Origin of the sequence: Pasteurella sp. XG20 (assembly GCF_018968665.1) — a bacterium.
Taxonomy (GTDB): domain Bacteria; phylum Pseudomonadota; class Gammaproteobacteria; order Enterobacterales; family Pasteurellaceae; genus Pasteurella; species Pasteurella multocida.
The window spans coordinates 576714-1038086 of sequence record NZ_CP076656.1; the positions used below are offsets into that span (position 1 = coordinate 576714).

Sequence of the window (461373 nt, forward strand, 5' to 3'; positions counted from 1 at the left end):
TAGCTGCGGTGAATCGTTTAGATCTCAGTGCGAGTGCAGACGAAGATGTGTTGGCACAATTGGCAAAAACATATACTGATTATTTACTTGCTTGTAAACAAGAAGGGCTCCATTTTATTCAACCGGGTCGTTTTGTATTGCCTGGTGAATTAGAGGGGGCTCCGGCATTACAGTTTTTTCCATTATTGCATCTCTCAGCCGCAGATTGGCAGAAATTAATGCAAGAGAAAAAACAAGGTAGCTATTTTGCCGTGTTGACACAACGTTATGAGTACTATCGCCAGCATATTGTGAAAGCCTTTTATCGTGATTATTTTTCGACTTTTGACCGGCAAGTTATCTTAGCGGATTGTTTGACGCCGTTAAATCATAGTCAGCAAGCCTTTTTAGATATGCAAGAGGCATTACAGCAGTTATTTAAAAATTTTCATTATGGTCAGCGGACGTTATTAAATCGTTTATTTTCTCCTCGTATTGATAAACTCATGTTTATTGCTACTAAAGCAGATCACATTACAAGCGATCAGTTGCCCAACTTGGTGAGCTTGATGCGTCAACTTGTCCAAGAAGGAGGGCGTTATGTGGAATATGAAGGTATTACCACTGATTACACCGCCATTGCAGCGATTCGAGCCACAGAACAAGTGACCGTAAATCAACATGGGCAAAGTTTTAAAGCATTACGTGGCGTGCGTTCAAGAGATAGGCAGCGTGTGACTTTATATCCGGGAACTGTGCCGAGTAAGTTACCGCAAGCCAGTTTTTGGCAACATCAGCCATTTGAATTTGATCAATTTGAGCCGCAGTTATTAGCCTCGGGCGAAAACATACCGCATTTACGTATGGATTCGGTATTACAGTTTCTGTTAGGTGATAAGTTTTAGTGAGGTAGAGTATACATATGAATGAAAAACGTCTTTTTACTGAAGCACAGACGGAAAATGAGGCTGTGGATTTTACCCCTAAACGCGAATTTCATGGTGAGATGCATATTGAAAAAGACGAGCCTGTGATAGAGGATAGGTTTGTTGAACAGACTTTTGAGCACATTGTGCAACCGCGATCTCGCTGGTGGAAAACAGGTTTGGCACTGACCGCACTTTTATTTTGTTTTGCAGTGATTGCTCAATCAATTCAATGGTTAGTGGACACTTGGCAGCAAAACCAATGGATTTACTTTGTGTTTTCATTAGTGACATGCTTGGTGCTGCTATTAGGGGTCTCATCACTGGGTAAAGAGTGGCTACGCCTCGTCAAGTTGAAAAAAAGACTTTCATTACAGCAAAAAAGCCAACAAATATTGCGAGAAAGTGCGGTCAATTTAGGGCAAGATTTTTGTGCTGAAAAACATCAGCAGATTAAAGCATTGTGTACAGAGATGGCGCAGATGCTTAAGCTCTCTTCAGAAGATCCAGGTTTAATACAATGGCAAAACCAATTGCATGACGCATATTCAGCGCAAGAAGTGGCGCATTTATTTAGTCAGACCGTGCTACATCCCTTTGATGTACAAATTAAAAAATTGATCAGCAAAAGTGCGCTAGAGGCGGCAGTGATCGTCGCAGTCAGCCCATTAGCGGTGATCGATATGTTTTTTCTGTCTTGGCGTAATATTCGTTTGGTCAATCAAATTGCCCAAATTTATGGGATTGAGCTAGGTTATTGGAGCCGCTTACGTTTATTAAAAATGGTACTCCTTAATCTTGCTTTTGCAGGTGCGACAGAAGTTGTGCAAGATATTGGTTTAGACTGGTTGTCACAGGATTTGACCGCAAAACTGTCGGCGCGTGCAGCCCAAGGCATCGGTGTTGGCTTATTAACAGCACGTTTAGGGATTAAAGCTATGGAATTTTGCCGCCCTTTAGCTTTTCAAGCTGGTGAGAAACCGCGTTTAAATCATATACAACAGGAACTCTTGGGCCAATTAAGAAGTACGTTTTTTCGTTCCAATAAAACGAAAGTCAAACAGCAAGTTTAAAATGTAAATTTATCTTTCCAGTGTTTCTTTAATCTTTACAGTTTTAGTGCTATCATAGAGCCATTTTTTACGAGTGAGGAAATGTTATGTCCTTGAATGAAAGTGTGGAGGCGCCTTTTGCTGGGCTTGTTGCACGGAGTGCTAAAATGCAGAATCTTGTTGCTCAAGCAATGAAATTTGCGATGAGTGACGCACCCTTATTAATTCAAGGTGAAACGGGGACAGGCAAAGATCTGATTGCTAAACTATGCCATCTTGCGAGCCCTCGTCATCATAAGAAATTTATTGCGGTCAATTGTGCAGGTTTACCTGCGCAAGATGCGGAAAGTGAAATGTTTGGTCACCGTGAGCAAGACAAAGAATATGTAGGCTTTTTTGAGTACGCAGAGGGGGGAACCGTATTATTAGATAGTGTGGCTGAATTGTCCCTCGAGTTACAAGCCAAATTATTGCGTTTTTTAAACGACGGTACCTTCCGCCGCGTTGGTGAAGAAAAAGAACATTACGCCAATGTTCGGGTGATCTGTACTTCTCAAGTTCCTTTACAATATTATGTGGATAAAGGAAAAATGCGAAGTGACTTATTTCACCGTTTAAATGTACTCACGCTTAATGTGCCACCACTACGTGAGCGTCAAGAAGATTTACCGGATTTAGTGCAACTGTTTGTACAACAAATTAGTCAAGAATTAGCCATGCCAGTACCGCACTTTGATGCACATTTTGTTCAATATTTACAAGATTATCCGTGGGCAGGTAATGTGCGTGAATTATATAATGCATTATATCGTGCCTGTTCGTTGGTGGAGGATGGGCAATTAAGTATCGCGGGACTCAACTTAATTGAGCAGGACGTGATGCCAGTAACGTTAGAGCAGTTTAGTCACCAAACTTTAGAAGAAATTATGAGTAAATTTGAGGCAACCGTCTTGCGAAAATTTTATGAGCAATATCCCAGTACACGGAAATTAGCGGCGCGTTTGGGTGTTTCTCATACCGCAATCGCGAATAAGTTGCGGCAATACGGTATTAATAAGTAAACAAAAAAGGACAAAAGTGAATTTGTCCTTTTTTGTTTTTAGCCACTTTTAACATATAAAAGTCTCGAGTTCTGGAAATTGTTTCAATAATTTTAGCCATGCGACTTTATCAATACGAATCGCTAATAAGAATTCACCTTGTTCGTTAATCTGTTCATGCTGAATACAGTCCTGTTGGTATAAGGCATGGCGTATTTTACCCGTATGTACTGGCAAAGTAAGCGCTAAATCCAAAATTTCATTTTTTAAACATAGACTGATGGCATCCAATAATAAAGGCAGTCCGATGCCTGTTTGTGCGGACATGTAAACTGCGATAGGGCGCTGTTCTTGATCATATTCAATATGTGGTTCGATATGAGCTACTTGATCGATCTTGTTATATACCAATAAGGTTGGAATATCACCTGCATTAATTTCTTTTAACACAGTTTCAACTGCGTGAATATTCTCTAATTTACGCGGATCTGCACAATCAATAACATGTAATAAAAGGGCAGCTTCCGTAGTTTCTTGTAATGTTGATTTGAAAGCAGAAACTAAATCATGAGGTAAATGGCGAATAAAGCCTACTGTATCCGCTAAAATCGTGGTCCCGACATCTTGAATTTGCAGACGGCGTAGGGTGGGGTCGAGTGTCGCAAACAGCTGATCGGCTGCGTACACATTGGCTTGGGTGATTAAATTAAACAAGGTGGATTTTCCCGCATTAGTATAACCAACTAAGGAAATCGTCGGGATATCTGCTTTTTGTCTTGTTTGGCGATTCTGATGGCGTTGCTTTTCCACTTTTGCCAAACGGCTTTGAAGCTGAGAAATGCGCACTTTAATTAAACGACGATCAGTTTCTAACTGTGTTTCACCCGGTCCACGTAGTCCTACCGCTCCTTTTTGTTGATCAAGCCCTGTTTTTCGGCGAACAAGACGAGTTGATAAGTGTTTTAGTTGCGCCAATTCAACTTGTAATTTACCTTCATGTGAACGTGCTCTTTGGGCAAAAATATCGAGAATCACTCCAGTGCGATCTACAACGCGACATTGACAAAGGCTTTCTAAATTACGTGTTTGTGCAGGGGTGAGTGCATGGTTGACTAAGACGACATCGGCTTGCGTATTTTGCACCGCTTCTGCGATTTCTTCCGCTTTGCCTTGCCCAACGAAATATTTAGCTTGGGGTGTATGACGAGTACTGGTGATAACAGAGAGAATGTCAACGTTGGCGGACTTGGCTAATAATTTGAATTCTAACAAGTCATCGTCATTGCGATCTTGCGTTAAGAAACAATGAACAATGATCGCACGATCAAAAAGGGATTCAGAATGTGGTGAAGGTAATGAAGAAAGTGCGGTCGATTCATTCTGAAGATCTACCGCACTTGCAATAAATGTGTTCAACTTGAAACTATTCTGCTTTTTCTACGTTGCTGTCAGTTTGTTGCTCTTGTTGATAATTCTGTTGATTGGAATTATTGCTATTATTGTGATGAGACACTGAGCGCGCAGGAACAACAGTTGAAATTGCGTGTTTGTACACCATTTGATTAACCGTATTTTTTAATAAAATAACAAATTGATCAAATGATTCAATCTGACCTTGTAGTTTAATCCCATTTACGAGGTAAATGGAAACAGGGATACGTTCACGACGTAATGCGTTTAAATAAGGATCTTGTAAAGATTGTCCTTTTGCCATTTTTTCTTTCCTTCTTTTAAATCTAAATAAAATGATACAACTAGCTAAACACAGAGAGTTCTGTATTTCCTCCAAATCTCAATATAACAATAAATTAATTTATTGTCATCACTGAACCGTAATTATTTTTTAACTGTTTGAATGACTTATCTTCGTTACCGCATGAATAATCGTTTGTTTAGCACTTTCGATTGCTAAACTATCAAGCCATTCAATTGGATATTTCCAACCTCGTAACCAAGTAATTTGACGTTTTGCCAACTGGCGCGTGGCACAAATACCACGGAAAATCATCTCGTCGTGATCGTAATCACCACGCAAATATTCCCACATTTGTCGATAGCCTACACAGCGCATAGAAGGAAGATCCAAATGTAAATCCTCACGTTGATAGAGCTTTTCAACTTCTTGTTGGAAACCCTGTTCGATCATTTTTTGGAAACGTAGCGCAATGCGATCATGTAAGATACTGCGATCTTTTGGTGCAATAGCAAATTGCAGGATTTGGTAGGGGAGGCTGTCCCCTTTTTGCTGGCTCAGTTCGCTCAGGGATTTCCCTGTTAAATAGAAAACCTCTAACGCACGATTAATACGCTGCGAATCATTTGGATTAATGCGTTGTGCCGCGAGAGGATCGATCTTAGCCAGTTCTTGGTGGAGGGCTGCCCAGCCTTGCAGCTGCGCTTTTTCTTCAATTTCTGACCGCACTTTTTCATCTGCTGAAGGCAACGGAGAAAGCCCTTCTAACAAGGCTTTGTAATACAACATCGTTCCGCCGACTAAAAGCGGAATTTTGCCAGCTGCAATGATATCGGCCATTTCCCGTAGCGCATCTTGTCGAAAATTAGCCGCAGAGTAACTTTCAGCAGGATCACAAATATCAATTAAACGATGAGGCGCTAAAGCGAGTTCTTCTGCGCTCGGTTTGGCAGTTCCAATATCCATACCACGATAGATTAAAGCGGAATCGACACTGATAACTTCAACGGGTAGCGTCTGACGCAACTGAATTGCTAAGTCTGTTTTGCCAGAGGCAGTGGGACCCATTAAGAAAATGGCAGTAGGTGTTGTTAAAGGCATGTGATTACATTTTTTCCAAGTAAGCTTGCCAATTAAGCTCGATGAATAATTCGGATAATCGGATAGCTTGTTTCTGATTAAGCAATTGCTCTGTTTCAGTGAGTAAGGTAACGGCATCGGCATAGACCGTTATTTGTTCCAATTCGATCACGTCACAAAGCGTTGTTAAGAAATGAGAAAAGGTATCAAGAGATTGTGAGAGTAACACGATGATACATTTCTGTAAGTTTTGTTGACGCAAACAGCTTGGCACACGGTTTAGCGTAATACGTTGCTGTCCGAGGTTTTCATGAAATTCAAACCCAATTTGAGTAAAGAAAGCTTTTTGTTGTTGCCAGTAAGTCAGCTGTTGTGGATTTAATCGAAATACAATCGGAATGAGTAACGGCTGTTGCAATACGGGGGCACGTTGTAAACTCAGTTCGATTTTTAAGCGCTGTAATTGCTGTAAAGATAATAAATAAAATTGTTGTTGCTGTTGTAGCAACAAGGCTTTGTTTTCAACTAAGGCGAGAGCTTTTAGAATAGAGGGGGTTTTTCTCTCGAGTAACGCGCCATCCTCTTGAGGTAAGACTGTCGCTATTTCACTGTTGGATAATAGGGCGCTGTAAGCTGCCTGTTCTGTTTTACTTATCCGCGTAGCAGGGATATTAGTCGAAAAGTGCGGTCTATTTTGCGTATTTTTTTTATTCGTTTGAAATAAAGCGGTTGATGGCGTAGTGGTGGAGGAGTCAAAGATATTTTGTCCCGCCGCTGCACGATTCGGCTTGCTATAACTTGGGCGATATTCATGCTGCGCGCTTTCCTCTACCTGATAGTTTGCGGAGACACATGCCTCGTTCGTTTGATATAAGCTCGCTTGTTCAGAATGAAGGGCGTTACTGATTCCTTGACAAATAAAATCATGCACTAAACGTTGCTGGTGGAAACGCACTTCATGTTTGGTTGGATGGACATTCACATCCACATCGTTAGGATTTAAATCAATAAACAAGACAAAAGCAGGATATTGTTCTGGGCTTAAAAAATCTGCATAGGCTTGGCGAATCGCATGGGTAATGATCTTATCTCGTACCATTCTGCCATTAATATAGTAATAACTTAGATCATTTTGTGTACGTGAAAAAGTTGGCTGAGCAACCCAACCAGATAAATGTAGATCATCGTGTTTCCAATCAATTTCGAGCGCATTCTGGACAAATTCATCCCCACAAATTGCCGCGACCCGTTTTAACTTTTGCGTGCGATCATGAGCACTGCGATACTGGCGTACGATTTTTCCATTATGAGTTAGGGTAAACGAAATTGCCATTTTAGCCAAGGCGATACGACGAATCACTTCATCAATATGGGCGAATTCCGTTTTATCTGTGCGCAGAAATTTACGGCGTGCTGGCGTGTTAAAAAATAAATTTGCTACTTCAACTGTCGTACCAACGGGATGAGAAGCCGGTTGTAAAGTCGTTTCCATCTCTCGCCCCTGAGCATAAACTTGCCATGCTTCATTTTGTGTTGCTGGACGTGAGGTGAGTGTTAAACGTGAAACAGAGCTGATACTGGCGAGTGCTTCACCACGAAAGCCAAGGCTTAAAATATTATCAAGGTCATCTAGACTGGCAATTTTGCTTGTAGCATGACGTGCTAGTGCCAGACTTAGCTCGTCTTTTGCAATACCAATACCATTATCACGGATCCGGATTAAAGTACTGCCCCCGTTTTCAATATCGATTTGAATACGTGTTGCGCCCGCATCTAAACTATTTTCGACCAACTCTTTCACCACAGAAGCTGGGCGTTCAACGACTTCGCCCGCGGCGATCTGGTTAGCAAGCTGAGGAGAAAGAACTTTAATTGCCATACTGATCAATCTCTCAATTTAATTTTTTGTCCTGTTAACACTTTGCCATCTTTTAAATGGGGATTTAATTTTAATAGCTGATTTGGTGGAATATGGTACTCTCTGGCAATCGCGTAGAGTGTTTGCCCTTTTTTCACGGTATGGTATTTCGGCAGTTTCTCTTTTGATTCCGATGTTGTGTTGCTTACGACTTTCGTTTTTGTTTCTGCCACTTTACTGGTTGTAGCTGGTGTGGTTTTTTCACTGGCTTTTCCGCTAGCAGGAATTTTTAAGGTTTCACCAATCCATAATTCGCGTCGTTTTAATTTATTGAGTGCTAAGATATCATTCACTTTCACCCCATATTTGCGTGCAACGCCGGTAAGATTTTCCCCTGCTTTGACTTTATGACGTAGTCCACTGTCTGTGAGCGTCGTCTGTGTTGCACTGCTTTCGACTGTTGTTGGGGATTTGGTTTTTGGCTCATTCGCAACTGATTTTTTACGGTATTCCACTAGGCTTTCGTAAATCATATAAGCCACTTTTTTACGATAAGCCAAAGTGCTGAGTTTTTTCTCTTCATCGACGTTCGAGAGAAAGCCTGTTTCAACTAAGATAGAAGGAATATCCGGCGAGCGTAACACGCCAAGGCTGGCATGCTGTGGCGTACTTCGATTTAAGGTCGTAATTTTGGCAAAGCGTTTTAAGACGATAGAACCGAGTTCATAACCAACACGTTGACTGTGACCAAATTGGAGATCTAAGACGGTTTGATCTAAATACTTTTCATTGTGGGAGGCCAAAACCGTGCCGGCGCCGCCGAGCAGTTCGGAACGTTTTTCGTGATCCTCTAACCATTGTCCCATTTCACTGTTTGCGCGACGATTCGAAAGTACCCAAACGGATGCGCCACGTAATAAAGGCGATAAATTTGAGTCAGCATGGATCGAGATCAAAAGGTTGGCTTTATGTTTACGGGCAATTTCAGAACGTTTCGGGACCGAAATAAAATAATCACCAGTACGTGTGAGTACCCCTTTGAAATGTGGATCTTTATCAAGGAGCATCTTGAGCTCTCTCGCAATAGAGAGTGTCACATTTTTTTCATACATTTTTAATTGACGACTAATCGCACCCGGATCGGTGCCACCATGTCCAGGGTCAATAGCAATGGTCCACACATTATTTGCGAATAATGGTGTTGAAATAAAAAGTATTGTTGCAAAGAAAAGTGAAATAAAACGATATTTTTTCATTGTGCTATGTGATTTCGATTTTTCTAAGTTGTGCAATAATTTGTTCACCTTGTGGAGAATTCGCGATTAATTCAAGATTTCTCGCATGATCAACATATTGGATATTGATAAGTAAATCCGCTTCCGACAGTATGCCTTGTCCTTTTTCAGCCCACTCAATTAAGCATAGACAGTTTGCATTGAAATAGTCTCGAATACCCATAAACTCAAGTTCCTCGGGATCACTTAGACGGTATAAGTCGAAATGATAGACAGTTTTTGTGGGTAAATGGTATTCCTCAACTAATGTATAAGTTGGACTTTTTACATTCCCTCGATGACCTAGTGCCTGAATGATACCACGACTTAAAGTGGTTTTCCCTGCGCCTAAATCGCCGTTTAGATAGACAGTAATCGCGTTGTTGGTATAAATATTGTTTATTGCTTCAACAATATGGCGACCAAATTGGCACATTGCTGTTTCATTTGGGATGAATTGAGAATAGCGGGAAACGTCAGTCATGAATGTCTTTTATCACTAAGTTGGCGGTTAAAACGAACCAAAATTGTACCTTACTTTTCATCGATTACATAGTCTAAAAGCAAATTTTGTAGGTGAAAAAGCGCGTTAAGAAAAACAGATTATTTTGGGTTTGATAAGAAAATTTGGAGCGGGAAACGAGGCTCGAACTCGCGACCCCAACCTTGGCAAGGTTGTGCTCTACCAACTGAGCTATTCCCGCGTAGAATATGGTATTGATTTGTTGAAATATTGGAGCGGGAAACGAGGCTCGAACTCGCGACCCCAACCTTGGCAAGGTTGTGCTCTACCAACTGAGCTATTCCCGCATAATATTTTTCACTGTTTAACAGCGACAGGCGGACATTATACGAAAAAAATGCTAGGGTGCAAGTGTAAAATGTGAAAAAAAATTGAGATTGCTTGGATAATCGACAGTTCGCTGTATTATTCGGTCGTTTTGGTATTCTTTGGCTAATGAAACAGTGCATCAGTTAGGCTTTTTATGTTGCTCTTAAAAAGAAAAGTGACTTTTCGTTTGATTGAAAGTCACTTTTTCAGATTATTCATTTTTCAAATTAATAAAATGTTCGCGGTAGTAAGCCAGTTCAGCGATAGATTCACGTATGTCATCTAACGCAAGGTGAGTGTTTTTCTTAGTAAAGCCTTTTAACACATCAGGTTTCCAACGACTCGCTAATTCTTTTAACGTACTGACATCTAGGTGACGATAGTGAAAATAATCGGCTAACTCAGGCATGTATTTGAATAAAAAGCGTTTATCTTGCGAAACACTATTCCCACAAATGGGGGAAACACCTTTAGGTACCCATTTTTTTAGAAAATCTAGCGTTTGTAATTCTGCCGCTCGTTCAGTTAAACGACTGTTTTTTACACGTTCAACTAAGCCGTTCTCTGTATGGGTTTTCATACACCAGTCGTTCATTTTCGCTAAACATTCATCTGATTGATGAATCGCAAGTACAGGTCCTTCTGCCAAAATATTGAGATGTTTATCGGTCACAATAGTTGCAATCTCAATAATACGTTCACTTTCAGGGTCTAAGCCGGTCATTTCTAAATCAATCCAAATCAGATTTTGTTTATCCAACTGCATGGTGCTATCCTATGTAAATTGTTTTGTCGCTATTCTAGCGGAAAATCTGATAAAAAACGACCGCACTTTTAAGGATAAGTCATTGAGTAAACGTAAATTAACGCAAAATCAAAAACGTCGCATTCAATCTAATAACGAAAAAACTTTACATCGCCATCAACGTCGTGAAAAAAAAGAGATTGATTGGCAAGATGACATGTTAGGGGAGTCACAAGATGGCATTGTTGTGACGCGTTATTCTGTTCATGCAGATGTTGAAGACGCCGCAGGCGAGATTTTTCGTTGCAATTTGCGTCGTACGTTATCCAGTTTAGTAGTAGGGGATCGTGTGATTTGGCGTAAAGGCAATGCACAGTTACAAGGTGTAAGTGGCGTCATTGAAGCGATTAAACCTCGGCAAAATGAAATTGCCCGTCCCGATTATTATGATGGTTTAAAAGTGATCGCGGCTAATATTGATCGCATTATTATTGTTTCCTCCGTGTTGCCGACCCTCTCTTTAAATATTATCGATCGCTACTTAGTCATTTGTGAAAATGCACAAATCCCCGCTGTGATTGTGGTCAATAAAGTGGATTTATTGAGCGATCAGGAAAGGGCTGAAGTGGAAGCGCAGTTACGTATTTACCAGCAAATAGGTTACCAAACGTTGATGATTTCTGCGCTGAGTGGGGAAAATATGGAAAAACTGACCGCACTTTTTGATGAAGGAACTTCCATCTTTGTCGGGCAATCGGGAGTGGGTAAGTCAAGTTTGATCAATCATATTTTGCCTGAAGTCAATGCACAAGTTGGCGATATTAGCGAAAATTCAGGCTTGGGTCAGCATACCACAACCTCTTCACGTTTATATCATTTACGTCAAGGGGGACAGTTAATTGATTCGCCGGGGATTCGTGAGTTTGGTTTATGGCATTTAGAGCAGGAACAAATTACGCGTGGCTACCGAGAATTCCAGTATTTTTTAGGCACCTGTAAATTCCGCGATTGTAAGCATTTGAATGATCCGGGCTGTGCATTACGTGAAGCGATGGAGCAAGGTAAAATTCATTCGGTGCGTTTTGCCAATTATCATCGCTTAATTGCTAGCCTTGAAGAAACAAAATCACAACGGCACTTCTCAAGTGAAAACTAGTCGTTAATTGAATGTTAACAAGGGATTAAAAAACACTCTTTTTGAGTGTTTTTTTGTGATCTATCTCAAGTTTTTATTGGATCCATCTTGATTATTTAACAGCAAGGATTGATACTACCGCTCGATTTATTTTTTATCCAAAAATAAATGGAATGTACTCAATATAAGCTAGAAAGTCATAACCTCGCTTATTCTCACGTTAATTATTCTTTGTTTAGAAGGAAAAAAAACATGTACTCAAAAGACGTTGAAATTATTGCACCAAATGGATTACATACTCGTCCTGCGGCACAATTTGTGAAAGAAGCGAAAGCCTTTGCCTCTGATATTACCGTTACTTCTGCGGGAAAAAGCGCGAGTGCGAAAAGTCTGTTTAAATTACAAACACTTGCACTCAGTCAAGGTACGGTCATTACGATTTCGGCAGAGGGCGAAGATGAGCAAAAAGCCGTTGAACACTTAGTCGCACTTATTCCAACCTTAGAATAATTGATTGTTAGCCATAATGTGAGTCCACATTATGGCGTTTATTTTTTTCCATCATCACATTTTAGTAAAGTTCAGAAGGTTACATATGATTTCAGGAATTCCAGCTTCACCAGGTATCGTTTTTGGTAAAGCCTTAGTGCTTAAAGAAGAAAAAATTGTACTGGATATGCAAAAAATCAGTGAATCTCAGATTGATTCGGAAATTGCACGTTTTTATCAAGGACGAAATGCGGCAGTAGAACAGCTTAGTGCCATTCGCGATCGGGCGGCGAAGACCTTAGGTGAAGAAAAAGCAGCAATTTTTGAAGGTCATTTGATGATCTTGGAAGATGAGGAGTTGGAAGAAGAAATTATCGATTATTTGCGTACAAATAAAGTGAATGCGGGTGTAGCTGCAAGTAAAATTATTGATCAGCAAGTCACGATGTTATCTGAAATTGATGATGAATATTTAAGAGAACGTGCCGGCGATATTCGAGATATTGGTAATCGTTTAATTAAAAATATTTTAGGCATGCATATTGTTGATTTAGGTGATATCAACGAAGAAGCGATTTTGGTGGCTTATGATTTAACGCCCTCTGAGACAGCACAGCTTAATTTAGACAAAGTCTTAGGTTTTATTACCGACATCGGTGGACGTACTTCACACACATCCATTATGGCTCGTTCTTTAGAGCTACCGGCGATTGTTGGAACAAATCATGTCACTTCACAAGTGAATACTGGCGATTACCTGATTTTAGATGCGGTGAATAACGTCGTTTACGTTAATCCATCACAAGATGAAATAACGCGCTTAAAAGGCTTACAACAAAAACTCTTAGAAGAAAAAGCAGAATTAGCCAAATTAAAAGATTTACCCGCGTTAACCTTAGATGGTCATCGTGTCGACGTGGTTGCCAATATTGGTACGATTCGTGATGTAGATGGGGCAGATCGTAATGGGGCAGAAGGCGTAGGCTTGTATCGAACCGAATTCTTATTTATGGATCGTGAGCAATTACCGACTGAAGAAGAACAATTTGTTGCTTACAAAGATGTTGTTGAAGCGATGAATGGTCGCCTCGTGATTTTACGTACCATGGATATTGGTGGTGATAAAGAGCTTCCTTATTTAAATTTACCAAAAGAAATGAACCCCTTCTTAGGGTGGCGTGCAATTCGTATCGCATTAGACCGTCGTGAAATTTTACATGCACAATTGAGAGCCGTGTTACGCGCATCTGCTTTTGGTAAGTTAGCGGTTATGTTCCCAATGATTATTTCGGTGGAAGAGATTCGCGAATTGAAGTCAGTCATTGAAACCTTGAAACAAGAATTACGTAATGAAGGAAAGGCATTTGATGAAAGTATTCAAATCGGTGTCATGGTAGAAACACCGTCAGCAGCCGTGAATGCCAAATTCTTAGCCAAAGAAGTGGATTTCTTTAGTATTGGAACAAACGATTTAACACAATACACATTAGCAGTTGACCGTGGTAATGAATTAATTTCTCACTTGTATAATCCAATGTCACCTTCTGTCTTAAGTTTAATTAAACAGGTGATTGATGCTTCGCATGCAGAAGGAAAATGGACTGGCATGTGTGGTGAGCTTGCGGGTGATGAAAAAGCCGCGGTATTACTTTTAGGTATGGGCTTGGATGAATTTAGTATGAGTGCTATCTCTGTACCACGTATTAAGAAGTTGATCCGTAATGTGAATTATGAAGATACAAAAGCCTTAGCAATGAAGGCATTACAGCAACCAACAGCCGTAGAAATTGAACAATTAGTTGAAGATTTTTTAGCTGAAAAAGCATTAAATTAGATACAAGCTGAAAATTTTACGTTAAAATATGACCACATTTACTTAGTAGGAGACTAAAATGGGTTTATTTGACAAATTATTTGGTTCAAAAGACAAAAAAGCTGTTGAAGTGGAAATTTTTGCTCCGCTTTCTGGTGAAATTGTGAATATTGAAGATGTACCAGATGTTGTTTTTTCTGAGAAAATCGTAGGGGATGGGATTGCGATTCGTCCTACTGGCAATAAAATGGTCGCCCCTGTTGATGGCGTAATTGGCAAAATTTTTGAAACTAACCATGCGTTTTCAATGGAATCCAAAGACGGAGTAGAGTTATTTGTCCACTTTGGTATTGATACTGTTGAGCTAAAAGGTGAAGGATTTAAACGTATTGCACAAGAAGGTCAGGCGGTGAAACGCGGTGAAACTGTTATTGAATTTGATTTAGCCCCTCTTGAAGCAAAAGCAAAATCTGTTCTAACTCCGGTGGTGATTTCTAATATGGATGAAATCAGTCATATTGATAAGAAAGCTGGTGAAGTTGTTGCGGGTGAGTCTGTTGTCCTCGTATTGAAAAAATAATTATTGTCTATTTTGTAAGAAAGTCTGCCTTTATTTGTTAAGGTGGACTTTTTTATTTGTCTCATTATTTCTTGTGATTTAATCAATACCGTCATTATGCTAAAAGTCTAAACCTGACAGTTCATGTTTAAAAAATGAGAGTGAGATCATAAATTGTACTTCTTAAAGTAGTCATCTTGAATGTAACAAGGTAAATTATGCCGGTATTCTGTTTTAACTATTTTTGTATCATGGTTTATGATGCGATGTAATGACAGATATCCACATGTGTTTTTCAAGTCATGAGGAAGATAGAGGATAACTGCTTTGTTTTACGAAGCGCATGGTGAGTAATTTTGATGCAGGTCTGTGTTGTATGTTAGTCGCTATCTTTAATCTGATTAGCGGCTATAATAGTCGTGTGAATTCAGCGCATTGACGGAAAATATTCATGATAAAAGAGCGACTATCTGATACGTCTCTATCTGTATATGAAAGTGCTATCAATGTCTCATTTTTTGTCTTTTGCGAGAGAAATAACTATCTTTCTCTAAAAAAATCTAATAATATTTACAAAATTTGTTAAAAATTTGTGAAGCAATTTTCTTTTAATTGAATTTTGTGTAAATTATATTCAATTTTACATATTTCGTGATTAATTCATTGTTTAATCTTAACTTAAGATTAAGCTTACTTTTAACTTAACAAATAAGGAAAAGACTATGTCAGATATGTTAAAGAATGACGTAGATCCAGTCGAAACTAATGATTGGTTGTTAGCTATTGATGCGGTCATTCGCGAAGAAGGTGTTGAACGCGCACAATATATTATTGAGCAATTAATGCAACACGCTCGAGCCAACAATGTTTCTTTACCAACAGGTATCACCACTGACTACATCAATACCATTCCAGCTTCAGAAGAACCAAACTATCCAGGCAATTTAGACTTAGAAAGACGTATCCGCGGTGCAATTCGTTGGAATGCGATTATGATGGTATTGCGTGCTTCGAAAAAAGATTTGGAATTAGGTGGGCATATGTCTTCTTTCCAATCTTCTGCAACTATTTATGAAGTCTGTTTTAACCACTTCTTTAAAGCGCGTTCCGCGAAAAATGGTGGTGACTTAGTTTTCTTCCAAGGTCATATCTCACCAGGCATTTATGCCCGTGCATTCTTAGAAGGTCGTTTAACTGAAGAACAAATGGATAACTTCCGTCAAGAAGTTCACGGTAAAGGGCTTTCTTCCTATCCGCATCCGAAATTAATGCCTGAATTCTGGCAATTCCCAACCGTATCAATGGGTCTAGGACCATTGAATGCGATCTATCAAGCGCGTTTCTTAAAATACTTACACAACCGTGGCTTAAAAGATACTGCTGATCAAACCGTTTATGCCTTCTTAGGTGATGGTGAAATGGATGAAGTGGAATCGCGTGGTGCGATTTCTGTGGCAGCGCGTGAGAAGTTAGACAACCTTGTGTTTGTGATTAACTGTAACTTACAACGTTTAGACGGTCCAGTAACAGGTAACGGTAAAATCATCCAAGAATTAGAAGGTTTATTCAACGGCGCAGGCTGGGAAGTGATTAAAGTGATTTGGGGCCGTCGTTGGGATCGTTTATTACAACGTGATACCTCAGGTAAATTATTACAATTAATGATGGAAGTGGTTGATGGTGACTATCAAACCATGAAAGCAAAAGATGGTGCTTACGTTCGTAAACACTTCTTTGGTCGTTATCCAGAAACAGAAGCCTTAGTGGCTGAAATGACAGATGATGAAATCTGGGCATTAAATCGTGGTGGTCACGATCCATTAAAAATATTCGCTGCCTTCAATAAAGCAAAACAAGTGAAAGGGAAACCTGTTGTTTTACTTGTGAAAACCATTAAAGGTTATGGTATGGGTGAAGCTGCTGAAGGGAAAAACATTGCTCACCAAGTGAAGAAAATGGATATGTCAGGCGTGAAACACGTTCGTGATCGCTTTAACATTGATATTGCTGATGCGGATATTGAAAATTTACCATACATTAAATTTGCAGAAGGTTCTGAGGAGTACAAGTACCTTCACGAACGTCGTCAAGCGTTACAAGGTTATTTGCCAACCCGTTTACCACGTTTCACGGAACAATTAGAGGTGCCGGAATTAGAGGAGTTTGCACAATTATTTGAAGCTCAAGCCCGTCCAATTTCAACAACGATGGCATTTGTACGTTCACTAAACGTATTATTGAAAAACAAATCTGTGGGTAAACGTATCGTGCCAATTCTGGCAGACGAAGCACGTACATTTGGTATGGAAGGCTTATTCCGTCAAATCGGTATTTACAACCCGTATGGTCAAAACTATACCCCGCAAGATCGCGAGCAAGTATCTTACTACCGTGAAGCCATTGATGGTCAAGTGTTACAAGAAGGGATCAATGAGCAAGGTGCAACCGCCTCTTGGTTAGCTGCGGCTACTTCTTACTCAACAAATGATTTCCCAATGATTCCATTCTATGTGTACTACTCCATGTTTGGTTTCCAACGTATTGGCGACTTAATGTGGGCCGCGGGTGACCAACAAGCACGTGGTTTCATGATTGGTGGGACATCTGGTCGTACAACATTAAACGGCGAAGGTTTACAACATGAAGATGGTCACAGCCATATTCAATCATTAACTATCCCTAACTGTATCTCTTATGACCCAGCATTTGCTTTTGAGGTTGCGGTTATCATGCAAGACGGCGTACGTCGTATGTATGGACCAGAACAAGAGAACATTTACTACTATATCACCACATTGAACGAAACTTATGACCAACCGGCTATGCCAAAAGGTGCGGAAGAAGGTATCCGTAAAGGTATCTATAAGTTTGAAACCGTAACCGGTCAAGGTAAAGGTAAAGTTCAGTTATTAGGTTCTGGTGCAATCTTACGTCATATTCGCGAAGCAGCACAGTTGTTAGCTAATGACTTTGGTGTCACTTCAGATGTGTATAGTGTACCGTCATTCACAGAAGTAGCACGTGAAGGTGCTGATGCAGATCGTTGGAACTTATTACATCCAGAAGCTAAAGCACGTGTACCTTACATTGCACAAGTAATGAATGATGCGCCTGCTGTTGCTGCAACAGACTACATGAAATTATTTGCAGAACAAGTTCGTGCTTATGTGCCAGCAGCAAGCTATCGTGTATTAGGTACAGATGGTTTTGGTCGTTCAGATAGCCGTGAAAACCTACGTGAGCACTTTGAAGTGGATGCTCGTTATGTGGCAATCGCAGCATTATCTGAATTGGCGAAACAAGGTACTATCGATAAGAAAGTGGTTGCAGACGCTATTCAAAAATACGGTATTGATGCAGATAAAGTGAACCCACTTTACGCCTAAGTAAATAGGATTAACATTCCAGCTCCCTGATATCAGGGAGCATGTTATGGAATGATTGGAGGATAAAAAAACATGTCAAAACAAATTCAAGTACCAGATATTGGTGGTGATGAAGTGACTGTGACAGAAGTCATGGTAAAAGCGGGTGATACGGTTGCAGTTGATCAAAGCGTAATCAATGTAGAAGGTGATAAAGCCTCAATGGAAGTCCCTTCACCAGAAGCGGGTGTGATCAAAGAAGTGTTAGTGAAAGTGGGTGACAAAGTGTCAACGGGTTCACCGATGTTTGTGTTAGAAACGGGTGATGCAAAACCTGCTGAAACGCCAAAAGCTGAAACAGCACCAGTATCTGCGCCAGCGCCAGCAGCAAGCGCAGTGGTTGAAGTACATGTCCCCGATATTGGTGGTGATGAAGTTAACGTGACAGAAATTATGGTCAAAGTGGGTGATAAAGTTGAGGTTGAGCAATCGATCATCAATGTAGAAGGTGATAAAGCCTCAATGGAAGTCCCAGCCCCAATCGCAGGTGTTGTTAAAGAAATTCTAATCAATGTTGGTGACAAAGTATCAACAGGATCATTGATTATGAAATTTGAAACGGGTGATGCGCCAGCAGTAGCGACACCAGCACAAGCGCCAACAGCTGCGCCATCAGCACCTGCACAAAGTGCGGTAAAAGATGTGAACGTGCCAGATATTGGTGGTGACGAAGTCAACGTGACGGAAATCATGGTGAACGTGGGTGACACGATCACAGAAGAACAATCATTAATTACTGTTGAAGGTGATAAAGCCTCAATGGAAGTGCCTGCGCCATTTGCCGGTGTGGTAAAAGAAATTTTAGTGAAATCTGGCGACAAAGTCTCTACGGGTTCATTAATTATGCGCTTTGAAGTAGCGGGAGCCGCACCTTCAGCAGCACCAGCACAACCTGCACCTGCTGCACAAGCGGCAGCACCACAAGCAGCAACGCCAGCACCTGTTGCAAGCGCGCCAGCGGGTGATGCAGAAGTAACAGGTAGTTCTGTATTTGCTTATGCCACACCGGTTGTACGTCGTTTAGCACGTGAATTTGGTGTGAACCTCGATAAAGTGAAAGGTACTGGTCGTAAAGGTCGTATCTTAAAAGAAGACGTTCAAGCATATGTGAAAGCAGCAATCAAAGCGGTTGAATCAGGTTCTGTATCTGCAGCGCCAGCGGGCAGCGGTGTAGCAAATGGTGCAGGCTTAGGCTTATTGCCATGGCCGAAAGTGGATTTCAGCAAGTTTGGTGAAGTGGAAGAAGTAGAACTCACCCGTATTAACAAAATTTCGGGTGCAAACTTACACCGTAACTGGGTGATGATCCCGCATGTTACACATTTCGATCGTGCAGATATCACCGAATTAGAAGCGTTCCGTAAAGAACAAAATGTGTTAGCGGAAAAACAAAAATGGGGTGTGAAAATCACGCCAGTTGTCTTCATTATGAAAGCGGCTGCCAAAGCATTAGAAGCGTATCCACGTTTCAATAGCTCAATTTCTGAAGATGGCCAACGTTTAACCTTGAAAAAATATGTCAATATTGGTGTGGCAGTGGATACACCAAACGGCTTAGTCGTGCCTGTCTTTAAAGATGTCAACAAAAAAGGCATTATCGAACTTTCTCGTGAATTAATGGAAGTGTCGAAAAAAGCACGTGACGGCAAATTAACTGCTTCGGATATGCAAGGGGGTTGTTTCACGATTTCAAGCTTAGGGGGCTTAGGTACGACACACTTTGCGCCAATCGTGAATGCGCCAGAAGTCGCAATTCTAGGTGTGTCTAAATCAGAAATGGCGCCAGTTTGGAACGGTAAAGAATTTACGCCACGCTTAATGTTACCATTATCATTGTCTTTCGACCACCGTGTGATCGATGGTGCGGATGGCGCACGTTTCATTAGCTATATCAATGGCGTGTTATCTGATCTTCGTCGTTTAGTTATGTAATCGCACTGTCCGTTCGGTAAATTGCCGAGCGGACATCATTAATCAACCCAAATGTGGTGTGAAAGTGCGGTCTAAAATCGCCTATCTTTTGATAAAATACATCGCATTCTTTAACGAGGTTAAAATGAATAAAGAAATTAAAACTCAGGTTGTGGTATTAGGTGCGGGTCCTGCGGGCTATTCCGCCGCATTCCGTTGTGCAGATTTAGGTTTAGAAACCGTGATTGTTGAACGTTATGCTACGTTAGGTGGCGTATGTTTAAACGTGGGTTGTATCCCGTCAAAAGCCTTATTACACGTGGCGAAAGTGATTGAAGAAGCCAAAGCGCTTGCAGAGCATGGTATCGTGTTCGGTGAGCCAAGCACAGATGTAAACAAAATCCGTGGTTGGAAAGAAAAAGTCATTAACCAGTTAACGGGTGGTTTAGCGGGTATGGCTAAACAACGTAAAGTGCAAGTAGTGAACGGCTATGGTAAATTCTCTGGTCCAAATACGATTATTGTTGCGGGCGAAGAAGGGGAAACGACGATCAAGTTTGATCATGCGATTATTGCGGCAGGATCGCGTCCAATTCAATTACCATTTATTCCACATGAAGATCCACGTATTTGGGATTCCACAGATGCACTTAAATTAAAAGAAGTGCCAGAGAATTTACTTATCATGGGTGGTGGTATTATCGGTCTAGAAATGGGAACGGTTTACCATGCATTAGGCTCAAAAATTGATGTAGTCGAAATGTTTGACCAAGTGATCCCGGCTGCGGATAAAGACATGGTTCAAATCTACACCAAACGCGTCGCGAAGAAATTCAATTTATTATTAGAAACGAAAGTGACTGCGGTTGAAGCAAAAGAAGATGGTATTTATGTTTCAATGGAAGGTAAAGCTTCTGAAACCCGTCGTTATGATGCTGTATTAGTGGCGATTGGTCGTGTACCAAATGGTAAATTGATTGATGCTGGTGTTGCGGGTGTTGAAGTAGATGATCGTGGTTTCATTCGTACCGACAAACAAATGCGTACCAATGTGCCTCACATTTTCGCCATTGGTGATATCGTGGGTCAACCAATGTTAGCACACAAAGGTGTTCATGAAGGTCACGTGGCAGCAGAAGTGATTGCAGGCATGAAACATTACTTCGATCCAAAAGTGATTCCATCTATTGCGTATACGGAACCTGAAGTGGCTTGGGTGGGTAAAACTGAGAAAGAATGTAAAGCGGAAGGTATCGCTTATGAAGTAGCGAAATTCCCTTGGGCTGCCTCAGGTCGTGCGATTGCATCTGACTGTGCAGATGGAATGACAAAATTGATCTTTGATAAAAATACACATCGTGTTATCGGTGGCGCAATCGTCGGGACGAATGGTGGTGAATTGTTAGGTGAAATCGGTCTTGCTATCGAAATGGGTTGTGATGCGGAAGATTTAGCCTTAACGATCCATGCTCACCCAACATTACACGAGTCTGTTGGTCTTGCAGCAGAAGTATTTGAAGGGTCAATTACTGACTTACCAAATCCAAAAGCGAAGAAAAAATAATACGTTTTTGTTGAAACTGATAAGTAACAAAAGTTTTTAAACGAAATAGCTGTGCGGTTAAACTTTTAAAAGTTTAACCGCACTTTTTTATTTATGAGACGTTATGCTTATGCCGCAAATGCCATATTGCGTTTTGGTTTAATTTGATGAATAGTATTGGTGACAGTGCCAACAATTGGTAAACTCTGCCAGTGATTGGTTTTAATGTTGCTCTGAGTCGAATCTAAGGCAAAGAAAACGTATTCATTATTTTGCTGAAGCATAAATTCATAAATATGGAATTGCCCATTGATATCAAGAACAATCAGATCGCCCACAGATAAGCTTTCGTTTTTTTCTACTACTAGCATGTCATCAACTTCAATTCCCCAAGCAAGCATATTCGGATTGGTTACACGAATAAAGCAGGTTTGTTGTGGGCGTTTAACACAGTAAAGATTGAGATCCAGCTTTTTACTGAAATTTAAGTGAGATTGTTGGATGTCCTCGTAAAGTGGCATAGGACGGTAAGATAATAAATAATCATGTTGAGCCACAGTGTTGTTTATGCTATTCATCTTATCCCTCTTTATTTTAACTGGTTATTTATACAGGTAAAATATACTGTTGTTATATACAGCTTGTCAAGAGGGGATCTCATGGTTAGTGAAAAAAAATTAGACTCTTTCTGTTTGTAAAGTGATCGATTTGTTTTGTGCAATCGATTGCTTTTGATTGATTTTTATTCAGATAAAGCTGGGGTAAATAAGATATTTTCTAATAATATGGCGATTATTTTTAATGAATGTTTGTCAATATACTGGAAATATAAAAAATGATATTTTCTTTAATGAAAAAGTAAGCTATCTTTAGCACCGTTAGGGGGATCAAACATTTGGTCTAAATTTTTTACAATAAGTGCATTCGCACAAGATTACGTGATTTAATTATGAATACATCTCGTTTATTTAGTTTGTTTTTCCAAGGTAATTTGGTGAAACGTATTTTTATTGGTCTTATCTTAGGTTTGCTTGTTGCGCTCGTTACGCCGACATTACAAAACGTGCTTGGTTTTAATTTAGCGGAAAAAGTTGGGGTATTAGGCACCATTTTTGTTCGCTCATTACGTGCGGTTGCACCGATTTTAATTTTTGTCCTTGTCATGGCGGCAATTGCAAATAAAAAAATTGGTGCGAAAAGCAATATGAAATCCATTATTGTATTGTATCTTTTGGGGACATTTTTAGCCGCACTTTCAGCTGTTATTGCGGGCTTCTTATTCCCAAGTGAAGTGGCATTAGCCACAAAAGAAGATATGACGTCTGCACCACAAGGTGTTGGTCAGGTACTATTAACTTTAGTCTTCAATGTGGTTGATAATCCATTAAATGCGCTCTTTAAAGCGAATTTCGTTGGCGTGCTCGCTTGGTCAATTGGTTTGGGATTAGCCCTACGTCATGCATCAGAAAGTACAAAAACGATGGTGTCAGATCTAGCAGAAGCTGTATCGAAAATTGTGTATGTGATTATTGCCTTTGCCCCAATCGGTGTGTTCGGTTTAGTCAGTGAAACCTTGGCAGATAAAGGATTAGTGGCGCTCGGTGGTTATATTCATTTATTAGCCGTATTAGTTGGTACGATGTTATTTGTTGCTTTTGTAGTGAACCCAATTTTGGTTTACTGGAAAATTCGCCGTAATCCTTATCCATTAGTGTGGACCTGCGTACGTGAAAGTGGTTTAACGGCATTTTTCACTCGTAGCTCAGCAGCTAACATTCCAGTTAACATCAATCTTGCTAAACGCTTGAATTTAGATGAAGAAACCTATTCGGTTTCCATTCCATTAGGCGCGACTATTAATATGGCAGGTGCTGCGATTACTGTAACGATTCTTACGTTAGCCGCGGTACATACTTTAGATATTCAGATTTCTTTCTTTAGTGCCTTGTTATTGAGTGTCGTTGCCAGTATTTGTGCTTGCGGTGCCTCTGGTGTTGCGGGGGGATCTTTATTATTGATTCCGTTAGCTTGTAGCTTATTTGGGGTTTCTGATGATGTCGCTGCACAAATGATCGGGGTGGGGTTCATTATCGGTATTTTACAAGACTCTACTGAAACTGCATTAAACTCTTCAACGGATGTGCTATTTACTGCAGCAGCCTGTATTGCAGAAGAAAATAAACAAGTTTAACGAACGGTTATTTAGTGAATAGAAAGCGGATATTTATCCGCTTTTTTTATCGGAGGATGGATGTGTAGTTTACAGCTTAAAGAAGCAAAATTTAAATTACATCAACATCAATATTTGTATATTCCTCAATTTTGTTTATCCGCGGGGCAATTTTGGGCTGTCGTGGGGAGTAATGGTAGTGGAAAAACTGCTTTTGCGCTTGCATTGCAGCAGCAATTAGCACTAGAGCATGGCGAATATTGCCATTCATTCCGGCAGGTAGCATTATTGTCCTTTGAAAAACAACAACATATTATTGAAGCCACTTTTAAGGATCGCAATCATGATGGAATAAGCCCCGATGATTTTGGTAAAAGTGCACGAGAAACCATATTAAATGGCACTTCAGCGACAGCGGCTTGTGAGAAATATGCGGAAATCTTGCAGATTACGTCTTTATTAGATCGCCCTTTTATTCACCTGTCTACAGGGGAAAGCCGTAAAGTCTTGTTATGCCAAGCGTTAGTGAGTCAACCTGATCTCTTGATCTTAGATGAACCCTTTGAAGGATTAGACCAGCAGTCAGTGCAAGACTGGCGGCATTTATTGGAGAGATTAAAAGAGAAAATGACATTAATGCTGATCATCAATCGTTTCTCTGATATTCCGACACAGGCGACTCATATTGCGATTTTGGATAATCGAGAGTTAGTTTTGCAAGGCGAACGCCAATACATTGAGCAGCAAAGTTTATTTCAACAGTTGTGTTATGCCGAAAATGCGCGGAATGAACCTTTGCCGACACCTTTTGGTACGCCAATACATTTGCCGACAGAGATCAATCCTTTTGAGTTAAAAAACGTCAATATTCAATATGGTGATAAAAAGATTCTCAGTGCATTAACTTGGACAGTTGAACCAAAACAACATTGGTGGATTAAAGGACCAAATGGTGCAGGAAAATCGACGCTATTGTCTGTGCTGACGGGTGATCATCCGCAATCTTATGCGAATCATGTAGTATTATTTGGTCAACAACGTGGTAGCGGTGAAACCATTTGGGATATTAAACAAAAAATAGGCTATGTGAGTAGTCAGTTGCATATGGATTACCGAGTGAATTGTAGCGCATTAGATGTTATTCTCTCGGGCTTTTTTGATAGTATTGGCGTGTATCAACAGGTATCAGAGACACTGCGTTTGAAGGCTATGCAATGGTTGACACGTTTACATCTTGCAACACTGGCGAAAGTCCCGTTTCGTTCCTTGTCTTGGGGACAACAACGACTTTTGTTGATAGCTAGAGCCATGGTGAAACATCCACCAATATTGATTTTAGATGAACCTTTTCAGGGATTGGATGGGGTGAATCGTAAGCTGGTAAAACAGTTTATTGAACAACTGGTAGTAAACAGCCAAACCCAGCTGATATTTGTTTCCCATCAAGATCAAGACGCGCCAAATTGCATGACGCATCGTTTTGAATTTATAGCAGATAATAATCAATATTCTTATATACAAAGTACGCTCTAATTTGTTAGACTTTTTGTGATATTGACTTACTAAGGAGAACAGCAATGGACTTTATTAATGGTTTACCAATCGCGACGATTTTCTTTATTGTATTGGTAATTTTTGTTTTGTATTCCACTTTAAAAACCGTTCCACAGGGTTATCACTGGACGATTGAACGTTTTGGTCGCTACACTCGTACATTGACACCGGGTTTGAATTTTGTGGTGCCTTTTATTGACCGTGTTGGTCGCCGTATCAATATGATGGAACAAGTGCTGGATATTCCTTCTCAAGAAGTCATTTCGAAAGATAACGCGAATGTGTCGATTGATGCTGTTTGTTTTGTGCAAGTGATTGATGCACGTAACGCGGCTTATGAAGTGAATCATTTAGAACAAGCGATTATTAATTTAACCATGACCAATATTCGTACTGTGTTAGGGTCAATGGAGTTAGATGAAATGTTATCACAACGTGATTCCATTAATAGCCGCTTGTTATCCATTGTTGATGAAGCCACTAATCCTTGGGGTATTAAAGTGACCCGTATTGAAATTCGTGATGTGCGTCCACCACAAGAATTGATCGCGGCGATGAACGCACAAATGAAAGCAGAACGTAACAAACGTGCGGATATTTTGGAAGCAGAAGGGGTACGTCAAGCGGAAATTTTACGTGCTGAAGGGGATAAACAAGCTCGTATCTTAAAAGCAGAAGGGGAACGTCAAGAAGCCTTCTTACAAGCTGAAGCTCGTGAACGTGCTGCTGAAGCAGAAGCCCGTGCGACACAAATGGTTTCTGAAGCGATTGCGAGTGGGGACACGAAAGCAATTAACTACTTTATTGCACAAAAATATACTGAAGCTTTAAAAGAAATTGGTGGCTCAGAGAACAGTAAAGTGGTGTTAATGCCACTCGAAGCGGGCAATTTAATCGGGTCTATTGCGGGTGTAGCTGAGTTATTAAAAGGCGATAAAAAAGCTTAATCACTGTCGGTGAGGTAAATATGGAATGGTTTTCCACTTGGAGCCTTTGGCATTGGCTTATTTTAGGTTTTGTTTTATTAATTGCTGAATTAGTGATCCCAGGGGTGTTTTTACTTTGGTGGGGATTAGCCGCCATTGTGATTGCTGGTGTGATGGCACTGATACCAAGCTTATCGTTAACCGTTTTAGCTATTAGCTATGCGATTTTAGCGATTATTTTGAGTGTGTCATGGTGGAAATATCAGCATGGTCAAGACAAAAGTGATCAGTTACATTCGTCATTAAATCAACGTGATCACGCGATGCTAGGCACAAGAGGTACTGTGCAAGAAATCGCGGCTAATGGCATTGGACGTGGGCATTTTGGCGATACGACGTGGCGCATTCAAGGCACGGATTTACAGGTCGGTGATTTAGTTGAAGTGCACCAAGTGGATGGTATTACGTTAAAAGTGAAAAAAGTGAATTAAAGATTATGCATCATCTGATTATTTTTGCCCATCCAAATAGCCAAACGAGTTTTAATCGGGCGATTTTGGAAGCTACTTTGCAGGCTAGCCAACAGTTGGACGTGCACACCGTGGTACGAGATTTGTACACGCTCAATTTCAATCCCATTTTATCTTGGGAGGAAATGCAAGCGGTTTACCAAGAGATCATTCCTGCTGAAGTCAAGTTTGAGCATCAACTCATTGAACAAGCGAATTTAATCACCTTGGTTTATCCATTATGGTGGATGGGCTTTCCTGCGATCCTGAAAGGGTATTTGGATCGTGTATTAAGCTATGGTTTTGCTTATAAAACTGAAAATGAACAATCTGTAGGCTTATTAGGTGGTAAAAAAATGCAACACTTTATCACGATTGGCAATAACGTAGAGATTTATCAAAATATGGGGTTTGCCCAATCGCTGAAAGATTGTTTAGTGGACGGATTATTCAATTATTGTGGCATCACTGATATTCAGCATGAGCTGTTTGGTGATATTCATTTGATTGATGATCACGCGCGTCACGCTATGTTGCAAAGGGTCAGTGAGAAAACGCAAGAAAATTTAACCGCACTTTTAGAGAGAAAGCATGACAACTGAAAACCAACTTAACGCTTTTTCTATGCTAAGTCGCTTGTTTGGCAATTTGTTTTATCGTGCACCAAATGAGCCGATTTTAGCTAATGTGTTTGCCTGGTTACAGCAGCAAGGACTTAGCGAAATCTGGGCACTTGAACTGGACAATCAAAGCCAACAAGCGATTAATAGTGTGCAAATGCCGTTAGATTTAAACGCATTAAGTAAAGAATATGACAAGTTATTTATGGGAGACACGCCACAAGTTAGTACTAGAATCAGCGATTATGCGGTTTCCGTTGAAGAATTTGTAAACTTTAGACAACAACGTGGTATGCCAGCGCTAGAAAGTGCGGATCATTTTGCATTACTTTTACTAACTGCCTCTTGGATTGAAGATAACCTTGATTCTGTGGCGGCACAACATCAGCTGTTTGAGCAATTCTTATTGCCTTGTGCCAGCCAGTTTCTTACTCAAGTGGAAAGTAAGGCAAGCTTGCCTTTTTATCGTGCCTTAGCACTTCTGTCGAAAGAGATGTTGGCAGCGATGGCGGACGAATTAGAAGAAGCAAGCGAGCAAGCCGTATAAGCATTTTCTTGTCATGCTAAAAAAGCAGCGTTACAACGCTGCTTTTAATTTTTGTCCAAAACTCACCGCACTTTTTGTCGCATAAGAACGATGGGGTCTTATTCCTCATCATATAAACTTGGCTGATTTTCATCAGGTCGTGTTTTAAAACGGCGGTGTAGCCACATATATTGTTCCACTCCTTTCATAATTTCCGTTTCTACTACTTGGTTCATGCGCGTGGCAATACGAGTTTCATCTGTAATATCGGAAAAATCCACTGGGGGGGAGATTTTGACGGTATAACCGGACCCATCGCTATTGCGTAATGGGGCAAAAGGGATCACCTTACTTGTTGGTGAGGATTTTAATAAATAATAGCTCCCCGTTGTAGTCGCTGCATCAGGGACAGCAAAAAAGGGCACAAAGACCGCATTTTTACGTCCATAATCATGATCAGGCGCATACCAAATAATTTCACCTTGGCGTAACGCACGAATCATGCCACGTAAATCTTTACGATCGAGCAGATCTTTATTAGAACGTAAGCGACCTTGCACTTGTAACCAGTCCATTAAAGGATTGTCATTCGGGCGGTAAACCCCTATGCCCGGTTGATGCAAGCCAACAATACGGGCGCCCAATTCTAAGGTTAGGAAATGTACCCCAACAAGAATCACACCATCTTGTTTATATTCTTTTAAGTATTCAAGTCCTTCGATTTTTGACCATTTTTTTATTCTTGCATCAGACCAAAACCAAGCCATACCCGTTTCAATAATCGCCATGCCGGTGGCTTTTAAATTCGCATGTAATAAGGTTTCAATTTGATCCGTAGAATAGTGGGGAAAACAAAGCTGTAAATTGCGACGTGCAATGTTGGCGCGACGTTGACCTACTGTTGATTTTGCGAGTAACCAGCCTAGTCCGTTCCCGAGTTTGTGTAAAATCGGGTAGGGTAAACATACGATCAGACGCCATAAGGCGACGCCTAACCAAAATCCCCAGTGTTTTGGTTTTAGAAATCTTTTTTGAAATGTTGGGAGTTTATCGTTCGCCATAAAATTGCTTGAGTATCTTCAGTAATAAATTGAGAATGAGAAAACATAACTCAACTTGTAATCATATTACGAATTATCGCATAAATAGGGCGTGAATATTACTAGTTATGTAATAATTAAGAAAGTCATGTAATAAAAAGTCGTGCAATTTATTGGATTTTAAGGGGAAATTGGTGCTTTCCTGTGCTAAAATTAAGTAATTTTTTATTAAGAGAGAACGAAAATGTTTCAATATTCCGCAGAATTTAAACAAGCAAAAGTGTTGGTATTGGGCGATGTAATGCTTGATCGTTATTGGTTTGGGGCGACAAATCGCATTTCACCAGAAGCACCAGTTCCTGTGGTACGTGTACAAGATAACGAAGAACGTGCAGGTGGGGCAGCCAACGTTGCGATGAATATCGCTGCGTTAAATGTGCCAGTAAAATTATTGGGCTTAACGGGACGAGATGAAACCGGTCTTGCCTTAGAAAGTTTATTAGCCAAAAGCCGTATTGAATGTGATTTTGTACAATTACATACTCATCCTACCATTACAAAATTACGTATTTTGTCCCGCCATCAACAATTATTACGCTTAGATTTTGAAGAAGACTTCCAAAATGTGACGAGCGATGCGTTATTGCAAAAATTAGACAGTGCATTACAAAATTATGGCGCATTAGTGTTATCTGATTATGGTAAAGGCACCTTAAATCAAGTGCAAAAAATGATTCAACTTGCACGCCAAGCCAATATCCCTGTGTTAATTGATCCGAAAGGAACCGATTTTGAACGTTATCGTGGTGCAACCTTATTAACACCGAATATGTCTGAATTTGAAGCGGTGGTTGGGAAGTGTGATTCTGAAGACGAGATTATCGAAAAAGGGTTGAAATTAATTGAGCAGATCGACCTGAGTGCGCTTTTAGTGACACGTTCTGAAAAAGGCATGACGTTGTTGCGTCCAAATCAACCGGCATTTCATTTAGCCACCGAAGCGAAAGAAGTATTTGATGTGACCGGGGCGGGAGATACGGTGATTAGTGTGTTAGCAACAGGCTTAGCGGATGGTCGTTCGTTTGAAGAAGCCTGCTATTTAGCCAATGTCGCAGCAGGGATTGTCGTGGGTAAATTAGGGACCTCAACCGTTTCTACGGTGGAATTAGAAAATGCAATTCACGGTCGTTCTAATACCGGATTTGGTATTATGAGCGAAGCCGAACTGAAACGCGTAGTGGCGCAAGCGAAGGCGCGTGGTGAGAAAATTGTGATGACTAATGGCTGTTTTGACATTCTTCACCCGGGACATGTGTCTTACCTCGAAAACGCACGTAAATTGGGCGATCGCTTAATTGTCGCGGTGAACAGCGATGACTCAGTCAAACGCCTAAAAGGTGAAACCCGCCCAATTAATGACCTTCAATCTCGTATGGCAGTATTGGCAGGCTTATCTTCAGTCGATTGGTTAGTGGCGTTCCATGAAGACACTCCACAACGTTTAATTGCTGAAGTATTACCCGATTTATTGGTGAAAGGTGGTGATTACAAACCAGAAGACATCGCCGGTAGCCAAGAAGTTTGGGCGAGTGGTGGTGATGTAAAAGTATTAAACTTTGAAAATGGTTGTTCAACCAGTAATGTGATCAGTAAGATTCAGCAGTTAAAAGATTAAGATTGAATTTGATTTCATCATCATACCTATTTGGGGAAAGGGCAAACAGTTATGTTTGCCTTTTTTATGAGATTAAAACGGGGTCGTGTTATCAATTATGATGGGAAAAGAGCTTTTTTTCAGGCTAAACAATATCGGGTTTTGCCCGATCAGCGAGTTAGTTTTTCTTTGCTTGTGTAAAGGAAAAAGTAGGCAAAAGAAAGCACTCCGTAATTTTTTTCCTTCACTTGCTGCTAACGTTTGGCACCCGTTTTCCAAACTCGCTTAGCAAGCCATGCTCAAACAAGGAAAGTGTGGTTTAAACGTGAACGCAACCGCTACAGCGAAAAATAAGGGAAAGGGGGAAAGTCACTTTTGGGGGAAGAAATTTTTTTTAAATACACCGCCCTTTTTAATCTCAGCCACACTTTTACTCTAGCTGATGTAACAATTTTTCAATCTGTTTTAGCCCATTTAGCCTTGTGCTGCTTAACCGTTGTGCAATGCCCAATTCAGTGAAATAGGCAGTTAAATCAAACTGCTTGAGTTGTTCGACTGTTTTGCCCTGAATTTCTTGCAGTAAAATCCACAATAACCCATTAATAATACGGGCTTCGCTGTAAGCTTGAAAATCAAAAGTGCGGTCATTTTTTCCAGTAATTTTAAACCAGACTTTCGCCTCACAACCTGAAATCGGTTGCATCTCGGCGAGTTGTTGTTCTGTGGGGAATGGTAGCTGTTTGCCGGCTTGGATAATCAGGCGGTAACGTTCTTCCCAGCTTTTGGCGTTAAGGAGTTGTTCTTTCATCATTTAATCTAATAAGGCTAAAGCGTTGTCAAGGGCAGAGAAAAACGCATCAACATCCGCTTGTTGGTTATAAGGTGCAAAGGAAAGCCGCAAGGTGCTGTGCTGTCCTAAGCGCGCTAAATAAGGTTGGGCGCAGTGTTCACCTGCGCGTAAGGCTATATTTTGTTCAGCGAGCAATGTGGCGATGTCAGAGGTGGCTATACCGTTAAACACAAAACAAACGATGCTGCTCGGTTGCGGTGATAAAAATAACTGGCAGTGTGGGTAATTTTTTAATCGCATTTTACATTGCTCTGCCAAAGCAATGGCATATTGCTCGGCAGCAGTTAAGTCCCACTGGCTTAACCATTCTAAGACAGCATTAAAACCAATCACACCTGCAATATTTGGCGTGCCAGCCTCAAGGCGATAAGGTAGTTCGGCAAAACGGATGTGTTGTGCAGATACTCGTTCTACCATTTTCCCACCGTACAACAGGGGCTGAAGTTGTTCAAGGGCATGACGTTTCCCACTTAACACACCAAGTCCATTCGGACCATAGAGTTTATGCGCTGAGAAGGCAATAAAATCCGCATCTAACCTTTGTAAGTCGATAGGTAAATGGCTAATCGCTTGTGCCGCGTCGACGAGTACCAACGCATGACTGTGTTGTCGAATCAGTTTAATTAAATTGGCGACAGGTTGCTCCGTTCCAGTTACATTAGAAACCATATTCAATGCAACCAATACAGTATTTGTATTAAGTACAGCAATAAGATCCTGTTCTTCAATCAACCATTGCTCATTAATCGGTAAAATATGCAAGGTTGCGCCATATTGACGCGCGATTTCAGACCAAGTAACAAAATTAGCATGATGGTCCGCTTCGCTAATGATAATTTCAGCTTTAGGATGCAGTTGATGAGATAACCCTCTTGCAACGCAATTGATAGCATGCGTTGTCCCCGATGTCCAAATAATCGTTTCTTCAGATTTTGCACCAATGAAGTTTTTCACATTTTCTCTTGCTTGTTCAAAAAGTGCGGTCTGTTTTTCATCATATTGACTACGATGTACGGATCCAGCAGATTGATAAAAGGCAATCGTCGCATCAGTCAGCACTTGTGGCTTTAATGCCGTGGCAGCACTGTCTAAATAGACAACCGCATCTGCTTGTTGGAGGTAAGGAAAATGTTGTTTAAATACACTTGGATTAAATGCCATCTTATTTTCTCTTTTGTCTGCGCCATTGCTCAGGAGGGATTGGGTGAGTGTCTTGCCATAATCCAAGACGGGCTTTCATGGCGGCTTGTTGCGCGCGCAAATACATTGGATCGTGATTATAACGCGGATATGCCCAAGCCATACCAGATTTCACCATTTCGATATTCATATTTTTGTGCTGTGCATTATAAACAACAGCTAAAGTGCGTTGGTAGTGGTCTTTACCTAAAATGCGGAGTTGTACCGGCTTTTTATAGACTAATTTCGCGAGAAATTGTTTTGATTTCGTACCGAAAGGTTGGTTTTTTTCTGGCGCATCAATTTCAGCTAAGCGAACACGAAGCGATTTCTTGTTTTGTAATAGACAAGTTAACGTGTCGCCATCGGTAATACCAATCACCTGACAAGGTATCGAACGACTGGCTTGACTGCAGTGTGTAAAACATAGACAACACAGGGTGATAAGCGCTAATTTTTTATACATATTATGAAAAATCCTTATAAAACGCACATATTCTACCTAAAAACTAACAAAAGAAACAAAATGGGAGTAAAATATTCCCTCATTTTTATTAAGACAATGTGTTTTATTGTCAACAACGATGGAGTAAAAATGACTCGGAAAATAGTTGATTTAGCTCGTTCATGCGGGATTTTGTATTTGATGTTATTCATCGGTGAGTGGATTGCACATCATCTTAATATTGGTATTCCTGCCAGTATTTGGGGATTGTTACTGTTATTTTTGGGGTTAACGTTTAGGATAATTAAGTTAGATTGGGTGTTATGTTCAGCCAGTTTATTAATTCGTTATATGGCACTATTATTCGTGCCAGTGAGTGTTGGGGTGATAAAATATGCGGATGTGTTATTTAGCCAAATGAACGTCTTGTTATTACCTAATATTGTAAGCACTTTCTTAACATTGATTGTTGTCGGTTTACTTTCAGATTATTTATTTTCCTTAAGCTCTTTTTCTCATTTACGTAAAAAAGTCGCCAGAAAACAAGCGGAGAAAGCATGATGAATTGGAGTCTGTATGGTTATTCTTTTTTAACGTTGCTTGCCTTCGCGGTGGCGGTGAAAATCAGCCGACATTGGAAATCGATTTTATTCAATTCCTTTGTTTTAACTGTGACCTTGCTCGTGGTCATCTTGTTAACCATTGACATTTCTTATGATGATTATTTACAAGGCAATGCGCCCTTAAATAATTTATTAGGTATCAGTATTGTCGCGCTTGCAGTACCATTGTATGAACAGTTGCATCAAATTAGTCGTTATTGGAAAAATATTTTATTGATAACGTGCTTGGCTTCATTGCTTTCTATGCTTTCAGGCGCTGGTTTAGCCTTATACTTAGGCGCCACACCAGAAATGGTTGCCACAGTATTGCCGAAATCGGTCACGACGCCTATTGCGATGGCGGTGTCTCAAGGATTGGGTGGCATACCCTCGATTGCTGCGGTGGGGGTTGTGATAGCGGGATTACAAGGGTCTGTACTAGGTTTGCTTACGTTAAAAAAATTAAAAGTCAAACATGCGGAGGCGCGAGGATTAGCCATTGGTGCCATTTCCCATGCCTTAGGTACAGTCACTTGCATGGAAAGCGATCAAAAAGCTGGCAGTTATAGTTCCATTGCCCTCGTATTATGTGGCATTATGACGTCTATTCTTGCACCGATCACCTTTAAAATCCTTTATTTCTTTATGGCATAGTATGAATAATCAAGTTGATCCAATTTGGCAATCACGCTTTATTGCTGATAAACCGCGTGAAAAAGATCATCGCCCACCTTTCCGTCGAGATCGAGGGCGTATTTTACATTCCGCCGCATTTCGTTGTTTGCAGGCAAAAACACAAATTCATGCGGTTGGTGAGAATGATTTTTATCGCACACGTCTGACACATTCCTTAGAAGTAGCACAAATCGGTAGCAGTTTGGTTGCACAAATGCGTTTTAGTGAGGCATTTACTGCCTTAGCGCAGCAAATGCAACAAGATAAAACAGAGTTACAAAAAACGTTGAAAGGCTTGTTGCCGAGTAATGATCTGATTGAAAGTTTATGTTTTGCTCATGATATCGGTCATCCTCCTTTTGGTCATGGTGGCGAAGTCGCACTGAATTACATGATGCGAGAGCATGGTGGATTTGAAGGTAACGCACAAACATTTCGCTTACTCACCAAATTAGAACCTTATACACCAAATGCAGGGATGAATTTAACTCGCCGTACCCTTTTGGGTATTGTGAAATACCCAACGATTTTAGATATTTCTTCGGCACAATATGCCGAACTCGCTCCAGAACCAAATGTCGATTCGCGTTATGTCAAGATGAATGGGTGGCAACCAGGAAAAGGACTCTTTCGTGATGATTTGCCGATGTTTGAGTGGCTACTGGAACCGCTGTCAGTAAAAGATCGTGATTTATTTGGGCAATTTAAACAAGTGCGGTCAGATCCTAGCCAAATTTTAAAAACCAAATTCAAGTCGTTAGATTGTAGCCTCATGGAATTAGCTGATGACATTGCTTATGGGGTGCATGATTTAGAAGACGCGATTGTGGTGGGGATGGTGAATTTACACCAATGGCAAAGTGCGCTCACCGCCTTGAAACATTGTCCGTCTGAATGGATTCAAAAACATATTGATGCTATCACGGAAAAGCTTTTTTCGGATCAGCATTATTTACGTAAAAACGCCATTGGTGCGCTCGTCAATTATTTTATCACGAGCGTACGTTGGACATTAACGGACGATTTTAATGAACCATTATTACGCTATAATGCGCAGTTACCAGCAGAAGTGGAAGCGGTATTGCAGATTTTTAAAGCATTTGTACGTGAGCATGTGATCTTAAATGTTGATACACAACGGATTGAATACAAAGGACAACGTATCTTAACGGAAATGTTCCAAATTTTTGAATCTGATCCAGAACGTTTACTACCACGTAATACCGCCAAGCGTTGGCAACAGGCAAGCAAAGAAGGCAAAAAACGGGTTATCTGTGATTACATGGCGGGTATGTCTGATGCCTATGCCTTGCGAGTTTATCAACAGTTATAGGATTACTCTCTGATGTTGGTCAACGGGGCAGTCTAGATAATGTGGATAATGTGTTTATCCCTGTTGTGAAAACAGCATTTGTATTTTTATAAAAAGTATTTTAACAAAGAGGCATTATGGCACTCATTTCTCTCACCAATGGATATCTTTCCTTTAGTGATCATCCTTTATTAGATCATACCGACTTGCATATTGAAGCCGGTGAGCGGGTTTGTTTAGTTGGACGTAATGGCGCAGGTAAATCTACGCTAATGAAAATCTTGGCGGGTGATGTCATCATGGATGACGGGCGTTTACAGTTTGAAAAAGAGATTGTCGTGTCCCGTTTAGAGCAGGATCCACCGCGTCATGCGAGTGGCAATGTGTTTGATTATGTCGCCGAAGGCATTGAACATTTAGCCGATTTATTAAAAGATTACCATCGCATTTCTTTGTTATTGGAACAGGACTGCAGTGATGTGGTCTTAAATCAATTGGCACAAGTGCAAGCGAAGTTAGATCATGCAGACGCTTGGCGTTTTGAAAGTAAAATTAAAGACGTGTTGGCCACATTATCTTTACATCCGGATACCTTGTTATCTGAATTATCGGGTGGTTGGTTACGTAAAGCCGCATTAGCCCGTGCGCTTGTTTGTGATCCTGAGGTGTTGTTATTAGATGAACCGACCAACCATTTAGATGTGGATGCGATTGAATGGTTAGAAAACTTTTTACTTGGTTTTTCGGGGAGCATTATTTTTATTTCTCATGACCGCGCTTTTATTCGTAAAATGGCGACCCGTATTGTGGATTTAGACCGTGGCAAATTAGTGTCTTATCCGGGGGATTATGATTTATACCTCAGTACAAAAGAAGAAAATCTCCGCGTAGAGGCCCTACAAAATGAGTTATTTGATAAAAAATTGGCTCAAGAAGAAGTTTGGATTCGACAGGGGATTAAAGCACGTAGAACGCGTAATGAGGGACGAGTTCGCGCCTTAAAAGCTTTGCGTGAAGAACGTCGTCAACGTCGTGAAGTACTTGGTACGGCAAAACTCCAACTCGATAATTCTAGTCGTTCAGGCAAAATGGTGTTTGAGATGGACAATGTGACTTATCAAGTGACAGGCAAAACCTTATTAAAAGATTTCAGTACCACCATTTTACGAGGTGATAAAATTGCCTTAGTGGGACCGAATGGTTGTGGTAAGACGACATTTATTAAATTGTTACTTGGTGAAATTCAACCAACTTCAGGTACTGTACGTTGTGGGACCAAATTGGATATTGCTTATTTTGATCAATATCGTGCCGAACTCGATCCAGAAAAAACGGTGATGGATAATGTGGCTGACGGTAAACAAGATATTGAAGTGAATGGCATTAAACGTCATGTCTTAGGTTATTTACAAGATTTTCTCTTTCCTCCGAAGCGGGCGATGACACCTGTGAAAGCGTTATCAGGTGGAGAGCGGAACCGTTTATTGTTAGCAAAATTATTACTCAAACCTAACAACTTATTGATTTTGGATGAACCGACCAATGATCTTGATGTTGAAACGCTGGAACTATTAGAAGAAATTCTAACAGACTATCAGGGGACGCTATTAATCGTGAGTCACGATCGCCAATTTATTGATAATACCGCTACGGAATGTTTCATTTTTGAAGGTGAAGGGATTGTGAATGAATATGTCGGTGGATTCCATGAAGCGAAACAGCAACAAGCTAACTATTTTGCGCATAAAGCAGAACAAGCCGTGTTGAAACAGAAAAAGCCTGCCAGTTTAGAAAGTGCGGTCGATATCACGAAAAATTCTGTTTCCAACAAATCTCAAACCAAAGCAATAAAACTGACTTATAAAGAACAACGCGAGTTAGAACAATTACCTCAACGTTTGGAAACGTTAGAAGCGGAAATCAATTCCTTACAAGCTGAAATTGCGGGTAGTGAATTTTTTCAGCAATCGCATGAATACACCTCTGCAAAATTGCAAGCATTGGCCGAAGCCGAGCAAGCGTTAGAAGAAGCGTTTATGCGTTGGGAAACCTTAGAGGAAAAACAAAATTTAAGTAAATCAGGCTAATTGATGTCGTAGGATTTGACGCTATTTACAAAAGAGAAAAGGGCGAAAAATTATTATTTTTCGCCCTTGTTTTCACGTAAATATGTTACTTGACTTGTTGTTTGATTGCATCCGCTACTAGCTCAGCTTCAGGTCCAAGAATCACTTGTAAACCATTGTCACCTAATTTGACATTACCTTTTGAGCCTAGTGCTTTTAATTGCTCTTCATTCACTTTGCTACGATCAACTAGTGTTAAACGTAAGCGAGTAATACAAGCATCGATAGCTTGGAAGTTGTCTTTACCACCCAATGCAACGATGAAGTTAGCCGCACGTTCTTCACGAGAGGCGTCTTTTTTCACATTGATTTCCACTTCCTCTTCTTCACGGCCTGGTGTTTTTAAATTGAACGCTTTGATTGCAGCACGGAAGATGACATAGTAAATCACACCGAATACAAGACCTTGTACGAGTAACATGTACCAATCTTTAGCCAGTGGGTTTTGTGAAGAAAGTACCATATCAACGAAACCTGCACTGAAACCAAAACCTGCCATCCATTGCATTGAGGCTGCAATAAAGACAGAAAGACCAGTTAATAAAGCGTGAATGACGTATAAGACTGGCGCCACAAACATGAACGCAAATTCTAATGGCTCTGTTACCCCTGTGAAGAATGAAGCTAATGATGCGGCAATCATTAATGAGGCAACTTGTGCTTTTTTACCAGGTTTTGCACTATGATAGATTGCTAATGCGGCGGCAGGTAAACCGAACATCATAACAGGGAAGAAACCGGCTTGATACATTCCTGTTACACCAAGAACGGCAGTACCATTTGCAAGAGATTGTGCACCACCTAAGAAATTAGGAATATCGTTGATACCCGCCACATTGAACCAGAACACTGAGTTTAAAGCGTGGTGTAAGCCGACTGGAATTAAGAGACGGTTTAAGAAACCATAGATACCCGCCCCAGTTGCGCCAATATCCGTGATCGATTTACCAAAACCAACTAAACCATTAAAAATGACTGGCCATAAGTACATGAGGATGAAAGACACAACGATCATCACGACAGAGGTCACGATAGGCACTAAACGTTTGCCACTGAAGAAGGCTAACGCTGGTGGTAATTCAACTTGATGGAAGCGGTTATATAATTCAGCAGAAATAACCCCAACTAAAATCCCAATAAATTGGTTGTTAATTTTGCCAAATGCGGCAGGGACTTGATCGGCAGCAATGCCTTGTAATTGTGCAACAGCACCTGGAGAAAGCAAGGTGGTGACAACTAAAAAGCCCACTAAGCCCGACAGTGCGGCTGAACCATGTTTATCTTTAGACATACCAAATGCTACACCAACGGCGAACAGAATTGCCATGTTGTCAATAATGGCGGCACCAGACTTGATCAAGAAGGCAGCAAGCTGGCTTTCTCCACCCCAACCATTCGGGTCAATCCAGTAACCAATACCCATTAAGATAGCAGCAGCAGGTAGTGCAGCAACTGGCACCATTAATGCTTGCCCAATTCTTTGTAAGTAACTTAGAATGCTCATAGGAACTCCTTTTTATATTTTTCTCTCGATTTTGTTGAGAAAAAAGTAAACGTTTTCTCAAGCGTCTCTAACTATATGCTGATAATTTTCTATTGCAAATTAAAACTGTTGTTTTTGTGATTCTCATCACTAAATATCCCACGGGGATGAATTTTTATTGGCTATTTAAAATCACTTATTTTATAATGCAAAAAAATCAAAACTCCATATTGAAAAAAAAATTGATGGCAATATTTCAAAATGGTGTTGGCGATAGGGGAATCCTTGATTTCACAGTAATTTTACATACAAAAAGAGGTAACACATTATGCGTTTAATTCCATTACACAATGTTGATCAAGTCGCAAAATGGTCTGCACGTTATATTGTTGATCGTATTAATCAATTTCAACCAACAGAAGCGCGCCCATTCGTATTAGGTTTGCCTACGGGTGGTACTCCGCTGAAAACCTATGAAGCGCTTATTGAGCTGTATAAAGCGGGCGAGGTGAGCTTTAAACATGTTGTGACCTTCAATATGGATGAGTATGTTGGTTTACCAAAAGAACATCCTGAAAGCTACCATTCTTTCATGTATAAAAACTTTTTTGATCATGTTGATATTCAAGAGAAAAATATCAATATCTTAAATGGTAATACCGAAGATCATGATGCCGAATGTCAGCGTTATGAAGAGAAAATCAAGTCTTATGGCAAAATTCATTTATTTATGGGCGGTGTTGGTGTAGATGGCCATATTGCTTTTAATGAACCGGCTTCATCCCTTTCCTCACGTACGCGTATAAAAACGCTTACAGAAGATACGCTAATTGCCAACTCACGTTTCTTTGATAACGATGTTAATAAAGTGCCTAAATATGCACTCACCATTGGTGTGGGGACGTTACTTGATGCAGAAGAAGTGATGATTCTAGTCACAGGTTATAATAAAGCTCAAGCTTTACAAGCCGCTGTAGAAGGTAGCATCAATCATTTATGGACCGTCACCGCATTACAAATGCATCGCCGAGCGATTATTGTGTGTGATGAACCTGCGACGCAAGAGCTTAAAGTGAAAACAGTTAAATATTTTACTGAATTAGAAGCCTCTGCTATTCGTAGCGTGAAATAAAAGGAGATAAGCATGTACGCGTTTGTTAATGCCGTAATTTACACTGCAAAAGACGTACTTTATGGTAAAGCGCTTGTTGTCGATGGCGATAAAATTAGTGCAATTCTACCCGTAGAAGACGTGCCAGAAAATCTTCAGAAAATTGATTTACAAGGGAATAATTTAACCGCAGGTTTTATTGATCTTCAATTAAATGGCTGTGGTGGCGTGATGTTTAATGAAGATATTAGCGTGAAGACGTTAGAGATCATGCAAGAAACTAATTTGAAATCCGGCACGACAAGTTATTTACCAACCTTTATTACGTCACCTGATGAAGGAATGAAAGACGCAGTGAAGGTGATGCGTGAGTATTTAACTCAGTATAAAAATCAAGCATTAGGTTTACACTTTGAAGGACCTTATTTGAGTGTTGAGAAAAAAGGGGTACATCGAGAAGAATATATTCGTGCGATAAGCCCAGAAATGAAAACATTCTTGTGTGATAATGCAGATGTGATTACTAAAATTACGTTGGCAGCCGAAAATCCAACGGCACAGTATATTCCAGACTTTGTTGAAAAAGGGATTATCGTCTCGCTTGGACACTCGAATGCGACTTATGATGTCGCACAACAGGCTATTGAGAAAGGGGCGAGTTTTGCAACCCATTTACATAATGCAATGTCACCAATCAGCTCTGGACGAGCGATGGGAGTAGTGGGCGCCGTATTAGATTCTGATATCTATACAGGTATTATTGTGGATGGTTTACACGTTGATTATGGCAATATACGACTCGACAAGAAAGTAAAAGGCGACAAATTGTGTATTGTGACAGATGCAACTGCTGCAGCCGGTGCAGACATTGACTCCTTTGTTTTCGTCGGTAAAACAGTCTATGTGCGTGATGGTAAATGCTATGATAGCAATGGTACATTAGGTGGCGCTGCAATCACGATGATTGAGTCAGTGAAAAATGCGGTACAGGAAGTTGGCATTCCATTGGATGAGACATTACGTATGTGTAATTACTATCCTGCTAAAGCAATTGGTGTGGATCATAAACTTGGCTCAATTGAAGTGGGTAAAATCGCGAATTTAACAGCATTCACAAATGATTTTAACGTGTTGGGTACAGCCGTGAATGGTGAATGGAAAGCGAAGTAACACTTTCTCATTTTATTAAAAATAGCGTGTTAAATTAACACGCTATTTTTTTATCGCTAAATCAAAACCACGTCGGATAAAAGTGGTTTTGTATTACATTGCTTTGATGTGCTTTTTAGAGAACAACCGTCTTATTTTTGTAAACAAAAATACGATCGTGCAAAGCCAGATCTAATGCACGGCTTAATACTGTTTTTTCAACATCTCGTCCTGCACGCATCATAGCTTCTGCATTATAAGTGTGATCCACGTTGATCACATTTTGCATAATAATAGGACCTTGATCTAATTCGTTATTAATAAAGTGTGCAGTTGCGCCAATAATTTTGACACCACGTTCATAAGCTTGGTGATAAGGTTTTGCACCAATAAATGCAGGTAAAAAAGAATGATGAATATTGATCACTCGATTTGGATATTTTTCAACAAACTGAGGGTTGAGTACCCGCATGTATTTTGCTAACACAATATAATCTGGTGTATATTCATCGATTTTATCTGCAAGTAACTTATCATGTTCTACTCGTGTGAGATCATGATGGCTAATGTAGTGGAATGGGATGTCAAAGCGTTCTACTAATGTTCTTAACGTATCATGATTACCAATCACCGCAGCGATTTCTACGTCTAAACCACCATAGTAATTTTTCATTAAAATATCGCCAAGGCAATGCGCTTCTTTGGTGACTAAAATGACAATGCGTTTTCTTTTCGCACTAATTAAGCGACAATTTGTTCCCTCTGGAAGACTAAATTTTAAGTCAGCTAATAAGGTATCTTCATTAAAAATGCCCTGTAGTTCAGTGCGCATAAAGAAATGCTTTGTGTCAAAATCCACAAATTCATTGTTATGAATGATATTGAGCTGATGTTTGTAACAAATGTTGGTAATTTTTGCGATTAAACCTTTATCATCTGGGCAATCGGTTAATAATATTTTATTTTCAATCATAAGTGTGTTGTTTTAGTCGAAAAAATAAAAAAGAAAACCCATCAAGAAATGGGCTTTACGACAAAGTAAAATAAATTAAATTTCGAATGAACTCAGGGATTTACCCGCATCCAAGGCTTTTTGAATGACTTTTGGTGTTCTACCTTGACCAGTCCAAGTTCTTTCTTCACCATTTTCATCGATATATTTGTATTTTGCTGGGCGAGGTTCTCTCTTTTTACGTTGAGATTGAGATTCTTGGCCTAACAAAATTGCTAATTCCTGGGCTGTAATTCCTTCTTGGATTAATGATTCTTTCAACTTCGCAATTCTTGCCTGACGTTCTGCTATTTCACGTTCTGCTTTGGCTTCAGCTTCACGTTTTTCTTCAACGACGAGAGAGAACTTTTCTAAAGCAATTTCAAGTTGTTCTAATGAGGTTTCACGAGCCAGCACACGTAAACTTCGAACATTGGTTAACATCTTTAATAAATCACTCATACTTGTTCCTCTATATAATGTCACACAGGGATTACATAAAATATAATTAAACATAATCAAACGTAAGTAATGATATAGTAAATATTATTATTGGTAAATGCTATTTTTGTAGAATACTTCAAAGTTTATATTTTTTTAGTTATGGAATTGTAAATTAAGTTAAAAATATTCCCTTCTCTCTATTGGCAAGGATCACTTTTTATTGTAGTCTTGTTGCCATCCTACTTGTGTAGAGGAGCGATCACTATAAGTATTTTTTCTGAGTGGATAACGAAGAGGAAAAAGGAAAGGAGTGACCGCCGAAATCAATTGAAAGTCATTTTGATTGGTTGGTGGCGTATTCGAAAGGAACGTCATTGTCATAGTCTTTTTTAAACTATGGAGCGCTACTGGTTGGGTCAGGTCTTAATTAATTTTTGCCTACCTTTTTAGATCATTTCTATATTCTTACTCAGTGGTTATTCCTTCATTATAAGGTAAAAAACTTATGGAACTTATTGATTATTCGACGTCTATTTGGTCTGTCGTACCCCCTATTTTAGCATTATTATTAGCCATTGGGACACGCCGTGTTATTTTATCATTGAGTGTTGGTATTATTGTAGGTGCTTTAATGCTTGCAGATTTTAATATTTCGCATACGCTAATGTATCTCAAAAATAATATTATTTCATTGGCATACAGTGATAACGCACTTAATTCAAATAACATTAATATTGTGTTATTTCTCTTCTTGTTAGGTATTTTAACCGCACTTCTTACTGTCTCTGGTAGTAATCGAGCCTTTGCAGAATGGGCACAAAAACGAATTAAAGATAGAAAAGGGGCTAAATTATTAGCCGCATCGCTCGTGTTTGTGACTTTCATTGACGATTATTTTCATAGCTTAGCGGTGGGAGCGATTGCCAGCCCAGTTACAGATAAATTTAAAGTTTCACGCCCAAAACTTGCCTATATTCTTGATTCAACCGCTGCGCCAATGTGTGTGTTGATGCCTGTATCAAGTTGGGGCGCCTATATTATTACACTTATTGCAGGACTTCTTGCGACTTATTCGATCACCGAGTATTCCCCTATCGGTGCATTTATGACAATGAGTGCAATGAACTTTTATGCTATTTTTTCTATTTTAATGGTGTTCTTTGTATCTTATTATTCGTTTGATATTGGTTCAATGGCGCGTCACGAAAGAATGGCCCTAGCGCGTGTAACAGAAGAAGAAAAACTGGAAAGTAGTAATAAAGGGCATGTTCTCTATTTAATTTTACCGATTACTGTCCTGATTTTAGCAACCGTTGGTATGATGATGTACACGGGCTATGAAGCATTAGCGGCGGATGGAAAACCTTTTGATGTGTTAGGCGCGTTTGAGAATACTACAGTAGGGATTTCATTGGTTGTGGGGGGATTAAGTGCGGTCTTGATTTCGACACTATGCATTCTTATTGATCGTCAAGTGAGTTTGGCGGAATACGGTAAATCCTGGATTTTAGGCGTGAAGTCAATGCTCGGTGCGGTATTGATTTTATTGTTTGCTTGGACCATTAATACCATCGTTGGAGATGTCAAAACAGGGATTTATTTATCTTCATTAGTATCGGATAGTTTACCGATTGCTTTGTTGCCTGCGTTATTATTTATTTTAACTGGAATCATGGCATTCTCGACAGGAACAAGCTGGGGAACTTTTGGGATTATGTTACCGATCGCGGCAGCGATTGCAGCGAATACTGCACCAGAATTGATGTTACCTTGTTTATCCGCAGTCATGGCTGGTGCAGTTTGTGGTGATCATTGCTCACCAATTTCGGATACCACGATTTTATCTTCTACCGGGGCAAAATGTAATCATATCGACCATGTAACAACACAGTTACCTTATGCGATGTTAATTGCGACGGCGTCTATTGCAGGCTATTTAGTACTAGGGTTCAGCCAGTCAGGCATACTGGGTTTTGTGACAACGGGTGTGGTTTTATCGGTACTTGTTTTTATATTTAGAAAAAAATAAATTGTGAGATAGTTCACAAATAAAATAAAAAATTTTTATTTTAGGTTATTTTATAAAATGCGGCGTAATGCCGCTTTTTTTATGATTTAAAGAATATATTTTTTATATTATTCTGATTTTTTGTTTGTTTTTGGTTTTATATTTTGGGTTATGTTCTTTTATTGTGCATTCTGCCAATAAAAATAGATAGACAATAAAGGCGGTTTCCAGTAAAAATGAGAACGTGTTAATGCATGACATTATAACAACATCAATTAAAGCAATAAGCACGTAAAGTGTAAGACATTTAGAGGTGAAAATGAAAAAGTTATCTGGCGCAGAAATGGTTGTGCAGTCTTTGCGAGATGAAGGCGTTGAGTTTTTATTTGGTTATCCTGGCGGATCGGTTTTAGATATTTATGATGCGATTCATACCTTGGGGGGCATTGAACATATTCTTGTTCGACATGAACAAGCCGCGGTGCACATGGCAGATGGTTATGCCAGAGCAACCGGTAAAGTGGGTTGTGTTCTTGTGACATCCGGACCCGGTGCAACTAATACCATCACTGGTATTGCAACAGCGTATATGGATTCCGTGCCTTTGATTATTTTATCTGGACAGGTGATGTCAGGATTAATTGGCAGTGATGCTTTCCAAGAATGCGATATGGTGGGTATCTCTCGTCCAGTCGTCAAACACAGTTTTTTAGTGAAATCTGCGGCTGAAATTCCTGAAACCATTAAAAAAGCTTTTTATATTGCGTCAACAGGCAGACCGGGACCTGTGGTGATCGATTTGCCAAAGGATGTGGTTAATCCTGCACATAAATTTACTTATCATTATCCAGAAAAAGTTGAATTACGTTCTTATAATCCAACAATACAAGGGCATAAAGGGCAAATTAAAAAAGCATTAAAAGCCTTATTAGTCGCGAAAAAGCCGGTGTTATTTGTTGGTGGTGGTGTCATCACTGCGAATTGTAGCGACAAATTAACGCAATTTGCACAAACCTTAAATTTGCCGGTCACTTCCTCCTTAATGGGATTAGGTGCCTATCCAAGCTCAGATAAGCAATTCTTAGGGATGTTAGGCATGCATGGTACTTACGAAGCGAATAATGCAATGCATCATAGTGATCTCATTCTTGGTATTGGTGTGCGTTTTGATGATAGAACGACTAATAACTTGGCAAAATATTGTCCACATGCAAAAGTGATTCATATTGATATTGATCCAACGTCTATTTCTAAAAATGTGTTGGCATCTATTCCGATTGTAGGTAGTGCAGAAAAAGTCATTAATGAATTTTTAGCCTTATTAGAGGATGACAATTTATTAAAATCGCAAACTGCCTTGGATGAATGGTGGCAGCAAATTGATGAATGGAAAGCAGTAAAATGTCTCTCTTTTACACGAGATGATTCCGTCATTAAACCACAGCAAGTGATGGAAGTGGTTTATCGATTAACACAAGGTGAGGCTTATGTCGCCTCAGATGTTGGACAACATCAAATGTTTGCGGCATTACATTATCCGTTTAACCAACCTCGGCGTTGGATTAACTCTGGTGGCTTAGGGACCATGGGCTTTGGACTACCAGCCGCACTTGGGGTAAAGCTCGCTTATCCTGACTCAACAGTGGTGTGTGTGACGGGAGATGGCAGTATTCAAATGAATATTCAAGAGCTTTCTACTGCACAGCAATATGATATTCCAATTGTGATTATCAGTTTGAATAACCGCTTTTTAGGCATGGTGAAACAGTGGCAAGATCTGATTTATTCTGGACGCCATTCACAGTCTTATATGAATTCTTTACCTGATTTTGTGAAGCTTGCTGAGGCTTATGGACATGTGGGGATCCAAATTAATACGCCAGATGAATTAGAGGAAAAACTTACTCAAGCATTTTCGATGAAAGATAAATTAGTATTTGTCGATATTAATGTTGATGCGACGGAACATGTTTATCCGATGCAAGTACGTGGTGGTGCAATGAATGAAATGATTTTAACGAAACCGGAGAAGGCGAATGCGTAGAATTTTATCAGTATTATTAGAAAATGAATCGGGAGCATTATCTCGTGTGGTAGGCTTATTTTCACAACGTGCATTCAATATAGAAAGCTTAACTGTTGCCCCCACTGATGATCCTACATTATCTCGTATGACAATCGAAGCCTATGGAGATGAGCAAGTACTCGAACAAATCGAGAAGCAGCTACATAAATTAGTTGATATTTTTAAAGTGATCAGTTTAAGCGACTGTGACCATGTTGAGCGTGAAGTCTTACTGATTAAAGTGAGAGCGCAAGGCGCATCACGTGATGAACTAAAACGTTTAACAGATATTTACCGAGGTCAGATTGTGGATGTGACAACGAAATCCTATACCATTCAGTTGACGGGGACGAAAGATAAACTAGATGCGTTTATTTCAGCAGTGAAAGAGGAAACGACGATCATTGAGATTGTACGTTCTGGTCTAATCAGTTTATCTCGTGGAGAAAAAAATTGTTTATAAGCGCTTAACTCATTGAATAAACTCAGTTTAAAAGTGCGGTTAGATTTTTTTAAAATTTAACCGCACTTTTTTATGGGTAACTCCTTTTCATTAACGTATTAGTATTTTTTGATATTATAAATATGAGATGTTAAAATAATCATTACATTTATTTACAAATATTTATTTATTTTTAATAAATATTTACAATAAAGAGATAATCATCATCGTCACCACCTCAATAGTTTTATACATTTTAAGGGGGAAATGTGAAATTAAAGTTAGTTGAGCTCGCAAAACTTGCAGGAGTATCACGTACAACCGCCAGTTATGTGGTTAATGGGAAGGCGAAGGCATATCGCGTTAGTGATAAAACCATTGAAAAAGTCGAAAAACTGATTAAACAATATGATTTCAAGCCTAATGCGATGGCAGCTGGGCTACGAGCGGGGAAAAGTCGCACTATTGGTTTAATTGTCCCTGATTTTGAAAACGCGAGTTTTGCCAGAATTGCAACACATCTAGAAGCTGGATTTCGCCAGAAAGGTTATCAATTAGTCATCGCTTGTTCTAATGATAACCCAGAAACAGAAATGCAATGTGCTAAGCATCTTATCCAACGTCAAATTGACGCCCTGATTGTATCCACGACATTACCTGCCGATACTGATTTTTATCAACGCCATGCCAATATTCCGATTATTTGCTTCGATCGCTATCTTGATCTCAATAAGATACGTGTTTTGACGGACGATGAAGGCGACTCATATCGATTAGCAACACATTTAGGGAGACATTGTGAGGGAAAGCGGATGCTTTTTTTAGGCGCGCTACCTAAGCTAGGGCTCAGTCGAAAACGAGAACTTGGTTTTCGTCAAGCGCTCTCTGATAAGGCGAATCAAGTGGATTATCTTTATGCCTCACAGTTTCATAAATTAGCAAGTGCAAAGGCGTTTCATCATTGGTTAGAGAAACATGAGATGCCAGAAGCTATTTTTGCCACATCATTAACATTGTTACATGGTGTTTTTCAGATTTTGATTAAACGTTATCATCGTATTCCACGTTCGCTTATCATTGCAACTTTTGGTCATCACGATATGTTAGATCTGTTGGAAAATAAAGTGATTTGTTGTGTACAAAATCACGAAAAAATTGCACAGACCTTACTGCATCTTGTATTAAGTCGAATGAAATCAAAGAACGTTAAAGTGTCTGATGAAGTAATTATTCGAGAAATTATCGAATCACGCATTTAATGTGATGGTACGTCTTCAAGTTCTACGATAGGGACCGTTGTCGGTGGTGGCAACGGTTCTGGCTCACCTAAAAAATAGGGTTCCTTTTCCATTAAAATATCGAGTATCACTAAAATACGCGCAAAGAACTCTCTAAATCGTACAAAATAATGTCCTTGTGGATAGTCAGCGGCAAAACAAATAGCATCAATATTGTGATATTTAGCAATGAACAATGCACGTTCACAGTGGAATTTTTGCGTGATAATGGTGAATGAATGTGCTTTGAAAACTTGTTGTGCACGGATCACGGAATCCAAGGTACGAAAACCTGCAAAATCCATATACATAAATTCAGCAGCGATGCCCATTTTTCGTAAGTCTTTGAACATATTACGCGGTTCATTATATTGATTCGTACGGTTATCACCACTCAGTAAAAGATAATCGATCTTACGTGCGGAAAAAACCTCGTGTGCTGCTAAAAGGCGATTGTGATAAAACAGATTGAGTGTATTTTTCTCAAAATATTTAGATGTCCCTAATACTACACCGTAAGGACGATAAGGCAGTTTATTGATGTCTGTATAGATATTTTTCCGAACATAAAAGCCAATGGCTTGATCAATAAGGACTAATAGCACAATAAAAGATGACAAGGCAACCAATATATAACGTATCGCGCGTTTATAATATTGGGAAGTTAAAAAAGTCAAAATAGATGTCATTTTCAAACTATCATCACGATTCGGAAACTGATGTTCACCATAATGAAAAAAGAGTTGAAGTGCAAGCTGAATTTTAGTAGATTTGTACGTAAAGATGTTTAGACGTCTATAAATCCAATAAAAGTAAAGTGAACATAACAACAAGAATAAGCAGGCGGTAGCATGGCTGTACAGAAAGTGAAATTGTTTACGGAAGCTCCTTTTACCTTAAGTTTAGGCGGGACGCTCCAAGATATTGAGATCGCATATCAAACTTATGGTGAGTTGAATAAAGAGAAAACGAATGCGATTCTTATTTGTCACGCCTTAACGGGGGATGCAGAGCCTTATTTTGCTGATCATTCACAGCGTGGTTGGTGGCAGACATTTATGGGCGAGGGGCTTGCTTTGGACACGTCTCAATATTTCTTTATTTGTTCTAATGTGCTGGGAGGATGTAAAGGTACAACGGGTCCTTCCTCTATTAATCCGAAAACGAATAAACCTTACGGCAGTCAATTCCCGAACATTATTGTGCAAGACATTGTTGCGCTACAAAGGGCGTTATTGACATATCTCAATATTCCTCGTTTACATGCGGTGATTGGGGGATCTTTTGGCGGTATGCAAGCCACACAATGGGCAATTGATTATCCAGATGATGTGAGTAATGTCATTAATTTATGTTCTTCTCTACTATTTGGTGCAGAAGCAATTGGTTTTAACCATGTGATGCGACAAGCCGTGATTAATGATCCCAATTTTAATGGCGGAGATTACTATGATAGTCAACCTCCGGAAAAAGGGTTAGCGATTGCGCGTATGTTGGGAATGTTGACTTACCGAACCGATTTACAATTGACCAAAGCTTTTGGGCGTGTCACAAAAGCAGAAACGGAATTTTGGGGCGATTACTTTCAGGTAGAATCCTATTTAAGTTATCAAGGAAAAAAATTTTTAGCGCGCTTTGATGCCAATAGCTATCTTCATTTACTCAGAGCGTTAGATTTATATGATCCAGGCTTTCAATATGAGAGCTTGTCCGCGGCATTAGCCAGAATCAAAGCTCGTTACACGTTAGTAGCTGTCGAAAATGATCAATTATTTAAGTTGACGGAGCTACAAAAGAGTAAAAAGCTCCTTGAGGAAAGTGGCGTCGATTTAGTTTATTATCAATTTTCTTCCGATTATGGGCATGATACGTTTTTAGTTGATTATGCTTTTTTTGAGAAGAAAATTCGATTAGCTCTTGCTAATCAAGACTAGACGCTGTACGTATTTTCTGCATTTGGTGATCTTCGAATTTTTTCATTAATTCCAGCAGAGATTGTCCACTCGGTAAACATAAATCAGGGGCAATTTCGAACAGGGGGACGATCACAAATTCACGATTGGTCATATCGTAATGGGGAAGGGTCAAGCGTTCAGTCTGACATACGACATGATCGTAAAGCAAAATATCTAGATCTAAAGTGCGTTCACCCCAACGGCGAAGGCGCACTCTACCTTGTGTATTTTCAATCTGCTGTAAATGATCAAGGAGCGTTAAGGGCGGTAGCGTAGTTCGTAAATGCGCTACCGCATTTACGTAATCTGGCTGATCTTGTGGACCAAGTGGCTTACTTTGGTAAAAAGAACTGACATGGATTAGCTGAGTTGTAGGTAAGTTAGCTAATGCTGCCAGAGCCGCCTCTAACTGCGCAATTGGTGTTTGTAAATTGCTTCCTAATGCAATATAGACAGACTTCATATTAAGTTACCCTATGAGGACGAGATCGCTTTAGGTTTACGACGCTTTCTCGCACGATAATATTTTTTCTTCGGCTTAGGGTGTAAACGTTGTTGCTCTTTGACCAAGTGATCACGTTGTTCTGAATTACTAAATTGATATTCATGCCACCAGGTTGCGAGCTCAATGGTTTCTCCACCTTCAACCTCTGAGCGCATCGCTAATAGATCAAACGCCGCACGGAACTTAGGGTGTTCCATCGTACGAATAGGTTGCTGTCCTGAACGTTTGAGTAATTGCAATTGCAAAAACCAGATATCTCGGATCACAGCGGTGTGACGACGAGGCGCGGCAAGGGCGGCACAGAACAAATCTAAGATTTCAGAGCTAGCCAAGGCATAAGCATCATGATTATTTAATCCACCTTCATTTTTCAGCATCTCCACTTTTTCACGTAATGGATACCAGAAGAAAGCAGCAAATAAGAATGCAGGATTGATGCGTAATTTGTCAGCTACACGTTCATCTGTGGAAGTCAGTGCTTTGAGAATCATCCGTTCTGCAAGACTGTCACCTTTCTCAGTGAAATAAGGCATCAGTGAAGGGAAGAGTTGCTCAAATAGTCCATATTGACGTAACAGTTTATAGGTTTTTACGCCGTACCCAGCTTGGAGTAATTTTAAACATTCATCAAATAGCCTTGCTGGTGGAATATTTTTAAGTAACGGCGCTAGCTCACGAATTGGCTGTTCGCTTGGTTTTTCAAGGAACATATCCAATTTTGCCATAAAACGCACTGAGCGTAACATCCGCACAGGATCTTCTTGATAACGTTTTACAGGATCGCCAATTAAGCGTAATTTGCCCGCTTTGAGATCCTCAATACCATGAAAATAATCACGCAGGGTATTATCTTGTGGGTTATAGTACAGTGCATTAACGGTAAAATCGCGGCGTTCCGCATCTTGTTCTAATGTGCCATACACATTATCCCGTAACAGCATGCCTTCTTTGCTTTGTTTAGCGAGGCTTTCATGATTATTTTCATTATGACTTGCACGAAAGGTCGCAACTTCGATGACATCTCGACCAAACATGATATGTGCCAATCGGAAACGACGACCGACTAAACGACATTGACGTTGAAAGATCGTTTGAATTTGTTCTGGTAATGCATTCGTTGCCACATCGAAATCTTTTGGGTGTTTCCCAAGCAATAAATCTCTTAAACAGCCACCGACAATATAGGCTTCAAAACCATGGCGATGCAGTTTTTCCACAATCCCTAAGGCATTGCGATTAATCATGCGGGGAGTAATACCGTACTGCGATGCTTTAAAAATCGATTTATTGTAATGGTGCGAAAGTTTGGCTTGTTTGCTATTTGACACATTCCGAATCTCGCGTGTGGTTATGGGCTCAGAATGCGCGTTTTTGGATAATAACGGGGTAGAATCTGTTTTTTCTCTTTCGACTAAATAGGCTTTTGTTTTTTTATTAAACAGATTTTTGATGTATTTTAAAATAGTAGACCTCATCAAGTGTGTTTAGCATATTCGTAAAAAAGTGCGGTGAAACAAACCGCACTTTCGAAATGTTTTAATGATAATAACGGGGAAAATAGGTTAGCCAACCATTTGTTTTTCACGAATTTCGGCAAGTGTTTTACAATCAATACAAAGATCAGCAGTTGGGCGTGCTTCTAAGCGACGAATACCAATTTCAATCCCACACGAATCACAGTAACCAAAATCACCGGTTTCTAATTTTTTCAATGTGTTCTCAATTTTTTTGAGCAGTTTACGCTCACGATCACGTGTACGCAACTCTAAACTAAACTCTTCTTCTTGTGTTGCACGATCCGCTGGGTCTGGGAAATTAGACGCTTCATCTTGCATATGGGCAACGGTACGGGTTGCTTCCTCTACAATTTGGTCACGCCATGCTTGTAAGATTTTTTTGAAATGAAGCAGTTGCGCTTCATTCATGTATTCTTCGCCTACCTTTTCTTTATACGGTTCAACACCAGCTAAGGCTAATATACTTAAAGAGGATTTAGACATTGGGTTTCTCCTAATTAGAAATTCATCCATTGTATCAATGGTTGAAATTACATATTCATACGCATTGGCGTTGATTTAGTTAAGTTTAAAATGACCTATTCAGGTATCTAGTATTTTAAAAAGCGTTATAAATAGCAGAACTTAACTCAATTATCAAATGAATTTACCTGATATTACAATTTTTCTTGAAATAAATCTGATTTTTGAGATCTAGATTACAAAATGAGAGTCAAAATTTACTCGCTTTCCACCTTGTAGATAATGATTTCGTTTTTTCACAAACCAGCGTGGAAGGTATGAAAAACGCTCTTTTGTCAATGTCTGTCGTGACCGTATTCAGCGCATGTTCGTTACTTTGGCTACCTGAACATTTCTTGCTACATTGGTACATGACATTGTTAGTCTTCGCATTATTGCTAGTCAGCATAATCATTTGTGTTCTTTGTGGCAAAAATCACTGGATTTCGCCTCTGATCTTTGTAATGAGTTCAGTAGGCATTTTAGGCTATATTCACGATCAAGCTCGTCAGACATTATTGCAAGCGGACTTGGTTGCTCAACTGCCTCGAAAGATAGAGACAGAATTTAAAATCATTGAAGTATTACAACAAAAAAATTATCAAACTTTTGTGGTTTCAGCACAATTATCTCCACAACAAGCAAAACAAAAAATGATTCTTCAATGGCACGCGCAAGAAAAAGCACAGATAGGGGAGATTTGGAAAGGAGAGCTACGGCTCAGACCGATTTCATCAAGGCTCAATATGGGCGGTTTTGATAAACAGCAATGGTATTTCGCCAAAGGCATTACCGCTTATGCAACGGTAAAAAGTGCGGTCAAAATAAGTGAACAGTTATCTTGGCGAGAAAAATGGTTGCGAGAGGGAGTGAAACAGACCATGCAGCTGGAATATCAAGGACTGTTACTTGCGCTGGCTTTTGGTGAACGGGCATGGTTACCCACAGACATTTGGCAAACTTATCAAAAAACCAGTACAGCACATGTGATTGCGATATCGGGTTTACATATTGGGCTTGCGATGGGAATAGGTTATTTCTTTATTCGTTTAATTCAGTTCCTATTGCCATTAAAGTGGGTGACACCGACCTTGCCAATCATTGTTGGGCTTCTTTTTGCATGGTTTTATGCTGAGTTGGCGGGCTTTAGTATTCCAACATCACGCGCGTTTTTTGCTTTAACTGTCGTGTCGTGGGTAAAACTTTGGCGGCGTTCTTATTCTGTTTGGCAATTTTTTTTATTAGTTGTTGCTTTGTTATTGCTAGGTGAACCATGTATGATTTTATCGAGCAGTTTCTGGCTGTCGGTTGGTGCTGTGAGTGTATTAATGCTTTGGTATCAAATTTTTCCGCTGTCTTTATTACATTGGCGAGGAAAAAAGATCACAGAGAGTCCTTGGCGCAACTGTCGTTGGTTCTTTAGTCTTCTTCATTTACAACTTGGCTTATTGTGGCTTTTTACTCCCGTTCAATTATTGCTTTTTCAGGGAATAGCTTTAACGAGCTTTATGGCGAATGTGCTTGTGGTGCCTATTTATAGTGTGATTTTAATACCATTGATTTTATTGGCGGTGATCACTCAAGGGGCATTTTCCTCTTGGTCTATTGCAAATACTGTTGCGAAATACGTCACGATGCTTTTAACTCCATTACAATCTCATTGGGTTGTATTCTCACAGCAGGAAATACTCTGCCTGATCGCGATCTTAGCTTTAACTTTTATTATATTGATTTGGTATCTCTATGATTTAAAAAAAGAATCACTGAAGTGCTACGCTAAAGTACCACGTTTTTTTCATCTTAATCAAATGCGGCTGTTAAATCCGTCTTTAAAATGGAAAACTTATTTACTCGCTGTTGTCATCAGTCTTTACTGTTTCTTACAGATACTTTATAAGGAGATATCTCAACCGCTTTGGCGTTTAGATACGCTCGATGTTGGACAAGGGTTAGCTAACTTGATTGTCGTGAATGGGAAAGGGGTTTTGTATGATACGGGGGCGTCTTGGGCGGGAGGAAGTATGGCGGAACTGGAAATTATACCCTATTTACAAAGAGAGGGGATTGAGTTAGAACAGGTGATTTTAAGCCATGATGATAATGATCATGTTGGGGGCGCGGAAACAATTCTAAAACATTACCCTCAAGCGAAGCTGATGACGGCATCTGCTCAAAATTACGGAAAAACTGACCGCACTTTTTGTGAAGCCGGTAAAACCTGGACTTGGCAACACTTAACATTCAAGGCCCTTTCACCGACTAAAATAGTGAAGCGAGCGAAAAATACGGACTCTTGTGTGTTACTGATCTCAGATGGTTCTCATCATCTCCTCTTAACTGGTGATGCAGATATTGCTGCGGAAAAGCAGTTTGTGAATCAGTTAAGTCAACTTGATGTGTTACAAGTTGGACATCATGGCAGTAAAACGTCAACAGGGTATGAACTTCTTTATCAAACACGACCAAAAATCGCACTGACTTCAAGTGGTCGTTGGAATCCATGGCAATTTCCACATGTTCAGGTTGTACAACGACTTAAACGTTATCAAACGGCTGTATATAACACTGGTGAGTTAGGACAAATTAGCTTACTTTTTCATGCTAAACACATCGAGATTCAAACCGCAAGAACGGATTTTTCGCCTTGGTATCGTAGATTAATTGGCTTGTAAACAAAATAAAGGTACAATGTCGCCCAATTTAATTTGAAAGCGAAAAAAATTTATGCAAGATAAAGATCTTTCAACAGTACAGACATTTAAACGGTTATGGCCAATTATTAGCCCTTTTAAACTTGGATTAGTAGTATCGGGTATTGCTTTAGTGATTAATGCATTAGCCGATGCAGGATTAATTTCTTTATTAAAACCTCTTTTAGATGAAGGCTTTGGCAAGGCAGATGTTTCTTTTTTACGTACAATGTCATACGTTGTGGTCCTTGTTATCTTCCTGCGTGGTATCAGTAATTTTATTTCATCTTATTGCTTATCTTGGGTTTCCGGTAAAGTGGTGATGATTATGCGTCGTCGCATTTTTAAACACCTGATGTTTATGCCCGTACCTTTTTTTGATCAAAACTCCAGTGGACGACTGTTGTCTCGCATCACTTATGATTCTGAGTTAGTGGCGAATTCCTCTTCGGGGGCGTTAATTACAATTGTCAGAGAAGGTGCCTATATTATTTCTTTGTTAGCAGTGATGCTTTATACCAGTTGGCAGTTATCTATTGTTCTGTTTTTAATTGGTCCGATTATTGCTGTACTAATTCGTTTTGTTTCAAAGCGTTTTCGAGAATTAAGTAAAAATATGCAAAACTCAATGGGAGAATTGACCTCTACCGCAGAACAAATGTTAAAAGGACATAAAGTAGTACTCTCTTTTGGTGGACAAATAGTGGAAGAAGAGCGTTTCAACCATGTCAGTAACGATATGCGTCGGAAAGGAATGAAAATGGCGGTTGCAGATGCGATTTCCAATCCGGTTGTGCAAATTATTGCTTCTTTTGCCTTGGCTGCTGTGTTGTATTTAGCGACAGTCCCAACCATTATGGATCAAAATCTAACAGCGGGTTCCTTTACTGTCGTCTTTTCATCGATGCTAGCGATGATGAGACCGCTAAAATCCTTGACGAACGTGAATGCACAGTTTCAAAAAGGGATGGCTGCTTGTCAAACCTTGTTTGCGTTATTAGATTTAGAAACGGAGAAAGATCTAGGAACACATAAAGGGGAAAATGTTCAAGGCTATTTGAGCTTTAAAAATGTTACTTTTACTTACCAAAGTCGAGATGAGCCAGCATTACGTAATTTATCTTTTGATGTTGAAAAAGGAAAAACCGTAGCACTTGTTGGGCGTTCTGGTTCTGGTAAGTCAACGATCGCGAATTTGGTGACGCGTTTTTACGATGTTGATCAAGGTGAAATTACGTTAGATGGCATTAATATTCAAGATTATCGTTTATCCAGTTTACGTAAGAACTGTGCGGTTGTTTCACAACAAGTTCATTTATTTAATGACACCATTGCAAATAACATCGCCTATGCGGCAAAAGACAAATATAGCCGTGAGGAAATTATTAAAGCCGCAAAAGATGCCTATGCCATGGAGTTTATTGAAAAGCTTGAACATGGCTTAGATACGGTAATCGGAGAGAATGGGGTGAATTTATCTGGAGGTCAACGTCAGCGTTTGGCGATTGCTCGCGCATTATTGCGAAATTCCCCAGTGTTAATTTTAGATGAGGCAACTTCTGCATTGGATACAGAATCTGAACGCTCAATTCAATTAGCATTGGAGAAATTACAGAAAGAACGTACCGTCATTGTGATTGCACATCGCTTATCTACGATTGAAAATGCTGATGAAATTTTGGTAATTGAGCATGGTGAAATTAAAGAACGTGGTTCACATAGCGAACTGCTTGCATTAAATGGTGCATACAAACAGTTACATCATATTCAAGTTAATCATTAATTTTTTTTAACTATCACAGAAAGGGGTATCTATGCAATTTTGGTATTCACGCACGTGGATCACTTGGTTGATGCTGCCACTTTCTTTTTTATTTTGGCTCATCAGCACCTGCCGCCAGTTCCTCTTTAGAAAAGGGATATTCGCCTCTTATCGCGCGCCTGTGCCCGTGATTGTCGTAGGAAATCTTTCTGTGGGGGGAAACGGTAAAACCCCTGTCGTTATTTGGCTGGTCAAACAGTTACAACAAAAAGGTCTCAAGGTTGGTGTGATTTCTCGTGGCTACGGAAGCCAATCATCTGTGTATCCCTTACTTGTGACGCCAGACACGGATCCCATTCAGGGGGGCGATGAACCAGTCCTTATTGCAAAACGTACACAAGTCCCTGTTTGTATTTCTGCTAATCGTCAACATGCCATTGAATTGTTATTACAGCATCAACCTGATTGTGATTTGATCATCAGTGATGATGGATTACAGCATTATAGATTACAACGTGATTTTGAAATTGTGGTGCTCGATGTACAACGTGGATTCGGTAATGGCTTTTTACTACCTGCTGGACCATTACGTGAGTTACCAAGCCGTTTAAATACAGTAGATCTGATTATTTGTCATGGCCAGGCGAGCAAGTATAGTGATGTAGAAATGACACTTGTACCTCATCATGCCATTAATCTTGTGACAGGTGAATCACGCTTATTGAGTGATTTCCATCGTGTTTCTGCTATTGCGGGTATTGGGCATCCACAACGTTTTTTCTCGATGTTAGAAAACTTATCAATGCAATTAATTCAAACCAAAGCGTTTCAAGATCATCAAACGTTTGAGGCAGCACAATTTGTCGATTTTGATCAAACTCAGCCTTTGTTAATGACGGAAAAAGATGCGGTCAAATGTCTGTCTTTTGCGCAAAAGAATTGGTGGTATGTCCCCGTAGAGGCAGAGATTAAAGGTGAAAAAGTGCGGTCATTTTTGGCAAAATTTGATGAAATTCGCAAAACAGTATGAAGTGAGGAAACATGGATTCAACATTATTAGAGATTGTCGCTTGTCCTATTTGTCATGGGCGTTTAGCGCTTGATCAAACCAGCCAGAAATTAGTCTGTCATTTTGATAAAGTTGCTTATGACATCAATCAAGGTATCCCGGTATTGTTAGCGGAACAAGCCATGCCTTTATCCGCAAGACAAGAGGAGCCGTAATATGACAAATTTTACGGTCATTATCCCTGCACGTTATGCGTCAACACGTTTACCTGGGAAACCTTTAGCGGAGATTGCGGGAAAACCGATGATTGCACATGTCTTTGAAAAGGCGATGCAGTCAGGTGCAAAACGCGTCATTGTCGCGACAGATCATGAACAAGTTGCGACAGTTGCACGAGGATTTGGCGCAGAAGTTTGCATGACATCTGAAGCACATCAGTCAGGAACTGAGCGATTAGCTGAAGTGGTTGAGAAGTTAGGCATTGCGGAAGATGAAATCATTGTCAATATTCAGGGAGACGAACCCTTGATCCCACCGGCAATTGTACGTCAAGTTGCTGAGAATTTAGCAAAATACCAAGTAAAAATGGCAAGTTTGGCAGTCAACATAACGGATCCAGAAGAATTGTTCAATCCTAATGCGGTCAAAGTATTGACCGATCATGCCGGCTATGTGTTGTATTTTTCCCGTGCACCGATTCCATGGCATCGTGATCAATTTGCCTCTTTACCAAAAGAAAAAAGCACAAGAGGACAATTGGTCTTGTCCGATCACTATTTACGTCATATAGGTATTTATGCCTATCGTGCAGATTTTATTAAACAGTATATTCAATGGCAACCGAGTGTATTAGAGCAGATTGAAAGCTTAGAGCAATTACGAGTGTTATGGTATGGTGAAAAAATCCATGTAGAATTAGCGCGAGAAGTGCCGCCGGTTGGCGTGGATACCGCTGAAGATTTAGAAAAAGTGCGGTCAATTTTAGAAAAATAAAGGGCAGGCGTTTAGCGACGCCTGATGCTGTTTATGTTTGATGCCAAATCCTTTTTAGCCAATGTTTCCCACGATGCGGGTGTTTATCGTATGTATGACGAGAAAGACACCGTCATTTATGTGGGAAAAGCGAAGGATCTGAAAAAGCGCCTCTCAAGTTATTTTCGCACTCATCTTAGCAGTAAAAAAACAGAGGCGCTGGTTAGTGCGATTGCACGAATTGACACCACGATTACATCGTCGGAAACAGAGGCCTTATTGCTTGAGCATAACTACATTAAGACCTATCAGCCGCGTTATAATGTTTTATTACGCGATGATAAATCCTATCCCTATATTTTATTAACCGCAGAGCGCCATCCTCGTATTAGTGCATATCGAGGAAGTAAAAAAATTAAAGGCGAATATTTTGGACCTTATCCGCATGCTAGTGCGGTCAGAGAAACCCTTTCTTTACTGCAAAAACTCTTCCCAATCCGCCAGTGTGAAAATGCCGTTTATAACAACCGTTCTCGCCCTTGTTTACAATATCAGATTGGACGATGTGCAGCCCCTTGTGTTGCAGGTTATGTGACGGATGAGGCTTATTTACAACAAGTTGAGTTAGCTCGTCTTTTTTTACAAGGCAAAGACCAGCAAGTGCTTGAACATTTGATACATAAAATGGAACAAGCCAGCCAAGCACTGGATTTTGAAGAGGCGGCTCGCATTCGTGATCAAATTCAAGCTGTCCGTGCCGTCATGGAAAAACAATTTGTGTCCACTGAACGTCTGGATGATATGGATATTCTCTCGATTGCTTACCAATTAGGTATTGCTTGTGTTCAGGTCTTGTTTATCCGACAAGGTAAAATGTTAGGGAATCGGAGCTATTTCCCTAAAGTACCGGCAAATACAACGTTGTCTGAGTTAACGGCAACCTTTGTGGGGCAATTTTATTTACAGGCACACCAAGGACGCAGTATTCCACACCGTATTATTGTTGATCATAAGTTATCGGAAAAGACTGAGTTAGAAGAATTACTGACTCAGCAAGCGGGGCGAAAAGTTCATATTCAAGACAATACAAAAGGTGAGAAGAGTAAATACTTGCAACTAGCCAAAATGAATGCTCAATCAGCATTAGTCACTCAGCTTAAACAAAGTACGTTACTCAAAGAACGCTATCAAGCGCTGCAAGCCATTTTACAGTTAGGTGAAATTCGACGTATGGAATGTTTTGATATTAGTCATACAATGGGTGAACAAACCATTGCATCTTGTGTGGTTTTTAATCAAGATGGACCATTAAAGTCGGACTATCGTCGATTTAATATTACCGGAATTACCGCTGGGGATGATTATGCAGCCATGGAGCAAGCCTTGCTAAAACGTTATGATAAGCCACTTGAGCAAGAAAAAATCCCAGACGTGATTTTTATTGATGGTGGTAAGGGACAACTTAATCGCGCGTTACAGACGTTTGCTAAGCTAAACGTGAAATGGGATAAAAATCAACCGCACTTAATTGGTGTGGCGAAAGGCATTGATCGGAAAGCAGGGTTAGAAACCTTAATTCTAAGCAAACAGGGAAAAATACTTCATTTACCTTCTGATCATTTAGCCTTACATCTGATTCAACATATTCGTGATGAAAGCCATCAGCATGCGATTAGTGGACATCGTAAAAAACGCCAACAAGCCTTTTTACAGAGTGGCTTAGAATCGGTAGAAGGTGTTGGTGCAAAACGCCGTCAAACATTGTTGAAATATTTAGGTGGGATGCAAGGGGTCAAAAAGGCTACGCTAGATGAAATCGCCTCTGTTCCAGGCATTTCTAAAGCCCTTGCCGAACGAATTTATGATGCTTTGCGAGATTAATACATGAATCTTCTTAGGATATGAAAATTCCATTTTCAAATAAAACAGATATGTTTTAGAATAATTAGACTATAAAAACGGACCTGACTCTTTCTATGAAACCAAATATTCCTATATTCCTTACGCTTTTCCGTGTCATTTTAATTCCTTTTTTTGTCATTGCATTTTATTTGCCTTTCTCGTGGTCGCCTTTTTTAACCGTATTGATTTTTTTTATTGCTGGCGTCACAGATTGGTTTGATGGTTATCTTGCACGAAAATGGAAACAAACGACACGTTTTGGCGCATTTTTAGATCCTGTTGCGGATAAAGTGATGGTAACAGTCGCCCTCGCTTTGGTTGTTGAATATCACCATTCTTTTTGGATTACTTTGCCAGCAGTGATCATGATTTCTAGAGAAATCATCATTTCCGCATTAAGAGAATGGATGGCTGAAATTGGCGACAGGAATAAAGTGGCGGTATCTTGGCTCGGAAAAGTGAAAACCACAGCACAAATGTTAGCGTTAGGTGGATTGTTGTGGCGCTATAATGTGGTGATGGAAATTGCTGCGATTGTTTTACTGTACGTTGCGGCGATTTTAACCGTTTGGTCGATGTTACAATATTTAAAAGCGGCTAAAGGCAGCTTACTTTCGGATATTACACTTTAAATACGTTTAAAGGCACTTTCTCCAGTGCCTTTTCTTTTGCCTCTATTTTAGGTTGGAGAATAAGCGTTTTTTTATATTGTGATTTGTTTTTAAGCGATTAAATTATTCTTTTACATTTTTTATTTGACTCATTCAGAGAAATAAGTAAAATGCACATCATTGTTTGAGAACACAGTTTCTTATGCAACGCGGGAATAGCTCAGTTGGTAGAGCACAACCTTGCCAAGGTTGGGGTCGCGAGTTCGAGCCTCGTTTCCCGCTCCAATATCTCATATTGCATTAGTGATAATGCCCGAGTGGTGAAATCGGTAGACACAAGGGATTTAAAATCCCTCGCTTTTCGAAGCGTGCCAGTTCAAGTCTGGCCTCGGGCACCATTAAAATAGCAATAAGATCTACAATCCAGTCGCTTAACGCGGCTTTTTTTGTATCTAAGACTTCCTACTTTTGTTTTCCTCATTTCCTTATTAGTAATAACATTCTCTTTTTTTAAGATTGCTTTTTATCTGTTTGACCATTCTGGCTTATTTGCGAATGATTTTTATTTGTTTAATATTTAAACATTACGGCTTATGTTATTTATTTTATAAAATATATTAAACATATTATATTAAAAAAATGTTATGTAAGTTTTTTTATTTTGTGAATATAAAAGAGAAAATGTATAGTACAGAAATAAATCAACTTACCCTAATAAGATTTTATGACTTTACTGATAAATGAAGTAGAGAGATAAACGTAAACATGTATACTTTATTTCAATTTATCTTTCTGTCTCACTCCTTTTGAATGGTGTTGTTATGGGGCGTTCTTATCACATGGGGTAGTGATTTCTCCTTAGCTGACACAATCAGAAGGCTGGTATGATTGTTGGATACTTAGGATCCGATAGCACAAAAGATACTGAATAATGAGGATTGTAATAGCTGTTGCCCATTACGTGTCTAAATAACATTTAAGATACGTTTGTAAGATAAGTGAGTTAATTATTTGGAGCATACTTTATTAAAAGCTGATCTACTCTAATAACAATAAAATGTGATATTATTTAATCAACGTAGATTCATTTGAAAGAGCAGCGACAGATGTAAAAGTGTTATAGAAACGTATTATTTTATTTGCTAACTCATCGGACCAGTTGTTTTTGTATATTTTTTCATTTCAGTTCGGCAAAAAATATGATTAAAATTCCCTCAGATTATTTGGTGATTAAAAATGTTTTCTTATGCAATTATCACTAGATAACAGTCACATCTCTGATGAGAATATCATTATTTTTTTAATTAAAAATTAGGAGCATAAAAATGTTTAGTAAATTAACAACTCAAGCTTATATCGCTGTAACTGAATCGATTCGTAACTTTAAGAAAGACGAGCGTGGTGTAACTGCAATCGAATACGGTTTAATCGCTGTGGCAGTCGCTGTCGTGATTACTTATGCATTCTATGGTCAGGGTAGTTTAGTAACAGCACTTAAAGCTAAATTTGAGGCTTTAATTAATGCTGTGACTGGTACCACTTATTAATCGTTGATATTAGTTGTATTGTAATAGCTGACTTACTTACTGTGTCATTATGGAGTGAGTTGGCTATTTATTCAAAACGGTTACTAAGTATGATTTATTTTTTCAAATTTTTTAAATCTCAAAAAGGAATCACATCGATTGAATATGGGCTAATAGTTACTGTGATTGCCGTTTTTATTGTGTCAATGCTGTATAATGACAATGGGCTTGTTTTAGCTATCCAAGCGAAATTTGACTTGTTAAAATCTACAGTAGTGAATGCACTGAAATAAGTGACTATTTTTAGGTTTGGATGCCGTGAGTGATATTATTATCTTTTCTCTTCATTGTATAACATTGATATTATTAATAATTCTTTCTTGGACGGATATACGGTCAAGAATTATTAGTAATAAAATTGTGTTTTTGTTACTTTTAGTCATTGTGCCACTGGCATGGATTCAATATAAACAGATTTTTTTTCTGCCTGCATTATTAACATTAGTTATTGGTTTTTTGTTATTTACCTTTGGGGTTATGGGGGCCGGCGATATCAAGCTGATGTCGGTGTTAATGTTAACTATACCTCATTCTCAAATAATATACTTTTTTCTTTTTACAGCATTTTCGGGTTTATTTTTAATTATCATTGGATTTCTTTTTTTTAGACATTCCATTAGGCAACATGGTTTACCCTATGGTGTCGCAATTAGTTGTGGTTTTTTGACCAATTTATTCTTATTTAGCTAAATTATTTACAAGATAAACTATATAAAAATTTAAGGGGCTATAATGAATTATAGAATGCTATTTATCATTTCTCTTCTTACGCTGGTTGTTGGTGTCGGGGGGATCTTATTTATGCCAACTGGGGATAGCTCAAGTGTTGGGGAAGGTGGTGTTGCCTTATCTGAGACTGAAAAAAAACCAGAAAAATTAATTACTCTTGCTGAGCTGAAGCGAGATATCAAAGCTGGTAGCTTATTACAAGTTGAAGATTATTCTTTAACTGAAATTAAAGTGACGGAAGATAATCCACTTATAAATAATGATTTAACCGATGTGTTAGCACTTTCCAAATTCAAAACACTTCAAGGTCATTTAGTTGCCGAAAATTTGAAGTCAGGTTCTTTACTTTCTCCTTCCACTGTTATTTCACCTAATGATGCTAGGTTTTTGTTGTCAAGTTTAGACACGAAGCAAGAAATTGCCTTTAGAATCTATCTAAAACCAACAGAACGTTATATTTTGGATACTTTACGCAGTGGTGATTATGTGTCGGTATATAATCAAAAAATTGCCTATCGAGCAAGAGAAGAAAGTATTGATAAAAATAGCTTAATAAAAATCATTAATAAGCTTTTAGTATTGCAAGTCAATGTGTTTCAGGTACTAGATGAAAATAATGATTCTGTAAAAAAACAAGATGAATTAGCAGGTGAATATATTGGCTATATCAGTCTTAAGGTCAATGCAAATCAAGCTAAAATGTTTTATGAACTTGAGAAAGACTCTAAATTAATTGTATTGCCTTCTGTTGATGAGGTGGAAAGTTCAAATAACCGTGGTGTGTTTATTAGAAAATTAAGAGGTAACAAATCATGAATAATAAATGTATAACAAAAAAATGGCTTTCTGTGTTATTAATTGGAAGCGGATTGATTTGGTCATCTTTAGTGTATTCTAAAACGTTTAATTTAGAGCAAGGTGGAACAAAACTTGTTCGTACTGACGAGAAAATTGATACTATTTTTGTCTCTTCGCCTTCTGTAGCCGATTATGAAATCTTAGATGATAATAGTTTTATTATTTATGCCAAAGAAGAAGGAAGAGCAGAAGTTACAGCATTCGGTCAAGATGGTAAACCGTTGACAACGGATTTTATCAATGTGAATCCACTAATTAGTAATATCAACGATATATCTGATACGAATCGTCAAATTAAAGCACGCTTTCCTAATTCAAACCTCTCAGTTAAGAAAGTCGGGAAGGCATATGTGATAGAAGGGAAAGCACGTACGCTAGAGGAAAGTGAAGAAGCGCATCGTATTGTAGGTGAAGCGTTAGGAAATGGTAAAAAAGTCACAGAAACAATGTTTAATCGTTCTGAAGGTGCAAAGGAATATATTCCGTTTTTGGATAAATATCAATTTGATGGTGTGATTAATAATGCAAATGTAGCAGATACAACACAAATTAATGTGAAACTCTCTGTTGTCGAAGTTAATAAGAAACTCACTGAAGCTTTAGGTATTAACTGGGGAAGAGTGGTTGGTGTCCATAGTGGACCGTTACTTGGTGGAAGTGTCTCTTTAAGCGGTGGTTTCGGTGGAAGCAGTGGTTCAACGCTTAATATAAATGCAACCGGTGTTTCAGCTTTTATTAATGCTTTAAATAATCAGGATAATGGCAAAATTTTGGCTGAACCAAGTATTTCTCTCTTATCAGGAGAAACAGCAGATATTTTGGTTGGGGGAGAATTACCTTTTGCTCAAAAAGATAAAGAGGGTAGTGCAACAATCATTTATAAAGAATTTGGAGTCAAGTTGATTGTGGGGGCAAAGGTACAAAAAAATAAACGTATTCGCTTAGCACTAGATCAAAGTGTAAGTACGATTGCAGGAAGCTATGCTTATGATAATGTAGGTACTGTGCCTTATTTCAATACACGTCGTGCGAAATCTATTTTTGAAGTTGCAGATGGGGAAAGTTTTATTATTGGAGGACTATTTAGTTCTCAGGATGCGGAAGGAATAAATAAAGTACCACTGCTAGGCGATATCCCAATATTAGGCTCATTTTTCCGTAATGCAAGAACAGATCGAGAAGATAAAGAACTCGTGATTGTTGCAACAGTAAATGTAGTGAAACCAGTACATGAAAGTGATATTGTGTATCCTACCTTTGAACAAACAGGGACTATGGAGCGCTTTTTTAATCTGACACCAATTAAAAATGTGTATCATAAAACATTAAGCACTAATTTCTTAAGAAATGGAGGGTTCATCCAATGAGAAAGTTAGTCACTAGTATTGTCTTTGTTACGTTGATGTATTCTGCACAAGGTGTAGCATTTTCTAAAAATGAATTAGTAACTAACACTAACGTAGCACAGCCGGTGCAATTAGATGGATTTAGTCGTACACAGTTAGTGAATCGTTATGTGGTGTCGGAATATTCCGATGTAGTTTACCATAATGTGCTTTATTCAGTGCTCAGAGATGTGGGCAGTGATAGGAATAAGCGTGTTCATATTATTTGGTCGAATAAAGAATCAGAAAAAAAAGCCACAGGTATGCGTAAATTTTTGATAAACAAAGGCGTTGAAGCCGCATCGATTAAACTTGTGCGTAGCGAATATAAAAAAGCGCTTTATCCGCTTTATGTTGAAGTATCAAGAATTGGCACAAAGCGTGCTAACTGTCGAATTGATACAGCTGAAGATATGATGAGTTGGGATGGGCTCAACCCTTGTGCAACGAAAAGTAATCAGCGCATTCAATTAAAATATTAATAAGAAGGTTCGCTTTATGTTATTACTTGATAAGGAAAATATTACAGTAGACAGTGCTAGAAAGATTATTGTCGTTTCTAGCCGAGGGCATATTCAAAATGATATTGCACAAATATTAAGGACGCGAGGATTAGAAAATCTAGAAATTGTTGATGCCGATTTCTTTTTGTCTTCAGATTTAGCATTTTTAGCAGAGGAAACATTAGGTGTTATTGTCGATATAGGACATGAAACGGATATCAAAATTATCGCGGAAAATATTTATAGCATTGTTCCTCAAAGTGTGTGGTGTTGTGTTATTGGTGAAAGCGATTCTATTTCTTTAGCTCAAAAATTATTAGAAGAGGGAGTGCTTTATTTTCACTCAGATACACAATTGAGCCAAATGGCTGAAAAAATTGTATCTGGTGTGAATATTCCTTTAGTTCGTCATACAGTGAGAATTTCTGTACTAAGTTGTAAAGGTGGTTCTGGTGCAAGCTTAATTAGTTCTCATTTAGCTAATGAAATCGTCACAAATAAGAAAGTACCGGTGTTGTTAGCACAAGGCCCTAATGGTTCTCAAGATTTGGATCTTGCCTTTGATAAAAAATTGCAAGGCGATATCGTTGAGTATTCTAACAATCTAGATTTATTTAATGGTATTCCTTCTCGTTTGTCTGTTTCGACGACGGATAAATATAATTTTATTATTTATGATCAGCCAATTTTTAATGTCGTTAAAGACGATTTTGTTAAATTTTTAGAATATAGCAACAGTTTTGTCTTAGTTGTCGAACGGAGTATTGTTGCATTACGTGTAGCCAAACAATTTTTAGATGAATGTGAAAGAATGAGAAGTACCACTGGTAAACCAATTCGTACTTTTATATGTATATCTGATTCTAGATTAGAAACGTCTAAATTAATGGCGATTAGTGATATCGAAACATTATTAAAATGTCAGGTTGACGTTGTCATTCCGTTTTTGAAAAAAACGGACGCTAAAACCGTTTTAGATATTGATTTAGGTCGTGTAGGTAAAAAAGAAATTAATACACTCATGATGAAAGTCGTTGGTGCTGTATCCCGTCATAAGCAAAAGAAAGAGAGACAAAGTTTATTCTCATCGTTAAGAAAAGCGATAATGGGTAATTAATTGAAGAAGAACATCTAATATGTTAACCAAAGAACAGCAAGTTTTTTTTAGAAATGAATTGTTAAGTAATCTTGATATTGAAAAGATTGATGAGATTCAAAGTGAACGCGATAAGCTTGTAGACGAGTTGGTGCAAGTCGTTTATAAAGTTGCTGGTAAAGGAAATATCTATATTACATCAGCGGATGCATTGTTTATGGCAGAATGCATAGCTGATGAAATAGATGGATATGGTCCAATTAGAGAATTGATGGAAGACGAGACGGTCAATGATATTCTAGTGAATGGTCCTGATGATGTTTGGGTTGAGCGAGCAGGTATTCTAGAAAAGACTGATAAAAGATTCATTAGTAATGAGCAACTAACAGATATTGCTAAAAGATTAGTGGCAAGAGTGGGGAGACGCATTGATGATGGGAGTCCATTAGTCGATTCACGCTTACCTGATGGAAGCCGTCTGAATGTTGTGATAGCCCCAATTGCATTAGATGGAACCTCAATATCTATTCGTAAATTTAGTAAATCTAAGAAATCATTACAAGAATTAGTCAATTTTGGTTCTATGACGCGTGAAATGGCGAATTTTTTGATTATCGCGGCACGTTCTCGCGTGAATATCATTGTTTCTGGTGGTACAGGTTCAGGGAAAACTACATTATTAAATGCGTTATCAAATTATATTTCTCCGCAAGAACGAGTTATTACGTTAGAAGATACTGCAGAACTAAGATTAGAACAACCTCATGTAGTGCGTTTAGAAACACGTCTAGCGGGGGTCGAGCGTACAGGCGAAATTACGATGCAAGATCTTGTGATTAATGCCTTACGTATGCGTCCTGAGCGTATTATTGTGGGGGAATGTCGTGGTGGAGAAGCGTTCCAGATGTTGCAGGCGATGAATACGGGACACGATGGTTCAATGTCTACACTGCATGCGAATAGTCCTCGTGATGCGACCGCACGTTTGGAAAGTATGGTCATGATGTCTAATGCGTCTTTACCACTTGAAGCAATTCGCCGTAATATTGCTTCTGCAGTAAATATTATTGTGCAAGCTTCGCGTTTGAATGACGGTTCACGGAAAATCATGAATATTACGGAATTGATGGGAATGGAAAATGGGCAAATTGTTATGCAAGATATTTTTTCCTATCAACCAAGTAAATATCGTGATGAAAATGGAAAGATTACGGGTGAATTTATTTCTCATGGTTTATTAACTCGTTCTGTTGTATATCAAAATGCACAGGTCTTCAATTTAAGTGCAGAATTACAAAGTATTTTTGAAGGTGGGTAAATGACTTTAATGTATTATTTTATTCTCGCTTTTGGTGTTATTTTGTTTTTATATACAGCTCAAGGGTGGAGAAAAACAAGAAGAAAGATTCATCCACATGATGTTTCTCTTGATAAAACCAAAAACAGTATTGCGGAAATAAAGAAAAAAATTCAATTATGGCAATATTATTTTGTTGGTGGTGATAGAAAAAAATTAGCAAGAAATATTTTTATTAGCAGTGCTATCTTTTTGATTCTATTTTTTATTAATGTGGCGTATGTTCGTCTAGAAAGATGGCTATTTGTGCTTATTTTTGTTTGCTTGTTTATTATTTTAGTTTGGAAGTTAGGGCAATACCGTAATCAGAAAATGTTTAATGCAATGTTTCCTGAAGTTATTCAAATTATGAATGCGGCAGCAACAGGCGGTGCGGGTTTATTACAATCTTTAGAACGTTGTGGCAAAGATTTAACGGGACAATTAGGCGAAGAATTTAAAGCTATACATAAACGTTTGGCGCTGGGAGAAGACCCAATGTCAGTATTTGAAGATAGTTATAGCAGATATCCTTATAAAGAATTTTACTTTTTTATTACCATAATTAGAACGAATCTTTCTAAAGGTGGACAGATTAGAGAAGTGATTACGCGCTTAGGGAGAGTTATTGCAGACAGTAAAAAAATGGAGCAAAAGAAAAAAGCAATGACATCTGAAGCAAGAATGTCTGCTTTTATTGTGGCAAGTTTTCCAATTGCTTTTTTTCTCTTTATGCAATTTGCTATGCCTGAGAACTTTGACTTTTTACTTAATGATCCTAGTGGTCGGTATGTATTGTATTATGTGTTTGGCAGTGAAGCCTTTGGTATGTTGATTATTTGGTGGCTAATGAGGAAATCAACATGACAATGAAGATTATTTTGTTTTATTTTCTCTTGATTATTTTTGGGATTGCAGTTTTGCTGATTGCGTTATCCCATAAGAAAAAATTAGAAAGAAGTAGGGAAATTTTGGCGGGAGAGCGGCCAAAAGAAAAAGGGGAAGAAAATGTTGACAAGAATAAAACGAAACAGCAAATAGAATTAGAATTACTACTTATTAACAATAATCCTTTTTTAAAGATTCTAGCTGTTTTAGATAAAAATATACGTGTGAAGCTTTTGGTCACATTATTATTATCAGGCCTATATTATTTATATGCAGTAAAAAACGATTCAAATTTTGTCATAGGTTTATCTATTATTTTAGTTTTTATTATTGTCATTCCAGGGATTTTGACAAATGCTATTTTGAAAGCTAAGGTGAAAAAAATCATGGTAGATTTACCAGGTTTTATTGACTTAGTTGCAGTAAATGTTCAAACAGGGATTAGTATTGATGCGGCTTTAAAACAAGTGGCAATCGATTTTAAGAAACTTAATCCAGATCTTACTTATGTGATGTTAAGGATTATTAGAAAATCTGAACTTACGGGATTATCACAAGCGTTACAAGATCTTTCGATCTCATTGCCAACAACAGAAATAAGAATGTTTTGTACTGTTTTACAACAGAGTTTAAATTTTGGTTCTTCAATTTATTCTCACTTAATTCAGTTGTCTGCAGATATCAGGGAGATACAATTATTAATCATTGAGGAAAAGTTAGGTACATTATCAGCTAAAATGAGTATCCCATTGATTTTGTTTATTATGTTCCCAATAATCATTTTAATTCTAGCACCAGGTATAATGAGGGTATTTCCAAATGTTTTTTAAATTTACCAAGAAAATCGTTTTTGTTAGTTTAGCTTTATCTGTCGTTGGTTGTTCTACCCATTCTCAGCAAGGCATGACACAGAAAAGTATGTCATCTGAAACAATAACGGCGAAAGAGACTTTATATGAAAGTACGCAAAATTATTCGGCTCTCATTTCACTGTATCGCGATGTGTTGAAAGCCAAAGAAGATCCTTCAATACGCTATAAATTAGCGAAGACATACTATCAGCGAGGTGACAGCAAATCTTCTTTACTTTATTTAACGCCATTACTGAATGATAATACGAAGCTTGCTACACAAGCGAAAATATTACAGATAAAAAATCTAATTCAATTAAATAATTTCCAAGAAGCAATTTCTGTCGCAAATGAACTCTTATTAAAATCACCTAATGAAGGAGAAGTATATAATTTAAGAGGTATCGCTTATGCGCAAAATGGGAATTTGGTGAATGCCCGAAATGATATCAATAAAGCAAGAGAGTTCTTTATTAATGATAATGTTGCTATTAATAATTTAGCCATGCTAAATATTATTAATGGTGATTTTAATAATGCTGTTTCTTTACTGTTGCCACAATATTTAAATGGCGTTAAGAATTCTCGATTGATTCATAATCTTGTTTTTGCTTTAGTTAAAAATGGTGATCTTGATTATGCAAAAGATATCATTGTTAAAGAGCGTTTAAATACTTCACCAGATGATTTAATTAATGCATTGAAAAAAACTACACATGTATCAAAAGGTGTAACTCGGTAACACTAAGGATTTGATATGAAAAAGTTTCTATCAAATATAAAAGGAACCTCGTCAATTGAATTTGCTTTGACGATAGCGTTCTATTTATTTGTTGTGATGTTTATTTTTGAATTTTGTCGATTAGCGGTTGCGACAGCTTATTGGGATTTAGCTATAACAGAAAGTGTCAGAATTGCGAAGAATGAACAAGCAATTTCTGGAAATTATGAAGAAGCATTTAGGAAAGCTCTTACGAAGCAAAAAAAATTCCATGATGAATCGACAATTGGATATTTGGCGTTGTTAGAAGATAATAAATTTGATGTAAAAGTCCAATATGTGGATTGTGATAAAGAAACGGAATGTATTAAAAATCTTCTGCTTAATAAATTTCGCCAACCACAAAAAAATCATAAAGGGGAGTTAATCTCTCCTACGGGGAGTCGCGCGACTTTAGCACAATATTCTTTAACTTATAAATATAAGTTTATGGTGCCGTTAGTATTTATTCCTGAGTCTTGGTCTCAAGTAGTACTGAACCGTGAATTTGTTGTTGTACAGGAATTTGAGCGTTCTCAATTTATGTTAGGAGCAAAACCAAGTTCTCTTGGGACGAATCCATAGAAAATTTACTCATTATTTCGAGCTATATATGAAAGAGTCAGGTTTAGTTAAATTCAAGCATTTTTGGAAAAATAAAAAGGGCGCAGTGACGATAGAGTTCCTTTTTATGTCAATGTTTCTGATTGTGCTATTTGCATTTCTCTTCGATTTAGTAATGTTACGTTCTACATTAGGCAAGTTAGATAATGCCTCTTATACATTAGTTAGTATTCTCCGTGAACGTACACAGTTGTACGATAGAGTTGCACAAATTAATATTGATGATCATAAGCAATTTGAAAAGCTTGCTAAGAAACTGATTTATGGTGATCAGAATAGTAATAAAAGGATCGATGTTGTTTTAGAATATTGGGCACAAGACGGTTCTGGACGGAGGATTCCAAATATCATTGGCGATTGTAAGCCTTATAAAAGGCTTTCTGATTTATCCTATTTATCTCCTCGCTCAGAACTCAATAATGAAAGAAAAATACCCCTTTATCAAATTACTCTTTGTGTTGAAACTCAGGGCTTGTTTGAAACAATATTACTGGATAAGTCTGAGCGTTCAACGGGGCTGATTAGATCATCGTCAATGTCAGTATCACGATAAATTATCGTTAGGGAACTTTATGAAAAAACTTTATTTAATTCGTTCTTGCTATGATTCGGTCAGAAAATTTTATGAGAATGAGCTAGGTGTTTATACAGTAATGACTGCATTACTGGCATTCCCATTATTAGTTTTGATTGGATTTACGGTTGATGGAACTGGGGTTGTGCTTGATAAAGCACGTTTAGCTCAAGGAATGGATCAAGCTGCCTTAGCGTTGGTCGCTGAAAATAATGGCTACCGAGAAAATAAAAAACATGGTGATGTTAATCGACAAGTAGTATCGCCTCAAGACAAAGCAAAATTTGGTGGTAATGAATTTATGGCAAAACAAGAAAAGCGTAATCAAGAGCTTATTCAAGGTATTGCCAAACTCTATTTACGTTCAGAAAATGCGAATGCTTCGTCCGATGCACCAATTACTATTGACAAGCCTTTTCATTATTCATGTGAGGAGTTAGATTTACCTACAGCTAATGAATATGCACGTCGTAAACCCATTGTTTGTGAAGTGCAAGGTGGCGTCAATCGTAAATTTTGGCTTCCTGTCAGTGAATCGTTGGTTAGTGAAGATAAACTGAAAAAAAATCGAATTAGAATGGAGTCTGAGACAAGTTATGCGATTAAAGAAAAAGGCATCGTGATTCCTGTGGAGCTAATGCTTGTTTCGGATTATTCTGGTTCGATGAATAGTCATTTACAGGATAAAAACGGCAGGTCTCTAGGAAAAGCTAAAATTACTATTCTAAGAGAAGTGGTTAGTGAAATTTCGAAAATTTTATTGCCAGAGGATGTTAGTGAAGGTGTGAGCCCTTTCAACCGTATTGGATTTACGACTTTTTCTGGCGGTGTTAGACAACGGGATGTCACTGAAGGCTGTGTGCTTCCATATGAAGGAAAAATATCACAAACTTCTCGAAAATTAACTATTCGTTATTGGATTACGGGTAATAATACACCTTGGAAATTTAATGCTGGGAGATGGGAGAGAAGTACAGTGTCTTTCCAGGAGCATTATAAAGGCTATTATGACAAATTCCATTCTTCAACTTGTAGAGGCTCAGGGAGCTCTAGAACTTGTCAAATTGATGCAAATCCTAAGAAAATTATGGATTATGCACTAAAAATTAATGACTGGACGACAATTAGAGAATTATTTAATACTTATATAGATGTAAGTGGGACGATTGACCAAATTTCCCAGTTTGATGGTTCAAACAGACGTTATGATATGGTGTTTACTGATGAAGAACGGTGTCTTGGCGGAAATATTGGTAGAAGAACAACTCGAGCTTGGTTTGATCAAAAAAATAAAGATATTACAAGAGAGTTGAATATTGTTCGTCCTTCTGGTTGGACTTCTGCATCTTCGGGGCTTCTTGTTGGAGCTAATATCATGATGGACGAGAATAAGAATCCTGATGCGCAACCTTCGAAACTCGGGACAAATATTCAACGTGTTATCTTAGTATTATCTGATGGTGAAGATAACTGGCCAACTTATAGTACATTAACGACTCTTTTAAACAATGGTATGTGTGACAAAATTCGAGAACAATTGGGCAAGTTACAAGATCCAAATTTACGAGAGTTACCAGGAAGAATTGCGTTTGTTGCGTTTGGCTATAGTCCACCAGCAAACCAAGTTGCCGCTTGGAAAAAATGTGTAGGTGATCAATATTATACGGCTTATTCGAAAGAAGAGTTGTTAGATAGTTTCAAACAAATTATTGGATTTGAAGAAGAGGTGGGGCGTTCTTCATCTCATAAACCGAAATTTTAAGATTGTCCAAGGATAACGCTAAAAAATCTCTTAGCACAGGCTAAGAGATTTTTTTATGTGTTTTTCAAATTTTATCTACTGGTGATTTTAATTCATTACATAACATAACTTTTTCGTGAATAATACAGAATAGACAACAATATGAATTAAAACGCTCAAGGCATAGGCTTAGTCGAACAAACTAAGCCATTTTGCGCTATTGATTGAGATATAGATGTTATTTCAAATAAGCAATAACCATGGTACTGAGAAAGAAGATGAGTGCCGTAATAAAGTAGAAGCGATTTTTCTTTTGGCTGAAAGGTGATGTTAACCTTTTTCGGCTAAAGAAAATGGTTGCAGCAGCAATATAAAGGGGGATAAAGAGCATTTTGTAAATGAACCATGTTGTTACATTTTGCTGAAAAAGAAGAAATAGCCCAATTCCCGAACAGAACAACAGCGTATCAGTTAAGTGCGGTAAGATTTTTAATACTTTTCTGTCTCGCCAATTTTTGCCTGTTAATTGCATCATGCCACGGATAATAAATAGACTGAGGCTGAGAAAGGCACAAGCAATGTGTAGATAAATAAGATAATATGCCATCGATTTTTTTCCCTAAGATAAAGAAAGCAGTAGCGAGGCTACTGCTTTAAATAATATTGTATTTAGTGAATGAATTTAACTTTCTGCGCTTTCGTCCGCCCTTTCGCTCACATCACTCTCAATGTCTTCTTCATCGACATCACAAACGCGTTGTAACCCAACCAGTGTTTCATTTTCACTTGTTCGGATGAGACGTACTCCTTGTGTATTTCGACCGATAATATTGATTTCATTTACGCGAGTGCGTACTAGTGTACCGGCATCAGTAATGAGCATAATTTGATCGCTTTCCTCAACTTGTGTTGCTGCAACGACTTTGCCGTTACGCTCACTCACTTTAATCGAGATCACGCCTTTGGTGTTACGTGATTTAGTTGGGTATTCCGCTAATTCAGTACGTTTACCATAACCGTTTTGTGTGGCGGTTAAAATGGCGCCTTCATTTTTTGGAATAACAAGTGACACGACTTTATCAATATTGAGATCCAAAGCATCATTAGTATTCTCATCAGAGATCTCTTCCATATCGACCGCACTTTCATCATCCGACAAATCATTCGTTAACGCCAGTTTAATACCGCGTACACCTGTTGCTGCACGCCCCATGGCACGCACAGCATTTTCACTAAAGCGAACTACACGCCCTTGTGCGGAGAAGAGCATGATTTCATTTTGACCATCGGTGATATCCACACCGATGAGTTCGTCTTCATCACGCAAGTTGAGTGCAATAATGCCTGTTGAACGAGGACGACTGAATTCAGTTAAGGCAATCTTTTTCACGATACCGCCGGCAGTTGCCATCACGACAAATTTATCTTTTTCATAAGCAGTGACAGGTAGAATCGCGGTAATACGTTCATTTTCATCTAATGGAAGAATATTGACGATTGGTCTACCACGTGCACCACGGCTAGCTTGTGGGAGTTGATACACTTTTAACCAATATAAGCGTCCACGACTCGAGAAACAGAGAATGGTGTCATGGGTGTTTGCCACTAAAAGACGCTCAATGAAATCTTCTTCTTTGGTTTTGGCTGCGGATTTCCCTTTACCACCACGACGTTGTGCTTCGTAGTCAGTAAGGGGTTGATATTTGACGTAACCTTCATGTGAAAGGGTAACCACCACATCTTCTTGGGCAATGAGGTCTTCAAGATTGATATCAGCAGAGCTCGCGGTAATTTCTGTACGACGTGGATCATTAAACTGTTCGCGAATTTGTTCTAATTCTTCACGAATCACTTCCATTAAGCGCTCAGGGCTACGTAAGATATGTAATAATTCGCCGATCACATCGAGGAGTTTTTTGTACTCATCAAGAATTTCATCATGACCTAAGTTAGTCAGTTTTTGTAAACGTAAATCTAAAATCGCTTGTGCTTGAACTTCGGTCAGATAATACATGCCATCACGAATACCGTATTGTTCTTCTAGATCTTCAGGACGTGCCGCATCAACCCCTGTGGCAGCAAGCATTTGTGATACATGACCAAGCTCCCATGCTTGCGCTAATAATGCACGTTTGGCACTTTCAGGATTTGGCGCATTGCGGATTAATTCAATAATCGGATCTACATTGGCAAGAGCAATGGCTAAGCCTTCTAAAATATGGGCACGCTCACGTGCTTTGCGCAATTCATAAACGGTACGGCGTGTGACTACTTCACGACGGTGTAACACGAAAGCTTCAATTAATTGTTTTAAATTGAGCAGTTTGGGTTGACCTTTATCGAGAGCAACGATGTTAATGCCAAAAGTGACTTGCAATTGGGTCAAGGCATACAAGTTGTTGAGAACCACTTCGCCCACGGCATCACGTTTGATTTTAATTTCAATACGCATCCCGTCTTTGTCAGATAAATCCGTGATTGCGCTAATGCCTTCGACTTTTTTCTCTTTTACGAGATCAGCAATTTTTTCGATTAATTTGGCTTTGTTGACTTGATAAGGAATTTCATGCACCACAATGGTTTCACCGCCTTTTTCATCGGTTTCCACTTCAGCTTTGGCACGTACATAAATTTTACCACGTCCTGTTTTATAGGCTTCTTCAATCCCTTTGCGACCATTGATTAATGCGGCGGTTGGGAAGTCTGGACCTGGAATATAAGTCATTAACTCATCAATGCTGATCTCGTTGTTTTCGATATACGCTAAGCAACCGTCTAACACTTCGCCTAAGTTATGAGGGGGAATATTAGTTGCCATACCGACTGCAATACCGGAAGAACCGTTGACTAAAAGCGCAGGGACTTTAGTTGGGAGGACTTCAGGAATTTGTTCAGAGCCATCGTAGTTAGGCACAAAATTGACAGTTTCTTTATCGAGATCCGCTAATAATTCATGGGCGATTTTAGTCATGCGGGCTTCAGTATAACGCATTGCCGCGGCAGCATCGCCATCAATTGAACCGAAGTTACCTTGCCCATCTACTAACATATAACGTAATGAAAACGGCTGAGCCATGCGCACGAGTGTGTCATAGACCGCGCTATCACCATGAGGGTGATACTTACCGATTACATCCCCTACGATACGAGCGGATTTACGATAAGGTTTGTTATAGGCATTCCCGCCTTCGTGCATCGCAAATAATACGCGGCGATGGACGGGTTTCAAACCATCGCGTACATCGGGTAATGCACGCCCTACGATGACGGACATGGCATAATCGAGATATGAGGATTTCAGCTCTTCTTCAATACTGATTGGGCTAATATCTTGATGCATAGTATCTTGGACTAAATCGGTCATTGAAAACTTCCTAATCATTGAGTTTGATTAATCAAAAAATTGACGGAATTATAGCATAAAATCTAGTGTTCCCCTAATTTTATAGTGAAATTTTGCCTGATTTGGGGAATAATAACGTATTGTTTCTATTCAAAATCATAAGAAGAAATTTCATGCAAAATATTGATCAACAAGAACTTGATAAGTTTGAGAAAATGGCAAAAAGCTGGTGGGATCCGCAAGGGGATTTCAAACCGATCCATCAACTTAATCCGTTACGTTTAAGCTATATTGCACAGCAAGCCAACGGGCTAACGAGGAAAAAAGTGCTGGATGTGGGCTGTGGCGGTGGCATTTTGTCAGAAAGCATGGCAAAGCAAGGCGCAATTATGACGGGGATTGATATGTCTTCTGCCCCATTACAAGTGGCAAGAAAACATGCTTTAGAAAGCGGGCTACACATTGATTATCAACAAATTACGATTGAGGAATTTTTGCAAAATCAGACCGCACTTTTTGCTGAAAGAGGGGAGGACGAAAAGTTTGATGTGATTACTTGCATGGAAATGCTTGAGCATGTGCCTGACCCGAGTTCGATTATTGCCTGTTGTAAGCAATTATTAAAACCAAACGGGGTGATTTTTTTCTCCACCATTAATCGAACCCTTAAAGCCTGGGCATTGGTGATTATTGGTGCGGAATATGTGTTGAAAATGTTGCCGAAAGGGACGCACGATTACGACAAATTTATTAAGCCAGCGGAATTACTTCATTGGTGTGATGAAGCTCAATTAACCTGTTTAGATATGGTAGGCTATCATTATAATCCATTGACGGGTAAATTCTGGCTCAATAAAGATGTCAGCGCAAATTATATGGCGAGTTTTCGGATTCAGTCTTAAGGTGTTTTCTTGCATTATCTCAGACCCGATTCGTCACTCAAAAAGCGAAGTATTACAAAATACTTCGCTTTTTGCTTAGTATCTATCTGTAGGCTAACTTTCTGCGTGTGTTAATCTCAAAAAAGTATCAAAAAATGTAGGAAACGTTTTTGCGGTACAGCTCGGGTCTAAAATCGTGACCGACGTTTGGGACAATGCGATTAAAGCAAAGCACATCGCCATGCGGTGATCATTGTATGTTTCAATTTCAGCATGTTGAAATTGCGCCAGATTCAATGGCTGGATACGAATAAAATCTTCGCCTTCTTCCACTTCCGCCCCCACCTTACGCAGTTCGGTCGCCATCGCGGTCAAGCGATCAGTTTCTTTTACGCGCCAGTTATAAATATTACGAATGACCGTTTCACCTTCTGCAAAAAGTGCAGTGGTGGCAATGGTCATTGCTGCATCGGGAATATGGTTCATATCCATATCGATGCCTTTGAGGTTGCCTTTTTCCACTTGAATAAAATCGTCGCCCCAAGTGATATGCGCCCCCATTTTTTCTAGCACATCCGCAAACAGACGATCCCCTTGAATGCTATTTTTACCGATGCCTGTGACTTTTACTTTTCCCTTGATTGCTGCCGCGGCGAGAAAATAAGAAGCAGAAGAGGCATCGCCTTCTACTAGAAACCTGTGTGGTGATTGGTATTGCTGATGACCTTTCACCAAAAAGCGTTGATAGGCTTGGTTTTCAACCTCAACGCCAAAGGTTTGCATCATCTTAAGGGTTATATCAATGTAAGGTTTGGAAACCAGCTCACCGATGATTTCAATTTCCGTATCCGCCTCTGCCATCGGGGCTGCCATTAAAAGTGCGGTCAAAAATTGAGAAGAAACTGACCCATCAATTTGTACTCGTCCGCCTTTGAGTCCGGTATTTCGAATGGCGATAGGTGGGTAACCTTCTTGTTCTAAATACTGAATTTCTGCGCCAGCTTGACATAATGCATCAACTAAATGTTGTATTGGGCGTTCTTTCATACGAGGTTCACCAGTCAAGACTATTTCATTTTTGCCTTTCTTGTTCGGTGTCGATAAACAAAGCGCGGCAGTCAAGGGACGCATCGCAGTCCCTGCATTGCCCAAAAATAAAGCTAAGCCACTTTGCCATTCAAAAGCACGTCCTAAGCCTTCAATTTCACAGACGGATTTGTCTTCTGACAGTTGATAAGTCACGCCAAGTTCTTTTAACGCATTTAACATATGGCGCACATCATCACTATCTAACAGATTGGTTAATGTTGTTTTTCCTTTAGCTAATGCGGAAAGTAAGAGTGCGCGATTGGATAAGCTTTTAGAGCCTGGTAAACGCACCTCGCCTTCAATATAGCTGATGGGATTGAGAGTAATAGCGGTCGCATCTTTTATCACGATTTATATTTCCTATACACTGGATAAGTTTGGCTTAAAGCCCTAATACTTCGCTTAATGCGAGTAAGAAACGTTGGTTTTCTTCTGGTAAACCGATGCTAATCCGTAAATGATTTGGTAGGCCATAACCTGCAATTGGACGCACAATCACGCCTTTTTGTAATAATGCCTGATAAATTGGTAAGGCTGGTTGATTGACATCTAACATGACAAAATTGCCTTTTGAAGGAATATAGTTCAAACCTTTGGCTGTAAAGAAGTCTTCTAATAACTTCAACCCTTGTCGGTTGTTTTCGGCCACTTTCTCAATAAATGCATCATCATTCAGCACCGCGGTAGCAGCGGCTAATGCCAGACTATTACAGTTAAACGGTTGGCGAACGCGATTAAAGAGGTCAGCAATCTCGGCAGAAGAAACCGCGTAACCAATGCGCAAACCCGCTAAACCATAGGCTTTAGAAAGGGTACGACAAATCACAAGATTAGGGTGTTTTTTGAGTAACGTAAAGGAATCTACTCGTTCTTCCGGCAAGGTAAATTCAGTATAAGCCTCATCTAATACCACGATGACATGCGCGGGCACTTGATTTAAAAATTGGGAAATTTCACCCGCACTTAAAAAAGTGCCTGTCGGATTATTGGGGTTCGCGAGATAAATTAATTTGGTTTTATCACTTATTGCCTGTAAAAAACCGTCTAAATCAGCCCCATAGTTTTTCGCTGGGATTTCCACTTTTTTGGCATTGATAGCTTGTGTAACAAGGGGATACACAATAAAGGCATATTGTGAAAAGAGAATTTCATCTTGTTCGTTAGCAAAGGTATGCGCGACTAACTCTAATAAATCATTTGAACCATTGCCTAAGGTAATTTGTTCAGGAGATAAGCCAAATTTTTTTGCGACCGTTTGTTTAAAGTAAAAGCCATTACTGTCAGGGTAGCGCGTCAGATTATTCAATTCCGCTAAAATCGCCTGTTTAGCACTGTCAGGCAGACCAAATGGATTTTCATTGGATGCTAACTTAATGATATTGGTAATTCCTAGCTCTCGTTCTAACTCTTCAATTGGTTTTCCAGCTTGATAAGGGTGAAGCTGTTTCACCCCTTCGTTAACGATGTTGATGTATTGCATAGTGTTCCTTTATTATTTTTATATTTACTGTGTTGTAAAATTTGGCGAAAACAAACCGCACTTTTAACGGTTTTCAGCTTCAAATTGTTTCATGAAGGCAATTAAAGCTTGCACTCCTTCCATCGGCATTGCGTTATAGATTGACGCGCGCATGCCACCTAACACTTTATGTCCTTTTAAGGCATGCAATCCCGCAGCCGTTGCTTCAGCAACAAATTTTGCATTCAGTTCATCATTATCGGTAGTAAAGGTCACATTCATGCGTGAGCGGTTTACTTTGGCAACTGGATTACGGTAAAACGGTGTACTCTCTAAATAGTCGTAAAGCAGTTGTGCTTTTGCCTGATTCCGTTTTTCGATTTCCTCGATCCCGCCAAGGGATAAAAGATGCTTGAAGACTAAAGCACATAAATACCAAGCAAAGGTGGGTGGCGTATTAATCATTGAGTCAGCTTTACTTTGTATTTCGTAATTCCAAATTGTTGGTGTAGTTTGGCGTGCATGACCAATTAAATCTTCGCGTACAATGACTAGAGTAATTCCTGCTGGACCAAGATTTTTCTGTGCGCCCGCATAAATTAAGCCGAATTGGCTGATATCAATTTTGCGTGAGAGAATATTGGAAGACATATCTGCCACTAAGACCGCGTTCCCCACTTTTGGCAGATCAAAAATTTCTACGCCACTGATCGTTTCATTTGGGCAGTAGTGAACATAATCATATTGGTCGGCAATATGACTAAAATCTAACTGACCGATCTTGAGTTCGTTGCCTTCTTCCAGAATATTGACTTCATCAATGTCACCAAATAAGCGCGCTTCTTTGGCAGCGGTGGCAGACCAATGCCCACTGGTCAAATATAAGGCTTTGCCTTTTTCTTTTAATAAATTCATTGGAATCGCAGCAAATTGCCCGCGAGCACCACCTTGTAAGAAAAGGATGCGGTAATTGTCTGGGATCTGATAAAGCTGGCGTAAATCTAACTCAGATTGGCTTGCTAATGCCATAAATAATTTACCACGATGGCTGACTTCCATGACAGAAGTCTGTTGTTCTTGCCAGTTTAAAAGCTCCGCTTGTGCTTGCGCTAAGACTGCTTCAGGCATCATGGCAGGGCCGGCGCTAAAATTAAAAACCTTTGACATAGTCACTTCCTTTTTTTACTCAAAATAATTGACTAGTTTTATCACCTCAACCCATTCTAGGCAATGGGGGAAGGCTGAAATAAGCGGATTTTTTTGTTTAATTTTTTAAAAAGTTCACGAACGCTTTGACGGGGAGGTGAAAAATAGCTAAATTAAGTACGGTTTATTTTTTATTTATTTTAAGAGAGTCGTATGATGGAAAATGTCAATAAACAGTCATTTCAAGAAGTATTAGAGTATGTGCGTATGTATCGTTTAAAAAACAAACTCGCGCGCGATCGCGAAGATAATAACCGTAAAATTCGTGATAATCAGAAACGTGTATTACTACTAGATAACTTAAATCAATATATTCGTGATGACATGTCGATTCAGGATGTGCGTACGATTATTGAAAGTATGCGTGAAGATTATGAAAAACGCGTAGATGATTACATGATCAGAAATGCGGAGATTTCGCAACAGCGTAGAGAAATTCGCGAAAAGATGAAAGAACAAAAACAAGCGCACGAAGTCTTGTTGAAGAAAGAATGATCAAAAGCGGTTCAAGTCAAATTGAACCGCGCTTTTTTTGTATGATTAATCCAATTGTTTACCTTTTAATTCTGGAATCAAGAAGATTGTCGCAATCATATCGATAATGTAAATACTGGCTAAGAAAGCGATTGCCAATTGGAAAGAGTAAGTTGAAACTAATGCGCCGACCACAATTGGTCCAAATCCTCCAACAGCACGTCCTAAGTTAAATAATACATTTTGTGCTGTGGCACGAGCCTGTGTTGGGTATGCCTCTGACATCAATGCACCATAGCCCCCCATCATCCCGTTGACGAACATCCCTAAAACCGCCCCAGCAAACAACATATAGGTTGGATCTGACATTTGAGAGTAGGTAAAAATACTGATCACCGCACCGAATTGGAAGAGTAAGAAACTTGGTTTACGCCCAATGCGGTCAGCAAGTTGACCGAATAACCAAATACCAAACATCATCCCGCAAATGGTGACAGCGGTCCAGACACCTGATTTGGTCAAGCTAAATCCCAGTTGTTTTGATAAGAAATTAGGCATCCAAATCATGATCCCGTAATAACCGAAGTTTTGTACTGAGGTTAATACCACGATTCCGGCACTAATTTTTGCTGTCGCTTTATCTTTAATCAGTAAGCGGAAAGGCTCTAAACGAGAAGTTTTCTGACGCTCAAGTGCGGTCTGTTTTTTGACAAAAATTTCTGGTTCATGCAATTTGGCACGTAAATACCATGCGACAAATGCAGGGAAAATGCCCACCAAGAACATGCCGCGCCAGCCAATGTGCGGTAATAATAATGGTGTGAGAAGTGCGGCACCCAGTACACCCACTTGCCAACCTAGGGCAACATAAGAAGAGGCTTTAGCACGATGACGTGCCGGCCAGGCTTCGGCGGCTAATGCCATACCGATACCAAATTCGCCACCAAGACCGATGCCAGCAATAGTACGGTAAATCAAGAGATCCCAGTAACCTTGTGCAAAAGCACACAGTCCGGTAAAGACAGCGAATAGCACAATTGTCCACGTTAAAACACGTACACGACCGTATTTATCACTGAGTGCGCCAAAAATAATGCCACCGGCGACAGCGCCAATCAGTGTCCAAGTGACAAGTGAGCCCGATTGGGCGGGGGTTAAGGCGAGATCGGCAGAAATCGCCGATAACATAAAACCTAAGATAAGAAGATCGAAACCATCCATTGCATAGCCGACAGCAGATCCTAATAAAGCTTTCCAGCCGTCTTTATTGACATTATCATTCATTTTTTGATCCTTTTGCTACTCTCTGGTAGCCCATTAAAGTTGGAGGAGGGGTTTCTCAGAATGAGAAATTGTCGCGTAGTTTACGGATTTTTGACGGCTTTGCAAGAATAAACCGAATGAAAATATTATATTATTTTTCTTAAATGATTATGTTATTGAAATGTTAAAAATTTTGAATAATTTTTTAAATCAGCAAATGAAGTACTTTTAACTTCGCTGAGAATGGTGTAATACGCCATAAAATTGGTCAAAAATGTGACATGTACAACATTTTTAACGTAACTATACCATTAAATTGTGATCTAAATCACATCGTTATTTCATCCTTTACTCTATAATTCGCGCTCAGATAACTCTATTTGATTTTTAATTTTTATAAGGAGTCAAACAATGACAATTGCTATTATGATAGCGACTCATGGGGTAGCAGCAGAGCAATTGCTGAAAACCACGGAAATGTTGATTGGTGAGCAAGACAATGTTGCCACTATCGATTTTGTTCCGGGAGAAAATGCTGAAACTATCATGACCAAATACCAAGAAAAACTATCAACCACTTTATCCCATTGTGATGAGGTGTTGTTTTTAGTGGATACTTGGGGTGGCAGTCCATTTAATGCGGCAAATCGCGTTGCTGATGGCAAGCCAAATATGGACATCGTGACTGGGGTAAATGTCCCGATGTTAGTGGAAACCTTTATGGCACGTGATGATGGACCAACATTACCTGAACTGGTAGCGATTGCGCTTGAAACGGGTCGCACCGGTGTGCGTGCATTACGCTATGAGGAAGAGGAAGTCGCAACACCAGTCCAAAATGTGGAAGAAAAACCCGTTGAACCGACAGTTGTTACCGCAAATGGTGTTGGGCATTTAGAAATTGGTTTGGCACGTATTGATGACCGTTTAATTCATGGTCAAGTCGCAACCCGTTGGACGAAAGAAAGTAAAGTGAGCCGTATTGTTGTGGTCAATGATGATGTGGCGAAGGACAGCGTACGTTCAACCATGTTGAAAAGTGTTGCACCGCCGGGCGTAACTGCACATGTCGTGGATGTAGAAAAAATGATCCGTGTATATAACAACCCAGAATATGCGGGCGAGCGTATGATGTTATTGTTTACTAATCCGACCGATGTTGTCCGTTTAATGGAAGCAGGTGTGGCGTTTAAATCAATTAATGTTGGTGGTATGGCGTATAAAGATGGCAAAAAAATGATCACCAGTGCGGTTGCTGTCGATGATAAAGATATTGAGGCATTTAAGAAACTGGATGCACAAAACATTGAGCTTGATGTGCGTAAAGTCTCAAATGATAGCCGTCAGTATATGATGGATTTATTAAAGAAAAATAATCTCATCTAATGATATTAAGAAAAGGAAATTAGAATGGAAATTTCAACTTTACAAATTGTACTTGTCTTTCTCGTTGCTTGTGTATCAGGAATGGGATCGATTTTGGATGAATGGCAAACACACCGTCCGTTGATTGCTTGTACGTTAATTGGTCTTGTCTTAGGTGACATTAAGACGGGTATCATTGTTGGTGGTACGCTTGAATTGTTAGCCTTAGGCTGGATGAATATCGGAGCAGCATTAGCGCCAGATGCGGCGTTGGCTTCTGTTGTATCGACTATTCTGGTTATTGTCGGTGGTCAAGATATTTCAACTGGTATTGCGATTGCGATTCCATTGGCGGCAGCCGGTCAAGTCTTAACTTATGTTGTCCGTGCGATTACGGTTGGTTTCCAACATGCAGCGGATAATGTTGTTGAGAGCGGTGATCTGAATAAATTAGATTGGATTCACCGTTCCGCTTTGTTATTACAAGCTATGCGTATTGCAATCCCTGCATTAATTGTTGCCATGACGGCGGGAACAGATACGGTTCAAACTATGTTAAGTGCGATTCCTGATGTGGTGACGACCGGGCTTAAAATAGCGGGTGGATTCATTGCTGTCGTGGGTTACGCAATGGTGATCAATATGATGCGTGCAGGGCATTTAATGCCATTCTTCTATGCAGGTTTTGTGATTGCTGCCTTTACGGAATTTAACTTAGTGGCATTAGGGGTATTAGGCGCGATCATGGCGGTGCTTTATATTCAGCTTCACCCGAAATACAACCAAAGTAAGCAAGTGGTACAAGTGGTGAGCAATGGTAACAATGATCTTGATAACAGATTAGATTAATAGGAATTACAACAATGACAACTGAAATGAAAAAAGTAACGCAAAGCGATTTAAATGCAGTAGTACGTCGTTCTAATCTTTTCCAAGGGTCTTGGAACTTTGAGCGGATGCAAGCGCTTGGATTTGCCTATTCGATGGTACCGGTTATCAAACGTTTATACCCTGATCCAAACTCACAAGAACGTAAAGATGCCATCAAACGCCATTTAGAATTCTTCAATACACAACCGTTTGTGGCTGCGCCAGTATTAGGCGTCACCATTGCAATGGAAGAAGAACGTGCAAATGGTAAAGAAATTGACGATGCGGCAATCAACGGGATTAAAGTCGGTTTAATGGGACCGTTAGCTGGTGTGGGTGATCCGATTTATTGGGGAACCGCGCGTCCAGTATTCGCGGCATTAGGTGCCGGATTAGCGATTAACGGTAATATCTTAGGTCCAATTTTGTTCTTTGTATTGTTTAATCTTGTGCGTTTAGCTACCCGTTATTTTGGCGTGACCTATGGTTATAAAAAAGGTCTCGATGTAGTCGGTGATATGAGCGGTGGCTTACTGCAAAAACTAACTGAAGGCGCGTCAATTCTTGGTTTATTTATCATGGGAGCTCTTGTTCAGAAATGGACCAGTATCAATGTTCCTTTTGTTGTTGCCAATATTCAAATGCAAGATGGCAGCACCAAAGTGGAAACGATTCAAACCATTTTAGATAGCTTAATGCCGGGCTTATTACCATTATTGTTGACCTTTGCTTGTATGTGGTTATTACGTAACCGGGTCAATGCCTTGTGGATTATTATTGGTTTCTTTGCCATCGGTATTTTTGGTGCATGGACTGGCATTTTAGCTTAGTCTTTATAGTCGATTAATTTTTAAGCCCTATATTGAAAATATAGGGCTTTTTTTATTTATTGAATACATTATTTTTATATAAATAATTTATATTTTAATTATTCTTGATATTTCTGAATGTTATTTAATGAATGTGTGCTAGCAACAAGAAGTTTAATCTACTTTAGTGGATTAAATTGACATATAGGTTTGAGAGGGTGAGAATTGAACGTGATATAAAGTAACTGATTTTATTATAAAAATTATCCTGCTTTATACATAACCTAAGTTTTAAGAGGATCAACATTAATGAAAAAAACAATCATCGCACTAGCAACAATAGTCGTATTTGCTACTTCAGCACATGCCAGCATTATTTATCATAACGATGGCACGACTGTCGAGCTTGGGGGATCTGTTCGAGTATTACTCGCTAAAGAAAAAAATAAAAGGGTGGATTTAAAAAATGATGATTCTCGTTTAGACATGAAAGTGACTCATCAATTAGGGAGTGGTTTAAGTGCAGTAAGTGGTTTAGAAATCCGATTTGATAGTGAAGATAATGTATTTTCCTCAGGCAAATTTGGTAATCCGACCACTAATAAGTTATTCGCGGGTTTAGCTTATGAAGGGATAGGTACTTTAACTTTGGGTAAACAAGCTACCAATGGGGATGATGTCCAGCTTAATGATAATGCTTATGCTTGGGGTGCTGACAATAATTTATTAATTTCTGCTGAGAAATCTATTAAATTCCGTTCAGTAGAATGGCACGGTTTTAGTTTAGGTTTGGATTATGTATTTGGTAATGCGAACAAAAAAACTTCAGTTAAAGATAATCCGCTAGGTAATTATGAAGATAAATATGCTTATCAAACGTCGTTATTCTATCGCCGTGCGTTAGCGCAGGATTTAATGCTAAATTTAGCAGCAGGTTATGGCGTGAATAAATATGATTATGAGAGTACGCGAACTGCATATACTAATATTACTTGGAGAACGGCTGCACAAGTTGTGTATGGTTCTATGAGTTTTGGCGCGGAATATGGTAAAATGATCAGTAAAGAACATGATACAAAAGAAAAAACGATACAGACTTTATTAGTATCCGCTTCTTATCAAGTGACTGAACCGTCCAAAGTGTATATTCAGTGGAACAATGTAAAAGTCAAAAACCATCTAGCATTTGGTACTGAAGTTGACTACCTAGTGGTGCATAATTGGAAAAAAAGCGTAGATACGTTGATTGTGGGTGCAGATTATAAATTGCATAAGAATGTATTAGCTTACGTTGAATATGCGTATGAGAAAGCGAAAGCCACCTCTGATATTTATGATTATCAAGTTAATCCAACTGTAAAAGTATTCAGTACAAACCATCAGGTAAAAAATAATAAATTAGGGGTAGGGTTACGCGTATTTTTCTAGTTTTCTATTGGGAAAGTGACGTATAAAAAGATAGACATCATGTCTATCTTTTTTAGCAAATTTATTGATACTTCCGTGCGGGCTTTAACGACTTTCGTGTTGGTTTAGACATTTTCTTTTAATCTCTAATCCGATAAGGAAATAAAAAAGGCTGAATGCGTTCATCTCTTTTTTGTAAAATAAAGCTAAGTAAGTTATTTGTGAGTAATATAATTGATGATAATAAACGTCTTACTGTGTTTGGGTATTTTCTGCTTTTTACTTTATGCTTTTTACGATCAGTTTTTCATGGACTGTTGGAAAGGAAAAACCTTACTTAAGGTACATCTGAAAAAGCAGGGACAAAAGGATGCGTTAATTTTTAGTCTATTAATAGGCATTATCATTTACCAAACCTATACCAATCTTTCGTCGGCCACTCTGTACCTATTAACTGCTTTAATTTTACTGAGTGTGTATGCGGCGTTTATTCGCGCCCCCATGTTACTTTTAAAAGAGAAAGGGTTTTTCTTCGGTAATATTTATTTTCAATATGCTGATATTCATCAGGTGAATTTGGCAGAGAATAATATTCTTGTGATTGACATGAAAAATGGGAAACGTTTGTTAGTGCATTTGTTGACAGATCAAGATCGTGAACAGGTTATTCAATTTTTTGGTGGTTATAAATAACAGGGGAATATATGGGAATTTATCAATTAACAGGTCGTTTACAGCATTACGTTTGGGGCGGGAAAGACTATTTACCTGCCTTACTTGGGATGAAAAAAGAAACAGAACAGTATTATGCAGAGTGGTGGTTAGGTGCCCATGTGTCAGCACCGTCCATGCTTGATGTTGAGGGCAAAGAAACGTCGTTAGCTACATTTTTAGCTCAAAAACCAACCGCACTTGGCGACAAGAGCCTGTCCCAGTTTGGTTCAGAATTGCCTTATTTATTAAAGATTTTAGATGTGGCAAAACCCTTGTCTATTCAATTACATCCGACAAAAAAACAGGCAGAGATTGGATTTGCGCAAGAGAATGCGCAAGGCATTGCCTTAACAAGTCCTATTCGTACTTATAAAGACAATAATCACAAGCCAGAAATGATGATTGCATTATCCGATTTTTGGTTATTACATGGGTTTAAAACGAAACAGGCTATGCTTGCAACCTTAAATGCACGTCCTTCTTTACAAGGACTGGCAACAAAGCTTGTACAACAAGATATGCATGCTTTTTATGCTGACATTATGCAAGCAGATCAAGAACAGTTATCTCAATGGTTATTGCCGATTATAGAAGAAAATAAAGCGAAATATGCCGCGAATCAACTTGAGCTGAGCAATCCAGATTATTGGGTTCTTTATACGATGGAGGCGATGGCGATTGCACCGTCAAAATTGGATGCAGGTCTTGTTTGCTTTTATTTATTTAATATTGTGCACTTACGCGAAGGCGAGGGCATTTTCCAAGATGCGGGTATTCCTCATGCGTATTTACGTGGACAAAATATTGAATTAATGGCGTGTTCAGATAATGTGATTCGCGGTGGGTTAACCCCAAAACATGTGGATATTCAAGCCTTGCTAGCGATTATTGATAGTCGTGAAGTGGTACCTGAGATTATTCCAGTGGCACCAGCACAACAGGCTTATTTTACTTACCATACTCCTGCTAAAGATTTTGCGCTTACTCGATTTAACTATTGTCAAGGACAAACACAGTCTTGCCAGGCGCAAAGTGCACAAATTTTGTTAGTGATGAAAGGAAAGCTTACTCTTTCTCAAGGCACGCAGGTACTTGAATTAAAACAGGGTGAATCAGCTTTTATTGAAAGTGGAACTGGCTATCAAATCACAGGTTTGGAAGAGGGCTACTGTGTCATTTCTGCACTACCTTAAGTAAAAAAGCGAAAAGAGAAAAAGGCTAACGTAGTTAGCCTTTTTTATTTTGTAGCGCTTGAATTAAGATTTTGGAACGACGTTGATAATTATAATGTTGACGTTTTTTGTCTGGTAAATCTGCGATCTCTGCGAGTTGAAAACCTCTTTCTTGGAACCAATGTACTGTACGCGTTGTGAGAACAAACAGTTTTTCAATTCCCAGTTGTTTAGCCCGTTTTTGGATAGCTTCTAATAAAATATCGCCACGCGAAGAATTACGGTAATCTGGGTGAACTGCCACACAAGCCATTTCTGCCATTTTCTCATCGGCATAGCAATTTAAGGCAGCACAAGCAATAATCACACCATCGCGATCGATAATCGTATATTGGCTAATTTCCATTTCTAATTGTTCGCGCGAGCGTTTGACTAAAATTCCTTGCTGTTCAAGTGGACGAATCAATTCGAGTAACGCGGGAATATCACTGACCGTCGCTAAGCGAATGGTTTCGGAATGTTCCATGGATAGCTGAGTACCAACCCCGTCACGCGTAAATAATTCCTGCAACAGTGAGCCATCTTCTTCATAACTGATCAAATGTGAACGCTTTATGCCAAATCGGCAAGCCTCAATAGCTGCTTGTAAAAAGCGAGCTTGAGAGCTGTGATATTGGTTTTGTTGTATCAGTTTAGCTAAGTAAAGCTCGGCATCTTGCGGCAACAGATCACTGATTGTTTGGTTGTTTTCATCTAAGATGCCTTGTGTTGCGGAAAAGCCTATCAATTTTTCAGCTTTTAACTTAATGGCAAGCTGTGAAGCAATTTCTTCGAAAGGCAAATTAAAGCTTTCTCCAGTAACAGAAGGTGCAATTGGTCCAATTAAGACAATCGCATCACGATCTAATTGTTGCTGGATACTTTCTGTATTAATACGGCGAATTTTGCCACTTAATTGATAATCGATGCCGTCATCTACGCCAATAGGTTGTGCTAATACGAAGTTACCGCTGACCACATCAATTAAAGGAGAATGAGGGAGACGTAGTGATAAGCGTGAAGCAATATCGTAATTGAGCTTACCCACAGCTTGTTTCACCAGTTCTAAACTGGTTAAGTCAGTAATACGAATATTTTTATGATAGACCGATTCAATCTGATGTTGCTGTAACAGCTCATTGATTTGATAACGTGCACCAAACACTAAAACTAACTTAATGCCTAAACTATGTAGCAGGCTGATATCATTGATAATATTAACAAAATTTGGACAAGCAATAGTGTCCCCATCAAGCATAATGACAAAAGTTTTGCCTCTATGCATATTGACATAAGGGGTTGATTGTCTAAACCAATGAACTAATTCTGTACTGCGCATCGGTAACTCCTTTAATACTTATTCATTTTTACTGAATTTATATTCATTTATTATCTTATGCAAGCAGAATTTTGGTGCAATAAAAAATGCGATGAGGTGTTCATCGCATTTTTGGCGTTGCATTACGCAACAATATTGAATTGTGCCTTCATTAAGGCTTCAAAATCTGTACAGCCACCAATCGGTTTTTCATCAATAAAAATTTGTGGTACGGTTTCAACGGGTTTCCCAACTGATTTGGATAAATCCGCTTTAGAAATGCCTTCTGCCACGATATCGACATAGCGATAATCGAAATCTGGTAAGCTTTGTTTTAATTTGTCGGCTAAGTTTTTAGCACGTACACAATACGGGCAACCTGCGCGCCCAAAGATGACGACGAACATACATATTTCCTTGTTTGAATGAAAAAAATGATCTGATAGCGATCAAAACGGAACACATTTTACCTCATACAAAGAAAAAGAATAAAGTATTTTTCAGCCTGACTTCGCTTAGTGTAATATAATCACTTATTATCTGTTTTTGTTTCCTCGTGAATAGTTATGAAATTATTAATGTTATGTCGTGAGCCACGATTATATAGCTGTCAACGTTTAAAAGAAGCAGCCGAAAATAGTGGACACCAAATGGATATTCTTGATCCCAATCGTTGCTTGTTGAAACTTTCTGAAAATTCACCGCACTTTGAGCTTATCTATCAAGCTACAATGGAGCACGAGCCTAGCCGCTTGTTAAATTACGATGCTGTTATTCCGCGTTTTGGTTCTCAAAGCACCAAAATGGGCTGTGCAGTTTTACGCCATTTTGAAGCACAAAATGTCCCTTGTTTGAATTCTGCCACGGCATTTTTACAGGCTCGCGATAAATGGCAAAGCTTACAAATGTTGATGGCACAAGGCATCGCGATACCTCATTCGCTGTTAGCCGGACCCGAATTTCAGGCACCGAGTACTATGCAATATGTGCAATCGCCGACTATTTTAAAAACATTGTCTGGGGCGCAAGGTATTGGTGTGATTTTGGCTGAGAAGAGGCAAAGTGCGGTCAGTATTTTAGAAACATTAAAGCAGGCAGACGTGTCAGTGCTTGCACAAGAATTCATTGAAGAAGCGAATGGGGCAGATCTACGTTGTTTTGTGATTGGTGAGCGAGTTGTCGCCAGTATGCAACGGATAAGTCAGAATGGCGAATTTCGCGCCAATTTTCATCGTGGTGGTTTGGCGGAAAAAGTGAGTTTATCTGAAGCGGAAAAAACGATGGCGGTCAAGGCAACAAAAGCCTTAGGATTAGATGTCGCGGGAGTGGATCTCATTCGTGCTAAACGGGGGACGTTAGTCCTTGAAGTAAATGCCAGTCCGGGTTTAGAGATGATTGAAAAAACCAGCGGTATTGATATTGCATTGCAAATGATCGTACACCTTGAGAAAAAATATCAGGCGTTGCAAAATGTCACAAAGACAATCGTTTAAATTGAGGAGTCATAAATGATTATTTATTTACATGGGTTTGATTCAAGTAGCCCAGGCAATCATGAAAAAGTGATGCAACTGAAATTTATTGATGAGGATGTCCGTTTTGTTAATTACAGTACGTTGCATCCACGTCATGACATGCAATTTCTTTTGAACGAAGTACATAAATTGGTTTCGGAAAGTAAGGATCCAGCGCCTTTAATTTGTGGTGTGGGACTAGGTGGCTATTGGTCTGAACGGATTGGTTTCTTGTGTGGTATCAAACAGGCAATTTTTAATCCGAATCTTTTCCCTTATGAAAATATGACAGGGAAAATTGATCGCCCTGAAGAATATAAAGATATTGAAACAAAATGTGTAGAAAATTTCCGAGAAAAAAATAAGGGGAAATGCTTAGTTTTTCTTTCTAAAGAAGATGGGATACTCGATTCTCAACGGAGTGCTGCGCTCTTGTCGCCATTTTATGAGATAGTTTGGGATGATGTTGAAACCCATAAATTCAAAAAAATTTCCCACCATTTACAACGTATTAAAGCCTTTAAACAAAGTTAAAAGAAAAAAGACGACAGAAAATGTCGTCTTTTGCGTTTATGACACCTCATTTTCCCGATTATCTAATGGGTAATTGGGGGGCAATTCTGGATTTGTTGAATCTTCCGTCAAAGGCGCGATTTTCGGCGTAGTATTTTGGAATTTCTCTTCTTTTTCTGGTTTTTCATCACCTAATAATTTAGGTTGTAATTTGGGAAAATTCGTATTAGGCGAGAGCCAGATGCTAATTAATGCTTGTGTAAAAGTGGCATCAAACTCTTGATCTAAAATCGTATCATTTAATACAAAGTAGCCTCGTTCTTCGAGCGCAATATAATTCAGTACATCATTCGGTGAAATATCTGGGAAAAGCGCTTTTAAGGCGTTGAGATAATGTTTAGTATCAATCTCTTTCAGTTTCAGATTTTCAATTTCTTTAATTAAGCTGATGGCAAAATTTTTACCTTCAATAGGCTTAGCATAAGTAAAAGTCAGCATTAAAGGGCGAATATTTTCTTCATACTTCCCTGTTTCAGTATAAAGACTGATTGTATAAACATGGAAAGGTCCCCAGTTATAATCTGCTTTACCGACGTTTAACCATTGGGCAGAAAGTGTGCTAGAAAATAAACAGAATAGTGAAAATAGAAATGTGTTAATTTTCATCATAAACCTATTACAAAAAGTTGATGGTGCTGATTATAACAAAACAAAGAAAAAAAAGGCGAACTTTACGTTCGCCTTGCTGTGTTTTACTTAAATTACTTTAAGCTACCAACCATATCTTCTGGACGTACCCATTCATCAAATTGTTCAGCTGTAACTAAGCCTAAGTTGATTGCTTCTTCTTTTAATGTTGTCCCATTTTTGTGTGCGGTTTTCGCGATTTTCGCCGCATTTTCGTAACCGATATGTGTATTTAAGGCGGTCACTAACATTAATGAATCATCAAGTTGTTTTTTGATGCGAGGGAAGTTTGGTTCAATACCGACTGCACAATGTTCATCGAAGGACACACAAGCATCCGCCAATAATTGAGCAGATTGTAAGAAGTTAGCCGCCATCACTGGTTTAAATACGTTCAATTGGAAATGACCTTGTGTACCTGCAAAGGAAATGGTGGTGTCATTACCGAGTACTTGCGCGCATACCATCGTCATGGCTTCACATTGGGTTGGGTTAACTTTACCTGGCATGATAGAAGAGCCCGGCTCATTTTCAGGAATTAAAATTTCACCAATACCAGAACGTGGTCCAGAGGCTAATAAACGGATATCATTTGCGATTTTGTATAAGGATACTGCTAATTGTTTTAATGCGCCGTGCGTTTCCACAACGGCATCATGGGTGGCTAACGCTTCAAATTTATTTTCAGCGGTGATAAATGGCAAGCCTGTAAATTTTGCAATGTAGTCTGCCACTTTCACATCATAACCTTTCGGTGTATTTAAACCTGTACCCACTGCAGTACCGCCTAGCGCTAATTGTGCTAAATGTGGCAGCGTGTTTTTCAATGCGCGTAAGCCAAAATCTAATTGGGCAGCATAAGCAGAGAATTCTTGGCCTAAGGTTAATGGTGTCGCATCCATTAAGTGAGTACGCCCAATTTTCACCACATCTTTAAAGGCGTCTGCTTTTTGCGCTAAGGTTTTTTGTAAACGTTCTACACAAGGAATAGTGACTTCAACGACTTTTTTATACGCCGCGATGTGCATTGCTGTTGGGTAAGTATCGTTTGAAGATTGAGATTTGTTCACATCATCATTTGGATGGATAATGGATTTTTCACCTAATTTACCACCATTTAAAACATGGGCACGGTTTGAAATGACTTCGTTAAGGTTCATATTGGATTGTGTACCGGAACCGGTTTGCCAAATGACGAGAGGAAATTGATCATCTAATTTATTAGCGAGGATCTCATCACAAGCCTGTGCAATTAAATCCCGTTTTTCCACTGGTAATACACCTAAATCATGGTTAGCATAAGCGGCTGCTTTTTTTAAATAACCAAAGGCTTCAATAATCTCTTTTGGCATAGAGGCTTCAGGTCCAATTTTGAAATTATTGCGTGAGCGTTCAGTCTGCGCTGCCCAATATTTATCGGCAGGAACTTGTACTTCACCCATAGTGTCTTTTTCGATACGAAATGTCATAGTGTTACCTCTTTGTTTAAATATGAAGAAAATGAATGGGAAGATTCTAACACTTGCGGGTTAGATGTGGAATCAATCCCAAGAGGCAAAACTGAGTTTTGTGATTTAGATCATAAAGTGCGGTCTATTTTCTGACGTGTAATCTGAAACACAAAAGAAAATCCTAAATCTGCGAATTAGTATTTTATCTTCTGTGACTTTTTCGATAAAATCATCAAGTTATACCTTTGACTCAGGAGCTAAGTGATCGATGTCTAAACACGCGCAATTTTATTTGTTAAGCGAGCAAGCACAAATGGAAAAAATGGCTTGTGATTTTGCCGCATCCGCGTGGCGTCTTGGTAAGCGCGTGTTAATTGCTTGCGAAACTGAACAACAAGCGTTGGATATTGATGAAGCCTTATGGGCAAGAGAGGCAGATGAGTTTGTGCCGCATAATTTATCAGGTGAAGTGACGACGTATGCTACACCGATTGAGGTGAGCTGGAAAGGTAAGCGTAATGCGCAACGCCGAGATCTCTTGATTAATTTACAGGCAGAGGTACCAGATTATGTCAGCAGTTTTACACAGGTGATTGATTTTGTGCCAGTGGAAGAGCATTTAAAAGTGCTAGCCAGAGAGCGTTATAAACAATTACGACAACTTGGCTGGCAATTATCAACAGAGCAAATCAAGTAAGGGGAGATGATGAAATTAGCTGAAGCCCTCATGCAACGTGCAGATGCCCAACGCCGTTTGGCGCAACTGAATCAGCGTTTACAGCAAAATGCAAAATATCAAGAAGGCGAAAAGCCAGCAGAGCATCCCGCGGATTTATTGCTTGAATATCAACGCGTGGCGGATCAATTAGAGAAATTAGTGGTAGAGATTAATCAAGCCAATCATCAAATTTGCTTAGCCAATGGCATGAACATGGTTGAAGCGTTGGCGAAGCGTGATCGTTTAAAAGAGGAACATGCTACTTTAATGAAATTGGCGGATGCTGCGTTACCGGAGCAAGATCGTTATAGTCGTAGTGAAATTAAAATGCTTTCTGCGCTAGATATTAAAGCGATTCATCAACAAGCAGATCAAGTCGCCAAAGCGCATCGTGAGCTTGATGTGTTTATTCAACAAGCAAATTGGCAATACGATTTGTAGAAAGTGCGGTCAATTTTTAGGTATTTTTAGTCAGAGGCGAACACAAAAACACACTTATGGGAACGAAGAGCCGTTCATTTTTCTGAACAACTTCTGCTCCGTACAAGTGAAATCGTACAAAAACAGTGTACTGTAACAACCCCGTGTTGATCTGAGTAAAAATGGGTGGGATAGGGGATTTAATCTGATGAATAAAAGAGGACATGATTATGAGTAAAATTACATTAGCAGGCACAGAAATTGAAGTTTCAGGTGTATTTCCACAAGTTGGCGATGTAGTTACAGATTTCACTACGGTGAGTACAAAATTAGAAGATACGACTTTAGCCAATTTCGCGGGTAAGCGTAAAATTTTAAATATTTTCCCAAGTATTGATACGGGGATTTGTGCGACATCTGTACGCAAATTCAATGAACAAGCAGCAAAATTAGCGAATACCGCAGTATTATGTCTTTCAGCGGATTTACCTTTTGCACAAGCACGTTTCTGTGGCGCAGAAGGTCTAGAAAATGTCTTCACGGTATCCACTTTCCGCAATAAAGATGTCCACAAACAATTAGGTGTGGATATTGTTGAAGGTCCATTAGCTGGTTTAACCGCCCGTGCAGTGATCGTATTAGATGAAAATAACCGTGTATTACACAGTGAGCTCGTGCCAGAAATCAAACAAGAACCAAATTACGACGCAGCCTTAGCGGTGCTTTAATTTTATTTTTCCTTGTGAAATCAAAGGATAAATCAAAGCGACATTGATTGTCGCTTTTGATGTTTTGCGTAATCCTCTGACACCATTTAGTAATTTTAATTTAATATATTATTTTGCTGGGCATGGGATATGTGTTGGCGTTTATTATGTGTTACTGAAAAAACAGCCGCAATATTAGGTAGTTTACGGCAATTTCATCTCAAGATTGCAACAGATATTGTTTTTGATGAGAGTCAACAAAATCTGATTTGTTATGACATCAGCAATGGGATGTGCGCTTGTGGCATAATTCAAAATACAGATCATGTAGAAGCCGATCAAAATTTGCTCGCACAAACTATTAAAAAATGGCGTCGTAAAGGATTAAGTGAACCTGCTATTCAACGTCGTTTGCATGATAAAGAAAAGCAGCTAGCACACAAAAGATCACAACAGGTGGAGGATTACGCAGGGATTTTGGATAAATGGCTAAAAGAACGTACCTCGCCAGTTTATTTATTGTGGTATTGGCAGGATAAAAATCAGCAAAGCATTCGATTTACTGTGCCGAACCGGATTATTCGAGAAACACACCAGATCCCTGAAAACACTTGGGTAAGATATCACGTCGATGAGATAAAAAAGAACATCGTTGAAGAGAATAAATAAGTATTAAGGCATTGTATGCCAAGCGATTCAATAAAATTGAGAGATAAAGAGAAAAAACAATGACACAAAATTTCGAAATGGCAGATCGTTTTACGCCATCTGCAGTGGAACAAGCTCTATATAAACACTGGGAAGAGAGCGGTTATTTTAAACCGTCAGAAGATACTTCAAAACCAAGTTATTCGATTGCCATTCCTCCGCCGAACGTCACGGGGAGCTTGCACATGGGACACGCTTTCCAACAAACCTTGATGGATATTTTAATCCGTTTCAATCGTATGGAAGGGCACAACACTTTATGGCAAACAGGTACTGACCACGCGGGGATTGCGACCCAAATGGTGGTGGAGCGTAAAATCGCGGCAGAAGAAGGCAAAACTCGCCATGATTACGGGCGTGAAGCCTTCATTGATAAAATTTGGGATTGGAAAGCCTATTCAGGTGGCACAATTAGCCAACAAATGCGCCGTTTAGGTAATTCAATCGACTGGGATCGAGAGCGTTTCACCATGGATGAGGGCTTGTCTGATGCGGTAAAAGAAGTGTTTGTGCGTTTATACGAAGAAGGTTTGATCTATCGCGGTAAACGTTTGGTGAACTGGGATCCAAAATTACACACCGCGATTTCTGATCTCGAAGTAGAAAATAAAGAAAGCAAAGGCTCACTTTGGCATTTCCGTTATCCATTAGCCAATGGGGCGAAAACGGCTGACGGGAAGGATTATTTAGTCGTAGCAACTACCCGTCCAGAAACCATGTTAGGTGATACAGCGGTGGCGGTGCACCCTGAAGATGAACGCTATCAATCGCTTATCGGCAAAACGGTTGTTTTACCTTTAGCCAATCGTGAAATTCCAATTATTGCTGATGATTATGTTGATCGTGAATTTGGTACAGGCGTGGTAAAAATTACCCCAGCACATGATTTCAACGACTACGAAGTAGGTAAACGTCACCAATTACCAATGGTGAACGTGATGACCTTGAATGCGGATATTCGTGCCGAAGCGGAAATCATTGGGTCAGACGGCAAAATTCTTGAAAATTACACCGCACTTATTCCAACCAAATATCAAGGGATGGAGCGTTTTGCCGCACGTAAACAAATCGTGGCGGATTTTGAGGAATTGGGTTTACTAGACGAAATTAAACCGCACGATTTGAAAGTGCCTTACGGCGATCGTGGTGGCGTGCCAATTGAGCCAATGCTCACTGACCAATGGTATGTGAGCGTGAAACCGCTTGCCGAAGTGGCAGTGAAAGCGGTGGAAGACGGTGAAATCCAATTTGTACCAAAACAATATGAAAATCTGTATTTCTCTTGGATGCGTGATATTCAAGACTGGTGTATTTCTCGCCAACTTTGGTGGGGACACCGTATCCCAGCATGGTATGACGAGCAGGGTAATGTGTATGTGGCACGAGATGAAGCTGAAGTGCGAGCAAAACACAACTTGCCTGCGGATTTGCCATTAAAACAAGATGAAGATGTGTTAGATACGTGGTTCTCGTCTGGTTTATGGACGTTCTCTACCCTCGGTTGGCCAAAACAAACCCCTGATCTGAAAATGTTCCACTCAACAGACGTGCTTATCACAGGGTTTGATATCATTTTCTTCTGGGTAGCACGTATGATCATGTTCACCATGCATTTTGTGAAAGATGAAAACGGCAAACCACAAGTACCATTCAAAACTGTGTATGTGACGGGCTTGATTCGTGATGAGCAAGGACAAAAAATGTCCAAATCAAAAGGTAACGTCATTGATCCATTAGATATGATTGACGGTATTGATTTGGAAAGCTTGCTAGAAAAACGCACTGGCAACATGATGCAGCCGCAATTGGCAGAAAAAATTGCCAAAGCAACTATCAAAGCCTTCCCAGAAGGTATCGCGGAACACGGTACAGACGCCTTGCGTTTCACTTTGACGGCGTTAGCGACAAACGGGCGTGACATTAACTGGGACATGAAACGTTTAGAAGGCTATCGCAATTTCTGTAACAAATTATGGAATGCAAGCCGTTTTGTGTTAACTAATGACAAATTGGATCTCAGCGAAGGCAGCGTGGAATATTCTGTAGCAGATCGTTGGATTCAGTCCGAATTTAATCGTACGGTAGAAGCCTTCCGCAATGCCTTAGTACAGTTCCGTTTTGATTTATGTGCAACCGCCTTGTATGAGTTCACCTGGAACCAATTCTGTGACTGGTATTTGGAATTGACGAAACCTGTTTTGGCTAACGGTAGCGTGGCGCAAAAACGTGGGGCGAGCCAAACCTTGATCAACGTGCTAGAAAAATTATTGCGTTTAACACACCCAGTGATGCCATTTATCACGGAAGAAATTTGGCATAAAGTGAAAGCGTTTGCGGGAGTAAGTGGCGATACCATTATGCTCCAAGCTTTCCCGCAATTTGAGCAAAGTGCCTTGGATTATCAAGCCGAAGCGGAAATCAACTGGATGAAAGAGGTGATTGTTGCGGTGCGTAATATCCGCGCAGAAAGCAATATTCCACCAAGTAAAGGCTTAGATTTATTATTGCGTAATCTGTCAGAAGCGGATCAAAACGCACTGGAAAACAACCGCACTTTAATCCAAGCGATGGCAAAATTAGATGCTATCCGTGTGCTTGAGGCTGGGGAAGATGCCCCACTTTCAGTGGCAAAATTGGTGAACAATGCAGAATTACTTGTACCAATGGCAGGCTTTATCAATAAAGAGGCAGAACTTGCGCGGTTGAATAAAGAGATTGAAAAATACCAAGGCGAAATCCAACGTATTGAAAACAAACTCGCAAACGAGGCTTTCGTGGCGAAAGCCCCACCGGCAGTGATTGAAAAAGAACGTGCCAAAATGGCGGAATACGCAGAAGGGTTAAATAAACTCAGACAGCAGTATTTGGCGATTGAGGCGTTGTAGCGTTAATCATAAATAAGGGCAAATTTATTTGCCCTTTATTTTGCTCCTTAGCGAGTACTCATGAAATGGCCATAAAAAATGCGATGAACATGACATTCATCGCATTTTTTGTTAAGGATTGGATTATGCGTTACAACTTTCGCAAGCAGCAGTAAACATCCAAATTAATTTTTCTTGTTCTTTGATGTAGTCGCTCATTTGTGAAGCAGTACCTTCGTCGTCTGCATCGCCTGCAAGCGATAAAATTTCACGTTGTTGTTTTAATAACACTTTGAAACCTTCTAAAGTGCCTTTTAAGCATTCTTTTGCGGTGCTCACACCAATATCTTCTTTGATTGTTGAAACGCTGAGGTATTGGCTGTATGCGTTATTTGGCGTGTGACCTAAGGTTAAAATACGTTCTGCGATTTCATCAACTTTCACCACTAAATCGTCATAAATTTCTTCAAATTTTGCGTGTAATTCAAAGAAATTGACCCCTTTAATATTCCAGTGATAGCCGCGTACGTTAGTATAAAATACTTGATAGTTTGCGAGTAAGTTATTAAGTTCTTTTGCCAGTTTTTCTGATGAAGCTGCACATAAACCGATTGCTGTTGCCATCGTTATTCCTCCAATAGTTAGTTATTTTAGGTAATCTCAGATGTCATTCAAATAAAACTTATGAATGGCGTGTATGGGTATATCATACGCTTAATCAGCAAAGAAAGGAAATTGTTCGTGATAATAAATTTGATAGGTAATATAAATGAATACCTGATTTTTGAAAGGTTATTATGTGCAAAAAGTGCGGTCTCAACATTCGACCGCACTTTTATTTATTAATGTTCTCTGGTTTTAAAGAATTTGACGTCAGGATAACGTTCTTGTGCCAGATTTAAGTTCACCATGGTTGGCGCAATATAAGTCAGATTATCGCCACCATCTAACGCTAGGTTTTGCTCATTTTTACGCTTAAATTCGTCGAATTTCTTCGCATCGCTACATTCAACCCAGCGTGCCGTCGCCACGTTGATGTTTTCATAAATCGCTTCGACGTTATATTCTGATTTTAAACGTGAAACCACCACATCAAACTGAAGTACACCCACCGCACCTACGATGAGATCGTTATTCATGAGAGGTCGGAAAACTTGCACCGCACCTTCTTCTGAAAGTTGCACTAAGCCTTTTAATAATTGTTTTTGTTTGAGTGGATCTTTTAAACGAATGCGACGGAACAATTCAGGTGCAAAGTTTGGAATCCCAGTGAATTTTAATTCTTCGCCTTGCGTGAAGGTATCACCAATTTGGATCGTACCGTGATTGTGTAAACCGATAATATCGCCCGCATAAGCCTCTTCAGCATGAGAACGATCGCCCGCCATAAAAGTTAAGGCATCGGAAATTACCACATCTTTCCCTAGTCTTACATGGCGTAGTTTCATGCCTTTTTCATATTTGCCAGATACAACGCGCATAAATGCCACACGATCACGGTGTTTCGGGTCCATATTGGCTTGGATTTTAAACACGAAACCGGTGAGTTTTTGTTCGCTACTTGCTACTGCACGGCTATCTGCTTGACGTGATTGTGGCGCGGGCGCCCATTGGGTTAAGCCATCTAAGAAATGATCCACACCAAAGTTACCTAATGCTGTTCCAAAGAAAACAGGGGTTAATTCACCTTGTAAAAATGCGTCTAAATCGAATTCGTTAGATGCGCCTTGTACAAGTTCTAATTCATCACGTAACTGTTGAGCTAAATCATCACCAACAGCAGCATCAAGTTCTGGGTTATCTAACCCTTTAATCACACGTTTTTCTTGGATCGTATGTCCTTGACCCGTTTGGTATAAATAGGTTTCGTCTTTATATAAGTGGTAAACCCCTTTGAATAATTTGCCACACCCAATTGGCCAGGTGATCGGTGCACAGTGGATATTTAATACGTTTTCTACTTCATCTAACAATTCCATTGGATCACGAATATCACGGTCCAATTTGTTCATAAAAGTCAAAATAGGGGTATCACGCAAGCGAGTAACTTCCATTAATTTAATCGTGCGTTCTTCCACCCCTTTGGCACTGTCGATCACCATTAAACAGCTATCAACAGCGGTTAACGTGCGGTAGGTATCTTCTGAGAAGTCTTCGTGTCCCGGAGTATCCAGAAGATTCACGAGACAATCGTTATAAGGGAATTGCATTACTGATGTTGTAATCGAAATACCCCGTTGTTTTTCCATTTCCATCCAGTCGGATTTGGCATGAGTACTAGACCCTTTTCCTTTCACCGATCCCGCGGTTTGAATCGCTTGTCCGTACAGTAAGACTTTTTCAGTGATGGTAGTTTTACCCGCATCGGGGTGAGAAATAATCGCAAAGGTGCGACGTTTGTTTACTTGTTGTGGATAACTCATTTTAAGTATTATTTATACGATTAATGTTGAAAGTTTATTATTTTCGCATAAAATGTAACGATATACCACTCATCTAAAAACATTTAGAAATGCGCATAGGAGCTATCATGATGAAATTGGATTTCATCTTCTCAAGGATAAGCAAAGAAGAATATTTTTTGTTTTGCTTACTTGGAGTGTATGTTTTTGTTTCTCACTTTATTTTATGTCTTTCCTTAACTTTCTTAAGTCTGCTCGGAAGTTTTATTTTTTGGATTTTTATATATCACTTATCATTAAGATTATTTATATTATTGTTTTGTTTTTATACATTACTTGTCGGGATGATGATTCCCTTATACTTATATAAAGGGATTAACTTAAGTATTATTGCTTCGATTTTTGAAAGTAATTTAAGTGAAAGTATAGAGTATATTTCTACGCTTTCTTATTATCAATTTATCTCTATATTTGTTTATTTTTATTTTGGTTTTTTTATTTTATATAGATTGGTTTTATATAGTAAATTAGGAAATAAGAATAAAGAATTTAAAAATATTTTACTATTGTTGTTATTTTTATTATTAGTTACTTTTTATAAACCAGTGAAGGAATATGTAAAAGGGAGTGGTTTCTCTGTCTTAAATATTAGAGTTTACCCTATACAACTTGTTAGCAATATATATTATCTTACATTTTCTTATTTTAATCAGAAAGAAATGTTAGAGTATGGTATAAATATTGAGCCGGATTGGAAAATCCAATCTGTTAATTCAAAATATGATAATTATGTTTTAGTTATTGGAGAGAGTATGAGGGCTGACTATATGTCATTATACGGATATCCTATTGAAACAACGCCATTTTTGAAAAGAACAAGAGGGATTGTTTTTACTAATTATATTTCTTCAGCACCTAATACTCAACCATCTTTACTTCATTCATTTTATGATAAGAATAATTATGAAATTAAACCAAATAATAATATTATTAATTTAGCTAATAGTGCAGGATTTGATACATATTGGATATCTAATCAAGGAGTATTAGGTAATCATGATACTGTTGCATCTAGAATAGGTTTCCTTGCAAAACATCATATATTTACTAAAAAAGGGGGATATGATGACTCTGAAACTCGAGATCTTAAGTTATTAGAATATTTTGATGAATATCTATTAGAAATAGACAATAGTAAAAAAATTTATTTGTTTTTCATTTAATGGGATCTCATCCTAGTTTTTGTATGCGTTTGGACTCTTTACCTGAGATATACTTCATTAACCAAGATATGACATGTTATTTAGAAACATTTAAGCAAACAGATTTATTCCTTGAGAGATTAATTGCTAGATTAGAAAAATTAGGAAGCTATTCGGTTATTTATTTTTCAGATCACGGGCTACAGCATTATAATACAAGGAAAGATAAATTATCTCTTCATGTAGGCAATGAGTATCAAGAAAGTTTTTCAGTTCCTTTAGTTAAAATATCAAGTGATGATTTGAAACAAATTAAGATAGATGCTAGAAGAAGTGGTATGTTTTTTCTTAATGCTTTCTCGGAATGGTTAGGAATTGATGAGGAGTCCTTAAAATTACCTTATCTTTTCTTTTCCAATGATGTAGATAAAAAACCAACTATAGTTTTTGATTGGGAAAACTATATTATTTTTGATTCTTTACCAAAAGACTCGGCTAAAAAATGACATAGTCAACAAAAAATGCAAACGTTTGCTTATCTTTCTACATAAAGTGCGGTACAATATGAACCGATTTTTATAATACAAAATATAAAGGTGCAAACAGATGACACAGCTTAGTCTTAAAAAAATCTACTCAGGTAAAGTGCGTGATCTTTATGAAATTGATGATAAACGTATGCTCATGGTGGCGACTGATCGTTTATCAGCCTTTGATGTGATTTTGGACGATCCGATTCCTCGTAAAGGGGAAATTTTGACGCAAATTTCGAATTTTTGGTTTAATAAACTCGCCCATATTATGCCGAATCATTTTACTGGTGACACCGTGTATGATGTGTTACCAAAAGAAGAGGCGGATAAGGTAAAAGATCGGGCTGTTGTCTGCAAACGTTTGACCCCAATTAAAATTGAATCTATTGTACGCGGTTATTTAACTGGTAGTGGTTTAAAAGATTATCAAAAAACAGGCACAATTTGTGGTTTAGTATTACCAGAAGGGCTAGTCGAAGCAAGCAAATTACCAGAACCTATTTTTACGCCTTCCAGTAAAGCTGAGGTCGGCGATCATGATGTGAATATTAGTTATGCCGAATGTGAGCAATTAATTGGTGCAGAACTAGCAGCACAAGTGAAAGAAAAAGCGATCGCGCTTTATCAAGCCGCTGCAGAATATGCACTAAGCAAGGGCATTATTATTTGTGATACGAAATTTGAGTTTGGTTTAGATGAAAATGGTACACTCACTTTAATGGATGAAGTGTTGACACCAGATTCAAGCCGTTTTTGGTCTGTTGAGACGTATCGAGAAGGCATTAATCCACCGTCGTTTGATAAACAATTTATTCGTGATTGGTTAGAAACGAGCGGTTGGAATAAACAACCTCCCGCACCGAAAGTGCCTGCGGAGGTGATTGAAAAAACCGTTAATAAATACCAAGAGGCTTTGGATTTATTAACAAAATAAAGTGAAAATGGGCTTTCTTCCCTTGGCGGGGAGAAAGCTTTTTTTCAACAGCAACATTCATGAGGAGAATTATGAAATCGGTTTCAATTGTGGGATTAGGTTGGCTTGGCTTACCTTTAGCTCGTCATTTGAAAAATTTAGGTTGGGAAGTCAAAGGCAGTAAACGCACGCACGAAGGGGCGGAGCAAATGCGCTTGGTTCGTTTGGAAGCATACCCTTTAGAGCTTACCCCTGAAATTAATGCCGATCCTGATGATTTAACGTTGTTGTTGTCAGTGGATTCATTGGTAATCAACATTCCACCAAGCCAATATTTTTTCGATCCGCAACATTATGTACAAGGCATTCAACACTTAGTCAACGAAGCGTTGCTACATGGTGTGAGTCATCTCATTTTTATTAGTTCCACTTCTGTCTTTCCAGAACATTCTGGGTACTTCGACGAATCTTGCTCACCTCAGCCTCAATCTGAAATAGCAAAAGCCTTAGTGGAAGTCGAGGAGTGGCTGTTCCAATTGAAAAATATTGATTGCGATATTATTCGTTTTGGTGGTTTGATTGGTGATGATCGTCATCCCGTTTATTCATTGGCAGGTAAAGACGTCAAAGCTGGTAATTCACCAGTGAATTTAGTGCATTTTGATGATTGTGCTAGAGCAATTCAATTATTACTTGAAACGCCTAGCCATCAGCGCTTATATCATGTAGTAGCACCGAAACATCCAACTAAAGCAGAATATTATTCTGCGATGGCGGAAAAACTCGGTGTAGCCACACCGCACTTCATTTGTTCGGAACAAGATCCTGTCAGAATTATTGTGTCTGATAAGATTTGTCAGGAGATTGATTTTGTTTACCAATATCCCGATCCTTATTTGATGTTACCAAATGAGGAAAAGAGCGGTGGACTTTCCGATGGGTTTTTGAAATAATAAAGTGATTATTTAATCACTTTTTTTGCGTAATTATTTTAAATAAAGGTCAAGTATGTCAAACACAATTTTACAGCAGCTTCCAAAAGGTCAAAAAGTCGGTATCGCGTTTTCAGGTGGTTTAGATACCAGTGCAGCATTGTTATGGATGCGTCAAAAAGGGGCTGTTCCTTATGCCTATACCGCGAACTTAGGTCAACCAGATGAAGAGGATTACAATGCAATTCCGCGTAAGGCGATGGAATATGGCGCGGAAAATGCCCGCTTAATTGATTGCCGTGCACAGCTTGCTCACGAAGGGATTGCGGCTATTCAAAGCGGTGCCTTCCATATTTCAACAGGTGGCGTAACGTATTTTAATACTACCCCATTGGGTCGTGCAGTAACGGGAACGATGTTAGTGTCGGCGATGCGTGAAGATGATGTGAATATCTGGGGTGATGGCAGTACCTTCAAAGGTAATGATATTGAGCGTTTCTATCGTTATGGTTTATTAACTAATCCCAATCTTAAAATTTATAAGCCATGGTTAGATAATCAATTTATCGAAGAATTAGGCGGTCGTCATGAAATGTCAGAGTTCTTGATTGCGAATGGCTTTGAATACAAAATGTCAGTGGAAAAAGCCTATTCAACAGATTCAAATATGCTAGGTGCCACCCATGAAGCCAAAGATCTTGAATTTTTAAATACGGGTATTCGTATTGTAAAACCGATTATGGGTGTGGCATTCTGGCGTGATGATGTTGAAGTGAAAGCTGAAGAAGTCACTGTGCGCTTTGAAGAGGGGATTCCTGTGGCGTTAAATGGTAAAACATTCAGCGATCATGTTGAATTATTCCTCGAAGCAAACCGTATTGGTGGGCGCCATGGTTTAGGTATGTCAGACCAAATTGAAAATCGAATTATTGAAGCCAAATCGCGTGGTATTTATGAGGCACCAGGGATGGCGTTGTTACATATTGCCTATGAGCGCTTAGTGAGTGGTATCCATAATGAAGATACGATTGAACAATACCGTATTAACGGCTTACGTTTAGGTCGTTTACTCTATCAAGGTCGTTGGTTTGATCCACAAGCCTTAATGTTACGTGAAACGGCACAACGCTGGGTTGCGCGTGCGATTACCGGTGAGGTGACTTTCGAATTACGCCGTGGTAATGATTATTCCATTTTGAATACGGAATCACCAAATTTAACTTATATGCCAGAGCGTTTAAGTATGGAAAAAGTGGAAAATGCGCCATTTGATCCTGTTGATCGTATTGGTCAATTAACGATGCGTAACTTAGATATCGTAGATACGCGGGATAAGTTAGGTATTTACACGCAAACAGGCTTACTTAGTATTTCAAAAGATTCTTTCTTGCCACAACTAAATAAGAAAGGTTAATGCTTTTTTGTGCTGAGAAAGTTTTAAAAAATAGACCGCACTTTGCCTAATTGGCGCTGAAAAGTGCGGTATTTTTTTACAGACTTTCTGAACTACCTTTTTTATTTTTCTACAGCACAAAATATAGACATCTTATTTTTCATTGGTTATAATTCGCGCTTTTTTCGGACTGATGATTTAAGAGGTAAATGATGACAAATATTATCAAAGTCGGTGTGATTGTTGCGTTTCTTGCTGCATTAGTGGTGTTTGATCGTTCAGAACAGAAAGCCGCACTGCATACAGAAGCAACAGTAAGTGCACAAGTCAAGCATGCCTAATTACTAGGCTGGAAAGAAAAGGGGCGGGTTATCCGCCTCTATGCGTTAAATTCCCAACTAACATATCAAAAGGAGTTAATCCTTGCTCCTTCATGCTTCCTGTTTTCCCTTCTCCACGACGACCTGAAATAACGGCATAAAAAATAGCTATTTCATTGTTATATTTAGGCTTTCTAGTTAGATGATGTGATGATTTTTTCTTTGTTAAGAATTGTTCTTGTTTTTATTTACCCTATATTAAGACGCACCAAAATAGCAAGTTTGTCCACCGCTTTCAAGATGATGAAAAAAATTTTTTTATTTTTGAGATCGCGTTCAAAAAATGAACAATTTTATATTGAGAAAAGTGTAAATAATAATTTACAATCCATTTGAAGAAGTAAGGGTTGTTAGTGGTAAAAGTTGTTTAATAACAAGATCTTAGTTTTCTTTTCGGTAAATGTTATTAATATTATTGATGATCATTTTAGGAGAAAGATTATGAGAAACTATCCTGCAGAACCTTATAAAGTCAAAGCTGTTGAACCGATTGCAATGACGACTCGTGAGCAACGTGAAGCCTACATGAAAAAAGCAGGCTACAATACGTTTTTACTCAATTCAGAAGAAGTGTATATTGATTTATTAACCGATAGTGGTACCTCGGCCATGAGTGATAAGCAATGGGCGGGTCTTATGATCGGTGATGAAGCTTATGCAGGTAGCCGTAACTTCATGCATTTACAAGACGTAGTCAGAGAATATTATGGTTTCAAATATGTCGTACCAACTCACCAAGGTCGTGGTGCAGAAAACTTACTTTCAACCATTATGATCAAACCGGGCGATTATGTACCGGGTAATATGTATTTTACTACAACACGCGCGCACCAAGAGCGTAATGGGGCGACTTTCGTTGATATTATTATTGATGAAGCTCATGATTCACAAATTGATTTACCTTTCAAAGGCAATGTCGATGTGAAGAAATTACAAAAACTGATTGATGAAGTGGGTGCGGATAAAATTCCTTACATCTGTTTAGCGGTTACCGTAAACTTAGCGGGTGGACAACCTGTGAGTATGGCAAACATGCGTGAAGTAAAAGCATTATGTAGCAAACATGATATTAAAGTGATGTTTGATGCCACACGTTGTGTAGAAAATGCGTACTTCATTAAAGAGCGTGAAGCAGAGTATAAAGATGCAACCATCAAAGATATTCTAAAAGAAATGATGAGTTATGCAGATGGTTGTACCATGAGTGGTAAAAAAGACTGTCTTGTGAATATTGGTGGTTTCTTATGTATTAATGATGATGATCTTTATCAACAAGCTTGTGAACTCGTAGTGCTCTTTGAAGGGATGCCATCTTATGGTGGACTAGCTGGTCGTGATATGGAAGCAATGGCAATCGGTATTACGGAATCTGTCGATTTCCACTATATCCAGCACCGTGTTGCACAATGTTACTACCTCGCGGATAAATTAGAAGCGGCGGGTGTGCCGATTGTGAAACCAGTGGGTGGTCATGCAGTATTCTTAGATGCGAAGAAATTCCTTCCACATATTCCACAAGAACAATTCCCAGCACAGATGCTTGCTGCGCAAATTTATATTGAGGGAGGCGTACGCTCAATGGAACGTGGTATTGTATCGGCGGGTCGTGATAAGAAAACCGGTGCAAACCATACGCCTAAATTAGAATTAGTGCGTTTAACTATCCCACGTCGTGTTTATACTTATGCGCATTTAGATCATGTTGCTGACACCATTATTAAACTCTTTAAACACAGAGATGACATTAAAGGTCTTGATATGGTGTATGAGCCTAAATTATTACGTTTCTTTACGGCGCGTTTTGAACCGAAAGCGTAATTTCTCATTAGGGCATTGCTGAAAAGCAATGTCCTACTTATTCAATATGTCTGCTGTTTTCATTATTATGGGATAGACAAAAAGGAGATATATTATGAATAAAACATTGGGAAGTACTTTGCTTGTTTCAGGTACCATGATCGGCGCAGGGATGTTAGCGATGCCCTTAACGTCTGCGGGAATTGGTTTCACCTTTACCGTAGTTCTGTTACTTGTCCTTTGGTTCTTATTGACATACAGTGCATTGTTATTTGTTGAAGCGTATCAAACCGTAGAAAGTGATGCGGGGATTGGTTCTCTGAGTGCGGTCTATTTTGGTGGTTTTGGTCGATTTATTTCTACAGCAGCATTATTGATCTTTTTATATGCCTTGTTAGCCGCGTATGTGACGGGCGGTGGTGGTTTATTGTCTTCTATTCTACCAACGATTCAATCAGCCGAAACAACCTCTCACATTTCTATTGTCATTTTCACGACAGTTTTTGGTGCTTTCATTATCATTGGTACGCAAACAGTTGATGGACTAAATCGTCTTTTATTTTTTACCATGTTAGTTGCATTGGGTGCTGTATTATTTTTGTTAGTGCCTGAAGTAAAAATGGATAATTTAATGGCGATGCCAATTGATAAAGCCCTGCTGATTTCTGCCAGTCCGGTCTTTTTTACTTCCTTTGGTTTTCATGGCTCAATACCTAGCTTGAATAAATACCTGGGTGGGAATATTAAGGCATTACGTATTTCGATTTTAGTCGGTTCATTCATTACACTGTGTGGCTATATTTTATGGCAATTTGGTACGCATGGGGTGTTAACACAATCTGTTTTCTTACAGATTTTACAAGATGAACCTACTTTGAATGGGCTAGTAGCCGCTACCAAACAAGTGACGGGAAGCAGTGTCATTTCTGGTGCTGTGAAATTATTCTCGGCTTTGGCTTTAATTACTTCCTTCTTAGGGGTTGCTTTAGGGCTTTTTGAGTGTATTGAAGACTTGTTAAGCCGCGTCTTTAAATTTAAAGCAGGTCGTATTACACTTGGGCTACTGACTTTTATTCCACCATTATTATTTGCATTATTTTATCCAAAAGGGTTTATTCTAGCCTTAGGGTATGCAGGACAAATGTTTGCTTTTTATGCGGTAGTATTACCTGCAGCATTAGTGTGGAAAGTGAGAAAATTGCATCCAAATCTCCCTTATCGTGTATCGGGTGGTTCAGCATTACTGGTCATTTCGGCGGTATTAGGTGTGATCATTACCTCGATCCCATTTGCGATTAAAGCAGGCTATTTACCTGCCGTCGTGGGATAAGTGAGTTTATTATGCTGAAAACAGTGAGAATAGTCTCACTGTTTTCTTTTCAAATGGGGAATATGACCTTATTTATTGAAAGGATAAGGGCTTTTTGTTAAGATCGCCCGCCATAAATTCATCTCACGTAGCGATATTGTTATGCAACCTGCTTTTTCTTTTCCCAACTTTAGTCAAATGTACCCTCATGAAAAACGTAAATTAAAGCGTTTTAGAGAATATTTACGTTATCAATATGCGTATCGACTTTATCATAAACAATGTGGGCAGTTTGATCAGTTTTTAAATCAACATCCCCTTTGGATACCGCTATTTCAACAGCATCCTTATCGTGTCAATGGTTTACTATCAACCTATTGTAATCGCCGCTGGGGAGGCTCACAGCGACTTCAGGCGATCACAACAAATTTAATGGTTGCGACAGCGAAATTCGGTGTTGAACGTTGTCAGCATTTATTGGCGAAAAGCACGCTTACACTCGCTACGCTCACTGATTCACTCAGCTTAAATTTGAATATTAATACGATTGATCCCTTTGAAGGCTTTTTCTCTTTAAATATCCAAAATACAGAAACAAAGCAAAGTGTCTATGATGCCTCGTTTACGTTTTTGTCAGAGAAGCAGCTATTAATCGCTTCTATTCAGGGACCAAAAGGGGAATATGCTCAAGAGATTGTGCGTGTAGTAACCAAGCAACTACACGGTGTTCGCCCAATGTTTATGCTTGTGAATGGATTTCGTTTTCTTGCTCAACAACTCGATTGTCAATTACTAGGGATTCCGCATCGTCAGCAAGCGAAATACCGTTGGAATGATTCGGAGCGGTTATTATTTAATTACGATGAGTTTTGGCAAGAAAATGATGCGGTAAAACAAGGTGAATATTGGTGTCTTCCTGCTGATGTTGAACGAAAACCGCTAGAAGACATTCAAAGTAAAAAACGTTCTATGTATCGAAAACGTTATGAGATGTTTGATAACGCGTTGGAACAAATCACAACACAGCTTTCATAGCCGATACTAAAAATAAAACCCCAAAAGTGCGGTGCATTTTTGGGGATTTTTTATGAGAAGAACAACGTCTTACTGACCTAACGTTGCCACCATCACTGCTTTAATTGTATGCATACGGTTTTCTGCTTCATCAAACACGATGGAGGCATCTGATTCAAATACCTCATCGGTGACTTCAAGACCGTTCATACCATATTTTTGCGCCATTTCTTTACCGACCGTTGTATTTTCATCGTGGAAAGCAGGCAAACAGTGCATGAATTTCACTTTCGGATTGCCTGTTTTTTCAAGTAACGCCTTGTTGACTTGGTATGGTTTCATTAAGTTAATGCGCTGTTCCCAGGCTTCTTCAGGCTCGCCCATGGAGACCCAAATATCGGTGTAAAGGAAATCAACACCTTTCACCCCTTCCTCTACGTTTTCTGTACAGGTAATTTTTGCGCCAGTTTTCTTCGCCATTTCTGCGACTTCATCAAGCAGTTTTTGTTCTGGCCAATAGGCTTTAGGCGCGACTAAACGGAGATCCATGCCCATTAATGCCGCACCTTCAACAAAAGAATTTCCCATGTTATTTCTGGCATCACCCAAATAGGCCATTTTCATTTGATCAAGACGTTTGCCTTCACCGTGTTCTAACATTGTCAGAAAATCAGCAAGAATTTGTGTTGGATGAAAATCATCAGTTAACCCATTCCAAACAGGAACGCCTGAGTACTGTGCGAGAATCTCGACTAATTCCTGTCCATAACCACGATATTGAATTCCGTCATACATACGGCCTAAAACTCGAGCCGTGTCTTTCATTGATTCTTTATGACCAATTTGTGAACCACTTGGACCGATATAAGTGACATTTGCCCCTTGATCATACGCCGCCACTTCAAATGAACAGCGCGTGCGTGTTGACGTTTTCTCAAAAATTAAGGCAATATTTTTCCCTTTCAAACGAGGTTGTTCTGTTCCGGTATATTTTGCTTTTTTTAAGTTGGCAGAGAGGTCGAGTAGGAATTGAATTTCGGTTGGCGTGAAATCCATTAAACGCAAGAAATGACGATGACGTAAATTGAGTGGCATATATTCTCCTCATTTGAATTGATAATTTATAGTAGGATTTTGAGCAAACGTTTACGCGATCGAAAATTATACCTTAATTATATTAAAAGGCTAGGAGAAATTGCTTTGATAGATTGAATTGCTATAAAAAAGTGCGATTTAAGAAATAAATCGCACTTTGAGAGAATGGCTTATCTGCGGAACTAGACTTTGGCTTTCATATCAAATTTATCTGACACAAAACCATATAGTGTCCAACCAATAAAGGTGGCAATTGAACCATATAACATCGGTTCTTGTCCTGCCGCATAGAGTGCATAAATACTGTACACGGAGCCAATAAAGGCGACAAATGTCGTGATTTTTGCTTTCTGTGCCGGGACTTTTTCCACTTTTTGTAACACCATTAATGCGGCCATCGAAAGAATATAAGGGATAACGTTCGTGACGACGGCAAGATCCACTAATACATTAAATTGTTTGTTTAAGGATGGACTGATCGTCATTAAGGATAACAAGCTTTGAATCACTGTAATTGTCACCATGCCGATGATTGGTGCATCTTTGCTTGTTACTTTCTTGAAAAAGGCAGGGAAATAGCCTTCTTCAGCAGAGCTTCTGAAGACTTGAGCAATGGTGAACTGCCAGCCGAGGAGTGAACCAAAGCAAGAGAGTACCATCAAGCCCATCACAATTTTACCCGTTGTTTCATTAAACATATGAGCAAAAGCTAATCCGAAAGGTGCGGTTGAATTAGCCAAATCCATATTCGGTACAATACCGGCAATCACATTGGTTGACACGATATAGATCGCGGCTGCGCCTAAGGTGCCGCCAAGTACCGCAATGGGTACGTTACGTTCTGGATTTTCGACCACATCGGTATTTGCACAGGCAGATTCTAAGCCAAGGAATGCCCATAATGTCATGGAAATAGACACCCCAATTGCTTCAAACGTCGGCACATGATGTGGGTTCCAAGCATTGATATACATGTCGGCATCAAACCATTTCCAGCCAATAATACATAAACCAACCACCGGAATAATGACACCCCAAATGGTAAATGAACTAATATTACCTGTAATACGTGCTCCCCCAAAGTTAAGGGACGTCGCGAGCCATAAAGTGATAATTGTCCAGCCAGCGATCGCAACAGGGGAGAGGCTTACCTCAAGTAATTCGGAACCATAACCTACTGCGGAAATCGCAATGGCTGTGTTAGCAATGACCAATGAAACACCATAAGTATAGTTCGCCATGAAATTCCCTGCTTTACCGAAAGCATATTCGGCATAGCCACCCATACCACCGGATTTTTTGCTAAACATACCACATTGTGCGAAGGCATAAGCCAGTGCAGTAGAACCAACGGCAGTTACTAACCACGATAAGATTGAAATGGTACCAATTTCTGCCAATTTTGTGGGTAACATAATGATGCCTGAGCCCATCATGTTAACCATAGTAAGAATAGTGAGTTGAACAACACCAATTTTATTATTTCTTGCACTCATAATTGTATCCTCATAAAAGTACAGTACATGCATACTGTACTTTTTTAGTTAATGATTTAGTTTTCAGTTAATACGTAGCCATAAGCACGAATACGTCCATCTGCATCTTGTTGTAGATATACCCCTTGAATTTCTGGTGCGAAACCTGGTAATAAATTGATGCCTTCTTCGAGTGCTAAGAAATATTCCTGTGCAGTCTGACTCCATTTTTCACCCGGTACGACACAAAGCACACCCGGTGGATAAGGAAGTGCTCCTTCTGCCGCAATGCGATTAACGATTTCGGTTAGTGGAACCAGTTCTACACGATTACGAACAAATTCAAGATTAGCTTGATGTGGATTCATCACATATTCAGGCAAGGTTGCTTTTCTGAATAAGTTGCGTTGTAAAGTTTTCACGTTACGGCTGACATACAAATCATGCATTTCTTGGCAAAGACGACGGATGGTATAACCTTCATAGCGTTTTTCATTGTTGTGATAAACACTTGGTAAGACTTCTTTTAACAAGGAATCTTTTTTGATGTGTTGTTCAAATGCCGCAATTTGTGCAACCAAACTTTGCATTTTGGTGAGGGTTTCTGCTGGCGTTAATAAGAAGAGAATTGAGTTTAAGTCACATTTTTCCGGAATAATGCCGTTTTCACGTAAATAATTAGCAAGAATCGTAGCAGGGACACCGAAGTCTTCGTATTCACCTGTTTCAATATCAATACCCGGCGTCGTTAGCATGAATTTACATGGATCAACAAAATATTGGTTATCTACATAGCCTTCAAATTGATGCCATTTATCATCAGCATGGAATTTGAAGAATGTTAAATCATTTGCCATTTCTTCTGTATCGTAGTCTTGCCATTTTTTGCCATTGACATAAGGCGGAATAAACGGTTTGATCAGATCACAACTATTCAGCACCATTTTACGTGCTTCTATCCCGATTTTGACACAGTCATGCCATAAACGAATACCCGCAGGGGTACCTTGAATTTTTGCATTGACATCAAGTGTGGCAAAAAGAGGGTAGAATGGGCTGGTGGAGGCGTGTAACATGAATGCATTATTAAAGCGTTTATGATTACAGTAGCGCTGTTGACCTTTAATGTGCTTGTCTTTTTTGTGAATTTGTGAGGCTTGTGAGAAGCCGGCTTGTTGTTTGTGTACTGATTGTGTCACGATGATGCCGGGATCATTTTCATTTAATTCAAGCAAGAGCGGTGAGCAATCTTTCATCATTGGAATGAATTGTTCATAACCTACCCACGCAGAATCAAACAAGATGTAGTCACATAAATGACCAATTTTATCTACGACTTGGCGCGCATTATAGATGGTTCCGTCATAAGTACCGAGCTGAATAACGGCTAAACGGAAAGGACGTGCTTGTGTTAATTTTTCAGGCGCAACATCTTTAATTAAAGATTTCAAATAATCTTCATCAAAACAATGGCTATCGATCCCGCCGATAAAACCAAATGGATTACGCGCAGTTTCCAAATAAACAGGGGTAGCGCCAGCTTGAATTAATGCACCATGATGGATAGATTTGTGATTGTTACGATCAAAGAGCACAAGATCACCCGGTGTGAGTAACGCATTGGTGACGACTTTATTTGCAGAAGATGTCCCATTTAAGACGAAGTAGGTTTTATCAGCATTAAAGACTTGAGCAGCGTGTTTTTGAGCATCACAAGCGGCTCCTTCATGGATTAGCAAATCGCCTAATTTTACATCGGCATTACAGATATCTGAGCGGAAAATATTTTCACCGTAGAAATCATAGAGATAACGTCCTGCAGGATGTTTACGGAAATATTGTCCACCTTGGTGTCCCGGACAATCAAAAGCAGAATTCCCCATTTCCACATATTCACTTAGCATTTTAAAGAAAGGTGGGAGGATTTTTTCTTCGTAAAACCGCGCCGCAGTTTCAATTTGGCGACTGTATAGGTTGATGTCGTAGTTGTTGAGATCTTGAACGTGATAGACTTTGTCAAAGAATTGAGGATCTAAAAATTGACCTTCAATGACAGCAACAAAGACCGGAATATTAAATTCAGTTGCTTGTATACTATCAATATAATCTTCAATATCTTCAGAACTCAGGATAATTGCACCAATGTCGGTGAAATCTGTTTCTTGAACAGAAACGAGTTCTCTATTTGTATGAAAATAAGGTCGAATTAATGGGCTATATGCAATTTTTAAATTTAGCATAGATGACTCCTTGTTTATTTAAGTAATAAAATTCCCTCCGCTATTATTAAATGGCGGATCAGGATTTTAATTAATATGTTGATTAATTCAGTTCTTATTATTTATATTTAGATAATAAGAGTTGGACTAAAAAATATATTAATTATTTTTTAATGATAATGTGTGATTTTAAATACAACAGAAAAGCATAAGAAAATAATAATAAATTCTTAAACGCCAAGTTATATTTAAAAAATAGCAACTCGCCTGTACGAAAGGGTGCAGGATAGTTCTAGATGCTACACTCAGCGAGCGTAATGAGATGAGGATATTTGGGAATTGAAGATTGAATAAGAAAAACAAGAGCGATACGAAGGCATCATAATATGTCTTGTTCTACGAATATGTGCCATAATGGAACGTCCTTTATCAGGATGATATTCTTTGTAGTAGTCGTGTATTAACATAAAACTCTCCAAGTGTATTATTTATTTAACATTAGATTGCCTTACTTTCATTTAGTCATTAGTCTCGCTAATTTCCCTTATCTTTTCAAGATAAATTTTTTTATTTGTGATATCCATCACATTTTTTGTTTATAATTTAACCATATTTTAAATTTATTAACATTTTATTAATTTTATTTTTAATTAAATATATTTAATTAAAAATTTTGTTATACAAGAAAATAAGTCAGGATGATCTTAACATAAATAAACATATTAAAATAGCGTTTAAATATTATTAAGGCTGCAAGATGGCTTGAAAACGTGCATTTGGCTGAAATATTTTTCTTGCGAGATTATCTATGTATTTTTTTTGTCCAATGTCTTCGAGTCTTTGATACAGATAAATTTCATCTGGACTTTGAGTATGCCAAAAGCTTTGTTCAATTAGCATGGCAATAGACACTAATGAATCAAATTGGAATTTGATTTGTGTTTGTTTCTCACTTCGTTTCTTTTCTAATAAGCTGGCGGAAACGCCTTTTTGCATGATTTCATCTAAAATATGGTACGTTTGTGCGGTCAGTTCTGCCACGCGATCAGGGGCGCAACTGAATTCAATTTTCCCCTCTAGGCGCGCATGTGATTTTTCTTGATTAAACCAACTATTCACAGCATAGATACCTGATGATTGTTCTCGCAGTGTTAAGCGAAGCACTTCTTGCAGTACATCTGCTAAGAGATCTAACTGATATTGTAGTTCAGGTATCCATTGATTCGGTGTACTGAAATAAATCTCGACATCAGCACGTGGTTCATCTAAGCCATGCATGACAAAATGGTTGGCGGGTGTGATAGGCGAACTATCGTAATAATGACGAGGTGAGTGTTTGACCTCTACTGAGGCTAAATACGTTTGTGCCAGCTTTTCTGCCTCTTGTTGAGGGAGATCTCCAATAAGAAAATATGTGAAATCCGTTTTATCTAACATCACCGAGTCATAGAATTGGGTGAGTTCCTGACGAGAAAACGATAAGGCTTCCTTTTTATTTTGGCTATACACTGTGGCCATGTTGGGATAACGTAAGCGTGATAATTTTTGCATAAATTCCGTTTCTTTATCTATTTGACGGAAATAATCTTGAGTTTCTTTTTGGTAACGTTCAAAAACAGGCTCGCTAATTGCTGTTCCTTGTAATTTCAAGCGAAATAATTTGAGTAAATCAGCTATTTGTTCGGGTTTTCCTACTGCGGTAAAACCTTGTTTATAGTCATCAACTACAGTCGCCAATGCGATAGGATGCTGGCGAAATAAATCATTGATCTCCGACAAGCTTAATGGACCAATACCAGAATCATCAGTTAATGTCACCGCACTTTTAAAGCGATGGTAATCACTAGGCGCTACAGAACGTAATCCTCCCGCTGTAACAGCTTTAAAATACACTTGATTGGGTGTTTTATCGCTATAATGGTAAATCAATTTGCTTCCATTGCTTAATTGATATTCCGTAATATCGCCTTTTTTCCAATGTTTGCTTTGTTTGATTTGCCCTTTAGGGAAGGACAATGCAGGCATTTTCCCAGCTGTTCTAGGTGTATGCCAAGTATGTTGCGCAGTATGCTGTGTTTCTTGCCACAGCTGTGCCACCTTATTTACCGTTAACGTCAATGGTGTCGCGGGATAAGGTTGAGTAACTAACAGGAGTTTGGCTTGAATAGCAATGAGGTGTTGAAATGCCTGATTCAGTTCTTCTAAACGGATTTCTTGCAAAAAGCGTTGATTGAGTCGATATCGATCTTGTTGACTTATCACGACTTGCTGATTTGCCGCAGAAATAACGAGATCATCTGCGATTTTTAAACTCCCAGCTTTGAGACTGCGTTGTTTTTCATTTAATTGGACTAACCGCGCTTTTTCTTGTTGAAATTCTTGCGCAGAAAAGCCGTGTTGCTGAATTTCTGCGATAAATTGGAATAAGGATTGCGTGGCTTTTTGGTAGTCAGTATCAAAAAGCTGTAGCAGGAAAATATTTTGTAGCGTTTCTTTTCCTAAATGAGTGCGGTAAAAATTTGCTGATTCAACTTTTTGCTGTTTGACTTGTTCCCAATCTTGTAAACGTAAATTTATCAGACGAATCAGGATTTGTTGAATCAAATCTTGTTTATATGCAGCGAGGGTATTTTGCTCTGTAAATTTTTCAAAAAAGCTTAATTCAAGTGTGGGAATATAGGTGCCTTTTTCAGAAATACCTGCAACGCGCCATTGGTTAACGAATGGAATAGAAAAATCAATTGGTGGTAAGGGGGAAGTTGAGTGTGAGTTTATACTCCCTATCTGCGCTTTTAACTGAGAGGTGACTTGTTGAGCATCAATATCACCCACAATGATCACCGCCATATTATCAGGTCGGTACCATTTGTGATAAAAATCAGCCACACGCTGTCTTGAAATCGTGCGAATAATATTCATATCGCCAATCGGATCGCGTACGGCATAGCGTGACCCCGCCATTTCTACCGCACTTTTTTTGTCACCTAAACGTAACATTGGGCTTAAACGTCGTCGCCATTCTTCCTGTACAATACCACGTTCATTATCTAAGTCTTTTTCCAGAATCGTTAAGTGGTGCATCCACTCATTTAACACCTCAAAAGCTAAAGTCAGGCTTTGAGGATCATTTTTGTCTAAATTAAGGGTATAAACCGTATTTTCAAAATCGGTAAATGCATTAATGTCCCGTGCAAATTTCATTCCTAATTTTTCAAGTGCATTAATGATTTGATTTTCAGGGAATCGATGAGAGCCATTAAATGCCATGTGTTCGACTAAATGCGCCACCCCTTTTTGATCCTCATCTTCGTGCAGTGATCCGGCATTCACAACTAAACGAATATAGACACGATGCGCCGGCTCAGGATTTCGTACGACATAATAAGTTAACCCATTCGCTAATTTACCATGTTGAATAGCTGGATCAAACGGGAGTGATGCCTGAGGAGAGGAAGACATACTTTGGCAAGCAATCAATGTGCAAATGATAAGGAAAAGTGCGGTCAATTTTTTCATTATTTTTAATCTCATCTGTGTATAAATAAACGCGACGCGTTATGTGAATAACACGTCGTGTTTTTTGACAGGCGTGGAGAAGTTAGAATTCGTAACCAACTTCAAGCCAGAACTCACGACCGGGGGTGTAGATACTATATTCAGATGTACTTGAAATTGAAACGGATCGAATTTTTCGTGTTTGATTTAAGACATTAAGAATATCGGCTTGAACATAGATATTATGTTTCCCTGCAAATTTAGGTTGCCAGCGAACACTAGAGTCCCATTGCGTATGAGTACCATAGTCGAACGTACGGAAACGAGGAATATCATCAGGAAGCGTTATATCAAGTTCATCATAGCCTTTAATTGGGGCCTTAATATATACTTTATTTGACCATGTTAAATCCCAACTAGGCATTGCTATATCAAGACCTAAACGAGCGATCCAGTCTTCAGTATTTGAATTTACTTTTTGTTGCATTGTTTTGCGATCCATTAAGCGCCCATCTAAATAGACAGGATCATTTGGATTCAGAGAATTTGCTAAATCAGCTCTTTTAGTTTTTAACCAGTCAAAGCCTAGCGAAGCGTTCCAATAGGTTTGACCTAGCTGCCAAGGTTCAATATTGTTAATTTGAATGGTGTGAATATCCACACTATAATTATTTGCGTTACTATAATACTTCGCATATTCAGGACGACCGTTCTTATTGATTTGTTTACGTTTTAAGATGATGCGATTTTTATTTTCACGGTGGATATAGCCTAATTTAAATAATAAGTTACGATATTCTTGTTCAAAGTTTAGGCTTAATTCATCTGCATAAGGCGTTTTTAATCGACCGGATAATTGGAAATCTCGAATATTAGCCGTATCTCGATTAATTTTTAAAATTTCATTAGTCAACTTAATTGAAGCAAAGGAACGCCCATAGTAGCGATTTAAACCTAAGCTTATACGTGTATCCTCTAATGGCTTAAATCTTGCAACAAAACGAGGAGCCACATTATTATTTTTTAAATAATCATCACGTTCAAATCGAACACCTGGGCGTAATTCAAGTTTTTTCCAGCTAATTAAATCTTCGATATATAAAACAATATTTTGGTAGCGAGTTTTAGCACTTCCTTTATAAGTAATAGAAAAATCAGATTTTGGATTATCAAGATTTGGATACCAAGTGATATTTGAATTACCTAATTCAGCTTGACCTATTCTAGAATATACATTTTCAGGGCGAGAGAATTTATATCGTGTAAATTGATAAATTCCACCTAATGAAATAGAGTGCGTGAATGAGCCTAAATCAAATGGTTCCAAAGCATATTCTGTCGAATAATGGAGGTTGTGTTGTGTTAGTTGACTGTCGCCATAACCACCTTTTTCATAATCATATAACACATCGTAGTTATCATCCATCACACTTACTGTATCCACATAATTAGAACTAGAATGGCGTTTATCTTTAAAACGATCATAGGCTAAAGTATTTGTCCAAACACCAGATTTGAGACTTCGAATCCAAGCTAATGTTGCACCAAATGCTTGATGATAATCAGAGACGTTACTATTCACATTTGTTTGAGAGTATTTTTTTTCGTGATAATTCGAATAACGAGTGCTCAGTTCTAAACGATTATCATCATTAATCGTCCAGTTAAAATTTAAAAGAGCATTATCAGAAGATCGAGTGTGTGCTTGTTGGTGTAATTGTGCTTCTGTAGAGAAACCAATGAGACGATATTGATCAATACGTGAGGTGCGACGACTTAATCCAAACACAAATCCTAAGTTATCAGTGAGTCCTTTTTCAGTAACAAGACTAAAGTTATGTTTTGCATATTTAGGTTGTAAATCAGTTGAACCATCTAATCCCGGTCGAACTTTATTTAAAACTTTTTTTGAGTCACCATTTTCTACGAATTTTCCCCATGAGGAATTAGTTGTGCGGTATTTTAATTTAATGCCATTTTTACCACTGTATTGTTTTGTCTTTGCAATGACAGCGCCACCTGTAAATCCACCAAGGCTAGCAGAAACATTGCTGTCTTGTACTTCGATTTTGGATAACATATCTGCATCAAAGAAATAAGCTTGTGTATGTGAAATACCGGGTAAAGTTTGTATTGCTCCATCAAATAATTCACTTTCAATAGTTAAATCATTATTGACATTAACGTTATCAACAAAGTAAGCCGTCTGATTAGTATCTGCACCATTAATTGAAATGTTTTCGGGTTTAATTTCACCTCGTTGCAATCCATTTTGATCGCTATTCTCATAACGCACATGCGGATTTGAACGTAAATAGTCAGTAATATTACCATTTGTGACAGGGCTTTTTTTCATGTCATCTTGAGTGACACTCTGTGTTGAACTCATTGATTTATTTTGATCCGCATACACGACAATTTCCGTCAGAAAGTGATTTTTATCGGCGTTCGTATCGGTTTTTGCGGAAAGCGAGAAGGCGGTAGAACAACAGAGGAGTGCAAGTGTCGTCTTTTTGAGTGGATTTTTTGCGGATTCCATGTCAATTTTCTCCATTAAATTTAATAATGATAACTATTATTAATTCTATTTATAAAATAAACAGGTTGCAAGAGAAAAGAGTGATTAAAAATGTGACAAAGTCCACAAAATGAGGGGGGAATAAAAGGCGAGGGAGAATAAAAAGTGTGCTATGTTTGATAACATCATGAAAAGAATTTCTGCCTATTTTATTGATTATGATATCCTTTAGCGATTGATTAAGTGATGGAAGAGAAGATGAAAAATGTCAAATAAAATTGTGATTACGGTGGATGGACCAAGCGGTGCTGGCAAAGGAACACTCTGTTATGCGCTCGCTGAAAAATTAGGTTTTACTTTATTAGATAGTGGGGCTATTTATCGTGTCACTGCGCTTGCTGCATTAAAAAGTGCGGTCGAATTAGACGATGAAATAGCCTTAGCGGCGCTTGCAAGCGCACTAGATGTGCAATTTTTACCCGCAGATGGTGAGGTGAAAATTCTCTTAAACGGTGAAAATGTCAGTGGTCAGATCAGAACGCAAGAAGTGGCGGAGGCTGCATCAAAAGTGGCGGTTTTTCCCGAAGTAAGAAAAGCGCTTTTGCAGCGTCAACAAGATTTTTCAACGGAAAATGGCTTGATTGCGGATGGACGTGATATGGGAACGGTGGTTTTCCCCAACGCACAAGTAAAACTCTTTTTAGACGCAAGTGCGGAAGAAAGAGCAAAAAGACGCTATAAACAGTTGCAAAATAAAGGGATTAGTGGTAACTTTGACCAGATTTTAGCCGAGATAAAAGCGCGTGATTTTCGCGATAGAAATCGAGCTGTTGCGCCACTTAAACCTGCTGAAGATGCTTTAATATTAGACAGTACGTCATTAAGTATTGAAGAGGTCATTGCACAGGCGTTAAGTTATATTCAGCAACACCTTGATATTAAGGCTTAAATCATCTTAACCGTTTATTCAAGGATGGAATAAACATTTGTTCTCAGCCCCACATTCAATGGATTTTGAAGTGGACGTTATTAAATTTAAAATTGAAGATTAATTATGACTGAATCTTTTGCTCAACTATTTGAAGAATCATTAAAAGAACTTGAAACCCGTCAAGGTTCTATCGTTAGCGGTACTGTTGTTGCTATTCAAAAAGGCTTTGTGCTTGTTGACGCTGGTTTAAAATCTGAATCAGCAATCCCTGTTGAAGAATTCTTAAACGCACAAGGTGAATTAGACGTTCAAGTTGGTGATGTTGTTAATGTTGCGTTAGACGCTGTGGAAGATGGTTTTGGTGAAACAAAACTTTCTCGTGAAAAAGCAGTACGTCACGAATCTTGGATTGAATTAGAAAAAGCATACGAAGAACAGGCAACTGTTATCGGTTTAATCAACGGTAAAGTGAAAGGTGGTTTCACAGTTGAGTTAAACGGTGTTCGTGCATTCTTACCAGGTTCATTAGTTGATACTCGCCCAGTTCGCGAAACTTTACACTTAGAAGGTAAAGAATTAGAGTTCAAAGTAATCAAACTTGATCAAAAACGTAACAACGTAGTTGTTTCTCGTCGTGCTGTTATCGAATCAGAAAATAGCCAAGAACGTGAACAAATTCTTGAAAACTTACAAGAAGGCTCTGAAGTTAAAGGTATCGTTAAGAACTTAACTGACTACGGTGCATTCGTTGATTTAGGTGGTGTTGACGGTTTACTACACATCACGGATATGGCATGGAAACGTGTTAAACACCCAAGCGAAATCGTGAATGTTGGCGATGAAATTACTGTTAAAGTATTGAAATTCGACAAAGATCGTACTCGTGTATCTTTAGGCTTAAAACAATTAGGTCAAGATCCTTGGGTTGCTATCGCAGAAAATCACCCAGTAAACAGCAAATTAAGCGGTAAAGTGACTAACTTAACTGATTATGGTTGTTTCGTTGAAATTTTAGATGGCGTTGAAGGTTTAGTTCACGTTTCTGAAATGGATTGGACAAACAAAAACATCCACCCTTCTAAAGTGGTTAGCTTAGGTGATGTTGTTGAAGTGATGGTATTAGAAATCGATGAAGAACGTCGTCGTATTTCTTTAGGTTTAAAACAATGCAAACCGAACCCATGGTTACAATTCGCTGAAACACACAACAAAGGCGACAAAGTTGAAGGTAAAATTAAGTCAATCACTGACTTTGGTATCTTCATCGGTCTTGATGGCGGTATCGACGGTTTAGTTCACTTATCTGACATTTCTTGGAATGTGTCTGGTGAAGAAGCAGTTCGTCAATACAAAAAAGGTGACGAAGTTGCTGCAGTCGTGTTACAAGTTGATGCAGTGAAAGAGCGCATCTCTTTAGGTATTAAACAACTTGAAGAAGATCCATTCAATAATTTCGTTGCAGTTAACAAAAAAGGTGCAGTATTAAGCGCTAAAGTTGTTGAAGCGGATGCGAAAGGTGCAAAAGTTGAATTAGATGGCGGTGTTGAAGGTTATATCCGTGCAGCGGATTTAACAAACGAAGTGAACGCTGGTGATGTTGTTGAAGCAAAATACACAGGCGTTGATCGTAAAGCACGTATCGTTCACTTATCTGTACGCGCGAAAGACCAAGCAGAAGAAGCGGCTGCAGTTGCAAATGTGAATAACAAACAAGAAGATGTTGCTATTCCAAACGCAATGGCAGAAGCATTCAAAGCAGCTAAAGGCGAATAATTAACTTCCCCTTATCGCATAGAGCTAACATGTGAGAACATGTTAGCTCACTATCAAGTTAGGAGAAAATTATGACTAAATCAGAGCTTATTGAGCGTTTAGTCCAAAAATGTCATGCAGTTGCGGCAAAAGATGTTGAAAATGCAGTAAAAGAGATTTTGGATCAAATGTCATTCGCATTAGAAAGTGGTAAGCGTATTGAAGTAAGAGGATTTGGTAGTTTCTCATTGCATTATCGCCAACCTCGTTTAGGACGTAATCCTAAAACAGGTGAACAAGTGAAATTAGACGCAAAATCTGTCCCGCACTTTAAAGCAGGCAAAGAGCTGAGAGAGCGTGTTGATATTTACGCATAATTTCAACTAACTTTATATAACGACACGTTTAAGTGTCGTTTTTTGTATTTATTTTTGGCATAATGGAACATATTTTTTTGTTAAGGAGTGAGTAGATGATCAAATATATTTTAGGTTTAGTACTGGTACTCGCCATAGTCTTAGTGGCGATCACGATTGGTGCGAATAATGATCAGATAATCAGCTTTAATTATATGGTTGCACAAAGCGAATTTCGTCTCTCGACTTTAGTGGCGATTTTATTCGGTTTAGGTTTGATTTTAGGTTGGTTAATTAGCGCTATCTTTTATATCAAATTAAAGCTGAAAAACATGTCCTTAACACGTCAGCTTAAACGCCAAACGTTACAAATTAATGAATTAACAACGACTCGAGATAAGGTCGCTAAATAATGCTCGAGTTACTCTTCCTGCTTTTACCTATTGCTGCAGCTTATGGTTGGTATATGGGGCACCGTAGTGCGAAAAAAGATCAGGAAGACATGACAAACAAACTCTCCCGTGATTATGTCACTGGCGTGAATTTCCTTTTATCAAATCAACCAGAAAAAGCAGTTGATTTGTTTCTCGATATTCTGCAAAAGCAAGAAACAGAAAATGAAATCGATAGCACTTCACAGTTTGAAGCTGAACTGACACTAGGCAATCTTTATCGCTCTCGAGGTGAAGTTGATCGCGCTTTACGTATTCATCAAGCGTTAGATCGTAGCCCTGATTATACCTTTGAACAAAAACTGCTGGCTAAGCAACAATTAGCAAAAGATTTCATGGCAGTAGGATTTTATGACCGTGCTGAAATGCTTTATATTTTGTTAGTTGATGAGCCAGAGTTTGCTGAAAATGCATTACAACAACTGGCAGTGTTGTATCAAAAAACGAAAGAATGGGAAAAAGCGATTAATGTTGCAGAAAAATTAGCGAAAATTTCACCACAAGAAAATAATATTGAGCTTGCACAATATTACTGTGAATTGGCTCAAAGTTTATCGTTAGAAGAGAAGACACAACAAGAGCGTCAGAAAGGATTATTAGTGTCAGCATTAAAAGTGGCACCAAATTGTGTGAGAGCCTCAATTTTACTTGGTCAACTTTTAATCCAAGAAAAACGTTACCAGCAGGCTGTAATGACGTTAGAGAATGTCCTTGAACAAAACGCTGATTATGTGGGAGAAGTCTTAGATTTACTGAAAGCCTGTTATCACAAGCTCAACCAATTAGAGAGCTTTGAATTATTTTTGATTAAAGCCAGCCGTGTCACCAAAAATAGTGCCGTAGAATTAGCACTTTCTGATTTAATTGAAGAAATCGACGGTAAAACAGCCGCACAAGCGAAGTTGTATCAGCAATTAAACCAACATCCGACAACCTTTTTATTTCACCGCTTTATTCAATATCAAATTAATGATGCTGAAGAAGGGAGAGGAAAAGAAAGTCTTGTGTTGTTGCATAAAATGGTGGGGGAACGCATTAAGCAGAATTTTGACTACCGTTGCACAAATTGTGGTTATCAAACACACAAACTAACCTGGTGTTGTCCATCTTGCCGACATTGGGAAACAATCAAACCGATAGAAGATTAAGCAAACATAATTAATTGAACACAGAGAGGGAAAATTATGACGAGTAAAATCATTGTTGCACTAGATTATGAAAAAGAAGAAGAAGCATTGCGTTTAGTTGATCAAATTGATCCGAGCTTATGTCGTTTGAAAGTTGGTAAAGAAATGTTTACTACATTAGGGACGAAATTTGTCAAAGCATTACATGATCGCAACTTTGATGTGTTTTTAGATTTAAAATTTCATGATATTCCAAATACTGTAGCAAGAGCGGTCCGTTCCGCGGCAGATTTGGGGGTGTGGATGGTCGATTTACATGCCAGCGGTGGTTTGCGTATGATGGAGGAGGCAAAGAAAATTCTTGAACCTTATGGTAAAGATGCGCCTCTTTTAATTAGTGTGACGGTATTAACCAGTATGGAAGATCTAGATTTATTGCAAATTGGCATTAATGCTTCTCCGATGGAACAAGTAATCCGTTTAGCCAATCTAACACAGCGTGCCGGATTAGATGGCGTGGTTTGTTCTCCGCAAGAAGTGGAAATTTTACGCGCTAACTGTGGTAAAGATTTTAAACTGATTACGCCGGGAATTCGCCCAATCGGCAGTGATTTTGGTGATCAGCGTCGCGTAATGACACCAGCGGGGGCAATTCAAGCAGGTTCTGACTATTTAGTAATTGGTCGTCCAATTACACAAGCAGATAACCCAGCAGAAGTGCTCAAATCAATCAATACTTCTTTACCCGTGAATAGATAACAATGACAGATACATTAGTCTATTCGACAGAAACCGGTCGAATTAAAACAGAAAAAACTCAACCAACACGTCCTAAAGGTGATGGGATTGTGCGTATCCAGCGTCAGGTGAGTGGTCGTAAAGGGAATGGTGTTTGTGTCATTACTGGTTTGGATTTATCCGATGATGAATTGAAAAAACTCGCGACTGAACTGAAAAAACGTTGTGGTTGTGGGGGGGCAGTAAAAGATGGCACGATTGAAATTCAAGGTGAAAAACGCGATCTTTTAAAAGATTTACTAGAACAGAAAGGCTATCGTGTTAAATTAGCCGGTGGTTAATGACCTTTTCATGTCTCACAGAAGATCAATGTATTGTTATGCGTTGATCTTTTTTATTTTGCCAATATCACATTGATATAGATGAAAAAGGATTAGCAAGAGGCTAATCCTTTTAGAAATACTTAACTGAAAAAATTACAGTTGATCAGCATGCTGTTTTAAGTATTTTGCCACACCTTCAGGGCTACCAGTCATGCCTTCTTTTCCTTTTTCCCATTGTGCAGGGCAGACATCACCATGTTCTTCATGGAACTGTAGCGCATCAACCATACGTAACATTTCATCAATATTACGACCTAATGGTAAATCATTCACAACTTGGTGACGTACTACGCCATCTTTATCAATTAAGAAAGAGGCACGTAACGCCACGCCAGCTTCTGGATGTTCAATACCAAAGGCTTGTGCGATTTCATGTTTGATATCGGCAACTAAAGCATATTTCACTTCACCGATACCGCCATTTTCGACTGGGGTTTTACGCCAAGCGTTGTGGCTGAATTCTGAGTCAATGGAAATACCCACTACTTCAACACCACGTTTTTGGAACTCTTCATAGCGATGATCAAACGCGATAAGTTCAGATGGGCATACGAAAGTAAAGTCGAGTGGATAGAAGAAAACAACAGCCGCTTTACCTGCGATATGTTGTTTAAAATTGAAATTATCAACGATTTCACCATTACCTAAAACGGCAGCCGCTGTAAAATCAGGGGCTTGACGAGTTACTAATACCATAGTATTAATCTCCTGTTAAAAATTAAACGAAAAATTTTGCTTTGCGAGAATAAGCAAAATTGTCTTTCTATTCTAAAGAATGTTGAGGCATTTTGACAGGAGTTTTTGCCTATCTCCTTATTTATTTTTAACTTTTTATTAACTTATCTTTATTTCTTACTTCAGATCAAGGATGCAACACAATGCCAGAAAAACAAACATTATCAACACAATTTGTTCATACAGGACGTAGAAAACCCTTTTTACAGGGGGGCGTGAATCCCGTGATTCAACGCGCTTCATCATTGGTTTTTGACAGTTTAGCCCATAAAAAACAAGCGACCATTGGGTGTGCACAGGGAGAATTATTTTACGGGCGTCGAGGAACTTTAACCCATTTTGCCTTGCAAGAAGCGATGGCGGAATTAGAAGGCGGAGAAGGTTGTTATTTGTATCCTTGTGGTGCCGCAGCGGTCACACAAAGTATTTTATCTTTTGTCCAAAGCGGTGATCATATTTTAATGACGGGTGCGGCTTATGAGCCGACGCAAGAGTTTTGTAATTGTGTTTTGAAGAAAATGCAAATAGACACGACTTATTACGATCCCATGATAGGTGAAGGCATTGCTGAGCTTGTACAAGAAAATACCAAAGTACTTTTTTTGGAGGCACCAAGTTCACTGACGATGGAGGTTTCAGATATACCGGCAATTGTTAAAGCCGCACGTCGAGTTAATCCTGATATCGTGATCATGATCGATAATACATGGTCAGCGGGTGTGTTCTTTAAGGCACTTGAACAAGGTATTGATATCTCGATTCAAGCTGGAACCAAATATTTAGTGGGACATTCCGATGTGATGATTGGTACTGCGGTAGCGAATAAACGTTGTTGGGCACAATTACGAGAGCATTCTTATTTAATGGGACAAATGGTAGATGCGGAAAGTGCTTATATGACCGCGCGAGGTATTCGAACACTGGGGATTCGCTTGAAACAACATGAAGAAAATGCGTTGAAGGTGGCACACTGGTTAGCGGCACAACCTGAAGTAAAAGCCGTTTATCATCCCGCATTAGAAAGCTGTCCCGGACATCAATTTTTTAAGCGCGATTTTACTGGAGCAACAGGCTTGTTCTCATTTGAGTTGAATCAAAGACTAGACCCACAACAATTAGCGAAGTTTATGGATCATTTTACGTTATTTAGCATGGCATATTCTTGGGGAGGATTTGAATCGTTGATTTTACATTATCAACCGGAAGAGATCATGGCGATGCGTCCGAATATCACACGTCAGCTGAACGGGACATTGATTCGTGTTCATATTGGCTTAGAAGATCCGGATGACTTAATCGCTGATCTAGAAGCCGGGTTTGCGCGCTTAAACGCGATGTGAGTGCACTGTGTGCCAGTAGAAAAATGAAAAAAACAGACCGCACTTGATAGCATAGGCGAGAAAGTGCGGTCTTTTTGTTTTATAAGTTGAATTTATTTTCTCAAAAATAAAGAAGTGATTTCTGGAAAAATGAGTAACAAAATTAAAACTAGGACCTGTAATGTAATAAAGGGCCATACAGATTTAAATATATCAGTTAATTCTATTCCATCTGGAGCAACACTTTTTAAATAGAAAGCTGCTGGTCCAAAAGGTGGGCTGAGGAAGGATACTTGCATATTTACACAGAATAGTACACCAAACCAAATTGGATCAAATCCCAAGGAGGTAATAATAGGCACAAAAATTGGCATTGTTAACATGGCAACACCAATCCAATCTAAGAACATACCAAGTATTAATAAAATAACCATCATAATAATGATAGTATAAATTGGAGAGGCATCTAAGCTAGCGAATAAGTTAGCTATAAATCGGTCCCCACCCATTAGATTATAAATACCTATAATCATTGTTGCGCCAATGCCGACCCAGATTATCATACCAACAGTATTGATTGTATGTTTTAGTGATTCTTGTACTATTTTGAAATTTAATTCTTTTCGATAGAATGCTGCTAATATTACCCCAACTACACCAACACAGGCAGATTCAGTGATTGATGCTATCCCGCCATAAATACTTCCTAAAATCCATGTGGCGATAGCTACTGGAATTGCAATATCATGAATAATTTTTTTAATATCTTCTTTCGTTAATGTATGATTTTCTGAGCTAGGCATTGCAGGGCCATAGCTAGGTTTGAAGTAGCAAAGTACTAGAATATATAAAATATAGAATGTAGAAAGTAGTAAGGAGGCTGGAATTGCTGCAAGAAATAGTTCTCCAATAGAAACATTTGCGGTCATTCCGTAAATAATCAACACGATACTTGGAGGAACCATTGTACCCAATGCTCCTCCTGCTACAACAGTTCCTATAGCTAAGTTTTTATTATAGCCTAAGCGTAACATTTGTGGTAATGCCAACATGCCTAATAAAACAGTTTCTCCACCGATAATACCTGACATCGTAGCAAGTAGAACTGCAACAAACATCGATTGAATTGCAATTCCACCTCGTAATCGACCGCCAATGACTCGCATTGCGTTGTAGAGATCTCTAGCAATTCCAGTCTTATCAAGTAATGTTGCCATAAGAACAAACATAGGCACAGCTACAAAAGTGTAAGATGATGTGAAATCAGTGACACGTGAAGCTATCATTTGCATTATTGCGGTAGTATCAAACCAAAGATATGAAATAACTAAAGCGATTAACCCAGTGAGAAAACCTAATGGCATTCCAATAAATAAAAGGGAAATCATCATTAAAAAGATAATAAGAGTTCCAATACCTATCCCAAATGCGCTTATCATGATAATTCCTCCTGATATTTTGTATAGATGTGACGGAATATATGTAGTACTGAAAGAACAACAATGATGAGGCATGAAATAAAGAAGAAACTTTTTTCAATTGCTGGAAATGGCATGTCTAATACACTTCCAGAAGTTTGCATTTTGAATTTTCCTGATGGAGTAAATAATGCTTCTCTAGCTGATAAGTATGCTCCGTAACTAAGCAAAATAAAGAAGATAAAAATAAGTATTTCAACTAAGAGTTCTAGTAACCATTTGATCTTATTAGGTAATTTTTGTCTAATAAATGTCATGGCAATATGTTTATTACTGGCGTAACAAGCTACTCCACCATAAAGTAATGATAGGCTTATTAAAAATGTTGTTACTTCATGAACCCAAAGTGTTGGGCTAGAGAATAAATACCGAGCAACAACCTCGTAAAAACCAATGATAACAACTAATAGAAAAATATAAGAAACGTAATAACCTACTTTAATGAATATTTGATCTAGCTTATTACAGAGCCATAATAAATATTTAGAAATAAGCATGTTTTACTCCTTAATGGATAAGACGATATCGTCTTATCCATCTTGACGATTATTGCAGCATTCCTTGAGATTCTAGGAATTTCATTAATACTTGATAATACTGATTACCTATTTCAGATTGTTGAGCTATCTCTTGCCAAATTTCTTTAGCGATAGAACGAACTTTTGTAATTTCTTGTTGATTCCAAGAAACTGGTTGTACTCCTTTCTCAATTGCTTCTTTATATGCTAGTTTATCTTCATAATGAGCACGAGTCAGAGTATCGAGAGCCATCCCTTTAAAGTAAGCAATTAAGAATGCTTGATCCGATGGAGTTAAGCTACTCCAAGTTTTATGATTCATAATCATATGAACGGCTGGTGAAGAATGAATTCCCGGATAGATTGGATATTTTGCAATATCATGGACTCCTTGTGCTTGATTATTTGCAAACGTTGAGAAATCGGCAGCATCAATAATACCTTTTTCTAAACTAGTGTAGATTTCTGAACCAGGAAGACCAACAGGAGCGGCTCCTAATCTTGCAAACAATTTTTGGATAGGACCAGAGGGAGCCCGAATTTTTATACCTTTAAAATCTTCAGTATTAGCTATTTTTACTTTCGATGGTAATGATTCTGCTCCCGTAACTGATACACCAATGAGTTTGGCACCATATTGTTGGAAAATATTATCAACAACTTCAAAACCACCTCCATTATAGTAAAAATTTAAAATATCTTCGTCATGGTTCCAAGCAGAAATAGTATCACCAATTAATCCGAATCCAGGGTCAGTGCCTGCATACATTGCCGCTGTTGCAACCGCTCCATCAATAATTTTATTTCGAACACCAGAAAGCATGTCACTAGATTTTAAGACTGAGTCGAGAGGTAATAACTCTATACTTATTCTCCCATTGGAAGCTTTTTCAATATTGTCAGTCCATTCTTTTTGGATTTCATAAACTTTTTCTCCTGCAAAATTCGAACTTTCAAATTTCAAATTAATTTCTGCAGCTGAAACTGAAAGTGACATGAAGCTTGCTAGGGATATTAATAGTAATGATTTTCTAATATTCATACATAACTCCTTAGTAGTTAACTATACAGAGACTAACATTCCGCCATCAACAAAGAGAAGATGACCGTTTATAAAATCAGAAGCTTTTGAAGATAAAAAAATGGCTGAACCAATTAATTCGCTAGGCTCTCCCCAACGATTAGCTGGCGTTCGTTGACATAACCATTCAGTAAATTGTGTATTTTCTACTAATGCTTTAGTCATTTCAGTTTTGAAATAACCTGGAGCAATTCCATTAACTTGGATGTTATAGCGAGCTAGTTCAACGCAAGCCCCTCTTGTTAACATTTTTACTGCTCCCTTTGATGCCGCATAAGGTGTTATTGTGTCTCTTCCTAATTCACTTTGCATTGAACAAATATTAATGATTTTTCCTGTTCGACGTTTAACCATATGTTTACCAACTTCTTGAATCATCAAAAAAACAGCTTTTTGATTGATGTTGATAACATCATCCCAATCTTTTTCAGGGAAATCTAAAATAGGATACCGGCGTTGTATTCCAGCATTATTAATTAAAATATCAATTGGACCGATTTCTTCTTCAATGAAGGATATGTTTTTTTCAATCTCACTTTTTTTTGTCACATCAAAAGGTACAGAATAAGCCGTGAATCCTTTGTTACGTAATTTTTCTACTGCAGAGAGTGTTTTTTCTGATGTGATATCATTTACAATAATTTCTGCACCATATTCAGCTAAACCATTAGCAAGCAAAAAACCAATTCCTTGTGCAGCCCCTGTAATCAGTGCTCGTTTGCCGTGTAAGTCAAATAAATTGTTTTGCATAATTATTCCTCAAAATTAAGTTGAACTTTAATTGCTACATTTTTATCACTTGCTATTTGTAGAGCTTTTTCTGCTTCTTGGTATGGGAACTCATGAGATAATAATGGTAGAGGATCAATCAATCCAAGTTCTAACCAACGCACAGCAATATTGAATTCTTCAGTAAAACGAAACGCACCTTTATAAGTAATTTCTTTAGCTAAAAATTTAGTTAAAGGTATTGAAACATTATTTTTTGACATGCCTATTTGAATAATGGTGCCTGTTGCTTTTGTAGCATCAATGGCAAAATTGATTGCTTCATTAGATCCAGATGCCTCGAATGTAACATCAAAGTAGCCTTTATTTTGAAAATAGTGCGTATTGTCTTCTAATGGCTTGATAGTCGAAGTTGCTCCCATTTTTACTGCACTTTGTCTACAGGACTCTTGTATATCAGATGCGATGATTTCAACAGCACCTGCCTGTTTACAAGCCGCAACGACTAATGACCCAATAGGTCCAGCTCCTGTAATGAGAACTTTTTTTCCGATGAGAGAACCTGCCTGATTGATTGCATGGATTGCTACTGCAAGTGGTTCTGCAAAAACCATGACTTTAGAAGATATTTGAGGGTCATAAGGAATAACTTGATCATCTCTAACAACAATATATTTAGCAAAACCTCCGTCTACATGTGGAGTGAGCATTGCACTACCGAAAAAACGCATGTTTAAACATTGATTTGATTTACCTTCAAGGCAATATTTACATTGTAAACATGGTTTACTTGGATTTAATGCAACCGCTTGCTTTTCTTTGTCTAAATAACCTACTACTTCATGACCTAAAATCATAGGGTGTTTTAAACTGAAGTTTCCAATTCCACCTTCTTGATAGTAATGGATATCTGAGCCACAAATACCACCACGTGTTATCTTAACAAGCTTTTCATTAGCTGATATTTGATCTAGTTCTGTCGTTGTTATCTGTATTTGATGTGCACCCGAGACTTTGATACAAGGTACTTTTGAATGTTTCATCATATTTCTCCCACTATTGCAACCGCTTGCATAAATGTAATATCCTAAGATCTAAGTTTCAATTAGATTTTATTTAGAATGTGATCTATTTCAAAAAATGAGTTATTTCAGATAGAATATTGCCTCTTACCTAATATTTTTTTATTTATTCATATGACAAAACGAACCACAATCGATGATATTGCTAAGGCATTAGGAGTTAATAAATCTACAGTATCACGTGCGATAAATAACCCTTCTTTAGTTTCAAATGAGATGAGAGAAAAAATACAAAAAATGTGTGAACGGATGAACTATATTCCTAATAATATTGCTAAGTCTTTAGCTTCGTCATCCACAAATTCTATAGTGTTATTGATACCTTCGTTTAGTAATGACGTATTTAATGAAGTGATTGAAGGGGTAAAGAGAGTATGTGATCAATGGAATTATAATTTATTGATTAGTGACTTTTCATATACTCCTCTAGAAGAACAAAGGATTATTGAGAAATACCTGCAACAAAATGTGGATGGATTCATTTTAACAGAGACATTCCATACTCAAAAAACAATGGATTTATTGAAAATATCAAATATTCCAACAGTTGAAATTATGCATATTGATTCTTCACCTAATTTTCTTGCTAACATCGGTATCGATCAATATGCGGCAGCACGATATTTAATTAAGTTTTTAGTTGAAGAGAAAAAACGTAAGAATATTGCATTGTGTTCTTCTTGGTTAGATAGTCGTGCATGTTTAAGAAAGACAGCATGGGAAGATGTATTAACTGAGTGTCAGTTATCTACAGAACGTTATTTTAGGATACAAGGAAAAACGTCTTTTGCTAGTGGTGCTGAATCTGTTCTTGAAATTTTATATCAATGGCCAGATACAGATGCGATTTTTTTCATTAATGATGATGTAGCTGCTGGGGCAATTATGGAATGTAATCGTAGAGGAATAAAAGTTGGTAAAGAACTTGATATTGTTGGTTTTAATGATTTGGACTTTGCCAAAGTAATAAATCCAAGCTTAACGACAATTTTTACCCCACGTTTTGATATGGGGAAATTAGGCGCTGAAATATTAATTCAATTCTTAGCAGGTAAAAAGCCACAACAGAATATTATAGAGCTACCTTTTAAATTCATGAGAAGACAAAGTGCATAGATAAGATATTGTCTCTTTGACCCGTAAATATCAGTTTTGCTAAGGAGTTGAATAATGGAAAAAAAATTAGGAAAAGGATTCATTTTGATGGGTGTTTCCAGTACAGGAAAAACCTCGGTTGGCACAGTTGTCGCACAACGCTTAGGGATTAAACTCATTGACGGTGATGATCTTCATCCACGAGCTAATATCATTAAGATGGGGCAAGGGATACCATTAAACGATGAAGATAGAGCCCCTTGGTTAGAACGTATTCGTGATGCGGCATTTAGTTTAGAGCAGAAAAGTGAAGTTGGGATTATTATCTGTTCAGCGTTAAAAAAACAATATCGTGATTTGATTCGTGATGGCAATGATGTGAAGTTTATTTTTTTACATGGTCCTTTTGAATTAGTGTTAGAACGAATGAAGCAACGTAAAGGGCATTACATGAAACCAGAAATGCTAAAAAGCCAATTTGACACATTGGAAATTCCCCAAGCAGATGAGCCAGACGTCATTCATATCAGTATTGATGGGACGTTTGAACAAATAGTTGAACGTTGTGTTAAAGCAGTGATTCCTTTAATTCAAAAGTTATGAATATATGAAAAATGAGATTGTTTTTTCATCTTTTAGTTAATTAGTATTCTAACAATACAAGCAGTTATTGCAATATCTTGCAAAGTAGGACGTTTACGCTTGATCATGTTTTCTCAATGTCTTTTTTCTTTAACTGACGTATAATCAAACTAGATTATTGGTTAGGAGATCTGAAAATGCAAGCCAAAATTGAGCAAAATCTTACCGCACTTGAGCAGGAAATGAATGACACAATTGCTAGCACAGTGCGTTTAACCCAATACAGTCATGGCGCAGGATGCGGCTGTAAAATTTCGCCGAAAGTCCTCGAAAAGATTTTACACTCTGACATGGAAAAATGGGTAGATCCGCATCTTTTGGTGGGTAATGAAACTAAAGACGATGCTGCGGTTTATGAGATTGGTAATGGGATTGGTATCATTAGTACCACGGATTTTTTTATGCCTATTGTCGATGACCCATTTGATTTTGGACGTATTGCCGCAACAAATGCGATCAGTGATATTTTTGCAATGGGAGGGAAACCGATAATGGCGATTGCAATTTTAGGTTTCCCTATTAAATTATTGCCTCCTGAAGTGGCACAACGTATTGTTGACGGGGGGCGTTTTGCTTGTCGTCAGGCAGGGATTACGCTAGCAGGTGGACACTCGATTGATGCGCCAGAGCCGATTTTTGGTTTAGCTGTGACGGGGATAATTAACACAGATAAAGTAAAGAAAAATGCATCAGCGACGGCAGGTTGTAAATTGTTTTTAACAAAACCGTTAGGAATCGGTGTATTAACCACAGCGGAAAAAAAAGGCAAATTGAAAGCAGAACATCAAGGGTTAGCAACGGAAGTGATGTGTCAAATGAATACTATTGGTGCAAAATTTGCTGAGATAGCAGGCATTAGCGCCATGACAGATGTGACGGGATTTGGTTTATTAGGGCATTTAAGTGAGCTTTGTGAAGGCTCTGGAGTACGTGCCGAAGTGTATTTTGATAAGATAAAAACACTCGATGGTGTACAACGTTATATTGAAAAAGGCTGTATTCCGGGCGGTACTGAACGTAATTTTGAAAGTTACGGACACAAAATTGGAGCAATGAGCGATTTACAAAAAGCCATTTTATGTGATCCTCAAACATCGGGTGGGTTATTGATCGCAGTGGACGCAGACAGTGAACAACAAGTGTTGGAAATCGCTGCGGATGACGGCATTGAATTATTTGAAGTGGGGCGATTATTTGCCAAAGAACATGACAACCCAATTTTAATCACGGTGCTTTAAACTGACTATGAAAGTGAAAATCCCAAGTGAAAGACTTGGGATTTTTTTGTTATTTACTTGTTTGATTGAGTTTATTCAGAATCAAATTCGCCATCATTTGAATGTGTTCTGGGCATGCATTGAGCGCAGGAATGTAACGATATGAGATTCCACCATTAGCAAGGAAGATCTCTTTATTTTCTTCCTCAATTTCCTCTAGTGTTTCCAAACAATCTGCTGCAAAGCCAGGACAGATAACCGCCATTTTCTGAATATTCTGGCTCGGTGCTTGGGCTAGGAATTGGTCTGTATAAGGTTGTAACCATTCTTCTTTACCAAAGCGAGATTGAAAGGAAAGCCCCCATTGATTCTCAGTGAGTCCTAAACGGTCAATGACAGCCAACACGGTTTGTTTACAATGCTCGCGGTAATAATCCCCCATATTTTCATAACGCACAGGAATGCCATGGAAAGAGAATAACAAAAACTCATCCGGCTGGAAGTGCTCCTGAATCGTAGTAACTAAAGCTGCAATATAGTCCTCATTAGTATGATAAGAATGAATAAAATCAAAGGGTAAGACACCACGTTGTGTTTTTAGCACTTGAGCAAAGGCATCAAAGACCGCGCCTGTGGTTGAGCTACTATATTGTGGATAGAGTGGAAACACGATGAGGTTATCCACCTGCTGTGTGGATAAGCGTTGCATTGCTGATTTTATGGAGGGTTCTCCGTAAGTCATCGCGACTTCAACGACAATATTTTTTTCTTGTTGTTTAAAATAGGTTTGTAAAGCGTGTTGTTGTTCTCGGGTAATGGTTAAAAGCGGAGAACCTTGCTCAGTCCAAATTGAAGCGTAATTTTTGGCGACACGTTTAGCGCGTAACGGCAAAATAATCCCTTTTAATAAAGGAAACCATTTATAACGCGGTAAATCGACGACACGAGGATCAGTTAAAAATTGCCATAAATAACGAGAGATAGCCTTTGGTGTAGGGCTTTCTGGTGTACCTAAATTCACCAATAAAACCCCAGTTTTTGCTTTATTCATGATTCCCCACTGAAAGCGTTAAACGAGAAAGACAACAAAGTTGATCTTGCTGATCTTTGATTTCAATTTGCCAAACCTGTGTTCGTGTGCCTAAATGAATAGGTGTCGCTCTGGCTGTCACGATCCCTTGTTTGACTGGACGTAAGTGATTGGCATTGATTTCTAAGCCCAATACAAACTGGTTTTCAGTTATACAACAAAAACCCGCCATTGATCCAATTGTTTCTGCCAATGCAACTGAAAGGCCACCATGCAAAAATCCCATGGGTTGAATGGTACGTTGATCCACTGGCATAGTGGCTTCCAACCAGTTTTCCCCTTGAGCACTAAACTGAATGGCAAGGTGCGAAATAGCGGTGTTTTGGCTAAGCAAGTTCATTTGCTCAAGCGAATATTTTTTTTTCCAAATCATCTTATTTTAATAAACTGAGTAAGGCTTGTACGGGATGTTGAGGTTGCCATTTTTCTAAGCGCTTCACTTGACTACGGCAAGAATAACCCGTTGCTAAACAAAAGTGCGGATCTTTTCCGGCTAATTTTTTTGCCCATGATAAAGCATAAATATCTTTTGACATGGCTAAGTGTGCTGTTTCATGCCCAAAGGTCCCCGCCATACCGCAGCAACCGACATTTTCAATTTTCAATTCTTGTCCAAATAAGGCAAACAGTTGTTGCCACCCTTTGCCACTGTTGGGCAATGCGGTGGACTCGGTACAATGCGAAAATAAATACCATTGTTGCGTTGGATAAGTGCGGTCGGTTTTGGCAAAATTTTGAATCAGCGTTTGTAATTGTGTTTGCTGGCTTGTCAGCCACTCTTGTGACGTTAGGACTTCAAAGTCACCTCGCGCCTGACCTAAGATCTCTTTATATTCATCGCGATAAGTCAATACAATAGCAGGGTCAACTCCAACCATTGGTATCCCTAATTTCGCTAAACGTGATAAAACGTCCGCTTGATTTTGGGCGGTTTTCGCAAATCGGTTCAAGAAGCCTTTGACGTGTAACGCTTTACCGTTAGGTTTAAATGGCAACAGCACAGGTTTATAAGTCAGTTTCTGGAGTAGTGCAACAAAATCAGCGACAACCTTAGCGTCATAATAAGACGTAAAAGGGTCTTGCACAATCAGTACGGTACGCTGTTTTTCTTGTTCAGATAAGCGTTCTAATTGTTCCAGACTGTAAGCTTGGTAATCAATTTCGATTAATTGTTGTGCCAGTGACGGTTCTGAAAGTGTGGGTAAATCTACAATCCCTAAGACTTTCTCTGCTGCTATTTGAGCAAATTTAGAGGTCGTGAAGAAATTAAAAAATGCGGGTTTTTTTGCCATTAGCGGTGCCATATATTCGACATTGGCGATAACGTGATCTTTGGCAGAACGTAAATAACGACCATAGTAAAAATGGAAAAATTTAGCACGGAAATTCGGTACATCAATTTTAATTGGACATTGACTTGCACAGGCTTTACAGGCTAAGCAGGTATCCATTGCGGCTTTGACTTCATGGGAAAAATCATATTCACCACGCCATTTTTGCACAGTATTGCGTATTTTGGCGACAAAGTCGGTCATCTTGACATCGTGGTGGCGGAAGTTTAATTGCTCTGGCGTCACATTTTCATTCGCCAGTAAACGGAGCCATTCACGGATCATGCTGGCACGCCCTTTCGGTGAAAAGAGGCGATTTTTACTGATCTTCATCGATGGACACATTGCACTATGGACATCAAAGTTAAAGCATAACCCATTACCATTACAGTTCATCGCGCCATTAAATGTTTCACGCATTTGAATGGGGATTTGTCGATCATGATCAGCACGCATTGGTGAAAGAATAGAGTAGAGTTCTGCGTTGCTGTTTAAAGGTGTGCAGATTTTACCCGGATTTAAGCGGTTATCTGGGTCAAATAAAAACTTAATATAGCGCAATTCTTGCCATAACTCAGGAGTGAAAAAGGTTTCGCCATACTGTGAACGCATACCTTTACCGTGTTCCCCCCAAATTAAACCACCATATTTATGGGTCAGAGCGACCACTTGGTCAGAAATTTCTTTAAACAGTTTTACTTGCGCTTTATCACATAAATTTAAGGCAGGACGAACATGTAACACACCGGCGTCCACATGACCAAACATTCCGTAATCTAATTTGTGGGCATCCAATAGGGCACGAAATTCTGCAATATAGTCCGCCAGATGCTCAGGTGGCACACAGCTGTCTTCCACAAAAGGAATCGGCTTTGCCATCCCTTTCGCGTTGCCTAATAATCCCACAGCTTTTTTGCGCATCGCATAAATGCGTTCAATCGACGCTAAATCTGAGCAGACTTGATAGCCGATAATCGCATCTTGCTGATGAGTGATTTTTTTATCGAGTTCCGCACAAAGTGCCTGCACTTGTCGATGAATTTGCCCTTTATCGTTGCTAGCGTATTCCACGATATTGAGCCCTAGAATCGGGTTTTCTTCTTGTTCAGTCAACAATTCGCTGACGGAATGCCAAATAATATCCTGCTTAGCCAAGTTTAAGACTTTTGAATCAACGGTTTCCACTGAAAGTGCATTCGCTTTTACCATAAAAGGGGCATTGCGTAATGCCGCATCAAAGGAACTGTATTTCACATTAATTAAAGTACGATATTGTGGAATCGGTGTCAGATCGAGTGTTGCTTCACAAATAAAAGCCAAAGAGCCTTCTGAACCGGTTAAAATTCGAGTTAAGTTGAATTCACTTTCGTCATGATTAAAGACGTTTTTCAGATCATAGCCAGTAATAAAACGGTTTAATTGAGGCAAATCATGCAGGATTTGTGCTCGTTTTTGCTGGCAACGTTGGAAAATTTCTTGGTGTAAATATTGATGACTTTTGGACAGATGAGATTGAACCAAATTGTCAGCAAATTCTTCTGTTTTGAGCGCACCGGTTTCTAAAATCTCGCCATTCATTAACACCGCACGTAATCCCAAAACGTGATCAGAGGTTTTACCGTATTGTAAGGAGCCTTGTCCTGAAGCATCGGTATTGATCATACCGCCTAAGGTAGCACGGTTACTGGTAGAAAGTTCTGGCGAGAAGAATAAACCATAAGGTTTTAAAAATTGATTAAGTTGATCCTTGACCACACCCGCTTGTACTTTTACCCAACGTTGTTCTACATTCAGTTCTAAAATCGCTGTCATATGGCGAGAGAGATCAACAATAATATTATTGTTTAAGGATTGTCCGTTAGTACCAGTTCCACCACCACGAGGAGTAAACGTCAAGCTTTTATAGGCATGTTGTTGAGCTAGCTTGGTTAATCTGACCACATCTGCGATACTTTTAGGAAATAAAATTGCTTGTGGCAGTTGCTGATAAACACTGTTATCAGTGGCTAAACTTAAACGTTCCGCATAATGTGTGGAAATATCCCCTTCAAAGTGTTGTGCTTGTAAATCATTTAAATAAGCAGAAACAAGTGGTGTAAGCTGTGGGATATTTGTCAAACGAGGTAGCATATTAATCACTCTGTTAATTCAAAATAAAAGTTAATATTCGATTAATTGTTATAAGGGGGTCATTAGGTATATATCGTGTTCAGAGTTTAACATAGAGTCGTAGAATTTAGATGGAAATTTTTCACGAAAAAGGGGCTTTTGAGGTGGGAGAAAATCAGGTAAGCGTATAAAAAATAATATCGTTTGATTGTTTTTTGAACTATTTGCCTCTTTTTTGATTAAACTTTATACAGTGTTACTAAAAACAGTTTGACCTGACAATATTAAGGTAGGATAATATAGGTACTTTTGAATATTCCTTTAGCTTAAGTATTTAATTAAAGGAAAGAATTTGTCAAAAGCAATTAGGGCAAATTCCCCCATATCGATGTAAGGAATTAGACTGAGTAGATTAAAAAGAGTTCACTTTTAAGTCGAAAAAGTTTAAGATGAAAATGAACACAAATTGTTGTGTTCCAAGTTTTAATTAAAATTGCTTTAGCTAAAACTTGGTTTTAATTTTAAAGATGACTAAATTAAGAGGATCATCCAAATGAAAAAAACTGCAATCGCATTGACTATCGCTGCACTAGCCGCAGCTTCAGTTGCACAAGCTGCACCACAACCTAACACATTCTATGTAGGTGCTAAAGCAGGTTGGGCATCTTTCCACGATGGTTTAAATCAAGCTAAATATCTTGAAGCTGCTGACGCTACATTTGGCTTTAAACGTAATAGTGTTACTTATGGTGTGTTTGGTGGTTATCAAATCACTGATAATTTCGCAGTAGAGTTAGGCTATGATGATTTTGGTCGTGCTAAGTTACGTATAGCTGAAACAGATCAAAAAGCAAGAGATGTAGCAAAACATACTAACCACGGTGCACATTTAAGCTTAAAAGCAAGCTACCCTGTACTTGATGGTTTAGACGTTTATGCGCGTGTTGGTGCTGCATTAATTCGCTCAGATTACAAAGTGTATGATCATTCTGACCCTGCAAAATTACCACAGTTGAAGAGAACTCATAGCACGCAAGTATCTCCAGTATTTGCAGGTGGTTTAGAATATGCGTTTATGCCTGAGTTAGCTTTACGTGTTGAATATCAATGGGTAAATAATGTTGGTAAATTGAAAGATGTTGATGGCAATCGCGTAGATTACAGACCAGACATCGGTTCTGTAACAGCTGGTTTATCTTACCGTTTCGGTCAATCTGTTTATGTGCCAGAAGTTGTGAGCAAAACATTCACATTAAACTCTGATGTTACATTCGGTTTCGATAAAGCTGACTTAAAACCAGCTGCACAAAACGTGTTAGATGGTATCTACGGTGAAATCGCCCAGTTAAAATCTGCCTCTGTTGCAGTTGCTGGTTACACAGACCGTTTAGGTTCTGATGCATACAACTTAAAATTATCACAACGTCGTGCTGACACTGTGGCTAACTACTTAGTAGCGAAAGGTGTTGCACAAAACGCTATCAGCGCAACAGGTCACGGTGAAGCGAACCCTGTAACTGGTAACAAATGTGATTCAGTTAAAGGTCGTAAAGCTCTTATCGCATGTTTAGCTGACGATCGTCGCGTTGAAATCGCTGTTAAAGGTAACAAATAATTAATTTGTTAAACTTATAGCAAGAATATAAAAAGACCTAAACCTATGTTTAGGTCTTTTGTTTTATAAATTGATATTTTATTTGAGGAACAGAAAATGAAAAAGTGGATTGTTCTCATCATCGTGGCTATTGTAACGGGCTTTACGTTAATGGGGAGTTACAATGGTTTAGTCAAAGCAGAGGAAGAAATCGAATCAGTTTGGGCTAATGTCGAATCATCTTATCAACGTCGAGCGGATCTAATCCCTAATTTAGTCAATACGGTGAAAGGTCAGGCTGATTTTGAAAAAAATACTTTAACGCAAGTGATAGAAGCGCGAGCCAAAGCGACACAAACGAAAATTGACCCGGCGAATCTTTCCGAAGAACAACTTGCGAAATTCCAACAAAATCAAAATGAAGTGAGTTCAGCGCTATCACGTTTATTAGTGACAGTTGAGCAATATCCAACGCTAAAAGCCAATGAAGGTTTTATGAATTTACAAGCGCAATTAGAAGGGACAGAAAACCGTATCAATGTTGCACGTAATAAGTTTAACGAAGCAGCACGCGTGTATAATCAAAAAGTACGCCAATTCCCAACTAAATTAGTTGCAATATTATTTGGCTTCAAGGAAAAACCGTATTTTAAATCAGCTGAAGGTGCTGAAACTGCGCCTGTTGTCAATTTTAATTAATTTATTTCTACGAAAGAAGACAAAACATGCCGTTATTTTCAAAGATTCCTATTGATAAACAACAAGTTGAAAAAGCAATTTTTCAACTTGAAAAGCAAACTTCGGCTGAATTAAGGGTATATGTAGAACGTAAAATACCTCGTAAGGCACAAGTGAACACGGGGTTTGAACGAGCATTACAGATTTTTGATGAGCTCGGCATGCAAGCAACAGAAGCCCATAATGGCGTGTTAATTTACGTGGCTTTTCGCGCGCATCAGTGTGCGATTATTGGTGATCAAGGGATTCATCAATACGTTGGTGATGCATTTTGGCAACAACAATGTGATTTGATGATAAGCCATTTCCGCCAAAATGCGTATACGCAAGGAATTATTGTCGCCATTGACAATATCACTAAAGAATTAGCAAACTATTTTCCTATTCAACCAGATGATAAAAATGAACTGGATAATGAGGTAATTATCAATGGGTAAATGGCTAAAAAGTGCGGTGTTTTTTGTCACAATTTTGTGTGCTATGCCGGTATTTTCAGCACACTTTCCACCCGTACCAAATCCATTTCAATATGTGAATGATTATACCCATACATTATCAGACAATGATAAGGCGGTATTGGAGCGTAAACTGCGTCATTATGGGCAAGAAACCAGTTCACAGATTGCAGTGGTGATCATTCCTTCTACACAAGAGTATGATATTTCACAATATGCGTTTGAATTAGGGGATAAGTGGGGTATTGGACGTAAGCAATTAGATAATGGCGTATTAATGCTCGTAGCTAAGCAAGACCGCAAACTGTTTATTGCCGTAGGACAAGGTCTGGAGGGGGTATTACCCGATGCTTTCTTATCCCAATTAATTCGCAACCAAATTACACCGCACTTTAAAGAAGAACAATACGCGATGGGAATTCATCAAGGATTAGATTATCTCATTGCCGCAAGTAAAGGGGAGTTTGATGCGAGTCAAGTAGTGGAAGAAACATGGGAAGAGTATATTCCTTTCTTGATGATTGCTATTTTTGTCGCGTTTATCTTGTTCAATGAATTCTTACCCGGTGATTATGTGAGTCCAAGTCGTCATCAGTCGACATCACGTACATCTTCTTTACCACGTTACCGACGCCGCTCGGGTGGTAACGGTGGTTTTGGTGGCTTTGGTGGCGGTGGATCTGGTGGAGGATTCGGCGGAGGAAGTTTTGGCGGTGGCGGTGCCGGTGGAAGTTGGTGAGTAGTTGATTATTTTAGTCGGGTTATTGGTTGCGCTTTTTCTGTATGCTACAATAACACCGTTTCATTACTTTTGAGGAAAATTATGGAAACCTTAGATAAAATCAAAAAACAAATCAGTGAAAACCCTATTCTTATTTACATGAAAGGCTCACCAAAATTCCCATCATGCGGTTTCTCTGCACGTGCCGTAGAAGCCCTTATGCATTGCAAAGTGCCTTTTGGTTATGTGGATATCTTACAACATCCAGATATTCGTGCTGAGTTACCAGCTTATGCAAATTGGCCAACTTTCCCACAATTATGGGTTGATGGAGAATTAGTCGGTGGTTGTGACATTATTTTAGAAATGTTCCAACAAGGTGAGTTACAAACGCTATTAGCTGATGTTGCAGCAAAATATCCTCAGGAATAAACATCAAAAACCCGCGATAAGCGGGTTTTTGTTATTTGGTTTGTAATGCATTATTATGAAATTGATATGCAATATCAATGGAATTGAAATGATGCATAATGCCATTATGGAGAACCATCGCATTATCACAATATTCTCGAATTGCATTCGGGCTATGAGAAACTAAGATCAATGAACGATCTTTTCTTTTCTCAAATAACTCATATTTACACTTATCAGCAAAGCGTGCATCACCAACTGCAATAATTTCATCAATCAGATAACAATCAAATTCGATAGAAAGTGATAAAGCGAAAGCTAAGCGAGCTTTCATCCCTGATGAATAGGTCCGTACGGGCTCATATAAGTATTTACCTAGCTCAGAGAACTCTTCAGTAAAACGCTTTACATAATCGATATCTGCATTATAGATCCTCGCAATAAAACGTAAATTATCCATACCCGTTAAGCTACCTTGGAATGCACCACTGAAGCCTAATGGCCAAGATATGCTCATTTTACGTGTAATTTTTCCTGATGTAGGTGGTTCCACACCACTGAGTAAACGGATAAGGGTTGATTTCCCTGCCCCATTTTTTCCGAGGATACCGACTTTTTGCCCTTTTCTAAGTGAGAAACTCACATCGTCTAATACGGTATGCCACCCCGTACGATTAAGGTATTTTTTACAGACGTTTTCTACATAAATCATCGAGGCTCTATCCCTTTACTGAAGTGTGCAACCATTAATAACCCAATTAGTAGAAAAATTAAGTCACATAAAATGAGGAAATAAGGATTTTCTAGTGTAATAACAGAATCACCAAAGTACCCGTGTCTGAACATTTCTGAACCATGAATCATTGGCATCCAGAGTAAATATTCTCTCGCTTGTGGGGGGAGATTGTAAACAAAAAAGAAGGTGCCAGATAATGGCATCATCGCAAAGCTTAGTATTCCCCACAATTTACCGAATACTTCAATATGATGCGATATAGAACAAATAATAAAGCCAAATCCGATTGCAAATATCGCCATCAAAAACCATGCAAGTAGCATATAGAAAATATCCTGTGGCATAGGTATCCAATCCAGTGCAATACAAAAACTCATTAAAACGACTTGAGCAATGGTTGCACCGGATATTTCCAAGATCATCCTAGCAATTAACGTGTCAAGCACTCTGACATTACGATGATAGAGTAGGGTACTATTGGCAGAAACCGCACCAATCGCCCTATTTGATGCATTGCGCCACATCATCATCAACGGGTAGCCTGTGATCATGAATGCCATGATATTCAGGTTAGAAAATTGATCTGCGCGGAAGGTACTCCACAAGATCACAATTAGCCCTGTCATTAAGAGCGGTTCAACAAATAGCCATAAAAAACCGAGGTTCTTTCTGCCATAGCGTGTGATGATCTCTCGCATTAGGAGAGCGCCAATCACTCTATTTTGAATGATAAAAGCGTGTTTTAGTGTAGTTTGGTCATCGTATAACATTAATTTTTATGCTCTCGAATGCTAGCTAATAAGAGAAGAGTAATGCCATATAAAATTAAAGAAATAAATAACGTAGCAAGAATATTGTATAAACGGTAAGGTTCTAAGGCCAAATCGGGTTCATTAGGATAACTAATGATTTCTAAATACAATTGTTGGCGATCTGCCTCTGATCTGGCATTCTGTAATGACGTTATTGCAGTACCTAGCTGCTGCTGAGCGAGCGTATTATTCAGTACTAAACGTTGATATTCTGCAGTTTGTGTCACAATTGAATTTCCTCCACCTAACACTTGCTGTACTTGTTGTTGCATTTCTTTACGAATACTATTTGCTCGCGCAAGTAATGTTTGCACTTGAGGGTTATTTGGTGAAATAGAACGTACTTGGTCTAATTGTGTTTGAATCGTAATGAGCTCATTTTGCAATGTCGAAATTAAAGACAATTGCACTTCTGATTGAGACTGTAAATCGAATACCCCATTTTTAATACGGTATTCACTTAATGCAGAAGAAGTTTCTGTCACTTTTTTTTCTGCTTCACTGACTGCAAGTTCAGCAAACATAACCGTATCTTTTCGCGCACGCTCATTGAGGCGATTGATAAGATATTCACCTTGTTTTAACAATTCTTGGTTAATTTGTTGTGCTTCTTTCGGATCGAATGCTCGGATATTGAGCGTAGCAATGCCTGATACTGAATCAAAATTAACAGAAAGCTTTTTACTAAAGTATTGATAAAACGCTTCTTGTTCCGAGAAAATGTTTAGAGGATTAAAGCGGCTAAATAAATCACCTTTATCCTCATAAAACTGGCGGATAGGGATACTTTTTTCTAATAATTCTAGCGTAGAACGTGAACGCATGAATTCTTGTACAGTATAAGTATCATCTTGTGCGCGAGCAAAGCCAGAGCTTTGTAAGAGGGCTCCGACACTACTTAATGCGGCTTGATTTTTTGGCGTGCGCACAACAAAGCTCGATTGAGAAATATAAATATCAGAGGCCCATAAACTAAAATAAAAGAGTGAGCAACATGTTGGAAGTATTACCATGTATTTAAAGAGTGTACTTATTTTTCGAAATTTTCGGGACCATTTTTTAAATTGATTTTTTTGCATTTTTGTTTCGATCATTCTCTATCCTTATAAATTTTTAATTACATTAATATTATGAAGTGTACCCGTAACAGGAGAGGTGATAGAAAACACTAATTTTAAGAATTTTTGGAATTCTGCCATTGGTGCATTTGATACATAAACTAAATCTTTATCTTGAATAGGGAAACGTTGTAACCAAAACAACGCGTTTGGATTAAGTAGATTGATACTATAAACTGTTGGAATCTCCATGTCGTTATCATAGCCACGAGCTTTCCATTTAGTTTGTTCTGCGAGAGATAATTTATTAAATGGAATATAACGGAAGACAAAAACCCCTTTAGGATCAGCACGGTTATCTAATAGCCCACCCATTTCTCCGATGCCTTCTGCGAGTGTTAAGCCATTTGCAGAGAATTTCACCTGTTTATTCGTCCCGAGTGCACCTAATCCTGTGAAACTAAGAGGTTTATTCAGTAATGTAACGACATCATTTGAACGTAGCAGAATGTTTTCTTCAGGATGAGTGGCTAATTTTTCTAAGGAAAGCATTTTTACTTCTTTACCACGTGTAAGCTGAACGGAAATATCTTGTAGATTTTCTGTGGCACCGCCCACTGCGGCAATAGCATCAAGTACACGTTCCCCTTGTGATGTTAATGGCATTCTAACACTATTGCCTTGGCGGAGAATGGTGACATTTTTTGAGTTATTTTTATTTAAACGAACAATCACCTGAGGTTTATTTGCTAAGGAGGATAAAGCATGAGCAATATCTCTTTGAATTTGCTCTGGTGTTTTGCCTTTTACTAAGATAGGGCCTAAAAATGGGATTGTGATTTTTCCATTGCGTGCAACAATTTGTTCGGGTAATGTCGTGAGATTTGCACCGCCACTACCAGTTTGTGACAGAACACTGCCGAATAAAATAGCGGGTGCGGCTTCCCAAATCAACACATCTAATGTATCGCCAACATTAATGATATCTGCATAGTTGCTATTTTGCTGTTTGAATTGAGTAAAGGATTGCGATTGCTTTTGTTTAAACAAAGTGTGTGCTACTTTATCATTCATTTCAATCACATCAACACTTGGCAAGCTCTCATTTTGTGGTTTTTTTAACCCAATAATATGATTTTGAGAGGGTCCCGAAGTTGGCATGCTATGACAGCCAGCGAGGATGAGCGTTGTGATAAAAGAAATAGATAATGTTTTTATTGGTTTCATAATAATCTCTCTTAAGATTTAATTAATGATTGCATAAGAAATAACATCCATGATCGGATGTTGGTCATATTGAAAAAATTCTCGTTTAGGAGAGGAAGATAAAAGAGGGGCGTGTCCTCGCTGTAATTGTGAAATATGCCAGATATTCCATGCTTTCCAATATGCTTCACGAGGTAGGGAGACGCCATTGACATAGCCAGTACTTTGAGCTGTCATTAATGAATTTTCTCGATGTGCACCGAATGTCAAAGGTTTATTCACGGTGTAATAGCCTTTGTGTCCAAAAATTAATTTTAAGCGTGCATTAAATTCGCTATCTGCACCGATTCTTACCCAATCCCATAATGCAGTTTTTTCACACACTTCTTTTTTACGGAATAATGCGGAAGAAGGGTTTAAACGCATTAATGGATAAATAGTACGGGCATAAGGATTCCCTATTGGATCGAGCCTTACCCACTTAGAAAAAGTTACAATTAACTCTTTATGTTGTAATAAAGGAGCCACCTGAAGTGCCAATTTTTGTGGGTGTGCCCAATCATCGGAATCTTGACAAGTGATGAATTCGCCAGAGGCGTATTTAAGCCCAATATTTTTTGCGACATAAGTCCCGACATTTTCTTTTAAGCTAATGATTTTGATATTTTTATATTGCTTAGTATAAGCCTGGAGAATACTCATCGTATTATCTTGGCTATGATCATCAATAACGATAATTTCAATATTTGGATAGCTTTGATTGAACAATGAATTTAATGTGTTTTTTATACTTTTTTGACTGTTAAATGTCGTCACTAATATGGTAATTAAGGGGGCATTTAAGTAGGTGTTTGTGTCATTAACTATCGAATGACTGACTATATTATTAGTATTAGGTGGATCTTCTGTCTTTATCGTAGTTATTTCTCCAAGTTTATAAAAGTAAAGAAATTGATTAATGTTCTCTAATTTCTTGCTGTTTTCTTTTTCGACAAAATTCTGTAACAAACAGTAATGAGGTGTATTCTTTAACACACATGACGGCAACTTATTGAGTTCTTCTTTTAAACGAACAAAGTCTTTTAAATTCGCTAGTAATGAGAGATATAGCGCACGATAACGATATGTCTGTGGACATAATGTTGTTGCAATTTGGGGTGAATAAGCAAGTAATTGAGAAAGGATTAACTGCTTATTTTTGCTAAAATCAGTGCAAGTGATCAAACGACGTACCATTTCATCGTTATCATGATCGTGTCCACGAGCAATTAATCCTAACTGGAAAAAAACAGAGTGGCTCCATTTAGGATCAATCAGAAAGAGATCATAGAGTTTGAGTTGACAAATAACATAAGCCTGCTGGTTGATAGAAAGCTGGTTTATGTATTTAGCATAAAGTAAGGCATATTCTTTTTTGTGTAATAAAGATTGAATATGCACATACTTTTTTATGATTTTAAACAGGTTAAGCATCACCGCCAAAAATATCTCTTGTATAGATTTTATGGGAACATTGATTTAAATCGGGCTCAGAACGATTAGCGAGAATGACATCAGAGCGATTAATAAATTCAGAGAGTTGATTAATAACGGGGTAGTCCTCAAATGCCTGTTGATTTAAGGTTGGCTCATAAATCACAATCTCAACACCGTTTTCTTTGAGATGCGGCATAATATCGAGAATAGCAGAAGCTCTGAAGTTATCAGAACCTGACTTCATGATTAAACGATAAATACCAACAGTTTTAGGTTTCTTATTTAATACATCATGAGTAATGAAACGTTTTCTGGTTTCATTAGATTTGACAATGGCTTCAATGAGATTTTGAGGTACGTCAGCATAGTTAGCCAGTAACTGTTTAGTGTCTTTGGGTAAACAATAACCGCCATAGCCGAAACTTGGGTTATTGTAGTGTGTACCAATGCGAGGATCAGTAGAAATACCATTGATAATGTCTTTTGTATTTAAATGGTGAAGACTCGCATAAGTATCTAATTCATTAAAAAAGGCAACTCGCATTGCGAGATACGTATTTGCAAATAATTTAACAGCTTCGGCCTCAGTATTGTGTGTAAATAAAACAGTTACATCTTTTTTTCTGGCACACTGTGTTAACATATCGGCAAATACTTTTGCTTGATAAGAAGTACTGCCAACAATAATTCTGCTTGGATACAAATTATCGTAAAGGGCTTTTCCCTCTCTTAGAAATTCAGGTGAAAAGATAAGATTTGGGGTATTAAATTTCTCACGCATTTTTTCGGTAAAACCAACGGGAATCGTTGATTTTATAATAATCGTTGCTTGTGGATTGATTGAAAGGGTTTGTTCAATGACAGCTTCAACAGTGGATGTATTAAAATAACCTGTTTCGGTATTATAGTCTGTTGGCGTTGCGATGATGACAAAGTCTGCGTTTTTTAATGCCACTTCTTTATCTGTTGTTGCCATCATTGTCAGTGATTTATTTTGTAAGAAATCTTCGATTTCTTTATCTGTGATGGGCGATTTTTTATTATTAATTAAATCAACTTTATTTTGATCAATATCTAATAAGATCACATTGTGGTGTTGAGCTAATAATACTGCATTGGATAAACCAACATAGCCAGCCCCAGCAATTGTAATTTTCTTCATTTTTTATCCTTTATTTAAACTGCAAATATTATAGGATTTTATTTTTAATAAAATGCAAGTGTTTTATAGAGTTATACTATTAATAATGAACTTGTTAACAGGTATATTTTCTCCTCTTTTTGCACTTTCAATTTGTTCATTTGTCCATTGTAATTTTCGTTCCCAAGGCATATAAGTCAGGGTCGATGTTTTATTAAATACATGGCCGGTTTTCTTTTCTAAGATTAAAAGTGCAAATTGGAACCAAATATCCTCAGTGTTATATTCTGGCACACTATCAATTGACTGGCAGGATGTGATGACTTCTTTAATAATCGTCAGAAGCTCATGCGCTAGCGCATACGTCATAAACATACCTTGTGATGCCCCTTTCACATTCATACTTTTTAAGTCATTGTCATTAAAATAAGTTTTAATGAGCTTTTTAAATGGTGGATGCGCATTGATTTTCTCGATCCAATCATGTGTTAATGCTGAGAAATTCATGCCGACATCATATTTTTTCATATAAGCATAGCTGTCATTTTTAACGAATAGGCTGTCATGATTATCAAAAATGATGTATTCACAATTTAGATTTAACTGACTTAATTTATTAATATTACTTAAATGCGCCTCAGTTTTTATTAATCTATTACTCGTGTAATATGAGATATCATTATTTAGTAAAATATTCACTTGATGTTTATGATAGAAGGCTAGTATTTCTTTTTTGATATCTGGTGTAAGATGATTCTTATCAACATGTAGAACAATAACGAATATATTTTTATTATATTCAATAATATTGTTTAGTTTTTTCACTAAGCCGTTTAATGTATTGGGATAAAAAATACTGACTGCGATTTTGGCATCTTTATTCTGGATGATTTTAATATCTTTTAAGATATCAATCTCTTCTTGATATTCAGCGGTTTTATTGAAAATATACTTTCTACTTTCATCTAAATCATCAAATTCGTCATAATTATAATAAGTTATGCCTTGTCTATTTAATGACTGATTGACTACAACAAAATGGTTTTTCTTTTGAATGCCAAGTTTCTTAATTGATGTGTTATCACCATGTAATACGCGGTTATAGCAGATTTTATTAAGATGTTTAAATTTTCCAACTTCACTGAGTTTGAGGAACATGTCATAGTCTACGGCATTTTCAATTTTTTCATTGAATCCATCCGTTAAATGCCAAGCTCTAATCGTGAACATTCTAAAGTGGTGAGCAATCATAGCCGTTGTGAGTTTTTCTCGTGAAAATTCTGGCCAATTGTAACCATTAGCGATTAAGCTACCATCCGGATTGACGTTTCTATTAGTGGTATAAACACAAGCTAGCGTTTTATCTTTTAAAAATTCTTTTAAGCACAGTTCAACTGCATCAGGCTCAAGATAATCATCTGAATCTAACTGCCCAATGTAATAACCTTTAGCAAAAGAAACGGCTGCATTTGATGCTGAGGCTATTCCGCCATTTGGTTTAGACATGATGCGTACCCTAGGATTATTACCATAAAGCTTATTGATCACTTCTAAGGTATTATCTGTTGAACCATCGTTACAAATACAAACCTCGAGATCAACAACAGTCTGATTCAGTGCACTATCTACGCAACGTTGAATATAGTTTGCACAGTTATAAGCTGGGATATAAATTGAAACTAAAGGTACTCTATTGATATGCGAATCTTCTATTGGTAAAAGTTTTCTATAGATATAAGGGACCTTTTCTCTCATAATATCGAGCGTAATATTTTTTCCCGCTTCACGATCGGTTTCATTTTCTTTACCTGGTGGCTCTTGATGGTAGGCCATAATGCCATCAATAGTTTTAAAGAAACTACCGTAACGGAATAAGCGATATCCAAATTCCACATCTTCTCCACCCCAGTGATTGAATTCCTCATCAAAGAAACCGGATTTATTTAGCCATTTTTTAGCGAAAGCAACATTACCCGCCGCAAAAAAGCGGAAAGGCGAATCGGATAAGCGGAGATTTTCTGTTTTTTCGAATTGTTCTAAGCGCCAATCCAGAGAAACTGTTCCTTCCCCTTTTGCGGCAACACTATTATTGGTTTTCACTTCTGGTAATGATTCAAGCAAACTCGCGTTATTTAAGAAGTCTTTTGGGTCAATATGTTGTGTATCGATGTATTTTCTTGGACCAATGATTGTTAAATCATCATCTTCTAATAGCTCTGCAACATAAGAATGAACCCATAATGGATTTGGCGCCATATCACAGTCGAGTAAGCCAATAAAGTCATATTTTGCTAAGCGTAATCCCATATTCCGAGCGGCACTGGCTTGAAAACCGTTATCTTTTTGTCTGACGTAGCGAATATCCAATTTATTTTCATATTGGCGAATGATCGGTGATAGATCTTCCTGACTACCATCATCTGTCACGATAACTTCAAACGGGTAATGTGTTTTTTGGTTTACTAAACAGGCTAATGTAATCGATAAAATTGCTGGTCGATTGAATGTTGTAACGATAATAGAAAGACCAACATGTTGATGTTCAGGTTTTATGCCAAGTCTTTTCTTTCGCTTTTTGTACCATGTAAAATCATTAACATGATCAGGTAAAGGCGCTAAAACCAGATCTTTGGGAAAATCTTTTGGTACAAGGGCGACCGCTCTTACCTCCGCATTTTCAGATTTCTTCTCAGTGAGCAATTTCCATTTATTTTTTAACGTGTTTTTTTCCGAGTCAGAAAGTACTAATTTTTTTACGTTGGAAAGTAACAGTTGTGTTGCAATATCTAACGGACTATCGCAAACATTGACTTTTTCTTCTTTATTTACAGAAAGATGTGCTGAATTAACAGAAGGATGTGCTGAGAGTTTTTCTTTGCATTTGGTAATTTGAAATTCAACAATTTTCCGTCCATAGATTTCCGCCGACTTTTCAAATAATTTGAGTGCTAATTGATAGTCATTGCTGTTATATGCTTTTATTGCTTGTGATAATGTATTCATTTTCTGTCCTTAAAAAATTAACTTTGCTTGAATTGTTTACCTTCTTTAATCAGTTTGTAAGGGAGAGTAAGCCACTTAAACGGATTTTTGATTTCTTGTAAAAAGATGACACCCAATTTATAAGATAAATGGCTTTTAATGCGGTTTGCTTTATGCGCGTCTTCATACTCGTGAATTGGTGGGAGGGTATTCCATTCGTACTTTTTCATCTCTTTTTTAAAACGCAAATAAGTGCAAAATAAGATAAGGGGAAGAAAAATGAGACCAAATAGACTTCTTCCATGTCTTTGTATTTTGTAACCTAGTCGATAAGTTAATTGGTTTTTTATGCGATCAGCTGCACCGTAAAGGCGTGGTTTAGCTTTTAATACTTGATTGTCAATATAAAGTTTTTCTAATTCTTCTTGAATGAGTTGGAGTTGAGCTAATAACACTTTATTTTCATTTTCTAAAGACTCAGATACTTGGGTTTTTTGGCTGTTTTCTGTTTCTAATAATGCTTTCTTATCCGATATGGCTTTTAGCTCTTGTTCAAGTTCTTGTTTTCTTTTATTGACTTCCTGAAATTTTTCTTGCATATCTTCTTGTACGGAAATATTTTCATTAAAAATTATCTTGAGCGCTTCAATTTCATCTTGATGCGTTTTGAGAGCTTTTTCTTTATCCGACAAGGTTTTCTTGGTTAAGTGGTATGCTTCATCAATTTTAATTTTTTCTTCTTTAATCTTTGTATTTTCACTTTTTATGCAAGAAATCTCTTTTTCTTTCTCAGAAAGTATTTTGCTCATTGATTGAACAGATGCAGTGAGTTTTACTTTTTCAGATTTGACTTTTCTATTTTCATCTTTAATTTGTTCGATTTCTTTTTGTGTTTCTGACAGTTTTTGTTCCGTCAATTGATATTTCTCTGTAACCTCTAATTGACGTTCTTTTATTGTGCTAAGTTCTAATTCTTTTTCATGTTGATATTGATTTGCATCGACTTGTTTTTGAATCATATCTTTCCATGCAAGGAGAGCAAAATCGGCATCATTTACTAATTTTTGTTCTGAAATATAAGGCAGATCAGCATGCGACTGTAATTCTTCATATACCTGCGTAACAGTAGGAGAATTTTTTATAATTTGGCTAACAATAAAGTTAGACAGTGGACATTCTTCTTGGTGAGATAAATCTTGGTTTACTTCAATAATTTCCATCTCTTTATTTAGAGAAGGTTCATTCAGTTTTTTGACTAATGCATCAGGTGCAGAAATATGTTTATAAATTTCAGACAGTGATGTTTTTTTCGTATTTTGGAGTTGTTGTGTATTCAGTAATACACTACGATCTTTATATTTATTAAAGTAAGTTATGATTTTTTCATTGTAGGTTTGCCACTCTTCAAATTTTTCTTGTACGGTGTGTTTATCTAATTTGAGAGCTTCTTCTAAGCTATGATATTGGAATAAATTTTCTGGCTTATCATAAACAAAGACGAAATGAATGTTTGGGTCAAGGTTAGCCCAATAATCTAATATTTGAATTGCATTAGGATCAGACCATCCCCAAAAATTTTGCTCGATATTCGCGAGCATCAAATCGAGAGATAAGTTATCCCAGATGCTCGAAGTCGTTTGTATTGTGTTCGTTTTAGCGTGCTTATGAGATTTATTTTTGGCTGAATTCCCTTTTTTTATTTTGCTTTTCTTATTAGAAAGTAAAGATACATTTTTAGGTGTGTGCTCAAGACTTGGTAATACTTTATTAAGCACATGGCCAATTTCGATGGGGGACATTTTTTCACGTTTTGATGGAAGCGGGGGATTCATCCCATAACATTGAAAAACCTTTTCAACATCTTGATAGTTAGACTGTTTATGTCCAATGATAATAACCTTTTTCATATCTTTATCTCTAATTTACAGCTGGAGAAAAATTTTGGTGCCGAATTCTAGCATTATATTTAAAATATAATCTATATTTTTAATTTAAATAAATCTAAATGTGATTTTGTTTGATTATTTGTTGCGCTAGGTGTTTATTTATTAATTAATATTTGGATTATAATTGTTCTTTTGTCTCGAGTGATTTATTTTTGGTCTATTTTAGAGGTTGATATATCGTTATTATATTAATCCGTTTTTTATTTGCTCAGTATTAGTTTGTTTTTTACCTTGTTTGTTTATTATTTGTTTTATTAAGTTGAGGTTGTTTAATATTTAATGATTAACTAGTCATGTTTAATATATGATATGTCAACTTTATATGACTATATTAGATTAAATATGTATCAAGAGTTTCTTATTTTTTCTAAAGGGATGTTAAAAATTCCTTATTTAAGCGGTTTTTTTACCCAACGCTTGAAAATGTTCTCTCCATTTGTCACATGGAAAAAGGAGAGAACATGTATTTTAGAATGGGGATATAAAGCATCATCAAAGAAAGCGAGGCATTTTGCACAACAACATGATTTACCTTATGCGACGATAGAAGATGGTTTTTTACGTTCTATTGGACTGGGTGTGGATGGGTATCCACCTTTCTCATTAGTGTACGATGATATTGGTATTTATTATGATATCAATCAGCCTTCTCGTTTAGAAAACTTAATTCTTTCTCAAGATGTATTACTTCAGGAAAAAGTCGATCAAGTTGAATATGCAATTGAATTAATTTGTACACATAACCTTTCCAAATATAACCACGCTATTGATACACCTTTACAGAATACGAAGAGGCCGATTGTCTTAGTCGTTGATCAAACATATGGCGATATGGCAGTTACTTTCGGGAATGCCGAGCAGAGTGATTTTCTACATATGTTAGAACGTGCGATTATTGAAAATCCAACAGCAGAAATCTGGTTAAAAACCCATCCTGATGTAATGTGTGGTAAAAAACAAGGCTATTTAACGGAATATCAGCAATTTCCAAGAGTAAAAGTATTATCAGAAGATTTTAATTCTATCTCACTACTAAAGCATGTTGATAAAGTTTATTGCGTGACATCTCACACTGGGTTTGAGGCCCTTTTGTTAGGAAAAACTGTCGTGACTTTTGGGGCTGCCTGGTTTTCTGGTTGGGGATTGACGGATGATCGGCATGCGTATATTCGTCAGCTAAAACAGAGTAAGAGAAGAGCGAAGCGTTCATTGTTGCAGTTATTCTATGCTGCTTATTTTCAATATTGTCGTTATATTAATCCTAATACGGGTAAATCAGGCACATTGTTTGATGTCATTGATTATCTGATTCAAGCAAAAAAAGTAACCAATCAGTTAGCTGGTGATATTTATTGTGTGGGTATGCGCTTTTGGAAACGTAAAGTGGTTCAACCCTTTTTTCAATTTCCACGCTGTCGTTTACATTTTGTGCTGAATGTGCATGAGCTAAAGCGATGTATTCACGAGAAATCTCAGGCTAAAATAGTGGTGTGGGGACATTCACATATTGAAGTGGTTGAATATGCCAAGCAACAGCAACTTCCTCTTTTGAGAATGGAAGATGGTTTTTTACGTTCAGTTGGGTTAGGGTCTAATTTAACGCCACCGATATCATTAGTTTTAGATGACGTTGGCATTTATTTTGACGCCCAATCTCGTTCCCGATTAGAGGATATTCTACAGCATCAATCCTTTACTCTAAAGGATTTACAGCGCGCAGAAACGTTAAAGAAAACACTGATTGAGCAACATATTGGTAAATATAATGTGGGACATACACACTTATGCCTAACACACATCAGACAAAATAAACTTTTAGTTGTGGGACAAGTGGAAAATGATGCTTCAATTCAATATGGTTCACCGCGTATTCGTACTAATGCAGAGTTATTATGTACGGTCAGAAAAAATAATCCCCAAGCCTATATTATTTATAAACCTCATCCTGATGTGGTTGCAGGCAATCGTAAAAACACAGATCGTCTAGATGATTATCGACAGTATGCTGATTTCGTGGTTGAGAAAGCCAATATATTGGATTGCATTAACCAAGTGGATGAAGTGCATACGATGACCTCTTTAGCGGGGTTTGAAGCGTTACTGCGCGAGAAAAAAGTACATTGTTATGGCTTGCCTTTTTATTCTAACTGGGGGCTAACAGTGGATCATCTTTCTCTAAACCGAAGAAGTCGGAAGTTAAGTCTTTTAGAATTAATTGCTGGCGTGCTGATTTATTACCCACAATATATTGACCCAAAAACAAAAACAATGATCGATGTGCAGCGAGCGGTTGATATTCTGATCGAGCAACGTCGAAAAATAAAAAATAATAAATTACATACAAATTATTTTATGAATATTTTTATGAAATTAAAAAATGTTTATTCTGTTTTGAGGTAGTGTCTTAATATGGATGTGCTTAAGCATAATTTAGATGAATTACTTGAATCATCAACGAACTATTTATTATTACAAGGTCCAATTGGTCCTTTTTTTACAGAACTGTCAGCATGGCTAAAAACGTTTCACAAACAAGTATTTAAAATAAATTTTAATTCTGGTGATGAGGCTTTTTATCCTAATTCTATTCCTCAGACTTTTGCCTACCAGGGACAGTTAGATCAGTTTGACCAGTATCTTCGTTTTTTTTGTCACCAACATTCGATTGATGCGATTATTTGTTTTGGTGATACACGGGCTTATCATCGCATTGCTAAAATCGTTGCAGATAAACAGAAAATTTCGTTTTGGGTTTTTGAAGAAGGCTATTTAAGACCAGAATATGTAACCCTAGAAAAAGGGGGCGTTAATGATTATTCGCAATTACCTCGTCATGCTAACTTCTTTTTATCACAAGCCGCGTGTTGCTCGGAGATCTCGGCACCGGAAAAATTAGCAAAAGGCTTTATTCCATTGGCAACTATTGCGATAAAATACTATACCAAAGCCTACTTTAATCAACATAAATATCCTGATTATCAACATCATCGTATTTTAGATTTGAAATATTATATTAAGTTATGGCTAACTTCAGGAATAAAAAGAGCTTACTATTATTGGCAAGATCGTTCTTTTGGGAAGAAAGTAGCCGAGGGTAAATTAGGGGATTTTTTCCTCGTGCCTTTGCAAGTGTATGATGATAGTCAAGTGAGAATACATTGTGACTATGAAAGTGTTGACGCTTTTTTAAAGGAAATCTTGGAGTCATTTATTCATCATGCTCCGAGCGCACTTAATTTGATTATCAAGCATCACCCAATGGATAGGGGATTTGTCGATTATGGGCATGTAATTAAACAATATAAAACACAATATCCCGCGTTTAAAAAGCGAATCTTTTATGTTCATGACGTTCCGACACCCATTTTATTGAGAAAAGGGAAGGGAATGATTACCTTAAATAGTACAAGTGGAATTTCTGCCTTGTTACACCGTATGCCAGTTTTGACCTTAGGCAGAGCAAGTTACAACTTTGAAGGATTAACTTATCAAGGTAATTTGCACAGTTTCTGGCATAATAAGGGATTGCCAGAGGCGAAAGTGTTTGAAGCATATCGAAAGTATCACTTATCTAAAACACAGATTAATGGGAGTTTCTATAGCAAAGTCATTTTACGCTATCCTTATAATCAATAACTATTTTAACCTTTAAGTTCAAACTAGAGAAAATTATGTCTTTACAATTTAATACCGTCGCCTTATTACTGGTGGTTTTAATTTTACTGGGCGTACTCAGTAATAATAGTTCCGTCACCATCTCTGCTGCAATTTTGTTATTGATGCAGCAAACTTTTTTAGCCAAATATATTCCTTTTATGGAAAAGCACGGCATCACATTGGGTATTATTATTTTGACGATTGGCGTGCTAAGTCCGATTGTGTCAGGTAAAATTCAGCTACCGCATTTGGCGGTTTTTCTAAATTGGAAAATGTGGCTTGCTGTTGCCGTTGGATTATTAGTGGCTTGGTTAGGCGGGCGTGGTGTTGGATTAATGGGCGCACAACCTGTATTATTAACTGGATTATTGGTAGGGACCATTCTTGGTGTTGCTTTTGTTGGCGGTATTCCAGTTGGACCGTTAATCGCCGCGGGGATCTTATCTTTATTCTTAGGAAAATCTTAAAATTATTGTTAAGAGGACAAGATGAAAAATAAATGGTTATTTATTGCCGCATTGAGCGGCTTTTTCTGTATTGCATTCGGTGCATTTGCGGCGCATGGCTTAGAAAAAACCTTGACGCCAAAAGCCCTTGCCTGGATTGAAACCGGATTAAAATATCAATTCTTTCATACAATCGCGTTGATGGTATTGGGTACCTTGCAGCTATATTTAAAAGCAGACATAGATCGAGTGATAAACTGGATTGGTTCAACCTGGAGTTTAGGTATTGTTCTCTTTAGTGGCAGTTTGTATGCCTTAGCGTTAGGGGCAACAAAATCCGTTGCTTGGTTAACGCCAATTGGTGGCACGTTATTTCTAATTGGTTGGGCAATGTTAGCTTATAGAAGTTATAAAAATAAGTCATGATGAAAAAAAGCACTAAGAACAGTCCATTTAATACCTTGCAACAGGCACTTTTCACACAATTAAAAGATGTGATGAATGTGGATTATCGCCAGTTGTTGGCACGTATTAAGGGGCTATCCAGCATTAAAAATGTACAAACGCAACAAACGGTTGCCACTGAAATTGAAGAGCAGATTCAACTCGCACAAGTGCGTTTAATGCAACGTAAAAGTGCGGTCAAAACAATTGAATTTCCAGAAAATTTACCGGTTAGCCAACGCAAAGCAGAAATTCAAAAATTGATTTCACAACATCAAGTTGTGGTGATTGCGGGAGAGACGGGCTCGGGTAAAACTACGCAATTACCCAAGATGTGTTTGGAATTAGGGCGCGGAACCAAAGGTTTAATTGGGCACACACAACCTCGTCGAATCGCCGCACGTTCTGTGGCAACCCGTATTGCCGAAGAATTAAAAACTGAGCTGGGCGATCTTGTCGGTTATAAGGTACGTTTTAACGATCAAATCAGTGATAATACTATGGTCAAATTGATGACCGATGGAATTTTGTTAGCTGAAATTCAAAACGATCGTTTTTTGAATCAATATGATACGCTGATTATTGACGAAGCACACGAACGTAGCCTGAATAATGATTTTATTCTAGGTTATTTAAAACAACTTCTGCCAAAACGTCCCGATCTGAAAGTGATCATTACTTCTGCTACCATTGATGTAGAACGTTTTTCCAAGCATTTTAACAATGCTCCAATTATTGAAGTATCAGGTAGAACTTATCCGGTGGAAGTGCGTTATCGTCCCGTGGTAGAAAATGAAGAGCAAGATCAATTGCAAGCCATTTTAGATGCGGTGGATGAACTGCAAGCGGAAGGGCGTGGCGATATCTTGATTTTTATGAATGGCGAGCGAGAAATTCGTGATACCGCAGAAGCATTGCAAAAACAAGATTTAAAACACACAGAAATCCTACCGCTCTTTGCTCGCTTGTCAGCACAAGAACAGAATAAAATTTTTCATCCATCAGGCTTAAACCGCATTGTGCTTGCCACAAACGTGGCAGAAACCTCCTTAACGGTACCGGGGATCAAATATGTGATCGATCCGGGTACTGCCAGAATCTCCCGCTATAGTTACCGCACTAAAGTGCAGCGTTTACCGATTGAGCCGATTTCACAAGCGTCCGCCAATCAACGTAAAGGACGCTGCGGACGGGTCAGTGAAGGGATTTGTATTCGTTTATATTCAGAAGAGGATTTTAACAGCCGTCCTGAATTTACCGATCCTGAAATTTTACGCACCAATTTAGCCTCGGTGATTTTACAAATGACCGCACTGGGCTTAGATGATATTGATGCCTTTCCTTTTGTTGATGCGCCGGATAAACGCAATATCCAAGACGGCATTAAACTCCTCGAAGAGTTGGAAGCGTTTCATTTTGTGAAAACCAAATTTGGCGAAAAGCGTCAATTAACACAACAGGGTAAACAATTAGCGCAACTGCCAGTGGATCCGCGTTTAGCCAAAATGTTGTTGACTGCGGTGAAATTGAATTGTTTACATGAAGTGATGATTATCGTGTCTGCGCTTTCTATTCAAGATCCCCGTGAACGTCCGCAGGAAAAACAACAATCTGCTGACGATAAACATCGCCGTTTTGCCGATAAAAAATCCGATTTTCTCGCCTTTTTGAATTTATGGCAATTTATCCAAACGCAACAAAAAGCATTATCGAAAAATCAATTCCGCCGTTTGTGCCAAAAGGATTATTTAAACTATTTAAGAATCCGTGAATGGCAGGATATTTATCATCAAATTCGTTTAACCGTGCGAGAAATGGGCTTGCCGATTAATTCACAAGCTGCAGAATATGCCCAAATTCATACCGCACTTTTGAGTGGTTTGCTTTCTCATATTGGCATGAAAGAAAATGAAAAAAGCCAATATTTGGGGGCACGTAATGCTCACTTTGCGATTTTCCCTAATTCCGTGCTGTTTAAAAAACAACCCAAATGGGTCATGGCTGCGGAATTGGTGGAAACCTCAAGGCTTTGGGGACGAATGGTGGCGGATATTGAACCAGAATGGATCGAGCCTCTAGCCTTGCATTTAGTGAAAAAATCCTACGCGGAGCCTCGCTGGTCAAAGTCTAAAGGGGCGGTGCTAGCGGATGAAAAAGTGAGCCTTTATGGTGTACCTATTGTGGCAAGTCGCCCAGTGAATTATGGTTCGATTGATCCACTGCTTAGTCGTGAAATTTTTATTCAATCTGCGCTGGTGGAAGGAGATTGGTTCACGAAACATAAGTTTTTCCACCAAAATCGTCAGCTGATCAAAGAGATCGAAGATCTCGAACATAAAAGCCGTCGTCGCGATATTTTAGTGGATGAACGGACATTGTTTGACTTTTATGATCAACGCATTAGCACGGAAGTGGTGTCGCAGCGCCATTTTGATAGTTGGTGGAAAAAGATAAGCCAACAAGATCCTGAATTACTCAATTTTGAAAAAGCCTTTTTAACCAAAGACAATGCGGAACAAGTCAGTGAATTGGATTTCCCAAATTTCTGGCACCAAGGCAATTTGAAATTTAAGCTTACTTATCAATTTGAGCCTGGTACGGATGCCGATGGTGTGACAGTACATATTCCATTGCCTTTATTAAACCAAGTGGAAATGACGGGGTTTGATTGGCAAATTCCGGGATTGCGTAAGGAATTAATTATTGCCTTAATTAAATCTTTACCGAAAGCCTTACGTCGTAATTTTGTGCCCGCACCGAATTATGCCGATGCCTTTTTAGGACGAGCTAAACCCCTTGAAAAACCGCTTTTAGAGAGTTTGATTTACGAGCTTCGTCGTATGACAGGGGTGACGGTGGAAGCAGAAAACTGGCAATTGGATCAGTTACCAAGTCATTTAAAAATGACCTTTAGAGTGATTGATGATAAAGGCAAAAAAATTGCGGAATCCATGGATTTAGACAACCTTAAATTCCAATTAAAAGATCAAGTACAGGAAAGCATTTCTGCGGTAGCGGATGATGGCATTGAGCAAAGTGGTATTCACGTTTGGAATTTTGACAGCTTGCCACAATGCTATGAGCAGAAAAAGCGCGGTTTTACTGTGAAAGCTTTCCCGGCGATTGTAGATGAAAAAGAAGCGGTGGGTATTAAGCTCTTTGAAACAGAATTTGAACAGCAGGTCGCAATGCAACAAGGCTTACGCCGTTTATTGTTACTCAACGTGCCTTCACCAATCAAGTATTTGCACGAAAAGCTACCAAATAAATCGAAACTCGGCTTGTATTTCACGCCATTTGGGCGAGTGCTTGACCTAATTGATGACTGTATTGCTTGTGCGGTGGATAAGTTGGTTGTGGAGTTTGGTGGATTGGTTTGGAACGAGGCGGATTTCGACAAGCTACGGGATTTTATTCGTGAAAATTTAAATGAAACTACCGTAGAAATTGCCAAACAAGTAGAACAAATCCTCACACTGACTTATGAACTAAACAAACGCTTAAAGGGCAAAATGGATTTCACGATGGCATTTGCCTTATCCGATATTAAAGCACAGCTCAATGGCTTGATTTACCAAGGCTTTGTGCAGAAAACGGGTTATACACGCCTAAATGATTTACAACGCTATTTGCAGGCCATTGATAAACGGATTGATAAATTATTGCAAGATGTGAATCGTGATCGTGCTGCGATGTTAAGGGTAGAGCAAGTTAGCCAAGCCTATCAACAGCTACTGGCAAAACTGCCAAAATCCAAACCGCACTCTGATGAGGTGAAAGAAATTCCGTATATGATTGAGGAGTTGCGTGTGAGTTTATTTGCCCAACAACTCGGCACTAAATACCCGATTTCAGATAAACGGATTTTGAATGTGATTAGGGAGGTGGGGTAGTTACAATGCAACGGGTCAAAATTTTCAGAAATTTTTGAAAAATCTTGCTAAATTTTGACCAGTTATAACGATTTTTGATAAGAGCCGCCTAGATAGTATTCAGCTCGTCACGACTGTTTCTAATTGCCTATATTTTCAATTAATGCAATTAATGTGGGGAGATATTTTGTTGAAACTTAACTAATTGTTCTATTTGATGTGAGCTTGGGTTATAAACCCATTCATTATCAAAATGGGTTTTTAATCTATGTTCCATAAATAAATTACCGATAACTAAAGAATGGAATTGGTTTCCTTTTTCTCTTTGGCTTTTTATATCTCTAAGTAAGGTTTCAGGTAATGTTCCCATTACAAAATCAGAGATCATCAAAACATCTGCTTTTTCATAATTCTCCGATTGGCATAACGATAAAGCGTATCGTAATGCTGGTGCTGCATCTGTTCCACCATGAAATGATTTACTCAAAAAAGAAACCAAATCTGAGATACCTTTTGTGGCACTGATTTCAAAAGTCTCAATACCTGTTGAAAAATTAATGACAAAACATTTTCTATTTTCTGCTTTAGCTTTATTTCCTAAATATAAAGACATTGCTTTAGCAATATTTTCAGGTGTACCAGTCATTGAGCTACTTGTATCTATACATAAAATCATCGGTCCAAGTTTTTGATCTTCTTCAGTTTCTATTTCTGTCCTAATCTCCATTTGTTCATCTTGAAAGGCTGTTCCTTGTAATTCAAAGCAAACTAATTTTGATTCCAAATATTTTAGATCAAATAAAATAGCGGTATCAGGATCTGCCATTAATGCTAATTCAGAAGGAATAACATACTCCAATTCTTTTCCTAATTTTAGGCCAATAATTTCTTCTTTTGAATTAACATCAACAACCGGTACGGTAATTCCTATTGTCTGGGTAACTAGTTCTATCTTTGATGACTGCTCAATCTGTCGCATTTTGCCTAATAAATCTGCTATTTTTTGTGCTTCTTTATCTTGTGCAAAATAATTTGCCCAACGAGTAAGCTCTTTAATTGACTGTAGTGTTAAAGAGCCTACACTATCATCAAACCAGATTCCAAAATCTAAGCCTAAAGGAGAAAGTTGCTGATCTAGCTGCTGAATAAGCTCCAACCATTTTTCTAACTCTGCAAGGAATTTTTTTCTTGCAAGCTCAATTTGCTCTAATTCCCATTGAGCTTGAGATTTATCTAGATTTTTCTGCCACTCTTTCAACAATAAACTAGACGTAATTTCTTTTTCTTCGTTATTGCTTTGTAATTTTTTATGCCAAAAAGAATAATCAAAAGGGATGCCAACTGATTTACAAAACGCTTGGTATTCTTGAATAACCTTATCATTTAAAATAGATTTATTCTTATGGAATTCGCTATTCCAAATTTTCCATTGCTGACGGAATTTAGGATATGGGGTTTCCAGTTGAATAGATTTTTCTGTTTTCTTAAACCAACTACGAATATTTTCACTTAAATATTCTGCAAGTTGTGGGCGCTTAATAAGGCTTTCATATTTTTCAGAAAGGGATTTTTTAATAATCCCTTTTTCTGATAAGAAGTTTATTGGCATAACGACTCCAAACGTTCACAATCAGCAATGCGTAATTTGAGTTGTTCTATTTGTTCCAGAATACCACTTACGGCGATATCAATTTCATTTTCAGAAACAAATGGGCTTTGGAGTTGCTCTTTATATTTTTTATTTTTATCTTCCACTAAATTTAAAACTTCTGTTAATTCTTGGCGAATTTCTTTAATAGAATCGGATAGAGATTTTATTAACCTTTTATTAATATCATCTTTTTTATCGCCTTTATGAAAAAGTGGTTTGGGTATAAATTCAAAATCATCATAATCTCCCTGTCTATCTTTAATAATACAACTACCTTGCTTATTAAAATTGCAAATAAATCTACTCATTTCATTTCCATTCTCATCCACTGGATGAAAATTATCTTTGTTTTTAAAATTAGAATAGTCAATATAAATTAACCAAGGTTGAGAACCACGCCATCTAGATTTAAAATTAGCATTTACTTTAAAATATTTTTTCTTATTCGCTAAACTAACCGTATCATAAATATCTTTTGAATGATAAAGTTCTTTATGAATCTCTTTATCTAATTTATCTTTTTCTCTATCTAAATCAGCTAAGTCAATTCCACTATCAAAACCACACGCTTTAATTGCATTCATTACTATATTTTCTACAATCTCCCGATTATTAGGCGTAGTCCATAAACAATATTTTAATAAAACAACATCACTATGGTTAGTTTCCATACGTCCATTACAGAATGCCGACGCTTTTAATAATAATGCAGCTTTTTGCCAGCGTCTGTCAGAAACATAGACTTTCAATTTATCAAATTTATTTGTTAATTCTTGACGGATATATTTGATAATTAATAATGTGTCATTACTAAGCGATACATTATGTAATTGCTCTCGCCATTGACCTAATTCTTTCGTGCTAATAATCAATTCAGGACTTATATTTAGTTTCTCTGAGCTTGGTTTACTATTTAATAGTTGGTTGAAATTATCATTTTCTTGAATTGGTGGAACTAATAATCGGAGAATAAAACGGTCATATAATGCATCTAATCCTTGATTTTCTGCAGGCACTTCATTGGAAGCGGAAATAAGAGATTTTAATGGTACATCAATTCTTTCATTCCCATTTTTAAAAATATGTTCATTAATGATGGTCAGAAGATTATTCAAAATAGCTGGACTTGATTTCCAAATTTCATCTAAAAAAGCAAAATCTGCGGTTGGTAAATAACCTTCTATTTGTCGCATATAACGATCCTCTTTTAGCTCTTGAATAGAAATAGGGCCAAAAATTTCTTCGGGCGTAGTAAAACGGTTCATTAAACATTCAAAATAATTTGATGTTTCAAATGCATAGGATAATCTTCTAGAAATCAAGCTTTTAGCTGTTCCTGGTGGCCCATATAGAAAAGTATTCTGGCCTGAAATCGCACCTAACAATGTAATTGCCAAAATTTGCTCTCTTTCGTGCATATTGGTATTAAGTTGTTGAAGTAGGCGAGATATACGATCTTGCATAGCCGTTTTTTGAGTATTAATCATGTTGCCAAGATCTTGCAAAGATTGGGATTGTTTAAATTTTTTATTATTCATTTGGTAATTTTTCCTTAAGTGTAAAATACATGCAAATTATAGTAATTTTAAATTGGTAGTTAAATGTAAAATATTCTAGTATTTCCTCTAATTAGATTTTCGTATCCTTACTCGTATCTCTTTCATACAAAAATCAATATCGTCATAAACGAGTTCTATATTACAAAACCAAACTTGGCTTATATTTCTTCCCATTTGGCAAAGCGTTAGAACTGATTGACGACCGTATTGTTTGTACGTTGCATCATGTCCAGCCCCACTAGGCATGATCTCATAATTATGATTTAGTGTTTAGCATTTCCCCCAAAAATCCTTTTATCAAAAAGAGCAAAATCTTGATTTAAGATTTTACTCCCTGGGTGTGAGCGGAAGCGCATGTCAAATTCGTGTTCGTTTTTAAGTTTAAGAAAATCCGCCAAGGTAAGAACGTGCATTTTCTCACCATCATGCAGTTGGCTAAAATCGGCGTTACCTGTCATCATCACTAAAAAATGTATCTGTGGACGAAAGTCTTTATTGGTAAATTGTTGTTTGAATTTATCCAGTTTCTTTTCCAGTAAGTGTTGCTTGCTTCGTGTAATAGAAACGGGCGAATCCCCCATATCTTTATTGTCTAAATACCATTTATATTGACGAGGTATAATCTTTCTATTCCAATGCGTTAATTCTACAATCAAAACATTACAATGCATCACAATCACTGAATCAAATTCACCTTCTTTACGTTCTTTCACATCAACAAAGCGACAATCTGAATAGCCTTGCCATGAGAAAATAGATTTTAAAGTACATAATGCCTTAAACCCTTTTCCTTTAATAGGCTGATTTATTTTTATAGCGTTTGAAAATGCTTATTTGATTTTTTCAATCGCCCTTACTTCGTAACTGATTAAGCCACCTCCCCAATCTTGAATTTCCATAGATAATTCCTTTTATATTTTGAATATTTCTTTATTAAAGATGCACAATATATATTTAAATTTTTTGTAAAAACACAAGATATATCGACCCGTTAGTTTATCAAAGTTTTATTCAAAAAATAAGCAATAACCGATTAAATGGTGTGCAGTGTTATTTAATCTCCATTAATAAACGTTTTGATAAATTGTTACAAGATGTCAATCGTGATCGTGCCGTGATGCTAAGGGTAGAACAAGTTAGCCAAGCCTATCAACAGCTACTGGCAAAACTGCCTAAATCCAAACCGCACTCGGAAGGCGTGAAAGAAATTCCCTATATTATCGAGGAACTACGAGTGAGTTTATTTGCACAACAACTCGGCACAAAATACCCGATTTCCGATAAATGGATTTTGAATGTGATTAGGGAGCTGGGGTAAATGAGAAGTGAGACGAAGTAGATGCTAGCGTTTTGATATTTTGTTGATTTTAAAAATTAGAGTTTTGGTGATTATTAAATAATGTTATTGTAAAAATATTATATCATAGTAGGGATAAATACGACTTGTTTTGGTCATCTCTACCTAAAACCCTACTTTAGTCCTCATTTTTATAACTTTTATAGAATAATAAAAAAGCTAGAATATTGATTATTCTAGCTTTTTTGAATCTCTGGTGGAGCTGGCGGGAGTTGAACCCGCGTCCGAAATTACTCTACCTTCAGCACTACACGTTTAGTCTCGTCTTTAATTTCATTTACCCACTGCGGACAGACACGCGATAGATAAACTAGCTTGATTCAATTTAACGCTTCGATCCTCAAGCGGAGGCGTCCACGCGATCTCGTTTGAATTTGACTCCTCTTGATCCCCGTCTTACGAGCGGAAGCTAGGGAGAGAAGGCTATGAGCAGGTTATTAAGCTGCTAAAGCGTATTGTTCGTCGTTTGCGACTATTTTTTTGCGGTTTATTTACGAGGCCTACCGCACCTCGACGTGCACCTTGGGTTTCGCTAATCCCGTCGAATCCAGAATCAGCCCCAAAAAGTTGGCTTAGTCTAGCAAAAATCCCCCATAAATAAAAGCATTTTACAGTACAATTCAACATAATCCTAAATATAGAGACTATGTTGACGAACAGAAGGAAAATAAAACTTTTGTTGGGAAAAAGGTGAGTGATAGGGTGAATGTACGTATCTCTTACTGTTCGAAAGATCAGCAAATTACCTGATTACTATAACTAGACAACATCTATCTATAAAAACCATACGCTTTGCGTACGGAATAGAAGAGCTTAAGCACTAAGTGGAACAAAACATCCTTCTATAATGAATAAAGGCTGAAAACCAAAATTCAACATATAGGAGATAACTCATGGTAAGTAAATCTAATGATGATTCAACTCTATCACACACAAGATGAGACTGTAAGTATCATATAGTTTATCTCGAAGTATCGTAGAAAAGCGATTTACGGCAGATTGCGAGTGGATAACCGCCTAAAAGTTCCAGAAGAGCCTTTTTAATCTAGATTTTTAAAGAGTACAACTATCTCGTTTTGTTGTGCACACAATAAGGGGCTTTAATTGCTGAATTTGTAGGCTATGTCACGAAAAATAAATTGGATATAAAAATATTGTTGTGTTTCTGTATCCTTATGGATACAGTCCTTTATGAAAAAGGAGAGAGTATGTTTACTATTATTCAAACAATAATATTTAGTGGGTCGGTTAAAGGAGGTAAAAATTTTATCCGCCAAATCTGCTGTTCTTGCTCGTATTAACAAAGCAATGAATGGTAATTTTGGCGATCATAAATCGATTGGAAATGGATTGTATGAGATGAGAATTATAAAAGGTTCGGGTTATAGAGTTTACTATGGACAATATAGAGAAGTAACTTATTTATTAATTTGTGGTGGCGATAAATCAACACAGAAATCAGACATTGTTAAAGCGAGAGAGTTGTGGAAAGAAATAAAGCAACAAGAGGAAGTAAAAGTATGAGTAAGAAAAAAATAAAATTAAAACTGTTTGATATTGCTGAACATCTAGACAGTGAAGAAATGATTGCGGCATATTTAAGTGAAGTTTTAGAAACATGTGATACTAATGAATTTATTTCCGCTTTAAGTGATGTTGTAAGAGCAAAAGGAATGACGGAGTTAGCAGCAAAAACAGGGTTAAGAAGAGAAAGCCTCTATAAAACATTATCATACGGTAGCAAGCCACGTTTTGATACGATAATGAAAATTATGCATTCCTTAGGTATTAAACTTGTCCCAACGCACATCTAAAAAATGCCAGGGGGCAAGTACTTTTTATTTTTTGATGTTAACTCACCTTGGTAGGGAGCCATCGCTTTAGTTATTTTAGATCATTTAAAACCATAAAAAGTAAAAAATATATCTGGAGACAGTTTGATGGAGTTTTGAGGTAGTCAATGTGAATGAATACTACAAGATAGTGAACATCTAGTATGCTACATTATAACTATAGTGAGTGGGTTATTACATATAGCGTTCAGTGCATAAATTGATGATTCTTTTGATAAACAATATGCTCAATTTTAACATTTCTCATTTTTATTGTGTAAAGGTGATTGAAGTATTTAGCCCTATACCAATGTACAGGGCTAAATATTACTGCATCTTTTCGAATCACAAAGGCGCAAGTTGAAGATTGAACGAATAAAAAAGCTAAGTCCAATATTTAGCAATTTCAGTATGAATCGCATCAGCCGTTGTTCTTCCCTTTTCCCCTATCAATGCGCGACCAGCAATGAATGCTTTGGCTTTGCGAATGTCTTTAAATAAATGGATATCTTCTGGAATGATCCCGCCTGTAATAGAAAGTGCTAAACCGAGTTCTTCTAATCGCTTCATGTTTTCGATATCCTCTTTTGCCCAACTTTCTCCTGATAATTCAGCATCACGGGAGCGGTGATAAATCGCTTGTGTAATACCAAGTTTTACCCATTCCTGTGCATCTTCAAATGTCCAATTTCCATAGATTTCAATTTGAATTTCTTTTTTCACTTTTAAGTCGGGATGAGACTGGTTGAACTCATCGGCGACTTTTTTGCATGCTGCTTTGGTTGCAGGATGTGCCGCGGCAGACACGGTTAACCAGTCAGCACCCGTTTCAAAAGCCATTTTTGCTAAAATCGCACCACCATCTGTTGTTTTGAGATCGCAAACTAAAATGTGATGCGGGTGTAATGCACGTAATGTACTCACTGCTTTCATACCCTCTGCGCAGGCGAGAATGGTGCCAACTTCAATAATATCAACCATTGATTCGGCATGTTTAGCGTCAGAAAGCGCTTTCTCAAGACTGAGAGAATCAAGTGCAATTTGGAGTAATGGTTTTGACATAATTATTCCTTTTTTATTTAGTTTAAGACTGCATCAATAACCACATAAACATCTTCAGCAGTTTGACAACGACGAATTTTATCTAAATTAATGCCCGTATCACTGTCTGGATCATCAAGTACCTGAGTGATCTCCATGAGACCTTGCATATGTTGATTTGCATCACTGCCCGCAAGTGTGAGGAGCACATCGACAGGTTCATCTTCACCATCAAAATAAATGGGTGTATCTAGCGTGACGAGGGCAAAGGCTGTGCGATTGACACCATCCTCTGGGCGAGCGTGTGGCATCGCTAAATGGGGAGCAATAATGATATATGGTCCTAGTTCTTTAACACATTTGATAATCGTATCGTGATAACGTGGTTCGACGGCTCCCGAAGCGATTAACATATCGGTCCCTAGTTTAATTGCCTCCTCCCAATTTTTAGCAGTTTGATGAAGTTTGATTGAATTATTTTCTATGAGCGACTGTTTTAAATTCATGGTATGTCCTATTTAGTTGATGATTGAATAAGGATTCGTCTCCTTTAAGTGGTTTGCTGATATTTTTTGATTAAGGCAATTAATTCTGGACCAAAGGAATTTGGATTTAGCATGTTTTGTACACCCAAGACAAATTTATCTTCACCCACTTCAATTTCATCGGCAAGATGACGAGAAGCAACGATAATATCGATTTCATTTAATTTGCCTTTATAATCGGTCACTGCACAGGAATCCAAGGTATTTGGTATGTTATGCTTGTCCAGATAACTTTTAATCTTCATTTTCATCATCATTGATGAACCCTGCCCGCTACCACAAACTGCGAGGATTCGAATAGGGTTAACGGCTGTTTTTAGAACATCATGTTGGACGCTGTCATCCGGTGTGATTGGGCTATGTTCTGTCTTGTCATAACCATCCATTTGTTCCAAGGTTTTACCAAGTGCAGCGGCAGCGGCTTCTTCTGAACGTAATTGCTTTGACGCAAACACCATATAAACAATGGCTAATGTCAGTAAAACAAAAAAGAAACCCGGTATGCTAACAATGCCTTGCAATATTGGTGGGAAAAATAATGCCCAGTCCGCCATTCCCATCCAACCATTAAACGTTGTACCTTGGGTGGCAAGTAAGTGAATAACCCAAGCTGAACCAAGTACTTCTATGATCCCCATAATGAAACAAATTTTCATGACGGATTTCCAGCCACCAAATTGGTTCGCAAAGACACCGATCGTTGCATTTGAGAAAAACATCGGAATGAAGCCAGGAATAATCAGAATAGGTGAACTAAAACCGAGGAGCAGACCGACAGCTACAAATTGTCCAATCGCCCCCCACATAAAGCCAAAGACCATTGCATTTGGCGAAAAAGCATAAATGGCCGCACAGTCAATAGCGAGTACAGAGTTTGGAATAACGCGTTCAGATATTCCTTTGAATGCTTCTGAAAGCTCAGCAACAAACATCCGTACACCAGTGACGATGATTTGGATAGCAACGGCAAATTTTAAGCCCATTTCAAAAATGTACATAAACCAGTGGGTTTTGCCTGCCATTTGTTGCAAGTTATCTAAGCCAAAAGAGAGTAAAATGATGCCGAAAAATACAGTCATAACAAGTGCGGTTGCGGAAATACTGTCATGAAAAATATGTAGCCATTTCGGTAATTTCATTTTATCTACGGTATCATTTTTGTCGCCAAGTTTTGGCGCGAGTTTGACTGCGATCCAAGAAGCGATTTGTTGTTGATGTCCAATAGAAAAACCTGCACCACCAGTAACTGCCTGGGTAGGTTTATACATGATATTTGATGAGATTCCCCAATATAGCGCCATTAATACGGCAGTATAAATGACCGTTTCCCACATTGAGGCGCCAATAATCATATAGAATACAGCTACTAAACCTGCTTGTTGGAACATAATATGTCCCGTCAGCATGATAGTTCGAATCCCTGTAATTCTACGGCATACGACTAATAAGATATTTAAAAACAATGCCAGGATAACCGCGTAGCCAACCCACGCATAGTTATCTACCATCGTTTGGATGGTGGCTTGCATGCTGGTGTAAGGGTCAATCACTGCCCCCGTCAAATTATGATATTTTGATAACCCCTCAATTATTGGCTTGAAGTTTGCGACAAGAAAGCCAGATCCCGCCTGCACAATCATAAAACCAACAATTGTTTTTATTGTTCCTTTGATAACTGTTGTTGTGTCTTTTTTCAATAGAATGTACCCAATACAAGCAACAATACCAAGTAGAAATGGGGCTTTAGAAAGGACTTGATTATTAAAGCTTAAGAATAGGTTATAGAGTGTTTCCATAGTGACACCTCTGGATTTTTTCATTGTGTATATTTGCATGAAAGATTTCTGGATAAGGCCTGATCCAAGAAATCTGGGTATAAGCATAACAGCAAAAAAAGATTATAAAAGATTATATTTGATAATTTGTGAGCGGTTTCACATTTTTATACAAAGCGTGTAATATTTAAATTAATTAATTTATTTTTAATATAACAATATGAAAAATAATTGCTTTTAGATTTATTTTATCGATGTGAGTTGATAGTAAGATCTAGATCACAAATTCTAATTACACTTATTGTATTTTTTATTTTGATTTAATATGATTGTTTTTTGATTTGTTTTGCGTTGTTTTATAGGAGAATACAATGAGTAAAATTAATGAAATCACACGTGAAAGTTGGATCCTTTCTACTTTTCCTGAATGGGGAACATGGCTAAATGAAGAAATTGAGAATGAAGTTGTGCCAGAAGGGAATGTCGCTATGTGGTGGTTAGGTTGTGTCGGCGTATGGATCAAGACCCCAGCAGGCGCTAATATTTGTATGGATTTATGGTGTGGAAGAGGTAAATCAACTAAAAAAGTAAAAGATATGGTTCGTGGACACCAAATGGCAAATATGGCTGGAGTACGTAAATTACAGCCAAACTTACGCGCCCAACCTATGGTATTAGACCCTTTTTCAATTAATGAAGTAGATTTCATTCTTGCTTCACATTATCACAGCGATCATATTGATGTGAATGTTGCGGCTGCCATCGTCAATAATCCAGCCCTAAAGCATGTAAAATTTGTGGGTCCATGGCATTGTGCGGAATTATGGAAACAATGGGGGGTTCCAGAGGAGCGGATCATTATTGTTAAACCTGGTGATGTTGTAAAATTAAAAGATGTTGAGATTCACGCATTAGATTCGTTTGATCGGACTTGTTTAGTGACATTACCTGTTGAAGGGGCTGAAGAGCAAGGAGGGGAGTTACTCGGGTTATGTCCTTCCGATGAGGAAATGGGGCGTAAAACGGTAAACTATGTCTTTAAAACTCCAGGTGGGAATATTTATCATGGTGCTGATTCTCACTATTCTATTCAATTTGCCAAGCATGGAAAAGAATTTGATATTGATGTGGCATTAAATAATTATGGGGAGAATCCGGTCGGTATTGCGGATAAAATGACATCGATTGATTTGTTACGCATGGCAGAATGTTTACGTTGTAAAGTGATCATTCCTGTTCATTACGACATTTGGACAAATTTCATGGCAAGTACCGATGAAATTTTACATCTTTGGCGTTTACGTAAGGATCGTTTGCAATATCAATTCCATCCTTTTATTTGGGAAGTGGGTGGGAAGTATGTTTATCCACAGGATAAAGACTTGCTTGAATATCATCATCCTCGTGGATTTGATGATTGTTTTGAACATGAGCCTAATATTCAGTTTAAGTCAATGCTTTAAGTTGTATTCTAACTATGTAAGCCACGTAATTTTACGTGGCTTATTTGTTCATTATTGATAGAATAGTTTCTAAGCAACTAAGGACGTAAAAATAATGAACGAAAATTATCGACATAGACAATTACTGAATTTGTTAGAAGAAAGGAAAGCGCTATCAACGCAAGATATTATTCGCTTATTGGATGTTTCACCTGCAACAGCAAGACGGGATATTACTAAATTAAATGAACAAGGGCGCTTAAAAAAAGTGCGTAATGGTGCGGAAGTCATTGAGAAAAAAGCATACCGTTCTCAACCGCTCGCCATCAATAATTCAGGTGAGAAAAAACGGATTGCTGAATTAGCAGCCAAACTCTGTCAGGATGGCGATAGTGTGATTCTGACCTGTGGCTCTACAATGCTGATGTTAGGTAGCCGTCTTTGTGGTAAGAATGTACAAATTATGACAAATTTCTTGCCATTAGCGAATTATCTCATTGAGCATGATCATAATGATGTAGTGATTATGGGGGGGCAATACAATAAAAATCAGGCTATTATGTTGTCTTTAAATACCAATGCAGAGGCTATTTATGCAGCGAATATCATGTTTACCAGTGGTAAAGGATTAACCGTAGATGGGCTATATAAAACCGATATGTTAATTGCGAACTCTGAACAAAGAATGTTGCCACGTGTCGGTAAATTAGTTGTTCTATTAGATAGTTCAAAGCTTGGAAAACAAGCCGGTATGTTATTTGCGGAACTGCACAATATTCATTTGTTAATCACAGGGAAAGAAGCGGACGCTGAGATTATTGCAGCATTAAAACGTCAAGGGCTAAATGTGCTTTTAGCATAAATTTAAAGGTGCGAGATGACAACAAGAAACGCGGTATCTATAGCAGTCGTTCGTTGTATTCACTCTCAACGCGTTTATCGTAAAGGAATGATTGTTATTGAGTAGTTGAAAGTGTAATAGCTAACAATCAATATGATACCTTGATAAGCCTTCATGGGGGTAATTTAAATAAGTGGCGTAAGCAAATTGGGTGGAAAAGAAAAAAGATTGGAATTAAAACTTGATATTTTTCATTAAAAGGCTATAATACGCCAATATTTCGGACGCGGGGTGGAGCAGCTTGGTAGCTCGTCGGGCTCATAACCCGAAGGCCGTCGGTTCAAATCCGGCCCCCGCAACCACTTTACAGACAGTTCAGTAAAGAAGCCCCTAAATTATGGGGTTTTTTCGTATCTGAATGAGGAATTTTTATGTAAGGACTGAACATGCGAGTCCTTTTTTTACGTCTAAAATTTATGGTTGATTTATTGGATGTTGGCGATATTGCCTATCAATAACGTTATCCTAAGACAGATGTGTTTAAGTATCCTACATATTAGAGAGGTAATTTTGGCAACCTTAGAACAAAAGTTACAAGAACTGCTACAGAGCTCAGTCGAAGATTTAGGGTGTGAGCTTTGGGGCATTGAATGTCAGCGTGCTGGTCGCTATTTAACAGTACGTTTATATATAGATAAAGAAGGTGGCGTCACAGTGGAAGATTGTGCCGATGTGAGCCGTCAAGTGAGCGCGATTTTAGATGTGGAAGATCCGATTGCGGATAAATATAACCTTGAAGTGTCTTCACCTGGTTTAGATCGTGCATTATTCACATTAGATCAATATCAGCGCTATATTGGACAAGAAATTGTGGTGCATTTGCGCATTCCTGTTTTGGATCGTCGTAAATGGCAAGGTAAATTAGAAAAAATTGAGAATGATATGTTGACCCTGATTGTCGATGGGCAAGAACAAATTTTGGTATTTGGCAATATTCAAAAGGCCAATATTATTCCTAAATTCTAAAAGGAGCAAACAGAGCAATGAGTAAAGAACTTTTATTGGCTGCAGAAGCGGTATCAAATGAAAAATTATTACCACGTGAAAAGATTTTTGAAGCGTTAGAAAGTGCGCTTGCCCTTTCAACCAAAAAGAAGTATGAGCAAGAAATTGATGTGCGTGTGGTGATTAACACAAAAACGGGGGAGTTTGATACTTTCCGTCGTTGGTTGGTTGTGGACGAAGTAACTAATCCGACAAAAGAAATCACCTTAGAAGCGGCACAATTTGACGATCCTAATGTGCAACTAGGTGATTATGTAGAAGATCAAATTGAATCTGTGGCATTTGACCGCATCACGATGCAAACTGCACGTCAGGTGATTAGCACGAAAATCCGCGAAGCAGAGCGTAACAAAATTGTTGAGCAATTCCGTTCTCAAGAAGGCGAAATTGTGACCGGCACAGTAAAAAAAGTGAATCGCGACAATATTGTATTAGATTTAGGTCAACAAGCCGAAGCCGTGATATTACGTGAAGATATGTTACCGCGTGAAAATTTCCGTCCGGGAGATCGTGTCCGTGGTGTGTTATATAAAGTGAGCCCAGAAAGCAAAGGTGCTCAATTATTTGTTACCCGCGCTAAACCGGAAATGTTAATTGAGTTATTCCGTATTGAAGTCCCTGAAATTGGTGAAGAACTGATCGAAATTAAAAATGCAGCGCGTGATCCGGGCTCTCGAGCGAAAATTGCAGTGAAAAGCAATGATAAACGTATTGACCCAGTGGGTGCTTGTGTTGGTATGCGTGGTGCGCGTGTACAAGCGATTACCAATGAATTAGGTGGCGAACGTGTGGATATCGTACTTTGGGATGATAACCCTGCGCAATTTGTGATCAATGCGATGGCGCCAGCAGATGTCACTTCTATCGTGGTGGATGAAGATTCACATGCAATGGATATCGCAGTCGAACCAGCCAATCTTGCACAAGCGATTGGTCGAAATGGTCAAAATGTGCGTTTAGCAACCCAACTAACAGGTTGGACATTAAACGTGATGACCACTGATGAGCTGAACCAAAAACATCAAGCAGAAGATAATAAAGTATTGAAATTATTCATGAATGCGTTAGAAATTGATGAAGATTTTGCGCATATCTTAATTGAGGAAGGTTTCTCTACATTAGAAGAACTGGCTTATGTTTCAGTTAGTGAATTAACCGCAATTGATGGCTTAGAAGATGAAGATTTGGTCGAAGAATTGCAAGCGCGTGCCAAAAATGCGATTACGGCTGCGGCATTAGCAGAAGAAGAAGCCTTAAAACAAGCGCATATTGAAGATCGTTTACTCGCATTAGAGGGAATGAATCGCCATATTGCGTTGAAATTAGCAGAAAAACAAATTACTACTCTGGAAGAACTTGCAGAACAAGGTGTTGATGATTTAGCGGATATTGAAGATTTGACAGCAGAACAAGCCGCCGATTTTATTATGGCGGCACGTAATATCTGTTGGTTCAGTGAGTAATTGGAGGAGTGAAAAATGACAGAAGATGTAAAAAAAGCCGATGGGGCTGCCCCAAAAAAACTGAGTTTACAGCGTCGAACTAAAACCACCGTCAGTACAACTGCGGGCGGTAAGGCAAAAGAAGTGCAAGTCGAAGTCCGTAAAAAACGTACGGTGCCAACAGATGCGGCACAAAAAGCGGAAGAAGCAAGATTGAAAGCAAAACAAGAAGCAGACAGATTGGCAGCAGAAAAAGCGAAAAAAGACGCGGAAGAAAAAGCGCGTTTAGAGGCTGAAAAAGCAAAACAAGCGAAAGCCGAAGAAGCGAAGAAAGCACAAGCTGTGAGCGCACCGACCAAAGCGGTTGACGTGGAAAAAGAAAAGCGCCGTGCAGAAGAAGCCGAATTACGTCGTAAAGCTGATGAACTTGCGCGCCAAAAAGCAGAAGAGCTAGCACGTAAAGCGGCAGAAGAAGCGAAACGTTATGCAGAATTAAGTGAAGAAGACGCAGAGAACGAGAACAGTGAAGACTATGCGGATTATCATTTAACGTCTACTTATGCACGTGAAGCGGAAGATGAAGAAGCGCGCCGTAAAGAAAACCGTAATCGTGGAGGAAAAAATAAAGTTGCCAAAGCGAAAAAAGGTGGTCGTGAAGACGAAAGCTCAAAAACAGAACGTGAATCTAATCGTCGTAATCAGAAAGATGGCAAAATGGGTAAAGGTAAGCATGCGAAAAAAGGCAGTGCCTTACAACAAGCCTTTACTAAACCTGCTCAAGCCGTGAACCGCGATGTCGTCATCGGTGAAACGATTACCGTGGCTGAACTTGCCAATAAAATGGCAGTAAAAGCAACAGAAGTCATCAAAACGATGATGAAAATGGGCGCAATGGCCACTATTAACCAAGTGATTGATCAAGAAACCGCACAGCTTGTGGCAGAAGAAATGGGTCATAAAGTGATCATTCGTAAAGAGAATGAATTGGAAGAATCGGTGATGAGCGATCGCGATGTGGATGCGGAATTAGTCACGCGCGCACCCGTGGTGACCATCATGGGTCACGTTGACCACGGTAAAACCTCATTACTTGACTACATTCGTAAAGCTAAGGTTGCCTCTGGTGAAGCGGGTGGGATCACCCAGCACATCGGTGCATACCATGTAGAAACTGATGGCAAAATGATCACTTTCTTAGATACACCGGGACACGCAGCATTTACTTCGATGCGTGCGCGTGGTGCGAAAGCAACGGATATCGTGGTACTTGTGGTCGCGGCAGATGATGGTGTGATGCCACAAACCATTGAGGCGATCCAACATGCGAAAGCTGCAGGTGTGCCGATTGTGGTTGCAGTCAATAAAATTGATAAACCAGAAGCGAACCCAGAGCGTGTTGAGACCGAATTGTTACAACACGAAGTCGTCGCAGAAAAATTCGGTGGTGACACTCAGTTTGTATATGTTTCGGCGAAGAAAGGGACTGGTGTTGATGAGTTGCTTGAAGCGATCTTATTACAATCGGAAGTCCTTGAATTAACTGCCGTGAAAGACGGTATGGCGACTGGTGTGGTGATTGAATCTTATCTTGATAAAGGTCGTGGTCCAGTTGCAACAATTCTTGTGCAAACCGGTACTTTACATCGTGGTGATATCGTACTTTGTGGTTTTGAATATGGTCGTGTGCGTGCAATGCGTAACGAAAACGGGAAAGATGTAGCAAGTGCAGGTCCTTCAATTCCTGTTGAGGTATTGGGGCTTTCAGGAGTACCTGCTGCAGGTGATGAAGCAACGGTTGTACGTGATGAGAAAAAAGCACGTGAAGTCGCGTTATATCGTCAAGGTAAATTCCGTGAAGTGAAATTAGCACGTCAACAAAAAGCCAAATTGGAAAATATGTTTACCAATATGGCAGAAGGGGATGTGGCTGAGTTGAACGTGATTGTGAAAGCAGACGTACAAGGATCGGTGGAAGCGATCTGTCAGTCATTGAACGAACTTTCTACTGCCGAAGTGAAGGTAAAAGTGGTGGGTTCCGGTGTCGGTGGTATCACGGAAACGGATGCGACTTTAGCGGCAGCCTCGAATGCGATCGTACTTGGCTTTAACGTACGTGCCGATGCCTCAGCGCGCCGTATTATCGAATCAGAAAGCATTGACTTACGTTACTACTCTATTATTTATGAGCTATTAAACGAAATCAAAGCTGCGATGAGCGGTATGCTACAACCTGAATTTAAACAAGAAATTATCGGTTTAGCTGAAGTGCGTGATGTCTTCCGTCATCCGAAATTTGGCGCAATCGCAGGTTGTATGGTGACAGAAGGTATTGTCAAACGTAACAACCTAATCCGTGTCTTACGTGATAATGTGGTCATTTTTGAGGGCGAACTTGAGTCATTACGTCGCTTTAAAGATGACGTAGCAGAAGTACGTAACGGTATGGAATGTGGTATTGGTGTGAAGAACTACAATGATGTGAAAGTCGGCGACCAAATCGAGGTGTTCGAAGTGGTTGAGATTAAACGTACGATCTAATGATTGATTACGAATGTCACAAGCGGAGAGCGTTAAGCTCTCCGCTTTTTTGTATGGTGGAATAGCAAATATTGCTCGCAAAACTTTTTTAAATACCACCGCACTTTTGTGCAAAGCATAGAAGCCCGTGGGCAAGTAAGATGTTTCACTCTATTTACAAATAAAGCCATCGCTTTGACCAAGACAAACTGCTTGTAAACCGATATAAGCAGGCACGGCTAAAATACCTGTTGCGACATCGGCAATCGCAGCAAAAGGGGTGAGCAATAGGGTACCCGCGTTTGCATTTTGGCGAGCGGGGAGATATTCAATATCCGTATGTATTTCTACCATTTCAGAAAATGGATACTGATTTTTCACGACATAGTTTGCTCCCGCTTTTGGCAAATAACGATGACCAACTAGATCAATTTCACGATACCAAATTTGCTTTTCTCGATTTAATTTTTCTAAATCAATTTTAGGTTGATATTGCTTAATCATGTCATAGAAACCCGACTTATAGGAAAGATTTTTAAAGCCTAACATACTGGCGGTCTGTCGTTGTTTTTGGCTTAGCTGACGAAGATCTAAAGCTAAATAAAGTGAAGTGCTGATTTCATCTGGTTTTTGTTTACTGCTATTGATGATTGCCATTTGAGAATAAAGATGTTGTTTGAAAGGTAATTTCACGATTTTCTCAATCAGATATTGATCGTTAGGCTTTTTCTCTTTCAGCAGATAATGGTATTTTTCCCCTAATACTGCAATTTTTTTATCGGGTGTTAAACCAAAAAAGTAAATTTGATCTTTCTCGACATGATAGCGGACGATTTCTGGTGATTCTCCTCTATCATATAGCGCACCAGTTAAACTGTCTTGACAACCTATCAACAGTAAACTTGATAAGAAAACCACGCAATAACGATTGACGAAATGCATAATACCTCCTGATGTGTTGGTAAAATCACCCATACCATACCGATTTTTATCTGCATAAGCAATATCACATAGGATGAGATCAGCTAGACAAGAAAACTCTAAAAGAGTAGAGCAAAAAATTGAATAAAATTGTGTGGATTATTCAGTTATCTGTGTTAAAAACCGAGTATTTATGCCAAAATACACGCCTTAATGAAAAAGGAAAGGAAAAGCACATGGCAAGAGAATTTAAACGTAGTGATCGCGTAGCACAAGAAATTCAAAAAGAAATTGCGGTGATTTTACAACGTGAAGTCAAAGATCCTCGTATTGGTATGGTAACGGTCTCCGATGTTGAAGTATCGAGTGATCTTGCTTATGCCAAAGTCTTTGTGACATTCTTGTTTGATAACGACGAATCTGCAATTGATGCGGGGATGAAAGGTCTAGAAAAAGCCTCTCCTTATATTCGTAGTTTATTAGGGAAAGCAATGCGTTTGCGTATTGTGCCTGAAATTCGCTTTATTTATGACCGCTCTTTGATTGAAGGGATGCGAATGTCTAATTTAGTCAGCAATGTGATTCGCGAAGATAATGCGCGTCATATTGATGACGATGTTTCAGAGGAAAAGTAATGGCAAAGCCGCGCAAACGTGGACGTGATATTGACGGCGTTTTTTTGCTAGATAAGCCTCAAGGGATGAGCTCCAATGATATTATGCAAAAGGTCAAACGTGTGTTTCAAGCTAACAAAGCAGGACACACAGGTGCATTAGATCCTTTGGCAACGGGGATGTTGCCAATTTGCTTAGGTGAAGCCACGAAGTTTTCACAATTTTTGTTGGATGCGGATAAACGTTATCAAGTGACCGCGAAACTTGGGGAAAGAACCGATACGTCCGATGCGGAAGGGCAAGTCGTTGAAACACGAGATGTGCAGGTAGATGTGCAGGACATTTTGGCTGCACTACCACATTTTCGTGGCGATTTAATGCAAGTTCCCACGATGTTTTCTGCGTTAAAACATCAAGGTAAGCCTTTATATGAGTATGCACGTGCCGGCATAACAGTGGAACGAGAAGCTCGCCCGATCACGATTTTTGACTTGCAATTTATTGCGTACGATGCTCCTTATTTAACGCTAGAAGTACATTGTTCAAAAGGCACTTATATACGCACTTTAGTGGATGATTTAGGCGAATATTTGGGCTGTGGTGCACATGTAACGGTGTTACGTCGAACCGCTGTTGCCAATTATCCTGTGGAGGCGATGATGGACTGGGACACTTTACAAGTTTTAGCTGCACAACAAGACCTCGCATTATTAGATCAGCACTTATTACCGACAGACAGTGCGGTCTCCGCATTACCTGCATTGCATTTAAATCAGGAACAAAGTAAAGCCATTAGTTTTGGTCAACGTGTCAAGTTTGACAATCCAACTCAGCTTACTGGACAAGTTCGTTTATTTTCTGACACGCAACAATTTTTAGGTGTTGCCTTAGTCGATGAACATAATGTCATTCGTCCGCAACGTTTGATGACACAAAATACGTAAATATTTGAGAAAAGAAAATCCACCGTACTTTTCACGATGAAGCTAAAGTGCGGTGGATTTTTTATTTATTTTTAAGTATGAACGCTTACTTCACCGTCACACGCGCAAACTTACGTTTACCTACTTGATAAACGGCGGTACTTGCTTTGATAACTAATTTGGCATCTTCGACTTTTTCACCGTCAATTTTCACGCCACCTTGTTGCACCATACGGTTTGCTTCAGAGGTTGAGGCGACTAATCCCGCTTCTTTTAACAAGTTTGCTAAGCCCATTTCACCTTCAAAGGTCAATTCAGGCATATCTTCAGGCATGGCGCCTTTTTGGAAACGATTAATAAATTCTTGTTCTGCAGCTTCTGCGTCAGCTTCACTATGGAAACGAGCAATGATTTCTTTGGCAAGTAACACTTTGATATCACGTGGGTTACGTCCGTTTTCAACCTCTTGTTTTAATTGGGCGATTTCGGTTAATGGGCGGAAAGACAGTAAGTCATACCAATCCCACATGAGCTCATCGGAAATTGACATCACTTTACCAAACATTTCTGTCGGGCTTTCTGCAACACCAATGTAATTACCCAGTGACTTCGACATTTTTTTCTCACCGTCTAAGCCTACAAGTAGTGGTAACGTGATGGCGACTTGCGGTTTTTGACCCGCCGATTTTTGTAATTCACGTCCGACTAAAAGATTGAATTTTTGGTCCGTTCCACCTAATTCGATATCGGCATCTAATGCCACAGAGTCATAACCTTGCAATAAAGGATAGATAAATTCATGAATCGCGATAGGCTGGTTGTTGCTAAAACGTTTTTTGAAATCATCACGTTCTAACATACGTGCAACGGTGTAATTTGAGGTTAAACGAATCATGCCTTCTGTCCCTAATTCGCCTAACCAGCTTGAGTTAAACACAATACGGGTTTTTTGTGGATCTAAAATCTTATAGATTTGTTGCTTGTAGGTTTCGGCATTGCGTAAGACATCGTCACGGCTGAGTGGTGGGCGAGTAGTATTCTTGCCAGATGGGTCACCAACCATACCGGTAAAGTCACCAATTAAGAAAATGACTTCATGACCAAATTGTTGAAATTGACGTAATTTATTTAATACGACGGTGTGTCCTAAATGGATATCAGGGGCTGTTGGATCAGCACCTAATTTTACGCGTAAAGGGCGGTTTTCTTTTAGTTTTTCAATTAAGTCCGCTTCTGAAAGAATTTCATCTACACCACGTTTAAGTTCAGCAAGAACCGTATTTATCTCCGTCATTCTAATTTCCTGTTTCATTTTGGCTAAAATTCTACATTATAGTGATTATTCGTTAAATGAAAAGGCTCGATATGGCTTTATTTATGATTATGACAGGAAAAAGCGAATCTTGTGTTATCTGGTGTTTTGGGGAAATGAAACGGATAAATTATCATTTAAACAAGAAAGTAATAAAGCGAGCAGCAAGAAAGGAAAATATATGCATAACCAAACACTAATCACTGTTCGTGATGTACAGGCAAGTACAGACTGGCATACCAAAAACTTAGGCGCAGCCAAAGGGCATGGTGGTGCTCATTATGAACAACTCATATATAAAGGAAAGTTGATTCTTCAACTACATAACATGGAGCCTGATGAGAATCATCGTGCTTTGTTAGATTAAGCCGTTTTTGATAAGTAGTTATTTTAACGCAAGAGGGAAAAATGAATTAAAGATGTTTACAAAAATTTCGCATAAAAAAAAACGCCTCTTTGTGGGGGAGGAGGCGTTCAAATGTTGGAGTGATTATCTATTGTTGTTCGAATGAGATGAATGATAATCGTTATCAAAATTGTTGTCAATAGATTTAATGAAAATAATTCTCAATAAATGAATCGGTTACTTTTTACCGATATAAGGCACACAATGGGTGAGAGAAAGTGCGGTTGGTTTTTTATCAGAAAAATCAAATTTACCTGCATAGGCATACACCTCTACGCCTTCTTGCATCGCTTCTTGTAACAACTTGTCGTATTCTGGGTCAATATATTCTGCCACTTTAAAACAATCAAAACCATTGTGTAAGCCCGCAAAAAAGACCACGGCACGATGTCCTCTTTTTTTCATTGCTATTAATTCGCGTAAATGTTTTTGTCCTCGTGTAGTGACTGCATCAGGGAACATGCCAATCGTGTTTTTTACTAAGGTGACAGATTTCACTTCTACATAACAATCTGGTAATCCATCGCCTTTGAGTAAAAAATCAATTCGGCTATTTTCCTCACCATATTTCACTTCTGGTAGGATCTGTTCATACATCGCCAATGCTTTAATTTGTTTATTTTGCAGTGCTTCTAAAGTGAGTTGATTAGAACGATGAGTATTAATACAGACCATATTGCCATTTTTTAGCTCGGTTAATTCCCAAGAATGTGGGTATTTACGTGTTTGACTATCGGAATGTGAATACCAAACAATATCTCCTGCTTCACCACAACCTGTCATGGCACCAGTATTTGCACAATGAATGGTTAGCACCTCACCATTATCAAGTTGTACATCTGCGAGAAAACGTTTGTAGCGACGAATCAGTGTCGCGGATTGAAGGGGAGGAAGTTGCATAGTTTGTCCTATAAATCGGTTAAAAAAAGTGGTGTTATATTGCGGAATATTGTTAGCGCTGGCAAGTAAAATCTTGTTAAAAATACCGCACTTGGAGCTGAAAACGTCCTATTGCAGTGTAGCAGGTCATCTTACATTTGAGGCGTGTAAAATTGCCATATAAATTAAGAGGTTATTGTGGACTAAGTTTAGATAATATTTAGTTTAATGAGGATTTAAATAAAGATCGTTAAATCTTACTGTAAAAGACTAAAATCTTTTGCAACTTTAAAACAATAAATGGTACATTGAAACGGTTTTGACTTATTGTCATCTTTTAGGGGAGTAACAGGGTTACTCAAGATTATCATCAATCAATTTGAAGGAAACATTATGTTAATTGGTGTACCTAGAGAACTGCTTGATAATGAAAGTCGTGTGGCGGCAACGCCAAAAACGGTACAACAAATCTTAAAGCTGGGCTTTGAGGTCATTGTTGAACATCATGCCGGTTTTAAAGCGAGTTTTGAAGATCAAGCATTTGCAGAAGCAGGCGCCAAAATTGGCTCAGCGCAGGAAGTTTGGCAGTCAGATATCATTTTTAAAGTGAATGCGCCAACGGATAGCGAAATCGCACTGATAAAAGAAGGGGCGACTTTGGTGAGCTTTATTTGGCCGGCACAAAATCCAGACTTAATGGAAAAATTGTCAGCGAAAAAAATTACTGTATTAGCCATGGATGCGGTACCACGTATTTCACGAGCACAATCGTTAGATGCGTTAAGTTCGATGGCAAATATTGCAGGGTATCGTGCAGTAGTGGAAGCGGCGCATGAATTTGGCAGTTTTTTCACGGGGCAGATTACCGCAGCAGGTAAAGTGCCACCGGCGAAAGTGCTTGTGATTGGTGCTGGGGTAGCTGGCTTAGCAGCGATTGGTGCAGCAAACAGTTTAGGTGCGATCGTACGTGCCTTTGACTCGCGTCCTGAAGTGAAAGAACAAGTGGAAAGTATGGGCGCAAGTTTCCTTGAAATTGATTTCCAAGAAGAAGGTGGCAGTGGCGATGGCTATGCGAAAGTCATGTCAGAAGAATTTAATCGCCGTGCGCTAGCACTTTATGCGGAACAAGCCAAGGAAGTTGATATTATTATCACTACCGCTTTAATTCCGGGTAAACCCGCGCCACGTTTGATTAGCAAAGAAATGGTAGCATCTATGAAACCGGGTTCGGTGATTGTGGATTTAGCCGCAGCGACAGGCGGTAACTGTGAGTTGTCAAAAGCAGGCGAAGTCGTAGTGACCGATAATCAAGTGAAAATCATTGGTTACACCGATTTACCAAGCCGCTTACCAACACAGTCCTCTCAATTGTATGGCACCAACCTTGTGAACTTGCTTAAATTGTTATGTAAAGAAAAAGACGGCAAGATCAGTATTGATTTCGATGATGTAGTATTACGCGGTGTAACGGTGATTCGTGACGGTGAAGTGACTTGGCCAGCACCACCTATCCAAGTGTCTGCCCAGCCACAAAAAGTGAAAGCCACGCCGGTAGAGAAAAAAGAAGTAAAAGCGGTCGATCCGCGTAAAAAATACGGTGCGATGGCAGTGGCAGCGTTGTTGTTTATGGCGTTGGCATCTGTGGCACCTGCTGCATTCTTATCGCACTTCACTGTGTTCGTATTAGCCTGTGTAGTCGGCTATTATGTGGTGTGGAACGTTAGCCATGCGTTGCATACACCGTTAATGTCAGTCACAAATGCTATTTCAGGCATTATTATTGTCGGCGCGTTGTTACAAATTGCGCAAGGCAATTTCTTTATTAGTATTCTTGCATTTATTGCAATTTTAGTCGCAAGTATCAATATCTTTGGGGGCTTTAAAGTGACCCAACGGATGCTTGCTATGTTTAGAAAAGATTAAGGAGTAAGCCATGTCTGAAGGTTTAGTACAAGCGGCTTATATTGTCGCAGCATTACTTTTCATTATGAGCTTAGCAGGTCTGTCTAAACATGAAACTGCAAAAGCGGGATGTTGGTATGGGATTGTCGGTATGGCAATCGCTTTGGTGGCAACCATTTTTGGTCCGCAATCAGCAGGTACATTTTGGATTCTGATCGCGATGGCGGTAGGCGCGGTGATTGGGATTAAACGTGCCTTAAAAGTGGAAATGACCGAAATGCCTGAGCTAGTAGCAATTTTGCACAGCTTTGTCGGTTTAGCTGCGGTATTAGTCGGCTTTAATAGTTACGGTTTACACCATGAAGCCGTGATGCCAGCCAATCTTGATGCAGCAGCACAAGCGGCATTTATAGCTGAGCAACAGGTACTGAGTAATATCCATAATGTAGAAGTGTTCTTGGGGATCTTTATTGGTGCCGTGACATTTACCGGCTCAGTAGTCGCCTTCGGTAAATTACGTGGTATTATCGATTCCAAAGCACTCACTTTGCCACATCGTCATAAATTAAATTTAGCTGCTATCGTGGTTTCAGCCTTGTTAATGGTGTCTTTCTTAAATAGCCCAGAAAATATTTTTCCTGTGCTATTGATGACAGCCATTGCGCTTGCTTTTGGTTGGCATCTCGTCGCATCAATTGGTGGTGCGGATATGCCAGTGGTAGTGTCGATGCTGAACTCTTATTCAGGTTGGGCAGCGGCAGCCGCAGGTTTTATGTTAAGCAATGACTTGTTGATCGTCACTGGTGCATTAGTGGGATCATCGGGTGCTATTCTGTCTTACATTATGTGTAAAGCCATGAATCGCTCATTTATTAGTGTGATTGCAGGTGGATTTGGTAACGATCCGGTGGCAAGTAGCGATGAAGAACAAGGCGAACACCGTGAAACCACGGCAGAGGAAGTAGCAGAATTACTCAAAAACTCAAGCTCGGTGATTATTACACCGGGATATGGTATGGCGGTGGCGCAAGCGCAGTACCCTGTAGCGGAAATTACGCAAAAATTACGTGAACGCGGTATCAATGTTCGTTTTGGTATTCACCCTGTGGCAGGGCGTTTACCGGGGCACATGAACGTGTTATTGGCAGAGGCGAAAGTGCCTTATGATATCGTATTAGAAATGGACGAAATTAATGACGATTTCGCGGATACTGATACAGTTCTCGTCATTGGCGCCAACGATACCGTTAACCCAGCGGCAATGGATGATCCAAACAGCCCGATCGCAGGTATGCCAGTATTAGAAGTGTGGAAAGCACAAAATGTGATTGTGTTTAAACGCTCAATGAATACCGGTTATGCTGGGGTACAAAATCCATTATTCTTTAAAGACAACACACAAATGCTATTTGGTGATGCGAAAGATCGCGTTGATGATATTTTGAAAGCGCTTTAATTGCATGGAAAAGGGAATGGATCGGCATTCCCTTTCTTTATGTGAGTTTGTAAAACCTTCTAGAAATCGACCGCACTTTCCTGAATAAAGGTGGAGTGTGCGCGCTTTTATGCTTGTTTTGAGTTACTTTATGCCTGAATTACTGATTGAAACACACCCCTTTCCAGCCATTTTTCCTGCCCATGCTAAAGTCATGATGATGGGGACATTCCCACCGAAAGAAGATAAACGCTGTATGCATTTTCATTATCCTAACTTTCAAAACGATATGTGGCGCATTTATGGGTTAGTGTTTTTTGATGATGCCACTTATTTTCAAATCCCAGATGAAAAGCGTTTTGACCCGGCAAAAATTGAGATGTTTTTACGTGAACGTGGTATTGCACTATGTTCTACGGTACAACGTGCCGTTCGTGAAAAAGAGAATGCTTCCGATAAGTTTTTGACAGTTGTTGAACCCGTGGATTTGGCTGCAGCATTGCAGCAAGTACCTGATTGTTGTTGGTTATTTACAACAGGCGGTAAAGCAACAGAGATCATTTTGAGTTTGTTAAAGGAGAAAGTGAACACACCGCTAACGAATCAATTTGTGCAATTTGATTATGCAGGAAGAAAGCTGAGTTTATATCGGCTACCTTCGACCTCTCGAGCCTATCCAATGTCTTTGCAAAATAAAGCGGAATCTTACCGCACTTTCTTTAAATTAGCCGGGATCTTGCCGTAAATAACAAAATAATTCGTCGTCAATATTCAGAATCTTTGTTAAGATGAGATGCATTATGATGAATGACTTTACGAAGGATAAGGAAACGTTATGCATTGCCCTTTTTGCTCTACGGAAGAAACGAAAGTGATCGATAGCCGTTTGGTGTCAGAAGGCTATCAAGTAAGACGTCGTCGTGAATGTGGAAATTGCCATGAGCGCTTTACCACCTTTGAAACAGCAGAGTTAATTATTCCCAAAGTGATTAAAAATGATGGCACACGTGAACCCTTTAATGAGGAAAAATTACGTCGTGGCATTCAGCATGCGTTAGAAAAACGCCCGGTAAGTGAGAACGATGTGGAAAAGGCGATTAGCTATATTATTCATCGTTTACGCAGTACGGGTGAACGTGAAGTACCAAGCAAATTAGTTGGGACGTTAGTCATGGAAGAGCTGAAAAAATTGGATAAAGTGGCTTATATTCGTTTTGCGTCAGTGTATTTAAGTTTCGATGATATTAACCAATTTAGTAAAGAAATTGAAAAATTAAGGGATTAATGATGACATTTACGGCACAAGATGTAGTGTACATGCAAATGGCATTAGAGTTAGCGGAGAAAGGGCAATTTACTACTACACCGAACCCCTCAGTGGGTTGCGTATTAGTGAAAGACGGTATTATTGTTGGACGTGGCTTTCATGTTAAAGCAGGCGAGGCGCATGCTGAAGTTATGGCATTGCGAGAGGCGGGAGAAAATGCACGAGGTGCAACCGCTTATGTGACGTTAGAACCGTGCTCACATTTTGGACGTACTCCCCCTTGTGCCCAAGGTTTGATCGATGCTGGTGTAGTGAAAGTCGTGAGTGCGATGTGCGATCCCAATCCGCAAGTGGCAGGTCGAGGATTAAGCATGTTATCTGATGCGGGGATCGAAAGTGCGGTCGGTTTATTAGCTGAAAAGGCGGAGTGGCTTAATCGTGGTTTTCTTAAACGTATGCGTACTGGCAGACCTTACGTACAGCTAAAAATGGCTATGAGTTTAGATGGAAGAACCGCGATGGCAAACGGGGAAAGTAAGTGGATTACCGGTGAGCTTGCTCGTGCAGATGTGCAAGCAGAACGAGCCAAAGCCTCAGCGATTTTATCCACCAGTGCAACGGTGTTAGCTGATGATCCCTTATTAAATGTACGCTGGCAACAATTACCTGACAAGGTGAAAGCCGATTATACACAAGCGCAGCTACGTCAACCTGTGCGAGTGATTTTAGATTCTCAACATCGAGTTCAACCCTCACACCGACTTTTCAGTCTGTCTTCGCCAGTGTGGTTAGTGAGTCAAACTGCGCGTTCGTTACTTGAGTTTCCTGCACATTGCGAACAAATACAGCTTTCCGCTTCTACCAACGCTTTAGCTGATTTAATGGCAGAATTAGGACAACGTCAAATCAATACGCTTTGGATTGAAGCCGGTGCGACATTGGCTGGTGCATTAATTGAGGCAAAATTGGTAGATGAATTGATCATTTACATTGCACCGAAATTATTAGGTGATGCCGCACGAGGATTATGTAAATTACCTCATTTAAGCACTTTGGCTGAGGCAAGTTTATGGCAATTGCATTCCATTGAGAAACTCGGCGATGATCTGAAAACGATTTACCACCCACGAATTACGGAGCCAACATGATCAAAAAACTTTTTCATTCAGTGATGATTGGGTTAGTGTGTGCCGCAGTGATTCTGGTATTTTCACACGTTAACCAATTTAGCTTACTCAAAGCACCAGAACCGATGAGCTTTAAAGACGCTGTGCGAGTTGCCTCTCCAGCTGTAGTGAATGTCTATAATCGTTCTTTTTCGGCGAATAGTGCCGAGCAATTAGAAGTGGGCAATTTAGGATCAGGTGTGATTATGTCAAAAGATGGTTATATTTTGACAAATAAACATGTTATTCAAAACGCCGATCAAATTGTGGTCGCATTACAAAATGGGCAACTTTTCGATGCCAGTTTAATTGGTTCTGATACTTTGACGGATCTCGCTGTTCTTAAAATTCGTGCGGATAATTTATCGACGATTCCACAAAATCCGCAACGACAAATGCATGTTGGTGATGTGGCGTTGGCGATTGGGAATCCCTATAACTTGGGGCAAAGCGTTTCGCAAGGAATTATTAGTGCAATTGGACGTAATGCGGTGGGGGATTCTGTTGGGCGACAAAACTTTATTCAAACGGATGCTTCGATTAACCGTGGCAATTCAGGTGGCGCGTTAATTAATAGCGTAGGAGAATTAATAGGTATCAATACCCTAAGTATTGGTAAAACCGCCGGTGAAATTGCCGAAGGGCTAAATTTTGCAATCCCGATTGAATTGGCGAATGATGTGATGAAAAAAATTATTCGTGATGGACGAGTCATTCGTGGTTACTTTGGTGTACAAAGTGATATTTTATTTAATAATGGTCAAGGTGCCCATTTGGAAAAAGGGATTTTGATTACCAATGTTAATCCAGAGGGACCAGCAGGTAAGGCTGGTGTGAAAGCCGGCGATATTATTTTAAAAGTGGGTGATGTTGATGCTATTTCACCCGCGCAAATGATGCAAGTGATCAGCAATACGCGACCTAATACCCGATTGAATGTGGTCATTTCTCGTTTAGGAAAAATTATTGAACTTCCTGTGATCATCGAAGAATATCCGTTAAATTAAAAACAAGAAGAGAGTTGCTGTGCAAGCCGTTATTAAAATAAGTCATTTTTTTGCTTGTTTAGATCGCTTACGTTTGATCCAACGTTGGTCTTTAATGCGTAATATTGAAAAGGAAAATTTGGCAGAACATAGCCTACAAGTTGCTTTTGTGGCACATGCCTTGGCTGTCATTAAAAATAAATTTTATCAAGGTCATTTAAATCCTGATCGTATTGCTGTGATGGCGATGTATCATGATACCTCAGAAATTTTTACTGGTGATTTACCTACCCCCATTAAATATTTCAACCCCAAAATTACACAAGCATATAAAGAAATTGAAAATGCCGCAGAAGCTCATTTATTGGCGTTATTACCCAAAGAGTTACAAGCTGATTTTGCCCCTTACCTTGATTCAACCCAGTTTTCTGCGCAAGAAAAGCATGTCGTCAAGCAAGCAGATCTTATTTGTGCTTATGTCAAAGCGCAATTTGAATTAGAAAATGGCAATCAAGAATTTAAAGCGGCCAAGGCACGTCTAGAGACATTAATGAAAACCTGGCATAGTGATGAAATGCGCTATTTTATTGAGGTATTTATTCCCAGTTTTGGTAAACCTATTGATGAAATTACACTTTAATTTGTACAGTTAAGGGGATATATATCCCCTTATTTTTTGTATTTAATACAATGTTGCTAAGATCACTTGTTCGGGATCAATACTGATCCAAATTTGTTCATCTGGTTTCAAATTTTCTGCTTTATTGAGTGTGGCACAAAATTCCACATCTTCATCAGCGTGTTTGTTGATAGAGGTTAAAATAACTTCTTCTACATCTCCTTTATCCGTGATTTCTTTTACATTGACCAAGAAGGTGTTGACTCCCTCTGGTTTTTCACGATGTACTTTGACCCACGGTGCTTTGATCATCATCATCACTTCTTTGCCTAACGTGAGTTTCAGACGCTGCGCACTTTTTTCTGTGATCGAAACGGTTAATGGCTGTGCTAATCCTTTAATTTGAATCGCTACAAAGCAATGGATATTTTCATGGCGTAGTGCAACAATATCTCCAAAGAATTGGTTTCTCGCACTACTTTGTAAGGAAAAGCGGGCAGTCGCATGCAGTACGCTATCTAAAGGTAAGTTTTCATCTTGCAAGATATGAAAGGCTTTTTGTTGAGTATGTTCGAGCAAATCATACAGCTGTAATAAACGTTGTGCATACACCGTTAATTCGGTACCACCGCCATTTTTTCCCCCCACATTACGTTCAAGTAAAGGTTTGGGGCTGATTTCATTCATAGCGGCTAAATGATCCCATGCACTTTTGTAGCTGACTTTGGCATTTTTAGCAGCTTGGTTAATGGAACCACATTTCTGAATTTCTTTTAATAAGCGAATTCTTTTTGGATCAACAAATAATTGCTGTTGCAATTTTATTGTGAGCAAAATTTCACTCGTTAATGTCATGTTTCCTCCCATATTGAGTTCAATGCTGACAATACGCTTACATTCTAAGTGAAAGTGTATTTTTTAGATAGCCTTTCTTTACCAAATTATGTGCATGAGTAAGAAGTTATGTTAAGCACCAGTATTGGCGATGTCTTGCTTGGAGAGGTGGCATGTTTATTGGTTATGAGAGGAAGAGAGCAGCGGATATCAAGCTGATATAACGGAGAAGGAATAAGCGGATAAGATATTTTCTAATAAAAAAGATATGGTCAATATTTTATATTTTTTATACAAAAAATGGATTTTTTTGTTGCAAAATAACATTTTCATGCTTAATCTTAGCACCTTATTTTTTTATGTAAAAAAAGATATGGAAACAAAAGTGGTTACAAATAAATTAATTAAACAAATAACTTATTTATTACCTTGGAGTGCCGTCGCTTTTACTCATGTGATTTATGCTAAAACGGAAATGCTTGATGAAATTGTAGTCAGTGGTGCACAACCGCACTTAGCTGGTTCAGCGATAGAGCATTATCAAGCGATTTCCAATCAGGTGATTAAAAAAGAACGGCTGCAAAAACAATCTGCCACCTTAGGCAATGCCTTAGCAGGTGAATTAGGTGTGCATTCCAACCCTTTTGGTGGTGGGGCAAGTGCGCCAATTATCCGAGGACAAGAAGGTGTACGTATTAAAATTTTGCAAAATGGCTTAGATGTCGTGGATATGTCAGCGATTTCGCCGGATCACGCTGTCGTCGCCGATAGCTTATTAGCCGAACAAGTAGAATTAGTACGTGGTGCCTCCACTTTGTTATATTCTAGTGCTTCTGCCGCCGGTGTGGTGAATGTCGTGGACAAACGTATTCCAACAGCTGTACCTGAAAAGGGCTATGAAGGTGAAATTTTCACCCGTTTTGATACAGCAAGTCAGGAAAGTACTGGAACCGCAGGGATCACTTTTAGATTACATCCTCATCTTGCCTTACGTTTGGAAGGCTTAAAACGTTATTCGACTCATTATCGTGTACCAGCTTTCAAATCAGGTGGTGAAACGATTCGTTATTTGCCAGACAGTCATAACCGCTCACAAGTGGGAACCATTGGTGTTTCTTGGATTAAGGATCAATCTTATCTAGGGGTATCTTATAGTGAACGACGCGATCGCTATGGTTTGCCTGGTCATAATCATAAATATGATCGCTGTAAAAGCCATGTGGTTGATGAAGCGGCAAGACCTGAGCTTGGTAAAGGGTATCTGACACCTTATCCACATTTAGCAGATGATACAGATATTGTGTTTGCACACTTAGATGGATGTATTGGTGGTATTGATAATGATCCTTCCCATAGCCATGATCACCCATTTGGTCATGAGCATGACCATTCACATGGTGGTCCTTGGGTTAGATTACATTCAAGACGATTTGATTTACGTGGGCAATGGGATTCACCAACAGCATGGTTAGATAAAGTAAAAGGCAGTTTTTCTTATGCCGATTATATTCATTATGAATATCATTCAGGACAAGCTGGAACGGATAAATTTGATCGGGATAGCTTTATTGAACGTGAGCGTAAGAAAGCAGAGAAAAACCGCGGGAAAGCCGCCGGTATTTATAAAAACAGTGGTTATAATGGCAAATTGGAGTTTTATCATACCCCGATTGTAGGCTTAAGTGGGGTATTCGGTGTACAGTATAGCGAATACAAAACAGCCATTCTTGCACCGTTAGGCTCAGGGATAAAACATCAACATCATTTAGTGCCAAATACCCAGAAACAAGCCAGTTTCTTTGCAGTAGAAAATTATGTGGTAGATGATTTTATTTTTGAAGTAGGGGCGCGCGTGGATAAACAACGCATTCCGATTAAATATGATCAACATGTGTTGAATGCGCATAAAAAAGAAGGTGATCATCCACCTGATTTGTCCACTCACAAAGAGAAAGCCGTTTCATACTTGGGAAGTGTAGACTGGTTATTTCATCCTAATTATCGTATTGGTTTAACGCTATCTCGCAATGAACGTTTGCCAACACCCATGGAATTGTATTATCACGGGCAACATTTAGCGACTAACTCTTTTGAGCATGGTAATAAAAATTTACGTAAAGAAAGTTCCAATAATATTGAGTTAGGCTTTGCTTATCATACTGATAAATGGGATTACAAGCTTAGCCTGTATCAAAATAAATTTAGAAATTATATTTATAACGAAGATCTTGCTCGCTATGGTAATGCGTTTTTACGTCGTTATACGCAAGCACGAGCTAAATTCCATGGTATTGAAGCGGAACTTAATTTTAGACCAACACCAGATTATCAAGTGACCTTATTTGGTGATTATGTCAGAGGACGTTTGTTTGATTTACCAGAGCAATACGGACAACGTTTTTATCAAGGCTATATTGCTTATGATGAGGAAGGACTGATTCAAGCAAATTGGGAAAAACAACCTTACCGTATTGAAGGCATTAAACGTAATGAGCGTGATGCGCCTCGTGTGCCACCCGCACGTTTAGGTATGCGCCTGAGTGGCAATGTAACGGAACATTTATCTTTCTTTGCGGATTACACTTATGTCTTTTCTCAACAAAAAACAGCCTCTTCTTTATCAATTAAACCGCCGAGAGCGTTAGAAGCGAGTGATTTTATTGATGATGATACAGGCGAAAATTTATTGTTAAAGGGTATTGACCGCGACAAATATAATCGTACGGGTCAGGCTATCGCAGATTTAAGTGATTCTGATAAAGCGGATTTTGAAAGTGCGCTGGAAGCGATTCGTTTAAGAGAAGAAAATGAAAAGTTACCTGCTAAAATAGAAAAAATTCAAGAAGATCCGAGTAAAGGGCATCATTTGTTAAATATAGGTGTAAATTATCAACGTCAAATTGGGCATTTAGACTATTCTGTCGGTTTCAGTGTCAATAATGTATTAAACCAACGTGTTTATGTTCACACCTCTTATTTACCTTATGTGCCACAAATGGGGCGCAATTATGTGCTGAATTTTGGGGTAAAATTCTAATATCATTGTGATGAAAAAGTGCGGTCAAAAAACCGCACTTTTTTGTGATGGGTTTATTTTTGCGCAAGTGTATTTTTTATATAGCCTTTTTCTGTTAAAACATTGTATAATTTTTTATATAAAGTTTACATCTTAATCAATCCATCTCGTTAACAAGGTAAATGACTATGCTTAAATTAAAAATGATCACCGTTTCACTCGCAACTGCTTGTTTAGCATTTTCGCTTTCTGCGCAAGCGAAAGTAACGGTATTTGCTGCTGCATCAATGACTAATGCATTAAACCAAATTGCAGAAGATTATAAAAAAGTGAAACCAGATCAAGAATTGGTGTTTTCTTTTGCGTCTTCTTCAACGCTTGCAAAACAAATTGAAGAGGGAGCACCCGTCGATATTTTTGTTTCAGCAAACACTAAATGGATGAAACACCTTTCAGATAAAGGATTAACCATTAAAGACACCGAAAAAGTGTTAGTTGGTAACGAATTGGTTTTAATTGCGCCAGAAGCCAGTCAATTAAAAGAAGTCGATGTAGCGAAAGGTGAATGGGTAGCCGAATTAAAAGACAGTTTCTTGTCTGTGGGCGATCCTGATCATGTGCCAGCGGGACAATATGCGAAAGAAGCGTTAACAAACTTAAAATTGTGGGATAAAGTGGAAGCAAAATTAGCACGTGGTAAAGATGTGCGTGCCGCTTTAGCTTTAGTTGAACGTGCTGAGGCGCCATTAGGTATTGTGTATAGCACAGATGGTAAAGTGAGCAAAGGGGTGAAAATTGTTGGTGTGTTCCCTGCGGATACTTACAAAGCGGTGGAATATCCAGTCGCCTTATTAAAAGATCGCGATAATGCAGAAACCCGCGAATTCTTAAACTATTTAGAATCAGCAGAAGCGAAAAAAGTACTTGTCAGCTACGGTTTCTCAGTGAAATAACACGATATAAACGAGCAAGGACGTCATCTTGGCGTCCTTATTCTTTTTATTTTTGTGATTTTAATGGATTAAGATTCAGCTTTACTGTTTTCTCTCATGTATCAAGTTTGTTATCGCAACAGCTTCTTCAGACCATGCGCATGTTCATCTGTACGTAAACGAGGCGGAGTTCAGCCGAAAAGTGCGGTACATTTTTTTAGAATTTTTATTAATCAGATCAAGGACTACCTTTGTTTACTGAATTTTTGACTTCACTTGGTTTAACCACGATCGAAACACAAGCTGTGAAACTCAGCTTGAGTGTGTCACTAAATGCCATTTTATGGAGTTTACCCGTAGCGATTTTAATGGCATGGTTACTGGCACGTAAAAATTTTTATGGTAAATCCCTTGTGAGTGGCTTAATCCATCTTCCCCTTGTTTTACCTCCTGTGGTGATTGGGTATTTATTATTAGTCGCGATGGGGCGTAATGGTTTTATTGGTAAATATCTTTATTCTTGGTTTGGATTTTCTTTTGCTTTTAGTTGGAATGGGGCTGTATTGGCTGCAGCAGTAGTTGCTTTTCCGTTAGTGGTACGTGCAATACGTTTGTCTTTAGAAAGTATTGATATGAAATTGGAACAAGCTGCCCAAACGTTAGGCGCATCCGCTTGGCGTGTGTTTTTCACGATTACTTTACCACTTTCTTTACCGGGTATTTTAGCCGGGGTGGTACTTGGATTTGCCCGATCTTTAGGTGAATTTGGCGCGACCATTGCCTTTGTTTCCAATATTGCGGGTGAAACGCAAACCATTCCTTTAGCGATGTATACCTTTATTCAAACCCCCGGCGCAGAAGAACAAGCCGCGAGATTATGTGTCTTAGCGATTATTCTCTCCTTAATATCTTTGTTATTGTCGGAGTGGTTAGCAAAAAACATGCAGAAAAAATTGGGGCAGAGTCATGCTAAAGATTAATGTCAAGAAACAACTCGGTCAGCTTGCCCTTGAAGCCAATTTACAGATCCCAGCGCGTGGTGTGACCGCCCTTTTTGGACTATCCGGTTCAGGTAAAACCTCGTTAATTAATTTAGTAAGTGGCTTAGTTCATCCAGATGAGGGCTATATTTCCTTAAATGATCGCGTTCTTGTGGATCAATCAAAAGCGATTTGTATTCCCGCTTATCAACGACATATCGGCTATGTTTTTCAAGATGCGCGACTATTTCCGCATTACACCGTCAAAGGTAATTTATGTTACGGCATTAAGAAAATCGATCTAGCAAAATTTGATGATATTGTGTCGTTGTTAGGCATCGGGCATTTACTCAAACGTTATCCTATTACCTTGTCTGGTGGTGAGAAACAACGTGTGGCGATTGGTCGAGCACTCTTAACACAGCCAGAAATTTTACTGATGGATGAACCGCTTTCAGCGTTAGACTTACCGCGTAAGCGTGAGTTGATGAGTTATCTAGAAACCTTATCGAAAAAGATTGATATTCCGATTTTGTATGTGACACATAGCATAGAAGAATTATTGCGTTTAGCTGAATATGTGGTATTGCTAGATGAAGGAAAAGTTCGAGCCTTTGATCGTTTAGAGTCGATTTGGGAAAATCCGTTATTCTTACCTTGGAAATTAGAGGATGAGCAAAGTGCGGTTCTTTCTTTGCCAATTTTACACAACAATACTGGCTATCAAGTCACCGCTCTTGGTTTACAGCAACAACAGATTTGGATTAAGGCGCAACAAGCAGAAGTAGGGGAAAACATCCGTATTTGTATTAAAGGCTCCGATGTATCGCTTAGTTTAACACAACCAGAAAAAACCAGTATTCGTAATATTCTACACGGTAAAGTGAAGCGTATTGTTGAACGAGAAAATCGTGTAGATGTGCAGATTGAGATTGATGAAAAGCCAATTTGGGCGACCATTAGTAAATGGGCATTAGAAGACTTGGCATTACAGCTTGGGCAACCAGTCTTCGCGCAAATTAAAGCTGTTTCGGTACTTTAAACTGACGCTTTAGCTTTTTTAAAACGTATTTAAAACCTACCGCACATTGCGCAATGCAAAAGTGCGGTAGGTTTTTTATCATGAACGGTTAGAAACGGATTTCAAGGGAAGCCGCATAGTTACGTCCGGGCGCATAGAAGCGTTGTAACCCTTTCCCTTCACGGTCAACTGAATTTAACGTACTATTGGCATTAATACCACGTAAGGCATCCCAAGTATGGTATTTTTTATTAAACAGATTATAAATGCCAGCTCGGAACGTGATATCGTCCGTGATCTTGTAATAACCAAAAGTATCAAACACAAAAGCAGATTTATTTAAGTGTTTATAAGTAGATAAATCTGGATACAATTCCCGTTTTTTACAGCGAGTAATTTGTTGACCAGTCCAAGGATCTGTTTCTGTCACAAATTCAGTACAGCGACGTTTAATTTCATACACTTTCGCATCACTAGCTCTTTTTTCACCCAAATAGGTTAGGCGGTTGAAAATAGCCCATTTGCCGTTTGTTGCTTCATAATCCAACCCCAGAATAATTTTAAGCGGTTGAATGGAAAGTAGGCTGGCGTTATTAGAGAGTTTACCTTTGCTATAACCGAGCGCGGCGTAGAACTTAAAGCCTTGTGGTATCACAGCGATCATCTGATCTAAATTGACATGGGTTTTCAATTCCACACCATAAATTTTTGCTTTATCTAAGTTCACCATTTGTTGTTCTTGGCTTTGGTAAGTATAAGGGCGTCCATAGCGCATTTCGGTACGTTGAATTAAACTTTCTTGTTCAAATAAGAAATGACGATAGTTTGTTTGATAGAGGGTGAGATCAAGCAAGCCTTTTTCACTATTGCCTTTCAAAGAGAGTGTATGGTTAATACTTTTTTCGGGTTTCAAGCTCGGGTTAGATTTCCACGTGCCATACGCATTGGTAAAGCTGAAGAACATTTCTGAAGCCGTTGGTACACGATAACCGGTGCTAATATTGTAGCCTAACATCCATGAGGGGCTGAGTTGTGCCTCAAGTCCCGCAAATGTGCTAACGGTAGAGAAACGGGTCGGTTTAGGTTTTCCTTCTTCTAAACAGGCTTTGCTACAAGGTGCATTGAGTTCCTTTGGTTTTAGTTTTGTATGGTCATAACGTAAACCTAAATGGCTTGAGAAGGTGTCATTCCAGCGCACATGATCTTTCAAAGAAAGTCCGTACTGCTTGGTTCTAATAGGATATTGAATCGTATAGTGGTATTGTGTGTCGTAGTTTGTGCCAATACCGATACGATCTTGATTGATATTTTTGAAATCGCGCTGACTAACATAGCCTTTGATGGTTAAAGTATGTTCACCATAGAAATGTACAGGTTGTGCATTGAGTTCTACACTGCCGCGCGTAAACACGGTTTTCATACGGCGATCATAAATTTCGTTCAGCTCTTTAGCATCTGTCGTGAAATGGCGTCCGCCTTTATAGTTAACTGCTGCTAGATCGGTCTTTTGATAATCTAAATCAAATTTACTGTAGGCTAACCATCCCGTGCTTGGTGCATAAATATAATATAAGTTTGCATTCAACCGTTCGTTTTGATCATCGGCTTCACGCCATTGTGAGCCCATTAACGTATAAGAACGTTCATCAATGTAACGCCCCCCTGTTTGCCCATTCAACGTTAAACCAATACGCTGATTGTCATTAATTTGATAATTCATTTTAGCGAGATAATTGTGGAAGCGTTGTGTCACAGGATCGGGATGCTGGCTACTGGAATACCGAAATTCAGGACCTGAACCACGACTTTTAAACTCGTGCCCTGTGCGTTGTGAATACATCAATAAGGCATCAAATTTTTCGCCAACATAGCCTATCCCTAAAGTACGAACCCATTCACGATTTTTACTGGCATAACTGCCTCGTAGTAAAGCACCAACGGAATTACCTGCTTTAACAATATGTTGTGGATCTAAAGTGTTATAATTCACACCGCCACCTAATGAACCGCTGCCTGCATTAAAGGAATCTGAGCCGCGTACAATATCAATGGTTTGAATTAATTCAGGATCAATGCTTAGGCGGGAATTATTAAAGTTACCATAACGCGCATACAGTGAGTTTTCTTCTGAATCAGGCAAAGAAACACCATCAATACTGATACCAACGCGGTTATCTTCAACGCCTCGCATCGCAAAGCCTTTCAAAAAACGCCCATTATCGCTAATCCCTACATCCGTTGTGTAGCGGACTAAATCTCTGGTGTCTCGAATCATTTCGTTTTGAATGGTCGTGGCGCTTTTGCTGATCACTGTTGGTGAGGTTTTGTTCACTTCAGCGGTTGCGCTTTCTTGTACTGTAATTTGTTCTAATTCAGTCGTTTCTTGCGCATACAGAGGAAACGCAATGAATGAGAGAAAAGGAATGGACCTTGCTATATTTTTATAGCTTAAGGGATATTTCATGGCTGACTCCTCAATAGATAAGTAATACATTCATAGTTTACATGAGTTATATAATAATGATAATAATTTTTATTAAAATAGTAATTTTGTTTTTATGTCGCTAGCTGAAATGGTTAGGTGTTATCGCCAGAGTTTATCGATATAAGAGAATCGATAACGGCACTTTATGGTGATACTTTGCTTTCACAATTAAGCGAAGAAAATTTGGATAAATGATTTAAGCCCTGCATGATACAGGGCTTAAGAGGTTATCCTGTCTGTATTTCTCCTTTTGGAGGCAAAACAGGGGAGTGTGTTTTATTCAACTTATTTGCCTAAGTTATCAAAGAATTTCTTAACGCCATCAAAGAAACTAGAGGATTTCGGTTTGTTACTAGAACCTTCTAAACTTTCTTCTAATTGACGTAATAATGCTTTTTGTTCCTCATTGAGTTTAACAGGTGTCTCAACAATAATTTTACAGATGAGATCGCCTGCGTAAGCACTACGTGCAGAAGTAACACCTTTACCACGCATACGGAATAGTTTGCCTGTTTGTGTTTCTGCAGGGATTTTGAGTTTGACACGACCATCTAAGGTTGGCACTTCAATTTCTCCACCTAAAGCTGCCATTGTGAAACTAATAGGCACTTCACAATACAGATTGCTACCATCACGTTCGAAAATATGATGATCTCGTACATGGATAACGACATATAGATCACCATTTGGTGCGCCATTTTCACCTGCCGCTCCTTCGCCTGATAAGCGTAATTGATTACCTGTATCGACACCCGCTGGAATTTTCACTGAAAGATTTTTCTTCTTGTGAACACGTCCATCACCATGACAGGATTTACACGGTTTCTCAATCTTTTTGCCCGAACCATGACAGCTAGGACAGACTTGTTCAGTCACAAAGAAACCTTGCTGACGACGTACACGCCCTGCGCCATGACAAGTTGAGCAAGTTTCTACTTTTGAGCCTTTCTCAGCACCCGAACCATCACAGCTGTCACAATGGGCAAGGGTATTGATTTGAATATCTTTCGTCGTACCACGTACCGCTTCTTCTAAGCTGATTTCAAGATCGTAGCGCAAGTCATCACCACGCACGACGCGTTGGCGAGCACGACCACCACCAAAAATATCCCCGAACATATCACCAAAAATATCCCCGAAATCAGCACCACTAAAGCCACCGCCACCGAAGCCACCTTGTTCAAAGGCAGCATGACCGTATTGATCATAGTTCGCCCGTTTTTGTTTGTCGCTTAAGACTTCGTAGGCTTCTTGGATTTCTTTAAATTTTTCTTCCAGCTCTTTGTTGCCTTGGGTGCGGTCTGGATGATATTTCATCGCCAATTTTTTATAAGCACGTTTAATTTCTTTTTCATCCGCACCACGTTCAACACCAAGAACGTCGTAATAATCTTTTTTTGCCATAATGTTTCAGTTTTCCGTTTAAGATATCAAATAACAATGATTATATTTTAGTGGGTGGTTGGTCGTTGACGAAATAAAAGAATCGCAAATAACGCACCAAGCCCAATCCCTGTAGGTAATCCAATAATAAAATTAAAGAATTCTGTTTTTGTTATTGTTTGTTGAGTATGTTGTGCCACGCCAACAACATACCTAAAAATAAAAATGAATAAGTACAGGATAAGCGGAAGATAACTTCCTCTTTGTATCCACTGTTGCCCTTGTCTTAGTAACAAAGGGGCATCCTTCCAAATTATCCACCCTAAAAATAGACCTAGCGCCAAGCCAACAATGAATCCGAAACCTGAGATAAGCGGGTGATGACTTTGCATTATAGACATGATGACTATAGGCAGAAATATCAAGGGCAAGAATGTTAATTTATAAGGTTTTATTTGACGTGTTTTGCTTTGTTTACTGCCAACGTAGAGTAAACAAAGCAAAACGCACCAAACCCAAATAGGGGTATTTGTTACAATCGCCATGCTATCCCCTGTGTTATTCAAACAGGCAGGCAAGATTGCCTGCCTTAATGACATTTATTTTGCCGCGTGGAATGCTTGTTCTAAGTCAGCCAAAATATCTTGGATACTTTCAATACCGCAAGAAAGACGAATTAAACCCGCAGAAATCCCCACTTTTTCTAATTCAACCTCACTTAATTGACGGTGTGTTGACGTCGCCGGATGTAAAGCACAAGTGCGAATATCCGCTACATGGACTTCACGAGAAGCCAGTTGTAGCGCATTCAGCCATTTTGCTGCAGTTTCTCTTCCCCCTTTAATTTCAAAGGAAATCACACCACATAAACCGTTTGGTAAATATTTTTGTTTTAGTGCATGATCAGGTGAACTTGCCAAGCCCGGATAACTCACTTTTGCCACTTGTGGATGATTTTCTAAAAATTCGGCGACCGCTTGTGCATTTTCATAATGACGTTGCATACGCAGTGCAAGGGTTTCCATGCCCACATTGAGCAAGAAACTATTTTGTGGTGCCGGTGTGGCACCTAAATCACGCATTAATTGTACACGGGCTTTGACAATATAAGCTGCTGGACCAAAGGTTTCGGTATAAACCAAACCGTGATAGGTTTGATCAGGTGTGCTTAATTGTGGGAATTTGCCATTATTCCAATCAAAATTCCCGCCATCTGTGATCGAACCTCCCAACGCAATCGCATGCCCATCTAAATATTTTGACGTACTATGAATTACCACGTTAGCACCAAATTCGATAGGGCGACAAAAATACGGGGTTGCAAAAGTATTGTCAACTAATAAAGGGGCTTGTGCTGCCTTCGCAAGTGCAACAAACTTTTCAATATCCAACACGCGTAATGCGGGATTGGCAATAGTTTCGGCAAAAATGGCTTTCGTATTTGGGCGAATAGCTTTTTTTAATTCCTCAAGAGGTAAATCTTGATCCACAAAAGTGACCTCAATTCCCATTTTTTTGAAGGTATGCGCAAATAAGTTGTAGCTACCACCATAAACATACGATGAAGAAATAAAGTGATCACCGGCTTGTAAAATATTGAGCATCGCGTAAAACACGGCTGCTTGCCCTGATGCGGTACACATGGTTGCTACACCGCCTTCAAGTGCGGTAATTTTTTCTTCTGCCGCATTGGTAGTAGGATTTGAAAGGCGGGTGTAAAAATAGCCAGCCGCTTGTAAATCAAATAACTTACCAATTTCTTCGGCGGAATCGTAAGTAAAAGTGGTACTTTGTACGATCGGTTGAACACGAGGCTCACCATTTTTCGGTGTATAACCGGCATGTAGACATTTTGTTGCAAATTCCATTGTGTTTTCCTTGAGTTTGTTTTGGGGAGCAAAGTGCGGTCATTTTTTATAAAATATTGAACACACTTTTGGCTTAACAATGTGGTACAACAGCGATGTAAATTTCTACCAAACCATCAGGGTAGTATTTTTCAAAATCCACCGAATAAGCCCGTTTAAGTAAACCTTGTTGTTCTTTTTTCCAGATCAGTTGCCACGTTTGATAAATTTCATCCGTTTTACAACGAAAAACTTCGTAAACATTCAAATCCTCAATGTCAATCGTGGGAAAATCTGTTTTTAAAACAGCACTACTCGCAATCGCAAAATCATAATCCGCTTGGTGATCGCCCGCATAATTGAAATAAATCCCATAACAATCCTGATCTTGTGGTAATTGCTTGAGCGTGTTTTGCCACAGGGCAGGGATAATCTCATGGGCAATCTTGTTATTCAAGCGTTGTTGCACAATGGGGTAGAGTGTTAAAGCCATTTTTTCCTCCAGATTGTTTTTCCTCACTTTACTTGAGAAAAATAAAGTGAGGAAAAATGAGGATGAATCAATACACCGAAAGGGCGTATCGCTACGCCCTTCGATTTTTTGTGAGGAGTGAAATTATTTGTTGTCTTTCACTTCTTCAAATTCTGCATCCACCACATCATCATTTGACTTACCGCTTTGCGCTTGCTGTGCTTGCGCTTCTGGTTGTGGTTGTGCAGCTTGCATTAATTTTTCAGATACTTGAATTAATGCTTGTACTTTCGCTTCGATTTCCGCTTTATCTTCACCTTTCGCTGCAGTTTCTAATTCTGCAACCGCTTTTTCGATTGGTGCTTTATCTTCAGCAGATAATTTATCGCCCACTTCGCTTAATTGTTTGCGAGTGCCGTGAACTAAATGATCCGCTTGGTTACGGGCTTGCACTAATTCTTCAAATTTACGGTCTGCTTCGGCGTTCGCTTCTGCATCACGTACCATTTGTTGAATTTCTTCATCGGTTAAACCTGAAGAGGCTTTAATCGTGATTTTTTGCTCTTTGTTTGTGCCTTTATCTTTCGCAGAAACGTGGATGATACCGTCCGCATCGATGTCGAAAGTCACTTCAATTTGTGGCATACCGCGTGGTGCTGGGTTGATCCCTTCTAGGTTGAATTGACCTAAAGATTTGTTGTCTGCCGCACGTTTACGCTCACCTTGAAGTACGTGGATAGTTACTGCACTTTGGTTATCTTCTGCCGTTGAGAACACTTGTGATTTCTTCGTTGGAATCGTAGTGTTTTTCTCAATCAAGGTTGTCATCACGCCACCCATGGTTTCGATACCTAATGAAAGTGGGGTAACGTCTAATAACAAGACATCTTTGACATCACCGGCTAACACACCGCCTTGTACTGCAGCACCAATTGCCACTGCTTCATCAGGGTTCACGTCTTTACGAGGCGCTTTACCAAAGAAAGCTTCCACTTTTTGTTGTACAAGTGGCATACGGGTTTGACCACCAACAAGGATGACATCATCAATTTGCGATACGCTTAAACCAGCATCAGCTAAGGCAATTTTCACTGGCTCTAATGAGCGAGACACTAAATCCTCAACTAATGATTCTAGTTTTGCACGGGTTAATTTAATGTTTAAGTGTTTTGGTCCAGTCGCATCTGCAGTGATGTATGGAAGATTGACATCGGTTTGTTGTGCAGAAGACAGTTCAATTTTGGCTTTTTCACCCGCTTCTTTCAAACGTTGCATTGCTAATGGATCGTTACGTAAGTCCACACCTTGTTCTTTTTTGAACTCATCGACTAAGTAGTTGATCACACGGTTATCGAAGTCTTCACCCCCTAAGTGCGTATCCCCGTTGGTAGATAATACTTCGAACGTTTTTTCACCACCGACTTCATCGATCTCAATGATAGATAAGTCGAATGTACCGCCCCCTAAGTCATAAACTGCGATAGTTTTGTTACCTTGACCTTTATCTAAACCATAGGCAAGGGCAGCTGCAGTCGGTTCGTTGATAATACGTTTAACTTCTAATCCTGCGATACGACCGGCATCTTTGGTCGCTTGACGTTGTGCATCGTTGAAATAAGCAGGTACCGTGATAACCGCTTCAGTAACAGGCTCACCTAAGAAATCTTCTGCCGTTTTCTTCATTTTTTTCAATACTTCCGCAGAGATTTGTGGTGGTGCCATTTTTTCACCTTTCACACCAACCCATGCGTCGCCGTTATCAGCCGCGACAATTTCAAATGGCATGATGCTTACATCACGTTGCACTTCTTCATCTTGGAAACGACGACCAATTAAACGTTTGATCGCAAATAGTGTATTTTTCGGGTTTGTGACGGCTTGACGTTTTGCCGGTTGACCGACTAAGGTTTCGTTATCTTGCGTATAAGCAATAATTGATGGGGTTGTGCGATCACCTTCTGCGTTTTCAATCACACGTGGTTTATCGCCATCCATCACAGCAACACAAGAGTTAGTTGTACCTAAGTCAATACCAATAATTTTTCCCATTTTGTTTCTCCTAAAATAAACTTGTAAATTCGTTAATAGTGAATCATTCGATTTGCTTTCTCAAAGTAAGGACGAAATTTCATATTTCAAGTGACAAAATAAAATTTTTTGAATTTCATCATGGTGTTTATTCACTCAATTTGAGAAAGAACAACATTGTTAAATCAGCTTGTCGTGTTGTAAATAAGGGTAAAAAGTGAAAGTTCAAGAGGAAATGAAAAATTTATTTGAGGAAATGGGTGGATAAATTTATTTCTATAAACTAAGCAGATAGAAAAGAAGATATTTTATACAATTTGGATTTGTGGTAAATTGAGTGCTTTCATCACATCGTTAATTTAGGAAATTTATTTATGAAAAAATCATTAGTTGCATTAGGTGTTATTGTTGCGTTAGGGGCTGTTTGGACGGGGAGTGCATGGTATACCGGAAAATCAGTGGAAGAAAGTGCGCAACAGCGTTTAGATTTAATTAATGCGAAGTTTGTTGGTGCAAAACCAGGGAGCGAAGTGAAATTCGACAATTTAAAAATTGAACGCGGCATTTTTAGTTCAAACGTTACTTATGATTTTGTTGCTGCCTTTCCTGATATGAGCTTCAAAATTCCTTTTGAAAGTACGGTATATCATGGACCTTTCCCATTAGATCGTATTACGCATTTTGATTTAGTGCCTATTTTATTTTCAACCCATGATCGCATTGTCAAAAATGAAGATACGCAAGCTTGGTTTGATTATGCACAAGGGCAGAATCCTTTTGAAAGTAAAATTAAAGTCGGTTTTGATTCTACTTTTACAGGACAGGCTAAAATTGCACCTGCAAAATTAGCATTCAGCGATGTTGATATTGTTTGGAAAGGCGTTGATGTTAACTTTAATAAGCTTACCGCCGAAGGTGTGGGACAATCTGACGCGAATATTGATGGATTGAAATTCCTATTTGAGAGTGATGATAATAACGCTAAAACATTGGTTGAATTGAATAATATTAAAGCAAAAAGTGATTTAAAACATTCTGAGTGGGAACATATTCCATTAGGTAAACAAACCATGGAAGTGGACAGTTTCCGTCTCTCACTTTCTGAGCAAGACATGAGAGAGTTTAATGTTGAATACCGAAACATGTCATTAGATATTAATACACAAAAGAATGATGCTTTTGTTGACTATAACGTGTTCACTAAAGCCCCAGAAATGTTAGTCAATGGCAAGTCTGTGGGTGAGTTTCAGGCTGGGGTAAAATTAGCGCATGTTGAAGGGAATACGATGAATACCCTTTTCGACATAGTGGAAAAAACAGCAGAACATGAAGCGTTACCAGATGATCAAATTCAAGCATTAGCCAAAACCATTTTAAAGAACCAGCCATTATTACAGATTGAGCCATTCAAACTCACGACGGATGGGGGCGATCTGAAAGCAAATCTTGTGGTGGAAATGGCAAATGGCGATGTCGACATGTTAGAGCAAGGTAAAGTCTTATCGCTATTTAAGCAATTGGCGGTGAATGTCGATTTAAGTAAAGACGCTATGATCAAACTGTTAGCCATGACAGAAGAAGCGCAAGGTAAAAACAAAGAAGAAGCCATGTTAAGCGCGACACAAATAATGGAAGAAACCTTTGCGGAGACGATTAATCAAGGCGTTTTTGTGGAGAATGAAAAAACGATTAATTTAGGGTTGTTACTCGAAAACGATGCACTTAAATTAAATGGACAACCAATTCCAGAAGAACAAATCTTAATGATGGTGGTACTCTTTTTCTTAGGGATGGGATATTAGTTATTGGTAAAAGTGCGGTGACTTTTTTCGTTTTTTTCCGCACGCTAAAAATAGAGGGGATACAATTGTGTATCCCCTGATTTATTTTGTACTCGAGTTATTGAATAAGAAGATAGAAATTCGTATTGCCACGCACAATATTTAGAGCAATCGCCGAAGGTTTTGCATCTAAAATTTTACGCAGTTGACCTAAATTTTCTACTTTTTGACGGTTCACCCCAATGATGACATCGCCCTTTTTCAAACCACGTTGTTCTGCAAGCGATTTAGGTGTCACACTCGTGATGAGTACGCCTTTGACGCCTTTATCATCATGATTGCTCATCTCAGCCCCAGCTAATGCCGGTAATAAGTGACTTGCATCGGCTTGAGTCTGATCATCTGATTGTAATGTGACTTTTGTTTGATGTGTTTTACCGTCGCGTAGATAGGTGAGAGCAATTTCTTTCCCTGCACCAGATGTCGCGATCTTCGCTCGCATTTCAGCAAAACTGGAAATTTTCTGACCATTCATCGCGACAATGACATCACCTGCTTTTAAACCGGCTTTTTCTGCTGCAGAATTAGGCAAGACTTCACTTACAAATGCTCCTTGTTGAGCTTCAATATCAAAAGCTTTTGCCAGATCCGCGTTGAGCTCACCGCCTTTAATGCCTAGCATGCCACGACGTACTTCACCGAATTCTAAAATTTGTTGTACTAAGTTATTTGCCATATTACTTGGAATTGCAAAAGCAATGCCGGCATTTCCCCCACTTGGTGAAATAATCGCAGTATTAATACCAATTAGCTCTCCTTGTAGGTTGATTAAAGGACCTCCTGAATTTCCGCGGTTTACTGCGGCATCAGTTTGGATATAGTTTTCATACGTACCGTTATCTGAACCCGTTGAACGACCTAAGGCAGAGACGATACCAGATGTCACGGTTTGTCCCAAGCCAAAAGGATTACCAATAGCTACAGTAAAATCACCCACGCGGAGTTTATCGGAATCAGCAATCGTTAGTGCGGTCAAATTTTTGGGTTTTTCAATTTGAATCAGTGCAACATCAGATAATTCATCAGTACCAATCACTTTTGCGCTTAACTCTCGACCATCTTGTAACTGCACGGTGATTTTATCTGCACTGTCAATGACGTGATTATTCGTTAACACATAACCTTTTTCAGCGTTAATGATGACGCCTGAACCGATACCACGGAAATTACGTGGGGCACGATCATTGAAAACATCGGGACCAAAGAAAAAGCGAAATTCTTCAGGAATACCTTGAAATGGTGCACCGCCATGATTCTTGGCTTTTCCTTCCACAGAAATGGAAACCACCGCAGGTAAGACTTTTTCTAACATGGGGGCGAGGCTAGGTACTTGCTGACCGTCAACATGAGTTGGTAAGGACGCTTGACTTATCATCGGCGTCGATAAAATGCTTAATCCGAGTGCAATACTTGTTAATAGAAAACGTCTTTTTTTCATTGTTATTTTCTCCAATAAATTTCAAACACACTAAACCGAGTCGAATGATTTAGGTATCACATAAGACAAAGAAAATGAGGAAATGTTCGACGAGCTGAAAAATTTTAACTTAGGCAAGATTGCGGCAGGATAAAGAGAAGCATGTTATGATAGTTGTGATTTTTCTTGTTAGCGTGCTGTCCGAGTACGTTTTTCTTGGTTATTGATTAAGGAGTCATGTCATGAGCCAACACACGAAACAACAAGTCCTGAGTGCGTTTCATTTCCGTAGTGCAATACGCCGTTATGATCCAAATAAAAAAGTCAGCGAAGAGGATTTTCACTATATTCTTGAATTAGGCCGTTTATCGCCAAGTTCCGTTGGATCAGAACCGTGGCATTTTCTGGTAGTACAAGATCGTCAGTTACGTGAGCAATTAAAAGCAGTCAGTTGGGGAATGCAAACGCAATTAGACGACGCTAGTCACCTTGTCTTTATTTTAGCGAAAAAGCATGCCCGTTATGATTCGCCTTATTTCCACGATATTCTCGCTAAACGAGGATTAACAGAAACACAGATGCAAAAAGCCCTTGCCATTTATGAACGTTTTCAGCGTGATGATATTCAAGTATTAGACAATGAGCGGACTTTATTTGATTGGGCGTGTAAACAAACCTATATTGCCCTCGCCAACATGATGACAGGGGCGGCAATGATAGGTATTGATTCTTGTCCTGTCGAAGGGTTTGATTATTGCGCGGTGAATCAATTATTAAGTCAAACTGGCGCATTTGATCCGAATGAATATGGTGTGTCTGTTGCGGTAACATTTGGTTATCGAGCGAAAGAAGTCAAAGCAAAATCACGTAAGCCTTTAACGGAAATAACGACTTGGTTGAAATAAAGTAAAAGGCGAACCTCAATGGTTCGCCTTTCACTTATGTGAATTAACCAATAACAGCAGGGAGATAACCGGCTTTGATTAAGAAAGGCACATTCATAATCAAGATACCTAAGATTAAGGCACCGAATAAGGTAAGGTTGCCTCCCATGACACGATATGGTAGATCCGGATAACGTTTTCTAGCACGCCATGCCATGCCAACAGGTAATACTAAACCGTAAAAGGTAAACATTTGCCCCGCATAACCTAATGCCATGACAAAACCCTCAGGGTAGAACAACGCAAAAATTAATGGGGGTAAGAAGGTAAGTAAACCTAGCGACACACGGTTTGTTTTGATTTTTACTCGTTTAAGTAAATCGTATAAACAATCGAATAAAGATAACGCGACACCTAAGAAAGAAGTAATCAGTGCTAAGGTAAAGAATAAACGCATCGCATGGCTGATAATAGCGCTTTCTGTGGCTTGGTAAGTCGCCGTGATTAAACCATTTAAAGTAGGGTCAGTATTTAAAATTTGTACGAACTGGGCTTGTGGGAAAACACCATGAGTGGCTAATTGCCAAATAATGTAAGCCACTAAAGGAATCGCTGTCCCCGTAATAATTGCAATACGTAAACGACGAATATTGCCGTCTAAATAGCTGTTAATACTTGGAATGATGACATGGAAACCAAAAGAGGTAAAAAATACGGGACTGGCAGAAATAATTAAAAAATCTTTTAATGGCATTGCCAGTAAGTTATCGCCATTGACCAAAGGTAACATCATCAATAAGACAAACACAAAAGCCACTAACTTAATCATAAATAGGAAGCGTGTGAGCATATCTACTGCGCCTGTACTGATCACAATAAATACCCCAAGGACAATCGTGAAAGAAACGATAGAAATTGGTGTGGCATGCTCACCTAAAAAAGGAAGGACACCGGCTAAAAGTGAACCGCCCCCTGTGACATAAGCTGATAAAATCGCGTACATAAAAACGACAAGTGATAAGGTAGCTAAAATACGTCCCGGTAAGCCAAAATATTGTTCCGCAAGGGTAGCGATTCCGGCATTTTTGGTTTCTGCTTTTTGGTAAACTTCAACAAAAAGTAACGCACTATAAGAGAGCAGTCCCCATAGGATAAATAATAGAATTAACGTGTAAGTAAAGCCCATTTCGGCCGAGGTTAATGGCATAGCAAGCATGCCGGCACCGATGGTGGTTCCCGCAACTAATAATGCGCTTCCAAAGGTTTTATTTTTCATAAATTACTCTCAAAAAACGTAAATGAATAAGCAAACCGCATTCTAACGGAAAAAAACACTGAATGTAACCATTTTTTTACAGTGTTATTATTATTTTACAGCTGCTGTTTAAATAGGATGACACTCAATAGAAAGATAACTACTGAACGAAGAAAAATTTTATGCTAAAATTCGCAACCGATTTTACCCATTAATTTTAGATTAGGAAAGAATATGAAAGTATTAGAAGGTGCCGTGGCAGCGCCAAATGCCAAAATTGCGGTCGTGATTGCGCGCTTTAATAGCTTTATTAATGAAAGTTTACTTGAAGGTGCATTAGATGCGTTAAAACGTCTCGGACAAGTCAAAGAAGAAAATATTACGTTAGTTCGTGTGCCGGGCGCGTATGAATTACCGTTAGTGGCTCGCCGTTTAGCAGAAAGTAAAAAATACGATGGGATTGTAGCATTAGGAACCGTTATTCGTGGTGGCACCGCGCATTTTGAGTATGTGGCGGGTGAGGCTAGCAGTGGATTAGGTCAAGTAGCAATGAATGCAGATATTCCCGTTGCGTTTGGCGTATTAACCACAGAGAACATTGAGCAAGCAATTGAGCGAGCTGGCACCAAAGCGGGGAATAAAGGGGCGGAAGCTGCGTTAGTTGCTTTAGAAATGGTAAATTTATTAGCGCAAATTGACGCGGCGTAATTCAGATGACAGAACAAAAACATGAGAAAAAAATCTCGCCACGTCGTCGTGCGAGAGAATGTGCAGTACAAGCGTTATATTCTTGGTATGTGTCACAAAATTCCCCTGCGGAAATTGAGCTTAATTTTATGGCAGAACAGGATTTAAAAGGTGTCGATACAGCTTATTTCCGTCGCCTTTTCCGCCAAACCGCAGAAAATGTCGATGCAGTAGATAATATTATGATGCCATATTTGGATCGTGAGGTCAGTGAACTTGATCCGATTGAAAAAGCCATTTTACGCCTTGCGGTCTATGAGCTTAAATTTGAATTAGACGTGCCCTATAAAGTTGTCATTAATGAAGCAATTGAAGTGGCAAAAGTATTTGGTGCAGAAGACAGTCATAAATATGTCAATGGCGTATTAGATAAAGTCGCACCGGTGTTATCACGCAAATAAGTAGCATAGGTGAAGAATGAGTCATGGCGAATTTGACATAATTCAACGTTATTTCACCGCGTCAAAACGCACCGCGCGTAAAGATGTGATTTTGTCTATTGGGGACGATTGTGCCATTACAGAATTACGTCAAAATCAACGTTTAGTCATTACAACCGATACTATGGTAGAAAATACACATTTTCTACCGAGTATGCATGCAGCAGATTTAGCTTATAAAGCCGCTGTCACGAATTTAAGTGATCTTGCTGCCATGGGCGCTGAGCCGGCTTGGGTTTCGTTGGCGTTAACTTTACCCGATGTCGATGCTCAGTGGTTAAGTGATTTTAGTCAAAGTTTTTTTGATGTGTTAGATCACTATAATGTGGATTTAATCGGTGGAGATACCACGAAAGGTCCCTTGTCTGTGACGATAACCGCACATGGTATTATTCCGAAAGGAAAAGGTTTATGTCGTCATAGTGCGAGCGTGGGGGATTGGATCTATGTTTCTGGTACCTTAGGTGACAGTGCAGCCGGTTTATCGTTATTGTTAAGTCAACAGACACCACTTAACTCCGATCATGAATTTCTTATCCAACGTCATCTTCGTCCTACACCGCGTGTTTTACTCGGTTTAGAATTAGCTGTCTCTTCTTTAGCCAATGCGGCAATTGATATCTCAGATGGTTTTTTGGCCGATTTAGATCATATTCTTACACGTAGCCAATGTGGTGCGGTGATTGAGTTGGATAAATTACCGCTTTCTTCTTCTTTAGTGAATGTTTTTGGTGTTGAACAAGCAGAAACCTTTGCGTTAAGTGGTGGTGAGGATTATGAGCTTTGTTTTACGGTACCCGACAGTAATAAAGCGAAATTAGAGCGTGCGTTAGCTTATATCGGCGTGGATTATACTTGTGTTGGACAAGTTCGTGCGATTAGTCCACAAAATAAAAAACGCATCAAATTTCAACGCGATGGAAATCCGATTGATATCACTATTCAATCGGGTTTTGATCATTTCAAATAAGATGAGCTTATGCTAAAAACCCCGCTTCAACAGCTTAAATTAAGCAATCCCATTCATTTTCTCGCCCTCGGCTTTGGCGCCGGGTTAATTCGTCCTGCACCGGGAACATGGGGGAGTATGGTTGGTTTAATGCTTGGGTGGGGATTATTACAGTACTTGAACCTCAGTTTTTTCTTTCTTTTCACCGCACTTTGTTTTGCTCTAGGGTGTTATCTTTGCCAGAAAACCGCAGAAGACATGGGAGTGCATGATCATGGGGCGATTGTTTGGGATGAAATTGTGGGGATTTTCGTTGTCTTGCTCGCACTTCCCAACTTATCGCCTTTCTGGTGTCTGACTGCGTTTATTCTGTTTCGTTTCTTTGATATTCTCAAACCTTATCCAATACGCTATTTTGATCATAAATTAGAAAGCGGGTTTGGCATTATGTTAGATGATATACTTGCGGCAATTTATGCAGTATTGGTGATTTTTATTTTACGTCTCTGGTTTTAGGATAGGTGATGTTAAATCTCATTATTGTACATTTTTTCGGTTTAATCACGCCAGGACCCGACTTTTTTTATGTCAGTCGATTAGCTGCCAGTAATTCACGTCGTAATGCAGTTTGTGCCGTGATTGGTATTACGTTAGGGGTGTTGTTTTGGGCATTAGCCTCTATTTTGGGTTTAGCCATATTATTTAATACAGTTCCTGTTTTACAGGGATTAGTCATGACTTTAGGCGGTGGGTATTTAGCTTACTTGGGTTACCTTATGTTAAAAAGTCAACAAAATGTGGTTTTCGAGCCAGTTTCTGAACAAGAACAAAATAAACAGACCAGCATCAAAAAAGAAATCACCAAAGGGCTTTTAGTGAATTTATCTAATGCTAAAGCGGTGATTTACTTTGCTAGTGTGATGTCTTTGGTTTTAGTTAATTTAACCCAAACATGGCAGATCTGGAGCGCACTTTTGATCATTGTATTGGAAACTTTCCTGTATTTTTATGCCATTTCAATTGTTTTTTCACGTCAACAGGCAAAGCAGTTTTATAGTCAATATAGCCGATATATTGATCATCTTTCAGGTGTGATTTTTCTGCTGTTTGGTGTGTATTTAATGTATAGTGGTATCGGGGAAATGACCCCACTTATCTCGAAATGATGCCATTGTGGTGGTCATTTCATATAGCGCGATATAGCAAAAGGGGATAATAATATGACATTACGTGTGGCAATCGTCGGTGCTGGCGGCAGAATGGGACGCCAATTGATTCAAGCGGTAAGTGAAACGGAGGGGGTCGTCTTAGGGGCCGCCTTTGAACGTCAAGGTTCATCTTTATTAGGGGCAGATGCCGGAGAATTAGCCAATGTGGGTCATCTTGGTGTACAGATTACCGATGATTTAGCCAGCCAACAAGACCAGTTTGATCTCTTAATTGATTTTACTCGTCCAGAGGGAACTTTAGCGCATCTTGCATTTTGTGTGGCACAACATAAAAATATGGTAATTGGTACAACAGGCTTTGATGATGACGGAAAAGCGAAAATTCAGCAAGCTGCAGACAGTATTGGCATTGTGTTCGCATCTAATTTTAGCGTGGGAGTGAATTTGGTGTTCAAGTTGTTAGAAAAAGCCGCCAAAGTCATGGGCGATTATTGTGATATTGAAATTATTGAAGCCCACCATCGTCATAAAGTGGATGCGCCTTCGGGGACCGCATTATCGATGGGAGAACATATTGCAAAAACGCTAGGACGGGATCTGAAAACACATGGCGTATTTGCCCGTGACGGTATTACGGGTGAACGTAAACGGGATGAGATTGGCTTTGCCACAATACGGGCAAGTGATGTTGTCGGTGAGCACAGTGTGTGGTTTGCGGACATTGGTGAGCGTGTTGAGATTGCTCATAAAGCCACAAGTCGCATGACCTTTGCCAAAGGAGCAGTACGTGCAGCGAGGTGGCTTGCACAAAAAGAAAAGGGGCTATTTGATATGACCGATGTGCTCGATTTAAATCAGCTTTAACCGAATTCAGCAGAGGTAAACCTCTGCTGTTTTGTTAGAGTTGGGCGGTTTTATAGATCAATTCAGCAATGGTTTGCGCTTGCATTTTTTCCATAATATGTGAGCGATGCACTTCCACAGTACGCACAGAAATATTTAAGGCTTCAGCAATTTGCCGATTAATACAGCCTTGAATTAACAATGCCAAAATATCCAATTCTTTTCGACTCAACTGGGCATAACAATGTCGAATTTTATAGCGTTCGTAACGTGATTGCGTGGTTTGTATTGCGGTTTTTAATACAGATTGTAATTGCGAAAATTGAACAGGTTTTTGTAAAAAATCTACCGCACCTTGTTTGAGTTCTTGCACCGCCATGGGCACATCGGCATGTGCTGTCATAATCACTACTGCAAGCGTACTTTGTTGTTGGCATAAAAATTGATGTACTTGATGACCGTCAAGTAATGGCATTTTCATATCCAGTAATACGACACCTGGTTCAAACAGCGGTGCTTTATTCACAAAGGCTTGGCTATTTGACCATGTTTGGACTTGATAGCCAGCTTGTTCTAATAAAAAACGCGCTGCATCCAAAACGGTTAAGTCATCATCAACCAGATGAATTAACATGTTTCCCCCACTTTATTTGGTAATTTTAAAATCACTTCCGCTCCTTGTTGATCAAGGCGGTTATGCAAAGAAATGTCACCATTAATCGAACGCATTAATCGTTGACATAGTACCAGACCTAAACCTAGCCCATTCGCTTTACTACTGCGAAAAGGGACAAACGGAAAAGCAAGTTCGCCAGCTTTGAAGCCTGAACCATTATCAACAATATGAATAGTCATGTATTCGCCCACGGCTTGCACGTTCACTTCGATCTCACTTGCTCCCGCTTGTGAAGCATTAAGCAAGCAGTTACACAAAACTTGTTCGAGTAAAGTCGTATCAATTTTGAGTTTTAACGAGGCTGGACAATTCAAGTTTAATTGGGCTTTCTGATGTGTTTGTAAAGACATAAAGCTGATTACACGTTGTAGTAAGGGCTTGAGTGCCACACACTCAGAACTTGGTGTTTTTTTGCCTTTTGCCCAATTCATTAAATTACGGATAATATCTGCACTGCGATCAACTTGTTGTAATACCTTATCTAAAATTTCAACTGTATTTTTTTCGGCAGGCAGCTGTGCTAAATGGTATTTCACCCCTTCGACATACATACGGATGGCGGATAAAGGTTGATTAATTTCATGGGCAATGCCTGTACTCATTTCGCCTAAAATGCTTAGTCGATCAGCTTGTACTAATTGCTGTTCATAGTGTCGCATTTCTCGATAAGCTTGTTGCAACGCTTTGCTTTTACGATGAATTTGAAAGCTAATCCACAGATAATTTAAGACAAGTAATAAGAGGACAAAAATAATCCAACCTTGATATTGTTGTAGCCAATATTTTGTACTGTCCCATAAGTTTTGTTGTGGGTGTTTATATAATCCTCGTAACACAGTATCGGCTTGTGAGGTAGAATAAGGCGGTGTCCATTGTGGTAAATGTGCAGGTACTTGACTTAATAAAAGTGTGACCAATTTTGATGCAAGACTATCTGGTACTTGTGAAAGTGCTGCTAAAGACCAGTTTGGCAGTAATTCCGTGCTAGCGAGACAACCTAACACATTTTCTTTGCCGGCTAAGAGTCGAAAATCTTCTTTTTTCACCACACCTTCGTTGACTAATTCTTCTAAAATACACACCGGCACAATCGCCGCGTCAACTTTTCTTTCTTGCAGCAGTAGCAAGGTATTATCCACAGGGAAACCCGTAAATTTTAATTGAAAGTCTTTATTTTCGACTAAACCTTGTTGATAGAATTCGTTATAGCCCAGTAGAAAGCCGCCGAAGGCATTATCACCTACTGCACTCACGGTTTTGTGGCGTAAATCAGTAAGCTGGTGGAATGGGCTGTCTTGACGAACTAAAATCGCACTACCAATTCTGCCCATGGTAGAAGATTGAATTTGCCTTGGTGAACGTAAGGTTACCAGCCAACGTACTTCATTATTGTTTAAATAAAAAAACTGTGCTTGATTGGATAAAATAAAATCGACGCCTTGCGCCTGATCTTGTATTAGATCGTTAAGATCTAAGGTAACTAAGGTGAATTGATGAGGTGAGAGGTGTTGGTTAAGCCAATCTATCCAAGGTTGCCAAGTAGCGTGCGTATGTGCCACACCTCGTTGTGCCAGAATGCCAATTTTCCATTGCTGTGCATAAACAAGCGCTGGCATGAAGCTGAGTAATAAAATAAACATTTTTAAAAATGAACTGCATTTTTTCACTTTTTCTTCCTTTTCTTGATTGAAATCAAATTCACTCACTGTTTATGTGGAAAACCACAATAGTTTTTTCGCCGTCCTTCCTGAACAATACGAGAAAAAAATTATAACGCAATTGCGCGAAGAATTATAACTAAGAAGGAGCTAACCATGAAAATGAGTAAGCGTATTTTTCTCAAAAATTTATCATTATTAAGTGTGGGGCAAGCTTTTATTCCATTGAGTCAAGCAGAAAATGCTTTTCAACCTGCTAGACGAGAGGGAAGTGAAGCACATCGTTATGCCATGTTGGTGGATTTACGTCGTTGTATCGGTTGTCAATCTTGTACTGTAAGTTGTGGGATTGAGAATGCGACGCCGATTGGCGAATTTAGAACCACGGTGCGTCAATACGAAGTCACTGATGAAAAACAAGTGGTCAATAATGTGTTATTACCACGTTTATGTAATCACTGTGATAACCCGCCTTGTGTACCGGTTTGTCCTGTGCAAGCTACCTATCAACGTAAAGATGGTATCGTGGTAGTTGATAATGAACGTTGTATCGGTTGTGCGTATTGTGTACAAGCTTGTCCTTATGATGCACGTTTTATTAACGAAGAAACAAAAACGGCAGATAAATGCACGTTTTGCACACATCGACTGGAGGTTGGTTTATTACCGGCTTGTGTGGAAAGCTGTGTGGGTGGCGCGCGGATTATCGGCGATTTACGCGATCCAAATAGTACGATCAGTAAAATGGTAGAAGAATTTAAAGCGGAACTCAAAGTCTTAAAACCAAATTCGGGTACAGTGCCGCATGTATTCTATTTAGGATTAGATGACGCCTTTGTTAATCAAGTGCAGGGGCAATCTATGTTATGGCAAAGTGCGGAGGGAAGATTATGATCATTCGTGAAATCGTGGTGGAACCGCAAGCTATTGCATGGTTACCTTGGGCGGTGAGCTATTTCTTTTTTATCGGTCTCGCCTTTTCTAGTGTATTTGTTGGCTTACTCATTCATAAAATGGAGAAAAATGTACGGCATGAATTCATTGCCATCATCGTTGCACTAAGTTGTGCGATTGTCGCACCGATCGCCTTAACCGCGGATTTACACCAACCTAGTCGGATTGTAAATTTCTATTTACACCTTACCCCTTGGTCTTGGATGGCATGGGGTGCGATTTTCTTACCTTTATTTACGCTTGCTGTAGTAGGGTATTTTTTATGCTTATTGCGTCAAGCTATTCCACAACAGCATTTACCTCGGTTCTTGCATTTTCTCTATTGGGGACAGTTGAATCTCCTTCGTTGGACAACTTTCTTCCGAGTGTTTGCGTTTCTCTCTGCTTTATCCATTTTGATTTATACCACTATGGAAGTGTTTGTGGTGGAGGCCCGTCCTTTATGGCATCAATCTTGGCTTATGCCGTTGATTTTATTTAGTGTTTTTCCAAGCACATTACTGCTTTGTCGCTTTTTGATTGCGGTGTTTAGCCAACGGAAAATTGCAGGATATCTTTCAACGCTGACCTTCATCAGTCTGATGTTATTTATTGGAACATTGTTGGGGGTGTATTTTTCTTCAGAACAGACCGCACTTCAACTGACACAGCTGTGGCAAGTGAGTGATCTGCCGATGCTTGTTCTAGTTGTGCTTGGAGGTTTGCTGTTAGGTACTTATCTGACTGCATCATTATGGTTACAGGGCATGATGGTATTGCTCGCCTTGTTATTGACTTGGGTCGTTCGTTGGATCTTATTGATCGAAGTACAACGTCTTGCTAAATACAATGCGTTAATCAACCCATATGAATTAACTTGGCATATCGACGGTGCGATTGGCATCCTGTCGGTATTTAGCTTATGGCTATGTATTAGTATCGTACTTTGGTGGGTATTTTCTGCTGCATTAGCACCACTTCATTTGACTGGGGGAAACCATGAATAATCAACGACGTAATTTATTAAAAGGTGGGTTAGCGCTCGGTACAGCAACGGCGTTTGTCACGGGGTATTCGCCTAAAGTGAAAGAAATTGCCACAGGCTTACTTGAAGGTACATCGGGCGAACATACACAGGATAAAATCAATGGCAATGCATTAACGCCGGAATATCAAGTACAACAAGGCAAATTAATCAGTAACAGTCATCAAGTCGTGTGTAATACCCAATGTATGGGCTGCTGGACTTTATGTGGTTTACGGGCGCGTGTGGATTTAGCCAAAAATCAAGTATTACGCATTAACGGTAATCCTTATCACCCATTATCCGCCGATCAATATCTTGATTTTAACCAACCTATCCAACAGGCAGAGCTAAGTGTGGCGGGAGAAAGTGGCTTAGCTAATCGTTCCACTGCTTGTGCGCGTGGTGCTGCTTTCCTAGAAGGGATTAATAGCCCTTATCGGTTGACACAACCGTTAAAACGAGTTGGGAAACGAGGCGAAGGAAAATGGCAAACCATTAGTTTTGAGCAATTGGTGGATGAAGTGGTCAATGGCGGTGATCTGTTTGGTGAAGGACATGTAGAAGGATTGAAAACAATTCGAGATTTACAAACGCCTGTTGATCAAGAAAATCCTGAATTTGGTGCGAAAGTCAATCAATTAATGGTGACTTTTGCAGGACCTGAAGGGCGTCAACCTTTATTGAAACGTTTTGCTAACAACAGTTTTGGTACCATCAATTTTGCCTCACATGGCTCATTTTGTGGCTTATCCTATCGCGCGGGATCGGGGGCATTTATGAATGACCTCGCGAACAACGCGCATGCCAAACCAGATTGGGATCATGCTGAATTTATTTTATTTATGGGAACATCACCTGCGCAAGCGGGTAACCCGTTCAAACGCCAAGCGCGTCAACTCGCAAAACAACGCACAGAAGACAATTTTGACTATGTTGTGGTGGCACCGCGTTTAGAACTCAGTTCAAGCCGTGCGGTTAATCAGCATCGTTGGGTACCGATTGTCCCGGGTACAGATCTCTCTTTGTCTTTAGCCATGTTACGTTGGATCATTGAGAATGCACGTTATAACGCGGACTACTTAGCCATACCGAGTGAAAATGCGATGCAAAGCGCGAACGCGGTGAGTTTTTGTAATGCCACACATTTGTTTATTGCTGATCCACAACATAAACGCTATGGACAAGCCTTACGTGTGCAGGATGTGATGGATAGTCCAACACCAGAAAACCCCGAGGATGGTGATATTTTGGTGAAGGATCAACAAACGGGAGCAATGATTGCCGCAAAAGACAGTCAAAGTGCGGTCCTTTTTGTGGAAGAAATGGTGACACTCAAAGAGGGGACCTCTGTTTTAGCGAAATCCGCCTTGCAATTATTTAAAGAATCTTGTTTTGAACACAGTATCGAACAATATTCCGCACATTGTGGTGTACCTGTGGCGACGATCATTGAATTGGCAAAAAAATTCACTTCACACGGACATCGTGCCGCAGTGGTAACCCATGGGGGCACCATGCATGGTACAGGGTTTTATACCGCGTGGGCAATTCTCTTACTCAATGCCATGGTTGGAAATATGAACAAAAAGGGCGGCATGAGTATGTCTGGCGGAAAGTTTAAAGATTTTGGTGCCGGACCGCGTTATGATTTAGCCAATTTTCCGAATATGGTCAACCCGAAAGGCACAAACTTAGCACGCAGTAAACGTGCCTATGAGAAATCAAGCGAATTCAAGCGTAAAGTGGAACAAGGGCTTTCTCCTTACCCTGCGAAAGCCTCATGGTATCCTTTTGTCGGTGGGCAAATGTCAGAAATGATTACTTCCGCATTACAAGGCTATCCTTACCCACTCAAAGCTTGGATTAGCCATATGAGTAATCCGATTTATGGCATGACAGGGATTCATCACATTACGGATGAAAAACTACGTGATCCGCGTATTTTACCGCTCTTTATTGCCGTAGATGCCTTCATGAATGAAACCACTGCCTTAGCGGATTATATTGTGCCAGATACCCATAATTTTGAGAGTTGGGGATTCAGTACACCATGGGCAGGCGTACCGACCAAAACGAGTACCGCGCGTTGGCCAATTATTCAGTCTCACAATGCAAAAACCGCGAGTGGCGAAACCATTTGTATGGAAAGTTTTATCATTGCTATCGCCAAAGCGATGGATTTACCTGGATTTGGTGAAAATGCGATTAGTGATAAACAAAAAAATAGCTATCCTTTAAACTGTACTGAAGACTATTTTTTACGTGCCGCTGCCAATATTGCGTATGACGGGAAAGCGCCAGTGAATGATGCGACAGAGGAAGATTTACTGTTAACTGGGGTACAGCGCCTCATGCCAACTTTACAGCGAACTTTAAAAGCCGAAGAAGTACTGAAAGTGGCGAATGTGTATTGCAAGGGAGGACGTTTTGCACCGTATAAAAGTGCATGGCAAGAAGATAATATGCAAGCGCGTTGGAAAAATTGTCTGCAAATTTGGAATGAAACGGTCGCTAAAGCGAAACACGCGCAAACGGGTCAACATTACCACGGCTGTCCGAAGTATTTTGAACCGCAATTTGCGGATAATTCAACGCTCGAAAGCCATTATCCAAGCAAAGAATGGCCATTTAAGTTGATTTCATTTAAATCTAATTTAATGAGCAGTATCACCGCACCGTTACTCCGTTTACAGAGTATTAAACCAGAAGGTATTGTGGCGATGAATCAACAAGATGCGCAGACACAGGGCTTACGACATGGTGATTTGGTCGAACTCAGTACTCCGGGCGGAAAAGGGGTGGTACAAATTATCGTCATGGAGGGCGTCATCAAGGGGACGATTGCCATTGAACATGGTTATGGGCATAAACAATTAGGTGCTAAGAGCTATGTGATTGATGGAAAAGAGATCCAAGGGGCGCCACAAATTCAGCGCGGAATAAACATTAATGACTTAGGTTTATTAGATAACACCAAAGAAATTGTTTCCCCTTGGGTGGATTGGGTATGTGGTTCTGCTGTTCGACAAGGGATTCCCGCGAAATTACAGAAAGTGATTTAGCTTACATCTCGATGTCTAAATCTTCATCAACCTGACAGCAACAAAGTAAAATCTCATTGGGTTGTACAAAGGCAAGGGGCGGTTCTTTATAAGATACCTTGCCTTTGCTAATTTTGACACGACAGGAACCACAATAACCCGAGCGACATTGATACTCGTGATGAATCCCGTGATTTTCTAAATGAGAAAGAAGAGAAGTTTGATTATCGTAGTCGAGAGTAATTTGGCTATGGATTAAATGAATTTTCATTAGCAAATATCAGCGAAAAAATAACCGCACTTTTCAGAAAACGCGAAAAGTGCGGTTTTTTTAACAGCGTTTAGAGATCAAAGTCGCCAAAGTCTTTAGTATCGACTTTTGAGTCAATTTGACCAACTAAATAAGAGCTGACTTCGACTTCTTGTGGGGCGACTTGTACATTATCCGACACTAACCAAGCATTAATCCAAGGGATTGGGTTGGAGCGTGCTTGGAAAGGTAGTGGGAGACCGACCGCTTGCATCCGGATATTCGTAATATATTCCACATATTGCACTAAAATATCGCGGTTCAAGCCAATCATTGAGCCATCTTTGAACAAATAATCAGCCCATTCTTTTTCTTGCTCTGCCGCGGCAACAAACAAATCGTAAGCTTCTTGTTTACATTCTTCCACGATCTCTGCCATTTCCGGATCATCTTGACCGGATGCCATAATGTTGAGGATATGTTGTGTACCGGTTAAGTGTAAAGCTTCATCACGTGCAATAAATTTAATGATTTTTGCATTCCCTTCCATCAATTTGCGTTCAGCAAAGGCGAAAGAACAGGCAAAAGACACGTAGAAACGGATCGCTTCTAGCGCATTGACACTCATTAAGCATAAGTAAAGTTGTCTTTTCAAATTGCGTAATGTGACCACACAATCTTGACCATCTACATTGTAAGTGCCTTCACCATATAAAGTATAAAGCTGTGAATCACGAATTAAATCATCATAATAAGCAGAAATATCTTTGGCGCGTTTGATAATTTCTTCATTGGTCACGATATCATCAAAAATCACGGAAGGATCGTTCACAATGTTACGGATAATATGGGTATAAGAACGAGAGTGAATGGTTTCAGAGAAGGTCCAAGTTTCGATCCAGGTTTCTAATTCAGGGATAGACACAAGTGGTAAGAGCGCCACGTTTGGACTGCGACCTTGAATAGAATCTAATAAGGTTTGGTATTTTAAGTTACTGATGAAAATATGTTTTTCGTGTTCTGGTAACGCTTGGTAATCGATACGGTCTTGTGATACATCGACTTCCTCAGGACGCCAGAAGAACGAAAGTTGTTTTTCAATCAATTTCTCAAAAGTTTCATATTTTTGTTGGTCATAACGAGCAACGTTCACATTTTGACCAAAGAACATTGGCTCTTTTAATTGATCGTTTTTGTTTTGTGAAAATGTAGTATAGGCCATGTTGTGTTCTCCATAGGAAAAGTACGGGAAAAGCACCGCACTTTTGATGCGCTTAATAAACGAATAAACGTCGTCATTTTACCTAAGTCATCGATTTTAAGCTAGAGAAATGACAATATTTCTCATTTATTCAGTGAATTTAATCAGAAGGAATTAAGTGGAATAATAAGAGTAAAAATAAGTGGTTAGTAATCAATTGGTTAGATTTACTGATAAAAAAATCAGCACCCAAAAGGTGCTGATTTAAAGGGAAATGTGATTTTATTCTTTTGGTAATCTTGACACCGAGAGAATTAATCCTCCCCAAATGATCACTAATGCCACGATCATCATAATAATTGCGCTAGTACCCATTATTTATCTCCTTTTGTCGAATCAGTTAAGTGTTTCCAAGGTAAACGCGAGAGCATGAAAGCGATCACCCCTAAGCCAATTGCCATGCCCCAACCAAAGGTATTGACGAACCAGGCAGGGTAGCCACCGTAACCTTCAGTTGCCACTTTGTTAATTTCAGTAAAGAGCATATACACTAACACCGTTGACGTGATAGTGCCGATAAGTACACGCCATACCACACCAACTTTAAAGGAAGAGGTTTCGTTTAAGTGTGCCGCTAAGCCAGAAAGTGATTCATTGATTAATACTGCATAAATCACCATTAAGCCTACAGCCACAATACCAAAGCTATTTACGAATTTATCTAATACGTCTAACACAGGTAAACCAGTGGTGGTGCCAAAAAGTAAGACGGAAACAATTGCCATTGGTACACAAGTCAATGCAGTGGCAACAGAGCGACGCATTCTTAATTTGTCTTGTACCGCCGCGATAATCACTTCTAAGATCGACATCAATGAGGTGATACCAGCAAATAATAAGGAACCGAAGAATAATACGCCAATCACACTGCCAAATGGGGCTTGGTCGATAATAGCAGGGAAGGCAATAAAGGCTAAGCCAATTCCTGAAGTAGCGACGTCACTCACTTCTTTCCCCGCCGCAGTTGCCATAAAGCCTAATGCCGCGAATACACCGATACCGGCTAATAATTCAAAGCTACTGTTAGCAAATCCAACGACTAAACCTGAACCCGTTAAATCACTTTGTTTTTTCAAGTAAGACGAATAAGTGATCATGATGCCGAAACAGATAGACAACGAGAAGAAAATTTGTCCATAAGCGGCAACCCAAACAGTTGGTTCTAATAATTTAGACCAGTCTGGCGTAAACAACGCATTTAAACCTTTTGCAGAACCCGGTAAGAAAAGCGCAGTAACCACTAAGATCACAAACATCACGGTTAAAAGTGGCATAAAGAAGGTAGCGGATTTACCGATCCCTTTTTGTACGCCTAACGCCAAGATAACCAAAATAAATATCCATACACCGACTAATGGACCGGTTATGCTGGCAACAAAATCAAAATTAACTGCCACGCCTTCTGCCATTTGTAAGTATTCTTTAAAGAAGAAACTCGCGGGATCTGCCCCCCACGCGCTATTCAATGAAAAATACGTATAAGAGGCGGCCCAACCAATGATGACCGCATAGTAAATCCCGATAATCACGTTGATCAACACTTGCCACCAACCAAAGGTTTCAAAGTTTTTGTTTAACTTACGAAATGCCAGTGGTGGAGAAGCACGATATTTATGACCGATCGCATAATCTAAAAATAAGAGTGGAATCCCGGCTGTCAATAATGCAACTAAATAAGGGATGATGAACGCGCCACCACCGTTTTCATAAGTTACATAAGGGAAACGCCAAATATTTCCCAACCCAACTGCTGACCCAATGGCAGCAAAAATAAACGCTTTACGTCCAGAGAACGTTTCGCGACTTTGAGAAGATGTTGTCATAGTAGCAACCTTTGTTTTTGTTTGTTTTGGTTAAAAAAATGTTAGAGTTCAGAAATATAATGAAATTTAGAGAGCAGTCAATAGGGCGATATACTTTATTTTGGCGATTAAAGTTGAATTTAATGGTATAAAATACTTAGTCTATTCTTATTTTTAGATTTTTATATCTGAAAAATGATTTTAACAATTTTAACAAGTTATTTTTGAAATCGGTGCTAGAACAAAATACTCCCAAAAAAAGAGTCAGAAAACGAAAAATGCGCTTCACTTTTTACCATGAAACGCATTCTCGTTAGTTGTGATTACTCACATTAGATTTTACATGCACCGCCTGAACAGCCATCATCAATATCTTCTTGCACATCTTCAGCGCCATCGCGGGTATTCTGGTAGTACAAGGTTTTTAAGCCGTATTTATAGGCAGTTAATAAATCACCCAGTAGGCGTTTCATTGGCACCTTGCCGTCTTCAAAACGCTGTGGGTCATAGTTGGTGTTTGCCGAAATCGCTTGGTCAACGAATTTTTGCATAATCCCTACTAAGTGTAGATAACCATCATTATTTGGGAGATCCCATAACAACTCATAGTTTTCACCTAAGGTTTCATATTCCGGCACCACTTGTTTTAAGATACCGTCTTTTGAGGCTTTCACACTGACATGACCACGTGGTGGTTCAATACCATTTGTTGCATTCGAAATTTGTGATGAGGTTTCAGAAGGCATTAATGCCGTTAACGTAGAGTTACGTAAACCAAATTCTTGGATTTCTTTACGTAAGGTCTCCCAATCGTAGTGCAGTGGCTCTTTGGTCAAGTTATCAATGTCTTTTTTATAGGTATCGATTGGTAAAATTCCTTGTGAATAAGTGGTTTCATTGAAATATTCACATGGACCAATTTCTTTGGCTAAGTTCATTGATGCTTTCAATAAGTAGTATTGGATCGCTTCAAAAGTGCGGTGGGTTAAATCGTTGGCACTGCCGTCGGAATAACGCACGCCATTCTTCGCTAAATAATACGCATAGTTGATTACGCCAATGCCTAATGAGCGACGCGCAAGTGAACTTTTCTTCGCCGCGATCACCGGGTAGTCTTGGTAATCTAATAGGGCATCTAACGCACGTACTGCTAAATCAGCTAAGCCTTCTAATTCATCAAGATTTTCAAGGGTACCCAAATTGAACGCAGAAAGGGTACATAACGCAATTTCACCTTTTTCATCATGGAAATGTTGTAATGGCTTGGTCGGTAACGCAATTTCTAAACATAAGTTAGATTGACGGACAGGCGCCACTTTCGGATCAAACGGGGAGTGGGTATTACAGTGGTCCACATTTTGAATATAGATTCGTCCTGTTGATGCGCGTTCTTGCATTAATAATGAGAACAGCTCAACGGCTTTTACGCTGCGTTGACGAATAGTTGGATCTTGCTCATATTGCAAATAAAGTTGTTCAAATTTATCTTGATCAGCAAAGAATGCTTCATACAATCCCGGTACATCAGACGGGCTAAATAAGGTAATATCACCACCTTTAATTAAACGTTGATACATTAATTTATTCAGTTGCACCCCGTAATCCATGTGGCGTACGCGGTTATCTTCAACACCTCGGTTATTTTTTAATACCAATAAACTTTCAACTTCTAAATGCCAAATCGGGTAGTAAACCGTGGCAGCACCACCACGCACCCCACCTTGTGAACAAGATTTGACGGCTGTTTGGAAATATTTATAGAACGGGATACAACCAGTATGGAAGGCCTCGCCACCTCGAATTGGGCTACCTAACGCACGAATAGCACCCGCATTGACTCCAATCCCCGCGCGTTGAGAAACATATTTCACAATAGCAGAGGCGGTTGCATTAATTGAGTCTAAGCTGTCGCCACATTCAATTAAAACACAAGAGCTAAATTGACGGGTTGGTGTACGTACCCCTGCCATAATAGGGGTCGGGAGCGAGATTTTAAAAGTTGAGGTCGCATCATAGAAACGACGAATATAACTTAAACGGGTTTCAGCGGGGTATTTCGAAAATAAGCTCGCCGCTACCAGTAAATAAAGAAATTGTGCGGATTCATAAATCTCACCGGTGACACGGTTTTGTACTAAGTATTTCCCTTCTAACTGCTTCACCGCCGCGTATGAAAAGGTCATATCACGCCAATGATCTAAATAAGAATCCATTTCATCCCATTCTTCACGGGTATAATCGACTAAAAGGGCGGGATCGTATTTTCCCATGCGCACTAATTTTTTTACGTGATCGTATAAACGGGGTGGATCAAAATGACCATAGGCTTTTTTACGCAAATGGAAAACGGCTAAACGGGCAGCAAGATATTGATAATCTGGGCTATCTTTACTGATCAAGTCTGCAGCAGCTTTAATGATGGTTTCATGGATATCAGATGTACGGATACCTTCATAGAATTGAATATGTGAACGTAATTCCACTTGAGAAACAGAAACGTTATCTAAGCCTTCTGCCGCCCATGTAATCACGCGGTGAATTTTATCCAGATCAATTGGTTCAAGGTGTCCGTCACGTTTTGTGACCATCAATGCTTTGTTCATGTTATAGACCCGTTGTTAGATGATGAAAACACAAGATATTGTGTAGAATTGAAAATTTGATACAAGATAATGTGCCAGTAGATAAAATTCAAGTAGTAAATTTTTTACTGGCGTTGTTGACATAAAATAACTTATTTATAAATAAGTAAAATTTTGCGAAGGTCAGAAATTGAATTATTAAAATTTGTGCAGTAGATCAAATTTTACATGTATGCCTTCAATGTATACAGAAAGTGCGGTCAAATTTTGTTATTTTTTATCGGGCTCAGCACAAACTCAGACCCCTTCACCTTACTATACACAACGAGGAGAAAGGCGCGCAGACGATGTGCTCTCTTTTCGATTCACAGACAGGCTGTGAGTTGGCGTAGTACCTCAGTATGGTTTAGCCTTAATTTAGTGCTCATAAAGACGATTGTAGATTTGGCTTTCAAATTGAACTAAAGGCGCCCGTTTTGTTTTACGCTCAAAGTCGCCAGTAGAATAGCCATTAATAAATTGCACAAAAGCAACTTTTTCCCCTTTTTTATTGGTCATAAAGCCGGCGAGATTATATACCCCTTTGAGGGCGCCTGTTTTGGCAATTAAATTTTTCGCTAAGGGTTCATGAATGAGAGAACCTCGCCCCGTTAATGTGCCATCCACAGCCGCAATTGGAAAGGTATCCATGAGCTGTAACTGCGCTTCATGTTTTGCAATATATTCTAATGCTTGTAATAAAATATCAGCAGAGAGTAAATTATGACGTGATAAGCCAGAGCCATCTGCAATAATGGCATGACCAAATTTAATTCCTGCTTTGGTTTGTAAAATTTGTCGCATTGCTTGGCTAGCCAAAGGAAATGAAGCGGGGCGCTGATAGTATTGATAAGCGATAGTACGGAATAAGGCATCGGCAATTTGATTATCTGATTTTTTCATCATTTTTTTGATTAAATCAGGTAAGGGTTTAGATAGGTGTTGTGCTAATAATTGTCCTTTGGGTGTCTGATAAGGCTGTTTGATTTTACCATTAAAAGCAATTCCTAGTTTTTTAAGGTGTCGCTGAATAATAGTTGCAGCATAGGCATTCGGATCTTGGATCGCAAAACTGAGACCAAAGGGTTTGTTTTGGCGTGGTAAGCATCCTTTTAACTGGTAACGATTATTATCAAGTACGGTTGCATCAAGTTGGCAATACCCGGCCTCTTTAGGCGTTGAAATATAGACTTGACCAAAAACCTGTACAGGATATTGCGCAGGAACATGGATCTTAGCTTGCTCACCCGGTGCATAATTCGCATCTAACTCAACATAAAAACAGTTATTATCAATATTCACCGCAGCGGGAGGCGCGTTAAAACACATGGTTAAATCATTCCAAATCCAACCTAAACCACGATCATGACTGCTAAATACTGAGGTGTCTAAGATAATATCACCACTGATTTTTTGGATACGCTGTTTTTTTAACTGAGTGAAAAGTTGGTAAAGTTGACCACTGGTGAGATCGGGGTCACCAGTAAAACGTACGATAAGATCGCCATGCATTTCATTGTTTTTTATTTTTCCATTGGTTAATAAACTGGTTTCAAATTGAAATTGGTCACTTAGTACAAGTTTGGCGGTTAGGGCGGTGAGTACTTTTTGTGTACTGGCGGGCAACATAAAGGTGTTGGCTTGGTGCGCTACAATTTTTTCATTACGATTTAAGTTTTTAGCAACAAAACCTAGGCTGGCACCTTCGGGTAAATGAGCGTTGATTTCAGCAAGATCGATATCGGCATAACTGAAATGACTGACGAGTAAACTACATATAAGTATCGTTCGTTTGAAAAGGCGTAAAAGCGTGGCAGTAAAAAAAGAAGATATTTTATACATAATTGGCTCGAGCAGTTGCTATTTTTTTATTGTCGAACAATAATAGTATTTGAACCCTCGAGAGTAAATCCTTTTCTCGTCAAACGCTTATTTTTTTATTCAACTACGGCATTGTTTTTACAATGTTGTGGTTTTGTTTTTATCTAAAAAGGAAGAAAAAACGATTATGAAACAGATTCCAATGACTATACGTGGTGCGGAACAATTAAGACAAGAACTCGATTTTTTGAAAAACACCCGCCGCCCAGAAATTATTAATGCTATCGCAGAAGCTCGTGAACATGGTGATCTAAAAGAAAATGCAGAATACCATGCTGCGCGTGAACAGCAAGGATTTTGTGAAGGACGAATCCAAGAAATTGAAGGGAAATTAGCGAATAGTCAAATTATTGATGTCACAAAGATCCCAAATAATGGCAAAGTGATTTTTGGTGCCACAATTTTGTTACTGAATATTGACACGGAAGAAGAAGTCTCGTACCAAATTGTAGGCGATGATGAAGCCAATATTAAAGCAGGGCTAATTTCAGTTAACTCACCGATTGCGCGAGGGTTAATTGGCAAAGAGGTGGATGACGTTGTTGTTATTCAAACGCCAGGCGGCAAAGTGGAATTTGAAATTCTCGACGTCGAATATAAATAAGTAAAAAATGATAAAAAAATAAAAGCCTTATTGTTGACAATAAGGCTTTTTTACATCCACAATAAATAACCTTAGTCTTTGTAAAGTAACGTAACTCATTGAAATATAATATAAAAACCAAACTGATTAAACCAGTATGTTTTTATGTAAAGATATTTCAAGAAGTATTACTTAGTTTTACATTTTGTTTTTTCTTTATAAATCAATAAATTATTAAGATTCCCTTCTTTGTACAATATCCACCCAATTTACTTATTTTAAAATTAATGCTCAAATATCAGGCTGTTAGTAAATAGACAGATTATGTATTTAATTAATGTACAGTTTTTAATGCGTTCGTTTTCTTTTATTTAACTTAAACTAAATCGAATCAGTTATTCATTTTATATTATGCAAGGGGCAATTTTATGAATAAGGTTTACCGTGTTATATGGAGCCACGTCACTAATACTTTTATTGCAGTCTCAGAGCTTGCAACCTCGAAAGGTAAAGTAAAGTCTTTTAGCGCTATTTCTTCCAATCCACAATCAGAATTGAATAGCAGTATCCCTGCTACATTCAAATTAAGTGCGATTGCATTACTTTCTATTCTTACACTTTCCTCAACACAGATATTTGCAGCTGATGTTGCAGCAGATAATTTAACGGTAAGTGGGACATCTACTTTTACTGGCGCAGCTACATTTAATAATACAGCTACATTTAATAACATGGTGACAGTAGGGAATGTTTCTGCTACTACATTAACTGTTGATGGAAAAAATGTTGCAACGAAAGATGATGTGACAACATTAACAGCTACAGTGGATCAAAAAGCAAATAAATCTGAAGTTACTGAGTTAAAAAATAATAAAGCAGATAAATCTGAAATTACTAACTTAGAAAATAAGAAAGCAGATAAATCTGAAGTTACTGAGTTAAAAAATAATAAAGCAGATAAATCTGAAGTTACTGAGTTAAAAAATAATAAAGCAGATAAATCTGAAATTACTAACTTAGAAAATAAGAAAGCAGATAAATCCGAGCTAACTAAACTCAGCGACCTTGTTACGTCTTTAGGTGTACCTGAAGGCACAACAACGTATACAGGGATTAAATATTTTCGTGTTAAATCAACCCTTGATGATGCAGTTGCTGACGGACAAGATTCCGTTGCTATTGGTCCAAAAGCCAAAACAGAAGGCGTTGATGCTGTTGCTTTAGGTCATGACAGTACAGCCAATGCAACAGAATCTATTGCAATTGGTAAAAAAGCTTATGCGGTTAAAACTGCAAATAAAGGTATCGCGATTGGTGAACATGCTCGTGTAGGTTCTAAACAAGATGGTGATGTGGTTTATGATGGCGCATCTTCTTATGTTCTAGGACCTAAAGATGGAGAAAGTTCTGTCGCGATTGGTGATAAAGCTGTTAGCCGAGGTGAAGCAAGTATTGCGATTGGTAAAAATGCGATCACCTCAAATAAAGATGCCAAGTCACAAATTGCTAAAAATAATATTGCATTAGGTACAAATGCACAAGCTATTGCAAGTGATAATTCTATTGCTTTGGGGAATGCGGCAAGAACAAATAAAGACTCAGATTCATCTATTGCAATTGGTGATAGTGCAGAAACTAAAGCCGCACACTCTTTAGCAGTGGGGACAACCTCTAAAGCGCTCGCTGAAGCAGCACTTGCATTAGGTAAACTTGCTGAGGCAAAAGGTACATCTTCAGTTGCAATGGGTAACACCTCAAAAGCAGATGGCTCAAATTCAGTGGCAGTCGGCAATACTAGCCAAACATTACAGAGTAATACGATTGCGATTGGCTCATCTGCTATTGCTAATCCAGAACGTACAATTTCTATTGGCTTAAATGCAGGTAAAGGACAAGAAGCCGATGCAACAGGGACTAAACACTCTCAAATTAATATTGGGGAGAACTCTGGTGAAGGTGTTATTGGTCAATTAAATATTGGTATTGGTGCTCATGCTGGAACAAATGTTGTTGGTAAACATAATATTGCATTGGGTACTTATGCAGGTACGAATTTAAAAAATTCTGAAGAAACATCAGGTGCTAACGTTTCTATTGGTCATGAAGCAAATAAATATGATCAATTGACTGCTGTACAAAAATCAACTGTAGTTGGTGCACAAACTAAAGCAGCTTCTCGCTCCACAGCATTAGGTGCTGAAGCAACAGCTTTAGGGTTAGATGCGGTTGCAGTAGGTATTACTTCAAAAGCAGAGGGTGATAAATCTGTTGCGATTGGTGCGAACTCTACAGCCGACTCAAACAATGTGGCGTTAGGAGCGACATCACGTGCTGTAGCAAAAGAAGGGAGTGGCTATTTAACTGGTAAGCAATCTTCATTAGTTGTTTCTGTTGGTCATCAGGATGGTGCAGCAGATCAACATATTTTACGTCGTCTTGTGAATGTTGCTGATGGTGTGGATGAACAAGATGCAGCAACTGTAGCGCAACTAAAAAAAGTCACTGAAAAAGTAACGAGTGATTTACAAGCACAATTTAATGCATTATCTCATGCGCCAACCACTTCTGAAATTAAATACGATACAGTATCACCATCTCCAACAACAGGAGCAGAAAATAAGATTACATTAAAAGCAAAAACTCGTATTTCTAATGTGGCACCCGCAGAACTTGATACAGACGCGGTGAATTTAGGTCAAGTAAATCAAATTGTGACGAATAATAAGGCGCATTATTTTAGTGTGAATGACACTGGTGTAAATCCTGTCCCTGGTAACCGTGATAATGATGGTGCAACTGCTAAATTAGCAATGGCAATTGGACAAAATGCTGCTGCAAAAGCAGAGCGCAGCGTTGCAATTGGTAACAATACGACAGTAAATGGCGAAGGTTCTATTGGTTTAGGGACGTACTATAAAGGTAGCGCTGAATTAGACGATGGCGTACCAAGAGAAAGCGAAACTACAGTTACAAAACCATCCAAGAATGTGAAATATGGTATTGCAATTGGTGCGGGGACAACTACCGATGGTAATAACTCTATTGCGATTGGTAGTTTAGCTGCAACCTCTGATAAAAATCCTGGTGCAAATGTAGATAGAGCGATCGCTATTGGTTATAACGCAGTGTCTTCAGCAGAAAAAGCAAATGCAATCGGTGATCGTGCAGTCGCTAACTCAGTAAAAGGCAATGCGTTTGGTAGTCAGGCATTATCAGGCGCTGAATCTTCTACTGCAATTGGTACTGAATCGAAATCTGAAGGTCAGAATGCTTATGCACTTGGTACAAAATCACATGCAAAAGGTTTAAATTCTATTGCTTTTGGTACTAATCAAGTAGTGAGTGGACAAAATTCAGGTAGTATTGGTTATGCAGGTGAATTAGGTAATGCGAAGGCGACAGTAATCAATGGTGAAGGTACTTATTCTTTAGGTAATACCAACAGTACATTAACTGCTAATGAAAGTGGTATTTTCGGTAATAGTAATGAAATCAAAGCTAAGAAAAATGCGCGTATTGTCGGTAACAAGAACACTATTGGTGCAATTGAAGAAAAACCTCATGTACCTGGCACACCACCAGCTGCGCCAGTTAATGATCTAAAAGACATTTATGTAACGGGTTATGACAACAAAATCAGCAGTGATAAAAAGCTAGCGAAAGATTTAAGTGGATTGTTTGTCTATGGTCACGGTAATAATATTGCTCAATTACCAGATCCTGATTCAACAGAAGAATTTACATTAACTGACTCATCGGTTATTGGAGCGAATAACACCTTAAATACAAAAGGGAAAAATTATTTTGTTTTAGGTAATAATGTCACTGCAACATTAGAAAATTCTGTGTATTTAGGTGCCGATTCTGCTTATACAACGGGTAATTCGACTTCTAGTATGAATTCTTATGCTGATATGGCAAATGGGTTAAATAAATCAGGTTATACCTTTGCTGGTTCGCAGCCAGTTGGTGTGGTCACTGTTGGTGCGGTTGGTAAAGAGCGTCGTGTACAAAATGTGGCTTCTGGTTTAGTGACAGAAGCGAGTACCGATGCAATCAATGGTAGCCAGTTATTTGCGTTGACTCGTCCATTGCGTTTTGCGGGTGATAACTCGACATTAAGTAATCCAAATGGCAAACCTGGTACTGATGTGACAGTGATTTCGCGCAGTTCAAACCAAGGTATGAAAGTTGTTGGTGGTGAGAATGATGGAAATAAACTTACAACTATCGCAGATAAAAATATCGGTGTCATTGCTAACGGTGATCACACGTTAGAAGTAAGATTAGCGAAAACACTTTCTAACTTGAAAGATGCAACATTTGGTACTGGAACAGATAAAACAACTATCAATAAAGACGGTATGACCATTACCAATGGTGCTAACACAGTAAGCTTAACCGAAGGTGGTTTAAACAACGGCGGTAATAAAATTACTAATGTTGCAGCTGGTCAGAATGAGACTGATGCGGTGAACGTAAAACAGTTAAACGATCTTAAAGCAGAAGGCTTTGGCTTAACTGGTGAAGATGGCCAAACAGTTAAACAAGCTTTAGGTACGGCAATTAAAGTTACTGGTGATGATAATGTGAAAACCAAAATCGTGACAGACGCTGATGGTAGTAAGAAGTTAGAAATTGGTTTAGAAAATCAAGTTACACTTGGTGGAGAGGCTAAGAATGGTAACCCAGCAGCAGATGGTAAGTTAACACTAAAAAATCAAGCAGGTACAGACAAAGTCGTACTTGATGGCGCAAATGGATCAGTGGGCTTGACTGGTGCTGATGGTGCACAAGCAACGATTACTGTTAAAAATGGATCTCCTGCTGTAGATGGTACTGCCAATACAACTAAACCACGTATTGCTTATGGTAATGAAGAAGTTGCGACTTTAAACGATGGTTTAAAATTTGGTGCGAATGCTGGTGATGTTCACAATGCAAAATTAAATACACAAGTAGATGTGAAGGGAGCTACGGCAAATACAGTATGGGATAACTTCGATAAAGGCCAGAATATTATGACTCGCGTCGAAGGGAATACTATTACAGTTGCGTTAGCCAAAGCATTATCAGGCTTAACTAGTGCAACCTTTGGTGATCCTGCTAGTAATCCTAAAGATAGTACAGTTATCAATAAAGATGGCTTAACTATTACTCAAGGTGATAATACAGTCAGCTTAACTGATGATGGTTTAGACAATGGTAACAAGCAAATCAAGAATGTTGCCAGTGGTTTAACCACAACTAATGGTACTGCAACAACCTCTTTAGATGATGCTGTCCAAACTAATGGTGTCAATGTAGGCGACTTAAAAACAGCTATTAATAATATTACTAATGGTACTAACCCATTAGGTGGTTTCGGCTTAAAAGATAAGGCGGGCAATACCTTTAAACAAAACTTAGGTGAAACTGCGCAAATTACTGGTGATTCAAATGTGAATACCAAAGTAGTTGATGGTCAAAATGGTGGTAAAGCGCTTGAAGTCAGCTTAGCTAACCAATTAACTTTAGGTAAAGGTCCTGAGGCTAATGTACCTAACGCAAATGGTGAGGCAGGTAAGATCACCTTAAAAGATGATAAAGGTACAGATCGTGTTGTAGTTGATGGTAGCGAAGGCGCTATCTCGTTAACGGGTCAGCCTGTTACACAAGGTGGAACAGCACCAACAGCAAAAATTAAAGTAGCTGAAGGAAATTCTGGTTTAGTAGAAACATCTGATGATCCAGCTAACCCAAATCAGAATAAGAAAACACGTATTACTTATGATATCGCAGGTCCAAATGGAACAACTGTGACTGAACAATTAGCTACACTGAATGACGGCTTAAAATTCGGTGCGAATGATGGGGCAGTACATAATGCGAAACTCAACACACGTGTGGATGTGAAAGGTAAGGCTGACAATACCAATTGGGCGAAGTTTGATGAGGGTCAGAATATTATGACTCAAATCAGTGGTAATACGATCACTGTTGCCTTGGCGAAAGCGTTAGCTGGGTTAGACAGTGCAACATTTGGTAACCCTGCTGATGGAAGTAAAGATGGTGCTGTCATTAATAAAGATGGTTTAACGATTACTAATGGTGACACAACAGTTAAATTAACTGAAAATGGTCTAGATAATGGTAATAAACAAATTGTCAATGTTGATAGTGGATTAAAAGGCAAAGATGGTAATCCTGTTGAACTTAAGAATGCAACAGGTGATGTGCTGAATAATGGCGTCAATGTAGGTGATTTGAAAAATGCAATTACGGATATTACCTCTGCTGATAAAGGCGGTTTTGGCTTGAAAGATAAGGAAGGTAATGAATTCAAGCAAGACTTAGGTACTGCTGCACAGATTACGGGTGATAGCAATATCAATACAAAAGTAATTGATACAGCGGATGGTAAGAAAGCACTTGAAGTCAGCCTTGCAAATGAAATTTCATTAGGTAAAGCTGGACAAGATGGCGTTGATGGAAAAGTAGGTGTGAACGGTAAAGACGGTGCAAGTGTTGTCTTGAACGGTAAAGATGGTTCAATTGGTTTAACTGGTCCTAAAGGCGCTGACGGTAAATCAGTATCAGCAGATATGAAAGTTCAAGAGGGTAAACCAGGCGTTGATGGTAAAGCGGGTGAAACCAAAACACGTATTGTCTATACACCAAAAGATAAAGACGGCAACCCTGTTCTTGATGATGCAGGTAAACCAGTTGTAGAAGAAGTTGCTACTTTAAACGATGGTATGAAGTTTGTCGGTAACGATGGTAAAGAAGTCACTCGTAAACTGAATGAAACATTAGATATTAAAGGTGGATTAGATGCAGCAACTGTTGCAGATAATGCGAAAGTTTCTTCTAGTAATTTAGGTGTGAAAACCAATGCGGAAGGCACTGGTTTAGAAATCGTAATGAAAGAGCGTCCAACATTCTCCGGTCTTGTTGTCAATGGTAAGGATGGTGAGGATGCCGCTGTTAAGTTTGCGAAAGACGGTAAAGATGGTATGTCTATTGCCGCAGTAACTGATAATGATGGTAATGCTACTGGCTTAACTATCAAGGATAAAGATGGTAATCCAGGTGTGACTTTCAACAATGATGGTCGTATTACCAATGTTACAGCGGGTGTTGATGATAAAGATGCTGTAAATGTGAGCCAATTAAAAGAAGGGCTTGCAAAAGCAACCACGAAAGTTGAAGCAGGCAAAAATATGACGGTAACGCCAACTGTAAATCAGGATGGTAGCACCACTTACACTGTAGCAACCAATGATAATGTGGACTTTACTTCTGTCACAACCGGTAACACGGTCATGAACAATGATGGTGTGAAAGTCGGTGATAATGTTGCACTCACTAACGAAGGCTTAAAAGCAGGTGATGTGACAGTGACGACAGCAGGTATTAATGCTGGTAATAAGAAAGTGACTGGGGTTGCAGATGGCGATATTTCACCAAATAGCACAGATGCGGTCAACGGTAGTCAGTTGAACGCAGTTAAAGAAACAGCTGAAGCAGGCTGGCATTTAACCGCAAATGGTGCAGATTCATCTAATGTGAAACCAAGAAATACCGTGGATCTGAACAATACCGATGGCAATATCGTGATCAGCAAGACAAACACTGCGGATAGCCATAATGTCACATTTGGTCTAGCAGATAACATTAATGTAAAAGATTCTGTTGTTGTTGGTCCAAAAGGTGCAGATGGTAAACCAGGTGAAGGCGCAGTTGTTATCAATGCGAAAGATGGTGCTAATGGTAAAGATGGCATTAGTATTGTGGGCAAAGATGGCAAAGATGCGGTAGCAATCAGCGGTAAAGATGGTGTTGGTACGATTGGCTTAACAGGTCCTGCGGGAGCTGATGGTAAAAATGCAAATGCGATCATTGGCGTGAAAGATAGCGTGAAAGGCTTAGATGGCAATGATGGTAAAGACGGTAATAGTAAAACACGTATCGTTTATACCAAACCTAATGGTGAAGAAGAGCAAGTTGCAACCATGAACGACGGTTTAGTGTTTGGTGCGGATAAAGGTACTGAACATAAAGCGAAGCTTGGTACCACTGTGAAAGTGAAAGGTGACGATAAGAACATCGAAACTGAAGTTGCTGGGGATACAATTCGTGTCAGATTGAAAGACAATATTGATGTGAAAGGTATCAACGTGACGGAGAACTTGACGGTGAAAGAAGGCGCGAAAATCAACATGGGTAACAACGTGATTGACGGTGTGGCTGATGGTGAAGTGAGTGCAACCAGTAAACAAGCTGTGAATGGTAGCCAGTTACATAAAGTTCAACAACAAGTGAATAACCAAGCCACTGCGATTAATAAGTTAGGTGATCATATCAATAAAGTGGATAAAGATCTCCGTGCTGGTATCGCGGGTGCCACAGCGGTCGCGTTCTTACAGCGTCCAAATGAAGCAGGTAAGAGCATTGTTTCTCTTGGTGTAGGTTCTTATCGTAGTGAATCTGCTATTGCAGTTGGTTATGCAAGAAACTCAGATAACAATAAGATCTCAATCAAACTTGGTGGTGGTATGAACAGCCGTGGTGATGTGAACTTCGGTGGTAGTATCGGTTATCAATGGTAATTGAGCCTTAAATCATAAATAAAGGGTATTGGGATAAACAATACCCTTTTCTTTTATGCTGAAATTCAAACATATTTGATAAGGACATGAAAAAGGGGATGAAGCGAGCTTATCCCCTTTAATTTTTGCCACAACATAGAAGTCATAGCATGTTGTAGTAGATTTAGTGGTATTATTTACGTGGTAGTTGGATTTGAGGTTCTTGACTTGGACGATATAGCACGAGAATGTGCCCAATTGTTTGTACCGCACTGGCGTTTGTCTCACGCACAATCGCATCAATAATTAATTGTTTTACTTCACGATCTGCACCCGCGATTTTGACTTTAATTAATTCATGGTGTGCCAATGCGTTGTCAATTTCTGCTAATACGCCTTCTGTTAACCCATTGTTGCCAATCATGACAACGGGGTTTAAATGGTGTGCAAGTCCTTTCAGGAATTGTTTTTGTTTGGTAGATAATGTAATCGACATAATGCATCCTAATTTGAGAAAGTACGGTCAGTTTTTCTGAAATTTAAAAAACGACCAAAATGAATTGCCCAATTTTAACCGTAAATACGCGTTAGCGAAAGTTATTTGATGAAATAGAGGTAGAACAAGTATGCAGAATACGAATTTGTTGTCTTCTTTTTTGTTCTCGATGAGTGTCACGTTACCCACTGTTTTGATGCTATTACTTGGGGTCATCTTGAAAAGACAACGGATGGTAGATGACAAATTCACCGGACAAGCAACCCGAATTATTTTTAATATCACCTTACCGATTCTGCTATTTCTGAATATTACCAGTAATCCGGTGGATTTTCGTAGCCAAATGTTGCCCATTATGGCAAGTGTAGTCGGTACCTTGCTTTTATTTCTGGGAGCAGAGTTAGTCGCCGGCAAATATATTGCGGAAAAGACGGAACGTGGTACTTTTGTGCAAGCTGTTTATCGCGGTAATAATGGGATCTTAGGCTTGGCATTATGTATTAATGCCTATGGTGAAGCCGGTTTAGCCCCCGCGTCGATTTATGCTGCCGCGACCATTTTTTTATTTAATGTCCTCGGAGTGATTACTTTAAGTCGCGCTTTTGCACAAGGCAATGTCAGTTTGTGGCGTGTGTTAAACAATGTACTGAGAAATCCATTGATCATTGCCATTGTATTGGGCTATGTAGTGAATCATCTTGAATTAACTTTTCCAAAAACATTGCAAACTACAGGCAATTATCTGGCTAGCATGACGTTACCGCTTGCTCTTATTTGTACCGGCGCGAGCATACAATTTAAAGGCATGAGAAAAGATTCGCGCGTGGTGATTTGGGGCAGTATAGGGCGTGTACTGATTGCGCCTGTTGTGATGGTGTTTGTGGGTAAACTGTTTGGTTTATCTGGCATGAATATGGGGATTTTATTTTTAATGGCGGCGACACCAATGGCGACGATTGCTTATGCGATGGTACGAGGAATGGGCGGTAATGGGGTGAGTGCTGCGAACATTATTGCACTTACTACGTTAGGCGCGATCTTGATTTCTTCTTTAGGTCTATTAGTGTTGACGCAACTAGGCTGGATCTAAACATAAATAAAGAGGCGATTGATTCGCCTCTAGCAAATTTCTTAAAAACGCACCGCACTTTTGTCCTGCGCTATTTTAACGTGATACGAACGGCTATTTCTTCGCCCTGTTTGAGTTGCTGTGTAATACGTGCTGTTTCTACGCATACCATAGTTTGATAGCCGAACTCACTCATGCCACTGGTTTCTTTGTGCCATGGATTCCATAGCACGACCTCGCTAGCCTGTTGATGTTCAAGAGAAATCTCGCGTTGTAAAACGGGGTCAACGATGCTCGTTTTCGCATTTGTGATGTGATAGGTACAGTCCACATTTTGCTGAATTTGGCGGGGAGAAGGCACATTTTCATGCTGTTTCGTCAGATTACTGACACAGTGAGTCGGTAAGCCTTGTATTTCTATTTGTTCAATATCGCCGACGTGAAAATAGCTGTGTAATGCCACTTGCGCGTCTTCTTGTCCATAATGGGTCAAGCTTACTTGGCAATCTTGAGCAAAATCCATGCTGACTTTGGCTTCAATGAGATGATCTTCAGTAAATAAACCAAAAACTAACCGCACTTTATCAGTTGAAATAACATAGTCGATTAAGTGCCATAAGCGGATACGTGCGGTGCCATGAGAAGGTGTTTTCACAGGTCCAAACCATGGATAGCAAAGTGGAATCCCGCCACGAATGGCCTTGCCTAATTGGAAAGGTTCAATTTCGCTTAGCCATAGCACATCGTGTGCACTGCCTTTCGGTTGCCAACTGAGAAGCTGAGCACCTTGTAAGGCAATCACCGCGTTACCAATGTCATGTTGCAAGCTAATGGCTGGAATTGCATTGTATTTCACTAAACGGAGTTCAGGACAAATCTGTTGCAAAATTATTGGTTGAATAGCGTGATACATAAGCCCTCTTTATACTGTTTTTTTATTCAGTGTGTTATTTAGTGGCAAGGGAAAATCTGGTACACTATGCCACAATTTTGTAATTGATTCTGAAAATAATGGCGAATATTGAACAAATAATCAAGGTCTTTTCCGAACAAGGCGCGTTAAGTCAAAGTATTGCAGGTTTTCGTCCTCGCGCAGAGCAGCGAGAGATGGCGACAGCGGTAGCCAGCGCGATTCAGGATAAACAAGCACTAGTTGTCGAAGCAGGGACCGGAACGGGAAAAACCTTTGCCTATCTAGCGCCTGCTTTATTAGCGAAAAAGAAAACCATTGTGTCAACGGGGTCTAAAAATTTACAGGATCAATTGTTTAAACGTGATTTGCCGGCGATAAAAAAAGCCCTTAATTACAGCGGAAAAATTGCGTTATTAAAAGGACGAGCAAATTATTTATGCCTAGAGCGATTGGATCAAGTGATTGCACAGGGGGTATTAGGCGATCGTTCCGTGCTCGTGGATTTATCAAAAGTACGTAAATGGAATAATGCGACTAAAACAGGGGATTTAAGTGAATGCGTGGAATTGGCAGAAGACAGCCCGATTTTAGCGCAATTAACCAGTACAGCCGACAGTTGTTTAGGCACGGATTGTCCGCATTATAATGATTGCTATGTGGCATCCGCACGTAAACGGGCGTTAAATGCAGATTTAGTGGTTGTTAATCACCATTTGTTCTTTGCCGATATCGCCGTGAAAGAAACCGGGTTTGGAGAACTCATTCCGCAAGCTGATGTGATTATTTTTGATGAAGCACATCAATTACCAGATATTGCGAGCCAATATTTTGGTCAATCCTTAACAGCACGTCAGCTGTTTGATTTGTGTAAAGATATTCATATTGTGTATCGCACCGAAATCAAAGATATGGCACAACTTGGCACCGCGTCTGATAATTTACTGAAAACGATCCAAGATTTTCGTTTATTGCTAGGTGAAGGAAATACACGAGGTAATTGGCGTGAACGGTTGGCTCAAAATGCAGTGAGAAAAGGCTTTGAAAATTTGCAAGAAAAGATCGCCTTTATGTCACAGGTGGTGAAGTTAGCGCTAGGGCGTTCACAAACCTTAGACAGCATTTTTGAGCGCTTAGAAGCCATAAAAATTCAGCTTGCCCGCTTAGCAGAGACCAACATTACAGGCTATTGTTATTGGTATGAAGCCATAGGACGCCAATTTGGTTTACATATTACGCCTTTGACGGTGGCAGATAAATTTGGCGAAGAAATGCAAAAGCGTGAAAGTACGTGGATTTTTACTTCCGCTACATTAGAAGTCGGTGGCGATTTTGCCCATTTTTGCCAACGTTTAGGTATTACAAATGCGATGCAGAAAATTCTACCAAGTCCTTTTAACTATCCTGAACAAGCGCTGTTATGCGTCCCCCGCTATTTACCGAACAGTAATCAACAACATACCCTCACGCAATTAGGTGCGATGCTGTTGCCCGTAATTGAAGCGAATAAAGGGCGTTGTTTTGTGCTTTGTACCTCGTATGTCATGATGCGTGGCTTAGCAGCGTATTTTCGTGAACAGAGTGAATTACGGATTTTATTACAAGGGGAAACCTCAAAAACCAAATTATTAGATCAATTTATTGCTTCACAAGAAGCGGTGTTGGTTGCTACTTCAAGCTTCTGGGAAGGGATTGATGTGCGAGGCGACGCACTTTCTTTAGTAATTATTGATAAACTGCCGTTTACTGCACCAGACGAACCTCTCCTCAAAGCCCGTATCGAAGATTGTCGTTTACAAGGCGGTGATCCTTTTCAGGATATCCAGATCCCCGAAGCAGTGATTACTTTAAAGCAAGGGGTAGGGCGTTTAATTCGTGATGTGACGGATCGCGGTGTAGTGATTATTTGTGATAGCCGTTTAGTCATGCGGAGTTATGGTGCGACCTTTCTGAAAAGCTTACCTAATGCTAAACGTACCCGAGATATGAACAAAGTGATACAATTTCTAACAAAGAGCGAAAATGGATAACAAGAATGCATAATTTAACTTTATTAGCTTTAGATACCTCGACAGAAGCCTGTTCTGTAGCGTTACTGTATAAAGGTGAAAGAACATATTTAGATGAACTGGCACAACGTACTCATACACAACGTATTTTACCGATGATCGATGAAATTTTATGCCAGTCAGGTCTTTCATTAAAGCAGGTGGATGCGCTGGCTTTTGGACGGGGACCCGGCAGTTTTACTGGCGTACGAGTGGGTGCCGGCATTGCTCAAGGCTTAGCGTTAGGAGCGGATTTACCGGTGATTCCTATCTCGAATCTCACCATGATGGCACAAGCAGCTTATGAACAATTCGGCGCTGAACACGTGCTAGCTGCCATTGACGCACGGATGAATGAAGTCTATTTTTCACAATTGATCGCACAAGCGAAGCAAGTGGGGACAGACACGTTGATTGATTGGCAAATTATTGGGCAAGAAAAGGTGGTGAACCCTGAATGTTTGATAACTGAACTTGCTGGGTTAACTGGAGATTGGACGACGGTGGGGACGGGCTGGTCAGCGTATCCTCAGCTTGCCACGTTATTCGCAGGGCAGACAACAGACATTCTGCTTCCTTCTGCTCAATATATGCTTGCACCCTCATTACTCAAATGGCAACAACAGCAAACTATTAATGCGTTAGCGATTGAACCTGTTTATTTACGTAATGAAGTCACGTGGAAGAAACTCCCGGGACGCGAATAAATCTACCGTTTTCCAACCTGTTTAAGGAGGAAAGTATGAGAAAACTGACCGCATTTTTGATCACATTGTTTTTAACGGGGTGTATTACTGCCCCGAAAGGGCTTGAACGTGAGGGCGTTAGTTTGCTCTCTCTCGATAAATTAGTGGTAGAAGATTATGCTTGCCAATGTAAACAAGCACGTTTGGGTGGGAAAATCTTATCTGCCACAGCATTACAGGGACGAATGAAGTTGGAAATTTTGAGTTTACCGCTGATTTCCCTGTCGGCTAAACCGAGTTTATCAGCAGAAACCAATGGACGTTTTATTGCCTATCTAGAGGGATTTATTGATCCAGAACGCTTAAAAGAGCAGTTCATTACAGTGAAAGGAACTTTGAAAAAACCAGAAACTGGCAAAATTGATCAGGTCGATTATCATTATCCAGTTATTCAGGTCACACATTATAAATTATGGCAATTAGTGCCAGAATATTATTATGAGCCAGAAGATCTTGCCGATTGGCGCGAAAGTCGCCGTATGGGGTGGGGCCCATTCTGGCGTCCTGAACCACACTTACGCTATGTGTTGCAATAAGTCATGAGTTAAGTCATTTTCTTGCTGGACAGACAACGGAATTGATGAATTTGTTATTAGCCTAATGGTAATGATTACGTTATAATTTTGGCTAAATTTTGTTAAAAAAATAAGGATAACACATGGAAAAACCTTGGTTTAAAAATTACCCTGAACACTTACCACGAGAATTAGATACATCAAAATACGATTCTTTGTTGGATATGTTTGATAATGCTGTACAGACACATCCTGACCGTGCAGCTTATGTCAATATGGGGCAAATTTTAACCTTTCGAAAATTAGAAGAACGTAGCCGGGCTTTTGCCGCGTATTTACAAAATGAATTAAAGCTTAAACGTGGAGATCGTGTCGCGTTGATGATGCCAAATCTATTGCAATATCCGATTGCGCTCTTCGGTATTTTACGCGCCGGGATGGTGGTGGTGAATGTCAATCCGCTTTATACTCCACGTGAATTAGAACACCAGTTAAAAGACAGTGGCGCCACGGCGATTGTTGTGGTTTCTAATTTTGCATCTACGCTCGAAAAAGTGGTGTTTAATACGGATGTCAAACATGTGATTTTAACTCGTATGGGCGATCAACTTTCCTTTGGTAAACGCACATTAGTCAATTTTGTAGTGAAATACATCAAAAAATTGGTGCCTAAATATAAATTACCGAATGCAGTGACTTTTCGTGAAGTGTTGAGTATTGGAAAATATCGTCAATATGTTCGCCCACAAATGGAGCGTAAAGATTTAGCCTTTTTACAATATACTGGTGGGACAACCGGTGTCGCAAAAGGGGCGATGTTGTCACACGGCAATATCATCGTCAATTTATTCCAGGCCAACTGGATTGCCGAACCGTTTGTCGGTGATCGTACAAAAGAGCGTAAAGCCATCATTGCGTTACCGCTTTATCATGTGTTTGCCTTAACTGTAAACTGTTTACTGTTTGTTGAACTGGGGATTACAGGGGTATTAATTACCAATCCACGTGACATTGAGGGCTTTGTAAAAGAGCTGAAAAAACACCGCTTTGTTGCTATTACGGGCGTCAATACTTTATTCAATGCTTTGTTAAATAATGAGAATTTTAAAGAGGTGGATTTTACTGCTTTAAAACTTACCGTAGGCGGTGGGATGTCGATTCAACAATCGGTAGCAACACGCTGGCATGACACCACTGGCTGTAATATTATCGAGGGTTATGGCATGACCGAATGTTCTCCATTGATTGCAGCTTGTCCAATTAATATGGTGAAACATAATGGAAGCATTGGTGTGCCGGTACCTAATACCGATGTGCGTATTATCAAAGAAGATGGTCACGAAGCCGAATTGGGTGAACCGGGCGAGCTTTGGGTTAAAGGTGAGCAAGTCATGCAAGGCTATTGGCAACGTCCAGAGGCTACGGCAGAGGTCCTGATGGATGGTTGGATGGCAACAGGTGATGTGGTTATCATGGATAAAGATCATTATTTACGGATAGTCGATCGTAAAAAAGATATGATCTTAGTTTCAGGGTTTAATGTCTATCCAAATGAGATCGAAGATGTGGTCATGTTAAATGACAAAGTCGCTGAAGTGGTCGCCATTGGTGTGCCGAATGAAGTATCAGGTGAAACGATTAAGATTTTTGTCGTGAAAAAAGACGAAAGCCTGACCCGTGATGAATTACGTAAACACTGTCGTGTCCATTTAACCGGCTATAAAATTCCAAAAGAAATTGAATTTCGTGAGGAATTGCCGAAAAGTAATGTGGGCAAAATTTTACGCCGTGTTTTACGTGATGAGGAGCTGGCAAAACGTCCAGCTGAATAAGTATTCATTTCATTTTATTAGGGGCGACATTTGCCCCTAATTTGTCGTATTAAGATGAACAGTCAACAAAAAGAAATAAAAAATAAACCGCACTTTCAAGTCATTACTTCTGATTTGGCGCTGGCAGAAATTTGTTATTCTGCCCAACAAAAAGCCGTAATTGCACTCGATACCGAATTTGTTCGTATCAAAACACTCTATCCACAATTAGGGCTTATTCAACTCTATGATGGTGAACGAGTCAGTTTAATTGATCCTACTACCATTCAAGATTTTTCACCATTTATTGCGTTACTGGCGAATAAGGCTGTGTTGAAAGTGCTTCATGCGTGCAGCGAAGACTTAGAGGTGTTCCAACATAGTTTTAACCAGCTTCCTACGCCGATGCTAGATACACAAATCATGGCAAACTTTCTAGGTTTTCCAAATTCTACTGGTCTAGCGACGTTAGTTCAGCATTATTTTCAACTTGAAATTGATAAAGGTGCCTCGCGCACGGATTGGTTAGCCCGTCCTTTATCGGACAACCACTTAGTTTATGCCGCAGCTGACGTGTGGTATTTATTACCGCTTTATCAACGCATGCAGGAAGCGTTGGCTCAAACACGATGGCAAGAGGCCGCGCAACAAGATTGTGAAGCGTTGTTGTTAAAGCGTGAACAACATAAAGATCCGGAGCTAGCGTATTTGGGCATTCCTAATGCATGGCGTTTAACACCGAGTGAATTAATGCGTTTAAAACTGTTGGCGAAATGGCGTCAAGAGGAAGCGATGAAACGGGATTTAGCCTTAAATTTTGTAGTAAGGGCAGAGCACTTATGGCAAGTGGCGAAACATAATCCAAAACATACGTCAGAATTGCTTGCGTTAGGATTAAGTTATCATGAAGTGCGCATTCATGGCAAAAAAATATTGCATTTGATAGGACAACTTAAACGCTTTGATGATGTGGATTATCCGATGCCGATCGTACGTATTGCGGATGACCCTCGTTATAAAAAAGCACTCAAAGGCTTACAACAAAAGCTAAAAAGCATTGCGCCTCCTGATTTAGCTGCAGAAGTGATTGCCAGTAAGCGTGGTTTAGAAAACTTAATGAAATGGTGTTGGTTAGACAATCAAGATCCAACTCAGTTACCAGAGCTATTGGTCGGTTGGCGACGTGAATTTGGCTTAGTATTGTTAAATACACTCGCAAATGGATAGCTAGATAGAAGACAAAATAAAACCGCACTTAAGTGAATAAAGTGCGGTTTTTTTGTGAATTGTTGTGTGAGGATTATTGTGTTGCTTGAATTGCAGTTAAGGCAATTGTGTACACGATATCGTCCACTAACGCACCACGTGATAAATCATTCACTGGTTTACGCATACCTTGTAACATCGGTCCAATAGACACAAGGTCAGCAGAACGTTGTACCGCTTTATAAGTGGTATTACCGGTATTCAAATCAGGGAAAATAAAGACCGTCGCTTTACCTGCCACTGGTGAATTTGGTGCTTTAGAACGCGCTACATCTTCCATCACTGCTGCATCATATTGTAATGGACCGTCGATGATTAAATCTGGACGTTTTTCTTGTGCCAGACGAGTGGCTTCTTTCACTTTCTCTACATCTGCACCACTACCAGAAGTACCAGTTGAGTAAGAGATCATCGCTACTTTTGGATCAATACCAAAGGCTTTGGCTGAGTCTGCGGATTGAATCGCGATTTCTGCTAATTGTTCTGCTGTTGGATCTGGGTTGACTGCGCAGTCGCCATAAACCAAGACTTGATCAGGTAATAACATGAAGAAGATTGAAGACACAATCGAATTACCCGGTGCAGTTTTGATGATTTGCATCGGCGGACGAATAGTATTGGCTGTCGTATGTACGGCACCAGAGACTAAACCATCTACTTCGTTTGCTTCTAACATCATTGTACCAAGTACTACATTGTCTTCTAATTGTTCACGTGCAGAATCTTCGGTCATGCCTTTGTTTTTACGCAATTCCACTAAACGTGCAACATAGTTTTCACGCACTGTAGCAGGATCAATAATCGTAATCCCTTTGCCTAATTGTATGCCTTGTGCTTCGGCAACACGCATGACGGATTCTGGTGTAGCTAATAACACACATTCAGCGATACCACGCTCTGCACATAAGGCAGCAGCTTTTACTGTACGTGGTTCATCCCCTTCAGGCAATACAATGCGTTTTTGCGCTTGACGTGCTAATTCGGTTAATTGGAAACGGAAAGCAGGCGGCGATAAACGACGTAAACGAGAAGAAGCTGCCGCTAATGAATCGATAAAATTGCTGTCGAGTAGGTCGCTAATATAATGTTTAATTTTTTCGATACGTTCTTTATCATCAACAGGCACTTCGAGGTTAAAACTTTGTAGTGCCAGTGCAGTTTGCCAAGTATTACCTTCGACACGGAAGACTGGTAAACCTGTACTTTCGATCGCGTGTTGACAGAGTTTCTTGATTTGTGCATCAATTTTGTAACCACCGGTTAATAAAACACCAGCAATTTCAACGCCATTCATGGCAGATAATGCCACTGCGACGATCACATCAGGACGATCCGCGGAAGTGACAAGTAAACTTCCAACACGGAAATGTTCCACCATATTGGTCAAATTACGTGCACAGAAAGTGATGCCACGAATGCGACGTTCATTGATCGCGCCTTCATGAATAATGGCAGCACCTAAATGTTTGGCTAAATCAATGGCACGAGTCGCAATTAATTCTGCGCTCCAAGGAATACATGCCAAGATTTTAATTGGGCTTTTCTCAAATAAATGATAAATCTCAGATACTTGATTTTGTGTGTGTTGGAAAGAATCAAAAATTTCTGCCAAGTCAGGGCGAGTACGACCAGATTCATCAATCGGCGCATTAAATTTATTGATCACAACACCAAGTAAATTAGGGTTATTTTTGCTGCCAAATAATGAGGCTGCGGCTTTGATGCGTTCTTTGAGTTCTGCCGGTGTTTCCGTCGCCGGTGCTGCAACAAGAATGATTTCCGCATCAAGTGCTTGAGCAATTTCATAGTTAATGCTATTGGCATAAGAATGCTTACGCGTAGGGATTAAACCTTCCACCACGACAATTTCATTGTTTTTGGCGAGTTGTTGATGATTTTCAACAATTTTTTCTAGTACCACATCAGATTGATTTTGACCGATGAGTGATTCCGCTACACTTAACATAAACGGTTCACTGGTTTCAATGGTGGTACTGGTGCGAATAATTGATGTTGTGCGATCAATCATATCTTCACCTGAGTTCGGCTGAGAAATTGGTTTCATAAAGCCGACTTTCGCCCCTTTTTGCTCCAGTGCATGTGTTAAACCTAAGCTGACACTGGTTAAGCCTACACCAGCACTAATCGGGATAAGGATAATTGTACGTGACATAATAAACCCTAATTTGTTGATAATTTATACAAAAAGAAACTGCCGATGAATCGGCAGTTAATTGATCTTTACGCGATGCAAAGGCGCGCGGTATCTTGTGCAATAACAAGTTCTTCATTCGTTGGGATCACCATGGCAACAGGCGTATTGTCTGCTGTAATCACCCCTTCATGACCAAAGCGAGCCGCTTTGTTTTTATCTGAATCCACTTGATAACCGAACAGTTTTAAATGGTTTAAGGTTAACTCGCGTACTAAAGATGAGTTTTCACCAATACCACCCGTGAAGACGATAGCATCTAAACGTTCACCGATAACCGCCATGTAAGAACCAATATATTTTGCTAAACGATAGCTAAATACGTCTAATGCACGTTTTGCTGGCGCTTCTTTGTCATAGTTATCTTCTGCATAACGACAGTCACTTGTGACTTCGGTTAAACCGAGTAAGCCTGATTTTTTGGTTAATAATGTATTGATCTCTTCAACAGATAAACCAAGGTTGTCGTGTAAATAAAAGACGATTGCTGGATCAATATCACCAGAACGTGTTCCCATGACTAAACCTTCTAATGGCGTTAAGCCCATAGAGGTGTCAATACATTGTCCATGACGTACTGCCGCGATAGAGGCACCATTACCTAAATGACAGGTAATGACATTTACTTGTTCTGCCGGAACATTTAAACGTTCAGCGGCTTGCTGGCTAACAAAGAAATGACTTGTACCATGTGCGCCATAACGACGTACACCATGTTCTCTATATAAAGAATAAGGTAGCGCATATAAATAAGCTTCCTCAGGCATGGTTTGATGGAAAGCGGTATCAAAGACAGCCACATTTTTATCTTTTAAATGAGGGAACATTTTGAAGGCTTCTTCAATACCGATTAAATGTGCTGGGTTGTGTAATGGGGCGAATTGAACAGCGTCTTTAATGCCTTGAACCACTTCATCCGTAATGACAACAGAAGACGTGAATTTTTCACCGCCATGAACGATACGGTGACCGATCGCAACAATGTCTTCTTTTAAAGATGGATCTAATGGGAAAATACTATTTACAATAAAGTTAAGTGCTTCACTATGTGCAGCACCTGCACCTAAATCAGCGTTACCTTTTTCACCATGGAGTTTCCATTTAATACGCGCATCATCTAAATGAAATGCTTCGGCTAAACCAGACAATTTTTCTTCACCAGTTTGCGGGTCCAAAATAGAGAATTTTAATGAAGAACTACCACAGTTTAAGATTAGGACTAATTTTTGAGACATAAGAGACCTATTATTTGATTTTAAGTTAAAAAAATTTATTTGCTCAAATATTGAACAAATAGGCAGATGAAAATCTGATAGGCATAGGATACACCTTTCGTACAATAAAATAAATTCACAACCTACTAAAAATGCGACATTTATCAAAAAAATTATTAAACTTTAAACATTTTTAACAAAATACAAAAAATAGGCAAAGAGCTAGTTTAAAATAAGCTGAATATTTAACCTGAATATGCTATCTTTATTTCGTTATCGTATTTAAGAGGTTGTGTACAATAGCAAAATGTATTTTTTTATTTTTTTAAAAAAAGGTCAGCATTATTTAAAAAGTTGGCCATTGGAAAGTAAGCTAGGTATGATTTTTCCCGAAAACCGCGTGATTAAAGCAACGCTTTTCGCGCAAAAGTTTATGCCTTTTTTAGCTGTTTTTGCCATCACTTGGCAACAAGTTTACGCCAAATCCGATATCAGTGCATTAGCCATTGCTGTATTTAGCGCGATTGTTGCGCTGTTAATTCCGTTGCAAGGTTTGTATTGGTTAGGTAAACGTTCTATCACGCCCTTATCCCCACAAAGTGCGGTCTGGTTTTATGAAATTTGTGAGCGCTTAAAGCAAGTAAACGAAACTTTACCTATCTTAACAGAGCAGCCGAATTATCAAAATTTAGCTGATGTCCTGAAAAAAGCACAGCGAAAATTAGATAAAGCTTTTTGGCAAGAATTATAAATCCGCTATGAATGGCGCTTTTCTTGCTTGTGTGATAAAGACTTTTCTTTTTTCATATTTATTCAACTTTTCTTGAATTTTTCACTACGCAAACGTTTTCTTTTTTTGTAAAATAGCGCGGGCGGAAATTCGAGTGTTTTTTTAGAGATATTCCAATGATTGATTATATTATCATCGCCATCATTGCATTTTCGATTATTATCAGTCTATTACGTGGATTTATTCGAGAAGTGATGTCAGTCGCAAGCTGGGTCGTTGCTTTTTTTGTGGCTAATCACTTTTATCCTTATCTCGCTAATTATTTAACCCAAATCGAATCCCTTTACTTGCGCAATGGCACGGCAATTGCGATCTTGTTTGTTGCCACATTAATTGTGGGTGGGATTGTGAATCATATTTTGGGTGAGTTAGTGGATAAGACAGGGTTAACCGGGACTGATCGCGTACTAGGTGCCTGTTTTGGACTTATTCGAGGCGTATTGATTGTGGCAGCATTGTTATTCTTTATGGATACCTTTACGAATTTTAGCCAAACTGTTTGGTGGAAAGAATCAAAACTCATTCCACATTTCGGCTTTATTGTTGAGTGGTTTTTTCAACAGTTACAAGCAACATCCAGTTTTATAAATTCAACATTAAATAAATAGAGGATAAACACGAATGTGTGGTATTGTTGGTATTGTTAGCCAAAGCCCAGTTAACCAATCAATTTATGATGCGTTAACCTTATTGCAACACCGCGGGCAAGACGCCGCCGGGATTGTAACCGTAGATGATGAAAACCGATTCCGCTTGCGTAAAGCGAACGGGTTAGTCAGCGATGTATTTGAACAAGTTCATATGTTACGTTTACAAGGCAATGCTGGCATTGGACATGTTCGTTATCCTACGGCTGGGAGCTCAAGTGTCTCTGAAGCGCAACCTTTTTATGTAAATTCGCCTTATGGCTTAACCTTAGTGCATAATGGTAACTTGACCAATTCAAGTGAATTAAAAGAAAAGTTATTTCGTCTCGCACGTCGCCATGTAAATACCAATTCAGATTCTGAATTATTACTCAATATCTTAGCCAATCACCTTGATCACTTCGAAAAATACCAATTAGATCCGCAAGATGTATTCAGTGCTGTCAAACAAACGCATCAGGATATTCGTGGTGCTTATGCTTGTATCGCCATGATTATTGGTCATGGTATGGTCGCGTTTCGTGATCCGAACGGTATCCGTCCGTTAGTGTTAGGGAAACGCGAGGAAAATGGCAAAACAGAGTATATGTTTGCCTCCGAAAGTATCGCATTAGATACAGTGGGTTTTGAGTTTGTACGAGATGTACAACCCGGCGAAGCGATTTATGTCACGTTTGAAGGGGAAATGTATGCTCAGCAATGCGCAGACAAACCAACATTAACACCTTGTATTTTTGAATACGTCTATTTTGCACGTCCAGACTCTTGCATCGATGGGGTTTCTGTTTATGCTGCTCGTGTTCATATGGGACAACGTTTAGGTGAAAAAATTGCACGGGAATGGGCGGATGTGGATGATATTGATGTGGTCATTCCTGTGCCTGAAACCTCTAACGATATTGCTTTACGTATTGCGCGCGTGTTAAATAAACCGTATCGTCAAGGTTTTGTGAAAAATCGCTATGTAGGACGTACGTTTATTATGCCGGGGCAGGCATTGCGAGTCAGTTCTGTTAGACGTAAACTCAATACCATTGCTTCAGAATTTAAAGATAAGAATGTGTTGTTAGTTGACGACTCGATTGTACGTGGTACCACGTCTGAACAAATTGTCGAAATGGCGAGAGCGGCAGGTGCGAAGAAAATTTATTTTGCCTCTGCTGCACCAGAAATTCGTTATCCAAATGTGTATGGTATTGATATGCCAACCAAAAATGAATTGATCGCTTATGGTCGTGATGTAGATGAAATTGCTAACTTAATTGGTGTGGATAAATTAATTTTCCAAGATTTAGATGCGTTAACTGGTTCTGTGCAACAAGAAAATCCAAGTATTCAAGACTTTGATTGTTCGGTGTTTACAGGGGTTTATGTGACGGGCGATATTACACCTGAATATCTGGATAATATTGCAGAACAGCGTAATGATATCGCCAAGAAAAAGCGTGAAAAAGATGCTACTAATCTTGAAATGCACAATGAAAAATAAGCACGAACAATAACAATTAATAACAAAAATGGAGAGTTGAATTAATTTGACTCTCCATTTTTATTTTTCCATTTTCTGCTTTTCTTTCACTTAAATTGTGAGGAACACATTCTGGATAACGTATCATTTGTGCTAGAATAGCCACACATCATTTTCTTATCATTTGCCTATGAAAAACGACAAAAAACGCCTCATTATTGGTATTTCTGGTGCATCAGGTGCGATTTATGCGATTCGCTTATTGGAAGTGCTTAAACCGCTTGATCACATTGAAACCCATTTAATTATCAGCAATGCCGCTAAACAAACCATTGCAGCAGAAACGGATTACAGCATTCAAGCGGTCAAGGCATTGGCGGATGTAAATTATGATGTGCGTGATATTGGCGCAGCAATTTCGTCCGGCTCTTACCGCACCTTAGGTATGATTATCCTGCCTTGTTCCATTAAAACTTTATCCGGCATTTCTCATAGCTATACTGATGACCTGATCACGCGTGCCGCTGATGTGTGTTTAAAAGAACGTAAACCCTTGGTGTTATGTGTAAGGGAAACGCCATTACATTTAGGGCATCTTCGTTTAATGACTCAAGCCGCTGAAATTGGCGCACAAATCACGCCATTGATGCCGGCGTTTTATCATCACCCGAAAACAGTGCAAGACATTGTGGATCAAAGTGTCAACCGCTTATGCGATCAATTCGAAATTCAATTAGCACAGGATTTGTTTCAGCGTTGGGGTGGAAAATAAAGAAGAGCGGTAAATTCTATTAAAGAGTACCGCTCTTTTATCCTACTAATTCAGCACTTTCTTCATTAATTCATCAAAACAGCTCACAACGTCATATCGCACATTTTGATGTTGCTCTTCATTTAATGTTTGGAAGAAACGTTTTGCACTTTGGATTCGATTTTGTTCACCTAAGCGCAATTCATTTTCATCACTTGAGCCTTTGGTTTCAGCAACAAAATAAATTTCTTTTTGATCTGACTTTTCAAGCACAATAGCCCAGTCTGGATTGTAATGACCAAATGGCGTTGGAATTTGAAAACGGTGAGGTAATTTTGCATACACGATTACTTCACTTGCATTATCCAATTCTTTGGCAAATTCTGTCTCTACTTTTGAATCAGTTGCCACATATTCCCAAATATGGTGTTTAGCTTGATAAGCATCACTAGGGACGATATTACTGACAAAAATTTCATTATCATGGTAGCCTTCTGATAGAGGATGGTAAGTTAGATTCTGAATAACCATTTTGGCTTGCTGTTCATTAATAATACGACTTACCTCACGAATAAAGGCTTCAGGATTGCATTTAAACTGCTCAAAAATGTCGTTTTTGATACCTTTTAAAATAGCAACGATGGTTTTACGCAGTAAGTTTGTTTTATTCGCGAGTTCGCCAACTAAATCATATTTTACTTGTGAAGAGACTGAGATAGCTGTTTTTTCCGTTTGAGTACGATATTCGCCAAAACTTTCTCTAATTTGAAGATCTGAATATTCAATATTATCTTTTTGTGTCGTTTCTCCGATTTTGTACGTAATACTTTCTACAAAGAGACCGCCACGAGATTGGGCTTCTTTCTCAATTTTTGTAATACTTTCTTGAATTAAGCTTCCACTGTCTAGTTGTATTTCAAAGACTGCTTTGCGATTGATTCTTTTCCATAACGCTTGAAATTCTTTACGATTCAAGTTGCTTGAATTAATTGGATTCTCTTTTTTTAGATGAATGTTATCGATCATCCCTTCAATAAGATCAGGCTCAAGAATTCCTTCGATCAATTGAAAAATTGGACTAGAAAGTGAGCCTAATTCTGGTGGTAATTGAGCAAGCTGGTTGGCTTTTTGAGCAGTTTTGTAGACCTCCGTGAGGCTATCATTGTCATCAATATAATCATTTTTTACTAAATAGTGATAGATTTGTTTTGCTTGTTGTTCGCTAATTTGGTGTTTTTCACCATTTTCTAAACGAACAAATTTACCGCTAAAATATTGTTGATCTGCCTTAGTCGGACGACTACTCAATTCATCTAAAATTTCCTTTTGTAGGTTTTTTACAAACTCTTTGTAACTTTCATTGGTCACCACGGTGAGGTTATTTAATTGATGGATTTCTGGACTATTTTCACCAAAATGTTTTGCATCCATGCGATCTCCGTTTTTGTTTACCGCTAAACGTAAGCCACGTCCTACTTCTTGACGGCGAGAGATAACATTATCGGAATGTTTGAGTGTACAAATCGTAAATACATTGGGATTATCCCAACCTTCGCGTAGCGCAGAGTGAGAAAAAATAAAACGCGTCGGTTCATCAAAGGAAAGTAAGCGCTCTTTATCTTTCAAAATTAAATCATAGGCATCGCTATCACTTGTGCTTTCGACCTCGTTAGCACGACGATCTATAGTGGGATCAATTAAGCGTTTTGATTTTTTATCAATAGAAAAATAGCCGTTATGAGTTTTATCTATATCAATATTCTGTAAATAACTCCAGTACGGACTATCTATAATTGATGTGTCTTTTAATTCGTTTAAAACCTGCTCATATTGTGTTTTAAAAATACGGACGTACTCACCATCTTGTGCATTATTTTCATCATCGTATTGGCGATATTTTGCGACTTCATCAATGAAAAATAAGCTTAATACTTTGATACCACGATCAAATAAGGCTTTTTCTTTAGAAATGTGTGCTCGAATTGTTTCGCGAATTTGTATAGTACGTAATGTTGTTTCATTCACATCACCTAACGCTTCACCAACATAAATTTTTACACCATTAGTAAAGCTTACCGAATTTTCACGCGCATCAATTTCAGCTACAACATAACCATTGTACTGCCTTGCTTCATTACTGATTTCAAAGAGGTCATCCCCTTTCTTGATTTTACGGATTTCGAGCTTAAATCCGTTATTATGGCCTATTTCGAGTTCTAGTTTGGCAATTGGCGCAGATTTAGATATTTCAATATGTTGTAAATAAAGATAACTATTTGAACCAGATAAATTTTGTACCTCAATACCTTTTACTGTAATTTTTTTCACCAGTTTTTGATTGTAAGCATCAAGTGCATCAAGACGATAAACCAAGTTATATTGTCGTTTATGCGTAGCAGAATAACGTAGAATAAACAGTGGCTTAAAATTAGCTAAAGATGCTAATGTTTTATCAGCATGCATTTTCTGCGGTTCATCTAAAATTAGAATAGGGCGGTTTTTCGCAATCACATCAATAGGGCGACGAGATTGAAACTCATCTAATTCTTCATGAATACGACGAGCATCTTTTCCAGTAGCATTAAATGCTTGAACATTAATAATCATTACATTTAAGCCACCATCTGCACTGAAATTTTCTAAATGGTGTAATGCTTTCGAATCATAAATAAAGAAACGGGCTTTTTTGCCATACTCTTGTTGGAAATGTTCGCTCATCATTGAGAAGCTTTTATCAACACCTTCACGAATAGCAATACTTGGCACCACGATAATAAATTTTGACCAACCATACTGTCTATTTAGTTCAAACATAGTACGAATATAGCAATAGGTTTTACCTGTTCCAGTTTCCATTTCTACATCGATATTAAGCGGACTAGAAGTTAAGTTTTTATTATTCTGATTATCTGCCACAATCAAATGTGTTGAAGGAGATAAATTATTTTCCTTTTGAATTTTCTTAATGTTTTTTAATACGTTATCTAAACTGTCAATAGGTTGATTTGCAAAGCCAAATTCATCGTAGTCAATATGTTGTGGAATATTTATTTCAATTTGCTGAGGATGTTTACTTTTGGTATTACCTAAATCACGCATATAACGTTTACCTTCATGGCGTGTTTGCCCTTGAAAGCAATTCACTACAGCTTGTACAGCATCTAATTGGTAATTTAAGGTTCTAAATTGAATTTTCATCACCAACTCCTATAAAAAACGTACGTCTGTTTCTGGTGAAAGTTGTTTGAAGCGTTCTTTAATATTGGTTTTATCTTGATCATGCTGTATTGCTGATTCGCAAGAAACGACACGTAGTGGTTGATGTTTTGCGATTTCATTAATGACATCCAATGTTAATGCGTCAAAGCAGGCAACAAGACTATTTCCCCCTACATAATACAGGATACTATTACCGACGCTTTTCTGTTCAATCGGTAAGGAAAGTTCTATCCCCCAATCTAGCATCACTTGGAAGAGGAGATCTTCTGCGCTACGATCTTCCTTGATATTAGATTCCATATGATCCAATAGGGTTTGAGACAGATTATCTGGTGTGTAATACACTTCTTTCATATTTGAAGAGTCAATTTTTAGCACGCGAAAACCAATATCAAGCTGCTTGATACCTTCTTTTCCAGCATTATCCGCAAGAATTTTATTGCCCGCACGGCGAATGCGTTCTTTTGAAATTTCAGCAATCGTTTGATAACCTGATTTATAGGCTTCTGATTTTTCTTCTGTTTTTTCTGGTAATTGCACCATAATAAAACGACGATTACCGCTATCTTCGGCATTAAGTTGCATGATTGCATGTGCTGTTGTTGAGGAACCAGCAAATAAATCTAAAATGATATTTTTTTCAGGCAATGCTTGTTGTATTATTGTTTTCATTAAGTCTAGAGGTTTCCTATATAGAAATACTTTTGACTTCATCATTATTTCTACATTCTTTTCTGTTGTTGATTGTGAGTCAAATAATCCTAGGTCTGATTTTATCGGAATATATGGGTTTTTAAACTCATTAAAGAACTCTTTTTGTTTAGGTAATCCATCAGGATTTTTAGGAAAAATAATTCTATTATTTTCGATCATATTATTTAATGTATCTTCTGAAAAAGCCCAAAAATTTGTATATGGAATATTTGTTTTAGGGTCTACTATAGAAAATCTATTTTTATGATTGTCTAATGTACTTTTTATATTAGACATTCTCCAATCACCTCTTGGGTCATTATCAGGATTTGAAAAAGTTTCTTTTGTTCGTAATTTTCCAATTAGTTTACTGTGGCTAGATTTTCCATAGCATAAAATATATTCATGTGTATTTACTATCATATTTTTGGGAGGTACTCCTTTAGCAGAGTTTTTTTTGTTCCAAATAAAACACTCCATAAAGTTATCGGTTCCAAAAACGTCATCACAAATTTTCTTTAGATTAGCTTGTTCATTACTATCAATAGAAATAAAAATGACACCATCATCAGTTAATAAATTACGTGCAAGTTTTAAACGACTATACATCATTGAAAGCCAATCCGAGTGAAAGCGACCATTACTTTCTGTATTTGTGACAAGGCGGTTGCCTTCTTCATCAACTTGGTTTGAACGAACTAAAAAATCATCAACCGTTTCTGCAAAATCATCGTTGTAGATAAAATCGTTTCCTGTATTGTATGGGGGATCGATATAAATCATCTTTACTTTGCCAAGGTATGTTTCTTGTAATAGCTTTAATGCATCAAGATTATCCCCTTCAATAAATAAATTTTGCGTAGTATCAAAATTGACACTTTCTTCACGACAAGGTCTTAGTGTTTTGGCAATAGGTGCATTTGCTGTTAAAATGGCTTATTTTTTTCCGACCCAATCTAAGCGATAACGCTCTTTATCTCCCTCAATAATGGTTTCGGAGAGCTCTTGGCGCAGTAAATCGAAGTCAACACCTTTGATTATTTTCCCTTCTGCATTTTGTGTTTCAGTAATACAATTTGGGAAAAGTGCGGTTAATTTTTCAATGTTTTTCGCCACGAGATTGTTCGTGTGCATCTTTAATTCCTTCGACATATTTTCTCCATTATCTAGTGTGATTTATTCCGGTGGATGCTAGGGATATCCTGCTGGATACAGTATTATAAATTGTTTATTTGTTTTTGTAGTTGTTGAATTTTCTGGTTTATTTCAACTTTGCGATTAAATTGTTTCTCATTTTTTAGCTTAGTTGTGAGATTGGCGAGCGCTTTTTGTAGCAGGCTTATTTCTCTCTGCTTTTGTAAAATTTGTTCAATATTCTGTGCTGTATTGATTTCATCTTGAACGGTGAAAGGCAATAAAGCATGGATCAAATGAGCATATAAATCAGCTAAGTTTAATACGATAGGTAAGTCTTGTCGGCTATTTTCAGTTAACCATGCTGACTCGTAATAGTGATCAAGTACTACTTTTGTCTTATCTGTATGACTTAAACGTTTATAGGTAGCGATCACTTTAATTTTGTTTTGATAATGAATTTCAAAAATAATTGGGCTCAGAATTTGGTTATCAATATAATTTAAAATCCTTTTATCAAGGTGTTCCACTCGGGTATGAAGGTGAAAAATTTGAATCTCTTTTACTTCATCAGTTGGGGGAATTCTAAGCGTATTTTCAGCCAATTTATTTGCCCAGTGAATACGCTCAATCTGATTAACAAAGAGTTGTTCAAGTTTATGTGTTGCATTACCCATCTGATAAAATTTATTTTTCGGGATTTGACGATTTACAGCTGTGGTTCCAGGATAACGATATAGCGCCATTATTGTTCCTCAATGACAATAAAACTAATTAGCTCAAAATCATTTAAGCCTGAAATATCCTGGCTTAATGCGCTCGTTGTTAAACCAGAAAATAAGCTATCGATATCTTTTTCCTGTTTTACTTGTCTGATTTTGTCAATCACAATATCCAGTAATTTGGAGTATTGCCGCATATCCCGACCGTCTTGAGTACGTCGATTAAAGGACTCATAAACTTCAGGAATCGCTTTATTTTGTCCACGACAAGACTTCCGAGCAACATCAAGTAAATACTTCGCTTTTGTGTAATCAAACACAACTTGACCATTTTCTTGAATATACACAATATAATAGGGATAAAGCCGATTTGGATTATTATGTTGATATTCTTTATGTCTTGCTTTTAATGTAAAAATGACGCCAGCATGTAAGCCAATATCTGGTTGTGCAGGTACAACAGTATGTAAACCTTTCGGTGAATGAGCTAACTCTGGGTTTTGTTCCATATAATGAATTAGATCCATTCTAAAATCATTTAAACCTAGATCGGTGATAGAGACACCCGTGTTAGCATCTTCTAAGTCTAAGACTTCGTTTTGTAATTGCTTTAATTGTGCTTTACGATAAGCGAGCTCATTTGCTTTTGTTGTAAGCACGTTGTCATCACCTGTCCCCGCCATATCTACAATGACCATGCGATTTTCAACACGTTCGCGGAGATTGATATATTCATCTAAGCTAATATCAGGCCAATAATTGACTAATTGAATGACATTATTTCTTGAACCAATACGATCTACACGCCCAAAACGTTGAATAATTCGCACCGGATTCCAATGAATATCAAAATTGATTAAATAGTCACAATCCTGTAAGTTTTGCCCCTCAGAAATACAATCTGTCGCGATCAAAATATCAATTTCATTTTTTTCATCAGGAAAAACTTGTTCTTTTTGTTTAGAAATAGGTGAGAATAATGTTAATAATCCTTGCATATCATAGCATGCTCGGCCCCCCATTTGCGTTTTTATTGTGGATTGATTTTGTGAACCTGTAATTTTTGCCGTATGAATATTAAAATGTTGCAAAAATAGTGGTGCTAGATTCTGATAAAGATAGTCAGCCGTATCTGAAAATGCCGTAAAAATAATGACTTTTTTATTGTTTAAGTTAATTGGATGCTCCATTTTATTTTTAATATGACTAATTAAATGTTGTAATTTGGCATCTTTTTGTGGCGTAACTGGTGTGATTTTTTCTAACAAATCTTGAATAATAAACAGATCAGTTGTAAGTTCATTTTGCCAGCTTAGAATATCCATATCACCTAAATGAATTTTAAGTGTTTTCCCTATTAAATCTTCAGTGTACAGCAATTCACCATTTTCATCTTGATCATAACCCATTTCGGGAGCAATACTGATTTCCCCGGTATTTTTTCGTTCCTCGAAATCAGCGATCTTAGCTAATACATTTTCAATACTTTTTTCTAATTCTTTTAAAGTAAGTCGGAAGGCTTGAACAGAACTTTCTAAGCGTTTTAGCAAGTTGATTGTCATTAAACTTTGTAAGTTTTTTTCTCTATCAGTTTGTTTAAATTTTGTATTGTTACTCACTATTGTATCGAAAATTTCTTCGTATTTACTGAGTCTACTTGGTTGAATGTAGCTAACAGGTGCATACACGGACATGCTTATTTGGGATAAACTGTGGTAAATATCATTCAATTTAATATTATTCTCGGTGGAAATAGCGCAGCGGTAGGATAACGGTTTTAAGCGAGTTGGAAATTTACCTATATCATGAGTATCGTAAAAGTTTTGAATATGTTTTCTGGAACGTGCAATTGTTAAGCTATCAAGTAGTTTGAAAAAATCAAAATCTAATAAGTTTAAAATAGTTTCTGTAGTCCGTTCTTCTGCTGGGAGTTTACTCCATTGATTAAAACTCGCTTGTGCACGAGAAAAAATCATATCAATACTTCTTTCGGTATCTAGTTTTTGTTGCAATTGCTCTGGATTGCCCTCATAAGCTAGAGCTAGTTGATTTTTAAGATCATTAAATCTGTTATTTACTGGCGTCGCAGATAGCATTAAAACTTTTGTTTTAACGCCTTGGCGTAAAATTTTATCCATCAAGATTTGATAGCGTGTTGTCCTGTCTTTGAATGTATCTCGGTTACGGAAGTTATGGGATTCGTCAATGACGAGTAAATCATAATTTCCCCAATTGACTTTACTGAGGTCAATACCACCACTGTTACCATTTTGTCTAGAAAGATCCGTATGATAAAAAACATCATAATTAAAACGATCTTGTGCAAATAAATTTGTCACTAGGTTTGTATTGTATGTTCGCCAATTATCAGCAAGTTTTTTAGGGCAAAGAACCAATACACTTTTATTACGCAGTTCATAATATTTGATGACAGCAAGAGCAGTAAACGTTTTTCCTAATCCAACACTGTCCGCCAAAATACAGCCATTGTAACTTTCCAATTTATTAATAATGCCTATGGCTGCATCTTTTTGGAAATTAAATAGTTTTTTCCAGATTAATGTGTCTTGATAGCCTGTTTTTTCATTAGGCATAACATCGTCATTTATTTCTGTTAAGAAATCCTTAAAAATATGATATAGCATGAGGAAATAGATGCGCTCAGGAGCATTTTCTTGGTAAACAGACGCTATATGTTGAATAATTTGTGGTGTAACATCTTCAACTTTTTCATGGTCATGCCAAATTTGATTAAACAACTGCAAATATTGTTGTGAAAATTGACCTTCAAATCGAGTAGAAAAATTAGATGTAGCATCACTTTTTTTATAACCTAATCCTGCTGGATTGAACCCTTGGATTGGAAAGTATGTGATTGTATTGTTTTTTTGTTTTATTGAGATGAGCTCTTGCATTGGGGCATGGCTAGTATTGGATTTAAATTTAGCTTTACGTCTAATCCAATCTGCACATTCTTTTGCAATTGCTTTTTGAGTTAATTTATTTTTTAGATGAATTTCAAATTCTGTACCATATAAACTATTTTCACGATCAGACCGAGGAATAACGAATTCACGCTTCTCTTTAGTTAATTTTTCTGTGACTGTGTCGGTAACAAAAGTTGGAGTGGTAAAAATAAATTGGAGTTCCTCAATATTTTCTAATTCATTTTTTAATTCTGCGTAAGCGTAAATAGAAAAATAAGAAGCTGCAATTTTTAATTTATCATTTTGACTTAATGATGTTTTCAGATCTTCGCCAAGAATATGGTTGATGTTGTCAATAATTTTCATGAAATGTTTTTGTATTATTTAATTAAAATCATGTTATAAAATTGTACAGAATATTTAGTATTAGGCAAATTTGCCTTACTAAAATTTGATCTCTCTCACATTCATCGTCATCCCATCGATCATCAGTAATCTGCCACATAAATTCTTACCGATATTTAACCGCACTTTAATCGCCTCTAACGCTTGAATAGAACCAACAATGCCCACAATGGGCGCTAATACCCCCGCCTCGACGCAACTTAGCGTATTCTCGCCAAATAATTGACTTAATGTACGATAGGTTGGCGTATTTTCTTGATAAGTAAATACCGTTACTTGCCCTTCCAGGCGGATCGCCGCTCCAGAGACTAACGGCACTTTCGCTTGTTGGCAGACCTGATCAAGCTGATTACGAATTTCTACATTGTCGGTGCAATCTAAAATCACATCAAAGTGCGGTATGATTTCAGCGAGTTTTTCTGTTGAGAGTTTGGCATTGATAGTGTCAATCTGAATATGTGGATTTAAGCGTTGCAACGACAGTTTTGCCGAATCGACTTTCGGCATCGCTAAACGGCTGTCATCGTGCAACACTTGGCGTTGTAGGTTCGACAGCGACACCGTATCAAAATCCAACAAGGTGAGATGCCCCACACCAGCTGTCGCTAAATATTGGCTGGCGGCACAGCCTAAACCGCCCAAGCCAACAATCAGCATTTTGCTTTGTTTGAGGGTTTCTTGCCCCTCAAAATCTACCGCCTTGAGCATAATTTGACGGTTATAACGTAATTCTTCTTGATAACTTAATTCAGTCATATTAACTCATTAGATGGTTAAATGGCTCGATTGTGACCGTTTCACCCGCTTCCACATTGCCACGTTCACGCTCTAGCACAATAAAGCAGTTACTTTTCACAAAAGAGCTAAAAAGATGTGATCCTTGAAAACCAACGGGTTGCACCTCAATTTGCCCTTGGGCATTCACTTGATAGAAACCACGTTGGAAATCTAAACGCCCCGGTGCTTTTTTCATCTTGGTTGCTGCAATGGCTGTCAAGCGTTGCGGCGCTTTCCACTGGCTATAACCACTTAATTTGGCAATCACCGGTTGTACTAATTGATAAAAAGTTGCCAATGCCGACACAGGATTACCCGGTAAACCACAGAACCAGGCGTTTTTTAATCGACCAAAGGCAAAAGGCTTACCCGGCTTCATCGCAATTTTCCAGAAATTCACTTGACCGACTTTTTCAAGCACTTTTTTGGTAAAATCTGCTTCACCCACAGAAACGCCACCGCTTGTGATCACCAAGTCCGCTTGCTGTTGAGCCTCAATAAAGGCTTTTTCAAATTCTTGCTCGTTATCCGGTAATAAACCGAAATCCAGAATCTCACAGTTGAGCTTTTCCAGTAACAATTGAATCGTAAAACGGTTAGTGTCGTAAATTTGACCTTCTTTCAGCGGTTGTCCTACCGGCACAAGTTCGTCACCAGTCGAAAGCACAGCTACTTTCAAACGTGGAAAGACCTTGACATTATATATGCCTAATGAGGCGAGTAAGGGTAAGGAAACTGCATTTAACACGCTTCCTTTATTCAATACCACTTCACCTTGTTTGACATCTTCGCCAATGTAGCGAATATTTTGACCGGCTTTAATCTTTTCAGGGAAAGTGACTGTACCATCCTCATTGACGATCACGTCTTCTTGCATCACCACCGCATCCGCACCCGCCGGCAACATTGCCCCTGTCATAATTCTGACCGTGCTTTGTGTTTGCCATTCCCCGTCAAAAGGTGCGCCCGCAAAGGACTTTCCTGCGACCGTGAGAGTTAAATTTTGTGCTAAATCTGCTAGCCGCACCGCATAGCCGTCCATCGCCGAGTTATCAAATGAGGGGACATTAAGCGGGGAAATGATATCCTCAGCACAAATGCGATTCACCGCATGTTGAAGGGGGAGTTGTTCGGCTTGCGCACAATCTGGTGTTGGCAACATAGCGAGCATTTGAGTCAGTGCTTGTTCAAGAGGCAACATAATTGAATCCTTAGTTGAGTTTAACGGGCAATATTTTATACCAAAAACGCAGGATGATCTCTTTTTCTCATACTTTGTTTACATTTTATGTGAGCGTGAGTTTAATGTATTCCTTTTTTCAGGCTCAAGTCTCGCCCAGAGCACCATATTTCCAAAACTTTTCATCCTCTCTACCAATTATTCTCATTTGTACTTTGGCGAGAGTTTGCTAGAATGTGCGGATTATTTATCGGGAGTTTTACATGAACAAGATTTCACCAGAAGCAGAAAAAGTCCGCAACGCATTATTAAGTAAGGGGATTGAAACCCCAATGATTACCCCAGAACAAGACAGAGATACGCGTCGAGCGGGGATTGAACAACATATGCGTGAAGTGATGAAGCTGATTGGGTTAGATTTACGTGATGATAGTTTAGAAGAAACCCCCGTGCGTTTGGCGAAAATGTTTGTTGATGAAATTTTCAGCGGATTAGACTATGCGAATTTCCCGAAAATTACTAACATTGAAAATCGTATGAAAGTCAGTGAAATGGTGTTGGTGAATGACGTGACGTTAACCAGTACTTGTGAACACCATTTTGTGACTATTGATGGGATGGTTTCGGTGGCGTATTACCCGAAAAAATGGGTCATTGGGTTGTCTAAAATTAATCGCATCGTGGCGTTTTTTGCACAACGTCCACAAGTACAAGAGCGTTTGACTGAACAAATTTTGTTGGCATTCCAAACGATTTTAGAAACGGACGATGTGGCGGTGTATGTAAAGGCTACTCATTTCTGCGTGAAATGCCGTGGCATTAAAGATACCAACAGTTATACGGTGACATCCGCATTTGGTGGTGTCTTTTTAGATGACCGTGAAACGCGTAAAGAGTTTTTAACCTTAATTAATAAATAAGTGCGTTAAAACTTTCTAGAAACCGACCGCACTTTGGGCGTCAATATAACTAAAGCACCTTGAGTCAGAACAAGGTGCTTTTTATTTGTTCGGCTTAAAGCCATTGTTGTTGTAATTGACCGATGATCTGTGGATTTTCTAAGGTGGAAATATCTTGTGTGATCATTTCGTTTTTGGCGATAGATCGCAATAAACGACGCATAATCTTGCCTGAGCGTGTTTTTGGTAAGTTATCGGCAAAGCGGATATCTTCAGGACGGGCAATTTTACCAATTTCATTGGATACCCAAGCTTTGAGTTCTTCTGCCAGCTGACGTGCTTCTTCACCTTCTGGACGGAAATCATTCAGCACTACGAAAGCAACAATTGCTTCCCCTTTGATCTCATCTGGCTTACCGACCACTGCCGCTTCAGCCACTTTTGGACTGGCGACGAGCGCAGATTCAATTTCCATGGTACCAAGTCGATGTCCTGAGACATTAAGCACATCATCTGTGCGTCCAAGAATCCAAAAATACCCGTCTTTATCGCGATGGGCATTATCGCCTGCGATGTAGTATTTGCCGCCATATTCCGCAGGGAAATAAGTAGATTTATAACGTTCAGGATCATTCCAAATCGTGCGTAACATCGATGGGAATGGACGTTTAATAGCGAGCGCACCGCCTTGTTCTACAGCACATTTTTGACCATTTTCATCTAACACCTCTGCCATAATACCCGGTAATGGCAGGGTACAAGAACCTGGTTTGGTTGCGGTTACGCCGGGTATCGGTGCGAGCATGATCGAGCCGGTTTCTGTTTGCCACCAAGTATCAACAATTGGACAGCGACTTTTACCAACCACTTCATAAAACCACATCCAAGCCGATGGGTTAATTGGTTCGCCCACGCTGCCAAGTAAGCGTAGTGAAGATAAATCATACTTATTGGGGATATGGTCGCCTAAGCGTGTCAATGAACGAATTAAAGTCGGTGAGGTGTAAAATACATTAATTTTGTGACGTTGTATCATTCGCCAAATCCGTCCCGGATCTGGATAAGTCGGTACGCCTTCAAAAATTACCTGTGTTGCGCCATTGGCGAGTGGACCATAGCAGACATAAGAATGTCCCGTGATCCAGCCAACATCTGCCGTACACCAGAAAATATCATTTGGCTTATTATCAAACACATTGCGAAACGAATTTAATGCACCTAATAAATAACCACCGGTACTGTGTACAATGCCTTTCGGTTTACCCGTTGATCCCGAGGTGTATAAAATAAATAGCGGGTCTTCCGCATTCATCCATTCTGGCTCACAGAAAGCGGGTTGGTTTGCAGTAAGTTCATTCCACCAGAGATCACGCCCTTTTTTCCACGGGGTATCAATATTCACTCGGTGAAAGACGATAACATTTTCAATTGTTTTACAGCCCATTTCTAAAGCTTCATCCACGGTCTCTTTAAGTGGAATAATTTTACCACCACGTAATCCAGCATTCGCGGTAATCACTAATTTGGCTTCAGCATCTTCAATCCGATCACGTAGTGCGCTGGCAGAAAAACCACCAAATACCACTGAATGAATCGCACCGATACGGGCACAGGCTTGCATCGCAATCACGGCTTCCACTAGCATGGGTAAATAAATAATGACCCGATCCCCTTTTTTGATCCCTAATTCACGCAATGCATTAGCAAAACGGCAAACGCGATTATGTAATTTGGCATAAGTATAGAGTTGGACTTGACCAAAATCTGATTCAAAAATTAGCGCGGTTTTATCTGCTTTATCTGGTAAGTGGCGATCTAAACAGTTATAAGACACATTTAAAGTGCCATCAGAAAACCATTTATAGAAAGGCGCTTCTGAATCATCGAAGATGTGCATAAAAGGCTTTTTCCAAGTGATTAATTCACGTGCCAGATCACTCCAATAGGTGAGATAATCTTTGTCAGCAAATTCCCAAAGAGCTTGATAGGTTTCTAAGCCCGAAATATTGGCTTGGCGACGAAATTCATCTGTTGGTTTGAAAAGACGATTTTCTTTTAACATTGAATTATGCGGCATAGTTCCTCCGTTTGGGTGAGTAAAGGATTCTTTTAGCACATTTTTCACTGTAAAAGATGTTTTAAAAATGATCAATCATTGTTAATGAGATGTTACTAGACACAGATCACATTTTTGCAAAAAATGCTGCTAGGGGGTGATGGTGAAAAGCTAAGGGGTAATGACAGAATGTTTTTATTGCTTTGGCAATACACGAGATCACAGTATAATGCTGACTTTATCTAATGATGAATTAGGAAATTTAGGCATGAAAGTCATTTCTTTTAATATTAATGGATTGAGAGCAAGACCGCATCAACTAGAAGCGGTGATTGAGAAATACCAACCCGATGTGTTGGGATTGCAAGAGATTAAGGTGGCAGATGAAATGTTCCCTTATGAACTGGTTGAACATTTGGGCTACCATGTTTTTCATCATGGTCAAAAAGGACACTACGGTGTTGCGTTGTTAACCAAGCAAGCGCCTAAAGCGGTACGTAAAGGGTTTCCAACAGACAGCGAGGAAGCTCAAAAACGCATTATTATGGCGGATTTAGAAACAGATTTTGGCTTATTAACAGTGATTAATGGTTATTTTCCACAAGGCGAAAGTCGCGATCATGAAACCAAATTCCCCGCTAAAGAGAAATTTTATGCGGATTTACAGCAGTATTTAGAACAGGATCACAATGCCAATAATCCGATTATTATTATGGGCGATATGAATATTAGTCCGACAGATCTGGATATTGGGATTGGTGATGAAAATCGTAAACGTTGGTTACGCACGGGCAAATGTTCGTTTTTACCGGAAGAAAGAGAATGGATGAACCGTTTATATGGCTACGGTTTAGTGGACACTTTTCGTCATTTAAATCCGGATGTGAACGATCAATTTTCATGGTTTGATTATCGCTCAAAAGGGTTTGATGATAATCGTGGTTTACGTATTGATCATATTATTGCAAACCATGCTCTAGCAGCACGCTGTGTTGAAACAGGGATTGCGTTGGATATCCGTGCAATGGAAAAACCTTCTGATCATGCACCGGTTTGGGCAGTATTTAAATAAGGTACTCGCATGGATAAAGGACAAAGCTGGCAAAATTATCGTTCTGTACTGAATGAGAAACTGGCGATTTTTTCAGTGAATCTTGAGGTATTACATCAATTCCCCTCGCCGAAAAGCCATAACATCATACAGTTTAAATTTCCGTATGCGATGTTGGATGAGAATGAATTGCCAGATCCGAGTTTTTATCAAACATTAATGCGTCAGATTGTGAAATTATGGACACAATTAAGTGCATTACCTGACACGTTATATGCAGGACATGTGCTATCGGCAGGTCATGCACAGCTTTATTTTTATTGTGATAACACGGAACCCTTTTTAGAAGTACTTAAACAATTTGAGGAAATTTCTGCTATTGAGATTCAATATGATCCACATTGGGACATTTATTTTGACTTCTTATTACCTTCACCTTTGGAAATGAAAATTCATGCCACCGAAGAAGTGCTGGAACTGTTAACAAAAAATGGTCGTGATCTTGCAGCGCTTTATACGATTGAGCATAGCTTTCGTTTTGAAGAAGAAGCAAATATGTTTGCGTTTATGGATTATCTTCACTCGCAGTCTATTACACTGGTTTCCATGCAATATAGTCAGTTGCCTGTTATGCTCGAAGAGGATGAACTGGTTTATTTGGTGAGATTAGAGCAGGAGTTGAGCTTAGATAACAGTCAGATTTTTAACTATGTGGAACAGTTTGAAGATATCGCGAATCAATTTTCAGGTGAATATGCAGGCTGGGAATGCGACGCTATTAAGACTCAAGAGCAACTCAATTAATAGGTTTTATTGTTTTTATCTAATCGAAGCGCAAATAACGCAAGTCAGATGACTTGCGTTATTTTTTGCTTTAATAAAAATAACTTATGACGCCAGCGCCAAAGACATCGGCAATGGCATGGGCAACAAAGAAAGGAAAGAGATCCTTCTTTTTTGATTTTTGGTATAGCAGAAAAAAGAGGCTACCCAGTATTAAACCGATGCCAATCGCAGTTTCCATGCCTTGGTAAGTATGGAAACTCACACGAATAATCAGTGAATAAATAAAGGCGATAGGGAGATATTTACGATCAACGCTTAAGCAGACACCTAAGAAAAAGAGTTCTTCATAGACCCCATTCAACATAGCATAAGGGATCAGCGGGAAATTAATCCAAGCAAAGTGCGGTATGCTTTCTGTGTTTAATGTCTCTTCAACATAGGACAAATCTAGAAACGCATTTAACAGGATGAAATAAAGATCCATACACAGGGCGACAATGATAAACAATACAATCCCTTTTCCGATTGCTTGAAAAGAAAACCCAATATTCCATACGCCGAAATGAAAATTTCGCCATTTTAAATATAAAAATGCCAAGAATAATAAGAGACTTTGTTGAATAAAGGCTCCTATATTATCTTCTGCTGAAAAAGTCGTGATATCGGCATAATTATTCCCTTCCAATGGCATAGCATAATGAAGAAAGGAAGCATAAATAGCATAGGAAAACAGAATGAGGGTTAAGATAGCAATATCAAACCATTTTAATTTGGTAAGCTGATTTTTCATCATTTACTCCGTTAAATTATTGTACAACATGCTAAGCAAAGCGTTAGAACACTTGCTCTATAAGAAAGAAGAGATTAATTGAGAAGTGAATTGTTCATTTTCGTAACTGCCTTTTAGAGAATGAATAAATGGTTAATAAAACGAAGTGTTAGGGGGATTATTATGTATGAAATGGTGCGTTGATAAAAGAAAAAATCTACCAAGTAGGCGACTTGGTAGATTTTATAGACTATTTATCGTTTTTTAGTAAACCTGATGAACCTTCAGAATAATCTCTAGGTTGTTCATCTTTATTTTGCTGGTCATGTTTATCCACATGTTCAGTCGTAATTAAATGTGATGAGAATAACGGTTTATTGGTTAATTCTGGCAATAATGTCGTTGAGGAGGTTGCTAAATGCTTATACAGCTTTTGATAATCTTGGGCAATGTTTTTCAAAAGTTCGGCACTTTCTGAAAAGTGTTTTTCAAGCTGTTGTTTTTGGTTATCTAATTGATTTTTGACTTTCTGTAATTCAGTTTCCGTTTGAAGTTGTTTTTTCACCGAACCTTTAGTAAGACGTAAGAATAAGTAACCTAGGATCAACCCAATAACTAAGCCAATACCCGCTGCTTGCCACATTTCAGTTGTCCAATTTTGCATAAGAAAACTCCTATTATCAGATAAAGTATCGTTGTCAAAATAACATGAAATGAAAAAGATTTCTTTGCACTAGATCACAAATGAAAAAGGATGTCAGGTCTGACATCCTTCGTTTTCATCTTATTTCCAATTTTCACGCTTGGCTTTTTGTAATTTTTCATACGCCTGAAGCAGTTTCTGGTGTGCTTGGAATTGGTGTAAATGTTCATCATCAGCAAGGAGATCATAAAACGGATTCCCGCCTTGTACGGCTTGCCAAGCTATTTCGACTGCACGTTGTCCGTACATTTTTTCAAATACCATGCGGTATTGTTCAGGTTGGCGAGATTTATCGAGGAATAGCTCAATACTGTTGATCAAGCAACGATAATAGTTAGCACGCTCAGCAGTGAAGACCGAGCTGTTCATATTTAATGTCCAATTTGCCCAGTCCAGTGCAGCGTCTAATTCACCAAGGGCTAAATGCAACATCGATTTTAACTCACCAATCCGCAACGTTGACCAACCCGATTTAGGGGGGGCGACAATCCCAATAAATTCACGCACACGAGTCGCATCATCAATGCCTTGTTCATCTAACTCACTTAACAATTCTTGGTAAGTGTGTTGATCATGGTGAAAGTGCGGTAAATCAAGCAAAATTTCTCGCCAATCCATGCCCATATTGTTATTGGCATAAATTAAGTCGTCCACAGGGTAAATGTCGGACATGCCGGGTACAATAATTCGACAGGCATACACATCTAAATGATTGTAATCCATGATATAAACTTCTTTTTGTTCTGCTTGGAAAATCGCCATCAAGTTGTCATATTCTTGAGCCGTGCTCCCCGAAAAATCCCAGTCAACAAATGGATAATCTGCGTCAGATTTAAAGAGATCCCAAGAAATAAGACCACTGGAATCAATAAAATGTGTTTCAAGATTGGCGTGTTCTGCTACATCCTCATTATTGAAAGAAGGTGGCGTAAACACATCAAGATCTTTTAAGCTACGCCCTTGTAATAATTCGGTAACGGTTCTTTCGAGTGCTACTTGAAAACGAGGATGAGCACCAAAAGAGGCAAAGCAGGTACCATTATTAGGATTGAGTAAAATCACACAAATCACGGGGTATTTTCCGCCTAATGACGCGTCATAAGCTAAAATAGGGAAACCTTCTTGTTCTAATTTCGCAATAGCAGCTTGGATCGTTGGGAAACGTGCCATCACTTCGGCAGGAATTAATGGTAGGCTGATTGCTTCGGCAATAATTTTATTTTTAATATGGCGTTCAAAAACTTCCGATAAGCCTTGGACTCGTGCTTCAAATTTACTGTTTCCAGCAGACATACCATTGGAAACGTATAGGTTAGCAATGATACTTTGTGGAATGTAAACTGTTGTTTGATCCGATTGACGTACATAAGGCATGGCGACAATGCCACGATCGTAATGACTGGATTGCAAATCCACTAATAATTGTGGCGTTAATTCTTGTTGTGGATCGTAATAATCGAGCAATTCTTGATTTAAAAGCCCATTAGGCAATAAGTTCTCATCTTCGATAGGAAACCATTTTTCATTGGGATAATGCACGAAATCACTGTTAGCGATATCCTGTCCTAAATAAAAATCAGCGAAGAAATAGTTGGTGGAAAGGCGTTCAAAATATTCCCCTAATGCGGAGGCAAGCGCCGCTTTTTTCGTCGCACCTTTCCCATTAGTAAAACATTGTGGGCAATCTTTATCACGAATATGTACCGACCATACATTCGGTACAGGATTGAGCCAAGACGCTTCTTCAATATTGAAACCAAGTGCGGTGAGTTTTTGCTGAAATTTGTGAATACTGTCTTCCAGTGCGGCATCTTTGCCGAGAATAAAAGTTTGTTCAGACATGCTTATCTCGATATGTTTCTGATTTTAAAGCTCGGCATAATAGGGGAGTTTATGGCTTGTCGCAAGTTTAATTGCACTTATTTACGTAGTAGTCTTGTTTTGAATGCGCTAACTGGGGTGAGAAGTTCGTGTTTTTTGAAGTGCGCTTTTTGTGGATTGAGGGTTAATGGATAAACTCGTTTACGTGCCACAATCGCAATCAGGTGTGGAAAGCAGCGATGTTTATCCCAGCTGACTAAACGCTTTTGATCTAAAATATCAAAATTAAGTAAAGCTAGCCAATCTAAGATACGCCAAGGAACATAGTGTCGAACAGGCAATGGGGGATGAGGGACAGCATGTAAATGGCGTTTAAATAATAGTGGACTAAAGGGGTTAAAAAGAGACAAGAATAAATAGCCATCTTCACGCAGAACACGCGTAACTTCACGTAAGATTTGGTGCGGGTCTTGGCTGAAATTTAATGTGTTACTCAACACACAAGCATCAATTGATTGTTCAATAAAAGGCAGTTCAGTCAAATTAGCTTGGATGACACTGGTATTTTTTTGCAAGCCGAGGCTTTGTAATGGTGGGCTGATATGGGGAGCAAGTAAAATAGCATGATGCAAAAAACAATCGCTTTGAATTTCAGCACTTAATCCTCCAAGTTTTAAAACGTGATGACCTAAAATTTTTGGATACCAAGCCGAAAAATAGTCGGTAAGTGCGTTACAATAGCAACTGCCATTTTGTAATTGTTGCCAGCTGTGCGGCAAGTGCATGACGTTAGGATATTTTGCGTTCCACCACATGACAACCCCTTGAGGACAATTTATGCTAGTACCGATTCCTGCTCTAAATGATAACTACATTTGGCTCTATGGACGAGCAAATTTACCGATAATTGTGATCGATATACCAGAATTTACCCCGTTACTCGATTATGTTCAACAGCATCAACTTAAAGTGGAAGCCTTGCTGTTAACTCATCATCATGATGATCACACTGCGGGGGTCTCACTTTTTAAACAACATTTTCCAAACGTGAAAGTCTTTGGACCAGCAGAAACCCAAGCGAAAGGGGCGACTGAAATTGTTAATATGGGCATTTTGCAGACCGAACATTACCACATTCAGGTATTACAAACCGCAGGACATACGGAACAACATGTGAGCTATCTGGTTGATGGGTATTTATTTTGTGGCGACAGTTTATTTTCTGCGGGCTGTGGACGTGTCTTTACCGGGAATTATCAAGATATGTTTGATGGCTTACAACGCTTAAAATCCTTGCCTGATGACACAATTGTGTGTCCCGCCCATGAATATACTTTAGCCAATTTAGCCTTTGCCAAATATGTATTGCCAGAAAATGTAGCGATACAACAACATGAACAATGGGTACAAAAACAGCGTGTAGCACACCAGCCAAGTTTACCCACGACAATGGGACGAGAAAAACAGATTAATCCGTTTTTGATCGCACAAAATATAGAAACCTTTGTTGCATGGCGTAAAGCAAAAGACGTGTTTTAATTGAAATAAAAGCGAAGTTCATGTAAATAATCACGTTGCCGTTTGCTCATGACAGGACAATTGATTAAAATGGGCTTTATTTCTTTTCTTTGTGGGTTCAACGCGCCGTGTTTGATCGCGGTTCATGTAAAATAATGTATGACGATTCTAGTTATTGGTATTAATCACAAGACAGCCTCTGTCGCTATCCGTGAGAAAGTGGCGTTTTCTGCTGAGAAACGGGTTGAGGCATTGGCGCAAATTCAGCAACAAGCATTGGCTGAAAGTGCGGTGATTTTATCCACTTGTAATCGTACTGAAGTGTATTTTCATCATAAAGCCATTCCGCCTCAAGAGGCAGAAAGTTGGGCGACGCGTTGTATGCAATGGTTTGCAGAAATACATCAGTTATCTTTAGATGCGTTAGCAGGCTGCCTTTATTCGCAACAAAATCAACAAGCGGTTTTACATTTAATGCGTGTTGCCTGCGGATTGGATTCATTAGTATTGGGAGAACCGCAAATTTTAGGGCAAGTGAAAGACGCCTATCAGTTGAGTAAAACGTATTATCAAGGGCAAAATCAACCTCTTTCCAGTGAGTTTTCCCGTTTATTTCAAAAAACGTTTTCTGTCGCAAAGCGAGTTCGAACCGAAACGAATATTGGTGGCAGTGCTGTGTCTGTAGCCTATGGAGCATGTAGTTTAGCACGCCAAATTTTTGATTCACTCAAAACACTAAATGTGCTTTTAGTCGGTGCAGGGGAGACCATCGAACTGACGTGTCGACATCTGTTACGCCATGGTGTGCAACGAATTATGATTGCAAACCGTACTTTTGAACGAGCGCAACATTTAGTAACTAAATTAGATGGTGCAGAAAATGTGCAAGTCTTGGCACTCACACAGTTACAAGAAGGCTTAAATCAAGCGGATATTGTGATCAGCTCAACAGGAAGTCCTACAATCTTGATTACTCAAGATATGGTCAAGATTGCACAAAAAGTACGTTGTGACCTACCAATGCTGTTGGTGGACATTGCGGTACCACGTGATATTGAAGAAAGTGTCGGTGAGTTAGACAGTATTTATCATTACACAGTAGATGATTTACAGACAATTATTCAACGCAATCTGGCAGAAAGAGAGAAAGCGTCGGCACAAGCGTGGGTGATTATTCAACAAGAATGCGTGGATTTCTTTGAGTGGTTAAAAGTGCATCAGTTTTCAAATTTAATCCGTTCTTACCGAGAAAATGCAGAAGATATTCGTCAAATACTATTAGAAAAGGCATTGCTTGCGTTACGTCAAGGTGAAGATAGCGAAGCTGTATTACAAGCACTGAGTTATAAATTGACAAATAAACTTTTACATTCACCTACACAAGTGATGAATGCGATGGTCAAAACAGGTAATTCAACGGGATTAGCACTGTTTTCTTCAACTTTAAAGTCCGACGTGGAGTAGCACAACAAATAAAAGTGATTTCTAATTCAGTCAATTCACTTTAGAATAATCAGGTTATTTTTTTATTGGGGTAAAATATGCGAGAAAATCACCAAATAGCAAATGTTGATTTAGTAAAACAAATGAATAGCGCTGTTGTTTATAAACTGATCGATCAACAAGGTCCCATTTCTCGTATTCAAATTTCAGAACTCAGCCAATTAGCCCCAGCGAGTGTCACTAAAATTACACGTCATCTGCTTGCTCGAGGGTTAATTAAAGAAGTGGAGCAACAGGAATCTACTGGTGGACGTCGTGCCACTTCAATTGTGGCGGAACATAAAGCTTTCCGCACGATTTTGATTCGTTTAGGTCGTAAACATGCGACTTTTGCTATCATGGATTTATCCACGAAGTTATTAAAAAGAGATGTGGTGGATTTACCAGAACAGCAAAGTGTTACGAGTATAGAGGCTTTTCTTCTACAACATTTGACGGCATTTATTGCACAGCATCAGAAGCGAGGCAGTGAGTTTATCGCTGTGGGGATCACGGTGCCGGGATTTGTCGATGTGAAAACAGACATGATTGAATACATGCCACATCTTGATTTAGAAGCGCCTTGGGATCTGGCGAATAAAATTTCACAACATACGCAATTAGCCACTTTTATTGGACATGATGTGCGCAGTTTAGCCTTAGCAGAGCATTATTTTGGTGTGACGCAAGATTGTTATGATTCTTTGTTATTACGTATTCATCGTGGTGTTGGCGCTGGCATTGTGATAAATCATGAGGTTTTTTTAGGTTATAAAAATAATGTCGGTGAGATTGGGCATATTCAAGTTGATCCGCTGGGAAAACGTTGTTTGTGTGGCAATGTAGGATGTTTGGAAACTGTCGTGAGTAATACAGCGATTGAACGCAAAATGCACGATCTGTTAGAAGATGGCTACGAGAGCAAATGGCTATCGCTTGAATCGCACGATATTGATGCGATTTGTAAGGCGAGTAACAAACAGGATACGGCAGCGATTGAACTGATTGAACACGTTGGGGTGCAAATTGGACGAGTGTTGGCGATGAGTGTGAATATGTTTAATCCCGAGAAGATCGTGATTTCTGGTGAAATTACCCAAGCCAAAAATATCTTGTTTGCGGCAATACAACGTTCTTTAGATAGCCATGCGTTGCCTGCTTTTGTCAAGAATACGCCATTAGTTGCATCAGAACTGAAGAATGAAGATGTCATTGGGGCATTTGCGTTAATTAAACGTGCGTTATTAGATGGGAGCTTGCTACGTCGTTTGCTGGCAGACTAAAGTGCGGTTGCTTTTACAGCGATTTGTTCAAACTGTATGCGAACGCGTTAAAAATTTCATTTTTATAAAAAAAAGAGTTGACGAGTGGGGGCGATATCAGCATAATTAGCCCCGCAAAGCCGATGAGGTGAATGCAAATAGAAAATGGCTATGTAGCTCAGTTGGTTAGAGCACAACACTCATAATGTTGGGGTCACAGGTTCGAATCCCGTCATAGCCACCATATTTGCGGGACTGGCGAAATTGGTAGACGCACCAGATTTAGGTTCTGGCGCCGCGAGGTGTGTGGGTTCAAGTCCCTCGTCCCGCACCATTCATTAGCTTGCAAGTCAATATAGTTGTTGGGGTATCGCCAAGCGGTAAGGCACCGGGTTTTGATCTCGGCATTCCTAGGTTCGAATCCTAGTACCCCAGCCATACTATCAAACAATCTCCACCCTCTTCATATCAAGATATTTAAATTGGGGTATCGCCAAGCGGTAAGGCACCGGGTTTTGATCTCGGCATTCCTAGGTTCGAATCCTAGTACCCCAGCCATCACTTTTCTCAATTTTGATTTCACTTACTTCGTTTTACGATTATTTTATTTTTACTTTAAAATTTTTATTATTTTTTCAAATTTATTTTATCGTTATTTTCCTTTCTAGAAATAGAGTATTTCTTATACTTTTCTTTTTCATACCAGTAGCTTTTACTAAAACCCTAGTTTATTTCAGAATAAAATACTATTTTTGTATTATTTTTGTCCGGTTGACTAGTATAAATAAATCGGCGATATTGTTAAAACATTGTGAAAATTCACAATGACAATCAAAAACTCTTTTTTGGAATATCGTATGACAGAATTAACACAACAAATAGAAAAATCAACATGGCATTCTAAATTTGCCGCTTTAGGTCCGGGGATTTTAATAGCGTCAGCTGCCGTTGGTGGATCGCATATTATTGCATCTACCCAGTCTGGTGCGATTTATGGCTGGCAATTGGCCATCATTATTATTTTAGCGAATTTATTCAAATATCCTTTCTTCCGCTTTGGCGTGCAATACACGCTAGATTCGGGGGAAACCTTATTGCAAGGTTATTTAAGAAAAGGCAAGCTATACATTTGGATCTTCTTTTTACTTAATGTGTTTGCCACAGTGATTAACACCGCAGCGGTGGGTTTGCTTTGTGCGGCGATTTTGACCTTCGTCTTACCTGTTCAAGTGCCTGTACCCACATTAAGTTTTATTGTGATCGGGGTGAGCACCTCTATCCTGTTATTAGGTAAATACCGTTTACTTGATGGCTTATCTAAATTGATCATGATTGCGTTGACAATCACGACAGTGAGTGCCGTGATAATTGCATTAGCACGTAATGGCATTCAAGGTGTTGCCCCCGCAGATTATGTCAGTGCCAGCCCTTGGAATTTAGCCGCATTGGGCTTTATTGTGGCGTTAATGGGGTGGATGCCGGCACCGATTGAAATTTCAGCCATCAATTCAATGTGGGTGATTGCAAAACGCCGTGTATCGAAAGTGTCTTATCAAGACGGTATTTGGGATTTTAACGTAGGATATATTGGTACCGCCATTTTAGCGCTTGTTTTCTTAGCATTAGGGGCGTTAGTTCAGCATGGCTCAAGTGAAACTGTTCAATTGGTAGGTGGCAAATACATCGCACAATTAATTAATATGTATGCTTCAACGATCGGTGAATGGGCAAGAGGTCTGATTGCGTTCATTGCTTTTATGTGTATGTTTGGTACAACGATCACGGTTATCGATGGTTATTCACGCACCAATGTTGAAAGCTTACGTTTAATTTTAGGCAAGAAAGAAAGCCGTCCGAGTTATTTAAATGTTGCTATTACCTTTGCTGCTTTAGCGGGACTAGCCATTATTTTCTATTTTAATAATGCGGTAGGTCCAATGTTGAAATTTGCGATGATTGCGTCTTTTGTTTCAACCCCCGTATTTGCATATTTAAATTTATCATTGGTATTAAAAGGTGAGCATCGTGTTAAAGGGAAGTTATTGTGGTTATCCTTAATTGGCTTAATGTATTTAACTTCATTTACGTTGCTGTTTATTGCTCAACAAGCAGGCTGGTTGAATTAACCTAATTTGATAAAAAAATACCGCACTTTAGATGGTGCGGTATTTTTTATTGGAAAGATATTAATTCGCAATGCCTTTATGTCTTAAAAGGGCATCTAATTGTGGCTCACGTCCACGGAAACGCTTAAATAAGGTCATAGGCTCTTCACTTCCTCCTCGGCTTAAGATTTCAGCTAAGAAAGATTTCCCCGTTTCTGGATTAAAAATACCTTCTTCTTCAAAGCGTGAAAAGGCATCAGCTGAAAGCACTTCTGCCCATAAATAACTGTAATAACCTGCGGCATACCCACCTGCAAAAATATGGCTAAAACTGTGCGGGGCTCTTGCCCATTCTACGCCTTTAATCACAGCCACTTCCTCTTTAACCGCTTTTAAGGTATCGAGGATTTGATTTGCTTTGGTTGGATCAAAATGATGATGTAAACGGAAATCAAATAAACCAAATTCTAATTGACGCAAGACAAACATCGCAGCTTGGAAATTTTTCGCTTTTAAGAGCTGTGCTAATTTTTCTTTTGGTAGTGGTTCACCGGTTTCATAGTGACCAGAGATAAAGTCGAGCGCGTCGGCTTCCCAGCACCAATTTTCTAAAAACTGGCTTGGTAATTCCACCGCATCCCAAGGTACGCCACTGATTCCTGCAACATCAGCAACATCAATTTCAGTCAGCATATGGTGAATACCATGACCAAACTCATGGAATAATGTGGTGACTTCATCATGAGTAAATAAAGCCGGTTTATCTCCTACAGGGGCGTTAAAATTACAGGTGAGATAGGCAACCGGTTTTTGGATTTCGCCATTTGCTTTTTTGCGACGTCCGATACAATCATCCATCCAGGCACCGCCACGTTTATTCTCACGTGCATATAAATCAAGGTAGAAACTGCCACGTAGGTTATCGTTTTCATCAATAAGATCAAAAAAACGCACATCGTTATGCCAAGTATCAATTCCAAAGCGTTCAACGGTACGAATATTAAAAATGCGTTGAATTAACTCAAATAAACCGGCTAATACACGATTTTCAGGGAAGTAAGGGCGTAATTCTTCATCATTGATTGAATAAAGGTATTGTTTTTGCTTTTCGCTGTAAAAAGCAATATCCCAAGCTTCAAGCTCATTTACGCCAAATTGTGTTTGGCAGAAATCAAGTAACTCGGCTAATTCTTTCTCACCTTGTGTTTTTGAACGTTTTGCCAGGCTGTCTAAGAAATCTAACACCTGTTGTGGTTTTTCCGCCATTTTGGTTGCAAGGGAAAGCTCGGTATAACAGTTAAAATCAAGAAGGTGGGCAAGCTCTACACGTAAGTTGAGAATTTCTTGCATAATAGCGCTGTTATCCCATTTTTCTGCATTTGGACCTTGGTCGGAAGCGCGTGTAACAAAAGCACGATACATTTCTTCACGCAATGCACGATTTTCACAATAGGTCATGACAGGTAAATAACTTGGGATTTCTAATGTGAAACGATAGCCTTCTAGCCCTTTATTCTCAGCAGATTGTTTGGCTGCTGCTAAAGCTGATTCGGGTAATCCTTTTAATTCCTCGAGATTTTCAATCACTTTATCCCAGCCCATTGTGGCATCAAGGACATTATTACTAAATTGCGCACTTAATTCAGATAAGCGTGCAGAGATTTCACCATAACGTTTTTGTTTCTCTGTCGATAAAGAAATACCAGATAATTTGAAATCACGTAGGGCATTATCAATAGTTTTTTGTTGTGCTAAATCGTAATGCGCAAACTCAGGACTATTTTTAAGTTTTTCATAAGCCTGATATAACCCTTTATGTTGACCTACCCAAGTGCTGTATTCCGACAACAAAGGCAAACACGCTTGATATGCTGCACGGAGTTCAGGACTGTTTTTGACGGCATTGAGATGGGAAACAGGAGACCAGGCTTTACTGAAGCGGTCACCCATTTCAGTTAAAGGTAAAATAAAATTATCCCATGTGAATTGTTCTTGTTTGAGTAATTGTTCAATATTGTCACGGCAAGCTTGAATCAAATTTTCGACGGCAGGTTGCACGTGTTCTGGTTTTATTTGTGAAAAAGGGGGGAGCCCTTCAAAGCTAAGTAAAGGATTGGACATAAATAATTTCCTTAAACGATGATAAGTTTTTACTACATTGGGCAAAATTTTATAATATCAAGCTTGAAAAAGCGAAAAAATTGTAGATAATTGAGAATTGTTTTTATTCAAAAGGGTGGTTATGAAGGCAATTTATATTTTATTAGGGTTTATTTTTCTCGGATTAGGTATTGTGGGAATTATTCTTCCTCTTCTGCCCGCAACGCCTTTCTTGTTACTTACATTATTCTTTTTTGCAAAAGGGTCTGATCGATTACACCATTGGTTTTTGCAAACACCATGGTATAACAAGCACTTAAAATCTTTTAAAGAAGAGCGTGCCTTAACACAAAAATCTAAGTTTTGGATTTTATTATTCGCAACGACTATGTTATCGATTGGATTTTATTTTACCCCAAGTGTCGTCGGGCGGACGATTATTGTGCTAGTTCTCTTGACCAAATATTGGTTCTTTTTCTTTTGGATTAAAACAGTAAAGCAATAATTGGTATTCGCTAAGCATTGTTTGTATAATGAACATCATTTTTCAGGAAAAACAATATGTTTTATGTTTAGCGATGCATCTTTTTCTCGTTACAAGACAAATATGATGACACACTTAAAAAGTGCGGTCTTTTCGGGGCTAATTTTTTGCCTCACAGCTTGTGATCAACCGACCTCTGTGTCTTCTTCCCTTTCTGCTCCCCCAGTATCAGACATGACACCGAGTCGCGAAAAATTAACGCGTGCGGTTTATCATGATTTGATCCTCAATCCTCATCAAATGACGAATGCAGAACAAGCTATTTTTTTGCAAGATTTACTGGAAGGTTTGACCGCCTATGACACGGCGGGTCATCCTGTGCCGGCGGTGGCGGAAAGTTGGCAGTCAGAAGACTATAAAACCTGGTTTTTCATTTTACGTGAGGGAGCACAATGGTCGAATGGTGACGCGGTAACAGCACAGGATTTTGTACACAGTTGGCAAAATCTAGCCAGCTCTACCAGTCCACTGAAAACTTATTTAGCTTTTCTAAATTTAGCCAATGCAGACGCTGTTTTAAAAGGTAGCATGCCGGTTGCAGACTTGGGCATTGAAGCAATAGAGCATCGTGTGCTACGTATTCAGTTAGATAAACCGACGCCAGCACTACCAGCAATGTTGGCTCATGTCGCGTTATTACCAACTTATCAGAAAGAAAGTGCGCAATTTGTGAGTAATGGTGCTTATCGGTTAGTGAATCAACAGGATGATTTCATTCATTTAGAAAAAAATCCTCATTATTGGGCGCATCAAAAAGTGTCGTTTAAGTTTGTGGATTATCAAAAAATTAGTGCATCGCAACCGGTGTCAAATATAGATTGGGTGTTAGCACCACAACATACACTTACACCACTTCAATATTTCCCGACACTTTGTACGCATTATTATGAATTTAATCTTAAGCATCCATTATTACAAAAAAGTGCGGTGCGAAAAGCATTAATTTCGATGATTTCAACTCGGAGTATTGTGCAGGATGTGGTGCCTTACATGCAAGCGACAACCCAGTTTTTACCTTATTCGATGCAAATGGATTCTGATTTGGCTTGGGAACCTGTCGTGGTCGAACAAGTATTGGAGCAACAAGGGATTACAGAAAGTAAACCTTTGCAATTTACCCTGACGTATGATCAACAGCCACCGAATGTAGAGATCGCGCAACGCTTAATTCGTATGTGGTCACAATCAGATATGATCAGAGTGAAGGCACAGCCAGTTGCTTGGCAACAGTTATTGGAAAAACGGGCGAAACGTGATTTTGAAGTGATACGTTCCGGTTGGTGTGCAGATTACAATGAGCCTTCAGCCTTTTTAAATATTTTTTATTCACAAGCTGCCGATAATCAAGCCGGTTATCATCATGCGGAAGTGGATAAATTATTAGAACAAACGCTTTTACCTCAAACAGAAACAGAGCGAAAACATTTATACAGCAAAATTACTACTCAATTACAGCAAGATTATGTCGTGTTACCCATTTTCCAATATACAACCCCCATTTTTATCCATCCAACAGTGACAGGCTATCGTCTTGATAACCCTACAGGAACGATGTATAGCAAAGATTTATACCGTAAGGTCAGTGAGCATAAATAATATGCGCTCTATTGATTGCACATGCCCCACAGATTGAGTGGGGCATTGCGTTTATTTCTCTTGCACAGGAACTTCTTCTGAGCAATAAGGGCACTCAAGTGGGTATTTTTGCTGATTATGAATAATAAAATGCCCCATTTTTTTGGCTTTTGTGTCTAAATATTCCGTGTTATAGCGGTTTTCGCCTACATTTAATGCGACACGTTCTACAATATTGATCCCTGCCTTTTTCATGGTGTCAATTTTGTTTGGGTTATTGGTTAATAAGCGCACTTTATTAATGCCTAACAACGCAAAAATATCGGCACACACTTCAAAATTTCGTTCATCTGCCGCAAAGCCTAATGCAAGATTTGCTTCAATCGTATCCATGCCTTTGTCTTGAAGGGAATAGGCGCGGATTTTATTAATTAAACCGATACCACGTCCTTCCTCGCGGTGATAAATTAATACACCACGACCTTCTTGGCTAATTTGACGTAAGGCAGCGGCCAGTTGAAAGCCACAATCGCATTTTAAGCTGTAAAGGGCATCGCCCGTTAAGCATTCAGAATGGATGCGGGCTAAAATTGGCTCGTCGGTGTTTTCTACCTCTCCCAATACTAATGCCACATGTTCTTTTTTAGTGTCTGGAAATTCAAAACCGACAATTCTAAACATGCCAAATTCCGTTGGCAAATTAGCCTCGGTAACGCGTTGAATTTTTGCCATAATCAATCCTTATTCTTTTATGCGTTATCTGATAGAATATCGCTCTTTCAGATGATTCATTTTATGGTTGCGAATATGTTAAAAAGATTATCATTATATACCTTATTGCTTTGTGTTGTCCCTCTTTTTGCTTGGATTTTTACATGGCAATGGCGTAGCGATGATGTGATGACAAATTACGACTATCCACTTTATTTCTTAACAGAAAGTGGGAGTGTGCCTTATGCGATTATTACGTGTGGGATTTTTGCCTTACTTTTTATTCCCTTATTCCAGACGCGAAAACAGTGGGTATTAGGTGTGCTTGTCATGGCATTTTCCGTCATCCTTACGCAAGGTATCAAAAGCGGATTAAAAACGCTTTTTTCGGAGCCGCGTCCTTATATTGTTTATGTCGCAGAAGCGAGTGGCATCAGTGTTGAACAATTTTATGCACAAGAGCGTAAACAACGATCGCATTTTATTGATCAGTTTTATCAAACAAAATCGGATACACCAAACTGGTTAAAGAACCATTATGAAAAAGAAGTGGGCTATGCATTTCCCTCTGGACATACGATTTTTGCGGCAACTTGGTTGATGTTAGTGGTCGGTTTTGTACACTTATTAAGTGTACGTTCATTAACGGCAAAAGTACTTGTGAGTTTCACTTCACTGTGGGCTGTATTTATGCTGATTAGTCGTTTACGTTTCGGAATGCATTATCCGATAGATTTATTTATCAGCACGTTAATTGCATTTTTTGTACACTGGGGAATTTTTACGTTTTTGCAAAAAAAATCGATATTTATCAAGAAATAGACGTGAAATCATTGCTAGAATTAAAATTATTTTTTTAAGTGAGGTGAACATGCGATATGGATTTGATATTGGCGGAACAAAAATTGAACTTGCCGTATTTAATGATCAGTTAGAAAAACAATATTCAGAAAGAGTAGAAACCCCTAAAGAAAGTTATGAGGAATGGTTAAACACAATTGTGCGTTTAGTCCATAAAGCAGATGAGATGTTTCAGTGTCAAGGCACTGTAGGATTAGGTATTCCCGGTTTTGTTAATCCAGCCACAGGTATTGCGGAAATAGTGAATATTCGTGCGGCAGATCATAAACCGATTATTCAAGATCTTGAAACGCGATTAGGGCGTGAAGTTCGTGCTGAAAATGACGCGAATTGTTTTGCGTTATCAGAAGCTTGGGATGAAGAAAATGCCCAATATCCAAGCGTGCTAGGGCTAATTCTCGGGACTGGATTTGGGGGCGGTCTGATTTTTAATGGTAAGGTACATTCTGGTCAAACAGGGATGGCGGGTGAAGTCGGACATACACAATTAAATTACCATGCGTTAAGATTGTTGGGCGGGGATAACGCACCGATTTATGATTGTGGTTGTGGTAATCGTGCTTGTTTAGATACGTATTTATCAGGCAGAGGCTTTGAAATGTTGTATCGTGATATGCAAGGTGAAGCGTTAAGTGCGCAAGCGATTATTCAACGTTTTTATGCCGGTGACCAAAGTGCGGTCAAATTTGTTGAGCTTTTTATTGAGCTTTGTGCCATTTCAATAGGAAATTTGATTACAGTATTAGATCCTCACGTGATTGTTTTAGGCGGTGGATTATCTAATTTTGATTATTTATATGAAGCCTTACCTAAAGCCCTACCTGCACGTTTATTACGCAGTGCGAATGTGCCACTAATTAAAAAAGCGAAATATGGTGATTCTGGTGGTGTACGAGGGGCCGCTGCGTTGTTTTTGAGCAAATAAATATGGCGAGATAGCGAGGTGGAAACATCTCGTTATTTTTTATGTGATTCAACGGAATTGTTTATTTTGCTACGATACGTTGAAATTTTATTCAAAAATAGGTGATTATTCGTTAGAATAGCAAGGTTTATGTCTTATTTTAAGGAAACTTTATGCGCCAATATACATCAAAATCTATTTTATTTATGACTGCCATCTCCTTATCTGCCTGTAGTCATTTACCTCAAACCACATCTCAAGGAGCTACGGTTGTTTCTGCGCAAACCGTCACTCAAGCCTTAGGCGTTGATTTAGCAAGCTTAGAACAAAAAGCGACAGCTTTAAAACCATTTGAATATATTCATAATCAGGATCACTATATTGCTTATTTAAGCACGCAGCCAGAATTGATCAAAGTGCAAAAAAACGGTCAATTGGCAAAGTTTTTCTATCAAGCAGGTAAAGTGAGTTTTGTACAAGATAAAACGGGCGTTTATCAGTTTAACCAAAGTGGTGATGTTATCGCCGCCATTGATGCAAATGGCAAAAAACAGCATGCAAATCCAGCAGACAGCAAAGCGTTATGGCATAAAGCGAGCCAATTACAAAAATTATTCGGTTATAATAAAGCAGATGCCAGCGCTGGACGCGTGAAAACGGGCAGTGATGCCAAGGTGAATTATCTTTGCATTGCGAAAATCCAACAAGTTGCACAAACCAACCGCGTTTTTCGTAGCCCAGAAAATGCTGTCGTCACAGAAAATCAAATTAAAGCCACCGTGCGTTTAAATGGTAATCAATATTACAATATGGATTGCCAACTATCAGGTGATAAAGTCAGTAAGCTTAGCTTAATGAAAAAGTAATCATTGAGTGATGCGATGAATAAAGTGTGGTGATGTAGCCACACTTTATTTTTTTGAATAAAGGAAACGTTTTAAATGGAATTTGCGCATACTTCGTTTGAAGAATATATAGCACAATTAGTGGAAAACAATAAACATAAACGTATTTATCATTTCCAATATCAAGGCAAACAATATTGGTTAAAACAACCAGAACAGCTTCGAGGTATTTGGAAACTGTTAAAACCGAATCCTCAGATTGCCTTACAAAAAGAAATCCAAACCTTAACGTATTTTGCCTCGCGTCAGGCGCCAGTCCCTCAATTACTCGCATATGGTAAACACTTTTTTGTCGTAGATGATGTTGGGCGTACAGCCATTGCTTGGCAGGAAGATAGCAGCCTATCTCAGAAGCTTAAATTACAGATTTTATTTGATTGCCTACACGCCCTCATTCAATTACATCAAACAGGGTTAGTTCATGGCAGACCCGTGTTGCGAGATATGACTTGGCAAGAGGGAAAAGTGACTTTTATTGATTTGGAAGCTTATCCTGTTGAGCAGGATTTGTTATGGAGAAAAACCAAAGATGTGATGATGTTCTTATATGGCTTATGCCGTGCGAAAGTCATTTCAGATGAGGAGATTCAATGTCTCATTCATACTTATGCAGATATGGGCGATCCTCAAGTTTGGCATGGCGTATTAAGAACATTACGAAAATATCGCTTTATTTATTACATTTTGTTACCATTCAAACCGATCGCAAAAACGGATCTGATTGCTATTTATCGTTTATTTGAAAATATGTCATCTTCATTAAAAGAGGGAAAATAGGATGAAAAAATACGTTATCTTTATTTTGATGAGCTTGATCGTATCGGGTTGTGCGGTAGGCGGGAGTGTCAATGCGGGTGGTGGCAGTAGTGGTGTCGGTGTTGGCGTAGGGATTGGTACGGGTGTCAGATTTTAATTAAGCACTGCATTTTCGTTTATTTACACTATGTGCGTTAGGGTTTAACCGCTATGGGCATTTGCGTTGCCGTATAGCGGTTTATTGTCTTGTTACAGATAAGATACAAACTGAGAAAGATCTTGTGATTTCTTTTCCCTATCCATTTTTTCTTCCGCACTGCCTAGCATTAATAAGGCAATCACTTTATCGTGTTCTGCACAATCAAAGGCATGACGCAATTTACTGCCGTTCACCCATTTTCCCGTAATCCATACATTTGCGAAGCCTTGTGCGTTAGCCGCCAATTGAATTGCATAAGTAGCACAACCTGCACTTAACATTTGTTCCCAAGCAGGGACTTTAGGCAACGCTTTATTGATTTTCGCAATCACCGCAATCACCATAGGGGCACGGCTTGCCAAATTTTCTGCTTTTTTGAGAAATTCTTCGCCTAATTCAAATTCTTGCACCGTTTCTTTTAATAATATTTCAAGTTTATTTAACCCTTCACCTTCCATCACAATAAAGCGATAAGGGGATAAACGACCGTGATCAGGCACATTTAATGCAGCTTGAAAAATGACGTCTAACTGTGCTTTATCCGGTGCCGGCGCAGTCAGTTTCTTTTCTGAACGTCGTGTTGTCAGTAATTGTAATGCATCCATGAAATTTTCCTCAGTGAGTAAAGTGCGGTAGATTTTAGCATATTTTACGATGAGCGTTTATTGCTATCGGAGTTTGTGGTATGTTAGCAAAATTCCTTTATTCTGTTTATTTGATGAGGTTTTATGCAATTAATTGTACAGTTTTTCCGTTTATGCTGGCGTATTTTAAATTTTATTCGTGAGCTCGTCATGAATATTGTTTTTTTATTTTTTGTACTTCTTGTCGCGGCAGTCGTTGGGATCTTTTTTCATTCAAATAAAATACAACACCCTATGATGTTAGAGAATGAAAAATATGCCTTATTGTTAAATTTAGATGGCTATCTTGCGGATAATCGTGAAGAGAGTATGTCTTGGCAGAAAGCATTGAAAGAATTAGATAATCAACATGTGCCACGCCAAATTTCTACTTTTGATATTGTGTATATGATTGATCATGCGAAAAAGGATGATCGTATTAGTGGACTAGTGTTAGATCTGAATTTCTTTGAGGGCGCAGATTTACCTGCATTAGAATACGTTGGTCAGACCATCAATGCCTTTAAAGAAAGTCAAAAACCGGTCATTGCCTTTGCGGATAACCTAGGACAATCACAATATTTATTGGCGAGTTATGCAGATGAAATTTATATCAACCCAATTGGTCAGGTGGATATTACGGGATTACGTCAAGAAAATCTGTATTTTAAATCAATGCTAGAAAACTTAGATGTCACAGCGCATATTTTTAGAGTCGGCACCTATAAATCCGCTGTTGAGCCGTTTCTACGCGATAATATGTCGCCAGAAGCGAAGACTGATCTGAGCGAGTGGCTCGGGGCAATGTGGCATAATTATAAGCAAATTGTGGCAAAAAACCGTCAAATTGATCCAGATGATGTGTTACCTGCGTCTTCAAAATACATACAAGCCTTAAAAATGTTAAAAGGAGACAGTACGGCATATACACAGCAACGTCAGTTGGTGACAGGTTTAGCCAATCGTTTAGAAATAGATGAAAAATTATTGGAACGTTTTGGACAAGACAAAAACGATAATATACGCTTAATTGATTATGAGGATTATTTGTCCTTGTTACCAGATCGACTTTCTGAAGAAGGACAATATAAAATTGCCGTTGTCAATGTTGAAGGTGCCATTATTGATGGTGAAAGTGATGAGCATGAAGTGGGAGGAGATACGATTGCACGCCTTTTACGCCAAGCGCACGATGATGACAATGTAAAAGCGGTGATTCTTCGAGTCAACAGTCCGGGTGGCAGTGCTTTTGCTTCTGAAATAATTCGTCAAGAAGTAGATAATTTACAAGCGCTCGGAAAACCAGTTGTTGTTTCTATGGGGGCGATGGCGGCCTCTGGAGGCTATTGGATTTCTAGTACCGCAGATTATATTATCGCAGATAAAAATACGATTACAGGATCGATTGGTATTTTTGCGCTGTTCCCAACATTTGAAAAAACACTTAAGAAAGTGGGCATTTCGGCAGATGGCGTATCAACCTCAGCACTGAGTTCAAGCTCTCGTTTTAGTGGATTATCCAGTGAAATGTCAGATATTCTTCAACTGGAAATTGAAAGTGGATATGATAAATTCTTATCCGTTGTTAGCCGTGGTCGAGGCATGACAGTGGAAGAAGTCGATAAAGTAGCACAGGGTAAAATTTGGTTAGGCGAAGAGGCGGTTAAACACAATCTTGTGGATGAACTCGGTCACTTTAATCTTGCCGTAGAGAAAGCTTCGGAGCTCGCTAATCAATTACTCGATGAAAAAGAGAAAGTCGATTATTTTGCCCTTCAATGGATGGTTGAAGACGAACAGAATTTCTTGAGTGATTTGTTGCCAACCCTTAAACGAAAAATACAAGCATGGGTAGGGAATACATTGTTAGAAAGTATTGCACTCCCAGTAGAATATCGTGAAGTGAGAAAACAGATTGGGTTATTAAATAAAATGAATGATCCAAAAGGGAAATATTTATATTGCCTCACTTGTAGCACAATAAACTAAGATTCGTTAGAATAATCGAGCCATTATTGTGCGGTTAATGGTTCGATTTTTTTTATAATTCATTGTGGGAGAATAATAAATGCATAAATTGCTAAAATTACTTTCTATTACCTTAATTGGCTTATCTGTGGCGACAGGAGTTCAAGCAAATGTACGTGCAGAAATGAATCAAATGAAAACAGTTGCTGCCACCTTAACTAACGCAAAAGATGTCGCTGAATTTCAAGAATCTGTGAAAATATTGCGTGAAATTGCGCAACAATCTAGTGAAAAAAGACCATCAAGTATTACAAATGATGCGGATTTTAAAGGTTATCAAGAGGGGATGAAAGAGTTTATCACTGCTCTTGATGAAGCGGATAAACTGGCTCAAGAGGGAAATTTAGACGCAGCTAAAACCGTCGCGAAAAAATTATTTGATATTCGTAACGTTTATCACAAAAAATATAAATAAACCCCGTTTTATTAAAATAGCCTGTTATATAACAGGCTATTTTTTTATGCTAGAAAGTGAGATTAATTACTCTCTTCTGGATTGTCTGGCTTAATGGCGAGTAGGCTACAATTCAATTTATTAATCACATGTTCAGCGGTATTACCTAAAAAAGCGGCAGATAAGCCGGTTCGACCAATAGTACCTAAAACCACAAGTTCTGCTTCAAGTTCTTTGGCAACTTGTGGGATGACTTCTTCTGGAAAACCCTCGCGTACATGGGTGTGGTCTTCATCAATACTGAATTGCTGGCGTAAGGCTTTCATATTCAGCAAATATTGACCTCTGATATTTTTCTCATATTCACCGCTATTAAATTCTGGTAAGTCAATCGCCATATTAATTGGTGTTGGTGGATAAGCGGTGACTAAATGTACATTACCTCGTTCCAGTTTATCGGCTAAATCAATACCTAAAGAGACTAATTGTTCATTAAAGACTTTATGGTTTTTTTCTTCATCATCGGCAACATTGACAGCAATGAGAATTCGTCGTTGATGTTTCCAATTACCATCTCTCACCATTAATAATGGTTTTGGACATTTTCTGAGTAATTGCCAATCCATTGGCGTAAAAATTAAGGAGGTAATACTTTCTTCTTCTTTCGTATACTTGACGACAAGATCATATTCATGCTTTTCGACTTCGTGAGTAATGGCTTCTGCTTCATTGCTATGCCATACCACTTTAGTTTCAAATTCGATATTTGGATCAGCATACTTTTCTAAGTAAGGTTGAATCGCTAAGGTTCTTTGCTCAATAACACCTTGGTGCATTTCTGCGCGCTCTTCAGAAGAAAGTAAAGCAGACATTTCATAGGAAAGATCATAGACGGATAAGAAAACAGTAATACGGACTTTTTGATGGCTTTTTTGTTCTTTGACTAAACGCACTGCGCGTGCCAAAGCGTACTGTTTTTCATTTTCTGGATTTAAAATGACAAGTATATTATTGAACTTCATAACAACCTCCATTGTTAATTAGGTTGTCTATAGGATAGAAAAGATTTATTGAAATAACAAGGTGCGTATGTAAAAAAGTAGAGGAGTGCAACAAAACGTTGCACTCAAATGTTAAATTCCCATTTTAATATTGGTTTTTGTTGTTCCGGATAACTCAATTAGCGCGACCATATCATTAATCGTGATGTACTTTCCTTGTACAGAAAGAATCCCCATTTTTTGTAAGCGACCTAAAAGACGGCTAATGGTTTCAACGGTCAAACCTAAATAGTTGCCAATATCACCACGTGTCATGGTTAAACGGAATTCGCGAGCAGAAAAACCACGTGCAGAATAACGTCTAGAAAGGTTATAAATAAATGCCGCTAAGCGTTCTTCAGCATTCATTTTTGACAGTAATAAAATCATTTCTTGATCATTTTTAATCTCATTACTCATCAAACGCATAATTTGTTGGCGAAGCTTTGGCATTTTTCCGGATAAGTCATCTAAAATGTCAAATGGGATTTCGCACACCATAGAGGTTTCCAGTGCTTGAGCAAAACTTGGATGTTGCATATTCATGATTGCATCAAAGCCAACAAGATCGCCTGGTAACTGAAATGAAGTGATTTGTTCTTCTCCAGTTTCACTGATAGTATAGGTTTTAATCGTACCAGAGCGGATCGCATAGAGAGAATTTAATGGATCACCCGCTTTAAACAGCACTTGCGACTTTTGTATTGGTTTTTTGCGTTCAATAATATTGTCAAGCTGATCAAGTTCCTGTTCATTAAGTGTGAAAGGAATACAAAGTTGACTAATACTACAGTCTTGACAGTGAATAGCGCACCCACCCGATTGCACTTTGCGCCCAATTTTAGTGTCCATAAATAAAACCTTAATTAATACAACAAAAATAATGTAAAATTGATCTATCTCAAATAATATCATTAAATGTTACAATTAAGAAGTGTTAAATATAAGCAAGAGAGAGAAAAATGGCGGCAGAAAAGTTAACGAAAAAGCGACTTATTCAAATCCTGATTATGCTCGGGATTTTGGTCTTTTTATTTTTTTATCGTACTTATACCCATGGCTAAAAGTGCGGTGTTTTTTCGGTCTATTTTGAATAAAAAAGGCACGTTTCAAAACGTGCCTTTGCAGTATGTTGTGATTATTTACTGTTAGCTAAATTTCCTAAATCTTTATCAATCAAGAATAAGCCTTTACCATCTTCACCGAGTAAATTCAGTTTATCTAAAATCCCACTAAATAGTTTCTCTTCTTCATGTTGCTCTGCGACATACCATTGTAAGAAGTTAAAAGCAGAATAATCTTTTTCTTCAAAGGTTTTCCCCACTAATTCATTGATTTTTGCTGTAATCAATTTTTCATGTTGATAAGTGATCTCTAACACCTCTTTTAATGATCCATACTGATGTGCAGGCGCGGCGATTTCACCAATAATAGCGAGTGCGCCAGTTTCATTTAAATAGGTAAATAATTTACGCATATGTTGCATTTCTTCAGCCGCATGTGCAGCGAGGAATTTGGCGGTACCGTCAAAGCCGTTTTGTTCGCACCACGCGCTCATTTGTAAATATAAATTAGAAGAATAGAACTCCAAATTCATTTGTTCGTTGAGTAAATTGATAACATTTTGTGATAACATCGTTCTTCTCCTAAATTATAGTGTGGCGAGATCGCGATCGATAAAATAAAGCGAACGACCGTCTTCACCTAATAAGTTGAATTTGTCAATAATGCTATTAAACAGCATTTCTTCTTCATGTTGTTCCGCTACATACCACTGTAAAAAATTGAATGTTGAATAATCTTTATGCGCGAAAGTCACTTCAACCAATTCATTGATCTTAGATGTGACGAATTTTTCATGTTCAAGTGTGATTTCAAAAATTTCTTTTAATGTTTTGTAATCATTTTTCGGGGCTTCAATTTTGCCAAGTAAAGGCATGCCACTGGTTTCACTGACGTAATTGAATAATTTTTGCATATGTTCCATTTCTTCATCGGCATGGCGTAAAAGAAAGGCAGCTGCACCTTCGTAACCGTGATGTGCACACCATGCGCTCATTTGTAAATAGACATTTGATGAATAAAATTCCAGATTAATTTGTTCATTTAGCTTCTCAGCAATTGCTTGACTTAGCATAACTGACCCCTTTCCGTTGATATGTTAAAAAATAATGAATAATAGATTGTTATTTAATCTATTTGATGTGGGCATTGTATAGACGTTATTGAGAATAAGCAAGCGATTTTTAGTTGTTATTTGTTGTAACTAATTAATTTTAAAGAAAAATCCAACAAAAACTATTCTCATTTAGAGATTGTAACTGAAAGGGATTATCAATTGTTTTTTAGCAACCTATTAACAATTAAAAGGAACCTATAAAATAACATTATTTTATCAAGTCGCTCTTTTAGTGATTGAATCTCTTGAAAATTTAATGTAAATTATTTATTACATTTAGTGTATATAAATGTTTACATGATTTAATGTGTTCAAAAATAATGATGTACTAAGGAATAAAAAGTGAATAAAGATAACATACATAATGTCAATATTGTTGGTGAAAAGGTACTGATTACCCCAAAAGAATTGAAGGAAAAACTCCCTCTATCCCTTCCTCTTCGTAGCCAAATAGCGCAATCACGCCGTGATATTGCGAATATCATCCATAAAAAAGATCAGCGTTTATTGGTTGTGATTGGACCATGTTCTATTCATGATCCGATCGCGGCTTTAGAATACGCTTCACGTTTAAAACACTTAGCAGAAGAATTACAAGATCAATTGTATATTGTGATGCGAGTGTATTTTGAAAAACCAAGAACAACTGTCGGCTGGAAAGGATTGATTAATGATCCGAAATTGGATGGTTCATTTGATGTGGAACATGGCTTACATATTGCACGGGCATTACTGCTAGAGCTGGCTGAAATGGGACTCCCTTTGGCAACCGAAGCACTTGATCCCATTATGCCGCAATATATTGCTGATCTATTTAGTTGGTCTGCGATTGGTGCGAGAACGACAGAATCACAAACGCACAGAGAAATGTCATCAGGTTTATCCATGGCAGTGGGATTTAAAAATGGTACGGATGGCAGTTTAGCCACCGCAATTAATGCGATGAAAGCAGCGTCAGTTGGACACAGTTTTATTGGGATTAATCAACAAGGTCAAGTCAATCTATTACATACAGCGGGCAACCCCAATGGGCATGTGATTTTGCGTGGCGGAAAATCACCAAATTATGAAGCTGAACATATCGCACTTTGTGAACAAGAATTGCAAAAAGCAGGTTTGACGCAAGCAATTATGATCGATTGTAGCCATGGTAACTCGAATAAAGATTACCGTTTGCAGCCGAAAGTGGCAAAAAATGCCGTACAGCAAATTGTGAAGGGAAATCGCTCTATTATCGGGTTGATGTTAGAAAGTCATTTATACGCAGGTAATCAAAGTGCTGATCAGCCATTGAGTGAAATGCAATATGGGGTTTCGATTACGGATGCCTGTATTGATTGGCAGACGACAGAGCAATTATTGCGTGAAATGACGAGCGCATTGCGCCAAAAATAAGGATGCAACGTGGATACGTTAAATAAGTTAAGAACACAGATTGATCAAGTTGATCGTCAGTTATTACAGCTTTTAGCACAGCGACTTGAGTTAGTGAAACAAGTCGGTGAAGTCAAGCATCAACAAGGTCTGCCGATTTATGTGCCAGAACGTGAAGCGGAGATGCTCAACGCCCGCCGTGCGGAAGCTGAAACGTTAGGGGTATCTGCTGATTTAATTGAAGATGTATTACGTCGTATCATGCGAGAATCTTATGCGCGGGAAAACCAATTTGGTTTTAAAACCGTGAATCCGGCGATCAAAAAAATCGTGATCGTAGGTGGGGGAGGGAAACTCGGTAGCTTGTTTGCACGTTATTTCACGTTGTCTGGTTACTCTGTTGAGATTTTAGAGCAACAGGATTGGCAAAGTGCGGACAAGATTTTGCACGAAACAGATGTGATTGTTGTTTCGGTACCGATCGCCAAAACCGTCGAAACAATTAAACGTTTGAAGCCTTATTTGACAGATAATATGCTGTTGGTGGATTTAACTTCAGTTAAGCGTGCACCATTACAAGCGATGTTAGATGTGCACGCTGGTGCGGTATTAGGTTTACATCCAATGTTTGGTCCGGATATTGCCAGCATGGCAAAACAAGTGATTGTACGCTGTGATGGTCGTTTTAAATCATGTTATCAATGGCTGATCACCCAAATACAAATTTGGGGGGCAAAATTCTACCAAGTTGAGGCGACTGAACACGATCATAGTATGACGTATGTACAAGCGTTGCGACACTTTTCCACTTTTGCTAATGGCTTACATTTATCAAAACAACCGGTTCAATTAGCGAATTTATTGGCACTTTCTTCGCCAATTTATCGCTTAGAATTGGCGATGATTGGGCGTTTATTTGCGCAAGATGCAGAACTTTATGCCGATATTATTTTAGATAAGCCTGAAAATCTCGCGGTCATTGAGAGTTTAAAGCAAAGTTATGAAGAAAGTTTGGCATTTTTTACCCATGGTGACAAGCAGGCATTCATTGACAGCTTTGAACAAGTTAAACAATGGTTTGGTGAATACTCGGAGCAGTTTCTGAAAGAAAGTCGCCAGTTGCTCCAACAAGCAAATGATTATCGACAAATTTAATGTCATAAGCACAAGAAGACGGGGAAGCCCGTCTTTTTTATTATTAAACATGCTTATTTTTTATTTAACGTTAAAATAGCTTTTTCCTTTAAGGAAGAGTTTTAAGTTAATTAACTTATTGATTTTACATAGCTATTTCTTCTTTTTGTTGTTATATAGTAAACAAAGTTGTGAGTAGGTGATACCCTCATTTGATATCAAGTCCGTGTTGGATTTTTTCGTTTTTTCCGTTCAAATCGTTATAGGATTGACCTAACAGTGTGTATAATACCGCCCATATATTCATAAGGATATTGAGATTATGAGTCAATTTTTTTATATTCATCCAGAAAATCCACAAGTACGTTTAATTAATCAAGCAGTGGAGATTTTACGTGCTGGTGGTGTGATTGTTTATCCGACTGATTCTGGTTATGCACTGGGATGTATGATCGGTGATAAACATGCGATGGATCGCATTGTACAGATCCGCCAATTACCTGAAGGGCATAATTTTACACTTGTCTGCAGTGACTTATCAGAATTATCTACCTATTCATTGGTGAATAATATGGCGTACCGCTTGATTAAAAATAATACGCCAGGTCGTTATACTTTTATTTTAACGGCAACAAAAGAATTACCACGACGTTTAATGACGTCAAAACGTAAAACTATTGGGATTCGTGTACCTGACAATCAAATTGCATTAGCGTTATTAAGCACCTTAGGGGAGCCGATTTTATCTTGTTCCTTGATGTTACCGGGTGAGGAAAATGTTACCCAGTCAGATCCTGAAGAGATTCGAGATCGTTTAGAAAAACAGGTGGATTTGATTATTCATGGTGGTTATCTCGGCGCAGAACCAACAACTGTGGTTGATTTAACAAACGATACCCCGATAATTATCCGCGAAGGGAGTGGGTCTACCGCGCCTTTTGTCTAATATCATGTCGTAAAAAGACGCTTGTGAAAGCGACAAATTAGAGGAAATATGAAGTTTACCAAACCAAATTCTCGTCAAAATAAACCGCACGTTGAGCAAAAAACATCGCGACGTTCTACAAACGCGAATGCTGTGGCGAGTAAAAATGTGAAAAAGGTGACAGAAGCACAACCGAAATCGGTAAAAGCCAGTGCCCATAGTGTAAAACCCACAGTTAAGAACGCCTTAGTTGAAGGGGAAAAACTACAGAAAGTGTTAGCGCGAGCCGGTCAAGGTTCACGTCGTGAAATAGAAGCGATGATTGCCGAAAATCGTGTCAGCGTTGATGGAAAGATCGCCAGTCTAGGTGATCGTATTGATGTACACGCTGGCGTGAAAATCCGCATTGATGGACATCTTATTAATTTACTTCATGCACAAAAAGAAGTGTGTCGTGTACTGATGTATTACAAACCTGAAGGGGAGTTATGTACGCGCCATGATCCTGAAGGAAGACCGACCGTATTTGACCGTTTACCACGTTTAACCGGTTCTCGTTGGATTGCTGTCGGACGCTTGGATATTAATACTTCTGGATTGTTGCTTTTCACGACCGATGGCGAATTAGCGAACCGTTTAATGCATCCAAGTCGAGAAGTAGAGCGTGAATATTCTGTACGTGTTTTCGGGCAAGTTGATGAAGCGATGCTACATCGCTTAAAAAAAGGTGTTCAATTAGAAGACGGTCCTGCCAATTTTAAAGAGATTAAATTTGCTGGTGGTGTGGGTATGAACCAATGGTTCGACGTGACTTTAATGGAGGGACGTAATCGCGAAGTTCGTCGTCTATGGGAGTCCCAAGGTGTACAAGTGAGCAGATTAATTCGTACTCGATATGGCAATATTTCTTTAATGAAATCGTTACCTCGAGGCGGTTGGGAAGAAATGGATTTAACCAATGTGAATTATCTAAGGGAATTAGTTGGGTTACCAGCAGAGGTGGAAACGAAACTTGACGTGACAAAACCTCGCCGTAGAGCGAAAACAGGTCAAATTCGTAAGGCTGTGAAGCGTTATGCTGAATTAAATAAACGTTATAAAAAATAAGTTTTTTCTTATACAGCCAGTGCTGTGAGAGGATAACTGAATGAAAATACAACAATTACGTTATATTGTAGAAATTGTTAATCAAAATTTAAATGTAACAGAGGCAGCAAACGCGCTTTTTACTTCTCAACCGGGGATCAGCAAACAAGTCCGTTTATTAGAAGATGAACTCGGTTTAGAAATTTTTGAACGCAATGGGAAGCATATTAAATCCTTAACGCCGGCAGGACAAAAAATCGTAGCGATTGCACGGGAGCTCTTAGTCAAAACACAAAGTATTAGAGCGGTAGCAAATGAATACACTCAACCCAACCATGGCGTTTTGCGTATTGCTACTACCAATACACAAGCACGATATGTGTTACCGCCAGTGATTGAACGTTTTTCAAAGAAGTATCCTGATGTCAGTTTGCATATTCATCAAGGTTCACCAACGCAGATTTATGATGCGTTGTTATCTGGTGAAGTGGATATTGCGATTACCACTGAAGCGCAGTATTTATTTGATGATGTGGTGCTTTTACCTTGTTATATGTGGAATCGTTCGGTACTGATTAAGCATGATCATCCCCTTGCACAATGTAAAAACCTGACCATTGAAGAATTAGGAAAATATCCTCTTGTGACCTATACCTTTGGTTTTACGGGAGTGTCCGATTTGGATTATGCTTTTAATCGTGCTGGGATTCTACCTAATATCGTTTTTACGGCTACCGATGCGGATGTGATCAAAACCTATGTCCGTTTAGGTTTAGGGGTGGGCATTATGGCGTCTATGGCGCATACAAAAGATGATGGTGATTTACTTGCTTTAAATGCGGATCATCTCTTTAATCCAAGTACGGTACAAATTGCATTTAAACACAGCACTTTCTTACGTGCGTACATGTATGATTTTATTCAGTATTTCTCACCGCACTTAACACGTGAATTAGTTGAAAAAGCAGAGCGATTACGTGATAACAATGCAGTGAAAAAACTGTTTGAAGGCATTGAATTAGCGATACGTTAATGCTGAATGCGTTTTATTTTCAGTGCTGAAAACAGATAAAAAAATGCCCACCAAATTGGTGGGCATATTTGTTAGTCGGGATTATTTGCTGACTTTAATTTGTCCTTCACTCGCGGAATACGCTTTAATAGCACGGTCATACATACTTTCTGCATAAATTGGCGGAATCTGGAAAGTGCCAATATTGACCGCTTTTAATTGATATTTTAAGACTTTCATTTCTTTTTCCGCGTCTAAATAACTGAGTAAGCGATCTTCTCGTAACTCAGTATGTTGTGCTAACCAGCTATCTTCAAAATCATCTTCTGCACCTTGTTGCCAAAGTACTTCAAAGCCTGCCGGATAGAGATCGGTGATGATGACATCACTCACGTAGTCTGTACTTGCTCGGATTTTCACGGTGACATAAATCACATCGCCAATTTTAACCTGACGAATAGGTTTCCCTTCTTTATCCGTATAGCTGCGATCCACTTCTAATCCTTGAGATAAAGCTTGTTGTGCGGCGTTTTGTGGATAGCCAACTTGGCTTAAGGCAAACCATGCGGGTTGTTGGCTATTATTGACAAAACTGATATCCATCTGTGTATCGGCTAAATCTGCAAAACGGAACAGCGGTGTACTTTGACTAATCTCTTTACCTTGATGTTGAATTTGTAAGTTTGCTAATTCACTTTGGTGTTGCTGTGCATAAGCATCCAATGCGAGCAATACCATCGAAGAAGAGAGTGTGTTATAGCGCTGCTGATTCAGATCTTGCACGATACGTTCCAATACACTGTCTGAAACTTTCGAGAGCTGAGCAGGGAAGTGACGTGCAATCACATACAACATTGTGCTGTCTTTAATCAATGGGTCACTGTATGCATCATATGTCCATTGTGCTGGGCGTGCTGCAACTAATTGATTGATAACAGGTTCAATCAACTTATTGGCCTCATTGTCTTGTTTTAGCATGTGATAAGCCGCTGCCAACCATGCAGAAACAGTGTCTTTTTGCCACTCTTCTGCACTAAATTGTTGCTCTAGCTGAGTACGAATCGACAATAAGGCATTGGATGGTACTTTGGCTAAGCGTGTTAATAAATAAGCAGAGTAAGCGCGTTGACGTAGTGTCGCTAAGCTATCTCCTTCTTGTGGCACACTTTGTTCTTCTAATGCACTTATTGTGTTGTTAAATAAACCATGTTGTCCAAACCAAGCTTTTGGTAAGACGAGATGACGTTCTCTTGCTTCAATTAAGAAATGCGCAACATAAGCTGTGACGAAAAGATTACCTTCTTCAACGTTATTCCAAATACCGTAGTGACCATATTCTGTTTGGCGACTTGGTAACAGCTTGAAGGCTTTTTCTAACGTATCATGCGTACCGGTTGAACCTACATTTTGAGACGCTTTCCGTGAAAGTGCGGTCAATAATGGTTGATATGCTGGATTTTTGCTAAAGAGGACCATTGGCATCGCGGCACTGATCATTTGTTCTGTGCAGTAATTATCATAATGCGTTAGATAAGTTGATACCCCCTGTGCTAAAGCAAGTGGCGCAGCTGAGAATAAGGCAGACTGCTGACGATGTTGTGGGAAGAGGGTCATAGGTAATGGACTCGTTACAGTTTTTCCTGCCGCGACTTTTTGAATTTGCGTAGCAAATTGTTTTGGCATAATTGGACGAACAGAAAGAGTAACATGACGGACAGCATCGACTTTTTGTTGCTGAGCGTCTTCATAACTCGCTATAAAGCGAATAGTGCTAGAACCCAGTTCTTGCGTAGCTTTAATCACAAAGTCAGCACGGCTTTCTGACATTGGCGCAATATCAATGACTTTTTCAGCTTCGCCAATAAAGCTTAGCTGTGGTTCAATAGTAGCTTTGAGATTCACTCGTTGCGCTTTATTTGTGTTATTCGCGATGACAACATTTATTTCTGATTCATCGCCCGGCGTTAACGTGAGTGGCACAGTTGGTGAAAGAATCAAATCATTACGAACAAGTGTCTCTGTTGCAACGTGTCCCAAGTGTTTACCGTCATGAGAAAGCGCAATCGCCATGACTTTTAAGTTACCGTTAAATTCCTCTGGAATTTGATAACTGACGGTTTTCTCACCATGGATATCGACAATGCCAGACCAATAAGCGACAGGTTTATCTGTTTTTCGCTTAAATGGGTTCATATTTGCCATTGCCATTTTCATTGCCAGCTCCATGTTCATATCCGCATCCCCACCTGTTTGTGCAAACTGCATTACTTTGCTGAATTCAGGCAAAATAAGATCAAGGATTTGGGCAGTTTGTACTTGTAGTGCATATTTCGGGAAGAAATAGCTTAATGGGTCCGTAAATTGATAGCCTGCTACTTGTAAGATTCCCTCATTTACTGCATAGATAAGGGCTTTACTCGGCTTATCACTGCTTAATTTAAATTCTACCGTTTCGCCGGATTTCACTTTTTTCGGGCTATCTAGCTGCAATTTTAAGCGTCGATTATCTACATTGACTGTAAAAGGCACAACGCCATAACTTAATGGGCTAGTAAAAATATCATCGGAATGAATATCACGTGAGAATTGGACATTAACATACCCAGTACCCTCAAAATTTTCTGGTAATTGGATACGTTGTACAGAACTGTTTGTGGTGGCTTTAAACCATTTATGTGCATAGACACGATCACTTTCAATGGTAATTAAGCCTGTTCCTGCATAAGGGGCATGAATCGCAATTTCGATTTCTTCATGCGGTTTAAATTGTTTTTTATTTAAACGCAATTTGAGCTCGGTATTTTTATCCATTGCCACACTGACATTTTGATTCCCGATCACCGCATAGTGAATACGATTTACCTCTTGATCATGTTCGTTACTTAAAACCAGAACATAATCACCACTCTTACCAGTATTTAAAGTAAAATCAGTACCCGTTGCGTTAATCTGTAGGGTTGTTTGCTCAATTTCATTTTCAATTAACTTAGACTCATATTTGTAAGCGCCTGATGCTTGTTGTGTCAGGACTGAAACATACTTACGTTCTAATAAGGTGGCTTTGAGATGCTCAACTGCCACTTTTTCTAATTTTGGATTAACTGCAATGAAATTGACCACAGCCGGTGTATTACGCTTCAAATAGGCTAAATCGTTTTTCGTTTGATAACCGATTAACCAAGGTTGTGCTGACACCATGACTGATTTCACCGTCGATACAGCACGTCCACTGTCATTTTCAAAACCATCAGCCGTAAAATACAGCATCTGTGCGGTATTTTTCGCATATTGCGTTAAATCAATAGGGAAGTGGGCTTTACCTTCTTTATCTGTTACTTGCTCATTCAATTCAGTTTCATACAGAATCGCGGATTTATTGCGTTGATTATCAAAGAAACGATAATCTGCATATTGACTAAATTTAGGGAGCAGGGGTTGTAGCGTTAAATTTGCCTGCACTTTACGGTTTTGTGCCGGTGTGCCGAACAGATTAGCAAGTTGTACTGTAGCGACTAAATCTTGCGGTGCTACCCATCCCTCGGCATGAGCTTGATTAAAGGTTGTTTTGATTTTTAAGTTATCGGGTTGAAATTCTTGTACTTGGAATGTCATTGAACCGATTTCGGTTTGGTTATTTTTTTCCGTGACCAGTAATTCTGCAAACCATTCACCCGTTTCTGCCGTTTCAGGCAAAGTAAAACTGACGGAATTCAGACCGCTCTTTTCTAAACGAATGGTTTGCTTGTGCATCAACATGCCACTCGGCGAATAGAGATTAAATTGAAGTGGAATGTTATTTAACGCAAGCTGCCAATCTTGTGCTTTAGTAATGATCCCCGTATGTAAGGTTTCATTTGGACGATAGATACCGCGGTCATTAAATAAATAAGCTTTTAAGCTCGCAGCATTTTCACTAGCATAAATCCCCCCTACATCGAAGCGCGAATAATCTAAATTACGATCATATTTATCAATAGGTAAGAAAGAGAGACTTTCTTGGGTTGAAACCAAATACATCACGGGCGCTAATTCTTGTTTAAAATGCGCTAATGAGGAAAAGTTTACTACGCCTTGTTCATTAGTATAATCGCTCTTAATAATAGAACCATTACGGCTAATCACCGAAACAGTAGCCCCTTCAACCGGCTCTCCACGACTGATCGATTGGACAAATACACTTTGTGTTCCATCAACGGCTTTTTTGGCAATGACGCCTAAATCACTGATCACAATTAAACGGTAATCACTGAACTGATTGCTCGCATCATTACGCCAATCCATATGTTGTGATGTATCACGTAAAGTTGAGTTCGGGTTGTCGCTATCACCTGTGACTTTTAACCAATAGATTCCCATGGCAGGTTCAGCTTGTTTTACGATTTTCTCTAGATCAATACCAAGATAAGTCGTTTCTTGTGGTTTTTTATTATTCAGTGTGTAGTTTTTAGTAAAGAAGTCAGCAATATTGTCGATTTTTAGTTGACCGAGATCGGGATTTTGGAAGTTACCTTGATTTAACGCGATTAAGTGACGTAATTGTTCTTCTTGAATACGTCCAATTTCAAGTTTAACTTTTGTAAAGTTGCGTGTCGCAATAGTCACTTTTCTTTCACCAATAGAAGAAAGAATTGAACCTTTTCCAACAAATCCAACATATTTTGGATAATCTGGTGCACAGGCAAGATCGCCTAATGCCCCTTTCATTTCATAGCCACCCAAGGCAGTGATTTTATTTTGGACTTCAATATATAAGCAGCGTTTTTCAGGAATATCCAGTTTAAAGCTTTGTTGATTAGCATAAGTCGTTTCTGTTGCTAGGCGTTGGAGGGGAACTGCAACGGCATGTTGTAGAACATCGCGACTGATAAGGTTATAACGCCAATGAGGATGATTTTCAGGCGTAAACTCTGGTAATAAATAAGCGGAAATATGTTTTTCTAATTCATTACCTTTAATGCTATGGGTAAAATTTAAGTGTAAAACTTGTTCGGCTTCGTTTTTCTCATTTTGTGCAATCAAAATCCCAGTTGAGAAATCCAAGCTGTATTTCGTCGGCACTTTGACAGACGAAATGATGTCTGTTTCGAGCGAATTATTGCCTAAAAGTGCGGTGAGATTTTTATCTATTTTGACTTCAATATACTGGTTGTCGCTTTGTGCGAGTGCTACGTTGTCTGAGTTGACCCAGGCAACTAAATCTTTTTCACCATAACGAACATTAAATTTTAACGGGGAAAGGATATTTTGTGTATTGTCGTTGTTTTTACGCACTAAATTGACTTGTAATGCTTTTTCAAATTTTTGACGATCCACAGGATGGGTAAACGACAGTTTGAAAATAGCGTGGCGGACCTGTGCTTGCGTAGGATCTTGATGAAAATATTGTTCAACTAAAGTCGCTTTAAATTCTGGCGTTTTAAAGACGACGGGTTCGTTTAATTTTTGCGTATAGTGTAATTGAGGATTGAGTATTTTTTTATCAATTTTAACACGATAATCTTGCCCTGTTGGCCAATCAGTTTCCGGTTTAAATGAAAGTAGGGTGTCACTGTTCCAAACCCATTTTCCTTTTAATGCGGGTTCAATAGAAATGCCTTGTGTAAGCTCTTTATTGACCGAGGTAATCGGTGCGGCAGGACCAGAGAAAGAGATAACAAGCGGATAGACTTCTTTCGGTGTTTCATCATAATTGGTGATTTCTATTGGATTGACATTGAATTGAATGGCATTAGCCTCATCTTGCTTTTTATCCCAGCAGCCAGAAAGCGTTAGAGCAACGGCTAATGTACTAAAGAGGGAGAGAAAATATTGTTTATTCATAAAAGAGTTCCTTACTAAGCGATAGGCTATGTGATTTTAGCTGAAATAGGCGGATATGAGCAATATTTGTCGGTTGATTTCTAATCTCAATTCAGGCTGACCTTTTTAAATTAAAAGGTGAGTTTTTATCTGAAATATGATAAAACTAAGGGCTTTAAACGTTCATCCATTGAGGAAAATTGCATGTCATTACAACATATCATTGAAGCCGCTTTTGAAAAGCGCGCAGAAATCACCCCAAAAACAGTCGATGCACAAACGCGAGCCGCGATTGAAGAAGCGATTGAAGGCTTAGATTCGGGAAAATATCGCGTAGCAGAAAAAATTGATGGAGAATGGGTCACACATCAATGGTTAAAAAAAGCAGTGTTATTGTCTTTCCGTATTAATGATAATGAGTTAGTCGCCGGCAGTGAGACAAATTACTATGATAAAGTGCCAATGAAATTTGCTGAATATGATGCGGCACGTTTTCAACAAGAAGGTTTCCGTGTTGTGCCTCCTGCAGCTGTGCGTAAAGGCGCCTATATCGCTAAAAATACAGTTTTAATGCCATCTTATGTCAATATTGGTGCCCGTGTTGATGAAGGTACTATGGTGGATACTTGGGCAACGGTTGGTTCTTGTGCGCAAATTGGTAAAAATGTGCATTTATCAGGCGGTGTTGGTATTGGTGGGGTATTAGAACCATTGCAAGCCAATCCAACGATTATTGAAGATAACTGTTTTATTGGTGCACGCTCTGAAATTGTCGAAGGGGTGATTGTGGAAGAAGGGTCTGTCATCTCTATGGGCGTTTTCATTGGACAATCAACCAAAATTTACGATCGTGAAACGGGCGAAGTAACTTATGGTCGAGTTCCTGCGGGGTCTGTGGTGGTTTCGGGTAGCCTTCCATCTAAATGTGGCAAATATAGTTTATATTGCGCTGTAATCGTGAAAAAAGTCGATGGTAAAACCTTAGGTAAAGTCGGTATTAACGAATTATTACGAACAATTGATGAATAGTGTTGTTAGCTCACTTTCTTTTTAAAATTTGATTAAAACTGACCGCACTTTGTTTCTTTCAAGATAAAGTGCGGTCAGTTTTTTATTAATTTATCCATGACTAATATGCTGATAAATTGTGCTACATTGATAAATGTGATTTTTAGATGAGAGTAAATTATGTATGACCATATCTTAAATGCTTTAGTCAAAATTGAAGAATATTTAGACAATGAAAGTGATAGTGTCGAGATATCCAATAATCTATTTAAAACAGATATTTTAGTTGATTACTATTATTATCCCGGACATTTTGTCGATGTTGATGATGACGAAAAAGAGCTGATTGTGGCGACTTTAGCAGATGCCGGTTATGCAGATCATTATGATGTATTGGCAGAATTATTATGGAAAGCGAATATTGAGCCTATTCCGAAAGAGGAATTAGTCGATGGTAATAGTTATTGTTTTATCATGATAAGTTTTGGTATTACACCAGTTCAGGCACATTTGAAAGCGAAAAAAGCGAAATATGAGCAGGTCACTTTCTTTTGTTTGCCTTATACAGATAGAGAAGGGGAGCAACGTTTTAAAATTTTAGTGGTACCAAATACATTTGGTAGCATTTTTAAAGAAATGAAGTGTGCATGTCTCTTAGACATCGAGAGTGAAGAACAATTAGATAAAACGTATTGGTCACTATTAGAACGTGCTATTGGGCAGATATGCCAAACGCTGTCTATTGACGTGACTGGCTTCGCTTTATCGGATACAACTTACCAACAAAAAACATTAGAAACCTATTCACCGTATTTAACGCAGTTCTGCCAATTAACACAAATTCAGAATATAGAAGGCTTTAAAGCACGTTGGTTAGAAATACAACAGAAACAAAAACAATTAATCCAACAAGTCAAAGATGAAGGTTTTTATGGCACAGTGAAACCCGCTTTCTTAAATTACCGTTTTCTGTTGTGTGAGTTTTTAACTTCTACTTATGAAGATCATTGGCAAATGGACTATGATGCGTTGTTTGATTATCTTGCTAAATATCTAGAGCAACCTTTTGAACTCGATGAAGAAGATGGCTTACAGCCTAATGATATTGCCAGAAAGGTTGAAGCCGAATCAAATTATAGTTTATTAGATATTGAAACGCGTTTGGAGAGTTATTGCTTTTTACCTTGTCTAAAGACAGATGTAGAAAGCATACTGAACTTAGCAGAAATTTTAGATTTTCCAATGAGTAAATTAGGTGATTAAAACAACTAAAACGCTCTGATAACAGGGCGTTGTTGTATTATTTTTTCTTAGCGAGCATGGTGACAAATTTCATTTTAATTCGATTACCATTTTCATCGGTTTTATGTAATTCGCCCATTTCTTCGTTGTATTTAACCAATTCCCAATCTTGATAATAGGTTTTTAATTCATTTTCTTTAAAAGTAAAAGAAAAGGGGACAGGACAAGGGACTTCTTCCGTTGACATCGCCGCAACAATTAAATTATAGCCTCCCACATTAGTATGCGTTTGCATGTTTTCAATAATCTGTGAGATGCATTGTGGCTTGAGAAACATAAAGACGACAGTGGACAAAATAAAATCATAATTTTCGCTGATCTTTGCACTATTGATGTCATAAAGTGCGGTCTGAATAGTAAGATTTTCTTTTTCGGCAGTATCTTGTAAAAATTTGATACTGTTCTCGTTGTGATCCCAAGCTGTGACATTGTAACCTAACAGGCTTAAGAAGAGTGAATTACGTCCTTGACCGCAGCCCAAGTCTAATACTTTACAAGGTGACAATATTTCCACCGCACTTTTCACTTCCGAATGCGTTGGGGTCATATTGTATTTTTTATGAAAGTAGTCTTTTTTCTTACAATGAAATTCAAGAACGCATTCTAGATCTTCTGACATGGCTTCTACTTTATGCCAAGCCTGCGGTTCAACAAGAGGAATAGCCGTTTCTGGTGTAAAAATATGTTCTTGGATTGTTTCTCCCGTTTCCGTCAATTCGTAGAATTTGAGTTTCCCTTTTAGTACGCTTAATTTTCCCCATGTCCCAATTTTCGTATTATGTTTTTCTTGAAACATTTGCGGCAAACTGGAGGCTGTCCAAATTGGCATTCTTTTATAACAAATGAGTTCATTTTGCATAATTTACCCTTAATTTTATTTTAATAGTTGACTCAAATAGTAGGATAAGAGAAAAGTAAATCCATTGCAAACCCCAATTTTGGTTATATTCTACACACAATAAACACTTTTTACCTTTAAATAAAAATAATCGTAAATATCGTTTGCTTTCTCTCTGTTTAAGTGTTCTAATGCGTACCTGCTAGACCCGTCTTTATATAAGTTAGTTAGTACAGTTCTTCCTCATTTACAAGCGTTATATTTGTTACTTGAAAAGCACTCTTACTCATCTTTATTTAAGTAACAGTTATTAGCACTACGCTTGTTTCAAGCATAATTTTAAATTTTATCAATAGAAGGAAGACAACATGTCTAAATTAAACGGTACAGTAAAATGGTTCAACTCTGACAAAGGTTTTGGTTTCATCACGCCAGCAGACGGCGGTAAAGATCTTTTCGTTCATTTTTCAGGTATCATCGGTTCTAACTACAGAACATTAAATGAAGGTGACCGCGTAGAATACAGCGTTCAAGATTCACAACGTGGACCTTCAGCGATTGATGTAAAAGCAATCTAAGTTTTATATCAGCGTATAAATAAGCCTCTTACTTTTTAGTAAGAGGCTTTTTCTTTATTATGTCCATGACAAAATGTTTAAATACTTTGATACCTTTCTCTTTGTAGTATGCCGCAATGGTTAAAACAGATTCGTAGTCCCAGCTCATCGCTTTAATTCTACTACTTGTTTATCCGTTTGCTGATCAATGTTTTCCTAAGAGTAAGTCTTATACTCTTTTAGTATTACGTTTTCTAAAATTTTTAGTATTACATTTCAAAAATCCAATTTTTAGGGCAGAGTAATACCAAATTTTTAAAAATGTAATACCAAATATAATACTAAAATTGTTGGATAGTATTAGAATGTTTTGGAAAGACTTGTCTGTGATTTATGGCTTTCTTATTGATTTTATTGGGGATTTTGGACTGTTTTGGATAGGTTTGGAAAGTGAGATGGTGCGACTAGCTGGACTCGAACCAGTGACCCCCACCATGTCAAGGTGGTGCTCTAACCAACTGAGCTATAGTCGCATCCTGAAATGCGGGGCTATCATATAAGCTTTCAAAACATAACACAAGTACTTTTTCTCTTTCCTTTTTTAACTGCCAAAAAAGTAACCATTTTTCCTTAACTAAAATAGGGAATTTTCGAAATTGTGATCTCGATCTAATTTTATTTTAGGCGTATAATAAGGCACAGTTTTTTCTTTCAAGCTTGAATTATGTAAGAAAGCTAAGATCACTATTTTATAACTTATATCATTTACGGAGTAGGTAATGTCTAGAAGACTAAGAAGAACGAAGATTGTATGTACAATGGGACCGTCAACAGAGCGTGGGAATAATCTTGAAAAAATTATCATGGCTGGCGCGAATGTTGTTCGTATGAACTTTTCTCATGGCACACCAGAAGATCATATCGGTCGCGCGGAGAAAGTACGTGAAGTGGCAAAAAAACTTGGAAAAACCGTTGCTATTTTAGGTGATTTACAAGGCCCTAAAATCCGTGTCTCAACTTTCAAAGATGGTAAAATTTTCTTAAATATTGGTGATAAATTTGTGCTTGATGCCGATTTACCAAAAGGTGAAGGTACGCAAGAAGGTGTTGGTTTAGACTACAAAACATTACCACAAGACGTTGTGCCAGGCGATATTTTATTGTTAGATGATGGTCGTGTTCAATTAAAAGTCTTATCTACAGAAGGTAATAAAGTTTTTACTGAAGTCACTGTTGGTGGTCCATTATCGAACAATAAAGGTATTAACAAGTTAGGCGGAGGTTTATCTGCTGATGCATTAACTGAAAAAGATAAAAATGATATTTTATTGGCAGCAAAAATCGGTGTAGATTATTTAGCGGTTTCTTTCCCTCGTTCAAGTGCAGATTTAAACTATGCGCGTGAGTTAGCTGAAGCCGCAGGCTTAAAAGCAAAAATCGTGGCAAAAGTAGAACGTGCAGAAACTGTTGCAACCACTGAAGCAATGGATGACATTATTTTAGCATCAGATGTCATCATGGTAGCACGTGGTGACTTAGGGGTTGAAATTGGTGACCCTGAATTAGTGGGTGTACAGAAAAAATTAATCCGTCGCGCACGCCAATTAAACCGTGTTGTTATTACAGCAACACAAATGATGGAATCTATGATTAGCAATCCAATGCCGACTCGTGCGGAAGTGATGGACGTAGCGAATGCCGTATTAGATGGTACAGACGCCGTGATGCTTTCTGCAGAAACAGCGGCAGGGCAATATCCAGCAGAAACAGTGGCTACCATGGCAAAAGTGTGTTTAGGTGCTGAAAAAATGCCAAGCATCAATGTTTCTCGTCACCGTATGGATATCACTTTTGATTCTATCGAAGAATCCGTTGCAATGTCTGCAATGTATGCTGCAAACCACATGAAAGGTGTTGCTGCAATTATTGCAATGACACATACTGGACGTACCGCGTTATTAATGTCACGTATTAGTTCTGGTTTACCGATTTTTGCCTTATCTCGTAACCAAGATGCATTAAATCTTTGTGCATTATACCGTGGTGTTACACCTGTTCATTTTGATGAAGTCAGCCGTAATTCAAAAGGTGCAGCTGCAGCGATTCGTTTGTTAAAAGAGAAAGGTTTCTTAGTATCGGGTGATTTAGTTCTTTTAACTCAAGGTGATGAATTGTTAGCAAGTGGTACAAATACTTGCCGTACACTAGTTGTAGAATAAACAGTATTCTTAAAACAAAACGGTGATAAGCTAATGTTTATCACCGTTTTTATTTTTTAAATAAAGTGTAACGATAAGAAAATAGGCTATTTTAATGTTAATAAAACAACCTATTCAGCAGATATTTTTTGCCCAAGCGCGGCACTTTCATATACTTTTTCGATAAGTTTGAGTACTGTTGTGGCTTGTTTTGCGGTCACTAGAAGTGGGGCATTTTTAGTAAGAACCGCATAAATATTGTCATAGTACGCTTGATAATTACCAGAGATAGGCTCAAGTTTTTGACGTACAATAAGACCGTCTATTTCAGTATGTAAAATGCCCCAATCTTGTTCTGATTCTTTATTCCAATCTCTTTTTGGCTGTACACCCGACATGAGTAGTGCTTCTTGATTATCTAATTTAGGTTTGATGTATGAGCCCAGTTTACCTTGTAAAATAATATGAGGTGCTGGTTCTCTGGCATATTTCGTTGATGACAACGTCACTTTTTTATGATCAGCATAATAAAAAGTAATACGAAAACTGTCATCGCTACCACTTTCTGGATTTTGTTTGGTGACATCTGCGAAAAGTGCCTTGGGCATACCAAAGAGATCAAGAACTTCATCAATCAAATGTACGCCTAAATCATAAACTAATCCTGTTCCTAATTCGCCTGTTTCCTTCCATGCCTTTTTGTTTTTGCTTGGACTATAGCGTTCATAGCGAATTTCATATTCGACAATTTCACCCAGCGTGTTTTCTGCGATGAGTTTTTTCACCGTTAAGGCACCGCTATCCCAACGACGATTTTGATACACCGATAACATGACGTGATGTTTTTGTGCTAAAACGTCTAATTCCTCAGCTTGTTGCGCGGTGATAGCAAGTGGCTTTTCAACAATAACATGTTTCCCTGCTAATATGGCTTTTTTAGCGAGGTCATAATGGGTTTGGTTAGGTGTAGTGATAAGAACTAAATCAATATCCTCTTCTAATAACTGTGTAAAATCGCGAACAGTCGTGATGTATGGATAAATTGATTTGGCTTTGTCACTTTGTCGCTCAAAGACTTTATGGATACAGAAACGGGGATCTTGATGTAAAAAAGGAGTATGGAAGGTTTTGGCTGACATACCAAAACCTGCAATACCAACATGAATGATCTTCGACATTATTTTAATTTCTCAAGTTTAGCAAATAAAATGGCATCTGGTTGAGCTTGGATTTTGCGCATTCTGATCATCAACAGCGTAGCGGCAATAGTTAGGCTGACAACAAAGCCAATCCAAAAACCTTCCGCCCCTAGAGCAGGCATCAACAGATCTGTACGAGCTAAGGTATAGCCCATTGGCATACCCACTACCCAATAACAAAAGAGTGTAATGTATAAGATAGCTTTTGTATCTTTATAGCCACGTAATGCACCGCCGGCTACGACTTGAACGGTATCAGAGAATTGATAAAGGGCAGCAATTAAAAGGAGTGTGCCAGCCATCGCAATCACATCTCGATCTTTGACAAAAATTTCAGCAATCTCAACACGGAAGATGACCGTTAATGTCGCCGTGATGACCGCAATCAGTAAGCCGACAATTAAGGCGGAGTAGGATACCTGTTTCGCCTTATCGGCTGCGCCTTCACCTAAACGCTGTCCTACTAGAATGGTTGCTGCCATACCTAATGACATAGGAAGCATAAACAAGAAGGAGCTGGTATTCAATGCAATTTGATGGCTTGCAACGATATCCGTACCTAATGGGGATAATAGCAAGGCGGTAAGGGCGAACAGTGCCACTTCGCAGAATAAGGCGACAGCAATCGGGAAACCTAAGTTGAGGAGTTTTTTTAAGGTAGTAAAATTAGGTTTTTCTAGGATTTTGGCAAAGACTTTAAGGTCACGTTGATTACGTGCATTTTTACAATAGGCGATCATCAAAATACACATAAACCAGTTCACAATGGCGGTCGCAATACCACATCCAACCGCACCAAAGGCGGGGATACCAAGTTTTCCATAAATAAAAATATAATTGAGTGGAATATTTAAACCTAAGCCTAAAAACGTGATCACCATAGCTGGTTTGGTTTTCGCAATACCATCATTTAAGCAACGAAAATTAATCATCAGTAAATAAGCGGGCAAGCCCCAAATCATTGCATGTAAATAGCCAATAGTGATCTCTTTGAGATGATCTTCCACTTGCATATAGTCAAAAACGAGGTTGCTATAATAAATGAGAATACCTAAAGGTAGGCAACTAAATAAAATAATCCAAATACCTTGTCGTACTTGATGGGCAATTTGATCGCGTTTGCCTGAGCCATTGAGATAGGAGATCGTTGGTGGGAGCGCTAGTAGAAGTCCGTGACCAAACAGCACTAAGGGGAACCAAATGGATGCGCCCACTGAAATCGCTGCCATATCTGCCGAACTGACGCGTCCAGACATGATGGTATCAACTAACCCCATTGAGTTTTGGGCAATTTGTGCCAGTAAGATCGGGAGGGCAATAAGCAATAATTTTTTTGCTTCCACTTTATAAGCACTAAAATCTATAAATTTCATAAAAATTCCGAGTTTGTTATAATAATAGAATATTGAGTTTTAAAGAGAGATGACTATGTTTACAGGTATTGTTCAAGGAACTGCAAAAATTGTTTCTATTCAAGACAAAGCTAATTTTAGAACACAGATCGTGAAAATGCCACAAGAAATGCTGAAAGGATTAGAAATTGGTGCTTCAGTTGCGAATAATGGCGTATGTTTGACGGTAACAGAGATTAATCAAGATTGTGTTAGTTTTGATTTAATGGCAGAAACATTACGTATTACAAATTTAGGCGAGTTACAGCCGGGTGATTTGGTGAATATTGAACGTGCGATGCAAATGGGCAGTGAAATTGGTGGGCATATTTTATCGGGGCATGTGTATTGTACGGCGAGTGTGAAGCAGATTTTCAGTTCAGAAAATAATCGCCAGATTTGGTTCGAATTACCGGATATGGCAACCATGAAATATATTTTACCTAAAGGCTTTATTGCGATTGATGGAATTAGCTTAACCATTGGTGAAGTGAAAGGACAAACATTTTGCGTTAATTTGATTCCTGAAACGTTGAATCGTACCTTGATTGGCACGCGTGAAGTGGGGGATAAAGTGAATATTGAGATTGATCCACAAACGCAAGCGATTGTGGATACAGTAGAGCGTTATTTGAGTACAAAACAGCAATAATAAGACAAAATAAAAGTGCGGTGAAAATAAAGTGAATTTTCACCGCACTTTTTTATTGGCTTAATTTAAGTAATTAAAGACTTTGATGACTTTGTTAACACCTGACACATTGCGTGCAATATCCGCTGCGGCATCCGCTTGTGCTTGAGTGACGTTACCCATTAAAAAAACTTCGGCATTTTCCGTAATCACTTTAATATCAGTAGATTTGACGCGAGAATCCACGAGCATTTTAGATTTAATTTCGGTGGTGGTTACTCCGTCTTTTGCAATTTGACCGAAGCTAATTTGTGGCTGGATACGAACTTGATTATATACTTCGTTTACACCTTCTACACCTTTCGCCAAGCTGGTAGCGACTTCAGCAACATTCGCGTTTGGGGCTTGACCAATTAATAAAACACGACCGCTATAAGAAATAATATTAATACGCGCTTCCGATTTAACTTGCGCATCTTTACGAATGGCAAAACGCACTTTTTCTTCTAAAGTTTCATCATCAACTTGTGTGCCAACAGTTCTTGGGTCAGTAGCAACTTTGGTTGCCACGGCTGCCGTGCCAGCAATGGTTGCGGCCACACAACCTTGCAGTAGGAGAGCAGTCGCTAAAATAAAAGTGTATTTTTTTAACATGTTGATTTGCATAAGGGATCTCCTTTTGTATTTGTCATGCGAGTTAGTGTTGTTGAAATCCTGATTCTTGTCAAGTTATGAATGTGAAAACAGAGCGTGATCGACCAGTTCACAAATTGCATTAGCAATAAAACAATGTCCTTCAATCACTCGGCTTTCTTTGATTGCGGGAATCGCGATTTCGAGATCGTGTTCGGTCAAAAAACCTTGAATATGATCATTTGAGGCACTCGTTAAGACAATTACAATAATGCCTTTGTTTACCGCACTGTTAATTGCATTAATGACAATTTCATCATTATGAGGCAAAGGAGAAAAAGCAATAAGAATATCCCCTTGTTGAGCCACTGCATTAAATTGGCGTTGAAATAAGGTTTCTGTATTATTATCAAGCGCCATTGCGGCGTTAATGGCACTATCTAAACTGAGTAAAACAGAAGGGAAACTAGGTCTGGCTAACTCATAGCGATTTAATAAGTTTGCGACAAACAGTTGGGCATTAATATAAGAACGTCCGTTTCCGCAGGCAATAATTTTATTCCCTCTTAACAAACAATCCACAATCATTTGTGTGGCTTGCATGATGGTATCGGGTAATAAACTGGAGGCGGAAATCTGTGTTTGAATACTTTCAGTGTATAAGTCTTTGAGTTTATCTAACATAATTAATCAAGAAAATTTATAATCCATTCAAGGTCTTGTGTGGTTTTACCGAAAGCAATTAAGTCAAACCGGCAGTCAGTGTCTTCCAAGCTACGATTTTGCTGTGCAAGCCATAAACTTGCTGCATTCAGCCACTTTTTTTGTTTTTCCCAATCAACACTTTCCACTGCTGAACCAAAAACCGCATTTTTTCGTTGTCGCACCTCAACAAAAACGAGCGTGTCTTGATCTCGCATAATCAGATCTAATTCGCCACAGGAAAAGGATTGATTGGCGGCTACAAATTGTAGTCCTTTTGATTCTAAAAAGAGGCGAGCTTGGTATTCAAATCTCGCCCCTTGTTGACGCTTTAATGAGAACATCTTAGTTCAAGGAGATAATGCCACCACTTTGGTATTGGAACCAGGTCATGTCACGCTCAATATTACAGTTTGCGCCCGCACTTAGTTTACCGGTCAAACCATCAATGTTATAACCTGGTACTTGGCGTAACTCATTAAAATGATTAATAAGCAACCAAGCGTCAGCGCCCATTGCATAGAGGCGCATCAGTGAAAAATCACCTTTGGTTAATTTTTCAATTTTCTTATATTGGTTAGATGTAACATCTTTAAAGAAAGGAATATCACTAAATTGTAAACCTTCCATTAATAAACGATATTCTGGCGCATTGTTAGCGGAATTACTGCGCGAACTGGCATAAAGTTTCGTTGTACGACCGCTGTTATCAATGGTTGTTTTAATTTCAGCTAATTGATCACTCATGGCAACAATATAGACGCCAGAGGTATTTTGATCGTCTAAGGTATAAGTAATATCAGCCGGTAAGTTATAGAAACGAATATTGGCATCCGTTGCAGCTAATTGTTGCCAACGCACATTAAACGCAGAAGCTGTACGACGACCTAAATCATTTTGTGGTACAAAAACAGAAGGTGTTCTAATCCCATCTTTCCACATTTTGTTCGCTGCTGACTCGGCTTCGTCTTCAGGTGAAAGTCCGTAGTAACATAATTGCCCGATTGCGCGTTCATTTGAGGTAGAGTTTAGTGTTAACACATCTAAGCCTTGTACTAGCTGTGCGTTATTCAAGAGCATATCCACATTCTGTTTTAGCAATGGACCAACGACTGTTCGAATCCCCGCTTGTTTAACTTGATCGAAAATCACATCAACCGGGGTCGCAGCGGTGTCAAATACTTGAACTTGCGTCGCGCTATTGTCTTTTGCTGCATCAAAACCTGCTTTAATGGTATTTCCGATGACTTGAGCATTGCCGCTAAGTGGTAACAATAACGCGACTTGTGAAAATTGTGTTTGTTGGAAATTAAACAGACCTTGTAGTTCTGTTGGGAATAAGTAAGCCGCTGGGTGTGTCGGATAAGCGGTTTTCCATTGCTGAATTGCTTGGCTTAATTGTGCAGGATTGCTTAAATTTTGGTTATAAGCACGAGTTAAGGCTAACCAGCCACCCAATGCAATGTTCCCTTCGGCTACAGTGTTATTAATCACACCACGGTTAGCATTACGAAGGAGCGACCAAGTGCGGTCGATATTGGCTTGTTTACGAGAAACATCTGATAAAAGCTGGTCGATTTGAATTCGAGCTTTTACCGCTTCAATCGCATCATAGCGATTTTCTGCGATACGTGCTGCCACATCATAATAACGTGCTAATTGTGAACGGCTTAATTGAGCGAGATTAATGTGTTTAAGCTGTGTATCTGCCACGGTATTTTGTTGTTTAACTGCGGCGATATGTGCTTCAATAATTGATTTATCTAATACTTGTTCGTCAGTTAATGTTGTTAATTCATTGAGTAATGCTTGAGCCTGAGGAATTTTGTTTTCTGTGACAAGTACACGTGCGGCAAGCAATTTATAAGTATGCTGTTCTTCGAGATTTTGTGCTTGATAGACTTTATTCATATAAAAGTCAGAATTCGCATTGGCATCACTCTGCAAGAGACTTGCTGAGCCACCACCTAAGAAAGTCGTACAGCCGGCAAGAAAAAGTGCCAACAAAAAAGGCATTAATCGATTTTTTAAATGAGTGTGTTGTAATAGAATAGTCATGATTACTCCGTTTGTTAACAACAATAGAACGATCTTACTTATCTCATTAACTAAAAGCAAATAAAAAGAAGTATGAAATGAACAATTTAACAGGAATTTTATATATTGTCGCCACGCCGATTGGGAATTTACAAGATATTACACAAAGGGCTTTAGCGATTTTTGAACAGGTTGATCTGATTGCGGCGGAAGATACGCGTCATAGTGGTTTACTATTAAGCCATTATGGTATTAAGAAGCCTTTTTTTGCTTTACATGATCATAATGAACAACAAAAAGCACACCTCTTAGTAGAGAAATTACAGCAGGGGCAACATATTGCCTTGATTTCTGATGCGGGGACGCCACTGATTAGTGATCCCGGTTTTCATTTAGTACGTCAATGTCGCCAAGCTGGCATTAAAGTGGTGCCGATACCGGGTGCTTGTGCTGCGATTACCGCACTTTGCGCTTCAGGTATTGCATCCGATCGTTTTTGTTTTGAAGGATTTTTACCGGCGAAAAGCAAGGCACGTTGCGATAAATTGCAAAATCTCGCTGAAGAAGAGCGTACGCTGATTTTTTATGAATCAACCCATCGCATTTTGGATACCTTAGCGGATATCGAAAAAACGTTGGGAGCAGAACGCTATGTGGTATTGGCGCGGGAAATTACCAAAACCTGGGAAACGATCGTAGGGGACAATGTGGCAAATTTACGCCAATGGTTAGGAGAAGATCCGAATCGCACTAAAGGAGAAATGGTGTTAATTATTGAAGGGAAAGTCAAACAGGAGACTGATGAGATAAATCCCCAAGCCCTCAAAGCACTTGAATTAATAAGCCAATCGCTTCCATTAAAAAAGGCGGCTGCCATTGTGGCGGAAATCTATGGTTATAAGAAAAATGCGCTGTATCAATATGGATTAGAGCATTTTAATTAAAGTTCTAGCTAAAAGCCCCATAGCAAGTAAATGCGCTGGGGCTTTTTAAAATCCTTTCAGTAGCACATTAATGGAAAGGCTTGTGCTTCTGCCGTAATCATCTGTCACCGAGATCGTATAATAGCCTGCTGACCTAGGTTGCCAAAAAAGAGGTTGCTGCGGCAAGGCTTCACCAATAAAACTATTATTGACAAACCAGTATAATTTTTTGACTTCACCCGCGGCAATAGCTGACAGAAGTAAAGGGCTTTTTGGGTTGTCATGTTCAATATAATAATGACGTTGTGCTAATGGCGAAACGATTTGCGGATTATTATGGTGTAGATTTTGTAAGGCTTGGTGTTGTTGTTCATAAGGGCAAGCCGTATTTATGATCGGCATTCTTTTCATGACGCCAGCTTGCGCAAAAATCTGTTGAAAATCACTTGACCACATTTCATAAATTTTTTGTTCCGTTTCGGCTTTATCATGTGTTGAACATGCCAACATGTCGCTATTTTTGAGTACCGTAAAAGGCTGATAAAGCTGGCTGATGGTAATCGGTGATTTTCCGGGAATAAACAGGGTGTTGACTTGTTGTTGACAATAGGCATTCGGTAGATTTCCGTCCGCCTGACAAACGAGGACATGTTTTAAATTGAGTTGATTGATATTTTCAGTGACAATGTCACGCATTTGGGGCTCACTAGCAATCAGACTGTCTGCCAGTTGTAAGAACAAAGGGGCAGCCAAAGCACGCCCAATAAAATGTGGGTTATTTTTATTGTTAAAATTACCAAACCAAACCACAAGAGTATAGTGTCCAAAATAACCCGCCGTCCACGCATCGCGTAGCCCATTTGACGTGCCGGTCTTCCAATAGAGCGGTAATGCAGTCTTAATCGATTTATTTTGCACATCGGTGCGAAAATTTTGCCGCAAAATATCATGAATCATGACCGCACTTTCTTGACTTAATAAGGTTTTAGGCGCAGGAAGACTATCTCGTTGGTTGAATTTCAACGGTTGCCATCTCCCTTGATTGGCTAACATCGCATATAAACTGGCTAACTGTTGTAGATTTAATTCAGCACCGCCTAATACTAGAGATAAGCCATAATAGCTTTTACTTTTGGGTAGTTTGATATCTGCTTGTTGGAGAAAGTCGTAAAGATCGGGGTTAAGTTGTTTGGCAAGATCAATAGCAGGAATATTGCGGCTTTGTAATAACGCCTGAGTAACACTGACGGGACCTAAAAAATTGCCTTCGTAATTTTCGGGCTGGTAATCACCAAAGGTCGTTGGCAAATCTTTTAAAACGGTTTTGCCGTGGGCTAAACCTTGATCAAACGCCAATGCGTAAATAAAAGGTTTTAACGTTGAACCATAAGAGCGGTTAGCTAAAGTACCATTAATTTGTCCCGAAATAGCTGGATTAAAATAGTTACCCGAACCGATCAAGGCTTTTACTGCCATATCGCGATTATCCACTAATAGTACTGCGACATTTTCTATTCCTTTAGTGTATTGCTGGGATAAATAGCGGCGTGTAATACGCTCAATTAATCGCTGTTGGGAGCTATTGAGCGTACTGACAATATGCGTTTGTTCAGGATATTGTTGTAGTAATTGATCAACAAAATGCGGTGCAAAAAACGGTAGTTTTTCGAGTGGTCGCAGTGGATAATTGAGTTGAAAATCTGTTTGCCATTGTTGATCAGCAGGGTATTGTGCTATCCAACGTTGGTAAAGTTGGTTACGTGCCTTGAATAAAGCAGAATTCAGCTGTTGATTGTTTTGACGAATATAGCTGTTCGGATTCTTTGGTAAAATCGCTAAGGTAAGCGCTTCAGCCAAATTCATCTTATGATTGGCTTTATTAAAGTAGATTAAACTGGCGGTTCCCGCCCCTTCAATATTTCTGCCATAAGGGGCAAAATTCAAATAAGCCTCTAAAATCTCTTTTTTTGAGTAACGTATTTCCAGTTGGATTGCGCGTAAGATTTGTTCTGTTTTGCCTAATAGACTTCGGCTGTCAATAGCCCATAAGACACGAGCCAGTTGCATAGTAATCGTTGATCCACCTTGTGGTGAGTTGCCTAAAATGTAGGTTTGCCAAGCCCCACGCAATAGCCCGTAAGGATTAACACCAAAATGCCAATAAAACCATTCATCTTCCTGAAAAAGCACCGCATCAACAAGTTTCGGGGAGATATCATGGAGAGGTGTCCATAGACGGTATTTCTCATCTTTGGCGGTGGTGAGGCGTAACAAATTTTGTTGCTCGTCATAAACTGCGCTGGAATAGGGGAAATGATCTTTTAATGGGGAGTAAGGTAAAAGGCGAACAATGGTCACCACGCAGGCAAGTAAAAGTGCGGTATAAAGCAGCGATAAAATACAGTTTTTACGTAAGCGAGCCATTCAGGTGACCTAAAAAATTCCCCTTAATAATATAAGGGGAATTAGCAGTGTTAAGTTTGTTTAGAAGTTTGCATTACGCGGTGAACGTGGGAATGGGATCACATCACGAATATTTTGTACGCCAGTAACATACACGATTAAACGTTCAAAACCTAAACCAAAACCAGCGTGTGGTACGGTGCCATAACGGCGTAAATCGCGATACCACCAGTAATCTTCTGGGTTGAGTCCCATTTCGATCATTCGTTTATCCAGCACGTCTAAACGTTCTTCACGTTGTGAACCGCCGATAATTTCACCAATACCCGGTGCTAACACATCCATTGCTGCGACAGTTTTTCCGTCATCATTTAAGCGCATATAGAAAGCCTTGATGTCTTTCGGATAGTTTTTAACCACAACTGGCGATTTAAAGTGTTCTTCCGCTAAATAACGTTCATGTTCAGAGGATAAGTCGATCCCCCAAGAAACTGGGAATTCAAATTTCTTACCTGATTGTAATAACACCTCAATTGCATCAGTATAGTCAATTTGCGCGAAATCTGAATTGATGAAATTTTCTAAACGGCTAATAACGTCGTTATCGACATGTTTTTCAAAGAATTTTAAGTCATCTTTGCGTTCTTCAAGTACTGCACGGAATACATACTTTAACATATCCTCGGCTAATTTCGCGTTATCGGCCAGAGTCGCAAAGGCAATTTCTGGTTCAACCATCCAGAATTCAGCTAAGTGGCGTGTTGTATTGGAATTTTCTGCACGGAATGTTGGACCAAAAGTATAAATTTTACTTAAAGCACAGGCATAGGTTTCACCATTTAATTGCCCGGATACGGTTAAGAAAGATTCTTTTCCAAAGAAATCTTGTGAAAAATCGACCGCACCTTTGTCATCACGTGGCAGATTTTCTAAGTCGAGAGTGGACACACGGAACATTTCGCCTGCCCCTTCTGTATCTGATGCGGTAATTAATGGCGTCGCTACCCAATAGAAACCTTGTTCATGGAAAAAACGGTGGATGGCTTGTGCTAAGCAGTGACGAACACGTGCGACTGCGCCAATAATATTGGTACGAGGGCGTAAATGAGCCACTTCACGTAAATATTCAATTGAGTGACGTTTTGCCGCCATTGGATATGTTTCTGGGTCCTCAACCCAACCTGCGACCTCGACTTTTTCTGCTTGTAATTCAACAGCTTGACCTTCAGCAGGGGATTCTACAACAGTACCTGTTACAATAACAGAACAGCCGGTTGTTAAACGCAACACTTCTGTTTCGTAATTTTCAATATCATTATTGACAATTGCTTGGATAGGATCAAAGCAAGAACCATCATAAATGGCCAAAAAAGAAAGACCTGCTTTTGAGTCACGGCGAGTACGAATCCAGCCACGGACAGTGACGGTTTCACCAATGGCAATTTTGCCTTGTAAAACATCTACAATAGATGCGACTTTAGTCATATAAAACCTCAATTTTCAACAAATTTTTTGTGGAGAAATAAACCGACATAGTTTACCTCAACTTAGTCGAATTCACAAAATCTATTAAATTTTTTGTTTTTGTGAAATAGACCCCATAATTGAATTAAAGTGCTTGTTTTTATTAATGTAACTGGTTATAAGTACAAATCGACCATTTTCTATGTGAGTAGAATATGCTGCGTTAATACGCAATACGAACGAAAGAGTAGGCGTTGTGAATTGTTTGAAATAACAACGTGATGTTACATCATTGATATATTGAGTATTACAGTTATGCCAAAAATTAGAAAAGAGGATAAATTACCATTACGTTTGACACAGCTTGGTAAAATTTATCGTTTAGTTGAACAATTTGAAGAAATTTCTCGTATAGACTTATCAAAACTTTCACGTTTAGCACCAGCGACCATTACGGCATTGACACGCGAATTAATCAAAGAAAAATTGATTGTCGAGCGTGCCGTTCAAAATACAGAAAGTCGTGGGCGTCCTGCCATTGGATTATGTGTTTCACCTTTTTATTGGCAATCTTTATGTGCAACCTTGGTTGAAAACCGTTTTGAACTGATTCTAAGTGAATTAGATGGCGGTGAAATAAAAAGTAAAAGCTATCCTTTAACCACCTCCGATTTAGTGCACTTAGATCAGGTATTAGTCCAATATTTACAACAATTTCTTTTTGAAACCCAACATGAACTAAATCATTTAATTACTTTTTCCATTGCGGTTGGTGGCGAGCTTGATAGTAAAAATCGATTGATAAAGTTAGGCGATGTCAACCTTGATCTTGATTTAGAAAGCCTATTTAAACCGTATTTTAAAGTGCCTGTATTAGTGACGGAATATTTCCAAACTTGGTTAATGGCAGAATCAACATTAGGAAGTGTGATTAATTGCGATAATGTGTTATTCCTACAGTTGGATGATGTGATTAATTTTAGTGTATTGTCTAAAGGCAAGCTCTTAACTCATCAGCATCAAGTCAGAAGTCATATCAATAAAATGATTGTACCGAAGATAAGCCCTTTACAAGACCTGATTAGCCCGCATTTAGCGGATCTTGAACGCTATCAACTCCAACATCAAGTTACCCATAAAGCCATTTACCCTTTAATTACGCATTATTTCCCAGAAGCGACCTTAGCACAAAGTGAAATTGAATTTTTATGTCAGAAAGCGAATGCGCAGAATCCACAAGCTCAACAAATTCTGCATTATGTTGCAGATAGTCTGGCATATATTTTAATGAATCTTATCAATATTTTTGATTCTGAGAAAATCATGTTAAGTTCGAGTTTTTTAAGTGCAAAAGAAGTTTTTCTTCCTCGTGTGAATCAAACGCTCAAAGCAAATTTAGGCGCAGATTACCCTCATGTTGAAGTAATTACCGGACGCTATGAATGGAATACACCAGTAGTTGCAGCGGCGGCGATTAAACAAGGTATCTATGACGGTAGCTTGCTTGGGCATTTTATTAAGCACTAAGTTTTTTTATTCAGCACTGTTTTTGATTTATATCAAACAGTGCTTTTTTATTTTTCCTCCTGCGCTAAAAGGGAATAATTTCTGAGAAAAAGTTGTGTTATCTCAACATTTTTTTTGCGTGATTGCTTTAAGATCTCGCATTAAGAAATAACAAGGGGATAAACCATGAGCAGTTTTTTTCTGACAGGCACGGATACTAATGTAGGTAAAACAGTCGCAAGTCGAGCCATTATACAAGCTTTACAAAATCAAGGTATCCAAATTGTGGGCTATAAACCAGTTGCCTTTAGTCGAGAAGAATGTGTTTATACCGATATGGAAAATCAACAAGCCGCAGAAAGTGATTACGATTCACAAGATAATAGTGATGTGCTAACACTGATGAAATCAACTCACGAAAAAGTAAGTTATCAGGAAATCAATAGTTATACCTTTCGCCACAGCCTCCCCGTTTTTTCTGTTCAAGGTAAACATATTCGCATTGAAAAAATGGATGCGGATTTAGCTCGTTTAAATCAAAAGTATCAATCTGTTTTAGTCGAAGGCAGCTATGGTTGGCTAACGCCCATTAATAAAACGTATTGCTTTGCAGATTGGGCAAAATCACATCAAATGCCTGTTGTATTGGTCGTGGGAATTAAAGAGGGGTGTCTTAACCATGCGTTATTAACGGTTGAATCTATACAACAGAAAGGTTTGCCATTATTAGGTTGGATTGCTAATCGAATTAATCCCTGTTTAGGACATTATGCCGAGATTATTGATTTGCTCAGTGAAAAAATTGATGCTCCTTTATTGGGGCAAATTCCGTATTTACATAAGCCGGAAGAACAAGACTTAGCACGTTATATTCATAATCTCGATCGCTTAACCTATATGGAAACTGTTTTAGCAGAGTAGTGTAACATTCAAGGCAAAAAAAGCGTTTTATCTTTCACAAAACGCTTTTTTTGATCGGAAAATGAACTTATTCCATATTCATTTTGGCTTTTTTATTCTTTTTCCATTTCCATAATAGGAAAATCGCCAAGGCAAAAATTAAAATATAAATCACAAGTTGACCTTTGTGGATTTGTTCATGTAACCAATCTAAATTTTGTGCACCGAAAAAGCCCAAATAAACCCAAATGGGAACAGAAATAATGGCGGCAAAGAAATCAATCAGTAAAAAGCGCGTATAACTGACACGGCGAGTAATTCCCGATACCATATAAATCACCGCTCTAAGACCGGGTAAGAAACGTGCTGTAAACAATACACGGTTACCATATTTTTCAAACTTCTCTCTGACGAGCCTTAAACGTTTGACGGTGATTAATTTACGCATGAAACGAAAGCGTAAAATTTTGGCGCCATAAAAACGTCCTAGCCAATACATACAGGAGTCACCCGCCAATACGCCAAACATACTCACCCCTAGCATGACATGGACATTGACATCGTTTGGGTATAAACCCGCAATCACGCCACCAGACACTAAAGTAATATCTTCTGGAATCGGCAAACCGAATCCACAAAGAATCAGTACAAATAAGACGGCAAAATAACCATAATCAGAGAAAAATGAAATTAGGATATCCATTACAAGCACTCAATTTACAATAAAAAACGGTCTGCTATTCTAGCGCGTTTTTTGCATAAAGTCGCAAAAAAAGTCAGTAGTATTTTCTGTTTGATTTGTTGGGGCAAATCAAATATAATCTAGCGCCTCAAAGTAGCTTGCTTTGAGCTGATTTATGGAAAATCGCTGGGTCGCCTGCGATTTTTGTCTTTTACTATTAACTATGAGATAGCGAAAAATGTTTAAATTTAATGCTGAAGTTCGTCAATCGCAAGGTAAGGGTGCGAGCCGCCGCCTGCGTCATAATGGTCAAATTCCTGCAATCGTTTACGGTGGTAGCGAAGCGCCTGTTTCAATCGTCTTAAACCACGATGATTTAAATAACGCACAAGTTCATGATGCATTCTACACTGATGTTATTACATTAGTGATTGAAGGGAAAGAAGTTGCAGTGAAAGCACAAGCGATGCAACGTCACCCATTCAAACCAAAATTAGTTCATATCGATTTCAAAAGAGTGTAATCTAGGCTTTAAAAGCCTTTAACCTATTTTTATTTCCGAAAATACATTGGATTTTTCACTAAAAATAGTGAACAAAATCAATTTTCTATAAAATGGTTTCGGAAATAATTTGTGACATAAATGCTCATCTTTTAGTTAAGGTGAGCATTTTTATTTTATGGGTTTTATAGGCTTGTCTTTTCTGATATATATTTGTGTTGTTTTTGACGAAGAGTGACCAAGTTGTTTTCTTGCTAACTCATCATCAACTTTTAATGAAATATCTGTAGCTGTTTTAGCTCTTAAATCTCTCATTTGAACAACGGCAATCTCATCAGCTAATTCAGGATATTTTTCCATTGCAGCTTTACGTGTTTCTTTGAAGTAGTCTGTAAGCGATCTCCTTTCTAATTTACGACCCCATTTATTTACAAATAACCATTGTTTTTCTTCGGTAATTCTTCGCTTAATAATCTCACTTAACCTCCCTATAACTTCAAATCTGATTTTTTTCCCTGTTTTTTGTTGTGTGATGTGTAATAACCCATCATAAATATGAGTGCTATGGATCTTCACAACATCAATGGGGCGCTGTCCTAGTAAATATGCAACATCAATAATATCCTTCATATCATCAGAAGCACACTCATATATTTTATCGAGAATGTAATCTTCAACATAAATATCTCTATATTGAACTTTATACTTTTTAACTCCCGTAGATGGACTGATTAAATTTGTATACCCCCATTCTCTAGCTGTATTCCAGATATGATTAAACAACCCGATTTCGATATTTGCTGTCGGTTTTACATCCTTTCTCCATTCAAGATATTCTCTTATATGGATTGGCTCTATATCTTCAAGTGGAATAGGAGGGTCGCCAAAAAATTGGTTTAACTTGCGTATTGCTTGAATATTTGAATTGCGAGTATTTTTAGCCTTTTTGGTTGGCACAATCTCGTTTTCATAGCGTGAAAGTACCTCAATAAATAAAATCTTAGCACTTACCTGATTGCTCTGTATGTTTAGTCTTGCAGCTTCTAATACAGCAAGTTTTTTATCCTTGCCAAGAGGTTTTTCTTTTTTGTTTGCCATTGTGTAATAGTAATACATTACTTTTGTTCCATTGGCTTTCTTTCTCACTCTACAAACTAGCCCTTGAGGTAATCCTTGATATTCTTTTTTTCTAGGTCGTCCCATATCAACCTCCTTGATTTAATACATTAGATCTCCATACTACTCTTGCTTTTTGTTCGCTAGCAACACTCGATTTGCGTGCTTTCTTGTTTGAATAGTCACGTCTAACAATAGGGTGCTTGGTGTTTCCATTAGGTGGAATAAATGCTATCCCAAGTTGATTGAGTCTTTGTATTTGTCTTTTAGGTTGCGAATAACCTGTAATATGCGAAATTTCTAAAGGGCTAAGGAACTCATCATAAATATTAATTTCCATAAATCCTCCTATAAATAAAAAAGCCGTGCTAGACGGCTTAATAAAGCATTTCGTTATTACGTTCTTTTAGCGGCACTCTTACTTCAAATTGGATTGCTGCACAAACAATTAATTCTGGACGATCTCCCATTTTCCTATCTCCGAGCATTTTTCATGGCATCAAGCCAAGCTTGAGCGTCTTCTTTAGATGCGAAGTAAACACCTAAATAAAGATTACGATGATTTAGCTTCATCCAATGCATATGATTGTTTCGAGTATATTCTGATTTACCGATAGGATTTTCACTATTAATATCATCAATAAACCACATGCCTTCTTGAGGTTCTTGAATTGGACATGGCAAAGTAAGTGTTACTGTTGGACGTGGTTCTTCGTACATTCCGATTATGTCGTAGATGTGTGAGCTAAAACATGGATTGTATTTACCATCTTTTGTCCATGTTGCGCAGCTGTGAAATTTTGAGTCTTCAACCAAATAGCCAATTAATTCACCTTCTTTTTTTACATGCTCAGTCGGTATAGATTTTGCAATAAATGCTTTGCTCCCATTTCTAAGCACAACTGGCTCACCGGCTAGGGCTTTTTCTAAGTCAAATGGTTTCATAATCAACTAATCCTCAACTTTCTCATAAGTCTTTTCAAAAATATCTGGTTTACATGGATAAAATTCACCATTAACCCCTTGGATAATCCAGTCGTTTTCTCGAGCTGTCATCACACCCTCCAATGTTTGAATTTTACCTGCTAATTCATTAGGTATATGAGAATATCCTAAAGTCACATTAGGATGGTTAAACGGTTTTGGAACACCGTTTTCAAAATTACTTCTAGTGAACTGCCAAGCCTTAATTTCTACTGGTTTTTTTCTGTATTTCATTTTCTAATCCTTTCTTTATGGGAATAAAAAACCGCATTTCTGCGGTTTATATTTTTAATTCAACTCTTTTGGAAATAGTTCTATTACCAAATTCTCCGTCCTTATTTCTCATTACGCCCCGACACATAAATACAATATGTTGTTCTGTGATATAGCTAATAAAAACGGAAGAGATTTTAATATCAGATTTTTTAAAATCATCGGCTTTCACAACGTCACCGATTTTAATCGGACATAATTCCTCTGCGTATTTTGTTTTTAGTTTCTCAAGCTCTTTCTGAGCTTCAGTGAGTTCTTTCTGTTTTTTAATAAGCATTTTGGCTTTTACCAAAGCTATTCGTTGATCATTCATTGTAAATATCCTTAGTCTTTCGGTGGCTGTGGAAGTGGTCTCCAAAAATCACATTTAGTTGTTACCTCATCAATACCGTAATATCCGTAATTTGGTTCGACAAATGCCATCTCTCCGTCATATTTTTTGTATGTAGCGAAACTAATCCCGTAATTGCCACCAGTCCAAAACGCAACTAAGACATCTTGATATTCTTCTGGCAATCTATCTTTTACACTAATCCAGCCGTTATTTTCTTCTGCCATAACCCACCTCAATTGTAGCTAGTAAGTAATAGTGTTGGAAAACTTACGCAATCTTCTAATAATTGCTTAAGTGTTGTTTTCTCTTTAAGCCCCGTCTCTTCATTGAAGACGTTAAGCTCTTTGTCTAAATCAGTGACTACACCCCAAGCACCCTCGCGCTTATATTCTTCCATCTCTACTTCAGTGAACCATTTTTCTAGAACCAACTCTTCAAGTGAACGTGCAGCATATATTTCAGTTTCTTCACCTACCCAAAACACTGTTTGAAGCTCTCGCATATCATTGATTGCACCATCAATGCATTCTGTTACTCTACCGTAGCGCAAAGTATCAATTATTCCGTGTGTATCAACTGAAAATTCAACTCCTTCTTCTTCCCAGTCTTTTGTCATCGACGGTCGATAACGCTCAAGAAAATTCATTCTTTTTGTATTAGCTAATAACATTTCATATTCTTCTTTTGTGATTGTTACTGTTTCTGTCATAGTTCCACCTATTATCTATTGCAAATAGCGACTAAAAGGACTAAACCGATAATAGTCAGAAGAATACCATCCGCTATTATCTCCATTTCTATTGCACTCATTTTTAACTCCTGAACCAAAAATAAAAGCCACAATCAAGTGGCTTATTCTTTTTCTTTCTCTCCGCCAAATTCATTCAGTAGATTTTCTGTTAGCTCGGAAAGAACGCTTGTCATTAAGATAAAATCAGCGTCAAAACGCTGTGTATAATCTTCTTTCAAAATGTCGTCGTTTTTATCAAGCACGTTGTCCGCAAACTTCAAGCGTTTAAACGTGCCGTCTTCATTAAGTGTAAACTGTAAGTTCTCATCCCAGTCAAGACGTAATGATTGAACTTGTTTTCCAGCAATAAGCAGACCTTGAATATCTTCACAATGGAAGTCTTGATTTTTTAAAACAGCCTCACCATTACTATTAAAGTCTATTAATTTACTATCGCCTTGCAAATCTAGCCATTCAGGAGTTTTATCTGCTGTTACCCATGACGTCATAACAAAACACGGCTCTTTAACGAAAGATAACGGCATGACAGGCAACGATCCGAGCGTTTTACGCAACAATGCCAATACATCTTCTGACTGCTTGTAAGAACTTGCGTCGACATAAATCAAGCCTTTTTCTACATCAATGAAAAGCGCAGTCTGTTTATACTTGCTGAACGCTTGTTGGATAAGTGTTGCAATAACGTCATCTTTTAACGATAGCTTTTCCACTTTCTTTAACTTGCGCCCTTCTTTCTTCTCAAGCTCTGCAACGCGCTTGTTTAGTGCGTTATTGACAACGTGAGCTGGCAAGATTTTTTCTTCTTTCATTGCCACCAACAGAATTTTATTCTCTGCCGCGTGATAGAGTAACTCACTACAGTGGATTGGGTTAGTCCAACCGAAACGACTCATTTCAGATTTATCACAAGGAATATATTTAAATCCTTGTAACGCTTCTTGTAATTTTTCTGTTGACCAGTCTAACGTTTTAGTTAGACGATAAATAATTGCATTTTTAAACCAAAACATAGTTGATCCTCAATTTATCCATAATGTTCTCTAACTCAATTTAGGAATAGGCAACCAAGCCACAACCTTTTGCTCTAATCTTTTCTCTTTCATCGTTACATCGAAAGAAAATCCCGCTTCGATTGAATAAGTAGAGATAAAATAGTGTTTACCTTTACCGGGTAAATTAATTGCACATAAATACTCACCGTTTTCTAGCGGCACGGTGTTTTCAACTAATCGCCACTGCTTTCTAGCCATAATTTTTCCTTTTTTAGATGTAAAAAAACACGCTATTGCGTGCTGTTCAGTATTTAAGTATTACTTGATAACTGACTATCGATAACCAATAATCGGAATAGTGTTTACCACTGGCTGTGGTTGTTTATCTTGCGACATACACCAAGTTAGTAAATCTTCCCAAACCTTGTAATCATCACCAAATTCATCGCTATCTTTCTGGCATTTGTAAAAATCCAAGTGCTCAGAAATATCACGTTTAATGCAGTTTTTCTCACTGCTTTCTAAGATATTCCAATAATGCTTAACATCTTGAACGCCTTGTGTAACTAAGTAGCTATGGCGTGTCATACAATAGCGGATATGATTAATGAACATAGCCTTAAACTGACTATGTGGAATTTTAATAACTGCTTTATCTTTAATTTGAGGCATACTTTACCTCCGCATTAGGTTTAATTATTTCGGCAAGGAATGCTTGAGCTTCTTCCCCGGTTCGATAGACGAGGTTAAGGTTGACTAACATCGCATCTAGAATGTTTGGGTTTTTTACATTCCATGTAGTAGAGTGCGCTACTGTTTGCGTTGCGACAGATACATAGAAGTGTCTTTTCCCATCTTTCGGGTTTTTTACAGGGTAGAATTCCTTACCGTTCACCGTGATGGTGTGCTGTGGCTCCACCCATGGACCTACGAGGTCATAAGGCATTGCTTCACCCATAATACCCTCACCGCATTTCGTCCACGTGTCGTAGTCCTCATTGCCGTCAATGTATCCAAACAGTGGGTAACACATTTTAAAACTCTCACTTAGGTCGTGGTAAATAGTGGCTTTACGACCGTCACGTGTTACATACTCACCAACGGAAAAAACTTGTGGTTGTTGTGGCTGTTCATAGTCGACGACGTCGAAATCTGAGATACTGGAAGTATTACCCTCATTTGTTACCCGGTAGTCAGCTTCGCCGCTTAGCATAACCATTTTGAACGGATGACGAGTGTCACTGGAATCATGGGTGTGTACTTTGAGTCGAACACCGTTGCGTGCAACGAATACTGTGTCAGGGTTATTTTGATAGATTTTCAGGATGTTCATTTTATTACCTCAAAATTAATAAATTTCTTTTTAAATAGATTTGATATAACGCAGTAAGTTTTTTACACCGCGATATTTTTTACCTTTGTTGTTTCTATCCCACCATAAGCCAGTGGAAGGGTAGAAATCCAATATCATATTGTTTACCTCAATAATGAGGTGAACACCGCCATTTTTGGAAGTAAAATTAACCCCAGATTTGATTAGTAAATCAGTGTTGTATATGAGGTTATTTCTTCTTTTTTCTTTTTGGAACTTACTGTAATCCCTAAAAGCCTCTCCCATATCACCCATAATTTTCACCTACTAAAAAAGCCACCGTAGTGGTGGCGATATCAAATTATTATTTTTGTGGCAATTGAACAAATGGCATTACTGTACCTTGCGGAATGTAGGTTGGTAGTACGCCATTCCATTTTTCAGCAGTTTTAAGTGCAACTAAATCTTGGTTCTTGGCTAAAGCTTCAGCTAATGCCTTCGCGCTATCTGCCTCCGCTTGACCTTTTACCTTAATTGCATGCGCTTCGGCATCTGCTTGCAGTGTTCGTTGTTTTGCCTCCGCTTCTGCTTGAGTAATGCGGATTTTAGCTTCCGCCTCCGCTCTCACTTGTTGCGCTTTTGTTTCTTCAATTGCAATACGAGTTTCTCGTTCTTTGTTGCGAACGGCAACATCTTTATTTACACTGTCTTCAATCATACGCTCATATTCAGCAGAGAAGTTAAACACCGATTGTACGTCATTAATAGCGATGGGGTAGCCCTTGAACGTGTCGGCAATTTCTTTGCGAAGTGAGGTGGCAAATTCACCACGGCGTTCAACGGCTGTCATTGCGGTGTATTTGCTGAAGACGATTTCAAGCTGTTGGCGAACTCGTGGAGCCATTAAGGTATTGATCATGTTCTCGGTAGTTTTGTACTTTGTATAAACCTCTTCAGGGTTAGTGATTTGGTAAGTGACTGTAAGTGCTACCGTTGCGGTTTGGCGATCTGACGTATAAGCGGACAATCCTGAAATTACATCACCTGTCTTTTTATCGAACTCACCAAAGTCGTATTTGGCTTCACGGGTGGAGAAGTAAGTTACATCTTCAACAGGAGATTTCCAATTCAACCCTGATGTTTTAGTGTCAATAATCTCACCATATCGAGTAACAATAGCCGTTTCGCCCGCGTCCACAGAATAAACTGACATAAAACCTAAAATAGCTACGAAAAATAATACAGCTCCACTAACAACGCCTTTAATCATTATTATTCTCCTTTTTCTTAATTGTGTATTGTTTTAAAAATTGTTGTGCCACAACTGCGGACATTGCACCTAAAATAAAACCTAGAAAGAACATTATTTTTTCTCCTTAATTTGATTGTTTAAATATTTGTTCGCTTTTAATAAAACAAAGAAAGCGAACCCTAAAGTGATGATTTGCATTAAGTTGATTATGGTCACCATTGGAACTCCAGTTTTTTTAGTTAATAAAAAAAGCCACTCGTTAAAGTGGCTATTGTTCTGTGTCTGTTTGTGGTTCGTCTTGTGGAATGTCAGGTAGACGTTTCCATTCTTTTGGATTACCTTTAAAATCACAAATTCCATCAATAACCCATACAGAACCATCATCACATAATGCGGTCAAATTCCAGCAATCACCAAAAGCATGGCTTGCTGATGCTGATTCACAAATCTGAATAATTTTTCTCATTTTATTCATCCTAAAAAGGTATGCTATCATCTTCAAAACTATAAGCCTGTTGCGCTGGCTTTCCACTTTTCGCATTCGCATAAGCGTTGTTTTGTGGTGCCTGTGCTTGCGGTTGCGGTTGCGAATCTTGGCGACTGTCTAACATCTGCAATACGTCACCTTGGATTTCAGTTGTGTAGCGATCTTGCCCGTTTTGGTCTTGCCACTTACGAGTTTTTAAACGCCCTTCCACATACACTTTCGATCCTTTTTTGAGATACTGACCGCAAATTTCTGCTTGGCGACGGTAGAACACAATAGAGTGCCATTCTGTTTGTGTTTTGCGCTCGCCAGTGTTTTTATCAATCCAGCTTTCACTAGTTGCGACGCTGATTTTTGCCACTGCTTCGCCATTTGGCATTGTGCGGATATCAGGATCGTTTCCTAAATTTCCTAAAATAATTACAAGATTAACCCCAGCCATTATTTACTCCTTACATAAAACTCAATACTTTGTCGTTGTACATAATATTAAACTCATCCACTTTATCTGGATGTTTCTCTTCAACCCATTTGATGAACTGATCATAAAGACTGGTCAATTCTTCTTTTGACTTGCATTGGTTTAATCTCTCATTAACCATTTCATTAAAAGACTTTTTAGTTCGACCAGAACTCATATTCTGCTGGGTTGGTGGCTTTGAGTTGCTTTGCGATTTTTGCTTTGGGGTATCTTCAGCCTTCTTGAAATCTTGAGAATCTATTGCATCACATTCCACAATCTCTAAGGCAGCCATATATAAATAACGTCTTTGATATGTTTGTAATGCCCCTATTGATTGTATTAGATTGTTTGACGCTATAGGCGAACCATCTTTTGTTAAAGTAGGAACAGTCGGCATTGGCGAAGTAAATTCAATTCTCCCATCACTTTCTGAATCAAAAATAGTGAGCGTTGCCAATTTCTCTGTGAAACTAACTACACTACACATTTTTAATTCTTCAAAAATTTTGTTAACTTCTGGCAAAAAATCGCCTAATTCAAAATAGAGCATTGGTTCATCAGAAGTGAATGTTTTGCCATCTTTTCCTGTTTTATAAACTTTTACTTTTATAAAACTGTTCTTACCTGTTTTTTCCAAACCTTTATCTTGTAATTTAACTCTAGCTTGTGCTAACTTGTGATAAATGCTCATTTTATTCTCCAATAATAAGCTGCTAATCAAGCAGCTTATGGTTTAATCTTGAAATGTCATTCGTTTATATATTTTTCGCACGCGCTCAACATCTTTTGCACAATATTCTGCGACTTCATTAATCTTGCCTGCTTGCACAAAATCCCAAACTTTCGAGCCGTCAATATCGCCTTTTTGTTCAATACCAAGCACTTTGCATAACTTGTCTAGTGATACAGTGCCTTTATATCCAGCCCATTCTGTCATCGTGTCAAAAGTGTTTATTTTGGTTTGAGTGTAATAAGGCTTCACGCCATTAATCACTGAACGTTGGAAGATAAAGCGATAATCAAAATTCACAATGTTATGACCAATGAAAACAGGAGCTGTCATAGATTTGTTTGCATGTTCTCGTAAGTAGTCATTAAAACGTTGCAGGATATCAATTTCTCGGTCTTCTGCTTGCCAATCCTCGCGATAGAAAAGCACCGGTTCCTGATCGTCAATCGCAACACCAATAACTACAATTTCACCAAAAGCACCATCTAAAGATGTTTTATTTACCGCTTCGTCTTTATTTTCAGCCATCCATTTATCAATCGTTTCCTGATTTTTATAGTTGGCAGGTGGTTTTAAGTTCTCGCACACATATTCTTGGAAATCTTTGTTTTGTGTTGGGATGGTTTCAATATCAATATAAACTTTCATGATTCAACCTCTTAGAATGGAAATGTTGTGTTGTATTTTTGTAAGATTCGATAAATTGAGTTAGTGTCAATTTCACCGTTAAAGATCCACTTTTTAAGCTGTCTCAATTTTTTCTTTCTCTTCATTTCATAAATGCGATCTGTTTTCTGTCTATTCACTTGCTCGGTCATAATTAACCCCTGCCACCGTTGTGGTATCTGATATCTTGCTCAACGAACTGACCATTATCTAAATCATCAGGATCGTCTTCTGGTTCTTTTTTCTGCTCAAACTGTGCGTAATAGTCATCAGCACTATCGCACTGCCAAGCGGGCAAAAATCGTCTATTTTTCATTTTCTGAAATCCGTCAAATGTAAAATTGTCTTGCTGGCTTGCAAGAAGCATTTAGAAATTCTTCTCTGCTTTTCTGCCATTGTTTTATTGCTGTTTCGCATAAATCCTTGCTAGCAAAATTGCGTTGCCAGCATGTTTTGCTTTTTCCAAATTGCTCATAAACAACAAACCCCAGTCCTTTTGGATGGGGTTCGATAGAGTAGGAGAGCGTTTTATCACCTTTCTTTCTAACGCGTACCATTTAAAAACTCCTGTTGTTCCATTGCGTAAACTCTGAGATAAATTAGCTGTTCGCTTGCCAAGTTTGGGGGAATATCACCGTATTCCTGTGCCCATTCAGCTTTCGCTTCGCGTTCCATTTCAGCTAATTGTTCTTTGCTGATTTCAGCACTCAGATAGTGATTGTAATAATCCGTTTCTTGTTCGTTTGCTGATACTGGATGACAACTAACACCCAAAATAAGCGCAATTAAGAATGCGCCTGTAATATTCCATAGATTGAATTTCATTTTGTTTTCCTTAATAAAAAAGCCACTTATGTGGTGGCTATTATTTATCCCCATAATACCTGCGCTAGCTTGACTTTCTTTTCTAAGTCATTTACTGCTTTCCTAGCGTAAGTCAAAGAACATGGGTGTTCTCTTTTCTCTGGATTATCCTTTAAGTCCTGATGTTTGGCTTTCGCCTCTTCTAATTTGACTTGAAAGAACCCAAGGCTTTCCGGCATAGATAAATCAATCTTGTCAGCCATTCTTTGCCAGTATTCAATTCTGTCATCATAGCTTTCAGCTTTATTAGCTTCTTCCACCGCTTTATCCATTCGCTTATTATTTCGCTCAATTAAAGCTCTGTGGCGTTTTTCGCTGTGATGACCGACTTTAATCGGCTCGGCTAACCGTAAAAATTCGCGCCCTTCATTCGCCGCTTCGCAATATTGCTGACTAAGCTTTAATGCGTTATTCGCATAACCCTGATAACGCTCCGCTTTTTTAACTGCGTAAGTTTGGCTGTTTTCGCCATCTTTGCGAGTGAATGAGTAAAAGAACGTATTTCCAACTTGTTTAACCAAGTTATGAATAACAACTTCGGTTTCTTTTCCATATTTGCTAGTTATGGTTGCTACATCACCTTTGTTGTATTTTTCAGTACACTTGGCAACAAAAACTGTTGGTGCGAATTTTGCGTATGTGTTCATTTTTCACCTCAAAAAAAGCCCTCTTTCGAGAGGGCGGACTGGTAATTAACAACTGCTTTTGTAATATCAATAGAAAACACTCTTTGAGTGCGCTTTATTGATAGTTGCTTGGCTTTTTTTACCTTGCCCAAGCTACAAGGGGAGTGATTAAACCAACTCTCTACAACCCAATCTACGTTTCTGTACAGCTCTCACTGTATTAGCACTAGATTTGCCTTTATTGCAGTTGTAATTAGCAATATCGCTTAATTTCTTAGCTTTAACTGGAACATCAATCAAAGCCGCATTAACGCGATTAGACTGCTTTTTACTGCATAACTGCTTTTGTCTTTCTCTAAGACGTTTTGCTTGTTTTAGCATTTTTGATACTTTCATATCGTTTGCTCCTTTCTCTCTCATTTGAAAGCACACTTACTTGTTTGAATGCGCTTTTAAATAAGTCTTGATTTACTTCGCCAAGCGTGGAGGTCTTAATCAAGTAACCTTAATCCACTTAACCAAATTGTGTCGCAATCACAGATTACTTAATCAATAAGGCTATATTTGATTAACTTGTGATGTGTAGATTTTTAAAGAGCGTGAGATGTGTATCTCGTTTTGTTGTGGACAATTTAGCAAATACTAAATGTTTAGTAAAGAGGTTGTTTAGTAAAATTTAGTTAAAATTTGTATAATGTTTAGTAAAAAGTTGATTTCCAAAGAAAAATATTTTTGAAATTTTTTGATTAATTGCTGGATTTGTGAGCTATGTCACAGAAAAGAGGTGGGGAATGGGAGTTTTAGGTAAAGAAAAAGCCCGCTTGATGCGGACTTAATATTTAATTTTGTATTTTCGTGACTGGTTCTGGAATATATAGCCGACTACTTTTAGCAATACGCGTTTGTTGAGTGATTGCATCTTTGTAAATATTAGAACTAAGAAACTGCAATAGATCTTTAAATTGCTTTTTATGATTTGGCATTGCTATTTTATTTTTCGCTTCATTAACAGGAAGTTGATACTCTATGCTACCTGCTGCTTCAATCAAATCTTTTACGCTATAGTCTTCTAAAATTTGGCTTTTATTTATGATGGCAACCTTGGTTCTTACTACAGTGTCGTCAATTTGTGACAAATCAAATCCGCCACTTACTTCAAAATGGCTATCTCTTTCAATAAAAGCTGTAATTTCTTCTTGTGTTGCCTCCTTGAAATAGTGATCCATCTCAAAAATATGACGTAATACATTGAAAGATCTAAAGTAGATTGTATTGGTTGGGGAAAGTATCGAGATAAGTTTGTCGTCTAAAGCAATTCCGTCAGAGCTTGCAGCGACAAATTGATTATTAGGTGTAAACGGATTCGTCCAAAAAGTTCTAGATAAATCAACAATATTACGGCGGTTAAAATTTTGTATTAAGATTTCATTACTTTCAGTTAAGGCAATAACAGCCACAATATATTCCAACTCAGCATTTTTACCTAGATATAATTCGCGAATACCTTCAGGGTTATTTCTTACAAAACTAAAATCAAGACCTGTTTCAAATTGTTCGATATAAAAGCATTCTGTTCTAGTTAACGTTTCATCAGCATTAAATGAGACATGCTCATTATATTGTAAAAATTTTTGATGACTTTCCTCAAAAATTGTAGTCATCCGTTGCTTTGCTTCTTCATCGATATTAAATCTTAAGATACGCTCGGCGTTGTCTTGATTTAAAATTGCAAAAAATTCCATTATTAATCCTTAACTTGTAGATAAGTATGTTCTGTAAGTCGAACTACTTTGAAACGACTATTATCTATATCCAAGAGGGTATTACGTGCAATAAAAATAATATGTACGTTATTACTCCTCTCAGCCTCATAAAATTTATATCCCATAAAAGCAAGTATTGGGTTGAATGTGCAAGCTCCAGAATAACTCACCCAAATAAATATACTCATATAAAAGAACACCGCGATTCCAAGGTTGGAAAATATCTCAGCGCCAGCCATTAATGGAAATAGATAACTAATAAAATAGTTTGCCATTTCTCTATGGGCTGGTGTAACAGATGTCAATTTAAATGCTTGAGTAGGGTGTTGGAGTGTGGCTTGTTTTTTTGCTTGGTAAAATACCCAAGGGAATAAGAGTACACTTACCACAAACAGTCCAATAGATAGCAAAAAAACACACTCTTTTTGGGATAGTTCCCAAGCCAGTAAATGCCCCAAAAGCCGTTCAAGCTTATGAGGGATTTCATCAATTCCCTGAATGCTTTGTAATCCAATTAATAAGGAAATAGAAAGGCAAATTGGGGATATTGAGCTGATAGTAAGCAAAATTCTTGCAAATCGATTTAGCATAATACATTCTCCTAACTGATCTTTTTTACAGTATATTATATACTAAATACATTGCTAATTATCTAACTTAAACTCATTTCACTAGCACACACCACTAATCACAAAGCACAGACCACCAGAAGACTTACAACAAAACCGAATACCAAAATACTTTCCCGATCACTACAATTTCATCTAGGTTTACTATTTCATCTGGGTATGATGTTGAGTTAAAACTTCTGATCAATACTTGCTCATTTGGCATTTTGTTTAAAATTTTAATGCGCAATAATCCGCCGTGATTGATTGCGTAGATATTGTTATCACGAATAACTTTATTCCCCATATCTACACCAACAGTTGCTCCATCTGGTATTGCAGGTTCCATTGAGTCACCTTCCGCCACAACACAGACTGCATTTTCATATTGCACACCTTGTCTACGTAATGTTGCTTTAGAAAAGCGCAATTTAAAATTGTTATAGTCCATGATGTCATCTGCAAACCCATTACCAGCAGCAAGCCTAATATCTTGTAAAAATGGTACTTCGATATCTTCGTCATGAAGTGGGGTATTGCGATCCCACAAATCAAATGAGCCAATATCTTTTACATTAGATTCTATGCTGCTTTGTTTTATATCTAAGTAAAACGGTGGCATTCCATTTTCACTTTCTAATCTTCTTGCTGCCTTTTCACCAAATGATGGGGTCTTCCCACTAATTAACTGAGATACATAACTTCTATCTTTTTCAGGCACAACTTTGTCTGAAAACCATTTTTTTAGATTTTCTCTTCTTACTTGGGTTAGTTCGTTTTTATCTAAATTCATAGAGTACTCCTTTTCACCTTAATGTTATTTAGTAACAACTAAACTAGCAAATGCTAAATATTATTTACTTTTTCATTTATTAAATGCTAAACTGTATTTAGTTTTTAATATCGGAGGTGAAATGGAACTTAAAAACTACTTATCAAATCGCCCCCGCGGATTCAAAGCTGAGTTTGCTAGAAAGCTAGGCATTTCAAAGTCATTTCTTTGCCAGGTCGAAAAAGGATATTCAAAAGCCCCTATTGAGCTAGCTAAGAAAATCGAAAACCTAACTAGTGGGGCAGTAAAGAAAGCAGATATCCGCCCTGACGTATGGGGTTAACTTACCAACTAACTAATAAACAATCTTCAAGAAAAGGAATTATTTTTCATGAACAGCAAAGAAATACAGAGATTGTTACACCGAGATTGTAAGAACAGCTCAGGCGGTATTACCTCTCTTGCTTATACGTTAGAGAAGTCGCCAAAAATTCTTGGCAACAAGCTCAACGTGGATTGCGAGCAGAACCAATTGAGCTTTATCGAAGCGATCGAACTTATCGCCACCGTTCAAAGCAAGAAAACACTCTCAGCTATTGCAGCACAAATCGATCACATCGTTGTGCCTATGCCTAGATGTGCTGATTGCGGTCAAGACGTACTAGCAAGATTTCTAGATATTGCGGAATCAAGCGGAAGAATCGGAAAAGAGATTAAAAGTGCGGTGAGTTCTGATTCAGAGCTTGGACGTAATTTATCTCAACGTGAGAAACAAAGAATCTTAGCAGAAGTGGAACAGTTAATTGAGCAAGCTATCTGTTTGAAGATGGAATTGGGGCAATAAAAATGCCACTGCGGCAACAGTGGCTTTCCAGTATGCAATATTCGGAATTAAAAGGTAAAACCGATGGACAAATTATCTCAAAAAAATCAACAAAATTCAATATTTAAATCAATACCGAAAAGCAAACGACTGCGATGGCTCATCTTTGAGGAATATAAGCAAAGAATCGCAAACGTTGGTTTAACCCATACACAGTATGAGCAAAGAATCAGAGCAGCAGTTAAGGAGTTAGGTATATGAGCAACGTATTAAGACTAGATGATTACAGAGAGAAAATCGCACAAGAAAAACCGATAAAAGAGGTTAAGAAAGTGAGTATTGATGACGGTTATACTGCCATTCCAAACGAATTACTGGAGTCAATTTTAAAGTCAGGCGTGCTTGGCTGGAAAGGTTCTTATTTATTGGCGACAGTATTAAAAACTCTTAAATGGCATAAAAAAAGTGACTGGTTCTCACATTCTCAAGTGTGTGAAATGATGGGAATTGAGGCTAACAAATATCATATCAATCAACTTTCCGCTGCTAGAAGTGAATTAATCAAGGCAAAAATACTGTTTGAAAAAGGTAGAAATACTGGTGTTAATTTAGCTGTTTTTGAATGGTCAATGATAATTCCCGATAAAGTAGGGAAATCCCGAAAATCTAGGGATTTAATTCCCGAAAATGTAGGGAACACATATCCCGAAAATGTAGGGAACACAAAAGAAACTCTTACAAAAGAAAAAATAAATATAACCCCCTTACCCCCTAAAGGTGAATCAGCTAACGCTGATGGCGAAAGAAATGCCAAAGAAGATTTATCTCCTAAAAATAAAAAAAATCGTTCTGCTGAAAAAATCGATTATCAAGGCGTTATTGATGCGTTCAACGAAGCTAACACTGAAAACGGTTCTAAATTGCCATTTGTTAGAGAATTATCAGACAAACGAAAAACAAGCATTAAAAAATTCCTCTTGTCACTGAAAGAGCCTACCGCGAAATGTGCAGGTAATTATTTTAGTGCCTTGTTCTCAATGCTAAGACCTTTCCATTTTGGTGAAGAAAAAAATTCAACTTGGAAAGCAAATTTTGATTGGGCAATTCGTGGCGAAACTGTGATTAAAGTGCGTGAGGAGAACCTGTAATGAGTACACAAATTCAAACAGTCCCTTACAACTTGCAGGCAGAACAATCTGTACTTGGTGCAATCATGATGGATGCTAACGGTGAGAGAAGTGCGACAGTTTTTGCGATGTTAAAACCTGAAAGTTTCCATGTGCCAGCACACAAAAAAATCTATGAAGAAATGCTTTTCTTGGCGAGAAATAATCAACCGATCGATTTAATGACTATTGATTCACGTTTAAGAGCAATTGGTATTATCGAGCAAATTGGCGGTATGGCGTACCTCGCAGAAATGTCAAAAAACACTGTCAGTATCGCTAATATTTCAACGTATGCGCAGATTGTGCGAGATGAAGCAATTAAACGTTTTACCTTTGCTAAGTTACAAGACTGCCAAGAAATGGTGCTTTCTAGTAATGGTTTGAACGCACAAGAAAGACTTGATGCAGTTAGTCGCTTAATGTCTGAGATTGCGGATTATGGACGTACAGGAGCAACAAAAGGCTTACGTACAGCAAGAGAGGTTGGTGGTGAATGGTTAGGTAGTTACCAAGAGCGATTAGAAAATCCAAGTGCTACAAGAGGACTTACAACTGGGCTTACGGCACTTGATGATTTACTTGGTGCGAAAGGACTAGTTAAACAATCGTTAGTTGTGGTTGGCGCAAGACCTAAATGCGGCAAAACTGCTTTCTATGGCATGGTTGCAGAAAACTGCATTATCAATGAGAAAAAGCCAGCACTTTTATTTAGCCTAGAAATGTCAGGACAATTAATCTTTGAAAGATTGATTGGACAGAATGGAAATATCAATACCACCGCATTTTATGAACACGATCCAGATGTCATCTTTCACAAATATCACACTACGCAAGAATCACTTATTAACCGCGCAAGTAATGCAGTAGGAGAGCTAATCAAAGACGATCTCTTGTATATCGACGACACACCGGGTGTTTCAATGGCCCACATCAGAAATGAATGCAGACGTATCAAACGTGAACGTGGCGAAATTGGATTAATTGCGGTTGATTATCTCACATTGATGAAAGCTGAAGATGCAGAACGTAACGATCTCGCTTACGGCAAAGTAACTAAAGAGCTTAAAAATCTTGCTCGCGAGATGGATTGTGTAGTGCTGCTTCTAACCCAATTAAACCGCAAACTTGAAGATCGTGGCGATAAACGCCCACTTCCTAGTGATAGCCGTGACACTGGTCAAATCGAACAAGAATGTGATTACTGGCTCGGGTTGTACAAAGAGAGCGTTTACAACGAAATGGCGGATAAGTCATTAACAGAAATCATTTTAAGGCTAAACCGTCATGGTGGAAGTGGCACAGTTTATGCCGATCAACGTTTTGGTTCAATGTTCAATTGTGATCAAGACGAAGCAAAACTAAGAGCAGAGCAATGCAAACCAGAGCCGAAGAAAGTTAAGAAAGGGGATTTTTAAGATATGGAAATTAAAAACCAATTCTTCTTACGCTCAGAACAAGTTCGATCAAATTGCCAAGATTTTATTGCTCAACTCCCTATCGATGATGACAAGCCACTAGTCGTTGATATTAAGCCAAGAACACGCAACCTAGAGCAAAACGCTAAATTCCATGCCATGTGCCAAGACATAGCTAATCAGCTCGAATTTATGGGGCGTAAGCTCACGATGGAGCAGTGGAAAGTGTTGTTCATCTCAGGTCATGCGATGGCAACAAATGAACAAGTAGAAATGGTACCAGGTCTTGAGGGCGAGTTCGTAAACATTCGTGAAAGCTCAGCAAGAATGAGTGTTAAACGCATGGCAAGTTTGATTGAGTATGTGACGGCTTATGGTGTAAACCATGGCGTTAGATTTAACGACAGATACGGATTTTGGGGGAAATAATGGAAGATTTTTTGATTGTAATTGGATCACTAGGAATGTTGTTTTTGGGCTGTATGTTGATGGGTGATTTTTTATGAAAACAGAATACAAATGCCCGAAATGTGGTGGTGAGATAGAAGATTTAACAGAATCAGATGAATGGATGTATTTCGCTGATGAGCCGTTTAGATGTTGTGGCCACTACACTGGAAGATATCCGAATGTCAGTAAAGATTGCTTAATGAATCGTACTAAGTCTTGCGGTTATTTTAGTTTAGAAGAGTTAAAGAAATGAGAATAAAAATGGAGAAATTTAAGTCAGTTTGGAAGTATGTATTTGGTGTAATTTTGTTCCCCGTTTGGTGGTTAATTATATTTCTTTGGTGCTTGCTTTTAACTGTGTTTGTTTTTGTTATTACGCTTAAGTGGCAACTTAAAGACATTATAGAAGGCGTAACTTTATCACTTGATTTCTTTGGGTTCTGGAAAGAAATGGAAACAAACGCAAGAAAGGGGGTTGTCAGAGCATTTAGGGGTGATAAATGAGAAAGAATTTATTGGCGCTAGCAATGGCAAGTATGGCTGTTTCTCAGGGCGATGGATTGGTTATAAAAATAATAGAAAATCCAAAACCACCAAGACCAAAGATTAATAAAAGAGATGTTTTTAAGAATGGTAAGAGAGGGAAAAACAAATGAGGAAAACAGCACTAGCGCTTTTACTTTTTGTTTATATGACGATTTGGATTTTATTCGCATTAACGAGCTTTCCTATCTATCTAGTCGCAATAAGTGTCGAGGGTCTAATCCTACACCTTAGAGGATACAAGAATGGTTACTGGAAATTCTGGAAGCAAGACGTTAGAGATTATCCGTGGAGAGTTAAGGCGTTTTTTTACGGGGATTATTTATAGTGACTAAAAAGCCGAAAGAGCATAAATGCAAGGTATGCGGTAACTACTTTGTGAAAAACAAATCAACACAGAAAGTCTGTTCAGTTGATTGCGCTATCAAGCTCAGCAAAGAAGAAGCACGCAAGAAAAGAGAAAAAATACAAAAAGCCGAGCGCATAGAAACTGCAAAACGAATGAGGGCAAGAAAGGAGGCGTTAAAAACAAGAAGGGATTGGTTAAACGATTTACAAAAGATTTTCAATAAATTCATTAGACTGCGAGATAAGGACGAACCTTGTATTAGTTGCTGTCGTTATCATCAAGGGCAATGGCATGCTGGACATTATAAAACAATCGGTTCATCACCGGAGCTAAGATTTGATGAAAAAAACGTCCATAAACAATGCTCTGCCTGTAATAACCATAAAAGTGGAAATGTTACAGAATACAGGATCAACCTTATTAAAAAGATAGGTGTTGAAGAAGTAGAAAGATTGGAGAGAAAAGATCATCCACCACTAAAACTCACAAACGACGAAATCAAAGCAAAGATTGCGCTGTACAAAAACAAAATTAAAGAATTAGAGGGCAGGGAATGAAATTTAGTGAATTAAAATTAACACAAGAACAAGAATATTTTGTCGACAAGTGGATGGACATGTGGGGCAACTGGATTAGAACTGAACGGTTTAATAAAACACAATTTAATATCATTAGTAGATTAATGCAAAGTGTTACACCAAGCGAACCTAGCGAGCCAATTTGTGATGATGATGTTGGAATGATGATCAGTCAAATTGTTGACCAGTTCTTTATGAAGCATGATCCAGCGATGCGGTTCATTGTCTTTTCTTACTACGTGAACAAATGCACTATTAACAAAATAGCTGTAACGTTGAGAAATAACAGCGACGAAGTACCAATGCAGCCATGTGCAGGTAAGTCTAATATTAGGGTTCCTAGCCTTGATTACTTCAAGAGACAAGTGAAGAATGAATTGATTATCGCAAAAGCAATAATTCACGAACTTCTTGTAAAAGGATTCGTAATTCTGCGAAATGGTAGCGAACGTGCTGTTAACGTGAAAATTGGTTATTGACATACTTGCATACTTGCACTATCATTTAATTATATGGTGATCGTAGTGTAAGTATGATTCACCGCAGGGGTAAGAGCTGGTGCTCAGGTGGGCTTCACCACACCTAACAAACGTTCGATTCGTTTACTTATCCCATTCAACAAAACCTAGCCTCAAAGCTAGGTATTTTTTTTAGGATAGTTAACTCAGTTGGTAGAGTGGCTGGCTGTTAACCAGTATGTCGCAGGTTCAAATCCTGCACTGTCCGCCAAATTCACAAGCCTAGTCTTAACGGACTGGGCTTTTTTATTGCCCCAAAAGCAAGGGGGTGGAGATTATGAAAATGAAAGATGCTGGGACGCAATCATATATCTGGTCGGGATTTAGTGGCTTACTTGCTTGGCTAGGCGATCAACAAAACTTGATGATGGTTAGTCTTGCGATCGGTATTGTTACCGCTCTCGTTAACTTATCCTCAAAATTTCATGAGCGAAGAGTGCGAATTAGAGAAGAGGCAAGAAAACTCAAAACGAGAGAAGAAGAAAGAAAAATTAGAATTCGTGACGAAGAAAGAAAAGAAGAACTTCACCGGCTACATGTGCAACGATTGAGAAAAGGGCTTGATATAGAATGAAACACGCTAAGAAGATAACGGCTTGTTCTGTTGCAATGATTATCGCTGTTGTCATGTCAAATCACTCAACTGAGATTCGCACCGGTGAGCGTGGATTAGAAATCATCGGTAATGCCGAAGGTTGCGCACGTGAACCTTATAGATGTCCTGCTGACGTTTTAACAGTTGGTATTGGTTCAACGGAATTAAGCGGACTACCTATTGAACGTAAAAAATATTCAGACGAAGAAATAGCGAAGCGCTGGGTAAATGACATCAAAGTGGCTGAAAAATGCGTTAATAACTGGGCAAGTGGAAAGAACTTACCGCAAAGTACATTTGAGGCAGCGGTATCAATCACATTTAATGTCGGATGTTCTAAGCTGAAATATTCTACGTTATTTAAACACGCAAAAAATGGCGATATTCAAGCAATGTGCGATCAATTTCCACGCTGGAAATACGCCAACGGTAAAGTATTACGTGGACTTGAAATTCGCAGACAAAAGGAACGTGAACTATGTTTAGCCGACTTACACAAATCTTGATCATCGTAATTTTGGGCTTGTGTGTCGCGTTGTGGTTCCAGTTCCAATCTATTTCTAACTTAAAAGCCAAAAACACCATTCAAGCCCAAACCATTTCACTACAGGGCGAAAGTATCAAAAAGCTCAAACAGCAAGAAGAAATAAACAGACAACTTACACTCGAAATCAGCAGACTTGAGAGTGAGTCTAGGAGCAAATCAGATGATGCAATCAATTCTATTTCACATGATGAAAAAAGTGCTGACGCTTACAATGCCAGTGCTCCTCGTTCTATTGTTGACTTCTTGCGCCAGTAAGCCAGTAGCACAAGTTTGTCCAAGCATTCCAGTCGCACTTCTCGCGCACTTAGATAAAACAGGTTTTAACGGTAATACTTACGGTGACGTTTCAAAGTACGCAGTAATACTCAAACGTGAGCGTGACGTATGTTTGAATAGGATTGATAAGATTAGAGAATGGCAGAAAGAAGATTTAAATAAGTGAAAAGGGGTGATCCCCCTTTTCTTTTATAGAATAAGCTGTTCTGGTTTACAGTTATAAATTGCAGCTAAACGTTCACAAGTTTTTTGTTGTGGTTTAGATCCTTTTTTCTCTGCTTGAGAAATTGATGATTGAGTTAACCCAGTTTTAACTGCTACATCATATTGTGATAATCCACGATATACGCGCCACGCAGCTAATAAACTTAAGTCTTGATCAAACATAATATTAATAACTTCGTTTGGCACTGTTTCATTATCTGTATGATCTGATTGATAGGGTACATCTTGAAAAATTAAATCATCATCAAGTGCAGTCAAGCGTTTAAACTCTTCGATTGGCAAGACTACAAATTGTGGTTTGCCATTTGTATCGTTGATGTATTGTAGTTTCATGAGATCTCCTTTAGTGGGGATTTCTCCCCACTATTATTAATAAGTTGTTGATGTTCTGCGTTTAACTGTTTGTATATTGATTATTCTTGGTTCACCGTCGATTACTTCAAACAAAACTCTGTAATCACCGACCCTTAATCTATACTGGTTATCTTTACCTGACATCTTTTTTAAATCTAACTTGACATCGGGAAAGGCGTTTAACGCGTTCACTTTTTCTCTAATTGGCTTTACATATCTTTGGTCTATTGAAAGCAGTTGCTTAATTGCTTTCTTAGTCCAGTTAATCTGATTCATTTAATCTCCTTTTTAAAGAACAAGTATCTTTCCATGATTAGATAATAAGATATATATCTTATATTGTCAATGTTTTTTTAGAAAAAATCTAATTATTTTCCATTTTTCTAATCATTGTTGCACTGCGAGATGAGAGAGCTACTGCCTTAACCAAGTATTATTACGCATATATACACAAAGCAAGTATTTAAAAAAGGATTTACCTATGCCAAAAAAAGACGAGGTTAAATCCACGTCTAAAGGGCGTGGTAAAACTAAATTAACGAATAAACAAAAACGTTTTATTGAAGAATATCTAATTGACCTAAACGCCACTCAAGCAGCAATTAGAGCTGGTTATAGTCAGGATACAGCAAGACAGATGGGAGCAGAGAACCTGTCAAAACCTGTCATCCAAGAGGCTATCCAAAAAGCCCAAAACAAGAGGTCAGAACGAGTTCAAATTTCACAAGATGATGTGTTACGTGATTTGATAGAGCTACGTGATATGTGCATGGCGCGTAAGTCAGTCATTGTCACTGATACAGTTAAAAACAATCAAGAGGGAACTGTTACTGCGATTGATAATTCCGTTTACGCTTTTGAACCAGCAGGGGCAAATAAAGCACTTGAGTTGTTGGGTAAACATTTGGGAATGTTTAAAGAACGAGTAGATCTCACTAATTCAGACAGTTCACTTAATCGTCCAACAATTATTGAATTAGTTTCACCATCGGTAAATAGCAATGAAAGTACAGATTGAAATACCACCTAAACTCATCCCTGTTTTTAGTGGTAATTATCGTTATCGTGGATCTTATGGTGGACGTGGTTCTGCAAAAACAAGAACGTTCGCGAAAATGACTGCTGTAGTTGCATATAAGAGAGCAATGGCAGGTGACAGTGGTGTTGTGCTATGTGGTCGTGAGTTTATGAACTCGCTTGAGGATTCCTCACTTGAAGAAGTTAAACAGGCAATTAGATCTGAACCATTTTTAGAGGCTTTTTTTGAAATAGGTGAGAAGTATATCAGAACAAAATGCGGCAGAGTGTCGTATATATTTTCTGGTCTACGTCATAACTTAGATAGTATCAAATCGAAAGCGAGGATATTACTTGCTTGGGTTGATGAGGCAGAATCAGTCAGTGAAATGGCTTGGAGTAAATTAATTCCTACGGTTCGTGAACATAATTCAGAAATCTGGCTGACGTGGAATCCTGAAAAAAGAGATTCCGCAACGGATAAGCGTTTTAGACAATTCCCACCTGATAGCTCGGTGATTGTTGAAATGAACTATACCGACAACCCTTGGTTTCCTGATGTATTAGAGCAAGAAAGACTGAATGATAAAAAACGCCTAGACGATGCAACTTATCGCTGGATTTGGGAAGGTGCTTACTTAGAAGCGAGTGAGGCTCAGATCTTTAATGGTAAGTATGAAGAATTAGAATTTAAACCAAATCAAGATTTCAACGGTCCATATTTTGGGCTTGATTTTGGCTTCGCTAAAGATCCAACTGCTGCAGTTAAATGTTGGGTGTTTGATAATAACTTGTATATTGAATATGAGGCAGGCAAAACAGGCTTGGAGTTAGATCACACAGCAGGTTTTATAAAAGAAAGGGTGCCAGATATAGAAAAATATATATTACGTGCAGACTCAGCAAGACCTGAATCAATAAGCTACCTTAAGCGAAATGGTGTTCCTCGAATTGAGGGAGTTAAAAAATGGAGCGGATCGGTTGAGGATGGGATAGAACACATCAAATCTTACAATAAAGTTTACATTCATCCTCGCTGCAAAGAAACATTGCGCGAGTTCAGGTTGTATAGCTACAAGACAGACAGATTAACAGGCGATGTGCTACCTACCGTGCTTGATGAGCACAATCATTATATTGATGCTATTCGTTATGCGTTAAATCCGCTAATTCAATCTAAAAATGCAGCAGGTATTTTCTTTAGTTAACATGAGCACTTATTATGAAACAAGAATTTGAAATCAATCAGCTTGCTGAGCTTATTGTTAACAATGCTCTACAAGCAAACAGAGTGAGAAATTTAACCAATGCGGGCGTGATAGGTAATACCAAGCGCCCTCGTTTGTATTCTGAGTTCGGATATCCTAAAAAACTCTCATTCAGTCACTTTTTCGAAGCATATCAAAGAATGTCGGCTGGTGGAGCGGCAATAGATCGCTTACTTGATAAATGCTGGTCTGATATGCCAATTGTTATAGATGGCGAGAAAAGCGATGAGGATAAGGAGAGCTCTGAATGGGAGCTTTCTGCAACAAAGCTAATCAAGCGTTATTTTAAACAATTAAAAGAAGCCGATAGACGAAATCTTGTCGGTCACTATAGTGCCTTAATTCTTCAAGTTAGAGATGGAAAAGCATGGGATGAACCCGTAGACGATCTATCTTTGAAATCACTAAAAGATAAAGGCATTGTGAAATTGATACCCGTTTGGGAAATTCAATTAAAAGTCATCGAATGGGTCACTGACGAAAAAAGCGAGAACTACGGCGATCCTTTATATTTCCAATTTGACGAAGCAGGTACCTCTTTCGGCAAAAATCAGAATAGAAGCATTAAGATACATCATAGTAGAGTTATTGTTTTAAATGAGGGTTCTGAGGATTCAGACCCAAGTTCTGGTGTGCCATTATTGCGATTAGGGTACAACAATCTCTTGGATATTGAGAAAGTCGCTGGTGGTAGTGCTGAGGGATTTCTAAAAAATGCAAGTCGTCAGCTTGGCGTTAAATTAACTAAAGAAACAGATTTAGCGACTTTAATAAGTGAGGCTAAAAGTCGAGGATATGACGGTTTGGCTGATGCGATGAATGCGCAGATTAGTAAATTAAACTCAGGTACTGATTCAGCATTAGTCATGCAGGAAGGTGATGTTAGCGTTTTGTCCGTTGCACCAGCAGATCCAATGCCAACATGGACAGTCTCGGCGAATTTATTCGCATCATCTGTTCGTATGCCATTTACTATTCTGTTCGGTCAACAAACTGGTCGTTTAGCCTCTGATGAAGATAAAAACGACTGGGCTAGCCGCTGTAATGAGAGACGGAACACATTTTTAACAGATTTAATTCTTAAATTTATAAACCGATTAATTAAATTTGGTGTTTTAGACTCGCCTAAACACGAAGAAGTAACGGTCACATGGTCTGATTTGCTGGCTCCAAGTGAGAAAGAGAAAATTTTAAATGCTAAGGAATTATCAAGCGTTGCTGAAAGCTCTGTGAGAGCGTTTGGTATCTCTGCGATCAATCCTAACGAAATAAGAGCAATCATGGAGCTTGAGCCATTAGAGGAAGATGATTTAGAGCCACCTGAAATTGATAAAAAAGGAGATCCGTTAGTCGATGATAAAGAGAAAGACAAACAGAAATCCGATTTTGCCGAGAAGTAAATCAGACCCAATCGGGATGGGGCGCAATGTTCGTAAAATGTTCTCTGATATTGAAGAACGGTATTACAAAATAAAGCTAGATATCAAAAATTTGCTTGATAGAAAAGTAATACCGCGATCAATTATAGGGGTTAATGAAAAGTCTGTGATCGTCTGTAGTCAATTTACAGAAGTGCCGATGCTCTATTTTGTAAATAGCAATGAACATGATTACAACTTCACATCAGAAGAATTTGCTAAATTCAGTGATGAGATACAAAAAATTTTAGAGGATTGGTTGTTAGAAGAAAGTAGAATGGGTGAGTTGTGGTTTGAGTTGTATTTAGAAGAATCACAGAAGGCTGCGACACTATCAACTCATTCATCACTGTCTCAACAATCTGATTTATATCTCACGCAACGACCACTTTATCAAATACTTTTCAGCGAACCATATTTAGAAAGATTGGCTATTGCTCAACAATTATTCTATGAACAATGGCGAGGTCTTACTTATCAAACAAAATCAGATCTAATCTACATAATTAGCGAAGCGGTAGTACGTGGCATCAATGTCAAAAAAACGGCTGAACTAATAAGCAAGAGATTAGACATATCTATGTCTAGAGCCAAAAAAATGGCTCAAACAGAACAGTTGTCTGTCTACAGGCGAGCTGAGTGGGAAGAAGCAAAAGCGGCTAGAGATGAGCTTGGTCTTGATGCTGGGATATTGCATATTTCGGCATTAAAAAGCACAACTCGGATTACTCATGCTAAAAGACACGGAAAAGTGTTTACGCCAGAGGAGCAGGAGGCGTGGTATCAAAAAGATGGAAATAGATTTAACTGCTATTGTAAATCACAGGTCATTATCAAAGAAGATACGCCATTATCGACACTAAAAAGGTATGAGAATGAACGTAAAGCTTGGTTAAAAACTCATTAAGAGGAATCAAAACAATGAAACGAAGTGTTGTTAACGTACTGTCGGTTGTTAACTCTAAAAATATCACAAATGAAATAATTGAGGGTGATGAGCATATTGTTGTATCTGATATTGTCCCTGTTATTGACAACATTGTGATGAATAAAGGGTTGTATCCAGCAGACGAGATAGATAAGGGATATAGCACGCTAGATGGTAAGTTAATGCCACTAGGTCATCCTAAGTCAGATGGGCGATACATATCAGCAAATGAAGCAATTGCACTCAATAAATTCTATGTCGGCGCATGGTGCGTTAACGCGAGAAAAGAGGGCGAGAAAGTGCTTGTTGATATGAAAGTCAATAAACGTATTGCAAATAGCAGTGATAGCGGCAAACGTTTAATTGAGGCATTGGAGAATTTAACTTCTAACAAAGCTGCAAAACCAATACACATCTCAACTGGCTTAAATTTACAAAAGGAATATCGCAAAGGTAACTCAAAAGGTAAAAAATATGACTGGGTTGCAACAAATATGCAATTCGATCATGTTGCAATCTTGCTTGATGAACAAGGTGCTGCAACTCCAGAGCAAGGGGTTGGTATCTTCGTGAATTCTGAGGGGCAAGAAAGTGAGGTTGAGTTTGTAAATCTTTCTGACTCGGCAGATTACACAAAAGAAACATTACTAGACAAAGTTAAATATTTCTTTTCTACAAATTCCTCTTTGTCTTTTGAAGAAATTCATGGGCTTCTATCGCAATTAATAAATAACGGCCATAACTCTAAAAAATGGTTATGGATCGAATCTGTTTACCCATCACATTTTATTTATAACGATGATGGGAAAAAATATAAGCAGAAATACCTAATCGATGACAATTCGCAAGTCAGCTTTGTTGGTGAGCGCATTGAGGTCGTTAAAAAAGTCGATTATGACGAAATTAAAACTAATGGAGAAAACATAATGAAAGAAAAAATCTTATCAGCACTCAATGCCGCAGGCGTGAAAACTGAGGGTTTAGACGACGATCAGCTTTTATCGGCTTATAACGAGCTTCAAGCTAAGCCACAAGGTGAAAGTGTTAAAACTATCAATAACGAAATTAAAGAGGCAATTAAAGCAGCAGTAGCTACCGCTATTGCTCCGTTGCAAGAAAAGCTGCAAGCAAATGAAGATGCGAAAGTTGCCGAAATGCGAGAAGCGGTTAAGTCAAAATTTAGCTTGTCTGATGCTGCAGTCAATTCTCTAAGTAGTGAAGCATTATCAGAAATGTTTGCAAAAACAAAAAACTCAAACGGGTTAAATAATTCACTAAATGCAAATAGTGAGGAAACCCAGTGGGGCGATTATAAGTTAAATCAAGAGGAGTCTAAATAATGGCTAATGTTATCTATCGCGGTCCAGTAGAGCGCGAACCAAAAACAGTTAATCTTGTGATTAATGATACTTCTTCTCCTGGTGTTGTAGTGAAGTTGAATGCTGGGAAATTAGAAGCGGCGACTGATGCAAAAGGTCGCCGTTTTTTATTGACGAATCGTCGCTTTGCAGGGCAAACAATTGATCAGGCATATACAAAAGGTGATACAGCAATTGCTTTTCGCTTAGAGCCTGAGCATGAGTATTACGCTCAATTAGCTGATGACACTTATCAACCTGGTGATGCTTTAACTGCAAAAGCAGGTGGCAAATTAGCGAAAGCTGTTGCAGGTGATGTTGTTTTATTCTTCTTCGATGAACAAAAACAACGCCAGATCACTGGTGGAAAAGGTTGGGGCGATGTTGTCGTCGCTAACGCGTATGTAAAAGCATAAGGAATTAAATAATGTTGAAATTCACAAAAGAACAAGAGCAGTTTATCATCAATGAGCGTATTAATTACGACAAGAAACATGCAGCTATGGCGGCAAATTTCGCACAAGGTGGATTAATTGAGGGTAATGCCTCAACACTTCCGCGCGACGTTTGGGCTGAATGGGACCGTGAGGCTGTGCAATTGCAACGTGACGAGCTTGTTATTTTTAATGATTTGTCGCCCATCAATAAAAGCATGCCACTAGGTAAGCTTGTACACCACTTCATGACTGTTGGCGATAGCGGAACAGTTAACATCTCTTTAGATGGTCGTTCTTCTGCTAAAACTGATGCGCCAGTGTTCGAATATCATGGAACACCATTGCCAATTATTGATTCAACATTTGGTTATGGCTGGAGAGATATGTTAGCTTCGCAGACTGAGGGTTATTCTATTGATTCTGCACCACGCGCGAACAGTTTACGTAAAGTTGCTGAGAAAATCGAAGATCTAATGTTAAATGGTGATACTTCAATTTCTGTCGGCGATTCTAAACTTTATGGTTTACGTACAGCACCTCGCAGAATGACTGGTACGCACAACTTAACATTGCGCACAGCAACAGCTAAACAAGTTTATGAGCTGTTCCGCGACATCATTAGCAAGTTCCACGCTAAAAAATTTATGTCACCTGTCACATTCTATGTTAACTATTCTGATTGGTTCCGTTGGTCAACAACTGATTATTCTGAACAGAAATCAGAAGGTAGTATTTTAACAAAAATTCTGACAATTCCTGGTGTTAGTAAGATTGTCCCATCTATGCGAGTACTCGATGATGAAGTGTTAGGAATCGTTAAACGTTCTGATGTTTATCAAATCTTAAATGGTATGCCAATTGTGGCTCGTCCAATCGCCCGTCATAACGAAACAGACGATTACAACTTTAAAATTATGGCAGCGTTGTCTATTGAATTGAAGTTTGATCATGATGGTAATGCTGGATATATCCAATACACTAAATCGTAAGGAGTATTAAATGGCAAAGTGGCTATTAAAATACGATAGCCACGAGCTTAAAAAAGGTGATGTGTTTGAGGGTGACACTCTGCCTTTATGGCTCGTTGGTAAGGTCGTTGAAATTGAAGATGCTTTCGAAGTTGCAACGCCAAATGAAAATAGCAATACTCTTGGCGAAACTAGCGAAACTAGCGAAACTAGCGAAACTAGCGAAACTAGCGAAACTAGCGAAACTAGCGAAACTAGCGAAACTAGCGAAACTAGCGAAACTAGCGAAACTAGCGAAACTAGCGAAACTAGCGAAACTAGCGAAACTAGCGAAACTAGCGAAACTAGCGAAACTAGCGATAAAGGGAAGGACACCTCGAAAAAAGAGGGTAAACAACATGGCGGATCTAAAAACTAAAGATATTCACGAATTTATTGGTGAACTAGGTTATAGCGTTCCTGATGTAGTTCTTTCTTTATTGATAGAAAAGGTTGATGAGAAAGATAGTGAATTAAATAAAGCTGGGTATGATGACATTGCCCAGTCTCTTATTAAATTATACTCAATTGGTTTACTAGTTATTAATCAAGGTGGGCGCAAGCTATCTTCTCAAAGTGCCCCAAGTGGTGCAGGGCGTTCTTTTACTTATGATCATGATAGCTTTAAAAGACTTAAAAGCCTTTTAGCTAACTTGGACAAAAGTGGAGTAATGAACGATTTACCAATTGCATCAAATTCTGTCGGGTTTTTCGAGGTTGTAGGGTAATCATGTCAAATTCTGCTAATTGGGCATATACAGCGCAAGCTACGATATGGCACAAAATTGGTGATAATTATGAGACAGGAAAGGCAGAATTTTCCGAGCCTGTTTTTATTTATTGCGACTATGGTCATGACAGCAAGTTAGCTACTAGTAGTGTAGGTAGGGAAGCTGTAGCTAAAAATACAATCTGGACTGAGTATGATAAGGCTAAAAAAGGCGACTATATTTTAATTGGACAGTCTAATGAAATAGATCCTTTCACCGCCAACGCAAATGAAATCATTAGCATCATTCGCTATGCCGACACATTCGATCGTAAACGTGATGATTTTGTGCTCATAACGGGGTAGATATATGGCTGTTAAATCTAGAGGTTTTTCTCAGGCTAAAAAGAAACTATCTGTTTATTTTAGTGAGGTCAAATCTAAGAAAATGACAAGGGCAGCAGCAAGGATTGTGACGATTATAGGTATTCGTTCAGCACTTTACACACCAATTGACACATCAACATTAATTAATAGCCAATTTAAAGAAATTTCAGTTAAAGATTCCGTTATCTCAGGGCGAGTTGGGTATTCCGCTGAATATGCTGTTTTTGTTCACGATCCAAAAGTTAAACAAAAGTTCAGAAGGGCGACAGCTAGAAAGGAATTCTTAAAACAAGCTATTGAAGATGATGATATTAAGGTTGAGATAAGACGAATTATAGAAGAGGAGTTGGCATGAACTTATTAAATGTATTTAAAAGCCATGTTATTTCTAGCAATTTGTTTAGTTTATTTCAAGTTCAACTTCATCAATGGAAAGATAATGGTGATAAAAAGTCTGAGTACATTGTTTTCCAGAATAATGGCGGAACACCAATAAGAGATGGGCTATCAAGCGAAAGCTATATCATTATCTCAATCATTGGCTCAGTTCAGTCTGGATACAGTACAGCAACAAAAGCTAATGAGTTGATTAATTTCATTAAACAAAACGCTATAACAGAGTTTGGTTATATAGAGAATATGGGTGGAGTACCAAACCCTATATTCACATCTGATAACAGAATGACTATGCAACTACAGTTTCGCATAGTACATGATAACTAAAGGGGAAAGAAATGAGTAATCCAAAAGATTTCGCGAAATTTGTCGGGCGTTCGGCAGTTTTAGAATATGCAACGACAGTAACAGGGTCTGGTCCTGCACCTCAAGAAAGTGATTGGAAACCAGGTGGCGCAATTCGTTCTAAATCGTTCGATTTAAGCCCAAATACTGTAACATCTGAAGCTGATGATGCAGGCGGTTTTCCTGAGTCACTAGTAACAAACTCAGACTTAAGCATTAGTGTTGAGGGCGAGTTTCGTAAAAAAGATAAAGAAGATGAGATCGGTATCAATGCACTCATTAAGCTTTATGTAAATGCTGTGAAGGCGCGTACTCAACCTACTGTGTGGGTAAGACTACAATTTGGTTCAGTGAAACTTGTCGGGAATATGGTTATTACTGCTTTAAGCAGTGAAGCACCTACGAACGATTTAGTTACATTTTCAGCAGAATTTAAGGTTGCAGACGCTTCTAGTGTTACGATTACAACATCTTAATTACAAAAGGCATTCTCACGAGTGCCTTTGATAATTAATTTTAAGGATTCTTTATGGAAGCAAATAAAAGTACAGGCGAGTTTTCTTTATCGTTCAACAATAAAGAATATATTTTCAAACCATCATTTAAAAATATCGCTAAAATAGGTACACCGACGGATATTGTAAATGTATATTCTGTCTTATTTGGTAAAGAGGTTACGTTTTTATTAAATGAGAGCTTAAAAGCCAATAAAGATGTACAGGCTTATGCTTTGAATATTGCTTTTAGTCCAGTTCTTGGGCGTAAGGTCTTATCTTGTGCGCTTACTATACTGAATGCTTGTAATGATAGTGATTTGTCAGGTATTTTTGGATATTACAAGCCTAGCAACAAGGGTATAGTTTATAGAATAGGAGCAGTTAACACTAAAGATGTTATTGCCCTTGCTAAACATTTAGCACTTCATGGAATAATCGGTAATATTGATCTGAAAACAAAAGAAAATAAAAGAAGTGAATATACATCAGAGTTTGACGTTGAGGAGTATATCAGTGCCGCACGTTGTCATTTTGGTTTAAGTCGTGCCGATGCTGAAAATCTAACAATGACTGAGTTCCAGATGTTAATAAAATCCAAATACCCAGAACAACAGAAAAAATCAACATTATTCACAGAAGAAGAATACGATCAGATTATGGAAGATTACTATAAAAATAGAGAGCAGACTTTGAAAAACAATTGAGATATTATAGAAATTCTATGGAGGATTTTTATGAAAAAATTACTTATCTGCTCTCTATGTTGTTTCTTTACTCCTGTTTACGTATTAGCTAAAGATCAAATTATTATAGAATCAGCGCAAAAAGCTGTAAAAACTGAATTACTTAAAAGAGCTAGTATAAAAGAGGGAATGTGTATTAGTGCTGCACAAGCATCTTTATTAATAAAAGAAAAGATCTCAAAAGACAATCTATCTATGTGTGGTGAGTTTTCATCTGATATAAAGTTTGGTGATGCAAAAGTTTATAGCATGGCTGTTTGTGGAAAAGTTTTTGGAAAAGATATAATCAACAATCCTATTGAGAGTGATTATATTTACCAAAGAGCTCAAAAAGATTTTTATTTTAATTATAAAGGTAAAAAATCTTTTTATTATGACCATAAATCAACTAAAGCGTCCATTCAATATAGTGATGATTCCATGTTTAATGCTATGCAAAATAAATATTGTAAGTGATACTTGCATTAGTTTTTAAATATTTAACTCAAATAACTTATATGCTTTTAGTTTTATAGGGTGATTTATGGATGCAAAAATAATGAATGTCTTACTAATTGTTCTTTTTTCAGTAATTGTAATAGGTTTATTGCTTTTTCAAGAATCAAGATTGAGAGATCCAAATAACCATTCAGTAATATATTCAGAGCAGATTCAAGAGTTGTGCTGTTTAGATAGAATAGGATCATACAAGATTGATTTTATAAGACAAAGTGGGAATGAGTACAAAGAGAGTGTTCTTGTTGATGATTTTGAGTTAGCAATAAAAACCGTATTATCTACACTAAGAAGGGCAAAAATAGATAGTGTGTCAGTAATATCTAACACATCTGATTTGCTCCTTATATACCGAGCTTTCTATAACGCAAGAGGTAGTCAAGAAGGAAAGAGATTAGGAGCGATAAGGATTACAAAAATTTAATGTAACAAAATAAGGATAAGCCCATTGAATGTCAATGGGCTTTTTTATTGGAGAAAATATGAGCGAAAAAATATCTGGAATTTATATCGATATTGATATCGAGACAGCAAAATTACTTGATGCAGCAACAAGTTCTGATATTGCTTTAGGTAAATTAGAAAAAGCAACAAATGATGTTACACAAGCAATGCAAAAAGCAGATAAAGCATCAAACCAATTAGGTGGCGGCATGAATAAAGTTGCCAGCTCTGTAAATGCTGCAACATCATCAATGAAGCGTGGTAGGGCGGCTATACAACAATTAGGTTATCAATTCCAAGATATTGCTATTCAAGCTCAAGCAGGAACTAATGCTCTCGTAATAATGGGGCAACAGGGATCTCAAATCCTCTCTATATTTGGTCCTATGGGAGCTATTGCAGGTATGATCCTTGCTATTGCTTCAGCAATGGGAACAGCGTTACTCCCAAATTTATTCGACTCCACGAACGCAACAGAAGATTTAGAGAAAGCACAAAAAGCACTAGGCGAAGTATTAACTGAGAATAGTGATGGTGTTTATGTACTTTCTGAAAAATTAGCTAAGTTAGCGAAAGAGAATGAGAACTTAGCGAGAGCAAAGATAGCGTCAAGTATGATAGATGCTAAGGTTGCGATAAAATCAGCGGCTGATGCAACTCAAGATGCTTTTAAGCAATTTGATAGCTTTTTTAGCCTGCTTAATCATGAAAATTTAAATAGTGCTATCAAACAACTAGAAGCACTAGATAAACAAGGTATAGATGTTCAGAAAACGTTGACTACATTTTCAGGAACATTTTCTCAGAGTGTAATGGATATAAATAATCTATCGGCTGTAACTGATATTTTATCAAACTCACTAGGTATAACAAAAATAGAAGCCGTGGGGCTGTTAAGACAGCTTAATGAATTATCAAAAGATCCATCACCGCAAAATATTCAACTCATTGCAAACTCATTATCATTATTAAGCGAGAAAAGTAATTGGTCTAATGATTCTCTAACTAAATTAACTCAAACTGTTAATAGTAATGCGTTTGCAGCTCTTGATGCTGAAGGTGCAATAAGGATTTTAATTGGTGCGCTTAGTGATTTAGATAGTGCTGTATCTCAATCTGATCCAGTTTTTAAAAGCAATGAGGCTAAATTAAAAAGCCTTGTCGATGCTTCAAAACGATATGCTGACACAGTAGGTAAAACAGCAAGAGAAAAAGCCATTTATGATGCACAAAACACTAAAGCATCAAAAGAATCAATTGATAGTGCAATCAAGCAGATCAATGCAAACTATGATGTGGTTGAATCAGAAGAAGAAAGAATTAAAAAAAGGAAAGAAGCAGAAGCAGCCGCAAAAAGGGCAGCAAAACAAAGTGAACAAGCACAGAAGCAAATTGAAAACCAACTAACGCAGCTTGGTAATCAATATGAGATTGTTGCTTTAAAACAACAAGGCATGAACCTTGAGGCTGTAAAAATGGAAGCCGTAATGCGACTTGGAGCGAGTGCAACAGAAGAGCAAAAGAGAGCAGCAGAGAAGCTAGCATTAGGCATCTATGCCGCTACAACAGCAATGAGTAATTTTAATTCCTTACAAGCTCAGGTGTCGCCAGTTTTTGCATTAGAACAACAACACCAGAAACAGTTACAAATGATAGAACAGTATAAAACATTATACCCTCAGTCTATCGCAGAAGCGGAAGCTGTTCGTGCAACAATCGAAGAACAATACAGACATAAAAGAATTGAAGCGCAATGGGATGAATGGAAGCAATCAAGTGATGCCGCGAATATGTTTGGCTCGGCTATTGAAGCTTTAGGGCAAAGCGCGACAACAACGCTAACTGGAATATTAAACGGCACGATGTCTCTACGTGATGCATTATCTTCTATTGCCAATACTGTTTTGAATAGTGTGGTGCAGACTCTTGTTGAAATGGGAATGGCGCACGTTAAATCAATGATTATGGGTCAAATGGCTGCTAAGGCTGCGACTGCTGCACAGGTAGCTCAAGCTGCGGTTATTGCTTCAGCTTATGCTCCGGCAGCATCTATGGTTTCTCTTGCAACACAAGGGGCTAATGCCGCACCTGCACAGGCTGGCATAACAACAACATCTGCATTAGCTAAAACGCTCGCTGTTACTGGTCGTAAGCAAGGTGGTCCTGTATCTGCAAATCAAATGTATAGGGTTGGTGAGAACAATCAACCTGAGATTTTTAAAGCTAGTAATGGTTCTCAATACATGATACCTGGTAATGCTGGTCGTGTTTTTAGTAATAAGCAATCAAGTAATAGCGGGTCGCAAGAGCGAGGTGTAACTGTCATCATTAATCAAACAAATCATTTTAGCTCTGACAAAGATGATACAGGAAGTCTAACCGAGTTTGCTAAGGGATTAACAAAACAGATAAAAGCAACAGTTAGAGAAGAGCTTACATTACAAATGAGATCTGGTGGAAGTTTAGCGAGGTAAAAATGGAAAGATTTGATTTTAATGTTGAGTTGAATTATGACGTTCAACATGAGCCTTCAGTTAATCAAGTACAGTTTGGTGACAATTATAGTCAGAGAACATCAAAAGGTATTAATTCTGACTTATGTAAATACTCAAATCTAAGGATAATTTGTGATGTTGATGTTAAAAATCAAATTGATACATTCCTAAAATCACATGGTGGCCACAAAAGTTTTTTATGGCGAAGCAAAACTGAAAACAGAGATGTTAAGGTGTTTTGCCCATCTTGGTCATATAGAGAGAATGGAGCAGTATTTGAGTTTACAGTGAATTTTATTGAGACATTATAAATAACATAAGGCAAGCATATGAGCATTTACGGACAACTTCAACAATACGCCGCACACGGTTGGATTGAATTGTTTGAGTTAGATCTCACTAAATTTGGCGATGTCATATATCGTTTCCATGATGGATTAAGCCCTCTCGGACAGGCGATTGTATGGCAAGGGCAAGAATATACGCCTTACCCAGTAAAAGTTGATGGGTTTGCTGTGGATGGATTAAATCCAGTCAGACCAAGTATCACATTCTCGAACCTTGGCGGTGCAATTACGCTTGTTTTGGCAAAGCTAAAAGGCATTGAGGGCGCAAAACTCACGCGTAAGCGGACAAAGATTATCTATCTTGATGCAGTGAATTTTGAAAACGGCAATTTGACCGCCGATCCGCACGCGCATTTGCCAGACGATATTTTTTATATTTCGCAAAAGACCGCAGAAAATCATCTCACAGTCAGCTTTGAGTTATTACCAGCGACAGACTTAGAGGGCGTAAAACTCCCTCGTCGTCAGATTGTGGCGCATTACTGTACGCACAAATACAAAGGTCAGTTTTGTGGATATACAGGCGATAAGCCGACTTGCTCAAAAACGTTAGTAGACTGCAAGGTACATTTTGGCGAAAACGCAGAACTACCGTTTGGCGGATTTCCAAGTGCCGCGTACATGAGGATTTAATATGAAACATATTGACGATGCAATAGCGCACGCAAAACAAAGTTACCCGCACGAGAGTTGCGGTTTTTTTGTGCTTAAAAAAGGGAAATTGCAGTACGTCGCTTGTACTAATCTTGCGCAAGACACCGAAGAAGGGTTTTTAATTAGCGTTGAAGATTACGCGCGAGCGGAGAAAATCGGTGAAATTCGAACGGTGGTTCACTCGCACCCCGACGAAAGCTGTTTGCCGAGTATTGCAGACCAAGACGCGCACAAGGTCAGCGGTTTGGAATGGTGCATTATCGGTTTAGAGGGTGACGAAGTTTCAATGCACTTTATGCCGGCAGTTACAGCAATTCCTGATTTGTACGGACGGAAATTCATTCACGGCATGATGGATTGCTACGGTTTTGTGCGCGACTGGTATCAACAAGAATTGGGCATTGAACTACCGAACTACAACAGAGTGGACGGCTGGTGGAACGAGGGCGAAAATCTCTACGTCGATAACTTCGAACACGCGGGATTTTATCAAGTCGATGATTTACAAGTCGGTGACGTGATTGTGATGCAAATCAATGCAACCGTGCCGAATCATGCTGGCGTTTATCTCGGTGATGGTTTAATCGGACACCACCTCTACGGGCGACTATCAAGTAAGGATGTTTATGGACAATTCTATCGCGACAGAACAACGCACATCGTGCGACATAAGAAAAATACGGCTCAAGGGTGAGCTAGGTAAACGCTTTGGCAAGGTCCATAAGTTAGCTGTGAAAACACCCGCAGAAGCAATTCGCGCATTGTGTGTATTAAAAGAAGGCTTTAAAGAGTTTCTCTTAAATTCAGAAAAACACGGCATTGTGTACCGCTTTCTAGTGCAGAGAGAAGATATAGACGGAACTCCAGAAGAATTTCAAATGCAGTACGGTGCAAAGACAGAGTTTCATCTTATCCCTGTTATTCGTGGATCGAAACGAGGTGGATTATTCGGTCTGATCGCAGGTGCCGCACTGATTGGTTTGTCAATCTGGAACCCTGCTTTTCTTGGTCTATCGACATTTGGCGGAACAGGTATGCTTGCGAATGTTGCGACTGTGCCGTTTATGATTGGTGCATCTCTCGCACTTGGCGGAATTTCGCAGTTACTTACGCCAATTCCAAAAATGGATGGTCCACAAGAACGCCCAGAGAATCAGCCGTCTTATTTGTTCAATGGCGCAGTTAACACGACACAACAAGGTCAGCCAATCCCACTGCTTTATGGTGAGTTGATTGTCGGTTCTGCGGTGGTATCGGCTGGACTGACAGATAAAGAAATACCAGTTAGAGCGGGTTCACAGAGTAATAGTGGCAACTTAAGAAAAGGCAATAGTCTTAAACTTGCGAGGTAATAAATGCAAATAGTCGGTCAAAAAGGTGGCAAAGGTGGTGGTGGCGGAAGAACGCCAGTAGAAGCACCGGATTCACTCCGTTCTCGCTCTTACGCGAAGTTTATTGACGTGATTTCGTGCGGAGAAATTGAAGGTCCAGTAAACGGATTGCAGTCTGTCTATTTCGGTGATGTGCAGTTGCAAGACGAAAATGGAAAATTCAATTTCAACAATGTTGCTATCGAGTGGCGACCGGGTAGCGTAAGGCAAGCGCCGTCTGAAATCTGCGAAACGAACGAAGTCACAACAGACGTTAATACAGAAATTAAAAAGAACAATCCGATCACGCGTTCGATCATCGCGCAAGATGCCGACATTGCACGCGTGACTATTACTGTGCCAGGATTGAGTTATCAAAATAAAAGTAACGGTGATATTAACGGCACAAAAGTTGAATTACAAGTTGAGTATCAGGCAAATGGTAGTCAATGGATTGATGCAGGTAAAATTGTCATTGATGGCAAAACAACATCATCATACAACAGAGAGCACAGTTTTAGACTGGCTGGCGAGTCGCCATGGAGTGTGCGTGTAACGCGTTTAACGGAAGACTCTGAGAGTCAAACGCTGCAAAACAAAACGATTTTTTCAAAATTAACAACAGTATTTGAGGAAAAATTAACATATCCAGGTGTTGCGTATGTTGGCGTACAAATTGATGCCGAACAATTTAGCTCAATACCTGCACGAGGCTATCACTGTCGTGGAATTAAGTTAAAAGTGCCGTCAAATTACGATCCAATCACGCGCCTATACACTGGCGACTGGGACGGCACCTTTGTTGTTAAATACTCAAACAATCCCGTTTGGATTTATTTTAATTTACTCATTAACGAAGAATACGGAGCCGGTGAGCATATTAAAGAAGACATGCTCGATAAATGGTCGATGTATCAGATTGCGAAGTATTGCGATCAATTGGTGCCTGACGGTTTCGGGGGATATGAGCCAAGATTTACTTGTAACGCTTATATTCAGACACGACAAGAAGCCGGCAAGCTATTGCGTGACTTAACATCCGTCTTTCGTGCGATGAGCTACTGGGCAAGCGGTACGCAAATGCTTGTCCAAGACTCACCGAAAGAGCCGATGTATCAGTTCAATAATACAAACGTTATTGATGGTCAATTCAGCCGTTCAGGCTCAAATGTTAAGACACGACATAACGTTGCGTTAGTGACGTGGAACGATCCAAAAAAATACTTTAAACAATCTGTTGAATATATCGAAGATGCCGAATCTATCGTGAAGATGGGGTACATCTCACAAACGGAAGTTGTAGCGTTTGGCTGTACGTCGAGAGGACAAGCGAGACGACTTGGCAAATGGCTACTCTACACAGAGCAACACGAAAGCGAAGTAGTAACGTTCTCGTGCGGTCAAGATGGTGCAATTCCAATTCCGGGTGAAGTCATTCAAGTTTCAGATGTTCACCGCTCCGGTGAGCGACGTGGCGGACGCGTTAAAACTGGTTCAACAGTTAATCAAATCATTCTTGATGCCGCGGTTGAAATTACCAAAGCCTCAACAATCAGTATTGTGAATGGAGAGGGAAAACTCGAACAACGTAACATTACACAACGCGGAAGTTTAACGGAAATTAACGTCAATCCTACATTCACTTCTGTGACAGAAGATAGTACGTGGATCATCGCAAATAGTGACATTGAGCCTGAATTGTATCGCGTTGTCGCGGTGGTGGAAGGTGAAAACGGCACCTATACCATTAGTGCGGTGAATTACAATCCGTCAAAATTTGCGTACATCGAAAATGGCGAAAATCTTGCTGAGTACGACACAACGAATAATACGCTAGAAACTGGCGTGAAAAACGTTGTCATCACGGATGAAATTTACCGTGGCCGTGGTGGCAGTATTCAAACAAAAATCGTCGTGAGTTATCAACCGGCAACCTCGCTGACTTCACGTTATCAAATTGAATATCGTGCGGGTAACGAAAACTGGCAACAGTTAGAACCGACTACGCTAACGTCTGTTGATATTCCGAATGTAAAAGACGGTGTGCAGTATCAAATCAGAATCCGCACAAGTAACGTATTGGGACTGTGGTCAAATGATAACGACATAGAGACCTATGAGCCTATCGGTAAGTTACGACCACCGCATAATGTGACGAATTTACGACATAAGGCAATCGCGCAAGAAGGTGCATTTCTAACATGGGATATTTCTCCTGATATCGATCTTGAGTATTACGAAATCAGAAAGGGCGATACTTACGAAAATTCACGGCTTGTTGCAAAGATTAAAGCGAACGAGTTCAATCTTGGCTTTATTCAAGCTGGCAGTCACAAGTATTGGCTAAGTGCGGTCGATTCATCAGAAGTGAGATCTGAAACGCCAACAGAAATTCAATTCACTATTTCAAGCGGTGAAGTTATCAATCTAAACGCCGAAATTGTCGGTGATGAAGTATTGATGACGTGGAATGAAACGCAAAACAATTCATTTTCGACAGAACTTTACGAAGTGAAAAAAGATGATGAAGTGCTAGCATTGGTAAAAAGTACGTCATTTAAGTTCAAAGCGGATTTTAGCGGCAACAAGACGTTCATGGTGACAGCAATCGATCTCGGTGGAAATCGTAGTGCATCAGCACAAGCACAGTTGATCATTCATCAACCGACACAAGTTAGCATTTCTCAACAAGTCATTGATAACTATGTCATGTTGCGCTGGCAAAGTGCGAAAGCGACACTGCCAATCATCTATTACGAGTTGAAAAAAGGCGACACGTTCGACAATGCGGAGTTCATCACTAACATTGACGGATTAGCGTTTCCTCAGTTCGAAACTGTTGGTGGATTGTACAAATACTGGATTGTCGGTGTAGATAGTGCCGGCAATCGAGGTGAACCGCAGTTCACGCTTTCAAACGTTGCACAGCCACCAGATTACATTCTGAAATACGACTACAACACAGAGTATGACGGAGTAAAAAACGGTTCGGATAAGATCGACGGTAAATTGTATCTTCCGATCAAGACTGAGACATGGTCGCAACACTATCAATCTAATAATTTTACGACACCGCAATCGCAAGTTAATGCTGGATTTCCGCTTTATCTTCAACCGACCGCGACAAGCGGTTATTACGAAGAAGAGATGGATTACGGCACAGTATTAGCATCGTCAAAAATCACACTAACGCCAAAAGTGGTGAGTAGTGGAAATTATGATATTAACTACTACATCGCAGTGAAACAGAATGAGAGTGATAGCTGGCGTGAACACAATCAAGCATCTGTGTATGAAACGAATTTCAGATATATCAAGTTCAGAATAACAGTAACTAACGCTCAGAAACCTGTTGTTATTGAGCAATTGAATTTGAAGCTCGATCAGAAACAGAAAACTGATGGTGGAACGGTGCAAGCTAACGCAAGTGATGTAAATGGAACGTGGGTGGCATTCTCAACAGAGTTTATTGATGCATCCGTTCCAGTTCTCACACCGCAATCAACACAACCGCTTTTTGCCACATCTGATTTTAAAGATGAGCCACGACCAAAAGGATTTTACGTTTTCTTATTCGACAAGAATGGAAATCGCGTAAGCGGTAAAGTGGGTTGGGTCGTAAAAGGGGTATAAAAGGAGTAAATATGGCAGATTTTAACAAGCCGACAGTAGATAGTCATTACACGCAATTCCCAAATGAAATTAGAGCCGCCATTAGTGCGGCTTTATCATTTCTAGATGGTGGATTTCATACTAATATTCCAATGAAAGCAAAGCGTTGGAATCCAACAAGTAAAATTTTTGAAGAATATAGTGGCACGCAGTGGGTGCCGATGGCGACTGAGTACAAGTTACCAGTCGATTACAATGTGTTACTTAATAAGCCTGTGCCGTCGTCTGCAACAAATAGTGACAGTGAAACACAATTCGCAAGCTCAAAAGCAGTGAAAGACGCGTATGACTTGGCAAATGAAAAGCAAAGTCCAGCAACAACACTTTCCGGATATGGCATTACTGATTTTGTTGTGAAAGATCTTACAACTGAAGACTTAAACAACGTGACAACGCCTGGCTTTTATTCACAAAGACTGACTGCAAGAGCTGAACGCAATAAAAATTATCCGTTAACTGAAGCTGGCTCGTTAGTTGTTAAGCCGTCTGCTTATGTGTTGATGCAAGAATATACAACGCATAAAACTAAACGAATTTATATAAGAAATAGGACCGATTTTAGCGGGGCGTGGAGCGAATGGAAGCTTGTTACTAGTGACGGCTTACCAGTTGGATCAATTGTTTCATTCCCCAAAAACATTACGCCAGCGGGATTTTTAAAAGCAAATGGTACGACGTTTAATCAGAACACATATCCTGATCTATATGCTGTGAACGGAAACAGCAACGTTCTACCAAACCTAACTCGATCTGATGTAGGCATGACAGCGTACTTTCCAATTGATCAAATTCCAAGTGGCTGGATCGCGTTCGATTTGATTAGAACAACAGTTACCCAAGGTAACTATCCAGAGTTATATACCCATTTAGTTACTAAATACGGGTCTATCTCAAACGTTCCGTTAGCAGAAGATCGGTTTATACGTAACGCTGGTAACGGGCTGAGTGTTGGTGAAACGCAAGATGACGCGATTAGAAACATTACGGGCCAATTCACAATTGATGATTATGATAGAGATAAAATAACCGGTGCATTTAAAATGATCGGCAACGGTCACGCTGCCGGTAATTCTGGCGGTGGTACACTTGTTGAATTTAATGCAAGTCTTGTTGTGCCGACAGCCGATGAAAATAGACCTAAATCAATCGTATTAAAACTTTGTATTAAAGCAAAAAACGCTTTTGATGACGTTGTGTTTTGGGTTAAAGCATTTGGTGAGGTCGTTAATACCGGAATATTAGACGCGGGTACTTTATCGCAAGACTTACAACAACTTAGAAGTAAAACTCAGCAACTTGAGCAATCTTTCAATCAAACCAAGTCTGAGACAGACTCTAGAATTAAAATAATTGAGAATAAACTGAACACAGAAAAAGCAAGTAATATCGTCTGGTCCGGGAATGTCACTCAAAACTCAGCAAATGTGCTTGAGCTGTCAGAATCTATTCTAAATAAGACGCTTATTTTCTATTTGCAAGTGTCGCAAGGACATTCGTTACAGCAAAACGTTGATACGAATACGATGTCTGTTTTTGTAGATGAGAAGCTTCTTGAAGTAAATGGTAGGAAATACATTCATTTTGTTTTTTATCTTGGTGGCTGGAAAAGCGTTCAAATAGAAATCATTGAAGATAGGAAGATAAAAATTATTGAGGCTTCTAGTATGTATTTGAAACAAATAACCGCGCTCTAAAGGGGGAAACATGAAAGTATATTTTTTAAAGTCAGACTTAAATCAGTATCAGATCTTCCCAGCTCCGCAAAATTTACAGGATTTCATTGAATTTGAAATTGAAGATAGCGTGGATCTTGAGAGTAAACAGCTTATTCTTTGCCAGGGAGAATATATTTTAGTCGATAGACAGCCGTCAGAATTGCACGTTTGGAACTGTGATCAATGGGTTTTAGATGAAGAAAAACAAGCACAACTTCTCGCAATTCAACAAACTGAAATGTGGGAAAAAATCAAGAAAAAACGCTATGAAAACGGATTAGGTGGGGTGTATATCGCTCGAGTCGGTAAGTGGTTTCAAACTGGCGAAGAAGAAAAGACAAAGTATCTTGGCTTAGATAAAGTGATTGATTCACTTGGTGAAATTGACTGGAAGTGCTACGACAATTCATTTATCAAAATGAATCGCACTTTGTTGGATGAGATTTTTCTAGCGATGGTTGTAACTGAAAACGCAGATCATATTAATGCTGAAAAGCATCGCGCGGAAATGCTGAAATCAGCAGATCCACTTAATTATGATTTTTCAACTGGCTGGAGTGCTAACTATGAAAAATAAATATTGGCTGAATGTTGCGATTGCATTAGATCAGTTATTCAATGCGTTAACTTGGGGAAGTCCTGACGAAACGCTATCGTCTAGGGCATATCGCGGAGCGGTACTTGCGAAAAGTCCGAAAAAGAAATGGAAATTCTTCCACGCTGCAATTAATAAGTTATTTTTCTGGCAAAAGGATCATTGCAAGCAAGCGTATCTTTCGGAAGTTGAGAGACGGCAATTGCCGAGAGAGTTTAGTGAAGTCTGATAAAAAAGGGCGCAATGCCCTTTATCTTTAACATATTTTAAGCTCAATATCTCAATAAAACCCTACAACGTCACATTAAGTTTTTCGGAAAAATCATTGTAGTATCGGAAATAAAATAGGTATTGGCATTATATTTTATTGATTTTAAAGATAAATTAGTTAATTAATTTAAAATGGATACTTCGATTTCAAACGTGTTTAATTAATCGCATGATGTAAAAGCCCAATAAGTTCGCTTATTGGGCTTTTCTTTTTTTATGTTTTGTCCATCTTAACGGCTTAAAAATGCCTTAAGTGCCGCCATTTCACGTTTAGCATCGGTAATCCCCAGATCATACATCGCTTGCACTTTCTCAACATCTTTTTCAATACGGCTGATAGGTAAGTGATGAGAAGGACGAATAACAAAAATGTCTTTGTTGTTATTAAGCCGAATAATTTCCTCTACGGTGTCATTGTAATTTTGGTAACGTGTTTTCAGTTTTTCCACTAAGTGAGGATAGTCACGATAAAATAGGTTAAAGATCCAAGAAGGCGTGGGTTTTTTACGGTATTCTAATGGGCGAGTTAACACCACAATAATTTTGTCATAGCCTAATGCTTGACATTTTTTGAGTGGGATACTATCGGCAATGCCACCATCAAGATAGTATTGTCCATTGATCTCCACCATTTTGGAAACAAAAGGCATCGCTGATGTAGCACGCAGTACTTCCATTTCATTAAACACATCGTCTAATTTGACATATTCCGCTTCGCCTGTTTGCACATTGGTCAAAGTGGCATAAAAATCAATTTTCGATTGGCGAAATGTTTCGGCATCAAAAGGATCTAAGGTGAAAGGTAATTCATAAAAAGCAAAATCTTTATTAACAATATTGCCGGTTGTGAGCAAGCTATGCCAGCCCATGTAGCGTTTATCATTGAGATATTTTTTATTGTAGCGCAGAGCCCGTCCATATTGCTTTGCAGGATAATTTACCCCAAATAAGACGCCCGCGGATACGGCAACAATCCCATCAACCTGCACATTTTCAGTTAGAAACACATCTAACACACCAGCAGTGAACATGGCACGCATGCCACCACCTTCTAATACTAAACCGACTTTCATTTTGTATCCTTGAAAAAAAGTGAGGAAAATTGACCGCACTTTTATTGATTTTAAACGACCTGACTCAAATTGTGCCTGATTTTTCTGCTTATCGCTAGCGTAAATCTCCTCTATAATAGGGTGTTTTACAGCATCCTATTTAAAAAGATATATAAACCATGAAAATTGCATTAGGCATTCAATATAACGGAAAAAATTATTGTGGTTGGCAACGTCAGGAAAATGTGGCGAGTGTACAAGAGCAGTTAGAAAAAGCGATTTCTTTTGTCGCTAACCAACCCTGTCAGATTTTTTGTGCAGGGCGAACGGATTCAGGGGTGCATGCCACAGGGCAAGTTGTGCATTTTGAAACCGATGCCATTCGGGCAGAAAAAGCATGGAGTTTTGGTGTGAATGCGAATTTGCCTGATGATATTTCAGTGAGCTGGGCAAAATGTGTTACTGATGATTTTCATGCCCGCTTTAGTGCTACTGCACGCCGTTATCGCTATATTTTGTATTGTAATAAATTGCGCTCGGCAATTTTGCCTGAAGGTGTCACACATTGTCATTTAGACTTAGATCACCACTTGATGCATCAAGCGGGACAAGCGTTATTAGGTGAACAAGACTTTTCTTCTTTTCGTGCAGCACAATGTCAATCACATACACCATTTCGCAATGTTCATCATTTAAAAGTGGTGCGACGTGGGCAATATATTATTGTGGATATCCAAGCCAATGCATTTGTTCATCACATGGTGCGCAATATTGTGGGTAGTCTGATTGAAGTCGGTGCGGGTCATCAACCTGTAGAATGGATAGGGTGGTTGCTGGCGCAAAAAGATCGTAGATTAGCGGCACCCACCGCAAAACCGGAAGGGCTTTATTTGGTTAATGTGAGTTATCCTACGCAATTTCAGTTACCTCAAAATGCGTTAGGGCCTTTGTTTTTAGAAAATGAATTAGGCTAGTCACATCAGACCTTTATTGCTAGCATATTGCCTTAAATTATGGTGTAATACATCGAATTTTCTCGTTAATAAAAAGGGTTAACATGAGTTGGATTGATCGAATTTTTAATAAAGATACTTCTTCCACAAGCTCGCGTAAAGCGAACGTTCCTGAGGGCGTTTGGACTAAATGTACTTCTTGTGAGCAAGTGTTGTATCGTGATGAGTTAAGACGTCATTTAGAAGTTTGTCCAAAATGTGGACATCATATGCGTATTGATGCGAGAGAACGTCTTTTGGCACTTTTAGATAAAGACAGTAGCCAAGAATTATCTGCGGAACTTGAACCAAAAGATATCTTAAAATTTAAAGACTTGAAAAAATATAAAGATCGGATTTCCGCAGCACAAAAAGAAACGGGTGAAAAAGACGCATTAATTTCAATGTTTGGCACTTTATACGGTATGCCAATTGTCGCCGCTGCCTCTAACTTTAGCTTTATGGGTGGCTCAATGGGCTCAGTTGTGGGCGCAAAATTTGTGCAAGCAGCAGAAAAAGCGATTGCTGAAAACTGTCCTTTTGTGTGTTTCTCTGCCAGCGGTGGCGCACGTATGCAAGAAGCCTTATTCTCTTTAATGCAAATGGCAAAAACCAGTGCTGTCTTAGCCAAAATGCGTGAACAAGGTGTGCCATTTATTTCCGTATTAACCGATCCAACGTTAGGTGGTGTTTCTGCGAGCTTTGCGATGCTGGGTGACATTAATATCGCAGAACCGAAAGCGTTAATTGGTTTTGCTGGTCCGCGTGTGATTGAGCAAACTGTACGTGAAAAATTACCTGAGGGTTTCCAACGTAGTGAATTTTTGCTTGAAAAAGGTGCAATTGACATGATTGTGAAGCGTGCTGATATGCGTCATACGCTAGCAAGTGTGTTAAGCAAATTAAGCAATAAACCATCGCCTTTTGTGGAACCTGAATTGGTGGAAAACGAAGAACAAAGTAAAAGCGATAATGAATAATTCTACAGTATCATTAACAGCCACTTCGCCTCTTGCGCAGTGGCTTTCTTATTTGGAAAACAGCCATTTTAAAGCCATTGATTTAGGGCTAGATAGAATTAAATCGGTTGCCAAGGCGCTAGATTTGCTCACGCCCGCACCATTTGTCATTACGGTGGGCGGTACTAATGGTAAAGGCACTACGTGTCGTTTATTAGAAACCGCCTTATTAAAGGCAGGCTACCGTGTTGGTGTGTATTCTTCCCCTCATTTGCTTCGCTATAATGAACGCGTACGTATTCAAGACCAAGAATTGCCAGATGAAGCGCATACGGCTTCTTTTGCCTTTATTGAACAACATAAACGTGAATCGTTAACCTATTTTGAGTTTAGCACCCTTTCTGCCTTGCATTTATTTAAGCAAGCGAAATTGGATGTGGTGATTTTAGAAGTGGGGTTAGGGGGGCGCTTAGACGCGACTAATATTGTTGATAGTGATGTGGCGGTGATTACCAGTATAGACATTGATCATGTGGATTTTTTAGGGGTAGATCGCGAACAAATCGGGTTCGAGAAAGCAGGCATTTTCCGTGCACATAAACCGGCGATTATTGGAGAGCCTAATATTCCTCAAAGATTATTGGAGCATGCTAAGTCACTCGGATGCCAAATCTCTTGTCGTGATCAAGATTGGCATTTCCGTTTACAAGCGGAGCATTGGGATTGGTGTGGGCAAAAAGTGCGGTTGAAAAATTTGCCATGTTGTCAAATTCCACTCGCTAATGCCGCAACAGCACTCGCTACATTTGAACAGTTGCCTTTTCAGATTTCAGAAGAGGTGATTCGTCAATCTTTGCAAGAAGTGGAATTAGTTGGGCGTTTTCAAACCTTAAAACCAGATGTCCTTTTCCCTTTAGCCGAAAATTTAGCGAAACCATGGGCTGATTTTCCACAAATGATTATTGATGTGGGGCATAATCCACATGCAGCCCTTTATTTAGCAGAGAAACTGACCGCACTTAAGGCGAAAATAACAGGTAAGATCGTCGCTGTTTGTGGCATTTTAAAAGATAAAGATGCACAAGGCGTGCTTTCTCCTTTGTTACCGGTGATTGATGAATGGCATTGCGTGACATTAGAAGGGGGGCGAGGTCAAAGCGGACAGGCATTATTTGTGACGTTGCAACAAATTGCACAGGGACAATCTCATCAACTGCATGCAAACACTGCGAGCTCTGTGGCGTTAGGTGTAAAACAAGCGTTGGCAACGACAACAGCGCATGATGTAATCTTAGTCTTTGGCTCTTTCCATACTGTTGGCGAATTTTTACAGTTACTTTAATACTCAATAAGGCAGAATAGACTTCTGCCTTTATTCCTCATCGAATGAATCAGTTAAATGCTGTATATCATTGACTTTCTCAAGCACAAAGCGTCCTGTTTCATTCTCAGTTTGTAAATAGTGTACAACGCTAATGGACGTGTTCGCTAAGCTGGTACTTTTTTCTCGATGGGTTTGCCAAGTGGCACCATGAAACAACGCCAAAAGCATACGTAAAGTATGACCATGAGAGACAATGAGAATATTTCCGGTGTCATAACGTTGAATAATCTGTTCAATGACGCCCATCGCGCGTGTTGCTAATTGCCGATAAGTTTCCCCGCCATTGGTTAACCCCAAATACTGCGCAGGTTGATCGCGCATTTGACGGTATTCCGGTAAGCAACTTAATTCCTCAATGGCTTGCCCTTCCCATGAGCCAAAACACAATTCATTTAAGCCTGCATGACAAATTAATGGGGTGGTTTTGTGCGCTAAAATCATGTTTGCAGTGGAAATTGCACGGGGCAATACGCTACTATAGGCGGCAGTGAAATCAATGTTAGATAACGCTTTTGCTGTGCGCTTAGCACCTTCAATGCCTTCTTGTGTCAAAGGGGAGTCACCATTTCCTTGTAATAACCTTTTTTCGTTCCACTCCGTTTTACCATGACGTATCAAATAGAATGTTAATGTTTTCATGTTGTTCCTCATTTATATCTGCAATCCATTATAGCGAAAAAATCCTGATAATGGAGGGGAGCCAAGTATGGTATAATGTTTTTCCTTTATGATTAATTGAGAACCTTATGCCTGTATTTCATCTTATCTATCAACATCCTGATTTTGTTGTGATTGATAAACCTTGTGGTATCAGTGTACATAAAGATGAGGAAGCAGTAGGTCTTACAACCCTAGTCGCACAGCAACTTGATGTACCACAGGTTTGGTTAGTACATCGTTTAGATAAAATTACTTCAGGGTTACTCTTATTGGCATTAAACCAACGCGCTGCTCGCGCACTTTCTCTATTGTTTGCCGAACACCGTATCCAAAAGACGTATCTTGCTTTATCTCAACATAAACCCAAGAAAAAGCAGGGATTGATCGTCGGTGATATGCAAAAAGCGCGTCGTGGCGCTTGGAAACTTTGTCCGACTAAGACCAATCCTGCGATTACTCGCTTCCACTCCATCAGTTGTGAACCGAATTTGCGCTTGTTTATTTTAAAGCCACAAACAGGGAAAACACACCAGTTACGTGTAGCAATGAAGAGTTTAGGCAGTCCAATTTTAGGTGATGCATTGTATGCAGGTAATTCAGCAGAAATAGACCGCACTTATTTACATGCTTATCGTTTACAATTTGACTATCAAGGACAGGCGTTTGATATTCAATCATTGCCAAGGTGCGGTCAATTTTTTGAGAGAATCCCGTTAGCAGAGTTATTAGTGGCGTCGGCTAAAGAGTAAGGTGTTATTGATACACGAGGAGATTTTTATGCGTCATTATACGAGTAAAACGGCTTTAAAAAATGCGATACAACAAACGTATGAGAAATATTTGTCAGAATTTGAAACCATTCCGGAAGACTTGAAAGAGACAGGATGTACAGAGGTTGAGCGAACACCTGTGCAAAACTTAGCTTATCAAGTTGGTTGGACAAGTTTATTGATCAGCTGGGAACAAGATGAACGAAAGGGATTGCTTGTTAAAACCCCTTCTGAACACTTCAAGTGGAATCAATTAAGTGAACTTTATCAATGGTTTAATCAAACTTATGCACATTTGTCCTTAGCCGAATTAAAAAGTCGATTAGCACATAATATAGAAACAATTTATTATCTAATTGATACCATGAGCGATGAAGCGCTTTTTTCCCAACATCAACGAAAGTGGGCGGATAATGCCACTAAAAATGCCAAATGGACAGTATCTCAATTTATTCATGTGAATACGGTTGCCCCCTTTACGAGCTTTAGAACAAAAATAAGAAAATGGAAAAAACACTGTTTATAATGACACGATGGTATTAATGCCAATTTCCTTTCTTTCTTATCACTTCACTCAAGGTTAAAGCCTAATGGACTTGACCGTCATTAAAACACAAAAAACGCCAATAAAAACGTGATTTTTAAGGCAGTTAGTATTATCATTAACAGTATTTTTCACAGCATAATTGAATTTAGAGGAAGGCATGCAAAACCTAGAACAAATTACCGAACAAGCATTGGATGCAATTGCCCGTGCGGAAGATGGCAAAGCATTAGATGCGATTCGTGTGGAATATTTTGGTAAAAAGGGACCTTTTACGGCATTAATGCAAGGATTACGTGATGTGTCACCAGAAGCACGTCCAGCCGTAGGTCAAAAAATTAACGATGCAAAACAACTTGCACAAAATGCATTAAATGAAAAGAAAGTACAGCTTGAAACAGCGGAATTAAATGCACAATTAGCGAAAGAAAAAATTGATGTAAGCTTGCCGGGACGTAAAGTGGAAACTGGGGGATTACATCCAGTGACAATGACGATTGATCGTGTGACCAAATTCTTCTCTGAGTTAGGTTTTTCCGTCGAAAGTGGTCCAGAAATTGAAAGCGACTATTATAATTTCGATGCCCTCAATATCCCGAAACATCACCCAGCCCGAGCTGATCACGATACATTTTGGTTTAACCCAGAATTATTACTACGCACACAAACCTCTGGTGTACAAATTCGTACAATGGAAAAAATGCAACCGCCAATTCGCATTATGGCACCAGGACGTGTTTACCGTAACGATTATGATCAAACACATACACCGATGTTCCACCAAATTGAATTATTGTATGTGGATAAAAAAGCGAACTTCACTGAATTAAAAGGGGTACTCCATGACTTCTTACGCGCCTTTTTTGAAGAAGACTTACAAGTGCGTTTCCGTCCTTCCTATTTTCCGTTCACTGAACCTTCCGCTGAAGTGGATGTGATGGGCAAAAATGGCAAATGGTTAGAAGTACTAGGTTGTGGTATGGTACATCCGAATGTTTTACGCAATGTTGGGATTGACCCAAATGAATATGCTGGCTTTGCGGTGGGGATGGGGGTTGAGCGCTTAACGATGTTACGCTACAACGTCACAGATTTACGTGCTTTCTTTGAGAATGACTTACGTTTCTTAAAACAATTTAAATAAGAGAATCGCCATGAAAAAAATCATAGCAATGAGTTTGCTTATGTTTTCTGTTGTGATGTCAGTAAATGCAAAAAATACGGTTGCCAGTAAAAAAGAAGAACAAATAGCACAGCCGATCGCTGGTTTTCGTCTTTTTGATCTGTCAGGAAAAGCGCCCCAGTTAATAGAGGGAAATAAATTTTCGCGCGCTAAACCACACCAATTATGTATCTTTGTTGAAAACGTTGAGGTAAAAGAACAGAATTTGTTGGCAGAATATTTTGTGGCACCGGCTCCCATTCGTATGCAAGCAGAAAATGCAGAAACGCGTACGACAGAAGATGGGACTGGTAACTTAATTATCTTTAATTTGCCAAAAGCCAATATCGCAAGTGGTGCAATTACACAATGTTGGCAATTTAGTAAAAATGATCCCGTTGGTACGTATCAGTTAGAACTCCAATTTAATGATATTGTGTTTAAAGGATTAGCATTCCAAATTTTAAAATAGAAAGAATATAGAGAGTAAATAGATGAAATTTAGTGAATCATGGGTGCGTGAATGGGTAAATCCCGCTATTAGCACAGCGCAATTATGCGATCAAATCACGATGTTAGGTTTAGAAGTAGACAGCGTAGAAAAGGTCGCGGGTGATTTTTCGGGAGTGGTTGTCGGTGAGGTAGTGGAATGCGCTCAACATCCTGATGCAGATAAATTACGTGTGACCAAAGTTAATGTTGGTGGTGATCGCCTATTAGATATTGTGTGTGGTGCACCAAATTGTCGTCAAGGCTTAAAAGTGGCTTGTGCGACAGAAGGAGCTGTTTTACCGGGTGACTTCAAAATCAAGAAAACCAAATTACGTGGTCAACCTTCAGAAGGTATGCTTTGCTCATTCAGCGAATTAGGTATTGATGTGGAATCCAGCGGTATCATTGAACTACCACAAGATGCGCCAGTCGGCACTAATCTACGTGATTATTTAACTTTAGATGATAATACGGTAGAAATTAGCTTAACCCCAAACCGGGCAGACTGTTTAAGTATCGCAGGTATTGCGCGTGAAATCGGTGTCGTCAATAAACTGGCTGTTAATACACCGCACTTTGAATCAGTGAAAGCGACAATTACTGATAAAGTCGATATTCAACTGCATGCGCCTGAAGCGTGCCCACGTTATTTATTACGTGTAGTGAAAAATGTCAATGTGCAAGCGCCATCACCAATGTGGTTACAAGAAAAACTTCGCCGTTGTGGGATTCGCTCTATTGATCCAGTAGTCGATGTGACTAACTATATTTTACTTGAACTGGGTCAACCGATGCATGCATTTGATGCAGCCAAAGTCGCTCAACCAGTACAAGTCCGTATGGCAAAATCAGGTGAAGCGCTCGTGCTTTTAGACGGTTCTACAGCAAAATTAAAAGATAACACTTTATTAATTGCGGACCAAAATGGACCATTAGCGATGGCGGGGATTTTTGGTGGACAAGCCAGTGGGGTAAATGCAGAAACTAAAGACATTATTTTGGAAGCTGCTTTCTTTGCACCGTTAGCCATTGCTGGTCGAGCAAGACAATATGGCTTACATACTGATTCTTCTCATCGTTTCGAACGGGGGGTTGATTTTGAATTACAGCGTCAAGCGATGGAAAGAGCGACAGCCTTGTTAGTGGAAATCTGTGGTGGGGAAGTTGGTGACATTTGTGAAGTTGCTAGTGATGCCTTTTTACCGAAACTGAACCAAGTAAGTTTACGTCGTGAAAAGTTAGATGCCTTATTAGGTCACCATATTGAAACAGAAACCGTCACGGATATTTTAACGCGCCTTGGCTTACAAGTGAGCTATGCTAACGATGTATGGCAAGTGACATCAGCAAGTTGGCGTTTTGATATTGAAATCGAAGAAGATTTAGTGGAAGAAATCGCACGTATTTATGGTTACAACAGTATTCCAAACAAGGCGCCATTGGCACATTTACGTATGCGCGAGCATAAAGAAGCGGATTTAGATTTGGCCCGAATTAAAACTGCACTGGTTGATGCCGATTACCAAGAGGCGATTACTTATAGTTTCGTTGATCCAAAAATACAAAGCGTTTTACATCCACAACAAGAGGCACTGGTCTTACCAAATCCAATTTCAGTGGAAATGTCCGCCATGCGTTTATCCCTATTAAGTGGTTTGTTAGGCGCAGTACAGTATAACCAAAATCGTCAGCAAACTCGCGTTCGCTTATTTGAAACAGGTTTACGCTTTATTCCAGACACGCAGGCCGAATTTGGCGTACGTCAAGAATTTGTTTTAGCGGCTGTGATGACAGGTAATAAAAAAGCAGAACACTGGGCAGGTAAAGCCGAAAGTGTCGATTTCTTTGACCTAAAAGGGGATTTAGAAAGCATTTTATCTTTAACAGGGACTAGAAATTTGGTTAAATTTGTAGCAAAATCATATCCAGCATTACATCCTGGTCAATCTGCGGCCATCATGTTAAATGGTGAAGAAATTGGTTTTATTGGTACACTTCATCCAAATGCCGCGAAACAACTGGGTTTAAATGGAAAAACAGTGGTATTTGAGATTCTTTGGCAAGCGATTGCAACACGTCAAGTAGTGCAAGCAAAAGAGATTTCACGTTTTCCTGCAAATCGCCGAGATTTAGCTATCGTTGTTGCTGAGAGTGTTGCAGCAAGCGATGTGCTTGACGCGTGTCGAGAGGTTGCTGGCGAAACATTAACTCAAGTTAACCTGTTCGATGTCTATCAAGGCAATGGTGTGGCTGAAGGCCACAAGAGTTTAGCGATTAGTTTGATTATTCAAGATAATGAAAAAACTCTTGAGGAAGATGATATCAACGCGGTAGTTTCTGTTGTATTGTCTGAGTTAAAACAACGTTTTAATGCTTATTTGAGAGATTAAATTATGACACTGACCAAAGTAGAACTCGCAGACAATTTAATTGAAAAACTTCATTTAAATAAACGTGATGCGAAAGAATTAGTGGAAAACTTTTTTGAAGAAATTCGAGTTGCATTAGAAACAGGCGAAGATGTCAAACTTTCTGGCTTTGGTAATTTTGAATTACGGGATAAATCATCTCGCCCAGGTCGAAATCCTAAAACGGGTGAAAGTGTTCCTGTTTCTGCTCGTCGTGTCGTGGCATTCAAACCTGGTCAAAAACTTCGTGCCCGCGTAGAAAAAACGAAACCAAAGAGTTAATTTTCGCTTTTGAAGTACGCTTTCAAATCGTTAAGCTATCTGTAGGCTAACTATGGATAGCTTTCCTTTTGGTAGAAAAAATATGAAGATGTTATTAAAGCAATGTGTATTCGTAAGTCTGTTTTGTCTACTATCTGCCTGTGGTCATCATAGCAATACGGGGAAAATCAGTTATAAGGGGCAGCTCAATGATCCGATTATGGTGATTGCCTTATTGAGTGAGCAACAACGTGAATGGGCAGGAACGCCCTATCGTTTAGGTGGACAAAGTCGTGCCGGTATTGATTGCTCTGGTTTTGTACAAAAAACGTTTTTAGATCGCTTTGATATTCTTTTACCGAGAATGACGGTACAGCAAGCCAATTATGGGAAATTAGTGTCTAAACAGGATATCCAAACCGGTGATTTAGTGTTTTTTAAAACCGGTCGAGGTCCAAATGGCTATCATGTTGGTATTTATGTCAAAGATGATTTGTTTTTGCATGCCTCAACCAAAGGAGGGGTAATCTATTCTTCTTTAAATAGCCCCTATTGGTCAAAAAAATATTGGCAAGCAAGACGCATTTAATGCGGTGATTGGCGAAAGATTATAATTCGCCAAGTAAATCATCAATCGCTTGTGATAACAAACTTCGATCATGGCGATAGCTAATATCATCTGCCTGTAATGGGCGAACCATCACTTTCAAGGATAAATTCTCGCACAAGTCGTTTGCATTGGTTGGAACGATTGTCGCATCAATAATCTCTTTACCAACGGTATGATGAATCCATTGAATACGATCTGATAGCGATAGAGAGGCAGCAGGGCTTTGCTCAAGGGCTAAATTATCGATAAATATTTTCTTTGCGTGACTTTTTTGCAATGCTTCGATTACTTCAGGTAATAAAATGGGTGGCAGAATACTGGTGAGAAAACTGCCAGGACCAAACAAAATCACATCTGCCTCCTGTAATGCTTCAATTGCCTCTGGTGTAGCCTTGACTAAAGGCACTAAAAAAATGGATTTGGGTAATTCAGTGAGATTATCAATTCCCACTTCACCAACAATGCTGGCACCCGATTGTAAGACGGCAGCAAGGTGAACCGGACTTTCAGACATCGGAAAAATATGAGATTTGACATGCAATAACTCTCTCACTAAATGAATCGCCTCCACTGGACGAATGTGCATATTTTCTAAGGCTTTGAGCATGAGATTCCCTAAGTTATGCCCAGAGAGTTCACCTTGCCCAGTAAAGCGATATTCAAATAAACTAGAAGCAGTACTGGGTTCAGTAATAATCTGATTTAAACAATTACGCAGATCACCCCACGCAATTCCGCCATGATTAAGCCGGATACGTCCTGTTGAACCGCCATTATCAGTCGTGGTCACGATACCCGTTAAACGTGATTTCATGAAACTTAATGCAGACATCAGTCGCCCTAAGCCATGCCCTCCGCCGATCGCGACGACTTTTTTGACTTTATCCAAGTGCTCATACTGTGTAAAACGAGTTAAATCCGACATGTTTACCCTTTTATTTTTTTCGTTATAACTAAAGACATCGCTATTTTTCCAAAGTTCTTTTCTACGCCAAATTGAGTAGAAAAGTGCTCGAAATAAGCGTCGATTTCAACGCTATATATTTTGTTATATAATTGATTTTAAAGAATTTTATGCTTTTATGACTGAGATCATATTAATTGTTTGCAATTGAATAAACTTATCTTTTACAATATCAATTAACAATTTGATTAACCCATTATCGCATAACTCCGAGCTTATTTAACCTACGTTTCTACAATAGAAATAGGGTGGTAATGCCAATAGCATAAAACTTGTGCTATTCAGGGATACGCTGGAAACGGTTTATCCTCTCGTATTTTAGAAAGGTGTGACATGCAAACAATTCCAATTAAACATGTTGGTAATGATCCTTTAGTGGATGCGTTCCAACGTCGCTATTACTATTTGCGACTGTCAATTACAGATGTGTGTAATTTCCGCTGTAATTACTGTTTGCCGAATGGTTATCAACCTGAGTCAAATAAACCCAGTTTTCTCACCTTAAATGAAATTCGTTTAGTGGTAAAAAGTTTTGCTAACATGGGCACTGAAAAAGTCCGTATTACGGGGGGAGAACCTACCTTACGTAAAGATTTTTTACCTATTGTTGAAACCATTGCTCAAAATCCTACCATTAAACAGATTGCTTTGACCACGAATGGTTACCGTATGGCAAAAGATGTTGCTGCGTGGAAAGAGGCGGGGATCACGTCGATTAACGTGAGTATTGATAGCTTAGATGCACGAATGTTCCATCGTATTACCGGGATAGACAAATTTGAAGACGTAATGCGTGGTCTCGAGCGTGCTTTTGAGGTGGGCTATCAGAAAATCAAAGTCAATTCCGTGTTAATGAAAGATCTTAATGACGCGGATTTTAATCAGTTCTTAACTTGGATTAAAGACAAGCCGATCCAAATGCGTTTTATTGAATTGATGCAAACGGGTGAAATGGATCATTTCTTTCAGCAACATCATGTATCTGGTCAATTGTTAGCAGATAAATTAATCAATGCGGGTTGGACCTTACAAAGCAAGGGATTACTTGATGGACCGGCTAAAGTATTTAAACACCCAGATTATGTTGGCGAAGTAGGCTTGATTATGCCCTATGAGAAGAATTTCTGTGCGAGCTGTAATCGTTTAAGGGTATCAGCGAAAGGCAAACTGCACTTATGTTTGTTTGGTGAAGAAGGCATTACGTTACGTGACTTATTGCAATCGGATGATCAACAATTGCAATTACAAGCACGTATTTCTTCTGCACTACAAGGCAAACGTGAGCATCATTTCTTACATCAAGGTGATAGTGGTGTACGCGCAAATTTAGCCAGTATCGGCGGTTAATCATATTTTCTACAAATTGACCGCACTTTTTCTATTTTTCAACTTAACCATGAGAAATTATGAGTACATTTACCCATATTAATTGCCAAGGGGAAGCCAACATGGTGGACGTGTCAGGCAAACAAGAGAGCGTGCGTGAGGCAAGAGCGGAAGCATTAGTGACAATGTCACCAGAAACGCTGAATATGATTATTTCTGGACAACACCATAAAGGTGATGTATTTGCTACGGCGCGTATCGCGGGGATTCAGGCGGCGAAACGTACATGGGATTTAATTCCGCTGTGTCATCCTTTGTTATTATCTAAAGTAGAAGTGAGCTTAACTCCCGTTGTGGAACGTAACCAAGTGCGTATTGAAAGTCTGTGTAGATTGACTGGCAAAACTGGAGTAGAAATGGAAGCGCTAACCGCCGCTAGCGTTGCTGCACTGACGATTTACGATATGTGCAAGGCGGTGCAAAAAGACATCGTGATTGAACAAGTGCGTTTGCTTGAAAAGTGCGGTGGAAAATCGGGTCATTTTATTGCGAAATAACAGCGAGACAATATGCTAAACATTTTATTTTTTGCTCAAACCAGAGAACTTATCGGCGTCGATAGCCTTGAATTACCTGCCACGTTTAAGACAGCAGAGCAAGTTCGTCAGCATTTAGCTGAAAAAGGCGAGCGTTGGACGTTAGCACTTGAAAAAGGCAAATTATTAGTGGCAATTAATCAGGCTTTAGTGCCTTTAGATACAGAAGTGAAAGCGGGTGATGAAGTCGCGTTTTTCCCACCAGTGACTGGAGGATAAATGAGCGATATTCAAATTGCAGTACAAGAACAGCCCTTTGATCAAAATGCGGCATATCGTTGGTTATCAGAACAACATTCTGTCGGGGCTACCGTGGTTTTTGTGGGCAAAGTACGGGATTTAAATCTCGGCGATGAAGTATCCAGTTTGTATTTAGAACATTATCCCGCGATGACTGAAAAAGCCCTAACAGAGATTGTGGCGCAAGCAAAAGCCCGCTGGGACATTCAACGTGTTTGTGTCATTCACCGTGTTGGTTTGTTACAAACAGGTGATGAGATTGTTTTCGTCGGGGTGAGCTCTGCACATCGTGGTGAAGCTTATCAAGCTAATGAATTTATTATGGATTTTTTAAAAAGCAAAGCCCCATTTTGGAAAAAAGAAAAAACCACTCAGGGTGAGCGCTGGATTGAAAGTCGCGATACTGATCAGCAAGCCTTAGCACGCTGGTAAAAAAAGAAAAAAAGAACCGCACTTTTTATAGTGCGGTTCTTTCTTTGTTATGAAAATATAATTACAGGACTTTCGCAATACTTTCACACAGATAACGAATATTCTGTTCAGTAATGCCTGCGACATTAATCCGACCAGAACGCACGGCATAAATGGCAAATTCCTCTTTTAAACGATCCATTTGTGCTGGATTTAAGCCACAGAAAGAGAACATCCCATTTTGATCAATAATAAAACTAAAATCTTGTTCTGAAGCAAATGCTTTCAATAATTCAACAAATTGGCTACGCATTTGCTTAATACGTTCACGCATTTCGGTTAATTCGTTTTCCCACTCAGCACGTAACTGATTGTCTTTTAATACCATAGAAACTGTCGTTGCGCCATGTGATGCTGGGTTAGAATAGAGCGTACGAATAATGGTTTTGACTTGCGTGAGTGCCGTCGCGGCCACTTGCTCTGTTTCTGCCACTAATGTGAAAGCACCAACGCGCTCGCTATAAAGACCAAAGTTTTTAGAATAAGAACTTGCGACTAATAATTCTTTATGATTTTTGGCAAAGGTACGTAAACCAAACGCATCTTCTTCGAGACCATTTGCAAAACCTTGGTAAGCAAAATCAAATAACGGTAACCAACCTTTTTCTTCCGACATTTTGGCTAATTGTTGCCATTGTGCTGGAGTAGGGTCGATTCCTGTCGGGTTATGGCAGCATCCATGTAGTAAAACAACATCACCTTCCCCCGCATTGCTTAAATCAGCAATTAAGTTATCCCAATCTAAACATTTATTCTCTGCATCATAATAGCGGTATTCACGAATCGTCATGCCGACAGCATTAAAAATCGCATTATGGTTTGGCCAAGTTGGTGTGCTAATCCAAACATTTTGTGATTTAGTTTGGCGTTTAATAAACTCTGCTGCGATACGTAATGCACCAGTACCACCTAAACTTTGAACGGTTTTTGCACGACCTTGTTTAACTATCTCTGAATCTGCGCCAAATAACAATTCTTTCGTACAGGCATTGAATTCTGCGACCCCGTCAATAGCTAAATAATTTTTGCTCATTTCAAGATCAAATAAGCGCTTTTCTGCCTCTTTGACCGCACGCATAATTGGTGTATTGCCTTTAGCATCTTTATATACACCAATGCCAAGATTGATTTTATTATCGCGCGTTTCCGCTTTGAATGATTCCCCTAAACCTAAAATCGGATCAGCTGGCGCGGCGGTAATATTTTCAAACATAATGAAATCCTTAATGTTGTGTTTAGTTATCGGTGAGCTAGTTATACTGCACGAGGCAAATATTATCAAGCCCGCTTTAAAGGAATTTAAAAACTAATCCTATTTTTTGAATAATCTCTTAAAAATCAGCAAATAAATTGAATTATTGTAATTTTTCTATTGCCCAATTTAAACCAGATTGATAATCAGCAGGTAACGCCTGTGCTAATGTGGTTAAGCTTGCGATCAATACTTTTTTATCAATATGTGTAAAGTTAATGTGTCCCACTTTACGTCCGGGACGCACTTCTTTGCCATACCAATGTAGTTGGCTGAATGGCGTATTTAACCAAGCCGGATTGTGTTCTGTCCCAATCAGATTGACCATCACACTCGGCGCAAACGTGCCAAGTGTTGGTGTGGGTAAATCCAATAACGCACGCAAATGCAATTCAAATTGACTAATGGCACAACCTAGTTGTGTCCAGTGTCCACTGTTATGAACACGAGGCGCCAATTCATTAATTAATAGCTGATCACCGACCACAAAACATTCCATTGCCATCACCCCAACATAATTTAATTGGTGCATAATTTTACTTAGCATGGTTTCGGCGCTAGCTTGCTGTTGTGCTTGTTGTGGGAAATCTACATCGACCACGCTATAACGCAAAATACCATTTTGTTGTAAATTGTGCGTGACAGGATAGAAGCGTGTTTCACCATTTTTAAAACGTGCGCCTACAAGAGAAATTTCATAATCAAAAGGAATAAATTTTTCAACAATGGTTTCACCGTATAAATCGTCAGTAATGGCATCGGTATTTTGTTGTTGAACAATCCACTGACCTCGACCATCATAGCCCCCCATACGACGTTTGACGACGACTTTCTCGCCAATGCTATCAAATACCGTTGACCATTGATTTTTGTCTTTTAATAAACACCATGGGGAAGTCGGTAATTGGAGTGCATCAAGCAAAGTTTTTTGTGATAACCGATCAGCTAATTTGGCAAACACACTCTGATTCACAAAATTGGCGTGATGAGCAAGCATTTCTGTTAAAGGTGTTTTTTCCCAACGTTCAATTTCTGCGGTGATAATACTGTCCGTTGCTAAGTCAAAGCGTGGGGTATTAAAAGCAAGCGGTTGGACATCAATATCTAAAGGGGCACCCGCATAACGTAACATTCGCCCGAGCTGTCCATTACCGAGGACATACACTGTTGGATATAAAGCACTTTTTTGCATATTCAAACCATTATATTAAAGAAAGTAAAAGAGACAGGGCGAACAACTGTCCGCCCTAAAATGCTATGGCATCCGTGGATCAGGATTTTCTAGTACGCTATTTGTTTGTTTTTCTCGAAATGCCGTTAATCTTGTCAGGAGCGAGGAGTCAAAGGCTGCTAAGATTTGTGCCGCTAATAAACCTGCATTAGCCGCTCCTGCGGGACCAATCGCTAAGGTTCCGACAGGAATCCCCTTAGGCATTTGCACAATCGAATACAAACTATCAACGCCACTTAACATCGAACTTTTGACTGGTACGCCCAATACAGGGACTAAAGTTTTTGACGCGATCATACCCGGTAAATGGGCAGCACCGCCGGCACCTGCGATAATCACTTTGTAACCTTTCGCCGTCGCTGTTTCTGCAAAAGTGAACAATTTATCAGGGGTACGATGTGCAGACACCACTTCAACGTGGTAAGGAATTTGTAATTCATCAAGAATATGAGTTGCTTCTTGCATGGTTGCCCAGTCGCTTTTTGAGCCCATTACAATCGCAATTTGGGGTGTGCAATTTGACATGTCATTCCTTCATGTTATTCAAAAATTAAAGCGTGGCTAGGATAGCATACAATAATTAATAAGCAAACGATTGCCTTGTTTTTTCTACACGAAAAGACGATTGCAAGTTTGTCAAGAAAATCATATCCTAACTACATTTTTTAGTCTTAAGAATAACAATAGGTTGTTTTATGCAAGCCAAAGCCAAATACAGAAAAGATTATCGTACTCCAGACTTCACCGTGACAGAAATCGCGCTTGATTTTCAACTTGATCCGAAAAAAACAGTGGTTACTGCCACGAGCCAATTTCGTCGTTTAAATCCTCAAGCACAAAAATTACGTTTAGATGGACACAGTTTCCAATTTTCATCGCTCAAATTAAATGGTCGTGATTTTAAACATTTTGAGCAAGATGGGGAGAGTTTAAGCCTAAATTTAAGCGCCGTTGATGCAGACCAATTTAGCTTGGAAGTGGTGAGTATTTTAAGCCCAGAAAAAAATACGTCATTACAAGGGTTATACCAATCAGGTGAGGGGATGTGTACGCAATGTGAAGCAGAGGGGTTCCGCCAAATCACTTATATGTTAGATCGCCCGGATGTATTAGCACGCTATACGACGAAAATTACAGCAGATAAAAGTAAATATCCTTATTTATTATCGAATGGGAACCGTGTTGACAGTGGCGAACTGCCTGATGGACGTCATTGGGTGGAATGGCATGATCCATTTCCGAAACCAAGCTATCTGTTTGCATTAGTGGCGGGGGACTTTGATGTATTAAGCGATACTTTTACAACTAAAAGTGGACGAGAGGTTGCGTTAGAACTTTTTGTTGATCGTGGTAATTTAGACCGTGCAGAGTGGGCAATGCAAAGTTTAAAACGCTCGATGAAATGGGATGAAGATCGCTTTGGTCTTGAATACGATTTGGATATTTATATGATCGTGGCGGTTGATTTCTTCAACATGGGAGCGATGGAAAATAAAGGGTTAAATGTGTTTAACTCGAAATTTGTGTTAGCCAATCCGCAAACCGCCACAGACGAAGACTATATTGCAGTAGAAAGTGTCATCGCCCATGAATATTTCCATAACTGGACAGGGAACCGTATCACCTGTCGTGACTGGTTCCAATTAAGCTTAAAAGAAGGCTTAACCGTTTTCCGTGATCAAGAATTTACGTCGGACCTTTGGTCGCGCTCTGGTAAGCGTATTGAAGATGTCCGTTTATTACGCACAGCACAATTTGCCGAAGATGCCAGTCCAATGTCTCACCCCATTCGCCCGGATAAAGTGATTGAGATGAATAACTTCTATACCATGACGGTGTATGAAAAAGGGGCAGAAGTGATTCGTATGATGCATACCTTATTAGGCGAAACCTTATTCCAAAAAGGGATGCAACTGTATGTGGCGGAACAAGATGGCAAAGCGGCAACTTGTGAAGATTTTGTATCGGCAATGGAACGTGCATCAGGCATTGATTTAACCCAGTTCCGTCATTGGTATAGCCAATCAGGTACGCCAGAATTAACCATTACAGATAGCTATGATCCCGAAACGGCGGTTTATACTTTACATGTGGCACAGCATACGCCACCCACTGCAGACCAAATGGAAAAAGTCAATTTACATATTCCATTAAAAATCGCGTTATACGATAAAAACGGTCAAGCGCAAGTTTTAGAAAACGATGGTCAAATCATTAACCCCGTTCTCGATGTTAAACAAGCGGAGCAAAGTTTCCAATTTACAGGGGTAAAAAGCAAACCCGTCCCCGCCTTGTTATGTGATTTCTCGGCACCAGTCAAATTGCATTATGAGTATAGTACGGCACAGTTAATCACATTATTACGCCATGCCGAAAATCAATTTGTGCGTTGGGATGTGGCACAAATGCTTTATGCCACAGAATTACGTCGTAATCTCACTCGCTATCAACAAGGCAAAAGTTTAGAATTTTCTGCTGAGGTATTGGCGGAGTTATACCAAATTTTAGACGGTTATCAGCAAGATCCTGAATTGGCTACCCTCATTTTGACTTTGCCAAAAGTCACTGAGTTTGCCGAGTTATTCAAAACTATTGATCCAGAAGGGATTAGTGTCGTGCGTGATTTTATGGTGCGCACGATTGCAGAAAGTCTGAAACAAACGTTATTAAAAGTGTATAACGACATTCGTTTAGAGGTATATCGTGTTAACGCAGAAGATATTGCTTTGCGTGCCTTGCGTAATCTGTGTGTGAGCTATTTGGCATATACGACGGTTGGGAATAACTTGGTAAATAAACATTATAGTTATGCCAATAATATGACAGACACCTTGGCAGCCTTAAGTGCGGCGACTAAAGCACAACTACCTTGCCGTGATACCTTATTAGCGGACTTTGAAAGCAAATGGCAACATGATGGCTTAGTAATGGATAAATGGTTTGCGCTACAAGCGACACGTCCAGATGACGATGTGTTATTGAATGTGATGAAATTAATGGATCATCCAAGTTTCAACTTTAATAACCCAAACCGTTTAAGAGCCTTAGTCGGTAGTTTCGCCAATCATAACTTGAAAGCGTTCCACGCTATTGATGGTTCAGGTTATCGTTTCTTAACCGATATTTTGATTCGTTTAAATGAGAGCAATCCACAAGTGGCATCGCGTTTAATTGAGCCATTAATTCGTTTCTCGCGTTATGACGGACAACGACAAACCTTGATGAAACGGGGGTTAGAACGTTTAAGTGAAGTGGAAAATATTTCTCGTGATTTATATGAGAAAATCGAAAAAGCCTTACAATAGATAGCTTAAAGTGCGGTCAAAAATATAAAAAAAATGACCGCACTTTTTTATCTGATGGCTCAAACAAAATCAATTTTTCATTACATTTTATGTTGAAAAGCGTATAATCCGGTAGATTTTCACAGTTAAACTATCCAGAGAGATAAACGAGTATGTATGCATTAATCCGCAAAGCCCTTTTTTCCCTTGATGCTGAACAAGCACATGATCTCACGATTAAAACATTAAAAACGCTGGGACGTTCCCCGTTCAATCCATTGCTAAAAACCTTGTTTGCTTGTCCGACGGGTAGCCCGAAGACAATCATGGGACTGCACTTTAAAAACCCAATTGGCTTGGCTGCTGGGGCAGATAAAAATGGCGAAGCGATTGAGGGTTTTGCAGCAATGGGATTTGGCTTTATCGAAGTGGGAACAGTGACGCCTTTAGCACAAGAGGGTAACCCGAAACCTCGTCAATTTCGCTTACCCGAAGCTGAGGGGATTATTAATCGGAATGGTTTTAATAATTACGGCATTGATTATTTAATCGAAAATGTAAAACAAGCTAACTATGACGGCATTTTAGGCATTAATATTGGCAAGAATACTTTTACGTCAGTAGAAAATGGCAAAGCCGATTACCTCATTTGCCTAAATAAAGCCTATCACTACGCGGATTACATTACCATTAACATTTCATCACCTAACTCACCGGGCTTACGTCAATTACAGTATGGCGAGGCGTTAGAGGATTTATTGCAAGGGATGAAAGCGCGTCAAAAAGATTTAGCTGAACAATATCAGAAATACGTGCCTATTGCGGTTAAAATTGCGCCAGATCTCACAGAGGGGGAAGTCGTACAAATTGCTGATACATTACAACGTCACAAAATGGATGCCGTCATTGCGACCAATACCACGATTTCACGTGATACCGTAAGTGGCTTGCAAAATGCCGAACAACAAGGTGGACTTAGTGGTAAACCGTTACAACAAAAAAGCACAGAAATTATTGCAAGACTTCACCAAGAATTGAAAGGTCAAATTCCGATTATTGGTAGTGGAGGGATTGATAGTGTTGCCAATGCGCAAGAGAAAATCAAGGCGGGCGCAGAGTTGCTACAACTTTATTCCGGCTTAATTTATCACGGTCCACACTTAATTAAACAATTGGTTCAACAGATTAAATAGGGTAATGAAGATAAAGGGCGGATTCACATATCTGCCCTGATTCTTTCATCGCTTCCCATTTTACAGGTTCAAATTAGGATAACAGATGACAACAATTTATGATCTTCATTGCCATAGTACTGCTTCTGATGGCGTATTATCACCGACAGAAGTCGTTGCACGTGCTGTTGAAAAGGAAGTAAATGTACTTGCCTTGACTGATCATGATACTACGGCAGGGCTTGCAGAAGCCCGTTTAGCCGCACAACAAGCCGATTTAACCTTGATAAGTGGCGTCGAAATTTCAACAACTTGGGAAAATCGTGCTATTCATATTGTTGGATTGGGTTTTGATGAAACTTCAGCAAAAATGACCGCGCTTTTACGTCAACAAGCGGCATTACGCTATCAACGTGCGCTTGAGATCAGTGACAAATTAGCAAAAGTTGGCATTGCAGATGCATTTGAGCAAGCCAAAATGTTAGCAACGGGAGAAGTGACAAGAGCACATTACGCACGTTTGTTGGTACAAATGGGTAAAGTCTCGAATGAGGGACAAGCTTTTAAAAAGTATCTCTCACAAGGCAAGTCTTGCTATGTAAAAGCACAATGGTGTGATATTCCAACTGCAATTGAAGTCATTCATCAAGCCGGTGGACTCGCTGTTTTAGCACATCCTTTACGCTATACCTTAACCAATAAATGGGTCAAAAAATTAATTGCCGATTTTGCACAATGGGGAGGCGATGCGATTGAAGTAGCGGGCTGTGGACAGGCACCTGAACAACGTTTGCTTCTCGCCCAATGGGCAACGGAATTTGGTTTACTGAGCTCTGTTGGGTCAGATTTTCATTTTCCCTGTGGTTGGGTTGAGTTAGGCAAGTCATTACTATTGCCTGCTAATTGCGTGCCAATTTGGACAAAGTTATCGCCCAACTAAGATGTTGCCTCGTTATCATTTGTTATCAATCACCATTTGATAAAGTGGGGTGGGTTTAGGCATTTATATGTCATTTTTTAAAAAAAGAGTTGACCTACAAGCAGATAGTTAGCAATATAGCGACTATTTTATAGAAATTTAAGTGAAACTGGGTAAGAGAATGAGTAAATCCTTGGTTATTGTGGAGTCGCCGGCAAAGGCAAAAACCATTAATAAATATCTAGGCAGTAATTATGTTGTTAAATCTAGTGTGGGCCATATCCGTGATCTCCCTACGGTCGGTTCAAGTAATGGTGAGAAAGCAAAAGCAATTTCCACGAAAGGATTAAGTGCGGAAGAAAAAAGCGCGATTAAGCAAGAAAAAGATCGCAATGCGTTAGTCAAACGTATGGGAATTGACCCTTATCATCAATGGAAAGCCAATTACCAAATTTTGCCTGGCAAAGAGAAAGTGGTTGCCGAATTAAAATCATTAGCTAAAAAAGCCGATCATATTTATCTTGCTACTGATTTGGATAGAGAAGGAGAGGCGATTGCATGGCATTTGCGTGAGGTGATCGGGGGGGATGATGCACGTTTTAGTCGTGTCGTATTTAACGAAATCACGAAGAACGCGATTCAACAAGCCTTTGAAAAACCAGAACAACTGAATTTAGATCGTGTAAATGCCCAACAAACCCGTCGCTTTTTAGACCGCGTGGTCGGTTTTATGGTGTCGCCTTTATTATGGAAAAAAGTAGCCCGAGGCTTATCTGCTGGGCGTGTTCAATCTGTTGCTGTCAAATTATTAGTAGAACGTGAGCGTGAAATTAAAGCCTTTCAGCCCGAAGAATATTGGGAAATTGACGTTTTAACGCAGACACAAGCAAAACAAGCATTACGTTTAGCCGTGACCCAATTTAAAGGGAAAAAATTTGAGCCGAAAAATGCCACGCAAGCACAAAGTGCGGTAGATTTTTTACAACATGCTGACTATGTGGTTTCCGATTTAGAAACCAAACCAACCCATTCTCGAGCGAAAGCCCCTTTTATTACCTCGACATTACAGCAAACCGCCAGTACACGTCTAGGGTTTGGGGTAAAGAAAACCATGATGCTCGCACAGCGTTTATACGAAGCAGGCTATATTACCTATATGCGTACAGATTCCACGAACTTGAGTCAAGATGCGTTAAAGATGGTGCGTGGCTATATTCAATCACATTATGGCGAACGCTATTTGCCGAGCAAACAGGTGTTTTACTCAAGTAAAGAAAATGCACAAGAAGCGCATGAAGCAATTCGACCATCGGATGTCAATACATTAGCAGAGCAATTGACAGGCATGGATAAAGATGCGGTACGTTTATATGAGTTGATTTGGCGTCAGTTTGTCGCTTGTCAAATGCCGGCGGCGCAATATGACAGTACAACGGTTACGGTTCGTGCGGGAGAGTATGAATTAAAAGCGAAAGGACGTATTTTACGTTTTGATGGTTGGACAAAAGTCTTACCTCCAATGAGTAAAAATGCAGAAGACCAAGTCTTACCGAATGTCCAGTTAAATGAAAAATTACATCTAGATCAAGTCTTACCGGAACAGTTATTTACCAAACCTCCAGCACGTTTTAGCGAAGCAGCATTAGTAAAAGAACTCGAAAAACGGGGAATTGGTCGCCCTTCTACTTATGCGGCTATTATTTCTACCATTCAAGAACGCGGTTATGTGCGAGTGGAAAATCGTCGTTTTTATGCTGAAAAAATGGGCGAAATTGTCACTGACCGTTTAAATCAATCTTTCACAGCGTTGATGAATTACGATTTCACCGCCAATATGGAAAATATCTTAGACCAAATTGCGAACGGTGAGAAAAATTGGAAAACCGAACTTAATCAATTCTTTAAAGATTTTTCGCAGCAGTTGAGCCAGGCGGAACTAGATGAATTAGAAGGTGGAATGAAACCAAATAGTTTAGTCCCAACTGATATTAACTGTCCAACTTGTGGTCGTAAAATGGCAATTCGCACCGCAAGTACTGGGGTGTTTTTAGGTTGCAGTGGTTATGCCTTACCACCCAAAGAGCGCTGTAAAACGACAATGAACTTAATTCCGGAAGCTGAATTACTTAATGTGTTGGATGAGGCATCCGAAACCAAGGCGTTAATGGAACGTAAACGCTGTCCAAAATGTGGTACAGCAATGGACAGTTATCTAATTGATCCAGAACGTAAAATTCATATTTGTGGGCATAACCCGAATTGTGATGGTTATGTGTTAGAACAGGGCAGTTTCAAAATTAAAGGCTATGATGGTCCGATTGTCGAATGCGATAAATGCGGTGCGGACATGCATCTGAAATTGGGTCGTTTTGGTAAATACATGGGCTGCACCAGCTGTGATAATACCCGTAAGATTCTAAAAAGTGGGGAAGTTGCACCACCAAAAGAAGAACCGACTCATTTCCCAGAACTGAAATGTGAAAAATCGGATGCTTATTTTGTATTACGTGATGGGGCAAGTGGTGTGTTTATGTCCGCTCATAATTTTCCAAAATCGCGTGAAACCCGCGCACCGAAAGTGGCTGAATTAGCACTATATCGTGATCGTTTGCCAGAAAAATTACGTTATTTAGCTGATGCACCACAACATGATCCCGAAGGTAATGATGCTATTGTGCGTTTTAGCCGTAAAGAAAAACGTCAATATGTTACTTCTGAAAAGAATGGTAAAGCAACAAAATGGATTGTGGATTACCTTGGTAATCAGTGGGTAGAGCGAAAAAAATAAGCAACACAGACTTCAAGAACTTCAAGAAGAAAAAAGGCTAGAAATCATTCTAGCCTTTTGCATTATAGGGGACATTATTCCGTTGAATTGTTTCGATTCAATAAATAAAGCGCAATCATGCCTAAAGCAGAGTCAGTTAAAAATTTAGAACTCAATAATTTTTTACTGAGTAATGACACAGCTAATGAACGCACAACGGGTTGATTCAGTGAAGAAGCAATCATTGAAAGTGAATCTGCAAATGTAAAATGGGGAGTGACTTGTTTTGGTTTAGATTGCGCATAAAGTTTCATACGCAATGCATCACCTTTCATCATCAATAATTCTTTTTCTTGCTCTAATTCTGTTTTCATAAACGCTCCTTACTACTCTTGATCTTTACTTGAAGGGGAGCCAAGTGCACCTTTTATCGCTTGGATATCATGTTTTACTTCAGTTAAAGTATCCACCATAAAATTACGCTGTTTCTTTAGAATCTTTCGCATGAGCAGTAATAAAATCAAAATCAGGAAAAATGCGCCCGCACTAATGGCAAAAAAAACAATTTGTTTGGTTTCAGGGTCAAGTAGCGAATTTAACCCAAATAATAAACTGATAAATGACACCAACAAAAGAATAAAAATCACAAATAATGCACTCAATAACGTGATTAAAAAATTTTTTTGCTCCACTAACTCAATTCTTGCCATGTCTAAACGCACATGAATAAGTTCAAGAGAGGTGAGGGTGATGTTTTTGATTTTCTGTAAAATTTGCATTTATCGTCCTAATTGTAAGAAAAGGCTACACCATGTAGCCTTTTACAATTGCAAAACGTTATTTCTTAGAGATTAAAACGCCTAATAATAATCCAATAACACCCGCAACCCCAATTGCTTTATAAGGATTATCTTGGACTAACTCATCAGTTTGTTTAATCACTTCTTTTGTACCAGCAACAGCATCATCCTTTAATGCGCCAAATTGTTTCTGTAATTTAGAAACACGTGAATCCAGATTCGATTTCAGTTTTTTTAATTCATCCACACTGGCTTTAGATTTTTCATCGAATAGCTCTTCTGCGTTATCTAAGATCTCACGAATCTCACTTAATAATTCATCACGTTTTTTATCGAATTCTTTACTCATTTTGTAAATTCTCCTACTAAATGTGGTAAATCTAACGAGGGGATTCTGGCTAGACCACTTCATCTTATTATTTTTTAACCTAAAATGTCAAATTTTTGTTAACACTTTTCTGTATTAGCCATTGAAGATGATACATCTCAATGGTAACAAATCCCTTGTTTTAAAAGAGAATAGGTAGAATTAAAAGAAATTAATTTGGAGCATATTTTTTATCATAAGCATAAAAATGACGTTTTCCATATAACATTCTTTTTTTACTTTCTGAGTATTATTCTGCCTAAAAAAACTCAGATTTCACGTAGCGTTACCACAATAAATTTATATTCTTATTTTGATTTAAATTGCCGTGATGAAATAAGAAGAAATTATTCCAATCGTAGAAGAGAGAGCATTTCTTTTTAAAGAAAAGCAAAAATATAACCCATCATAAAATATTTTCCTTCCAAAAAAACTACACATAAAAATAACAAAATAGTGCATACATTCACGAGTGAGCATGTCACGTTAAATCTACTTGTCACTTTTCTATTTAATTTAACATAATATACATTATGCGAAATTAGTTACAAAGTTAATAAACACTACGATATAAATAAATCACAGAGTTATGCACAGGTCACTTTTACTACTTAAGCAAGATGAAATAAGGAAATGATGTGCGTTGTCACATCGACATTTTTGATGTTATGAACGGTAATAATGCTATTGTCAGGCAAAATTAAAGATGAAATAGAAATAACGTTCAAAATAAATAAAAAAAAGCCATGGATTAACTTCTCCATGACTTTATTTTTATTGATCGCGCTACGTAAAATCTGAAATGATTTGTGCAGTAAGCTAAGCAAAAATTAACGCTCGACAACCTATTTAGGCTAATATTTTTGCACCATACTCATAGACTTTTTGTAATAAGGTCAAATTAGTCGGATTTTCACTATTCTCTGCGATTAAACGTTGTAAACTTTGCTCAAATTGTAGTGCAACTTGATCCAACTTTTTATAACGGTACTTTTGCCATTGAATTTGTTCTGCGCGAGTTAAGCTATTGAAATAATGTCTTGCCCGATAATGGAATAATAATTTGGGGATACGCGCATCTTTAAACGCTAAACCATGCTCGGCCAGCTTTTCTTCTGGTAAATGACGTAAAATCGCCATGTTGTTTCTATCATTGTAATCAAAGAACCCATTATACAGTTCTGTTTCTACATTGATGCTTGGGGCAAAATGCCGTTCTTCATTGAAAATTTCAGTGACCTTGTCACGAATAGAGGGCGATAATTTGAGGCGCTGTAAGTTTTCCAAACAAAATGTACGATCAATACCTAACCGCGTTGCATTTTCAGGTAATAAGGTTTTAGCAGGCGCAAGAATTGGACACTTATTAATGTGCACCAATTTTAATGGTACCGGTAAAATCCCCTTTTCAATTAATTCAGCTTTAGGCGTATAAAGATGTTGACGTAATTCGTTAGCATCTTTATTAAGTAAATCCGTTATATTTGCGGCTAAGTCACAACAAATGACTGCATTTTGATTGGTCGGATGCCAGGCTAAAGGCACAATCCAGGTAGTGTTACCACGATGATTGCCAAGCATACCCGAAACATGCACCAATGGCGTTAGATTTGCGGTATCAATTAGTTTCTCAACTTCTTTTTTACCGCGATTTTCAAAGAAATATTGAAATAATTTGGGTTGTTTTTCTTTAATCAGTTTTGCCATCGCAATGGTGGCATACACATCCGCCATTGCATCATGTGCATTGCTATGTTCAATACCATTGGCTTTAGTCAACTTCTCTAAACGAAATGACGGCATCCCTTCTTCATCATAAGCCCAATTAATCCCTTCTGGGCGTAAAGCATAGCAAGCACGGACCAAATCCAATAAATCCCAACGCGAATTGCCATTTTTCCAGCTATATTCATAGGGATCAATGAAATTGCGATAAAAGGTATAGCGTGTCATTTCATCATCATAACGAATATTATTAAATCCCATCACACAGGTATTTGGGCGACTGAACTCTTGTAAAATGCGTTCCGCAAACTCTGGTTCAGGAATCCCCTTTTCATTACATTCTTGTGGTGTAATCCCTGTGACCAAAACCGCTTCAGGCGCGGGTAAATAATCATTGGTTTGTTTACAATAAAACATGACAGGGTCACTGATGATATTGAAATTGATGTCAGTGCGAATACCAGCGAATTGAGCGGGACGATCAGAAGCGGGGTCAACGCCAAAACTCTCATAATCATAAATGAAAAAGCTAAAATCAGGTGATGTGGACATAATCGTACTCAATAACAAATAAACGCCATTCTAGCATAATCAATAAAATTCAGAAAAAACAAACCGCACTTTTGTGCGGTTGTTGTTATCCGAAGCGGTGGTTAAAGCCATTTATCTAAATAGAAAAGGCAGAAAATAGCACTAATGCCGATAGCGATACCTACCCCATTGATTTTACTGATTTTTTCTTTAAAAACCAAGGCGCCGGTGATCGTTCCTAAGCAAATCACACCAATATTCATGCCGGCAAATACCAATGTTGGATTATCACTAAAACTTTGGTGTGCTTTAATATAGAACAAAATATTCATAAAGTTTAGACCACCTAAAATTATTCCACCAATAAAACTTGGCACGGTCCAAACTTCACGTTTCAATAATAAATAACCAAACATCACACAAGCCGCAAGTACAAAGGAAATAAACAAGGTTGCCGGGAAAGCCCCGCCACTTTTCGCCACTTGTTTAAACAGAATGTCAATAATGCCGTAGCCGAACCAAACCAGAATTAAACTGACTACCCCTTTTAAGTTGCTTTCTGTATCAGTAGGTTTATTTAATAAGCAAAATAACGCCACAAATGCCAAAATGATACCCATTAAACGTGCTGAGCTCAGTTGTTCACCAAAAATCACAAAAGCGGCCACAATGGGCAAAAATAACGATAAACGTTGTGCGGCGTCAGAACGTACAATCCCCGCATACTCTACCGCTTTCGACATCACAATAAAAACTGTCGGCAATAAAATTCCTAAAGCAAAGAACACCGGTGCGTTGTCACTTTGCGCCACAAATTCCGAAAAGCCTAACCCTTTAAAATCAGGCTTTAATAAGAAATAACTTAAGCTCAGCGCGACAATATAATTAAAGGCAATCGCTTGTTGAATCACAATGTTTTTCTTACGTGCTACTTTAAGCAACACGGATACTGCCACGCTACAAAGGACGGCAATGATAAGATGATGCATATTATTTTTCCTTAAAAAAATGAAAGGCGGATTATAGCACCCTTTTTATTTTCTCTAAATATATAGATAAGAATCATTCTTGTTTAATTTTGAGAATACTCTACAATAAGCTGATTTTGATATCACTAATAGGAGCACTTCATGAAACTAAAAAGTTTACTTTTCACCTTACCTTTCATCGCAACCGCTATGGTTGCACAAGCTAATGAGTCAGCGTTGAAGACCGTAAAAAGCGCTTATCCTGCTGTGGAAACCGTCGAAAAAATCAAACATGCGGTAACCGAAAAAGGCATGAAAGTGTTTACTGTGATTGATCACCAAGCTGCAGCAAAAGAAGCGGGACTTGAGATGCCTTTTTCAAGTGTGGTTGTTTTCGGTACACCAAAAGCAGGCACACCTATGATGTTAAAATCACCGACTTTAGCTATTGATTTACCAATAAAAGCCTTGGTTTGGGAAGATACAAAAGGTGAGGTGTTTGTCACCTTGAATGATACCGATACTATCGGTAAAAAACATGGTTTAACTGAAGAAGTTTACGGCAAATTAAAAGGGGCGGAAAAATTAGTTCCGACCGTAGTTACTCAAAAATAATCTTCCGCAATGACGGATAAAAAAGTGCGGTTAAAACTTTAAACATTTTGACCGCACTTTTTCTTTACGTTAACTATGCGCCAAAACCACGCAAACCAACCACATGCACATGTTCTTGGTTGCCGGCGATTTTACGCACCAGTTTATAGGTTGTACCTTTTTCTGGGCTGATGTTTTCAGGCGCGGCGATCAATAATTGCATATCTAAACGCTCGCACAACTCAAACAAGGTGGAGATGGATTTTGCATCCAAACGTGCGGCTTCATCTAAGAATAACAAGCGACATGGCACAATATCTTTACCGCGAATACGGCGTGATTCTTCTTCCCAGCTTTGTACCACCATTAACAGAATCGACATACCGGTACCAATCGCTTCACCCGTTGATAAGGCGCCACTTTCAGCACGTAACCAACCATCTGCGCCACGATACACTTCCACTTCCAGATCGAGATAATTACGGTAATCTAATAACTCTTCACCAATAGTTTGCGCAGTACGTTGCCCCATATCAATATGTGGGTTTAAACGCTGATACAACTTGGCGATTGCTTCCGAGAAGGTCATACGCTGATCAGTAAATAAATCTTGGTATTCCTCTTGGGTGCCCGATAACGCGTCAAGCAACATCGCATGGGTATCACGGATATTGACCACGAGACGAACCGATTTAACTTGACCAAAGGCAATATTTTGTAGCCCTTGATTTAACATACGAATACGGTTTTGTTCACGCTGAATGGTTTTACGCATGATATTTGCCACACTTTCAGAACTGATCGCCAATTTCTGTTCACGGCGAGTAAGTTCATCTGTTAAGCGTGAAAGCTCAATTTCCATTTGCTCAATCGCATCGATTGGATCATCGGTTTTAATAATGTCTTGGCGAATACGTTCACGCAAATGTTGATAGACGGCAATAAAGAAGCGCACTTTATTTTCTGGCTTACGATTATCTTCAGACAAACGCAAACTATCACGTAAATATTCATTATCTGCGACTGCCGTGCGCAATGCACCAAGGGCTTTATCCGACATAGAACGCAATTCATCAGCAGATAAGTAGGCAAATTCACGACGATTTAAGCGTTTTTCCACGTCGCTACCGCGCGATAAACGCATGACGACACACCAGCTCACTTTCGCGGCAACCACCAGTTCGCGTTGTGTTTTGTAATCACGTTCCGCCTTACGAATACGTGCATTTAAACTTTGCGCTTCACTTTCAATTAAGGTTAATTGTTTCTCTACATAGTGACGACGTTGACGTGTATCCGATAAGACTTGATGTAATTCGTCACGACGTTGTTTGGCACGTTCTTCTGCCCCTTGATCGGCTCGTACACCTAATTCGCCAACTTCTTGCAATAACTCTTGTAGCATTTGCATTTTGTTATTGAACGAGGTTTGTAGCTCAATATACACCCGATTGTAATTGGTAAATTGCTGCTGCTTTTGTTGTAACTGCGCTTTTTGCACTTCACGTTGTTGTTGCAAACTGTCTAACTTAGCGCGTAATTGTTCATTTAAATCAGTGTTTTCTGTTTGAACACGCTCTTCATAAGCAAAATGCGCTTTACGTTGTAATACATCTGCTAATGCAAATAAGCGTTGTTGCACTTGTTTTTGCTGTGAAATCGCCTGTTCATAATCGGCTTTTAAGCGTTCATAATGTTCTGGGTCACTTTGTAATGTGTTCGCAATAGGTTCTAATTGTGACAACGTCGCGCCATATTGACGAATAAATAACTCATCTTGTTCTGCAATATCCAGTTGCTCACGGCACTCTTCTACACGATCAATCAAACTTTCATCCGCAATCAGATTTAATTGCGGAATTAACTTATTCAACAACTGCATTTTTTCTTTTGCATGGTCTAATTGAATACGCAATTGTTGTTCCGTCGTCACAAATTGATTTAATTCACGCTCAATCTCATTGCGTTGTTGCTGAATTTCCGCCATCACCTCTTCAGGATTTGGCTGGAACGCGAGCGCTAAATGTAGCCCGACAAATTGACTGAAATGTTCGTGTAAACGCTGACATTTTTGTACATCAAACGCACGTTGTGCATGCTGCTCTGTCACGTCATCACGTTGTTGCTGTAATGCCTCTAAATATTGCTCGCGTGCAGCTCGACCAAATAATGGAATCTCAGGGAATTTAGAGTAACGTAATTCTCGATCAGAGACCTGTACAACGACACCATGCGCTAATTCTTGGGCAGAAAGCACGCTATCATCAAAAGCGCTTGGGTCACCCTCGATTAAATATAAATCATCTGGGCATTCTTCAAGCTGAGCTAATTGTCCTTTTACCGCGTCTAAATCACGTACGACAATGGCATGGCGTGCCGGACCATATAAGGCAGAGAAATAAGGGGCATCTTCAATCGGTACATCATCATACAATTCGGAAAGCAAGACCCCTCCAAAACGTTCAGCCAACACATTTAAGCGCGCATCTTCTGACCCATCTGGTTGGCTCAAACGAGAAATTTGGGCTTCTAATTGTTGACGTTGTTGTTCAAGCTGATCACGTTCAATGGTTAACTCACGCTCTTTCACCAATTGTGCCTGCATAAATTGCATCACATCTTGACTGTCTGCAAAGGTTTCCCCACTTTGATCTTGTAAACGCGCTAAAGCGGCTTGTGCGGTTAACCAAGCAGGCGCTTTTTTTGCATTATCCTGATAAAGTGCGCTGAGTTGCTCACGTTTTTGACGCAAGGTTGAACGTTGTTCAACTTGTTCGGATAATTCTGCACTGACATCTTCGAGCAAAGCTTCTTGTTCAGCATGGTAGGCTTCCAACGCCTCAGCATCTTCCAAGCTGACATTTGCACGTTGATTAAATTCTTTTAACAAACGCACCGCACTTTGTTGTTGTGCATAGCGCTGTTCTAATTCATGTAATTTTGCACGCAACTGAGGCGTTTGTTGTGCTTGTACTTTTTGTGTTGGGTATTCACGTAAGAGCACTTTCGCTTGTTCAAAGGCTGTAGAACGTGGAATCTCACCTGCAACTTTACAAACTAATTGATAAGCCTTATCAAATTGTGATTTTGCTGCATCAGAAATTGACATTTTTTGTTCTAATTCAAGCACTTGCTCAGTAAGACTTTCAGCATGTGCTGCAAACTCATCGTGATAAGCTTCAACATTTTTTACGCCTAAATCAGCTAAACCACACAGTGTTTTGGCTTTTTCAAGCGCTGCAATCGCTTGTTGATATTGTAATGCACGGGTTTGTTGTGCATCTAAGGCTTGTTGATAGTCGGCTAATTGGGCACGGATCTGATCTACTTCTTGTTCAACTTGTTCAACCTGTACTTGGCTTTCCTCAAGTTGTTCTGTTGCCGTTTCAACCACCATTTTCTGTTCTTCTAAACGCGCCGTAATTTCAGCCACATCATCTTGATAACGAGAAATTTTTTCTTGGTGACGTAGCGCATTCAGCACTAAGTTCAAGTAATCCACTGCACTTTGATGATCTACTTCTAACGTTTTTTCATTCTCGGCCAATTCTGCCGCTTCGCGACTTAATTCGACTAAACGTTGTTGTGACAAATGCTGTTCTGTGCGCGCACGATACCAATCTTGGCGGAAACGCACCGCACTTTCAATGTTACCGCGACGTTCATTAGCATGGCGCATATAATCCGATGCCACATAGTTTGACGTTTCGGTAATCAAATGCTTAAATAAATCACGATCGGCTTGCGTCACTTTAATGGCTTCAAGCGTCATGCGGTTTTCACGCAAGGCGCTTTCCATATCTTGGAAGGCTTTACGCACGCCAAGATTTTCTGGCAATAAATAATCACGTAAAGAACGGGTAATGGCACTTGAAATCCCACCGTAAAGTGAGGCTTCAATCAGTTTATAGAATTTACTTCTGTCAGAGGAAGAACGCAGGCGTTTTGGGATAATACCCAAATCAAACATCATCGCATGATAATCGGTAATCGAATGATATTGCTTAAATTGTGCGCCAGCTTGCTCAATTTTCTCTTTTAACTCATTGAGTGTGAGTACACGTGCTTGGCGTTCATTGACCACATCGGTAAAAATCGTTGTCGGATTTTCGGCTAAGTTGAGTCCTTGAATAGAGAAGGTTTTAATATCGACTTTCTTATCACGTCCCGCTACTTGTTGTAGTCTTGCGCCTACAATAACACGTTGATTGCGCGAATTAATGGTATCCAATGCAGCATAACAAACGCCCGGACGCAATTTACCATGCAAGCCTTTATCTCGCGAACCACTGGTTGCTCCCGCTTCTGTGGTATTACGGAAATGTAATAAGGTCAAATCAGGAATTAAGGCGGTAACAAAGCCTGCCATAGTGGTGGATTTCCCAGCACCGTTTCCACCAGACAGTGTGGTGACTAATTCATCTAAATCAAAAGTACGCGCAAAAAAACCGTTCCAGTTAATTAACGTTAAAGAACGAAATTTACCACGGGGCGCACTATTTGCATGAGAAAATACAGCATGAGGCACACTTGTTTCAACGTGTTCAAGGTTTTCAAGGGCTAATTCTTCAGACATTATGCGTGTTCCTCATCATCTAATTCATCTTCAAGTTCATCATTGTCATCGACTTCATTCAAATCGGCTTGCTTTTCTAAGGCTAAGGAGTCTGGTGTAGCGGCTTCCCCATCACGAATTAAACGTAATTGGGCTTCATGCGGATCATCACCAGCACGCACTTCCGCACCAAAACGGAACACGGCTTCAGCAATGGTAAATTTACCACTATTTTGTTCACCGACACCATGGATCATACCTAAACGACGTAACCGGTTTAAGGCAGCACGGACTTTCTCTGCCAATTTTTGCTTATCTAAATCAGATCCCGAAGAACGTTGATTAACTGCTTTCAATAATTTATTTTCATCCGCAAGATTTAATAACTCATCATAGACTTCCTGAGTAGAAAAAATCCCTTGTTGTGCCAAGCGCTCTGGGCTTAAATAGAGATAACAAAGCACTTTACCAACCAACATTTCTAATTCCGTCAACACCGAACGAGCGATCAAGGTTGTCGCTTTCGGGCGTAAATAGAAAAACCCTTCGGGTGCACGAATCAGTTCCACATTATAACGACGATAAAAACTGTCTAATTCGCCTTGGAAATCCATTAAAAAAGCATGATTATCTAATTGATCAAGGCTAATATGTCGCCCTGCGCGTAACTGACTATCCACAGCAGGAAAGAGCGGATTGGCAATCGCTGCCGCGAGCTTGGTTGAAATAAGGTCTTGAAGATTATCTGTCATTGTTTGTTCTCTAGTTGAAAATTTGGCTAAAACGTACCGCACTTACTGGATTATTTATACTCATCAATTTTATGCGCTTGCACTTCTGCTCCCCGATCATTAATTGCTTCCCAATTTGGATACAGTCCGCTTAAATCATCATTTGCCAACCCTAAACGCACTGCTTGATCCACAATAATACGTGCCACATCGAAATGTTTCGCTAATGGATAATGGGCTAATTGTTCTTTTAACACCAAACTTAAATTAATCGGCTCGTTACGTTCACGGTAAGCAATTAATAGGGTTTGCATATGTTCGACAATTTGTTCATGTAAATCGGCTAATGATTCATATTGCAATGCTTCTGGTAATTCACCAAGGGCATCTTCCTCGCGTAAGGTTAGCTCTTCATCCCGCATATCGACTAAGCGTTCTGCTTGCGCAGTCCATAAAAACCAAGGGTGATCAAAATAATGGTGAATAGAATGGCGTAAACGTTGAGAGAACACGCGATTTTTATCCATATCAATCGCCGTACGGATAAATTTATGGACATGGCGATCGTAACCAATCCATAAATCAATGGCTTGTTGTCCCCAACTGATAATACGGTCTAACTTGGCTTGTAAATCTGTGATTAATTGCTCAACAAAAGCGAGATTTTCCTGACCGATCACACAATCTTGAATACGTAATAATTGTGCTTGTAATTTATCGCCTGCCGCATTCAAGGTGTCTTGTAGTTCACGTAAATTGCCAGAGGTTTCATCTAATAAATGTTCACAACTGGCGATCGCAGCCTGCCAATCTTTGGTTAAGAGTTCCGCAATTTCTTCTTTAATGCTTTGCTGGTTTTCATCCATCACGCGTTGAGATAAATCAATGCTGTCAAAAATCTCAGCCACGGAATATTTTAAGGGGGCAAACACGTTACGGCGCCAATGATGTTCATCACCGCCCTCTTCTGCCGCCTCTGAAGCGCGTTGAATTTCATCTGCCACAATGGATAACTGGACAGACAAACGTAACGCAGAAAATTCCCGTTGGCGAATATAATAATCCGAAATGCCAACGCCAAGTGGCGTTAGACGGTAAATGGAAAGCCCTTCAGTAAATTCACTACTAAAACGGTTTAAGAAACGTTGTTTGACTAATTCATTGATCGCGTTATTGGCGCGTGTGGCAATGGTGTCATTGGATTGTTCAAAGGCGGTAGAAATATGACGAAAAATATCGACTAAATCCGCTTCGAGCATTTCGCCGTCTAAACGTTCATTATTATAAATCGCAATCGCCAATAAAAAGGCTAAACGTTCAGTAGATAAATTTAAGGCGAACTCTCGCTCTCGCGTCCAAGCAACAAGTTCAGGAATGGTTTGTGACGTTTCCAGCATTAAAATGTCTCACAACAAATAAAATCAGCAAAAAATTGGCATGATTATACCCAACTTTATCGGATCTTTCAGCTAACAATTTCACAAAAACTGACCGCACTTCATGAAAAGCACAATTTCTAATGGAAAAAATTGCAATTACCCCTTACTATACGCAGATTTTAAGCAAAACCGAAATTGACGATGACTGATACAACTCAACAAGATAAAAAACACACTTATAATTTCAATAAGTTACAAAAACGCTTACGCCGTAATGTCGGCAATGCGATTGCCGATTTTAATATGATCGAAGAAGGCGATAAAGTCATGGTTTGTCTTTCTGGTGGAAAAGACAGCTATACCCTATTAGATATTCTGTTAAATTTACGTCTTAACGCGCCGATCCATTTTGAGATTGTGGCGGTGAATTTAGATCAAAAACAACCGGGTTTCCCTGAACATATTCTGCCTGAATACTTGCAAAGTATCGGAGTGGATTACAAAATCGTGGAAGAAAATACCTATGGCATCGTTAAAGAAAAAATTCCTGAAGGTAAAACGACCTGCTCACTTTGTTCACGTTTAAGACGTGGTATTTTATACCGGACCGCGACGGAATTAGGGGCAACCAAAATTGCACTTGGTCATCACCGTGATGATATGTTAGAAACTTTATTCTTAAATATGTTTTATGGCGGTAAATTAAAAAGTATGCCGCCAAAGTTAATCAGTGATGACGGTAAACAAATCGTGATTCGTCCACTCGCCTATTGCAAAGAAAAAGACATTGAAAAATATGCTCAGGCAAAACATTTCCCGATTATTCCGTGCAATTTGTGTGGTTCTCAACCCAATTTGCAGCGCCAAGTGGTCAAAGAAATGTTGCAAAAATGGGATCGCCAATATCCCGGACGTATCGAAACTATGTTTAGTGCAATACAAAATATTGTGCCATCACATCTGTGTGATACGCATTTATTTAACTTTAAAGATCTGCAACGTGGACAAATATTAGAAAACATTGAAGGTGATATTGCGTTCGATAAACCCGAATTTATTGCCACAAGTCCGATTGATGACGACGATGAACAACAAGATTTTCACCAAGTAGAACTGATAAATGTGAAAGAAATTCATTAAACTCAAGCGAATAAACGATAAAAAAGGAAATCCTATGACACAACAAGCAATCTTTGCCGGCGGCTGTTTTTGGTGCGTTGAGGCAGTATTTAATCAAATTAAAGGCGTTGAAAAAGCGACTTCAGGTTATATTAACGGAACGACTGAAAATCCAACTTACAAAGAAGTATGTACCGGTGAAACGGGTCATGCGGAAGCGGTAAAAGTGGAATTCGATGCGACAGTGATTAGTTATGAAAAATTATTAGACATCTTCTTTTCTATTCATAATCCAACCCAATTAAATCACCAGGGCGAAGATGTGGGGACGCAATACCGCACAGGCATTTATTATTTGAATGAGGAACAAAAACAGCTAGCAAATAAAAAAATTGCCGAATTACAACCGCACTTTAGCGAAAAAATCGTCACTGAAGTGCTACCAGCACAAACTTTTTATCCTGCAGAAGATTATCACCAAGGCTATTTATTGCAGAACCCACAAAACAGCTACTGTAATTTAGTCGCAACGCCAAAATTCTTAAAAGCCAAGGTGAAATTTGAGGAAATTTGGAAATAACTGTTCCTCTGAATCTGGTTATTGTCAGTCAATTTGACGCGTATAAACAGATAGCGCCACGGAGTTAGCCGTGGCGTTTTTTTAATTTGCGAATAAAGAAAATAAAAACTGCTGGGATAACAATATGAGATATTGATGTGTATAAAGGGCGTTTTATATAAGACGCGCTACGAAAACGTAGCGCGCTATTTGAATAAATTTGGGATAGTTTAGAGGTAAATAATATTAATGTTGTCCGTTAAACTCCTTTTTACGATTAAAACTCATAGTTCACACCAACGTTATAAGATAACGCGGCACCTTCTACGCTTTTGGCGATTCCCGCTTTTGCGGCAATTCTTTCATTAAAACGATAACCTGTACCAATAGCAATGGCAGTTTGAGATTGGTAACCACCAAATGTTGCCGTGAGATTAAATTTATTGACATTATAAGGTTGGAATAAAACAAAATGACGCAACGATCCCTGTTGCGATTTTAGATAAATTCATTAAGTACTCCTTAAACTTCATACTTATACAACTGATCATTTATCTTTAAACATATTTAATAATGCAAAATCCTATTGCAAGATTAAATTTAAAAAGAATTCTACTAAAAATCCCCTACAAATTACAAGCCTTTGATTTATTTTAAAATTTAAAAGAATAAATATGAAGCTAAAATAGAACAAAAATAAGACAGATTTTAGTTTTCTAATAATTTTAAAAATAAAAAATATTAATTTTATATGGTATTTAGAAATATAAATCAGGATATAACGCTACGCTATCAAATAAACATTGGATTAAATTGAACAAGGGATAAAAAATATCATCACCACATAAATCACTTTGAGGCGTTAAATTATTTTAATAAACTAACAAGGAAGAAAAAATATATACCTCTTTTTAGGTATGAATATAAATATATAACTCTTTTGTGGTATTAAAATAAAGATATGCTTATTTTAGCTGTGTCAATAAATATAATGTACAACATGCCTTTGATACTATAAACGTATGACACGAAGTCAAAACAGCATTAGGAAAAAAGGGAAATGGGTGAATACATTACGAATAAACCTGCGAATCCTTAAATAACAGGCATAAAAAAGGACGCGAGAGCGCGCCCTAATCTTAATATACCTGACTTTAAATTAAAGTGCAGATTTTGCTTTTTCTACTAATGCAGTGAAAGCAACTTTATCGAATACCGCGATATCGGCAAGGATTTTACGGTCGATTTCAACAGATGCTTTTTTCAAGCCGTTGATGAATTTGCTGTATGATAAACCATTTTGACGCGCTGCAGCGTTGATACGTGCAATCCATAATTGACGGAATTGACGTTTACGTTGACGACGGTCACGGTAAGCATATTGACCAGCTTTAATTACTGCTTGGAACGCAACACGATAAACACGTGAACGAGCACCGTAATAACCTTTAGCAGCCTTAAGAACTTTCTTATGGCGTGCTCTTGCAATAACACCACGTTTTACACGAGCCATTATTTAATCTCCTATTGTCTTAATTTGAAATAAAATTTAACTAATCGTACGACTGTACTTAAAACGCAGCTTATGCGTATGGTAAGCACGCTACTACTAAAACTTGGTCTGCTTTCGCAACCATGGATTTATGACGTAAATGACGTTTACGCTTAGTTGTCTTTTTAGTCAAAATATGACGTAAGTGAGATTGTTTACGTTTGAAACCGCCAGAAGCTGTTTTTTTGAAACGCTTCGCAGCACCACGTACTGTTTTAATTTTAGGCATTGTTTAATAACTCCGCATTGTTTTTTGTTAAACACCGATATTCAGGCGAATTTCCGAAGAGATTACTTGTAAAGCACTGAATATTTCTTACTTTGAGTAACCGTATTTCAGGCTATTCTCTCTAAAATAATCAGGCTGCGTAGTTTGCCTGATCCATTTTGAGTTTTTCATAACGAAAAACAGACGAATTCTATAGAATTCGTCTGTTTTTAGCAAATCATTTTTTCAAATTACGTAGAATTTTGATGTTTACCTATCAATATGCTCTTATTCAGCTGTATTGTTCATCATTTATCACATGACAACATGAGGCTCATGCCATAATAAACTGATCAGTATGCTACAAAACAAAAAATGCAATCAAGATTTTATTGATTGCATTTCTAGAAAACTATTTCTTTTTCGGCGCCAGAACCATAACGGCTTGTCTGCCTTCCAATCTACCCGGTGCAGACTCTACCACAGAAATTTCAGCTAAATCGTTCTTTACGCGCTCTAACACTTCTAGCCCGATATCTTGGTGAGCCATCTCACGTCCACGGAAACGCACGGTAATTTTTGCTTTGTCACCTTCTTCCAAGAAACGAATCAGGCTACGCAACTTAACTTGATAGTCGCCTTCATCTGTACCCGGACGGAATTTAATTTCTTTCACTTGAACGACTTTTTGTTTTTTCTTCTGCTCTTTTGCCGCTTTTCCTTTTTCATATAGGAATTTACCGTAATTCATAATGCGACACACTGGTGGCTCTGCGTTTGGACTAATCTCAACAAGATCTAATTCTGCTTGCTCAGCCATATCTAAGGCTTGTTGAATTGATACAATACCTGCTTGTTCGCCATCTTGGTCAATCAAACGAACTTCTTTTACTCGAATTTCATCATTAATGCGATTCGGACGGTTAGCTACGGGTGCTTTTTTTACGGTTTTAATAGTCGTATTCCTCTATTAGTTTATCTTGCGTTCATCTGCTTAGCAGAAGAAAAGTCTATCTTGTTCCAAAAGAACAAAAACGAACGAAATTCTACTGTATTTTAAGTATTTATGCAACAACCCTACTGCGATTTTCCTATTGAATGAGAATTCTCATAATTTGCTCAATACGAAATTGTATTACAACTAAGCCCCTTATTTCCCTTTATGATGCGGTAATAATTCGGTAAATAAACCATTTTGTCTTAATTCTTTTGCAATCCGAATTGCTGTTTCTGTTTCACAGCCGGCATATTCCGCAATCTCACGATATGTCCAGTTATAATAGGGAAAATTACTGGTGAGAAAACACATGCTATCAATGACGCGATCAAGCGTGCGTAAATACGCACTCTTGGCAAGCCGTTGTTCTGCATCCCGTAATTCATTAGCAAGCGTTTGTAATAATATTTTACTGAGTTGTAAATTATGTAAAAAAAACAGATCAATATTTTCAGGTTTGATTCTAATCACTTCTGCTTCAATTAAAATTTTTGCACTACAATGATAACGGCTATCTCCTAATCCAAATAATGTTCGGAAACCGAAATAATCACCTTGACGATATAATCTCACCAAACTTTCTTTTCCATTATCGAGTGTATGATATAAACCAACCAAACCTGATTTCACAAAATAAAACTCTTGTGCCACTTCTCCTTGTTGATAAACTGTCATTCCTTTCGCTAATTGATGTAAATATGTCAACTGACAATGTTGTAAATTACTCGGCAAAATTGGCAAAGTCTCCATAGCATCCTTCTTATACATATTTAAGAGGTGATTTTTTCTCGCAACGTTATTGTGCAGTCTTTTTATTTTTATATTAACTAGTTTGATTGCATAGTCTTCATATCATCCAACAATCATCGCCAGTTTTGACATTACTTTACTAGCATAATACAGCGAAAAATAAAGCGTTATGACTTTCATCATAGCTTATGGTGAATTAGATCACAAATTTTTAACAAACATGAAATTTTTTTCAGAATATGAGCTTGATCATAAGCCTATTTTTTGAAGTCATGCATAATAGCAAAAAAAGTGAGGTTTTGTATGAGTTTACAGCTAATTTTAATTCTCATGTTATGTGGCATGCTCACCAATTTCATGTCTGCTATTTTTGGCATTGGTGGTGGTGTATTGATGGTGCCAATTTTATATACCCTCTTTCCCGATTTCCCCTTACAAATGGTGGCAGCGACATCGCTTACTATCGTGATTGGTTCTTCTCTCATTAACCTTATTTATTTTTATAAACAGAAAATTCAGATTAATTTTAAAGCCATGTTGCTTTGGTCTGTTGGGATGATTATTGGTGTTCAGTTAGGTTTTGAAGCCAGTTTTTATTTACCCGATACGCTGATTGTGATTGTCTTTATTAGTGTATTAACGATCTTAGCAATACGAACAATTTTTCATTCTAAAATCGTCAAAACTGATCAAGCAGAACGGCATGAAAATTTAAAAGGCGCGGGATTGTGTTTATTTGGCGGCGGTGTGGCAGGGATGACCGGCATTGGTGGAGGGTCGATTATGGCGCCACTAATCGGTCAACTTAATAGTGTCAAACCTCATCAAATCGCACCTTATACTAACTACATGATGGTGATCGGTGGTTTAGGTAGCTTGTATGGCTATTTATCCAAAACCCCGCCTTTTCACCTTGATTATGGTTGGCAAATTGGCTATGTGAATTTTTCTGTTGTCACGATTGTCGTATTAAGCTCATTTGTTACTAGCTTTATTTCAATGAAAATCCGTGGACTTTTGCACCCCGATGTTGCCAGAAAAATGCTTGGACTGATTCTATTAGCGATTGCGGCTTATATGTTGATTGCGCATTTGCTTAAATAACCCCAAAGCTTTTCAAAGTGCGCGTGTTTTAACAAAAATTTTCACTTCTCTACCCAGGACGCCTCAGGCGTCCTCGCTTTTTTATGATTTTGATTTATTGATGTACGCACCACTAAGCATGCCATTAATTTAAGATGAATGGTTTCGACTTGATAAGGAAATCTGTTGATACGATAAACAGCTCAATAAAACATGTTTAAAATTTCCTCTCTTTAAACATTTATTTCTCTACTCAGCTATTCTCTCCGCATAAAAAATGCGGTCAAATATGACCGCACTTTGTTGTTTTCTTAAAGAAAGCGAAAAACTACTCTTCACCAAGTAATTTCAGTTCGCGAGAACGTACTTGTTTTTTCAGGATATCTAAAAATGCTTCAATGGTGAATGTACCGAGGTCGGCACCTTTACGGGTACGCACCGCCACTTTACCGGCTTCGATTTCTTTATCGCCACAAACTAACATGTATGGCACGCGACGTAAGGTGTGTTCACGAATTTTGAAACCGATTTTTTCATTACGTAAATCTGATTTCACACGTAAACCCGCATCAGATAACGTTTTCACCACTTTTTGCACATAGTCAGATTGTGAATCCGTGATGTTCATCACGATCGCTTGTGTTGGCGCTAACCATGCGGGGAAGAAACCGGCGTATTCTTCGGTGATAATTCCGATGAAACGCTCAATCGAGCCTAAAATCGCACGGTGAATCATCACGGGTGTACGACGATCATTATCTTCTGCCACATAAGACGCATTGAGGCGACCCGGTAAGGCGAAGTCTAACTGAATTGTCCCGCACTGCCATTCACGATCTAAACAGTCACGTAAAGCAAATTCGATTTTCGGACCATAGAATGCCCCTTCACCTTCTTGAATTTCATATTCAAGACCATTGTGCGACAGTGCAGCAGCAAGACCGGCTTCGGCTCTGTCCCACATTTCATCGGCCCCAATACGTTTTTCTGGACGGGTTGACAGTTTCACTTGAATGTTTTCAAAACCGAATGTGCTGTAAATGTCGTAAACCATTTTGATACACGCAGTTACTTCACTTTCAATTTGATCTTCCGTACAGAAAATATGCGCATCATCTTGGGTGAAGCCACGTACACGCATTAAGCCGTGCAATGAACCTGACGGTTCGTTACGGTGGCATGAACCAAATTCCGCCATACGAATTGGTAGATCGCGATAGGATTTTAAACCTTGATTAAAGATTTGCACGTGTCCCGGACAGTTCATCGGTTTAATCGCATATTCACGGTTTTCTGATTGGGTGGTGAACATCAAATCACCGTAGTTTTGCCAGTGCCCTGTTTTTTCCCATAATACGCGATCCATCATAAATGGCCCTTTTACTTCTTGGTAATCGTATTCTTTTAATTTAGTACGCACGAAGGTTTCAAGTTCACGGAAAATTGTCCAACCGTCATTGTGCCAGAACACCATACCCGGTGCTTCTTCTTGCATATGATATAAATCTAACGCTTTACCAATTTTACGGTGGTCACGTTTTGCCGCTTCTTCTAAACGGGTTAAGTATTCGCTTAATTGTTTTTTATCTGCCCACGCGGTACCGTAGATACGTTGTAACATTTTATTTTTGCTGTCACCACGCCAGTATGCACCAGCAACTTTCATTAATTTAAAGTGATGGCAAAAACGCATATTAGGTACGTGTGGACCACGACACATATCAATGTATTCTTCGTGATGATAAAGTGCTGGCGTATCACAACGATCGATGTTTTCATCTAAAATTGCCATCTTATATGGCTCGCCACGCGCTTCAAAGGTATCACGCGCTTCTTGCCAGCTGACCACTTTTTTCACTACATCATAGTTGGTTTTTGCCAGTTCAAGCATACGTTTTTCGAGTGCATCTAAATCCTCTTGGGTTAAAGAGCGATCAAGATCCACGTCATAATAAAAACCCTTGTCGATAGTTGGACCAATCGCCATTTTTACATTTGGGAATAGCTGTTTAATGGCATGACCTAATAAGTGCGCACAAGAGTGACGAATAATTTCTAAACCATCTTCCTCTTTTGCGGTAATAATCTCTAGTTTGCTGTCTTCAGTAATCAGATCGCAAGCATCTTTCCGCTCGCCATTAACACGACCTGCAATACAAGCCTTCGCTAGACCCGCACCAATACTGGCAGCAACATCCATCACAGAAATAGGTTGTTCAAACTGACGCTGTGAACCGTCAGGCAAAGTAATAATTGGCATAAGTTTTCCTTTACAGTGGTAACCCATACGAGAGGTTACTTGTTTTTGCTAAAATTTTTCAAAAATAAACCGCACTTTAGACTCATTCCTACTCTGAATAAGGCAAAAGTGCGGTCGAAAATTGTATCATATTTGATTTTGTTTGGCGATTTGGATTTTTGCTCAAAAGCCTCAATCCACAAAAGGTTATTAGATCACAGCGCTTAAATGACAAACAAAAAATAGCCATTTTTATAGCAATCTGTTATAAATTAAAACAGCAAATTCTTTGGGTTATCCTAGCAATTTCGCTTAGTATACAGGGAAATGATGTATTTACTTAAAAGGAGACTGTATGAAGTTGACAACCAAACTCTCATTCATTGCCGCAGGATTGATGATTTTTAACAGTGCACAAGCCAGTAATAAAACCTTTATTAACTGCGTCAGCCGTGCACCAAGTAGCTTTAGCCCTGCCCTCGTCATGGAAGGTATTTCGTATAATGCCAGTTCTCAACAAGTGTACAATCGCTTGATTGAATTTAAACGAGGATCGACTGATATCGAACCTGCGTTGGCAGAAAGTTGGCAAATTAGCGATGACGGATTGACGTACACTTTTTATTTACGTAAAGGCGTGAAATTCCACAAAACCAAAGACTATCAGCCGAGCCGTGAATTTAACGCCGATGACGTGATTTTCTCTTTCCAACGTCAGTTGGACAAAACCCATCCTTATCACGAGGTATCGAAAGGCACTTATCCGTATTTCAATGCGATGAAGTTTCCAAAATTGTTGCAAGCAGTAGAAAAAGTGGATGATTACACAGTGAAAATCACCTTAACCAAGCCCGATGCGACTTTCTTAGCGAGCTTAGGTATGGACTTCATCTCGATTTATTCTGCGGAATATGCCGATAAAATGATGAAAGCAGGCACGCCAGAAAAAGTGGATACCACACCAATTGGTACGGGTCCCTTTATTTTTGCAGGTTATCAGTTAGAACAAAAAATCCGTTTCCTCGCGAACCCTGATTATTGGCAACCGAAAGCCGAAATTGATCGCTTGATTTTTGATATCGTGCCTGATGCGGGGACACGTTATGCCAAATTACAATCTGGTGCGTGTGATATGATCGACTTCCCGAATATCGCCGATTTAGCCAAAATGAAAGCCGATCCGAAAATTCAGTTGATGTCAAAAGAAGGCTTAAACATTGCCTATATTGCGTTTAATACCGAAAAAGCGCCGTTTGATAATGTGAAAGTGCGCCAAGCTTTAAACTATGCTACCGATAAAAAAGCCATCATTGATGTGGTGTACCAAGGCGCTGGTGTGATGGCGAAAAATGTCCTACCACCAACGATTTGGAGCTATAACGATGATGTACAGGACTACCCATTTGATATTGAAAAAGCCAAACAACTCTTAGCCGAAGCCGGTTATCCAAACGGATTTGAAACCGAAATTTGGGTGCAACCGGTGGTGCGTGCCTCAAACCCGAACCCACGTCGTATGGCTGAAGTGATTCAAAATGACTGGGCAAAAGCGGGCGTGAAAGCTAAATTGGTCAGTTATGAATGGGGTGATTACATTAAACGCACCAAAGCAGGTGAACTCACTGCGGGGACGTACGGTTGGTCAGGCGATAATGGCGATCCGGATAACTTCTTATCCCCGTTATTAGGCACCGAAAACATCGGTAACAGTAACTATGCCCGTTGGAGTAATGCAGAGTTTGACGCATTATTAAGCAAAGCAATCAGCTTATCTAACCAAGCGGAACGCGCTGAGCTATACAAACAAGCGCAAGTGATCGCGAAAGAACAAGCCCCGTGGATCACTGTCGCCCACTCCATCACCAATACCGCATTAAGTCTGCGTGTTAAAGACTATAAACAAAGCCCATTTGGTTATAGCTACTTCTACGGCACCAAGTTAGCAGATTAACAAAATCTAGCAAAAAACAACCGCACTTTAGTGATAAAGTGCGGTGTTTTTTATAGCATTTTTAATCAAGTATTCTCTTTTTCATTGTCTTTCTTCCCCCAATACCTGAGGTACAGAATAGTCTAAACGAAATTGGTGTTTTTCTGCGGGTGCAGGCAGATAGAGAACAACGTTGGCAATATCCCCAGTGTAATAACTCGTTATGTGCAGTCTCTGTTGTTTTTCATCGACATCTGGCGGGAACGGTTGGCGAGATTGGAAAAATTGGCGAATTTCTGCCTCCGTTTTGATTTTGTCCAGCTTGACTAAGCGATGTACTTCAGTAAATAAGTTCGCTAATTGATGATGATACGTTTTTTCTGCCTCAGTCAGTAACGGATGACGTAGTGTTTCAATCGGGGCTAATGCACGTCCATCTTGATAAAGGGCATACACCATCATTTTGTCGGCGATGTTAGCTGGCACACGATAAACCAACGCATTACCAATCACTTGTAAAAACTCAATTTTTCCCCAAGCAGTGTCTATTGCATAAGGAAAATGTGTTATTTGCTGTGTGGTAAAACGCGGTAATGCCAGTTCAATGTTAAAAGAAACCCGTTTAAGCGGTTCCTCGCTTTCAATCGCCACTTGTGTATAAGGTTCAGTTTGAGTGGCGTACACGGCGTGTTCAATATCAGATAAATGGTGGATCGGAACCTCCCCATCAAGCTCACGTTCTGCCACGATTTTGGGCACAGACAAATACGCAATCTGATGTTCGACATTCCCCTTGATATCTTGTGTTACAGTGGGGATAAAATTCGGTTGAAATGCCCTATTTTTGCCTAAATAGACTTGATCAACACCTAATAAGGTCGCGAGTTGATCCTCCTGTTTCGCAATATTAAAGAAATGATAAGGCGCTTGATAGCGCTGTTGCACGGCACTTTTCGTAAAAAATGTCTGTAAAGTTGGCACAGCATGTTCTGTTTGTGCAGGCAAGGCAATAAAATGTTCTGCCTGTTTGGGATCAAAAGCCTGATGCGGTTTCAGCGCTTCAAATACAATGGGTTCTCGTGTGCCACGCGTCGCAATACCTTGCATATACTGAATGGAAGACTGTAATTCATCCAATAAGCGCTGTTTTTCTGTCGTAACATTAGCCTCAACCGACAGGGGCAAACAAACACTTAAACCCAACAAATAGACTATCGCTTTGATCATTTTCTTATTTCCTTTCGTCTTCAACCAGTGAGCTATATATACAATAAAAAAGTGGGCATCGCACCCACTTTTTGCACAATAAAAGCCGTCTTGATTAATCCATTTCTGCCATTAAACTTGCATTACCTCCTGCTGCTGTGGTGTTAATGCTGATCGCTTGTTCATGCAGTAATGGGAACAAGGACAACGCTAAATCTAGCTGCTCCACATAGGTCAAGATCGCGCCTGGACGGTCGGCATATTGGGCTTTTTGCTTAGCCGTTATCGGATCGAGAACAATCAACTGGCTGATTTCCTCGCATTCTTCCACTTCAGCAACAAACAGATAATCCGCTAAGCGTTTTTCATAAGCCGCAAGCTGAGAATATTTACTGATTACGGCAGTTGCGCCCACTGCAGCGACGGCAATCAACGCTTGCATTTGTTGTGCTAATGGTCCATTCCCAATAGCAATCAACGAACGTGGTGTAAAGGTAAGATAATTCTCTTCCCCAGTAATCCCTTGCATTCTAAAGGTCGTATTTAGTGGCGAACATTGTGCAACTTGATCAATAAGCGAGAGTAAAGGAGCTTGTTCAGATTTAGTGAAAATTGACCGCACTTTTGCCGCTAAATCAGATAAATCACGCGGCGTATTGTAATGCAATGGCGTTAATGCCCAATGTTTTGCATGGACTAAACGTTGCAAATAGAACGGTCCTCCCGCTTTCGGTCCTGTTCCAGATAAACCTCTTCCACCAAAGGCTTGTACCCCCACGACTGCACCGACAGTATTACGATTCACGTACAGATTCCCCGCGTGAACCTGTTCAAGCCAGTGATTAATGCTTTCATCAATACGACTGTGTATGCCACTGGTTAAGCCAAAGCCGGTAGAATTGATTTGCGCAATAACTTGATTAAATTCTGAGGCATGGAAACGAACCACATGTAACACGGGACCAAACACTTCGTGTTTCAAATGATGAAGATTTTCGAGTTCAAATAACGTTGGTGGGACAAAAATTCCCTGTTGTTGCATTTCTGGCTCAACTGGCACTTGATAGCAATCTTTTGCCACTGTTCGCATGGTTTCAATATGTTGTAATAAGCGTTTTTGTGCCATTTCATCAATCACGGGTCCCACATCGGTGGTTAAATGCTGTGGATTGCCGACTTTTAACTCCGCCATCGCCCCTTTTAACATAGTTAAAATATGCGGTGTGACATCGTGTTGCACATAAAGCACACGTAATGCAGAACAACGTTGCCCTGCTGAGTCAAACGCGGAATTGAGTACATCAAGCACGACTTGTTCTGCTAAGGCTGAACTGTCCACAATCATTGCATTTTGTCCGCCCGTCTCTGCAATGAATGGAATAAGTTTGTTGTGTTTTGCTAAATTTTGATTAATGCGTTTTGCGGTATCCGTTGACCCCGTAAAAATTACACCGTCCACGCGTGGATCAGACACGAGTTTTTCACCAATCACTTTTCCTGCACCACATAAACATTGCAACACACCAATCGGTAAGCCCGCTTGTTGAAACAACTTCACCGCAAAATGCGCCATTAATGAGGTTTGTTCTGCTGGTTTGGCAATCACCACATTACCTGTGACTAAGGCAGCACAAACTTCGCCAATAAAAATGGCTAAAGGGAAATTCCAAGGGCTAATTGCCACCACAATACCACGTGGCGGATTCTCATTGCCGAGCTTACGTGCTTCTTGTGCATAATAACGACAGAAATCCACCGCCTCACGCACTTCGGCAATGGCGTTATTTAAGGTTTTGCCGGCTTCACGTACCGCTAAATCAAATAACTGCGGCATGTGTTGTTCCATTAAATCTGCCATTTTTTCTAAAATGACCGCTCTTTGTTCTACCGGTGTATTTGCCCAGTTGTCTTTATGACGAAGCGCATTTTCAAATGCCTGTTCGACATCTTCTTCTCTGGCGTCAATCACTTTACCAACTAGCATTGCACGTTTTGCAGGGTTAAATACAAGACGCGGTTTACCGGTTGGTGCAGTGGTATTTTCTAATAAAGGATAGGCTTCATATTCATTTTGACTCAGTTCAGTTAATGCATTTTGTAACTGTTGTAATTGCAACGCATCGGTTAAATCGTAACCTTTAGAATTTACACGCTTTCCAGCAAAGAGATCGCGAGGCAGTGGTGTTTTAGGGTGCATTGTCCCTTCGGTTTCTTTCGCTTTTTGCACCGGATAAAGGATTAAGGCTTCTACGGGGATTGAGTCATCGACAATGTGATTCACAAACGAGCTATTTGCCCCATTTTCTAATAAGCGGCGCACTAAATAAGCCAACAGGGTTTTATATGAACCGACAGGCGCATAAATACGGCATTGCACATTCAAATTGTGTTTTCCCACCACTTGATCATATAAGGTTTCGCCCATGCCGTGTAAGCATTGGAATTCAAAGTGTTTACCTTGTGCTAAATGATAGACCGTCGCCAAAGATTGCGCGTTATGGGTGGCAAATTGTGGATAAATCACATCTTGTGCCGCTAATAATTTTTTCGCACAAGCAATGTAAGACACGTCTGTATGCACTTTACGCGTAAAGACAGGGTAACCTTCGGCACCATCGGTTTGCGCACGTTTAATTTCGCTGTCCCAATAAGCCCCTTTCACTAAACGTACCATAATTTTATGTTGATGTTTGCGGGCTTGTTCAATTAAATAATCAATGACAAAAGTACAACGTTTTTGGTATGCCTGTACCACCAAACCGATACCGTTAAAATGTGCTAAATCAGGATCAGCTAATAAACGATCAACCAAATCCAAAGAAATATCTAATCTGTCCGCTTCTTCAGCATCAATATTCAGACCAATGTCATATTGCTTCGCTAATAAAAAGAGTTGTTTGACCTTGGGATACAGTTCGTCTATCACACGTTGGTGTTGTGATAGGCTATAACGAGGATGAATAGCAGAGAGTTTGATCGAGACACCAGAGGCGGCATAAACGCCAAGCCCAGAAGAACGTTGCCCCACCGCATGAATGGAATCCACATAGTCTTGATAATAACGTGCGGCATCTTCTTCCGTTAAGGCAGCTTCGCCCAACATATCATAGCTATAACGAAAACCTTGTTGGAAACGTTTTTCACCGTTTTTAATCGCTTGTTCGATCGTTTCCCCAGTGACAAATTGTTTACCTAATAAGCGCATTGCCACTTCCACACCTTTACGAATCAATGGTTCTCCGCCTTTCGCAATCAATTTGGTTAAACTGGATGAAAGCTGTTGTTCACTGTGTGTCGAAACTAATGTACCGGTAATCAATAAACCCCAAGCGGCGGCATTCACAAACATAGACGGACTCTGTCCGATATGCGAACGCCAGTTCCCTTTTGAAATTTTATCGCGAATCAATTTATCTGCAGTGGCTTTATCAGGAATACGTAATAATGCTTCAGCTAAGCACATTAAGGCGACACCTTCTTGACTCGATAATGAAAACTCATGCATTAAGGCATCTACCCCACTTGCATTTTGGCGAGCGTTGCGTACATTTTCGACCAATTTTCTGGCTAGCTGTTGAATTTTGGTTTGGAGATCGGAAGGAATTTCTGCGTCGGAGAGAAGTTTTTGCACTAACGTGGTTTCGTCAATACGATAATGTTGGCTTAATGGTTCTCGTAATGAAGTTAATTTGGGAAGTAATTGGTATGTCATCTTTCTTTCTCACTCACATAATCAAATTAAACATAGAAAAAGCGGCACCCGAAGATACCGCTCTTTTACCGATTATTTTTGCTGTTGATAAGCTAACTCTGCTTGTTCAAAATTAGAAACCGTTTGTTGGCTTGGTGCTGGCGTAATTAACGACACAACGACAATCGCCACGGCAGCTAAAATAAAGCCTGGGATCATTTCATAAATACCGCTCTGTGGTACCACATCATTCCAGAACACTACCACTAACGCACCAGTCAGCATGCCTGCCATCGCGCCCGCCATGTTCATGCGTTTCCAGAATAAAGAGAAAATCACCACAGGACCAAAGGCACAACCAAAACCTGCCCACGCATAAGACACAAGTCCCAATACTTTACTGTTTGGATCTTGTGCAAGATAAATAGCCAGTAGTGCAATGACTAAGACCATAATACGCCCTAACCACACCAATTCTTTTTGTGAAGCATTTGGGCGAATCATGCCTTTATAAAAGTCTTCTGTAATCGCACTTGAACAAATCAATAACTGGCAACTTAAAGTACTCATTACCGCGGCTAAAATGGCTGATAACAAAATCCCTGCAATCCAAGGATTAAATAACAATTTCGCTAATTCAATAAAAACTTGTTCGTGGTTCGCGTTCACGGTGTCTGCCACCTGTGGATTTGCAAAGAAATAAGCTTGACCAAAGAACCCAATACCAACCGCACCAAATAAGCAGATAATCATCCACATAATACTAATACGGCGCGCATTCACTAATGATTTCGCATCTTTTGCACTCATAAAACGCGCTAAAATGTGTGGTTGACCAAAATAACCTAAGCCCCAAGCGGATAAGCTTAATAAGCCAATAAAGCTAGTTCCTGTGAATAAATCAGTAAAATCCCGCTGAGCAGCCACACCCGCATTGACAATCACGGTATGTGTTGCTTCAAAACCACCAAGATGAATTAACACAAAAATAGGGGTAAGGAATAAAGCAAACAACATTAACGACGCTTGAATGGTATCGGTCCAACTGACAGCTAAAAAACCGCCAATAAAAGTATAAAGGATTGTCGCTAAGGCACCATACCAAAGCGCCGTGGCATAAGGCACTTCAAACAGATTTTCAAATAAACGTGCCCCAGCGACTACACCAGAAGCACAATAAATGGCAAAAAAGAATAAAATAATGGTTGCGGAAACAATTTTTAATATTTTGCTCTGATCGTGAAAACGGTGTTGGAAATATTCTGGCAAGGTTAAAGCATTTTGATTAAATTCTGTATAAACACGTAAACGTCCTGCCACAAATAACCAGTTAAGGTAAGCACCAATCGTTAGACCAATGGCAATCCAACCTTCAACCAGACCTGCGGCATAAACAGCGCCGGGAAGCCCCATTAATAACCAGCCTGACATATCTGACGCCCCTGCAGAGAGTCCCGTCACAAAGCTGCCAAGACGACGCCCTCCTAAAATATAATCAGACAAATTATTGGTATAACGATAAGCGATAAAACCGATTAAAATCATACCTAAAATATAAATGGTAAATGTAATGATGGTGGCATTATATCCAAACATAGATCGGCTCCTAAAGAGAGGGAGGGGAAATAAACTTGGCAAAAATTACATAACATTAACAAATGTTCAACAACTGTTTTCTATTTTTTCAACATAGATCACACTTTAACTGCATATGAAGTAAAACGTTATTTTTCCTTTAATAACCCCATTTAATTTTAAATTAAAAATAAAAGAAGTTTGACATCAATCACAGTAATTTTTTCCTAATCTTTTACACTAGAACTGACTGTGCTCAACCATAGGAGGATGCCATGTGGAAACATGTTTCTCAAGTCTTAGCGGATCAATTTGGGGCTTACTATTCCATTAAACACAAAGAAAAAATCCATACAGGTGAGATGCATGAAGCATGGATTATTGATGATGGTATCCAACCTGTTTTTCTCAAAGTGAATGATAAAACCTTCCGTTCCATGTTCCGTGCAGAAGCCGATCAACTCCTCCTTCTCGCCAAAACCAATACCATTAATGTGCCTAACGTTTACACTGTGGGCTGTTCACATACACACAGTTTCTTACTACTGGAAGCACTGCCATTAGATAAAACCAATCCGGTTGACGCCATGGGCAAATTTGGTGAACAACTCGCAAAACTGCACCTTATAAAAGGCGCAGATAATTATGGATTGGATTTTGACACTTGGCTTGGACCAGAATATCAACCAAATGGTTGGAAAGAAAATTGGGCCACCTTTTTTAGCGAACAACGCATTGGCTGGCAATTGCAGATCTGCCGTGAGAAAAACTTAGTGTTTGGCGATATTGAGGTGTTAGTGAAGAAAGTTGCTGAATTACTGGCGAAACATAAGCCTCAACCTGCGTTATTACATGGCAATTTATGGATTGAAAACTGTGCGACGGTGAAACAAGAAATTTTTACTTATGATCCAGCTTGTTATTGGGGAGACCGGGAATGTGATTTGGCATTCAGTGAGCTCTTTGAACCTTTCCCACGCCAATTCTATGAAAGTTATGACCGCACTTATCCTATTGATGAAGGATATCCTGAGCGTAAAGCCATTTATCAACTCTATTATTTACTTAACTTTAGTCATCGCTTTAATAAACATTATGTCGAGTTAACCAAAAAATTTATTCACGATATTCTGTCAAGATAAATCAAAAATTCAAAGGGCGCTGTTAAAGCGCCCTTCTATTTCATTGAGAAAAATTATTTTCTATAAAGTGGTGCTGGTCCTGTTGTCCCTGCTTCCATACCTTGTGAACCTTGTTTCAACACAGTACCAGAAGCGGTAATTTCAACACGACGGTTAGGACGTAAACAATCTCTTAATGCTGCACCTTGTACATCATCACAAGCTTTCACTTGTTGTGCTTTACCATAGCCTACAGCATGGATATTTGCGGCAACACCTTGCTCAATTAAACGCGCTTTAACACGATCTGCACGACGTTGAGAAAGTTTTAAGTTATACGCTTCTGAACCTAAACGGTCAGTAAAGCCTGCGACTTTCACTTCTTTTGCATCAGAGGCTTTTAATTGTGTTGCAACGCTGTCAACAACTTCTTTACCTTTTGCTGTTAATGAATCTTTATTGAAGTCAAATAAGAAATCACCACTTAAACTAAATGCAGAGCTACCGTTACAGCCATTTGGATACCAGAAGAAACTTTGTGCATTCATATTTTTGTCAAATAAGACTTTATATTGACATACTTTATGTACACCATTCTCACGATAGTTAAACACATAGTCCCATTCACGCACACCGTATAAGCCTTCAGAGAAGTGTGGACGACCTAACAAATTATAAAGTTGGTCTTTATTCATACCACGCTCAACCATGCGTACGTTATCCCAGTTTGGCCAAGAACCAAATTGGCTACCATCATGATTAAAGACTGATTCATCAATTTTTGGCCACACTAAATTGTCAGATGTACCTTCTGGAGTAACTTTACTTAAATTACCGCAGGCAGCCAATGTCGTCGCAGCAACAACTGTTAATAAAACGCGAGATAATTTCATATATTTACCTTAGTTCCCTTTTATTATTAAAATTCGTCATCCCTAAAATAACAACAAAACAGAAGAGAGTGACTCTCAATAAAAAACAATTCGTCTATCTTCACTTTTCGTTAAACAACTGGTGATATCCAAAATTGCTTAAAATTCAGCTCAATATAGTAAGCCCTATTGTTCATAAAGTAAATCAACAAATACTTAATATTTCGAAACTTTTAGTCAACTACTGTAAAGTTGCTTCAGCTAAAGTAATGTACTGTTATTTCGTCTCAGCCAACGTAATAAAAAGGCATCTGTACTTTCTTCTGCCTGTTTACCGACTTTTTGAAGGAACGATTGTTTTACATGATATTTCACGGATAAAACGGTTTTATTTTCTTTTATCGCGTTTAAAATTAAATCATCACTTGTTGAAATTGCATCCACTAAATGCAATCCTAACGCTTGTTGACCAAACCAGTGTTCCCCCGTGGCAATTTCCTCAATATTGACTTGCGGACGGTTTTGGGTCACAAATTGTTTGAATAATTGATGCGTTTCTTCTAATTCTTGCTGGAATTTCTGTTTTCCTTTTTCTGTATTTTCGCCTAACACAGTCATCGTGCGTTTATATTCACCCGCCGTCATCACATCGACATCCACATCATGTTTTTTTAACAAACGATAAATGTTAGGAATTTGTGCAACCACACCGACTGATCCCAAAATCGCAAATGGCGCGGCAACAATAGTATCCGCCACGCAAGCCATCATATATCCCCCACTGGCTGCCACTTTATCTACCGCAACCGTTAATTTAATGCCATGCTGTTTTAAACGTAGCAACTGCGACGCCGCTAACCCATAACCATGTACCATTCCACCGGGACTTTCTAAGCGTACTAAAACCTCATCTTCTGGCTTGGCAACTCCAATAATGGTACTCACTTCTTCACGTAATGCGCTCGTCGCTGACGCCGCAATATCGCCTTTAAACTGTAAGACATAAAGGCGCGGTTTATGCTCGTCTGCGATGTCTTCACCTTTTTTACGCTTTTCTTTTTCACGTTTCGCTTTTTCTTTATCTGCTTTTTTTTGGGTTTTCTCTAATTGCTTACGTGTTTCTTCCGATAAACTAAACTCACGTAATCTTTTGCTGTTTTCTTGGTATTCCTCTGATAAATCCACCACCACAAGTTCGCCCGTACTTTTTGCTTTATGTTGCTTTAATGTCACAATCATAAAAGCGATGCCTGCAATGACCAATAAAATTGTTAAGATTTCTAAAATAAAAAGCCCATATCCTGTTGCAATATCAGACCACATGTTTTTTCTCCTTAAAATAAATGATGGTTAATCATAACGAATTTAAGTGAAAGTGCAACTTACTCTCCTCTGAGCGCTAATATTTTATTCACGCCTTTCTAACGAGTTTCAATTTGGTATAAAACAGCTCAATTTTCACGGTGCTAAGTTTTTATTTATTCCATTTTTTATCATGTTCCACCTTGACACAAAAATAATAAACTAGTTTAATAGTTCAAAATTACAAAAAAGGACACACATATACTATGTCATTCGCTTTTATTCATACCTTAACTCAATCATTACCTTATTACGCCGATCCAACACATGTTTTTGCGGCACTCTGTCAGGATAAAACCAACACGCTGTTACTCGAATCTGCTGAAATTCACAGTAAAAACAGTTTAAAAAGCCTCTTAGTTATACAACCCGCACTAAAAATTACCTGTCATGGATTACGTGTGACCTTCTGTGCTAAAACACAAAATGGCGTCGCTGTTTTGCATGCACTTATGGAGAAGTTACAATGTCACTATGAAATCAGTGCAGTCACAGAGAGTCAATTCTCAGTTATCTTTCCAAAACTTGACAAAAACCTTGATGAAGACAACAAATTACATGCTTCAACTTGTTTTGATGCGCTACGTGCCCTGCTCTCACTTTATCAACATAGTGAGGTCCCCATTCTGTTAGGTGGCTTATTTGCTTATGACTTAGTGACCCAGTTTATCCCTATGGATAACATCCAATTACAAGAGGATGGGCTCGATTGCCCTGACTATTGTTTCTACTTAGCGGAACATCAATTGACACTCGATCATCAATTACAACAAGCTCAGCTACACAGTTTCTGTTTCGCGCCACAATATCAAACAGCGCTACAGCAACAAGCTGATCAGATAATACAAAAATTTGCAAATATTGAACCGCACTTACATTACGTTTCGGCGGACACTACGCTGACAACGAACCTTGATGATGTGCAATTTAAACAAATTATTCAGGTATTAAAACAACATCTTTATCAAGGTGATGTATTTCAAATTGTGCCTTCCCGTCGCTTTTCGTTAGCCTGTCCAAATACATTGGCAAGTTACCGACAGCTGAAACACACGAATCCGAGCCCTTATATGTTCTTTATGCAAGATGAAGACTTTACTCTCTTTGGCGCCTCACCAGAAAGTGCATTGAAATATACACAGCAAACCCGTCAGCTCGAGATTTATCCGATTGCGGGTTCACGCCCGCGCGGTTTTTATCCTAATGGTCAGATTGATCCAGAATTGGACGCTCGCTTGGAACTGGAATTACGTTTAGATCAAAAAGAACTCGCAGAACATTTGATGTTAGTGGATTTAGCCCGTAATGATATTGCACGGGTTTGTGAAACCGGGACACGCCAAGTGGCGGATTTAATGCAAGTAGATCGCTATTCTCACATTATGCACTTAGTTTCTCACGTGGTGGGCAAATTACGACCTGAATTAGATGCGTTACACGCCTATCAAGCTTGCATGAACATGGGGACACTCACTGGTGCTCCAAAAATTAAAGCAATTCAACTGCTCTATCAAGTTGAACAACAAAAACGACATAGTTATGGCGGTGCGGTAGGGTATCTCGCTTCGAATGGCGATTTAGACACGTGTATTGTGATACGTTCCGCCTTTGTGCAACAAGGTATTGCCTACATCCAAGCCGGTTGTGGCGAAGTGCTCGATTCAGATCCGCAAAAAGAAGCCGATGAAACACGACACAAAGCACAAGCCGTGATTAACGCGATTGTTCAAACTCACCAAACACCCCGTCAAGCATAAGGACAGCAGTATGGCAAAGATTGTATTTTTAGATAATTTTGACTCCTTTACCTATAACTTAGTGGATCAGTTGCGTTGTTTAGGACATCAAGTCCACATCTATCGTAATGATTGTGATCTCGATGTATTAGAACAGGTTACACTTGCCCACCCCAATACGATTCTAGCGCTTTCACCTGGTCCGAGTACACCGCAACAAGCGGGTAATATGTTACCCCTGATTCAGCGTTTAAAACAAAAGGTTAGAATGATTGGCATTTGTTTAGGTCATCAAGCGATTGTTGAAGCATTTGGTGGTAAAGTAATCCATGCAGGCGAAGTCTTACATGGCAAAGTGTCAAACATTACACACGATCAGCAAATGATGTTTGCACACTTACCAAATCCAATGCCCGTCGCACGATACCACTCCTTAATGGGCGTTGATTTATCTGACGAATTTATTGTCAACGCAACCTACCATGATATTATCATGGCTATTCGACATAAACATTTGCCGATTTGTAGCTTTCAATTTCATCCAGAAAGCATCTTAACAGTGCAAGGTTCACAGTTATTAGCGCAGTCTATTGAATGGCTGTTGGCGCATGAAATCTGAACACCTTCGAGCACACTTAGGTGGATGATGAAAAGATAAGTAACCCTGTCACATAAATACTGATTGCCATCAGACTGATAATAGTTCCACAGGCAATTCGGCTAGCCGATGTGCCTGTGTTTAAATAATAGGTTTCTAAAATAATCAAATTCGCGGCAGGTGGCAGAAAACTCAATAAATAAAAGACAGGCTTATTTTGAATAATGAGCTCAAATTCATAAAAGTCTGCGAGATGAAGAAAAACCGAAACCAATAACGCAATCGTGAGCATTCTAAACACAAACAAGACCATGGCTTCTTTAAAATCAGCTTGCTTGAGTTTTGTACTTGCTAACCACATTCCCAACAGCATCATCCCTAAAAAGGTCATAGTAAATTTTAAACTTTCATATAGGAAAACACATTGACGCTCTATCCATTCACCCACAGGCATAGCGACAATACCAAGCATTAAAGCCAGCACGGGCGGTGATGTCGCGAGTTGACTTAGTTGCTTTTTCCATGTCGTACCGCTTGACATCAAACTAACACAAGCAGAATTGCAAAACAGTGAACTCCCAATATAGACACTAATCAAAATCATCGCCGCTTCGCTGCCCCAAATAGCATTACCAATAGGTAAGCCGAACCAAGCAATATTTAAATAAAAGAAACAAAGGCGTTTAACGGGATTCTCTTGATAAACACGGCTAATCAGAAATAATATCAAGAGCATTAACATGGTTCCCAACATAATAACTAAGAAGCCTTTTTTATAGGTGGCGATGTTATACACAATGACAGCTGGGATCACACATTTAGTCAAAAAAATAGAGATTTTTCCTTTAATATTAAGAGGAAAATGCGCTAAAAACATGCCAATGAAGAGATAAAGCAAAGGCGATAAAATACTAAGTGACATTTGTTTTCCTCCTGCAATCATCCTTGTCTGCGTTGTTTTTATACTATTTTGATCAAGATATACCGTATTTTTCTATTGGATGCAAAATTTACCCCTTGACATTATTATTTTGTACTAGTTTAATAGTTTTAAATTACAAAATAAAAATGGATTTAAAAGGAAAAAACATGCAAACCGAGCAGTTACTTCATCAACTCTTTGAAAAAAAAGCGTTAAACCAACAACAAACCGAATTTCTTTTCACCGCTATCGTACGTGGACAATTGGATAACTCACAACTCAGTGCCGCATTAATTGCCCTTAAACTGCGCGGTGAAACCCCTGAAGAAATCAGTGGTGCCGTCACCGCATTACAAGCTGATGCCGAATCCTTTCCCATTCCAGACTACCCTTTTGCTGATATTGTCGGCACGGGAGGAGATGGCGCCAATACCATTAATATTTCTACAGCTTCGGCAATTGTAGCGGCCAGTTATGGACTAAAAGTCGCAAAACATGGTAATCGTAGTGTTTCGAGCCAAACGGGCGCCAGTGATCTGTTAACTGCCTTAGGGGTGAATGTCCATATATCAGCTCACAAAGCCAGACAAGCGTTGGATGAAATTGGCTTATGTTTTCTTTTTGCCCCGCAATATCATCTGGGGTTTCAATATGCGATTCCTGTCCGCCAAGCACTTAAAACACGCACTATTTTTAATATCTTAGGTCCCTTGATCAATCCAGCCAAACCCAAACGGCAGTTACTTGGTGTGTATTCATCTGACTTAATTCAACCTTATGCAGAAACGGTTGCCCGTTTGGGACATGAGCATAGCGTAGTGGTACATGGCTCAGGCTTAGATGAAATTGCACTACATGGTGTGACCGAAGTCGCTGAAATCAAAGCAGGACAAATTGAACGTTATACACTTACGCCACAAGATTTTGGCTTTCAGCCACAGCCACTTGAAACATTACGTGGCGGAAAGCCTAGCGAAAATGCCCAAATTCTGACCGCACTTTTACAAGGCAAAGGCAAATTGGCACACCAACAAGCAGTGGCAATGAATAGTGCCATGTTGATGACCTTATTTGGCTATCCAAACCTCAAACAAAATGCACAAGCGATTATGGATATTATCGCCACAGGCAAACCATTTGAGACCTTACAACAACTTACCCAATATTAATTCGTTTTGATGACTTATTATTAAGAGAACCTAACAATGACACAAGCGCTTCCCTCTATTCTGCAAAAAATCATTCAAGATAAAACCACTTGGATTGCAGAAAAACAAGCACAATTGCCTTTAGCAAGCTTTCAAGATCAGCTAGAACGTAGTGATCGTGACTTTTATCAAGCGATGCAACAAGGCTCAAAACAACGCCCTTCATATATCTTAGAATGTAAAAAAGCCTCTCCCTCAAAAGGCTTAATTCGTGCAGCATTCGATTTAACCGAGATTGCCGAGGTTTATCAACACTATGCTACGGTCATTTCCGTCTTAACCGATGAAAAATATTTTCAAGGGCATTTTGCTGATATTGCTCAAGTACGCCAACGCGTGACACAACCGATTTTATGTAAAGATTTTATCTTATCTGAATACCAAGTATATTTGGCACGATACGCACAAGCCGATGCTATTTTATTGATGCTTTCCGTTCTCAATGATGAACGCTATACACAATTAGCCACATTAGCACACCAATTAGGGATGGGCGTTTTAACTGAAACCAGTAATGAGGCAGAATTTGCGCGCGCATTAGCGTTAAAAGCGAAAGTGATTGGTGTCAATAATCGGAATTTACATGATCTCAGTGTAGACATACAACGTGTTGCCCAGATCACTCAACACTATGCCGATCAGATTCCTCCTGGAACCAAAATTATCAGTGAATCTGGTATCTATCAACACCAACAAATTCGAGACTTACGCCATGTTGCCGACGGTTTTTTAATTGGCAGTAGTTTAATGCAACACGCAGATTTAAATCATGCGGTACGCTCACTTCTTTTTGGGGAACATAAAGTTTGTGGGCTCACCCGTCCACAAGATGTAAGAGCGGTTTACCAGCAAGGTGCACTTTACGGTGGACTGATTTTTGTGACACACTCAAAACGTTGCATTAGCTTACGTCAAGCCCAAGAATTAGTCACACAAGCCCCATTGCGCTTTGTTGGGGTATTTCAAGATCAATCCATAGCGTTTATCTGTCACCTTGCAACTCAATTAAGACTCCACGCCGTCCAATTACATGGCAACGAAAGCCACGAATTCATTCGCCAATTACGCGATGAATTGCCAGTGAATTGTGAAATTTGGCGCGCCATTTGCATTGAGAGTAGCGGCACCAGTCCGTGTCAAATCGTAGAAAATGAAAATATTGATCGTTATATTTTTGACAGTAAAACGCATCAACAACGTGGCGGAACGGGGAAAACATTTGATTGGCAATTGATCCCTCATCACTTAAAACCAAAAAGTATGTTAGCTGGTGGTATTACACCAGAAAATATCCCTCTGGCGCTCGCTCAAGGCTGTTTAGGACTGGATTTAAATTCAGGGCTTGAAACTTATCCTGGTGTAAAATCACACCAAAAAGTCGTTGCAGCTTTTGCTCAACTCCGCTAAGTTAAACAGCGTGATAACTTATACCTGAGGTAAAAATGAAAAAAATTGCATTAGTGACCGGTGCCACTGCCGGATTTGGCACCGCGATTTGTCGTACATTAATTCAGCATAATTACAACGTGATTGGCACAGGGCGACGTGCAGAACGTTTAGCCGCATTACAGCAAGAATTTGGTGCCGATTTTTTGCCACTCGCCTTTGATCTCTGCGATCGCCACGCCACAGAAAAAGCGATTAACAACCTGCCTCAAGCCTGGCAAGCAGTGGATCTTTTAGTCAATAATGCGGGGTTAGCATTAGGGCTTGATCGTGCTGATAAAGCTGAATTAGATGACTGGATACAAATGATCAACACCAACATCACAGGATTAGTTACTGTCACTCGCCTACTGCTACCGCAAATGGTCAGTCGCAATCAAGGACATATTATTAATTTAGGATCGATTGCAGGGACTTACCCATATCCGGGTGGCAATGTTTATGGCGCAAGCAAAGCCTTTATCAAACAATTTAGCTTAAACTTACGTGCCGATCTCGCAGGCACCGCCATTCGTGTGACCAATATTGAACCGGGATTATGCGGAGGGACGGAGTTTTCCAATGTGCGATTCAAAGGCGATGATCAACGCGCCGCAAAATTATATGAAGATGTGCAGTTTGTTACTCCTGAAGATATTGCCAATATTGTCTTGTGGGCAAATCAACAGCCTGAACACGTCAACATTAACCGCATTGAAGTGATGCCAACAGCGCAAAGTAGCGCGCCACTCAATGTCGTCAAACAAACGAAATAATTCCTGCAATTCCTTTCATCATGCTAAGGTGCGAAGTCATTGGCACCTTTTTTCTCTTTTTTTCACCACGTTTTCGTTATTTTTCATAAAACACTTGCTTTTTATATTCTGAACTAGTTTAATAGTGCAATATTTAAAAATGAAATAGTTTCAATTTTATCCATCACAACGATTTATCATTATATTGTTTAAAGGAATAACCATGTCAGAAACCTTACTTAATCCCTATTTCGGCGAATTTGGAGGAATGTATGTCCCCGAAATTCTGATGCCGGTGTTGAAAAATCTCGAAAAAGCCTTTGTTGAGGCACAACAAGATCCCACATTTAAAGAAACCTTCCTCGATTTATTGAAGAACTATGCAGGTCGCCCAACTGCGCTGACTCGCTGTCGCAATCTCACTCAAGGCAGTAAAACCAAACTGTACCTGAAGCGTGAAGATTTATTGCATGGCGGTGCACATAAAACCAATCAAGTATTAGGGCAAATCTTATTAGCGAAACGGATGGGTAAAACCCGTATTATTGCGGAAACGGGGGCGGGACAACATGGCGTAGCAACAGCTCTCGCTTGTGCCATGCTCGGCATACCATGCCAAATCTACATGGGCGCAAAAGATGTTGAACGTCAATCGCCAAATGTATTTCGTATGCGTTTAATGGGGGCGAATGTGACTGCGGTAACGAAAGGCTCAGCCTCATTAAAAGACGCCTGCTGTGAAGCCATGCGTGATTGGGCAGAAAACTATGAACACACCCATTATTTACTCGGCACGGCAGCAGGTCCCCATCCCTTTCCTACTATCGTGCGTGAGTTCCAAAAAATCATTGGTGAAGAAACCAAGCAACAAATTCTAGCACGTGAAGGGCGTTTACCTGATGCAGTCATTGCTGCGGTTGGTGGGGGTTCAAATGCCATTGGTATGTTCAATGACTTTATCGAGGAAACCAGCGTACGTTTAATTGGTGTTGAACCAGCGGGCAAAGGAATTGCCACTGGACAACATGGCGCTCCACTAGGTCATGGCACAACAGGAATCTACTTTGGTATGAAAGCGCCCTTGATGCAAACACCAGATGGACAAATTGAAGAATCGTATTCGATTTCAGCAGGACTTGATTTTCCTTCCGTTGGTCCACAACACGCACATTTACAAGCGATTGGGCGTGCCCAATATGAATCCATTACCGATGATGAAGCCTTATCCGCCTTCCAAGCCTTAGCACGCCATGAAGGCATTATTCCCGCATTAGAAAGTGCTCATGCCCTCGCTTATGCCTTAAAACTGATTCAGCGCCAGCCTGAAAAAGAACAACTCTTGGTGGTCAATTTATCTGGACGAGGTGATAAAGATATTTTTACCGTAGATCGCATTTTATCGCAAAAAGGAGTTTCACATGCGCCGTTTTGATACCCTCTTTTCACAATTACAACAAAAACAACAAGGTGCATTTGTCCCTTTTGTCACGCTATGCGATCCTAATCTGGCACAGTCATTTGAGATTATTCAAACCTTAGTGGAAAATGGTGCAGACGCTTTAGAATTAGGCTTTCCTTTTTCTGATCCGATGTTAGATGGTCCAGTGATTCAAGCCGCTAACCAACGTGCGTTAGCCGCAGGTTGTAGCACAGATGCCAGTTTTCAGTTATTAACACAAGTACGATCAACTTATCCGACACTACCAATAAGTTTACTGCTTTGTGCCAATCTGGTTTATGCACAAGGCATTGAACGTTTTTATCAACGTTGTGCTGAAGTGGGCGTGGATGCGGTATTAATTGCGGATTTACCATTATTCGCCCATCGAGAGTTTACGGTTATGGCTGAAAAATATAGCATTCAGCAGGTTTTTATCTGTCCGCCTAATGCCTGTGAAGACACGATCAAACGTGTCGCTCAACAAACACAAGGTTACACCTATTTAGTTTCTCGTTCAGGTGTAACAGGAGTAGAAAATCAACAATCTGCTGGCAACTTAAAAACACTCGTCGAGCGCCTCAAAGCCTATCAAGCTCCCCCTATTTTGCAAGGCTTTGGTATTTCGCAACCACAGCAAGTTAGCGATGTGTTAAAAATGGGCGTCAATGGTGCCATTTCGGGTTCCGCTACCGTTCAAATTATTGAAAAATATCGCCATGACTCACAAGCCTGCTTAGCTGAACTAGCGCAGTTTACGCAAAAAATGAAACAAGCGACCGCACTTTAAACTTGTCATACCACCCTGTTTAGCCTATTTATCGTTGTACTGATATAGGCTAAACCTCACATTGACCTAGTCTCTAACTCAAAAAGCAATTTCCTCGTTCTCATTTTGTACGCTATACTAGCCCCCTTATTTTTGCGGTATAGGAATCACTCTAATGAAAAAAATTGAACAACTTTTTGCCAATAATTATAGCTGGGCGTTACGGATGAAAGAGGAAAACTCCTCTTACTTTAAAGAATTGGCTGATCATCAAACCCCGAGCTATCTTTGGATTGGTTGCTCGGATAGCCGTGTTCCTGCAGAAAAATTAACGAATTTAGGACCGGGTGAGCTGTTTGTACATCGTAATGTTGCAAATCAAGTCATTCACACCGATCTAAACTGTTTATCTGTTGTGCAATATGCCGTTGAGGTCTTAAATATTGAACACATTATTATTTGTGGACATACAAACTGTGGTGGAATTAAAGCCGCCATGGCGGATCAAGATTTAGGTTTAATTAATAACTGGTTACTCCACTTACGCGATATTTGGTATAAGCATAGTCATTTACTTGGCAATTTACCGCCTGAAAAACGGGCTGATATGCTGACGAAAATTAACGTCGCAGAGCAAGTTTATAACTTAGGTCGCTCGTCAATCATTAAATCCGCGTGGAAAAATGGGAAAAAACTCTCATTACATGGTTGGGTTTATGATGTCAATGACGGTTTCTTAATCGATCAAGGTGTCATTGCCACTAGTCGAGAAAGCCTTGAAATCTCCTACCGCAATGCGATTGCCCGTCTTTTAAAACTCAATGAAGATGAGATCTTGAAAAAAGATCAAGACGAAGAAGCGTAATTTCTCAAAAAGAACCAGCCGTGCCCTACGGGGCGGGTTGTTTTTTAAGCAAAACAAGACCGCTATTTTCCTCAACTAATTTTTGCTAGAATGCTAGCCATGATGAAATGCTTTATGATAGGAAAAGATGAATGTTAACGTCTCCCCATCTCGTTGAAGTGAATGCACAAAACCTCACTGAAATTTTACAACAATCACAACAAATCCCGTTGGTCTTAACGTTTTACGCACCAAGTCATCAACCTTCTGTGGCGTTTATGGCGTTGTTAGAACGTTACGCGGAACAATATCAAGGGCAATTTATTCTTGCGAAAGTCAATTGTGAAACAGAACAAATGGTTGCGGCACAATTCCGTATTCAAACCTTACCAACTACCTATTTATTTAAAGAAGCACAAGCGCTAGATGCTTTTCCCGGTATTTTAGATGAGCAAGCCTTACAACAACGCTTAGCACTGATTCTACCGAAAGAAGACGAAATAAAATTTATGCAAGCGCTTGAATGGCTTGAAGCAGAAAACTTTGAACAAGCCCTTCCTCTCCTCAAAGAAGCTTGGGAACTGTCAGCGAAAAAAAACAGTGATATAGCCTTACTTTATGCTGAAACCTATATTGCGATGAAGAAAGTCGAGCCAGCGCAAGACATTTTAAATCAAATCCCATTACAAGATCGTGATAACCGTTGGCAAGGATTACAAGCCCAAATTGAATTACTGATTCAAGCGGCAGATACCCCCGAGATTCAGCAATTGCAGAGTGAGTTTGCGAAAAATCCCTCTCCCCAAATTGCTTTGAAACTTGCTTTACAATTACACCAAGCCAATCGCAATGAAGAAGCACTAAGCCTTCTATTTGACTTTTTAAAGCGCGATCTCAATGCGGAGAACGGAGAAATCAAACAACAATTTTTAGCCATGTTAACGGCGATCGGACAAAATGATCCCGTTAGCAATAAATACCGTCGTTTACTCTATTCTCTATTATATTAATAGGCAAGATTAGTGATAGATTGCCCTCTCTGAACGGTCTATAATACAAACAGAATTTTCGTGATAGTAAAGGATAACAATATGAATGCAATGAAACACAGCCAACTTTTAATTTTAGGATCGGGACCTGCCGGTTATACCGCAGCCATTTATGCGGCACGTGCTAACCTCAAACCGGTTTTAGTGACGGGTTTACAACAAGGTGGACAATTAACAACCACAACTGAAATTGAAAATTGGCCGGGGGATTTTGGTGAAACAACAGGACCAGAATTAATGCAACGCATGTTACAACATGCTGAAAAATTTGACACGGAAATTATCTTTGACCATATCAATAAAGTGGATCTTTCCTCTCGCCCATTCAAATTATACGGTGATGTCCATACCTTCAGTTGTGATGCCTTAATTATCGCGACAGGGGCATCTGCGCGTTATTTAGGTTTGCCTTCTGAAGAAGCGTATAAAGGTCGTGGTGTGTCTGCGTGTGCAACTTGTGATGGCTTTTTCTATCGTAATAAACCAGTGGCAGTCATCGGTGGCGGTAATACCGCAGTAGAAGAAGCACTCTATCTCGCTAATATTGCTTCAGAAGTGCATTTAGTACACCGCCGTGACAGTTTCCGCAGTGAAAAAATTCTAATTGACCGTTTAATGAAAAAAGTCGAAGAAGGCAAAATTATCCTCCATACTAACCGCACTTTAGATGAAGTATTGGGTGATAATATGGGCGTGACGGGCGTTCGCTTGAAAGATACACAATCTGAAGCCACAGAAGAACTCAGCCTAGACGGTGTCTTTATTACGATTGGTCATGCACCAAATACGGATATTTTTGCAGATCAACTTGAACTAAACAATGGTTATATTGTGGTCAAGTCAGGCTTAGAAGGCAATGCCACTGCGACTTCAGTGGACGGAGTCTTTGCTGCGGGTGATGTGATGGATCATAACTACCGCCAAGCGATTACCTCAGCGGGTACCGGTTGTATGGCAGCACTCGACGCAGAACGCTATTTGGATGCCCAAAAATAACATTTTATTGTTTTATATTATTCGTCCAATCTCGCCTTTGGGCGAATAATTTTTTTTCGCTTACGGAATCAATAATCGGACAGTTATGGAAAAATCTCGCCAAAAATATTTACAAAAATGGCTTTGGTCACAACAGAAACCCATCAGAAGACTATTAAATCTCAATATTATGCTGGCTTCGGGATCTTCAGTGATCTTAGTGATAAATACCTACTTTTTAGCGAATCTTCTCCATCACTTGATCATGCTCAATACAGCAAGGCATGAATTACTCCCTTCTTTTATTGGCTTAGTTATTGGCTTTGCTCTACGTGCTATCATTTTGTGGGTACGTGAACAAATTGGCTTTAAGTGCGGTCGAATTTTACGCAATATTTTGCGTCAGAAGATCTTAGACAAAATCCATCAAGTCGGTCCCGCCACCATTAACAATAAACCCGCGGGGAGCTGGGCGACCATTATGTTAGAGCAAGTGGAAAACCTCCATAATTACTATGCGCGCTATTTACCCCAACAGGCACTGTCTGCCATTGTTCCCGTTGTCATTTTAATCGCGATTTTTCCCTTAAACTGGGCGGCAGGTTTAGTTCTCATGATCACTGCGCCACTCATCCCGATTTTTATGATTTTAGTCGGGATTGCGGCGGCAGACAGTAGTCAGAAAAATATGGCGACCTTAGCCAAACTGAGCGGACAATTTTTAGACCGTTTACGCGGTTTAGAAACCCTACGTCTCTTTAATCGCACTGAAGAACAAACACAGCATATCGAAAAAAATACCGAAGATTTTCGCGAAACAACAATGGACGTATTAAAGATGGCATTTCTTTCCTCTGCCGTCTTAGAGTTTTTTACTTCCATTTCAATTGCGCTAATGGCGGTATATTTTGGATTCAGTTATTTAGGTGAATTAAACTTTGGTACCTATGATGCCCCTCTTACCTTATTTGTTGGTTTCTTTTGTTTAATTTTAGCGCCAGAGTTTTACCAACCCTTGCGTGATCTCGGTACATATTACCATGATCGTGCCGCTGGAATTGGCGCAGCGGACGTGATTGTCGACTTCTTAGAAGCCAATCACACAACGGCACAATCAACAGCACAACAGAATCCCCATATCGAAAGTGCGGTGGAAATCTGCGCAGAAAACCTTGTGATTCTCTCGCCACAAGGAAAGCCATTAACTCAATCCCTCAATTTTTCGCTACCTGCAGGAAGTCACACGGCTATTGTTGGACAAAGTGGTGCAGGAAAAACGTCCTTATTCAACGCAATTCTCGGCTTTCTAGCCTATCAAGGAAGCTTAAAAATCAATGGTATTGAACTCAAAGAGATGAATATTACACAATGGCGTAAACATATTGCTTGGGTAGGACAAAACCCGCTGTTATTACAAGGAAGCATCAAAGAAAATCTCTTATTAGGCGATATTGAGGCAACAGACGCACAAATTGATCAGGCTTTGTGTTTAGCACAAGCTAAAGAATTCACAGATAAACTGGGGCTAAACAGCGAAATTAAGGATGGCGGGCTTGGTGTTTCTGTGGGACAAGCGCAACGTTTAGCGATTGCTCGCGCCTTGCTGCGTCAAGGTCATTTACTTTTACTCGATGAACCGACTGCCAGTTTAGACGCACAGTCTGAAAATCTCGTTTTGCAAGCTTTACAACACATGAGTCAGCAACAAACCACTTTGATGATTACGCATCGTATTGAAGATTTAAAACAATGTGACACGATTTTAGTCATGCAACAAGGTGCAATTGTTCAACAAGGGCATTTTGAACAATTAAAAAATACGGGGTTCTTTGCTGAATTATTGACCCAACGAAAACAGGATGTAAATTAATGCGTGCACTCTTCCCTTTTTTACGTCTTTTTAAACATGCTAAGTTGACGCTATTTCTCGGCGTCCTATTAATGATTACTGGCTTAGCCGCCAGTATTGGTTTGCTCACCCTATCCGGTTGGTTTTTAGCTGCAACGGCAATTGCTGGTGTGGGGACGCTATTTAATTTCTTCTACCCTTCCGCTGGTGTACGTGGACTTGCAATTGGACGTACCGTAGCACGCTATTTTGAAAAAGTAGTGACTCATGATGCCACTTTCCGCGTATTAGCCAAATTGCGTGTACAAGTTTTTCGTCGCATCATTCCCCTCAGTCCCGCGGTACTTAACCGTTATCGCAACAGTGATTTATTAAATCGTTTAGTGGCAGATGTAGATACGCTAGATAGCTTATATTTGCGTTTAATTGCCCCCTTTATCAGCGCCATTGTCGTGATCGGTTTGATTACATTCGGATTAAGCTTTATTCATGTCCCGTTAGCACTGTTTATTGGTTTAACCTTACTCTGTTTTTTATTGATTATCCCTACTGTTTTTTATCATTTAGGCACAAAGTTTGGTGAGAAATTAATTAGCTCACGTGCCACTTATCGCACGCAATTTGTTGAATTTATTCAAGCCCAAGCAGAATTATTGTTATTTAACGCAAGCACACAACACCAACAAAAACTCAACCAAACAGAACAAGCATGGCAAGCGTATCAACAAAAAGAAGCCAATTTAGCAGGGCTTTCCAGTGCAATTTTATTACTAGTAAATGGGTTTATTTTGTCAGCGACTTTATGGTTTGCTGCAGAAGCCGATCTTGGCAATGGAACCTATAAAGCCGCACTGATGGCATTGTTTACCTTTTCGGCACTGGCTTCTTTTGAAATTTTAATGCCCATTGGTGCTGCGTTTTTGCATATTGGACAGGTGATTGCTTCAGCGGAAAATGTCAATGATATCATTGCACAAAAGGCATTAGTGAGCTTTGATGGAAATGAACAATTTGAACAAACAGAACAACCTTTAATTGAGGCAGAAAATCTGTCGTTCCGTTATCCTACACGCGACAATCTTGCGCTCAATCGCCTTAATTTAAGGATTTTAAGTGGACAAAAAGTCGCGATTTTAGGTAAAACCGGGAGTGGTAAATCAACTCTTTTACAACTTTTAGTACGTAACTATGATGCAGAACAAGGTAACTTACGACTTGCAGGCAAACCTATCCAACACTACAGTGAACAAGCATTACGTGAGCAAATTTGCTTTTTGACCCAACGTGTTCATGTCTTTAGTGACACCTTGCGCAATAATTTGCAAATAGCGAACGCAAATCTGATCGACGATGAAAAAATGATCGCGGTATTACAGCAAGTCGGACTAGAAAAATTGCTTACTCAAGATGAAGGGCTTGATAGCTGGCTTGGCGACGGCGGTCGTCCGCTTTCTGGTGGAGAACAACGTCGTTTAGGCTTGGCACGTGTATTATTAAATAACGCCCCTATTCTTTTATTAGACGAACCCACAGAAGGGCTAGATCGTGAAACTGAACGCCAAATTTTACGTCTAATTTTAGCGCACGCGCAAGGCAAAACTCTTTTAATGGTTACTCATCGATTAACCTTTATTGATCAATTTGATTTGCTTTGTATGATTGATGAAGCAACATTAATTGAACAAGGCAATTATCACGAACTCAGCCAGTTAGAACAAGGTTATTTTAGACAGTTGATTGAACGGATTTAAGGAAGAGAAGGATGGTGTTGGGTGGAAACCTTCCCAGCTTGATCTCGGCACACAGAAATTCTGACTTTGGCTGCTTTCTTCCGAACCTGACCGGGTAAACCAGACACCATTGCGAGGAACCGAGAAGGTTTCCATAGGATAATCACCGTACTTTCGCCAAGTGATTAGGTCGCGTATTATGCAACAAGATTTGAGATATTGCAAACATTGATGTGCGATTTCCGTGGGATTGCTTATATTTTATAACGTTTAGCGGTTTTCTAAACAAAAAATCGTTCTCCTATTCTATACCCTATTCACCATAAGGAACAAAATATGTCGAATGTCCTGAATAATTTAATTGCCTTATTACAACTTGAACGCCTTGATGATTTCCTTTTTCGTGGCAAAAGTGAAGATTTAGGTTTACGCCAAGTATTTGGTGGTCAAGTCGTCGCACAAGCCTTATCCGCGGCAATACAGGTCGCCCCGCCGGATCGTGTTTTGCACTCTTGCCATGCTTATTTTCTTTCGCCGGGCGATAGTCAACATGGGATTATTTATGATGTGGAAACCTTGCGCGAAGGACGTAATTTTACTGCTTTACGCGTCAAAGCGATTCAACACAATGAGCCGATTTGCCATATTACCGCCTCTTTCCAAAAAGCAGAGCAAGGCTTTGATCATCAAAGTAAAATGCCGGATGTAGAATCCCCCGATCAATTGATCGCAGAAAGTGTGATTATTCAAAAACTGGCACCTCATATTCCCGAAGCCATTCGTGCCAAATTCACCGCAGAGCGCCCTTTTGATATCCGCACCAAATATATCAACAATCCCTTTCATGGCAGCCAACTACCCGCAGAACAATTTGCTTGGGTAAAAGCCAATGGTCATGCACCACAAGATCACAAAATCCAACAATGTTTACTGGCTTATTTTTCCGATTTTCATTGTTTATTAACCGCACTTCATCCCCACCAAAAAGGCTTTTTACAAGCGGGGATGAAAGTAGCCACAATTGACCATTCTATTTGGTTCCACCGTCCTTTTGATTTAAATGATTGGTTGCTCTATGCCATTGAAAGCAATAATGCTTTTGCTGCACGTGGTTTGGCACGAGGGCAAATTTTTGACCGCCAAGGTCGTTTAATTGCTACGACGCAGCAAGAAGGCTTAATTCGTTATACACCTGAAAAAGGAGGTGAAAAATGACCGCACTTTGGCATGCCATCACAGAAGCATTAACTGAAACACGCCCAGAAGAGAAATGTGCACTCGTCAATCATTTATATGATGAATTACTGCCTCAAGTGCAATTCTCTTGTATATCAGATTTTCCTGAGGTCAATGCCACACAAGATATCGCTGGCTTTCCAACTAGACCCCTTTGTGTTGCGCCGAAAGACGTGCCCAAACGGGCTTTTGCCACAGAGGAAGGGTACGCTGCCACGTTACATGCCATTGCACACATTGAATTTAATGCGATTAATCTTGGATTGGATGCGGCTTGGCGTTTTGGTCGCTGTGCACAACAAGAACTGAATCAAGGCATGGCATTTGTTAAGGATTGGCTACGGGTAGCGCGTGAGGAAAGTACCCACTTTAGTTTGCTCAATCAACATTTGAAAAGCTTAGGCTATCAGTACGGTGATTTTGAGGCTCATGCGGGTTTATGGGAAATGGCACAAGCGACCGCACATGATATTTGGGAACGTATGGCACTCGTTCCGCGTGTTCTTGAAGCGCGAGGTTTGGATGCCACACCAGTGTTACAAGATAAAATCCGTCAACGGAAAGATTTTGCAGCAGTGGAAATTCTTGATGTGATTTTACGTGATGAGATCGGGCATGTTGGCATTGGTAATCACTGGTATCATGCCCTGTCAGAGAAACGCGGACTAGATGCGATGCAATCTTTTGCTGAATTACTGCGTAAATATCGTATTGTGATTTTCAAAGGTGTCATTAATACAGATGCACGTTTACAAGCGGGTTTTACACAATATGAATTAGATTGGATCTATGAAATTGAACAAACCTTAAAAAGCTATTTAAAAACAGGCAATAAATAGTATCCTCTCTCCTACCTTTTACATAAAAAAATCAAAAAAACACACCGCACTTTATCAAGGCGGTGTGTTGTTCATCCATCAGTTAGTCCAACGCTTTGACGGCAATATGCACCGTAATTTCTTCTCTATCATGATATAAATGTTTTGCTTGAATATGGTAACGGAATCCCTGTTTTTCTAAGCTTTCCTCGATCATCTGCAAACATTTTTTCACTTCAAGATAGCGTTTTTTCATCGGCAATTTCAAATTAAAAATTGTTTCATGGCACCAACCATTCACTAACCACTTGAGGATTAATTGGCTAATTCGGCTAGGTTGTTCCACCATATCACAGACTAACCAATCAATTTTGCTGCGTTTCGGTGGTTGAAATTTAAAGCCATCTTCTGCACAATGCTCAATACGTCCGGTATCGTGTAAGCTCGCCGCCATTTTGCCGTGATCGACCGCATAAACAAATAATCCACGCTTGACGAGCTGATATGTCCAACCACCGGGGCAAGCGCCCAAATCCACAGCATACATTTGCTCATTCAAACGTTTCTTTTCTTCTTCCCTAGACAGGAAAGTCAGAATGGCTTCTTCCAATTTTAACGTTGAACGGCTTGGCGCATCTAGCGGAAATTTCAAACGCGGAATCCCCATAAAATGCTCAGAATGATTATGGTTATAAGAATACCCCACATAACATTGAGTTGAATCTAACATCAGAATATGTAATGTCAGCCCTTGTTTATGATGTCGAGTCCCCTGTAACCAACCTTGTTTTTTTAGGGCTTGGCGTAATGGCACTGTAAATTTGCGACAAAAAGCAGACAGTGATTTTGCCTCATTCGTATCGGCTGTTTCAACAAGTAATTCGGTGCTGTATGTTAAATTGATTCGATGGGCTATCGCTTGGTATTGCTGAATAATCGGACTAATGCGATCTTGAACTGGGAGATCGGCTAAAAGGTCAGATACGACGATCATTTGGCGGGCAAAAATCAGTTGATTAAAAGGGATTTCACGCGCTAGGCGATCGGCATCGTCGGTTTGGTAACATTCAAAAATCACATAGCCTTGATTTTCCTCTACTCTGGCAAAACCAAATATGCCCAGTTCAGCCGCTTTTTCACTGATTTCAGCGGCAAGTTCTTTTTCAAAGCCAGGACGGCAATATAATACTAATTTATTCATTATTTTTGTTTCATTGTTTCAATGATCCAAGCGCGAAATGCTTGGATACGTTCATCATTTACATCAAAATGATTCACTACATAAAAAGATTTAGGATCATGTAAATTGGTCGGTAACACAATTTGTAAGTGACCATGATCAATTTCCTGTTGGGCTAACAAACGATTCGCCAAAACCAACCCCTGACCATGAATTGCGGCTTGCAACGCCATAAAAGTATGGCTAAACAAGGGACCTTGCTGAATATTTAAATCTTCTAACTGTAAAAAATTTGCCATGTTCTGCCAATTATCACGAGTATGGATATGAATCAGGGTATGATGTTTCAAATCTTCTTTGCTGTGAATAGGATTGTGCGCTAAGAGTTTTGGTGAAGCGAGAATAAGAAGATTTTCTTCCACTAACTTTTCAACCTGCAGATTATCCCAGTTTCCTTGTCCATAATAAATAGCAATATCAATATCTTTATTTAAAACCCCTTCATCCTGATCTACCCCTTTTAAGCGTACTTCAATCTCCGGATAGCGTTGATTAAACTCACTTAAATGTGGTACTAACCATTGCATACCAAAGGTCTGCGGGACACTAATCGTTAAGTGTTTATCATTTTTCTGGGCTAATAATTTCTCTGTTGCTTCTACCAATCGCCGTAAAATTTTATTCACATCCGTGAAGTAAGCTTTGCCTAATTCGGTTAATTCCAGCGATCGATTTTTACGTTTGAATAAGGTTATACCTAAAAAATCTTCTAATAATTTTATTTGATGGCTGATTGCTGCTTGTGTCACAAATAATTCTTCTGCAGCTTTTGTGAAACTTAAATGCCTAGCGGCGGATTCAAATGCTTTCAATGAATTCAAGGGAGGCAAACGTTTATACATATTTCTTCTCAATGTTTACTTTTTGATCTATAATATAGCGTGTTTCTTCGCATTAGTTTTTCTAATGCTTCATATAAAAAAATATCGATTGTCCACTCTCTTATTTCCCTCTAAAATGCGCGCATACTTAATGATTGGTAATTCCTTACTGGTTAAGAGTTTCGGACTTAAGTATGATGTTGTGTTTGCATATTGTTTGGGAAACCAAACAGAGTAACTTATCTTAAGTTACTTATTTTCACTTCCTGTATATTTATTTTAGACCCTTTTGGTTAAACACCGCTCTATTGAGCGGTGTTTTTTTATCTGTTCGATTCTAACATAGACCTGCTCACATTGCTTGTGTTCCGATTAAATATTTGCTGTTCCGTTTTTTCTTTAATCTTAATCTTTTTTTCAGATAAAGACTTGCAAGCCATGAAGAATGGTGTAGATTAAAAACATCACCAAACACAATAAAAGGACATAATAATGATAAAAGATCTTGATTGGAAAAATTTAGGCTTTGGCTATATTAAAACAGATTATCGCTATATCGCTTATTGGAAAGACGGAAAATGGTCAAAAGGCGAGCTAACAAAAGATAATGTACTGCATATTAGTGAAGGTTCAACTGCACTTCATTATGGGCAACAATGCTTTGAAGGACTCAAAGCTTATCGCTGTAAAGACGGTTCGATTAACTTGTTCCGCCCTGATCAAAATGCAGAACGTATGCAAGGCAGTTGTCGCCGTTTATTGATGCCTGAAGTGCCAACAGACATGTTTATTGATGCCTGTAAACAAGTGGTCAAAGCAAATCAAGCATGGTTAGCGCCTTATGGCACTGGTGCCACCCTCTATTTACGCCCTTTCTTGATTGGTGTAGGTGACAATGTCGGCGTCAATCCTGCGCCAGAATATATTTTCTCGATTTTCTGCTGCCCTGTTGGCGCTTATTTTAAAGGTGGCTTAAAACCGACTAATTTCTTAGTTTCAAATTATGATCGCGCCGCACCGCAAGGAACCGGGGCAGCAAAAGTGGGTGGAAATTACGCAGCAAGTCTTTATCCTGGTAAAGAAGCCAAACAAAACGGCTTTGGTGACTGTATTTATTTAGACCCGACCACACACACCAAAATTGAAGAAGTGGGTTCAGCGAATTTCTTCGGTATCACAAAAGATAACAAATTTATTACTCCGCTTTCGCCGTCAATTCTGCCAAGTATCACGAAATACTCGTTACTCTATCTCGCTAAAGCGCGGTTAGGTTTAGAAACAGAAGAAGGGGATGTGTATATCGATCAATTAGATCAATTTAAAGAAGCGGGCGCTTGTGGTACTGCTGCCGTCATCACACCGATTGGTGGTATCCAATATGGTGATAACTTCCATGTGTTCTACTCTGAAACGGAAGTCGGTGAAATCACCACCAAACTCTACAATGAATTAGTGGGTATCCAATTTGGTGATGTTGAAGCCCCTGAAGGTTGGATTGTTAAAGTAGATAACTAACCCTTAGCAAAGAAACATAAGTGCGGTCGAAAACTTCAAGATTTTCGACCGCACTTTTATGTCTTATTGATGAGATATCATTACACTATATTTAGCTGTAACTGACTTTCTCTTTCTCTGCAAGATAAATTTGCGTTTCTGCCAATTTCGTTTCTGCAATAATCTTACCCGCACGAATAGAATAACGTGTTGGTACTTGTCTTCTTACCGCATCAAAACCATTTTCTGCAGGTAGAATAATCAAGTTTGCCGAATGCCCAACCTGAATACCATAGTCCGTTAAACCTAATGCTTTTGCACTATTTTCAGTCACTAATTTTAGCCCTTCATTAATTTGCCCATAGCCCATTAATTGACAAACATGTAATCCCATATGTAATACTTGTAGCATATTGGCTGTGCCCAATGGATACCAAGGATCAAACACATCATCATGACCGAAACACACATTAATGTTATTTTTCAGCATTTCTTTCACTCTGGTAATACCACGACGTTTTGGATAAGTATCAAAACGCCCTTGCAAATGGATATTCACCAGTGGATTCGCCACAAAATGAATGCCTGACAATTTTAACAAACGGAACAAACGCGAGGCATAAGCACCATTATAAGAGTGCATTGCTGTCGTATGGCTCGCGGTAACTTTATCCCCCATTTCATACTTCAAGGCTAAAGCAGCAACGGTTTCCACAAAACGCGACTGTTCATCATCAATTTCGTCACAATGAATATCAATTTGTTTTCCGTATTTACGCGCAATCTTAAACGCGATATGCATGGACTCGACGCCATACTCACGGGTAAATTCAAAATGTGGAATGCCTCCTACTACATCCGCCCCCATCGCCATCGCTTGATCAAGTAATGCTTCACCATTAGGATAAGACAAAATCCCTTCTTGTGGAAAAGCCACAATTTGCAAATCAATCCAAGGTGCTACTTCTTTTTTCACTTCAAGCATCGCTTTCAGTGCCGTTAATGTGGGATCAGATACATCCACATGCGTACGCACATATTGCACCCCATTTGCAATTTGCCATTTTAACGTTTTCCATGCACGGGCTTTCACATCTTCATGGCTCAATAAGGATTTACGCTCTGCCCAACGTTCAATGCCTTCAAACAAGGTGCCTGATTGGTTCCAATTCGGTTGTCCTGCCGTTTGTGTTGCGTCTAAATGAATATGCGGTTCAACAAAAGGTGGATAAGCAATACCATTTTCTGCATCAACAATTTCGCCGACATAGTTTATTACTTCATCATTGGCACAAATTTGCACTATTTTTTGATCCTCAATCAAAATTTGCCAAAGCCCTTCTCGATCAGCAAGATGAACGTTTTTAATTAACATGATGCACTCCTATTTGGTTGCTAAGATTTTTGCACAGAATGGGTTAAGAAGAAGATAAGACAGTGCCCCGCCCAATACTGCGTTGACAGGAATAATGCCCGGTAAATATTTACCACAAGCGACACCAATCGCGACAGCAATAATCGCGGTCCAATTAATAGTCACGAATTTGGCTTGTTCAAAATCTTGATAAGATTTACGACGTAGCAAGTAATCCGCAATAATAACGCCCCCCACAGGTGGAATTGCTGAAGATAAGAAAGTGAGCCAGCCAACAAAATTATTATATAGCCATAATGCAGACAATGTGCCAATCACGCCATTCACCATGGATAAAATACGGCTACTTAACCCGGTGATATTGGCAAAACCTAAGCCTGACGCATAAAGCGCGTTATCGTTAGTGGTCCAAATGTTTAAACCTAATACAATAATGGCAGGTAAGATCAACCCTTGCGCGACCATAACATCAGAAATATCTGCCATGCCTTTTACTGACGCCCCAGCGGCACCAAAAATAAACATCAACGAGTTACCTAGAAAGAACGCGATCATGCTGATAAGAATCGCTTGTTTCGGTACACGCCCAAAGCGAACAAAATCCGCAGTTAAGCTCCCCGCACTAATAAAAGAACCCACTACTAGAGTAATCGCCATAGAGAGAGGCATTTGCTCTTTCGGAACAATACTTCTGAGTACATCTAGTCCTCCTGCGTCTGTTACCGCCAAATACACAGAATAAGAACCTAAAACAGCAATCGCAGGCACAGCAACGGCAGATAATACTGTCAGGGCAGAAATCCCAAAATACACCGTTACGGTCATTAATAATCCTGATGCAATAATTAACGTATTTACATCAATTCCCGTGACTTTATTGACCGGAATAGCGAACATCGCCACCCCAACACCAAACCAACCAACTTGTGTTCCACCAAGCAATAAAGACGGTAACCATGAGCCTTTTACCCCAAAAGAATAACGTGCCAGAATATGCGTAGTTAGCCCCGTTTTGGCACCAATATAACCTAAACAAGCGGTATAGACCCCTAGCATTAAGTTACCAATCAAAATAGCGGTCCAAAAATCGTCATAGTGCAGTGAAGTGCCTAAAGTGCCACCAGTCCACATACTTGCAGAGAAAAATGTCAAACCTAACATCACAAATGTCAGCGCAATACCTCCTTTACGCTCATGTTGTGGTACCGGTTTCAAACTAAAGTTATCTAAACTCATTTTTAATTCCTTTTGGTCAAAAAATAAAAAATCGCTGTATTATAATCCGCTTATTTAGAAAGGCAAACGTTTGCTTTAAGAAGTGCAAAAATAGTTAACCGCATATTAAGAGGATAAAAACAAGGTTAAAGAGGAAAATAAAGGGAGGATAAAAGAGAATTATGCTATCTGAGTGAGAGGAAAAGAAAAAGCGCCAGATTCACTGACGCTTTAACCTGTATTTATTGCTGCAAATTTCGGCGTTGGATGACAGCTTTTGAAAGCGATTCCAAAACTTTCTCGCTATCTTCCCACCCAATACAAGCGTCCGTGATACTCTGCCCATAAGTGACCGCTTTTCCATCTACTAAATCTTGTCGCCCTTCAACAAGATGGCTTTCTACCATCACACCAAAGATTTGAGTAGAACCCATAGCGATTTGCTGGCAAACACTGTCACAAACCTCTAATTGTTTTTTAAATTGTTTACAACTGTTAGCATGGCTGAAATCGACCATCACATGTGGAATACGCCCTGTTTTTTCGATCTCTGCACAAACCATAGCAATATGCTCTGCGTCATAATTAGGACCTTTATCACCGCCTCGTAAAATAATGTGGCAGTCTTCATTCCCTTTTGTAGATACAATCGCAGAATGACCAAATTTCGTGACAGAAAGAAAATAATGTGGTGCTTCTGCTGCCCCAATCGCATCTAACGCGATTCTGACCCCGCCATTTGTACCATTTTTAAAGCCAACTGCACAAGATAGACCAGAGGCAAGTTCACGGTGCACCTGTGATTCTGTGGTTCTGGCACCAATCGCAC

The 461373-nt window shown here is 39.0% G+C and carries 411 protein-coding genes, 11 tRNA genes, 2 other RNA genes, 4 pseudogenes and 2 riboswitches (2 of these 430 running past the window's edge); of the genes and pseudogenes, 253 read left to right on the forward strand and 175 right to left on the reverse strand.

Annotated elements, in window-relative coordinates:
• The 3 genes from KPF51_RS02615 to KPF51_RS02625 all read left to right on the forward strand — a co-directional run.
• On the forward strand, nucleotides 1-884 hold the 3' portion of the coding sequence (locus KPF51_RS02615; protein ID WP_014391265.1) for a YcjX family protein. The gene continues 523 nt to the left of window position 1, outside the view; 884 of the gene's 1407 nt are visible here — the last part of the coding sequence; its start codon lies beyond the left edge, outside the window; the stop codon is at nucleotides 882-884.
• 17 nt (nucleotides 885-901) lie between these two features.
• The gene (locus KPF51_RS02620) at nucleotides 902-1978 is read left to right on the forward strand and encodes a YcjF family protein (protein WP_005722789.1); all 1077 of its coding nucleotides are present in this window, start codon (nucleotides 902-904) and stop codon (nucleotides 1976-1978) included.
• An 86-nt stretch (nucleotides 1979-2064) separates the two neighbouring features.
• The gene (locus tag KPF51_RS02625) at nucleotides 2065-3018 is read left to right on the forward strand and encodes a sigma-54-dependent transcriptional regulator (RefSeq protein WP_064661079.1); all 954 of its coding nucleotides are present in this window, start codon (nucleotides 2065-2067) and stop codon (nucleotides 3016-3018) included.
• Between the two features lie 48 nt (nucleotides 3019-3066).
• On the opposite strand, the gene hflX is transcribed toward KPF51_RS02625, so the two are convergent.
• From hflX to orn, 9 genes are all read right to left on the reverse strand, one after another.
• Nucleotides 3067-4413: a ribosome rescue GTPase HflX gene (gene hflX / locus KPF51_RS02630; RefSeq protein WP_005722780.1), complete on the reverse strand. Its 1347-nt coding sequence runs from the start codon at nucleotides 4411-4413 to the stop codon at nucleotides 3067-3069.
• A 7-nt stretch (nucleotides 4414-4420) separates the two neighbouring features.
• Entirely contained in the window at nucleotides 4421-4711 is a 291-nt protein-coding gene (hfq, locus tag KPF51_RS02635; protein WP_005716974.1) for an RNA chaperone Hfq, read from the reverse strand.
• 129 nt (nucleotides 4712-4840) lie between these two features.
• Nucleotides 4841-5791, reverse strand: coding sequence for a tRNA (adenosine(37)-N6)-dimethylallyltransferase MiaA (gene miaA, locus KPF51_RS02640; RefSeq protein ID WP_005722779.1), 951 nt, complete (start codon nucleotides 5789-5791; stop codon nucleotides 4841-4843).
• A gap of 4 nt (nucleotides 5792-5795) precedes the next feature.
• The gene (mutL, locus tag KPF51_RS02645) at nucleotides 5796-7649 is read right to left on the reverse strand and encodes a DNA mismatch repair endonuclease MutL (RefSeq protein WP_064972542.1); all 1854 of its coding nucleotides are present in this window, start codon (nucleotides 7647-7649) and stop codon (nucleotides 5796-5798) included.
• Nucleotides 7650-7654: 5 nt separating this feature from the next.
• Nucleotides 7655-8884, reverse strand: coding sequence for an N-acetylmuramoyl-L-alanine amidase (locus tag KPF51_RS02650; RefSeq protein WP_010906908.1), 1230 nt, complete (start codon nucleotides 8882-8884; stop codon nucleotides 7655-7657).
• A gap of 4 nt (nucleotides 8885-8888) precedes the next feature.
• A complete protein-coding gene (tsaE, locus tag KPF51_RS02655) occupies nucleotides 8889-9386 on the reverse strand; it encodes a tRNA (adenosine(37)-N6)-threonylcarbamoyltransferase complex ATPase subunit type 1 TsaE (RefSeq protein ID WP_005732087.1) in 498 nt (165 codons plus the stop codon).
• A gap of 144 nt (nucleotides 9387-9530) precedes the next feature.
• Nucleotides 9531-9606, reverse strand: a tRNA-Gly gene (locus KPF51_RS02660).
• A gap of 30 nt (nucleotides 9607-9636) precedes the next feature.
• A tRNA-Gly gene (locus KPF51_RS02665) sits at nucleotides 9637-9712 on the reverse strand.
• 233 nt (nucleotides 9713-9945) lie between these two features.
• Nucleotides 9946-10500, reverse strand: coding sequence for an oligoribonuclease (gene orn, locus KPF51_RS02670; protein ID WP_005716958.1), 555 nt, complete (start codon nucleotides 10498-10500; stop codon nucleotides 9946-9948).
• Between the two features lie 82 nt (nucleotides 10501-10582).
• Here orn and rsgA point away from each other — a divergent pair, with 82 nt between their 5' ends.
• The 7 genes from rsgA to lpdA all read left to right on the forward strand — a co-directional run bounded on the left by rsgA (nucleotide 10583) and on the right by lpdA (nucleotide 21375).
• The gene (rsgA, locus tag KPF51_RS02675; RefSeq protein ID WP_061406176.1) at nucleotides 10583-11635 is read left to right on the forward strand and encodes a small ribosomal subunit biogenesis GTPase RsgA; all 1053 of its coding nucleotides are present in this window, start codon (nucleotides 10583-10585) and stop codon (nucleotides 11633-11635) included.
• Nucleotides 11636-11866: 231 nt separating this feature from the next.
• A complete protein-coding gene (ptsH, locus tag KPF51_RS02680; protein ID WP_005716947.1) occupies nucleotides 11867-12124 on the forward strand; it encodes a phosphocarrier protein Hpr in 258 nt (85 codons plus the stop codon).
• Nucleotides 12125-12209: 85 nt separating this feature from the next.
• A complete protein-coding gene (gene ptsI, locus KPF51_RS02685; protein WP_005722763.1) occupies nucleotides 12210-13937 on the forward strand; it encodes a phosphoenolpyruvate-protein phosphotransferase PtsI in 1728 nt (575 codons plus the stop codon).
• Between the two features lie 58 nt (nucleotides 13938-13995).
• Complete coding sequence (crr, locus tag KPF51_RS02690) at nucleotides 13996-14496, forward strand: PTS glucose transporter subunit IIA (protein WP_211599572.1); 501 nt, start codon at nucleotides 13996-13998, stop codon at nucleotides 14494-14496.
• 701 nt (nucleotides 14497-15197) lie between these two features.
• On the forward strand, nucleotides 15198-17861 hold the full coding sequence (aceE, locus tag KPF51_RS02695; protein ID WP_061406175.1) for a pyruvate dehydrogenase (acetyl-transferring), homodimeric type: 2664 nt from the start codon (nucleotides 15198-15200) through the stop codon (nucleotides 17859-17861).
• A 72-nt stretch (nucleotides 17862-17933) separates the two neighbouring features.
• Entirely contained in the window at nucleotides 17934-19832 is a 1899-nt protein-coding gene (gene aceF, locus KPF51_RS02700; protein ID WP_014667915.1) for a pyruvate dehydrogenase complex dihydrolipoyllysine-residue acetyltransferase, read from the forward strand.
• A 124-nt stretch (nucleotides 19833-19956) separates the two neighbouring features.
• Nucleotides 19957-21375, forward strand: coding sequence for a dihydrolipoyl dehydrogenase (gene lpdA, locus KPF51_RS02705; protein ID WP_014326166.1), 1419 nt, complete (start codon nucleotides 19957-19959; stop codon nucleotides 21373-21375).
• A 107-nt stretch (nucleotides 21376-21482) separates the two neighbouring features.
• Here the strand turns inward: lpdA and KPF51_RS02710 are convergent, their stop codons facing one another.
• Nucleotides 21483-21932, reverse strand: a complete 450-nt coding sequence (locus KPF51_RS02710; protein WP_005754345.1) for a S24 family peptidase — start codon at nucleotides 21930-21932, stop codon at nucleotides 21483-21485.
• Nucleotides 21933-22303: 371 nt separating this feature from the next.
• Between KPF51_RS02710 and sstT the strand changes: the two genes are divergently transcribed.
• The 6 genes from sstT to KPF51_RS02740 are packed head-to-tail and all read left to right on the forward strand — an operon-like array spanning nucleotide 22304 to nucleotide 27680.
• Nucleotides 22304-23545 carry a serine/threonine transporter SstT gene (gene sstT, locus KPF51_RS02715; protein ID WP_005722751.1) on the forward strand — a complete coding sequence of 414 codons (1242 nt, stop codon included), beginning with the start codon at nucleotides 22304-22306 and terminating at the stop codon, nucleotides 23543-23545.
• Between the two features lie 60 nt (nucleotides 23546-23605).
• Nucleotides 23606-25057, forward strand: coding sequence for a molybdate ABC transporter ATP-binding protein ModF (gene modF, locus KPF51_RS02720; RefSeq protein WP_005722749.1), 1452 nt, complete (start codon nucleotides 23606-23608; stop codon nucleotides 25055-25057).
• A 44-nt stretch (nucleotides 25058-25101) separates the two neighbouring features.
• Entirely contained in the window at nucleotides 25102-26025 is a 924-nt protein-coding gene (locus KPF51_RS02725) for an SPFH domain-containing protein (RefSeq protein ID WP_005716923.1), read from the forward strand.
• Nucleotides 26026-26045: 20 nt separating this feature from the next.
• Nucleotides 26046-26495, forward strand: a complete 450-nt coding sequence (locus KPF51_RS02730) for an NfeD family protein (protein WP_005716922.1) — start codon at nucleotides 26046-26048, stop codon at nucleotides 26493-26495.
• 5 nt (nucleotides 26496-26500) lie between these two features.
• Nucleotides 26501-27115, forward strand: a complete 615-nt coding sequence (locus KPF51_RS02735; protein WP_005722748.1) for an NAD(P)H-dependent oxidoreductase — start codon at nucleotides 26501-26503, stop codon at nucleotides 27113-27115.
• Entirely contained in the window at nucleotides 27105-27680 is a 576-nt protein-coding gene (locus KPF51_RS02740) for a molecular chaperone (protein WP_005722746.1), read from the forward strand. Before KPF51_RS02735 ends, KPF51_RS02740 begins: the two co-directional genes overlap by 11 nt.
• Before the next feature lie 98 nt (nucleotides 27681-27778).
• Here KPF51_RS02740 and KPF51_RS02745 read toward each other — a convergent pair whose 3' ends face one another.
• Nucleotides 27779-28720 carry a Kdo(2)-lipid IV(A) acyltransferase gene (locus KPF51_RS02745; protein WP_064661078.1) on the reverse strand — a complete coding sequence of 314 codons (942 nt, stop codon included), beginning with the start codon at nucleotides 28718-28720 and terminating at the stop codon, nucleotides 27779-27781.
• A 223-nt stretch (nucleotides 28721-28943) separates the two neighbouring features.
• Here KPF51_RS02745 and hldE point away from each other — a divergent pair, with 223 nt between their 5' ends.
• Nucleotides 28944-30374 carry a bifunctional D-glycero-beta-D-manno-heptose-7-phosphate kinase/D-glycero-beta-D-manno-heptose 1-phosphate adenylyltransferase HldE gene (hldE, locus tag KPF51_RS02750; protein WP_005722699.1) on the forward strand — a complete coding sequence of 477 codons (1431 nt, stop codon included), beginning with the start codon at nucleotides 28944-28946 and terminating at the stop codon, nucleotides 30372-30374.
• Between the two features lie 409 nt (nucleotides 30375-30783).
• On the opposite strand, the gene KPF51_RS02755 is transcribed toward hldE, so the two are convergent.
• The 3 genes from KPF51_RS02755 to KPF51_RS02765 are packed head-to-tail and all read right to left on the reverse strand — an operon-like array spanning nucleotide 30784 to nucleotide 32848.
• Nucleotides 30784-31161, reverse strand: coding sequence for a SufE family protein (locus KPF51_RS02755; protein ID WP_005716911.1), 378 nt, complete (start codon nucleotides 31159-31161; stop codon nucleotides 30784-30786).
• A gap of 3 nt (nucleotides 31162-31164) precedes the next feature.
• Nucleotides 31165-32364: a cysteine desulfurase gene (locus KPF51_RS02760; RefSeq protein WP_005722697.1), complete on the reverse strand. Its 1200-nt coding sequence runs from the start codon at nucleotides 32362-32364 to the stop codon at nucleotides 31165-31167.
• Between the two features lies 1 nt (nucleotide 32365).
• Nucleotides 32366-32848: a thermonuclease family protein gene (locus KPF51_RS02765; RefSeq protein WP_005722695.1), complete on the reverse strand. Its 483-nt coding sequence runs from the start codon at nucleotides 32846-32848 to the stop codon at nucleotides 32366-32368.
• Between the two features lie 129 nt (nucleotides 32849-32977).
• Here KPF51_RS02765 and KPF51_RS02770 point away from each other — a divergent pair, with 129 nt between their 5' ends.
• The 4 genes from KPF51_RS02770 to KPF51_RS02785 all read left to right on the forward strand — a co-directional run bounded on the left by KPF51_RS02770 (nucleotide 32978) and on the right by KPF51_RS02785 (nucleotide 37503).
• Nucleotides 32978-33388: a CidA/LrgA family protein gene (locus KPF51_RS02770; protein WP_005722694.1), complete on the forward strand. Its 411-nt coding sequence runs from the start codon at nucleotides 32978-32980 to the stop codon at nucleotides 33386-33388.
• Nucleotides 33385-34083, forward strand: a complete 699-nt coding sequence (locus KPF51_RS02775) for a CidB/LrgB family autolysis modulator (RefSeq protein WP_010906901.1) — start codon at nucleotides 33385-33387, stop codon at nucleotides 34081-34083. Before KPF51_RS02770 ends, KPF51_RS02775 begins: the two co-directional genes overlap by 4 nt.
• Before the next feature lies 1 nt (nucleotide 34084).
• Nucleotides 34085-35437, forward strand: a complete 1353-nt coding sequence (locus KPF51_RS02780) for an anti-phage deoxyguanosine triphosphatase (protein WP_005722692.1) — start codon at nucleotides 34085-34087, stop codon at nucleotides 35435-35437.
• 116 nt (nucleotides 35438-35553) lie between these two features.
• Entirely contained in the window at nucleotides 35554-37503 is a 1950-nt protein-coding gene (locus tag KPF51_RS02785) for an ABC transporter ATP-binding protein (protein WP_061406170.1), read from the forward strand.
• Between the two features lie 85 nt (nucleotides 37504-37588).
• Here KPF51_RS02785 and nagE read toward each other — a convergent pair whose 3' ends face one another.
• Nucleotides 37589-39046 carry an N-acetylglucosamine-specific PTS transporter subunit IIBC gene (gene nagE, locus KPF51_RS02790; protein WP_005722690.1) on the reverse strand — a complete coding sequence of 486 codons (1458 nt, stop codon included), beginning with the start codon at nucleotides 39044-39046 and terminating at the stop codon, nucleotides 37589-37591.
• Nucleotides 39047-39353: 307 nt separating this feature from the next.
• On the opposite strand from nagE, the gene nagB reads away from it, so the two are divergent.
• Both nagB and nagA read left to right on the forward strand, forming a co-directional pair.
• A complete protein-coding gene (gene nagB, locus KPF51_RS02795) occupies nucleotides 39354-40157 on the forward strand; it encodes a glucosamine-6-phosphate deaminase (protein WP_005716895.1) in 804 nt (267 codons plus the stop codon).
• 12 nt (nucleotides 40158-40169) lie between these two features.
• On the forward strand, nucleotides 40170-41306 hold the full coding sequence (nagA, locus tag KPF51_RS02800) for an N-acetylglucosamine-6-phosphate deacetylase (protein ID WP_005722685.1): 1137 nt from the start codon (nucleotides 40170-40172) through the stop codon (nucleotides 41304-41306).
• Nucleotides 41307-41421: 115 nt separating this feature from the next.
• Here the strand turns inward: nagA and purU are convergent, their stop codons facing one another.
• A complete protein-coding gene (gene purU, locus KPF51_RS02805; RefSeq protein ID WP_005722683.1) occupies nucleotides 41422-42258 on the reverse strand; it encodes a formyltetrahydrofolate deformylase in 837 nt (278 codons plus the stop codon).
• A 75-nt stretch (nucleotides 42259-42333) separates the two neighbouring features.
• Nucleotides 42334-42738 (reverse strand): H-NS family nucleoid-associated regulatory protein, encoded by a 405-nt coding sequence (locus KPF51_RS02810; protein ID WP_005731792.1) that lies wholly within the window; start codon nucleotides 42736-42738, stop codon nucleotides 42334-42336.
• A gap of 222 nt (nucleotides 42739-42960) precedes the next feature.
• Nucleotides 42961-43135: riboswitch (Lysine riboswitch) on the forward strand.
• Nucleotides 43136-43225: 90 nt separating this feature from the next.
• Here KPF51_RS02810 and KPF51_RS02815 point away from each other — a divergent pair.
• The 4 genes from KPF51_RS02815 to cra all read left to right on the forward strand — a co-directional run bounded on the left by KPF51_RS02815 (nucleotide 43226) and on the right by cra (nucleotide 48494).
• The gene (locus tag KPF51_RS02815; RefSeq protein WP_005754323.1) at nucleotides 43226-44749 is read left to right on the forward strand and encodes a Na+/H+ antiporter NhaC family protein; all 1524 of its coding nucleotides are present in this window, start codon (nucleotides 43226-43228) and stop codon (nucleotides 44747-44749) included.
• 298 nt (nucleotides 44750-45047) lie between these two features.
• The gene (locus KPF51_RS02820; RefSeq protein ID WP_005722680.1) at nucleotides 45048-46772 is read left to right on the forward strand and encodes an acetolactate synthase 3 large subunit; all 1725 of its coding nucleotides are present in this window, start codon (nucleotides 45048-45050) and stop codon (nucleotides 46770-46772) included.
• Nucleotides 46765-47256, forward strand: coding sequence for an acetolactate synthase small subunit (gene ilvN / locus KPF51_RS02825; RefSeq protein WP_005716871.1), 492 nt, complete (start codon nucleotides 46765-46767; stop codon nucleotides 47254-47256). Before KPF51_RS02820 ends, ilvN begins: the two co-directional genes overlap by 8 nt.
• Nucleotides 47257-47504: 248 nt before the next feature.
• Nucleotides 47505-48494: a catabolite repressor/activator gene (gene cra / locus KPF51_RS02830; RefSeq protein WP_005722679.1), complete on the forward strand. Its 990-nt coding sequence runs from the start codon at nucleotides 47505-47507 to the stop codon at nucleotides 48492-48494.
• On the opposite strand, the gene KPF51_RS02835 is transcribed toward cra, so the two are convergent.
• The gene (locus KPF51_RS02835; RefSeq protein ID WP_005722678.1) at nucleotides 48491-49201 is read right to left on the reverse strand and encodes a vancomycin high temperature exclusion protein; all 711 of its coding nucleotides are present in this window, start codon (nucleotides 49199-49201) and stop codon (nucleotides 48491-48493) included. The two genes, cra and KPF51_RS02835, sit on opposite strands and share 4 nt — an antisense overlap.
• Nucleotides 49202-49363: 162 nt before the next feature.
• Here KPF51_RS02835 and KPF51_RS02840 point away from each other — a divergent pair, with 162 nt between their 5' ends.
• Nucleotides 49364-50446, forward strand: coding sequence for a homoserine O-acetyltransferase (locus KPF51_RS02840; RefSeq protein WP_211599573.1), 1083 nt, complete (start codon nucleotides 49364-49366; stop codon nucleotides 50444-50446).
• Here the strand turns inward: KPF51_RS02840 and folK are convergent.
• From folK to dksA, 3 genes are all read right to left on the reverse strand, one after another.
• On the reverse strand, nucleotides 50433-50930 hold the full coding sequence (folK, locus tag KPF51_RS02845; protein WP_005716864.1) for a 2-amino-4-hydroxy-6-hydroxymethyldihydropteridine diphosphokinase: 498 nt from the start codon (nucleotides 50928-50930) through the stop codon (nucleotides 50433-50435). The genes KPF51_RS02840 and folK overlap by 14 nt on opposite strands.
• Before the next feature lie 11 nt (nucleotides 50931-50941).
• Nucleotides 50942-52447: a polynucleotide adenylyltransferase PcnB gene (pcnB, locus tag KPF51_RS02850; protein WP_005722677.1), complete on the reverse strand. Its 1506-nt coding sequence runs from the start codon at nucleotides 52445-52447 to the stop codon at nucleotides 50942-50944.
• Nucleotides 52448-52534: 87 nt separating this feature from the next.
• Nucleotides 52535-52972 carry an RNA polymerase-binding protein DksA gene (gene dksA, locus KPF51_RS02855; protein ID WP_005716860.1) on the reverse strand — a complete coding sequence of 146 codons (438 nt, stop codon included), beginning with the start codon at nucleotides 52970-52972 and terminating at the stop codon, nucleotides 52535-52537.
• A gap of 296 nt (nucleotides 52973-53268) precedes the next feature.
• Here dksA and KPF51_RS02860 point away from each other — a divergent pair, with 296 nt between their 5' ends.
• From KPF51_RS02860 to KPF51_RS02970, 23 genes are all read left to right on the forward strand, one after another.
• Entirely contained in the window at nucleotides 53269-55662 is a 2394-nt protein-coding gene (locus KPF51_RS02860) for a DNA internalization-related competence protein ComEC/Rec2 (RefSeq protein ID WP_211599574.1), read from the forward strand.
• A gap of 52 nt (nucleotides 55663-55714) precedes the next feature.
• Nucleotides 55715-57463 (forward strand): lipid A ABC transporter ATP-binding protein/permease MsbA, encoded by a 1749-nt coding sequence (msbA, locus tag KPF51_RS02865; protein ID WP_005716843.1) that lies wholly within the window; start codon nucleotides 55715-55717, stop codon nucleotides 57461-57463.
• 31 nt (nucleotides 57464-57494) lie between these two features.
• The gene (gene lpxK / locus KPF51_RS02870; protein ID WP_005722669.1) at nucleotides 57495-58472 is read left to right on the forward strand and encodes a tetraacyldisaccharide 4'-kinase; all 978 of its coding nucleotides are present in this window, start codon (nucleotides 57495-57497) and stop codon (nucleotides 58470-58472) included.
• 11 nt (nucleotides 58473-58483) lie between these two features.
• Nucleotides 58484-58666, forward strand: a complete 183-nt coding sequence (locus KPF51_RS02875) for a Trm112 family protein (RefSeq protein ID WP_005716837.1) — start codon at nucleotides 58484-58486, stop codon at nucleotides 58664-58666.
• Nucleotide 58667: 1 nt separating this feature from the next.
• Nucleotides 58668-59444, forward strand: coding sequence for a 3-deoxy-manno-octulosonate cytidylyltransferase (kdsB, locus tag KPF51_RS02880; RefSeq protein ID WP_064661075.1), 777 nt, complete (start codon nucleotides 58668-58670; stop codon nucleotides 59442-59444).
• Between the two features lie 33 nt (nucleotides 59445-59477).
• Nucleotides 59478-61304 (forward strand): excinuclease ABC subunit UvrC, encoded by a 1827-nt coding sequence (gene uvrC / locus KPF51_RS02885; RefSeq protein WP_042742630.1) that lies wholly within the window; start codon nucleotides 59478-59480, stop codon nucleotides 61302-61304.
• A gap of 95 nt (nucleotides 61305-61399) precedes the next feature.
• Nucleotides 61400-61957, forward strand: coding sequence for a CDP-diacylglycerol--glycerol-3-phosphate 3-phosphatidyltransferase (gene pgsA, locus KPF51_RS02890; RefSeq protein WP_005751628.1), 558 nt, complete (start codon nucleotides 61400-61402; stop codon nucleotides 61955-61957).
• Nucleotides 61958-62145: 188 nt separating this feature from the next.
• A tRNA-Gly gene (locus tag KPF51_RS02895) sits at nucleotides 62146-62221 on the forward strand.
• Between the two features lie 26 nt (nucleotides 62222-62247).
• Nucleotides 62248-62334: transfer RNA gene (locus tag KPF51_RS02900), tRNA-Leu, on the forward strand.
• Between the two features lie 927 nt (nucleotides 62335-63261).
• Complete coding sequence (locus KPF51_RS02905; RefSeq protein ID WP_061406166.1) at nucleotides 63262-63483, forward strand: Flp family type IVb pilin; 222 nt, start codon at nucleotides 63262-63264, stop codon at nucleotides 63481-63483.
• 89 nt (nucleotides 63484-63572) lie between these two features.
• Nucleotides 63573-63755 (forward strand): Flp family type IVb pilin, encoded by a 183-nt coding sequence (locus KPF51_RS02910; RefSeq protein ID WP_064661074.1) that lies wholly within the window; start codon nucleotides 63573-63575, stop codon nucleotides 63753-63755.
• A 25-nt stretch (nucleotides 63756-63780) separates the two neighbouring features.
• Nucleotides 63781-64212 (forward strand): prepilin peptidase, encoded by a 432-nt coding sequence (locus KPF51_RS02915; RefSeq protein ID WP_081106271.1) that lies wholly within the window; start codon nucleotides 63781-63783, stop codon nucleotides 64210-64212.
• A 42-nt stretch (nucleotides 64213-64254) separates the two neighbouring features.
• Complete coding sequence (locus KPF51_RS02920) at nucleotides 64255-65067, forward strand: SAF domain-containing protein (protein ID WP_061406164.1); 813 nt, start codon at nucleotides 64255-64257, stop codon at nucleotides 65065-65067.
• Nucleotides 65064-66476, forward strand: coding sequence for a type II and III secretion system protein family protein (locus KPF51_RS02925; protein WP_014326143.1), 1413 nt, complete (start codon nucleotides 65064-65066; stop codon nucleotides 66474-66476). Before KPF51_RS02920 ends, KPF51_RS02925 begins: the two co-directional genes overlap by 4 nt.
• Nucleotides 66473-66976, forward strand: coding sequence for a protein RcpB (locus KPF51_RS02930; protein ID WP_061406163.1), 504 nt, complete (start codon nucleotides 66473-66475; stop codon nucleotides 66974-66976). The genes KPF51_RS02925 and KPF51_RS02930 overlap by 4 nt, the downstream gene beginning before the upstream one ends.
• 16 nt (nucleotides 66977-66992) lie before the next feature.
• The gene (locus KPF51_RS02935) at nucleotides 66993-68114 is read left to right on the forward strand and encodes a CpaE family protein (RefSeq protein WP_061406162.1); all 1122 of its coding nucleotides are present in this window, start codon (nucleotides 66993-66995) and stop codon (nucleotides 68112-68114) included.
• A 19-nt stretch (nucleotides 68115-68133) separates the two neighbouring features.
• Nucleotides 68134-69411: a CpaF family protein gene (locus tag KPF51_RS02940; protein WP_014326140.1), complete on the forward strand. Its 1278-nt coding sequence runs from the start codon at nucleotides 68134-68136 to the stop codon at nucleotides 69409-69411.
• Nucleotides 69412-70296: a type II secretion system F family protein gene (locus tag KPF51_RS02945; RefSeq protein ID WP_061406161.1), complete on the forward strand. Its 885-nt coding sequence runs from the start codon at nucleotides 69412-69414 to the stop codon at nucleotides 70294-70296.
• Entirely contained in the window at nucleotides 70293-71147 is an 855-nt protein-coding gene (locus tag KPF51_RS02950) for a type II secretion system F family protein (protein WP_005754292.1), read from the forward strand. Before KPF51_RS02945 ends, KPF51_RS02950 begins: the two co-directional genes overlap by 4 nt.
• A complete protein-coding gene (locus KPF51_RS02955) occupies nucleotides 71137-71910 on the forward strand; it encodes a lipopolysaccharide assembly protein LapB (protein ID WP_005754290.1) in 774 nt (257 codons plus the stop codon). The genes KPF51_RS02950 and KPF51_RS02955 overlap by 11 nt, the downstream gene beginning before the upstream one ends.
• Before the next feature lie 15 nt (nucleotides 71911-71925).
• Complete coding sequence (locus KPF51_RS02960) at nucleotides 71926-72513, forward strand: TadE/TadG family type IV pilus assembly protein (protein ID WP_014326138.1); 588 nt, start codon at nucleotides 71926-71928, stop codon at nucleotides 72511-72513.
• Nucleotides 72514-72541: 28 nt separating this feature from the next.
• Nucleotides 72542-73105 (forward strand): tight adherence pilus pseudopilin TadF, encoded by a 564-nt coding sequence (gene tadF / locus KPF51_RS02965; protein WP_005754285.1) that lies wholly within the window; start codon nucleotides 72542-72544, stop codon nucleotides 73103-73105.
• A gap of 19 nt (nucleotides 73106-73124) precedes the next feature.
• Nucleotides 73125-74888, forward strand: a complete 1764-nt coding sequence (locus KPF51_RS02970; protein ID WP_005754284.1) for a TadE/TadG family type IV pilus assembly protein — start codon at nucleotides 73125-73127, stop codon at nucleotides 74886-74888.
• Between the two features lie 217 nt (nucleotides 74889-75105).
• On the opposite strand, the gene KPF51_RS02975 is transcribed toward KPF51_RS02970, so the two are convergent.
• Together KPF51_RS02975 and gyrA are read right to left on the reverse strand one after the other, a co-directional pair.
• The gene (locus tag KPF51_RS02975; protein WP_061406160.1) at nucleotides 75106-75474 is read right to left on the reverse strand and encodes a SirB2 family protein; all 369 of its coding nucleotides are present in this window, start codon (nucleotides 75472-75474) and stop codon (nucleotides 75106-75108) included.
• Between the two features lie 75 nt (nucleotides 75475-75549).
• Entirely contained in the window at nucleotides 75550-78231 is a 2682-nt protein-coding gene (gyrA, locus tag KPF51_RS02980) for a DNA topoisomerase (ATP-hydrolyzing) subunit A (RefSeq protein WP_061406159.1), read from the reverse strand.
• A 152-nt stretch (nucleotides 78232-78383) separates the two neighbouring features.
• Here gyrA and ubiG point away from each other — a divergent pair, with 152 nt between their 5' ends.
• Nucleotides 78384-79112, forward strand: a complete 729-nt coding sequence (gene ubiG, locus KPF51_RS02985; RefSeq protein WP_064661073.1) for a bifunctional 2-polyprenyl-6-hydroxyphenol methylase/3-demethylubiquinol 3-O-methyltransferase UbiG — start codon at nucleotides 78384-78386, stop codon at nucleotides 79110-79112.
• Between the two features lie 93 nt (nucleotides 79113-79205).
• Here ubiG and aroA read toward each other — a convergent pair whose 3' ends face one another.
• The 3 genes from aroA to serC all read right to left on the reverse strand — a co-directional run bounded on the left by aroA (nucleotide 79206) and on the right by serC (nucleotide 82806).
• Nucleotides 79206-80528 carry a 3-phosphoshikimate 1-carboxyvinyltransferase gene (gene aroA, locus KPF51_RS02990; RefSeq protein ID WP_061406158.1) on the reverse strand — a complete coding sequence of 441 codons (1323 nt, stop codon included), beginning with the start codon at nucleotides 80526-80528 and terminating at the stop codon, nucleotides 79206-79208.
• 34 nt (nucleotides 80529-80562) lie between these two features.
• Nucleotides 80563-81660, reverse strand: coding sequence for a histidinol-phosphate transaminase (hisC, locus tag KPF51_RS02995; protein WP_005722606.1), 1098 nt, complete (start codon nucleotides 81658-81660; stop codon nucleotides 80563-80565).
• Nucleotides 81661-81723: 63 nt separating this feature from the next.
• Nucleotides 81724-82806: a phosphoserine transaminase gene (gene serC, locus KPF51_RS03000; RefSeq protein ID WP_005722605.1), complete on the reverse strand. Its 1083-nt coding sequence runs from the start codon at nucleotides 82804-82806 to the stop codon at nucleotides 81724-81726.
• Between the two features lie 195 nt (nucleotides 82807-83001).
• On the opposite strand from serC, the gene KPF51_RS03005 reads away from it, so the two are divergent.
• Complete coding sequence (locus KPF51_RS03005) at nucleotides 83002-83340, forward strand: DUF496 family protein (RefSeq protein WP_005722603.1); 339 nt, start codon at nucleotides 83002-83004, stop codon at nucleotides 83338-83340.
• A gap of 45 nt (nucleotides 83341-83385) precedes the next feature.
• On the opposite strand, the gene KPF51_RS03010 is transcribed toward KPF51_RS03005, so the two are convergent.
• Nucleotides 83386-84603, reverse strand: a complete 1218-nt coding sequence (locus tag KPF51_RS03010) for an MFS transporter (RefSeq protein WP_005751616.1) — start codon at nucleotides 84601-84603, stop codon at nucleotides 83386-83388.
• Nucleotides 84604-84993: 390 nt separating this feature from the next.
• Between KPF51_RS03010 and manX the strand changes: the two genes are divergently transcribed.
• The 6 genes from manX (at nucleotide 84994) to manA (ending at nucleotide 90940) form a co-directional block, all read left to right on the forward strand.
• The gene (gene manX, locus KPF51_RS03015; RefSeq protein ID WP_005722546.1) at nucleotides 84994-85968 is read left to right on the forward strand and encodes a PTS mannose transporter subunit IIAB; all 975 of its coding nucleotides are present in this window, start codon (nucleotides 84994-84996) and stop codon (nucleotides 85966-85968) included.
• Between the two features lie 24 nt (nucleotides 85969-85992).
• The gene (locus tag KPF51_RS03020) at nucleotides 85993-86796 is read left to right on the forward strand and encodes a PTS mannose/fructose/sorbose transporter subunit IIC (protein ID WP_005716709.1); all 804 of its coding nucleotides are present in this window, start codon (nucleotides 85993-85995) and stop codon (nucleotides 86794-86796) included.
• A gap of 14 nt (nucleotides 86797-86810) precedes the next feature.
• A complete protein-coding gene (locus tag KPF51_RS03025) occupies nucleotides 86811-87647 on the forward strand; it encodes a PTS mannose transporter subunit IID (RefSeq protein ID WP_005716706.1) in 837 nt (278 codons plus the stop codon).
• 288 nt (nucleotides 87648-87935) lie between these two features.
• Entirely contained in the window at nucleotides 87936-89054 is a 1119-nt protein-coding gene (locus KPF51_RS03030) for a porin (RefSeq protein ID WP_061406157.1), read from the forward strand.
• Between the two features lie 216 nt (nucleotides 89055-89270).
• Nucleotides 89271-89726: a DUF986 family protein gene (locus KPF51_RS03035; RefSeq protein WP_014326128.1), complete on the forward strand. Its 456-nt coding sequence runs from the start codon at nucleotides 89271-89273 to the stop codon at nucleotides 89724-89726.
• Nucleotides 89727-89737: 11 nt separating this feature from the next.
• Nucleotides 89738-90940, forward strand: a complete 1203-nt coding sequence (manA, locus tag KPF51_RS03040; protein WP_005722523.1) for a mannose-6-phosphate isomerase, class I — start codon at nucleotides 89738-89740, stop codon at nucleotides 90938-90940.
• Between the two features lie 34 nt (nucleotides 90941-90974).
• Here manA and argA read toward each other — a convergent pair whose 3' ends face one another.
• Entirely contained in the window at nucleotides 90975-92297 is a 1323-nt protein-coding gene (gene argA, locus KPF51_RS03045) for an amino-acid N-acetyltransferase (protein ID WP_005722522.1), read from the reverse strand.
• Between the two features lie 122 nt (nucleotides 92298-92419).
• Entirely contained in the window at nucleotides 92420-92683 is a 264-nt protein-coding gene (locus KPF51_RS03050; RefSeq protein ID WP_005716684.1) for a GrxA family glutaredoxin, read from the reverse strand.
• Nucleotides 92684-92842: 159 nt separating this feature from the next.
• Between KPF51_RS03050 and KPF51_RS03055 the strand changes: the two genes are divergently transcribed.
• Together KPF51_RS03055 and ycfP are read left to right on the forward strand one after the other, a co-directional pair.
• On the forward strand, nucleotides 92843-93769 hold the full coding sequence (locus KPF51_RS03055) for a RimK family alpha-L-glutamate ligase (RefSeq protein ID WP_042742614.1): 927 nt from the start codon (nucleotides 92843-92845) through the stop codon (nucleotides 93767-93769).
• Between the two features lie 15 nt (nucleotides 93770-93784).
• A complete protein-coding gene (ycfP, locus tag KPF51_RS03060; RefSeq protein ID WP_005722518.1) occupies nucleotides 93785-94324 on the forward strand; it encodes an alpha/beta hydrolase YcfP in 540 nt (179 codons plus the stop codon).
• 36 nt (nucleotides 94325-94360) lie between these two features.
• Here ycfP and KPF51_RS03065 read toward each other — a convergent pair whose 3' ends face one another.
• A complete protein-coding gene (locus KPF51_RS03065) occupies nucleotides 94361-94969 on the reverse strand; it encodes a chalcone isomerase family protein (protein WP_005716679.1) in 609 nt (202 codons plus the stop codon).
• Between the two features lie 95 nt (nucleotides 94970-95064).
• Nucleotides 95065-96459: a class II fumarate hydratase gene (gene fumC, locus KPF51_RS03070; RefSeq protein WP_005722516.1), complete on the reverse strand. Its 1395-nt coding sequence runs from the start codon at nucleotides 96457-96459 to the stop codon at nucleotides 95065-95067.
• A 250-nt stretch (nucleotides 96460-96709) separates the two neighbouring features.
• Here fumC and KPF51_RS03075 point away from each other — a divergent pair, with 250 nt between their 5' ends.
• The 5 genes from KPF51_RS03075 (at nucleotide 96710) to KPF51_RS03095 (ending at nucleotide 101879) form a co-directional block, all read left to right on the forward strand.
• A complete protein-coding gene (locus KPF51_RS03075; RefSeq protein WP_005716675.1) occupies nucleotides 96710-97138 on the forward strand; it encodes a DNA polymerase III subunit chi in 429 nt (142 codons plus the stop codon).
• A 9-nt stretch (nucleotides 97139-97147) separates the two neighbouring features.
• Nucleotides 97148-97600: a DIP1984 family protein gene (locus tag KPF51_RS03080; protein ID WP_005722512.1), complete on the forward strand. Its 453-nt coding sequence runs from the start codon at nucleotides 97148-97150 to the stop codon at nucleotides 97598-97600.
• Between the two features lie 209 nt (nucleotides 97601-97809).
• On the forward strand, nucleotides 97810-98307 hold the full coding sequence (tpx, locus tag KPF51_RS03085) for a thiol peroxidase (RefSeq protein WP_005722509.1): 498 nt from the start codon (nucleotides 97810-97812) through the stop codon (nucleotides 98305-98307).
• A gap of 129 nt (nucleotides 98308-98436) precedes the next feature.
• Nucleotides 98437-98955 carry a hypothetical protein gene (locus KPF51_RS03090; RefSeq protein ID WP_061406156.1) on the forward strand — a complete coding sequence of 173 codons (519 nt, stop codon included), beginning with the start codon at nucleotides 98437-98439 and terminating at the stop codon, nucleotides 98953-98955.
• A gap of 59 nt (nucleotides 98956-99014) precedes the next feature.
• Nucleotides 99015-101879 (forward strand): valine--tRNA ligase, encoded by a 2865-nt coding sequence (locus KPF51_RS03095; protein WP_061406155.1) that lies wholly within the window; start codon nucleotides 99015-99017, stop codon nucleotides 101877-101879.
• 123 nt (nucleotides 101880-102002) lie between these two features.
• Here KPF51_RS03095 and KPF51_RS03100 read toward each other — a convergent pair whose 3' ends face one another.
• Together KPF51_RS03100 and prfC are read right to left on the reverse strand one after the other, a co-directional pair.
• Nucleotides 102003-102482, reverse strand: coding sequence for a Dps family protein (locus tag KPF51_RS03100; protein ID WP_005716668.1), 480 nt, complete (start codon nucleotides 102480-102482; stop codon nucleotides 102003-102005).
• 218 nt (nucleotides 102483-102700) lie between these two features.
• The gene (gene prfC / locus KPF51_RS03105; protein WP_046333331.1) at nucleotides 102701-104281 is read right to left on the reverse strand and encodes a peptide chain release factor 3; all 1581 of its coding nucleotides are present in this window, start codon (nucleotides 104279-104281) and stop codon (nucleotides 102701-102703) included.
• A gap of 806 nt (nucleotides 104282-105087) precedes the next feature.
• Here prfC and KPF51_RS10795 point away from each other — a divergent pair.
• The 8 genes and pseudogenes from KPF51_RS10795 (at nucleotide 105088) to KPF51_RS03140 (ending at nucleotide 113754) form a co-directional block, all read left to right on the forward strand.
• Nucleotides 105088-105968, forward strand: a pseudogene (locus tag KPF51_RS10795) (phosphoethanolamine transferase).
• 100 nt (nucleotides 105969-106068) lie between these two features.
• Nucleotides 106069-106929 carry a phosphoribosylaminoimidazolesuccinocarboxamide synthase gene (locus KPF51_RS03115; RefSeq protein WP_005722487.1) on the forward strand — a complete coding sequence of 287 codons (861 nt, stop codon included), beginning with the start codon at nucleotides 106069-106071 and terminating at the stop codon, nucleotides 106927-106929.
• 71 nt (nucleotides 106930-107000) lie between these two features.
• A complete protein-coding gene (locus KPF51_RS03120; RefSeq protein WP_005751603.1) occupies nucleotides 107001-107861 on the forward strand; it encodes an SDR family oxidoreductase in 861 nt (286 codons plus the stop codon).
• A gap of 55 nt (nucleotides 107862-107916) precedes the next feature.
• Nucleotides 107917-109254: an argininosuccinate synthase gene (argG, locus tag KPF51_RS03125; protein ID WP_005722481.1), complete on the forward strand. Its 1338-nt coding sequence runs from the start codon at nucleotides 107917-107919 to the stop codon at nucleotides 109252-109254.
• 188 nt (nucleotides 109255-109442) lie between these two features.
• Nucleotides 109443-109574, forward strand: coding sequence for a hypothetical protein (locus tag KPF51_RS10860; RefSeq protein WP_256207333.1), 132 nt, complete (start codon nucleotides 109443-109445; stop codon nucleotides 109572-109574).
• Nucleotides 109575-110054: 480 nt separating this feature from the next.
• Entirely contained in the window at nucleotides 110055-111431 is a 1377-nt protein-coding gene (locus KPF51_RS03130; protein WP_014667952.1) for a tyrosine phenol-lyase, read from the forward strand.
• A gap of 94 nt (nucleotides 111432-111525) precedes the next feature.
• Nucleotides 111526-112740, forward strand: a complete 1215-nt coding sequence (locus KPF51_RS03135; protein WP_005716657.1) for an aromatic amino acid transporter — start codon at nucleotides 111526-111528, stop codon at nucleotides 112738-112740.
• 141 nt (nucleotides 112741-112881) lie between these two features.
• Nucleotides 112882-113754, forward strand: coding sequence for a VirK/YbjX family protein (locus tag KPF51_RS03140; protein WP_061406153.1), 873 nt, complete (start codon nucleotides 112882-112884; stop codon nucleotides 113752-113754).
• Nucleotides 113755-113823: 69 nt separating this feature from the next.
• Here KPF51_RS03140 and argF read toward each other — a convergent pair whose 3' ends face one another.
• From argF to KPF51_RS03170, 6 genes are all read right to left on the reverse strand, one after another.
• A complete protein-coding gene (argF, locus tag KPF51_RS03145) occupies nucleotides 113824-114828 on the reverse strand; it encodes an ornithine carbamoyltransferase (RefSeq protein ID WP_061406152.1) in 1005 nt (334 codons plus the stop codon).
• 182 nt (nucleotides 114829-115010) lie between these two features.
• Nucleotides 115011-116324: a putrescine-ornithine antiporter gene (gene potE, locus KPF51_RS03150; RefSeq protein ID WP_005716650.1), complete on the reverse strand. Its 1314-nt coding sequence runs from the start codon at nucleotides 116322-116324 to the stop codon at nucleotides 115011-115013.
• A gap of 56 nt (nucleotides 116325-116380) precedes the next feature.
• On the reverse strand, nucleotides 116381-118543 hold the full coding sequence (gene speF / locus KPF51_RS03155) for an ornithine decarboxylase SpeF (protein WP_005716647.1): 2163 nt from the start codon (nucleotides 118541-118543) through the stop codon (nucleotides 116381-116383).
• Nucleotides 118544-118827: 284 nt separating this feature from the next.
• Nucleotides 118828-118989 carry a leader peptide SpeFL gene (gene speFL, locus KPF51_RS10865; RefSeq protein ID WP_005716642.1) on the reverse strand — a complete coding sequence of 54 codons (162 nt, stop codon included), beginning with the start codon at nucleotides 118987-118989 and terminating at the stop codon, nucleotides 118828-118830.
• A gap of 277 nt (nucleotides 118990-119266) precedes the next feature.
• Nucleotides 119267-122038, reverse strand: a complete 2772-nt coding sequence (locus tag KPF51_RS03165; RefSeq protein ID WP_064661064.1) for a pitrilysin family protein — start codon at nucleotides 122036-122038, stop codon at nucleotides 119267-119269.
• A gap of 82 nt (nucleotides 122039-122120) precedes the next feature.
• Nucleotides 122121-124556: a TonB-dependent siderophore receptor gene (locus KPF51_RS03170; protein ID WP_061406150.1), complete on the reverse strand. Its 2436-nt coding sequence runs from the start codon at nucleotides 124554-124556 to the stop codon at nucleotides 122121-122123.
• 244 nt (nucleotides 124557-124800) lie between these two features.
• On the opposite strand from KPF51_RS03170, the gene cmk reads away from it, so the two are divergent.
• The 7 genes from cmk (at nucleotide 124801) to yciH (ending at nucleotide 130232) form a co-directional block, all read left to right on the forward strand.
• On the forward strand, nucleotides 124801-125484 hold the full coding sequence (gene cmk, locus KPF51_RS03175; protein ID WP_005722464.1) for a (d)CMP kinase: 684 nt from the start codon (nucleotides 124801-124803) through the stop codon (nucleotides 125482-125484).
• A 105-nt stretch (nucleotides 125485-125589) separates the two neighbouring features.
• Nucleotides 125590-127239: a 30S ribosomal protein S1 gene (gene rpsA / locus KPF51_RS03180; RefSeq protein ID WP_005751595.1), complete on the forward strand. Its 1650-nt coding sequence runs from the start codon at nucleotides 125590-125592 to the stop codon at nucleotides 127237-127239.
• A gap of 71 nt (nucleotides 127240-127310) precedes the next feature.
• Nucleotides 127311-127595 carry an integration host factor subunit beta gene (locus KPF51_RS03185; protein WP_005716620.1) on the forward strand — a complete coding sequence of 95 codons (285 nt, stop codon included), beginning with the start codon at nucleotides 127311-127313 and terminating at the stop codon, nucleotides 127593-127595.
• Between the two features lie 95 nt (nucleotides 127596-127690).
• On the forward strand, nucleotides 127691-127987 hold the full coding sequence (locus KPF51_RS03190; protein WP_005722462.1) for a LapA family protein: 297 nt from the start codon (nucleotides 127691-127693) through the stop codon (nucleotides 127985-127987).
• Nucleotides 127987-129174 (forward strand): lipopolysaccharide assembly protein LapB, encoded by a 1188-nt coding sequence (lapB, locus tag KPF51_RS03195; protein WP_005754236.1) that lies wholly within the window; start codon nucleotides 127987-127989, stop codon nucleotides 129172-129174. Before KPF51_RS03190 ends, lapB begins: the two co-directional genes overlap by 1 nt.
• 36 nt (nucleotides 129175-129210) lie before the next feature.
• Nucleotides 129211-129912, forward strand: coding sequence for an orotidine-5'-phosphate decarboxylase (pyrF, locus tag KPF51_RS03200; protein ID WP_005722458.1), 702 nt, complete (start codon nucleotides 129211-129213; stop codon nucleotides 129910-129912).
• A 2-nt stretch (nucleotides 129913-129914) separates the two neighbouring features.
• Nucleotides 129915-130232: a stress response translation initiation inhibitor YciH gene (gene yciH, locus KPF51_RS03205; protein ID WP_061406149.1), complete on the forward strand. Its 318-nt coding sequence runs from the start codon at nucleotides 129915-129917 to the stop codon at nucleotides 130230-130232.
• Between the two features lie 135 nt (nucleotides 130233-130367).
• Here the strand turns inward: yciH and KPF51_RS03210 are convergent, their stop codons facing one another.
• Nucleotides 130368-130970 carry a peroxiredoxin C gene (locus tag KPF51_RS03210; RefSeq protein ID WP_005716614.1) on the reverse strand — a complete coding sequence of 201 codons (603 nt, stop codon included), beginning with the start codon at nucleotides 130968-130970 and terminating at the stop codon, nucleotides 130368-130370.
• 182 nt (nucleotides 130971-131152) lie between these two features.
• Between KPF51_RS03210 and metC the strand changes: the two genes are divergently transcribed.
• On the forward strand, nucleotides 131153-132349 hold the full coding sequence (gene metC / locus KPF51_RS03215) for a cystathionine beta-lyase (RefSeq protein ID WP_061406148.1): 1197 nt from the start codon (nucleotides 131153-131155) through the stop codon (nucleotides 132347-132349).
• A gap of 92 nt (nucleotides 132350-132441) precedes the next feature.
• Here the strand turns inward: metC and KPF51_RS03220 are convergent, their stop codons facing one another.
• From KPF51_RS03220 to idnD, 5 genes are read right to left on the reverse strand one after another with little or no spacing between them, the layout of a single operon-like run.
• Nucleotides 132442-133767 (reverse strand): TRAP transporter large permease subunit, encoded by a 1326-nt coding sequence (locus tag KPF51_RS03220; protein ID WP_005754227.1) that lies wholly within the window; start codon nucleotides 133765-133767, stop codon nucleotides 132442-132444.
• Nucleotides 133764-134303, reverse strand: a complete 540-nt coding sequence (locus tag KPF51_RS03225) for a TRAP transporter small permease subunit (protein WP_016504442.1) — start codon at nucleotides 134301-134303, stop codon at nucleotides 133764-133766. The genes KPF51_RS03220 and KPF51_RS03225 overlap by 4 nt, the downstream gene beginning before the upstream one ends.
• Before the next feature lie 49 nt (nucleotides 134304-134352).
• Nucleotides 134353-135366 carry a TRAP transporter substrate-binding protein gene (locus KPF51_RS03230; protein WP_005754226.1) on the reverse strand — a complete coding sequence of 338 codons (1014 nt, stop codon included), beginning with the start codon at nucleotides 135364-135366 and terminating at the stop codon, nucleotides 134353-134355.
• Nucleotides 135367-135387: 21 nt separating this feature from the next.
• On the reverse strand, nucleotides 135388-136155 hold the full coding sequence (idnO, locus tag KPF51_RS03235) for a gluconate 5-dehydrogenase (RefSeq protein WP_005725539.1): 768 nt from the start codon (nucleotides 136153-136155) through the stop codon (nucleotides 135388-135390).
• A 2-nt stretch (nucleotides 136156-136157) separates the two neighbouring features.
• Entirely contained in the window at nucleotides 136158-137177 is a 1020-nt protein-coding gene (gene idnD / locus KPF51_RS03240) for an L-idonate 5-dehydrogenase (protein ID WP_005754224.1), read from the reverse strand.
• 153 nt (nucleotides 137178-137330) lie between these two features.
• On the opposite strand from idnD, the gene KPF51_RS03245 reads away from it, so the two are divergent.
• The 3 genes from KPF51_RS03245 to selD all read left to right on the forward strand — a co-directional run bounded on the left by KPF51_RS03245 (nucleotide 137331) and on the right by selD (nucleotide 140191).
• A complete protein-coding gene (locus KPF51_RS03245) occupies nucleotides 137331-138332 on the forward strand; it encodes a LacI family DNA-binding transcriptional regulator (protein WP_005754222.1) in 1002 nt (333 codons plus the stop codon).
• A 54-nt stretch (nucleotides 138333-138386) separates the two neighbouring features.
• A complete protein-coding gene (locus tag KPF51_RS03250; RefSeq protein WP_005754220.1) occupies nucleotides 138387-138914 on the forward strand; it encodes a gluconokinase in 528 nt (175 codons plus the stop codon).
• A gap of 221 nt (nucleotides 138915-139135) precedes the next feature.
• Nucleotides 139136-140191, forward strand: a complete 1056-nt coding sequence (gene selD, locus KPF51_RS03255; RefSeq protein ID WP_042742611.1) for a selenide, water dikinase SelD — start codon at nucleotides 139136-139138, stop codon at nucleotides 140189-140191.
• A gap of 49 nt (nucleotides 140192-140240) precedes the next feature.
• Here selD and hemH read toward each other — a convergent pair whose 3' ends face one another.
• From hemH to KPF51_RS03270, 3 genes are read right to left on the reverse strand one after another with little or no spacing between them, the layout of a single operon-like run.
• Nucleotides 140241-141221: a ferrochelatase gene (gene hemH, locus KPF51_RS03260; protein WP_061406147.1), complete on the reverse strand. Its 981-nt coding sequence runs from the start codon at nucleotides 141219-141221 to the stop codon at nucleotides 140241-140243.
• Complete coding sequence (locus KPF51_RS03265; protein ID WP_005754218.1) at nucleotides 141214-141633, reverse strand: hotdog fold thioesterase; 420 nt, start codon at nucleotides 141631-141633, stop codon at nucleotides 141214-141216. The genes hemH and KPF51_RS03265 overlap by 8 nt, the downstream gene beginning before the upstream one ends.
• Nucleotide 141634: 1 nt before the next feature.
• On the reverse strand, nucleotides 141635-144721 hold the full coding sequence (locus tag KPF51_RS03270) for an FAD-binding and (Fe-S)-binding domain-containing protein (RefSeq protein WP_061406146.1): 3087 nt from the start codon (nucleotides 144719-144721) through the stop codon (nucleotides 141635-141637).
• 532 nt (nucleotides 144722-145253) lie between these two features.
• Here KPF51_RS03270 and ompA point away from each other — a divergent pair.
• The 5 genes from ompA to grxD all read left to right on the forward strand — a co-directional run bounded on the left by ompA (nucleotide 145254) and on the right by grxD (nucleotide 148640).
• The gene (gene ompA, locus KPF51_RS03275) at nucleotides 145254-146315 is read left to right on the forward strand and encodes a porin OmpA (RefSeq protein ID WP_061406145.1); all 1062 of its coding nucleotides are present in this window, start codon (nucleotides 145254-145256) and stop codon (nucleotides 146313-146315) included.
• Between the two features lie 96 nt (nucleotides 146316-146411).
• Nucleotides 146412-146993 carry a LemA family protein gene (locus KPF51_RS03280; protein WP_005722401.1) on the forward strand — a complete coding sequence of 194 codons (582 nt, stop codon included), beginning with the start codon at nucleotides 146412-146414 and terminating at the stop codon, nucleotides 146991-146993.
• Nucleotides 146994-147019: 26 nt separating this feature from the next.
• On the forward strand, nucleotides 147020-147469 hold the full coding sequence (locus tag KPF51_RS03285) for a TPM domain-containing protein (protein WP_005756861.1): 450 nt from the start codon (nucleotides 147020-147022) through the stop codon (nucleotides 147467-147469).
• Entirely contained in the window at nucleotides 147462-148226 is a 765-nt protein-coding gene (locus tag KPF51_RS03290; protein ID WP_005756859.1) for a YgcG family protein, read from the forward strand. Before KPF51_RS03285 ends, KPF51_RS03290 begins: the two co-directional genes overlap by 8 nt.
• An 84-nt stretch (nucleotides 148227-148310) precedes the next feature.
• Nucleotides 148311-148640 (forward strand): Grx4 family monothiol glutaredoxin, encoded by a 330-nt coding sequence (gene grxD, locus KPF51_RS03295; RefSeq protein WP_005722395.1) that lies wholly within the window; start codon nucleotides 148311-148313, stop codon nucleotides 148638-148640.
• A 31-nt stretch (nucleotides 148641-148671) separates the two neighbouring features.
• On the opposite strand, the gene KPF51_RS03300 is transcribed toward grxD, so the two are convergent.
• From KPF51_RS03300 to KPF51_RS03335, 8 genes are all read right to left on the reverse strand, one after another.
• On the reverse strand, nucleotides 148672-149331 hold the full coding sequence (locus KPF51_RS03300) for an ABC transporter ATP-binding protein (RefSeq protein ID WP_005716581.1): 660 nt from the start codon (nucleotides 149329-149331) through the stop codon (nucleotides 148672-148674).
• Entirely contained in the window at nucleotides 149328-150125 is a 798-nt protein-coding gene (locus KPF51_RS03305) for an ABC transporter permease (protein WP_005754209.1), read from the reverse strand. The genes KPF51_RS03300 and KPF51_RS03305 overlap by 4 nt, the downstream gene beginning before the upstream one ends.
• Nucleotides 150125-151261, reverse strand: coding sequence for a capsule biosynthesis protein (locus KPF51_RS03310; RefSeq protein WP_061406144.1), 1137 nt, complete (start codon nucleotides 151259-151261; stop codon nucleotides 150125-150127). Before KPF51_RS03310 ends, KPF51_RS03305 begins: the two co-directional genes overlap by 1 nt.
• 9 nt (nucleotides 151262-151270) lie before the next feature.
• The gene (locus KPF51_RS03315; RefSeq protein WP_061406143.1) at nucleotides 151271-152452 is read right to left on the reverse strand and encodes a polysaccharide biosynthesis/export family protein; all 1182 of its coding nucleotides are present in this window, start codon (nucleotides 152450-152452) and stop codon (nucleotides 151271-151273) included.
• A gap of 18 nt (nucleotides 152453-152470) precedes the next feature.
• Nucleotides 152471-153904: a glycosyltransferase family 2 protein gene (locus KPF51_RS03320; RefSeq protein ID WP_061406142.1), complete on the reverse strand. Its 1434-nt coding sequence runs from the start codon at nucleotides 153902-153904 to the stop codon at nucleotides 152471-152473.
• Complete coding sequence (locus tag KPF51_RS03325; RefSeq protein WP_014326099.1) at nucleotides 153897-155069, reverse strand: nucleotide sugar dehydrogenase; 1173 nt, start codon at nucleotides 155067-155069, stop codon at nucleotides 153897-153899. The genes KPF51_RS03320 and KPF51_RS03325 overlap by 8 nt, the downstream gene beginning before the upstream one ends.
• A 63-nt stretch (nucleotides 155070-155132) precedes the next feature.
• Nucleotides 155133-158051 (reverse strand): glycosyltransferase, encoded by a 2919-nt coding sequence (locus KPF51_RS03330; RefSeq protein WP_016504510.1) that lies wholly within the window; start codon nucleotides 158049-158051, stop codon nucleotides 155133-155135.
• A gap of 17 nt (nucleotides 158052-158068) precedes the next feature.
• Complete coding sequence (locus KPF51_RS03335; RefSeq protein WP_211599575.1) at nucleotides 158069-159937, reverse strand: protein HyaE; 1869 nt, start codon at nucleotides 159935-159937, stop codon at nucleotides 158069-158071.
• A gap of 381 nt (nucleotides 159938-160318) precedes the next feature.
• Here KPF51_RS03335 and KPF51_RS03340 point away from each other — a divergent pair, with 381 nt between their 5' ends.
• Genes KPF51_RS03340 through hrpA form a run of 5 tightly spaced genes read left to right on the forward strand, consistent with a single transcriptional unit; the run spans nucleotide 160319 to nucleotide 168416 of the window.
• Nucleotides 160319-162376 (forward strand): capsular polysaccharide biosynthesis protein, encoded by a 2058-nt coding sequence (locus tag KPF51_RS03340; RefSeq protein WP_061406140.1) that lies wholly within the window; start codon nucleotides 160319-160321, stop codon nucleotides 162374-162376.
• Nucleotides 162377-162385: 9 nt separating this feature from the next.
• A complete protein-coding gene (locus KPF51_RS03345) occupies nucleotides 162386-163612 on the forward strand; it encodes a capsule biosynthesis protein (protein ID WP_061406139.1) in 1227 nt (408 codons plus the stop codon).
• A 35-nt stretch (nucleotides 163613-163647) separates the two neighbouring features.
• Nucleotides 163648-164100, forward strand: a complete 453-nt coding sequence (locus KPF51_RS03350) for a DUF441 domain-containing protein (RefSeq protein WP_005716569.1) — start codon at nucleotides 163648-163650, stop codon at nucleotides 164098-164100.
• A gap of 21 nt (nucleotides 164101-164121) precedes the next feature.
• Nucleotides 164122-164505 carry a DUF423 domain-containing protein gene (locus KPF51_RS03355; protein ID WP_061406138.1) on the forward strand — a complete coding sequence of 128 codons (384 nt, stop codon included), beginning with the start codon at nucleotides 164122-164124 and terminating at the stop codon, nucleotides 164503-164505.
• A complete protein-coding gene (gene hrpA, locus KPF51_RS03360; RefSeq protein ID WP_061406431.1) occupies nucleotides 164505-168416 on the forward strand; it encodes an ATP-dependent RNA helicase HrpA in 3912 nt (1303 codons plus the stop codon). The genes KPF51_RS03355 and hrpA overlap by 1 nt, the downstream gene beginning before the upstream one ends.
• Nucleotides 168417-168564: 148 nt before the next feature.
• On the opposite strand, the gene KPF51_RS03365 is transcribed toward hrpA, so the two are convergent.
• The 3 genes from KPF51_RS03365 to KPF51_RS03375 all read right to left on the reverse strand — a co-directional run bounded on the left by KPF51_RS03365 (nucleotide 168565) and on the right by KPF51_RS03375 (nucleotide 172420).
• Nucleotides 168565-170004 carry a VWA domain-containing protein gene (locus KPF51_RS03365; RefSeq protein ID WP_061406137.1) on the reverse strand — a complete coding sequence of 480 codons (1440 nt, stop codon included), beginning with the start codon at nucleotides 170002-170004 and terminating at the stop codon, nucleotides 168565-168567.
• Nucleotides 169995-171584, reverse strand: coding sequence for an AAA family ATPase (locus tag KPF51_RS03370; RefSeq protein WP_081106270.1), 1590 nt, complete (start codon nucleotides 171582-171584; stop codon nucleotides 169995-169997). Before KPF51_RS03370 ends, KPF51_RS03365 begins: the two co-directional genes overlap by 10 nt.
• 284 nt (nucleotides 171585-171868) lie before the next feature.
• Nucleotides 171869-172420: a nuclease-related domain-containing protein gene (locus KPF51_RS03375; RefSeq protein ID WP_196766247.1), complete on the reverse strand. Its 552-nt coding sequence runs from the start codon at nucleotides 172418-172420 to the stop codon at nucleotides 171869-171871.
• 167 nt (nucleotides 172421-172587) lie between these two features.
• On the opposite strand from KPF51_RS03375, the pseudogene KPF51_RS03380 reads away from it, so the two are divergent.
• A pseudogene (locus KPF51_RS03380) lies at nucleotides 172588-172923 on the forward strand (DUF3418 domain-containing protein); the annotation flags it as partial.
• 233 nt (nucleotides 172924-173156) lie between these two features.
• Here the strand turns inward: KPF51_RS03380 and ssrA are convergent.
• Nucleotides 173157-173523: a transfer-messenger RNA gene (gene ssrA / locus KPF51_RS03385) on the reverse strand.
• Between the two features lie 678 nt (nucleotides 173524-174201).
• On the opposite strand from ssrA, the gene KPF51_RS03390 reads away from it, so the two are divergent.
• Both KPF51_RS03390 and KPF51_RS03395 read left to right on the forward strand, forming a co-directional pair.
• On the forward strand, nucleotides 174202-174486 hold the full coding sequence (locus tag KPF51_RS03390) for a type II toxin-antitoxin system RelE/ParE family toxin (RefSeq protein ID WP_061406134.1): 285 nt from the start codon (nucleotides 174202-174204) through the stop codon (nucleotides 174484-174486).
• On the forward strand, nucleotides 174483-174776 hold the full coding sequence (locus KPF51_RS03395; RefSeq protein ID WP_061406133.1) for an addiction module antidote protein: 294 nt from the start codon (nucleotides 174483-174485) through the stop codon (nucleotides 174774-174776). The genes KPF51_RS03390 and KPF51_RS03395 overlap by 4 nt, the downstream gene beginning before the upstream one ends.
• Nucleotides 174777-175178: 402 nt before the next feature.
• On the opposite strand, the gene KPF51_RS03400 is transcribed toward KPF51_RS03395, so the two are convergent.
• The 3 genes from KPF51_RS03400 to KPF51_RS03410 are packed head-to-tail and all read right to left on the reverse strand — an operon-like array spanning nucleotide 175179 to nucleotide 178176.
• Nucleotides 175179-175856: a 3-keto-L-gulonate-6-phosphate decarboxylase UlaD gene (locus KPF51_RS03400; RefSeq protein WP_005726756.1), complete on the reverse strand. Its 678-nt coding sequence runs from the start codon at nucleotides 175854-175856 to the stop codon at nucleotides 175179-175181.
• A 17-nt stretch (nucleotides 175857-175873) separates the two neighbouring features.
• Nucleotides 175874-176341 carry a PTS sugar transporter subunit IIA gene (locus KPF51_RS03405; protein ID WP_064661066.1) on the reverse strand — a complete coding sequence of 156 codons (468 nt, stop codon included), beginning with the start codon at nucleotides 176339-176341 and terminating at the stop codon, nucleotides 175874-175876.
• Between the two features lie 44 nt (nucleotides 176342-176385).
• A complete protein-coding gene (locus KPF51_RS03410; RefSeq protein ID WP_061406132.1) occupies nucleotides 176386-178176 on the reverse strand; it encodes a PTS ascorbate-specific subunit IIBC in 1791 nt (596 codons plus the stop codon).
• A 350-nt stretch (nucleotides 178177-178526) separates the two neighbouring features.
• Between KPF51_RS03410 and ulaG the strand changes: the two genes are divergently transcribed.
• From ulaG to infB, 6 genes are all read left to right on the forward strand, one after another.
• The gene (gene ulaG / locus KPF51_RS03415) at nucleotides 178527-179618 is read left to right on the forward strand and encodes an L-ascorbate 6-phosphate lactonase (protein ID WP_005751571.1); all 1092 of its coding nucleotides are present in this window, start codon (nucleotides 178527-178529) and stop codon (nucleotides 179616-179618) included.
• A 94-nt stretch (nucleotides 179619-179712) separates the two neighbouring features.
• The gene (ulaR, locus tag KPF51_RS03420) at nucleotides 179713-180459 is read left to right on the forward strand and encodes an HTH-type transcriptional regulator UlaR (protein ID WP_005726753.1); all 747 of its coding nucleotides are present in this window, start codon (nucleotides 179713-179715) and stop codon (nucleotides 180457-180459) included.
• Between the two features lie 264 nt (nucleotides 180460-180723).
• A tRNA-Met gene (locus KPF51_RS03425) sits at nucleotides 180724-180800 on the forward strand.
• Between the two features lie 208 nt (nucleotides 180801-181008).
• Entirely contained in the window at nucleotides 181009-181464 is a 456-nt protein-coding gene (gene rimP, locus KPF51_RS03430; RefSeq protein ID WP_005726752.1) for a ribosome maturation factor RimP, read from the forward strand.
• 17 nt (nucleotides 181465-181481) lie between these two features.
• The gene (gene nusA, locus KPF51_RS03435) at nucleotides 181482-182966 is read left to right on the forward strand and encodes a transcription termination factor NusA (protein WP_005726751.1); all 1485 of its coding nucleotides are present in this window, start codon (nucleotides 181482-181484) and stop codon (nucleotides 182964-182966) included.
• A gap of 15 nt (nucleotides 182967-182981) precedes the next feature.
• Nucleotides 182982-185483, forward strand: coding sequence for a translation initiation factor IF-2 (gene infB / locus KPF51_RS03440; RefSeq protein WP_211599576.1), 2502 nt, complete (start codon nucleotides 182982-182984; stop codon nucleotides 185481-185483).
• 150 nt (nucleotides 185484-185633) lie between these two features.
• On the opposite strand, the gene KPF51_RS03445 is transcribed toward infB, so the two are convergent.
• Nucleotides 185634-186404 carry a hypothetical protein gene (locus KPF51_RS03445; protein ID WP_005726747.1) on the reverse strand — a complete coding sequence of 257 codons (771 nt, stop codon included), beginning with the start codon at nucleotides 186402-186404 and terminating at the stop codon, nucleotides 185634-185636.
• 215 nt (nucleotides 186405-186619) lie between these two features.
• On the opposite strand from KPF51_RS03445, the gene rbfA reads away from it, so the two are divergent.
• Both rbfA and truB read left to right on the forward strand, forming a co-directional pair.
• On the forward strand, nucleotides 186620-187018 hold the full coding sequence (gene rbfA, locus KPF51_RS03450) for a 30S ribosome-binding factor RbfA (protein WP_005716528.1): 399 nt from the start codon (nucleotides 186620-186622) through the stop codon (nucleotides 187016-187018).
• Nucleotides 187018-187941 (forward strand): tRNA pseudouridine(55) synthase TruB, encoded by a 924-nt coding sequence (gene truB, locus KPF51_RS03455; RefSeq protein ID WP_005726743.1) that lies wholly within the window; start codon nucleotides 187018-187020, stop codon nucleotides 187939-187941. Before rbfA ends, truB begins: the two co-directional genes overlap by 1 nt.
• Before the next feature lie 85 nt (nucleotides 187942-188026).
• On the opposite strand, the gene tyrS is transcribed toward truB, so the two are convergent.
• Nucleotides 188027-189214 (reverse strand): tyrosine--tRNA ligase, encoded by a 1188-nt coding sequence (tyrS, locus tag KPF51_RS03460; RefSeq protein WP_005726740.1) that lies wholly within the window; start codon nucleotides 189212-189214, stop codon nucleotides 188027-188029.
• Nucleotides 189215-189233: 19 nt separating this feature from the next.
• On the opposite strand from tyrS, the gene KPF51_RS10805 reads away from it, so the two are divergent.
• Nucleotides 189234-189599: a hypothetical protein gene (locus KPF51_RS10805; protein WP_231112719.1), complete on the forward strand. Its 366-nt coding sequence runs from the start codon at nucleotides 189234-189236 to the stop codon at nucleotides 189597-189599.
• Nucleotides 189600-189815: 216 nt separating this feature from the next.
• On the opposite strand, the gene sfsA is transcribed toward KPF51_RS10805, so the two are convergent.
• Nucleotides 189816-190538 (reverse strand): DNA/RNA nuclease SfsA, encoded by a 723-nt coding sequence (gene sfsA / locus KPF51_RS03470; RefSeq protein ID WP_005726736.1) that lies wholly within the window; start codon nucleotides 190536-190538, stop codon nucleotides 189816-189818.
• A 372-nt stretch (nucleotides 190539-190910) separates the two neighbouring features.
• Between sfsA and pntA the strand changes: the two genes are divergently transcribed.
• From pntA to yfbR, 7 genes are all read left to right on the forward strand, one after another.
• Nucleotides 190911-192440: a Re/Si-specific NAD(P)(+) transhydrogenase subunit alpha gene (pntA, locus tag KPF51_RS03475; RefSeq protein WP_005726735.1), complete on the forward strand. Its 1530-nt coding sequence runs from the start codon at nucleotides 190911-190913 to the stop codon at nucleotides 192438-192440.
• A 10-nt stretch (nucleotides 192441-192450) separates the two neighbouring features.
• Complete coding sequence (pntB, locus tag KPF51_RS03480) at nucleotides 192451-193875, forward strand: Re/Si-specific NAD(P)(+) transhydrogenase subunit beta (RefSeq protein WP_005726734.1); 1425 nt, start codon at nucleotides 192451-192453, stop codon at nucleotides 193873-193875.
• A 109-nt stretch (nucleotides 193876-193984) separates the two neighbouring features.
• Entirely contained in the window at nucleotides 193985-194599 is a 615-nt protein-coding gene (locus tag KPF51_RS03485; protein WP_014391165.1) for a DNA glycosylase, read from the forward strand.
• 90 nt (nucleotides 194600-194689) lie between these two features.
• Nucleotides 194690-195139, forward strand: coding sequence for a transcriptional regulator NrdR (nrdR, locus tag KPF51_RS03490; RefSeq protein WP_005716494.1), 450 nt, complete (start codon nucleotides 194690-194692; stop codon nucleotides 195137-195139).
• Nucleotides 195139-196269: a bifunctional diaminohydroxyphosphoribosylaminopyrimidine deaminase/5-amino-6-(5-phosphoribosylamino)uracil reductase RibD gene (gene ribD, locus KPF51_RS03495; RefSeq protein ID WP_010906834.1), complete on the forward strand. Its 1131-nt coding sequence runs from the start codon at nucleotides 195139-195141 to the stop codon at nucleotides 196267-196269. Before nrdR ends, ribD begins: the two co-directional genes overlap by 1 nt.
• On the forward strand, nucleotides 196266-197294 hold the full coding sequence (gene degS, locus KPF51_RS03500) for an outer membrane-stress sensor serine endopeptidase DegS (protein WP_005726731.1): 1029 nt from the start codon (nucleotides 196266-196268) through the stop codon (nucleotides 197292-197294). Before ribD ends, degS begins: the two co-directional genes overlap by 4 nt.
• Nucleotides 197295-197313: 19 nt before the next feature.
• The gene (gene yfbR / locus KPF51_RS03505; protein ID WP_005751563.1) at nucleotides 197314-197913 is read left to right on the forward strand and encodes a 5'-deoxynucleotidase; all 600 of its coding nucleotides are present in this window, start codon (nucleotides 197314-197316) and stop codon (nucleotides 197911-197913) included.
• A 42-nt stretch (nucleotides 197914-197955) separates the two neighbouring features.
• On the opposite strand, the gene KPF51_RS03510 is transcribed toward yfbR, so the two are convergent.
• Complete coding sequence (locus KPF51_RS03510) at nucleotides 197956-198747, reverse strand: TOBE domain-containing protein (protein WP_005751562.1); 792 nt, start codon at nucleotides 198745-198747, stop codon at nucleotides 197956-197958.
• A gap of 364 nt (nucleotides 198748-199111) precedes the next feature.
• Between KPF51_RS03510 and KPF51_RS03515 the strand changes: the two genes are divergently transcribed.
• The 4 genes from KPF51_RS03515 to modC all read left to right on the forward strand — a co-directional run bounded on the left by KPF51_RS03515 (nucleotide 199112) and on the right by modC (nucleotide 204696).
• Nucleotides 199112-201763 (forward strand): TonB-dependent receptor domain-containing protein, encoded by a 2652-nt coding sequence (locus KPF51_RS03515; protein WP_231102451.1) that lies wholly within the window; start codon nucleotides 199112-199114, stop codon nucleotides 201761-201763.
• A gap of 167 nt (nucleotides 201764-201930) precedes the next feature.
• Nucleotides 201931-202695 (forward strand): molybdate ABC transporter substrate-binding protein, encoded by a 765-nt coding sequence (gene modA, locus KPF51_RS03520; protein ID WP_005754159.1) that lies wholly within the window; start codon nucleotides 201931-201933, stop codon nucleotides 202693-202695.
• Between the two features lie 230 nt (nucleotides 202696-202925).
• Nucleotides 202926-203654, forward strand: coding sequence for a molybdate ABC transporter permease subunit (gene modB, locus KPF51_RS03525; protein WP_005716454.1), 729 nt, complete (start codon nucleotides 202926-202928; stop codon nucleotides 203652-203654).
• Complete coding sequence (modC, locus tag KPF51_RS03530) at nucleotides 203641-204696, forward strand: molybdenum ABC transporter ATP-binding protein ModC (protein ID WP_005754157.1); 1056 nt, start codon at nucleotides 203641-203643, stop codon at nucleotides 204694-204696. Before modB ends, modC begins: the two co-directional genes overlap by 14 nt.
• An 88-nt stretch (nucleotides 204697-204784) precedes the next feature.
• On the opposite strand, the gene KPF51_RS03535 is transcribed toward modC, so the two are convergent.
• From KPF51_RS03535 to dnaK, 6 genes are all read right to left on the reverse strand, one after another.
• Nucleotides 204785-207139: a TonB-dependent hemoglobin/transferrin/lactoferrin family receptor gene (locus KPF51_RS03535; RefSeq protein WP_005756819.1), complete on the reverse strand. Its 2355-nt coding sequence runs from the start codon at nucleotides 207137-207139 to the stop codon at nucleotides 204785-204787.
• 306 nt (nucleotides 207140-207445) lie between these two features.
• Nucleotides 207446-208564: a molecular chaperone DnaJ gene (gene dnaJ / locus KPF51_RS03540; protein ID WP_005751556.1), complete on the reverse strand. Its 1119-nt coding sequence runs from the start codon at nucleotides 208562-208564 to the stop codon at nucleotides 207446-207448.
• Nucleotides 208565-208611: 47 nt separating this feature from the next.
• On the reverse strand, nucleotides 208612-209088 hold the full coding sequence (locus KPF51_RS03545) for a DUF6622 family protein (protein WP_231102455.1): 477 nt from the start codon (nucleotides 209086-209088) through the stop codon (nucleotides 208612-208614).
• Between the two features lie 54 nt (nucleotides 209089-209142).
• Nucleotides 209143-210411 (reverse strand): O-acetylhomoserine aminocarboxypropyltransferase/cysteine synthase family protein, encoded by a 1269-nt coding sequence (locus tag KPF51_RS03550; RefSeq protein ID WP_061406129.1) that lies wholly within the window; start codon nucleotides 210409-210411, stop codon nucleotides 209143-209145.
• Between the two features lie 73 nt (nucleotides 210412-210484).
• Entirely contained in the window at nucleotides 210485-210883 is a 399-nt protein-coding gene (locus tag KPF51_RS03555) for a GyrI-like domain-containing protein (protein WP_005726708.1), read from the reverse strand.
• Between the two features lie 123 nt (nucleotides 210884-211006).
• Complete coding sequence (gene dnaK / locus KPF51_RS03560) at nucleotides 211007-212911, reverse strand: molecular chaperone DnaK (protein WP_014326075.1); 1905 nt, start codon at nucleotides 212909-212911, stop codon at nucleotides 211007-211009.
• A 353-nt stretch (nucleotides 212912-213264) separates the two neighbouring features.
• On the opposite strand from dnaK, the gene KPF51_RS03565 reads away from it, so the two are divergent.
• Nucleotides 213265-214692 (forward strand): YdgA family protein, encoded by a 1428-nt coding sequence (locus KPF51_RS03565; RefSeq protein WP_005754146.1) that lies wholly within the window; start codon nucleotides 213265-213267, stop codon nucleotides 214690-214692.
• Nucleotides 214693-214789: 97 nt separating this feature from the next.
• On the opposite strand, the gene KPF51_RS03570 is transcribed toward KPF51_RS03565, so the two are convergent.
• A complete protein-coding gene (locus KPF51_RS03570; protein WP_005726701.1) occupies nucleotides 214790-216169 on the reverse strand; it encodes a Do family serine endopeptidase in 1380 nt (459 codons plus the stop codon).
• A 221-nt stretch (nucleotides 216170-216390) separates the two neighbouring features.
• On the opposite strand from KPF51_RS03570, the gene KPF51_RS03575 reads away from it, so the two are divergent.
• Nucleotides 216391-217053 (forward strand): NAD(P)H-dependent oxidoreductase, encoded by a 663-nt coding sequence (locus KPF51_RS03575; RefSeq protein WP_005756809.1) that lies wholly within the window; start codon nucleotides 216391-216393, stop codon nucleotides 217051-217053.
• Between the two features lie 43 nt (nucleotides 217054-217096).
• Here KPF51_RS03575 and KPF51_RS03580 read toward each other — a convergent pair whose 3' ends face one another.
• Nucleotides 217097-218308, reverse strand: a complete 1212-nt coding sequence (locus KPF51_RS03580) for an aromatic amino acid transport family protein (RefSeq protein ID WP_005726696.1) — start codon at nucleotides 218306-218308, stop codon at nucleotides 217097-217099.
• A gap of 213 nt (nucleotides 218309-218521) precedes the next feature.
• On the opposite strand from KPF51_RS03580, the gene ribE reads away from it, so the two are divergent.
• Genes ribE through dapB form a run of 6 tightly spaced genes read left to right on the forward strand, consistent with a single transcriptional unit; the run spans nucleotide 218522 to nucleotide 222456 of the window.
• Complete coding sequence (gene ribE, locus KPF51_RS03585) at nucleotides 218522-218995, forward strand: 6,7-dimethyl-8-ribityllumazine synthase (protein ID WP_005716415.1); 474 nt, start codon at nucleotides 218522-218524, stop codon at nucleotides 218993-218995.
• A gap of 5 nt (nucleotides 218996-219000) precedes the next feature.
• A complete protein-coding gene (gene nusB / locus KPF51_RS03590) occupies nucleotides 219001-219435 on the forward strand; it encodes a transcription antitermination factor NusB (protein ID WP_005726695.1) in 435 nt (144 codons plus the stop codon).
• 16 nt (nucleotides 219436-219451) lie between these two features.
• On the forward strand, nucleotides 219452-220444 hold the full coding sequence (gene thiL / locus KPF51_RS03595) for a thiamine-phosphate kinase (protein ID WP_005716408.1): 993 nt from the start codon (nucleotides 219452-219454) through the stop codon (nucleotides 220442-220444).
• Between the two features lie 9 nt (nucleotides 220445-220453).
• Entirely contained in the window at nucleotides 220454-220939 is a 486-nt protein-coding gene (locus KPF51_RS03600; RefSeq protein WP_005726693.1) for a phosphatidylglycerophosphatase A, read from the forward strand.
• 8 nt (nucleotides 220940-220947) lie between these two features.
• The gene (locus KPF51_RS03605; RefSeq protein WP_005726691.1) at nucleotides 220948-221589 is read left to right on the forward strand and encodes a homoserine/threonine efflux transporter; all 642 of its coding nucleotides are present in this window, start codon (nucleotides 220948-220950) and stop codon (nucleotides 221587-221589) included.
• Nucleotides 221590-221643: 54 nt separating this feature from the next.
• Complete coding sequence (dapB, locus tag KPF51_RS03610; protein ID WP_005726690.1) at nucleotides 221644-222456, forward strand: 4-hydroxy-tetrahydrodipicolinate reductase; 813 nt, start codon at nucleotides 221644-221646, stop codon at nucleotides 222454-222456.
• A gap of 34 nt (nucleotides 222457-222490) precedes the next feature.
• On the opposite strand, the gene KPF51_RS03615 is transcribed toward dapB, so the two are convergent.
• A complete protein-coding gene (locus KPF51_RS03615; RefSeq protein WP_005726689.1) occupies nucleotides 222491-223069 on the reverse strand; it encodes a response regulator transcription factor in 579 nt (192 codons plus the stop codon).
• The gene (locus KPF51_RS03620; protein WP_041423196.1) at nucleotides 223063-224778 is read right to left on the reverse strand and encodes a sensor histidine kinase; all 1716 of its coding nucleotides are present in this window, start codon (nucleotides 224776-224778) and stop codon (nucleotides 223063-223065) included. Before KPF51_RS03620 ends, KPF51_RS03615 begins: the two co-directional genes overlap by 7 nt.
• A gap of 147 nt (nucleotides 224779-224925) precedes the next feature.
• On the opposite strand from KPF51_RS03620, the gene ttrB reads away from it, so the two are divergent.
• Genes ttrB through KPF51_RS03635 form a run of 3 tightly spaced genes read left to right on the forward strand, consistent with a single transcriptional unit; the run spans nucleotide 224926 to nucleotide 229791 of the window.
• Nucleotides 224926-225663, forward strand: a complete 738-nt coding sequence (gene ttrB / locus KPF51_RS03625) for a tetrathionate reductase subunit TtrB (RefSeq protein WP_005726687.1) — start codon at nucleotides 224926-224928, stop codon at nucleotides 225661-225663.
• Nucleotides 225660-226709 (forward strand): NrfD/PsrC family molybdoenzyme membrane anchor subunit, encoded by a 1050-nt coding sequence (gene nrfD / locus KPF51_RS03630; RefSeq protein ID WP_005726686.1) that lies wholly within the window; start codon nucleotides 225660-225662, stop codon nucleotides 226707-226709. Before ttrB ends, nrfD begins: the two co-directional genes overlap by 4 nt.
• The gene (locus tag KPF51_RS03635) at nucleotides 226702-229791 is read left to right on the forward strand and encodes a tetrathionate reductase subunit A (protein WP_005726685.1); all 3090 of its coding nucleotides are present in this window, start codon (nucleotides 226702-226704) and stop codon (nucleotides 229789-229791) included. Before nrfD ends, KPF51_RS03635 begins: the two co-directional genes overlap by 8 nt.
• A gap of 1 nt (nucleotide 229792) precedes the next feature.
• On the opposite strand, the gene yfaE is transcribed toward KPF51_RS03635, so the two are convergent.
• The 6 genes from yfaE to dacB form a co-directional block, all read right to left on the reverse strand.
• Entirely contained in the window at nucleotides 229793-230041 is a 249-nt protein-coding gene (yfaE, locus tag KPF51_RS03640) for a class I ribonucleotide reductase maintenance protein YfaE (protein ID WP_005716349.1), read from the reverse strand.
• 70 nt (nucleotides 230042-230111) lie between these two features.
• Complete coding sequence (gene nrdB / locus KPF51_RS03645; RefSeq protein ID WP_005726684.1) at nucleotides 230112-231242, reverse strand: class Ia ribonucleoside-diphosphate reductase subunit beta; 1131 nt, start codon at nucleotides 231240-231242, stop codon at nucleotides 230112-230114.
• Between the two features lie 261 nt (nucleotides 231243-231503).
• Nucleotides 231504-231596, reverse strand: coding sequence for a methionine/alanine import family NSS transporter small subunit (locus tag KPF51_RS03650; protein WP_005716345.1), 93 nt, complete (start codon nucleotides 231594-231596; stop codon nucleotides 231504-231506).
• On the reverse strand, nucleotides 231596-233104 hold the full coding sequence (locus KPF51_RS03655) for a sodium-dependent transporter (protein ID WP_061406127.1): 1509 nt from the start codon (nucleotides 233102-233104) through the stop codon (nucleotides 231596-231598). The genes KPF51_RS03650 and KPF51_RS03655 overlap by 1 nt, the downstream gene beginning before the upstream one ends.
• Nucleotides 233105-233415: 311 nt before the next feature.
• A complete protein-coding gene (gene nrdA, locus KPF51_RS03660; protein ID WP_005726674.1) occupies nucleotides 233416-235686 on the reverse strand; it encodes a class 1a ribonucleoside-diphosphate reductase subunit alpha in 2271 nt (756 codons plus the stop codon).
• A 396-nt stretch (nucleotides 235687-236082) separates the two neighbouring features.
• Nucleotides 236083-237546 carry a serine-type D-Ala-D-Ala carboxypeptidase gene (dacB, locus tag KPF51_RS03665; RefSeq protein ID WP_005754132.1) on the reverse strand — a complete coding sequence of 488 codons (1464 nt, stop codon included), beginning with the start codon at nucleotides 237544-237546 and terminating at the stop codon, nucleotides 236083-236085.
• Between the two features lie 166 nt (nucleotides 237547-237712).
• Here dacB and greA point away from each other — a divergent pair, with 166 nt between their 5' ends.
• Nucleotides 237713-238189, forward strand: coding sequence for a transcription elongation factor GreA (gene greA / locus KPF51_RS03670; RefSeq protein WP_005716336.1), 477 nt, complete (start codon nucleotides 237713-237715; stop codon nucleotides 238187-238189).
• A 407-nt stretch (nucleotides 238190-238596) separates the two neighbouring features.
• Nucleotides 238597-246759 carry a YadA-like family protein gene (locus KPF51_RS03675; RefSeq protein ID WP_211599577.1) on the forward strand — a complete coding sequence of 2721 codons (8163 nt, stop codon included), beginning with the start codon at nucleotides 238597-238599 and terminating at the stop codon, nucleotides 246757-246759.
• Nucleotides 246760-246931: 172 nt separating this feature from the next.
• Here the strand turns inward: KPF51_RS03675 and yhbY are convergent, their stop codons facing one another.
• Entirely contained in the window at nucleotides 246932-247234 is a 303-nt protein-coding gene (yhbY, locus tag KPF51_RS03680) for a ribosome assembly RNA-binding protein YhbY (RefSeq protein ID WP_005716283.1), read from the reverse strand.
• A 130-nt stretch (nucleotides 247235-247364) separates the two neighbouring features.
• Here yhbY and KPF51_RS03685 point away from each other — a divergent pair, with 130 nt between their 5' ends.
• The gene (locus tag KPF51_RS03685) at nucleotides 247365-248324 is read left to right on the forward strand and encodes an AEC family transporter (protein ID WP_061406125.1); all 960 of its coding nucleotides are present in this window, start codon (nucleotides 247365-247367) and stop codon (nucleotides 248322-248324) included.
• A gap of 70 nt (nucleotides 248325-248394) precedes the next feature.
• On the opposite strand, the gene KPF51_RS03690 is transcribed toward KPF51_RS03685, so the two are convergent.
• Nucleotides 248395-249216, reverse strand: coding sequence for a D-hexose-6-phosphate mutarotase (locus tag KPF51_RS03690; RefSeq protein WP_061406124.1), 822 nt, complete (start codon nucleotides 249214-249216; stop codon nucleotides 248395-248397).
• A 98-nt stretch (nucleotides 249217-249314) separates the two neighbouring features.
• Between KPF51_RS03690 and KPF51_RS03695 the strand changes: the two genes are divergently transcribed.
• The 5 genes from KPF51_RS03695 (at nucleotide 249315) to rnd (ending at nucleotide 255560) form a co-directional block, all read left to right on the forward strand.
• Nucleotides 249315-251243 carry an ATP-dependent DNA helicase gene (locus KPF51_RS03695; RefSeq protein ID WP_016533749.1) on the forward strand — a complete coding sequence of 643 codons (1929 nt, stop codon included), beginning with the start codon at nucleotides 249315-249317 and terminating at the stop codon, nucleotides 251241-251243.
• 5 nt (nucleotides 251244-251248) lie between these two features.
• On the forward strand, nucleotides 251249-251968 hold the full coding sequence (gene tsaB / locus KPF51_RS03700; RefSeq protein ID WP_005726634.1) for a tRNA (adenosine(37)-N6)-threonylcarbamoyltransferase complex dimerization subunit type 1 TsaB: 720 nt from the start codon (nucleotides 251249-251251) through the stop codon (nucleotides 251966-251968).
• Between the two features lie 35 nt (nucleotides 251969-252003).
• The gene (locus KPF51_RS03705; protein WP_061406123.1) at nucleotides 252004-252543 is read left to right on the forward strand and encodes a Slp family lipoprotein; all 540 of its coding nucleotides are present in this window, start codon (nucleotides 252004-252006) and stop codon (nucleotides 252541-252543) included.
• Nucleotides 252544-252665: 122 nt separating this feature from the next.
• Complete coding sequence (gene fadD, locus KPF51_RS03710) at nucleotides 252666-254354, forward strand: long-chain-fatty-acid--CoA ligase FadD (RefSeq protein WP_005726632.1); 1689 nt, start codon at nucleotides 252666-252668, stop codon at nucleotides 254352-254354.
• Nucleotides 254355-254408: 54 nt separating this feature from the next.
• On the forward strand, nucleotides 254409-255560 hold the full coding sequence (gene rnd, locus KPF51_RS03715) for a ribonuclease D (protein ID WP_216711813.1): 1152 nt from the start codon (nucleotides 254409-254411) through the stop codon (nucleotides 255558-255560).
• A 73-nt stretch (nucleotides 255561-255633) separates the two neighbouring features.
• Here the strand turns inward: rnd and pta are convergent, their stop codons facing one another.
• Both pta and KPF51_RS03725 read right to left on the reverse strand, forming a co-directional pair.
• Entirely contained in the window at nucleotides 255634-257772 is a 2139-nt protein-coding gene (gene pta / locus KPF51_RS03720) for a phosphate acetyltransferase (protein WP_064972553.1), read from the reverse strand.
• 68 nt (nucleotides 257773-257840) lie between these two features.
• A complete protein-coding gene (locus KPF51_RS03725; protein ID WP_005726626.1) occupies nucleotides 257841-259046 on the reverse strand; it encodes an acetate kinase in 1206 nt (401 codons plus the stop codon).
• 286 nt (nucleotides 259047-259332) lie between these two features.
• On the opposite strand from KPF51_RS03725, the gene yfbV reads away from it, so the two are divergent.
• The 4 genes from yfbV (at nucleotide 259333) to KPF51_RS03745 (ending at nucleotide 262702) form a co-directional block, all read left to right on the forward strand.
• Nucleotides 259333-259776, forward strand: a complete 444-nt coding sequence (gene yfbV / locus KPF51_RS03730; protein ID WP_005754120.1) for a terminus macrodomain insulation protein YfbV — start codon at nucleotides 259333-259335, stop codon at nucleotides 259774-259776.
• A gap of 155 nt (nucleotides 259777-259931) precedes the next feature.
• Entirely contained in the window at nucleotides 259932-260423 is a 492-nt protein-coding gene (locus KPF51_RS03735; RefSeq protein ID WP_005716269.1) for a CvpA family protein, read from the forward strand.
• A gap of 13 nt (nucleotides 260424-260436) precedes the next feature.
• On the forward strand, nucleotides 260437-261951 hold the full coding sequence (purF, locus tag KPF51_RS03740; protein WP_005726625.1) for an amidophosphoribosyltransferase: 1515 nt from the start codon (nucleotides 260437-260439) through the stop codon (nucleotides 261949-261951).
• A gap of 169 nt (nucleotides 261952-262120) precedes the next feature.
• Nucleotides 262121-262702 (forward strand): UbiX family flavin prenyltransferase, encoded by a 582-nt coding sequence (locus KPF51_RS03745; RefSeq protein ID WP_005726624.1) that lies wholly within the window; start codon nucleotides 262121-262123, stop codon nucleotides 262700-262702.
• Between the two features lie 45 nt (nucleotides 262703-262747).
• Here the strand turns inward: KPF51_RS03745 and KPF51_RS03750 are convergent, their stop codons facing one another.
• From KPF51_RS03750 to moeA, 6 genes and pseudogenes are all read right to left on the reverse strand, one after another.
• Nucleotides 262748-265879: a type III restriction-modification system endonuclease gene (locus KPF51_RS03750; RefSeq protein WP_061406120.1), complete on the reverse strand. Its 3132-nt coding sequence runs from the start codon at nucleotides 265877-265879 to the stop codon at nucleotides 262748-262750.
• A 9-nt stretch (nucleotides 265880-265888) separates the two neighbouring features.
• A pseudogene (locus tag KPF51_RS03755) lies at nucleotides 265889-267727 on the reverse strand (site-specific DNA-methyltransferase).
• An 83-nt stretch (nucleotides 267728-267810) separates the two neighbouring features.
• The gene (locus tag KPF51_RS03760) at nucleotides 267811-268473 is read right to left on the reverse strand and encodes a DUF4391 domain-containing protein (protein ID WP_061406119.1); all 663 of its coding nucleotides are present in this window, start codon (nucleotides 268471-268473) and stop codon (nucleotides 267811-267813) included.
• Nucleotides 268473-271742 carry a helicase-related protein gene (locus tag KPF51_RS03765; protein ID WP_061406118.1) on the reverse strand — a complete coding sequence of 1090 codons (3270 nt, stop codon included), beginning with the start codon at nucleotides 271740-271742 and terminating at the stop codon, nucleotides 268473-268475. The genes KPF51_RS03760 and KPF51_RS03765 overlap by 1 nt, the downstream gene beginning before the upstream one ends.
• 78 nt (nucleotides 271743-271820) lie before the next feature.
• Nucleotides 271821-272537: a molybdopterin-synthase adenylyltransferase MoeB gene (gene moeB, locus KPF51_RS03770; protein ID WP_061406117.1), complete on the reverse strand. Its 717-nt coding sequence runs from the start codon at nucleotides 272535-272537 to the stop codon at nucleotides 271821-271823.
• A gap of 1 nt (nucleotide 272538) precedes the next feature.
• Nucleotides 272539-273759, reverse strand: coding sequence for a molybdopterin molybdotransferase MoeA (moeA, locus tag KPF51_RS03775; protein WP_005726596.1), 1221 nt, complete (start codon nucleotides 273757-273759; stop codon nucleotides 272539-272541).
• Nucleotides 273760-274001: 242 nt separating this feature from the next.
• Here moeA and folE point away from each other — a divergent pair, with 242 nt between their 5' ends.
• Entirely contained in the window at nucleotides 274002-274658 is a 657-nt protein-coding gene (gene folE, locus KPF51_RS03780; RefSeq protein WP_005726594.1) for a GTP cyclohydrolase I FolE, read from the forward strand.
• Nucleotides 274659-274752: 94 nt separating this feature from the next.
• Here the strand turns inward: folE and acs are convergent, their stop codons facing one another.
• A complete protein-coding gene (gene acs / locus KPF51_RS03785; RefSeq protein ID WP_016534106.1) occupies nucleotides 274753-276714 on the reverse strand; it encodes an acetate--CoA ligase in 1962 nt (653 codons plus the stop codon).
• A gap of 247 nt (nucleotides 276715-276961) precedes the next feature.
• On the opposite strand from acs, the gene xthA reads away from it, so the two are divergent.
• Nucleotides 276962-277765, forward strand: a complete 804-nt coding sequence (xthA, locus tag KPF51_RS03790) for an exodeoxyribonuclease III (RefSeq protein ID WP_005716151.1) — start codon at nucleotides 276962-276964, stop codon at nucleotides 277763-277765.
• Between the two features lie 9 nt (nucleotides 277766-277774).
• Nucleotides 277775-278548: a TIGR01619 family protein gene (locus KPF51_RS03795; protein ID WP_005726592.1), complete on the forward strand. Its 774-nt coding sequence runs from the start codon at nucleotides 277775-277777 to the stop codon at nucleotides 278546-278548.
• A gap of 70 nt (nucleotides 278549-278618) precedes the next feature.
• On the opposite strand, the gene KPF51_RS03800 is transcribed toward KPF51_RS03795, so the two are convergent.
• From KPF51_RS03800 to KPF51_RS03815, 4 genes are all read right to left on the reverse strand, one after another.
• Nucleotides 278619-279320 carry a CPBP family intramembrane glutamic endopeptidase gene (locus KPF51_RS03800; protein ID WP_061406116.1) on the reverse strand — a complete coding sequence of 234 codons (702 nt, stop codon included), beginning with the start codon at nucleotides 279318-279320 and terminating at the stop codon, nucleotides 278619-278621.
• 229 nt (nucleotides 279321-279549) lie between these two features.
• Nucleotides 279550-279963, reverse strand: a complete 414-nt coding sequence (locus tag KPF51_RS03805) for a YhcB family protein (protein ID WP_005716148.1) — start codon at nucleotides 279961-279963, stop codon at nucleotides 279550-279552.
• A 120-nt stretch (nucleotides 279964-280083) separates the two neighbouring features.
• Nucleotides 280084-281844, reverse strand: a complete 1761-nt coding sequence (gene ycaO / locus KPF51_RS03810; protein WP_005756748.1) for a 30S ribosomal protein S12 methylthiotransferase accessory factor YcaO — start codon at nucleotides 281842-281844, stop codon at nucleotides 280084-280086.
• Nucleotides 281845-281921: 77 nt separating this feature from the next.
• Nucleotides 281922-282638 (reverse strand): class I SAM-dependent methyltransferase, encoded by a 717-nt coding sequence (locus KPF51_RS03815; protein WP_016533632.1) that lies wholly within the window; start codon nucleotides 282636-282638, stop codon nucleotides 281922-281924.
• A gap of 22 nt (nucleotides 282639-282660) precedes the next feature.
• On the opposite strand from KPF51_RS03815, the gene gloB reads away from it, so the two are divergent.
• The 8 genes from gloB (at nucleotide 282661) to KPF51_RS03855 (ending at nucleotide 288211) form a co-directional block, all read left to right on the forward strand.
• Nucleotides 282661-283362: a hydroxyacylglutathione hydrolase gene (gene gloB, locus KPF51_RS03820; RefSeq protein WP_005726576.1), complete on the forward strand. Its 702-nt coding sequence runs from the start codon at nucleotides 282661-282663 to the stop codon at nucleotides 283360-283362.
• A 138-nt stretch (nucleotides 283363-283500) separates the two neighbouring features.
• The gene (hemA, locus tag KPF51_RS03825) at nucleotides 283501-284805 is read left to right on the forward strand and encodes a glutamyl-tRNA reductase (RefSeq protein WP_005726575.1); all 1305 of its coding nucleotides are present in this window, start codon (nucleotides 283501-283503) and stop codon (nucleotides 284803-284805) included.
• Between the two features lie 77 nt (nucleotides 284806-284882).
• On the forward strand, nucleotides 284883-286106 hold the full coding sequence (locus KPF51_RS03830) for an ROK family transcriptional regulator (protein WP_005726574.1): 1224 nt from the start codon (nucleotides 284883-284885) through the stop codon (nucleotides 286104-286106).
• A gap of 146 nt (nucleotides 286107-286252) precedes the next feature.
• Nucleotides 286253-286329 (forward strand) — tRNA-Met (locus KPF51_RS03835).
• 5 nt (nucleotides 286330-286334) lie between these two features.
• A tRNA-Leu gene (locus tag KPF51_RS03840) sits at nucleotides 286335-286419 on the forward strand.
• Between the two features lie 29 nt (nucleotides 286420-286448).
• A tRNA-Gln gene (locus KPF51_RS03845) sits at nucleotides 286449-286523 on the forward strand.
• Nucleotides 286524-286568: 45 nt separating this feature from the next.
• A tRNA-Gln gene (locus KPF51_RS03850) sits at nucleotides 286569-286643 on the forward strand.
• A gap of 299 nt (nucleotides 286644-286942) precedes the next feature.
• A complete protein-coding gene (locus KPF51_RS03855; RefSeq protein WP_211599578.1) occupies nucleotides 286943-288211 on the forward strand; it encodes an NRAMP family divalent metal transporter in 1269 nt (422 codons plus the stop codon).
• Between the two features lie 60 nt (nucleotides 288212-288271).
• Here the strand turns inward: KPF51_RS03855 and prlC are convergent, their stop codons facing one another.
• Entirely contained in the window at nucleotides 288272-290311 is a 2040-nt protein-coding gene (gene prlC, locus KPF51_RS03860) for an oligopeptidase A (RefSeq protein WP_061406115.1), read from the reverse strand.
• 121 nt (nucleotides 290312-290432) lie between these two features.
• Between prlC and KPF51_RS03865 the strand changes: the two genes are divergently transcribed.
• Both KPF51_RS03865 and KPF51_RS03870 read left to right on the forward strand, forming a co-directional pair.
• Nucleotides 290433-290795 (forward strand): YbaN family protein, encoded by a 363-nt coding sequence (locus tag KPF51_RS03865; protein ID WP_005751513.1) that lies wholly within the window; start codon nucleotides 290433-290435, stop codon nucleotides 290793-290795.
• 63 nt (nucleotides 290796-290858) lie between these two features.
• On the forward strand, nucleotides 290859-292430 hold the full coding sequence (locus tag KPF51_RS03870; protein WP_042742886.1) for a peptide ABC transporter substrate-binding protein: 1572 nt from the start codon (nucleotides 290859-290861) through the stop codon (nucleotides 292428-292430).
• Nucleotides 292431-292481: 51 nt separating this feature from the next.
• Here the strand turns inward: KPF51_RS03870 and ribA are convergent, their stop codons facing one another.
• Nucleotides 292482-293141 carry a GTP cyclohydrolase II gene (gene ribA, locus KPF51_RS03875; RefSeq protein ID WP_005716111.1) on the reverse strand — a complete coding sequence of 220 codons (660 nt, stop codon included), beginning with the start codon at nucleotides 293139-293141 and terminating at the stop codon, nucleotides 292482-292484.
• A 63-nt stretch (nucleotides 293142-293204) separates the two neighbouring features.
• On the opposite strand from ribA, the gene KPF51_RS03880 reads away from it, so the two are divergent.
• The 5 genes from KPF51_RS03880 (at nucleotide 293205) to KPF51_RS10870 (ending at nucleotide 296703) form a co-directional block, all read left to right on the forward strand.
• Nucleotides 293205-293942: a phosphatase PAP2 family protein gene (locus KPF51_RS03880; protein ID WP_014391121.1), complete on the forward strand. Its 738-nt coding sequence runs from the start codon at nucleotides 293205-293207 to the stop codon at nucleotides 293940-293942.
• 49 nt (nucleotides 293943-293991) lie between these two features.
• The gene (nagK, locus tag KPF51_RS03885) at nucleotides 293992-294906 is read left to right on the forward strand and encodes an N-acetylglucosamine kinase (protein ID WP_005726560.1); all 915 of its coding nucleotides are present in this window, start codon (nucleotides 293992-293994) and stop codon (nucleotides 294904-294906) included.
• A gap of 152 nt (nucleotides 294907-295058) precedes the next feature.
• The gene (locus KPF51_RS03890) at nucleotides 295059-295751 is read left to right on the forward strand and encodes a hypothetical protein (RefSeq protein ID WP_061406114.1); all 693 of its coding nucleotides are present in this window, start codon (nucleotides 295059-295061) and stop codon (nucleotides 295749-295751) included.
• Between the two features lie 75 nt (nucleotides 295752-295826).
• Nucleotides 295827-296567, forward strand: a complete 741-nt coding sequence (locus KPF51_RS03895) for an RIO1 family regulatory kinase/ATPase (protein WP_061406113.1) — start codon at nucleotides 295827-295829, stop codon at nucleotides 296565-296567.
• 1 nt (nucleotide 296568) lies between these two features.
• Nucleotides 296569-296703, forward strand: a complete 135-nt coding sequence (locus KPF51_RS10870; protein ID WP_005726557.1) for a hypothetical protein — start codon at nucleotides 296569-296571, stop codon at nucleotides 296701-296703.
• A 92-nt stretch (nucleotides 296704-296795) separates the two neighbouring features.
• Here KPF51_RS10870 and KPF51_RS03900 read toward each other — a convergent pair whose 3' ends face one another.
• A complete protein-coding gene (locus tag KPF51_RS03900) occupies nucleotides 296796-297350 on the reverse strand; it encodes an NAD(P)H nitroreductase (RefSeq protein WP_005751507.1) in 555 nt (184 codons plus the stop codon).
• A gap of 123 nt (nucleotides 297351-297473) precedes the next feature.
• On the opposite strand from KPF51_RS03900, the gene sppA reads away from it, so the two are divergent.
• Nucleotides 297474-299357 (forward strand): signal peptide peptidase SppA, encoded by a 1884-nt coding sequence (sppA, locus tag KPF51_RS03905; RefSeq protein ID WP_005756725.1) that lies wholly within the window; start codon nucleotides 297474-297476, stop codon nucleotides 299355-299357.
• Between the two features lie 79 nt (nucleotides 299358-299436).
• Entirely contained in the window at nucleotides 299437-299811 is a 375-nt protein-coding gene (locus KPF51_RS03910) for a cytochrome b562 (RefSeq protein WP_130561982.1), read from the forward strand.
• 62 nt (nucleotides 299812-299873) lie between these two features.
• Here the strand turns inward: KPF51_RS03910 and uspE are convergent, their stop codons facing one another.
• The 4 genes from uspE to ftnA (KPF51_RS03930) form a co-directional block, all read right to left on the reverse strand.
• Nucleotides 299874-300812, reverse strand: a complete 939-nt coding sequence (uspE, locus tag KPF51_RS03915) for a universal stress protein UspE (protein ID WP_005726552.1) — start codon at nucleotides 300810-300812, stop codon at nucleotides 299874-299876.
• 111 nt (nucleotides 300813-300923) lie between these two features.
• Nucleotides 300924-301682: an FNR family transcription factor gene (locus KPF51_RS03920; protein ID WP_005726550.1), complete on the reverse strand. Its 759-nt coding sequence runs from the start codon at nucleotides 301680-301682 to the stop codon at nucleotides 300924-300926.
• A gap of 286 nt (nucleotides 301683-301968) precedes the next feature.
• Entirely contained in the window at nucleotides 301969-302466 is a 498-nt protein-coding gene (ftnA, locus tag KPF51_RS03925) for a non-heme ferritin (protein ID WP_005716086.1), read from the reverse strand.
• 15 nt (nucleotides 302467-302481) lie between these two features.
• A complete protein-coding gene (gene ftnA / locus KPF51_RS03930; RefSeq protein ID WP_005726547.1) occupies nucleotides 302482-302967 on the reverse strand; it encodes a non-heme ferritin in 486 nt (161 codons plus the stop codon).
• Nucleotides 302968-303351: 384 nt separating this feature from the next.
• Here ftnA (KPF51_RS03930) and KPF51_RS03935 point away from each other — a divergent pair, with 384 nt between their 5' ends.
• From KPF51_RS03935 to cysB, 5 genes and pseudogenes are all read left to right on the forward strand, one after another.
• Nucleotides 303352-304404 carry a 3-deoxy-7-phosphoheptulonate synthase gene (locus tag KPF51_RS03935; protein WP_005751502.1) on the forward strand — a complete coding sequence of 351 codons (1053 nt, stop codon included), beginning with the start codon at nucleotides 303352-303354 and terminating at the stop codon, nucleotides 304402-304404.
• A gap of 9 nt (nucleotides 304405-304413) precedes the next feature.
• Nucleotides 304414-305538 carry a bifunctional chorismate mutase/prephenate dehydrogenase gene (gene tyrA / locus KPF51_RS03940; protein WP_061406111.1) on the forward strand — a complete coding sequence of 375 codons (1125 nt, stop codon included), beginning with the start codon at nucleotides 304414-304416 and terminating at the stop codon, nucleotides 305536-305538.
• A gap of 301 nt (nucleotides 305539-305839) precedes the next feature.
• The gene (locus KPF51_RS03945; protein ID WP_005730733.1) at nucleotides 305840-306463 is read left to right on the forward strand and encodes an L-threonylcarbamoyladenylate synthase; all 624 of its coding nucleotides are present in this window, start codon (nucleotides 305840-305842) and stop codon (nucleotides 306461-306463) included.
• Between the two features lie 225 nt (nucleotides 306464-306688).
• A pseudogene (gene rluB, locus KPF51_RS03950) lies at nucleotides 306689-307549 on the forward strand (23S rRNA pseudouridine(2605) synthase RluB); the annotation flags it as partial.
• A gap of 40 nt (nucleotides 307550-307589) precedes the next feature.
• The gene (gene cysB / locus KPF51_RS03955; protein ID WP_005726527.1) at nucleotides 307590-308561 is read left to right on the forward strand and encodes an HTH-type transcriptional regulator CysB; all 972 of its coding nucleotides are present in this window, start codon (nucleotides 307590-307592) and stop codon (nucleotides 308559-308561) included.
• Between the two features lie 81 nt (nucleotides 308562-308642).
• Here the strand turns inward: cysB and KPF51_RS03960 are convergent, their stop codons facing one another.
• Nucleotides 308643-314360, reverse strand: coding sequence for an alpha-2-macroglobulin (locus KPF51_RS03960; RefSeq protein WP_064661069.1), 5718 nt, complete (start codon nucleotides 314358-314360; stop codon nucleotides 308643-308645).
• Nucleotides 314361-314543: 183 nt separating this feature from the next.
• On the opposite strand from KPF51_RS03960, the gene dapD reads away from it, so the two are divergent.
• Both dapD and KPF51_RS03970 read left to right on the forward strand, forming a co-directional pair.
• Nucleotides 314544-315368 carry a 2,3,4,5-tetrahydropyridine-2,6-dicarboxylate N-succinyltransferase gene (gene dapD / locus KPF51_RS03965; protein ID WP_061406108.1) on the forward strand — a complete coding sequence of 275 codons (825 nt, stop codon included), beginning with the start codon at nucleotides 314544-314546 and terminating at the stop codon, nucleotides 315366-315368.
• Between the two features lie 159 nt (nucleotides 315369-315527).
• Nucleotides 315528-316610, forward strand: a complete 1083-nt coding sequence (locus KPF51_RS03970; protein ID WP_005726524.1) for a hypothetical protein — start codon at nucleotides 315528-315530, stop codon at nucleotides 316608-316610.
• 37 nt (nucleotides 316611-316647) lie between these two features.
• Here the strand turns inward: KPF51_RS03970 and tehB are convergent, their stop codons facing one another.
• Nucleotides 316648-317508: an SAM-dependent methyltransferase TehB gene (gene tehB, locus KPF51_RS03975; RefSeq protein ID WP_005726523.1), complete on the reverse strand. Its 861-nt coding sequence runs from the start codon at nucleotides 317506-317508 to the stop codon at nucleotides 316648-316650.
• A 347-nt stretch (nucleotides 317509-317855) separates the two neighbouring features.
• Between tehB and KPF51_RS03980 the strand changes: the two genes are divergently transcribed.
• Nucleotides 317856-318065: a cold-shock protein gene (locus KPF51_RS03980; protein ID WP_005716039.1), complete on the forward strand. Its 210-nt coding sequence runs from the start codon at nucleotides 317856-317858 to the stop codon at nucleotides 318063-318065.
• Between the two features lie 435 nt (nucleotides 318066-318500).
• Here KPF51_RS03980 and KPF51_RS03985 read toward each other — a convergent pair.
• Nucleotides 318501-318577, reverse strand: a tRNA-Val gene (locus KPF51_RS03985).
• 246 nt (nucleotides 318578-318823) lie between these two features.
• On the opposite strand from KPF51_RS03985, the gene pyk reads away from it, so the two are divergent.
• Nucleotides 318824-320263, forward strand: a complete 1440-nt coding sequence (gene pyk, locus KPF51_RS03990) for a pyruvate kinase (RefSeq protein WP_005726521.1) — start codon at nucleotides 318824-318826, stop codon at nucleotides 320261-320263.
• A 110-nt stretch (nucleotides 320264-320373) separates the two neighbouring features.
• Here pyk and KPF51_RS03995 read toward each other — a convergent pair whose 3' ends face one another.
• Entirely contained in the window at nucleotides 320374-321420 is a 1047-nt protein-coding gene (locus tag KPF51_RS03995) for a Gfo/Idh/MocA family oxidoreductase (RefSeq protein ID WP_061406107.1), read from the reverse strand.
• On the reverse strand, nucleotides 321420-322814 hold the full coding sequence (locus KPF51_RS04000; protein ID WP_005726519.1) for an MATE family efflux transporter: 1395 nt from the start codon (nucleotides 322812-322814) through the stop codon (nucleotides 321420-321422). The genes KPF51_RS03995 and KPF51_RS04000 overlap by 1 nt, the downstream gene beginning before the upstream one ends.
• A gap of 55 nt (nucleotides 322815-322869) precedes the next feature.
• Between KPF51_RS04000 and KPF51_RS04005 the strand changes: the two genes are divergently transcribed.
• Nucleotides 322870-323484, forward strand: coding sequence for a riboflavin synthase (locus tag KPF51_RS04005; RefSeq protein ID WP_005716032.1), 615 nt, complete (start codon nucleotides 322870-322872; stop codon nucleotides 323482-323484).
• Between the two features lie 60 nt (nucleotides 323485-323544).
• On the opposite strand, the gene dolP is transcribed toward KPF51_RS04005, so the two are convergent.
• The 4 genes from dolP to KPF51_RS04025 form a co-directional block, all read right to left on the reverse strand.
• Nucleotides 323545-324129 carry a division/outer membrane stress-associated lipid-binding lipoprotein gene (gene dolP / locus KPF51_RS04010; protein WP_005726517.1) on the reverse strand — a complete coding sequence of 195 codons (585 nt, stop codon included), beginning with the start codon at nucleotides 324127-324129 and terminating at the stop codon, nucleotides 323545-323547.
• A gap of 63 nt (nucleotides 324130-324192) precedes the next feature.
• Complete coding sequence (locus tag KPF51_RS04015) at nucleotides 324193-324780, reverse strand: SIS domain-containing protein (RefSeq protein WP_005726516.1); 588 nt, start codon at nucleotides 324778-324780, stop codon at nucleotides 324193-324195.
• 2 nt (nucleotides 324781-324782) lie between these two features.
• On the reverse strand, nucleotides 324783-325142 hold the full coding sequence (locus KPF51_RS04020; RefSeq protein ID WP_005726515.1) for a YraN family protein: 360 nt from the start codon (nucleotides 325140-325142) through the stop codon (nucleotides 324783-324785).
• Nucleotide 325143: 1 nt separating this feature from the next.
• The gene (locus tag KPF51_RS04025) at nucleotides 325144-326856 is read right to left on the reverse strand and encodes a penicillin-binding protein activator (protein ID WP_005726514.1); all 1713 of its coding nucleotides are present in this window, start codon (nucleotides 326854-326856) and stop codon (nucleotides 325144-325146) included.
• A 77-nt stretch (nucleotides 326857-326933) separates the two neighbouring features.
• Between KPF51_RS04025 and rsmI the strand changes: the two genes are divergently transcribed.
• Nucleotides 326934-327779, forward strand: coding sequence for a 16S rRNA (cytidine(1402)-2'-O)-methyltransferase (rsmI, locus tag KPF51_RS04030; RefSeq protein ID WP_005726511.1), 846 nt, complete (start codon nucleotides 326934-326936; stop codon nucleotides 327777-327779).
• Between the two features lie 45 nt (nucleotides 327780-327824).
• Here rsmI and pbpC read toward each other — a convergent pair whose 3' ends face one another.
• Both pbpC and asnS read right to left on the reverse strand, forming a co-directional pair.
• Entirely contained in the window at nucleotides 327825-330182 is a 2358-nt protein-coding gene (gene pbpC / locus KPF51_RS04035; RefSeq protein ID WP_005726508.1) for a penicillin-binding protein 1C, read from the reverse strand.
• A gap of 60 nt (nucleotides 330183-330242) precedes the next feature.
• The gene (gene asnS / locus KPF51_RS04040; protein WP_005726506.1) at nucleotides 330243-331646 is read right to left on the reverse strand and encodes an asparagine--tRNA ligase; all 1404 of its coding nucleotides are present in this window, start codon (nucleotides 331644-331646) and stop codon (nucleotides 330243-330245) included.
• Nucleotides 331647-331940: 294 nt separating this feature from the next.
• Between asnS and KPF51_RS04045 the strand changes: the two genes are divergently transcribed.
• Nucleotides 331941-333152: an ROK family protein gene (locus tag KPF51_RS04045; RefSeq protein ID WP_061406105.1), complete on the forward strand. Its 1212-nt coding sequence runs from the start codon at nucleotides 331941-331943 to the stop codon at nucleotides 333150-333152.
• A 165-nt stretch (nucleotides 333153-333317) separates the two neighbouring features.
• A complete protein-coding gene (bioD, locus tag KPF51_RS04050) occupies nucleotides 333318-334052 on the forward strand; it encodes a dethiobiotin synthase (RefSeq protein ID WP_005756707.1) in 735 nt (244 codons plus the stop codon).
• 67 nt (nucleotides 334053-334119) lie between these two features.
• Here the strand turns inward: bioD and KPF51_RS04055 are convergent, their stop codons facing one another.
• The gene (locus KPF51_RS04055; protein ID WP_005726503.1) at nucleotides 334120-334734 is read right to left on the reverse strand and encodes a DedA family protein; all 615 of its coding nucleotides are present in this window, start codon (nucleotides 334732-334734) and stop codon (nucleotides 334120-334122) included.
• 217 nt (nucleotides 334735-334951) lie between these two features.
• On the opposite strand from KPF51_RS04055, the gene rplY reads away from it, so the two are divergent.
• Nucleotides 334952-335236, forward strand: coding sequence for a 50S ribosomal protein L25 (rplY, locus tag KPF51_RS04060; protein ID WP_005716009.1), 285 nt, complete (start codon nucleotides 334952-334954; stop codon nucleotides 335234-335236).
• Nucleotides 335237-335386: 150 nt separating this feature from the next.
• Here rplY and KPF51_RS04065 read toward each other — a convergent pair whose 3' ends face one another.
• The 24 genes from KPF51_RS04065 to KPF51_RS04180 all read right to left on the reverse strand — a co-directional run bounded on the left by KPF51_RS04065 (nucleotide 335387) and on the right by KPF51_RS04180 (nucleotide 349229).
• Nucleotides 335387-336418, reverse strand: coding sequence for a tyrosine-type recombinase/integrase (locus KPF51_RS04065; protein ID WP_064702826.1), 1032 nt, complete (start codon nucleotides 336416-336418; stop codon nucleotides 335387-335389).
• 1 nt (nucleotide 336419) lies between these two features.
• Nucleotides 336420-336671 carry a DUF4224 domain-containing protein gene (locus KPF51_RS04070; protein WP_052719234.1) on the reverse strand — a complete coding sequence of 84 codons (252 nt, stop codon included), beginning with the start codon at nucleotides 336669-336671 and terminating at the stop codon, nucleotides 336420-336422.
• A 134-nt stretch (nucleotides 336672-336805) separates the two neighbouring features.
• Nucleotides 336806-337276: a hypothetical protein gene (locus KPF51_RS10815; RefSeq protein WP_064702825.1), complete on the reverse strand. Its 471-nt coding sequence runs from the start codon at nucleotides 337274-337276 to the stop codon at nucleotides 336806-336808.
• Nucleotides 337277-337282: 6 nt separating this feature from the next.
• Nucleotides 337283-337549, reverse strand: coding sequence for a hypothetical protein (locus KPF51_RS04080; RefSeq protein WP_064702824.1), 267 nt, complete (start codon nucleotides 337547-337549; stop codon nucleotides 337283-337285).
• A 46-nt stretch (nucleotides 337550-337595) separates the two neighbouring features.
• Nucleotides 337596-337901 carry a hypothetical protein gene (locus KPF51_RS04085; RefSeq protein ID WP_064702823.1) on the reverse strand — a complete coding sequence of 102 codons (306 nt, stop codon included), beginning with the start codon at nucleotides 337899-337901 and terminating at the stop codon, nucleotides 337596-337598.
• An 11-nt stretch (nucleotides 337902-337912) separates the two neighbouring features.
• Nucleotides 337913-338146, reverse strand: coding sequence for a DUF551 domain-containing protein (locus KPF51_RS04090; protein ID WP_064702822.1), 234 nt, complete (start codon nucleotides 338144-338146; stop codon nucleotides 337913-337915).
• A gap of 8 nt (nucleotides 338147-338154) precedes the next feature.
• The gene (locus KPF51_RS04095) at nucleotides 338155-338631 is read right to left on the reverse strand and encodes a hypothetical protein (RefSeq protein ID WP_064702821.1); all 477 of its coding nucleotides are present in this window, start codon (nucleotides 338629-338631) and stop codon (nucleotides 338155-338157) included.
• A 143-nt stretch (nucleotides 338632-338774) separates the two neighbouring features.
• Nucleotides 338775-339683 (reverse strand): recombination-associated protein RdgC, encoded by a 909-nt coding sequence (rdgC, locus tag KPF51_RS04100; protein WP_064702820.1) that lies wholly within the window; start codon nucleotides 339681-339683, stop codon nucleotides 338775-338777.
• 30 nt (nucleotides 339684-339713) lie between these two features.
• On the reverse strand, nucleotides 339714-339923 hold the full coding sequence (locus KPF51_RS04105; protein WP_064702819.1) for a hypothetical protein: 210 nt from the start codon (nucleotides 339921-339923) through the stop codon (nucleotides 339714-339716).
• Nucleotides 339924-339998: 75 nt separating this feature from the next.
• Nucleotides 339999-340337, reverse strand: a complete 339-nt coding sequence (locus KPF51_RS04110; RefSeq protein ID WP_064702818.1) for a hypothetical protein — start codon at nucleotides 340335-340337, stop codon at nucleotides 339999-340001.
• The gene (locus KPF51_RS04115) at nucleotides 340324-340998 is read right to left on the reverse strand and encodes a hypothetical protein (RefSeq protein WP_064702817.1); all 675 of its coding nucleotides are present in this window, start codon (nucleotides 340996-340998) and stop codon (nucleotides 340324-340326) included. Before KPF51_RS04115 ends, KPF51_RS04110 begins: the two co-directional genes overlap by 14 nt.
• Before the next feature lie 30 nt (nucleotides 340999-341028).
• Complete coding sequence (locus tag KPF51_RS04120) at nucleotides 341029-341292, reverse strand: hypothetical protein (RefSeq protein WP_064702816.1); 264 nt, start codon at nucleotides 341290-341292, stop codon at nucleotides 341029-341031.
• A gap of 49 nt (nucleotides 341293-341341) precedes the next feature.
• A complete protein-coding gene (locus KPF51_RS04125) occupies nucleotides 341342-342247 on the reverse strand; it encodes an SPFH domain-containing protein (RefSeq protein ID WP_064702815.1) in 906 nt (301 codons plus the stop codon).
• A 250-nt stretch (nucleotides 342248-342497) separates the two neighbouring features.
• Entirely contained in the window at nucleotides 342498-342695 is a 198-nt protein-coding gene (locus tag KPF51_RS04130) for a hypothetical protein (protein ID WP_064702814.1), read from the reverse strand.
• 10 nt (nucleotides 342696-342705) lie between these two features.
• Nucleotides 342706-343158 carry a single-stranded DNA-binding protein gene (ssb, locus tag KPF51_RS04135; protein ID WP_064702813.1) on the reverse strand — a complete coding sequence of 151 codons (453 nt, stop codon included), beginning with the start codon at nucleotides 343156-343158 and terminating at the stop codon, nucleotides 342706-342708.
• Between the two features lie 10 nt (nucleotides 343159-343168).
• Nucleotides 343169-343870 (reverse strand): ERF family protein, encoded by a 702-nt coding sequence (locus KPF51_RS04140; protein ID WP_064702812.1) that lies wholly within the window; start codon nucleotides 343868-343870, stop codon nucleotides 343169-343171.
• A gap of 42 nt (nucleotides 343871-343912) precedes the next feature.
• A complete protein-coding gene (locus tag KPF51_RS04145; RefSeq protein WP_064702811.1) occupies nucleotides 343913-344557 on the reverse strand; it encodes a ribonuclease H-like domain-containing protein in 645 nt (214 codons plus the stop codon).
• 172 nt (nucleotides 344558-344729) lie between these two features.
• On the reverse strand, nucleotides 344730-344942 hold the full coding sequence (locus tag KPF51_RS04150) for a hypothetical protein (protein ID WP_064702810.1): 213 nt from the start codon (nucleotides 344940-344942) through the stop codon (nucleotides 344730-344732).
• Nucleotides 344943-345118: 176 nt separating this feature from the next.
• On the reverse strand, nucleotides 345119-345400 hold the full coding sequence (locus tag KPF51_RS04155; protein ID WP_064702809.1) for a hypothetical protein: 282 nt from the start codon (nucleotides 345398-345400) through the stop codon (nucleotides 345119-345121).
• Between the two features lie 44 nt (nucleotides 345401-345444).
• Nucleotides 345445-346086 carry a DUF3560 domain-containing protein gene (locus tag KPF51_RS04160; protein WP_064702808.1) on the reverse strand — a complete coding sequence of 214 codons (642 nt, stop codon included), beginning with the start codon at nucleotides 346084-346086 and terminating at the stop codon, nucleotides 345445-345447.
• Between the two features lie 147 nt (nucleotides 346087-346233).
• A complete protein-coding gene (locus KPF51_RS04165) occupies nucleotides 346234-346461 on the reverse strand; it encodes a hypothetical protein (RefSeq protein ID WP_064702807.1) in 228 nt (75 codons plus the stop codon).
• Between the two features lie 443 nt (nucleotides 346462-346904).
• Nucleotides 346905-347807, reverse strand: coding sequence for a hypothetical protein (locus KPF51_RS04170; protein ID WP_061406091.1), 903 nt, complete (start codon nucleotides 347805-347807; stop codon nucleotides 346905-346907).
• A 2-nt stretch (nucleotides 347808-347809) separates the two neighbouring features.
• Nucleotides 347810-348418: a hypothetical protein gene (locus KPF51_RS04175; RefSeq protein WP_064702806.1), complete on the reverse strand. Its 609-nt coding sequence runs from the start codon at nucleotides 348416-348418 to the stop codon at nucleotides 347810-347812.
• Nucleotides 348419-348542: 124 nt separating this feature from the next.
• Nucleotides 348543-349229: a helix-turn-helix transcriptional regulator gene (locus KPF51_RS04180; protein ID WP_064702805.1), complete on the reverse strand. Its 687-nt coding sequence runs from the start codon at nucleotides 349227-349229 to the stop codon at nucleotides 348543-348545.
• Nucleotides 349230-349350: 121 nt separating this feature from the next.
• On the opposite strand from KPF51_RS04180, the gene KPF51_RS04185 reads away from it, so the two are divergent.
• The 14 genes from KPF51_RS04185 to KPF51_RS04250 all read left to right on the forward strand — a co-directional run bounded on the left by KPF51_RS04185 (nucleotide 349351) and on the right by KPF51_RS04250 (nucleotide 356450).
• Nucleotides 349351-349551 (forward strand): YdaS family helix-turn-helix protein, encoded by a 201-nt coding sequence (locus tag KPF51_RS04185; RefSeq protein ID WP_064702804.1) that lies wholly within the window; start codon nucleotides 349351-349353, stop codon nucleotides 349549-349551.
• 48 nt (nucleotides 349552-349599) lie between these two features.
• A complete protein-coding gene (locus tag KPF51_RS04190) occupies nucleotides 349600-350052 on the forward strand; it encodes a phage regulatory CII family protein (RefSeq protein WP_014390720.1) in 453 nt (150 codons plus the stop codon).
• Between the two features lie 236 nt (nucleotides 350053-350288).
• Nucleotides 350289-351179, forward strand: coding sequence for a replication protein (locus tag KPF51_RS04195; RefSeq protein ID WP_081273046.1), 891 nt, complete (start codon nucleotides 350289-350291; stop codon nucleotides 351177-351179).
• A complete protein-coding gene (locus tag KPF51_RS04200; protein ID WP_064702803.1) occupies nucleotides 351179-352615 on the forward strand; it encodes a DnaB-like helicase C-terminal domain-containing protein in 1437 nt (478 codons plus the stop codon). The genes KPF51_RS04195 and KPF51_RS04200 overlap by 1 nt, the downstream gene beginning before the upstream one ends.
• Nucleotides 352616-352618: 3 nt before the next feature.
• The gene (locus KPF51_RS04205) at nucleotides 352619-353044 is read left to right on the forward strand and encodes a recombination protein NinB (protein WP_064702802.1); all 426 of its coding nucleotides are present in this window, start codon (nucleotides 352619-352621) and stop codon (nucleotides 353042-353044) included.
• Nucleotides 353045-353117: 73 nt separating this feature from the next.
• A complete protein-coding gene (locus KPF51_RS04210; protein ID WP_064702801.1) occupies nucleotides 353118-353318 on the forward strand; it encodes a hypothetical protein in 201 nt (66 codons plus the stop codon).
• A gap of 8 nt (nucleotides 353319-353326) precedes the next feature.
• Nucleotides 353327-353569 carry a hypothetical protein gene (locus tag KPF51_RS04215; RefSeq protein WP_130555677.1) on the forward strand — a complete coding sequence of 81 codons (243 nt, stop codon included), beginning with the start codon at nucleotides 353327-353329 and terminating at the stop codon, nucleotides 353567-353569.
• Nucleotides 353566-353721: a hypothetical protein gene (locus KPF51_RS04220; RefSeq protein ID WP_155736201.1), complete on the forward strand. Its 156-nt coding sequence runs from the start codon at nucleotides 353566-353568 to the stop codon at nucleotides 353719-353721. Before KPF51_RS04215 ends, KPF51_RS04220 begins: the two co-directional genes overlap by 4 nt.
• A gap of 211 nt (nucleotides 353722-353932) precedes the next feature.
• Complete coding sequence (locus KPF51_RS04225) at nucleotides 353933-354514, forward strand: recombination protein NinG (protein WP_130555676.1); 582 nt, start codon at nucleotides 353933-353935, stop codon at nucleotides 354512-354514.
• Complete coding sequence (locus KPF51_RS04230; RefSeq protein ID WP_064702797.1) at nucleotides 354511-355014, forward strand: antiterminator Q family protein; 504 nt, start codon at nucleotides 354511-354513, stop codon at nucleotides 355012-355014. The genes KPF51_RS04225 and KPF51_RS04230 overlap by 4 nt, the downstream gene beginning before the upstream one ends.
• A gap of 174 nt (nucleotides 355015-355188) precedes the next feature.
• A tRNA-Asn gene (locus KPF51_RS04235) sits at nucleotides 355189-355264 on the forward strand.
• 66 nt (nucleotides 355265-355330) lie between these two features.
• Entirely contained in the window at nucleotides 355331-355627 is a 297-nt protein-coding gene (locus tag KPF51_RS04240; protein ID WP_081273045.1) for a hypothetical protein, read from the forward strand.
• Complete coding sequence (locus tag KPF51_RS04245) at nucleotides 355624-356154, forward strand: lysozyme (RefSeq protein WP_064702796.1); 531 nt, start codon at nucleotides 355624-355626, stop codon at nucleotides 356152-356154. Before KPF51_RS04240 ends, KPF51_RS04245 begins: the two co-directional genes overlap by 4 nt.
• Entirely contained in the window at nucleotides 356127-356450 is a 324-nt protein-coding gene (locus tag KPF51_RS04250) for a DUF2570 family protein (protein WP_081273044.1), read from the forward strand. Before KPF51_RS04245 ends, KPF51_RS04250 begins: the two co-directional genes overlap by 28 nt.
• Nucleotides 356451-356660: 210 nt before the next feature.
• On the opposite strand, the gene KPF51_RS04255 is transcribed toward KPF51_RS04250, so the two are convergent.
• Nucleotides 356661-357029: a helix-turn-helix transcriptional regulator gene (locus KPF51_RS04255; protein ID WP_014391478.1), complete on the reverse strand. Its 369-nt coding sequence runs from the start codon at nucleotides 357027-357029 to the stop codon at nucleotides 356661-356663.
• Nucleotides 357030-357065: 36 nt separating this feature from the next.
• A complete protein-coding gene (locus KPF51_RS04260) occupies nucleotides 357066-357326 on the reverse strand; it encodes a type II toxin-antitoxin system RelE/ParE family toxin (protein WP_064702795.1) in 261 nt (86 codons plus the stop codon).
• A gap of 205 nt (nucleotides 357327-357531) precedes the next feature.
• Here KPF51_RS04260 and KPF51_RS04265 point away from each other — a divergent pair, with 205 nt between their 5' ends.
• From KPF51_RS04265 to KPF51_RS04385, 25 genes are all read left to right on the forward strand, one after another.
• On the forward strand, nucleotides 357532-358068 hold the full coding sequence (locus KPF51_RS04265) for a terminase small subunit (RefSeq protein ID WP_064702794.1): 537 nt from the start codon (nucleotides 357532-357534) through the stop codon (nucleotides 358066-358068).
• Entirely contained in the window at nucleotides 358052-359275 is a 1224-nt protein-coding gene (locus tag KPF51_RS04270; RefSeq protein ID WP_064702793.1) for a PBSX family phage terminase large subunit, read from the forward strand. Before KPF51_RS04265 ends, KPF51_RS04270 begins: the two co-directional genes overlap by 17 nt.
• A 14-nt stretch (nucleotides 359276-359289) precedes the next feature.
• Nucleotides 359290-360735, forward strand: a complete 1446-nt coding sequence (locus KPF51_RS04275) for an anti-CBASS protein Acb1 family protein (RefSeq protein WP_064702792.1) — start codon at nucleotides 359290-359292, stop codon at nucleotides 360733-360735.
• Nucleotides 360689-361660, forward strand: coding sequence for a phage minor head protein (locus tag KPF51_RS04280; protein ID WP_064702791.1), 972 nt, complete (start codon nucleotides 360689-360691; stop codon nucleotides 361658-361660). Before KPF51_RS04275 ends, KPF51_RS04280 begins: the two co-directional genes overlap by 47 nt.
• A 14-nt stretch (nucleotides 361661-361674) precedes the next feature.
• Nucleotides 361675-363021, forward strand: coding sequence for a DUF2213 domain-containing protein (locus KPF51_RS04285; protein ID WP_064702790.1), 1347 nt, complete (start codon nucleotides 361675-361677; stop codon nucleotides 363019-363021).
• Complete coding sequence (locus KPF51_RS04290) at nucleotides 363021-363455, forward strand: hypothetical protein (RefSeq protein ID WP_064702789.1); 435 nt, start codon at nucleotides 363021-363023, stop codon at nucleotides 363453-363455. The genes KPF51_RS04285 and KPF51_RS04290 overlap by 1 nt, the downstream gene beginning before the upstream one ends.
• Before the next feature lie 11 nt (nucleotides 363456-363466).
• On the forward strand, nucleotides 363467-364465 hold the full coding sequence (locus KPF51_RS04295; protein ID WP_064702788.1) for a major capsid protein: 999 nt from the start codon (nucleotides 363467-363469) through the stop codon (nucleotides 364463-364465).
• A gap of 10 nt (nucleotides 364466-364475) precedes the next feature.
• Nucleotides 364476-364862 carry a hypothetical protein gene (locus KPF51_RS04300; protein ID WP_216711814.1) on the forward strand — a complete coding sequence of 129 codons (387 nt, stop codon included), beginning with the start codon at nucleotides 364476-364478 and terminating at the stop codon, nucleotides 364860-364862.
• Nucleotides 364843-365211, forward strand: a complete 369-nt coding sequence (locus KPF51_RS10820) for a hypothetical protein (protein WP_064702786.1) — start codon at nucleotides 364843-364845, stop codon at nucleotides 365209-365211. The genes KPF51_RS04300 and KPF51_RS10820 overlap by 20 nt, the downstream gene beginning before the upstream one ends.
• A 2-nt stretch (nucleotides 365212-365213) precedes the next feature.
• Complete coding sequence (locus KPF51_RS04310) at nucleotides 365214-365558, forward strand: hypothetical protein (RefSeq protein ID WP_064702785.1); 345 nt, start codon at nucleotides 365214-365216, stop codon at nucleotides 365556-365558.
• 4 nt (nucleotides 365559-365562) lie between these two features.
• Nucleotides 365563-365934 (forward strand): hypothetical protein, encoded by a 372-nt coding sequence (locus KPF51_RS04315; protein ID WP_064702784.1) that lies wholly within the window; start codon nucleotides 365563-365565, stop codon nucleotides 365932-365934.
• A complete protein-coding gene (locus KPF51_RS04320; protein WP_064702783.1) occupies nucleotides 365931-366302 on the forward strand; it encodes a hypothetical protein in 372 nt (123 codons plus the stop codon). The genes KPF51_RS04315 and KPF51_RS04320 overlap by 4 nt, the downstream gene beginning before the upstream one ends.
• An 11-nt stretch (nucleotides 366303-366313) precedes the next feature.
• Nucleotides 366314-366796, forward strand: a complete 483-nt coding sequence (locus KPF51_RS04325; protein WP_014390749.1) for a phage tail tube protein — start codon at nucleotides 366314-366316, stop codon at nucleotides 366794-366796.
• 53 nt (nucleotides 366797-366849) lie between these two features.
• Complete coding sequence (locus tag KPF51_RS04330) at nucleotides 366850-367521, forward strand: DUF6246 family protein (RefSeq protein WP_064702782.1); 672 nt, start codon at nucleotides 366850-366852, stop codon at nucleotides 367519-367521.
• 30 nt (nucleotides 367522-367551) lie between these two features.
• A complete protein-coding gene (locus KPF51_RS04335) occupies nucleotides 367552-368016 on the forward strand; it encodes a hypothetical protein (RefSeq protein WP_064702781.1) in 465 nt (154 codons plus the stop codon).
• Nucleotides 368017-368083: 67 nt separating this feature from the next.
• Nucleotides 368084-368479, forward strand: a complete 396-nt coding sequence (locus KPF51_RS04340) for a hypothetical protein (protein WP_064702780.1) — start codon at nucleotides 368084-368086, stop codon at nucleotides 368477-368479.
• Between the two features lie 34 nt (nucleotides 368480-368513).
• Nucleotides 368514-370973 (forward strand): phage tail length tape measure family protein, encoded by a 2460-nt coding sequence (locus tag KPF51_RS04345; RefSeq protein WP_253948821.1) that lies wholly within the window; start codon nucleotides 368514-368516, stop codon nucleotides 370971-370973.
• Between the two features lie 2 nt (nucleotides 370974-370975).
• Complete coding sequence (locus KPF51_RS04350) at nucleotides 370976-371305, forward strand: phage tail protein (protein WP_064702779.1); 330 nt, start codon at nucleotides 370976-370978, stop codon at nucleotides 371303-371305.
• An 18-nt stretch (nucleotides 371306-371323) separates the two neighbouring features.
• A complete protein-coding gene (locus tag KPF51_RS04355; RefSeq protein WP_064702778.1) occupies nucleotides 371324-371974 on the forward strand; it encodes a phage minor tail protein L in 651 nt (216 codons plus the stop codon).
• A 1-nt stretch (nucleotide 371975) separates the two neighbouring features.
• Nucleotides 371976-372689 (forward strand): C40 family peptidase, encoded by a 714-nt coding sequence (locus KPF51_RS04360; RefSeq protein WP_064702777.1) that lies wholly within the window; start codon nucleotides 371976-371978, stop codon nucleotides 372687-372689.
• The gene (locus tag KPF51_RS04365) at nucleotides 372622-373347 is read left to right on the forward strand and encodes a tail assembly protein (protein WP_130555674.1); all 726 of its coding nucleotides are present in this window, start codon (nucleotides 372622-372624) and stop codon (nucleotides 373345-373347) included. The genes KPF51_RS04360 and KPF51_RS04365 overlap by 68 nt, the downstream gene beginning before the upstream one ends.
• Nucleotides 373348-373350: 3 nt before the next feature.
• Nucleotides 373351-376998 (forward strand): host specificity protein J, encoded by a 3648-nt coding sequence (locus KPF51_RS04370; RefSeq protein ID WP_064702776.1) that lies wholly within the window; start codon nucleotides 373351-373353, stop codon nucleotides 376996-376998.
• 11 nt (nucleotides 376999-377009) lie between these two features.
• Nucleotides 377010-378731: a tail fiber protein gene (locus KPF51_RS04375; RefSeq protein WP_064702775.1), complete on the forward strand. Its 1722-nt coding sequence runs from the start codon at nucleotides 377010-377012 to the stop codon at nucleotides 378729-378731.
• Between the two features lie 10 nt (nucleotides 378732-378741).
• The gene (locus KPF51_RS04380; RefSeq protein ID WP_081106267.1) at nucleotides 378742-379329 is read left to right on the forward strand and encodes a DUF4376 domain-containing protein; all 588 of its coding nucleotides are present in this window, start codon (nucleotides 378742-378744) and stop codon (nucleotides 379327-379329) included.
• Nucleotides 379319-379576, forward strand: a complete 258-nt coding sequence (locus KPF51_RS04385) for a hypothetical protein (protein ID WP_005725695.1) — start codon at nucleotides 379319-379321, stop codon at nucleotides 379574-379576. The genes KPF51_RS04380 and KPF51_RS04385 overlap by 11 nt, the downstream gene beginning before the upstream one ends.
• A 271-nt stretch (nucleotides 379577-379847) precedes the next feature.
• Here the strand turns inward: KPF51_RS04385 and KPF51_RS04390 are convergent, their stop codons facing one another.
• Nucleotides 379848-380690 carry a patatin family protein gene (locus KPF51_RS04390; protein ID WP_005726500.1) on the reverse strand — a complete coding sequence of 281 codons (843 nt, stop codon included), beginning with the start codon at nucleotides 380688-380690 and terminating at the stop codon, nucleotides 379848-379850.
• Nucleotides 380691-380848: 158 nt separating this feature from the next.
• Between KPF51_RS04390 and truA the strand changes: the two genes are divergently transcribed.
• The 3 genes from truA to folC all read left to right on the forward strand — a co-directional run bounded on the left by truA (nucleotide 380849) and on the right by folC (nucleotide 383962).
• The gene (gene truA, locus KPF51_RS04395; RefSeq protein ID WP_005726499.1) at nucleotides 380849-381643 is read left to right on the forward strand and encodes a tRNA pseudouridine(38-40) synthase TruA; all 795 of its coding nucleotides are present in this window, start codon (nucleotides 380849-380851) and stop codon (nucleotides 381641-381643) included.
• A gap of 83 nt (nucleotides 381644-381726) precedes the next feature.
• Nucleotides 381727-382641: an acetyl-CoA carboxylase, carboxyltransferase subunit beta gene (gene accD / locus KPF51_RS04400; RefSeq protein ID WP_005751483.1), complete on the forward strand. Its 915-nt coding sequence runs from the start codon at nucleotides 381727-381729 to the stop codon at nucleotides 382639-382641.
• Nucleotides 382634-383962: a bifunctional tetrahydrofolate synthase/dihydrofolate synthase gene (folC, locus tag KPF51_RS04405; protein ID WP_005726498.1), complete on the forward strand. Its 1329-nt coding sequence runs from the start codon at nucleotides 382634-382636 to the stop codon at nucleotides 383960-383962. Before accD ends, folC begins: the two co-directional genes overlap by 8 nt.
• Before the next feature lie 30 nt (nucleotides 383963-383992).
• Here folC and KPF51_RS04410 read toward each other — a convergent pair whose 3' ends face one another.
• Nucleotides 383993-384643, reverse strand: a complete 651-nt coding sequence (locus KPF51_RS04410) for a histidine phosphatase family protein (protein ID WP_005726497.1) — start codon at nucleotides 384641-384643, stop codon at nucleotides 383993-383995.
• Nucleotides 384644-384750: 107 nt separating this feature from the next.
• Between KPF51_RS04410 and KPF51_RS04415 the strand changes: the two genes are divergently transcribed.
• From KPF51_RS04415 to KPF51_RS04445, 7 genes are all read left to right on the forward strand, one after another.
• Nucleotides 384751-385413 carry a TIGR01621 family pseudouridine synthase gene (locus KPF51_RS04415; protein ID WP_005726495.1) on the forward strand — a complete coding sequence of 221 codons (663 nt, stop codon included), beginning with the start codon at nucleotides 384751-384753 and terminating at the stop codon, nucleotides 385411-385413.
• A gap of 28 nt (nucleotides 385414-385441) precedes the next feature.
• Complete coding sequence (locus KPF51_RS04420; protein WP_005726494.1) at nucleotides 385442-385960, forward strand: ClbS/DfsB family four-helix bundle protein; 519 nt, start codon at nucleotides 385442-385444, stop codon at nucleotides 385958-385960.
• A 178-nt stretch (nucleotides 385961-386138) separates the two neighbouring features.
• Nucleotides 386139-387122 carry a phenylalanine--tRNA ligase subunit alpha gene (gene pheS / locus KPF51_RS04425; RefSeq protein WP_061406071.1) on the forward strand — a complete coding sequence of 328 codons (984 nt, stop codon included), beginning with the start codon at nucleotides 386139-386141 and terminating at the stop codon, nucleotides 387120-387122.
• A 40-nt stretch (nucleotides 387123-387162) separates the two neighbouring features.
• Nucleotides 387163-387612 carry a hypothetical protein gene (locus KPF51_RS04430; RefSeq protein WP_005726490.1) on the forward strand — a complete coding sequence of 150 codons (450 nt, stop codon included), beginning with the start codon at nucleotides 387163-387165 and terminating at the stop codon, nucleotides 387610-387612.
• Nucleotides 387613-387634: 22 nt separating this feature from the next.
• Entirely contained in the window at nucleotides 387635-390022 is a 2388-nt protein-coding gene (gene pheT / locus KPF51_RS04435) for a phenylalanine--tRNA ligase subunit beta (protein WP_061406070.1), read from the forward strand.
• Nucleotides 390023-390025: 3 nt separating this feature from the next.
• The gene (locus tag KPF51_RS04440) at nucleotides 390026-390322 is read left to right on the forward strand and encodes an integration host factor subunit alpha (protein WP_005722212.1); all 297 of its coding nucleotides are present in this window, start codon (nucleotides 390026-390028) and stop codon (nucleotides 390320-390322) included.
• A gap of 82 nt (nucleotides 390323-390404) precedes the next feature.
• Nucleotides 390405-390890 carry a C40 family peptidase gene (locus tag KPF51_RS04445; RefSeq protein WP_005722210.1) on the forward strand — a complete coding sequence of 162 codons (486 nt, stop codon included), beginning with the start codon at nucleotides 390405-390407 and terminating at the stop codon, nucleotides 390888-390890.
• Between the two features lie 19 nt (nucleotides 390891-390909).
• Here KPF51_RS04445 and yvcK read toward each other — a convergent pair whose 3' ends face one another.
• Nucleotides 390910-391836, reverse strand: coding sequence for a uridine diphosphate-N-acetylglucosamine-binding protein YvcK (yvcK, locus tag KPF51_RS04450; RefSeq protein ID WP_010906761.1), 927 nt, complete (start codon nucleotides 391834-391836; stop codon nucleotides 390910-390912).
• Nucleotides 391837-392070: 234 nt separating this feature from the next.
• A riboswitch (molybdenum cofactor riboswitch) is annotated at nucleotides 392071-392220 on the forward strand.
• Between yvcK and moaA the strand changes: the two genes are divergently transcribed.
• The 4 genes from moaA to moaE all read left to right on the forward strand — a co-directional run bounded on the left by moaA (nucleotide 392209) and on the right by moaE (nucleotide 394469).
• Nucleotides 392209-393222 (forward strand): GTP 3',8-cyclase MoaA, encoded by a 1014-nt coding sequence (gene moaA, locus KPF51_RS04455; RefSeq protein ID WP_005726475.1) that lies wholly within the window; start codon nucleotides 392209-392211, stop codon nucleotides 393220-393222. It overlaps the preceding riboswitch by 12 nt.
• Before the next feature lie 59 nt (nucleotides 393223-393281).
• Nucleotides 393282-393758, forward strand: coding sequence for a cyclic pyranopterin monophosphate synthase MoaC (gene moaC / locus KPF51_RS04460; RefSeq protein ID WP_005726474.1), 477 nt, complete (start codon nucleotides 393282-393284; stop codon nucleotides 393756-393758).
• 12 nt (nucleotides 393759-393770) lie between these two features.
• Nucleotides 393771-394016 (forward strand): molybdopterin synthase sulfur carrier subunit, encoded by a 246-nt coding sequence (gene moaD / locus KPF51_RS04465; protein ID WP_005726473.1) that lies wholly within the window; start codon nucleotides 393771-393773, stop codon nucleotides 394014-394016.
• Nucleotides 394017-394469, forward strand: a complete 453-nt coding sequence (gene moaE / locus KPF51_RS04470) for a molybdopterin synthase catalytic subunit MoaE (protein WP_005751475.1) — start codon at nucleotides 394017-394019, stop codon at nucleotides 394467-394469.
• Between the two features lie 61 nt (nucleotides 394470-394530).
• Here moaE and KPF51_RS04475 read toward each other — a convergent pair whose 3' ends face one another.
• The 3 genes from KPF51_RS04475 to purE form a co-directional block, all read right to left on the reverse strand.
• On the reverse strand, nucleotides 394531-395721 hold the full coding sequence (locus KPF51_RS04475) for an amino acid aminotransferase (RefSeq protein ID WP_061406069.1): 1191 nt from the start codon (nucleotides 395719-395721) through the stop codon (nucleotides 394531-394533).
• Nucleotides 395722-395863: 142 nt separating this feature from the next.
• A complete protein-coding gene (gene purK / locus KPF51_RS04480; RefSeq protein ID WP_005726470.1) occupies nucleotides 395864-396952 on the reverse strand; it encodes a 5-(carboxyamino)imidazole ribonucleotide synthase in 1089 nt (362 codons plus the stop codon).
• Between the two features lie 63 nt (nucleotides 396953-397015).
• Entirely contained in the window at nucleotides 397016-397516 is a 501-nt protein-coding gene (gene purE, locus KPF51_RS04485; protein WP_005726469.1) for a 5-(carboxyamino)imidazole ribonucleotide mutase, read from the reverse strand.
• A gap of 170 nt (nucleotides 397517-397686) precedes the next feature.
• Here purE and pepN point away from each other — a divergent pair, with 170 nt between their 5' ends.
• The 4 genes from pepN to topA all read left to right on the forward strand — a co-directional run bounded on the left by pepN (nucleotide 397687) and on the right by topA (nucleotide 405154).
• Nucleotides 397687-400296, forward strand: a complete 2610-nt coding sequence (gene pepN / locus KPF51_RS04490) for an aminopeptidase N (RefSeq protein WP_061406068.1) — start codon at nucleotides 397687-397689, stop codon at nucleotides 400294-400296.
• A 152-nt stretch (nucleotides 400297-400448) separates the two neighbouring features.
• A complete protein-coding gene (pyrD, locus tag KPF51_RS04495) occupies nucleotides 400449-401468 on the forward strand; it encodes a quinone-dependent dihydroorotate dehydrogenase (protein ID WP_061406067.1) in 1020 nt (339 codons plus the stop codon).
• A gap of 85 nt (nucleotides 401469-401553) precedes the next feature.
• The gene (locus tag KPF51_RS04500) at nucleotides 401554-402387 is read left to right on the forward strand and encodes a PHP domain-containing protein (RefSeq protein ID WP_061406066.1); all 834 of its coding nucleotides are present in this window, start codon (nucleotides 401554-401556) and stop codon (nucleotides 402385-402387) included.
• Nucleotides 402388-402547: 160 nt separating this feature from the next.
• Nucleotides 402548-405154, forward strand: a complete 2607-nt coding sequence (gene topA / locus KPF51_RS04505) for a type I DNA topoisomerase (RefSeq protein WP_061406065.1) — start codon at nucleotides 402548-402550, stop codon at nucleotides 405152-405154.
• A 74-nt stretch (nucleotides 405155-405228) separates the two neighbouring features.
• Here topA and KPF51_RS04510 read toward each other — a convergent pair whose 3' ends face one another.
• From KPF51_RS04510 to KPF51_RS04530, 5 genes are all read right to left on the reverse strand, one after another.
• Nucleotides 405229-405507, reverse strand: a complete 279-nt coding sequence (locus KPF51_RS04510) for a hypothetical protein (protein WP_061406064.1) — start codon at nucleotides 405505-405507, stop codon at nucleotides 405229-405231.
• Between the two features lie 12 nt (nucleotides 405508-405519).
• The gene (locus tag KPF51_RS04515; protein WP_005726461.1) at nucleotides 405520-405912 is read right to left on the reverse strand and encodes a phage holin family protein; all 393 of its coding nucleotides are present in this window, start codon (nucleotides 405910-405912) and stop codon (nucleotides 405520-405522) included.
• Between the two features lie 58 nt (nucleotides 405913-405970).
• Entirely contained in the window at nucleotides 405971-406282 is a 312-nt protein-coding gene (locus KPF51_RS04520) for a YqjD family protein (RefSeq protein ID WP_005722182.1), read from the reverse strand.
• A gap of 867 nt (nucleotides 406283-407149) precedes the next feature.
• Entirely contained in the window at nucleotides 407150-408577 is a 1428-nt protein-coding gene (gene sbcB / locus KPF51_RS04525; protein ID WP_061406063.1) for an exodeoxyribonuclease I, read from the reverse strand.
• 101 nt (nucleotides 408578-408678) lie between these two features.
• Nucleotides 408679-409545, reverse strand: a complete 867-nt coding sequence (locus tag KPF51_RS04530) for a membrane protein (protein WP_046333201.1) — start codon at nucleotides 409543-409545, stop codon at nucleotides 408679-408681.
• A gap of 141 nt (nucleotides 409546-409686) precedes the next feature.
• On the opposite strand from KPF51_RS04530, the gene KPF51_RS04535 reads away from it, so the two are divergent.
• Nucleotides 409687-410139, forward strand: coding sequence for a DUF302 domain-containing protein (locus KPF51_RS04535; protein WP_046333200.1), 453 nt, complete (start codon nucleotides 409687-409689; stop codon nucleotides 410137-410139).
• Nucleotides 410140-410212: 73 nt separating this feature from the next.
• Here KPF51_RS04535 and mukB read toward each other — a convergent pair whose 3' ends face one another.
• The 3 genes from mukB to mukF are packed head-to-tail and all read right to left on the reverse strand — an operon-like array spanning nucleotide 410213 to nucleotide 416801.
• Nucleotides 410213-414694: a chromosome partition protein MukB gene (mukB, locus tag KPF51_RS04540; RefSeq protein WP_061406062.1), complete on the reverse strand. Its 4482-nt coding sequence runs from the start codon at nucleotides 414692-414694 to the stop codon at nucleotides 410213-410215.
• A complete protein-coding gene (gene mukE / locus KPF51_RS04545; RefSeq protein ID WP_061406061.1) occupies nucleotides 414694-415425 on the reverse strand; it encodes a chromosome partition protein MukE in 732 nt (243 codons plus the stop codon). Before mukE ends, mukB begins: the two co-directional genes overlap by 1 nt.
• Nucleotides 415426-415475: 50 nt before the next feature.
• Nucleotides 415476-416801 carry a chromosome partition protein MukF gene (mukF, locus tag KPF51_RS04550; protein ID WP_005726458.1) on the reverse strand — a complete coding sequence of 442 codons (1326 nt, stop codon included), beginning with the start codon at nucleotides 416799-416801 and terminating at the stop codon, nucleotides 415476-415478.
• Between the two features lie 183 nt (nucleotides 416802-416984).
• On the opposite strand from mukF, the gene ttcA reads away from it, so the two are divergent.
• Both ttcA and msrA read left to right on the forward strand, forming a co-directional pair.
• The gene (gene ttcA, locus KPF51_RS04555; protein WP_005726457.1) at nucleotides 416985-417923 is read left to right on the forward strand and encodes a tRNA 2-thiocytidine(32) synthetase TtcA; all 939 of its coding nucleotides are present in this window, start codon (nucleotides 416985-416987) and stop codon (nucleotides 417921-417923) included.
• Nucleotides 417924-417957: 34 nt separating this feature from the next.
• The gene (gene msrA, locus KPF51_RS04560; protein WP_061406060.1) at nucleotides 417958-418482 is read left to right on the forward strand and encodes a peptide-methionine (S)-S-oxide reductase MsrA; all 525 of its coding nucleotides are present in this window, start codon (nucleotides 417958-417960) and stop codon (nucleotides 418480-418482) included.
• A 256-nt stretch (nucleotides 418483-418738) separates the two neighbouring features.
• On the opposite strand, the gene KPF51_RS04565 is transcribed toward msrA, so the two are convergent.
• From KPF51_RS04565 to KPF51_RS04585, 5 genes are all read right to left on the reverse strand, one after another.
• Entirely contained in the window at nucleotides 418739-418942 is a 204-nt protein-coding gene (locus KPF51_RS04565; protein WP_095261630.1) for a YadA C-terminal domain-containing protein, read from the reverse strand.
• A gap of 678 nt (nucleotides 418943-419620) precedes the next feature.
• On the reverse strand, nucleotides 419621-419974 hold the full coding sequence (rplT, locus tag KPF51_RS04570; protein WP_005722169.1) for a 50S ribosomal protein L20: 354 nt from the start codon (nucleotides 419972-419974) through the stop codon (nucleotides 419621-419623).
• A gap of 70 nt (nucleotides 419975-420044) precedes the next feature.
• Nucleotides 420045-420242 (reverse strand): 50S ribosomal protein L35, encoded by a 198-nt coding sequence (gene rpmI / locus KPF51_RS04575; RefSeq protein ID WP_005596065.1) that lies wholly within the window; start codon nucleotides 420240-420242, stop codon nucleotides 420045-420047.
• 391 nt (nucleotides 420243-420633) lie between these two features.
• Nucleotides 420634-421176 carry a translation initiation factor IF-3 gene (infC, locus tag KPF51_RS04580; RefSeq protein WP_080940655.1) on the reverse strand — a complete coding sequence of 181 codons (543 nt, stop codon included), beginning with the start codon at nucleotides 421174-421176 and terminating at the stop codon, nucleotides 420634-420636.
• Nucleotides 421177-421371: 195 nt separating this feature from the next.
• A complete protein-coding gene (locus KPF51_RS04585; RefSeq protein ID WP_046333192.1) occupies nucleotides 421372-421968 on the reverse strand; it encodes a Crp/Fnr family transcriptional regulator in 597 nt (198 codons plus the stop codon).
• A 303-nt stretch (nucleotides 421969-422271) separates the two neighbouring features.
• On the opposite strand from KPF51_RS04585, the gene KPF51_RS04590 reads away from it, so the two are divergent.
• Nucleotides 422272-423072, forward strand: coding sequence for a sulfite exporter TauE/SafE family protein (locus KPF51_RS04590; protein WP_061406059.1), 801 nt, complete (start codon nucleotides 422272-422274; stop codon nucleotides 423070-423072).
• Nucleotides 423073-423379: 307 nt separating this feature from the next.
• Here the strand turns inward: KPF51_RS04590 and thrS are convergent, their stop codons facing one another.
• Nucleotides 423380-425311: a threonine--tRNA ligase gene (thrS, locus tag KPF51_RS04595; RefSeq protein ID WP_061406058.1), complete on the reverse strand. Its 1932-nt coding sequence runs from the start codon at nucleotides 425309-425311 to the stop codon at nucleotides 423380-423382.
• Between the two features lie 334 nt (nucleotides 425312-425645).
• On the opposite strand from thrS, the gene KPF51_RS04600 reads away from it, so the two are divergent.
• On the forward strand, nucleotides 425646-427241 hold the full coding sequence (locus tag KPF51_RS04600; RefSeq protein ID WP_005726428.1) for an ABC transporter substrate-binding protein: 1596 nt from the start codon (nucleotides 425646-425648) through the stop codon (nucleotides 427239-427241).
• Nucleotides 427242-427322: 81 nt separating this feature from the next.
• Here KPF51_RS04600 and KPF51_RS04605 read toward each other — a convergent pair whose 3' ends face one another.
• The 3 genes from KPF51_RS04605 to putP form a co-directional block, all read right to left on the reverse strand.
• The gene (locus KPF51_RS04605; protein WP_061406057.1) at nucleotides 427323-428447 is read right to left on the reverse strand and encodes a hypothetical protein; all 1125 of its coding nucleotides are present in this window, start codon (nucleotides 428445-428447) and stop codon (nucleotides 427323-427325) included.
• 94 nt (nucleotides 428448-428541) lie between these two features.
• On the reverse strand, nucleotides 428542-432138 hold the full coding sequence (putA, locus tag KPF51_RS04610; protein WP_061406056.1) for a bifunctional proline dehydrogenase/L-glutamate gamma-semialdehyde dehydrogenase PutA: 3597 nt from the start codon (nucleotides 432136-432138) through the stop codon (nucleotides 428542-428544).
• Nucleotides 432139-432210: 72 nt separating this feature from the next.
• Nucleotides 432211-433713 (reverse strand): sodium/proline symporter PutP, encoded by a 1503-nt coding sequence (gene putP, locus KPF51_RS04615; RefSeq protein WP_005751445.1) that lies wholly within the window; start codon nucleotides 433711-433713, stop codon nucleotides 432211-432213.
• Between the two features lie 254 nt (nucleotides 433714-433967).
• Here putP and KPF51_RS04620 point away from each other — a divergent pair, with 254 nt between their 5' ends.
• Complete coding sequence (locus KPF51_RS04620) at nucleotides 433968-434834, forward strand: fructosamine kinase family protein (RefSeq protein ID WP_005726416.1); 867 nt, start codon at nucleotides 433968-433970, stop codon at nucleotides 434832-434834.
• Between the two features lie 53 nt (nucleotides 434835-434887).
• Here the strand turns inward: KPF51_RS04620 and KPF51_RS04625 are convergent, their stop codons facing one another.
• Together KPF51_RS04625 and sohB are read right to left on the reverse strand one after the other, a co-directional pair.
• Nucleotides 434888-435706 (reverse strand): OmpA family protein, encoded by an 819-nt coding sequence (locus tag KPF51_RS04625; RefSeq protein ID WP_005726415.1) that lies wholly within the window; start codon nucleotides 435704-435706, stop codon nucleotides 434888-434890.
• A gap of 240 nt (nucleotides 435707-435946) precedes the next feature.
• A complete protein-coding gene (gene sohB, locus KPF51_RS04630) occupies nucleotides 435947-437008 on the reverse strand; it encodes a protease SohB (RefSeq protein ID WP_064972558.1) in 1062 nt (353 codons plus the stop codon).
• 245 nt (nucleotides 437009-437253) lie between these two features.
• On the opposite strand from sohB, the gene KPF51_RS04635 reads away from it, so the two are divergent.
• Together KPF51_RS04635 and KPF51_RS04640 are read left to right on the forward strand one after the other, a co-directional pair.
• Nucleotides 437254-438804: an anthranilate synthase component 1 gene (locus KPF51_RS04635; RefSeq protein ID WP_005726413.1), complete on the forward strand. Its 1551-nt coding sequence runs from the start codon at nucleotides 437254-437256 to the stop codon at nucleotides 438802-438804.
• Nucleotides 438805-438814: 10 nt separating this feature from the next.
• The gene (locus KPF51_RS04640) at nucleotides 438815-439402 is read left to right on the forward strand and encodes an aminodeoxychorismate/anthranilate synthase component II (RefSeq protein WP_005722092.1); all 588 of its coding nucleotides are present in this window, start codon (nucleotides 438815-438817) and stop codon (nucleotides 439400-439402) included.
• A 16-nt stretch (nucleotides 439403-439418) separates the two neighbouring features.
• Here KPF51_RS04640 and KPF51_RS04645 read toward each other — a convergent pair whose 3' ends face one another.
• Nucleotides 439419-440303: an AEC family transporter gene (locus KPF51_RS04645; RefSeq protein WP_005726412.1), complete on the reverse strand. Its 885-nt coding sequence runs from the start codon at nucleotides 440301-440303 to the stop codon at nucleotides 439419-439421.
• A gap of 167 nt (nucleotides 440304-440470) precedes the next feature.
• On the opposite strand from KPF51_RS04645, the gene trpD reads away from it, so the two are divergent.
• The 10 genes from trpD (at nucleotide 440471) to cydC (ending at nucleotide 452366) form a co-directional block, all read left to right on the forward strand.
• Nucleotides 440471-441472, forward strand: coding sequence for an anthranilate phosphoribosyltransferase (trpD, locus tag KPF51_RS04650; RefSeq protein ID WP_005726411.1), 1002 nt, complete (start codon nucleotides 440471-440473; stop codon nucleotides 441470-441472).
• Between the two features lie 36 nt (nucleotides 441473-441508).
• Nucleotides 441509-442918: a bifunctional indole-3-glycerol-phosphate synthase TrpC/phosphoribosylanthranilate isomerase TrpF gene (trpCF, locus tag KPF51_RS04655; RefSeq protein ID WP_061406055.1), complete on the forward strand. Its 1410-nt coding sequence runs from the start codon at nucleotides 441509-441511 to the stop codon at nucleotides 442916-442918.
• Between the two features lie 35 nt (nucleotides 442919-442953).
• On the forward strand, nucleotides 442954-443712 hold the full coding sequence (locus KPF51_RS04660; protein WP_005726408.1) for an SDR family oxidoreductase: 759 nt from the start codon (nucleotides 442954-442956) through the stop codon (nucleotides 443710-443712).
• Between the two features lie 202 nt (nucleotides 443713-443914).
• Nucleotides 443915-445123 (forward strand): tryptophan synthase subunit beta, encoded by a 1209-nt coding sequence (gene trpB, locus KPF51_RS04665; RefSeq protein ID WP_061406054.1) that lies wholly within the window; start codon nucleotides 443915-443917, stop codon nucleotides 445121-445123.
• A complete protein-coding gene (trpA, locus tag KPF51_RS04670; protein ID WP_061406053.1) occupies nucleotides 445110-445919 on the forward strand; it encodes a tryptophan synthase subunit alpha in 810 nt (269 codons plus the stop codon). The genes trpB and trpA overlap by 14 nt, the downstream gene beginning before the upstream one ends.
• 154 nt (nucleotides 445920-446073) lie before the next feature.
• Nucleotides 446074-446763, forward strand: coding sequence for a carbonate dehydratase (can, locus tag KPF51_RS04675; RefSeq protein ID WP_005722074.1), 690 nt, complete (start codon nucleotides 446074-446076; stop codon nucleotides 446761-446763).
• A gap of 131 nt (nucleotides 446764-446894) precedes the next feature.
• The gene (locus KPF51_RS04680; protein WP_005726391.1) at nucleotides 446895-447752 is read left to right on the forward strand and encodes a co-chaperone YbbN; all 858 of its coding nucleotides are present in this window, start codon (nucleotides 446895-446897) and stop codon (nucleotides 447750-447752) included.
• A gap of 81 nt (nucleotides 447753-447833) precedes the next feature.
• Nucleotides 447834-448787 (forward strand): thioredoxin-disulfide reductase, encoded by a 954-nt coding sequence (gene trxB, locus KPF51_RS04685; RefSeq protein WP_211599580.1) that lies wholly within the window; start codon nucleotides 447834-447836, stop codon nucleotides 448785-448787.
• Between the two features lie 85 nt (nucleotides 448788-448872).
• Nucleotides 448873-450636 carry a cysteine/glutathione ABC transporter permease/ATP-binding protein CydD gene (gene cydD, locus KPF51_RS04690; protein WP_061406052.1) on the forward strand — a complete coding sequence of 588 codons (1764 nt, stop codon included), beginning with the start codon at nucleotides 448873-448875 and terminating at the stop codon, nucleotides 450634-450636.
• Nucleotides 450636-452366 (forward strand): cysteine/glutathione ABC transporter ATP-binding protein/permease CydC, encoded by a 1731-nt coding sequence (gene cydC, locus KPF51_RS04695; RefSeq protein ID WP_005726387.1) that lies wholly within the window; start codon nucleotides 450636-450638, stop codon nucleotides 452364-452366. Before cydD ends, cydC begins: the two co-directional genes overlap by 1 nt.
• Nucleotides 452367-452393: 27 nt before the next feature.
• Here cydC and ffs read toward each other — a convergent pair.
• An RNA gene (gene ffs, locus KPF51_RS04700) (signal recognition particle sRNA small type) lies at nucleotides 452394-452492 on the reverse strand.
• Between the two features lie 189 nt (nucleotides 452493-452681).
• On the opposite strand from ffs, the gene tesB reads away from it, so the two are divergent.
• A complete protein-coding gene (gene tesB / locus KPF51_RS04705; protein WP_005726386.1) occupies nucleotides 452682-453560 on the forward strand; it encodes an acyl-CoA thioesterase II in 879 nt (292 codons plus the stop codon).
• The gene (locus KPF51_RS04710) at nucleotides 453557-454420 is read left to right on the forward strand and encodes a ferritin-like domain-containing protein (protein WP_005726385.1); all 864 of its coding nucleotides are present in this window, start codon (nucleotides 453557-453559) and stop codon (nucleotides 454418-454420) included. The genes tesB and KPF51_RS04710 overlap by 4 nt, the downstream gene beginning before the upstream one ends.
• Before the next feature lie 82 nt (nucleotides 454421-454502).
• On the opposite strand, the gene rlmM is transcribed toward KPF51_RS04710, so the two are convergent.
• Together rlmM and KPF51_RS04720 are read right to left on the reverse strand one after the other, a co-directional pair.
• Nucleotides 454503-455600 carry a 23S rRNA (cytidine(2498)-2'-O)-methyltransferase RlmM gene (gene rlmM / locus KPF51_RS04715; RefSeq protein ID WP_005726384.1) on the reverse strand — a complete coding sequence of 366 codons (1098 nt, stop codon included), beginning with the start codon at nucleotides 455598-455600 and terminating at the stop codon, nucleotides 454503-454505.
• A complete protein-coding gene (locus KPF51_RS04720) occupies nucleotides 455600-456481 on the reverse strand; it encodes a transcriptional regulator GcvA (protein ID WP_005726382.1) in 882 nt (293 codons plus the stop codon). The genes rlmM and KPF51_RS04720 overlap by 1 nt, the downstream gene beginning before the upstream one ends.
• Before the next feature lie 471 nt (nucleotides 456482-456952).
• Here KPF51_RS04720 and KPF51_RS04725 point away from each other — a divergent pair, with 471 nt between their 5' ends.
• Complete coding sequence (locus KPF51_RS04725) at nucleotides 456953-457975, forward strand: branched-chain amino acid aminotransferase (protein WP_061406051.1); 1023 nt, start codon at nucleotides 456953-456955, stop codon at nucleotides 457973-457975.
• A 91-nt stretch (nucleotides 457976-458066) separates the two neighbouring features.
• Here KPF51_RS04725 and KPF51_RS04730 read toward each other — a convergent pair whose 3' ends face one another.
• From KPF51_RS04730 to aroG, 3 genes are all read right to left on the reverse strand, one after another.
• The gene (locus KPF51_RS04730; protein ID WP_005726380.1) at nucleotides 458067-459329 is read right to left on the reverse strand and encodes a cytosine deaminase; all 1263 of its coding nucleotides are present in this window, start codon (nucleotides 459327-459329) and stop codon (nucleotides 458067-458069) included.
• A 9-nt stretch (nucleotides 459330-459338) separates the two neighbouring features.
• Nucleotides 459339-460565: a cytosine permease gene (codB, locus tag KPF51_RS04735; RefSeq protein WP_005722055.1), complete on the reverse strand. Its 1227-nt coding sequence runs from the start codon at nucleotides 460563-460565 to the stop codon at nucleotides 459339-459341.
• A gap of 221 nt (nucleotides 460566-460786) precedes the next feature.
• Nucleotides 460787-461373: the 3' portion of a 3-deoxy-7-phosphoheptulonate synthase AroG gene (aroG, locus tag KPF51_RS04740; protein ID WP_005726369.1), read on the reverse strand. Its footprint extends 499 nt past the window's final position; 587 of the gene's 1086 nt are visible here — the last part of the coding sequence; the start codon falls outside the window, past its right edge — the gene reads right to left on this strand; its stop codon occupies nucleotides 460787-460789.

Bases quoted from the DNA above. Each gene is read 5' to 3' on its own strand.
- KPF51_RS02775 (WP_010906901.1), top strand. From the start codon at position 33,385: ATGATGAATTGGAGTCTGTATGGTTATTCTTTTTTAACGTTGCTTGCC.
- KPF51_RS02905 (WP_061406166.1), top strand. From the start codon at position 63,262: ATGTTTAGTAAATTAACAACTCAAGCTTATATCGCTGTAACTGAATCG.
- KPF51_RS03570 (WP_005726701.1), bottom strand. From the start codon at position 216,169: ATGAAAAAAAGACGTTTTCTATTAACAAGTATTGCACTCGGATTAAGC.
- truB (WP_005726743.1), top strand. From the start codon at position 187,018: ATGGCAAAGCCGCGCAAACGTGGACGTGATATTGACGGCGTTTTTTTG.
- ribD (WP_010906834.1), top strand. From the start codon at position 195,139: ATGATGACATTTACGGCACAAGATGTAGTGTACATGCAAATGGCATTA.
- nagK (WP_005726560.1), top strand. From the start codon at position 293,992: ATGCGATATGGATTTGATATTGGCGGAACAAAAATTGAACTTGCCGTA.
- KPF51_RS04370 (WP_064702776.1), top strand. From the start codon at position 373,351: ATGCAAATAGTCGGTCAAAAAGGTGGCAAAGGTGGTGGTGGCGGAAGA.
- gyrA (WP_061406159.1), bottom strand. From the start codon at position 78,231: ATGACCGATTTAGTCCAAGATACTATGCATCAAGATATTAGCCCAATC.
- hrpA (WP_061406431.1), top strand. From the start codon at position 164,505: ATGAAAAAAAGCACTAAGAACAGTCCATTTAATACCTTGCAACAGGCA.
- dapB (WP_005726690.1), top strand. From the start codon at position 221,644: ATGACATTACGTGTGGCAATCGTCGGTGCTGGCGGCAGAATGGGACGC.
- greA (WP_005716336.1), top strand. From the start codon at position 237,713: ATGAAACAGATTCCAATGACTATACGTGGTGCGGAACAATTAAGACAA.
- KPF51_RS02860 (WP_211599574.1), top strand. From the start codon at position 53,269: ATGAAAAACGCTCTTTTGTCAATGTCTGTCGTGACCGTATTCAGCGCA.
- KPF51_RS03555 (WP_005726708.1), bottom strand. From the start codon at position 210,883: ATGGCTTTAACACTCTACCCCATTGTGCAACAACGCTTGAATAACAAG.
- moeB (WP_061406117.1), bottom strand. From the start codon at position 272,537: ATGACTGAATTAAGTTATCAAGAAGAATTACGTTATAACCGTCAAATT.
- pyk (WP_005726521.1), top strand. From the start codon at position 318,824: ATGTCTAGAAGACTAAGAAGAACGAAGATTGTATGTACAATGGGACCG.
- KPF51_RS04090 (WP_064702822.1), bottom strand. From the start codon at position 338,146: ATGGCAGAAGAAAATAACGGCTGGATTAGTGTAAAAGATAGATTGCCA.
- KPF51_RS04360 (WP_064702777.1), top strand. From the start codon at position 371,976: ATGAAACATATTGACGATGCAATAGCGCACGCAAAACAAAGTTACCCG.
- KPF51_RS03410 (WP_061406132.1), bottom strand. From the start codon at position 178,176: ATGGAAACACTCTATAACCTATTCTTAAGCTTTAATAATCAAGTCCTT.
- KPF51_RS03025 (WP_005716706.1), top strand. From the start codon at position 86,811: ATGACAACTGAAATGAAAAAAGTAACGCAAAGCGATTTAAATGCAGTA.
- nrdR (WP_005716494.1), top strand. From the start codon at position 194,690: ATGCATTGCCCTTTTTGCTCTACGGAAGAAACGAAAGTGATCGATAGC.
- rpmI (WP_005596065.1), bottom strand. From the start codon at position 420,242: ATGCCTAAAATTAAAACAGTACGTGGTGCTGCGAAGCGTTTCAAAAAA.
- ompA (WP_061406145.1), top strand. From the start codon at position 145,254: ATGAAAAAAACTGCAATCGCATTGACTATCGCTGCACTAGCCGCAGCT.
- KPF51_RS03250 (WP_005754220.1), top strand. From the start codon at position 138,387: ATGGAAAAAAAATTAGGAAAAGGATTCATTTTGATGGGTGTTTCCAGT.
- rdgC (WP_064702820.1), bottom strand. From the start codon at position 339,683: ATGTTTTGGTTTAAAAATGCAATTATTTATCGTCTAACTAAAACGTTA.
- aceF (WP_014667915.1), top strand. From the start codon at position 17,934: ATGTCAAAACAAATTCAAGTACCAGATATTGGTGGTGATGAAGTGACT.
- folE (WP_005726594.1), top strand. From the start codon at position 274,002: ATGAACAAGATTTCACCAGAAGCAGAAAAAGTCCGCAACGCATTATTA.
- KPF51_RS04500 (WP_061406066.1), top strand. From the start codon at position 401,554: ATGACAACAATTTATGATCTTCATTGCCATAGTACTGCTTCTGATGGC.
- KPF51_RS04195 (WP_081273046.1), top strand. From the start codon at position 350,289: ATGAGCAACGTATTAAGACTAGATGATTACAGAGAGAAAATCGCACAA.
- thiL (WP_005716408.1), top strand. From the start codon at position 219,452: ATGAGTCATGGCGAATTTGACATAATTCAACGTTATTTCACCGCGTCA.
- ulaR (WP_005726753.1), top strand. From the start codon at position 179,713: ATGAACGAAAATTATCGACATAGACAATTACTGAATTTGTTAGAAGAA.
- hemA (WP_005726575.1), top strand. From the start codon at position 283,501: ATGACGATTCTAGTTATTGGTATTAATCACAAGACAGCCTCTGTCGCT.
- lapB (WP_005754236.1), top strand. From the start codon at position 127,987: ATGCTCGAGTTACTCTTCCTGCTTTTACCTATTGCTGCAGCTTATGGT.
- speFL (WP_005716642.1), bottom strand. From the start codon at position 118,989: ATGTTAATACACGACTACTACAAAGAATATCATCCTGATAAAGGACGT.
- tadF (WP_005754285.1), top strand. From the start codon at position 72,542: ATGAAAGAGTCAGGTTTAGTTAAATTCAAGCATTTTTGGAAAAATAAA.
- KPF51_RS04530 (WP_046333201.1), bottom strand. From the start codon at position 409,545: ATGCATCATCTTATCATTGCCGTCCTTTGTAGCGTGGCAGTATCCGTG.
- KPF51_RS04410 (WP_005726497.1), bottom strand. From the start codon at position 384,643: ATGAAAACATTAACATTCTATTTGATACGTCATGGTAAAACGGAGTGG.
- dacB (WP_005754132.1), bottom strand. From the start codon at position 237,546: ATGTATAAAATATCTTCTTTTTTTACTGCCACGCTTTTACGCCTTTTC.
- KPF51_RS03605 (WP_005726691.1), top strand. From the start codon at position 220,948: ATGTTAAATCTCATTATTGTACATTTTTTCGGTTTAATCACGCCAGGA.
- KPF51_RS03445 (WP_005726747.1), bottom strand. From the start codon at position 186,404: ATGCATTTCGTCAATCGTTATTGCGTGGTTTTCTTATCAAGTTTACTG.
- prfC (WP_046333331.1), bottom strand. From the start codon at position 104,281: ATGAGTTATCCACAACAAGTAAACAAACGTCGCACCTTTGCGATTATT.
- KPF51_RS03865 (WP_005751513.1), top strand. From the start codon at position 290,433: ATGAAGGCAATTTATATTTTATTAGGGTTTATTTTTCTCGGATTAGGT.
- KPF51_RS04365 (WP_130555674.1), top strand. From the start codon at position 372,622: ATGGACAATTCTATCGCGACAGAACAACGCACATCGTGCGACATAAGA.
- KPF51_RS03890 (WP_061406114.1), top strand. From the start codon at position 295,059: ATGCGCCAATATACATCAAAATCTATTTTATTTATGACTGCCATCTCC.
- KPF51_RS03400 (WP_005726756.1), bottom strand. From the start codon at position 175,856: ATGTCAAAACCATTACTCCAAATTGCACTTGATTCTCTCAGTCTTGAG.
- manA (WP_005722523.1), top strand. From the start codon at position 89,738: ATGGGAATTTATCAATTAACAGGTCGTTTACAGCATTACGTTTGGGGC.
- nrfD (WP_005726686.1), top strand. From the start codon at position 225,660: ATGATCATTCGTGAAATCGTGGTGGAACCGCAAGCTATTGCATGGTTA.
- KPF51_RS03265 (WP_005754218.1), bottom strand. From the start codon at position 141,633: ATGATTTGGAAAAAAAAATATTCGCTTGAGCAAATGAACTTGCTTAGC.
- KPF51_RS04625 (WP_005726415.1), bottom strand. From the start codon at position 435,706: ATGAAATTATCTCGCGTTTTATTAACAGTTGTTGCTGCGACGACATTG.
- pcnB (WP_005722677.1), bottom strand. From the start codon at position 52,447: ATGAGGTCTACTATTTTAAAATACATCAAAAATCTGTTTAATAAAAAA.
- accD (WP_005751483.1), top strand. From the start codon at position 381,727: ATGAGTTGGATTGATCGAATTTTTAATAAAGATACTTCTTCCACAAGC.
- KPF51_RS03815 (WP_016533632.1), bottom strand. From the start codon at position 282,638: ATGTGGTGGAACGCAAAATATCCTAACGTCATGCACTTGCCGCACAGC.
- fadD (WP_005726632.1), top strand. From the start codon at position 252,666: ATGGAAAAACCTTGGTTTAAAAATTACCCTGAACACTTACCACGAGAA.
- KPF51_RS04095 (WP_064702821.1), bottom strand. From the start codon at position 338,631: ATGACAGAAACAGTAACAATCACAAAAGAAGAATATGAAATGTTATTA.
- KPF51_RS03330 (WP_016504510.1), bottom strand. From the start codon at position 158,051: ATGAATACATTATCACAAGCAATAAAAGCATATAACAGCAATGACTAT.
- KPF51_RS03405 (WP_064661066.1), bottom strand. From the start codon at position 176,341: ATGAATTTAAAACAGTCGCTCATAGAAAATAATTCAATCAAACTTCAT.
- KPF51_RS02620 (WP_005722789.1), top strand. From the start codon at position 902: ATGAATGAAAAACGTCTTTTTACTGAAGCACAGACGGAAAATGAGGCT.
- pbpC (WP_005726508.1), bottom strand. From the start codon at position 330,182: ATGGCTCGCTTACGTAAAAACTGTATTTTATCGCTGCTTTATACCGCA.
- KPF51_RS03335 (WP_211599575.1), bottom strand. From the start codon at position 159,937: ATGAAAAAGGTTATTATCATTGGACATAAACAGTCTAACTATCAAGAT.
- uvrC (WP_042742630.1), top strand. From the start codon at position 59,478: ATGTTTGATGCCAAATCCTTTTTAGCCAATGTTTCCCACGATGCGGGT.
- KPF51_RS02815 (WP_005754323.1), top strand. From the start codon at position 43,226: ATGGAACTTATTGATTATTCGACGTCTATTTGGTCTGTCGTACCCCCT.
- KPF51_RS03995 (WP_061406107.1), bottom strand. From the start codon at position 321,420: ATGTCGAAGATCATTCATGTTGGTATTGCAGGTTTTGGTATGTCAGCC.
- KPF51_RS03900 (WP_005751507.1), bottom strand. From the start codon at position 297,350: ATGGATGCATTACAATTACTGACAACACGACGTTCAGAAAAGAAACTG.
- moeA (WP_005726596.1), bottom strand. From the start codon at position 273,759: ATGTTGCCTCTTGAACAAGCACTGACTCAAATGCTCGCTATGTTGCCA.
- KPF51_RS04025 (WP_005726514.1), bottom strand. From the start codon at position 326,856: ATGACTATTCTATTACAACACACTCATTTAAAAAATCGATTAATGCCT.
- cmk (WP_005722464.1), top strand. From the start codon at position 124,801: ATGTCAAATAAAATTGTGATTACGGTGGATGGACCAAGCGGTGCTGGC.
- nusB (WP_005726695.1), top strand. From the start codon at position 219,001: ATGACAGAACAAAAACATGAGAAAAAAATCTCGCCACGTCGTCGTGCG.
- pheS (WP_061406071.1), top strand. From the start codon at position 386,139: ATGCAAAACCTAGAACAAATTACCGAACAAGCATTGGATGCAATTGCC.
- KPF51_RS03705 (WP_061406123.1), top strand. From the start codon at position 252,004: ATGAGAAAACTGACCGCATTTTTGATCACATTGTTTTTAACGGGGTGT.
- KPF51_RS03910 (WP_130561982.1), top strand. From the start codon at position 299,437: ATGCATAAATTGCTAAAATTACTTTCTATTACCTTAATTGGCTTATCT.
- KPF51_RS02725 (WP_005716923.1), top strand. From the start codon at position 25,102: ATGGACTTTATTAATGGTTTACCAATCGCGACGATTTTCTTTATTGTA.
- KPF51_RS04510 (WP_061406064.1), bottom strand. From the start codon at position 405,507: ATGAAAACAGAATTAGAGCAAGAAAAAGAATTATTGATGATGAAAGGT.
- pheT (WP_061406070.1), top strand. From the start codon at position 387,635: ATGAAATTTAGTGAATCATGGGTGCGTGAATGGGTAAATCCCGCTATT.
- KPF51_RS03535 (WP_005756819.1), bottom strand. From the start codon at position 207,139: ATGAAATATCCCTTAAGCTATAAAAATATAGCAAGGTCCATTCCTTTT.
- modF (WP_005722749.1), top strand. From the start codon at position 23,606: ATGTGTAGTTTACAGCTTAAAGAAGCAAAATTTAAATTACATCAACAT.
- can (WP_005722074.1), top strand. From the start codon at position 446,074: ATGAAAAAAATTGAACAACTTTTTGCCAATAATTATAGCTGGGCGTTA.
- KPF51_RS04385 (WP_005725695.1), top strand. From the start codon at position 379,319: ATGAAAAATAAATATTGGCTGAATGTTGCGATTGCATTAGATCAGTTA.
- KPF51_RS03980 (WP_005716039.1), top strand. From the start codon at position 317,856: ATGTCTAAATTAAACGGTACAGTAAAATGGTTCAACTCTGACAAAGGT.
- dapD (WP_061406108.1), top strand. From the start codon at position 314,544: ATGTCATTACAACATATCATTGAAGCCGCTTTTGAAAAGCGCGCAGAA.
- KPF51_RS03895 (WP_061406113.1), top strand. From the start codon at position 295,827: ATGGAATTTGCGCATACTTCGTTTGAAGAATATATAGCACAATTAGTG.
- KPF51_RS04730 (WP_005726380.1), bottom strand. From the start codon at position 459,329: ATGTTAATTAAAAACGTTCATCTTGCTGATCGAGAAGGGCTTTGGCAA.
- putP (WP_005751445.1), bottom strand. From the start codon at position 433,713: ATGTTTGGATATAATGCCACCATCATTACATTTACCATTTATATTTTA.
- KPF51_RS04420 (WP_005726494.1), top strand. From the start codon at position 385,442: ATGCGTCATTATACGAGTAAAACGGCTTTAAAAAATGCGATACAACAA.
- KPF51_RS04250 (WP_081273044.1), top strand. From the start codon at position 356,127: ATGTTTAGCCGACTTACACAAATCTTGATCATCGTAATTTTGGGCTTG.
- ftnA (WP_005716086.1), bottom strand. From the start codon at position 302,466: ATGTTATCACAAAATGTTATCAATTTACTCAACGAACAAATGAATTTG.
- dksA (WP_005716860.1), bottom strand. From the start codon at position 52,972: ATGTCTAAATCCTCTTTAAGTATATTAGCCTTAGCTGGTGTTGAACCG.
- trpD (WP_005726411.1), top strand. From the start codon at position 440,471: ATGCAAACCGAGCAGTTACTTCATCAACTCTTTGAAAAAAAAGCGTTA.
- KPF51_RS02975 (WP_061406160.1), bottom strand. From the start codon at position 75,474: ATGGCATATTATCTTATTTATCTACACATTGCTTGTGCCTTTCTCAGC.
- infB (WP_211599576.1), top strand. From the start codon at position 182,982: ATGACAGAAGATGTAAAAAAAGCCGATGGGGCTGCCCCAAAAAAACTG.
- tesB (WP_005726386.1), top strand. From the start codon at position 452,682: ATGTCGAATGTCCTGAATAATTTAATTGCCTTATTACAACTTGAACGC.
- KPF51_RS03370 (WP_081106270.1), bottom strand. From the start codon at position 171,584: ATGAATAATAAAAAATTTAAACAATCCCAATCTTTGCAAGATCTTGGC.
- KPF51_RS03300 (WP_005716581.1), bottom strand. From the start codon at position 149,331: ATGATTTATGTAGAAAACGTCTGTAAAAAATACCTTAATCGTACGGGG.
- KPF51_RS03140 (WP_061406153.1), top strand. From the start codon at position 112,882: ATGCAACCTGCTTTTTCTTTTCCCAACTTTAGTCAAATGTACCCTCAT.
- KPF51_RS04300 (WP_216711814.1), top strand. From the start codon at position 364,476: ATGGCAAAGTGGCTATTAAAATACGATAGCCACGAGCTTAAAAAAGGT.
- trpCF (WP_061406055.1), top strand. From the start codon at position 441,509: ATGACACAAGCGCTTCCCTCTATTCTGCAAAAAATCATTCAAGATAAA.
- KPF51_RS03615 (WP_005726689.1), bottom strand. From the start codon at position 223,069: ATGTTAATTCATCTGGTTGATGATGACTTAACCGTTTTGGATGCAGCG.
- rlmM (WP_005726384.1), bottom strand. From the start codon at position 455,600: ATGAATAAATTAGTATTATATTGCCGTCCTGGCTTTGAAAAAGAACTT.
- KPF51_RS04515 (WP_005726461.1), bottom strand. From the start codon at position 405,912: ATGCAAATTTTACAGAAAATCAAAAACATCACCCTCACCTCTCTTGAA.
- KPF51_RS03960 (WP_064661069.1), bottom strand. From the start codon at position 314,360: ATGAATAAACAATATTTTCTCTCCCTCTTTAGTACATTAGCCGTTGCT.
- KPF51_RS04005 (WP_005716032.1), top strand. From the start codon at position 322,870: ATGTTTACAGGTATTGTTCAAGGAACTGCAAAAATTGTTTCTATTCAA.
- topA (WP_061406065.1), top strand. From the start codon at position 402,548: ATGAGTAAATCCTTGGTTATTGTGGAGTCGCCGGCAAAGGCAAAAACC.
- sohB (WP_064972558.1), bottom strand. From the start codon at position 437,008: ATGTGGTCTGATATTGCAACAGGATATGGGCTTTTTATTTTAGAAATC.
- KPF51_RS04475 (WP_061406069.1), bottom strand. From the start codon at position 395,721: ATGTTTGAAAATATTACCGCCGCGCCAGCTGATCCGATTTTAGGTTTA.
- KPF51_RS04260 (WP_064702795.1), bottom strand. From the start codon at position 357,326: ATGAATCAGATTAACTGGACTAAGAAAGCAATTAAGCAACTGCTTTCA.
- KPF51_RS04280 (WP_064702791.1), top strand. From the start codon at position 360,689: ATGATAAAGAGAAAGACAAACAGAAATCCGATTTTGCCGAGAAGTAAA.
- KPF51_RS04205 (WP_064702802.1), top strand. From the start codon at position 352,619: ATGGAAATTAAAAACCAATTCTTCTTACGCTCAGAACAAGTTCGATCA.
- KPF51_RS04275 (WP_064702792.1), top strand. From the start codon at position 359,290: ATGAAACAAGAATTTGAAATCAATCAGCTTGCTGAGCTTATTGTTAAC.
- KPF51_RS04190 (WP_014390720.1), top strand. From the start codon at position 349,600: ATGAACAGCAAAGAAATACAGAGATTGTTACACCGAGATTGTAAGAAC.
- ttrB (WP_005726687.1), top strand. From the start codon at position 224,926: ATGAAAATGAGTAAGCGTATTTTTCTCAAAAATTTATCATTATTAAGT.
- KPF51_RS03635 (WP_005726685.1), top strand. From the start codon at position 226,702: ATGAATAATCAACGACGTAATTTATTAAAAGGTGGGTTAGCGCTCGGT.
- putA (WP_061406056.1), bottom strand. From the start codon at position 432,138: ATGACATACCAATTACTTCCCAAATTAACTTCATTACGAGAACCATTA.
- sstT (WP_005722751.1), top strand. From the start codon at position 22,304: ATGAATACATCTCGTTTATTTAGTTTGTTTTTCCAAGGTAATTTGGTG.
- tehB (WP_005726523.1), bottom strand. From the start codon at position 317,508: ATGCAAAATGAACTCATTTGTTATAAAAGAATGCCAATTTGGACAGCC.
- ptsI (WP_005722763.1), top strand. From the start codon at position 12,210: ATGATTTCAGGAATTCCAGCTTCACCAGGTATCGTTTTTGGTAAAGCC.
- KPF51_RS04220 (WP_155736201.1), top strand. From the start codon at position 353,566: ATGAGAAAGAATTTATTGGCGCTAGCAATGGCAAGTATGGCTGTTTCT.
- KPF51_RS04590 (WP_061406059.1), top strand. From the start codon at position 422,272: ATGAGTTTACAGCTAATTTTAATTCTCATGTTATGTGGCATGCTCACC.
- trpA (WP_061406053.1), top strand. From the start codon at position 445,110: ATGCGCCGTTTTGATACCCTCTTTTCACAATTACAACAAAAACAACAA.
- tyrS (WP_005726740.1), bottom strand. From the start codon at position 189,214: ATGACGGAGATAAATACGGTTCTTGCTGAACTTAAACGTGGTGTAGAT.
- KPF51_RS04285 (WP_064702790.1), top strand. From the start codon at position 361,675: ATGAAACGAAGTGTTGTTAACGTACTGTCGGTTGTTAACTCTAAAAAT.
- KPF51_RS04080 (WP_064702824.1), bottom strand. From the start codon at position 337,549: ATGAAATACAGAAAAAAACCAGTAGAAATTAAGGCTTGGCAGTTCACT.
- KPF51_RS04180 (WP_064702805.1), bottom strand. From the start codon at position 349,229: ATGAATTTAGATAAAAACGAACTAACCCAAGTAAGAAGAGAAAATCTA.
- KPF51_RS03130 (WP_014667952.1), top strand. From the start codon at position 110,055: ATGAGAAACTATCCTGCAGAACCTTATAAAGTCAAAGCTGTTGAACCG.
- KPF51_RS03270 (WP_061406146.1), bottom strand. From the start codon at position 144,721: ATGCTACCTCGTTTGACAAATATCCCACAGCTTACACCACTTGTTTCT.
- KPF51_RS02730 (WP_005716922.1), top strand. From the start codon at position 26,046: ATGGAATGGTTTTCCACTTGGAGCCTTTGGCATTGGCTTATTTTAGGT.
- ribA (WP_005716111.1), bottom strand. From the start codon at position 293,141: ATGGCAAAAATTCAACGCGTTACCGAGGCTAATTTGCCAACGGAATTT.
- KPF51_RS03920 (WP_005726550.1), bottom strand. From the start codon at position 301,682: ATGGACACTAAAATTGGGCGCAAAGTGCAATCGGGTGGGTGCGCTATT.
- pntA (WP_005726735.1), top strand. From the start codon at position 190,911: ATGTTAATTGGTGTACCTAGAGAACTGCTTGATAATGAAAGTCGTGTG.
- KPF51_RS04015 (WP_005726516.1), bottom strand. From the start codon at position 324,780: ATGTTAGATAAACTCAAAGACTTATACACTGAAAGTATTCAAACACAG.
- KPF51_RS02875 (WP_005716837.1), top strand. From the start codon at position 58,484: ATGGATTCAACATTATTAGAGATTGTCGCTTGTCCTATTTGTCATGGG.
- KPF51_RS04335 (WP_064702781.1), top strand. From the start codon at position 367,552: ATGAAAAAATTACTTATCTGCTCTCTATGTTGTTTCTTTACTCCTGTT.
- ubiG (WP_064661073.1), top strand. From the start codon at position 78,384: ATGCAAAATATTGATCAACAAGAACTTGATAAGTTTGAGAAAATGGCA.
- KPF51_RS03485 (WP_014391165.1), top strand. From the start codon at position 193,985: ATGCTTGTTTTGAGTTACTTTATGCCTGAATTACTGATTGAAACACAC.
- KPF51_RS04065 (WP_064702826.1), bottom strand. From the start codon at position 336,418: ATGGGACGACCTAGAAAAAAAGAATATCAAGGATTACCTCAAGGGCTA.
- KPF51_RS04320 (WP_064702783.1), top strand. From the start codon at position 365,931: ATGAACTTATTAAATGTATTTAAAAGCCATGTTATTTCTAGCAATTTG.
- idnD (WP_005754224.1), bottom strand. From the start codon at position 137,177: ATGAAACATTCAAAAGTACCTTGTATCAAAGTCTCGGGTGCACATCAA.
- KPF51_RS02970 (WP_005754284.1), top strand. From the start codon at position 73,125: ATGAAAAAACTTTATTTAATTCGTTCTTGCTATGATTCGGTCAGAAAA.
- pepN (WP_061406068.1), top strand. From the start codon at position 397,687: ATGCAAGCCAAAGCCAAATACAGAAAAGATTATCGTACTCCAGACTTC.
- KPF51_RS02760 (WP_005722697.1), bottom strand. From the start codon at position 32,364: ATGGCATTTAATCCAAGTGTATTTAAACAACATTTTCCTTACCTCCAA.
- nrdB (WP_005726684.1), bottom strand. From the start codon at position 231,242: ATGGCCTATACTACATTTTCACAAAACAAAAACGATCAATTAAAAGAG.
- KPF51_RS03565 (WP_005754146.1), top strand. From the start codon at position 213,265: ATGAAAAAATCATTAGTTGCATTAGGTGTTATTGTTGCGTTAGGGGCT.
- moaC (WP_005726474.1), top strand. From the start codon at position 393,282: ATGAGTACATTTACCCATATTAATTGCCAAGGGGAAGCCAACATGGTG.
- hemH (WP_061406147.1), bottom strand. From the start codon at position 141,221: ATGAATAAAGCAAAAACTGGGGTTTTATTGGTGAATTTAGGTACACCA.
- ssb (WP_064702813.1), bottom strand. From the start codon at position 343,158: ATGGCTGGGGTTAATCTTGTAATTATTTTAGGAAATTTAGGAAACGAT.
- yciH (WP_061406149.1), top strand. From the start codon at position 129,915: ATGACAGATACATTAGTCTATTCGACAGAAACCGGTCGAATTAAAACA.
- KPF51_RS03095 (WP_061406155.1), top strand. From the start codon at position 99,015: ATGACACAAAATTTCGAAATGGCAGATCGTTTTACGCCATCTGCAGTG.
- argG (WP_005722481.1), top strand. From the start codon at position 107,917: ATGTCAAACACAATTTTACAGCAGCTTCCAAAAGGTCAAAAAGTCGGT.
- KPF51_RS04340 (WP_064702780.1), top strand. From the start codon at position 368,084: ATGGATGCAAAAATAATGAATGTCTTACTAATTGTTCTTTTTTCAGTA.
- KPF51_RS03745 (WP_005726624.1), top strand. From the start codon at position 262,121: ATGAAAAACGACAAAAAACGCCTCATTATTGGTATTTCTGGTGCATCA.
- KPF51_RS03010 (WP_005751616.1), bottom strand. From the start codon at position 84,603: ATGAATGATAATGTCAATAAAGACGGCTGGAAAGCTTTATTAGGATCT.
- sfsA (WP_005726736.1), bottom strand. From the start codon at position 190,538: ATGCAACTTCCTCCCCTTCAATCCGCGACACTGATTCGTCGCTACAAA.
- KPF51_RS04245 (WP_064702796.1), top strand. From the start codon at position 355,624: ATGAAACACGCTAAGAAGATAACGGCTTGTTCTGTTGCAATGATTATC.
- KPF51_RS04290 (WP_064702789.1), top strand. From the start codon at position 363,021: ATGGCTAATGTTATCTATCGCGGTCCAGTAGAGCGCGAACCAAAAACA.
- gloB (WP_005726576.1), top strand. From the start codon at position 282,661: ATGCTAGTACCGATTCCTGCTCTAAATGATAACTACATTTGGCTCTAT.
- KPF51_RS04390 (WP_005726500.1), bottom strand. From the start codon at position 380,690: ATGAAAGTCGGTTTAGTATTAGAAGGTGGTGGCATGCGTGCCATGTTC.
- KPF51_RS04535 (WP_046333200.1), top strand. From the start codon at position 409,687: ATGAAACTAAAAAGTTTACTTTTCACCTTACCTTTCATCGCAACCGCT.
- KPF51_RS04345 (WP_253948821.1), top strand. From the start codon at position 368,514: ATGGGCTTTTTTATTGGAGAAAATATGAGCGAAAAAATATCTGGAATT.
- KPF51_RS04725 (WP_061406051.1), top strand. From the start codon at position 456,953: ATGATAAAAGATCTTGATTGGAAAAATTTAGGCTTTGGCTATATTAAA.
- KPF51_RS04710 (WP_005726385.1), top strand. From the start codon at position 453,557: ATGACCGCACTTTGGCATGCCATCACAGAAGCATTAACTGAAACACGC.
- miaA (WP_005722779.1), bottom strand. From the start codon at position 5,791: ATGCCTTTAACAACACCTACTGCCATTTTCTTAATGGGTCCCACTGCC.
- degS (WP_005726731.1), top strand. From the start codon at position 196,266: ATGATCAAAAAACTTTTTCATTCAGTGATGATTGGGTTAGTGTGTGCC.
- KPF51_RS03135 (WP_005716657.1), top strand. From the start codon at position 111,526: ATGAATAAAACATTGGGAAGTACTTTGCTTGTTTCAGGTACCATGATC.
- mukE (WP_061406061.1), bottom strand. From the start codon at position 415,425: ATGACAGATAATCTTCAAGACCTTATTTCAACCAAGCTCGCGGCAGCG.
- KPF51_RS03225 (WP_016504442.1), bottom strand. From the start codon at position 134,303: ATGCTTATTTCTAAATATTTATTATGGCTCTGTAATAAGCTAGATCAA.
- KPF51_RS04415 (WP_005726495.1), top strand. From the start codon at position 384,751: ATGCCTGTATTTCATCTTATCTATCAACATCCTGATTTTGTTGTGATT.
- KPF51_RS03185 (WP_005716620.1), top strand. From the start codon at position 127,311: ATGACTAAATCAGAGCTTATTGAGCGTTTAGTCCAAAAATGTCATGCA.
- metC (WP_061406148.1), top strand. From the start codon at position 131,153: ATGCCAGAAAAACAAACATTATCAACACAATTTGTTCATACAGGACGT.
- KPF51_RS02785 (WP_061406170.1), top strand. From the start codon at position 35,554: ATGGCACTCATTTCTCTCACCAATGGATATCTTTCCTTTAGTGATCAT.
- KPF51_RS02910 (WP_064661074.1), top strand. From the start codon at position 63,573: ATGATTTATTTTTTCAAATTTTTTAAATCTCAAAAAGGAATCACATCG.
- argF (WP_061406152.1), bottom strand. From the start codon at position 114,828: ATGCCACTCAATTTACGTCATCGTCATTTCTTGCGTTTAATGGATTTC.
- argA (WP_005722522.1), bottom strand. From the start codon at position 92,297: ATGCGCAGTACAGAATTAGTTCATTGGTTTAGACAATCAACCCCTTAT.
- ribE (WP_005716415.1), top strand. From the start codon at position 218,522: ATGAAAGTATTAGAAGGTGCCGTGGCAGCGCCAAATGCCAAAATTGCG.
- KPF51_RS04070 (WP_052719234.1), bottom strand. From the start codon at position 336,671: ATGGAAATTAATATTTATGATGAGTTCCTTAGCCCTTTAGAAATTTCG.
- rbfA (WP_005716528.1), top strand. From the start codon at position 186,620: ATGGCAAGAGAATTTAAACGTAGTGATCGCGTAGCACAAGAAATTCAA.
- pgsA (WP_005751628.1), top strand. From the start codon at position 61,400: ATGAAACCAAATATTCCTATATTCCTTACGCTTTTCCGTGTCATTTTA.
- KPF51_RS03030 (WP_061406157.1), top strand. From the start codon at position 87,936: ATGAAAAAAACAATCATCGCACTAGCAACAATAGTCGTATTTGCTACT.
- KPF51_RS03830 (WP_005726574.1), top strand. From the start codon at position 284,883: ATGCGAGAAAATCACCAAATAGCAAATGTTGATTTAGTAAAACAAATG.
- KPF51_RS03190 (WP_005722462.1), top strand. From the start codon at position 127,691: ATGATCAAATATATTTTAGGTTTAGTACTGGTACTCGCCATAGTCTTA.
- manX (WP_005722546.1), top strand. From the start codon at position 84,994: ATGACAATTGCTATTATGATAGCGACTCATGGGGTAGCAGCAGAGCAA.
- KPF51_RS04000 (WP_005726519.1), bottom strand. From the start codon at position 322,814: ATGAAATTTATAGATTTTAGTGCTTATAAAGTGGAAGCAAAAAAATTA.
- KPF51_RS04105 (WP_064702819.1), bottom strand. From the start codon at position 339,923: ATGGCTAGAAAGCAGTGGCGATTAGTTGAAAACACCGTGCCGCTAGAA.
- KPF51_RS04240 (WP_081273045.1), top strand. From the start codon at position 355,331: ATGAAAATGAAAGATGCTGGGACGCAATCATATATCTGGTCGGGATTT.
- KPF51_RS03510 (WP_005751562.1), bottom strand. From the start codon at position 198,747: ATGACATTAACGAGTGAAATTTTGCTCACAATAAAATTGCAACAGCAA.
- potE (WP_005716650.1), bottom strand. From the start codon at position 116,324: ATGAGTGCAAGAAATAATAAAATTGGTGTTGTTCAACTCACTATTCTT.
- KPF51_RS03170 (WP_061406150.1), bottom strand. From the start codon at position 124,556: ATGGAATCCGCAAAAAATCCACTCAAAAAGACGACACTTGCACTCCTC.
- grxD (WP_005722395.1), top strand. From the start codon at position 148,311: ATGGAAACCTTAGATAAAATCAAAAAACAAATCAGTGAAAACCCTATT.
- KPF51_RS03100 (WP_005716668.1), bottom strand. From the start codon at position 102,482: ATGGCAACAGCAATCGGTTTATGTGCAGCTTCATCAGAAAAACTGGCA.
- KPF51_RS03675 (WP_211599577.1), top strand. From the start codon at position 238,597: ATGAATAAGGTTTACCGTGTTATATGGAGCCACGTCACTAATACTTTT.
- nagB (WP_005716895.1), top strand. From the start codon at position 39,354: ATGCGTTTAATTCCATTACACAATGTTGATCAAGTCGCAAAATGGTCT.
- KPF51_RS04315 (WP_064702784.1), top strand. From the start codon at position 365,563: ATGGCTGTTAAATCTAGAGGTTTTTCTCAGGCTAAAAAGAAACTATCT.
- ycfP (WP_005722518.1), top strand. From the start codon at position 93,785: ATGATTATTTATTTACATGGGTTTGATTCAAGTAGCCCAGGCAATCAT.
- xthA (WP_005716151.1), top strand. From the start codon at position 276,962: ATGAAAGTCATTTCTTTTAATATTAATGGATTGAGAGCAAGACCGCAT.
- msbA (WP_005716843.1), top strand. From the start codon at position 55,715: ATGCAAGATAAAGATCTTTCAACAGTACAGACATTTAAACGGTTATGG.
- KPF51_RS02820 (WP_005722680.1), top strand. From the start codon at position 45,048: ATGAAAAAGTTATCTGGCGCAGAAATGGTTGTGCAGTCTTTGCGAGAT.
- KPF51_RS03725 (WP_005726626.1), bottom strand. From the start codon at position 259,046: ATGTCTCAAAAATTAGTCCTAATCTTAAACTGTGGTAGTTCTTCATTA.
- mutL (WP_064972542.1), bottom strand. From the start codon at position 7,649: ATGGCAATTAAAGTTCTTTCTCCTCAGCTTGCTAACCAGATCGCCGCG.
- KPF51_RS04600 (WP_005726428.1), top strand. From the start codon at position 425,646: ATGAAGTTGACAACCAAACTCTCATTCATTGCCGCAGGATTGATGATT.
- fumC (WP_005722516.1), bottom strand. From the start codon at position 96,459: ATGACATTTCGTATCGAAAAAGACACTATGGGTGAAGTACAAGTTCCT.
- mukF (WP_005726458.1), bottom strand. From the start codon at position 416,801: ATGCTGGAAACGTCACAAACCATTCCTGAACTTGTTGCTTGGACGCGA.
- hldE (WP_005722699.1), top strand. From the start codon at position 28,944: ATGTTTCAATATTCCGCAGAATTTAAACAAGCAAAAGTGTTGGTATTG.
- KPF51_RS03055 (WP_042742614.1), top strand. From the start codon at position 92,843: ATGAAATTATTAATGTTATGTCGTGAGCCACGATTATATAGCTGTCAA.
- KPF51_RS03090 (WP_061406156.1), top strand. From the start codon at position 98,437: ATGTGTTGGCGTTTATTATGTGTTACTGAAAAAACAGCCGCAATATTA.
- KPF51_RS04130 (WP_064702814.1), bottom strand. From the start codon at position 342,695: ATGAGAAAAATTATTCAGATTTGTGAATCAGCATCAGCAAGCCATGCT.
- rpsA (WP_005751595.1), top strand. From the start codon at position 125,590: ATGACTGAATCTTTTGCTCAACTATTTGAAGAATCATTAAAAGAACTT.
- KPF51_RS03290 (WP_005756859.1), top strand. From the start codon at position 147,462: ATGGGTAAATGGCTAAAAAGTGCGGTGTTTTTTGTCACAATTTTGTGT.
- KPF51_RS04175 (WP_064702806.1), bottom strand. From the start codon at position 348,418: ATGCTAAATCGATTTGCAAGAATTTTGCTTACTATCAGCTCAATATCC.
- KPF51_RS04605 (WP_061406057.1), bottom strand. From the start codon at position 428,447: ATGATCAAAGCGATAGTCTATTTGTTGGGTTTAAGTGTTTGTTTGCCC.
- KPF51_RS04215 (WP_130555677.1), top strand. From the start codon at position 353,327: ATGGAGAAATTTAAGTCAGTTTGGAAGTATGTATTTGGTGTAATTTTG.
- KPF51_RS03945 (WP_005730733.1), top strand. From the start codon at position 305,840: ATGAGTCAATTTTTTTATATTCATCCAGAAAATCCACAAGTACGTTTA.
- aceE (WP_061406175.1), top strand. From the start codon at position 15,198: ATGTCAGATATGTTAAAGAATGACGTAGATCCAGTCGAAACTAATGAT.
- KPF51_RS03365 (WP_061406137.1), bottom strand. From the start codon at position 170,004: ATGCCAATAAACTTCTTATCAGAAAAAGGGATTATTAAAAAATCCCTT.
- folC (WP_005726498.1), top strand. From the start codon at position 382,634: ATGAATAATTCTACAGTATCATTAACAGCCACTTCGCCTCTTGCGCAG.
- KPF51_RS03800 (WP_061406116.1), bottom strand. From the start codon at position 279,320: ATGAAAAATCAGCTTACCAAATTAAAATGGTTTGATATTGCTATCTTA.
- KPF51_RS03580 (WP_005726696.1), bottom strand. From the start codon at position 218,308: ATGAAAAATAAAACCTTTGGAAGCGCATTATTAGTTGCGGGAACCACC.
- ptsH (WP_005716947.1), top strand. From the start codon at position 11,867: ATGTACTCAAAAGACGTTGAAATTATTGCACCAAATGGATTACATACT.
- KPF51_RS04160 (WP_064702808.1), bottom strand. From the start codon at position 346,086: ATGAACACATACGCAAAATTCGCACCAACAGTTTTTGTTGCCAAGTGT.
- KPF51_RS03075 (WP_005716675.1), top strand. From the start codon at position 96,710: ATGTCTAAACACGCGCAATTTTATTTGTTAAGCGAGCAAGCACAAATG.
- KPF51_RS10860 (WP_256207333.1), top strand. From the start codon at position 109,443: ATGATGACAAATATTATCAAAGTCGGTGTGATTGTTGCGTTTCTTGCT.
- moaD (WP_005726473.1), top strand. From the start codon at position 393,771: ATGCTAAACATTTTATTTTTTGCTCAAACCAGAGAACTTATCGGCGTC.
- KPF51_RS03050 (WP_005716684.1), bottom strand. From the start codon at position 92,683: ATGTTCGTCGTCATCTTTGGGCGCGCAGGTTGCCCGTATTGTGTACGT.
- tpx (WP_005722509.1), top strand. From the start codon at position 97,810: ATGAGTAAAATTACATTAGCAGGCACAGAAATTGAAGTTTCAGGTGTA.
- KPF51_RS02925 (WP_014326143.1), top strand. From the start codon at position 65,064: ATGAATAATAAATGTATAACAAAAAAATGGCTTTCTGTGTTATTAATT.
- KPF51_RS03685 (WP_061406125.1), top strand. From the start codon at position 247,365: ATGCAGAATACGAATTTGTTGTCTTCTTTTTTGTTCTCGATGAGTGTC.
- ttcA (WP_005726457.1), top strand. From the start codon at position 416,985: ATGACTGATACAACTCAACAAGATAAAAAACACACTTATAATTTCAAT.
- KPF51_RS03795 (WP_005726592.1), top strand. From the start codon at position 277,775: ATGGATAAAGGACAAAGCTGGCAAAATTATCGTTCTGTACTGAATGAG.
- purF (WP_005726625.1), top strand. From the start codon at position 260,437: ATGTGTGGTATTGTTGGTATTGTTAGCCAAAGCCCAGTTAACCAATCA.
- KPF51_RS03220 (WP_005754227.1), bottom strand. From the start codon at position 133,767: ATGATAAGCGCATTTGGGATAGGTATTGGAACTCTTATTATCTTTTTA.
- asnS (WP_005726506.1), bottom strand. From the start codon at position 331,646: ATGACTAAAGTCGCATCTATTGTAGATGTTTTACAAGGCAAAATTGCC.
- KPF51_RS04115 (WP_064702817.1), bottom strand. From the start codon at position 340,998: ATGAACATCCTGAAAATCTATCAAAATAACCCTGACACAGTATTCGTT.
- KPF51_RS04165 (WP_064702807.1), bottom strand. From the start codon at position 346,461: ATGAAAGTATCAAAAATGCTAAAACAAGCAAAACGTCTTAGAGAAAGA.
- pntB (WP_005726734.1), top strand. From the start codon at position 192,451: ATGTCTGAAGGTTTAGTACAAGCGGCTTATATTGTCGCAGCATTACTT.
- KPF51_RS03655 (WP_061406127.1), bottom strand. From the start codon at position 233,104: ATGACAACATCTTCTCAAAGTCGCGAAACGTTCTCTGGACGTAAAGCG.
- cydC (WP_005726387.1), top strand. From the start codon at position 450,636: ATGCGTGCACTCTTCCCTTTTTTACGTCTTTTTAAACATGCTAAGTTG.
- KPF51_RS03020 (WP_005716709.1), top strand. From the start codon at position 85,993: ATGGAAATTTCAACTTTACAAATTGTACTTGTCTTTCTCGTTGCTTGT.
- modA (WP_005754159.1), top strand. From the start codon at position 201,931: ATGCTTAAATTAAAAATGATCACCGTTTCACTCGCAACTGCTTGTTTA.
- KPF51_RS02930 (WP_061406163.1), top strand. From the start codon at position 66,473: ATGAGAAAGTTAGTCACTAGTATTGTCTTTGTTACGTTGATGTATTCT.
- KPF51_RS02935 (WP_061406162.1), top strand. From the start codon at position 66,993: ATGTTATTACTTGATAAGGAAAATATTACAGTAGACAGTGCTAGAAAG.
- rsmI (WP_005726511.1), top strand. From the start codon at position 326,934: ATGAACAATTTAACAGGAATTTTATATATTGTCGCCACGCCGATTGGG.
- KPF51_RS04150 (WP_064702810.1), bottom strand. From the start codon at position 344,942: ATGCTTCTTGCAAGCCAGCAAGACAATTTTACATTTGACGGATTTCAG.
- KPF51_RS03280 (WP_005722401.1), top strand. From the start codon at position 146,412: ATGAAAAAGTGGATTGTTCTCATCATCGTGGCTATTGTAACGGGCTTT.
- KPF51_RS02745 (WP_064661078.1), bottom strand. From the start codon at position 28,720: ATGGCGAACGATAAACTCCCAACATTTCAAAAAAGATTTCTAAAACCA.
- KPF51_RS03880 (WP_014391121.1), top strand. From the start codon at position 293,205: ATGGTTGCGAATATGTTAAAAAGATTATCATTATATACCTTATTGCTT.
- KPF51_RS03285 (WP_005756861.1), top strand. From the start codon at position 147,020: ATGCCGTTATTTTCAAAGATTCCTATTGATAAACAACAAGTTGAAAAA.
- KPF51_RS02960 (WP_014326138.1), top strand. From the start codon at position 71,926: ATGAAAAAGTTTCTATCAAATATAAAAGGAACCTCGTCAATTGAATTT.
- serC (WP_005722605.1), bottom strand. From the start codon at position 82,806: ATGTCAAAGGTTTTTAATTTTAGCGCCGGCCCTGCCATGATGCCTGAA.
- uspE (WP_005726552.1), bottom strand. From the start codon at position 300,812: ATGAAGTTCAATAATATACTTGTCATTTTAAATCCAGAAAATGAAAAA.
- yhbY (WP_005716283.1), bottom strand. From the start codon at position 247,234: ATGTCGATTACATTATCTACCAAACAAAAACAATTCCTGAAAGGACTT.
- KPF51_RS04375 (WP_064702775.1), top strand. From the start codon at position 377,010: ATGGCAGATTTTAACAAGCCGACAGTAGATAGTCATTACACGCAATTC.
- KPF51_RS04430 (WP_005726490.1), top strand. From the start codon at position 387,163: ATGTTTTCTGTTGTGATGTCAGTAAATGCAAAAAATACGGTTGCCAGT.
- ilvN (WP_005716871.1), top strand. From the start codon at position 46,765: ATGCGTAGAATTTTATCAGTATTATTAGAAAATGAATCGGGAGCATTA.
- trxB (WP_211599580.1), top strand. From the start codon at position 447,834: ATGAATGCAATGAAACACAGCCAACTTTTAATTTTAGGATCGGGACCT.
- KPF51_RS03970 (WP_005726524.1), top strand. From the start codon at position 315,528: ATGTATGACCATATCTTAAATGCTTTAGTCAAAATTGAAGAATATTTA.
- KPF51_RS03855 (WP_211599578.1), top strand. From the start codon at position 286,943: ATGACAGAATTAACACAACAAATAGAAAAATCAACATGGCATTCTAAA.
- mukB (WP_061406062.1), bottom strand. From the start codon at position 414,694: ATGTCTGAAGAATTAGCCCTTGAAAACCTTGAACACGTTGAAACAAGT.
- KPF51_RS04230 (WP_064702797.1), top strand. From the start codon at position 354,511: ATGAAATTTAGTGAATTAAAATTAACACAAGAACAAGAATATTTTGTC.
- nrdA (WP_005726674.1), bottom strand. From the start codon at position 235,686: ATGAACAAAGCATTGATGGTCACAAAACGTGACGGACACCTTGAACCA.
- KPF51_RS04155 (WP_064702809.1), bottom strand. From the start codon at position 345,400: ATGAAATTCAATCTATGGAATATTACAGGCGCATTCTTAATTGCGCTT.
- KPF51_RS03310 (WP_061406144.1), bottom strand. From the start codon at position 151,261: ATGATCGAAACAAAAATGCAAAAAAATCAATTTAAAAAATGGTCCCGA.
- KPF51_RS03080 (WP_005722512.1), top strand. From the start codon at position 97,148: ATGAAATTAGCTGAAGCCCTCATGCAACGTGCAGATGCCCAACGCCGT.
- tsaB (WP_005726634.1), top strand. From the start codon at position 251,249: ATGCATAATTTAACTTTATTAGCTTTAGATACCTCGACAGAAGCCTGT.
- KPF51_RS04680 (WP_005726391.1), top strand. From the start codon at position 446,895: ATGTTAACGTCTCCCCATCTCGTTGAAGTGAATGCACAAAACCTCACT.
- ycaO (WP_005756748.1), bottom strand. From the start codon at position 281,844: ATGTCTGAACAAACTTTTATTCTCGGCAAAGATGCCGCACTGGAAGAC.
- KPF51_RS04265 (WP_064702794.1), top strand. From the start codon at position 357,532: ATGCCAAAAAAAGACGAGGTTAAATCCACGTCTAAAGGGCGTGGTAAA.
- KPF51_RS02765 (WP_005722695.1), bottom strand. From the start codon at position 32,848: ATGTATAAAAAATTAGCGCTTATCACCCTGTGTTGTCTATGTTTTACA.
- KPF51_RS04295 (WP_064702788.1), top strand. From the start codon at position 363,467: ATGTTGAAATTCACAAAAGAACAAGAGCAGTTTATCATCAATGAGCGT.
- rplY (WP_005716009.1), top strand. From the start codon at position 334,952: ATGTTTAAATTTAATGCTGAAGTTCGTCAATCGCAAGGTAAGGGTGCG.
- nagE (WP_005722690.1), bottom strand. From the start codon at position 39,046: ATGAGCATTCTAAGTTACTTACAAAGAATTGGGCAAGCATTAATGGTG.
- KPF51_RS02810 (WP_005731792.1), bottom strand. From the start codon at position 42,738: ATGAGTGATTTATTAAAGATGTTAACCAATGTTCGAAGTTTACGTGTG.
- acs (WP_016534106.1), bottom strand. From the start codon at position 276,714: ATGCCGCATAATTCAATGTTAAAAGAAAATCGTCTTTTCAAACCAACA.
- pyrD (WP_061406067.1), top strand. From the start codon at position 400,449: ATGTATGCATTAATCCGCAAAGCCCTTTTTTCCCTTGATGCTGAACAA.
- KPF51_RS04055 (WP_005726503.1), bottom strand. From the start codon at position 334,734: ATGGATATCCTAATTTCATTTTTCTCTGATTATGGTTATTTTGCCGTC.
- KPF51_RS03165 (WP_064661064.1), bottom strand. From the start codon at position 122,038: ATGAAAAAATTGACCGCACTTTTCCTTATCATTTGCACATTGATTGCT.
- KPF51_RS04635 (WP_005726413.1), top strand. From the start codon at position 437,254: ATGTCATTCGCTTTTATTCATACCTTAACTCAATCATTACCTTATTAC.
- tsaE (WP_005732087.1), bottom strand. From the start codon at position 9,386: ATGACTGACGTTTCCCGCTATTCTCAATTCATCCCAAATGAAACAGCA.
- selD (WP_042742611.1), top strand. From the start codon at position 139,136: ATGAATGACACAATTGCTAGCACAGTGCGTTTAACCCAATACAGTCAT.
- KPF51_RS02650 (WP_010906908.1), bottom strand. From the start codon at position 8,884: ATGAAAAAATATCGTTTTATTTCACTTTTCTTTGCAACAATACTTTTT.
- KPF51_RS04085 (WP_064702823.1), bottom strand. From the start codon at position 337,901: ATGAATGATCAACGAATAGCTTTGGTAAAAGCCAAAATGCTTATTAAA.
- KPF51_RS03695 (WP_016533749.1), top strand. From the start codon at position 249,315: ATGGCGAATATTGAACAAATAATCAAGGTCTTTTCCGAACAAGGCGCG.
- msrA (WP_061406060.1), top strand. From the start codon at position 417,958: ATGACACAACAAGCAATCTTTGCCGGCGGCTGTTTTTGGTGCGTTGAG.
- bioD (WP_005756707.1), top strand. From the start codon at position 333,318: ATGAGCAGTTTTTTTCTGACAGGCACGGATACTAATGTAGGTAAAACA.
- KPF51_RS02735 (WP_005722748.1), top strand. From the start codon at position 26,501: ATGCATCATCTGATTATTTTTGCCCATCCAAATAGCCAAACGAGTTTT.
- KPF51_RS04200 (WP_064702803.1), top strand. From the start codon at position 351,179: ATGAGTACACAAATTCAAACAGTCCCTTACAACTTGCAGGCAGAACAA.
- KPF51_RS03650 (WP_005716345.1), bottom strand. From the start codon at position 231,596: ATGGGTACTAGCGCAATTATTATGATGATCGTGGCATTAGTGATCATT.
- KPF51_RS02625 (WP_064661079.1), top strand. From the start codon at position 2,065: ATGTCCTTGAATGAAAGTGTGGAGGCGCCTTTTGCTGGGCTTGTTGCA.
- folK (WP_005716864.1), bottom strand. From the start codon at position 50,930: ATGAAGTCTGTCTATATTGCATTAGGAAGCAATTTACAAACACCAATT.
- rnd (WP_216711813.1), top strand. From the start codon at position 254,409: ATGAACAGTCAACAAAAAGAAATAAAAAATAAACCGCACTTTCAAGTC.
- moaA (WP_005726475.1), top strand. From the start codon at position 392,209: ATGCAAACAATTCCAATTAAACATGTTGGTAATGATCCTTTAGTGGAT.
- KPF51_RS04660 (WP_005726408.1), top strand. From the start codon at position 442,954: ATGAAAAAAATTGCATTAGTGACCGGTGCCACTGCCGGATTTGGCACC.
- crr (WP_211599572.1), top strand. From the start codon at position 13,996: ATGGGTTTATTTGACAAATTATTTGGTTCAAAAGACAAAAAAGCTGTT.
- KPF51_RS04640 (WP_005722092.1), top strand. From the start codon at position 438,815: ATGGCAAAGATTGTATTTTTAGATAATTTTGACTCCTTTACCTATAAC.
- sbcB (WP_061406063.1), bottom strand. From the start codon at position 408,577: ATGTCCACATCACCTGATTTTAGCTTTTTCATTTATGATTATGAGAGT.
- KPF51_RS02740 (WP_005722746.1), top strand. From the start codon at position 27,105: ATGACAACTGAAAACCAACTTAACGCTTTTTCTATGCTAAGTCGCTTG.
- dnaJ (WP_005751556.1), bottom strand. From the start codon at position 208,564: ATGGCAAAAAAAGATTATTACGACGTTCTTGGTGTTGAACGTGGTGCG.
- moaE (WP_005751475.1), top strand. From the start codon at position 394,017: ATGAGCGATATTCAAATTGCAGTACAAGAACAGCCCTTTGATCAAAAT.
- KPF51_RS03305 (WP_005754209.1), bottom strand. From the start codon at position 150,125: ATGTTATACGATGACCAAACTACACTAAAACACGCTTTTATCATTCAA.
- KPF51_RS04620 (WP_005726416.1), top strand. From the start codon at position 433,968: ATGTGGAAACATGTTTCTCAAGTCTTAGCGGATCAATTTGGGGCTTAC.
- hfq (WP_005716974.1), bottom strand. From the start codon at position 4,711: ATGGCAAAAGGACAATCTTTACAAGATCCTTATTTAAACGCATTACGT.
- KPF51_RS04170 (WP_061406091.1), bottom strand. From the start codon at position 347,807: ATGGAATTTTTTGCAATTTTAAATCAAGACAACGCCGAGCGTATCTTA.
- cydD (WP_061406052.1), top strand. From the start codon at position 448,873: ATGGAAAAATCTCGCCAAAAATATTTACAAAAATGGCTTTGGTCACAA.
- modC (WP_005754157.1), top strand. From the start codon at position 203,641: ATGCTAAAGATTAATGTCAAGAAACAACTCGGTCAGCTTGCCCTTGAA.
- pta (WP_064972553.1), bottom strand. From the start codon at position 257,772: ATGTCACGTACAATTATCCTTATCCCGATTAGTGCTGGTGTAGGCTTA.
- KPF51_RS03395 (WP_061406133.1), top strand. From the start codon at position 174,483: ATGAGTAAGAAAAAAATAAAATTAAAACTGTTTGATATTGCTGAACAT.
- speF (WP_005716647.1), bottom strand. From the start codon at position 118,543: ATGCTAAATTTAAAAATTGCATATAGCCCATTAATTCGACCTTATTTT.
- orn (WP_005716958.1), bottom strand. From the start codon at position 10,500: ATGCAGTTGGATAAACAAAATCTGATTTGGATTGATTTAGAAATGACC.
- KPF51_RS10815 (WP_064702825.1), bottom strand. From the start codon at position 337,276: ATGAAACCATTTGACTTAGAAAAAGCCCTAGCCGGTGAGCCAGTTGTG.
- sppA (WP_005756725.1), top strand. From the start codon at position 297,474: ATGCAATTAATTGTACAGTTTTTCCGTTTATGCTGGCGTATTTTAAAT.
- KPF51_RS03735 (WP_005716269.1), top strand. From the start codon at position 259,932: ATGATTGATTATATTATCATCGCCATCATTGCATTTTCGATTATTATC.
- rplT (WP_005722169.1), bottom strand. From the start codon at position 419,974: ATGGCTCGTGTAAAACGTGGTGTTATTGCAAGAGCACGCCATAAGAAA.
- hisC (WP_005722606.1), bottom strand. From the start codon at position 81,660: ATGCAATACATCAACATCGTTAACGAAGGGGTGAAACAGCTTCACCCT.
- KPF51_RS04355 (WP_064702778.1), top strand. From the start codon at position 371,324: ATGAGCATTTACGGACAACTTCAACAATACGCCGCACACGGTTGGATT.
- KPF51_RS04350 (WP_064702779.1), top strand. From the start codon at position 370,976: ATGGAAAGATTTGATTTTAATGTTGAGTTGAATTATGACGTTCAACAT.
- prlC (WP_061406115.1), bottom strand. From the start codon at position 290,311: ATGTCCAATCCTTTACTTAGCTTTGAAGGGCTCCCCCCTTTTTCACAA.
- dnaK (WP_014326075.1), bottom strand. From the start codon at position 212,911: ATGGGAAAAATTATTGGTATTGACTTAGGTACAACTAACTCTTGTGTT.
- KPF51_RS03600 (WP_005726693.1), top strand. From the start codon at position 220,454: ATGCTAAAAACCCCGCTTCAACAGCTTAAATTAAGCAATCCCATTCAT.
- KPF51_RS03805 (WP_005716148.1), bottom strand. From the start codon at position 279,963: ATGCAAAATTGGACAACTGAAATGTGGCAAGCAGCGGGTATTGGCTTA.
- purK (WP_005726470.1), bottom strand. From the start codon at position 396,952: ATGCAAAAAAGTGCTTTATATCCAACAGTGTATGTCCTCGGTAATGGA.
- KPF51_RS03765 (WP_061406118.1), bottom strand. From the start codon at position 271,742: ATGAAAATTATTGACAACATCAACCATATTCTTGGCGAAGATCTGAAA.
- KPF51_RS03575 (WP_005756809.1), top strand. From the start codon at position 216,391: ATGAGCCAACACACGAAACAACAAGTCCTGAGTGCGTTTCATTTCCGT.
- KPF51_RS03065 (WP_005716679.1), bottom strand. From the start codon at position 94,969: ATGAAAATTAACACATTTCTATTTTCACTATTCTGTTTATTTTCTAGC.
- KPF51_RS04020 (WP_005726515.1), bottom strand. From the start codon at position 325,142: ATGTTCTCATTAAAGCGTCAACAAGGGGCGAGATTTGAATACCAAGCT.
- KPF51_RS03035 (WP_014326128.1), top strand. From the start codon at position 89,271: ATGATAATAAACGTCTTACTGTGTTTGGGTATTTTCTGCTTTTTACTT.
- KPF51_RS03115 (WP_005722487.1), top strand. From the start codon at position 106,069: ATGACACAGCTTAGTCTTAAAAAAATCTACTCAGGTAAAGTGCGTGAT.
- lpdA (WP_014326166.1), top strand. From the start codon at position 19,957: ATGAATAAAGAAATTAAAACTCAGGTTGTGGTATTAGGTGCGGGTCCT.
- KPF51_RS03230 (WP_005754226.1), bottom strand. From the start codon at position 135,366: ATGAATATTAGAAAATCATTACTATTAATATCCCTAGCAAGCTTCATG.
- KPF51_RS04255 (WP_014391478.1), bottom strand. From the start codon at position 357,029: ATGAAACTACAATACATCAACGATACAAATGGCAAACCACAATTTGTA.
- KPF51_RS03340 (WP_061406140.1), top strand. From the start codon at position 160,319: ATGTATCAAGAGTTTCTTATTTTTTCTAAAGGGATGTTAAAAATTCCT.
- KPF51_RS02945 (WP_061406161.1), top strand. From the start codon at position 69,412: ATGACTTTAATGTATTATTTTATTCTCGCTTTTGGTGTTATTTTGTTT.
- yfaE (WP_005716349.1), bottom strand. From the start codon at position 230,041: ATGAAAATTCATTTAATCCATAGCCAAATTACTCTCGACTACGATAAT.
- KPF51_RS02840 (WP_211599573.1), top strand. From the start codon at position 49,364: ATGGCTGTACAGAAAGTGAAATTGTTTACGGAAGCTCCTTTTACCTTA.
- ftnA (WP_005726547.1), bottom strand. From the start codon at position 302,967: ATGCTAAGTCAAGCAATTGCTGAGAAGCTAAATGAACAAATTAATCTG.
- KPF51_RS10870 (WP_005726557.1), top strand. From the start codon at position 296,569: ATGAAAAAATACGTTATCTTTATTTTGATGAGCTTGATCGTATCGGGT.
- KPF51_RS02710 (WP_005754345.1), bottom strand. From the start codon at position 21,932: ATGAATAGCATAAACAACACTGTGGCTCAACATGATTATTTATTATCT.
- KPF51_RS02835 (WP_005722678.1), bottom strand. From the start codon at position 49,201: ATGACATCTATTTTGACTTTTTTAACTTCCCAATATTATAAACGCGCG.
- purE (WP_005726469.1), bottom strand. From the start codon at position 397,516: ATGTCAAATTGCACACCCCAAATTGCGATTGTAATGGGCTCAAAAAGC.
- KPF51_RS04210 (WP_064702801.1), top strand. From the start codon at position 353,118: ATGAAAACAGAATACAAATGCCCGAAATGTGGTGGTGAGATAGAAGAT.
- KPF51_RS02780 (WP_005722692.1), top strand. From the start codon at position 34,085: ATGAATAATCAAGTTGATCCAATTTGGCAATCACGCTTTATTGCTGAT.
- dolP (WP_005726517.1), bottom strand. From the start codon at position 324,129: ATGCAAATCAACATGTTAAAAAAATACACTTTTATTTTAGCGACTGCT.
- KPF51_RS02920 (WP_061406164.1), top strand. From the start codon at position 64,255: ATGAATTATAGAATGCTATTTATCATTTCTCTTCTTACGCTGGTTGTT.
- KPF51_RS03545 (WP_231102455.1), bottom strand. From the start codon at position 209,088: ATGGCGATTGTAACAAATACCCCTATTTGGGTTTGGTGCGTTTTGCTT.
- KPF51_RS04330 (WP_064702782.1), top strand. From the start codon at position 366,850: ATGGAAGCAAATAAAAGTACAGGCGAGTTTTCTTTATCGTTCAACAAT.
- KPF51_RS04185 (WP_064702804.1), top strand. From the start codon at position 349,351: ATGGAACTTAAAAACTACTTATCAAATCGCCCCCGCGGATTCAAAGCT.
- KPF51_RS03690 (WP_061406124.1), bottom strand. From the start codon at position 249,216: ATGTATCACGCTATTCAACCAATAATTTTGCAACAGATTTGTCCTGAA.
- kdsB (WP_064661075.1), top strand. From the start codon at position 58,668: ATGACAAATTTTACGGTCATTATCCCTGCACGTTATGCGTCAACACGT.
- yfbV (WP_005754120.1), top strand. From the start codon at position 259,333: ATGTATTTTTTTATTTTTTTAAAAAAAGGTCAGCATTATTTAAAAAGT.
- thrS (WP_061406058.1), bottom strand. From the start codon at position 425,311: ATGCCAATTATTACTTTGCCTGACGGTTCACAGCGTCAGTTTGAACAA.
- KPF51_RS04270 (WP_064702793.1), top strand. From the start codon at position 358,052: ATGAAAGTACAGATTGAAATACCACCTAAACTCATCCCTGTTTTTAGT.
- KPF51_RS03325 (WP_014326099.1), bottom strand. From the start codon at position 155,069: ATGAAGAAAATTACAATTGCTGGGGCTGGCTATGTTGGTTTATCCAAT.
- nagA (WP_005722685.1), top strand. From the start codon at position 40,170: ATGTACGCGTTTGTTAATGCCGTAATTTACACTGCAAAAGACGTACTT.
- KPF51_RS04720 (WP_005726382.1), bottom strand. From the start codon at position 456,481: ATGTATAAACGTTTGCCTCCCTTGAATTCATTGAAAGCATTTGAATCC.
- KPF51_RS04120 (WP_064702816.1), bottom strand. From the start codon at position 341,292: ATGGGTGATATGGGAGAGGCTTTTAGGGATTACAGTAAGTTCCAAAAA.
- KPF51_RS04325 (WP_014390749.1), top strand. From the start codon at position 366,314: ATGAGTAATCCAAAAGATTTCGCGAAATTTGTCGGGCGTTCGGCAGTT.
- KPF51_RS02950 (WP_005754292.1), top strand. From the start codon at position 70,293: ATGACAATGAAGATTATTTTGTTTTATTTTCTCTTGATTATTTTTGGG.
- KPF51_RS04140 (WP_064702812.1), bottom strand. From the start codon at position 343,870: ATGAGCATTTATCACAAGTTAGCACAAGCTAGAGTTAAATTACAAGAT.
- KPF51_RS10820 (WP_064702786.1), top strand. From the start codon at position 364,843: ATGGCGGATCTAAAAACTAAAGATATTCACGAATTTATTGGTGAACTA.
- KPF51_RS03320 (WP_061406142.1), bottom strand. From the start codon at position 153,904: ATGCTTAACCTGTTTAAAATCATAAAAAAGTATGTGCATATTCAATCT.
- KPF51_RS03750 (WP_061406120.1), bottom strand. From the start codon at position 265,879: ATGAAAATTCAATTTAGAACCTTAAATTACCAATTAGATGCTGTACAA.
- KPF51_RS02770 (WP_005722694.1), top strand. From the start codon at position 32,978: ATGACTCGGAAAATAGTTGATTTAGCTCGTTCATGCGGGATTTTGTAT.
- KPF51_RS03245 (WP_005754222.1), top strand. From the start codon at position 137,331: ATGACAAAACGAACCACAATCGATGATATTGCTAAGGCATTAGGAGTT.
- ulaG (WP_005751571.1), top strand. From the start codon at position 178,527: ATGAGTAAAATTAATGAAATCACACGTGAAAGTTGGATCCTTTCTACT.
- yvcK (WP_010906761.1), bottom strand. From the start codon at position 391,836: ATGTCGGATTTAACTCGTTTTACACAGTATGAGCACTTGGATAAAGTC.
- KPF51_RS04045 (WP_061406105.1), top strand. From the start codon at position 331,941: ATGCCAAAAATTAGAAAAGAGGATAAATTACCATTACGTTTGACACAG.
- KPF51_RS04585 (WP_046333192.1), bottom strand. From the start codon at position 421,968: ATGGAGACTTTGCCAATTTTGCCGAGTAATTTACAACATTGTCAGTTG.
- lpxK (WP_005722669.1), top strand. From the start codon at position 57,495: ATGCAATTTTGGTATTCACGCACGTGGATCACTTGGTTGATGCTGCCA.
- nusA (WP_005726751.1), top strand. From the start codon at position 181,482: ATGAGTAAAGAACTTTTATTGGCTGCAGAAGCGGTATCAAATGAAAAA.
- truA (WP_005726499.1), top strand. From the start codon at position 380,849: ATGAAAATTGCATTAGGCATTCAATATAACGGAAAAAATTATTGTGGT.
- KPF51_RS02955 (WP_005754290.1), top strand. From the start codon at position 71,137: ATGTTTTTTAAATTTACCAAGAAAATCGTTTTTGTTAGTTTAGCTTTA.
- KPF51_RS04125 (WP_064702815.1), bottom strand. From the start codon at position 342,247: ATGATTAAAGGCGTTGTTAGTGGAGCTGTATTATTTTTCGTAGCTATT.
- KPF51_RS02940 (WP_014326140.1), top strand. From the start codon at position 68,134: ATGTTAACCAAAGAACAGCAAGTTTTTTTTAGAAATGAATTGTTAAGT.
- KPF51_RS03120 (WP_005751603.1), top strand. From the start codon at position 107,001: ATGAAATCGGTTTCAATTGTGGGATTAGGTTGGCTTGGCTTACCTTTA.
- KPF51_RS03870 (WP_042742886.1), top strand. From the start codon at position 290,859: ATGTTTAGCGATGCATCTTTTTCTCGTTACAAGACAAATATGATGACA.
- trpB (WP_061406054.1), top strand. From the start codon at position 443,915: ATGTCAGAAACCTTACTTAATCCCTATTTCGGCGAATTTGGAGGAATG.
- KPF51_RS03315 (WP_061406143.1), bottom strand. From the start codon at position 152,452: ATGAAACCAATAAAAACATTATCTATTTCTTTTATCACAACGCTCATC.
- cysB (WP_005726527.1), top strand. From the start codon at position 307,590: ATGAAAATACAACAATTACGTTATATTGTAGAAATTGTTAATCAAAAT.
- KPF51_RS04440 (WP_005722212.1), top strand. From the start codon at position 390,026: ATGACACTGACCAAAGTAGAACTCGCAGACAATTTAATTGAAAAACTT.
- KPF51_RS04145 (WP_064702811.1), bottom strand. From the start codon at position 344,557: ATGAAAGTTTATATTGATATTGAAACCATCCCAACACAAAACAAAGAT.
- KPF51_RS04310 (WP_064702785.1), top strand. From the start codon at position 365,214: ATGTCAAATTCTGCTAATTGGGCATATACAGCGCAAGCTACGATATGG.
- KPF51_RS03345 (WP_061406139.1), top strand. From the start codon at position 162,386: ATGGATGTGCTTAAGCATAATTTAGATGAATTACTTGAATCATCAACG.
- KPF51_RS04110 (WP_064702818.1), bottom strand. From the start codon at position 340,337: ATGCCTCAAATTAAAGATAAAGCAGTTATTAAAATTCCACATAGTCAG.
- KPF51_RS03210 (WP_005716614.1), bottom strand. From the start codon at position 130,970: ATGGTATTAGTAACTCGTCAAGCCCCTGATTTTACAGCGGCTGCCGTT.
- KPF51_RS03350 (WP_005716569.1), top strand. From the start codon at position 163,648: ATGTCTTTACAATTTAATACCGTCGCCTTATTACTGGTGGTTTTAATT.
- pyrF (WP_005722458.1), top strand. From the start codon at position 129,211: ATGACGAGTAAAATCATTGTTGCACTAGATTATGAAAAAGAAGAAGAA.
- KPF51_RS03005 (WP_005722603.1), top strand. From the start codon at position 83,002: ATGGAAAATGTCAATAAACAGTCATTTCAAGAAGTATTAGAGTATGTG.
- KPF51_RS04380 (WP_081106267.1), top strand. From the start codon at position 378,742: ATGAAAGTATATTTTTTAAAGTCAGACTTAAATCAGTATCAGATCTTC.
- KPF51_RS03355 (WP_061406138.1), top strand. From the start codon at position 164,122: ATGAAAAATAAATGGTTATTTATTGCCGCATTGAGCGGCTTTTTCTGT.
- KPF51_RS04645 (WP_005726412.1), bottom strand. From the start codon at position 440,303: ATGTCACTTAGTATTTTATCGCCTTTGCTTTATCTCTTCATTGGCATG.
- KPF51_RS03760 (WP_061406119.1), bottom strand. From the start codon at position 268,473: ATGGCGCTATATCGTTATCCTGGAACCACAGCTGTAAATCGTCAAATC.
- purU (WP_005722683.1), bottom strand. From the start codon at position 42,258: ATGATTGAAAATAAAATATTATTAACCGATTGCCCAGATGATAAAGGT.
- idnO (WP_005725539.1), bottom strand. From the start codon at position 136,155: ATGCAAAACAATTTATTTGACTTACACGGCAAACGAGCACTGATTACA.
- codB (WP_005722055.1), bottom strand. From the start codon at position 460,565: ATGAGTTTAGATAACTTTAGTTTGAAACCGGTACCACAACATGAGCGT.
- KPF51_RS02755 (WP_005716911.1), bottom strand. From the start codon at position 31,161: ATGAAAGAACAACTCCTTAACGCCAAAAGCTGGGAAGAACGTTACCGC.
- KPF51_RS04445 (WP_005722210.1), top strand. From the start codon at position 390,405: ATGAAGATGTTATTAAAGCAATGTGTATTCGTAAGTCTGTTTTGTCTA.
- KPF51_RS04520 (WP_005722182.1), bottom strand. From the start codon at position 406,282: ATGAGTAAAGAATTCGATAAAAAACGTGATGAATTATTAAGTGAGATT.
- KPF51_RS03550 (WP_061406129.1), bottom strand. From the start codon at position 210,411: ATGGAATTTGCAACAAAATGTCTACATGCCGGTTATACACCGAAAAAT.